Below are 370,490 nucleotides of genomic sequence, written 5' to 3'. Positions count from 1 at the left end.
TGCCATCGCTACCAACTGCTGAGTTTGACCTTTCGCTATATTTACCAACGAAGGCGTGACGGTAATATCAGTAATCACCGCTGCACTCACATTAACAGTCACTGTATTGCTGGTAATCCCGTCCTTAAAGACATAAACAGTCACCGGACCAGGTATATCCCCTCCAGTTAATATGCCTCTGGTATCAAAATATCCCACATTCTGATCACTGGTAAACCAATCACTTACACTTAAATCCGTTAATGTGTGAGATGAACCATCAGAATAGTACCCAACAGCCTCGAAATATTGCTTATTACCTGCCGCAAGCGTCAGCTCACTCACGCCTCGCGTTGTTGGTAATGAAGCTGTAATATCTATCCGTTCTAGTTTTATTGTTGACTCAGAGAATTCACCTCCTGAATCGCAGCCTGCTAATAGCACCGATAGAGGTAACACTATTAGTACTAATAACACTTTAAGAACTTTATCCATAAAAAACACTGCCTACTATTAAAACTAAAGATGGTAATTTACTGCCAAAACAACTTCTTAAGCTCGCCATTCTGCTACTTTGTCATCAACTATGGGGTTAGGTCAGGCTCGTCTTTCCTTTACCGATCAACTCGCTTGACATTACACAAACAATCAAAGCTGACGCTACCAACCGATATTTAAAATGCTATCCTTGTTGAGTAAAAATCGCTCACGAATACCAGTTAAAACAGAATTATAATCAGTAGAAGTAAATGGCTAACTTAACGTCAGATAACACATATTCAATTCAACCTGTAAAATACGCTTTGAGAACGAGCCCTTATCTGCATTCATTTACATAAAATCATTTATAACGCGAAACCCTCCCTACTCCAACGTCAATAAATATATAATCAATTCAACTCCTTAGTTAAACATAATATTAACTCTGACATAAAAATCCGCCACTGCCAAAACAGCCGATTAATTAACGTTTGATTGACAGCTAACGATAAGTCATTCGCCCTTCTCCAAATAATATAGAAATATTAATACCACCACTCAAAATAGCTTATATATCCTCCATGCCAATTGGTGAAATAATGAATATTATTTTGAGAGGCTGATCCCGTTACGGATAAAAAATCACAAATATATCCTCTCATTACCATCTCAAAGTTCCAGTTGAAAATAAAATGGAAAAGAAATATTGATACTACATGGTAAAAGAGTTTACAAAAAAACATTTGACCGCTAAATTTCCAAATAGATAAATCAGGTGAGAGATAATTTCAACAGAATCTGTTCGGTAACGAAGATAAACCTTCAGGTAATAGTAACTTAACCAAAATAGGAATCAGTCATCGAAAAAGTAAAAATAGGTATTGTACTCACTGTAACTAGATTCCAGCCAGAGTAGGCGTAAGAAATGACACCTTCGAGCTAAGCACCTCTGGAACGCTGTCCTGAATTAGACAAAAAATCGTTGGGAGGCTAAGTTTGACCTATATAAGCCACGCATAACGTAGAAAATATCTCGTCACCACATCACTCATCAAAAAGTAAATAATCCCGTTGATTAATCGTAACTCGCTGCACTCGGGTTGAATAAACGTCACTCACGTTCTCTTCCGTCAATACACTGCGGCTATCGCCTTGCTGTACCAACACGCCGTTGTTGAGCATAACGACGTGATCAGCTCGCTTTAGCGTCACGTTCAGATCGTGGTTGGCGACGACGACCGCGGTACCCTGTTGGGTAATCCGCGCGATCATTTCGTGCAGATATTTTTCTTGGCCTACATCAAGCGGTGCTGAAGGTTCATCAAGGATCAGTAGCTTGGCAAAGGGGTTGATGGGCTTCCAAATCTGTAAACAACACGCCGCTAACCTCACTCGTTGCCATTCACCGCCAGACAAGTGATGAACGGTTCGAGTTAGCATTGACGTTAAGTTTAACAACTGAGTGATCTCTTCTACCGCTGCGTTGATCGCAGCACTTGAGGTGGCACAACTTGGAATGGAGAGCGACAAATATTGATAAACCGGCATATTAAAAGCCGGACGTGACGATTGATTTAAATAGGCTCGTAGTAAGGATAAATCTGCCAATGATAACGTCGCCATTGAGACATCATCGATTACGGCCTCTCCTTCTGCACTGAGTACGCCCGCTAATGCTGATAAAAAGGTGCTTTTACCACTGCCATTAGGGCCAATGACGTGCGTGACTTTACCTTGAGGAATCCTCACCGATAACGGTAATAAACGCGTGCCCACCGCTAAATTATGAACCTGTATCATGACTCTTTACCAACATCCAAATAAACACAGGCGCACCAATAGTCGTCGTCATCACGCCAACGGGAAGTTCAGCAGAATCAAGCACAGTGCGAGCTAATATGTCTGAAACCACTAATAACGCCGCACCGGATACCGCAGACAGCGGCAAGAGATAACGGTTCTCCGTCCCGAAAGCCAGCCGAAGCAGATGAGGGATAACAAGACCAACAAAGCTGATCACTCCTCCTAACGCCACCGAACCACCCACCAAAAGTGAGACGGCAAGAATGAGTTGCCAGCGAATTCGGTGTACATCAACACCCAGTTGCTGCGCATGGACTTCGCCCACCATAAGTTTATCAAGCACTGACCCTTTTGAGCATAACCATACTGCGACCGGAATCATAATCAGTGTCAGGCTGTGCTGATACCAACTGACACCCCCTACGCTGCCCATCAGCCAGTACATTAACTGACGAATACTTAAGTCATCACTAAAATAAAAAGCCCATGTCACGACAGCACTCGATAAAATGCCCAGTGCAACCCCAACCAATAACAGGCGAGTGGTCGTTAAACGCATGGCGCGCGCCATGCCCACCAGAAGCAACGTAAAACATAACGCCCCTCCCACCCCGGCCAACATGAACGCTAAGGGGGTTGCAGCCACTGGTAATAGAAACAGCACCAAAACCATGCCTAGGCTAGCGCCACCGGAAATACCCAGTACACCGGGCTCAGCAAGCACGTTACCCAGCAGCACTTGCAAAGCGGCACCAGAAAGTGCCAACGCAGCACCAATAGCCGCAGCAGCAAGTAAACGGGGCATCCTTAAGTCATACAGTAACCGTGACTCTAGTGCACTATTAGGAGAAAAGGGATTAATTAAGATTTCACCCACTGAAAGGTGAAGAAAAGCACAACCTAGCAAGACGCTACTCATAGCAATAATTAAATTGCGCCAGCGTCTCTGGTTTCTATTCAGTAACTGATTGAATTTCATAAGAGGAGAATAACAGTGGCGCTAAAATACGCCACTATTTTTTGTTAATCGTAGATGAGTTGGTCATCCTCGTAGCGAATCGCGACTTTAACGACCATTAATGCTGCGCGCTGACCAATTTCAACATTGCGGTTAGGAAACACAATCGCTTCGTTGTCATTCTTTGCCATCAAAGGCTTATCGCCATCATGACCAAATACTTCGCCATGTTTGAATTCAGTGAAGTTAGCAACTTGTTCATCAAACAAAAAATCAAAATCTTCTTGATGGCGAACAATGGTTCTAGAGACGCGATACATGACAGGTGGCTTAGCGATATGTTCTGCAGTCTCGTTCGATAAGAGATCCCTTGTCGCGATATCAAACGCGAGCAACTTATCCAGATCATTCTCACCAATTTTGGCTACGCGCCCTAACTCCATCGTGAGTGCCTGAGCGGCAAAATTTTCAGCGGAGTACCAACTGAATGTACTCGATGGTGAGTTAGATAGTAGCGTCGCATCAATGTGCGCACTGGCCACGTAATCAAACAAAGCTTGGCTGCGAACTGGGTGGCGCGTTTTCGGACTTACCACAAACGAATAATGGGCGGAGTCTCGTATTGCGCAATGCAAATCCAAATGCCAGCGTTGTGATTCAAGCGTACCTTGATAAAACGCCGTCACCTGTGACTTCAAATGCTTGGCAATCGCCACTTCGCGGTTCATTGGATGCGAACGTTCATCAAACAATCGATTTAAGTTTTCATCAATGTAACGAGTGTGTTTATTCGTAGACTCGGGGTGAGCGATAATAAACAGGCACCTCGATCTCAAAGTAAGAAAACCGGATTCGATGTCTTCCACCATCTTATCGACGAGCTCCATCGGCGCTGTCTCGTCGCCATGGATACCACAAGAGATGATGATATGTTTCGTGTCCTGATTGACCGAACACGGTGTCACTTCCAACATTCCACGGTGAGTAAGATCCATTTTGATACCGGCATCGGTCACCATGGATTTCGCTTGAAACTCAATCTGGGTTTCTAACGTATCTTTAAGAAATGATTGGCGAAAAAACGATTTCGTCATGCGCTGCTCCCTATCTGACAGCGGTATGGTAATGAATCAGCGCGTAAATTTATACGGAGATGATCGCGTTTATCGAAGTAAATCGCGTTTAGAGAGACGAAATACCTCGATTTGAACATAAATCGTCCCAATAAATGCAACTAATTGAGTTAATTAGCCGCACTTTGATTCAATACCACACACGGTAAAACAGTTGACCAGTTATGAAATGGCGTCCAACAACGCCTCAAATTGATCCACCTTCTGCTCTAGTCTTGCCATACTCTCTTGCCAAAATTCAGGCTGTGTCAAGTCACGCCCCATGTGTTGCGATACGACGTCTTCCGCTAAAAATGATCCCGTGTCTCGAAGTAATGACACATAATCGGAATAAAACGCCTCCCCTTTAACCGAGCGTTGTGCGTACACCCCTAAACTAAACAAGTAGCCAAACAGGTACGGATAATTATAAAAGCTTAGTTCAGAGATGCTGAAATGAAGTTTACTCGCCCAAAAATAGGAGTCTTGCCCTTCCATTGAATCTCCGTACCAAACCTGCCATGTATCAGACATCAATTGGCATAGTTGCTCAGCATCGAGTTCATTGTGCTGACGCGCCTCATAAAACGCTTTTTCAAACTCATAGCGAACCGGGATGTTAATGGTCAATGCATAAGCCGACGATAACTCTTCCCATAGCATTTCAAGTTTTTGTTCAGGGCTTGCCGCATGGCTCAGTAGGTAGTCACGAACAATATTTTCAGCAAAAATAGACGCCGTCTCCGCCAAAGTCATTGGGTAACGGGTTCGGCAAAGTGGTAAGTCTCTCATCACCCAGTTATGGAAGGCATGGCCTAACTCATGAGCCAAGGTCAACAAATCGGAACGACTGCCGCCCCAAGTCATGAATACCAGGGGCGTGCGCGTTGCCGCCAATTTAGTACAGTACGCACCCAAACGACGATTTTCTGATGGCTCGGCATCAATCCAACCATTATCAACCATGGTTTGAACAAATTCAGCCATCGCGGGTTCTACGGTTGAGAAAGCGGCTTTAATGACATCGATCGCCTCATCAAAGGTGTACACCTGTGGCTCGGAGCCTCCTAGTGGCGGCATAGCCGCAAGATGGTTCCAAGGCGTCATCTTATCTTGGCCATGAATTTTGGCCATTAAGCGACCAGCACGCTGACCAATATGCTTATTCGATTGCGCAACCGACATCATTGCATCGAGCGTGCCACGCTGAATACGATTCTCTCGTAAACTGGAATCTAAAAAATGCTCCGTTTGCTGCAACGAGCGCTTCTTCGCCTCCGACAAGCGCCATCCTGCCAGTGCATTCAAGATCGCCGCAAAAGAATGAGAATGCTGCGCCATCGCGGCCTGAATGCCCTTCCATGCGGCTTCTTGCTTGGCAAATTCACTGCCATAAAGAAGACTGGCCGCTTGAGAAAAACCCATCGTCTCTTGCTCATCACCGCACTGTATCGTGATTTGTAGTGCGCCAGTAATATTGTCGTAAAGTCTTCCCCATGCGTCTCTGCCATCAACTTGCATCGCCGACAATAGCTGCTCTTGTTCAATACTTAACTGCGTTTGCGCGTTACGTTGTAATAGCTCTATCTGGAAACCTTGTCCCGCAACACAAGGATCCGCATGCTCCAACACTTGCTCAATAAACACGACGTCAGCTAACGCGAGCGTATTTTCGTAGGGAGTAAACGCCTGCTCTAGCTGAGAGCTCAATTGGGCAATGCGTCCAATGAGTTGCTTCGCCTGAGTGTTCATAGCATTGGTGGAAGCCGCACACGTCGCAAGCGTATTGACCGTTGCCAGCAGCGTACTTGCCGCAGCCTGAGTTTGTATTGCGTTTTGCATCGCAATCACTTGCGAACGCTCGTCTTGATAACTTTCAAGTAGCTCAATCGAGCGTTGAATTAATACGATATCTTGCTCTATTTTTGGATCATCTAATCCACTATAGGCAATCGTCAGATCCCAAATAGCTTTCGTCATCGTTCGGTCCTTTTATCGGCGTACCGATCGCTTTGATCAATACGTGCTCTGGAAATTTAGGGTTAATTTGAATATGTGTCAGTGAGCCGTTTTGAATAGATAACGTCGAGTACCATTTGGCATTCGTCCAATCGAGCTCTAATAGGTGGGCGAGAATCATTCTAATCACCCCGCCATGCGTCACCACCAAGGTATTTTGTTTTTGCGTGGCAAGTGATGCCCAGTAACGGACAACACGTGTGTGAAAGTCATTGAGTGACTCAGCATTCGGCAGTGAGGTTTGAGAAGGGTTTACCCAAAATGGTTCGAGCGTTTGCCACTCTTGTGTCGACATGGTATCAAAGGGGACACCATCAAGATCACCAAAGTGCATTTCGCTAAGATCGCGCGCCACGCGTAACGGTAAGGCTTGTTGGTGTGCGACTTGCTCGGCAACGGCGTGACAACGGAGCAACGGTGAAGTCATCACCTGCTTTAAGTCTAGGGATAAGGCGCTCAAGTTCGCCGCAATACGAGCGTTCTCTTCACACGATACTGAAATATCCGTATGGCCATAAAGCGCGGCCTTGCCGGTCACTTTTCCATGCCTCAATAGATAAATATCAATCATTGTATTATGCCTACCGTACTCAGTCACTCTATCGATTTTAGTATCAAGGGTAAACCAGCGGCCACCAACACTACTTGCTGCGCAATGCGTGCCAACGCTTGATTCATCCTGCCTGCATTATCGACAAACAAACGAGACACCTCTCCCATCGGCACCACTCCCATCCCCACTTCGTTTGAAACCAAAATAATGTGAGCAGAGCTCTGCTGCAGAGCCATCGCTAACGCTTCAATTTCTTGCTCTAAAGAATGATTGCTGCATGATTGCCCTTGATAATAAATCACATTATTTAACCAAAGCGTCAGGCAATCAATCAGTACCACATCACCCTCATCAAATCGCTTAAGTAGCGAGGCAAGATCACACGGGCATTCCCATTCGGTCCAGCCTTCCCCTCGCTGCCTCTTATGATGCTCGATTCGGCTGATCATTTCATCATCGAGAGCTTCCGAGGTCGCAACGTAATGCATGGTGTGTGATGTTGAAACCAGTGCTTCTGAAACAACCGCTTCTGAAACAAGCGCACCTGAAACGATAGATTGAGATGCGACAGACGATGACGCAAGTTCTCTTACTCGGTTTTCCGCAAAGCCAGATTTTCCTGAGCGCGCGCCGCCTAAAATGAGCTCTATTGGCATAATAATTACCGCCTATTGTCCTAAATACATCAGCAACGCGAGATAAATCAGCAGCTCCATCATTTGCTGCGCTGCACCTAAACAATCACCGGTATAACCACCAATTCTACGTAGTAGCCAATGACGAAATAGGACATGAAATAAGAGCGCGAGCACAATGACCATTACAGTGAAATCAATGCCAATGAATAACGCAGGTAACACACCGCAGCACGCTAAGAAAAGTAACTCGCCGGGACGTTGTGTATTGGCAAGGGGCTTACTTTTACTCCCTTCCGGATCAGACACATAAGGCATGGTTGAAATAAATGACGCCGCCACGGCACGGCTAGTGGTATAGCCAACGATCCACACAGCGACCATTGAGGTAATTGCCGTTAATTCCACTAACGTCACGTATTTAACAAGCAGCCCCATCATCAAAGTTGCCGCCCCATAGGTTCCTAGGCGACTGTCCTTCATTATGGTTAAGCGTTTATCGAGTGTCATCCCGCCACCAATGCCATCCGCCATATCCGCGAGCCCGTCTTCATGGAACGCCCCCGTTAGAAGCAAACTTACCACCATGGTCATCACAATTGAAACCGACGAAGGCAACCCCATATTAAACAGTTGGTACACTGCCGCACAAATCCCCCCTAACAACAGACCAACCAGCGCAAAATAGCGCCCAGAGCGATTCATCCGCTCCGTGGAATAAGGCGTTGAAGCGGGAATAGGAAGACGAGAGAAAAAACTCAGAGCCAAGCAAAATAGTTGCCACTGAACCCTTAGCCACGAGGAACGAGGAGCTTTTGCGTCATCTCCCTCGAGGTTCTCTACGCCCCTTTTATCACTCACACCGTCACTCCGGCACTTTCAAAGCTGGCCATGTGATTATAGAACTCAACCGCGCACGCCAGTAGTGGGTAAGCCAACGCCGCGCCCGTTCCCTCACCTAATCGCAGTGATAAATCCAATAACGGACGCGCTTGCATGCGCTCTAACACCAGTTTATGAGCCCCTTCATCGGAACGATGAGAGAAGATCATATAATCACGAGTTTCTGGCACCATTTTAGTGGCCACCAATGCAGCCACAGAGACAATAAAGCCATCAACCAAAACTGGAATCTTGTGCTCGGCCGCACTAATGAAGGCCCCCACCATATGAACAATCTCATGGCCGCCAACTTCACTTAATACTTCCATGACGGACTTGTCGGCGCATCGCTCGATACCAAGCTGCACCAAGTCACGCTTTCTCGACAGTTGTTGTAAAGTAATACCGGTACCAAAACCAACGCTCTGCTCCACTGGCACATGGGCAATGCTCGACAATAAGGCCGAAGCCGAACTCGTATTACCAATACCCATTTCGCCAAAGATCAACAGTTCACATCCTGCCTCCACTTTGCGAGTGACAATTTCACTACCACTCGATAACCCTTGCGCCACGTGTTCCATCGACATGGCCGCTTGAACAGAAAAGTCATGGGTACTGGCGGCAACACGACTCACAATCAAGTCTTGAGAATCACTTTCAACTGCGGCCTCCATTCCGCAGTCCACCACTGAAAATGCGAGATGATTCGTTCGACAAAAACAGTTAATCGCGGCGCCACCGGCCAAAAAGTTAAGTACCATTTGCTGTGTGACGGAACTGGGCGCGATACTCACCCCTTGGTTAGCAATGCCATGATCCCCAGCAAACACAATCACAGACGGAGCGTCAATGGAGATGGACGGTGCTAACTTACCGGTTCGATTGCTTTGGATCTGAGCAAGCTGAAATGCCACGTTTTCTAGCGCACCGAGTGCACCGAGTGGCTTGGTTTTTTGATCAATTCGATGTTGTATTTGCGCGTCAAACTGTTTATCTAACATAGATCCATTCTTGTTATCGATATGAGGGGGATCAGTTTCGCTATCTCACTGAAGGCTAAAGCGAAACGACAATATTTTTGTGGCTGACAGTGTACTGGTTCAAACTAGGTAAACCAAGGCGAATAGATAAGTTTCTATTAACAAAAAGTCCTCGGTGAGCGAGGACTTTATTGACAACAAAATGTGGCTGAGGCACTAAAATTCGACGTGAGAAGTCAGCTTGGCTGCTGCAGTTCACTAAAAAGCAGCGCGAGACTTTCTTGTGACACTTTAGAAGATTCCATATGACAAGAACCGCAACCATCCGTTGCCCCAGAACATACTTGCCTCATCATAATTTGGTCGAGGTTTCTAATTCCCGCTTTACTCTCTGCTTCAATCGATTTGAAGATATGACAACGATCCGCATTTGGCGCATCAACCAATCCTACGATTGAAACACCTTGTGACTTTGCCAATACAAGGAGCTCTTCCAATTTTTGTTGAAGTTGTTCGTTCATTTATCTGTCTACCTCTAACACCAATATCAATAACGAGCACATTTTGACTAAAGTCTAATGCAGTTTAACCATGTCACAACCTTGTCTTCATGAAATCGTATCCATGTCATGTTTTTTTGTTTGAATTTGCTCGTTAGACCGAGTGTTTGCTCGTTATCTTTCAAACAGAGATTGCAAACCAACATGAACGAGCAAAAGTGATAATAACATAAAAATCAATAAGCTATATATCGACATCGCCCCAATTAATTCACTATGTGAATTTTTTGTTTTGATGAATATTTAATTGTAATTTGTTTTATCTTTATTGTAACGTAAGGGTACAGCGTACAGTGAATGCACCATAAACCAAATATTAGCAGTATTCATATAATAATAAGCAGTAAGAAAGGATTCTCTATGGGAAAAGACGCTAAGGAAAGCCAGACAACAACACGAAGTGACGATGGGTTCAACATCGGTACCAGTTATTTCAAAGAAGTCTCTCATCACGACTTACTCAGCGCTGAAGATGAGCGCCATATCGCCCGAAAAGCTCGCGCAGGCGATGCCCTCTCCCGACAAAATTTGATCAATGCCAATCTACGCTTAGTCATCAGAACGGCGAAGCGCTATACCGGCCGAGGCGTGGATTTTTATGATCTCATCAATGAAGGCAACATCGGCTTAATCCAAGCTGTAGACAAATTTGACCCAGAACTTGGGTTTCGCTTTTCTACTTACGCGGTGTGGTGGATTCAACAATCCATCGACCGTGCGATTATGAATCAAGGGCGTACAATTCGCGTGCCTGTCCACGTGACTAAGCAAATCCGAGAATGCAGCAAAGCAGAACGAGAATTGCGAAAAGAAGGCAAACACGAACCCACATCATCAGACATTGCTACGCGTACCGGACGTTCTCCTGAAGACGTCAGCAAGCTGCTTAAGTTATCGGAACAATCCCTCTCTCTCGACAATGGCTGGGATGACGATGGCGAAAGCAAAGACCACTTCCAAACTATTGATGACGACGACGTATTTGAGCTGCCAGAACGCGACATTGTTAACCAAGATCTCAATAAAGCTTTACTTGGCTTAGTCGACAGTTTACCGGAGAAGCAACGCGTCATTCTTTATCATCGCTTTGGTCTAATTGATGACACCCCTAAAACACTAGAAGAAGTGGGTGAAATCGTTGGTGTCACACGAGAACGAGTGCGACAAATACAAAAAGGGGCGATGGATATCCTAAAAGAAAAGCTCCATCGCCAAAACCTGACTAAAGAAGAAGTGGTCGAGTAGCCCGCTTAGGTCGATTTAACCGAATTAACTGATTATTTCGAGCTAATTTAGCTTTAATCACAGCATGATAACGAAATGTTCTCTATAGTCCCTGATAGTTTTTATCTAGGGACTTTTTTATGGCTCAACATTTCAACGTAATGATTGCGGGCGCATCAGGCTTGGTCGGTAGCAACCTATTAACCCTACTTGAACAGACTTCTCATATACAGTCCGTTTACGCCCTTTGCCGTTCACCAATCGAAACCCATTCCGATAAGATCACAATACTTTTAGATGGTGCCCTTCGCATCACCGACTCTGATGGGCTTAACCCACCACCAACATTAGGGTTTATTTGCCTAGGCACTACCGTAAAACAAGCAGGAAGCAAAGCCGCCTTAGAAAAAATTGATTATGAATTGGTGTGTGATGTCGCCCAAACCATGAAAATGGTGGGTATTACACACATTGCCGTCGTGTCTAGCCTCGGCGCATCACCACGTTCACTCTCCCATTACCTTAAATGTAAAGGTCGCGTAGAAAAACGAATCAATAGCATGGGCTTTCAACGAGTTGTCTTTGTTAGACCTGGTCCGCTCGCCGGAAGAAAAAAAGACATCCGACCTGACGAAAGCGCTGTACAAAGTTTATTCAAAGTCATTAATCCACTCATGGTGGGTCCTTTAAGAAAGTTCGCTCCAATCTCGGCAGAGTCTGTGGCAAAGGCCATGCTTTACAGTTTGATAAACCAAGACGAGTCCCAATGTACGGTCTATGATTCTGCCAACATGCGTGACATGCTCGCAAAATATAATCGTTAAATGTGATTATCTCTTTTTGATATAACGATTCGCTCTAACTAATGACGTTTATTTATTGTTAACGATTACACTAGATCGGTAACTTAGCGCGTTCGAATCCTGAAACCCTATATATAAAAGGGTTTTATAAAAGCTAAAATATAGATAAAGGACGCTTATTATGTCAGTCGCTGTTATCGCCTCACTCGCGGTATTTTTGGGCATACTTTTTTTCTTGTATGGACAACAACAAAAAGAGAACACACTTTCACGCTTAGTATTATTTGGTCTTGTATTGGGTAGTGCCTTCGGTTTAGCCCTTCAACTGGTATTTGGTGAAGGCAACGACGCGATTCCTGCCACGCTAGAATGGGTGAATGTCGTCGGCCGCGGCTATGTCGGCTTACTAAAAATGGTGATTATGCCATTAGTGCTAGTCTCCATGATTGCAGCCGTAGTGAAGCTTGAAAAAGGCGGTTCACTGGGCAAAATAAGCGGCTTAACGATCTCTGTCCTACTGATTACTACCGCAATTTCTGCCGTGGTTGGTATTGCGGTCACTCAAGTGTTTGGCTTAAGCGCTGAAGGGTTAACAGAAGGTGCTCGTGAAACCGCACGTATCGCGGTGTTAGAAAACAGAATCGACCGTGTCACCGATCTCAGCATTCCTCAAATGCTCGTCAGCTTTATTCCAACCAATCCATTTGCTGACCTTACCGGTTCTCGCTCTACTTCTATCATTGCGGTCGTCATCTTTGGTGTTCTTACTGGTATTGCCGCTCGCAAAGTCATGGCAGAGAAAGAAGAACTCGAGTCTCCTATCCGCACGTTTGTTGAAGCGACTCAATCGGTTGTTATGCGACTGGTCAAAATGATTATGGCGCTGACGCCCTACGGTATCGCAGCCCTAATGGCTAAGGTTGTGGCGACATCCAACGCCGGCGATATCTTGAGCTTACTTGGGTTTATCGTTGCTTCTTATGTTGCGATTCTACTCATGTTTGTGGTTCACGGTGTATTGGTTTCACTGGTTGGCGTTAGCCCAAAGGAATACTTCCAAAAAATCTGGCCAGTGCTTACGTTTGCGTTCTCATCTCGTAGCTCTGCGGCCACTATTCCACTTAATGTTGAAGCGCAAGTAACTAAACTCAACGTACCGCCAGCCATTGCTAACCTTTCGGCTTCATTTGGTGCCACTATTGGTCAAAATGGCTGTGCGGGTATTTATCCAGCGATGCTAGCTGTAATGGTTGCGCCAACGGTCGGTATTGACCCAATGGACATCAACTTCATTTTGTCACTGATTGCTATTATTACCGTTAGTTCATTTGGTATCGCTGGTGTCGGTGGTGGTGCAACGTTCGCTGCATTGATTGTGCTTCCTGCAATGGGTTTACCAGTGACCATTGCCGCGCTATTGATTTCTATCGAACCACTTATCGATATGGCTCGTACGGCGCTAAATGTATCTGGCGCGATGACGGCAGGCACAATTACCAGCCGTATTCTCAAAAGAAAAGAAGCGAAAGCGTTAAAACAGGCCAACGCTTAGTTTATCCCTGATTAAGCGGTGCTCATGCACCGCTTAAATCTTTCAATCGTCGTCATTGATTTCCTACCTTCCCTTGTCCTTATTACCTTCCTTAGCCCTTATCATCACCTTTATACCAATCCACATTAGCATCGCGCCTAAAACACCAAAAATGATAATTAATACAATAATTTTCAAACACCTAGTGAAATAGTGTCTATACTTTCTGTTATTAGAAACAGCAGAATTTTTGCTTTAGAAATAAACAGAAGATAGACGGCTAGCCACACTAAATGAGGCACTATCTACAAGCAGTACTAGCCTTCCAATCCGGCTTGTACTGCTATCAGGGATAACCCTGCGCTCAAAGGCAATACCGCTTTCAAGGGCTAATCCTGCTATTAAGGACAATACTGCTATTAAGGACAATACTGTTATCAAGGATGATGAACAACAAAACTCTTTTTGCGCTTAAAGTCGCAGTCAGCCTAACGCTGGCTTACCTCATCCCCTTCGCACTGGGTTGGCCGCAAGCCTCTACAGCCGCAACGACGGTCATGCTGATTGCGTGTACGGGTGGACAGCGCGAATCGTTAGAAAAAGGGACCCTACGTGTTTTAGGTACTATTGTCGGAGCCGTCATCGGGCTGCTGTTAGTTGGGCTGTTTGCACAAGATCGCTTGCTGTATATGTTCTGCGTCTCTATCGTGGTCGCATTGATTTTTTACCTTCGCAACGCCTACCAAAAAGATCCGACATTATTCATGCTAACGGGTGTTATGACACTCATGATGTCTAATGGCGGCGATGCCAACGGGGCATTTCTTTATGGCGTCGACCGTGCTCACATGACCATTTTTGGCGTGGTGATTTATACGCTCGTTGGCACCTATTTGTTTCCCTATAAAGTCGAACAGAACCTTCAAGCGTTAACTCAGGATGTCCTGCAGGCACAACGTCAACTATTTACCTCCGTTATCACGCTCCTTCGCGAGCATAATCAAGCGCACCGCACAAACGAAACTGCCGTTCATACGTTAGAAAATAAAGGCATCAATGACAACGAACTCGATGGCGATACCGCAGACTTAGCCGCTGTTAAGAAAAAAATTGATGTACAAGTGACCGCGCTCTTCAACGCCCAAAATATACTGGAGCAACGGTTTTCCAGCGCCAGCAAAGAAAGCAGTGACGTCGCCGCTTACCTCACAGAATGGCAACTCACCCTCCATTACACCAAAAAAATCACGCAGTTATTGATCACGGTCTCTCATGGCTACTTTCACCATGGCAACACACAAGCGCTATTAAAGGACTACGATTCATTCGTAGAAACTATCGACTCACTTTTCCAGCGCTGCCAGGATGTATGGGGAGAAACTGGGGCAACCTATCGCGCTACGGAAACTCAGATCCAATTAAATGAGAAACAACTCGATGCAGCGGCTCATCTCGATAAAGCGACAACACTTACTTTGGTTTACGCCATGAACCAGCTTCAACGCCAGCTGTCTCGCCTAGCTGAAACCATCAGCTGTATTGACTCCATCACCAAACGAGTATCCTTTAAAGAAAGGCTTCAACCCGCTCCGAGTACCTTTGTGTGGTGGGATTGTGAAAACTTTAAGACAGCCATCAAAGTCTTTATTACTTACTGGCTATCAAGCGTCATTTGGATTTTTTTCAATCCTCCAGGTGGTTACAGCTTCGTCATTTTTTCGACCATTTTCATGTCGCTACTGTCGTTTATGCCGGTACACCCTAAACTGCTTGCCGTGCTCTTCACCTTTGGGTTTATTTTCTCTGTCCCCGCTTACGTTTTCGTTCTCCCACAATTAGAGCTGGGTATTGAATTAGCGCTATTTCTGTTTATCTATACCTTTATTGGCTTTTACTTATTCAAGGGCCCTATCACAATATTTTTTATGCTGGGGCTATTTACCTTGGGCATCAATAACACGATGACGTATCACTTTGGCATCATCATGACGATTATGATGCTGTTTTACTTGGTCGTAATGATGATCGTGTTCTCTCACTACTTTCCGTTCTCATCTAAAGCCGAACACCTGTTTCTCACAGTGCGAGAGCGGCTGTTTCGCCATCAACTGCAGCTTGTTACCCGCCTGCAATCCCCTTCCCCTTCTTGGTTGGACAGGCTGGCGATTCCTCTTCACGCCAAAACCATGAATATTTCTGCCAAGAAACAAGCTCTGTGGGCGAGTAAAATCGACGTCAGTTACTTTTCAAAAAACACCACATCGTCGCTGATTGGTTACACCAAAGCTTGCCAAACCTTGGTCGATCACACTAACAACCTATTATTAGCTCAAGCGGCACTGAAAAATAACCCACTTATCGCTAAGTTGAGGACAGAAAGTCAGGACACGGTTATCCCTAGACTCATTCAATTACATGCGAATCATGCTGATACACCGTACGAACATAGCCAAGAGAGGGCGCGAGTCTTCTCGTCACTTAATGATGAATACGACAAAGCGGAATCAGCTATTGAGTCGTTTTTTCAAAGCTTAAACTTAGACGATTACAGCCAAAATGATATTGCTCGTTTCTATATATTTCTCAATTTAAAGCGCAATATTTTTGAAACACTAATACAAGTGGACCACGCCAGTCAGGCATTGGCATTCGACAACCTCAAACAGCATCGATTTTAAGGATGGGACGATGAATTTACCTAATCTTCGCTCCTGTAGCGTGGCTATAACGACAATATTACTATCAGCCTGTACCACAGTCGGGCCCGATTTCCAGCAACAACATGAATCGGTCGTTTTGCCAAGCCAGTGGGAGCAAGAGCAAGCCCGTACAGACAGTCAGGCAATGGCACTTTGGTGGCAACAATTTAACGACCCTATACTCAATACTCTGGTTACTCGAGCCTCTCAGCAAAACCTCGATGTCGAAGCCGCGGGTCTACGCATTTTGCAAGCCCGCTCCGTACTCGGTATTGCAGACGGGTTTCGCTACCCTCAAGTCCAAACTGCCTCAGGAAATCTGGCTTTCGCCTACCAAAACGACCAATCATTTACCAACGCCGCACTCACATTCGATGCTGGCTGGGAAATGGATGTCTGGGGAAAATACGCGCGAGGAATTGAATCGGCGCAAGCGGGTTATTACGCTTCCGTCGCCTCCTATAACGATATACTGGTGACCATTACATCGGAAGTCGCCCGTAATTATATCAACTATCGAACATTCCAAGAACGCATTCTATTATCGCAGCGCAACATTGAAATCCAGCAACGTGTGGTCAATATTACTCGGGTTCAATTTGAATCTGGGAATGTCACCGAACTCGACGTTCAACAGGCTCAAAACCAACTTTTCACCACAATGGCCGCACTTCCTAGTCTAAAAATTGCGATGCTACAGGCTAAGAATGCGCTCGCTGTGTTGCTCGGCACCTTACCTGAACAAATAGAACCCATGCTGCACAATCAGATAGAAGACACCATTACTCGCGGTGAACAACAATTTCAGTCCACCGGGAAAAAAGTCTCGGCACGTGAAAGTGATGCCCTCTCTATAGTTCCCAAAGCACCGTCTCTTGATCTAAGCATTGATGCCAGTTTGGTGTTAAGACGACCTGATTTACAAGTGGCTGAACGACAAGCACACGCTCAGAGTGCTCAAATTGGTGTCGCGGAATCGGCACTTTACCCGAGCTTTTCGCTATTTGGCTCTATTGGCGTTAATAGCACAACACCAACAGGAAGCAGCTTTAGTTTTAGCGACTCTCTGATGCTGGTGGCCGGCCCAACCTTTAGCTGGAATATTTTCCAGTACGGCCGAATTAAAAATAATGTCCGCTTTGAAGATGCGCGCTTCCAAGAAACCCTGACCAACTACAATAAAAAAGTGCTACAAGCGGTGCAAGAAGTCACCAATGCACTTGATGCGTATCAGTTGTACCAAGAGCAACAAGGGTTACGTTTACAATCTGTCGACGCATCGATCCGTGCCTTTAATATTTCGATGACGCAATATGAAAATGGTCAAATTTCCTTTGAACGTTTACTTAGCTCACTAGAAAAAATGACTCGCAGCGAAGACAGCTACGCGCAAATCAAAGGTAACGTCGCCAATCAAGTGGTTGCCCTCTACAAATCCTTAGGCGGCGGCTGGCAAGTGAATTCGGGGAAAGCCTTCATCTCCAACGATCTCATTGAAACCATGAATCAACGCTCTGATTGGGGGGGGACGTTATCAAAAGAATCGGTGATGCTACCTTCAAACACACAATCCGTAGAGTCAGTAAACAACACCAATACAGCGGATAATGCTGGGACAGCCTCCGCTCCAAAAGAGATATCTCCTCAGCCTTCTGCGACTAAACCCAAGGAGCAACCCTAATGCCTCACGAGCTTGCATGGGGGGACATTTACTTCTCCCCACTATTAGTGGTTATCCTGTTGGCACTCGTGGCAACGTGGGTAACCGTCATCGTATTGAACAAAACAAAACTGTCTCGTTTTGTCGCTTTCCCATCCCTGACATTTTTAGCATTGCTGGTGATATATGTCGTGGCGATTGATAGTTATTACTTAAGGTTTTAGGTCAAATAAGGTTCTAGGTCTAATTATGAAAAAAACAGTGATTGTAATCGTGAACCTGGTGGTCATCATTGGCGCCATTTGGATTGGCTATACCAAGTTTGAAGAGTATTTCAATAACCCTTGGACACGAGATGGTCAAGTCAGAGCCAATGTTATCAAGGTCGCCCCTCGCGTATCTGGCCCGATTATTCACGTCGCGATACGCGATAACCAATCCGTATCAAAAGGGGATCTGTTATTTGAAATTGATGACGAACCCTACAGAGTGACACTGTCACAATCCGAGGTCGCATTGCAGAAAGCCATCGTGAGTGCTAGAGGCAAAAAAATAGAATATGACCGACTACTCGACATCCGAAAGAAAGATAAAGGTGCTGTATCGCATAAAGATCTCACTCGTCGTGAGATCGCGTATGAGGAAGCTCTGCTGCACATCAAGTCATCTGAAGAAAATGTCCGCTCTGCTAAGCTTAACCTCAGTTACACCAAAGTATACGCCAGTGTTGACGGGCTCATTTCAAACTTAGATATTCGAGACGGAACCCAAGCGGTCGCCAATCAACCCCTTGTTGCGCTTATCGACCAAAACAGCTTCTGGGTATTTGGCTTTTTCCGAGAAAATCAGCTCAGCAACATTCAACCGGGCGACGAGGCAAAAGTGACACTTATGTCCCACCCAGATACCGCCATTACCGCCACTGTAGACTCTATTGGTTGGGGTATTGCTCCCACCAATGGCACGGTGGGTTACAACTTACTCCCCAACGTAAACCCTGTATTTCAATGGATTCGTTTAGCACAAAGAATACCGGTCAGAATCACCTTTAACGACCTGCCGGACGGCATTGAATTGCGATTTGGGCTGAGTGCATCCGTCATGGTGATGCAAGACACCAACAACACTGACCAAGTCGATGGTAGAAATAATCACTCGTCGAACTAAATTATCACAGGAATAAGCCATGCAAAGAAAACTCGGGCGACGGATAAAGAAGATTAACGACAGCAATAATTTTTTCTATCTTACTCTGTCTTTGATTGCGCTGTTAATTAGTGGCTCCTTGGCAGAGGTGGTTGGTGAAGGCGTCATCGACCATATATTACAAGGCTTCATTATTTGGACCTTTATTGTCTGTCTTGCGAGCCTTCGGTTTGACCGAAAATGGTTTCACTTTCTCGCGTCCCTTACGGCAGTTTGGGTTGCTGTTTTCATCTTGAAAAGCGTGCTCAATATTCAGCAAATGGATGTGGTAATGCTGGCGCTGACCTTCGCTTTTTTCTTCGCTACTTTTCAGTCAACAGCGAAGCAAGTTCTGTTTCATGGCAATGTGAATGCCAATAAAGTGATAGGGTCTATCGCTTTATTTCTGTTACTTGGGCTAATGTGGGCTATCGTTTATTTATTGATCCTTGAGTTTTCGCCTAGCGCGTTTACTGGAATGGAATCGCTAACGTGGGGAGATAATTTTTCAAACGCAGCGTATTTTAGTTTTGTCACATTAACAACGTTGGGGTATGGCGACATCAGTCCCGTCACCCCATTCGCGCAAGTTGTCGTCTATTTAGAAGCAATCACGGGCGTATTTTATATGGCTATTGTGGTATCAAGTTTAGTGAGTGCTAACATCGAGCACAGGGAAGATAAAAATGGATAAACAAATCGAGCAACGTCAAAGCAAACTCTTCATTAACAATATGGTCGAGTCCGCGATCAGAATCGGGCTATTGATTCTATTAATCAACTTTACTTACGGTATTATCAAGCCATTTATCATACCCGTTTTATGGGGTGCTATCATAGCTGTCGCATTATTACCGTTAACGAAACGGCTCGAAAAAACGTACGGCGGAAAACGTGGATTAGCCGCAACGACCGTCGCTCTCATTGGGATTGGGATACTCGTGGTTCCTTTCGCGCTCGTCTCTGGCTCCTTGTATGAAGGGGTCACCCACACCACGGAAGTGCTTCAAAGTGGTGAAATCAAAATACCGGGGCCAACGGCTAAAATCGCCGAAATCCCCGTCATTGGCGACAAGCTCTACAGTATATGGAATCTGTTTTCGACTAATTTAGAGAAAGGCATTCAACAATTCTTACCTGAGATTAAAGGGTTTTTAGGTGCGATTGCCTCAATATTAGGCGGGGCACTGACAAGCTTGGTGATGTTTATTATTTCCCTCGCGATTGCTGGTGGCTTCATGGCACACGCTGAAAAAATCTCCGGGGCACTAGAAACCGTTGCAGTCAGAGCCGTTGGGAAAAAAGCCGAGCAATGGGCCAACCTAATGGCGGCGACCATTCGCAGTGTATTACTCGGGGTTGTGGGTGTGGCGTTTATTCAGGCCGTGATCATTGGTGCTGCGATGTTTGTCTTTAAAGTGCCAGCAGCAGGTTTCCTCACGCTTACCATCCTTATTTTGTGTATTGCTCAGCTACCTGCTCTTCTTATCGTCGCCCCTGTGATCTTTTATGTCTATTCGACTGGCGATGGCACCAGTACGACGCTCTTTACTATCTGGGCCTTGGCGGGTGGATTATCGGATAACTTCCTAAAACCTATGTTGATGGGCCGTGGTGTCGACGTGCCAATGCCGGTGATTTTGATTGGTGCCATTGGGGGAATGTTATTTGCGGGCATTATCGGCTTGTTCTTAGGGGCAATCGTACTGGCGATTTGGTATGAGTTGTTTTTGTTCTGGTTAGATTACGAAGTGGCAGACGAAAGTAAACCAGAAGTCACGGAAGACTCATCCCCTCAAGAGCCTTCTTAGCCATGAGCTAACCGACTGAATGCATGCCTCATTGATAGTAAAGTGACGGGCATCGTATAATAAAAAGGGAGCAAGACCACCGTCTCGCTCCCTTTTTGTTGAGTATGACACACGCTCAATTGACTCATTAATAGGAGCTCAATTTAGCCATTAACAACGATCAATGGCTTTATTTGGCTTACTTTCCCGAGCGTTGCTGAGCTTTCATCGCGCGCTTTTGTTTTTTACGCTGCTCGATGAGTTGTGCCGCTTCCCCACCAACGTGAGTTTCGCCCCGCGCATTGGAAAGTTGAACCTGCTTCTCTCGCTCACGGAAACGCGCTTTTTGCTCGTCGCTGTGTTTATCGACACACTTGGGGCAGCTCACCCCTTTTTCAAAGTGCTCCGACGCTTGATCTTCGATGGTAATCGGTAAGCGACAGGCGTTACAGACATCATAACCACTTTTTTCTAGTTGGTGATTCACGGCAACACGTCCGTCGAACACGTAGCAGTCGCCTTCCCACATACTGTCTTGTTCAGGCACATCTTCTAAATACTTAAGAATACCGCCTTCGAGATGATAGACTTCTTCAAAGCCTTGCTCTTTCATATACGCGGTGGATTTTTCGCAACGGATCCCTCCGGTGCAGAACATCGCCACTTTCTTGTGTTTTGTGGGGTCTAGGTTATCAGCAACGTATTGAGGGAACTCCCTAAACGTTTCCGTATTTGGGTTAACGGCATTTTTGAAAGTACCAATATCCACTTCATAGTCATTGCGAGTATCCACCAGCAACACGTCTGGATCAGAAATCAGTTCATTCCAATCTTTCGGTTTTACATAGGTACCCACGACATTGAGCGGATCAATCCCTTCCACGCCCATCGTCACGATTTCTTTCTTCAGTTTCACTTTCGTGCGGTTAAACGGCTGCGTGTCACTAAACGACTCTTTATACACGACATCCTTTAATCGAGAATCTTGTTGAAACCAATGGAGCAACGCGTTGATTGATTCTCGTTTGCCTGCAACGGTGCCATTAATGCCTTCGCTCGCAAGCAATAGCGTTCCGCGAATAGCATTAGTAGTAAGGATTTCAGTGAGCGGCTGGCGAATATCTTGGTAGTCTTTAAGAGTGACAAACTTATATAGCGCACATACAACATATTGAGACATGGTTTTTCCTTCTGCGAGCTGGAACGTAAATCCAGAGCGTCGTGCCGTTATCGGCTTGTTAATGTGACGCGAAGTATAACCAAGCATTACTATGACAAAAACCAACCAAAAATAGGGCTATATAACAGCATTAAGAGTAGGGTTTACGTGTCCACGTCGCTAGGTGATCTCCTGCGTAATCTCCACCAGCACGGGATAGACCGATAGCACCAGTAACCCCGACATGGCGAAATTAAACCACTTGCGGCGCGTTGGGCTATTGAGAATATTTTTCAGCAGTGACCCAAACGCCAACCATAGACCGACACATGGAAAGGAAACCACAAAAAACGTTGTGGCTATCATCATGTTCTGAGCAAGGAAACTCGTACCAGCGGTGGTAAACGCAGCAATTGCCCCAGTGGCAACCACCCATGCTTTAGCGTTGAACCATTGAAATATTGCGCCTTTCATAAAGGATAAAGGCTGATTTTGATGGTCCGAATGAATGGAGGAAGAGGAGCTTGCAATCAGATAAGCGAGATACAACAAGTAAAGCACCCCAACACACTTAATTATAAAATGGAGATTGGGGAATAGCTCAAAGAGTTGTGAAAATCCGACACCCACCAGTAGCAGCATCATGGTAAAGCCAACGCAAATGCCAAAAAGCAGCGGTAAACTCTTCTTAACGCCAAAATTTACCCCCGACGTCATCACCATAATATTATTCGGTCCAGGCGTAACCGACGCTGACACCGCAAATAACGCAACCGTGAATACATAATCCATATATCGCTATCCTTGCATAATAGATACGAGCTTAGATATGACATGGGGTCGCTCAAAGATTAATCAACCAAGCTGACCTAAATGTGTGTGACTCCCAATCCTTTTACCGAGTTGCTTGATTGAAATCTATTCTAGGCAACAGCGCGTGTCACTCAAAGGGACTGGACTAACAAAACATTTGTCCCTTTCGGTACTTCTGACCGCAAGTACCTCATTCCAAACACCACTCCCCCGCACACTGAAACTCTTTTTTGGACAAAAATGCGTTGCTAAAAATCTAATATTAGCAATTCATAAATAACTTCAAGTATTGCAAAGTGAGTTTTGGAGAACTAGCGCGAGCAGTAAACTTGCGCTAGCTGGAAGACTTAACTTTATCGTAGGTAAGGAGGTATTATTGTGCTGTACCGACTTTTATAAGCTTTCCTGAAAGGAGTTTATAGCACTCATGATTATAAAACTCTGAGTCAAAAGCACTCTTGCCTGTAAAACAGATTTTATTTGAATTCACATCATAATCCATACTAAATTCCCCTTCTTGCGAGTCCACCAAAAACTCACTTGGAAAATCGGTCAAAACATTGCCTGGAGATGACATAATATTCCCACAAATAGCCCCACCTCCGCAGGAATAGGTAAAGACATAATCATGCTTGTTAAAGTTGGGACCTGAGTGGTACTGGTTTTTTAAGCTAGTCTTGAATACATCGCTATAATTTTCATTATTGACAAAATCACAAATATCATCTCCTATTGTTACGGCTTTGGCATAAGGAGTTAAATTAACAAGTAAAATCATAAGTGGTAAAACATATTTTCTAATCATGGTAAGCACTATCTTTCTTTGCTGTAATTAAAGTTTCTTTCATTGTATTAGGTGTTAAATGAGCCTTATTTAACCCATCCCCTGAGTAGTAGGACTCTCCACCTTTCGCGATTCTATCACTGCTTATTTTTCTTCCTTTTTCAACCCCTGCAGATGCAAACTCTTTTGCCCATGCGTAGGTAGCATCTTCAACACTACCCGAGCCTTCAAGGTATGCGATAATCTGAGGCCTCTTCTTTTTTATTAGAAACTCATTAAAAATACGATCTTGAATTTTCTTGTCAAATACATCTTTTTTATTAATTGATAAGTACTCAACTGCCTCATTTAGAGTTGAGGGGATTATCTGGAAACGGCCAACCGCAAACATACTTCTTTCTTTTTGCTTGGCGATCACCTCAGAAACAGTAAACGTCGTTAGCTTAGTTTCAAAAAAGGCTTTCAGTCCTCCTTTTGTTCTGTTGTATGCGGAGTAGTCATTTTTGGACTCAACCGAACCTAAAACTTCTCCAAAAGAACTGTCTGCCCAATTAGTTACCTTGTCTTCTTTAAGCATCCATTGAAGTACGACAGCCTCATCCAAAGCTAGAATTTCGTTCTGACCAACCCTCCCATCAATATTACCAAATTGATAAGTCGTATACGTGTTATGTGAAGGTTCATAAGTCTTTTGAAATCGCTTAATTGCATTCTCGGTGGCTGGTCCAAAATCTCCGTCGGCCCCCGCAGGACCTAAATCGAAACCCAATTCAATCAATGCCTCTTGAACGATTTTGACTTCAAGGCCTTTACTTCCATTACTAAGGGCCTCTCCATCACCAAAAGCCAATAACTCCAAGTTGTCCGATATTGATAACGGCTCTGAACGCAAAATGAGTTGTTTAACTTTAATCACAGGTGTGTTCTTATCAGCGCCCGAATCACCAATAATAGGATGCACATGACAGTGGGATTTACTGCTGACTTCACACTGAATATTGGAATGAGCAAACACTATTTTTGACGTTGTCACGTCTTCAACAGGCAAAGGAGAACGAACGGAAGATTGACCACTCGATTCTTTAGGTAATGTCACTTTAAGCTTATCACCAAGTAATAACGCAGAAGGGTCGGCATCATAGTGCGGGTTCATCCCTAATAGGGACTTAGGCGAGAGATTATATAACGCAGCAATACTACTCCATGTTTCACGTTGATTCATCTTAGAGTCAAGTTGACAGGTATGATACTCAGGTTCAAATTGTGTCATTTGGTCAACTTCAATGATAATTTCATCACCGACATTCACTCTGTCTGGAGAGACCTTGTACCTAGGGTTTAAAGTCAGTAATTCTTCGAGTGTTATTCCCTGTCTGTGCGCGACTTTAGACAGGCTATCCCCACTCTTAATGATGTAAATGACTTTACCATCCTGCTCTTTCTCTTTTTCTAAAATCGGTGCTGTTCGAGTGGAAAACACCGTATCCATATCAAGAAGACAAGCGTATTCATCGAGCCACTTCGCCGTAATATCACCCAAAAGTAGGTCTGGTGAGAGTTTCTCTTTTTTATACAAAAGGTGTTGCCTGGCAATCACTTGATTATCGATTTTATAAGGCAGCAAAATCGTAGATTGTAGTTTGGGTACGATGATTTCATCGCTGAGCCCATCTTTAGTGGACTCTGTGACATTGAAACCCCACTTGTTATTACCCGCGATTTTGTACTCATGGGTAAGTTCATCATCAATAAAGTGGTAGAAATACCCCTCTGTAGGCCAACCTAGACGCTCCCCAACTTGAACGGAAGGCTTAACTGGTATAAAGACATCACGATAAACGGCACTGCCTTTTTTGACAGGAAGGACATTGTCATAGCTCAACGCTGTTTTCTTAGAGCCCACAAACTGATAGAGCAGAGTCTTAGGCTCATTAACCAATATTGGAGTACTCAATATGGTGCTGATGTTATCTGAACCTCTTGATTTAACCCAAGAATTAAGGGGGTTCTTTTCTTTGTTCGTTTCAGCTACAACAAACGAATCAATACTGAATGCTTTTACTTCATCGAGTGAACAAGCTAACGCCACATTGTATTCTAAGGTAACTTCTTGAGGGTCACCCGTTGGCGTTGGGTTATGAGCGATGTTGGTTTGTGTTTTCTCTTTAAATGTATCTTCAGGTGCCATTAGTGGCATTGAATCTACGGGTTTACTTTGATATCTCATTAACTCGGCCAATACAGGTAAATATCGGCCAATGATAGCTAAATATTGACCGTGTTTGTGTTGGTTTACCTATGCAAGATAACTAAATTCAATTTAATTTGAGGTGTGTACTCTCTCCATTTAGATTCGGATAATTTCTTTTAAGGCAAACGCAGATTAACAAGATGCGAATGAGTAAAAGGTCTGCCTTACAATGGGGCAAAAGCGAGCAAAACAATCACGGTGTGACTTTGTGATCACCAAGAAATTCTGTACACACTGTGAGTAGACTCCTTGCTTCAAACGAATGACTAAGTGTTGGGCTAGCCGGGTATACGTATAGTTTATATAACGATATGGCTTGGGTAACTTTGCTACCGCCTTGGCAAATTTGAACCCGTCGCACAGTTTATACTGGGTTAGATTGCTGCAAATCATGATCTTCGTTAGTGTGCGGCGACATCATCTACAGAATAAGGTTTCTGAGTTGTCTTCTGTTTTAAAGCGCTGTGCCTTCAAATTGACTGCATGCTTCCTTGGCCTTTCACTGCTTTCAGCATGTGGCGGAGAAGGCGATAGTGATTCGGGCAATGTTCCCCCCGAGCCGATCCCCCTGACAAAAAATCAGCGTTATGACTTTCTCTATCGGTCAACATTTGGTCCTAAACCGGACTCCTATCAAGAACTCGCAACGTTAGGCTATGTCACTTGGCTCAATCAGCAGTTTTCTATGGCGCCAAGCTTGCACTTAACACGTCTTAACGAATACCCCCTAGAAGGCGCTGGCGACAGTTACAACCAATCGGATCGTGCGGCCGTGTGGTGGGATCTTAGCCTGAATGCCCCAGATCAACTCAGACAGCGAGTCGCATTTGCATTAAGTGAAATATTCGTAATTTCACGATATGGCGCTAGCTTAAATGGCCGAGCCCTAGAGATGACTGACTACTACGACATGCTTATCACTCATGCTTTTGGCAATTATCGTGATTTGATCGAATCAGTCACGCGTCATGCCGCGATGGGTGATTACTTGTCAATGATGGCGAACCAAAAGGCGGCGCCAGAGAGTAATCGCTACCCTGATGAAAACTATGCACGTGAAGTCATGCAGTTGTTTAGTATTGGGCTTTATGAACTCAACCCAGATGGCACCGAAAAACTTGATAGCCTAGGGCAGCGGATCCCAACCTACTCGCAAGACGACATTGAAAACCTTGCACGCGTGTTTACCGGTTGGCACATCGCCGAGAAAAACCAACCGAATTGGGGATCCAAAGACGGAAATTGGTTCTTACCTATGGTGGCGTATCCTGAGCGTCATGACGATGAAGAAAAAGTAGTGATGGGCGAGGTATTTGCACAAGGGCAAACCGCCGAACAGGATATGGCACAAGCCATGGATATGTTGCTGAATCACTCGAACACCGCTCCGTTGATCAGTAAGCATCTTATCCAAAGGTTGGTCACGTCGAATCCTTCGCCCGCTTATGTTGCAAGGGTTAGTGCACTATTTGCCGATAATGGTCAGGGAGTGAGAGGGGATCTTAAAGCGGTGATCCGCGGGGTTCTCACTGATAGCGAGGCACTGAGCGGCGGTGATCGTTCGCCTGTTAAGATGAAAGAGCCATTAATAGCGATGACCAATTTTTTCCGCGCCTTAGAGGCTAAATCCGCCGATCCTTCAGGGCGCTTCCATGACTCTATTAGCACGTTTGGGTCATATGGACAGTCGCCGCTTGGATCGCCGAGCGTGTTCAATTTTTTCTCTCCAGATTACGCTCCAATTGGCGAGATTTCAGACGCCAATGACGTTGCACCAGAATTTGAGATACTCAGTTGGAACAACTTTATACTCACCAATAATCAGCTTTGGTCCGCAACTGGCCGAACCAATTATGAGGGCGAAGAGAACCCTAAGCGTATCGTCATTAATACCGCGCCTTTAGAAGCGATAGCCAATGATCACTTGGCATTGATCGATGAAATTGAAAGACGTCTGCTTTCTCAACGAATGAGTGAGCCGCTACGAGCCATCGTATTAGAAGGGTTAGACGACCTTCGCGATACGCAGCAGAGTTTAAAGGTTCGCAACGCACTTTATATTGTAGTGACCAGCCAAGAGTTTCATATAGAGGAGCTTGCCCAATGATTTCACGTCGTCAACTTTTAGCGGCGATGGCCTCGACACCACTTGTCTCGATGATGGGTACCGGCTCTGCACATGCCCTACCAAACAATGATTATAAAGCCTTAGTTTGTGTGTTTTTGTTTGGCGGGAATGATGGCTTTAACATGTTAGTGCCCAACGATAATGCCCACTATGATGAGTACGCTGCTGCTCGTCCAGATATAGCCCTCCCACAGGCCTCATTATTGCCGCTGTCGTTGAATACGGGGTCAGACCTGACATTAGGTTTACACCCATCAATGACAGGCATTCAAAACCTTTTCGACAGTGGCAAAATGATCGCCATTGCGAATAGCGGTGTGCTGATAGAGCCTTCAACGAAAGCGGGTTTGCAAGATGGAACGCATGCGATGCCGCCGTTTCTATTTTCTCACAACTCACAACAAACAGAATGGCAGCGTGGCTGGTCTGGCAGTACCACACCGTTAGGCTGGGCAGGACGCTTGATGGATGTGCTCAGTAGCGATACAGACACCATTAGCCCGACGTTTAGTCTTAACGGATATGCGCAGCTACTAAATGGCAGCGATCACAGTGCTAACCTTATTAAGGCATCATCACTGCCTAAAGTGAATGCCGTTAGTAATAGTTTGCGCCGTAAGAGCTTTGATCAGGTGATGAGTTTATCCCCGCTAACAGCGTTTGGACGAGAGTTTGATCGCGTGAAGGATGATTCAATTTCAATACGAGACCAACTCGCAACGGCGATTGAATCGGTTCCGGAAGAAGCGCATTTTCCTGATATATCGTTAAGTCATCAGCTCCATACCGTCGCGCGATTGATTAAGTCGAGCGATCAACTTGGGCATCAGAAGCAAATCTATTTTGTCGGCTTAGGTGGCTTTGACACACACGCCAATCAATTGGATACTCATACGCAATTGCTGAGCGCTTTGAGCCAGTCGCTTGCCGCGTTCAATCAATCTATGGAAGCATCAGGACTGGGCGACAAAGTGACCACAATGACCATGTCTGATTTTGGGCGACGCTTAGCGAGCAATGGCGCCGGAACTGACCATGGCTGGGCAAGCAATCACCTAGTGATGGGCGGCGCGTTAAATAGCGGACAGTTATACGGGCAGTGGCCATCGTTAATCCTTGATGGCGAAAATGACTTCAATAAAGGACGAATGATCCCGACGACTTCTGTTGAGCAAATTGGTGCGACAATTGCGAAATGGATGGGAGTAAGAACGGATGATGCGATGGGCTATATCTTTCCAAACTTAGCGAATTTCTCGGTACAAGATTTAGGGTTCTTGAAATAATTGAATCTGGATGTGCATCAGAACTGCCTGTACCACAAACCGTGCAGATGACGCTTCTGATTCGCTGGGAATAACACCACGTCTAGTACTCACAGTTCACTGCTAACTGCTAACTATTGGTGCTCAACTTGCTCCAAGTAAAGGCATGTGTTTTATTCTTTGATAGGTCATCGCCAAGGCGATACAGTGGGTAATTTCGCTTTCAGGAAACGGTTGAGTCATCGATAACACGATGGCTCTATTGCCTTGAAACTCAAGTACGTCACTATATAACTCACGAAATGTGTCGACTAATTGCGTGTTGCAGTTGAAATACAGGTAGTAGTGATTCGGCGTCTTTAACTTCCAATCCATTCTAATTGGGCTGCCCGATTGAACACGGTAACTAGGCTCGCCCCATTTCAGCGTTTCTTCCACGTCACCTAAATCTAACGCCTTCGCACACTGAAAAATGAGCGCTCTTAAATCAAGGAGTGACCGTCGAATATCACTTGGATAATCATTAAATTTGTTTATCACTTCCATCGTCTCGCTCCCCTCTCTGCTCAACAGTCAACGTTGCGTAAGTTCGCAATTTAGGCCACATCGATTATATTTATGTCAGTACACTATCAAAGAATTGTGATTCAAATGCTATAGGAGACATCCTTTCACAATCCCGTGAGCACAACAAAAAATCTCATATCACCGGACTACTGAGCCACAATCAAACCTATTTTCTGCAGTGTTTAGAAGGATCGAGAGACGCCATAAACGACACCTATCACCATATTTTAAATGACCAGCGGCACAGTAATGTCAGCATACTTTATTTCAAAGAAATCGACTGTCGCTCATTTGGGGATTGGTCTATGGGTGACATACCACAATCGCATTTAACCACGCTATTAAAGCTGCAATTTTCAGGTTCAGAACACTTTAACCCCTATAAAATGTCAGGAGAAAGCGCCTACCTCATGCTTTTAGAGCTCAAAAAAAACTTGCCGTCGGAATAATCGTCAAATCCGTTCGTTACTGTGCTGATAACGTTTATACTACCCGTCATAACTCAACAGTGGCTGCGCAGTAACTTACACAGCTCCCCATCCAACAAGCCGCTTCTAACCTAGTCACTGACTATAACTTCGCCGACAACTTAGGGTTACTCCCGTAGACATTTTCGGCGTTTTCGCTGTCTAAAACTAAGAAATACAACATAACGAAAAAACCAATAATTGGAATAAAGTAAAGCAACATCCACCAGCCAGTACGACCAGTATCATGTAAACGACGAGCGGTGACTGATAGGCTTGGTAATATAATGAATAATGTAAAAATGCCGCTTAGAATACCAATCTCTTCAGATACGCTGTACCAACCGAGCGCGTTGTCAATAATGGTCAAAATCACAGAAATTAGAACGCTAATCCCCATGAAATACCAATACTCTTTACGTCGAGCTCGACCACTAAACTCTATCGGCCGTTTTAAAACAGAAATGAACCAATTCATGTAACCTCCTAACCATAAATACTTTCATCATCGAGCGCACTTGCATAGCTCTATTAATTACGAAACCTACTGATCACGCAAACTCCGCCGTAAAACACACAGCGCGACACAATACAAATAAAGCCCGTCAACATAACGAAGTCAAATTGGTAGTCACGAATATTAGGACTTTAGCCACTTAAACTTTGTTAACCCGAAGACCTGTCCGCCGGGTGGTTAACACCATCATTAATGACCACCTCACCCAAATCAAAAGGGTTAACGCCCAATAAGCACCCAACATTAAAACCGTACTCTGTTGGGTCTGAGCGTCTTTGATGGTGAGTATAAATGCCACAATTAGAACAAAAATAGTGCTTCGCGGTACCGGTATTAAATTGGTAAAGCTTAAGGAATTCTTGACCTTTTAGTACACGAATACCGTCTAGCTTTACTGAGGCGACAATCGCCCCTTTCCTACGACAGATCGAACAATCACAACGTCTTGGCTTGTCGATGCCATTGGGTAAGTGCAACTCCAGTTCAACGGCACCACAATGACAACGCGCCCTGTGATTAATTTCAATGATTGTATCGCCAACTTGTTTAATCATAACGACTCCCTTTATTTTATGCGGCACGCCGCATGGTAAGCATCCACTTCAGTAAGAAACGTCAAAGCCACTTATAAGCTGTACGATGATTTTAAATATAGGCCTTAATTAAACCTCATTATATTTCACTGGAGAAGTAAGCCATTATCTCGGCGGTCGTCATCTCTTTTGTTTCATTCGAAAAGCAATAATAACTCGGTCGGGCATCGCTAAAATACTGCATATCCATTTCTAGCCCTTCTAAGCTAGAAAACAAGCCTACTGGCATGTTGTATTCCCCTGTTACTTTGAACTTATAGAATAAATGCGTACCGCATTGAGAACAAAAACCACGGGACGCCCACGATGAAGACTCGAACATTTTGACGTTCTCACGACCTTCTATCTTGACCTTTTTTCCGCACTTCACGGCAAAAAATGGCGCGCCGCCCCACGTGCGACATGATTGACAATGGCAGACGGTAAACTTAGGGTTAACCTCTTCCGCGATGATTTTAACTGCCCCACATAGGCAGTTTGTTTCAGCATAAGACATTGGGCATACTCCTAGAGGCAATCGCTGACACTTTACTTACTGATGGCATGTTTAAGCGCATCAACCTGAATTTCAAACACTGGTTTCGATTGTGGATGACTTGAGCCTACCACCGATACCCACTGAACACCGGTTTCATCAATATGTTCAAATTCAACCTGAAGTTCGTATTTTTTAATGTTAAATATGGTGTATACCACACCAACAACAAACGCGATTGGTGCTAACAAAACGCCAAATTCTTCAGGGTATATCATCCACACAACACTCGAAAACAATACGCCAACCAGTACGATTTTAAGTAAGTGATCCGATATCGTATTCAGTTTAACCCGAGCACCTTGAATTTTAACCAAAGGGAACTCATCACGTTTATAACTAAATACACTGGAGGTAATTTTAAACTCTGTGGCCGAAATCATTTGACCCTCCCGACACGTCGAAATGTTTGAGCGCGACGTCGAACAATATTACGCACCGCTCACTGAAAATAAATAGCGTGTTACTCTATGATTTCCGTTGTTACGAGTGTCGTAACGGAATTGGCAATAAAGCAATTTTCATGGGACAAATGGTGCATTTTTTGTAACTGCGCCATTGTAGGGATACGTTTTCCTGAAAACACGACATTGGGACGTAGCACCACCTTGGTCACCGCCAGTTTTCCGGCTTCATTTTCGCCAAGAGTACCGATAGCTTTATCTGTATAACTGTCTATCACATAGTTGCGCTTCGCAGCGATAGAAAGAAAGACCAGCATGTGACAACTCGATAAAGCGGCAATAAACGCTTCCTCAGGATCAACATGTTCTTCTACTGATAGTGGTAGCGGTACCACGTGAGGGGATGGTGAGGCAGGGACAATCAGCCCGCCATCAAATTCCCAACGATGACTGCGGCTATACTGGTTGTCGTGGAAAATTTCGTCGTCGCCTCGCGTCCAAGTGACCACGGCATAATGTTCTGACATGTCATCCTCCTGATTCCGATGTCGATATCACTAAGGGTATTTAATGTACTTCTTGTGTCTTGGTTTTTATTGAAGATGAGTAGAAGCTTTTACTGATGATGCTAGGAACTTCTATTGATAACGGAGAAATTTCTATTCATAAGGGAGAAACGTCCATCTTCATTCATTCCCCATCATAGAGGATGTAACCATAAAAATCTGTCATTAAGAGTATTAACTATGTCGCATATCGTCATTGTCGGATATTGACCACGATGAGAACATAAAATGAGCGCTAGAATGAGTAAAAGTCAGAGGCAAGAGACAAGAGACAGAATAAAGAAACAGAGTAAACTTAATACCCGACTATCATGTCGGGCATTAAAAGTGGCGGTAATGCAAGTGCTTCACTTTAAAACGATGAACTGAGCCTTGCCAGTACCACCTGCTGATCCAATTCTTCATGATATGGCTGGTAGTCCAAGCCGCTGTCAAAAATGAAATGCGTGACTAGCGTGCGGACACATTCCGTTAGCGCCTCGGCATTCCATGGCTTTTCAAAGTAATGGCTTACGCCCGCTGTATTAATGGCGGTAATGGTGTCTGAGTGTGTGGCCTGCCCAGTTAATAGCACTTTTTTCATCCATTTAAATCGACTATCTTGCGAAATGGTGGTCAGTAATTCTACCCCTGTCATTCCTGGCATCACGTGGTCAGAAATAATAACCGCGACGTGTTCACCGTCTGCGTCCAAATCATCCAACAGCTCTAGCACCTCGGCGCCCGATTCACAGTCTTCAATATTTATCCAATTAGACAAGCGCTCCAAATCCTGAACAACGGCACTGAGTACCTCTCGCTGATCGTCTACACAAATAATATTAAGCTTCTCCATTTGCTTCTCCTACTGGTAATTTGACTCGGAAAATAGTTTGTTCTGGACTGCTTTTCACCACAATCGTGCCGCTATTTTCACTCACAATACGTTTAACAATTGATAACCCCAACCCTAAACCAAAACTGAGGCCGCCCTTTTTGGTGGTAAAGTTAGGTTGAAATATTTTTCGTCGAATGGATTCATCTATCTCAGGGCCATTATTAGAAACAGTCACCAAAATACGCTGGTTCACCCAACGGGTTTGAATCTCTATTTCTGGCGCGGCGGTGGTATGCATGGCATCACAGGCATTTTTAATGATGTTGCTCCAGATTTGCACATATTCTGTCGAAGCCCCTTTAATTAACGGCAGGGTTGCCGGGCGCACTCTGACGGAAACAAGACGTAAATCACTTTGCAGCAAAGACAGGGCTTTGTTAATGGTGTCATTAATATCAATCAACTCGTCTTGCTCACTGTCGGTACGCCCTAACTGTTTGACCGACTTTACAATGCCGACGGTATGCCGTGCCGCGAGTCTAAGATCGTGAAGATCACGCCCTAGTTCCCAATACTTTATTGCTTGTTCCGGTCTATCAAGCCACTGTTGTGGTAGCGTCGCAGTACCTAGTGCTTTAGCCAATCGCTTCGCGAGTAAGCGATCAAGTTTGTAGGTACGTTCGATCTGCTTGGCGATCTTTCTCGCCTCGCTAGACGACGTCCATTGTCCTTGCATCAAGCCTAAATCGAAATATTGGCTCGATTCTGGATGCGCTTCTTCTAGTAATTGAATAAGCTCACTTTGCAAATGCTCAGTCTTACTGCTGACCACACCAATAGCATTATTAAGCTCATGAGCAATGCCTGCTGCGAGTTGTCCTAGCGTAGTCATTTGCTCAGCTGTATGTAGCCGTTGTAGCACTTTTTCTTTGGCGATAGCTTCTTGGGTTGCCCGTCGCTGACGCCGAGATAGCTCATTCACGATCACTGGCATAAACTGCGCACTGAGCGGACCTAGCTCGTCCGGCCTAATCGCTGGTGTGTTTTTATCTATCCACGCCAGTTTAACTTGCGTTTTTGCCTTAACGGTTGACGACGCAGTCCACGTGCCAGAAAAGAAACTGTGTACGCCAATAAAAGCGCCACTTGATGCCGTGAATAATTTGGTCAGGTTGCCATCTTCCTCTCGTTCATCAAACCCTTCCAGCTCGCCACTTTGCACATAGTACAGTCGGTCATTATGACCGTGCTGACGTAATACGACATCGCCAGCCATCATCGTCACTTGTCGCGTGGGTTCTGAAAAATAATGTTTTACCAGCTTATCCATATGGGTTATCCAATGTGTCCTACCGCATGCAACAGCCAAACGAGTACAAAACTTAATAGCACACCGACGACGCCAAGAATAATACCAACTTTCGCCATCTGATTACTTTGTACATTGCCCGTGGCATGCGCCAAGGCATTAGGTGGCGTACTAATCGGTAACGACATGCCCAATGATGCCGCAAACGTCACAACCAGAATCAAGGTAATTTCGCCGCCAAGTGGCGCGAGCGATACCATAGACGCGCCTAACGCCGCCATAATTGGCATCAGTAAGTTTGCGGTTGCGGTATGCGACATGAAGTTGGCCATGATGAGACACAAGAATGCAGCGCCAAATAGCACGACGTAAGGGGAATAAGCATCAAAAGGAATACTATGCACCACTAATCGTGCCAGCCCGGTTTTGTCTAAAGCTAAGCCAAGTGCAATCCCGCCTGATACCAACCAAAGTACATCCCACGAGATACGTTTGAGATCTTCTTTATTAATGATGCCTGTCAGAGAGAACACCGCCACTGGAATAAGCGCCACGGTATACGAGTTCATGCCATGCGTTGAGCCCATCAACCATAGGATAATGGTGCCAGCGAAAGTAATGTACACCATGATAGCTTTTGGCGTTTTCAGAAACTTACCTTTGATTGCCAGCTCAATTTTTTTCTGCTCAGCACCATAAAGTGTATTAATCAACACCCAAGCCAGAGCCATCATCACCACAACAAATGGCACGCCAAATGCCATCCATTCACCAAAACTAATGTAGTTTTCACCCACTAGATATTTTAGTGCTATTGCGTTTGGTGGTGTGCCAATAGGCGTACCAATACCACCAATATTGGCGGCGACAGGAATACACAATGCAAAGGCAATGCGTCCGGGATCTTTAGGCCCAAATAAAGCAATCACTGGCGTTAGAATAGACAGCATCATGGCCGTAGTCGCCGTATTTGACATAAACATGGAAAAAACACCGGTTATCAGCATCAAACCGAGCATTACGTATTTAGGATCAGTACCAAACGGTTTCAGCAATACCCTTGCTAGGTTGACGTCTAAACGATATTTCGTCGCTGCCATCGCGAGAAAGAACCCACCAAGAAACAGCATAATTATCGGGCTTGCAAACGTCGCCATGATCTCTTCATATCGCAACAAGGTACCAAAATGCGCCTCACCTTCTTCGGCACGAAACCAATACATGCCTTTATTGGATAGCATAAGAAGTTCCAATACGATGATAACCACAGATGTTGCATAAATTGGAATAGGCTCAAACACCCAACATAATGCCGCTAATAAAAATATCGCGATGACGCGCTGCTGAATAATCGTCAATCCGTCGAAAGGAAATGCAGAGAGAGGTAAAAGTAGTACGATCAGTGGAACTAAGATCGGAATAATGTATTTGAGATAGTGGCGCATAACATGGCTCGTCCTGAGAAATAGCTACATATAACTTTGCTAATAGTGAATAAAAAGTGATTTACTGAGAGCAGTATCACGTTGTTATGCAAAAGCATACTTAGCGTAAGATCAAAGACTTGGCATTTAACTTAGTTACTTTTTTGGAATGTGAGTTAAGTCCATTTTGCGCACAAAAAAGCCTGCAGAGATGCAGGCTTCATATATTCGTTCCACTGATTAGCTGTCCGTATTTAGCTATCAGGATTTGACTATCAGCATTCAACTATCAGCATTTAACTTCGGCGACCGAGTCTAACGGTGCCTTTGGTTGAGAACCATAACGATTCCGGCCTACGACGCCCTAACAGAATTGGACCGTCATCGTAAAACAAAAAGTTCTTCCAATACTTTTTGAAAATCGACCACTTGGTTTCAATCACATTATATTTTTCATAACAAAAATATACCGTCACGTCATCTTGCCAATCAATAAAGTCCGCCACCGCTTCTGGCAACGCGTTGTCATCGGCTTCCCAAGCTTTCATCCAATCGACACTTTCTTGCCAATTGCTGTCTTTCATTGGCCAGTTCTGAGAGGACATACGCTCAGCATCGGGGCTTTGTGCACTGATATTTTCTTTCCAAAACTGTGCTGCACGTGCTTGCGTCATCGGTTTGATGAAAGGCCAATCACTTTCTGGTACAGGCATAGATTGATGAGTGAAAATCCATTTTCTTTGGTATTCATCCAAAGTCGTGTACGACATTCAGTCTCCTAGTGTTTTAACCAGCCGTTCTCTACGGCTTCTTCTATCAGCGATTGTGCTTTATCCCACAGCACTTGTGAACCTTTTTCTATCTTCTGGTTCACCTTCTTGACTTGTTCCTTCGACACATCGTTTTCTAACCAGCTTTGACCTTGATTATGATAGTTCAACAGCATCGGAATTAATCGATCGAGCGCCTTGGCAAACTTTGCCTCAGCACTTTCAGCCGCTTCAAATTCCTGCCAAATAGAAAACAACTCGTCGCCTTGTTCTTGCGGTAGCATCGCAAACAACCGATTTGCCGCCGCTAACTCTTTTTGTTCTTGTTCTAATGATGCGGCAAGATCGTAGACAAAAGTATCACCGGCATCGATTTCCACCATGTCATGCAGCAACAGCATTTTCACCACAACAGCAATATCGACAGGTTCGTTAGCATGCTCTTCTAATAACAACGCCATTATCGCCACGTGCCAGCTGTGCTCTGCACTATTTTCAAAGCGACCCGCTGAGCTTTTTATTCGAGTCCGGCGCAATACGCTTTTAAGCTTGTCCAATTCCATTAGTAATGTGAGTTGCTGTTCAAGACGCTTCATTAGCTGATTCTCCAATATTTACTGGCTGTCCAATATTAGCTGGCTCTCCAATTAGGGTTAATCAACGCCGTCTGGATATGATCCTCCCACTGATCGTTTATCAGCAAGTAATCACTTGCATAGCCCTCTTTTTGAAACCCCATTGCATTAAGTACCGCGGCACTTCGTTCATTATGAGGCATATAACTCGCCGCAATGCGATGTATATTTTGCACATTGAACATATAAGGGATCACCATGGCGAGAGCTTTGCGCATATACCCATGGCCTTGGGCATTTTCGGCTAAAGAGTAGCCTAAATTACATGAGTGAAGTGGAAACCTGACTAGATTGCTCAGCGACACCGTGCCCTTCATCTCTTTTGAATCCGTATCGAAAATTAAGCAATAATAGGCAAGTCCGAGTCGGTGTAACTCTTCTAGCTTAACCAACTTTGCTGCCCAAGTATCCGCTCGATAAAACGCGGAATCTCGCTTGGGCTCCCAAGGCGCTAGAAACGTTTTATTTTCCTGAAAATAGTTGGATATTGTGTACGCATCTGAGGGTTTAGCGGTACGAATCAACACATTCCCATCACGGCAATGTATTCCCACCGCCGAGCTGCTATCTTCCATTATAACTCCCTGATATTTGCCAATGACTGGCGAGATCAAATGCCTTACCAGCGAAAGCCGCAGTGCCTTTAACTAGACCCCTAACGACTTTACGCTATTGCGGTGCTTTATGAGCGCCCGACGTCTTTAACATCAATTTTTGCGAATATTGTAATCACGCAATTTGTTAGCAATGGATGTATGTGACACATTCAATCGCTTTGCTAATTTTCGGCTCGATGGAAATGACTGGTACAGTTTCTCAAGGATTCTTGACTCGTAGTCTTTCATCATGTCATCCAGCGAACCATCTAGATTAAGGTTGACGCCACTTGTTGCAACCGGCTCCAGTTTTGGTAGTTTGAAGTCTTCGATTTGTAAGCTATTGCCTGTGATTTGTGTTAACGCTCGTAACACCGAATTATCGAGCTGCCTCATGTTACCCGGCCAAGGGTAACTGCCTAGATCTTTGACTAAAGTGTCCGTACATTGGGGCTTAGCAATCGCCAGCTTTTGACTGTGCTTAGCAATAAACAGATCCAAAAGTGGAGCAATATCGCTCGCTCGTTCACGCAGTGGTGGAATGGTCAATGTCAGTACATTAAGGCGATAGTATAAGTCTTCTCTAAATGCCCCCTGCTCCGCTAAATCCGCTAGGTTGTGACGGGTAGAAGCGATAATTCGCACATCAACGTGTACTTCATGTTCTTCGCCTACACGTCTAAAAGTACCGTCTTGCAAAAACCTTAACAGTTTAATTTGCAGATGAGGGCTCATTTCACCGATCTCATCGAGCAACACTGTGCCACCATTCGCTTGCTCAAAAATACCTTTATGACCATGCTCGTGATTAAAGGAACCTGGCGCATGACCAAACAATTCTGTTTCCGCCACATCGTCAGGCATAGAAGCGCAGCTCAGCACCAAGAATGGGTTCGATGCGCGGTTTGAGCGGCTGTGACAGGCCTTCGCGAGCATTTCTTTGCCGGTGCCAGTATCGCCTTCAATCAATAAGGGCTGATCGAGCATCGCTAACTTTTTCGCTTGACTCATGAGCGCTTTATGACGGTTTGATACCCCTACAAAATGCTCGAAACCAAGTATGTTATTATCAGAAAGTGACTCCGAAATAATCGCAGTGCTACTTGGCTGAATGCTCATTACCGCACTGGCCAGCACGGTTTCATTAGATTCTCCCGTAATGTAAACGGGCAAAATTTCCATCCAATAATCCATACCATCAACAACAATCGCTTGTTTCTGACGACAAATATCACCTTCAATCCACTTGGAGAAATGAAAACTAGGCAGTAAGTGGGTGATATGTTGGGCAATCGCTTCTTGCTCGCTTTTACCAAGCAATTTTAGCGCGGCGTGATTCGCCATATCGACCGAGCCTTTCAAATTAATAGAAAGTACCGGGTATGGAAGATTTGTTAGCAACGAAACCAGTTCGGTGTTATGCCTTTCACTGGGCATAAATTGAATTTTTCGAACATCTTTAACACCTGAAATTCGTCTAATTTCGGCCATTAGGTCGCGAAATGTATCAAAATCAATATCTGGGCAGTTAAGATAAATAATCCCCGTAATGTCGATTTCTATGCCCCGTAAATCAATATTTCTGGACGCTAAAATGTCCAATAACTCACGAGTCAATCCGAGCCTATCTTCACAAAAGACTTCTAAACGCACTGGGTATTCCTACTGAAAGTGTCACGAAAAGTTGACAGTCAGTGTGTATGACAACGAATGTTACGTCAATAAAAACCACTCGATTTGAATACGAAGTGGCTTGTTTATGCTCAAATTGATCAAGCCATGTCCGCCACTGCGTGATCTATATCACGATAAATATTTAGTAGCTGATCGACTTTGGTCAATTTGAATAAATTAAGGACCGAAGGGCTTTGGCTGACAATGGACATTTCTCCAAATTCATGGGTTTTATGTAATGCCATGATGGTCCCAAGAGCACTGCTATCCATAAAGATCACACCGCTTAAATCAATGAGTAACTTTTCAGAGGTAACCCGATCAAACTGATTAAGGTATTGGCGAAAGTGGGGAATCATTTTGGCATCAAACCGATTCGTCTGCACCTCAATCACGGTGAGTGAATCATTACTATATAAAAAAAATGCCATGCTTGACTCCTGCTCACTACATAAGTTTTCCTGATCTCTTTATTACTATAGAAGGCTCACAGAAAATGCACATAGTTGCACCTTGCGTTTTTCCACGAAATATTGCTCCACATACAAACAAGCCTCCTACAGGTCACCTTCGCAACCTCCACAAAGCCAATAGGTCAGACTATTGCCAAGACTCCATTTTCTTGATGATTTAAGATGGAGTCTTGCCGCCAATTAGCGCAAAATGGACAAAAACCAAGATGTTTTCATTATGACTAACCGTTTTCGCGCTGAATTTATATTAATCTTTACCACTCTACTTGCCGGAGCTGGCTGGGTCTTCTCCAAAGAAGCCATACAGGGGCTTCCTCCTTTTGGTTTCATTGGCCTCCGCTTTTTGCTTGCGTCATTGATCCTGCTACCATTTTGTTTAAAAGCCCTTAGAACGACCAGCTTCAAGGATGGTTTGCGCGCGATGGGGGTAGGTAGTGCGCTCGGGCTGTCTATCTTTTGTTGGATTCATGCCATCTCGATCAGTGAAACACTGGGCGAAGGCGCATTTATTATGAGCCTTTCAATGCTATTCGTACCTATGGTGGCCTGGGGGTTGTTTGGAAATAAACCGGTACGCGCATTTTGGTTATCACTCCCGATTGCACTTGTTGGGCTATTTTTGCTTTCCTGGAATGGCGGATGGCATGCACAGACCAGTCACCTATGGTTTTTAACGGCTGCGGTTGGGCTTGCTGTGCACTTCAACTTAAACAGTAAATACTCAGCACGCTTATCACCGATGCTATTAACCACTCTACAGCTCTTCTCCGCAGGTTGCTTTGGGCTCATCCTTTCTTTTTGCGTCGAGTCATGGCCTGAAACTATTTCAACGGGAACATGGACATGGTTCGGGTTGAGTGTAGTTCTTGCCACCAGCTTGCGTTATTTGATGCAAACTACAGGGCAAAAGTTCGCGCAGCCAACCAACGCTGCATTACTCATGCTTCTTGAGCCAATATGGACACTGATATTAAGTATCATCATTTACTCGGAGCCCATGCCCCTCAACAAAATCGTGGGCTGCGCGGTACTACTCGGTTCACTCATTTTCTATCGCCTTAACTCCATGAGAATAGGCAAAACAGTGTAGTATTTTCTATCGGCACCTTAAATGGTGCCGCACGCTACCAGGCAGCCTATTCCCTATTCCCTATCAAGCATAAGCGATATAACTTTAAAGCAAGTAGAATCCGATACTATTAATATCGCTTAGTTATCAGATGGTTCGGCGATAATTGTCGCTATTATTCTCCCCTTATCATCGAAATTCTCCTAAGCTAAATCATATACTACTGTTTCATGGTATTCACTGGTGCAACACCTTTCGCTTCTATTCTTCAGCATAGGTTCACTACTTTGCACTCAGTAATCTGGCTTGAATATCATCGTGAAATGCATCCTTCTAAAGGAAACCTTATGCCTACTAATGAACGTTTATTACACCTTGCAAAACGCACCACTATTATCGCAACCACAGCCCTTGCAAGCTTCACTCTACACGCTGCTCAATCTCCAAAACTCGTGGTACAGATTACCGTCGATGGACTAAGAGCCGATTTGATCGAGCGCTTCAAAGATAATTTTGGCGAAGGTGGTTTTCGTTATCTTATGGATGAAGGTGTCTATTACACCAACGCTAATTACCAACACGCCAATACCGAAACCATTGTGGGCCATGTTTCGCTAGCCACTGGGGCGCCACCTTCAGTACACGGTATGGTTGGTAACGTTTGGTTTGATAGAAACCTAAACCGTTTGGTTTATAACGTTGAAGACCCAAACTACGCTATGCTGACACAGGGTTCTGGTGTCAATAAAGCCACAGAGATAGACCCTACACAAAAAACCGCTCAGGGTGATGGTCGCTCACCTGCGCCAATTTTGTCTTCAACCTTTAGCGATGAACTAGCGATCGCCAGCAGCGGTCAATCACAAGTGTATTCTGTTTCCGTTAAGGATCGAGGTGCCATTTCTCTCGCGGGTCATGCTGGAAAAGCTTTTTGGTTTTCCAAAGCTCAATCAGAGTTTGTCACCAGTGACTATTACTATGACGAAACCCCTGCATGGGTAACAAAGTGGAATGAAAAAGCACTACCTGCACGCTACTCGGGCAAAAAGTGGCAGTTGTCTTTGGATAAGGAGGCATACACCGTCATAGAACATAATCAAGATCACAAAGTCGAATTGGCGGGCTTTCAAAGAACCTTCCCGCATCCTTATGGTCCAGCATCCTTCCAATACTATTCAACTATGCTAACAGTAAGCCCAGCGGGTGATGAGATTACCGCCGATTTCGCCAACACATTAATTGCCGAGAAAAAGTTGGGGCAAGGGGATAGCACGGACTTTCTAGCAGTCAGTTTTTCTTCAAACGATTACGTCATTCACCTCTACGGCCCTTCAAGCTTAGAAACGGAAGACAATCTGATCCGTCTTGACCGCACGCTTGCGGCTATGTTCGAGTCTATCGACAAATCTGTGGGGTTAGATAACACCTTAATTGTGCTTTCTGCCGATCACGGAGTACCTGAAGCGTCACCTACTGCAAATCAGCTGGGTTTGAAGCAGCCGTTTTATTTCCAAAAAGATGCACTTTGGCAATCAGGGTTAGAAGCGAGGCTAAACACTGAATTTGGTTTAAGCAAAGAGGTTATTAAGCTCTACGCCCAGCCTTACATCTATCTTGACCATGAGATGATTAAAGACAAGAAATTGAACTTAGCCAAGGTGCAAGAAGCCGTTGCTGAGGAAGTGGTAAACATTACCGGAATTTCCAGCGCCGTCACCAGCAATGATATTGCCATGAATCAAGTCGCCAATACGCGAGTGAATCAACTCATTCGCAACAATTACCATCCTGCTCGCTCTGGCGATATTTATTTGGTTTTTGATCAAAGAACCTATATCAACGATATGGATGGGCTCACTATTGCTTCAACCCATGGTTCACCATGGCGATTCGATACTCACGTTCCGGTGATTTTTGCTGGAAATCAGTTGAAAGCGCAAACCGTGAGTCGAGCGGTGACGCCTTATGACATTGCACCAACACTGTCTAACTATCTCGGCATTAATACACCAAGCGGCGCCACGGGTGACGTACTGGTTGAAGTCGTCGACGTTAAGTAAGCGGATGCTACCAATAACCATAACAATGCCGCGACTGAAACAGAGCGGCATTGTTATTTATGGTATGTGCAAAAAACAGCACTCATCAAACACAGACGCTATTATCTCAACCCACCGATTTCAGTGATGGTCTGTCGCGTTTTAGCGCCACCGAAGCGATGTATTCCGTTAGCGCGTTCAATTGAATGTTATCTATCGCCAAACCCAACTTGCCACGGCGCCATAACATATCCTCAGCGGTCACCGCCCATTCAGCGTCGATCAAATAATCCACCTCGACTTGATACAGTCCTGCACCAAATGTCTGTCCTAAATCCCCTATCGCCTGCTTGCCTTCTAATAGCGTATAAATCATGGTTCCATAAGCGTGTACCCATCGCTTAACCAAAGACTCCTCCATCCAGCGATGTTCGTTCATCACCTCGGCAACTAAGCTTTCGCGATTAGAGAAATTACCTCCGGGTAGTGCTGCGGTTCGGGTCCACTCAGGTCCCATTTTCGGAAAAAATGGCGCAAGTTTATCGACAGCGGCTTGCCCCAGTTTTCGATAGGTGGTGAGCTTACCACCAAAAATAGACAATAAGGGGGCATCGTTAAGGGAATCATCCAACTCAATCGTGTAATCGCGAGTAACCGCCTGAGGGTCATCTGACTCGTCATCGCATAGCGGTCTAACGCCTGACCATGTAGTAATAATATCGTCTGCGCTAATTGTGTGGTTAAAATGCTGATTGACCACATCACACAAGTAGGCAATTTCACTATCGTCGATCGTCACCTCACTTGGGTTACCCTGATATTCAACATCCGTCGTTCCTACTAATGAGTAGTGCTCCATATAAGGAATCACAAACACAATCCGGTTATCTTCATTTTGTAAAATGAACGCCTTGTCACCGCTGTACATTCGAGGCACAACAATATGGCTACCTTTTACTAAGCGAATACTACGGGGCGAAACCATATCAAGCTGGCGGTCAAAAAAACGGTCAACCCAAGGTCCTGCCGCATTCACTAACGCCTTGCAACGAACGCTAGACACGTCCCCTGTCAAGCGGTGTTCAATGTCAATTTGCCATTCGTCGTTACTACGCTGCGCTTTAATGCATTTGGCTCGGGTATGTATTTCTGCACCTTTCTCCCTCGCCAATTTTGCATTGGTTACCACTAAACGGGCATCATCAACCGCGCAATCTGAATATTCGAAACCAACCGTCATTTCTGATTTTAACGGACTTTCCTCACCTGTAAACGTTACACCATGGCTTCGAGCTAAAGACACGCGCTTGCCTAACGTGTCATACAAAAACAGTCCCGCTCGAATCATCCAAGCTGGACGTAGATGCGCGCGATGAGGAAGCTGAAAACGGAGAGGAGAGACAAGGTGTGGGGCGTTTTTCAGTAACACCTCTCTCTCCGCAAGCGCTTCTGACACTAACCGAAACTCATAGTGCTCTAAATAGCGCAAGCCTCCATGAATCAGTTTACTGCTAGCAGATGAAGTCGCAGAAGCAAGATCATTCATTTCATAGAGTGCAACTTTCAATCCACGACCTGCAGCATCCGCAGCCACTGCAACGCCGTTTATCCCGCCGCCAATCACCACTAAATCATACATTTTTGTTGAGATATCCATCTTTGCTCACCCTTTTTCGAAACCGAATAACACGCGTCAGCGCTCGTTTAATTAACTATAATGTTCGCAAACGAAAAAATCGAGCGTTTTGTATACTTATTTATATTTCTTAACGCTGGGCTATTTTTGTCACACTTCGTTAATACTTAAGTGTTACAAGGCAAGTTTTGCGAGATAGGTACAAGCAAATTGTTCGAATAATTATTAAACTGTCTTGAGTTGTACGCTAGCATGGTCGATAACGAACATTTAGAACCGTAACGTGACAAAGGTAGTAACCGCCAATGTGTCCAACGTTGTTCACTAGGATTAAGTTCGCTAGGATTAATCACGCAGTTCGGTGAGATACAGCACACTATTGGGGATTTTAAAATCCAATCTATTTCCATAAAAACAAAATGAGAACGATATGAACCAGCATAAAAAAGTCGTCGTTGCATTAGACCAAGGTACTACTAGCTCACGCGCTATCGTCTTCGACCGCGATGCCAACGCCGTGTGCTCAGCACAAAGAGAGTTCACTCAAATCTATCCGCAACCAGGTTGGGTCGAACATGATCCTATGGAGATATGGGCAACACAGCGTTCATCTTTGACCGAAGTGCTTGCTCAAGCGGATATCGCCAACGAAGATGTTGCCGCCATTGGCATTACTAACCAACGTGAAACCACCATCGTTTGGGACAAAGAGTCCGGTCAACCCATTTACAATGCCATTGTTTGGCAATGTCGCCGCACGGCCAACTTTTGTGACCAGCTCAAGCAAGATGGTCATGACACCATCATTAACCAACGTACCGGACTGGTCGTTGACGCGTACTTTTCTGCCTCTAAAATTGCGTGGATACTCGACAACGTCGACGGAGCTCGTGAGCGAGCCGAAAAAGGTGAGTTGCTATTTGGCACCGTAGACACTTGGTTAGTTTGGAAGCTCACTCATGGTAAGTCGCATGTGACCGATGTCAGTAACGCCTCGCGAACGATGCTATTTAATATTCATACGCTGCAATGGGATAGCACTCTGCTTGATATTTTTAATATCCCTAAGTCGATGCTCCCCGACGTCAAATCAAGCAGTGAGATATATGGCTATGCTCATATTGGTGGTGGGACAGAACACATTCCAATCAGTGGTATTGCCGGCGATCAACAAGCGGCACTTTTTGGTCAACAATGCTTTAAAAAAGGCATGGTAAAAAACACTTACGGTACTGGGTGCTTTCTATTAATGAACACGGGTGGCACACCCATGCGCTCTAAGCACGGTCTACTGACGACGATCGGCTACCAAGTTGGGGACAGCGTGACCTACGCATTAGAAGGCAGCGTCTTTATGGGTGGGGCGACGATTCAGTGGCTTCGTGATGAACTGGGCTTAATCCGTGATGCACAAGACACGCAGTATTTTGCAGAAAAAGTTAGTGACACAAATGGCGTGTACTTGGTGCCTGCATTTGTTGGGCTAGGAGCCCCGTATTGGGACCCACATGCTCGTGGTTCTTTAACAGGACTCACACGAGGTACCAATCGCAATCACATCATTCGTGCCGCACTAGAATCCATTGCCTATCAAAGCCGCGATGTACTTCTTGCGATGGAAGAAGACTCTGGTATCAAGCTGACCCAAATTCGTGTCGATGGCGGTGCGGTTGCCAATGACTTCTTAATGCAATTTCAAGCCGATATTATGGGCAGTAAAGTCGTTAGACCCGTTGTGCGTGAATCCACCGCATTGGGTGCTGCTATGTTAGCGGGGCTGGCGACTGGGTTTTGGCAAAGCCAAGATGAACTGGCTGATAAAAAAGAGATTGAGCGTGTATTTCGTCCAGCCATTGATCGGCAGCAACGTGACACCCTATATCGCGGTTGGGAAGAGGCTATCGGGCGGACTAAATCCTAATCCCGAGACGTTTCGCAACGTCGACAGGGCTTTACTAGAGCCTAAATATTATAGTTTTATGGGGCCTAAATAAAAAAAGCCTTGCTGCACAACACAGCAAGGCAACATCAGTACCGTATCTAATCGATACTATGTCTAAGTTGGATGCGCGACCGAGTTGAAAGTGGACGATCAACTGCTCACGTGGATTATTACATCACATTCATCTCGCTCACTACAGCAGATAACCTCATCAATAAGTGTCAAAGCTACGGCATTTAATAACGAATTGTATCTAAATATAAAAGACCATACATTTAGCATGAAAATGGGCTCATCCAACTTGTGTTTATTCGCACACATACCAATCAATATCACTTTGTTCCATGATATCAATAAGCTCTTGTGGCGGCTGTTCATCGGTAAAAAATGCATCAACCTGAGAAATATGCCCTAAATTCACCATAGCCCCACGGTTAAACTTCGTGCTATCTGCCGCTAATAATGTTTGACCGGAACACTCCATGATAGCTTGCGCTATACGAACTTCAGAAAAATCAAAGTCAAGTAAACTGCCGTCTTCATGGATTCCAGAGATACCTAAGATGCCAAAGTCTAGACGAAACTGTTCAATGAACTCTTTCGCCGCTTCACCAATAATGCCACCATCTTTATTACGGATCTGTCCACCAGCAACAATGACGGTGAAATCATCTTTTACTCGCAAAATGTTCGCGACGTTAATGTTGTTGGTTACGACTTTCAGGTCTTGATGATTCAATAGTGCGAGAGCGACCGCTTCTGTCGTCGTACCAATATCAATAAATAGTGACGAACCATTTGGGATTCGACGCACCAAAGCATTCGCAATCCGTGTCTTCTCTTCTTGATAATGAACTTTTCTCGCCGAATAGGCTTCGTTCTCAGTACTTGAATGCAATGATGCACCGCCGTGGTGGCGCGTGACCAATCCCTGTTTAGCTAAATCATTTAGATCGCGACGAATGGTCTGTGGGCTAACCCCAAATTCGTCAACAAACTCTTCGGTATTGACAAAACCGCTTTGTGTCAGCATCGCAAGAATTTCACGATGGCGCTGCGTTTGCTTCAAAACGTCACTCCACTATTCTCCAAGAAATTCAATTATATACCCAAATGACTTCAAAATGCAGAATTCATCACGCGTTCGAAGAGGCAATTTGGGAACAGATACAAACTATTTTGATAACTCCAGGTAGACGGAGAATAGTGATTCATGCGTATGTGGATTTAGTGCGCGTACTTCATCACAAGGCTCAACCAGATCAAGGATTTGATAAGTTTTCATCGTCGCCGCCATGGCTGATTTCACACCATTATTGGAGTCTTCAAACGCCAAACAAGTCTTCGGTTCAACACCTAATCGTTGTGCCGCAAGTAAGTAAATTTCTGGATGAGGCTTGCCATGTGTTACTTCGCATCCCGTCGTGATATTACTAAAATACGCGTCTAATCCCGCGAGTTTAAGTTTCACCTCAGCGACATCACGCTGCGTAGATGTGGCAACGGCCAAAGGAATGTTATTTGACGTTAGCCAATCAAGAAGTGCAATGGCCCCCTTTTTAACCGGAATCGCTTGATGAAGTACCACAGCATCGTAGTTTTTACGCCATTCTTGATGGATCAATTCATAGTCAATCACATCTTTGTAGCCCTCGGTAAGACGAGTACGGATCGTTTTCGCATTGCAACCTATGATTGAAAGGTACAGCTCTTCAAAAAACGGTACCCCAAGTGTTTGACAGGCTTCACTAAACACCTTTTTACATACATTCTCGGTATCGAGTAACAATCCATCCATGTCGAAGATTGCGGCTTTAAACATCATAAGGCTCACTTAACTAACAAAAATTGCTAGCATTTTGCCTTAACTATTTAATGATTACTACCGCAGGTCCTGTCAGCGTTTTACTACGGCATCTCAATTAGCGCAGCCTGTAGGGTATGTGCTAGCTTTGGCAATACTCTTTGGCAATCTCAGCGCCTAACTTAGCATTATTGAGTACCAATTGAATGTTTGAGTCCAAGCTGTTTCCACCCGTTAATTCGCAGACGCGCGCCAATAAAAATGGTGTAGAGTCTTTGCCCGATATACCTTGCTCATCCGCTTCTGCCAACGCCTGCTCGATAACGGCATTAATTCGTTCAACAGGCATTGCAAACTCTTGCGGTATTGGATTGGCTACCACAACCCCACCAGTTAATCCCATCGTCCACTTTGCTTTCAAGGCCGCTGCAATCTGCTGTGCACTATCTAGGCGATAGTCCACCCCGTGCTCGCTTTCTCGCGTATAAAACGCCGGTAAGCTACTTGTCTGATAACCAATCACTGGAACGCCCTGTGTTTCAAGGTATTCACGCGTCAGTGCCAGATCTAAGATTGATTTTGCGCCCGCACAAACCACTGCCACATCGGTACTGGCCAATTCTTGAAGATCAGCTGAAATGTCAAACGTTTCCTGAGCGCCTCGATGTACGCCACCAATACCGCCTGTCGCAAACACTTTAATACCTGCCATTTCCGCAAGGATCATCGTGGCGGCGACGGTCGTTGCACCGTCTTTTTTACCCGCTACCATAAATGGGATATCACGTCGGCTCACTTTAGTCACGGCCGTACCTGCTTGACCAAGATGCGTAATTTCCGCCTCACTCAACCCGACTTTAAGTCGCCCTTCTATAATGGCGATGGTTGCCGGGGTCGCACCTGAATCTCGTATGGTTCGTTCTACAAGCAGCGCCGTCTCTACGTTACGAGGATAAGGCATACCATGTGAGATAATGGTGGACTCCAGTGCGACAACCGGCCGATTATTGGCTAAAGCATCGGCAACTTCCGGTAATATATCTAAATAGGTGTTTAACATGCTACTTCCTTAATCAAGCGTGTTACCGCTCTTTCTGACATAATAGTATTGATGGTCGAATTGGACTGTAAGGCTAACATCGCTGCGCCTAGCGCAAAATTTACGCTCTGTGACCAATCCCAACCGGTTATAAATCCGTGTGTCACGCCCGCCATTAGGGCATCCCCTGCCCCCGTCACATTATTCACTGCAACGTCTTGGGCAGGGATAAATTGACCAACACCTTCGCAGCTAGAAAACGCGCCTTGTCGCCCTAAACTGATGAGCATTTGGCTCACCCCTTTGTCGTGCAACCGCTTTGCTAGTTCAGGTAAATCATCTATGTGACTCAGCGTATAACCCGCCAAAAGCTCCGCTTCCGATAGGTTGGGTTTTAAGGTATGAATTTGATGGAGATAAGGGGTAAGTTTCTTGGCTTTCACACTAGACACAGGGTCAACAAATATCGGTTTATCCGCGTGGGCATAGAACAGGTAGTCCAACGCGCTTTCACTTAGGTTGGCATCAAGAACAATGGCAGAGGCGCACTTTAGAATATTGGCTCGTTTTGCCAATTGCTCTCCGGTCAGGGCATCAATTAAGGACATATCATTGAGCGCAAGTTGCAGCTCCCCTACGGGGTCATGGATAGACAGGTAAGTACTGGTTGGCTTACCGGTTACTGTCAGCACATGTTCGATACCCATGCTCGCTTGTCGACACGCGTCTTTTAATTGTTCACCCCAAAGATCATCACCAACGGCACCAATGAATTCAACCTTGCTGCCCAAACGACTGAGATTGTCTGCGATATTTCTTGCCACGCCTCCAGCACTCGATGTAAGCGCGCCAGGGTTGGAGTCGCCCATGATAAGCTCAGCATTAGATCGACCGCATAGATCCATATTGGCGCCGCCAACAACGGTCACGTATCGCTCCGGAGCGATCACGTATCCTTTACCATGAATAAACCCTTTACGAGTCAAATTCATAATATGACCCGCGACCGCACTGCGGCTTAATCCTAACTGCTCTGCCAATGTTTGCTGGGCTATCATCGGGTCTTGTTTGATTAACTCTAGAATCTGTTGCTCACGTTCCGTCATAAACATATGTCCGCATAGTCAAACACTTGTTTGCAACATTACCGTTTAAAAAAACACCAGGCAAACGTTTTCATCATCAATATCATTACCTTGATAGAGAGATCACAAGTCAAAGATGCAACTTATTGTTCATCGCTTTTCATCATTGGGTGCGAAGTTGATCACTTGAACTCACGGCATAATCCTGTCTACTATTCAAATAACCATATAAAAACTATTGATAAGAAACGTATGGATTATATTGATTGCATCTCAACAACAAACCGCGCTCTAAGCTGTCGCAATGGCATAGATGAATTATTTGACTCCCTCAAAGTCAGCTATCCACTGCTGTCACGACTCTGCGTCACCGTGACTCATTCAGATTATTTAGAGAACTTTCACGTCATTGATTCTCAGCATACTGGCGATCGTTATGATGTGGTATCAATGGCTTCTTCTTCCTGTCTGTCTCTTATGCAAATCATTGAGAATGAAGAAATTCGTATTGTCTCTGACCTAGCTGAATTACCCAACAATGAGCGAGTCAGAAAGCTCCGTTCTCTTGGACACCAAAGCAGTCTCACTATGGGTATTAAGCTGAATCAAACGGAAGGGGCACTACTTTTTTTTAATTCCACGCAACCTGGCTATTTTGAAAACGGCGCCTTGCATTCGGATCTTTTGTTTGTCAAAGAAGTGATCTTTAGTCTGCTCTGTCATGATAAAAACAAACATCAGATGTTGCTCCAAGCATTAAAACTGGCGTTAAGCATTAGTCATAAACGTGATCCGGAAACAGCGGATCATTTACACCGAATGGGTCTATACAGCAAGCTCCTTGCCGAATTACTAGCGAAATCTCAGCCTATTAATCACCGGTTTATTCAATGGATTGAACTCTACGCGCCATTTCATGATATTGGGAAATATCGCATTCCTGATGAAATCCTTTTTAGCACTAAACGTTTTACGACTAAAGAAAGAAGCATCATGAATCAGCATGTTCATTATGGCGTCGATATTATTGATGATGTGTTAACGACAATTGATGCTGTTCACTCCACCAGTGCTGAAATAGAATTTTTGAAAAATATTATCCTATGTCACCATGAACGTTATGATGGTAAAGGTTATCCATTAAATCTCGCCCATACCGCAATTCCGCTGGAAGCTCGTATAGTCAGCATCGCTGATGTCTTCGATGCGCTCGTTAGCAAAAGAGCCTACAAACCGGCATGGCCTATCGAACAGACAAAACAATATATCGCGGCACAAACCGGTAAAGCATTCGACCCAATGATCGTAGACATTCTCGTGTCTAACTTCGAACGTTTTGAAGCCATCTACCAACAATATCCGCCTCAAGAGAACGACGTGGATTGCAGTATGGCAAAACGAAAACCCACACCTAAAACGGCTAAATCAACACAATAACCCAAGACTCACTAGCTGAAGTGACCACACCTCTTTAAATTCAGCTTTAACGTTTATTTCAGCTTCAGGTTAAACCTTGCAGCCTTGCTGCTTGGTGCCAACCCACGCTGGATTCACGCCCATCACTTACCCTTTGTAACAACTCTTTTTATGCCATACGCCAAAATTTAATTAGTCCATTTGACTTACAACTGTACGCTGATATTCTAGCGTACAAGCGTAAGCTTAAATGGACAATCAACTCGGTCAGGAACTTATGAGCAAGACAAATAAACCTCCAATTATATGGCTAAACGTCACCATTTTTTTGGGGACATTCTTACTGGCAACACTCGGCGTGACTTGGTATGGCATCGCCTATGGCTACACGGCTCATCACTGGGTTTGGTTGGTGATTAGCTTTATTTTCTGTGGAATGTCTATCACCGCTGGATACCACCGTTTATGGTCACACAAGACCTATAATGCCCACCCTGTCATGCGTTACATTTTTGCTATCGGGGGCGCTTTTGCCTTACAAAACAGTATTCTTCACTGGTCCTCCGATCATCGTGTTCACCACAAGCATGTCGACAACAATGACAAAGATCCCTACTCTGCGAAGCGAGGGTTTTGGTATTCCCACATCGGTTGGATGTTAAGAGAGTACCAAGCATCTCGGTATACTGATTATAAGAACTGCCGAGATATACAAAAGGATCCGGTCGTTATGTGGCAACATAAATACTATGTGCCATTAGCGTTGTTGATGAATGTGGGCCTCCCTATCGGTCTTGGTTTACTTTACGGTGACCTACTCGGCTTTATGCTAGTGATTGGTGCCTTACGTTTAGTGCTAAGTCACCACACTACCTTCTTCATTAACTCGCTAGCACACGTTTGGGGCTCCCAGCCTTACACCACTAAAAATACCGCGAGAGACAATGGGGTGCTGGCCTTTCTGACCTTTGGCGAGGGCTATCATAATTTTCATCACATCTTTGAACATGACTACCGAAACGGCATCCGTTGGTGGCAGTTTGATCCCACTAAATGGCTAATTAAAAGTTGTTCTTGGTTCGGGCTCACGAGTGATCTTAAGCGTGTTTCCTCCTACAAAATAGAGAAAGCGCGATTGGCTCGAACACTCCAAGTAGCAAAAATTAAGGCGGTCTCTTTGCCGGACTCCGATCGTATCGTCGCAATGATTGAACATGAGTTTCAATTGCTTGTGTCTAAACTAAAAGAATACGACGATCTAAAAAAACAATGCATTAAAGACGCAAAGCATAATGTGAAACAGAAATATGAGCAGGCGCTCCTTTCTATTCAGTTAGAGCAACTTGAGCGTCATCTTAAGTTAAAAAAACAACAATGGCGTCACCTAGTCAATAACCCTCAGCAAGCGCTATCTTAATAGTTTGATTATTGGTGGCTGTATCTAAGCGGCCACCTAATCTCACCAGAATATCTATCCATTCCATTCAAATAATTTGACGCTCAGTGACCTCCTACCGGCTTCTATTTCTTTTACACTGTTAGCTCGATCTACTTATCGCACCTGAAAAATGAAACGATCTTCCTTATGGTTAACAAGCCAAGCCTCCATGGGCATTGTCCAATGGATTGGCGTCGCCATTATTCTTGCCCCACTCATTTTACAACGCACATCTAGTGGCTTATTGGTCGGTCAGGTCATGTTAATTTTGGGACTGACTGGCTTAGTGGCACCGCTGCTCGGTGCTATAGCCGACCGCTACTTACTCCATCGCCAATTACATCTAAGTGCGATGCTTTGTCACTGTGTCGCTTTATTTATTTTGATATTCGTCAATCAGACTCATTGGCACTATTGGTTTGTCGCATTGTGCATTGGTTTAGGAAGCAATCTCTTACTCATTCTAAATCCAACCTTTGCGATTCGCCTAAACCAAGAGGCAAAAGAAAAAGCCAATGCGTTGAGGTTGCTCTTTCAATTTCAAATGGTTGGAGTGGTTGTCGCAGGTGTCGCCATGGGCGTCGTGCATCTGTTTTCCCTTTCAACCAACATGCAACTTGCCGTATTACTGGCACTGGATATCGGCTGCCTCACCATCACCCTATTACATCCGCCACAATCTATTCCGTCATCACCAGAGAGCACTGAAAGTAACGTCAGTTCAAATGACGCAATGGCAAGAAAGAGCTCAAGGACACTTTGGTTTGGTTTCGTTTTGTGTGTTTTGTTGTCTATGTTTGTGGGTTCGAATATGGTTGAAATGGGGCCCGTGATTATTGCTCAGGCTTTTGGTGTCGACCTGTCTCATTCTTCATTTGGTATGGCAGCAGCAGCGCTTATTACTTTCGTCGCGTTAGCTCCAGCAGGAAAGTGGATGGAAAAACATGGCGGCCACATGCTTTGGCTAGGAACGGTATTCATTAATACCTTCGTTGGCGTCAGTATTTGGTTCATGTTTGGAAACGATGTCTTAGCACTATTTCCGCTGTCGTTGATACTTATATCAATCATAAATGGCGCATGGAATGATATCTCCATTGCCAGTTTCGCTGATGAAATTAGCCCTTTTGGACCGGCGACTAGCCAAGGTTACATGGCTGCTGCGGTCTCTGTCGGATTTTCTATAGGGACTTATATCGTCGGTTACCAACTGGATCATCAGGATATCGAGGGTGTGATGGCATTCTTAGCAATAAGCGGTATTGGCGTCTTAGTCGCGGCAGGCATCGTGATGTCGATGTATCACTACGGCAATACCGCTGTGCGAAACCAATCCAAAGCTCCCATGCCGTAGCGCTAGTCTGCATCGCTTAAGCGCAAAGTTAGCTAGCGATATTGGTACTGTTTCGTCCCGCTTCTTTTGATTGATAAAGGGCTTTGTCTGCTCGCTTTAACCACTCAACATGGTTGCTATCGTCGGTCGTTAATTCCGCAATCCCCAGACTAATGGTGTACTTTAGTGAACCCTCTGTTGTCTCGATATCGAGTGATTCAATACGCTTTCTTAACCGCTCTGCAAAATAATACGCTTGATCGGCGGTGGTATCGTTTAGCAACACAGCAAACTCCTCTCCACCATACCGCCCACAAACATCACTGCCTCTCGCCGCTTTGCTTAATTGACTCGCCGTTTCTTTAATCACTTCATCACCAAAAGAGTGACCAAAGTTGTCATTAACTCGTTTAAAATAATCAATATCAAACATAACTAACGTCGGTTGTCGGTTTTTTGTTTTGGCTTCATTGAACGCTTCAATCACACACGATTCCCAGTAAGCACGATTAAATAACCCAGTTAATCCATCAACCCGCCCCAATTCTGTCAGCTTCTCATTCGAGCGTTTTAAATGCATCTGGCTTTTGGCAATATCAGAGACATCTTGCAGCATGATAGCAAAATGGGTGATCTCTCCGGTTGGTGATTTTAAAGGCGTGATAACCATGTTCTGATACATGTTTAACAGCCCTTGAGAAATGGGAGAGAAGTTTTTAAATTCAAAAATAATCGGTCTGTCTTTCCAATTAGAAAAACCACGCGTGCGCATTTTTTCCGTTGAACTCAGCTTAGTCTTGAGCCATTTTTCTGGGAGATTTGGATAACATTCAAATAGACTCCTACCCATTATTTGATCCGCATTCACCCCACTGTAGTTTTGCATAAAACTGTTCCAAGCACAGACCTTATGCTCTTTATCTACCACAATTAGTCCCGCGTCTAAGGTATCTATAAGCTGCATCGTCCAATGAAAGTCGGACAACTCTAATGTCATCGTTTTCAATGTAATATCTCCATTTGCCGATGAATAATATCCACGGATTCTTGGTCAAACATAAATAATACAGAGCAATTTAAGTCCAACGTTTCTGCGTCATAGGTATATTCAGTGGTAAAGATGTACTCAGAGTCACTCATCATTGAGTTTTGAGGCGCGAAATGGTCGATTCGTAATGGCTCTCGCAAAGAGAACTCAACCCCCAACTGTTCAGACATTGAAACTAGAAAAGAAGAAACCAACACATTTGATAAATTCACCACTAATTCATCTCGAGTACATTCGCCTTGATCGAACCCAAACCTCAAACCGACTTGATTAATGTCACTGCCAGTAATGCAAATTAGCGCCTCACCATGCATGCCACCACCAACAAATCGTTGTGCGACCGTATAGTTATCCTCGCGGCTAAGGTTGTCCTCTATCATCATGGTCACTTCACCAAAAGAAAGATCTCCAACGGTAGGCACGGGTAATTGAATGAACTCTTTTAACTGCTGGGCAATAATCGCTGCGCCTTTACCGAGGGCAATATTGGCGGTTTCACGAAACCGTTCGACACTTTGTTTAATGGTAAAGACTTGCTTGACGTGCTCCGGAAGGCGAAATTTCAGGCCTAAATCATGAAATAGCGGTTCGGCAATGTCTTGCTTTAGTGGTTTTTCAATAAACGCATAGGCGCCCAATTGATAACAACGTTCTTGTGCTTTTTGTTGAATATCACCAGATATCACTACAATATTTGTGGTTATAGATTCATGCTTCATTAGGGCTAACACTTCGAAGCCATCCATTTTCGGCATAGTGAGGTCCAAAAACATGAGGTCGATGCTACCTTCTCTAAGAATATCAAGAGCTTGATATCCATCTTCAGCAAAAATAATATGGCTGTTCTTTGGTGCTTCGATGCTTCTCTCTAAGCTCTTTCGAGCGACGGAAGAATCGTCACAAATAAGTATCTGCATGAATCTATTCGCATTTTACATAACTGTTCCCAACTATATAAACAGAATTCTCATTTGGTAGCCAGAAAATTCATGAACGAAGATCACACTTCTCGTGCTTACTCACGCTTCTTGAAAATTCGCGGCTAATACCATCACAATTAATAAATTTCACTGCGTTTTATAATATATGCGAAATTTTAGACCGTTATTTACCGAACTGTGTCGTTGCTCGTATGCAGGCAACCCTAGCCGTAAATAATCGTGATTCGCGCCGTATAGTCACAAACTGAGGTAACTCAGATCGGAATCATGATACTAGAGCGTAATGAACAGAGGTTAACATGTAGGAAAGGGGGAAATACCTGACACAAACTCAGAATAAGTTTTGTTGTGGATTTGACGGCTCATTTTGTAAAGCATCATCCTGTTTAGCGTTGGCCATTTTTCGTCGATAACGCTGACGACACAATTTTATAATGTGCAGTTGTTGAGTTGGAGTAAAAAACAACCAGTTAAAACGCTCCTCTCTTTTTCTCATGCACCCTTGGCAATAGCCTTTAGTATCAACCGTACATACTCCAACACATGGGCTAGGAACGTTGAAAAACTCTAATTGTTCCATCACAGACCTCCCTTACGCTGTAGTCTAGAATTCAACTTAGTAAGAATAGTCTCAAATTAATACAATTTAATAATTCTTGCTGTTAATTCGATCGTATATTATCGGTAGCCCTAAAAAAACACTATACTAAAGATAACGCTCGCCTGACAAAAAACAGTGTTTTATTAATTATACTTATCAATAATTTCATTTAGTTGGAGACACATACTATGAAGATTTTTTCAAAGACGCTACTGGCTGCTATCGCGGTACCTGTATTACTCACCGCGTGTACTACTGCAAATAACAGTGCAGAGAAACCTATGGCAACCGTAACCGCTCAGGATCTTCAACACCACAACTGGAACCTCGTGCAGATTGATGGCAAAGCGATTCAACTCGACAAACAAGGTCAGCAACCTCGCCTAGAGATCGGTGAGAAAATGACGGCAAACGGCAGCGCTGGGTGTAATAACTTCTTTGGTCAAGGTGAACTCAAAGATGGTCAATTCCGCATCGAAAAAATGGGTATGACCATGAAGATGTGTGGCGATACTGCAATGAACGTTGAGATGACAATGTCAAAAGCACTGTCCGACTGGAGCGAAATCCATCTAACAAAAGACAGCCTAGAGCTTAAAGGTAGCGAGCATACGCTAACATTTGAATTGAAAGATTGGGTAAACTAATCACCTAATGATGAAAAAACGGCACCTGCTATAGGTGCCGTTTTTTATATCTGCTCATCACTTCACATGGGCAATATAGAGTCTCGCAAAGCTACTGGCTAATTTGTTGTTCTAAACAGCAGTACTTTCAAACTCGCATCAGGGTCAATATCAGCAAACTCTGGCGGATTGTCTAGCCGCTCAACAAACTGCAGTCCCGGCGCTTCTTCCTTCATACCATCAATCAGGAAATCAGGGGTAACGACTGGCGAATTAACACATGCGATGACTTCGCCACTCTCCGTCATTAATTCAGGTAAGCGACGTAAGATCTTTTTATAGTCTTTGGTAAGTGCGAAACTGCCTTTTTGAAAAGATGGCGGATCAATAATCACTAACTCATAAGGGCCACACTTCTTAATTTTTCCCCACGACTTGAAAATGTCGTAGCCTAAAAATGTGACATTTGAAAGATCATGGCCATTGGCACGGTGATTCTCTCGACCTTTATTTAGTGACGAGCGAGCCATATCAACGTTAACAACTTGTGTCGCGCCCCCTTCCATTGCGGCAACAGAAAAGCCACACGTATAGGCAAAGAGATTAAGCACCCGCTTCCCTTCTGCGTTGGCTTTCACCCAATCCCGACCCAAGCGCATATCTAAGAACAAACCGAAGTTTTGGTTACGCCCGATATCCAATTGGTACTTACAGCCAGACTCCATCACCACAGGACGTGTATCTAATTCTCCCCAAACGACACTCATAGGCGCTCCATCTAGGTAGCGATGCTGAATCGCAACGCACTGCCCAGCTTTGGCTTGCCATAACTCACTGTTCACTATTTGCTCTAAACCATCCGTCAACGCATTAATGAAGCTTTCATCCACTTCCTTAAAAACATTCACCAACAACTGATTGTTTACCCAATCACAAGTGAGTTGCTCTAATCCAGGCCAACGCTTACCTCGTCCATGGAAAAGCCGGCGAACTTCATTCGGTGCTAAAGTTAATTGTGATGTTACTTCTTCAAAAAACTCGAGCAAATTATCTTTATGCATCGTTATTCTCCACGAATCTTAGCCTCTCACTATTTTTTCGGCCACGCCAGGTCCCAAGGTGTCTCCCAAGTACGAATGGCTTTGCTCACTGCGTCTGAATGCCATTTGTCACCATAAATCGTATTGCTTCTTGGATCACACACAAACTCGTAGTCCGTGCCTAAACAAGTAAAACGCAACGCGAAAGCATGAAGGTAACCACGGTCGGACTCTGAACTGACGTTATATATAGGATCCCCTACAATCGCCGACCCCACCGACTTTAATGCGACTCGAATTTGGTGAGTCTTACCCGTTAGAGGGCGGCACAGAAAAACCCGCTCGCCATTCTCACCAGCCACTGAAAAGAATTGAGTCGTGGCGGGGTTAGTTTTCGTCGCCATCAATTTCCACATAGAACGCCGTGAACGCTCCATATCACCGGAAATTAGTCCCTGTTTCTTTTTCGGTTTCTTCTCGCCAATCGCTAAATAGAACTTCTCTATCTGTTTATTGGCAAAAAGTTGTGACAATTCGGCAGCAATCGTAGCATTCTTGGCTAACAGCAAAATACCTGACGTCATCTTGTCCAAACGATGCACAAGATACAGCTTAGCGTCGCCCGTTACTTTTGCGACCTCTTCCACCAGCATGGTATCGCCATCGTCTTTATGTACGCTGACGCCGGGGTGTTTATTGATGACCACAAAATGGTCATTTTCAAATTGAATATCAAACATAGACACTACACAGGGCAAATTACTGGCGCCGATCATACACAAAACAAAGCAAATGGGCAGCGATAATAGCGTTAGCATCATTTTCAATGGGACAAATAACAAATGCCAATCGTACAGAGTCCGATTGGCATTAAATCATCAGCGTTGAAGCGAACACAAGACACAAAGCTCAAGCTACAAGCATAGCCCTCGCGTTAGTCATGCTTAAAGAAACGGGTAGGCAAATACCGTTAAGATAGCCACTGGGCACACAAACTTGACATACCATGGCCAGATCTTCCAAAACCACGTCGTCTCAATCTCTGGATGACCCTGCTTAATTTCTTGAAGAAGGGCGTTTCTATGCCAAACCCATCCAATCACGACTGCCCATACCACTCCGAGTAACGGCTGCATGTACATGGTTGAAGCGGTGGCGACCCAATCAAACAATAAACCAAAGTTGGCGGCAATAATGGTACTGCAAAGTAGGATAATTCCCCCTAGCATCATTGCTGCTTTATCGCGCTTAATGTTCATTTCTTCGTGTAAACAAGCAACTGGCACTTCTAGCATTGCTATCGACGAGGTTAAAGCTGCGATAACCATTAAAGCAAAGAATGCCACACTGAGAAACTCACCAACAAACCCCATAGTGTCAAACAAACTTGGTAGTACCACAAAAACCAGGTTGCCAGAGCTAATCAGTTCGCCCACTTCATTAAAAATCTGTACGCCATTCGCTCTTGCTACGAACATGGCTGGCATAATTAGAAGCCCAGCTGAAAACGCGACACCGGTGTCAATAATCGCGACCTGTCCTGCGGTTTTAGGGATGTTGACGTCTTTTTTCAAATACGAACCGTAGACCATCATCGCGCCTACGCCTAAGGAAAGCGAAAAGAAAGCCTGACCCATCGCGTTAACCACAAGTGCTGCATTGACATGACTCCAATCTGGAATCAGGTACATTTTCAAACCGGTCATTGCACCATCTTGAGTTAGGATGTAGATAATCAATAACAAAAACAGACCAAACAGCAGCGGCATCAATCGCGACGACCATTTTTCAATACCATCAGCGACACCGCGTCGAACAACAAATACCGTCAGCGACATAAACAACACGGTCAAAAAGACGTTTCGCCCGGTACTAAAGGTCACCAACCAATCCGCAAGGCTGTGGAGTCCAATCAACTGAAGGATCGGTTCTGCACCGAAACCAATTAGCCAGCCTGCTAAAATGGCATAAAAGCTAAGAATCATTGAAGCAGTAAGCATTGCTATGCTACCAAACGCAACTGCAAGGAACTTGTTTTTTGTCCATATTTTTCGCAATGACGCGATAGGGTTAGATTGCCCAAAGCGACCAATCGTTAACTCTGCAACCAGCATTGGGTAAGCTAAAAGCGCCATCATTAACAGGTAAATTAAAAGGAAGGCGGCGCCGCCATTGCTTGCCGTTTGGGTTGGGAATCCCCAAACGTTGCCTAGACCGACAGCAGAGCCGGCTGCAGCCATGATAAAGCCGAAGCGGGAAGTAAATTGTCCTCGGGTGGAACTTGTCATTATTGGTACCAATTTTCGTCATGATTTGACGAAGTAGCTGGTTACTATCCTGAAGTGAGTCACAACACGATCGTCTACTTTCACGTAAAAAGACCTTTCCTTATGTTGCGGTGGGCATCGCCAGCATGGTGTAAACAAATCAATACATCTAGAAAAGTTATTACCTAACCAAAGCGCCTAGCAATTAAAACACCTAACCAATATAATTGGAAGCCCGAGCGCTATATTCATTTGTATATGGCGATATTTATGTATTATTTGCTTACCTATTAACCTTCACATAGCACATAATCACCGCATTAATGAATAAAAGCAGTGCTATCATTGGCACAATAAATATCTACTCTCATCAGTTTTTCACCAGTCACGGCCGAAAAGTGCGATAAACCGCCCCTGTAATCTCAGTAACTATTTGACAGCGACGCGACTATTCCAAATACTTGATTACACAATTATTCTCTAATTACCGTTCTTCTATCGAGGCGACATGGACAAGGTCTATCATTTTCTCACGCTTGCTGGCATTGGCCTATACTGGGTGCTGGTTGCTGGTGTCACATTGCGAGTCGTACTCAAACGTCGTGCTGTCAGTGTCTCATTGGCATGGCTCATGGTTATCTACATCATTCCTGTTGTTGGTGTCCTTTGTTACTTTATGTTTGGAGAGCTAAATCTCGGTCGTAAAAGAGCCGAACGAGCTCGCGTCATGTTTCAACCATTCGGCGATTGGTTTCATCAATTAAATGACTGCAAAGCCCATACTCAAGACGGACTTGGCACTCACATTTCCAAGATTGACAACCTTTGTAACAATAGAATGGGCATCCCTGCGCTTTGTGGCAACACATTGCAATTGCACACGACCCCTGACTCTAGCCTACGTTCAGTGATCAACGACATTGAGCAAGCAAAACACAGTATTCGTATGGTGTTTTATATTTGGCACCCCGGCGGGTTGGCCGACTCTGTCGCAGCAGCGCTTATCCAAGCAGCGAAGCGCGGCGTCGCAGTAAAAGTATTATTGGACTCAGCAGGCAGCCCCACATTTTTCCGTAGCCACTGGGCTAAAATGATGCGCGGTGCTGGTATTGAGCTAGTGGAAGGGCTCGAGGTATCACCATGGCGTATCTTTTTGAGACGTCTAGATTTGAGGCAACATCGCAAAATTATCGCTATTGATGATGAAGTGGCCTATACCGGTTCAATGAATATGGTTGACCCAGCGTTCTTCAAACAAAACTCTGGCGTCGGTCAATGGATTGACATCATGGTTCGAATTGAAGGTCCAACCGTAAACGTGCTATCGGCCATTCATTGCTGGGACTGGGAGGTAGAAACGGGGGATCGTACTCTTCCGGTGCATCCTGACTGTCAAATTGATATTCCTCAAGACTCGAAACCAATCCAAGTTGTTCCTTCAGGTCCAGGTATGCCAGATCAACTGATTGGACAGGTTCTAACATTAGCCATGCATCAAGCAGAACGCTCTGTCACCATTACTACGCCCTACTTTGTTCCTAGTGCCGACTTGCTAGAAACATTAAAAACAACTGCGCAGCGTGGCGTCACTGTTGACCTCATTATCCCTAAGCACAATGACTCACTAATGGTGCAATGGGCATCACGCGCCTTCTATTCTGAGTTACTTAATGCGGGCGTAAAGATCCATGAGTTTGATGGTGGTCTGCTGCACACTAAATCGGTCGTCATTGACGAGTTGTTTTGCTTAGTAGGCACCGTAAACATGGATATGCGTAGTTTATGGCTTAATTTTGAAGTGACGCTGGCCGTTGAAGACCCTATTTTCACGGAACAAATGAATCAGTTGCAACACAGTTACATGCTGCACTCTGAAATAATCGACTCAGCCCAATGGCAACAACGAAGCTTGTATCATCGATTTTTCGAGCGACTGTTCTACTTATTCAACCCTTTGCTATAACTGCCCGCTCTCCCAGCGCACATGCGCTCTAGACCTCTTCGTTAAAGATTCAGTAAAACACGAGGCTAAAGACTTGAAACTCTTTAGCCTTCGTGTTTTATTGCTAGTTACACTTTTCTCCGTTCACATCGCTCATTACAACGCTAGAAACCCTTGATAACAAAGGTTTCGGTGAATTTAACAATAGCATCGTGACAAACTAGCCAATCAAACAGGGATTCTTGATGTCAGAAAGTAAAACCACCAAATTTGTCACCGCGGGCCGCGATAAAAAATGGACAAACGGTGTCGTTAATCCGCCTGTACAGCGTGCCTCTACCGTCGTATTCAACACCGTTGCAGAAAAAAACCATGCCACCATCAACCGTGCGAAACAAACGTTGTTTTATGGTCGCCGTGGTACGAATACCCACTTTGCATTCCAAGATGCCATGACAGAAATTGAAGGTGGCGCAGGGTGTGCACTTTACCCCTGTGGCACCGCTGCTATTTCTAATGCCATTCTGGCATTTGTCGAAACAGGTGATCATATTTTGATGGTTGATACGTGCTATGAGCCAACACGTGATTTCTGTAACACCATCATGAAAAAAATGGGCATTGAGACCACCTATTACGACCCAACGATCGGCGCTGGCATTCGTGATCTTATTCAGCCAAATACCAAAATTTTATTTTTGGAATCTCCAGGCTCCGTCACCATGGAGGTTCAAGATGTGCCTACCATGGCAGCTATTGCTAAAGAGCAAGATGTCATCGTCATGCTTGATAATACCTGGGGCGCTGGGGTGAACTTCTCACCGTTCGACTTTGGTGTCGATATCTCAATTCAAGCCGCCACAAAGTACATTGTTGGTCACTCTGATGTCATGCTCGGCACTGCTGTTGCCTCAGAAAAGTACTGGGATCAATTACGCGAACAGAGCTACCTAATGGGGCAATGCGTATCACCGGACGATGCTTATCTTGGCTTACGCGGTATACGCACACTCGATGTACGACTACGCCAACACGCAGAAAACAGCTTAACCGTGGCTAAATGGCTCGAGGAGCGTCCTGAAGTTGATCATGTTCGACACCCTGCTTTAGAAACTTGTCCGGGGAGCGAATTTTATCATCGCGACTTTACCGGGGGTAACGGCCTGTTTTCTTTCGTCCTAAAAACCTCTTATCCACGAGCTACCACGGCGTTCTTAGACGGAATGAGTCACTTTAGCATGGGTTATTCTTGGGGTGGATTTGAAAGTTTGGTACTGGCTAATGAACCAAAAAGTTTTAACTCACTACGTACCGTCGCTCATCCAAACTTTACAGGCACGCTCATTCGACTTCATATTGGTTTAGAAGATGTGAATGATCTTTTGGTTGATCTGGATGCTGCCTTTACGCGCTACAATGAGGTAATTCAAGACGCACCGGCAAGCTAATTGCGTTTGGCAATATTCAATGATAGCGCTCTGCATCTTTGGTGATGAGTAGCGCTATTGAATTTCAATAGCGCTACGGTTTGCAATCGCTTATCGTATCGCGCTTTAACTGACTTCATAGGAATAACATTATGAGATTAAAAGCCGATGTCGCCATTTTTGATATTATCGGTCACCTGATATTGTGGCTCATCCTGTCTATTGTGACTTTTGGCATCGCTCTGTTTTTTTTCCCCTACTCTTTTTCTAAATTCATTCTCAACCGCACTTATCTGGTTGACACAAACGGCGTAGAAAGGAAGATGAAATGCGATATTGATTTATTTAGTGATCTTGGCCACGTGCTGCTGTGGTTCATTATTTCTATTCTAACGCTTGGTATTGGTTATATTTTTTACTTTTATCGCGTATGGAATTATGCCCTTAATAACACCCATATCGACTAACATTCCACTCATGAAGTGAAGGACTACTTTCTATGACTACCGCCACGCTCTATTACGTCTACGACCCAATGTGCTCTTGGTGTTGGGGATTCAAGTCAACCTGGGACACCGTACAGAGCAATCTCAAACAAGAAGTGGCGATCCAGTATGTATTAGGTGGTCTAGCTCCAGACACAGACATGGCAATGCCAGAGGCGATGCAACGTCAAATCGCATCATATTGGCAACGAATTGAACAGGAACTTGGCGCAGAGTTTAACTACGAGTTTTGGTCAAAAAACACCCCTCGTAGAGCAACCTACCCTGCATGCCGCGCTATCCTTGCCGCCAGAAAACAGAATTCAGAACAAGCGATGAATCAGGCCATCCAACAAGCTTACTACCTACAGGCAAAGAACCCGAGCGATAACAATATACTTATCGCACTGGCGCAAGAGATCGGCTTAGATGTCATGCAATTTGAAACGGATTTTCTGGCTCAATCGACACAACAAACGTTACTAGAAGAAATTCAATTTGCGCGTTCAATCGGTGGCAGCAGTTTCCCATCGCTATTTCTATCTCAACATAACAAGGTGACGGCGTTACCTATCGATTACAAACATCCATCCACCACCATCGACTTAGTAAGAAGCCTACTAACGGCTACACCTTAACCTTTACGCGCTAGCGAGCTTGAGTTCGATTGATGTAAACGGGCAAGCCTGTTTACATCGACCACACCCATCGCACGACGCTCCGTCAACCACCGGTAGTCCTTGAGCCCGGATTGAAATGGATTGCGATGGGCATTGCTCTGCGCATAACGAGCAGTCACCAAATAGCGAGTTTTGACACGCGCTGGCAAATACTGGGCGTATAAACGTATCTCGGTTGGGTCCGTGTAACGCTCCAGTTGGGCAAACTTGTTGACACTCATTGCATTGCGCACAATAACCGTAATCAAGAGTCAACTCAGCTAATTGTTCATTAAGGATAATGACTTGTTCAGGGCATGCAGACACACACGCTTCGCAGCCACTGCATATCTGCTGAAACAAGAATTCATCTACCGCACCCGGAGGTCTTGCTACAACGCGAGCAATATGAGATGGCACTAACTCAAGACTTGTCGTGTCAGCCGTCTCCACGTGGTTATCGTTTGAACGCTTCGCTCGCGCACCACCAGACAAAGCACGAAACAACCCGCGACGGCTGATTGTTTTGTGCTCCATATAAGCCTTGTAGTAGCGCTCATCTCTATTTGGCATTAGCGATATAACTTCTTAGCCAGAGGCTGAATGTCAAGTAGCTCTTGAACGGCTAGACACCATTCGGTTGCCAGCAAAGCAAGCTGCTGGTAACTATTGGTTTGAGCATGCTTTTCAACCAGTTCAAGATATCGATAGCACCACGTAAACAGATGCTCAGACAACAATGCTTTGATAGCGGAAAGGGCGTGTTTTTCTTCTATAAACTGGCTTACTGCAAACAGCATTAAACCAAATTGGTCTTCTGGTTCACGCATACCTGTATCTAATTCGACGCCATTTTGGCGTAAAAACTGTCGGTAAGCCACGGTCGTTTCACCGAATATTACCTCCTCTTTATCGAGATAAACCGAGCCCCAAGGTGGCGCGTACATCGCCTCCCCTCCTTCAAACAAAAGAAAGAAGTCTTGATTTAGCGTATCGGTGCCGTCTTCTGCCACGACTTGCGCCCATTGCGTAAATGCAGTCTCATGCACGGGCTCACCGCAGGCTTGAGATTCGTCAGCTAAGGCCGTTAACAGCGCCTGATTATTGTCCCCTGTTAAAGGAAAATAGAACAGCGAACCGAATACCTTCGCCATGGCACTCAGGTTTTCTAAATCAATCACATCATTTTGCAGGGTATCTTGCATGAAACACTCTCTTTACTCATTATCAGTGACTCTTGTGTTGATCATCGTGGGGTAAGCTAGGCGGCTTACCCCACGTAGTTTAGACATAAACAAAGCATACGCAGTTAAGCGGTTAGCCTACATACCTGAAGTCATATGGAGACCAAAGAATACACTGCGTCCTATAAGCTCAGCGACAACCACAAGTGCAAATCCTGATACCGCAAATGGCAGGGCTTGAGTTGGCTTGCGAAGTGACAACATCCATAATATTACGCCGACAAAAATCAGCGCAAAACGTACATTTTGAATCATCGCCATATTCGGAACCAGATCACTTGCGGCCACAATCGCAGACTCAATACCGCTTAATGATGTCACCATCGTCATTGTCACCAATACTGCCGCCGCCGTGGCGACTAGCACAAGTGTCCCTGCGACTCGGTTGTATCCAGCGCACTCAAAATGAGCGCCACGCATCAAGACATGTGACAGCATCACACCACTTAATACCACTGTGATCGCGAATGAATACGTCGTAAACGGTGTGTCCCATGTTGGAACCGTGTTGATGAGATACACATTGGTCATCGCGAACATAAACACTACGCCCATCAGCATGCCCGCTACGACTAGCCCTTTACGAACGGCGACGCTGCCTTTATTCAGCACTTCCAGTAACCAAAAAAGCCCGCCAAAAGCAAAGAAAGCAGACCCAAATAGAATTTCACGTGAGAGCCACGAGCTTCCTACTTGATTAAGCGCATTCATGGCGCGCATTGGACTTCCAAGGTGAGCGGTAGACGCCATGAAGCCAAGCCCCATAAACACCCAAATAAAGAACATGTTTCGATTGATGCGCGTTTTCACATCATCACTTGCTTTGCCAAATAGATTAAGACAACCCAATACAATAAACGCACCCACGGCTGTTTGTGCAAATACAGTAAAGATAATCAGAGGCCATTCATGCCATCCCATCTTAAACCTCCTTAGGGTTTGCTAGGTGACCAGTCGTGTCATTCGTTGGACGAGCATGACGGTTTGGTTTGATCACGATATTTGGTTTGGTCAATGACGACGATGGCAGTGGTGCTACGTCCGCATTGGTGCCGTATTTTTCTCTAAGTTCCGCAATAGGGCCAAACTCCAATGCACGCAAAGGACAAGAGCCGACACAAATTGGCTCAAAGCCTTCCGCTACACGTTCAAAACAACCATCACACTTGGTCATGTGACCTTTTTCAGCGCTGTATTGCGGCGCACCGTAAGGGCAGGCATTCGCACAATGCTTACAGCCGATACACACTTTTTCATCCACCACAACAAAGCCATCGTCACGCTTATGCATCGCACCCGATGGGCACACTTTCGCGCAGGCGGGCTCGTCACAATGGTTACACGCAATCGAGGTGTAATAGGCAAACACGTCTTGACGATAGGTGCCGTTTTCTTCTACCCAATTACCACCAGCGTACTCGTAGACTCGGCGATAACTTCTGTCTACGCCCAAATCTTTAAAGTCTTTGCAAGACAGCTGGCAAGTCTTACAGCCCGTACATTTGCTTGAGTCAATATAAAAACCGTATTGCTTCATGATTCAGTCCTTACGCCTTAGTGGCTAGTTGAACTTCAACTAGGTTGGTATGTTGAGGGTTACCTTTAGCCAACGGGCTTGGGCGTTGAGAAGTCAGAACATTGATCGAGCCGTTATGGTCAACTTTGTTTCCATCTGGTGCGTACCACGCGCCCTCTCCGAGTGCAACAACACCTGGCATCATCCGAGGGGTGACCTTGGCATTAATACGAACTTCGCCACGGTCGTTAAAGATACGAATTCGATCGCCATTTTTGATGCCACGGCGTTCCGCATCGATCGGGTTTATCCACATTTCTTGTTGTGCCGCTTGTTTCAATACGTCCACGTTACCGTAAGTCGAGTGACAGCGTGCTTTGTAGTGAAAGCCTGTAAGTTGCAGTGGGAATTTATCACGCATTGGTGAGTCCCAGCCTTCTGATGTACTCACATAAATCGGCAGTGGGTGAATCACGTCACCTTCTGGAAGTTCCCATTCAGCGGCGATCGTCGCAAGTGCCTCAGAATAGATTTCTACTTTTCCGGACGGCGTATTCAACGGGTTATTGATTGGATCTTCACGGAAGGCCTGATACGCCACATAGTGTCCGTTTGGATCACTGCGTTTCACAATGCCCTGCTTACGAACCGTTTCAAAATCAGGGAGCGTAGGATCAAGCTTCAATGTTTGTGCATAAAGGTGACGTAACCACCCTTCTTGATCTCTGCCTTCAGTAAACTCATCTTTAATGCCTAAACGGTCGGCAAGGTCACTACAGATCTGATAAATACTGCGCGCTTCAAATTGTGGCTCAATCGCTTTGTCGGCAAAGATAAAGTACGGCATATTGGCCGCTTTACCGTCCATACAAAAATCTGCCTGCTCTGAGGTGGTCAAGTCGGGCAAAATAATGTCGGCATATTTAGCAGAAGACGTCATATGGTTATCAATAACGACTATCATCTCACACGCACTATCATCTTGTAGGATGTCATGAGTACGGTTGATATCGGAGTGCTGGTTGATTAAGCAATTACCGGCATAGTTCCAGATGAACTTAATTGGCACATCTAGCTTATCTTTGCCACGAACGCCATCACGTGTCGCTGTCATTTCGGGACCGCGCACAATTGCATCCGTCCAAAGGAACATAGAAATGGATGTTTCTACTGGGTTTTTCAGTGTTGGGAAGCGAACAAATGGAATATTGTAATCCGATTCACGAGCCCCAGAGCCCCCACCATGAATGCCAAGGTTACCCGTTAGCAACGCAAGCATAGCAATAGCACGAGAGGCAATTTCACCATTTTGAGTACGCTGTAAGCCCCAACCTTGATAAATAGCACAAGGCTTAGTTGAACCAATTTCACGTGCGGTTTTGATGATAATATCCGCAGGAATACCGGTAATTTGAGCTGCCCACTCTGGTGTTTTTTCGACGCCATCTTCGCCTAGGCCTAGAATGTAAGACTTATAATCGCTGTTAGCTGGCGCTGACGCTGGTAACGTTTTTTCGTCATAACCAATGCAGTACTTATCAAGGAAAGGCTGATCCACCAAATCCTCTTTAATCATCACATGCGCCATTGCAGAGATAAACGCCGCATCCGTTCCTGGTTTAATTGGGATCCACTGATCTTCACGTCCAGCAGCCGTATCGTTGTAACGAGGATCAATCATGATCATACGAGCGTTCGACTTGGCTTTACTCTCGATCAAGTGATGAATCAAGCCCCCACCTGACATACGCGTTTCAGCAGGGTTATTACCAAACTGGACGATCAATTTACTGTTTTCAGTATCAGAGAACGAGTTACCGTTCGCCCAGCCACCATAGGTATAGCTCAAACCCTTGGCAATCTGAGCCGTCGAATAGTCACCGTAATGATTTAAATAACCACCGGTTAAGTTCATCAAACGAGCAATCAGCGTTGAACCTGGAGGCCATGACTTAGTCACGGTACCGCCCAGCGTTCCTGTTCCGTAGTTTAGGTAAAACGCTTCATTACCGTATTCTTCTTTGATTGAGGTAATGCTATTGGCAATCTCGCGGTACGCTTCATCCCAAGAAATACGTTTGAATTTCCCTTCTCCACGCTTACCCACTCGCTTCATTGGGTATTTCAAACGATCGGGGTTGTAGACACGACGGCGCATAGAACGGCCACGTAGACACGCTCGTACTTGAACGTCTTTGGCGGCGTAATCATCCGAACCTGTATTGTCAGCGTCTACCCATTTAATTTCGCCATCAGATACATGCATTCGTAATGGGCAGCGGCTTCCACAGTTTACCGTACATGCACTCCAAACCACCTTTTCTTCACTTGGTATGACATCGTCTGCTTGTACTTTTGAGGACTTAAATGGCAGGGATATAGCGCTGGTCGCAGCGGCAAGGCCACCCATCACCGAAGAGGATTTGATAAACCCCCTCCGTGTGAGCGATGGCGTCAATAATTGCTTCAATTTATTCGTCATAGCGATTGCTCATTTATATTTATGTAATTTCCGTGCTACATAATACAAATGAATAATTTGTTAACTTTTGATACGAATCAACAATACCACTTAAGGGTTAATCATTTTACACTACTCGGTTAATTAGTGTTCGGGCGATATTTAATAAAACCTAATATAAATAAATTTTATAATGACCCGAAAAATTTAAGCTTACCAACACATATAACTTAATGGTAATGATTGGCATTTACTCTTTGTAATCCATTATGTTTCGCAACAAATCCTGCTGAAGGACATCTGAATGAAGCAGTGGGTGTGGTGTCACCCCAACGGATAACACAATATCAACCGAGGGTAACGCTGGCATAGTCGGTAAAATCGTCATGCCTTTCATCACACTCAGCTTACCCATCGCGCCAACAGCAAGCCCGGCGTTAACCAAGGCATTTTGCGCCGAAGCGGAATTACAGCATGCTAAAAGTTGAAACTCTCGCCCTTGTTTCGTTAAGCCATCAATCGCCGCTGCATGGTATTTACAATCTGCTTGAAATAGCACCAACGGAAGCGGCTGATTATCGTTTTCGACAAAAGATGGCGAAGCAATCCATACGCCCTGATCAGAGGCCAACCAGTACCCTTCTTCACTATCAGGAGAGCGCGTAATAATAGCCGCATCAATTTTCCCTTCGTCCAACCAACGTCGCAGGGTAATGCTTGGCTCATTAAAAATCTGAATCGAGCACATTGGGGCTAAACTTTGCAGCCGCTCGACCACCTTTGGTAATACCGAATGATTGTAATCTTCAGGACACCCCAGCTTTAGCGAGCGTTTATTTTGATAACCCTGTAGTTGATTCACCGCGCTATCGTGCAGTGCGATTAATTGTGTCGCATGAACACTGAGCTGCAAACCCGCTTCACTTAAACTTAAGTTCCGTCCCTCTTTTACAAACAGCGCCGCCCCAAGTTCGCCTTCCAATTTTTTCATCTGAGCACTGAATGCCGATTGAGTTCGGTTAATTTGCCGTGCTGCACGGGTGAAACTTCCCGTTTCCACATAAGCCAAAAAACTTCGCAGTGCCTCTATATCCATGCGTTCTCTTCCTTGAGCTCTGATCAGCGGTATTCGCTTTATTTATAGACATCTAACTCTATCGACGCCTATATCTATCGACGCCTATATCTATCGACGCCTATATCTATCGTCACCTATTTTCATTACTACCCATCGATTTTATTGATGGCTGACATTAAAACTATCCGTTAGTTTTACGAAAAACAATCCTTTAAGATTAATTTCAACAAAAACAAGGAGGTTAACTATGCAGCTATATATCGGCAACCAAAACTACTCGAGCTGGTCCTTAAGAGCGTGGCTTATTTTTGCTCAGCATGAACTCAACCCAGATGTAATCAAACTATCACTATTTACCGACTCGTTTTACCAAACTCTACAACCGGTGAGTCCAACGGCCAAAGTTCCCTTGCTTATCGATGGAGAGACGACGGTTTGGGATTCACTCGCTATCTTAGAATACGTTAACGAGGCGTACTTAAATCAGTGCTGCTGGCCCCAAGATCGTCAGCAACGCGCAACTGCTAGAGCTATCGCCAATGAAATGCATTCTGGTTTTATGGCGGTTCGCAACGAAATGCCCATGAACTGCCGAGCGACTCGCAACGTCGTACTGTCAGAAGCCGCCCAAAAAGACATTGCTCGTATCGAGCAAATCTGGACTCAACAGATGGCACACTATCCCAATCAATGGTTATTTGGTGAATGGTCAATTGCTGATGCTATGTTTGCGCCGATTGCACTCCGATTTGCTACCTATCAAATTCCATTATCCGATGCTGCGAAACAATACCAACAAACCGTATTAGACAGTCCCGCCATTCAGCAATGGCTAACACAAGCGCTAGAAGAAACTGAAATCGTTGAGGAGGATGAGGCTGGAGAGCCAGTCAATATCGATTAAGGACGCAACTCTGCGCCTAAATATTCCTATTCACGATTCGTCGCTGCGATATTCTCGCCGTTATTATCTGAAATCGGGCTAAATTAGACAGGCGCCTTCTTCATATCTTTACGTGGGTATCTCGTCTTTGTATCTATAGTCCTACATAAAGTGAGACACATAGCATATATTTGAAATCTATCATTCTGTGCAAGGCTGCAATTGAGCTCAAATATCACCAACTTCACAACATTGATACGCCACATCGCCTAACATAACTTTCATATTATTAAATACTTAGGTAAATATATGAGAGTTGTCCCAGAGCTGTACTGTTTTGATATTCAGCGAAGCATCGACTTTTACGTAAATGTGCTTGGGTTTAGGGTGAAATATCAACGTCCAAGCGAAGCGTTTGTGTTTCTAACTCGTCACGGTGTCGACCTCATGTTAGAAGGGCTAAACGGTGATGGACGACGCTGGATTACTGGTGCACTTGAGTATCCGCTAGGACGCGGTGTTAATTTACAATGGGATACCTACAACATTGACGCCTTCTACGCTCATATCAAACAATACTCTCCTGATAGTATTTACCTTCCTATCGAAAACACCGACTACCTCTGTGATGATGAAGTAGTGATACAAAAACAATTCGTAGTACAAGACCCAAATGGCTACCTTATTCGGTTTTGCGACGTAAAAACTCAGGCCATCGCAGAAGTCTAATTTTGTCGACAAGTTATCAGGAGCAGAATCTCATGAACGTCGTTGAAGCCGCCCTGCATCACGACTCGCATATCACTCTATTATATCAACGGTTCCGGGCTGAGTGGCAAGCGATGGAGAAGGAAGGCGACCATACTGTACTTCAAAGTCGAACCTGTACTTCAAAGTCGAACCGTTTCGTCATTTTAGTACTGCAACGCTGAAGGACTTCATCACCGACCCTTTCATTAATATACATTCAGTTGCACCTCTTTATCTCGCATCACTCACACGAAATTCGTCGATATTACATGGAAAAGTCGACCACTCTACCCTAACATAAAATAATAAATAGACACCTGAGTGCATATTCGTTCTGTGCGTAAATTAACCATTGAGATATTTCACATTGACCAAAACATCGTCGAAGAATCTGTCAACTTCCCGCTTTGTATCGCCCACTCACTCATGGCGTTACTACCCAGAGACTTCGTGACACGTTTTGATGAAAACAGTGAACAACTCGAAGAGCTACTCAACATTGCCTTAGACCCTGATGCGCATGGCGTCATTATGGAACTGATTGATAACGAGGAAAGAGTCGTTATCTCTGTATCTTAAGGACGACATCATTGGCTCTCACACGCCCTATTATTCCTTCAAATACTAGGGCAAGGCTCCTACTCATGCTTAGGTACATGTGGAGTAGAAATTTATCCCTTGTTACTCTCGCATCCCTGCTCACTTTCGTTTACTGTACTCACGAAAAAAACAATTGATAAATAAATCAATAAGAACAGGCCTACCATTATTATCCAAGGAGATACCATGACAAGCCGAGTATATGTGTTAGCTCAATTTAAACCGAAAGCAGGCAAAGAAACTGAACTATTCAATGTTCTAAAAGCATTGGAGCCCGACTCATACCGTGAAGAAGGTTGCATTCAGTACACGTTGACTCGTCAAATTAGTCACCCAAGTGCGACCAGAAATGAATACCCCATCGTTTTTAATGAAATTTGGCACAATGCCGAAGCGTGGGCTGCGCACGGTAGACGAAAACAGATTCAACACTTTTTCCAAACCCAAGTTCAAGCCAAAGATGGCCTTGTGGAAGATGCCATGGTCACGGCCTACAGCGACGAAGGTTACGATTTCGACCACCCTATTTTTGATTAATAATATTAATGCGTTGGCTAACTAACAGCGTGATGTCATGCACTGAGTTAGCCAAAATGCACTTTTATCATGATAAAACGAGACTACGATCGTTCATCACCCTGCCAATGAGCAAAGTAAGCCAATAGATAGTCAATCGCCAAGCGGGCTCGCATCGGTAGAAAGCGTCTGTTTTGATAAACAATCCAACTACTTAGACCTTTTCCCCAATAAGGTTGCAATATGGGGACTAAACGACCTTGTGAAATCGAGTCTTCAAAGGTGCTATTAGGCATATAAGCAATCCCTAACCCTTGTTCACAAGCTTGAATAACCGCTTTGGCATTGTTGCTTTTCCATCTTCCCTGAACTCGAATACGCTCGATCACTTCCTTTGGATGGTCAAACGACCAATGTTCATTATTAGAAATGATGCAACTATGGTGCTTAAGTTGATCTGGATGTTGAGGCTCCCCATGTTCCGCCAGATAGCTTGGACTGGCGACAGCTGCCATTGGGCGATCAAGTAATTTACGAGCCACTAGCCCAGAATCAGATAACTTGCCGTATCGAATCGCAAAATCAATACCATCTTCAATAAAGTTAACCATTCGACTGTTAAAATCCATATCAATGGTTAGGTCTGGATACTGTTTCGCAAACTCCATCAATGCTGGTGCCACATACTGCTCGGCAAAACCACCAGCGGCACTCACACGTAACGTACCGGTGAGTTGAATTTGTTGAGAGCTGATTTGTTCGTTTGCTTGCTGCAGCCCAACAACGAGATCTTTACAGTGCTGATAATACGCTTGACCAGCTTGCGTTAAGCTAACAAGCCGAGTAGAACGGGCAAATAAAGCCGTGCCTAAACGCCCCTCTAATCTTGAGATTTGTCGACTTACGTGGCTAGTACTACACCCTAGCTGTTTGGCCGCAGCAGAAAAACCTTGGCTTTCAGCCACCGCAACAAACTCGTTAATCCCTTCAAAACTATCCACTTCGTTTTCTCCACGGCTCTATTCATTTGGCACTCTGTCTTTATTATTGCTATTTAGCAATAATATTTTGTCATTAATCGATATTATCTTCATCTCGACTTGCGACTACACTTCATACAACCGCAAAAGCATATAACAACATCAAAAGGGACAGAAAATGAAGAAAGTACTTATACCCGTCACTAACCACGCCACACTAGGTGAAACTCAAGATGCAAATGGCACATTTGCCCCTGAGTTGACGCATGCCCTACATGCCATGCTGGAAGCAGGATTTGAATACGATATTGCATCCATTCATGGTGGCAAAGCACCACTTTATGGTACTGACATGGAAGGTGATGATGTGAATGCGGCGTTGCTAAGCAATGACGATCTTCAAAACCGTATCAATAACACCATTCCCGTCAATCAAATCAATATCGCAGACTATGACGCGATTTTCTATCCTGGCGGATTTGGCTTGCTATCTGATCTTGCTAGCAATGACGATTTTGCTCGCTTGGCTGCGACACACTACGAAGATGGTGGCGTCATTGCTGCCGTTTGTCATGGTCCAGCGGCGCTATTACCTATTACATTGAGCAATGGTGAGAAACTGCTCGCGTCAAAATCTGTCACTGGATTTACTCGTGAAGAAGAAGTGGATTTCGGTACTATTGATAATATCCCATTCCTACTTGAAGAAGCGCTAGCGCGTAACGCAGCACGTTTCAATAAAGTGCAACCGTGGCACGAACTCGTTCTCACCGATGAGCGAGTGATTACCGGTCAAAACCCAACCAGCGCACATGCGGTAGGCAAAGCCTTAGTAGCAGCACTAACTAACTAGACTGGCCACTTAGTTAACTGGCCTACCGGGCATTTCATTGATGCTCACCACTTGAATCCGCCCACGTATCGAAACTGTCGACATTATCAAGCATAGTTTGGGTTCGTGGTGCAGGATGATAGGGTGGCAGTGCAGCTTAATAATGAGAGTGACGTGAACTCACTCTCGACTCTCAACCGCTGCTTGATTTATTAACACAGGAGCTAAATAACGTAAGCAGCGATGTGTGTCGTTAATTGGCTTTAATTACTGAACCGTCACACGTTGAATAATAATCGCATCATTGGGCACATCATCATGCCCTAGCTTTGACGTGGTAGAGGCTTTACCAATCGCGCTCACCACTTCCATACCAGCGCTGACTTTACCAAACACGGCGTACCCCCAACCATTATTCGTGGTCGCGGTGTGATCTAAAAAGTCATTATCATCCAGGTTAATAAAAAACTGAGCCGTTGCTGAATGAGGCGCATCCGTTCTTGCCATCGCAATGGTACCGATAGTGTTTTTTAAACCACGATTCGCTTCATTGACGATAGGGGCACGAGTCGGCTTTTCTGTCATGTTCTCATCCAAACCTCCTCCTTGAATCATAAAGCCATCGATGACGCGATGAAAGATCGTACCTTCATAAAAGCCATCCTGACAGTACTTGAGGAAGTTTTTCGCACTCACTGGTGCTTTTTCAAGATTCACTTCAATTTCAATATCGCCGAAGTTGGTGGAAATAATTACCATAGTCATCACTTAATTTATGTTTCAGTTGCTACGCGATTCTCTCACCGTGGTGAATGAGAATCGCGTCTCTATTTTTGGCTCGCAGTTTGATTGGTCGCCTCTCATTCGTCAAGGCAGATTATTATGACTAATCAATCGGCCACTGAGACAGTGAGCGCTTAAAATCGTCATAGCCAAATTCATTAAGCGTTTGAATTCGCCCATCCACTCGTTGACAGAATATCGCTGGCATTTTTAAGCCATTAAACCAGTTTAATTTCACCATGGTATAACCCGCGCTGTCTTCAATATGCAATTGCTGACCAATCGCTAGCGGGTGCTCAAACTGCGTGACACAAAACTGGTCTCCTGCCAAACAAGAGCATGAGCCGATAACATATTCATGTGAGCCGTTATCGCTCGCTTCGCGAATTGAAGCTGGTTCGTTGTAGATCAAGGTATCCAATCGATGTGCTTCTGTCGCAGAGTTCACAATGGCCGTTTTCATGCCGTTCTCAACAATATCGACCACGGTGACAACCAAATCTGTCGTCTTGGTAATGATCGCTTCGCCGGGTTCTAGGTAAAGTTGAACTCCATGCTTTTCGGCAAACTGTTTTAGCGCCTGTCCCAACTTGTCAATATCATAACCAGGCCATGTGAAAAAGACGCCCCCGCCTAGACTGACCCAATCTAACTTGTCTAACTGCTCGCCAAACTGCGTCGAAATGGCATCTAATAACGTTATAAACGCATCAACATCTTTGTTTTCACAGTTCATGTGAAACATCACACCATCGATCGTGTCAAAAACGGTCGGGTCAAGATGATCCGCTTGTACGCCTAAGCGAGAGAATTCCCTTGCTGGATTCGCTAAGTCTTGTCCGGCATAGCTCACACCTGGGTTTAGTCGCAAGCCAATGGAAGCTTTTCCTTCCACCAAATGGCGATGTGCCGACAGCTGAGACTGTGAGTTAAAAATCAGTTTGTCGCAAAGCCCAGCCACTTCTTTCACATCATCTTCGGTGTAACCTACGCTGTAGGCATGCGTCTCGCCACCAAATGTTTCGTGACCAAGTCTAACCTCATACGGCCCACTGCTTGTTGTGCCGTCAAGATAAGGCTTGATGACATCAAAAACGCCCCAAGTAGAAAAACACTTTAGTGCCAGTACTAATTTAACGCCAGAACACGCTTTAAGTTGTTTTGCCTTCTCTAAATTGGCGATCAATTTTTCTTCATTGATCATAAAATAAGGCGTTTTTAATTCGCTATTTTGCATGATTTTATCACTCATAAAGATCCAACAAAGCCGGTGAACAATACACCGGCTTGGATTGACTTACCTTGCTGCTGTCTACTACTTTAAAACTTGAATGTCAGGCTGACCCACTTCAAGTTCTTGAACATGCCAATCTAAACCAATCTCTGGCATCGTCGCGAGGAATGGATCAGGGTTCAACTGTTCCATATTAAACACACCCGCGTCAGCCCACTCACCACGGAAGTACTGCAGTGCAGCGGTAATGGCTGGAACGCCTGTCGTATAAGAAATAGCTTGGTGCTCAACATCTTCATACGCCACTTCATGATCCGCATTGTTATAAATAAATACGCTACGAGGCTGACCGTCTTTCGTACCCTGAACCCAAGTACCAATACAGGTTTTACCCGTATACCCTGGAGCAAGAGAGGTTGGATCAGGCAATAAGGCTTTAAGAACGTGCAATGGGTGTACTTCGGTACCGTCGTGCAGCGTGACAGGATCAGGGCTCAACAAACCAATATCACGCATGCAATTAAAGTAGTTTAAGTAGCTGTCACCAAAGCCCATCCAAAATTCGATACGTTTAGCAGGGATGAATTCTTGCATAGAGCGTACTTCATCGTGCGCCATTGAGTACACTTTATGCTTACCCACAAGCGGGAAGTCAAACTCTAGCATGCGAGAATGGCAGCCCACTTGCTTCCACTCACCATTTTCCCAATAAAAAGAGTCACCTTGAATCTCTAACATATTGGTTTCTGGATCAAAGTTAGTCGCAAATTTCTTACCGTGATCGCCAGCATTAACATCCATAACATCAATCGTGTCGATCTCATCAAACAAATGCTTAACCGCATACGCAGCAAAAACACTCACCACGCCAGGATCGAATCCAGCGCCCAAGATGCCGGTAATGCCCGCGTCCTTGAATTTGTCGCGAAAGCCCCATTGCCAATCATAAGCTTGTGGCACTTGCTGACCTTCAGAGCAAAGATCAACGGCAACTGAGGTATCAAGGTAAGACACTTTCGCTTGCAGACACGCTTCCATGATGGCAATGTTTACCCATGGAGGGCCAGCATTGATGACAAGATCTGGTTGAACTTCTTTGATAAGCGTGACCAAAGCGTCTACATCATCCGCATTGACCGAACGCGCTTGCAGGCACTTAGTTGGATCTTGAAGGTTGTTTTTGCCCTTGATGGATTCGATAATTTTTTCACATTTAGCGACGGTGCGTGATGCAATCGTAATATCACCCAATACTTGATTATTTTGCGCCGCTTTATGTGCGATAACCCAACCAACGCCACCTGCACCGATTTGTAAAACTGCCATTATTTGTTTTCCTTTGCTACTAGCTCTAGGGCTAATTGATGAATATTGTTCAGTAACGTTTCAAAATGCGAAAGCGTTAAACAAGGATTAAGAATTGTGAATTTTAAAGCAGAGTGCCCTTTCACAACGGTCTCGCCTAAAACCGCAACCCCTTGGGTCAGCGCTTCTAGTCTAATTTTTTGATTGAGCTTATCTAGCGCTTCCGTTTGAAGATGTGTCGCTCGGAACAGCACGGTTGAAAGCGAAGGTGTTGCAAGTAACTCAAAGTGACTATGCTCGCTAACAAGCTTGGCGACATCCTGAGTTTGCTCAATGAGATGGTCGACCATACTACCCAACGCATCCGGCCCCACACTTTGCATCGTCATAAAGACCTTTAACGCGTCAAAGCGTTTAGTAGTCGCAATCGATTTATCGACTAAGTTCGGCAGTTCATCATGCTCTCGATTAAGATAGTCAGCATGATGCAACAGGTACTTAAAATTGCTTCTGTCTTTTATCAGCAATGAACCACAACTGATTGTTTGATAGAACAACTTATGAAAATCTACGCTGACAGAGTCCGCTTTTTCGATACCCTGCAATTTGGTTTTATGACGCCCAAGGATCAATGCCCCACCGTACGCACTGTCGACGTGGAACCACATATTATGAACATTGGCAACAACGGCGAGTTCATTGAGGTCATCGATAGCGCCGTGGTCTGTCGTGCCTGCGGTACCCACTAAAGCAAAGGGTATTAACCCTTGCTGTTGCAATGACAAAATATCGGCATGCAATGCCTCTAGCTGAATGGTGCCGTCTTCATTGGTTGCAACACAATGTACAGCGCTCTCACCGAGCCCGAGCAGTGATGCAGACTTTTGCACGGTAAAATGCGATTTATCAGAGCACACAATACGCAATTTATCGGCGTAGCTTGGCAAGCCTTGCTTTTGGATAGAGTGACGAGTGGTAATATCAGCAATACGATCTCTCGCTAGCAGCAGGCCCATTAAATTGCTCTGTGTGCCGCCGCTAGTGAAAACACCATCCGCCTGCGTCCCTAACTCATAGCGCTCACACAACCAGTTCAGCACTTTCTGCTCTACATACGTCGCAGAAGAAGCCTGGTCCCAAGAATCCATTGATTGATTCAAGACAGCAATAATGGCTTCTGCGGCAATCGCGGGCATGAGTGGTGGCGTGTGAAGATGGGCGATGCAATGAGGGTGCTGGGTAAAAATGGCGTTTTTAGCAACAAGATCAGCGGTGCTGTCCACAACGCTCTGTAAACTGTGATGATTACGATCCAAATTTACGGCATGAATAGCCGCTTCAAGTTGCTTTGGGTCAAGAGCAGAATAGGGTGCTTGGGTTTGTTCAAGCACCTCTTTCATTGCTTGAGTGGTGTGGTTCATAACCTGTGAGAACTCGTTGCTACCATTTACGCCAGTATGGATAAAGTGTTTTTCCCATTCCAAGCGCTTGGCATCTTGTGGTGTTTTTTCTCCACCACCTGCAACAATAATCGCTTCCTCAAGCACACGTAAGGCAAAATCAATCTGCTCGTAGGAAATTATCAGTGGTGGTAACAAACGGATGACAGACCCATCACGTCCGCCTTTCTCTACCATTAATCCTCGTTCTAACGCGGCTCGTTGAATGGCTAGCGTTAACTCACCATCAGCAAGAGGTTCACCAAATTTGTTTTTCTCTCCTGTCGGCTTCATCACTTCAAAGCCCAGCATCAGCCCCATCCCACGCACTTGGGCGATACAATTAACACGGCTCTGAATTCGCTCTAATCCTAAACGCAAATAGGCACCAGCCACGTTGGCATGTTCAACAAGATTGTCACGTTCAATAATTTCTAACGCTTTTGCGCCAGAAACCATGGCTAATTGGTTGCCACGAAACGTTCCGGTATGCTCGCCGGCTTGCCAGGTATCTATAGCCTTGTCAAAGACCAACAGTGACATGGGCAACCCGCCACCGATTGCCTTAGATAAACACAAAATATCAGGTGAAATCCCCGACTCTTCAAACGCAAAGCGATAGCCTGATTTACCGACACCACATTGGATTTCATCTAAAATCAATAATATGTTGTGTTCATCGCAGATACGTCTTAGTTCTTTCAGCCAAAACGCTGGAGCAGGAATAACGCCACCTTCCCCCTGCACCGGCTCGACGATCATAGCGGCAGGTTTCATGATGCCCGCTTCGTCATCATTAAGCAGGCGCTCAATATAACGAATACTCTGTTTAGCACCCGCATCGCCACCAAGACCAAATGGGCATCGTAAATCATAGGGAAATGGCATGAAATGCACGTCAGACATCAGCCCGGTACGACGTGCTTTGGTGCCCAAATTGCCCATCATTCCCATCGTGCCGTTGGTCATGCCATGATAAGCGCCTCGGAAAGCAAACATGGTGTTTCGACCCGTTGTTTGCTTTGCTAATTTGATGGCCGCTTCAACAGCATCTGCGCCAGAGGGCCCACAAAATTGAATCACCGAATTGTTGGAAAACTCAATGGGAAGAAAAGCTTTAACACGCTGAATAAACAACTCTTTCGCCGACGTTGTGATATCCAGTGTTTGATAAGGTAAACCCGAATCAAGTTGAGCCTTTAACGCTTGATTGATTTCAGGGTGATTATACCCCATAGCCAGAGTGCCGGCTCCAGCTAAACAATCGAGAAAAACTTGCCCTCGAGTATCTTCAACCAATGCGCCATAGGCATGCTTAATCGCAATGGGAAGACGCCTTGGGTATGAGCGGACGTTAGATTCATGCTCAGCTTGTTCCAACAGCAGTTGGTCGGGCGTAAGATCATAAATTCCGTTAACCTGCGGAATAGTCGCCGAAATAGCCTCGGCAAAGGGTGTAGATTCGATATCGAATGCTGTACTCATTTCTGTAACCTAGAGTTTATGCGGGGCGAGAACCCTGTAAAATAGATAGCAAAATACGCCCCATCTGAAACGACAGATGTGACAAAGCGCTAAACGGAATATTCGGTTTAGACGGGTATTAGCTAATTAAGATCAAGGCTCGGTAATGTGGCTTTTTGCGCGCACAATACAGTTAGGAAATATACAGTTAGGAAATAGGCAACGTAGAGATACGATGCTAGTAAGAACGTGAGAGTTAATAAGTTTCAATGTTGGGTTTCCCTTAAACATGCCGCTTGGCGACAACAGTATCCCGTCTACTGATTATTCGAATAATCAGTACCTACCCTACGTCACATCACTGTATAAGCGATAGTAACGCGTATCCCCCAGAATCACTCCGAGATTGCGCGGAAAAATAACATAAAACTCATTAGCATCGCAATGTTTTTTACCTATGGAACATTCGATATTATGGTGAAATGAAACCTGTGGAATAAGCGCCGCAACCATGGTTCACGGCGCCATCATCTAACGACAACCCATCGTTTACTTCTTGTCAGAAAGATGACGAGTCGTTTCCTGGCCAATTACATCAATATTCGCCCCGTGCTGCTCGAGAAACTTTTCAAACATCGGTAACAGAGGACCCAGTGTTTCTTTAATGGTATCTCGCACTGTATCTACAACGACTTGCGTGCCTCGCTCAATTTCGATATTAACATAGTCGCTAGCACCTTTATGCCCAAAGGTCGTCATCCGCAGCGTTTCAGGAATCAACCAGACATCAAACCAGCTTTGCTCCTTATCCACTTCAGATACCGTCAAGCTCGCGCCGTTAATCGCAATATATCCCTTAGGGAACACGTAAGGCTTCCACTCTTTTGGCAAAGAGAATCGAATTCGATAGTTATCTTCTTGCTGAAGAATATCGACCAGTGTCGTTTTAAAGTCGACATGCCCAGACAATGGATGCCCACCAATTTCTGCGCCATCCTTAGCCGCTCGCTCGACATTGATACGCTGGCCTTGTTTGAAGTCACTCAGAGTCGTAATTAGCAAGCTTTGCAGCATAACATCGAACAAAGCGCGGTTTTCATCAACGAGCTCCGTCACGGTCAAGCAGACACCATCTACCGCGACACTTGCGCCAATTTCAAGACCAACACAAAAACCCGCTGGAAAGTTAATCTCGAACGTACGAATGCCATTTAAATCCGTGATTTTTTCGATGATAGCCACAGATTGGATAATTCCAGTAAACATGCTTACTCCAGAGTGTTTTTTGCAATGAGTCACACATCATGACAAAAACGACCACTAAGATAAAGCAAGAACTGGACACCATGCCACGATGGGATATGGGATAAAACAAAGAGTTGCAGAAAATAGAAACCAAAAAGCCCTAGCATTTCTGCTAGGGCTTTGAATTGGAGCGATACATCGGGTTCGAACCGATGACCTCAACCTTGGCAAGGTTGCGCTCTACCAACTGAGCTAGTATCGCATTGCTATATAGCATCACTATATAGGCTTTAATAGATGGTGCCCCGGGCCGGACTTGAACCGGCACAGCGCGAACGCCGAGGGATTTTAAATCCCTTGTGTCTACCAATTCCACCACCAGGGCACGCAATTCTTTATTGCGATGCCGATTACTGAAAAGTAAAACACCATCTTATGCATCGTTATCACGCTGCATTCAAAATTTGGATCGATACATCGGGTTCGAACCGATGACCTCAACCTTGGCAAGGTTGCGCTCTACCAACTGAGCTAGTATCGCAAGTTGTAATCAACAACTCTTTCTCATAAGAGAATGGAGGCGCCTCCCGGAGTCGAACCGAGGTCCACGGATTTGCAATCCGCTGCATAGCCACTCTGCCAAGGCGCCTTCTTTTTGTTGCTACTTTTGAGTTTGCTTTAAGCAGTTCCTCTTGAGTACGGGATGCATTTTACGTAATCAGCCAAATGAGTCAATAGTATTTTTTTATATTTTGAATCGTTTGCCTAATAAACATTCAAAAACAGGTGATTTGCTCAATTTAGTAGCATAAAAATGCAGATTATTTGCTATCTAGCTGCTAACTTTCATTCGATTGAAGGTTGGTTAGCAGTAGGCTGAGCCAAAATAAGCGAATCTATCTTTGCTCATAAGCGTCACTATCTTACAAGTATGAAAAAGGCGAGCTAAACGCTCGCCTTTTTTCTCTTTAAATTCTATTCATCTTCTGAATTCAGTAAATCGTCTTTTGCTGCCGACAAATACTGCATCATTGACCAGTAAGTAAGAATTGTCGCAATATACAAAGCAACATACCCAACCCAAATCATCCAGTCATCATAACGCCATACCAGTACCCACAAAGCAAACATTTGGGTCACCGTTTTGACTTTACCAACCCAAGAAACGGCAACACTTGCTCGCTTCCCTATCTCAGCCATCCACTCTCTCAGGGCTGAAATGATTATTTCCCGCCCAATCATAGTGACCGCTGGAATGGTAATCCAAATGCTATGATAATGCTCAGTAATAAGTATTAATGCTGTGGCAACCAGCACTTTATCCGCAACAGGGTCAATAAAGGCTCCGAAGCGAGAGGTTTGGTTTAGCTTTCTTGCTAGCATTCCATCCAACCAATCGGTAAAGCCAGCTACCCAAAAAATCATTGCGGCGGCAAAAGGCGCCCAACTATAGGGTAGATAAAACGCTACGACGAATACGGGGATGAGAAATAATCTCAACAAAGACAAAATGTTAGGTATATTTAAACGCATATAATTATCAGCTCTATTCTACTGCGTCTTTATGTTGCGGGATTTTCACTAGTGTTTCAATGCTTGATAGATGTTTTCTGCCAAAGAAATACTAATTCCGGGCACTTTGGCGATTTCTTCTACAGTTGCACGCTTCAATTCTTGTAAGCCACCCATATACTTAAGCAAAGCTTGACGGCGTTTTGGTCCAACACCTTCAATCCCTTCTAGTGGACTGGTTCTTCTTGCCTTTGCACGTTTAGCTCTGTGCCCAGCAATCGCATGATTGTGACTTTCATCACGAATATGCTGTATTAGATGCAGGGCCGGAGCATCACTGGGCAAATTAAACTCATCACCTTGTGGCGTAATCAGTGTTTCTAAACCGGGCTTTCGAGTCACACCTTTCGCGATACCAATCAACAGCGGCAGCTTAGGCCATTCTCCCCAATATTTGGAAACAATCTCGACAGCACGATTGAGCTGACCTTTCCCGCCATCGATAAAAATAATGTCTGGAATTTTATCTACATCGACTTTTGAGTAACGGCGGTCTAATACCTGCCCCATCGCCGCATAATCATCACCACCAGTAATGCCGGTAATGTTATAACGACGATACTCTTGTTTTACCGGACCTTCTTGGTTAAATACGACACAAGATGCGATGGTGTTCTCACCCATCGTATGACTAATATCAAAACACTCCATGCGTGTAATACTGTCTAGTTTAAAGACTTTCTGCAACGCCTTAAAGCGTTGATTAACCGTCATCTTGTGATTAATTTTACTGGTGATAGCCGTCAATGCATTGGTGTTAGAGAGCTTAAGGTATTGCCCACGAGACCCTGAAGGATCAGTGTTGAAGGTCACTTTTCGCCCCGCGATGTCTGACAGCCCAGCTTGTAAAACCACCATATCTTCAATAAGGCCACTATTAAGAATAATGCGGCTTGGAATCGTGCGAGATTCACTCTGATTTAAATAGTACTGACTTAAGAAGCTGTAAAACACTTCATGTTGTTCTGTGTCGACCGGAATTTTGGGGAAATGGCTGCGGCTGCCGAGTATCTTTCCTTGGCGAATCATCAGAATATGAATACAAGCAACGCCATTTTCTTGTGCATACCCCAATACATCCATGTCATCATCGCTGTCCTCGGAAACAAATTGCTGTTCTTGAACACGACGAATAGCTTGGATTTGATCGCGAAACTTTGCCGCGTCTTCAAACTTAAGGCTCCGACTGGCTTCATCCATTTTGTCAACAAGCAGTTGTAATACATGCTTATCTTTCCCTTGTAAGAAAAGACGAACATAACCAACCAATTCTTGATAGTCGTCATCCGAGATAATGCGACTAACACAAGGCCCTGCGCACCGTCCAATTTGATACATCAAACAAGGTCGACTTCGGTTGCCATAAACGGAATCTTCACACTGACGCACAGGGAAAATCTTTTGGATAAGGTGTAATGTTTGACGCACCGCCCCTGAGTCAGGGTAAGGACCAAAATATTCGCCTTTACGTCGACGAGCCCCTCTGTGCAGCGACAATCGAGGATGCTTATGATTAGAAATGAAAATGTACGGATAAGACTTGTCGTCTCGTAATAAGACGTTGTACTTCGGTAGGTATTGCTTAATGTAGTTATGTTCTAAGATCAGTGCTTCGGTTTCAGTGTGGGTCACTGTCACGTCAATTTTATCGATATGACTAACCAAAGCGCGCGTCTTTTCACGGTCAACTTTCTTACGAAAATAGCTCGCCAACCGTTTTTTTAGATCTTTTGCTTTGCCAACATATATCACCACCGACTCGGCGTCATACATTCGATAGACGCCGGGTTGGTTGGTCACTGTTTTTAAAAAAGAGATTGAATCAAAGGTTGGGTCTGACACTACAATGTCTCAGTATCTAACATTCCGTGTCTGATCGCTAAGTGAGTCAGTTCAACATCGCCATTAATATCCAGCTTACTAAATAAGCGATATCGATAGCTGTTAACCGTCTTTGGGCTAAGACTGAGCTGTTCAGAAATATCCGTCACTTTTTGCCCCTTAGTGATCATCATCATGATCTGAAGCTCGCGCTCAGACAAATCTTTAAATGGATTTTCTGAAGCCGAAGAAAACTGACTCAAAGCCATTTGTTGGGCAATTTCAGGTGAGATGTAGCGCTGTCCGCTATGAACTAAGCGAATTGCGTTAACCATTTCATCAGGCGCTGCGCCTTTGGTCAAATAACCTGCTGCCCCCGCTTGCATCACTTTGGTTGGAAACGGATTTTCGGTATGTACTGTTAGTACGATGATCTTAACGTCTGGATTATGGCGAAGAATTTTTTTCGTTGCTTCTAAACCACCAATTCCGGGCATATTCATGTCCATTAAAATAACGTCTACATGATTGTTACGACACCATTTTACAGACTCTTCACCACTGTCAGCTTCCCCTGCTACGTTCATTCCACGGACGTCTTCTATAATACGTCGGATCCCTGTGCGAACCAGTTCGTGATCATCTACAAGGAAAACATTAATCAAACTTGTATCTCCACACTTATTTATTGGCTCTGCGACCACTCAAGGTTAGTGGATAGCAGCTTAGCTGCGTATCATATCGCAAATTATACAAAAAAGCTTTCGCGCAAATCGTGCACGACCGCAAACTTTGATAAACACATTACGATGAAGTGATAGCACCGTCAATCATAAAAACTTAAAAATCATTAGGTTACAAAGTATACAACCAAGTACTCGGTCGCTGTAAGCCTTCGTTTTATCACAACAATTTGATCTTTTTCCCTATGAAACTGCCCCCACATGATTATCTAATTAATCGTTAAAATACGATACAAATCACTATTATAAAATCATCATCAACACGGCTAAAATCGAAATTGACACTTAAGTTTAGCTTATGTCGGTAAATTTTCTCTCTTTGCTGAGCTTTGATACACTAAAACAAATTCGCTTTTATCAGCCACTGAGTATTGCGCAATAATTAATCTTATTTGTGGCTATTTAGGATCCCCTTTGGACATTAGTACTGGTTTTCTTCTTACGCGCCAAGCACGAGACACACATACAGGGCCTGTCATTGAATTATGGCTGACGACAGAAGAAGGACCAGCGCAACTACTGATTGATGACCAACAGCCTGTTTTTTTTGTTCCACAAACTAGTCTACACACCGTCACCACTTTAGCGGAGTCACTAAACGTGGCTATCGCTCCTAAAGAGATTGCACTGAAAAGCTTTGCTGACGAAGCACTGACTGCTGTCTACTGCCGCAGTATTAGCGACTCGCGTAAACTCGCAGAGTCCTTAAAAAACACCGACATTCTAGTTCTTGAAAGTGACATTAAATTAGCCGATCGCTTTTTGATGGAACGTTTTATTCAAGGCAGCTTAACATTTACTGGGCAACGACGAATCATCAACCCAGGCCAGCCTAATCAATTTACCCAAGTTAGTAATGCCAAGGTGAAGGCGGGTAAGCATACCCCTAAGCTTAATGTGCTATCCATAGATATAGAGTGCTCGGAAAAAGGTCAGCTTTATTCCATTGGTTTCGATGCTGAAAATGACAGTCGGGTGATCATGGTTGGTCAACCACAAGCGGCTGACACAACCATCCAATGGGTTAACGACGAAAAATCGCTACTCATTGCGCTAAACCAATGGTTTAAGAACTTCAATCCGGACGTCATCATTGGTTGGAGTGTCATCGATTTTGATTTCAAATTACTGCAAAAGCGAGCTGAACTTCATCGAATAGCACTCAACCTTGGACGCAATGAACAACGGATTTATTTCCGTACGTTGCAATCTAGCGGACAAAGCTTCATCAACATACCTGGTCGAGTTGTTCTCGACGGGATAGATACGTTAAAGACGGCAACGTATCACTTTCGCTCCTGGTCTCTAGAAGCCGTCTCTCAAGAACTACTTGGCGAAGGTAAAGCGATACACAATGCTCATGACCGTATGGATGAGATTAACGCCATGTATCATGGCGACAAACCTGCACTCGCAAAATACAACCTGCAAGACTGTGTGCTAGTAAACCGTATTTTTAAGGCGACACATTTACTCGACTTCGCCATTGAGCGAACACGACTAACTGGTGTGGAATTGGATCGTGTGGGCGGCTCTGTTGCAGCATTCACCAATCTATATCTCCCTCGTCTCCACCGCGCTCAATATGCGGCTCCAAACCTTCACCCTGAAAACTGGATTGCCAGCCCTGGTGGGTATGTGATGGACTCGATCCCAGGACTCTACGACTCCGTATTAGTATTAGATTTTAAAAGCCTTTACCCTTCGATTATTCGCTCATTTTTAATTGACCCGATGGGACTTATTGAAGGCTTAAAGCTAGAGATAGGTCGACATAATTCACAGGCGATTGCAGGATTTCGCGGCGGTCAATTTCACAGAACTCAGCATTTTCTTCCAAATTTAATTGAAGAGCTTTGGAAGGCTCGTGACGTGGCAAAAGCTAATCAAGAAAAGGCATTTTCTCAAGCTATAAAAATCATCATGAATTCGTTTTATGGAGTATTAGGTTCATCTGGTTGCCGCTTCTTCGATACTCGCCTTGCATCATCTATCACGATGCGTGGACATGAAATAATGAAAACAACAAAGGTTCTCATAGAACAACAAGGCTATCAGGTTATTTATGGGGATACAGACTCTATATTTGTCTCTCTCAACGGTAGCTATAACAACGACAAGGCTGATGGTATTGGCAATCAACTCGTGACGTACATTAATGAATGGTGGACACAGCACTTGCTTGATGAGTATCAACTAACCTCAATACTTGAGTTAGAGTATGAAACCCATTACGGCAAATTTTTAATGCCAACAATACGCGGCTCAGAGACCGGGTCAAAAAAGCGCTACGCCGGACTTCAGCGCACCTCTGAAGGAGAAAAGCTCATATTTAAAGGATTAGAAAGTGCTCGCACCGATTGGACACCGCTCGCGCAAGAGTTTCAACAAACACTTTATCAAATGATTTTTACCGGGCAAGATCCAGACGATTATATCCGCGCAACTGTAGAATCGACAGCAAATGGCGATAATGACCATAAACTGGTCTATCAAAAGCGTCTCCGAAGAAGGCTGCATGAATACGTAAAAAATATTCCACCGCAGGTAAGAGCGGCACGAATGGCAGACCAAATGAATCAACAATTAGGGCGTCCGTTGCAATACCAGAATAAAGGTCGTATTGAGTACCTCATTACCGTCAACGGCCCCGAACCAAAGGACTATCGCTTGTCAGCCATTGATTACCAACATTACATTGATAAACAATTGAGGCCCGTCGCCGACGCTATTTTGCCTTTTATCGACAAGAATTTTGATGATCTTAGTGCGCCACAAATGGGGCTATTTTAGCGGTCGAGACAAGGTACACTCATATATCGCTAACCGATTCTAAATTCAGTTTTTTTGTACTCGCTGACTAGCCACTGACCAAAGTCGTCCAACAACGCAACCACCGAGCGTTTGGGGATCACTCGTGGTCCCAACAGAATCTCAAGACGTTCTATTACTATTCGCTTTTCTGGATAATGGACAAGAAATTGTTGAGCGCACTGATGCGGCTCATCATACCATCGTTTTGTTTTAGGCATGATCAAACCATAAGCGGCACGAAGTAGCTTTTTAGCCATCTCTCGCTGCGCTTTTAATAGCGCCTTATCCGTGTTCGCGACCGCAATACGGTGCCTAAGGATGGGCACGGATTGTCCTATGTCCATATTCCACTGCTTCGCAATTTCCCAACTTGCGACATAGTCACCAAAGCACTCAGCAAGATCATCACCATGGACGCATACGCAGCATTGCTTCAATAAAAACCCCCAGGTAAATAATGCGTCTAAAGACACGACATCATTGATGACGGTGCTTCGAATCGAAACCGCATCAACAAATGGGAAGTTTTTTTGAAATCGCCAATCAATGGTATTGAAAACTTTTTTTTGGCTCGCCGAAAGCGACGATTGCGTCACGACCACCACATTGAGGTCTGACACACCAGCAATCGCCCTACCCTGAGCAACAGAACCATAAATATAGACACTATGAAGGTCATCCCTAAGCGCACTTTTTAAGCACATAAGTAAGTCCTTTATCGCGGTATGATAAGTGACTTGTGGGATCGGTAAAGAGTTAGGGGTAATCGGCTGCACTGGCGCTATCGTATAAGAAGTAACATGCCCCCATATTACTGACACCTCTGCCTAGATTCAATTCACTTAGCCGATACGTAGGCTATCGTTTTCTCGGCCATCCTTGTCACAGGATAAATTCTTCGCAAAGTTTCCTGTTGCGAACAGTTGTTTCTTGAGCAAATCAACCATTCGGTCGTATAATTGACTGTCTAATTAAAACGAAGGAAAAATTTCATGCCAAAGGCAAGTGAGCTTAAAAAAGGTTTTGCGATTGAGTCAAATGGTAAGACGTTGCTAATCAAAGATATCGAGATTACCACTCCTGGTGGTCGTGGCGGAGCAAAAATCTACAAATTGCGCTGTACTGATTTAGCAACGGGCTCAAAAATCGAAGAACGATATAAGTCTGATGAACTTGTTGATACCGTTGAAATGAGCAAAAGAAACGTGACGTTTTCTTACGTAGATGGCGACGAGTACATCTTCATGGACAATGAAGACTACACTCAATTTACCTTCAAACACAACGAGATCGAAGATGACCTCCTACTCATCAATGAAGAAACTCAAGGTGTGCAAGTTGTCTTGATTAATGGCAACGCTGCAGGTCTAGAACTACCATCATCGGTAGAGTTAGTCATTGAAGAAACGGACCCATCTATCAAAGGTGCATCGGCATCTGCTCGCTCTAAGCCTGCACGTTTTGCTACTGGCCTAACTATTCAAGTGCCAGAGTACATCGCAACAGGTGATCGCGTTGTGATCAATACCGCTGAACGCAAATACATGAACCGAGCTTAATATTATGTCTGAACTGATTTCATACGACGACGTCATCGATGCCGCTTACGACATCTTCCTAGAGATGGCGCCGGATAACCTTGAAGCCGCAGATGTCATCCTGTTTACGGCGCAATTTGAAGACCGAGGCGCTGCCGAGCTCGTTGAGACGGGAGAAGATTGGCCTGAACATGTTGGCTTCGCTGTTGATGAAACCTTTGCCGAAGTACGTATCGGACTCGTAAACGAAGAAGATGACGTCCTAGATGATGTGTTTGCTCGCCTACTCGTTAGCCGAGACCCGGACAATAAGTTCTGCCATATTCTGTGGAAAAGAGACTAATTTTTTCCGCTGAATGTGACAAAAATTGCCTAATAAAAAGCTCAGCAAACGCTGAGCTTTTTTATGTCCCACTCACAGATATAGCGTGACCAAACGTCTCATTACCCAACACTTCACCCCCGCTACGTGACTACCACACATAGGTGACCGACACGCCTGAGCTATGCGGCGTTGCCCAAGGCAGCAGCTGCACCTTTGGATCCAACTTATCGGTAAAGAGCCACCCAGTGAATACGCCAATTGCGGCACCAGCGGCAACATCACGCCAATAATGTTTATTGGCTTGTACCCGTCCAACACCAACGAGCGTCGCAACACCGTAAGCAGGTAAACCGACTTGCCAACCATGACGAATATGTAACGTCGTGGCTGAAGCAAAAGCATTAGCAGTATGATTGGAAGGAAAGCTCTTATTATCGCTGCCATCCGGGCGTGGCGCATCAATAGTATGCTTACCAATTAAGCCAATAGCGGACGCCGAACCAATACTGAGTCCCGCCTGCCAAACACCATCCCAATCTTCTTGATACGCAGGCAAACCCGCGGCAAGTCCAACTAATCCATAAGCACCAATATCGCTAAAGGTATCCCATCCTTGGCTGTTAGAGGCGAGCCCTAACGGACTTATCACTAAGCAAGAAAAAAACAGTAAAAATCTTGGCATAACAAACTTTAATCCATTCACATCAAGGCGATAATTCTACCTGAGCCAGCTATAGTTGCATACCAAGATGGTTGTTTTATCAAGCTTGCATTGATAAGACTATTGATTAACGGACTTTTGACGCCTGTTTCTTCAGTTCAAAATCAAACTCATCAGGGAAGAGCACTACCCCTTCTTCATTTTGATTCGGAAACACAACAACAGCCAGTTCATCGTCTTCAAGACCCATTGTCCAGCGGCTGTGCCATTTGTTCAATGAAATAGATTCCGCCTTACATTCAGACCACTCGCCCGTTGCCCATTGCAGCGCAAACTCTTCATTAGGCCAAACTGGAACACAATCTTCTTCTTCACTATTTAGCATCACACAGCCATGCTCGTCGGTAAGAATCCAGATTTGACGCTCTTGCACCATTGTCTTCACGCTGTACTTTAGACGTTTTTCTTCGTCGTAACGTGCAATTTCTTCGATTTGATTTTGCTCTAATGCCATGATGTTATGCCTTTTGTAGAGAGTCACTGTCGGTACAATGTTATACCTAATAAAAAACCCTAGCATCTAAATTTGTTTATAGGTCAATGACCATCTAACGCAAACGACACTAGGGCTTAGCTAATCGACATATTTGTCAGGTGAGATAGTGATTAAACCAACTCACCTTGAAGCCAAGGCCAACCTTGCTTCTTACGACTTAGCGTATTTTCCATCATCAACATGCCGTCTTTTTCATGCTTCGCAAGCTTCGCAGCCCACTCACCTTTGTAAATCAAACGGGTTTGTGCTGTTGTGATGTCTGTTAGCATCACTGCCGCGAATGCAAGGGCATCTTCGTCACAACGACGAGTCAGATCTTGCTCTAGCGCTTCGATCATGCCGTCTACTTGCTCTAACGTTGCAAGCTCAACTTGGCCAACCACAACGTCACGGCCATTAAATGGGTATGCTTTAAGATCTTTTTCAACCAGCTCTGCTGCTGAAAGACCTTCAATGTTGGTTTTTGCAATCAATAGCTCTTTAATGAACAGCTCTAAGTCTGTAATACCCGCAATTTTTGCCAACTCTTCTACTGCATCTTTGTCTTTTTGCGTACAGGTAGGAGAAGCAAACCCTACCGTATCAGACAAGATTGCAGACATCATTAGGATAGCAAGTGGACGAGTAATCTCAGCTTGCTCCATTTTGAATAGGTTAAACAAAATAGTACAAGTACAACCCACTGGCCAGATCCATGCTTCCAATGGATTCACTGTCATCACGTCACCTAAACGGTGGTGGTCAACAATGCCAAGGATCTCAGCGTCATTAATATCATCTGGTGCTTGAGCCAGATCGGTATAGTCCACTAACCATACTTTTTCGCCCGCAACACTTGTGCGAAGTTCAGGTTGGTCGACACCCGCAGTTTCAAGAATGTGCTGAGTTTCACGATTGATTTCACCTTGACGAATAGGTTTCGCTTCAAGGCCACGTGCTTTTAGTAGTTCTGTCGCTACTAGTGCACCACAAATGCTATCACTATCCGGGTTTTTATGACCGACAACTAGAATCATTATATTTCCTAACTATGTTTGATCTTGTGGGTGTACGCCCCACGACAACTGCTCATAAGGGCGATACTTTACCTGATTTTGTGAATTTGTCATCGCTTGTAAGCGGTTTTAGTGAATTTCTTGACCGATAAAACACCAAAAACAATATTGATAATCATTATCAATATTGCACAATGAGAACGACTCTCATTTACATTAGTGCACTATATGGAACAAACTAGAAGAATTCGTGGCTTATATGGGTTGTCTTTATCACAATTCAAACCTGCGTATAAACGTCTGTTACTACCCATAACTATGGTTGCGCTACTAATCAGTAAACCTACTAGCCTCATTGCGGTTACGGCGCTTTCAGACGCCTATTGGGCGGTATCTTGTTATGTCGTTTTCACACTCGCCGTTTATCATTATATCTCTAGATTGCTCTCTCAAAAAAACGCGCTTGTAGAACTCTACCAACACTCAGCCAGTCACCAAGTCGTATTCTCATCATTATTAGGCGCATTACCTGGCTGTGGCGGCGCTATCATCGTCACCACACAATTTGTGTCGGGTAAAGTTGGCTTTGGCTCCGTGGTTGCTGTTTTGACCGCAACGATGGGAGACGCTGCGTTTTTGATTTTAGCAAGTAAACCAAGCATCGGATTTGGGTTAATTGCAGTCGGTGTCGTGGTAGGGATCGTGACGGGACTTATCGTTAATGCCATTCACAAGCCCGATTTCCTTCGCCCTAAATTAACTGAATTTGTGCAAACGCTTACACCTAAATCAGCCCGCACGTTGAGCGATACGCAAGCGATGCCAATAGAACAATCATCGACTTTTGATACTCAATGTCGTTGTAGCAAGAATGAAGATGCACCCCTCCAAAACCATCCCTTCCAAAGCAGTCCGGTTCAAACAATGGCGATCAACCTTCAAGGATTATTTTGGAAATGGTTAATCATTCCGTCGCTGGCTGTTGCATTTACCATGTCTTTCCAAGTAGATGTGAACGAACTTCTTGGTTTAAAACCACTAACGATCGAATGGCTTGGTGCGATTTTAGCGGTAATCACGATGTCGCTATGGGCATTTACCAAAGAAATCGTGGATTATGAGAGCACTGTCGGTGAAGATAAAAAATGGTCTACCTCACACCCGATGCAAAAAGCGGCTCAAGATACTCACTTTGTTAGCGCTTGGGTGATTGTGGCCTTCTTAGCTTTCGAAATTACACTTCATTTCTCGCACATTGACCTTAGCCACTCGCTTAGCGGTTGGGGTGTCTATATGCCTTTACTAGGTATGCTAGTCGGCCTACTCCCTGGCTGCGGCCCTCAGATCCTCATTACCAGTCTATATCTCACTGGCGCCGTACCCATGTCCACCCAGCTTTCCAATGCAATTTCAAACGATGGCGATGCGCTATTCCCTGCAATAGCAATGGCCCCCAAAGCTGCGTTGGTGGCCACGGTCTATTCTGCATTGCCGGCACTTATCGTGGGCTACAGTTACTACTGGTTATTTGAGAGCTAACGTTATGTGGAGCTTAAATTATAGGAGCTTAAGTTATAGGAGCGTAAAGTTATGTAGGTCTAAAGCCGTTTAAGACTTAGGTTCTCTAATAGATCTATATTCTCCAAAAGATTTAGGCTCTCCAACAGATTTAGTACTCTTCGCTCGAAAAAACCGCGACAACAGCTCGGCTCTCACGAGCATGATTTAGCGTGATAACATGAATATGGCTTGGTTCTTGATTTAACTTCTCTCGGGTCCAAAAATCAAACCAATCACATGGATACTCGGATGCCAATGTATAGTCAGTCCCGTCTTCTGTGTACTGAAATAAGCAGTGAAGACGGCGCTGTTCGGTTAGCTTTAACATCGAGTGATTCATCGTCAATGATTGAAACACCGACGTGTTATTGGTTTGTTTTTGCCGAGTAACTAAGCTCTCGAGCGTTTCTTTTGCAAAGGGCGTCAATTCCGGCAATGGATCACCAGACAACAATACGCCACCTGATGCTAACAGCACATTACGGTGAAACTCATAGCTTGAACGATCGGCACCCTGATTAGGTAAAGACGTCAACGTCACACAATCTGGATCGATCAACCATAAACGTTGATGCTGCCAGCTACGCAAAAACGTTTCTTTCGCTATTTGCTCAAAACGATGCGCATCACGCTCCACATCATCAGAGACACGCATCGCGTCAACTAAACCTAAGGATGGCCACATCGGCGCATTACAGCCTAAAACTAGCGCCTCTCCAGCACCTTCAGTAATAGCTTGCATACCTAATCGATACGCCTCGACACCAGTCACACCTGGACGATAGCGTTGACCTTTTAATGTCCCCCAATAGTTAGCATCAAGCTTAAATAGCTCAATCCCCCACTCTTCTCGCATGGTTTTGACGACGTGAGTAAGGTGCGCTAAGACTTCTGGGTTAGAACAATCTAAGATATACCAAGGCGTGCACCGCCAGCCGCCATATGTCACATCTTCTGCTTTCAATGCCGTATCATCAGAATGCTTGAGAAACCAATCTGGATGTTGCTGGAAAATCTCTGATTCAGCCTGAGCAATAAAAGGAGCGATCCAAATTGCAGGTTTCTTGCCTTTGGAGCGAATGCTCTCAATAAGCGCTTTTACGCCACCTTCAAACTTATCCGATGGTGTTAGCCAGTCGCCCATAAAGGCTTGATAACCGTCGTCAAGTAGCACCCACTCAAGCATCTCTTGTTCTTGTTCCATCACCTGAACATTATCAAGCACATTTTGGCGATCAACATCAGCATAGTATGCGTACCAAGAGCACCAGCCTATTGGGCTTGGCTGAGACACACCGACTTTAGCAGGGTGGTGGCTCGCGATGATGTCTGCAAACTGACTAAACACTGAATCCATAGTATCGCTATGTAATACCACCAGCGACTCTAACTGATTACTTTCCCAAGATTGAGGCGCACTGTCCTCTCCATCAATAAACGCTAAAACATCAATACCTTGAGTTGTAGTATGCAACTCAAAATAACCAGAAAAACGATGGCAGGATGTAAAGCCAAACAGTGTAAATCCAGAAGATTGCTCAATAACTAGGTAGTTATAAAAACGCTTGGGCGCATCTTCATCATAAATCCGGTAGCTTGCACTATTATCCGGACATCGACCGATATCAACGAGTTGATTCACCGTTCCTGATGTCTGGCACAGCATTTGGAAACCATCGCCCAGTAACATGGCATCAGATTCAACTTGGTTCTCAAATCGAGTTAATGCAGTACGAGAAGCTAACGGTTCAAAATTTAAGCTCGTGTATTCAAAATAGAGCTCGCCATTGCACTTAGTAATACTGATGTTAGGGTTGATAGCCAGTGCATCAACCTCTTTTGAGAATGGAATATATTCGGTCATACGTCCTCGACCTAGTTAATAGATTACTTAATTAGTATATTCCGAGACAAAAAAAAACCCATTCAAATGAATGGGTTTTGTGTACTACTTAAAACTCTGTACGGTTAAATTCTCACTAGATGACTTCGATCGGTCCACCGAACGCGGTTACTGGTGGTACTTTACCTGTGAACTTCTCAAAACTCACCAAACAGGTATTCGCTGACGTTGCCTGCGCTAATTCAGATGTTGGAATATCCTGCGTCAATGTATTTGGATCGCCATACGTATCTAACGCGCCAATCTTGTTATCAATTGGACCGTACCATGCGCCTTCTTCGATTCTGACAACGCCTGGGGCGTAGCTATCCGTTAAGACTGCACCTGCAAGTAATTGTCCGCGGTCATTAAAGACTCGAACCAAGTCACCATCTTTGATGCCTTTTGTTTTTGCATCTTTAGGGTTAATGTAAATTGGTTCACGTCCTTGCACCGTATACGTTGCGCGGAACTCTTCCGACTCACACATTTGCGAGTGCAAACGCTTGTCTGGGTGACAAGACTGTAGCCAATATGGATGCGCTTTTGAGCCTGGTCCACCGTGTGAACGCTCAGATTTTTCAAACCACATTGGGTGCTCTTGGCAGTGCTCGTAGCCCATGTTACCAAGCGTACGGCTCGTAATTTCAATAAAACCAGACGGTGTGCCTAAAGCATTAATCTCTGGATCTTCACGGAAATCAGCATGACGAACCCAAGACTTACCTGTACCGAAGTCTAGATAACCTTTCTCCCAGAATTCGTCAAACTCAGGCATCTCAAACTTACCTTTGTTTGCTTCTCTACAGCCATCATAGAGTGATTTAACCCACTCCATTTCCGACATACCGCGAGTGTAGTCTTCATAACGGCCCCAACGACGAGTCAGATTCGCCATGATCTCGAAGTCAGATTTAGACTGGAACATAGGGTCTACAAGCTTATTCATCGCCACTAGGCCACGACCAGAGTACGCACCGTAACCATCGATATCATTACGCTCATACTGCGTACATGCAGGTAGTACGATATCAGACTGACGACATGTGGCCGTCCAAGCGAAATCAATCGCCACAACGGTATGCAAAGACCTAAAGGCTTTGTGCATTCTGTTACGGTCTTGATGATGGTGCCAAGGGTTATTACCACTAAATACCATCATTTTTAGGTTCGGCAACGTCACCGTTGAACCGTTCGATTTAATCTTTTTACCTGGCTCTAGAAGGCTATCTACCCAACGAGCAACCGGAATCACGCGACTATAACCATTAAAGTCTTGATTGGTGTATTTAGGCTTCTGCCCTTGGTCAATGTTCAATGGGAATGAACCCGGGGCCGCAAATCCGGTCGCCGGTACGCCGATACCAGAATAATGGTGGCCGTAGGAAATACCACCACCTGGCAAACCAATTTGACCAATCATTGCCGCAAGTACTGCGCACATCCAGTATGGTTGCTCACCGTGCTCTTGGCGCTGGACACTCCAACCCACCATGATCTGAGTGCGACCATTCACCAACATACGAGCAAATTTACGGATTTCTTCTGGGCTTACCCCGCAGATTTCCGACGCCCATTCCGGCGTTTTCTCAACGTTATCTTTGGTTTTACCCTGAACATAACCAATAAAGTCTTCGAAACCTAAACAGTAAGTGTCGATAAACTTCTTGTCGTAAAGGTTTTCATTGTAAAGAACGTGAGCAACACCCAGCATGAACGGTACATCAGTTTGCGGATTGATGTATCGTTGTTCATTGTCTAAATAGCGAGCGGTTTTATTACGAACTGGATCAACAGAAACAACATTGATCTCCTTGTTCGCAACTTTGTCTTTTAATTGCTCTAGATACGCATAAGACTGGTGGGTTTCACATGTCCAACCTACTTGTAGGTTTTTAACGGGATCATTACCCCATAGAATAATGTTGTCACTATTCTCTAAAATCAAATCCCAAGACGTACCTTGCGCATACACTTCGGTTGAACCAAGTACATACGGTAGAATAGTTTGTCCAGCACCCGTTGAGTAGTCTCCCACTTTCTTAACTGAGTAACCATGAAGCCCCATCGCGCGCTGCATATGGTTGGTGCAACTATGGAACTGACCCGTTTGACGCCAGCCCGTTTGACCGGTGTGCAAAGCCCATGGACCATAGTCTTTCTGAATGGTTTCTAACTCACGATAGAAAAGATCAAGCGCTTCATCCCATGTCACACGAACAAAACGGTTGTTACCGCGTGTCTCGGCTGCGTATTTATGTTTCTTTAACCAGTCTAGACGTACCATTGGGTAACGCACTCGTGACGGGCTATAGATGATACCTTTAATGCCATTTAGCATATCAGTCGGATGCTTATCGACTTCGAATGGCTTAATTTCTTGTACTTTACCACCCCACACTCGGGCGCGAAACGCACCCCAGTGTGAGCCAGATATTTTCCAGGTCCCTTCTGTCTCTGCTGCACTAGCAGACGCCGAAGCTAACAAGCTTGGGCCGATTAGAGATGCCGCACTTGTACCTGCCACACCTTTAAGGAAGCTTCTTCGTGTAATTGCCATTTTTCTACTCCAATTAACGTCTATTAGTGGTGACCTTCAGAAAAGTCTGATGAATGCTTCTGTAGATACTTAAGCACTAGCGCCTCAGTGTCTTTATCGAAGTTCACAAATGCGATCATACCGTCTAGCATACCTACCCAACCGTTAGCACTAAAGTGTGCAACATCAGGCTGTGTATGACATGTTGAGCAGTTGGTTTGATACGCTTCACCTGCCGCGTTCCAAATTGGCGTGTAGTCAGGCAGCATGGATTCTTTTTTCATCCATAGGTTGACTGAAACTTGTTCCCAAGGAAGGCCTGTCAGCTCATCTTCTTTCTTCTCACCAACAATAACATCCGAGCTTTGTGAGACTTCTTTGGTCAAAATAGCGGTTGATATGTTCATACCAAAGTCTTCTTGAATAACACGACCAAAGCCTTTCGCTTTACGCCAGCCATCAATTTTAACTTCAATCATATCGCCTTTATCATCAACGATTGCCACTTCACTTGCCGGACTCAACAAGCCAGCTTCTGTTGCCGCTGTCGCATCGGTATAAAGTGGTAAGTGACGAATGGATACCACGTCGTTCCCTTTAGAGTAAGACGTACTGCTTGCTACTTGCTCTAAGTCGCCAACAATGCCGCTTGCACTGGCCATATCTTTTGGTAAGTGGTGGGCAATACCTTTATGACAATCAACACAACTTTGATCACGTTCTGCTGCTGATGTCATTTGAATACGCGCAGTCGGAGACATTTGCTCAAAGTCCATTGACTCATAAGCGTGACAGTTCTTACATTCTAATGATTTGTTCGCCGAGAAACGATCCCACTCATGGCGAGCAAGTTCGAGACGACGGGCCTCAAATTTCTCTGGCGTATCTAAATCACCAAAAATCTGCGCGAATACTTCCTTGGAAGCTTGCATTTTACGTGCAATTTTATCTGTCCAGTTATGGGGTACGTGACAATCTGGACACGTTGCACGAACACCGGAATCATTTTTCCAGTGAACGGTTTCCTGAAGCTCCACGTAGACGTTTTCACTCATTGTGTGACAACTAATACAGAACTCTTCAGTGTTCGTTGCTTCTAACGCGGTGTTAAAGCCGCCCCAAAAGATGACGCCCGCAATAAAACCACCAGCGGTAAGAACACCTAAACTGATGTGAACTGCGGGTCTGCTGATGGTGCGCCAAAGCTTGATTAAAAAGGATTTCATGACTTACTCTCTCGAAACTCGTAATTGATTGAATGACGGTTTATTAACCGTGAACACCTGGAGGTCCAAATACGAAGATCTGAAGCATCCACACTGTAAAACCGTAACCGCCTACGATCGCCACACTCAAGAGAGGAAAGAAAACTGCGCAGATGAAAAAGAAAGACTTCCATTCCATACCATGTTTTTCTGTGCTCTCAACTTTGTTAACATCACTCATACATTTGCCTATTTTGTATCGTGTTAAAGCTGCGATTTACTCTTATGAATAAATCAATTATTGAAACTATTCTAAGGAAAATGCTAAACCATACTGTATGTGTGGTTCAACCAATTCCGACCTCTCAACCCTTGTTAATCAACACTTTTTTGAGGTCACCCTGACTTGTTATTAATTAAATGCTGATATATAAAAATGTTAATAGATGTGAAGAAATAATACCTGTACAAGTATGTAAACAAGATCGCATTTATGCAACATTTCAGTGAATTATCCGTGCTAGAATCGGACGGAAATTCATCAAATGATAAGCACCATCGTGTCGAAATGTTACATCACCGTTAACAAGAGACAGTAAAAACCGCCAAAAATCAGTGTGTGATTTCCAATATTCCCGTAAAATATGGCCATTACTTCTTCGATGAAAATAGTGATTATGCAGGACGTCATTGATATCACTTGGTGGCAATTACTCGGATTTTCGACAACGTTATCCATTCCCTTTTTGATAAGCCGATATTATAAGCTCGACTTAAACAAAGATGCTTGTATCAGTATTCTTCGAATGACAGTACAGCTCGCTCTCGTGGGCCTGTATCTTGAATATTTGTTCTATTTGGACAACGTTATTGTTAATGTGATTTGGTTAACTGTGATGGTCGTCGTTGGTGGCAGTGCGATTCTAAGCAAAGCCCGATTGCCTAAGAAGTCATTACTCCCCTATACCGTCCTATCACTGTTGATTGGTTTGTTGCCTATCGTCACAGTATTATGTGTAGTGATCATCCAACCAGTCCCTGCTTATAGCGCTCAATACGTTATCCCTCTTGCGGGTATGCTACTTGGCAACAGTCTCAGTGGGAACATTGTCGCATTGCAAAACTTTTATGGGGCATTACAGGATCGCTGGACGGAGTACGAAGCCGCAATTTCGTTAGGCGCCCCCGTCCCATTAGCCACACTACCGTTTGTGCGCCTTGCCCTACAAAAATCACTAGCACCCATTCTCGCAACCATTGCGACAACAGGATTGGTATCACTGCCCGGCATGATGACTGGTCAGATTTTAGGCGGTGCAAGTCCCCTTGTTGCCATTAAGTACCAATTGCTGATCATGCTCGCCATTTTTGTCATGATGAGTGTTTCTATCACCATTAATTTAAACCTCATTGTCCGACGAAGTTTTAGCCCTGCGGGCAAGCCTTATGCCTTACCGCAAAGTGATACTCGCTGAATAATGGTGTTGATCTATCAAAGCGCTTCAAAATATTCCATTTCGTTTACACTGCTTTCGATAGCGAGGAACACGATTCCGCCCTCGAAGTTTGCATTACAATGACGCTTCGCACGGGTAAAAAATATCTCTAAATCATGTTACACACCTACTTTGAACTTGGTTATCCACAGGATATGTGGATAACCAAGTTACTGAGTTATTATCACTTTTCTCAATCAACGAAAAATAACGCGAGCCTGTCACGTTCATCAGTTCGTCATACGCAGTGAGTAATTTGATTAGCACTTCACCAACGTAAACCATCTCACGAAAAATCGATGCCAACAAAGATGAGGGCAAGCATATGGAAAGTGAACTTAATTGGATAACGCATAAAGTCAGCACAGAGCACGATGCTGCTTTGATTCAGGATAGTGGGAAAAACTGGTTGATTTGCACGCCAGAAGCGTTGACCATTTGCCATTCAGCTCCGCCTTGTGAGTTGTCATCAAACACGTTTAACGTAACGTCCCCCGACGTGCCACCACCATGGTTCTAGCCGTCACTGTGATAGTAATCAGGCACCACAAGAAACGGGGGTCGACAGTTTTAAACGAATAAAGCGCCCTGAAGGCGCTTTATTCGTTAGCTGTTAGGGCACGACTAGAATGTGAGCACAACGCCGCACAGAAGACAGGAGGTGCCTGACTTAATCGCGCAAATAAATTAACCAGTACAGCATTCCTACAAAAATACCACCACCGATAATATTACCCAAGGTCACGGGGATGAGGTTATTAGTGATAAATGCCAACAAATTTAAGTCAACAAAGTCTGCGGGCGTCGCACCGATGTTTTGCCAAAATTCAGCCGGAGCAAAAACCTTAATTCCAATCGCCATCGGAACTTGAAACATATTAGCGATACAGTGTTCAAACCCTGCAGATACAAACATAGCAACCGGCAATACCATCACAATGATCTTGTCTGTCAACGTTCTGCCACTAAACGTCATCCACACCGCAACACAAACCAAGACATTACACATAATGCCTAACGCGACGGCCTGCCAAAACCCATGATGCAGTTTATGCTGAGCAATTTGCATGGTATTAAGGCCAACCTGCCCTGCATCAAATAGATATTGCTTAGCGGTAAGCATTATCGCAACTAGAAACAACGCACCTAGCATATTGCCAAAATAGACCACAGCCCAGTTCTTAAATAACGCACCCCAAGTGATCTTACCGCTTGCTCTGGCGACCAGCGTCAATACTGAACTGGTGAACAATTCGCCACCTGTAATGATCACAAGTACTAGGCCAAGACTAAACGCTAATCCACCCAAGAAACGGGTTAAACCCCAAGGTAAATCATCTGCGCCGGTAGTGATGGTGGTATAAAAAATAAAAGCGATACCAATGTGTAAACCTGCCGTGATAGCAAGTAAAAAGGATTTCATTGGATCTTTCGTCGCTTTACCTACACCCGCTTCAGCGGCACGCTCTGCCATTTGTGGTGGCAACAAAGCATCGAACTGGTTCATTTCCATTTTCTCAATACATGTTTAGTAACAATTTGGTGGTGGCGGATAATGCTCCCAATCAATAGATATGGCAAGTGACATTTTCACTCATTATCAATATATATTGCTCGACTATGGTGAATTGTAAAAAAATTACTTAAAAAACAACTACAAAGTAGGTAGTCCACATTTTTGCACCCTTATTTTTCACCTGAACTTTCTCAAAAAAAACACCGCCTATTGGCAGTGCTCTTTAGGTCGCTCTGACCTTATATCAGCATGTTGCTATCCGCATAAAACGGTCAGTCCGCCGCTTGCTCTTGCAACGCACTAACGAGCTTCTTCAGATTTTCAATTTCAGCTCGATTATTGGCGGCTTTATCCATCGCGTCAGACACCACTTGATCATTTGCGCTCTGAACATCTCCACGCTGCATTTCCAGCAGCGCCAGTTTTTGCTTAAGCAACGCGTTCTCTTTGCGTAAAGCAATGGACTGATCGGCTTTATTTAGCATCTCAACGTCGTGCGCAATTCGCTCTGATTGCGATGTAAGATCCTGATCTCGGTAGTCATTGCCTTTCGCGGCAATGGATATTTTATGAAGACGTGATTCGGCATCCAACACTAACGGTTCAAAATTGGACTTTTCAACATTAGACAACTTTGTCACCTCGGAGACAATGGCCTCCAATCTTCGAAACTGGAAATTAATGCTATCCACATCATGTTCAATGGTTTCAAAATCGCGTGGTGATTGGCTCACAAATTGACGTAATTCCAAAATGCCCTGCTCAACATAGCTAAAGCTAATCGGTGCCATCACATTATACCTAGCCTTAGACAACGAGGATAACTTTTGCGCCAATGGTTCCACGTATATCGCATCGATCACACGAACTTCAAGTGCCATCGATTTCTCCAGAAATATGGCCTGATAACTTTCCGCCCGATCCACTTCTGACACAACTAGGTATTCAAACAAACGCTCATATTCGCGCGTCACACTGGTCGTCGCGTGGCGGAAATACTTTGCTGCCTCTATTTTTCTTAAGTAGGCCATCTGGGTCATTGCTGGCTCAAGCAACTCATCGGCCTGCTTTTTTAAACGTTGGATCGCGGTAAAGTTATACTCCACGCTATTAATGCGATCTCGAAACGCAATCGCGTATGTTTCGCTGGAAAAGACGGAATGCTTCACATCAACTTGAGACGGATCTTTTCTCATTTCAATAAACAGCTCATGCGCATCTTTCCACGAAGACATCATGTCGCGATAATTTTCCGGTGCATAGATCCTTAATGACTCAGCATCTTCCAACTGACTTGCCCACATCGAATGCGTTTTTAATACGTCTTGATAGACTTGATTTTGTGCTTGCTGAATCTGTTCAGGGCTCAGATTTGGATCTCGCTCAACCGCCGTAGGGGTTGATGCACAAGAAGTAATGCCCAAAACACACATGAGTACCACAACCGCTTTGCGCGTAGACATTTTCGCTCCTTTAACAACTAGGTAGCCGCAGCTTACCTAGCCAACTAAAATCATAATAATTATGGATCTTCACTCACTATATGCAAACTCGAAAGTAAAAGACATGACTTATACATTCAAATGGTTACAATTCATCCACTTAGAGTAAAAATCTTACAGAATACATAGAGAACACGGGGTCATCTAACAAAATATTCACTATCTGATTGTCATTATGCCCAAATCACTCTATGTTGATCGGACTATCTAAATGAAAAGGCACAGCTATGAAATTAACGTTAGAACACCTTGCCGAAATGAACTTGCTACTGCAATTTGACTTAAGCAGTTCAGCTACTGGAATCAAAGTTCATACCGACGCCAACGAAGAGATGCAAAAAGCAGTCCAACAGCTTTATGCTAAAGGACTATGTACCATGCCTGACGGTGGCTATTTAACGAGCGAGGGAATTGAAGTGGCAGAACATGCCGATAAAATCTTGCGTGTATTGAACGCTAACCTTTAGTTCTAATGCTTTTCCTGATAAGGCGGCAGATAACTCCGCCTTATCGACGAGCACTCTCACGTACTCTTCAATACGGAGACGGATTCGTTTTAAGTGCTGCGGCTAGTACTACTATTAACTATTAACTATTAACACTGCCCCACCAACGTTGATATGGCTGATATTTATCATACGCCCAATTGAATATCGTCGTATAGAAGAAGAAAAAGACTAAAAACCCCGCTTCTATCAGCAGAGCCATCCATAACGAAACCTGCAAAAACCACGCAATGGCGGGAATAGTAAACAAGATGAGACCCGCTTCAAAACCAATAGCATGCACCGCTCTCACGAGTATCGAACGCTCACTTCGCGCACCTGACACCCATTTATCGAACTGAATGTTATACACATAATTCCAAATGACCGTAAATAGACTCATGCCAACACCAACGATCATTAATGACAAAGACTGACTACCCGTTGCAAAAGAAACAACAGGGACAATGATAGCAAGTGCTAGCACCTCAAAAGCAATAGCGTGGAAGATTCTTTCTTTATTATTCATATGGATAACCTAACAAATCAACAATAAACATTACCAACATGGTGATTATCCACTATTCTAACCTCACTTAATAACGAGATACCATCAGGGAAACTGATATGTTAAGTATCGAGCAAATAGAAGCGTTTATTACTACTGTGGACACTGGTTCCTTTTCTGCTGCGGCTCGGAAGCTGGGTAAAGTGCAGTCAGCGATAAGCCAAAACATAATGAACCTTGAGATTGATTGTGGCGTGGAAGTGTTTGACCGTAGCAAGCGCTACCCAATTCTAACGGAAGCAGGAGCGAAACTTCTCCCCTACGCCAAAGCGACAATGATTCAACATCATCGATTATCAGAACTGGTCGGAAGTTTGACGCTCACAGATATCCAACCCATTATTCTCGCCGTTGACGAAGGCATTCCACTAGAACGCATCTCTCCAATCTTAAAAGCGCTGTCACAAGAATTCCCGACTCTGCAACTTGAATGCTTACTTGCCTCCAGTGTCGATATAATTGAAATGGTGCAGTCTGGCCGCGCAACGTCTGGTCTCGTATACGGCGAACACACTATTCCATTTTCTTTAGATTTTGAACATATAGGCGCGTTTGAGTTCGATATCTTTGTTGCGGCGTCACACCCACTTGCCCAAAGCGTGACACCTCATATTGAAATGTTAAGCTTACATAGACAGCTCGTCGTGAGCGCAAGAAACGCCCAAAAAAGCAGCTTTCATCAAATATTAAGCCCAGATGTTTGGTATTCAGATAGCTACGCTATGATTATGGAATGGTGTTTAGAAGGATTTGGCTGGACCTATGCCCCCTCCTACATGGCAAAAGCTGCACTTGAGAAAGGCACGTTAGTTCAAGTTCCTATAGAATTTGAAAAAATATCAGCAATCACCAATATAGACTTGATCCAACACTCTGGTAAAAGCAAAGACGCGGGTCATAAAAAATTACGAGAGCTGCTGCGACATCGCTTCGAGGACGTTTAATATGAATGGAAATCACATACTCATTGTGGGGGCTGGCTGGCTAGGTCTCCCACTTAGCAAAGCCTTAATTAGCCGTGGATACCCAGTCACTGCGACCCGAACCTCTCAACAAGGTTGTGAAGCCCTTGCGGAAAACGGCATCGACAATTTGTGCTTAGACCTCAACACGCTTCGAGACGAGAGTGACGAGCTTGCGTTGACTAACCAACTCGTCAACAAACAAATTACCACCATCATTGGCTGCTTTCCCCCTGGCTTTCGGCAAGGTGGCGGCGCTCGCTATGCGTCCCAGTGGAACCAACTCTGCCAAGTAGCCAAGCGCTTAGAGGTAGATAAGATCATGATGATCAGCTCAACGACGGTCTATCCAGAGACTGCTGAGCTCATGACAGAAGATATGGCAAGACTGCCTATCGCTCGTGGACGAGAAGACTTTACCGCGAAATCCATCATCATGTTGACGGCAGAAGAGCACGTTAGAAACTCAACATTGGACTATGCCATCCTCCGTTGCAGTGGCTTGTTTGGCCCACAACGTCATCCTTCTCGGTTTGCTTCAAAACTGAAATCGGTCAGTGATCAAGCTTCGGCTAATATGCTACACCTTGATGATGCCATTCATGCCATCATCTTTTCGCTGGAAAACATCCACTCTGGTGTCGTCAATGCCACAACACCCACTACCTGTGACAAAGTCACCTTTTACCGAGCGGCGCTTCGCTCTGCAGGACTCGATACGTCTCTCAATTTGGTCAACTCCGAGCCGGGGAAAACCATATCCAGCGAGAAACTGCAACGACTGGGCTATCACTTTAAATACCAGCATGTGTTGGATGCGCTATAGCTAAAATTAGCTATACAGTAATATTGTCGGGACAAAAAAAGGAAGCCTTCGCTTCCTTTTTCACACCATAACTTGTTGATGAAGTACTACTTACCCAGCGCCTCTTTGTAGTGCTGACGACACGCTGAGACATATTGATCATTGCCACCGATCGCAACCTGATCACCTTGTGCAATCGCTACACCATTTTCGTCTGTACGAATCACCATATTTGCTTTACGGCCACAATGACAAATAGTTTTAAGCTCAACCAGTTTATCTGCCCAAGCAAGTAAGTATCGACTTCCTTCAAACAGCTCACCTAAGAAATCGGTTCTTAGCCCGTAACACAGTACTGGGATGCGTAGCTTATCTACAACTTCCGTCAGTTGATAGACCTGTTGCTTAGAAAGAAACTGACATTCATCCACTAAAATACAGTGGCGTGGATTTTCAGCGTGAAGCGTTGCGATCACATCATAGAGGTCGGTGTCCGGGCGAAATAGTTGAGCATCAGACTGTAAGCCAATTCGGGAGCTTACCTTGCCCACACCGTAGCGATCATCCAACGCAGCGGTAAAGATAAGTGGGGTCATTCCTCGTTCTTGATAGTTAAACGAAGACTGAAGAAGAGTTGTAGACTTACCCGCGTTCATTGCTGAGTAATAAAAATACATCTGAGCCAAAATGTTACACCACATCTAAACTTAAAAATAAGCCCTTGTCAGGCAAGGGCTAGTTATAATTTACGTTTCGTTCAAAACACTGACGAGTTATTTACGACGCCATGTTGTACCTGCGGCGCCATCTTCAAGAACAATACCCATCTCCGTCAATTTGTTACGAGCTAAATCAGCATTAGCCCAATCTTTTGACGCGCGAGAATCGTTACGAAGCTTAATCAGCGCTTCAATCTCAGCCACTTCATCATCATCGCCAGCATCGCCTTTCAGGAACGCTTCAGGATCTTGATGTAAAATACCGATGATGTCTGCCAATTCTCGCATCACAGCACCCAGTTGGCTCGCTTGCTCAACATCGACGGTTTTCAAACGATTGATTTCTCGAGCCATATCGAACAATACAGAGTAAGCTTCTGGCGTATTGAAGTCATCATTCATAGCCGTAGTGTATCGAGTCACGTACTCTTCGCCGCCCGTAGGTTCCGCATCCGCATCCGCATCTAAGCCACGTAATGACGTGTATAAACGCTCTAACGCCGCTCTTGCCATGTTGAGATTATCTTCACTGTAGTTCAGTTGACTGCGGTAGTGACCAGACATCAGGAAGTAACGTACTGTCTCTGCATCGTAGTGTGACAACACATCACGAATAGTAAAGAAGTTGCCCAATGACTTCGACATTTTTTCTTTGTCGATCATCACCATGCCACTGTGCATCCATGTATTCACATATGGTGTGTCATGGGCACAGCAAGATTGAGCAATCTCATTTTCATGATGCGGGAACTGTAGATCTGAGCCGCCGCCATGGATATCGAAGTGATCGCCCAAGATAGAAGAGTTCATTGCTGAACACTCAATGTGCCAACCCGGACGGCCAGGACCCCAAGGCGATTCCCATGTAGGCTCACCTGGCTTAGACATTTTCCATAGTACGAAGTCCAACGGGCTGCGCTTTGCTGTTTCGATGTCGACACGAGCACCAGCTTGAAGCTGCTCGAGGTCTTGCTTAGACAAGCGACCATAATCGTCAAACTTACCGACTTCAAACATCACATCACCATTAGCGGCAACATAAGCAAAGCCACGCTCAATAAGACGCTCGACAAGTGCCACAATTTCTTCAATAAACTGGGTCGCACGAGGCTCGATGTCCGGGCGTTTCATATTTAGCGCATCAAAATCTGCATGCATTTCACCGATTAGACGCTCAGTCAATGAGTCACAAGTCTCACCGTTTTCATTAGCACGCTTGATGATTTTATCGTCAATATCGGTAATGTTTCGTACGAATGTGAGATCGTAACCAACATATCGAAGATAACGAGAGACGACGTCAAAAGATACAAACGTACGGCCGTGACCAATATGACAGAGATCGTAAATAGTGACCCCACAGACATACATACCAACTTTGCCAGCATGAATAGGTTTGAATTCCTCTTTTTGTCTCGTCAGTGTGTTGTATATTTTTAACATGATCTCTATCTGGATAATTACGTTTAAAAGTGTCAGCGATTATAACCATAAACCTCACCAGAATGGAGGCTTAAACAAAGAAAACTCTCAAATTGTCGTCATCAAACCTCGATATCAGCAATATCGAACAAAAACCACGCGCTGAGTGACGGATCTGTGTATTTGCCCGTTTGCTTGTCACCTCAGTTAAGCTAGAATCGTGGTTTCAACATAAAAACACAAGAATAGGTATTCATCATGATCACCCTTCATACTAATTTCGGCGACATCAAGGTTCAATTAAACGAAGAGAAAGCACCAGAAACAAGTGCAAACTTCTTACAGTACTGCCGTGATGGTTTTTACGACAACACTTTGTTCCACCGTGTTATCGATGGTTTCATGATTCAAGGCGGCGGTATGACGTCTGGCCTAAAAGAAAAAACAACACGTGCAACTATCAAAAATGAAGCAAACAATGGCCTAAGCAACAAGGTAGGTACATTAGCAATGGCTCGTACGATGGAACCACATTCTGCTAGCTCTCAGTTTTTCATCAACGTAAACGACAACAAGTTCCTAGACTTCCGTTCAGAGAGTCTTGATGGTTGGGGTTACTGCGTTTTTGCTGAAGTTGTTGAAGGTCTAGATATCGTAGAAAAAATCAAAGGCGTTAGCACTGGCTCTATGGGTATGCACCAAGATGTCCCTCTAGAAGAAGTGCTTATTACCAGCACAACAATTCACGAGTAACGGTGAGGGAGAGCGTGGCTCTCCCCTTTTTAATTATGACAACACTATTTATATCCGACTTACACCTCTCGCCTTCTCTTCCCGACACAACAGAATGCTTCATCAAGTTTATGCGTCATGAAGCGGTACACGCTGATGCCTTGTATGTGCTCGGTGATTTATTTGAGTTCTGGATCGGCGATGATGACCCCTCTGATTTTGCTCAATCTATTCGCCATGAGTTTAAGCAATTGACCAACTCAGGCGTACCGTGCTTTTTTCTGCAAGGCAATCGTGATTTTTTACTCGGCAAGCGTTTTTGTCGTGATACAGGCGTCACGCTATTACATGAGCAAACCGTTATTGATCTGTATGGGAAGAAAGTTGTGGTATTACATGGCGATACGCTCTGTACTGACGACACAAAATACTTAGCTTACCGTGCCAAGGTCAATCAACCTTGGTTGCAGTGGATTTTTAATCGCCTCCCTTTCTTTACAAGACAGCATATTGTTAATAAGATACAAGGCGATATCCGAGTAGAGAAAGTTGAAAAATCGCTCGACATTATGGATGTCGCACAAAGTGCGGTGGAAACCGTAATGAAAGCAGAAGGCGTACATATGATGATTCATGGCCATACGCACCGTCCTAATATTCACTCGTTCAAGCTTGGAAGCGAAGAATATACGCGCATCGTCTTAGGAGATTGGTACACACAAGGCTCCGTATTGGTCTGTACGCCTGAAAAACAACAACTACAAGTACGAGATTTTGTTGAAAGCATGAGCCATTCCACAGAAAATCCGACAGATCGATAGTCAACGTTACCTATTAAACGTTAAGATAGTTGATACGTTTATGAGATCATGATGCCAAATTTGAAATACTCGTACATTGCCAGACAACCTATTTTAGATATCCAACAAAAAACCGTTGGTTATGAGTTGCTTTTTAGGGATGGCCCCAATAATACGTTTCCTGATATCGATCCCGATATCGCCACTAACCGACTACTTTCGGAACATTTTCTGGCAACGCATTACAGTACGATTGGCGATAAACTTGGCTTTGTAAACTTCCCTTATCAAAGCCTCGTTAATCTGGTCCCAACCCTGTTTCCAAAAGACAATTTGGTGGTTGAGATTCTTGAAAGCTGTGAGCCGACACAAGAATTATTATTCGCAATCAAAAAAATGGCCAATGCGGGTTACACCATTGCATTGGATGATTTCATACCTAAAAAAGAGTGGCTGCCTTTCTTACCTTACACCTCAATCATTAAAATAGATATTCGCCAATTTCCATTGGATAAGGCGAAAGCACTGATTGAAAAATTGCGACCACATGACATCACTTTCCTAGCTGAAAAAGTAGAGACCTATGAGGAGTTCGAACAGGCCAAGTCGATCGGCTTCACCCAATTCCAAGGCTATTTCTTTAGCAAGCCACAACTTATTAGACGTAAACAGATAAAGCCGTCGTTTTTAACTGTCGTTCAACTGTGTAAAGAAATTTCTAACCCTGATATTAATTATGATGAGCTCGAGCGGTTGTTCTCTGTTGATGTAACACTGTCATACAAACTACTCACATTCGTAAATTCGTCCTACTTGATCCGAGCAGAAATTAAATCATTTAAACAAGCGCTGGTTTACTTGGGCGATGATCGCTTACGCAAGTTTATTTCCTTAGTCGCGATTACTTCAACGCAAGACGACAAGCCCGATTCGCTTTATAGCCTATCGATTCAGCGCGCGCGTTTCTGTGAACTCATCTTACAAGATTTAGATAGCAATATTGAAGATGGACTTGGCTTCCTAACCGGTATGTTTTCTTTGCTAGATTCGCTATTTGACCAACCTTTAGAAGAGCTGGTTCATAAAATGCCAATCAATAACCTGGTTAAATCTGCATTGGTGATAAAGCAAGGTAAGCTGGGCGATATCCTTTGCTTAGTTAAAGCGTACGAAAGTGCTGACTGGTGCTCTGTCATCGCGATTCGCGACAAGTTACGACTGAATGATGATAGACTAGCAAAACACTACGACGATGCGATAAAATGGACCGAAGATCTACTTACGATCGAATCTGAATATCACGCTCTCGCTTAATCTGGACTCAATATGTCACTTTGCTTTTGTGGTAGCCAAGTAGATTTTTCTGCTTGTTGCCAACCCGTTCATCTCAACCCTCTTTTAGCCAACACACCAGAGCAATTAATGCGCGCGCGCTTTTGTGCTCATATGACAAAAAATGTCGATTTTGTTGTCGCAACCTATCATCCTAGCTGTCACGCCGAAAATGAACGAGCATCCATTGCGGAATCTATCAATGAGAGTTGGACCAGACTTGAAGTGGTAAGTACCGAAGCGGGCACGTGTCCAAATGAAGGGTATGTCACATTTAAAGCATTTCTTGAGCAAGATGGTTTTGAACATTGCCTTTCAGAATGCTCTCGATTCCTGTTTGAAAACAACCAGTGGTATTACGTTGATGGTGAGCTAGATGACACCATCGCCCCTCGCCCGCTTACTGTTGCGTCAACCAAAATAGCAAGAAATGATCCTTGTCCATGTGGTAGCAATAAAAAATATAAAAAGTGTTGCGGCTAGTCACCTCAAACCACTTATAATTTATCCGATGACATACGCACTCGACAATCAGGCACGACTAAGGACAACAGCACGTTCGCAGCGTGCTGTTTTCAATTTTGTCACTGATTATCTCTGATAGGCCTTAAATTGATTAGTGAGCGGATCATATTGATAACCTAACATATCAAGCTTGCCCACCACGCCTTCTACATCCATCTCATACATGCATACCAGTTCTTCAAAGGACTCGCACTCTAAGCGCAGTTTCTCATTGACGATACCCAATAAAATAATACTGTCAAAGCCACTTACATTACTCAAATCCATAGTCATACTCCCTAAAAAAGGCCAGTCATTTTAAGACTAGCCTTTTTTAACGAAATAGACAGTTAAGTGTCACAGGCCGTGACAACATTCACTCAAAGAAAACTACATAAACGCATACAGGTTAAATAAACCCACACAGGCGGAAAGCAAACAGAAAAAAGCAATACTAAGTTGGCGTTTTTCCGGAGCGGTATGACGAACAAGATGCCAAATCCAAAACACGATACCAATCAGTAGCATCAGAAATGACATCAGCAATTCGACTAAATAACGCTGAGCAATGTCTTCAGGCCAGTGATAAGCGTTGATTAAAAATATCAGTACAAACACCATCGTCAAAATCACACCAAACATCGGTAGAATCCGATGGAATGCTTGTAAACGCGATCGGGCAATAATTAACAGCAGGTGAGCAAAGGCACTACCAAGCAACAGCCCTGAGCTTAATAGCGCAGCACCTTGCCCTAAAGTGGCTTGTGACGAAATAAGAATCCCCGAAAAAGCCAATCCAAAACCATTCGCTAAATGGATAACCCAGAACGGTCCTTTATCTCTGGTTTTCCCTGTTTTTACCTTGGAGTAAAAATAGAAAATCGCGAAAACGACAAGAAATGCTTCAATTTTGATTGAAGCAATGGCCAACCACAGTAAACCTATGGCCGGCAATAGCTTATGAATTCGACCACGTTGACCAGGGCAAATATCACCTTTGGCTAAAATGAGCGTAAGAATCAGCAAGGTTACCGTAATGGACGGCGCTAACAGCGTTAGAATTGAAGAAACCATAATTTCAATTGTTCACAGACTTAAAAGTGCGCTGATGATATATCAGCTTGAGTCACTTTACTATTCTTGCTCAACGCCCTGTTCATATAACCCTACGGTCTTTATTGACAAAGCTTTAATTTTGAAGTCTCCCGATTAGAAGTATATAATGCGCGCCTCCAAAGTTAGAGGTCAACTCATGTACAACGACATAACCCCAATCCATGAAACCAAAAAATACTGGGCAGAATGCTTCGGTGTCGCTCCCTTTCTGCCAACAAGCAGAAAAGAAATGGACGCACTTGGTTGGGACAGCTGTGACATTATTATTGTAACTGGCGACGCTTATGTCGATCATCCTAGCTTTGGTATGGCTATCATCGGTCGTTTGTTAGAAGCGCAAGGATTTCGAGTTGGCATTATTGCTCAGCCAGAGTGGCAGAACAAAGACGCCTTTATGACACTCGGTCAACCTAATCTATTTTTTGGTATTACTGCCGGTAACATGGACTCCATGATCAACCGTTATACGGCGGACAAGAAACTGCGCCACGACGATGCGTACACACCAAATAACGAGGGTGGCAAGCGCCCAGACCGTGCAACACTGGTCTATTCTCAACGCTGCCGTGAAGCCTACAAAGAATGCCCAATTGTACTCGGTGGCATAGAAGCGAGCCTGCGTCGCATTGCCCATTATGACTATTGGTCTGACAAAGTCCGTCGTTCAGTTTTGTTTGATGCAAAAGCAGACATACTGCTTTTCGGTAATGCTGAGCGTGCCTTGGTCGAAGTCGCTCATCGTCTGGCTGACGGCGAAGACATCTCAACATTAACCAACATTCGTGGTACCGCGATTAACCTTCCAGCAGAACCCGAAGGTTATACCATCATTGATTCCTCTAGAATTGAGAAACCAGGCAAGGCGTTCGTACCACAAAACCCTTACGCGGTAGAAAGCAATTGCGACACCAATAAAAAAGAACCCGATATCACAGTCGAAGCGAAACCGATCGCCATTAGACCCTCACGCCACGACTCTAAGACCACTGCAGTTCGGCTGCCTCCATTTGAAAAGCTGAACAATGACCGTATTCTATACGCGCATGCCAGCCGTGTAATGCACCTAGAAACCAATCCTTACTCCGGTCGGGCTCTAATCCAGCGCCACGGTAATCGTGAATTATGGGTTAACCAAGCGCCTATTCCTCTCGCAACGGATGAAATGGATTATGTGTTTGGCTTACCTTACGCACGCGTTCCACATCCGATGTATGGTAAAGCAAAAATTCCAGCGTATGACATGATCAAAACATCTGTGAATATCATGCGTGGTTGCTTTGGCGGTTGCTCGTTCTGCTCAATTACCGAGCATGAAGGACGAATTATTCAAAACCGTTCGAAAGAATCAATTATCGGTGAGCTAGAAGAGATCAGAGATAAAGTACCTGGATTTACCGGCACTATCTCAGACTTAGGCGGGCCAACAGCCAACATGTATCGCTTGGGCTGTTCCGATCCAAAAGCTGAAGCGAACTGCCGTCGCCCATCATGTGTGTTCCCTGGTATCTGTAACAAACTCAATACCGACCACAAGCACACCATCGACCTTTATCGGTCAGCAAGGAAAGTGGACGGCATTAAAAAGGTCATGATTGCCTCAGGCGTTCGATACGACTTGGCGATTGAGTCACCTGAATATGTTCGTGAGTTAGTCACGCACCACGTCGGTGGCTACTTAAAAATTGCGCCTGAACATACCGAAAAAGCCCCGCTGGACCTTATGATGAAACCGGGTATGGGCACCTATGACCGCTTTAAAGAGATGTTCGAGAAATACAGTAAAGAGGCAGGTAAGAAACAATATCTGATCCCTTACTTTATTTCAGCTCACCCTGGAGCAGAGGATGAGGACATGTTGAACCTTGCACTTTGGTTAAAGCGCAATGAGTTCGAGTGCGACCAAGTACAAAACTTCTACCCTTCTCCAATGTGTAACGCGACATCAATGTATTACTCAGAAACCAACCCGTTGAAACGAGTAAAATACAAAAAGCGCGAAGACATCCCTGTTGCAAAAGGGGAGCGTCAACGTCGCCTGCATAAAGCGCTATTGCGCTACCACGATCCAGCAAACTGGCCAATGATCAGAGAAGCCTTAACCAGCATGGGAAAAGCCTATCTTATTGGTGATAAAGCGAGCTGCTTGGTCCCTGCTGAAGATGTGGACTCACAGACACCAGCACAAAGACGAAAGTCAGGACGTCATGGTGCAAACCGGTTTGCCACTAAGCACACCAAAGGGCAACCGGATATCCGTACTGATAAACCAAGAAATAGCAAAGGGCCAAAGGCATCAGGCGGAAGAAATCATGACAGCCGCAGTAACGATAGTCAAAGCAACGATAATCGCAACAGCGGGGGTCGTAATAACGGTAGTCGCACCAATAATGCACCGCACTCCGCAGGCAAGCCCAACAAAAATCGTAAGCCACGAACGCGATAGAAACCCAGCCGACTGTCCGTTCATCCCTTGTATTAAAAAGCGCCTCTCATATTGAGAGACGCTTTTTTTTATTTTGAGAAACCAATCCTTCCAATCCCCTAGCCCTCACTAACAACCTGATAATAAAGCTTTTAATAAATTGGCACAGTTGATGCTATTTCAATATTGTCCCCAAATTTTCGAGGCAATAGACATGGAACTAGTTAAAGCAGAAACCAATAATCATACACTACGCGTGCAGCTTTTCGGTGACTTTGATGCGAGAGGTAGCCGCGAAGCTCAGACTGAAATTGATAATATTATTCACAATGATTGGCACCATGAAGTCGAAGTCGACCTAAAGAAGGTCCACTTTATGGATTCTTCAGGCATCGGTGCTATTGTTTATTTGTATAAGCGTCTGATTGAACGTGAACGCATAATGAGAATTGAAAACGTCACGGGTCAACCATTGCAAATCATGAAGTTATTACGAATTGGGCAAGCTATCCCAGTCAACACGCATGTCAACAACGAGTACTTGTAATAACGAATACTAATAACAACAGCGTTTGGCTTCATCACGTTGAGCTAGGAGTAATATATGGATATATTTTCTCACGTAAAAGTTGCCACTGTTTCCGCCGCTATTTTTCTGTTAGCGGCGTGTTCAAGTTACCCTGAAGAAGGAACGGGTGGCGTTGCAGAACAATACGCGGGGTCAGATTTTTCACCCGTCATGCCCGATGAACCACTAGGCCCAGAGCACGGACTAAGGTTTGATTGGAAACTCGCGAAACTTCAGCTCGATTCGCTCATTCGTGAGGGGGCGAGCTGGTGTTTTCCAGCAGCGGTATTACAAGCCCAAGAAAAGCAAAATCGTATTGCAAGAGAGCTAGAAGGAGGCCTATGGATTGACGCTGCCAATGACATCATAATTCAACGCAAAAAACTTAATGACCTAGAGCTTCGTCTCGACTACGTCCGCTCACAAGCGAGCTGTGCGCCCCCAATGCAAGGCGACGATTTCAACAACTTAATGCAAGTCGTTCAGCAGATTTACGACCTCCTTAATGTCGATAATCAGTTTGCCGTCGATTCAACCGAAATTAACCCCAAATATATGGGACACCTTGCTGAAGCGGCGAATATCCTAAAACGTCACACCTCTATTCGCCTTTCCGTAACCGGTCATGCTGATATTACTGGTAGCAGTGAACACAATGACAAACTCGCTTTAGGTCGAGCCCAGCAGGTTAAGCGCTACCTGTCTATTTTCGGTTTAAACCCTAAAAGAATTGATACCTATTCTCTAGGAGATGAGTTACCGCTGTATGAAGGTAATACGGATGGCGTTCGCTTAACAAACCGCCGAGTTAGCATTGAAGTTCTCGCCGACGAGGCCAATAGCGCCGCGATGGAGGCATTATGATGAAATCAATATTGGCTCCTGCTCTGTACTGTCTAACGAGCTTGCTTCTTCTCGTGTCATTGTCACTTAATGCTGAGACAAAACAAGTTCAAGTTGGTGACCTAATTCAAGTGGACTTACCCGGAGAGTCGACGCTTAATCGAGGATTTCAAGTCGATAAACGCGGCCGGATCTCACTTCCGGAAGTCGGGACCATTTTCGTTGCTGGCTACGATGAAGAACAACTTGCAACCACGGTAACGACCGCATTATCCCAAGCCTTTCGTGATACTACGAATGCAAAGGTGTACATCGCTGAACGACAAATACTGGTGTCCGTTCAAGGCTATGTGACATCTCCGGGCGAATATACGCTTCCCCACAATTCTAATATCCAAATGGCATTGCACGCGGCAGGTGGATTACGCTCTGGCGCTCAGCTTAACAAAATGATTTTAAAACGGGGCGCTGAGCGTCAGGATTTTGATTACAAGCGTTTTCTTGACACGGGGGATGACAACAACCTACCCACCTTACAATCTCTAGACACGTTATTTGTTCCTGCCTCACCACTGGTCGGTAACATTGAACAAGAATTTGATCCCTCTAAACTTGCCGATGCTGGGGACAGTGCCGACGCCAAAAAAGCCATCAAGGTATTTGGGGAAGTGAATGCGCCCGGTTCATTTTCTTACAAATCCGGTACCGACCTCGTTGACATTCTTATGCGCGCAGGAGGCGTCACTCGCTATGCGGGCGTGGAACAGATTCGTGTGATCAGTAACAATGTTCCGATATTATTCAATCTTAAACGCTACTTAGATTCAGGTGATACCTCGCAGCTTCCTCCACTCGTCGCGGGCGCCACTATTTTCGTCCCCAAACAAGAAGAAGAAATTAAGTCCGGAGCCAATACCGTTTATGTTATGGGTGAAGTGGCCAGCCCCGGTGCCTATGAAGGTAAACGCGGCGCGACGTTTATGGACATTCTCGCCAACGCTGGCGGCCCAACTCGCTTCGCGGAGTCGCGTCAAATACGTGTCATCAAATCAACGGGCAAAGTCATTAAATTTGATATGACCGCATTCACTGAAGGACTCAAAGGGAACAAAGCGCCAGACATTGGTCCTGGCGACGCAATTTTTGTTCCCGAAAAAACCGATATGAACGAAAAATCCTGGCTAAAAATCGCACCAGACCGTGCTGTGAATGTGATTGGTGAAGTGGTTCGCCCGGGGCGTATTGAGTGGTCGGATGAAATGGATTTAATGGATTTATTGGCGCACGTAGGAGGGCCAACTCTGAGGGCCGATACAACCAAAATTGAGATCGCTAACGGCCGAAAAATGAAAGTTTTCAATCTTGACAAGTTTATTAAAAACGGCGCACCTCAATCCGGTCTGCCTTATATCACTGCAGGTACCATTGTTCGCATTCATGATCTTCCTCAAGATCCCTCTGACAATAAATCGCAGTGGGTGAGACAAAGTTCCGACGCCTCTATTTATGTTTTCGGACAAGTCAATGCGCCCGGCCGCTATCGATTCACCAATGAAATGCACTTTTTGGATATCCTGTCGGCGGCCGACGGTCCCACTAAAGACGCCGATATACACAATATTCGCGTCACACACCGTGATAAAACCTACGCTAAAGTGAGCAAATTGAATCTATCTCTATACTTTGAAACAGGGGATGAAACTATTCTGCCAAATGTCCTTCCTGGCGATACCATCTACATTCCTGAGAAAGATAAAAATTGGCTGGATACCCCCAAAGAAGAAACCATCAGAGTCTTAGGTGCCGTGAATAACCCTGGTCGCTATTCGTTTAACGACAACATGACCATACTAGACATTTTGGCAGAGGCTGGCGGCCCAAGTGATAAAGCCTACCTAGAAAAGATCAGCGTTGTAAATATGTCCTGTTGTCAGGGGCAAGCGCGCTCTTTTGATCTCGTGTCTTTTAGTAAAACCGCTGACATTAGAAAGCTTCCCGTACTTCGCGCTGGAGACACCATCTATATTCCTGACCGTCGAGACAGCCTAGCCGAAAAAGCACGTCTGGGTCTTAGCGATATTCTTAAACTCACCACGACGATTATTTTAATAGGAGCGCTCTAATGACTATTCCTGCGACTCACTCAGAGATTGAAGAGATTTACCTCAATGCAGAGCTTCATCAATGTCGCTCACTATGCATATCCGCTTGTAACGAAGAAGAAGGCACCTCATCGATTGCTCAAGCATTAACTGAACGTTATTTGCTGGCAGGGTATAGAACCTTGCTGGTCGACCTCAATATGCATCACCCAAGTCTATTACCCCTCTCCATAGCTAATGAAGAGCATTCTGTCGAGGACCACGGCAACGCGTGGGTTCAGCACAACGCATCACCTCGTGTCTTTCTAGGAATTGCCGCTCCAAGCGATCCCGCGACTAGACTCACCTACAAAGATCCCCGCTTATTACAACAAGAAGTCACCCATTGGTTGGAGGAATATGACCGCGTGATCATTGACACTTCTCCCATTCTCAACATAAACAAAAATAACATCCCTGCACCTTGTGTCGCCAATGCGTGCGACGGCACTATTCTCGTCGTACTAAGTGGTGTAACGGTCATTAACCAAGTAGAGAACGCCATTGCACGTCTCACTCAAGGCGAACGTACTCGCGTACTTGGCACCGTTCTAAATTATCAACACCAACCGTCTCTCGCTTCAGAAATCTGCCGAGAAATCGATCGATTCAGTTGGCTACCACAAACTCTTACTGCACGCCTAAAGCGCTCAGTCAATAACAATCGCTTTTTGTCATTGTCTATTTGAGGATGTGTCTACCATTAAGACTTGCTCGTCATTTTTTCAATGCAATTTGTGATTAAAGCCTTAACCTTCATACTGTTACCGATAAAAAATATTAACAATGCTCAGTTTTCGTCTATGCTTAAAGTCATCAAGGATGAATAACAAGAACAAGGACTGAGGCATGACTCCGAAAGTACTTCTCATAGAAGACTCGTCATCTCTTGCTGTACTCTATAAACAGTTTTTGAAAGATGAACCCTACGACGTCATTCATGTCGCTACTGGCGGTGAGGCAAAACGTGTACTTGAACGCACATTGCCTGCCCTAGTTATTCTCGATTTGCAACTTCCAGATATGCAAGGTGAAGTGATATTAGAATGGATTGCAGAAAAAAATCTGCAAGTCCCAGTCATTATCGCCACTGCTCACGGTAGTGTTGATATTGCGGTTCACTTAATACAGAAAGGGGCTAAAGACTTTTTAGAAAAGCCCATTCGAGCCGACCGTCTCAAAACCTCGATTAGCATTCATTTAAAACAAGCAAAACTTGAGCACATGTTGGACGATATCCAACAGCGTTTAGACCGACAACATTTTCATGGCTTCATCGGTGCCTCGCTACCAATGCAGGGGGTATATAAGATTATTGATGCGGTCGCGAACACCAATGCCAGTGTCTTCATTATTGGTGAAAGTGGCACGGGCAAAGAAGTGTGCGCGAACGCAATACATAATGAAAGTGATCGTCGCGACAAACCGTTTATCGCCATAAACTGTGGCGCTATCCCAAAAGATCTCATGGAGAGTGAAGTTTTTGGTCACATGAAAGGCGCATTTACAGGCGCGACAACCGATCGAAAAGGCGCGGCAACCCTTGCCCATGGCGGTACGCTATTCTTAGACGAACTGTGCGAGATGGATTTAGAGATGCAGAAGAAGCTTCTGCGATTTTTACAAACCGGAACCTTTACGCCGCTAGGTGGCACAAAAGAACATAAAGTCGATACTCGCATTATTTGTGCGACCAATCGCGATCCTATTCTTGAGGTCCAAGAAGGGCGTTTCCGGGAAGACCTTTACTATCGGGTTCACGTGGTCCCTGTCCACATGCCGCCATTAAGAGAACGCGGGCAAGATATTGTTACGCTTGCTGAACATTTCTTAAATCAGTATGCCAAGCAAGATAACCGTCGCTTCCAAAGTATTTCACAAGATGCCCAACGCTATTTTAAAAAATACGCGTGGCCTGGTAACGTGAGGCAGCTTCAAAACATTATCCGTAATATTGTCGTGTTGAATGATGATAAATCACTAGGTGTACAGCACTTGCCCCCAGAAGTGACATCGCCTGGTAGTACCTCAATGTCTCTCAGTATTGCCTCAGCGCAACGCGCTTCTATCACCAGCGTCTCTGCGCAATTACCTGAACCTTCCCCAACAAACCATGATGTGACAAACAGAGCCCTGCTGCCAAATGGTATCGAACGTCGTAAGTCTGATATTCAGCATCCCGAGGTGGAGTCAGAGCCTATGGTGGCTCAGCAACACACTGCAAGCATCGATGCCTCCTCATCAACATCAGACATTAGTCATAGCAATGGCATAAGACCAATGTGGCAAATAGAGAGGGAAGCTATCCAACAAGCCATTGATTTTTGTGATGGAAATGTCCTGAACGCAGCGGTATTGCTCGAACTCAGCCCATCAACCGTCTACCGTAAGAAGCAAGCATGGGAATCAGAGGAAGATGCCTATCAACAATAACGTTTGGCTTGTTTTGGACAGCAGCCAATTTGGCGGCATAGAAACGCATGTTCTAGAGCTTGCGAAAGGGTTAAAGCGCCACCAGCAAGACGTCGTTGTGGTCATATTTGACCAGTACGGCACGTCACCACCTTTAGTTGAAAAACTCAAACAGCATCAAATTACTACGCTAATACTCAGTATCAACTACCCCGGGGTTCCAATATGGCGGCGGTTACACTGTGCGATTCAACAGGCAATAGCGTCGTCAAATACCCCCGCCGTCATCCACTCTCACGGTTATAAAGCCAACATTCTAGCGAGGGTCACACGCGTTTGGGGCCGTTACCACAACATCGCTTTTGTCGCCTCATTCCATGCCGGCGAGACCCCATCGGGCAAAGTTCGGCTATATGACTGGTTAGACCGTTATAGTTCAGTCTATAACCATCTGCGTATTGCTGTCAGTGAAGCAATATTAGCAAAGCTACCTCGTAGGCAGGATGCCGCATTGGTTAATAATTTTGTTCCACTTCAGCCTGTTCAATCGCATTGCCAAAACCGAATCGCTTTTGTTGGACGTCTAAGTGAAGAAAAAGGACCGGATCGCTTTCTAGAGGTCGCAGCATCCTGCCCAAGTGGTCACTTCGATATTTATGGAGACGGAAGCATGCTCGCGCAGCTACAAGATAATGCTCCGTCCAACGTGACATTCCATGGCCAACAAAAAACCATGGATGTAGTGTGGGAGCGTATCGATCTGCTGCTCATTACTTCCAGATTTGAAGGGTTGCCCATGGCCGCATTAGAAGCCATGTCTAGGGGGATTCCCGTAATGAGTTTCCCGCTAGGGCAACTACCCGCATTAATTGAAACCGGCAAGAATGGCTGGATTGTTGAATCCAATCTAGAAATGGTGAGCGCACTCAATAGATGGCTAGACATGCCAGCTGAACAGCGCCAACGGCTCAGCCAAGCGGCTCACCGACAAATTCAACAGCACTACTCTACTGACATTATCATTCCACAGTTACTTGACCTATACCAACACGCCTCACCAGAAACATCACTTTAGGGTTGAGAGCAATAAGCCGTCGGTTTTCTGTCTTTAACTCTGCTCTCACGCGAACCCACTCACATTGCAAACTGATTCCTATATTGAGAATCCCTGTCACTCGCTCTTAAAATAACGCAACATAAATCGTAAACCACTGTTTTAAATTGATATATTTTATTGGCATCGCAATTGCTCTAGTTAGGTATCGATTGAACTTTTGCGTGAATGATTGCGAGGCCAACATGAAAAACATCTTGTATGTCCACTTTGGAGAAAACTGGATTCGTGGTAGTGAGCAATGCCTCATTCAACTCATCAACCACTTAAACACTGCAGAGTATCACCCGGTTGTCTGGACGAATAACCACGCTCTGAATGATCTGCTGGCGACCCACTCCATTGACTCTCAACTGGATCACTTCACCCTACTAATGGGAGGATACCAACCGAATTTCAACGTCAAAAACTGGTTCCAACTCATCAGTAAAGGGATCGCGCTCATTAAGCAATTCAACATTGATGCTATTCATGTCAACAGTGGCGCACCATGCCAATGGATGAACTTCGTTGCCAAGATAACGGGTACGCCTTTAGTCACCCAACTACACTCAGACTATATGCTACGCGATCGTTTTTGGCTTGGATTACATCTCTCACCACGAGTCGTGACGGTAAGCCATGCCATCTCTAAAAACCTGCTTGCTGACGGCTTCCCAAAAGATCAACTTGACGTAATTCACAACGGCATACCGAATCCCTCTGCGTCAGGGGCTACACAAGAACAGTATCAAGAACAGCAGTCATCGTGGGTAAAACAGGAACTCCAACTCCCTGATAACACGCTCCTATTTGCAACCGTAGGTTCACTTATTCACCGTAAGGGCGTCGATCGGTTGCTACATGCTTTAACTCGACTTACTCCCCACTACCCGAACCTGCACTTGGTGGTTATTGGCGATGGGGAATTAAGGCAGGCGCTGCAATCTCTCGCTACACACCTTCGCATCGAAAAGCATGTCACATTCGTTGGTGAGCAATCCAATGTCTCGCAATGGCTAGTCGGGGGTGTCGACGGATTTATCAGCGCAACTCGAGAAGAAGCATTTGGACTGGTTATCGCCGAAGCAGCCTTAGCTAAATTGCCCATTATTGCGCCAAATATAGGCGGTATCCCAGAATTTGTTACCCACAATACCAGTGCTCTTCTCTTCGACAATCATGGTGATGATGAGCTATTAGTTCAGTGGTGCCGACTTATTGATGAGTTTTCAAGCTTATCTCCGACACTAGCCGACCATGCTTATAACTATGTGTCTAAGCACCTCAGTGTACAAACTAACACCCGAGCGATTGAGCATATCTATGACAAAGTCATCAAAAGCCAAGCTCAGGAAAGTGTGTCTCTTTTTGCAGCATTAAGACCGCTAAAAACCTATGTTCAGCGCCATTGGGTGGGAGGTGTTCGTCATGTCTAATTTGAACCCAGTCCCTGACAGCAAGTCTACACCAAACCGCCACGCGGTGATCTTTGACCCAATGCCCTTTCATGGTGGATCAAAAGTCGCCACTCAAGCCATTCTCTCAGTTTGTGATGAGCCTGATTTTTCCGTCAGCGTGATTACCGCTCACCCACAAGGATGGCAAGAGTATGCTCGAACTGAGGGAAAGGAAATCAAAATACTCACTATTCCTTTTTCATCTTGGATGTCGTCGATCACGGGGCGAGCGTTTTATTTAGTACTGCTATTTCGCCTATGCTTGTGCATGGCTTATCTCACTTGGCTACCCAAGGCTACCTTACTAATAGGAACAACTCAGCCAGGGTCAGACATGGTACTTTACCTGCTCAAAACCCTACTTAAACTGCCAATTATTCAATTCATCCACGGACCGGTTGGCAATTCTCGCTCTGTCGCCTGGTGCCTAAAACAAGCTGACCAGATTTATTACTTAGAAAGCACAGAAGCCTCCATTACGCTCGCATTATCAATGCTGAATGATGGCACTCAACTTTGCCATATTAATGCGACACCGTTCATTAATGGGCTCAGCGTATCGCAATGGCCAAGTCTTCGCCAACAATCTCAAGCACGAGTATTTTGGGCTGCATCACTGCTAAAATGGAAAAACCTCGACCTTCTTACGGCAGCAATAAAGAGCATGGATTGCCCTGCTGAAGGTGATATTTGTTACATCAAACCGAGTGCCATGATATCGCAACACGAACAATGTCAGGCCCCTCAGCCACTAGCGACATTAAGCTGGCACGAGCAACCAGACAATCTTGATGATATCCGCAAACAGTGCAGTATTTTCGTCTCCACCAGTACCCATGAGCCTTTTGGTCTTTCAGTACTAGAAGCGATGGCGGCAGGCTTATGCCCAGTCATTCCAGAAGACGGCGCGTACTGGGATCAAATACTCACCGATAACGTTGATTGTTTGAAGTATCAACCAAACAATGCAACGTCTCTTGCAGATAAACTTGTGTTACTCAATCAGTCACCGCTGTTACGCGAAGAAATCAGTATTGCAACTTTAGAAAAAGCGCAACACTACCGTGCCGATATTTGTTATCACGATGCTGCTCATTCAATTTCGATACTTTCTCAACCAATGTGCCTACGAGAAAGTTCTCATGAATAAGTCTTGGCAACACTTCATCACTTATGGCTTTAGCATTGTCGTAACACGAGGGCTTTCACTCATCATGCTGCCGTTCATTACTCGATATTTGGCGCCAGAACAAATTGGTAAGCTTGAACTACTGGCAACAATTAGCGTGTTTGTTGGCTTATTCATTACCTTTTGCCTTCATGAAGCCCTTTATCGATATGCTGGTCACTTTACCTCGGTAAAAAAACAATACGTAATCGCTAATCGACTCTTTAGTTTATCGTGCTTAGTAGCCGCAATTATCGGTCTACCACTTTGTTTGTTAGCGTTTACTCTAGACCACCAGCTTCTGTCTCCTATAACGCATAAAGAACTGCTACTGGTACTAGTGAGCGTACTCTTTACTGGACCACTCTCTGTCTCCACTGCTTGGCTTCGAATGCAGGACAAAGCTCGCTCATTTTTCGTCATTAGTGCAATCGCCAGTCTCATTCAAGTCACCTGGATCGTCATTGCACTCAATCTACATGCGACAGTGGGCGCCATTCTTTGGGCAGGGCTTGTGGCAACAGTATTCCAAATGGTGGCATTACAAGTCGCAAACCAATTTCGTTGGCGAAAAATACCCATATCACCGATGAAGCAGTACCTCATTTACAGTCTACCTATTGTCGGTTCAGGTCTTGTTGCCTTTGGCCTAAGTGGTGCCGAAAGGTGGATACTCGCGGCGAACACATCACTACTGGAACTTGGGCTATACGCCATCGCAGCTAAATTTGCGCTTGCCATGTGTCTATTGGTTCAGCCTTTCGGTATGTGGTGGATGCCAAAACGATTTCAGATGATCAAAGAACAAGGCCGTACGGCAGTCATCAGAATATCGCAAGCCGGACTCATCTATATTTTTATGCTTGTCGCTGCGATGAGTTATGCTGCCCCGCTGTTTATTTCAATCGCGCTGCCTATTGACTACGAGCCTGCCATCACCTTCATCGTTCCCGCCCTAATGATCGCCATGTTCAAGGAAATGGGGGAAATCACTAACATCGGCATTCTTTATCGCAAACAGACTCAGCACCTATTCACCATCAACTTGATCAGTGCCGTCGGCGGCGTTTCTAGCGCTTTTGTGGCAGGGCAATGGGGAATCATCGCCATACTAACGGCCCTAGCCCTAGTGGGCATAGGACGGTTTGTTGCTATTAGCATCGTCAGTCACCGTTTTTACCATCTCCATTATGACTGTGGTTCATTACTTACTTTAGCAATGCTATCCATCAGTTTTTGCTTCTTGTCCATCTATATACAAGATATGACTGCTCGCTTGATCATGAGCCTCCTCTCACCTATTTTTATTCTATTAACCGCATTATTGCTGCAGCGTTTTGCACTAACCCAACTGCCAGCCCTGCAGCAGAGTGAGCCTTAGATGACAACCACGCACGCTAACCCAACCGCAAAACATGGCTTACTCAGCCTTGGGGTTACCTTGTTCGTTGGACTTATTTGGTGGTTCATCCCCCATCCTGCCTTAGGGCTAGCACTCAGTTTATTGCCCATAGCAATTTTATTTGTTCTTAGTCAAACCTTTTGGCTCGTGACCCTCTTCATTGTCTTTTCATTTTTCCGAATTCATGAGGTTTTCCCGGTCCTTTACCCATTAAAGTTCCCGCTAATGTTATCCGCAGGAGCACTTGGTGCTTTACTTTGGCACACGCTGGTCAGTCAGCAAGTCAAACTCTATTGGCATCGAACTTACATATGGCTTATTGCTTTTTGGGGGCTGGTCATCATCGGCGTCATTCTGGCGGCTAACAGAGGCGTTGCCATCGCAATGTTCAATGGTACCTACTGGAAAATCATGGTCATGACATTAGCCGTGTCTTGGCTTATCACCTCTCCCAAAGAACTGTCACGGTTCTCTTTCTTGATGGTCACATCAGGATTACTTGTCGGTTGCGTTGCCCTGTTCAACTCCGTTAACGGTATCGGGCTGGTTGAGGGCTCCCGTGTCACCATTGGGCGAGATTTTGGCTCTATGCTCGGTGACCCAAATGATCTCGCGTTAGTGCTAATGTTCCCACTGGCGTTTTCTGTCGGCGCTGCGACGACAAAAGGGATAGGTGGCTTTTTTCGTACTTTTTCTTTCATTACCTCTATCGTGTTGTTGCTCGCCGTGATCGCGACTCAAAGTCGTGGAGGATTGCTTGGCTCAATGTCCGTATTCGGCGTCTATGCTTGGCGACTTATTCAATCTAAAACCTTGTTCTTTTCTATCGGCGGGATTGCCGCTCTCGCTTTATACGCCGTTGCGGGCATTTCCGACCGTGCTTCTGGCGGTGCGGAAGAAGTTGGGATTGATGCGTCCGCAATGGGGCGGCTGTATGCTTGGGAAGCGGCCTATAAAATGGCACTAGATAATCCAATCTTTGGTGTCGGTTTGGATAATTTTTATTATAACTACTTTTTCTACAGCCCCCACTGGGATGGCGTCAATCATGCGGTCCACAGTACATGGTTTGGCGTGTTAGCCGAAACCGGTTTTTTAGGTCTAGGCCTGTTCATCATGTTTATCTATTCTTTAGTGAAATGCGCTCGCCAAACCCTACAAACTATCGATAGCCAAACCATCGATAACCAAACCAATGTCCCCCCTTATCTTTTGTCAATGGCACTCGCTGTTTATAGCGGATTAATCGGCACTATTGTTTCTGGTACTTTTCTCACTCAAGGCTTCAATTGGCCCATCTATCTCCTCGCTGCTCTCACTATCGCCGTCTCACAAATTGCTTCTCAATTTGAGAACACTCACCCTCGCTAACCACAGATAGAACTAATTATCTGTTTTAAAACAATAAAAATAGTTGGCTCGCTTCTTGTAATTCTATGAAGACCTCAAGCTTTTTGACAAGGACTTCAACGATGAACGCCACTACTTCATTTGATTTTAAAACTTGGTTACGCTCGCACCCGAATCCTAAAATGCAAAAGCTGTTTGTCTTTTTGAAAAAAACACGGGCAACCGGCCTTCCCACACCACGGTTCTACAACAACGTTCTCTACGCGTTGGTGACTTTATGTCGCAATAGTATTGAAACATTCACGCGTTTGGTTATTTATACGCCGGCATTTAAAGGACGTATCGCAAGCTATGGTCACTCCTTATATCTTTATAGTGGCCTGCCCCTTATTACTGGACCGCTGACCATTGAGTTAGGTAACGACTGTCGTGTCTCCGGACACACGACATTCAGCGGTCGAACCACTCCCCATCCAGACCCTCAAGTACAGCCCAAACTACTTGTAGGTAGCAATGTTGATATTGGATGGCAAGTCACCATTGCCGTGTCAGAGCTGGTTGAGATTCAAGATAATGTGAGAATTGCGGGTCGTTGTCAGCTCTTTGGTTACTCCGGACATCCTCTCAACGCAAAGAAACGTGCATTAGGCGACCCTGATGAAGATCATCGCATCGGCAGTATCATCCTTGAAAAAGATGTTTGGCTAGCCACGGGCGTCACCATACAACCTGGAGTGACCGTTGGCGAAGGGACAATTGTCGCTGCTGGTAGCGTCGTCACCCATGATTTACCTTCGAACGTAATTGCAGCAGGTAGCCCTGCAAAAATAGTCAAATATATCAACCAAGATCAGTAATGGTTCAATGCAAATGAATAGCCGTCGCTGCCACTCAAATAAGGGAATAATGATGAGAGATCTGATTGTATTTGGGGAAGATTTTGGTGCTCTGCCGTCAAGCACACAGCACTTGGTCAAGCGTCTCGCCAAGCAACGAAAAGTGCTGTGGATCAACTCCATTGGCCTACGCCAACCCCGTTTTAGCCGCCACGATCTTCATCGAGCGGCAAATAAACTTCTTGGCAAAGACAAGTCTCATCAACTTGATTTGGACACCGAAACGGTGCCGAGTTCAATAACAATTGTCAATCTCATCACCATACCAGCTCCTCGCTCTGCAATGGCGAGAAAGCTGGCCGCAAACCTAATGGCTTATCAGCTTCGACCTATTATCAATAAGTTATCACTGAATAATGCACTCGTCTGGACCTCGCTACCCACCGCTGTTGATGTATGCCCACTGCTAGGAGACTACCCTGTTCTATACTATTGCGGCGATGATTTTGGGGCGCTCGCCGGTGTTGACCATCGTACTGTGTTAGAACACGAAGAAAGACTGGTTGCCAATGCCGATATGATCATTACGGCAAGCGACAAATTACTGAGCAAGTTCCCAGACTCCAAAACAAATGTCTTAAGCCATGGTGTTGACTGCGGAAAGTTTTCGACTCCTACAATACGAGCTACCGATCTCCCTAACAATCAGCGTCCTATCGCAGGCTTTTATGGCAGCCTGTCAGATTGGATAGATTACCCATTATTGAATGACGCAATCCGAGCATTGCCCCATTGGGACTTTGTCTTTATTGGACCATTAGAGTTAGATAGCTTTCCTATCATTCAGGCCGATAACGTCCACTATCTTGGACCTCGCCCTCATTCGCAATTACCTAGCTATAGCCAGCACTGGACGGTCAGCCTATTGCCCTTTGTATTGAACGAACAAATAATCGCATGTAACCCACTCAAGCTTAAAGAGTATTTAGCCTCTCGACGCCCAATCGTCGCCAGTAACTTTCCTGCGCTCGACCCTTACCGCGAGCATGTTAACGTCGTCCACGACTCTGCCTCACTAATACAGGCTCTAAAACGTCTTGAATTACACTCCGCAGAGCTGCCCAAAGGGATTGTAGACAGCGAAAGTTGGGATCAGCGAGTCATTACACTAGAGCATTATTTGGAGGCGATATGAGTGAGTTAAAGCTGCGTCTCCTTATTATTTTCACCGCGGCATGGCGACGACGTTATGCCATCGCGATTCCAATATTGGTCATGCCATTTATTGCCTATGCGATTGCCACTTTAGCACCGCTAAAATACAAAGCTCATACCAGCATGCTGATTCAAGAAACCGCAAAAATGAATCCGTTCCTTGAAGATCTTGCAGTCTCTACCATGCTAAAGGATCGCATCGCAGCCTTAAAAACGCTGCTCAATAGTCGTCACGTTTTATTGTCTGTTGCCGATGATCTGGGGCTAACCAATGATCAAATGCGCCCAGATGAAGTAGAACAAGTCATCAACAAAATGTCGTCAAGCTTGATGGTAACGCAACTTAGTAAAGATTTTATCAAAATCGAACACACCGCCTCACGACCTGAAGGCATGCAAGCGATGCTCGAAGCCGTCAGTGTCCACTTTATTGAAGAGTTACTTGCGCCAGAGCGCTCCTCCATTCGTGATTCCAGCGAATTTCTCGCCATACACATAGACAAACGACAACAAGATCTCGACGCAGCAGAGCAAGCACTGGCTAATTATTACAACCAGTATTCATCTTCAACACCCGAAATGCAAAATGAAAATCTGAGTCGCCTTGCGTCTTTACGTCAAACCCTCGCGGAAAAAGAAGCTGAGCTATCTGGTGTAGAAAAAAGTCTCGGGACGTTAGACCAGCAGCTATCTAAAACCAACCCTATTGTCGGCAAGATAGAAGAACAAATCATCGAAACCCGCAGTGCACTCACGTTACTCAAAGCGAAATATACCAATAACCACAGTGCTGTGCAGGCAAGGGAGAGAGAACTCGATCGGCTTGAGCAAGAAAGAACCTTGCTTCTCAACTCCGAACAATCGAGTTTAGACAATGACCAACTATGGGACATTGCTAATTCTTCAGTCAGCAATCAGGTCAGTGAGTTACAACCAGTGTTGATCACTCAACTGCTGAGCTTACAAGTGGTAAGAAGCCGTTATGAATCGTTAAAACAAGAGACGGGTAGCCTAAAGCGCATGATAGACGATCTCACTGATACCGCTCAAAACTACGGGAGTACTGCAAAGCAGTTGTTAAAGCTACAACGAGATGTCGCGTTAAAACGCCAGTTATATGACGAACTGGTCGAACGTTACGAAATGGCTCAATTAACGGGTTCGCTTGGTGTATTTGAACAAAACAAACGAGTGAAAATTATTGATCGCCCTTTTACCCCTAGTGCCCCAACCAATATCCCCGCGATCATCTTTTTCGTCGTAGGAATCTTGGCTGGCGTTGCTCTTGGGATTGGCATGGCGATCGTATTAGAGCTATTTGACACGACCATTAGGCGCAGACATCAACTAGAAACCATATCCGGTGTCCCGTTAATCACTGCAATACCAAAATTTGACTAGCACTTAACGCCACTGTCGCTTGTTATTCACGTTCAAACTGATTCTCAATTTAAAAATCGAAATCAGTGGCGACAATGAGACATATTAAGCAATTGAAATATAACTATTAATTTTATGGCACAAGGAATGCAATAGCTAAACTACAGCAGCACCCTCTTCGCAGTTATTAGTTATTAGTTATTAACACTAACGTGTCGTTCTAGTTAGAAACATAAGGAGAACACCATGAAAACGTCGCCTCTTATTGCCAAAAAGGGCACAGGATCCACTTTAAAAGTCATTCATGTTGTACAACATATGGCACCCGGTGGACTGGAAACCATGGTTCTCGAACTGCTAAAGCAGGCTAACGACGCCGAGCGCGTATTCATCGTGAGCTTGGAAGGTGAGATGGAACAAGCATTGGAACATTGGCCCAAATTACGCCAATACCGTTCACATTTGTTCTTTCTTGCTAAACCAGCAGGAACGCAAATAACCTTAGTAAGAACACTTTCGCGTCTGTTTAAAGCACTGTCACCTCAAGTCGTTCATACGCACCATATAGGTCCACTTCTATACGGCGGTATCGCGGCGAGGCTTGCTAAAGTACCCATTCGAATTCACACCGAACATGACATGTGGCACCTCAATTGCGAAAAGCGTCAAAGCGTAGAGGGCTTGGCACTTAAACTCGTGAAACCGATTTTAGTCGCGGATGCATGTGGCGTACAGCAACAACTTATCGAGCTATTTCCCAACACCGAGCCATTACTTATTAAAAATGGTATCGACTGTAATCGTTTCGTGCCTGGCGATCGCCTCAGCGCTCGTCGAGCACTCAACTTACCAGCCCATCCAATGATGATTGGTACTGCTGGTAGATTAGAGACCGTCAAAGGTCAGATCTTTTTGCTCAAAGCATTATCTCGCCTCCCTAAACACATACACTTAGCCATCGCTGGTATTGGCTCGCTCGACACTGAGTTGAAACAGCTATGCCATGACCTTGAGATTCAAGACCGCGTCCACTTTCTTGGTCTTGTTGACCAAATGCCGACTTTTTATCAAGCTTTAGACGTTTTTTGCCTACCATCTCTGCAAGAAGGTTTTCCGTTATCACCGTTAGAAGCACAAGCTTGCAATATTCCCGTTGTTGTCACCGATGTTGGCGCGGCAAAAGAAACACTGTGTCCGTTGTCTGGTGTCGTGACTGAGCCGAAAAATGTTGCATCACTCATTGATTCTCTAACTCTTGCCCTTCAGACCAAGCATCTATTCTGTCCTCGGGATTTTGTGGTAGAAAACAACGATGTGAGAGCAATGAGTCAAGCCTATCGCAATCTGGTATTCAAAGCTTAATGTCATACCCCAAGATTATGGCGCTCAATATCACCCACAAATTAAGTCAAGCATCTATTGCATAGGAGCAAGTCAATGGACGGAATCTGGTTAGGAATATTTTCAATATGTGCGGCTCTCATTGTCTACCATCATGCGGGCTACCCATTGCTACTACGTTGGTATTCGAATAGACATCCGCTCAAAGCCGTGGCGTCGTCAAACCGCGGTTATCGCGAACAGAATAAAGACCGTGTGCTACCTAGCATTACTATTTTGATGCCGGCGTTTAATGAAGAGTTGTGGATTGCGGAAAAAATTCGAAATATCGCCAGCCTTGATTATCCCCAAAGCAAACTTCGTGTGCTCATTATTGCCGACGGCTGTACTGATGACACTGTACATGTAGCAGAATCGACAATACAGGAAGCAATATGTTCAGAAGCGCATTTTGAAGTCATCGCCCACGAGAAAAACCGCGGTAAAGTGGCCATATTAAATCAAATGTTACCTTGTATCTCCTCAGACATTACCGCGATCACCGATGTATCATCACTTATCTCTATCGATGCTCTCATTATTGCAGCGAAACAATTTCGTGACCCAGAGGTTGGAGTGGTGAATTCCACCTATCACTTACTCGACCAAGAAAGCAGTGAAGCGGCGTATTGGCATTACCAAAATCAGATCAAATATCGAGAAACGACATTGGGCTCCACTATCGGTAGTCACGGTGCGTTGTATTTCATTCGTACCGCCCTATTTGAAGCACTACCCACTAACGCCATTAACGATGACTTCCTCATTCCAATGCACATTGTGCACAAAGGCTATCGCGCAGCCTATTCACCTGACATGAACGCCGTTGAATTAGAGGCGACCCAAGCTGGGGATGACTTCAAACGTAGGATCAGAATTTCTGCAGGTAACATGCAGCAGGTTGTTCAGTTATTTGACTTATTTTCCCCACGCTTTAAGGGGGTCGCTTTTGCCTTCTTCTCAGGAAAAGGACTAAGACTACTTACGCCTTACTTAATGATTAGCTGTCTCATAACATCGGGTTTATTGAGCCAATACTTTTTGTTTCTATGCTTTTTCGTTGCTCAAATTGCGATCTACAGCTTAGCCGCTTTAGCCTATTACTTCCCTCATTTACAACGTACTAAACCCATGCAGCTTTTAACGTATTTGGTCGTTGGTCACACTGCAAATTTCATTGGTGGCTTGCGCTACCTGCTAGGATTTGAAAACGGAAAATGGAAGCGTGTTTTACGCTAGGAGACTTATCATGAAAAATACCACCTATGAAAAACCAACCATTCGCATCGCCAAACGTATCTTCGACTTGATTGGCGCGAGTGTCGGCATGGTAATCTTAGCGATATCATTCATACCGGTTGCTATCGCAATAAAATTAACATCCAAAGGACCGGTATTCTATCAACAATTAAGAGTGGGTAAGTTTACGCCCACTAAAGTTGACCTTATTCACGTACTTAAATATCGCACCATGTACATTGATGCCGAGAGCCGAAGCGGCGCAACGTGGGCGACGGAAAATGACCCGAGAATAACGCCAGTTGGACGATTTTTAAGAAAAACTCGACTCGATGAATTACCGCAGTTCATTAATGTCATCAAAGGCGATATGTCCTTAATTGGTCCAAGACCAGAGCGCCCTGATTTCTATACAAAGCTTGAACAAGATATCCCCTTTTTTACTGAGCGAACTTATGATGTTTTACCTGGCATCACGGGGCTTGCACAAGTCAATCAAGGTTATGACACCTGTGTAGATGATGTGAGAAGAAAAGTAGGGTTTGATCACAGCTACGCGTTATCACTATCATCCTTGAAAACATGGTTCATTACTGATGTGCATATCGTCATCAAGACATTGAAAATCATGGTTGATGGCCGTGGCCGTTAAGCATAACGAACCCTGTTGTTACGAGTATAAAAAATCCAGCCTCAGCTGGATTTTTTTGCGGTAAAGATGCACATAAGTCCGACAAGAATAAACCCAATGCCAAACAACTTCACTCCATTAAATGGCTCATTCAACCACGGAAGCGTTACGGCCAGCGCATAAACTAAAACGTAACTCAAACTCAATAACGGATAAGCAACGCCTAAAGGTAAATGTTTAAGCGCCATTACCCAACATGCCATTGAGGTGGCATAGCATAACAACCCTATCGCCACACAAACTAACGCAGGCCAAGTCGCTAGCCAAAGTTGCCCTAACTCATATTGAGCGAGCAGCTCTGTTATTAGGGTCCACTGAGAAGATACATTACCCATCCCCCACTTCATCGCTAATTGAGCGACAGAAATAAGTACAACGCTTAACAAGGCAACCGGAAGTCCTGCTTTTAAATCTTTCAATACCATTAGCCAGCACCACCTAAAATACCGACACCAATCATGATACACATCACGCCAAGCCACTGCTTTGGAACAATCACTTCTCCAAATGCAAACTTTGAGATCAACAGCATGATAACAAAGTTAATACTTAGCAATGGATAGGCCACAGAGACATCCCACTGGCTCAGGACACCAAGCCATGTAATGGCACTGGTTCCTAAAAATGTAATACCGAGTAGCATAGGGAAGCTAAACAACTTCCCTATCACCGATAAGTGTGGATTTTCTTCAAAGTGCATCGCCGCTCGCTTTTGCCAATACTGGCTTAACGAACTGGCGACGACAGAAAGAACAAACAGAAAAACTGTCATTAATTTTGTGCTTTCTTGTCAAAAATCAGCGCATGATAACGACCTAAATCGACATGATCACTCGATTCTGGGAAACCTTCTGGCAAGGCAGGCAAATCTCTAAAGTGGAGCAAAACAGGCCCAGTTAATTGTTTTTCTTTAATAAACTCACCCAATTGATTCCACGCAACATAACGATGTTTTGAATCGTCATATTCAAGGCCATAATCCACTTCGCCCATACCTCTGGTTAGGTAGACATCGCTGCGTTTTAAGTACCAATTTAACGCAGACATTGTGTCAGGATAATCGGCAATCAGCACCATGTCATCAGAGACTTTTGGCGCCAACATGGTCATAAAGTCTTCTGGCATTTTCGAGTGAATCGTTGTGTTTGGCACAGCAAATGAAAATAAAGCAAACAACGCTAATGGTGACACCATATAGGCAGCAAACTTTTTCTCAAATGACGACGTTTTAATGGCGTAGAAGGCACAAACAGCCCAAAAACCAAGAATAAACGCCGCTACTGCAACGCGGTAAGATTCGGATGCCTCAAGTGGCAGTTTGCCCATAAAGAACATCACCACTAATACCGTAGCGACTACAGCAAAGAACAAACCATTAATGGCTGAACCAATTGTTAAACCTTTTACTTTTTTCTCGCCCGCTTTCAAAAGACCATGAGTCAAAAGAATCGCGATAGGCGCCATACAAGGAAGGATGTATGTCGCTAACTTCCCACTGGCATATGAGAAAAATAGGAAAGGAACAATCGCCCAAAGCAATGAGTAGCGAATGAGCGGTTTTGACAATTCACCTTTGAGTTGCACCACTGCCGACGGCGCCCAAAATATCCACGGAAGCGTACCCAAAAACAGGAATGGCACGTAGTACCAGATCGGCGCAACGTGTTGAGCGTCTTCGGCGGTAAATCGGTGAATATGCTCTTCCCAGAAGAAGTAATTCCAATAATCGGCTTCGGCTGCATGCACAGCAAGTGACCATGGTAAGCAAGTGATAAACGCCACAAGCATGACCCACCAGCCCCAGCGCAGTATTTCTAAAAACTGCTTTTGCATGATCATATAAGGGACAACGACAATCACGGGCAGTGCTAGTGCGAGGAAACCTTTGGTTAATACTGCGCATCCGCAGAAAAACCCTGCCAGACCATAATTAAGCCAGCGCTGAGCACTGGTTTGAGATTGGGTAGCAAAGAAGAATGCGACGTAACAAGCACTCAACCAGAACGCAAGCATGCCATCCAGTACGCTGTACGTACCTACAGCCGCCACCATAAACATACTTAAAAATACGCCCGCGGTTAACCAACCTTGACGGCGTGTCGTCATTTTACCAACGACTAATACTAAACTAAGAGCAACACCTAAAGTCGCGAGTGCAGAGGCAATACGCACAGAAAAGTTATTTTCACCAAAAATCACTTGAGCGATCGCATTAAACCAATAGCCCATTACCGGCTTTTCAAAATAACGCAGGTCATTAAATGTTGGTACAATCCAGTTTCCGGATGCGACCATCTCTCGAGAGATTTCACCGTAACGCAGCTCATCAGGGGACCAGAGTGGACGAATATCCAACGGCAATATGTAAAGAGCTATAAAGAAAAGCGGAACCCATACCGCCCAGTTAATTCGAGATTGTTGCATTCTTCATCCAATTGAATAAAAGCCCACGACTATCATGGGCTTGTGTTTAGTATGTGGCGTATTATTTCTATACTGCCAATTTTGCATACCGCTAATAAGGTATACAAATAAGGTAACTCAGAGTCCCATTCGTTTTACAAATGAGGCTTGGTGAGTCAACCAACCTTCACGTCCTTCCATCTCAATATTTTTTATCGAATCATGAGGAAGTGGATCAACTGCATCATTAAGCAGATCAATCATAGGCACGAATTCTATATTTTGTTGCTTAGCTCTGACAATCAATTCTTCAAACATTTCGGCACAGACGATACCTTCCACTTCGGCATGAATCGTATAAACGTTCAGACCATCGCGTTTAATCAGCTTAAGAATAGCGTCATTATAGTTGCTGTTGTCCACACCATCTTGGCCAACCAATTCATCATACGTTGGCAAGGTGACAGGGATCTGTGGTGCCATTCCTTCTCCTGGTGAGAAAATGGAATCGCCACGACAGTCACTGTTGTACTTGAAAGGAAAGGCATTTTTCTCAATCAAAGTCTGATCAGTACAACGCCATCCAGCGACAGCACTACAAGGTAAGTGTTTACCTGTGATGTCTTTGAGAAGATTATAGCCAAGGGTTATTTGATTGCGAAGTTCCGCATCAGACATGGTATCTGTTTTCATTTGCCATTTATGGTGATCCCACGCGTGGAGACCAATCTCATGGCCAGCGTGATCGGCAGCTTCAATGATAGGACGTAACTTCTTACCAATGATTGGACCCGGCCACAGCGTACCACGGATGAGAATATCGTAACCGTAAAGACTCGCAGCTTTTGAGCGAAGCATCTTCTTCAAAAATGCAGGACGCAAAAGGCGCCATATATGGCGCCCCATGTTATCAGGTCCAACAGTAAAGAAGAATGAAGCCATCACTCCATGCTTTTCGAAAATTTCGAGCAGCTTAGGCACGCCGAGTTTAGTTCCTCGAAACGTGTCTACGTCGATCCTAAGACCGACCTTAGTGACTTCATTCTGATTCATTACTTATCTTCTGCTACTGCACCTTTAAGGAAGAAATCTAACGTCTCTTCGATAGTATCATTCATGTGAACCTGTGGTTCCCAATCCAGAAGTTTCTTCGCGTTAGCAATGCTTGGTTTACGGTGTTGAACGTCTTGGTAACCGTCGCCGTAAAACGCTTTGCTTTCTACTAGGTTGTAGCCCGCAAATGGAGGGAAGTTGCCACGTAATGGGTGGTTTTCAAACTTCTCTACCAATGTTTCAGCCAACTCTTTGATGCTCGCTTCGTTCTCTGGTGCACCAATGTTGATGATTTGACCGTCACACAGACCATCTTTGTTTTCGATGATGCGGAATAGTGCTTCAATCGCTTCAGAAATGTCCGTGAAACAGCGCTTCTGCTCACCGCCGTCAATCAGTTTGATTGGCGTACCTTCAACAAGGTTTAGAATAAGCTGAGTAATCGCACGGCTAGAACCAACACGTGCTGAGTTCAAGCTATCAAGGCGAGGACCCATCCAGTTAAATGGACGGAACAGTGTGAAGTTAAGACCATCTTTTTTACCATAAGCCCAGATTACACGGTCAAGCAATTGCTTAGACACTGAGTAGATCCAACGCTGACGGTTGATAGGACCCACGATAAGCGGCGACGTATCTTCGTTGAACTCAGAATCCGTAGACATACCGTAAACTTCTGAAGTCGATGGGAAGATAATGCGCTTGTTGTATTTCACACAGCCACGAACAATCTTCAAGTTCTCTTCAAAATCCAGCTCAAATACTTTGAGTGGGTTACGCGTGTATTCAATTGGAGTCGCGATAGCAACTAATGGTAATACGATGTCACACTTCTTAATGTGGTACTCAATCCATTCGTTATGAATGGTGATATCACCTTCAACGAAATGGAAGTCAGGGTGACCCAAGTGATCAGAGATCTGGTTAGAGCTCATGTCCATCGCGTACACTTCGTAACCGCCATCATCAAGAAGACGCTTAGTTAAGTGAGTACCGATGAAGCCGTTTGCACCTAGGATAAGAACTTTTTGACGTTTCTTAGCATTGATGATCGCGCTTGCTTGAGGACCAAAACGCATACCTTCGATTAAGTGAAGTTCTGCAGCCAGTTGCTCACCACCAAGATATAGACCGTTTTCCGCTTCACCAGAGTTAACAATCACTGAGCCTTGAGCACAAGCAATGGTTAGAGGAGAAGTCGCAACAATCGTACCTGGCGTCGCTTCAAATGTTTTTTCGCTTGGTGTCACACTCCAGATTGTCAGCTTACGCTCACCTAGGAAAGTAAAGGCACCTGGGAATGGTTCAGTAACCGCACGCACTAAGTTAAATACTGTGCGAGAGTCTGTAGACCATTTGATTTCACCATCAGCGGGTGTACGGCGACCAAAGTACGTCGCTTTTGTTTCATCTTGTGCGGTTGCTACTGCGCTACCATCAACGATGGTTGGCAATACTTTAGCCAGTAGATCGCTTGATGCTACCGCTAGACGCTTATGCAGTGTTTCTGCTGAATCTTCGTCAGTAATGGCAATTTTTTCTTGACCAACGATGTCGCCAGCGTCCGCTTTTTGCACCATTTTGTGCAGCGTCACGCCAGTCTCTGTCTCGCCGTTAACCAGTGCCCAGTTGATAGGAGCACGACCACGGTAAGTTGGAAGCAAAGAACCGTGCAGGTTAAAGCCACCTTTTGGCGCAAGATCCAACACTTCTTGGCTGATCATATTGCGGTAGTAGAAAGAGAACAACGCGTCAGGTTTCATCTGGCGAATTTTCTCAACCCAAAGTGGGTGGTTTACGTCTTCTGGCGCATAAACTGGGATACCGTTTTTCGCCGCAAGCTTCGCTACAGACTCAAAAAATACGTTTTCGTTGCTGTCATCAACATGGGTAAATACCGCTTCGATTTCAACGCCTGCTTCAAGCAAACTACGAACGCCTGTACAACCGATATTGTGGTAGGCAAACACGACTACTTTCATGGAATATTCCTCTAATATAAATCTTATTATTTGTTCTTTGATTCGTCAGTTTCACGTGCGGTGCGAGTTGCCTCACCCACCAAAACATCCTGTACATAGTAACGCGGCCTTGCTCGCACATCGGAATAAATTCGTCCAATATACTCACCTAGCAAGCCTAAGCCGATAAACTGCCCACCAACAAATACAAATAGAATCGCAAATAACGTAAACAAACCGTCGCCGGCCCATTCTGAGCCAAATAAAATACGCATAAGCATTAGTATGATACCGAACGCGATACCCGCTGCTGCGGTCATACCGCCCACGATGCTCAGTAAACGCAACGGCGCGGTTGTCATACTCGTGATCAAGTCGAACATCAAACTGATCAACTTCATAAAGCTATACTTAGATTCACCATCGGCACGTTCGTCGTGGTGAACTGGGATTTCTGTAGTATGACGAGAAAAACCATTCGCCAGTACTGGAATAAATGTACTGCGCTCATGACATTCTAGCATTGCATCAACAACATGTCGGCGGTAAGCACGCAGCATACAACCGTAATCGTTCATCTCAACGCCTGTAGAGCGCTTAACCAGTTTATTGATAACTTTAGATGGGTAACGACGCAACGCGCTATCTTGACGGTTTTGACGCACAGTGCCGACCGAATCAAACCCCTCTTCCGCTTTAGCAACCAGATTTGGAATCTCTTCTGGCGGGTTTTGTAAATCGGCATCTAGGGTGATAATTAAGTCGCCACGAACCTGCTCGAAACCTGCCATGATCGCATTGTGCTGACCATAGTTACGGTTAAGGATAACACCAACCACATGGCTGCCTTCTTTCGCAGACGCTGCTTCAATGATTTCAACACTGCGATCTCGACTACCGTCGTCGACTAAGACTAGCTCATAGTCTTTACCAAGGCTGTCTGCCGCTTTCGTCGTCCGCTCGATTAGCTCTTGTAAGCAACTTTCTTCGTTGTATACCGGTATGACGATAGACACAAAATTGATAGGTTCATTCTGTTTCATGGGTTATCCAATTATTTCTGACACGGCATTCACTACTCGCGTAACATCTTCCTGAGTCATATCAGGAAAGAGCGGTAGTGAACAAATTTGCTGGCTATTATGCTCTGTATTTTCTAAGTTTGGCGTAATCGCGCCAAATCGTTCTGCGTAGTTTTCTCGATAATATTTCTGGGTATGACACGCTTTAAAGTGAATGCCAGCGCCAATCCCTTTCTCTTTGAGTTTAGCAATCAACTCGTCACGTGTGATGCCCGCTTGCGCAGGGTCAATACGTACAATCATTAAATGCCAACAGTGTTTGTGGTCATGATTGGCAAGACCTAACGGAGTCACACCTTTAATGACACTTAACTTTTCACGATAGCTCAACGCTAACTCAGTACGGGCTGCCGTAATCTCTGCAATACGATCCATTTGACCAAGTGCCAATACAGCGCAAATATCTGGCATATTGTATTTAAAGCCTGGTTCAATGACCTCGGCTTGAGGCGCTCGACCTTGAGTTTCACGATCAAAAGCATCGACGCCTAGGCCATGAAATTTCAAACGGCGAATTTTATCAGCCAGTTCTGCATCAAATGTAGTGAAAACACCACCTTCTGCTGTAGTGACGTTTTTAATCGCATGCATGGAGAATAGACACGTACCGCGAGCACCAATAGGCTGACCTTGATACTCTGCGCCTAAAGCATGCGCCGCATCTTCAACCACTGGAATACCAAAACGCTCACCAAGTGCATAAATTGGATCTAAATCCAATGACGCGCCAGCATAGTGAACTGGGATGATCAGTTTGGTTTTATCGGTAATCAGCGGTTCAATCTTTTCTGCATCCGTCATTAACGTGTCAACATCAACATCGACAAAAACTGGCTTAGCACCCACTAGGGTGATCATGTTTATCGTCGATACCCACGTAAGAGAAGGGGTAATGACTTCATCACCAGGACCAATACCAAGTGCCAATAAGACTAAATGCATACCTGCCGTCGCGCTACTTAACGCTACTGCATACGGCGCGCCAGTATGCTCAGAGATTTTACTTTCCAGATCCGCATTTTTGGGACCGGTTGTAATCCATCCTGAACGCAGTACATCAACGACAGCTTGAATATCTTTTTCATCGACCGCAGGGCGACATAAAGGGAGAAAAGACTGGCTCATATATTTAACTCACAGATAACACGTGCGCATTGGCACGGAGAACGACAAAGTTTACTAGGGCGTTCAAAGAATTAAAAGGGCTGAAGGTGTTCAAATGTCTAATTTATTGACCTTTTAGAACACTATTAAATCAAACATTCACTGAGTATATTGTATTGTCGGCAAAACCTGAGAAAACTTAACAATCAATGCGTCACATAAATTCGCCTTCCAAACGTTACTACTAGGCATAGTATAGGCTCAGTGTAACAAATATTCCGTAAACATCGTCAACGTCAGATTTATGTCAATAATAGCGGCAAACTGCCCACTAGCATGACGCTAGGTAACAGGTTACTCAGTTAAGCGGCTCAGCACTCATTAGGATAATTATCGCATATCTACACAATTGCTAATGTATGCGTTTGTAAACGGTGTCATTTGTCTCTGAGCATGGTTAACGTTAGAATCCAGTTTTTCAAGTTCAAACGGTTTTTCTAGTGAAACTCAAAGACAGCCCTGTCACTCAGCATAATGTGGAAGGCCGCTCGTTTTATTTAAAACGTGATGATTTGCTTCATAGCCACTTTAATGGCAATAAAGCGCGAAAATTTGCCGCATTATTAGACCAACACAATCCGAATATTTCTCGCTTGATTGGATGGGGCTCAGCCCAAGCAAACTCGCTGACATCACTTGCCGCTTTAGCGAGGATAAAAGGTTGGCAGCTGACTTATTATGTTGATCATAAACCCGCTTGGTTAGATGAAAAGCCGATGGGAAATTATCGAATGGCCTTAGAGCTTGGCGCTAATATCGTGTCACTCTCCGATCAGGTCGATAATCTAGAGAAATGCCACCCTAGTGACTTTATTCAACGTCAACATGGCGATGATGACTCATGTCTCATTGTCCCAGAGGGCGGCCGGTTTCAACTTGCCGAAGTTGGCGTGCAAACGCTTGCTAGAGAAATTCTGGCATGGGCACGGTTTGAAAAGAATCCTAACCTGAAAGTGGCTCTACCTTCTGGCACCGGTACCACTGCGTTATATCTTGCTAAAGCACTGCACTCAGAAGGTATTGAAGTGCTTACCTGCCCCTGTGTTGGTGGGCGAGACTACTTAGTTAAACAGTTTCAGGAATTGAACGAATTCGATGTTCATCCGACGATTTTGCAGCGGGACGCGAAACACCATTTTGGTAAGCTGTATCAAGAAGACTACGCCATATGGCGCTTGTTATACGAACAAACCGATATAGAGTTTGACCTACTGTATGACCCACTGATGTGGCGCTGCTTGCTCCCTTGGTTAGCAGCAAACCCCGATGCTACGGTACTTTATGTGCACCAAGGCGGGTTGTTGGGGAACGAAACTATGTTACCGAGATATGAACGAAAGTTTGGCGCAAGAGATAACTCGATACTGAGTTGGTAATGGTTCTATGGTTCACACAAATACTGGAAATACTAAAAAGGGAAGCGTGGCTTCCCTTTTTTGCTAAGTCGACTTTAACTTTACCGGGTTGGGTTACTTATGAGAGGAATAAGCCGCTAAATATTGCTTCGCCAAAAGGTTCGCTTCATCTATCTCTTCATTCGATAACTTGGTCGTTATTTCATCACGCAGATTCTCAGCGCTTTGATAGCCATTTGTCGCAGCCACCGACGCCCAAGCAAGCGCTTGAACATTGTTGAGCTCAACACCCTCGCCTAATGAATACTTAAACGCTAAATTACGTTGACCGTAAGCATAGCCATTTTCTGCGGCTTTTCGATACCAGTTCACCGCTTCAATATCATTTTGCTCAATACCCAATCCTTTCGCGTACATCACTCCTAGGCTATTTTGCGCGACATCATAGCCACGCTCAGCCGCTAAGCGATAATACTCAACGGCCTTAGCGTTGCTCTTAGGAACACCTCTACCCCATTTGTACATACCCGCAAGATAGTATTGCGCTTGGTCATGACCAATGTTGGATGCTTTTTCAAACCAAGACGCGGCTTCTTTCGCATCGTAATGAACACCGTGTCCATTGTCATACATCATGCCCAACTTATACATTGCCGTCTCACTGCCTTGTTCTGCAGCTTTGAAATACCACTCAACAGCAATCTTATCATCTTCTTTAATGCCATTACCGACGGCGTATCTGTCCCCTAACTCAATCTGTGCAAACAAATCCCCTTGTTTCGCCCCTTGAGTTACGGCTTTTACACTTGATGCAGACCAATCTTTCGTAAATGCTAAGCTCCCTGCGCTAAAACACAGACTACATAGTGAAACCGCTAACAGTGTTTTTCGCATTTCCTTTTCCCTTTCTGAAGAATTCGTCGAATACTGACACATGTTCATAGAAGTTTTAGGGATTTTAAACAGAATTCGCAATACTCTGACAAAGAATTTCGTTCAAGTCACAAAACCAACGCAACTTCCATTCACTCAACCAATGCAACAAGCTCAACCCAATGCCAGTTAAAATAGAGTGTCCCTTTCGTTAAGAAAAGCGTGAGGAAAAATGTAATCGTTTGCAATTAGCACTCGTGTTACTTGGCTAATTTTTGTAAACTTTGTCACAAATTGATTTTAAATAATGGTATCTACATGGCTTCAAAATGGGCAAAACGATTTATCCAAATGGCTGAGCTTGTTGGGTCGTGGAGTAAAGATCCCTCGACACAAGTTGGCGCGGTGATCACGAAAAACAATCGCATCGTTTCAGTGGGCTTTAACGGTTATCCACACGGCATCTCTGACAGTGCCGAAAGTGATGAAAGAGAAACCAAATACCTGAAAACCTTGCACGCGGAAGAAAACGCGATTCTCTTTGCGAAAAGAGATCTCGATGGGTGCGAGATTTGGGTCACGCACTTCCCGTGCCCTAACTGCGCCGCTAAGATCATTCAAACGGGCATTTCAGTCGTCCATTGCCCCGCACAATCTGAAGACTTCCTCTCTCGATGGGGGGATAAAATCTCACTCAGCCAAGATATGTTTGAGCAAGCTAATGTCCGTATTAACTGGCTTACGCTAGATCAGGACGAGGAATAATCAATATTTAGCATTAAGTAAGCGATATCATTTAGCTATGCTGTCGTTTACTTGCTCCCCCCCAAGCACCAAACTTTCGTTATCTGCAAGCCTGCTGGTCCAAACCAATTTCATAAAGAAAGTGATATATATCACTTTCCAACAATAATGCTATCCTTTAGAATTCGCCATCCTTATTAATGTGGCTTAGTCACATCACTAGCAAGAGTAACTTCATGGCCAAATTCCGTTCGCTGTCGATTGCACTTATCGCAATGATTAGCGGGACTATTTCCCCAACGCCACAAGCCTTTGAGCTCCCTCTATTTAAAGCAGAGGCAGAAGAGCGTGGTTATACATTACCTGAAGCCATTGGGTTGAGTTTTGGCTATATGAACGTTTCTCAGGGGATAAATGTTGATTCAATTACATTGGCGGGTTTAGGCCCACTAGACGATATCGGCATTAAAACAAAAGGTGGTTATCAGGAGAGTCAAGTTATCACCCTGAAAGCCGACGTATGGGTGCTACCTTTTCTAAATTTTTACGCTATAGGCGGGAAATTAGATGGCTATTCTGAAACCACGATTAGCCACGTTAAACTGTTTCCTAACCTTCCTGGTGACGGCATTGAAATAAACGAACCTTTCCGACTTGACTTAGATGGTTATACCTATGGCGCAGGAACAGTCATTGCTGGTGGGTATGAGAGTGTTTTTGCCCTAGTTGACGCCAGCTATACTAAAACAAGCCTGACTGTTATCGATGGAGAGATCGATTCAATCGTGATCTCTCCGCGCGTTGGCTATGATTTTTCAAGAAACAGCGATTGGCCAATCAGAGCTTGGGTTGGCGCACAATATCAGAATATAGAACAAACCTTATCCGGTAGTATTAACGATTTGCCATTAGGTGGCATTTCCTTACCAGACAACGCGAAATTTACCGTAAACCAGAGCTTAGCGAATAAATGGAACACGCTAGTCGGTGCCCAATATGAATTCACCCCTAACTGGGTGCTTATCAGTGAAATTGGTTTTGGACAAAGAAAAAGTTTCTTCATGACATTGGATGCAAGATTCTAGTCACCCCGCGCAGCCACTCACCAGTCAATGAGTGGCTCACTTCCTACACCGCTTACCTTTCTTTACTACTCGCTTCCACTTCGCTGATTTTCTCCGACTTCTTCGTCGCTTCTAGCATAATAGGTAACAGTACCAAACTGTAAACCAGAATACTCGACAAGGCGATCGTTAACACCATTCCGATAGAGTGCATCCCTTGATGCTTGGCAACAATTAACGCGCCAAACGTCGCAAGAGTAGTTAAACAGCTGATTAGGGATGCTTTAGGTGTCGAGGTCTTAAAAAAACCTTCCAAACTGCCCACGGCACGAAAACGCTTAACGATATGAATGCCATTATCCACCCCTAAGCCAAAAATCAATGGGACCACAATAATATTAGCCATATTCATGGACAAGTTGAGCCAATACATCATCCCTAAGGTAGTGATCGTCGCTAAGCCTAACGGAATAAAAATGAGTACAATGTCGCGTTTCTTGTTCACCGTCCAAATCAGGATCAACGCGATCGCCAAGATCGACATCAAAATCGCAGCTCTAAAGGCATCGACGACAATGCCCCCCACTTCTTTTTCGGCGACGGCGCGCCCCGTGGCATTCGGAGCAATAAACTGCACATCGCTAATAAACTGGTTTAATTCTTCGACATTACTCATGTCTCCTAACGGCGTGATGGCGACCAGCCATTCTCCTTGCTTACTGATGTAGCGTTGATAAAGCGAGCGAGGCAAATCTTCATCAATATTCAATCCCGTCGCATTTGACGTGATTGCGGATAACGTATCGCTGTCGACACTAGAAAATAGCGCTTGGGTCAGTGACCCAAGATCAGCACTATCATTCGCCATTGTTGGAATACGCTCAGCATTTGGCCAACCCTTTTCCACCGCTAAACGCTTAAACTCACTTAATGACAATGGTTTTGCTGTCATGTTGGGCTGCAAAACATCAGACAATTGCTGCGTGCGTTGTGCCAATTCTGTTGGCATGAAATCGCTAGCAATGATGACTTGACTGATGGTTGGTTCGTTAAGTAACTGTGACTTCCATTGCTTCGCTTCTTGTTCGTTCTTGGCGACCGCATATAACTGGTAGCTAGAACCCAATCCATGTTGTTGTAATGCATACAACCCTAACACAGACTCCGACTGTGGGTTTTTCAATACTAACGTCGAAAAATCAAACTTAAATTGAGTGGCGCCATAACCCATCACCAATGACAGGCAAACCATTAAAAAGGTGATTGTCCGCTTATAAGTCGCAAGCCCATGACCAAACGCAGAAAAATAGCGCGTGTCAGTTTTATGTTTAACCGTTGGGTAACCAAATAAGGTAAAAAATAGTGGTATTACGACAAATGTCGCCAATAACCCAAGTAACATGCCTAATGCGGAAACAATACCTAACTCACCCAGTCCCGTGTAGGCAGTGGGATAAAAACTAAGAAACCCAATTCCAGAGGAAAGCGCGCACAGCGCCAACGGGCGAAACGAATGAGCGACGGCATGAGTCAAGCTATGACGGTTGTCTTCGCCTTTAATTCTGAGTTCTTGAATATGAAGACAAAGATGAATAGAAAAGTCGACGGCAAGGCCAATAAACATCACCATAAACACGATAGAGATGGTGTTGTACGATCCCACGACAAACAGACCGGCGGCGAACGTCCACACCAACCCTATGATGACCGTCAAATAACACGCAACAATGACACGAAGCGAGCGAATGCCAATAGCAAGTATCAATACTAGACCAATCAGCGACGCACTACCCGCAATGGCGATGCTATTATTCGCGTCAACGATTTCGTCGAAATCTAAAGCCGCTTGACCAGTAATCTGTACCGCGACACTAGATGGTAATTCCGCTGCTGTGACCGCATGATGAATCGCTTCAATTATCGCTCTGTTTGGCTCCTTAACGCTATCATCTGGCTGCGCAACCAGTGTTATAGCGTACGCAGTTGGCGAGGTAATATGACCGCTTAACTCGCGTGCCCAGTCAAATTTTTGACCGCTAGCCGCTAACAATAAAGGCTCCAGTATATTTTCGTTCGCTTTATCTCGCTCTACCGAACTATCGCTACCTAGAGCACGAGTAGCAATGTGACTATTACGGTCAATTAATTGCCCCAAATACACCTCTAAGCGCTGAGCGTTAGCGCCAGCAACTAATGGTGCTACCTGTTGGCTAACCATCTTTTCAAGGGTTTGATAGTCACTGTCGTCGATGAACCCCAGAGCATGTTGCTGGAACCATGATAAGGTCGACGGGGCAAAGACGTCTTTAATAACAGAAGACGAAGCCAACTCATCAGCGAGTGATTCAACACTTTGCTTAGCAAGCTCACCATCTTGGCTCGTGACCAACACCACCACATTACCCGTTTCAGGAAATGCCTCTTCAAGGTGAGCGAGATTATCAACCCACGCGCCATCTTGTTTCACCAGCGAGGAGAGATCGGCGTTCATTTTGAAGTGTTGTTGCCCGTACCAAGCACTGGCTGCAGTCAGCGCAAGTACGAAAAGTAAAATACACTTAGGGAAACGTTGGATAAGGGTAATAAGTTGATTCACGATAAATTGACAATAAGTAACGATAAGGCGTTAAGTTTAACTCAAAATCACCAAACTCCAGTCAGATTATTGTTAGTACGCCGTCTTTTCTAGCCACTTTTGTTTGCTTACTGCTTGATAGAAATCTGTACTATTTGTTGGATTCATATCGCTATTATCGTGGCCATTGGTGAACGACTTGCATCAAAAAAGGAGCCGAAGCTCCTTTCATTATATTTTTATCCGATCATAATCACTCAAAACAGCCCTAGCTACTCTTGATCAATCATCCACTTACGGAATTCTTTACGCTCTTGCTTGGAGGCTTTCAAATACCAAGCTTGAAGCTGGCCAACATTATCTGATGCTTGCGGTGTGACCACCTCTTTAGACGCTGCGCTAGCCGATACTTTAGGGGTATCCGCTACCGTCGCAGCAACCGAAGTTGCGGCAGCCGCTGTCGCGACAGGGGCTGCCGACGTCGCTACCACCATTTCACCGGATGTGAAAGTAATGCCTCGCTCAGCGTTATGCGCGGCAATGAGTTCATCCATTTGCATGTACGGCATAAACCCGTCTTTGCCTTTTAGCTTTTCTTGCTCATACGCTAAGGCATAACCATCTTGCGTCACGCGCCATTGGGGCGGCGTATCACCACGAAACGCCACTTTCGCTTCTTGCTCACTGCGCGCCACTGGGTGATTAATTTTCACCTCGTCACCCGTCACATTCACAGTAAGGACATACGGCGCAGAAGTATAAACATTGGCACTGCTACCTTTACCCAGTTTTTTATCCATACGAACCACAACTTGGTTTTCACCTTGCTCGAGCTCGTTTTTACCAATTCGTTCTTCAGCTTCTTGACCATTGATAAAGTAAACCGAGACGCCCTTCATTGGTACAAGCGTCGCCGAATTTACACTAAACGCCAGCCCTAATGTGGCGAGAACAACCATACTATTTTTCACGATCGGCTTCCTTTACTGCTGCCTGCTATCTTACAAACAGCATGACACAGAGAACACTCGCAAAAAAGGATTTTTTAGATAAATTGACATCTAAATCACTCTATTGCAGACGTAAAAAAGCCACCCTAGGGTGGCTTTTAAAATAATCTTTTAGCTAAAAGCTAGATTAGAATTCAGCTTTAACACCAACTGCTACACCAGTGCCGTTTTTGTCACCGTTGTCATTGTAGCCATCATCGCCGCCAACTTCTACGTATGCAGTTGCGCCAGGTGCAACTGCGTAGCCAGCATTGATGAACCAGTTAGTCACTTTGTCATAAGAGTCACCTGTAGAACCGATTTGAATTGCTTCATCATACTTCGATTGGCTAACACCACCTGCGATTACGAACTTTTCAATTGTGTAATCTGCTGCTAAACCAAGAGTATTGTTAGTAAGCGACCCATCTATAGGTGTACCGTTCAATGAAGTAGCATCTAAACTAATGTTGTAGTAACCAAGCTCTAGGTTAAGGTTTTGCATAGCAGCCCAACGAGCCTCTAGTGCCCAAAGTGTTTCTTTACCTTCTAGCTTGTCAGTGTTAGCAGGCTTTTCATCTGGTCGTCCACCTAAGTGTGCGCCTTCACCTTTGAAGTCACCTTGACCGTAGAAACCAGTAAAGTCAAAATCTGCTACGCGAGCACCGATTTTAGCATCAACCATGCTGCCATCTTTACCTAGGTCGGTAGAACCGTTTTTATCTTGCTTGTATGCAATGCCGCCGTAGAAGCTACCTTTGTCGATATCGTAACGTACAGACTCGTCAGCACCAAATGGAGAACCGTTTGAGAAGAAAGAGTTTAGACCAAACTGGTAATCTGAACCAATACCAGCATCATCCAGAATAGAATCTAGACGACCAAAAATGATTGAACCAGCGGCTTGTGAGTATAGACCAACGTATGCGTTGCCCGATTGAGTGTCTGTGCTCGAACCTTTAAACTCCCAAAAACCACCAAACTGAAGGTCATCGTTAATTGCATAACGAGTATCAAAACCAAAGTCTGCATCTTGAATTTCTTGTTGGAATTCAGCGTCAGCATCAGTTCCCTTCAAGTAAACAACTTCGATGTCACCTTTTAGGTTAACAGTCACTTTGTCTTGGTTATAAATTTCGATACCTGCTTGCGCAGAACCTGCTGCCAATACTGCTAGAGCTACTAGAGTCTTTTTCATGATAATCCACTGCCTTTTCATTAGATGGGAATTCCCTTTCGGTTCCCTTTTTTAATATATATCGCGCCAAAATCATTTTTTAGAACAACAACCTTTTGTTCCTAAGTCGTTTCAGCGTCGTTAAATCTCGAAATCAAGAATGCAAAAGTTATAAGACAATGTCAAACACCCTAAATAAAACACATAAATTACTATAAACCCACAAAAACAACGAGTTACAACAACCCATGTGACACACCGCAAACTTTAAGCGCACTCAAAACGTGCAAACCCAGCACTAAAATCACCACATCAATCAGGCATAAACTCCAAGAAATCGCATGTAAACACCGGCTTTTTAAAATATAGCACTGCTAAAATGCATTTTTTGGGGTTTTATATTTTTTGACCATTGAAAGATATATAGGTCTATGAAAGTTCACTCAATTTTTGTGACATTGATCAAAACTATCACCGTAAAGTGATGATGAGAATCTCTGAATGTCACCAATCGAAGTGTGCTATCATCGCCGCACTGCAATTTGGATCACAGTATGACAACCAGTAAAATACAATCATCAATTCGTCAAAGTTATCAAAACCTGCAACATCAACTGGATAACTTCGTTCCTAGACGCGCACAAAACTATCTTGTGTCTGAAATTGCCAAGACGTTGCTTGGTCAATATCACAAGTCGACGCGTATTATTGTTGCAGAGGCCGGGACAGGAATTGGTAAAAGTCTGTCTTATCTAATGGCCGCGATTCCTATCGCGGTACAAAACAATCGCAAAATAGTCATCTCTACTGCCACTGTCGCACTGCAAGAGCAGTTACTTGATAAAGACTTGCCTCTGTTTCGGCGTATTACTGACCAAAACTTCTCTTTTATTATTGCCAAAGGACGTCAGCGCTATTGCTGTGCCGAAAAGTTAGCGGTGGCATGTGGTGGCGAAACTGGCGTAGATAATAGCCAACTTGCCATGTTTGAGTCCAAACCAAAGAAAAGTGATATCAAACAGCTTCATGATATGTATGAAAAGCTAACCCAAAATAAGTGGAATGGTGACCGAGATTCATGGCCAGCCCCCATTGATGATGCCATTTGGCAAACCATTGTGAGTGAAAAGCACAGCTGCAATAGCGGACTCCCCGCTCACAGACAGTGCCCTTTTGCTAAAGCACGATCAGAGCTAGACAAAAACGATGTCATTATTGCCAACCATAGCTTAGTCATGGCCGACGCTGACTTGGGCGGCGGGGTGATTTTGCCGGAACCAGAAAACACCATTTTTATCTTCGACGAAGCCCACCATCTACCGCATGTCGCTAGAGACCACGCTTCAGCCTCATCAACATTAAAAGGGGCGGTGAGTTGGTTAGAGCGGTTAAACCAAGCCGTATCGAAGTTCTCCGGACTTGCGGATGAAAAACGCGTCGGGCGTTTTCGTAATGAATTGCAAGACTCTATTCAGCAACTCATTCCAATACTGGGTGAAGTGAATACCTTTTGCTCATCGTTAACCTTTGAAGAAAGTTATTGCCGATTTGAAGATGGAGAACTGCCTACGTGGCTTGAAACCCAAGCTAAAGATCTCAAATCCATCACTCAAAAAGGTGCACAAGCCTCGGGTAAAATTGCGGATTTGATTTCCGAACGTCTTAAAGACGGCGAACTTTCAGCAAAGCTCGCCGAGCCCGCCTTAGCAGAGCTAGGATTCTATATTCAGCGTTTTGAAAACCTTGCCGCCGTATGGCGACTCATGAGTGAGCCTAAAAAAGAAAAAGGGGCGCCACTTGCGCGTTGGATTGAACAAAGCAAAGAGCGCGATAATGACCATGTTGTCAGCGTATCGCCGTTGGAAGTGGGTTGGCAGCTCGACCAGCAAATTTGGTCTCGTTGCGTTGGCGCTGTGTTGGTCTCTGCCACAATGCGAGCGTTAAATTCCTTCTCTTTCTTTTGCCATCAAAGTGGTATTAGCCAAAAAGAAGAAGACGGCGTGCAATTTCTAGCCCTCGCCTCACCGTTTGATTACGCTAATCAAGCTGAGCTTGTTGTGCCAAAAATGAAATATGAGCCGCAGGCGACTCCGTTTACCGATGAACTTAAAGAAAAGCTCATGGAATACATCGCCGATGGTAAGAGCAATCTAGTACTGTTTTCTTCCTATTGGCAGATGAACCAAGTGGCTAATGACATTAAAGGCAAATTTGCCTTAAAAGGCTGGCACCTGCAGATCCAGGGCGAAACATCACGCACAGAAATTCTAAATAAACATAAAACGCTGACTCAATGCGGTAAAACCAGTGTACTTTTTGGCACTGGTAGCTTTTCTGAAGGGCTAGATTTGCCCGGAGAGTTACTTGAAAACCTCATTATAACTAAAATACCGTTTGGAGTGCCGACTTCACCGATTGAACAAGCACATGCAGAATATATCGAACGCAAAGGCGGCAATCCATTTCTACAGATTACAGTTCCTGAGGCCAGTAAAAAGCTGATACAATCAGCGGGACGTCTATTACGTAAAGAAAGAGATTGCGGTACCTTGTATATTCTAGACAGGCGCATCGTAACAAAAAGGTATGGCAAGTCACTTCTCGATTCCCTACCCCCATTTAAAAGAACTATCGAATACTAAGGTGACAGGTCTCCATGGAATTTATTGAACCAAGCATGCTTGTGGTGCTTGCGCTTGTTGCCTTTGTGGCAGGCTTTATCGATGCGGTAGCCGGCGGCGGTGGTATGCTCACTGTGCCTGCCTTACTGTCTCTTGGTCTGCCTCCGCATATTGCCCTTGGCACCAATAAATTAGCGGCGACGTTCGCCTCTTCCACGGCAGCATTTACTTACTATCGTAAACGACTGTTTAATCCAGAGTGCTGGAAAAGAGCATTTATAGCCACGCTTATCGGCGCCACTTTGGGTACGTTTGTCGTGGATATGATTTCAACAGAGTGGTTAGAAAAAGTATTGCCTCTCGTTATTCTTGCCGCGGCGCTTTACACCGTTTTTCATAAATCACCAAGTGCCGACGGCAATGGTGTCAATAAAGGCTGCCCTAAATTCAACCGTAAGCAATACCTGCAAGGTTTGTCACTTGGCTTCTATGACGGTGTTGCTGGCCCTGGAACTGGCGCGTTTTGGACGGTAAGTTCAATGGCTTTATATCGGCTAAATATTCTACTCGCCTCTGGATTGGCAAAAGCGATGAACTTCACCAGCAACTTTACCTCTTTAGTGACGTTTGCTTTCTTAGGACACATTAACTGGGTACTAGGACTTACCATGGGGGTCTGCCTTATGGCGGGAGCTTACATTGGTGCCCATTCTGCGATAAAATTTGGTGGCAAGTTCATTCGACCGATTTTTGTCACCGTGGTAAGTGTTCTTGCCATTAAACTGGCCTATGACGCATGGTTTTAAAGCGTCCGTTCCAATACAAATCATTCTATAATTACTATGCGATTGACCACTGAGAAAAAAAGATGAAACTCGCGGATCTGCATACTCGTCTAGAAAAGCTTCGCCAATCAGCCGCTGCCTATGACGCTGAACGCAAAAAGAGCGTAACGGTGTTATTTGATGATCAACTCTTTAATGCATCCTCTCGTTTTCTTTCACCTTGCGTGCACGAAGCAAAAGATAACCTAAGGCAACTTTCGTCGAATACAATTTCTCTGACTAAAGCGCAGTACTTAGCGGATCGCTTAGTGGCTCAACTCGAAGCATTGGAAAGAGCCCTTGCCCCATTTGCTCAGCCCAATACTACTAGCCCGCAGGAGTCTAACGACCTTCACAGCCAATTACGCCAGCACCAAGAATGGGAAGCCCGTTTATGCGCACTCGTCAGGCATAAAGAGAGTCTGTTGGGTTCTGGGGGAAATAAGGAGACGCTTGAGAATGAATGGCAAATCGCCGAGCAGCGCTTGCAACGTTGTCGAGCGGCTTTACTCAACATCGAACATCAAATTAATGAAAGTGAGAAGTTTCTATAATGGCAACAAATCAAAGTTTAGAAAATGCACCAGAAGACGTTAAACTGGCCGTCGATCTCATTTATTTGCTAGAAAGCAATGACATCTCCCCGGAAGTTGCACTTAAAGCAATCGATATGGTACGAGCGGATTTACTACGACAGGTCGAACAAGGCCAATCATAACCCTTACTTATTATTAGCCAATTCAAAATAAAAAAGATAGGTATCGCTTGTTTGCCCCACCTATCTTTCTTCACTTTCAGCCGCTGTGCTTATCGCCGCTACACTTTAAATTGCTTCATCAACGCCTGCTGCTGCGATGACAATTCATAAATATCGTTGCCAACCTTTTCAGACTCACTCGCTTGTTCTAAGATCTTCGCACTCAGATCGCGTATATTCGTCACGTTTTGATTCACTTCGGTCGAGACTGACTGCTGCTCTTCAGCGGCCTTGACGATTTGTGAGTTCATGTCGTTGATCGCTGAAATAGACTCAAAGATCTTACTCAATGATGTCACCGCTTGTTGCACATGCGTGGCGGTAGAATCGGCGAGGTGCGATCCTTGCTGAATCGCGTTAACCACATCTTTAGTGCCCGTTTGTACACGCTCGATCACTTCGCGGATCTCACCTACCGAGTCATGTGTGCGGCTCGCTAAACTGCGCACTTCATCGGCAACAACAGCAAAGCCCCTACCCTGCTCACCCGCACGCGCCGCCTCTATCGCCGCATTAAGCGCAAGGAGGTTAGTCTGTTCGGAAATGCCCTCAATGACCGCCAAAATCGCGGTAATATTGGCATTGTTCTGAGCCAGCTCTTCCACTATTGGAACCGTCGCTTTCATTTGCTCGACCAATCTCACCATTTCAGCGGCGGAAAGCTCAGCGACCTCTTGCCCTTGGCTGGCTGAGTCATTAGCCGACGCCGCCGCTTCAACCGCGGTTTCGGCATTTTGCACCACCAGCGATGCGGTTTGGGTCATTTCTTCTGACGCTGTGGCGACGAGATCCACTTCTCTAAACTGCGCATCACAGCTCACTCGACTGGAAGCCGCGGTTAATTTCGCCTGCTCCGCGGTTTCGATTACCTGTTTTGATGTCGTGGCAACCTGCGAAATCGTCGTCTGAAGCTTCTCTAGGAAAGCGTTAAACTGAGTCGCAAGCTGGCCAATTTCGTCTCCAGACTTCACCTCCAGGCGTTGAGTTAAATCCCCTTCTCCAGTAGCGATGTCCTCGAGTCTCGACACAACTTCGCGAATTGGCTTTACCAGGCTATGAGACATAACGCCGATGATCACAAGACCAATGAATACAAACCCTACACCGACTAAAATTTCACTAACGATCCCTTCTTCAAGTTGAGATGACAGCGTTTGGTCAAGACGAATGGCATCGCTTAACACCGAACTTCTTGGCATATCAAAAAATACGCCCCAGGTTTGATTTGCAATAGAGATAGGGTTAAATACCGTTAACCACTCACCATCAGCACTCCACTGAATAACGGCTTCTTCGCCAAACATCAGATCTGTCACTTGATTGTTTGACAATACTGAGCTGACAAATGGCGTGCCGGCTTTTACATCAGCATTGTCACTGGCAATGACCGATTCATCCAAGCTGACAATATTGACCTGACCACTGCCCCCAAACAAGCTCGTATCCGATTGCGTGACAGTCTGTGCCAGTTGCGTTAACCCCAAATCAATACCTAAAAAACCAATAATCATGTTATCAACTTCAATCGGTATCGATAGCGACGAACTCAAGTGAGTACTGCCCGCTATTTGCGTCGCCTTCGGTGTACTCACACAGGCGGATTCTGTCGCCAGCGGACAATAAAATCGCTCAGCGTCTGCAAAGTTATCTAAATCCGCCTGACTCAACACATATCGGTTGGCATTTTCACCTGTCTCTGCGATTTTCCAGTAAGTGGCAAACTGACCGCGCTCATTCGATCCGACATAGTCTGCCCCTTCATAATTCGAGTCTTCTCCATCAAGGAGGTTCGGTTTAAATACCAAGTAAGCCCCTTCGATAGAAGGAAACTGAATAACGGCCTGGCGAAGCATTTCATCTAACGCAGTACGCAAATCTTCGCTCGGCACAAAGTTTTCTTCCGCATTAGATTTTTGAAATTTTGCGTTGGAAATGAGCATCTCAGCCCGAAAAATAGCTTCGCTGAAATAATCTTTGACTTCTCGTGCGTTGATTTCGGCTCGCGCTTCTAATAACGCCTCCGACTTTTCCACTACAGATTGGGAGCTCAGCTTCTGAGTGGCTTGTTGATTATTGGTGGCGTTATAAAGCGAAAAGCCAATGAGAGCCAAAGAAGTAAATAATAAGCAGCAACCGGCTAAAATCGTAATTTTCCACTGAACGGAGAGAGTTCGCATAATACATCCTTTTCGCAAACGGTTATCCATGTAGGCATGTTATCGACAGAACATCCTTTTTATTGAGCTTTTTATTACAACATTATTACACTTGTAACTCAATAATTTGAAGTATACCCATCTCTATGACAATGCTAATATTTCTGTTATCGGATCGGAAAAAATACAGGACCATCTCCAATGAAAGTCATCAGTTTTAACATCAATGGACTCAGAGCTCGATTGCATCAATTGCAAGCCGTCATTGATAAACACCAACCCGATGTCATCGGACTACAAGAAATCAAAGTACACAATGATGCCTTTCCTATTGAAGACGTCGAAGCCATGGGCTATCACGTCTATTTTCATGGTCAAAAAGCGCACTATGGCGTCGCCATGCTGTGTAAGCAAAAGCCAACGTCTGTGCAATACGGGTTTCCTACAGATAATGACGACCACCAAAAACGTATGATCATGGCGACGTTTGATAATGATAATGGCAAGAAAGTAACGGTGCTCAATGGTTACTTTCCTCAGGGTGACAACATCACCCATGAAACTAAGTTCCCGTATAAACGTCAGTTTTACAACGACTTAATGACTTATTTAGACGAATACCATACACCTGAAGACGACGTCATCATCATGGGTGATATTAATATCAGCCCGATTGACTTAGATATTGGCATCGGCGCGCCTAACCAAAAGCGCTGGCTCAAAACGGGCAAATGCTCATTTCAACCAGAAGAACGAGAGTGGCTAAAGCGTCTGCTTGACTGGGGTTTTATTGACACTTTCCGCCAGTTACACCCAAATGTTGATGATCAATTTTCATGGTTTGACTATCGCTCAAAAGGATTTGTTGATAACAGAGGGCTACGTATTGATGTCGTGCTAGCGACGCCATCGCTATCAACCCGATGTATCGAAGCGGGTATTGACTACGAGCTGCGCGGCATCGAGAAACCTTCTGATCACGCACCTATTTGGTCGACGTTTAAATAAGGCTACTGTGGCGCTATAGAAAGCGAGATAGCATCCGCTCATGAGGCATAGGCCAATAGAAAAAGCGCCGCGGCATTCAACCGCGGCGCTTTTTATTACTTATTTGCTATTTCAGTAAATTAGCTTAATGGGCGTAAATACGCTAGGAAACGTTTCTCAGCATTTTTAAATACCCAGAGAATGATAAACGTCAGCGCCATATAAAACATACCAGCGGCTAAAAACGACTCAAAAGGGGCATAATAGCGAGCGTTCACCAACCTTGCCGCTCCCGTTAGATCCATAATAGTGACAATGCCAGCCACGGCAGAACCATGTAACATGAAGATCACTTCGTTACTATAAGCAGGAAGCGCACGACGTAGCGCACTTGGCAAAATAATTCGACGATAGGTTTTCCAGTACCCCATCCCATAAGCTTTCGCCGCTTCAACTTCCCCTTTTGGTAAGCCATTAATGGCACCTCGAATAATCTCCGCGGTATACGCTGAAGTATTCAATACAAATGCGACTAACGCACAAAACCATGCGTTTTCCCACAACGTGTCTTTGACGGGGAAAAACTGATCCATACCATAGTAAATAAGATACAACTGGACTAATAACGGCGTACCACGGAAAAAATAGATAAATGCCCACGAAGGTGCTATCGCCAAATAGTTATTACTATTACGAGCAATCGCCAACGGAATAGCAACACACAAACCAATCACTAATGCCAATGAAACCAGCCATGCCGTCGTCCATAGTCCGTCAAGGTAAACAGGAAAACTGTCGATAATGATAGAAAAGTCCATATCTACCTCGTATGAATACTGAATTTGCGCTCAACCAGCTTGAGAAAGCCTGTCGATACTGCGGTAAAAAACAAAAATATTAGGGCGACCGTCATGTAAAACGTAAATGGCATCTTAGTCGATCCTGCCGCTAACGAACTCACTCGTACCATGTCTTCCAACCCAATGATGGAAACAAGTGCGGTGGTTTTCAATAGTACTAACCAGTTGTTGCCGAAACCGGGTAATGCATGTCGGATCATTTGTGGCAATAAAATGCGTCGAAACGCCATTGGTCCACTCATACCGTAGGCTTTTGCTGCCTCCATTTCACCTTTATCAACGGCCATAATAGCGCCCCGAAAGGTCTCCGCCATGTACGCACCGAAGATGAAACCGATGGTAAGAACACCGGCAATAAATGGCGAAACATCAATATAATCGGGTAAATATGACGTCCACTCGTGATTAGGATCACTGGATGTAAACCAGTTATTGAGCCATTCATTGGCCGCATACAGGCTATTATTTAGTAGAATCTGCCCGCCAAAGAAGATCAACATCATCAGCACCAGATCTGGGATGCCGCGAATAACGGTTGTATATAGCGTGGCTATCGCACGTGCCCAACGGTAAGGAGCAAGTTTAGCCAACGCACCTAACATGCCCAAAAGCATGGCAAGAATGAGCGACAGTACCGCTACTTCTATCGTCAACACCGCCCCTTTTAAAATTGAGGCTTCATATCCTTGTAAATCGAGCATAGCTTCTTCCAACAGCGAAACTTAAATATTGATAAACTTACCAAATACGTTATCGAGCCCTATTTGGTAAAAAGGCTTGAGATAACACTCAAGCCTTATCAAAGCGTAATTAGATAAGTAAATTACTCACCGTATACGTCATAGTTAAAGTATTTTGCAGCGATATCTTGGTAAATACCTTTCTCACGTAATGACAGGATTGCCGCATCCAATTGCTTAGTGAGGTCCTTATCTTGTTTACGTACTGCGATACCGAAGCCGTCACCAAACCATTTTGGATCCGTTAAAGAAGGACCAACGAATTCGTATGCTTCTCCGCCTTCTTTCTTAAGTACGCCGTCTTCCAATGCTGACGCATCACCAAGGACAGCAGCAATACGACCATTACCTAAATCAAGGTACGCTTCATCGAATGATCCATAACGTACAATTTCAACGCTGTCGCCAAAGTTGTCCGTGAGATATTTATCATGAGTGGTTGCACGTTGCACACCGATTTTGACGCCATTTAGATTTTCAAAATCAATACCAGCGCCTTTCTTAGCAATAAATTTGTTCGGGATCAGTGCGTATTTGCCGGTGAAATCGATTTTCTTTTTACGTTCTTCAGTAATCGACATTGCAGCAATGATTGCGTCATATTTACGAGCCAATAACGAAGGAATAATGCCATCCCAATCTTGAGGAACGATGACACATTTTGCTTTCAACTCTTCACAAAGCGCATTCGCCATGTCAACGTCGAAACCTTTTAATGACCCATCAGCTTCTGTCCAGCTAAACGGAGGGTACGCACCTTCAATGCCAAAACGCACTGTTTTCCATTCCTTTGCTTGCGCTACCCCAGTTGCTGCTGTTGCAACAATCGCTGCTGCTAATAACCACTTTTTCATTTCCATACTCCTGTGATTTAGATTATTTCTAACTTACATTATTTTGTTTTTGTATTGTGTTGTGTTGTGTTGCTTTTTATCGTTATTTTGAGCGGCACTCAAAATAGAGATGCTCTCAAATTAATATATCGAAGAGATAAATTGTTTTAAACGTTCCGATTTTGGTGTAGTAAAAAGCTGCGCAGGATCGCCCTGCTCTTCCACCAGCCCTTGATGAAGAAACATCACGTGGTTAGACACATCACGTGCAAATGCCATTTCATGTGTTACTACTAGCATTGTTCGCCCTTCTTCGGCTAGGTCACGCATAACACCTAAGACTTCCCCAACAAGCTCAGGGTCCAGTGCAGAGGTCGGCTCGTCAAACAACATGACTTCAGGTTCAACAGCAAGTGCACGCGCAATGGCTGCTCGTTGTTGTTGACCACCAGATAGATGACCCGGATAGTAATCTTTGCGTTCGTAAAGACCGACCTTTTTAAGAAGTAATTCTGCGTTTTCAATAGCTTGAGCTTTAGGGACACCCAGTACATGAATGGGTGCTTCGATGACGTTCTCTAGTACCGTCATGTGAGACCACAAATTGAACCCTTGAAATACCATCGCAAGACGTGAACGAATACGCTGCACCTGCTTTTCATTGACAGGCACAGATTCGCCAGAGCGATTATTTTTCATTTGAATCAGTTCACCGTTTACCCAGATTTCGCCCTGAGTCGGTGTTTCTAGAAGGTTAATGCAGCGAAGAAATGTACTTTTTCCAGAGCCCGATGAGCCAATGATTGAAATGACATCACCTTTATGAGCGGTAAGGGAAATCCCCTTTAAAACTTCATTTTGACCAAACGTCTTGTGCAGTTCTTTTATGTCCAGCGCTGGTACATCATTCATGCGCTTGTGCTCCCTGTATTTTATTGACTGCGAAGGTACTCCGACCTTTTGATATTCGATACAAGCTAGCACTACAAAGTGCGGTTTGCAACAAATTATTAACCTAATATACTCGCTAATTCAGCGATTATAACTGAGAAAATATGCATGTTAAAGTGCTTTAACCTCGACTTTGTGAATAATAGTAGCCGATAGATGCAAATCTAGTCACTTAGCGTTCATTATCAAAATCAATTTGATATATTTCCAAAATGTTACATAAAACCAGTCAATATTGGAGTTTATGCCTATTAACTTGATGGATAATTAGTACATTAGCCTAACTTATCCATTATTAGCAGAACTTATGATCTACCCGCTTATTGATAGAAGTGAGACTTGAGTAGCGTTTTGTTGGTCGACGCTATCTTGCACGCATAAAAAAACAGCACATTAGACGTGCTGTTTTTATTTTGGTGACTTGCTGGCTGTTATGCTGGCGTATTCCACAATGAGAAGGCCTGCTCGGCAGTAAATTTGCCATCAAGCAGTGCGCGCCCAACAATGACCCCGGAAACACCACTGCCTTTCAAAGCGGCAATATCATCTAAGCTACCAATACCACCTGATGACTGAAACTGGACTTGCGGGTATTGCTGACACAAGTCGACATAAAGCTCTACATTGCTGCCTTTTAGCGTCCCGTCACGTGAAATATCGGTACATAACACATGAGTTAAGCCAACGGTCAAATAATCGTCAATAAGCGCTTCGATGGTCACCCCAGAGTCTTCTTGCCAGCCCGAAATAGCGACATTTCTGACGCCATCGGCATCAATGTTAATATCGAGCGCAAGGACGATTTTTTCAGGACCATATTTTTCCATCCATCCCTTCACAAGTTCGGGTTCTTTGACCGCTGTCGAACCGACGACAACACGCTGAGCACCGGCTTCTAATAGATCCACCACATCTTGCTCACTACGAACCCCTCCACCAATCTGTATATGGGCAGGTGTGCTCGCAAGCAAGGTCGCAATTAAATCCAATTGGCGTGCCGTGGTGTCTTTAGCACCGGTAAGGTCAACAAGGTGCAACCAGTCTGCGCCCGCTTGATGATAGAGGTTGAACTGCTGCGCAGGATCAACCTTATACTCGGTCACTTGACCATAGTCGCCTTGATAAAGTCTAACGACTTGTCCTTCGATTAAATCGAGTGCTGGAATTATCACTGTTAAGTCCCTTTCACTAATTTTTAACTAATATTTTTTAACTCATCTTAAATAGCGCGCTTTGCGCTGCCTATCAACCCACATAGCAATGCTGATAAGTTGGCGTTCTTATAGAGAATAAACGCCTTATAACAACTCAAGAAAATTCTGGATTAGCTTTGAGCCAGCTTTAGACGAGCGCTCTGGGTGAAATTGCACACCATAATAGTTTCCACTTTGGATAGCAGCACTAAAAGGGAAACCATAATCACACTGCGCAATGGTATAATCACCTACTGGCATACCAAAGCTATGCACAAAGTAGAAATACTCAGAATCTTCAATACCCGAGAATAAAGGATTTCCTTCATCCGCCTTCACGGTATTCCAGCCCATGTGTGGTAAGGGTAAGTCACCAGTTTCCAGTTTTTTAACTTCGCCAGAGCAAAGCCCTAGGCATTCAACTATTTCGTCCGCTTTTTGCCCTTTCTCTTGTGAGAGTTTTCCAAGCAGCTGCATGCCCAAACAAATTCCGAGCAGCGGTTGCTCGACCTTTTTCACAAGTTCAATAAGATCCCGTTGTTCGAGGTTTTTCATCGCCTCGCTCGCCGTGCCGACACCGGGTAAAAACAGTTTATCGGCGGCAAGGACGATATCGGCATCTTTTGATATTGTGACCTGGTAACCAAGGCGCTCAATCGCAAACTTAACCGAAGATACATTGGCGCAACCAGTATCAATAATAACGACTTTTTGTTCTGCTTTAGCCATTACAACACCCCTTTACTGCTCGGGAGCTCGGTACCTTCCACTTTAATCGCCTGACGTAAGGTTCGACCAAATGCTTTGAAGAGGCTCTCAATAATGTGGTGATCGTTGTGGCCTGATGACGAAAGGTGCAGCGTACACGCTAAAGTGTCCGTTAGCGAACGGAAGAAGTGCACGACCATCTCCGTAGATAAATCGCCAACTTGTTCGCGGGAAAATTCCGCTTCAAATTTCAGGTATGGACGTCCAGACAAATCGAGTCCACATTGCGCTAAACATTCATCCATCGGTAAACTGAATCCAAACCGACCAATACCACGCTTATCACCTAACGCTTCTTTCAGCGCCTGACCGAGTGCCAACGCCGTATCTTCAATCGTGTGATGATCATCGATATGTAGATCACCTTTCACATCAATTTTCATTTGGAAACCGCCGTGTGTGGCAATTTGATCCAACATATGATCGAAGAAGCCCATTCCGGTCGAAATCTCGTTGCCACCGGCTTCATCAAGGTTAACTAACACCTTAATGTCGGTTTCTTTTGTCGTTCTTATGACTTCTGCTGTACGAGCGTTAACCGTGAGATCTTTTAGGATCTCTCTCCAGCCCATCGTTTGTGGATGATATTGGATGCCACGAATTGCCATATTTTCGGCAAGCTGCAAATCGGTCTCTCGGTCACCGATAACAACCGATGTTTTAAAATCGACCTTGCCACTTTGTAAATACTCTTTCACCATACCCAGCTTTGGCTTGCGGCATGAACAGTTGTCTTCATCGAAGTGCGGGCAAATAAGGACATCGTCAAACTTGACGCCTTGCGATTCAAAGATTTCCATCATCATATCTTGTGGCGCATCAAAATCAGCTTGGGGATAACTGTCGGTACCCAGTCCGTCCTGATTGGTTACCATCACGAGTCGGTAACCCGCATTTTGCAATGCCAACAAACTTGGGATCACATACGGTTCTAATTTCAGCTTATCCAAACGATCGACTTGAAAATCAACGGGCGGCTCGACAATCAGCGTGCCATCGCGGTCGATAAATAAGATTTTTTGTTGATTGCTCACTATAAAATTCCTTGTCAGTATGCTCTGTTAGGCAGCGCTTTGATTAATTTGATTGCGGATAAATGCCAACGTTTTCTCGCACTCTTCGCGATTACCAACACTGATACGTACACAGTTTTCAATTGGTGAATTACGTAAAATAATACCGTTGTCCCAAGTGGCTTTGAATAGTTCGTCACCATTGGTGAACTCAACTAACAGGTAGTTTCCCCACCCTTCATGGACCAAGACTCCCGGTAGCATTGACAAACCAGCTTGCAAATACGCACGGTTGGCATTCAGGTCCAATACTTGGTACTTAGCCCTTGCTAACCCGCTTTCTGATAATGCTTGAATCGCAATATCAGCGACGGGGACAGGCACTGGGTATGGCGCAATAACCTTTAGAAGAACATTAATTAACGGCGCATTCGCCAAGGTAAAGCCACACCGTAAACCAGCAAGCGCAAATGCTTTGGATAGCGTTCGTAAAATCGCCAGATTCGGGTAATCCGCCAGTAAGTCCGCCGTTGAGGCTTCAGGGCAAAAATCAATATACGCCTCATCCATTACGACAATTGCTTTATCTTTTGTCATTTCAAGCAAGGTAATAATGTCATCACGGTTGACCAAATTCCCCGTTGGATTATTTGGACTACAGACAAACACGAGCTTAACCGTGTCTAAGTTTGCTTCAATCGTTGGAAGGTCAAGCTGCCAATCGGCAGTGAGTGGCACGACTTTTCGCTCAACACCGATGGTTTCAGCGCTAATGGCATACATACCATAGGTTGGTGGACAATATAAAATACTGTCTTCCCCTGGTTCGCAAAAAGCACGTATCAATAGCTCAATACCTTCATCTGCACCACGTGAGGTTAGCGTTTGATTCGCCTCAACACCCGCATAGGAGGCGTAAGCTTCGATGAGAGCTTTCGGCTGGCATTCGCTGTAGCGATTAAGACGAGCGAAATCTGTTTTGTATTCGTTATCAAAGGGTGATTCATTGGCGTTCAACCAAATATCGCCACTGCCACCAATTCGTCTTGCTGACATGTAAGGCGTTAACGCTTGAACTTGTTTACGAGCCAATTTTTCCATCACTTCTGCTCCTGCATCAACTTTTCTACACGGATTGTCACTGCTCGTTTGTGCGCATCTAATCCTTCCGCTTCCGCCATTGTTACCACGGTTGGGGCGAGTAGCTCTAGCCCCTGCTTTGACAGCTCTTGTACGGTCATGCGTTTTGAGAAATCTGCTAGACCTAAGCTAGAGTGCGTTTTTGTGTAACCGTACGTGGGTAACACGTGATTGGTTCCGGACGCATAATCTCCAACCGACTCCGGTGACCAATCACCTAAGAATATAGAGCCCGCATTATCGAGTAACGACAGCAACTCACGCGGGTTTTTAGTTTGTACAATTAAATGTTCTGGGCCGTAATAATTCGAAATAGACACACATTGAGTTAGCGAGTCAGCAATAATCACCAAGCTTGACCCTAATGCTTTCTCTGCAATTTCTGCACGCGACAGATCTTTGAGTTGGTTACGTACCGCTTCTGTGACTTGATCGGCCAAGACGGCTGATGGTGTCACCAAAACAACCTGAGAATCTGGACCATGCTCCGCTTGACTCAACAGATCTGCGGCGATGAATTCTGGATCGGCACTATCATCGGCAATAACCAGCACTTCAGAAGGACCCGCTGGCATGTCAATTGCCGCACCACGAAAATCATTACTCACCTGACGCTTCGCTTCTGTAACATAGGCATTGCCTGGACCAAAGATCTTATCCACTTTGGCTACCGATTCTGTCCCATAAGCCATTGCCGCGACCGCCTGACCACCGCCGATGTTATAAACTTCGTCAATCTTGCAGAGCTTAGCCACATACAAAATTTCATCAGCAATGGGGGGTGGCGAACACAACACGACCTTCCGGCATCCCGCGATTTGTGCTGGTACGCCTAACATTAATACCGTGGAAGGCAATGGCGCACTTCCACCAGGAATGTACAAACCCACTTTATTAATCGGGCGCGTCACTTGCTCACAAACCACGCCAGGTTGCGTCTCCACCTTCAGTGGTTGTGGCTTCTGCGCTTTATGAAAGGTTGAAATATTGGCATACGCTTGCTCTAGTGCTTGCTTCATTTTCGCGGAAAGGCGACCTGAGGCTGCGTCAATCTCGTCACTAGACACTCGAATAGAGTCCGGGCGAACCCTATCAAACTTTTCGGTCAACGCTAATACCGCGCTATCGCCGCCTTGGCGCACCTGCTCAATGACTGAAGACACAGCAGCGGTAATATTCGCTCCGTCAGCAATAGCGGGGCGCTCCAAAATTGATTCTTGTTGGGATTGGCTCAGTGAGCGCCATACAACGGTTCTCATAGTCTTTACCCCATCATTTTTTCAATTGGCAGCACGAGTATTGAACTCGCACCCAGTTCTTTTAAGCCTTCCATTGTTTCCCAGAACAAGTTTTCGGTACTGACTAAATGAACGGCAACACGCTCTTTGTCAGTAGATAGCGGTAATACCGTTGGATCTTCTGCACCAGGCAGCAACGCTTTAATCTGTTCTAATTTTTCAACTGGGGCATGTAGCATAATGTACTTGGATTCTTTCGCTTGCTGCACACCTTGCATACGCGTCAGCAGCTTTTCAATCAGCGCTAACTTATCCGCATCAAACTCACCTTTACGCTGAATCAGCGTCGCTTTAGAACGGAAAATCACTTCCGCTTCTTTTAAGCCGTTAGCTTCTAGCGTTGCGCCTGTTGAAACTAAGTCGGCAATCGCATCAGCAAGCCCAGCTCGGGGGGCCACTTCTACCGAACCGGTTAGCATACATGCACTGAAGTTCACGCCTTGCTCATCCATATAAGATTTCAGAAGTTGAGGGTATGTTGTGGCAATGCGCTTACCTGCCAAATCTTGTGGTCCGTTATACGTTTCGTCTTTATCAATCGCAATGGATAAACGGCATCCACCAAAATCGAGACGGCGCAACGTAAGAAATTCGTTGGGCTCACCCAGTGCTATACGGTCTAAACGCACTTCTTCTAATTCATTTTCACCAATAAAGCCCAGATCAACGACACCATCCATGATGAGCCCAGGAATGTCATCATCACGCACCAATAACAAATCTATTGGCATATTTAGTGAATGAACCACAAGGCGCTCACCCATGACATTGAACTTCACTCCACATTTTTTTAGTAGGTCTTGGCTGTCTCTGCTAAGACGACCTTTCTTTTGAATTGCGATTCTTAGGCGTTGTGATTGCATTGCTGTATCCCTGTGCAAATTATTGATTTCTTAAATTATAAAACGAAAAAACCCTCGGGAGCTTTAGTCTCCCGAGGGTTAAATTCTTAAATCTTGCTTCGAACCACCGAGAGTTTTTTTAGCTCTCAGGTATGCGTGCATCTCCCGAAAGACTAGATTGGGTGATGATGGTGATGATGAATGTTCATATCGTTATTACGCATAGTTATTTGGCGATTCCTTTTAAGCTGTGACTTCACACTAACTAAGCTCAGTTAAATTTTCAACAATTAATTTGCAGTTTTTTAAAATTTAATCTAGTTCGAACCCAATTGGACGCACTCACGATGTCATTCTCGTTGCAGCGAGTCAAAAAAAGAGCCCTAATAGGCTCTTTTTAATCTACTCATCACGATAAAAGATATCAGTTACGCTTTAACGTCTTTTGTCATTCGAGCTTTAGATAGCGCAGAAAGTACACAACAAACTAATACAAAGGTTACGCTAGCTGCAGCGAATGATATCCAAACCGAATTTGTCATACCTAGCGCGATGAAACCGACGCAAGACACAACAGCGACGGACAATGCATATGGCAACTGAGTCGATACGTGGTCAATGTGATTACAACGAGCACCTGTTGAAGACAAAATCGTCGTATCTGAAATGGGTGAACAGTGGTCACCAAATACCGAACCAGCCAGTACCGCACCTAACATTGGTAACATCATAGCGATATCCGTCGCACCAGCCATGTCACCCGCAATTGGTAACATAATGCCAAACGTACCCCATGACGTACCGGTTGAAAATGCCATCAAGCCAGCCAATAGGAACAAAATCACCGGCAACCAATGAACATCTATATTGCCTTGAACGGTAGACGACAAGTAAGCACCGGTCTTCATATCGCCAATCACAGAGCCAATTGACCATGCAAAGAACAAGATCAGAATTGCACCAAACATCGATTTAGCACCAATCCACATCGTTAGTGCGATATCTTTTACGGCTAGCTTTTGCTTCACTACCGTATAAATCGCCATTGCAAGACCAGCACTGCCACCGTAAATCAGTGACATACCTACATCGGTATTTTCAAATGCCCCTAACATATTAAACGCTAGGCCGTCAGCAGCTAGGGCTTGGCTACCCGTAAATAGCATCGCTCCGACCATGGCAAAGATAAGCACGACGATAGGAAGAACAAGATCAGATACTGACCCAAAGTCGCTTTCTTTAATATCAAGCTCTTCGTTTAGTTCGTGTGCTTCTTTTGCGTCGTTTTCTTGGTCATGATCAAAACCAATCCCTTGCTTAGCGCGCATCTCATGTTTACGCATTGGACCAACATCAAGTTGGAACCAAGCTACAGCAAACACCATTAGTAACGCAAAGACAGCATAAAAATTCATTGGAATGAGTCGAACATAAGCACCAATTGCCGAGTATTCAGTAATACCATGACTAATTAGGATGCCACTGACAATCGTCATGATATAAGCGCCCCAGCTAGAAGCAGGCATCAATACGCACATTGGGGCGGCTGTCGAGTCTAAAATGTAGGCAAGCTTCGCACGTGACACATAAAAGCGATCCGTTACTGGGCGTGAAATGGCGCCAACCGCAAGGCTGTTAAAGTAGTCATCAACAAAAATGAAAACGCCAAGGAATGCTGCCAGTAATTTGGAACCGCGCTTGCTTTTTACGCGAGACTGCGCCCATTCAGCAAATGCTTTTGTACCACCGGATAAGGTGAGGAGTGCCGTCATCATACCAAGCAACAATAAGAAGCCGACGATACTCATATTCCAAAGATTCAAGCCACCGTCTTCAATGATGACACCAGAAACAGTATCAAAGACGTAACCTGCGGCATTGGCAACAGAGTAATCATTAAGAAGGAAGGCACCGAGAACAATACCTACTCCTAAAGAGAGTAAAACGCGACGTGTGATAATAGCCAAACTCAAAGCTACGATCGGCGGCAGCAATGACAATGGTGAGGAAGCAAAATCGATTAAGTTCATGATCTTCAAAAACCAGTTTTAATTATGGTTAGAGATCTACTGCAGACATATGTAAACACCCGTTTTGGGTATATACATACAGATTTCAACAAATGTTGAATAAGCGAAAGAAAAGCGAATGCTTTCCCAACCCCTACAGTAGCGCTCCATAGTTTAACAAATAATAGACTATGGCAGTGTTGTTCCTTTCAGAGACAACCCCAGCGAGAAAGCGTGATCTTCTATTCTCACTTCGGCGACTGCGCCTTTTGTTGTCGTCCATTGGCATCACCCCAACGACAAGTACTTTTCGCAGTCGCACCTCTACATCAAAAGTAACGTTTACCACTAATCCTACAAGTGTAGCATTAGAAGAAAATTCTTACTTTTGCATTAGGTGCGCGCCATTGTACTTACTGAACAGTCAATTGCAACATCAATATTGTGAATGAGTTGTTATAGGTAGAGAGAGGTATGGCTGAGATTATTTAGAAATGGAGTATGATTCCAAAAGACTACGACGACAATTATCACTATATTTCGTAGCGGTATTGCAACAACATTGTACGTTTGGACGCGCTACTCTTCGGAACTCTAATAGCTGATACTAAATAAATAATAGAGCGTTAATGTTTGCTCACTCCCTAAAGTACACGAACTATAGACATTTAGCATAATTAAGCCCGACATTTACTATTTACTTTAGTTCACTTAGAAGTGTAACTTTCACGCCATTTAAACGCCCTGAAAGATGATAGACAAATATGCAACCACGCTATCTACCATCTAGTGAACTCGTATTGATACCGCTCGCAGTATCATTAAAAACATTGTTAAACCATGACTATTAATGTAATCACACGTTACATTTAGAGCTGTTTCTCATTCTTTTATCAATTTCCTGTAAAAATTAATCTATTTTTACTTTTGTTACAGCTATTTTATTGTCAATATAGAAAATGACGTTTATTATTAATCTCGAACAAAATAAATCATGGGAATTGTCATGTCTGAATTAACCAAAACTTTGCTTAATATTCGTAGCCTGCGTGCATTTGCTCGTGAACTAACGATTGAGCAACTTGAAGAAGCACTAGAAAAATTAACGCTTGTTGTCTCTGAGCGTCAAGAGTCTGAAAAAGAAGAAAGAGCAGAAAGAGAAGCTCGTGAAGCTAAGCTAAGCGAATACGCTCAAATGATTGCTAAAGATGGCATCGACGTTGAAGATTTAATTGCAGCATTGTCTGGTGAATCAAAAGCAAAAAGCAAAAGCAAACGTGCACCACGCCCTGCAAAATACAAATATGTTGATGGTAATGGCGCAGAAAAAACATGGACTGGTCAAGGCCGTACTCCATCAGTAATTCAAGCTGCGTTAGATGCTGGTAAGTCTCTAGAAGAATTTGAACTTTAATTCTCTATTCTAATAGAACTAGAGTTATATAAAAAAAGCGCCCTACGGCGCTTTTTTATTATCTTTCCCAATACGCTTCTTCTAAGCTGTCTTCTCTTTCTGGTAAACCCCTCGACAACCTTGGCGAATGCTGAACCAACACTTCATAACTTGCTCTATTAGAATACTTGCATACTTGTGAAAAAGATGAGTACGTTAAAAACTGATATTGATGCTTACTAGAGTTAGGCACATTTTCTCTATGGTGTTTATTTGCTGCCATGTCATGCAATAATGCTGAAAGCGCTGCATCGCCCGCACCATTGGTATTTTTAATTTTCTCTGGGCCGCCCATATACGGTGCAATATGAGAATACACTTTAATTGGGTTATTACACTCTGCTTTTACCGCGGGGCGACTAAACTCGTAACGATTAAATTCCGCAATACTACCAGGCAATAGTGGTAATGATGTTTCTCGCTTAGCATCATCTTCTGTATACCCCCCCATAAATAACCCAATTGGGCCTGCGGTACACAGAACTAAATCTACCCACTCTAGCGCTTTATCCGATGCCGCTAAAGGATCGCTTTCTCCAGTCAGAGCTTCTGCTTCATCTTCATTCATCGCAACAACGGTGACATGCTGCTTTAAAAAATCCTGCCAATATTCAGGGTCGTCTTGAATAACAAAACGGGTCCCTAACGTTAGTACCACTGGCACGTTATATTTTTTGGCATACTCTATCGCCTGCATGGTCGCTTCTGGCATTGGATCGCCCGGTTTACAACGCACTAAATAAGCGGTTAATACTAACGCTGACGCTTTTTTGAAGATATTTTCAGGGATACTTTCCGGCTTAAGCTGGTTCATTTTCCCTTCACTAATTGCAAACGTACGCTCGCCGTCTTCAGTAATAAGAGTGAAGCAGCGCCCTATCGCACCATCAACACCTTGCAAATAGTTAAGATCCATGCGGCTTGATGTATTGCACAGATAACGGTACCCGTAGCTACCAATCTTAATATCTGAGCTCATCACACCCAATAGCACCGACTTATCATCCGCGAGTACAGAAAAGTTATGTAATGTATTCCCTATCGTTCCACCCGCGAATTCATTGGTGATGAGTTCTTTTTCCTTTAACTCCGTGTATAAAGCTTCCGCGGCTTTATCATCAATAACCAATGAATGTCCTTTACTCAAGCGATATTTTTCAATCAAGCTACTGTCTACTTTCGCTTCAATATCAACCAAGGTTTGGTCAATACCGACAATATGCGTTTTAGACATTTTTTTACTGCTTTGCGCTTGGCTCACTAATGGGTCGCGAGCATGAACGGGAAAGTAGTGCTTGGATTTTCTTTGGCCAGGGAATTTCATAACGTAATCTGCTTAGGGAAAAAGAAGGCGGCAATTCTAACTCTGTATAGATCATCAGAGCAACATAGGCAATTAAGGCAAACGTTTACCTATTCATTTTTTTGTCAAAAGACTTGTATTTCTCCCATTGAAGACACACATAACCCACTTAACAAAGTGTGATTTAGTTCGCGGAACTGTATTGCACGTTTTGTTTCTGCTAAAATCTGCGTCCAATTACTATAGGTGGTATTTAAACATGTCTGATAACAGCCAAAAGAAAGTGATCGTCGGTATGTCCGGCGGTGTGGACTCATCCGTTTCTGCCTATCTTCTAAAACAGCAGGGCTATCAAGTAGAAGGCCTGTTTATGAAGAACTGGGAAGAAGACGATAACGAAGAGTACTGCACGGCTGCAGAAGATCTTGCAGACGCACAAGCTGTTTGCGACAAGCTAGGTATCCACCTTCATACTATCAACTTTGCTGCAGAATACTGGGATAACGTCTTTGAGTACTTCTTAGCTGAGTATAAAGCGGGTCGTACACCAAACCCTGACATTCTTTGTAACAAAGAAATCAAGTTCAAAGCCTTTTTAGAGTTTGCCGATGAAGTACTCGATGCAGACTATATTGCCATGGGGCATTATGTCAGCCGTACGTTCCCTGAAAACGGTGAAAAGCCACAAATGCTACGTGGCTTAGATAGCAACAAAGACCAGAGCTATTTCCTATATACATTAAGCCATGAGCAAGTAGCCCGCAGTCTATTTCCAGTGGGTGAGCTAGAAAAACCTGAAGTACGTCGTATCGCAGAAGAGCAAGACCTGATTACTGCGAAGAAAAAAGACTCAACCGGTATCTGTTTTATTGGTGAGCGCAAATTTACCGACTTCTTGTCTCGCTATTTACCTGCGCAACCGGGTAAAATTGAGACACCTGAAGGCGCTGTCATTGGCGAGCACCAAGGTTTAATGTACCACACGTTAGGGCAGCGTAAGGGTCTACATATTGGTGGCCAAAAAGGCGGCGGCGGTAATGAAGAACCATGGTATGTCGCTGAAAAAGATCTTAAACGTAATGTCTTAATTGCTGTACAAGGTGCCGATCACCCGTTATTAAAGTCAAATGGCTTACGTGCATCTCAATTGCACTGGGTTGATCGTGAAATCATCACTGAACCAATGACATGCACAGTGAAAACACGTTATCGTCAACAAGATATCCCTTGTACTATCATTCCAATGGATGATAGCAACATCAAAGTCATCTTTGATGAGCCACAGGTCGCTGTTACACCAGGGCAATCTGCCGTTTTCTATAAAGACAACGTGTGTCTAGGTGGCGGTATCATTGAAGAGCGCATTTAATTTATTAGGAGAACTACGTGGCTAATACACTTTACGACCGTACCATTGCATTTGCAGGCCTTTGCCAAGCAGTGGCGCTCGTGCAGAACATGGCAAAAGACGGTCACTGTGATTCAGACGCGTTTGAGGCTTCACTTAAAGCTATCACCAACATAAGTCCATCAAATACCCTTAGTGTATTTGGCAGCGAGTCTGATTTAAAAGTTGGACTCGAGTGCTTGGTTAACGGTATTGACAGCACACCGACCGGAAGTGAAATCACACGTTATATCATTAGTCTCATGGCTCTAGAGCGTAAACTAAGCAGCCGTAACGACGCTATGTCTCAGCTAGGAGATCGTATTCAAATGGTTGAGCGACAGCTCGAACACTACGATCTGCTAGACGAACAAATGATCAGTAACCTTGCCAGCGTTTATCTTGATGTTGTTAGCCCTATTGGCCCAAGAATTCAAGTCACTGGTACGCCTTCTGTCTTACAACAAACTGGCACCCAACAAAAAGTACGCGCACTACTGCTATCTGGTATTCGTAGTGCTGTTTTGTGGCGTCAGGTCGGTGGCAAACGTCGTCACTTAGTGTTTGGACGTAAGAAGATGATCGAACAAGCCAAAATTCTTTTAGCTAGACTCTGATAGCCTGGCTCGAATACCAAATTCAGCTCGCACTTGTTGCGAGCTATTCGTTTAAAAGCCGAACTATCTAAAAGTGCATCGCTGTCTTAGCGAGATAGCGTTTTATGGGCGCGATGTCGTTATTAAAGCAATAAAGCTTATTAGAAAAAGTTTTTAGACCAAGATACTTTTAGACCAACACAACCGCCGCGCAAACGTTTGCTTAATGTACGTGACAATTGCGACGGATATTGGTATAAAGCTCACGAAATTTAGAAACCCAATTCAGGAGAACACCATGGAACTGTCAGCATTGACTGCTGTTTCACCAGTAGACGGCCGTTACGGAAGCAAAACAACTGCACTACGCAGCATCTTTAGTGAGTTTGGCCTACTAAAGTACCGCTCTATCGTTGAAATTCGTTGGCTACAAAAGCTTGCTGCTACAGATGCAATCAAAGAAGTTCCGGCATTCAGTGCAGAAGCAAATCAGTTTCTAAATGAATTAGCAGCTAACTTTAGCGAAGACGATGCTGCTCGCATTAAAGAGATCGAGCGCACTACCAACCACGATGTAAAAGCGGTTGAGTACTTCCTAAAAGAAAAAGTAGCCGGTGTTCCTGAGCTTCACGCGGTTAATGAGTTCATCCATTTTGCGTGTACTTCTGAAGATATTAATAACACCTCTCATGCGCTGATGCTAAAAGAAGCTCGCGAGACTGTTATTCTTCCTGAACTTCGTAACATCATTGATGCAATCGGCAAACTTGCGGTTGAATATCGCGATATTCCATTATTGTCTCGCACACACGGTCAGCCAGCTTCTCCATCAACAATGGGTAAAGAAATGGCAAACGTGGCGTACCGTATGGAACGTCAATATAAGCAAATCGAAGCCGTTGAGATCCTAGGTAAAGTGAACGGTGCCGTTGGTAACTACAACGCTCACCTATCCGCTTATCCTGAGCTAGATTGGCACAAATTTAGTGAAGAATTCATCACTGAATCTCTTGGCGTTACGTGGAACCCGTACACAACGCAAATTGAACCTCACGATTATATTGCTGAGCTTTTTGACGCCATCGCTCGTTTCAACACTATCCTAATCGATTTCGATCGTGACGTATGGGGTTACATCGCGCTAGGTCACTTCAAGCAAAAGACCATTGCTGGCGAAATCGGCTCATCAACTATGCCACATAAAGTAAACCCGATTGACTTCGAAAACTCTGAAGGCAACCTAGGGCTAGCTAACGCGGTATTTGCACATCTAGCACAAAAACTTCCAGTTTCACGTTGGCAACGTGACCTGACTGACTCAACGGTTCTTCGTAACCTTGGCGTTGGTGTCGGTTACGCAATCATTGCTTATACGTCGACTCTAAAAGGTATCAGTAAGCTTGAAGTTAACCGCGAAGCCTTGCTTGCAGAGCTTGATAAGAACTGGGAAGTCCTGGCTGAACCAGTACAAACAGTAATGCGTCGTTACGGTATCGAAAAGCCGTACGAAAAGCTTAAAGAACTGACACGCGGTAAACGTGTAGACGGCGAAGCAATGCGTAACTTCATCGACGGCCTAGAGCTACCAGAAGATGAAAAAGTACGTCTTAAATTAATGACGCCAGCGAACTACATCGGTCAAGCGATTGAACTCACTGACAAGCTTTAATATCTAGTGTTAGAACCAGCCTTTCTACCTAAAGGCTGTGTTTTTTGTTCTATGATAATAAACGTTTGATATACATAAAAGGGGCTGCAGAATTGCAGCCCCTTTGTTTTTCTCTCAATTTTACATGGCCAAATATCATGGCGATACATGAGCATAACGCCTAACTAGGTGACAACATTACTTTTGCAAATCGTTTTCTGTGAGTGAATCCTTTAATGACTCATTTACTTTTGAAAAAACAACGTAATCGTCCCAACTTCCTGACCAAACTTCCTGATGCTCGTTAGATTGAAGAGGTGGTCTTCGTCTTGCCTGTAGAGCCAATCGTCAAATGCAACCGTGTAACTTGAACCATCTACCTCTAATTCAAAGTCGTACTGCCACCTCAGTGCATTCCCCACGGTTTGCCCTGTTGCGACGCCAATAATGTCATCAGCCGTTCCTTCGTATGAGCCATCCTCTAAACGCTTGATTGTCCAAATTCTTTGATCAGTTTCTCCATCATGAAAGATGAAGTCCTCTGTCAACGTTAAGGTGTCGCCGTCGACCTCTCCAATGATATCGACGACAAAGCGTCTTGTTTGTTTGTCTGTATAATCTTGAACCATTCCCCAAGCCCGAGACTGACCGTCAAAATAGCCAAATAAGTCAAAACTCGGTGTACTTTTATCGTACTCATCTAAGTTGGCACTGCAAGAAGTGAGCAATACCGTCACCATCAACCAGCATAACAACGCGAGCTTTTTCATCGATTCATTCCTATCAGTTGCGCTCTCAATTTAGGATACTGGCTGTTCGGCGCTAGCCAAATTCCAAGGAAGCCGTCATTTAACGCTTTATCGTTAATTCGTCCTACTGCTTGCAGTGGCTTTTCATCGGTCAAATAATAAAAATACCCCGATGCGCCATCTGATACATAAATCAATTGTTGTCCTTCTTCAATGTCGGGAAACACATCATAAAGCCTTGCGATCCATTGGTTTCTGGTTTCTTTATCAACACCCATTTTTTCCCATTGATCCAACGTTGCCTCTAATAGCTGTGTACGACTTATGTCTCTTTGGTACTGTATTCTGAGTGCAACTGGGTGCGGTGACACGTCAGACGATAACGTATAAGTACCTTGCGGTGTAAGAAGTTGTGAGCGATAGACATCGAAAAACAACCAACTAAGTTGAGCTTCTCCCACCACTTTCCAATGACGCCACGCTTCATAACTGACTGGATTGTCCGGACTCGCACTCACTGGGGTTGTTACTGCGGCCAGCAATAGCCCTAGCGTTGTTAATTTACGTATCATGATTCAGTACTCCTTTAGTCAAGCGCTGATAACTAACAACAAACCAGATGATCGCTAGCCACTCCACAAACAAAATCATCAGGGTCATGGGTAAGGAATACCCTATGGTGACCGCATCTAGCTTATTACCCGCTAAATAACTCAGCGCGCCCCCCGCGCCTCCTAGTATTGATACGTAGAAAATCGGATATTGCATCAAAGTGCTTCGTAAAAAATTGGCGTACCACGAAAATGCTAGCCATAACGTCACCAACCAAATAGGTAAAGCTGGTTCCGAAAAGATGAGCACATTCGTCATCACATTGAGGCTATCAAGAATAAGACCTAACAAGGCGATCAACACCACATCTCTTAGGCTGATAGATAGCACTCGATATGTCGATATGATTGTCAATATCGCCAGCGCGAGACCCAGCCATTGAAAACGCGCCTGACCAACGACAGAAAGAAACCATAAACATTGAAACCAAGTACTGACGCAAACAAGTTTAGCAACGTGTGACATTGTCTTTTCCTCTTCAATTGCGCCCAATTCGGTTATCTCGGTTTATTTCACGAGTTTCTCTGCAGAGTCATATGCACGGTGCTAATACTTTTCGCTCTAAAGCCCCCTTCGCAATAGCAAAAGTAATAGCGCCACATACGAATGAATCGCTCGTCATAGCCGAGTTGTTTTACCGTAGGAAGGGCTTGTTCGAACCTTGCTCTCCAATCGGCAAGGGTTGCGGCATAATCTAATCCGATGTCGAATAAGTCTCGCGTCACCAAGTCGGTATGCTTAGTACAAGCACTCGTCAATGCCGTGATTGAAGGTAGGAAGCCACCAGGAAAAATGTATTTCTGAATAAAGTCGACATTTTTTGAATAACTATCATAACGTTGGTCTGCAATCGTAATCGCTTGAATCGCCATCAACCCTTTAGGCTTTAACAACGATTGACACGTTGTCAAATATGAGGTCAGAAACTGCTTACCAACCGCTTCGATCATCTCTATAGAAACCAATTTATCGTACTGCCCCTCTAATAAACGATAATCTTGTTTTAATAACGTTATCTGTTCATTAAGCCCAAGCTCATTAATTTTATTTTGCGCATAATCAAACTGTTCATCGGAAATAGTTGTCGTCGTGACCTGGCAGCCATAGCGTTGAGCCATATAAATTGCCATTGCCCCCCAACCCGTTCCAATTTCAAGAACATGATCGTCACTAGAAAGTTGAAGCTGCTGACAAAGGCGCTCCATCTTGTTTAACTGCGCGGTTTCCAGTGAATCGGCATCACTGTCATAAATTGCCGATGAGTAAAGCATGCGCTCATCGAGGAAAGTTTCATATAACGCATTACCAAGGTCGTAATGGGCTTGAATATTCTCACGCGAGTTATCCAATGTATTTCGCTTCCCCCAATGCCCTAACCAATACAAGATACGAGTCAACGGTGTCGATTTCGCTTCAATAGTATCCAACGCCGCCATATTGATGGCCATTAATTCCATCAGAGCGGTCAGATCTGGGCTGTCCCACCACCCATCCATATAAGCTTCACCCGCAGCAATACTGCCGCCTTTGAGCAGACGACGATAAAAGTCAGGATGCTTAACTTCAATAACCGCATTTGGCTTACCACGTTCTGGGCGCCCAAAACGCTCACTGACTTGTTTGTTTATCGACCCATTTTGTTCAAAGCTTTCTACAATCGTTAAGCAGCCTATATCCAGTTTATACAGGCAATTGAATGCCACCGTTCTGGCTGTTTTTTGAATAGTTGTCAGTGTTTGAGAACTGACGAGCGTCGTGTCCAACATAAAGCACTCCCTTAATCTTTAGAATTTTGTTGAGATAAAGCCTCTGTAGGGCGAGTTTTTTTCTCTGGATGATCGTATATTGGCATACCTTTACACCACAATTTAAAGGCGTGCCAATAAATGCCAGCCACCACTTTTACTGCCATTACGGGGGTTTTGATCAGCAGCGATAACAATTGCTTTGAGCAAAAAGGGTGGCTCTTCATTGATACGGTTGCATCAAATTCTTTGTCATCACGATGGCAGGCCAAGTGAACAAACAACCGCTCTCCAATAGGTTTAAGCTTCCATTTATATCGTTGATCAATCGGATTAAATGGCGATACATGGAAAGCCTTATCATGTTGCCAATTTTCATCTTGTTCGCCACTTTGCGCTTTAACAGCGTAGTAGTGACGTTCATTCCAAGGCGTATTGCTCACCTCTGCTAACAAGTATTGCCATTGACCTTGCTTGTCGTAGAGGTAATAAAAATTGACCGGACTAAAATACAACCCCAGATAGCGTAAATGGCAGACAGCAATCACTTTACCTGTGAGCTTGTCTCCGGTAAGTTCGTGCACTTTAGCCTGTAAGGCCTGCTTTAAATCGCCTTGACCCAAATAGTCTGGACGATGAAACCTTGCCCAATGCCACCACTTATCACCAAAGCCCCATACGTTTTGTTTCAACTCATCTAGCTCATCGAGATCGATAGCGGGCATGAAAAGTGGGTAGCGCAAATAGTGCTTTTTCGGAGTGAAACGTCGATGATCAACACTTCCAACCATCAAACGACTGTTGACTGCTGAGCGACTCATGCAACCCCCTTAATGGGATCGATTTGTTCGCGATCGAGAGCTTGAATCCCCTTGACCACGTCCAACGCGCTCCTTACACCATCTTCATGGAATCCGTTATACCAATACGCGCCACAAAACCAAGTCTCATTGTCTCCAAATAGTTCCTCTCTTCGATTCTGAGCTCGAATGGATTTTGAGGTAAATACTGGGTGAGAATAGTGAAAAGTACGCAGTATCTTATCGCTATCAACCAGGTTCGCGGAGTTGAGAGATACGCACAGCGTGCTGGATGACTCAATGTGCTGAAGAACATTCATGTTGTATGTGAGCGTCGGCATTTGCTGCTCACACCCTTCGCTCAATGCATAGTTCCATGATGCCCAAGCGCGTTTTTCATCCGGTAGCAAACGAACATCCGTGTGCAATACCACTTCATTCGATTGATATTGCATATCCGCTAAAATACTCAACTCGTTGTTACTTGGCGCCTCTAGCATTGTCAATGCTTGGTCGCTGTGACAAGCAAAAATGACTTGATCAAACCACTGGGACTCACCATTGACAATCACCTCGACCGCATCATCGTAACGTTTAACACTCGTCACCGGTGCATTGAGTTGTATCTTATCGGCAAAACCGCGTATTAAAGGTTCGATGTATGCCCGAGAGCCGCCATCAATGACATACCACTGCGGTCGATTCACTACATCAAGCAGCCCATGATTTAAGAAAAACCTTAAAAAGAAGCCTAAAGGGAATGCGCGCATATCTGCCAATGTCGAGGACCAAATCGCCGCCCCCATGGGTAGAATGTAGTTGGTACAAAAGTAGTCACTGAATTCGTGCTCATTGAGAAAAGAACCTAGCGTCGTTTCCGAGGCAATATCGTTCTCGGCGAATTCTTTCGCTAGTTTATTAAACCGTAATATTTCGAACACAAATCGGTAGAAGGTAGGACTGAACCAATTTTTCTTTTGCGCAAATAACGTTGAAACCGTATGGCCATTATATTCAAGCCCGTTCGCTTGATTTTTCACACTAAAACTCATTTGCGTTGGCGTGCTTGTCACACCAATCTCTTCCATCATTTTTATGAAGTTGGGGTATGTACGATCATTGAATACGATAAACCCTGTATCTACAGCGTGCTGTTCGCCATCAATATCTATATCAACCGTTGCGGTATGCCCACCAATGTAATCGTTCGCTTCAAAAAGTGTCACATCGTGATCATTGTGTAAGTGGTAACCGCACGTTAGCCCAGATATTCCGGTCCCGATAATGGCAATTTTCATAATGAATTCCTTTTTAATTACGGCTAATCATTTCGTTGATTCTGTCGTTTTTTCGTTGTGCGTTCTTTAAAATAAACCGCCGATTAACGGGTATTTTGTTACCTAGTAGCTCGTTAACTGAGTAGCTTGTTTACGATGTAGCTTTGCCACGAGTACGGTAGCAACGATATAGCACGAATAATGGTGGTAAATTTTGCTGGAAAATAGATATGGGACTGTCTGTTGGCAACCCCCTTTTGAATTGCGGCTGACGCTTCCTCAACTTCTATCATCATTGGCATGTCGAAATCGTTTTTATCAGTTAAGGGCGTTCTTACAAAGCCGGGATATACACAAGATAACTGTACACCTTTGGCTTTCCAGTCAACTTGCAATGCACGTATTAAATAACTCACCGCCGCTTTTGACGCTCCATAGGCTTCTGCTCTTGGCAATGCCAACTCACTTGCGATGGATCCAACGACCACAATATGATGTTTGTTAGATAGCAGCCCCTGAATCGCTTCCAAAACATGAATGACACCAAACACATTGACATCAAACACACGCTTCATTACGCCTGAATTAATATGACCTTCGTCCATATATTCACAGTCACCAGCATTAATGATCCACAACGTCGGCGTAGTAGGTAAACTTTTAATAGTTAGATCGACCTCGTCCGGATTAGTGACATCAAAGGACAATAAATGAATGTTCTCACGCCCCGCTTTTAACTCCTCTAATTTGAGTATAGAGCGTCCACAGGCATAAACTTCAAAACCTTGATTTGCATAATCGTCAGCAAGTTGCTTTCCTATTCCAGAAGAAGCACCTGTGATTAAAACGGTCTGATTTGCCGAGTCCATTAGTTACCCAACCTTTTTTTAATGGCTTTGATTAGTCCACCAAGCACAACAACATGTTCATAGAGCATTTCACCAAGGTCAAAGTAGTCACGGTGGTAAATCACAAAACCTTGTTCAAATCGGATGTGACTCGCGCCTTTAACTGAGACCGGCTGACCACGGTTTAATTTCGGATGTTGAAGATTCATGGTCCAAGTTAGAAAACCTTGGCTGTCCAACTGCTGTTGCTGCTCTATATCGAATTCGCATCGAATGACGTTGGCATAAAGCTCATGAAAATAAGTCACCAGAGCGGGTTTTCCCTCTACCCTATGAGCCGGGTCCTCAAAAACAACATGGTCATGATAGATCCCCTCCAATAAATGCAGATTGTGCTTGTCTAGCTGCTGATACAGGTGGCTCACGTCGTTAATATCCACATCGTTTCCTTTTAAAATTCTGCCATCGCTTTATTAAATTTAGTCTGTTTAAAGTTATACAAGATTTTGTTTTTCAACTTTTTGTATAACTCATACGCAGCGCTATTTAAAAAGATCAAAAAAAAAGCTTGGCGAATTCGCCAAGCTTTTTAATGAGTTAATGCTTATTACCACACGTGTGGATTTATACCGGTATCGTTGTCCTAACGTTACGCTCCGCGCGATCAGTAATTTTGCTGGCGCAACGCATCAATACGCTTATCTAACGGTGGGTGGCTCATTAGTAGTTCCGTCATAGAGCGTTTACCATTGATACCAAATGCCATCATTGAGCCTTCTAGCTGCGACTCTTGGCTCATTTTTAAACGCTCTAGTGCTGCAATCATCTTGTGCTTACCAACTAGTTTTGCAGCGCCTGCATCGGCGTAGAATTCACGATGACGGCTGTACCACATTGTAATAAAGCTCGCGAGGAAACCAAACACGAGTTCTAGTACCATAGAAACACCAAAGTAAACCATCATGTTACTTCCGCCCTCTTCGTCATTGTTATTTGATGACACAATATTGGCGATAAAACGTGATAGGAAAATAACAAACGTATTCACAACACCTTGCATAAGGGTCATCGTGACCATGTCACCGTTGGCGATGTGGCTCACTTCATGTGCCAACACCGCTTCAGCTTCATCTCGCGTCATGTTATGAAGTAATCCTGAAGAAACAGCCACCAATGAATCATCACGTTTTGCGCCAGTGGCAAATGCATTGATATCAGCAGAATCATAAATCGCCACTGTAGGCATTCCAATACCAGCGGCTTGTGCTTGACGACTTACTGTTTCCAACAACCAATGTTCGGTTTCATTACGTGGGGTTTCTATGGCTACTCCACCCACCGATCGTAAAGCCATCCCTTTTGACATCATTAACGATATAAAAGAGCCACCAAATCCAAAAACAGCGGCCATCACCAACAAACCAGAAAGGCTACCAGGTTGCATCCCAGTCACTGCATACACGATATTAAGCACAACGCTTAAGACCAAAACAACAGCCAAGTTAGTTGCTAAAAAGAGTAAGACTCGCTTCATTCATATTTCTCCAGATTAAGAAGCTTTATTATGATCAAAGAATGGTTTCTCTGATTCTTTTATAGTGTCCTCAAAAACTCATCACTTCAAAGAATTTTTGGGATCGGGGTAACATTTTTCGACTTCACTATATACATAGTGTCTTAGATTTAAAAATCAAGGTTAAGCATTAAATTGAAACAAACCGTTAATTTCTTGATCAGGAACAACACCATAAGCCATTGAAATGATTATACCAACCCCAAATAGCACTAGATATGCAATTTGTCACTTACAATATTCCCTACAAAAGGTCTTAGAACAAGACTGACATCGTTAGACTTTGGTCGTATTGAGTCTTGCTCCCCATACCGATAAAGTCGCCTGAGACTTATTAGTTCCATGCCGAAAAGGAAAACCTCATGGTAGAAAATAACAACTTTCAGATGGCGATTGACTTACTTTGTTGTCACTTAGGTATTAGTGAGGATGAAGCAAGAGAGCAGTTGGGTATTAGCGAAGCAAGTGAACTAGATACTCATATTTTAGAGACTCAATCTGCATTTGTCGGGCTTGCTAGCGAGAAATAAAAGCTTGGTTCTACGGTAAATCACGTGACGAATACAAGTAGCGAATAAAAAAATGCCGCTCTAGTTGAGAGCGGCATTTTTTATTAAACATCTAGGACATCAAGATTAATGTACTTGCCAATGTTTCTTTGTTTACAACCAGGAACGTAAGGGATTTCACCAAGTTTTGGTGCCCCCATTTTGTGCTCTAGCATCTTTATGATATCCGCATAGTGTTCGACACCCGGATTGATACGGTTTGCGACCCAGCCGACTAACTCAAGACCGTCGGCTTTTATCGCTTCAGCCGTCAGCATCGCATGGCTCAAGCAGCCCAACTTAATTCCAACAACAAGTACAACAGGTAAGGCTTCTTGCTTAACCCATGTCGACAAACAATCATCTTCAGAAACCGGAACGCGCCAACCACCCGCGCCTTCTACCAATACGAAATCACTATTTTCTTTGTGTTGCTTTAAGACCGAAGAAAGCTTCTCATAATCCACGCTTACACCATCAGCTAACGCCGCGATATGTGGTGATGCAGGTAAAGACATCGCATATGGATTAACCAAATCATAATCAACGTTAACGGTTGCCGCTTGCTGAAGGTGCAAAGCATCTGAATTGCGCCAACCATTTTCTGTCTGCTCACACCCTGCCGCAACTGGCTTATAGCCTATCGTTGCATGCCCTTGGTCTCCTACAGCACTTAATATCGCTTTCGATACCACTGTTTTACCAACTTCAGTATCCGTACCTGCAATAAATAATGCTTTCATCATAATGTCACTAACCCCAAACAAACTTGATAACTCGCTGGTAATAAACCCACTGGATTTGAGAACTTGTTGTATTCCATTTCTAGCTTCTGCAATGTTTTCTTGCCAGTAAAGCTACGGGAGCGCCCCTTTACATGGGTAGCACCGATCCCTTTCAAGTCCTTCATCAAATCAAGTGCGGTTTGATACCACATAACTATTTCCGGGCAGTCTAGTTGATACTTCACACTACCAGATTGCGCCAACGCAATTTTTATCTGATTTGTCGAGATAAATCGATTCACATGCTGATATTCGTCAACTTTGCTCCAAGCGGCACTCAATTCTTTAAGCGAACCCGTAACTAACGTTGAAAAGGCGTACTGCCCACTTGGCTTGGTCACTCGTTTGATTTCCGCTAGCGGCAGCGCCAAATCATCACACCACTGCAATGCCAGACTCGACACGACGTAATCAAAGCTGCTACTAGAGAAAGAAAGCGCCTCTGCGTCTTCGATGTGATATGTAACGTTTTCATTTCCGCACCGTTGTCGTGCTTTATGTAACATCTCGCGAGATAAATCAGCACACACAACGCTTGCCCCTCGCTGAAGTAATGCTTTCGCGCAATAACCTGTGCCGCACCCTAAATCCAGTACGGTTGTTCCACTTAAATCATCTGGCAGCAATGCCAATAACTTGTCCGCAACTTGCCGTTGAAACTTAGCGTGTTCATCATAGCGTGCAGCCGCACGGCTAAAGGCGGTAGAGATGGCCAATTTGTCATTGGTTTCTTCTTGGATAACTAACGCTTCTGACATGGTAATTCCTTTGCCGACTCTTCCAGACAATTCACTAACGCGCTAATGTCCGATGACGTATGTGTGGCTGATAATGTAATTCGTAAGCGCGCAGTGTCCTTAGCAACCGTTGGTGGTCGTATCGCGGTCGTCCATATACCGTTAGATTTCAGCTCCGAACAAAGTGCTAGCGTATTCACTTCATCCCCCATCACCCAGGGCTTTATTGGCGTTTGCGTCTCCACATAAGCAGGTAAGTGAGCGACACCTTCACGAAACATCGCCCCCAATTCAGACAGTTTCTCTCGACGCCATACTTGAGTTTGAATCATAGTGAGCGCCGTCAGTAGTGCAGAGGCATGCGCTGCAGAAAAGGCCGTAGAATAAATATAGTGGCGAGCAAATTGCGTAAGATATTCAGACATAGCTTTAGAACACAAAACCGCTGCGCCATTAAGCCCAAATGCCTTACCAAACGTCACGACCAATATGTCAGGCTTGCGTTGGCACTGCGACAATGCACCAAGCCCGTCATCACCTAGCACACCGATACCATGCGCGTCATCGACCATCGTCATCACATTAGCTAACTGACATTGCTGTATGAATTCATCGACAGGTGCGATGTCCCCATCCATGCTAAATACACTCTCGGTAACAGCGAACGTGGGCGTGCTTGGCACGAATAACGATGCTAAGTGACTAAGATCCCCGTGACGATAGCGCTTCATCGTTGCCGGGCTCAACATGCCCGCCTCCATTAACGAGGCATGATTAAGGCGGTCTTGCAGCAGAAGATCCCCCTTCTCTAGCAATGAGAACAGCAAAGCTTGATTAGCGGCAAAACCCGATGAAAAAAATATCGCATTGTCATAGCCAAGCCATTCACTCAATGCACTGTCGAGATTAGCGTGAGAGGTAGAATACCCGGTCACCAAAGGTGAGGCTCCGCTACCCGAGCCATATTTGGCTATCGCTTGCTGGTAGGCCAACGCCAGCTCTTCACTGGCAGCCAACCCTAAATAATCGTTAGACGAAAAGTTGATAAAGCGTTCACCGTTCAAAGCAAACTTGCGATGATTGCCATCACCAATTGCTTGAGTGCGTCTGAGCAAGCCTTGCTGCTGTCGTAAAGAGATCGCCTGCTCTATGCGGCTATCAAACGCCTGCTTCATAGAAAAGGTCATCTTTTTCAGGACGAGAAGCAACACGCATCGCCACTTGGTCTAGTAAATCGCTTTCTTGGACTTCATCCGGTTTTTGCGAGGTTTCTTCGCGATTGATACCCAACTTATTAAACAATTGCAGATCAGTATCTTCATCTGGGTTTGGCGTCGTCAATAACTTACAGCCATAAAATACTGAGTTGGCGCCAGCCATGAAACACAGCGCTTGCATCTGCTCATTCATGTTTTCGCGCCCTGCCGACAAACGAACAGCGGATTGCGGCATCATGATTCGAGCAATGGCGATAAGGCGAATAAAATCAAACGGCTCTACATCATCAACCGCTTCCATTGGCGTTCCTTTCACTTTCACCAACATATTAATAGGCACGCTTTCTGGATGAACCGGAAGGTTAGCCAATTCCATAAGCAAACCTGCACGGTCACTGGCACTTTCCCCCATACCGATGATGCCACCAGAGCAGATTTTCATACCCGCATCACGAACGTGACTAAGCGTATCCAAGCGGTCTTGATAAGTTCGCGTGGTAATGATTTTGCCGTAAAATTCTGGCGAGGTGTCTAAATTATGGTTGTAGTAATCAAGACCAGCATCGGCAAGATGACTCGCTTGCTCTGGAGTTAGCATGCCCAACGTCATGCACGTCTCTAACCCCATATCCTTCACGCCTTTAATCATTTCTTTGAGCAAAGGCATGTCACGTTCTTTCGGGTTTTTCCATGCAGCTCCCATACAAAAACGAGTCGAGCCTGCCGTTTTTGCTTTTTGCGCCGCCTCTAATACTCGGTCAACTTCCATGAGTCGCTCGGCTTCAACATCGGTACGGTAGCGCGCACTTTGCGGGCAGTATTTACAATCTTCTGGGCAAGCACCGGTTTTAATAGACAACAAAGTACTCACTTGCACATGGTTTGTTTGCTGGTGTTGCCTATGCAATGTTTGTGCTTCAAAAAGTAGGTCCATGAAGGGTTTGTCCATCAGGGCCGAGACTTCCGCTAGCGTCCAGTTATGTCTTACTTCCACAGAAAATTCCTTGCTCACATTATTATTAGTCTTGGCTAGTGTACCCACAGTCGTTACACTGTCAACACCGACCACGCTACGGCGTTGACATCTGATTAAATAATGAACAGAGAGTTATGATGGATCTCGACTTTGATCGCCAACACATTTGGCACCCTTACACCTCAACGCTTAACCCTTTAACCTGTTACCCAGTCAGCTCCGCCAATGGGGTAACTATTGAGCTTGAGGATGGACGTAAACTCGTGGATGGCATGTCATCATGGTGGTCAACAATTCATGGCTATAACCACCCATTACTTAACGATGCGCTAAAACGTCAAACTGACAAAATGGCGCACGTTATGTTTGGTGGGATCACTCATGAGCCTGCAATTAACGCCTGCAAGAAGCTCATCGCACTATCACCAAGTAATCTCGAGCACGTTTTTCTGGCCGACTCAGGGTCGGTGGCGGTAGAAGTCAGTTTGAAAATGGCATTACAATATTGGCACGCAAAAGGTGAAAGTCGCCCCAAATTTCTCACCTTAAGCCATGGCTATCATGGTGATACCTTCGCGGCGATGTCTGTCACTGACCCCAATAATTCTATGCATAGTTTGTATAAAGGCTTTTTACCAGAGCACATCTTTGCCAATTCGCCCAACATTGCCTTTGGGCAGAAATGGGACGAGGCTGACATTGAAGACTTTGCAAATAAACTTGCTAGCCACCACAGTCAAATCGCCGCTGTCATCCTCGAGCCTATTGTTCAAGGGGCTGGAGGCATGCGCATCTATCACCCAACCTTTCTTAAAAGAGTGCGCCAGCTATGCGATGAGCATGGGGTATTGCTCATCCTTGATGAAATTGCCACAGGCTTTGGTCGTACAGGTAAGCTCTTTGCATGCGAACATGCCAATGTACAGCCAGATATTATGTGTGTCGGTAAAGCACTCACAGGAGGCTACATGACATTATCGGCCACCCTAACATCGAAGCATGTGGCAGATACAGTGTGTGGAGGTGAGGCGGCGTGCTTTATGCACGGGCCTACGTTTATGGGAAACCCTCTCGCTTGCGCCGTCGCCGAGGCGAGTTTGTCGCTTATTGAAACCGGTGAATGGCAACAGCAAGTCTCATTAATCGAGTCTTTGTTTGCCGAGCTTCTACCACCGCTTTTGCAGTGTGACCGAGTCAGCGATGTACGCTGGTTAGGAGCGATAGGGGTAGTTGAGGTAACCACTGCCGTTAATATGGAAGTGATTCAACAACATTTTGTTGATAGTGGTGTTTGGATTCGACCATTTGGTCGCTTGATTTACATGATGCCACCTTACATTAGCCAACCTGAACACATTGCTAAACTGGTTCAATCGATTAAAGCAGCGTTAGACAATGATCAGTGCTTTACTTAACCGCTAAATAAGTGAGCTCTACATTCGTTAGCGATTTAAGCCACTCACTCAAATCGCTAACGTGGTCATGTCGCCGTCGGCTTCTCTAGGTTATTTTAGATACCGTCATTTAGGTACTGTAGTTTAGATACCATAAGTTTAGGTACCGTAGTTTAAGCGCAACTATCTTAGCTGGCTGTCCTTACTCGCTCGGCGGTTAAATAACGACGAGCGCTGATATGCGTGCTCCAGCGACGATTGACAATGAAGACACAAACGAACCCCTTTTATGGCGTTACGCCTCGCCTCCGGGATATCCTCTCCACATTCGTCACAAAATTGCGCACTCTCTCCTGTGATAAGATTACGTCTTACTCGGCTAATTTCGTCATCAATATTATGCTGAATTTGTTGACTAACACTGTCGTCACCTGCCCATCCAACTGCCATACGCCCTCCTCGAAGATTGATTGAGAAAATCGTGTTTATCGCAGTACCACACTGCGATGACGTTGCACATTATATCGACAGCAACGGTTTTAATAAGGTGGCAAAACGCCAAAACACTATTACCGCCGTGTAATAGTCAACAGCAACCGTAACCCGCACACACCGGAGAGGCAATTCAACATCTTTAAATACTACGCCCATAAAAAAGCCCAGCGAGTGCTGGGCTTTATCATTCTATCAATTGGTATTAACCAATGTGAGTCACACCGCGCATATACGGTTGCAGCACAGTTGGGATAGCAATACGACCATCTGCTTCTTGGTTATTCTCAAGAATAGCAACCATAGTACGGCCAACAGCCAAACCTGAACCATTTAGTGTGTGAACGAGCTCTGGCTTCTTCTCACCTTTACGGCGGAAACGAGCTTGCATACGACGTGATTGGAAATCCCACATGTTTGAGCAAGATGAAATCTCACGGTACGTTTCTTGTGCAGGAACCCAGACTTCAAGATCGTACGTCTTGCGAGCACCAAAGCCCATATCACCCGTACACAGAACCACTTTACGGTAAGGCAGTTCAAGAAGCTGTAGCACTTTCTCTGCGTGACCGGTTAGTTCTTCAAGCGCGTCCATTGAATCTTCAGGCTTAGTAATTTGTACTAATTCCACTTTATCAAATTGGTGCATACGAATCAGACCACGAGTGTCACGACCGTATGAACCTGCTTCAGAACGGAAACATGGCGTATGCGCTGTCATTTTAACAGGCAGGTCTGCTTCATCCGTAATGGTATCGCGAACCATGTTGGTCACTGGTACTTCTGCCGTTGGGATGAGAGACAGCTTACGCGGCTCTTCATCGCTCACTTTTTCAACTAGCGGTTCAGTATGGAAAAGGTCTTTACCGAATTTAGGTAACTGACCTGTACCGTAAAGGCTATCTGCATTCACTAAGTAAGGAACATACATTTCTGTATAACCGTGCTCGTCGGTGTGTAGATCCAGCATAAATTGTGCAATCGCACGGTGAAGACGCGCAAATTGCCCTTTCATAACAATAAAGCGAGCACCGGTAATCTTAGTCGCGCTTGCGAAATCAAGGCCACCTGCAATTTCACCTAGATCAACGTGATCTTTCACTTCAAAGTCATATGACTTTGGTTGACCCCAACGAGAAACTTCTACGTTTTCGTTTTCATCTTTGCCGTCTGGCACGTCATCCGCAGGGATGTTTGGCACAGACAACGTAATATCGTCAAGCTCGGTCATAAGCGCCGCTAGCTCAACTTTTTTCGCTTCAAGATCGCTACCTAAAGTACCAATCTGTTTTTTGATTTCTTCAGCGCCTTCTTTATCGCCAGCCGCCATTTTCTGACCGATTTGCTTGGAGATGGAATTGCGCGTGGATTGTAAATTTTCTACTTCGACTTGAATCGACTTGCGTTGCTCTTCAAGTTTACGAATAGTTTCTACGTCAAGCGTAAAGCCACGACGCGCCAATTTTGCAGCTGTTTCATCCAGCTCTGTACGAAGTAATTTAGAATCCAGCATTGCCAATCCTATGCATTAGGTTATGAATACGTTTATAAGCGATTAATTTATAACCGCTGATAAATCTTGATAATTGAACCGGATAACGATAACGAAAAGCCACTACTTTTCATAGCGCTTTTGTGGGCTTTTTGCGTCTAAATCGGCAAGATAATCTAACTTTTCACCAATTTTGGTTTCAAGACCGCGATTTGTCGGCTGGTAGTAGCGTGTACCACTCATTTCAGGGGGCAAATATCGCTCACCTGCCGCGTAAGCACCAGGTTCATCATGAGCATAACGATACCCTTCTCCGTAACCCATATCTTTCATTAAAGAGGTAGGAGCATTGCGTAAATGATGAGGCACTTCATACTCAGGTAATTGGTGCGCGTCTGTTAGCGCTTGCTTCCAAGCCGTATATACAGCATTACTTTTAGGCGCGCAGGCAAGATAGACAATCGCTTGTGCTATCGCCCGTTCACCTTCAGCCGGACCAATGCGAGTAAAACAATCCCAAGCCGACATCGCGACTTGCATAGCTCTGGGGTCTGCATTACCGATGTCTTCTGACGCTATCGCTAATAAACGCCTAACGATGTATAACGGATCACAACCAGCAGCAATCATACGTGCCGACCAATACAGTGCGGCATCTGGGTTTGAACCGCGAATGGACTTATGCACCGCTGAAATAAGGTCATACCAAATGTCTCCCTTATTATCAAAACGATTTACTTTTTCTCCAGCGACTTCCGCAAGCAAAGGCAATGTGATCTGTTTTTCACCTTGTGCATTGTCCTCTGCCATATCATAGAGCAGCTCAAGATAATTAAGAGACATACGGGCATCACCATTAACGAGCTCAGCCAATCTATCTAAAACATTGTCCTGAAACTCCACCGGCACCTGACCTAAACCACGCGCTTCATCTTGAATCGCTTGCTCAAGTACTAGCAGAATATCGGCCTTATCAAGCGAGGTCAGCTTATAGACCCGTGCTCGAGACAATAATGCGTTATTAAGTTCAAACGACGGGTTCTCTGTCGTCGCCCCAATAAACGTCACCGTTCCATCTTCAATGTGTGGCAAAAAGGCGTCTTGTTGGCTTTTATTAAAGCGATGGACTTCATCCACAAATAAGATGGTTCGCTTGCCTGCCAGTTTGTTTTCTCGCGCTCTTTCAATAGCAGCACGAATATCTTTAACACCCGAGGTCACTGCGGATACTCGCTCGACTTCTGCGTCAGCATAATTTGCCGCCACTTCAGCAAGCGTCGTTTTCCCAGTACCTGGGGGACCCCATAAAATCATAGAGTGAAGCTGGCCCGCCTCTAAAGCACGACGAAGTGGCTTACCCACTCCAAGAATATGTTGCTGGCCAATGTACTGCTCCACTGTTTCTGGGCGCATTCTCGCAGCCAGGGGACGAAAATCTTCGTCCCCTGAAAAATCAAAACTAAAATTACTCACGTAATCCCCTAGTTTCTTTGATCATCAATTTCTACCCCTTCAGGAACGACAAAAGTGAAGCGCTCCGATGAGGGTTTACCCACCTTAATCGTTTCAAAAACAAACTGACCTTGCTGACCATCTTGCTCAATCACGTTAAAACCGTGCACGATCCCTTTCGGGTCAATATTAATTTGGAATTGACCTTGCGTTGAATCAACGGCGGTTGGTGTCAACGTAAACATATCGCCGCGCTGTTCAATGCTGTAATTATCCCAATCACTGGCGCGGTTACGTGTCAGCAATACAAACGGGGTTTGTTCCGTCGCTTGTTCTTGATTATAAATACTCACCTGCTCAATAAATGGGCTGTAATACCAAAGATTGCTGCCATCTGATATCAATACATTTTCATCCGGTAAGGTGGTCACCCAGCGAAACATACTCGGACGGGCTATCTCAACATTACCTTCACCTTCCATGACAACCTCACCATCAGGGCTAGTCACGGTTTGTGTGAAATTCGCACTGAATCCATCATTAAGCTGCAAACGTTCACTCAGCTCTTGCTGTGGCGATGCAGACGCTGTAAAGCTAAATGCAGAAACGGTGACGAGTACAAGCGAAAGCCATTTATTCATAATAATTCCTTACTGCCATTATTCTTTAATTGGAGGTGGAGCCAATACTTCACGGTTACCGTTATGACCCGGCGCACTAACTATCCCTTGAGCTTCAAGTTGCTCGACAATTCGAGCGGCTCGGTTGTAACCTATCTTAAAGCGTCTTTGTACCCCAGAGACTGAGCCTCGACGTGAGTGCACAACATGTTCAACCACTTGGTCAAACAATGGATCCATTTCCTCATCACCTTCCATCTTTTCTCCCGGCAATAAGGTTTCTGGGCTTTGATCACCATTGGTAATCTCTTCAATATAGTTAGGTTTGCCCCTCGCCTTCCAGTTATTCACCACGGCATGTACATCATCATCGGACGCAAAAGCGCCATGTACACGGGTCGTATGGCTTGATCCTGGTGGTAGGTACAACATATCACCCATACCTAACAGTGATTCAGCGCCACCTTGGTCGAGAATGGTTCTTGAGTCTGTTTTGGTTGAAACCGTAAACGCGACACGTGTCGGAATGTTGGCTTTAATTAGACCGGTAATCACATCCACCGATGGACGCTGCGTCGCCAAAATTAAGTGAATACCTGCTGCACGGGCTTTTTGAGCCAAACGCGCAATCAGTTCTTCGACTTTCTTACCCACCACCATGATTAAGTCAGCGAATTCATCCACGACAACCACAATGTAAGGTAGATTTTCAAGTAATGGCGGCTCTGGCTCCATACTATCGCCATCTTTCCATAGTGGGTCATGAATAGGGTGACCCGCTTCCGCCGCCATTTTCAGTTTGTCGTTAAAGCCCTTAATGTTTCGAACACCGAGTGCCGACATCAACTTATAGCGACGTTCCATTTCTCCAACACACCAACGCAGTGCATTAGAGGCGTCTTTCATATCGGTAACCACTTCAGACAACAAATGCGGGATGCCTTCATAAATCGAAAGCTCCAACATTTTCGGGTCAATCATGATAAAACGGACTTCTTCTGGCGTTGCTTTGTAAAGCATACTTAGAATCATCACATTGACACCAACCGACTTACCGGAACCGGTGGTACCTGCCACCAACACGTGAGGCATTTTCGATAGATCAGCGACTACGGCTTCACCCGCGATATCTTGGCCTAATACCACCGTAGTGGGTGACTTGGACTCAGTAAACGCAGGGCTACCAATGACATCCGAAAAATACACCGTCTGACGCGTCATGTTCGGTAGCTCTAACCCGACATAAGGTTTACCCGGAATGACCTCCACTACACGCACTGCCATTGCTGATAATGAACGGGCCAAATCCATAGATAGGCCAGAGATACGACTGACCTTAACACCTGGTGCTAAGTCGAGCTCAAAACGGGTAATCACTGGTCCTGGGAAGATATCGACCACTTCAGCCTTAATTTTATAATCAGCCAGTTTGGACTCAACCAAGCGAGCGATATTTTCCAACGCTTCTCTATCGATAAAGTTTTCACGCTTTTCAGGATGATAAAGCAGTTCAAGCGTCGGCATTGGTTCCGCTGGCTTGGGTAGATTGGCATCTTTTTGCACCAGGAAAGGGTTCACTTGCGCAACCGCCGTTTTTTGTGCTTCTGCAACCAAAGACTGGAACGCCTGCGAATCCGCGTCTACATACGCATCCTCTTGAGGTTGAGCTGCGGGCGGTACGTTCGGTTCTTCAACCCAAACCGCTTCCGGTTCAATATGCGCCTCTATCGACTCGTTATTTTCAGGTTCAAGCGAAGAGGGGTTTTCCTGTGGCCAAGACTTAACATCTGTATTAAGGCGCTCAGAATCAGCAAGATTAGTCTGTGCTGTTGGCTCTCCTGTCACGTCAACACTCTCTGAACTCCAAGGTAGTCCTTCAACGCCTTGCGCGGCCAACGGTGCACTAGCCATCGCTGTCGTCACTGCGGCAGTGGTAAGATGTGAAGTGTTAACATCACTATGATCAGCGCCATTAGTAATGGTCGGCTCTGCATAGCTGGAGTCTAGCTGTTTAGTATCAGCCTGCTGAGAATCTGTGTATGTGGTCTCTGCTTGTGTTGCATCCACGTGTGTTGCATCCACGTGTGTAGACTGATCGGCAAAATCGTCATACGTCCTTGCCGCTATTTCAAGATCTTCTATCGTCGCACCCAGTAAATGGCTGCGATCTTCTTCCGGGGCAACCTTTGGCATTGGCGTCACCGAAGGCGTTGGTTCATCCATCGATGGCGGCACTATTCGTGTTTCATTCTGTGAGAACTCAGGAGTACTTGCGCTGTTAACCGCTTCCGTTCTCGCTTCCGCAGTCACGTCGGTATGCAACGTCTCAGCATCGTGTTGTGTCGGTACCGTGTTGGAGAGAGAAGAGGAGTACTCATTAGCAGGCGCTGTCTCAATAACCGTAGACGCTGAGCTGGCAAACAACGGATCGTTATTATCTGTGCCGTCTAAACGTGATTCTAGATCCGCAGTATCTGGCATATGAATATTATAATGGCGTCGCTTAGCTGGCGATAACACTTGCTCGTCAGACAACAATGCTTCATCTTTCGCCGAGAAGTGTGGCATCACGTCATCTTCATCAACACGTTCTGGCTGAGATAAAACTGGCTCGTATACTTGCTCTTTACTGCCACGCGCTTTATTCGTTAGCGCCGCAATGAATGTCAGGACACTGTTGCCAATCCATTCCACAATGCTAAGCCATGAAATCCCAGTCAATAAGGTAAATCCTGCCCCCCACAAAAACAGCAAGACAATGGTTGTACCCAGCACATTTAGAGTTGGTAATGACAGGCTAGTCAGCACATCGCCAATCACGCCGCCAGACGAAAAATACCAAATATCATCAAAGTTAATGTCAGCCAAACCACAGCTTGTCAATATAATGATGGTCAAGCCGAGCGTGCGAGTACCCCAGATCATAAAATCAATTTCATCGTCTTTATCGCGAGTACGGAAAAACACCCAAGCGCTAAAAGCAACAACAAAAGGAACGGGGTAAGCCAAAGAGCCAAAAACGAAAAATAGCGTATCAGCAAGCCATGCACCTACGATGCCGCCTGCATTTTGAATGTCGCCACCCCATGACGTTTGAGACCAAGAAGGGTCGGCTGGGCTGAAAGTAAATAATGCGACCGCCAATAAAATCGACGTCAATACTGCTAGTATAAAACAGCATTCTCTTAATCGTTGAAATCCGTTGAGACGTGAAGCTTCTTGCTCTTCACTGGTCTTAATGATCGTTTCGACTCTTTTTTTGTCCTGTTTGAACATATCCAACATCTAACTTAGTAGAAACAGCCCGAGCGGCAAAAGCCGCTCGGAGTATTTATTGATTTAACCACATCGGGGATCAAAACCCAATCTAGGAGAAGAATAAAGCATGGATTTTCATAGCATTAGTCAACTCCTTGTTAGAATAGATTTATCGCGTTTTAATCACCAGTTGGTTGGTTTGCTTAACTTCTTCCATTACCACGTAAGTACGCGTGTCATTCACACCCGGTAAACGCAATAATGTATCGCCAAGCAACTTACGATACGCACCCATATCCGACACCCTTGTTTTCAAAAGATAGTCGAAATCTCCAGAAACGAGGTGACATTCTTGGATGTCATCCAATCGTTGTACTGCTGCGTTGAATTGCTCAAACACATCTGGGGCACCACGATTTAGCGTAATTTCCACAAAGACCAATAGTGACGCATCTAAGTATTGTGGATTAAGTAGAGCTGTATAGCCCGTAATATATCCCTGACGCTCAAGTCGACGAACACGTTCCAAACACGGTGTAGGCGAAAGACCTACGCGTTTTGACAATTCGACATTTGAGATCCTACCGTCTTTCTGCAATTCATTAAGAATATTGCGATCAATACGGTCTAGTTCCTTGGACGGCTTCTTATAGTTGTCTGCCATTTTTTATTCCACCTTGTTACTTCCTTGCAAAAAAATATACTACAACTCTGTAATATTCAGTATCAAATTTTGTTAATTAGCTTCTATACTAGTCAGTAATTCGACAATAACACCCTACACACAGTTAATACAACCATATAATAATGAGGAGTCAGGATGATCATTGGCGTACCTAAAGAGATAAAAAACCATGAATACCGTGTCGGTATGATCCCAGCAAGCGTAAGAGAGCTTATCTCAAACGGCCATCAAGTTTTCGTTGAAACTAATGCTGGCACTGGTGTTGGTTTTTCAGACGATGATTACATCGCTGTAGGCGCATCCATTCTTCCTACCGCCGCTGACGTTTTTGCGCAAGCAGAGATGATTGTAAAGGTCAAAGAACCCCAAGCTGTCGAGCGTGCTATGTTACGTGAAGGACAAGTTTTATTCACCTATCTTCACCTAGCACCAGATTTTCCACAAACTGAAGAGCTAATTAAAAGCAAAGCTGTCTGCATTGCCTATGAGACTGTAACAGATAATATGGGTCGCTTGCCACTATTAGCACCAATGTCAGAAGTCGCTGGGCGAATGTCTATACAAGCTGGTGCTCAAACACTCGAAAAATCCAACGGCGGACGCGGTCTTCTACTGGGTGGTGTACCAGGCGTAGAACCTGCGAAGGTCGTGGTTATCGGTGGTGGCGTTGTTGGTTCAAACGCTGCTCGTATGGCTGTTGGCATGCGTGCAGACGTTACAATCTTAGATCGTAGTATTGATACATTACGCGCTTTGGACGAAGAATTCCAGGGTCGCGCAAAAGTGGTTTATTCTACAGAAGATGCATTAGAGAAGCATATCCTAGAAGCGGACCTAGTGATCGGTGCCGTTTTAATTCCTGGCGCAGCAGCACCAAAGCTGGTGACAAAAGCACATATTGCGAAAATGAAACCAGGTGCAGCAGTGGTTGATGTCGCCATCGACCAAGGTGGATGCTTTGAAACATCTCACGCGACGACACACGCAGATCCAACTTACATCGTCGACGATGTTGTTCACTATTGTGTGGCAAATATGCCCGGTGCGGTTGCTCGCACTTCAACGTTTGCACTCAATAATGCAACATTGCCGTACATTATCAAACTTGCCAACAAAGGCTACCAGCAAGCGCTGACTGAAGACAAAGGGTTCCTAGATGGACTCAACGTCATTCACGGGAAAGTGACTTGCAAAGAAGTAGCAGAAAGCTTCGACCTAGAATATGTCGAGCCTATCGCAGCAATGGCGATGTTTAACTAGTAAGCATCATCGTTAGCTAACGATAGATTAACAACGCATATTTATTTATCAAACGGGCGCTAGCGCCCGTTTTTTTTATGTCCGAACAGCGTGTACTACCAAATTCCTTGGGGTAATCGCGGGATCACAAAATGTAAACACGTCAGTAGTATAGCCCTGCTGCTGTAAATATAAGGCTTTATCTAACGCTAGCCAAAGTTCCAATGGTCGACGAAAAGCGCCTTGAACCAAACTAAGTGCTTCCATTTCCCAATAACGTTTCATGCCGACACCCTCATAATGACCGTAATCTACAATCGGTAATATCAGCTGTTTTTTCGTCGCTGCCCAAAGACAAAACGCTTCAAACCCATCGGCCAATTGGGATTTTTTTATACTTGGGATTGGTATATACGCCGGGCTCAACCCAGTTTCACTACACAAAGCATCAAAACCTAACCTAAACGTCATCTCTTGCTCACGATGACGTTTAACGCGCTCTCCGCCAGTCACTGTTTCTTGCAATGGTATCCGAAGCTCTTGCTTACTCAGCGTGAGCCCCGCTTCATGCCCTTCGTTTGACATGGGTTGATAGTGGGTATCATGAATAAGGTGATAGCAACACGGTGATAATGTCACGGCGGGCAGTTTTCCTCTTACTGCGTGCTTTATTAGGGTCACATGTAGATCACCACAAGCATGTAAAGCAACCGCATGTTGATGATGAGAAAACACATGTCCTGCTTCATCACTAAACGCATCTCCTTGGACAAATGTCATCGGCAACGACAATTTATCCGCTTCACTCTGCCCTGATTCACATAATGTAGACTGAAATTCAAAACTCGTGACAAGCTGTTGTGATTGTGAAGAAAGTAGTCGCCCAAGGTAGCCTTTACCTGCGCACCATTCTAGCCATTGAGTGCCGTGATGATCAGAAAGACAAACGTCGCTAAGTGAAGAGATTTGTTGCAGCTTTCTTCCTGGAATACCACTATCTAGACCACGCGGAAGTTTCGCAGCGCTCTCGCTGAAGGGACGATGAGGGACAGTGATAGTGCTTAACAACTCTGCGTCAGGTAACCAATCGCTGATTTTTGAAGCAAAAAGCGGCGGGTTATTTTTATAGGTAGAAATAGCGTCTCGGCTAAGGGCTTGTAGCCAAGTCAAGAGCTCAGGGTTATCGCCTCTCCATGCAACTTGACCGCTAATGACCTGGGTAAACGGATCTTGACGCCAGTAGCTTTGATATTGCTTAAGCAGTCGAGTGATCAGTTGAAATTGTTGACGATTCACGATGATAAACTTCCCCTACTTTTCTGGTGAGATTGTAGGGGGAAGCAAGGCACAACGGAAGTGTTTTGTGCCTATGATACGGTCAAAACAATGAAAGAGGTTACCTCACCGGTAAGTCGATATCCTTAAACATGGCTTCAATTTCGACATTTGATTTCAACGAAATGGCTTGCTCAACAACAGGTCGTGTCAAGTGAGGGGCGAAACGCTCCATGAAATCATACATATAAGTACGTAGGAAGGTTCCACGACGAAAGCCAATGCTTGTCGTACTGGCTTCAAATATATGACTCGCATCTATTGCGACTAAATCGTTATCCTGACTATTGTCCATCGCCATGCTCGCGATAACACCCACACCAATACCCATTCTCACGTAAGTTTTAATCACGTCTGCATCGGTTGCCGTAAAGACTACTTTAGGCGTTAACCCTACTTTATTAAACGCGGTATCGAGTTCAGAACGTCCAGTAAAGCCAAACACATAAGTTACCAGTGAATAGGCAGCAAGGTCTTCGATCGTTACCCTTGTTTTTTGGGCTAATGGGTGGTCCTTGCGAACGACAATAGAACGGTTCCAATGATAACAAGGCAACATAACGGCATCTTGATACAAATGCAGAGCTTCGGTGGCAATGGCAAAATTGGCGGTACCTTTTGCTATCGCTTCAGACATCTGTGATGGTGTGCCTTGGTGCATGTGAAGGGAGACTTTAGGGTAGCGAGCAGTGAAGCCTTTAATGACCTCCGGCAGCGCATAACGAGCTTGTGTATGCGTTGTTGAAATGTTCAACGTGCCCATTTCCGGATGAGTATGTTCGCCAGCCACCGCTTTGATGCTTTCCACTCTCGACAATATTTCTTGTGAAATACGTATAATATCTTCACCTGCAGGCGTAACTTGAGTAAGATGCTTACCACTTCGCTCAAAGATTTGAATGCCGAGTTCGTCTTCTAACAAACGAACTTGCTTACTAATACCGGGTTGGGAGGTATATAAGCTTTCTGCAGTCGCGGAAACATTTAAATTATGATTCAATACTTCAACGATGTATCTTAACTGCTGTAACTTCATTGCGCCCTCGTCATCCTTGTTCGTTTCTGCTGTCCATCCAATAAATGCTAACAGCAAAGCATATAATTAATAGTTATAACGAATTCCTAGAAAGATTAACAGTATTTTGCGGATCTATTACTCATATTTCTCGTTGCGTACAAATAATCAGCTATTTTCCCAGTTTATGACCTAAACGACGACTTAGCAGTGTTGATGACTTTCGCTTTGGTGTATTCTGAATCTTCTTGTTGTAGGGAAACTCACTGTAGATACAAAAAGTTATGAATATTGGTTTGATCATCGCGCTGGTCGCACTCCTGCTTGTCCTCGTTCTCGGGTACAACATCATGTTGCAATACAAATTGAAAGCGGAAGCGACACGCAGACAAGAGTCCGCACGCTATGTTGCGCTCATTGATGCCACTGAAGAGTTGATTGGTGGAGCAAGCTACCTTCCTTATAGTAAAGAACTCATGATTTGCCTGCACAATCGAATCTTGGATGCATTGATGAATATGCATGATCTCGACCCTAAAAATAAGCACCTCACACAACGTGTCGAATCGGCTCAAACACAAATCCAGCAACTTAATGAAAACTATGAAGGCAATGAAGCCACCTCATTTAAAGTGCCAACCAGTGACAAACAAGCGATTGTCATGCTTAAGCTGGTTAAGCGCCTGCGTGATACGATTCGTACCGAACACAATAAAGGTCGCATTGAAACTCAAGCCTACATGGTAGAGAACGGTCGTTTAGAAACCATCCAAATACGAATTAATATAGAGAACGTCGTAAAAAGAGCCCATGAGTCCATTGCTAAAGGGCAACCGGGCACAGCAATGCAACTTCTCAAGAAGGGGATTGATGCATTGAGCTCCAAAAACGACAACTACTCCATTCAGGCCAAGGGAAAACTCACTGAGATTCTTGAACAGCTGCAAAGCTCACGACAAGCAAAAGCCGATGAGCAACAACAACAGCAAGCCAATCGTGAGCGAGATAACGACATGGATGAGTTATTTGGTGAAAAGAAAAAATGGTAATATTGAACGCCCGCTTTTGCTGAACTTACACACATCAAAAAAGGGTCGCAGATGCGACCTTTTTCAATTGCTCAAAGAAAATAAGATCACATGACTAGTCAGACACAAATGGAACAAATTTTAGCGCCCATTAACCAATTTCTACATTGCGCTACACCCGATGCATGGGTAACAGAAGCAAAGAAACCCGAAAACCTACCTGTTATTTTAATTGATCACCTATTGTGCGAGCTAAAAGCAGGCCAATCCGCGATGTACCTGCTTCGTAAGTATGCGGTTGATGCTAAGAGCAGCGAAATCTTGCAAGAGTGGTTCAAGCCTTACGAACGGTTTGCTTATCGCAAACAAGGTAACTCAAATTCATTGCGAGGCAAGAGCAATATATCCAAATCCATCATGGCAAAATCAGCCTCACCGTACAGCCAAGATTTAATCGACAAAATGATGCTGTTGATTAAAGAAGAATTACATCATTTCTATCAGGTATTGGAGATCCTTGAAGGAAGGAACATTCCCTATCACCCTATTCCTGCTGGTCGATATGCAAAAGGCTTATTGTCTAAAGCGACGACTCACGAACCCAATACGCTGATTGATAAGCTCATTATTGGTGCATACATCGAAGCACGTTCTTGTGAGCGCTTTGCAAAACTTGCCCCATATATGGACGATGACATTTCAAAATTTTATGTTTCTTTGCTGCGTTCTGAAGCCCGCCATTACCAAGATTACTTAATGCTTGCTCAACAAATTTCTGGCGGCGATATTACAGAAAGGGTCGAGTTTTTTGGCAAAATTGAAGCCGATTTGATTGCATCCCCAGATAATGATTTTAAATTTCACAGTGGTGTGCCGTTATAACATCAACTTTCCCCCAACTTCACACGACGTTAGAATGTAAGAACTAAAACGCCAGACCATAAGGTCTGGCGTTTTCAATGTCGACTACCGTTTTTTGATGTTAACGAAGTGATGCATTAATGTCTGCAAGTACCTGCGCAGGATCGGCCGCTTGGGTAATTGGGCGCCCAATAACAAGATAATCAGAGCCAGCTTGGATCGCCATATCTGGTGTCATAATACGCTTTTGATCACCCACTGCAGCGCCTGCAGGGCGAATACCAGGCGTCACTAACTTAAACTCTTGACCCAAATCTGTTTTTAGCATGCTCGACTCTTGCGCTGAACACACAACACCGTCAAGTCCCGCACGCTTTGTTAGGTTGGCCAAACGCAACACTTGCTCTTGAGGGGCAACATCAATGCCAATCCCAGCAAGATCTGACTGCTCCATACTGGTTAATACCGTCACACCTATAAGAAGAGGGCGATCTTTACCATAAGGTTCCAAGATCTCTCGAGATGCCGCCATCATACGCTCACCACCACCAGCATGAACGTTTACCATCCACACGCCCAGCTCCGCAGCCGCTCTTACTGCTTTTGAGCAGGTATTCGGAATATCATGGAATTTAAGATCAAGAAAAACCGAGAAACCGCGCTTATGAAGCTCACGAACAAAACTAGGACCAAATAGTGTAAACATTTCTTTGCCTACTTTTAGTCGACAAGAAGTTGGGTCAATTCTATCAACAAAAGCTAATGCGTCGGCTTGGTTGTCATAATCCAATGCCACTATCACTTTTTGGTCAATCATTTTTGCTCCTTACTAATACTGAGTGCTAACTCAAAAAAAGCAGCACATAAGTGCTGCCATAAAAACCTTAACGTTGGATTATTCACCATCCAACCCTCTAATCGGCTTGATCGTACCCCATCCTTTACAAGATGGGCAATGCCAATACAATGAATGCGTCGAAAAACCACATTTTCTACAACGATAATGCGGCTTCAATTTTAATTGCTCACCCACCAAGGATTGCAGCGTTGTTAAGCTCTCTTTTGCTCGTCCTTCTTCAGCATTCGCCAAGTGATAATCCATCAAGCGATAAAAGCCTTTCATTGTGGGGCTTTTCACTAACTGGCGAGTCAATAGTGCCTGAGCGGAAGCCGTTCCTTCATGATGGGCGACAAGCTGCGCTAGCATCAACTCAGCGGACACTCCTGCCCCCTTTTGAATGCTAGAACGCAAAAATTCAACAAGCTCTTGTTCTTGACCTAAGTGATGATAGCACTCCGCTAATGTCGGCAGCACCTCACTAACAAAGTCTTTATCTTGTTCAAGAACAGATTCTAAATACGGAATCGTCTTTGTATACTCTTCATTGTCTAGATACAGGCGCCCTAGTGCAATATTGGCTCGTGCGCACTTAGGATCAACGGTGAGCGCTTTACGAAAATACTGAATGGCCTTGGGAGTATTGCTACTGGCCTGCTCAACCATTGCCAGTTCACACCAAAAATGAGCGATATTGTTTCTAACTCGCTTTTTGCCTAACTTTTGCAATGCAGAAGCGTACTCAATTGCCTTATGCCACTCTTGGGTTTGCTCATAGATAGAAACCAGTTGAGTTAATGCGGCTTCCCTGTGCTCTGGCTCATCAACAAGCTGAACAAATATTTTTTCAGCGCGGTCGAGAAAACCAGACACCATGTAGTCTTTAGCAAGTTGCTGTAGGGCGATATTTTTTTGCTCGATGGTGAGGCCTGAGCGAGAGATAAGATTTTGGTGAATTCGGATAGCACGGTCCACTTCGCCCCTAGAACGAAACAAATTACCCAACGCTAGATGCGTGTCTATTGTTTCATCATCAACTTGAAGTAGTTCGATAAAGTGGTCGACCGCTTTATCAGATTGATCTGAGAGCAATAAGTTAAGGCCCGTCATATACTGACGAGATATCTGATGAGATTGCTCTTGTCTGTCATGTTTTACACTCCGCTGCCCCATATACCAACCATAGGCTGCGGCTATCGGTAAAAGCAGAAATAGTAGCTCAAGCATGGACTAAATAGACCCTAATATTCAATCAGCTGTTAGGGCTAGTCGTTGCCACGTCTTTTGACGGAGGCGGTGCTTGCTTAGCCAATTTCTTTCTCAATTTTCTCACCGTCAATTGAGACTTAAGATGCAAGCTTCCAAAAATAATCCACGAAATGACAAAACCGGTGACAAAAACGACGCCAAGTAACGTAGATAAATGAAACTCACCTTGGGCTAAAAGGTAATTAAACGTCACGATGGCCTGATTCTGCGAACCAAGTGCTAGAGTGACTAAGAAAAGTACAATTAGTAAAATTATTTTTATAATCTTCATGTGTTTTCACCACAGTCATTGGATAGCTAAGATTATGCAGCAAATAGTAATCACACACCATGCTTACTCATCATAATCTTACGAATCATTGCTAAATTCGCGCCTTATGTCGAGAGATCCCAATATTTGGACCTTAACAAAATCTCATTACTTCTAGTCAAATTCAGAAATACAAAAACGGCACACTATCTGTATGCCGTTCAACTGATTTAAAGAGAGTGCTTATAGACTTTCGTTTACGCGTTCACGCAACTCTTTCCCTGGCTTGAAGTGAGGTACGTACTTACCCTCTAGTTCCACTTTATCACCCGTTTTAGGGTTACGTCCTACGCGTGGTTCGCGGTAATGAAGTGAAAAACTACCAAATCCACGGATTTCAATACGGTCACCGCTTTCTAGCGTATTGGCCATATGTTCTAAGATGTCTTTTACCGCATCTTCAATTTCTTTTGCGGATAAGTGAGTTTGCTCAGCGCAGAGTCTTTCAATTAATTCAGACTTAGTCATAGGTGGTTACCCTCATTACTCTCATGTTCAGTTGAAACGGTCTTTACCATTGTATAACAACAGTTCACTAACTGCCTGTATAAACAGATAATAGTCTATAATTCGCAAAGTTAAAAACAAAAAAAAGGAGCCTTGCGGCTCCTTTTTTCTTAGCTGAGTAAATTACTCGCCTTTAGCAGCTTTAAATGCGTCTGCCATAGCACTACCGAACCCGCCGTCTTCTTGCTTGTTCAGTGAAGCCATTGCTTCTTGCTCATCAGCTTCATCTTTAGCTTTGATAGATAGGTTGATTACGCGGTTCTTACGGTCTACACCTGTGAACTTCGCTTCAACGCTGTCACCAACGCTTAGGATTAGAGATGCGTCTTCGATACGGTCACGTGAAACTTCAGATGCGCGGATGTAACCTTCTACGCCTTCTTCTAGTTCAATAGTAGCGCCTTTCGCGTCTACTGCTGTAACTGTACCGTTAACTAGCGTGCCTTTCTTGTTATCAGCAACGTAAGCATTGAATGGGTCATTTTCCATTTGCTTAACGCCTAGAGAGATACGCTCGCGCTCTGCATCTACAGCTAGAACTACAGCTGAGATCTCGTCACCTTTCTTGTATTCACGAACAGCGTCTTCGCCAGTTGCGTTCCAAGAAATGTCAGATAGGTGTACTAGACCGTCGATGCCGCCTTCTAGACCGATGAAGATACCAAAGTCAGTGATAGACTTGATCTTACCAGTAACTTTGTCGCCCTTAGCTTGCATTTCTGCAAATGATTGCCATGGGTTAGCTTTACACTGTTTCAGACCTAGAGAGATACGACGACGTTCTTCGTCGATATCAAGAACCATAACCTCAACTTCGTCGCCAACATTAACAACTTTAGAAGGGTGGATGTTCTTGTTAGTCCAATCCATTTCAGAAACGTGTACAAGACCTTCAACGCCTTCTTCGATTTCAACGAAGCAGCCGTAGTCAGTAAGGTTAGTAACACGACCAGTTAGCTTGTGACCTTCTGGGTAACGCTTAGCGATTGCTACCCATGGATCTTCGCCTAGTTGCTTAAGACCTAGTGAAACGCGAGTGCGGTCACGATCGAACTTAAGAACTTTAACTAGGATTTCGTCACCAACGTTAACGATCTCAGATGGGTGCTTAACACGCTTCCACGCCATATCAGTGATGTGTAGAAGACCGTCAACACCGCCAAGGTCAACGAATGCACCGTAGTCAGTAAGGTTCTTAACGATACCTTTAACTTCAGTACCTTCTTGTAGAGTTTCAAGAAGTTCGTCACGCTCAACGCTGTTTTCAGATTCGATAACAGCACGACGAGAAACAACAACGTTGTTACGCTTCTGGTCTAGCTTGATAACTTTGAACTCTAGCTCTTTGTTTTCAAGGTGAGCTGTGTCACGGATTGGACGTACGTCAACAAGAGAACCAGGAAGGAAAGCACGGATACCGTTAAGTTCAACAGTGAAACCGCCTTTAACTTTACCGTTGATGATACCAACAACAGTTTCAGCTTCTTCGTAAGCTTTCTCAAGAACGATCCAAGCTTCATGACGCTTCGCTTTCTCACGAGAAAGTTGAGTTTCACCGAAACCATCTTCAACAGCGTCTAGAGCAACATCTACTTCAGCACCAACTTCAACTTCAAGTTCGCCAGCAGCGTTCTTGAATTGTTCAGCAGGGATAGCAGACTCAGACTTAAGGCCAGCATCAACAAGAACGAAACCGTTCTCGATAGCTACTACAGTACCTTTAACGATACTACCTTGTTGGAATTCAGTTTCATTCAGAAACTCTTCAAAGAGTTGAGCAAAAGATTCAGTCATTATTTAATCTTCAATTAGTAAACGTCCACGGGTATCCTACCGCATGGGGTTGATAATTTCGCCAGTCATCATCCTTGCGACCAACGTTCGAAACTCACCAAGTTTGGTACCGAAGTACAGCTACTTAGTGAGATTAGATTCGATATATTTTAGCGCTTTTTCGACAACCTGCGTAATATTTAACGAGGTAGAATCGAGCACTAGAGCGTCATCAGCAGGACGTAGAGGTGCAACCGCTCGGTTACGGTCTCGGAAGTCTCGCTCCTCGATCTCGCTCAAAAGGTCGTCAAATCTAACATCTAAACCCTTTAGTTGCAACTGCTTAAAGCGGCGATGCGCCCTTTCTTCTGCACTTGCATCTAAGAAAATTTTCACTGGCGCTTGTGGGAAAACAACGGTGCCCATATCACGACCATCTGCAACGAGCCCTGGCTCGATATTAAATGCTCGTTGGCGACGTAATAACGCCTCTCTAACACGAGGTAGAGCCGCTATTTTTGACGCAGCATTGCCTGTTTCTTCTTTACGAAGTTCACCAGATACGTCTTCGCCTTCTAAGATGACTTTCACTAAGTCGCCTTCGGCAATAAACTGCACGTCAAGGTGCATAGCGATAGGCACTAGCGCATCTTCTGATTCTAAATCAATACCATGGTGAATCGCTGCTAATGCCAGCACGCGGTAAATCGCACCAGAATCAAGCAAATGGTAGCCTAGCTTTTCAGCCAACAACATACACAGTGTGCCTTTACCAGCACCACTTGGTCCATCTACAGTAATCACGGGTGTCATTGAGGACATGTTTTACTCCACGTTGTATTGTTTGGCTAAGTGTCTTTATTATTCTTCATTTTTACGGCGCAAAATTATATACCCAATAGCACCAAGATGCCATTTTCTTTAGCGAACACCGATTCGAGGGCGAGCTACCTTTCATGCCAAATCAAAAGCGTTAAAAAACCCCGAGTACACTCGGGGTTGTTCTACGTCATCTTAGAGTACACTCACCGCCTACACGATAGGTCTTTGACCACGGCTAATCCATTTCATCAGTACATTATCAGCAGCTTGACCGGCGGCACCGGCAAACTTATCGCTCAACTTTTTCTTCTGCACGTAGCGAATAGACAATACTGTTTTCTCTTTACACGCAGCGGTAACCACATCATCTGATGTTTGAATGTCGTCCACTAAGCCAAGCGCTTTCGCTTGAGTACCGAACCAGTGCTCACCCGTCGCGACTTTTTCTAGCTCAAGTGCAGGACGGTGATCTCGAATAAAATCTTTGAATAAGCCATGTGTCTCTTCAAGCTCTTCTTTAAACTTATCGCGAGCTTTGTCTGTATTTTCACCAAACATCGTCAACGTACGTTTGTATTCACCCGCCGTCAGTTGTTCAAATTCGATGTCATTCTTTTTCAGTAACTTATTAAAATTAGGTAACTGAGCTATCACACCAATCGACCCTACAACTGCAAACGGTGCCGACACAATTTTATCGGCAATACAGGCCATCATATAGCCCCCACTTGCCGCCACTTTATCAACGGCTATCGTTAATGGCAGATTAGCGCCTTTAATTCGGTCTAATTGTGACGACGCAAGCCCATAAGCATGCACCATACCGCCGCCAGATTCTAAGCGAACCAACACTTCATCACCAACACGAGCCACGGCCAAAATGGCACTCACTTCTTCTCTTAACGATGCCACTTCTTTAGCATCAATGCTGCCCACAAAATCCAACACAAACAAATGAGGCTCACGCTTACTATCAAGATCGCCACCTTTTGAGGCTTTTTTGATCTCTTTTTCACGTAATTTTGCTTTCTCTTTTTCCGCTTTTTTCTCAGCCTTATCACGAGCCTTAATAAAAGCGTCATCATGTAGATGATGCTCTAACTGCTCCACCGTTTGCTTTCTTTGTTCAGTAAGGTTGGTAATTTCGAGTTCGCCCTTTGCGCTTCCCGTTCGACCACCTACGGATTTCGCCACTACAATCAGCGCTACAATTGCCGCTAATACTGTCACGATTTTGGCTAGAAAAAGCCCGTAATCTAATAAAAATTCCAATGTCTTATCCCCAATCCTACGAATTAGTGTATTGTAACCAACTTGTCACGATTACCAAGAATTATTCAAACTAAGGAAGTGTTCTGTGGAATATTCAACCGCTCCTAAGGCGCTAGCAGATAAAATCATTCTCATCACTGGTGCTGGTGCTGGTATCGGCCGTCAAACCGCACTCAGTTATGCCGAGCATGGCGCAACGGTCATTTTACTCGGTCGTAATGTTGCTAACTTAGAGCTAATTTACGATGAAATTGAAAAAGCGGGCTATCCTCAAGCTGCCATCGTTCCGCTCGACCTTAAAGGTGCGACTAAGCAGAATTACATCGATATGGCGGAGACGATTGAAGGTCAATTTGGACGACTCGATGGTCTTGTTCATAATGCAGGAGTCTTAGGAACCCTAAGCCCGTTTGAACAAATTGATGAAGAAACATTTGATGATGTCATGCAGATCAACGTCAAAGCTGAATTCCTAATGACACAAGCTTTACTACCCATTCTGAAGAAATCAGCGGCTGGACGCATTATTTTCACTTCTTCGACTGTTGGGCATATTGGGCGTACTTTTTGGGGCACTTACGCCATTTCAAAATTTGCAACAGAAGGTATGATGCAAATATTGGCTGACGAACTAAGTGATACGTCGATTCGAGTTAATGCCATTAACCCTGGCGCAACACGTACTCGCATGCGTGCTAAAGCCTACCCTGGCGAAGATGCCAATGCTCTAAAATCACCAAAAGACTTAATGCCTCTTTACTTGCAACTCATGGATCCAACCGTGACTGGTATCAATGGGCAATGTATCGACGCTCAGCCTAAGTAATTCGCAGTTATCCAAAGCTAATCACTGGTGATTAGCTTTGGATTAGTATTAAAGTTCGGCAAATAAATGACAAAACCAGCCACTGATCTATTACCACTACCTTTTATCCATCACCGTCGCGCATTATTCAACATGATGCTTATTTAAAAACTCCCCAGCAACAGCCACCCCATGTTGATAGTCTTCAAGTATTTGATCTTTGTGACTCATTAGCCCTTTAGACGCAAGCTCATGCTTAGGCTGAACATGCCATAAATTGACGTCCTCTGGAGGCGAATCCAAAAACTGCTCAATTTGAGTATGATTGGTGTAATGGGCCACCAGCATATCAAGGTGACTAGTTCCACTGCGACTAAACGGGATACGCTTATTTTGAATATCAATTAATCGTGATAGCTTTTCATTATCATGGATCCACGTCGATAATTTGCGCTTTTCACTCGGTGCTATCTTATACAACTCGGCTTGATTGGCGGTGAATTGCTTATAGTCCATTTTAATGGTGTGTAATTTCTCAGAAAAATGTCGATGGAACTCACTTAATTTTTCTTTTGTGCCCGATATTTTAAGATGATTTAAGTGCGCTGCTAACCCTGCTTCTAGCTCTTTTTTCCAACGTTCTAAAGATTCCATCGCCGGTGAATGCACCACTTTATCGCTGCTTTCCGGAATGGTACTGATCACCACCATGTTGTTAATTCCGCGACGATAAGACTCTTCAACAGGAATGGTTGCCGAAACCCCACCATCGACCCACTTCTTGCCATCAAATTCAATATCATGATAGTAGAGCATCGGAATCGCACAGGTTGCCCGAAGGACATCAAACCAATTATCCGCAAAAATAGGGTAATAGTAATCTTTCAAGTCTTCCACGTCGGTAATGCAAGCTAATGCCACTTTATCTTCACCAAGTTGAATTTTACCTTTCGGGATATTTAAAGGGAACTCCCCTGTATTGACGAACTCAAAAGCCCAGTCTAAGTCCATTGGCTGCTGCTTTTGTAGCAACTTATTGACATCGAAAAATCGTCCACGAGTGGTGTAATTCAAGATAAAGTCTAGCCCAAGCCCTTCTTGCTTTGTAACAAAAGAAGAAACATTCAATGCGCCAGCAGAGGTGCCAATATACAAAGAGAATGGGTCAAACTTTGCATTAATAAATTTATCTAATACGCCTGAGGCGAAGGCCCCTTTTTGTCCGCCGCCTTGCACTATCAAAGAATACCGTTGATCGTCAGTGAACACATCACTCTCCTAATGACCGCTTTACCATTTTTTGGTTTTTTAAAACAATTACTCTAATTCAAATGCCCTTGTCAATGTAATTCATCGCAACGTCGTAAGCACTTATTACACGATCCGGCTTTGCGCCCCATCCGCCACAATTTCATCCTTTGCCTTTGATTACTGTTTGCAGCGTCATCCCTCACACACTATACTGTATATATATACAGGTAAATTATTATGCATACTTTAATCAAAGAACTCCAAGATAAGCAATTAATTTGGAAAGGAAGCCACGCCTTCCTCAGCAGTGCCGATCATCGAACAACAGGTTTTGATGAACTTGATCAGCGCTTAAATGGCGGTTTCCCTAGCCATGGTGTCGTTGATATTCAATCCATCGGTGGTATTGGAGAGTTACGACTGTTGCTTCCTCATATTACTACATGTGCGCAAAAACGACTTTTAATCTTAATCAATCCACCGGGTTACTTGTGTGCTGACTACCTCTTAGCCCAAGGAATTCAACCTTCACAAGTACTCATACTCTATCCAACCTCAGCAAAACATGCGCTGTGGGCTGCAGAGCAAAGTTTAAAGAGTGGAGCCAGTGGCTGTGTTTGCTTATGGCAAAACGACATTGAAATTCATCAAGCTAAACGCCTTCAAGTCGCCAGTGAAACAGGACAATGCTTACAGTTTTTATTCCGTCAAGTTCAACCCCATATTTTTTCTCTGCCCGTTTCATTAGGCTTAACACTTGTCCCTCACGACTCCGGACTTGAAGTTAGCATTACCAAACAAAAAGGCGGATTTTCTCGCCACCCTTTTATCGTCAATATGACGATGCACTGGCCAGAGCTCACTGTCGCAGTTGAACCTAATGCTTCAACCGTGATTTCATTTCCTATGCAACAACAAGGGTAATCATCGGCATGTTGCTTTGGTTATATCTACACTTTCCCTCCCTACAAATGGACACGTTATTCCACCAAGATAACGATAACGATAACGACCTTGCGTTAGCGATTGTGGATGGGCGTAAGCATACTATTGTGCAACTCAATCAAAAGGCCGCAAAGCAAGGCTTACTGTTAGGAATGGGGCTTGGTAGCGCTGCGGCACTTTGCCAAGACTTACAAGTGCACCCTTACGATCCTAAAATTGAAGAGCAGCGTTTAATTGAAATTGCTCAATGGCTCTATTTGATTACCTCTGATATTAGTCTCTCTCCCCCTAATGGTGTTTTAATCAAGGTCACCAACATGTTGTCGCTATACAGCAACATGGAGAACTACTGGCGTACTTTGTCACAGCACTTAGCGCATTTACAGGTTCATGCATCCTACTCTACTGGGCTTTCTCCGTATGCGGCGATCCTCATGGCGAAACAAAACAAAAACTGGGTGGTGACGGATACGCAACAATTGAAGAACGCCATACGCCACTATGCTATTTCATTAAGTGAACTGCCTGCCTCACAAGTTAACCAATTACAACGAGTTGGTATTCACAATATTGGCGATCTGTTAGCCCTCCCGTTACCGGAAGTGGCCAAGCGATTTAATATTGATCTCGTCAATTACATTGGTAAGCTGACTGGGCAATTTAAGCACCCCATTGATTTTTATCATCCACCAGATCTCTTTTGCTATTTTCTTGAGCTGTTATTTGATATTGAAAACATCGCATGGTTAGAAAAGCCGCTTAACATTTTGTTCCAAAGACTTGAGCTATTTTTAAAGCTGCGAGACAGTGTTGCTTATGAGCTTAACCTTGTGCTCCATCAACGTGATCATCAAGATAAAACCATCCCATTTCATTCCGCGCAAGGCGACTATCTCGCAACAAAGTGGCAAGTCCTATCTACGCTTACATTAGAAAGTATTCGTATCGACAGCGCCGTCACTGGACTAACGCTCTCTGTGACCAGATTGGGCGAAAATAGCAGTAATGACCATGACTTATTTGACGGTATAAAGGGGAACCAAACCGCATTAGAACTTGCTTCTACGCTGCAAGCTAAGCTTGGTCCACAAGCGGTAACCACTCTTTTGTTTACCGATGACCCAAGGCCTGAAATGGCGACTCAAGTCGTCCCCTTTACGATCGATGCCCAACAATGCACACCGGTTTGCCCACGAGCATTAAAGTCGACTCTATTTAGGCCCAGTCTTTTATACCCGCACCCTATTCCTCTCACAGCTCAAGTGAAGGTGACGCTCGGGCCCGAGCGTATTGTTAGCGGTTGGTGGGATGGTCACCCCGTAAAACGAGATTACTTTGTTGCTCGAAATACGTCGGGTCAATGGCTGTGGATATTTAGAACCGAAGATCATCATTGGTTCGTGCATGGCCAATTTAGTTAGGAGGTGCCATGAAATACGCAGAGTTGTTTTGTCAAAGTAACTTCTCTTTCCTCGTAGGTGCCTCTCATGCTGAAGAAATCATGCTTCAAGCAGAATTTCTTCAATATTCGGCCTTAGCTATCACTGACGAATGCTCACTGGCAGGTGTGGTAAGGGCGCACACCGCAATCAAACAGCACAACCTTCGCATCAAACAGATCATCGGTAGTATGTTTTGGCTCAATTCAGATTGTCAATTTGTCCTACTGTGCCCCAACAGAGAAGCCTATGCAGAGCTTTGCCGCACCATCACTAATGCACGACGCCGCTGTGAAAAAGGGCAATATCGATTATCAGAGTGGGACATCATGTCATTGCGTCATTGCTTTATTATCTGGCTACCTACAGGACGCAATGATGATAGTAAGTGGGGGCTGTGGCTATACAAACATCATGGCAATAGAGTTTGGATTGGTCTGCAACGTCATTTAACCTCTAATGAACACCAATACCTACAGCACTGTAAACGGCTTTCCCAACAACTGAGCATACCAATCACGGCTTGTGGCGGCGTGCTCATGCATACGGCGACTCGCTTACCTCTACAACATACCCTTACCGCTATCCGTCTTAATACTCCTATAGACAAAGTTTGCGGTCAGCTATTAGTCAATACTGAGCGCAGCCTAAGACCCAAAAGTAAACTTGAAAAGCTCTATGAGCCAGAGTGGATTATGGAAAGTGTTCGCATTGCAAAATATTGCGATTTTCAACTCAATACCCTTCGCTATGAATACCCAAGTGAGCTACTCCCTAGAGGGGAGACCCCAATGAGTTACCTACGAAAACTGGTCGAGCACGGTAAAACAATACGCTTTCCCGAAGGCATCTCATATGAGATCGAACAGACCATAGAAAAGGAGCTCAATTTAATTCAACAACTTAATTATCCGTTTTTCTTCCTAACGATTCATGATGTCGTCATGTTCGCTAAGCAGCAAGGGATCCTCTATCAAGGCAGAGGATCCGCGGCTAACTCTGTCGTGTGCTATTGCTTGGAGATTACTTCCGTCGATCCTAGGCATATTTCGGTGTTATTTGAACGTTTTATTAGCAAAGAACGTAAAGAGCCACCCGATATCGATGTCGACTTTGAACACGAGAGACGCGAAGAGGTCATTCAACACATCTATCGAAAATATGGTAGAGAAAGAGCGGCACTTGCCGCTACGGTCATCTCTTATCGCTTTAAAAGCGCGATACGAGATGTTGGCAAAGTTCTGGGTATCAGTGAAACTCAGCTCGACTTTTTTATTAAAAATATTAATCGCCGTGATCGCAGCCAAGGGTGGCAAGCACAAATCGTTGAGCTTGGTTTACAACCAGATTCTTTAAAAGGCCAACAGTTTATTGAGTTGGTCAATGAAATCATGGGATTCCCAAGGCATTTATCGCAACATGTTGGTGGCTTTGTTATCTCATCAGGCCCGTTGTATGAGCTGGTACCCGTCGAGAACGCAGCCATGGACGAACGAACCGTAATTCAATGGGATAAAGATGATTTAGAAAGTCTAGGGTTACTCAAAGTTGATGTCTTAGCGTTAGGCATGCTAACCGCCATTCGTAAATGCTTTCAGTTGGTGAAACACCACTACGATGTAGATTTAACGATCGCAGATATTAGCCGTCAAAAAGACGATGCTAACGTCTATAAAATGATTCAAGCGGCCGATACGGTTGGCGTATTCCAAATTGAATCTCGTGCACAAATGAGCATGCTACCTCGACTAAAGCCAGCCAGTTATTACGATCTCGTGATACAGATTGCCATTGTCAGACCTGGCCCTATCCAAGGAGATATGGTGCATCCTTTTCTTAAACGACGAAACGGTGATGAAGCTATCTCTTACCCCTCAAAAGAAGTGGAAGCGGTACTATCGCGAACGCTAGGGGTGCCTATTTTTCAAGAGCAGGTAATCAAATTAGCCATGGTCGCAGCAGGGTTCAGCGGTGGTGAAGCAGACAAGCTGCGTCGAGCAATGGCGGCATGGAAAAAAAACGGCAATATCTTTAAATTTCGCACTAAGCTCATTGAGGGAATGCAACAAAGGGGCTACGAACTTGCCTTTGCAGAACGTTTATTTGAACAAATTTGCGGCTTTGGTGAATATGGGTTTCCAGAAAGCCATTCCGCTTCATTTGCGGTCTTGGCATACAGCTCCGCTTGGCTAAAATATTATTACCCACACGCTTTTTATACTGCTTTACTCAATAGTTTACCCATGGGATTCTATAGTGCCTCACAGCTGATACAAGACGCGAAGCGACATGGTGTCACCATACTACCAGTGTGCATTAACCACTCCCATTATCACCATGATTTAGTGCCAACGAACAACAAACCTAACACGCACCGCCCAAGCTTAGAGTTAAACTCAATAGCAGCAAATTCACATCGCCCCTCGAGGGCACCTGAAAAACCGAGCTATGCTCACTCCTTTGCCATCCGTCTTGGTTTTAAGCAAATCAAGGGATTACGGTATGAAAGTGTGCAACGTATCCTCCAACATCGTCCTGATGCAGGGTTTACTACGCCAACACAAATCAAACAATTGGGGTTGAACAGAAAAGAGTTGGAACTGCTCGCATCAGCCAATGCGCTACAGGTTATTTCAGGTGATCGCTATGCGACTCGCTGGGCCATGATGGACACCCTACAAGACTTACCACTCTTTCATGAGTTGCCCTATGAAGCACAGCCCCTTCCCCATCAACCAAGTGAAATAGACAACGTACTTGAAGACTTCTCTTCGATGAACATGTCACTTCACCAGCATCCTATTCAATTACTTGATCAAGCGGGTGTATTAGGTAGGTTTACTCGAATGCAGTCTCTTCAACATCATCCCCACCAATCCGTTGTGCATGTTATTGGGTTAGTCACAGGGAAACAATCGCCAGGAACCGCTGCAGGTGTCACCTTTATTACCTTAGAAGATGACACCGGTAATATTAATGTCGTGGTGTGGAGTGCAACAGCAAAAGCACAGAAAAAGGCGTATTTAACCGCCAAAATTCTGAAAGTTAGCGGTATTTTAGAAAGAGAAGGAGAAGTCACACATATTATCGCTGGCAAATTAACAGATATCACCGATAAATTAGCCGCGTTAAAGATCCAATCACGAGAGTTCCATTAAACTGCGAGATAAAGCTATAAAGCTATAAAGCACATTATCAATCTATAAACCGAACGCTAAGGCTTGGCATTGTGGCTACACTCATTCAATCGTGAATAATTCCATAGTGCCATTCTACGTTACAGCTTTATTTACTCAATAACAGATGAGAAAAAAGGGAGTAAATACTCCCTTTTAAGTTCAGATTCTCGGTCGTCATGGTGCTAATCGCTCCATGATATTACCGATCTATTTCAACTGGTGCTTCCGTACGTCTTTTTTTCCATTCCCTGAATATTAGTAAACTTAGAGTCATTACGACTTTTGAAGTTAGCCAAATCATTCTGATGGAACAACCTTTCGTCAGTAGAATTATAGTTCACCGTATCTATCCCTACGCGCAAATAGATACACGTCAATTATAGCATGCTAAACGCGCAGATTGTAATCACACAAGCAGAGTATCAACTCTACTCTATAAGATTTGGCTCATTCTTTGTTGAACAACATCGACCAGTAAATCGGGCTGGAACTTAGAAATAAAGCGGTCACAACCCACTTTTTCAACCATGGCATCATTAAAGCTGCCACTTAACGAGGTATTCAATGTGATATAGAGTTGACTCATGCGAGGATCATTTCGAACTTCATGCGTCAATTTATACCCATCCATCTCAGGCATCTCTGCATCAGTAATCATCATCAATAGCTCAGAACAAACATCAATGCCTTCATCACACCATTGCTTCAATAGCCTTAATGCCATGGCACCATCGAAACATTCGATAATTTCGACGCCCAATTGCTCCAACGTACCTTTAACTTGGTTTCTGGCGGTAGAAGAGTCGTCTACGATTAAGATTTTTTTACCGGCTAAATGAGGAAGTAACGCCGTATCTAGCGTCTCTTCTGAAATAGAAACGTCATAATCAATGATCTCGGCGAGGACTTTCTCAACATCAATAATTTCAACTAAATGGACATGTTCTCCTTCCTCTACCTTAGTGATAGCAGTGAGATAATTCGCCCGACCGACCGTTCTTGGAGGCGGCTGAATCTCTGTCCATGTGGTATTAACGATGTTCTTCACTTCGCCCACTAAAAAGCCCTGCACCGTACGATTGTATTCGGTGATAATCAGGTTGTGATCTCCACCCTCTGCGGGTCTAGGAAACCCTACCGCTCGTCTTAAATCAATAACAGGAACAGATACGCCTCTAAGTGATGCGATGCCGCAAATACTAGGATGCGAGCCAGGAAGTTGAGTAAGAGGGGGAAGCTTTAGCACTTCCTTAACTTTAAATACGTTAATAGCAAACGTCTGACGGCTATTTAAGTTAAACATCAGCAGCTCTAGGCGGTTTTCACCCACCAGCTGCGTTCTTTGATCAACTGAACTTAATACGCTCGACATGAGATTTCCTTGGAAAAACAGTTACTAGAGCTCTTATCTCATGTTATCAACGTCTTGGACAAGAAGTTTTGCGACAAAACATCAAAACTATGACGCTCAACAAACACCCTACGCACAGTGAAATACGATACACACGGTAGAAACGTCGATGACTAGCCTTCGATGACTTTCATGAGTAATACTCCATCATACAACGCTTGCTTCACCAATGCCGCACCGGGCATCGTTGCTTGCTTATAAAACCGAGACTCTACTAATTTAAGATCTTGAGTATAAACAGGTAGGCTTTGCTGCTCGATACAACGTTGAATGGCTGGGTATAAAATATCTTTTGCCTGATTAATAACCCCGCCAATTAACACTTTTTCAGGGTTAAAGAGGTTAATGACTATCGCGATAGCAGAACCAAGGTTGTCCCCCAGTTTTTCAATAACATTCACAGCAAGTGGGTCGCCACTAGCGGCGGCCTCACAAATCGCCTCAACACTAATTTCTTCTTGCTCAGACAATACTGACGCTTCACCATTTGCTATGCGCTGGGATACTTCTCTTCGAATAGCCTGTGAGCTCGCCACGGTTTCCAAACAGCCTTTGTTGCCGCAGTGGCAATCCAATCCGTTACGATCGATCTGAATATGCCCAAGTTCACCAATGTTGCCATGGCGACCTTGTAGCACGCGCCCATCGAGAATAATACCCGCGCCTAGGCCATGATGAATGGAAATCAGAACCGAATTATCACAATCTTGAGAATGACCAAATAAATTCTCGGCCAACGCCCATGCACGAGTGTCATTCGCAACAAATACCGGGAGGCCAGTGGCATTAAATATTTCCGCACCAATCGGGAAGTTTGCCACATTGTAATGCGGCATCTGCAGTACAATACCCTGATCAGTATTGACTAAACCAGGCAGTGTTAGCGCGATACTGGTAACACGGTCTAACTCGTTGGTGTAGGTCTCAAAAAATTCTTCGATTTCATATAGGAGACGCGCGATTACGTCATCTTGATCAACTTCATGAATCTCAATTTTTGTATCAATGAGGACATCCCCACCAAGCTCATGAAGCGCGATGGTTAAATATCCTCGCCCCAGACGCATCGATAAGAATTGCCATCCTTGATTATTCGTTTGTAAACCAACAGCAGGACGACCACGGCTGATCGCTTCCTGAACCGCCGTTTCATGAATAAGGTGTGCAGCGATAAGTTCTCGCGTGATCTTCGTAATACTCGCTGGCGCTAAGCCACTTAATTTCGACAAATCGATGCGCGATATAGGCCCAAATTGGTCTATTAATTTATACACACGACCAGCATTGACCTGCTTGATATGGTCGATATGCCCAGGTTGAGCCATGTACATCTTGCACTCCAAAAAACAACAACCTAGCAATTTTTTTACTTTGCGAAGTAATTGTGAAGCGGTTTGGTGAATCGCCGTGACAAACATCACGCATATAGGGCAAAGTTTGGGGTGCAGGTCATGTTACTCATCAAAACCTAGCCTAAAAAGATGAAAGAACATTACACCAACACAAGAAAAACACGCCAAAAACGTAACTAAAAACGCACTTATTAATCCATGAGAAATAAGTGGTCTTCAGCGCTCTTCGATAAGATATTTTTTGACTTCTTTAGATAAAGAATCGGTTCGAGTTTTGCGGCTTCTTGACTAGGCTTTGATAGTGCTCTATAAACTGGAATCCAGCTTCTAGACCTAATTGGTAATCATGCAAGATGTCCTCTTTTTTACTCATCAATGATGATGTTTTCAACGCTCTGCTTGGCGCTATTTGCATAATAAAACAGTCATCCGGAGGCAGTGATAAAAAGGTGCTCGTCAACGAATAAGTCTGATAATGCACCATGAGCATATCCGCCAGTCCAGCATCAAATTTCTCACCAAACAAATGACTAAGGCGATAGATATCAGCACCGCCAAATAACCAGCGACCACCATTAATCATATTAAGGTGCTGGGAGTGTTTCTGGGCCTCGGCTTTACTTAGCTGAAGATCAAAGAATCCATTCCAGTCCTTAGACCATTGCTCTAGCTTGTCTTGCCATTGTAATTGAACATTATTTAGTGACTCACGCAGCCAAGTTGGCGGCTCCGTCACTTGCGGTTGGTCTGGTATGATGGGCTCTTCTTCTGTGAGTTGCTCCTCAGTGCGAATCACCACCATCATACGGTTTTCTTGACGCCACGCCTCCTGAACCGGAATCGATGCAGAGACCCCTCCATCAATATACTCACGTCCATTTACCGACACCGAACCATCAAACAAATTTGGTATAGCACTTGTCGCCATCATGACCCAATACCAATCCTCTTGTAGCATGGGCAAATAATGATCTTTTAGGGTTAACGTGTCAGTCACGGCAGCAAAAGCTCGACGATGCCCCATGGAGCGCCGTCCCATATCAATATCAAGCTTATAAGGGTAATCATATAATTTATCCAACGCCCACTTAAGGTTAAGTGACTGCTTTTTACGGATAAAGCTGAAGACATTAAAAAATTGCGGATCCGTGGTTAACTCAAGCAGAAACGCTCGCCCTAAACCCGGCTGCCGAGCCAAATACGCACACAGGTTAAGCGCCCCTGCAGAGGTACCATAAAACTCATCAAAAGGATCAAAGTTAGAAAGTAAGAAAGAATCAAGAACACCAGAGGTAAAAATACTACGCTGCCCTCCTCCTTGTGCAATTAGCGCAGTCTTACCTCCTACGTACTGTCTAAAGCGTTTAGGATCAACGTCAGCATGGGAATCCGTTACCACACCTGTATTTGCCATAATGTCGCTAAGCGGCCAAAATTGCAGTGAAGCCGAAAGCAAGAATGATAGAAAATGCTATTGTAGTAATACTGAGCGCCATTTTTAAATTAAAGTCCATACCACCTCCAAAATGTAACAATGCATTTACTATTGTGACACAAGATACCAATACAGAAATAACGACTTCAAAATTATGATGTTACTGTCACACTATGTTTAAAAGTTAGTACAAACTGCTCAATAATGCTACTAACGCAACCCCTGTTCAGGGCAGTAAAGGAGTACTTGATGTCTACAGTTACCAATCGAATAGTCACGATATTTTTTGTTTTAATTGCCATCCCTTCATTCTCTTTTGCTAATGTCATTGTTACCCCCTTCATCGGCTACAGTATTGGCGGCACGGCCACTGACGGGGACAATAAAACCTACGATATTTCACCTTCAAGTAGTCTCGCTTTAGCTGTTGAATTCCCTCTTTTGAATGGACGAATTGGCGCTTTCTATTCGCAACAAAACTCTTCACTTGACACGTTAGATCTGGACTCGAAAATACAGTATTTACAACTCCAAAGCAGCGCTGAATACCAAGTGGCGAATAAAACGCTTGCCTATATTGGGGCGGGGTTAGGCGCTTCACACATTTCAGCAGACTGGACTAAGTCTCAAACAGGCTTTGCCGCAAGCATTTTCGGTGGGATTGAATACCAGCTAATGCCTCACTTATTCCTCAACGGTCAAGCAAGATGGCAAGGCACCGTCGTGAATAATGAAACTGTCTCTGTGTGTAATTTACCCACTAACGACCAAAGCTGTTTTATTGGCTTTAATACGCAATGGATGAATCAATTCCAGACAAACATTGGCATGAGCATTAAATTTTAATGCCTGAATACGTGACAAGTTAAATATCGATATTTATATTGGTTTGTAGCACATATTATAGAGACTACTTCTGAAAAATTAATTAGTGGTTTGCACTAATTATAAAACAAAGAGTCACGGATTGATTTGAGATACAAATCACAATTAGAACATACAACCAAAATATAGACATTTACCAGTCAATACCACCACCCATCCGCTCCGCCTCTATAAACGTAATCTATTGCCAACACTCGTTAACATGGGTAATCTTAACCTCACACTCAGTTGAAAGTTTTAACTTTCGATACTAAGAGTCGGAATAAGTGGTTTATATCACTATAATATGGCCACATTGCAAACACAAAAACCACAAACAAAACATGATACAACCGATAATTGGCTCACCATACAAATGACATATTAATAATTGGTGCAGCTCGCTATTCATTGAATAGCATTTTATGTCGAAGATGATGTATAAAAGGAGTTAACTATGAAACGCGAACAATGGGGATCCCGCGCTGGATTTATTCTTGCAGCAGTGGGGTCGGCAATCGGACTCGGCAATATTTGGCGATTCCCTTACATGGCCTACGAAAATGGTGGCGGTGCATTCTTTATTCCTTACCTTTTTGCCATGATCACCGCCGGTATTCCATTCATGATTCTCGAATTCAGTATGGGTCAAAAATACCGAGGTTCTGCACCAAAAACACTCAGTAAAATTAACGCCAAGTTTGAATGGCTCGGATGGTTTCAAGTCGGTGTTGCGGCAACAATCGCCGTCTACTACGTCGCCGTTATTGGTTGGGCGATTTCTTATTTTGGCATGTCGTTTACTCAAAGCTGGGGAACCGACACTAATGCCTTCTTCTTTAGTGAATACCTACAGCTAGGCGACAACTCGCCAACTAGCCTTGGCGCTATTCAGTGGAAAATTGCTGGCGCCATGCTCATTGCTTGGGCAATCACCTACTCCGCTATTGCTGGTGGTGTAAAGGCCGGGATTGAGCGAGCAGCAAAAATCATGATGCCTATCTTGTTCATCATGGTAATTCTACTGATCGGTCGCATGGTATTTCTTCCGGGCGCACTTAACGGGGTTAACTACCTATTCGAACCGGATTTCAGTAAAATCTGGGACATGAAAGTCTGGGCTGCCGCTTATGGTCAAATCTTTTTCACGCTAAGTATTGGTTTTGCCATCATGCTCGCTTATTCAAGTTATTTGCCTGAGAAGTCAGATATTACTAATAATGCGTTCATGACAGTATTGATTAACTGTGGCTTCTCTATCCTAGCTGGTATCATGATTTTCTCAGTACTTGGATACATGGCTCAAGAGCAAGGTAAGCCGCTAACAGAGGTTGTTACCGCTGGTGTCGGCCTAGCATTTGTCACGCTACCAGCAGCCATTAATTTACTACCAGCGCCGTACATCTTAGGGCCACTGTTTTTCTTTGCACTCGTTATCGCAGGCTTAAGCTCTCATATTTCTATCATGGAAGCCGTCACCTCTGCTGTCATCGATAAGCTGAACTGGAGTCGTAAGAAAGCGGCCACGATTATTTGTGGCTCTGGCCTCATTATTTCTATGGCATTTGCGACCAATGGCGGCCTATTACTGCTAGATTTAGTGGACCACTTCGCGAATAACGTGGGTATTGTGGTGAGCTGTTTCATTGAGATTATACTCATGGCATGGCTACTAAAAATTGCCGATGTACGCGAGTATGTTAACAAAGTCTCTGATTTTTCAATCGGCGCTTGGTTCGATATCTGCTTGCGCTTTATCACTCCAGTTATTCTCGCAATGATTGTCGCAACGAAGTTCCAAACTCTAATCACTGAAGGTTATGGCGGCTATGCGCAATTTGATCTCATGCTACTTGGCTGGGGACTTATGGGGCTGCTCGTCGTCGTCGGTGTTGCCGTCAATGTAACAAGTAAGAAGGACGCTTAAAATGACAACTAGTGCAATTATTATGATGGTTCTAGGCCTAGGTATTACATGGGGCGGTGCATCTTACTGCATCAAAAAAGCCATGGATAAAAACCACAAATAGCCGAGTGTTTTCTGGCCCTCTGAGCGCTGTTCACCTGAAGCGTTGAGGCAACAAAATAAAAGCCAGCATCTTCATGCTGGCTTTCTTATTGGTGGTGTATAAGGTCTTTGCTTTTAAAAGCTGTAGCGAATACCAATACCCGCTCCAATCCCTAATTTCAAATCACTCTTATGGAACATCATATTGGGTGTTAGCTGCGCATAAGCATCCCAACCATTCGAGATATCCAGTTCGACACCCAGAGCGATTCGCGGACCGAAGTTATCAGAACGTTTGATTTGACCACCGACGCCAGCAAACCAAGTAAACGGCACATCGCCGCCAAAACGACCACGATTAAAGATGTAGTCCGCCGCTATGCCATCATTGCCAATCGCAAAGTTGACCTGATTATTGATTTGACCAACTACGCTCAAGCCTTGATCCAGTCCCATACCAATTTTAAACCCGCTGTTGCCTCCGCCGCTGCGTCGACTGGAGGAGCGCTGACTACTAGACTTTGCTGGCTTTGATTGCGCTTGGCTCGATGATGCACTGCGATTCGAAGAGGCGGTGCTACTGGTGCTCGGCGATGGCTTAGTACTGGCTGTATTGGTACTACCCTCTTCAACAATCTGCCATTCTTCTTCGCCACCTGCAGTGCTACCTGCGGCGATTGACAAGGTAGAAACGAACATCAGACTAATTAAACTGATACCGAGTTTGAATTTTGATTTCATGTGTTTGTTCTCTGCTTAGTGCTGCCGCTCTTCTAATTAGTGAGAGCGTTTATGGGTATGACAAAATTGCAGAGATTTTAGTGAATGGGGGGATCGTTATGTCATGACAAGGAAAGGGGCAAGACAAGGTTCAGATAGAAAAAAGGGAAGCAAATGCTTCCCTTAATAATTAACTTAACAACTTAAAGATTAACCGTGGTTACGAATCCACTCATCCATATCTGTTTTCAAGTTATCAGATTTAGTACCGAAGATAGCTTGTACACCACCTGCTACAACGACAACACCAGCTGCACCAAGCTTCTTAAGTTTATCTTGGTCAACTTGTTCTACGTCTGCTACTGCAACACGTAGACGAGTGATACAGGCGTCTAGACCAGTGATGTTTGCTTTACCACCAAACGCGGCAACAAGTTCACCAGCCATTTCGCTACCAGATTGAACGGTAGTTGCATCTTCTGATTCATCTTCACGACCTGGAGTCTTAAGATCCATCGCTGTAATAACAGTGCGGAATACGAAGTAGTAAATAGCCGCGTAAACCAGACCAACACCAACCATCAGACCGATCTTCTGAGAGTTACCAGACAGAACTAGGAAGTCGATTAGACCGTGCGAGAACGATGTACCGTGTACAAAACCAAGCATGTTCGCAACAACGTAAGCAGAACCCGCTAGTAGAGCGTGAATTGCGTACAGAACTGGAGCAACGAATAGGAAAGAGAATTCGATTGGTTCAGTGATACCCGTTAGGAATGAAGTCAGAGCTGCCGAAGCCATGATACCCATTACTTTCGCACGGTTTTCAGGCTTAGCACAATGTGCGATAGCAATTGCCGCTGCTGGTAGACCGAACATCTTGAACATGTAACCGCCAGCTAGTTGACCGAAGCCATTGCCCGCTGCACGAGATGCTTCATCAGCAACTAGGTAACAAGTTAGAACGCCGTTTTGAGTTTCGCCTGCTGCGTTAACACATGTACCCGCTTCGAAGAAGAATGGTACGTTCCATACGTGGTGAAGACCAAATGGAATCAGAGAACGCTCAACAATACCGTAGATACCAAATGCTACTGTTGGGTTTTGGTGTGCAGCCCAATCAGAGAACGCACCGATAGCGCCGCCAATTGGTGGCCAAATGATAGAAAGCAGGATACCAAGACCAATTGCCGTGAAACCTGTAATGATTGGCACAGCACGCTTACCAGCGAAGAAGCCAAGGTATTCCGGTAATTGAATTTTGAAGAAGCGGTTAAATGCCCAAGCTGCAACACCACCGACTAGGATACCACCTAGTACGCCAGTATCGATGCCTTCAACACCCATAACATCAGCCATCACGCTAAGCGTTGCTGTCATGATGCCGTAACCCACGATTGCAGCAAGACCTGCAACACCGTCGTTGTTCGTAAAGCCTAGTGCAACACCTACCGCAAATAGCAATGCCATTTGACCAAATACTGAACCACCAGCTTGTTCCATCAAGTTCGATACTACGTCTGGAATAAAGCTAAGGTCGGCAGCGCCTACCCCTAATAGAATACCTGCAACTGGTAAAACCGATACTGGTAGCATCAGTGACTTACCAACTTTTTGCAGGTTAGCAAAAAGGTTCTTAAACATGTTTATGCTCCTGATAAAGTTATTAGATTAATGGGCACTAACGGCACACCCCCGCAGCCTTAAATGTTAGCACCCAATGAAAATGTAACCACATTATGATTTGTATTTTCTGTTGATAAATATAGCTTGATGACCCTAATACTTTCTACAGTGTTACGAAGTTAAGTTTCAAAACTCAGAGTAGATCACAGTCAAAAAAACTCTAAAAACCACCACTTTTTGAACATAAACCATTGAATAATAGCCAAATTACATTTATGTCAATTAATTTCACCCAGCAAATAAAATAGCGCTATAAGTTATTTTACGTAACGTAATTACACACTGTGGTGTAGAGTCGATTTTACTTCAACATTTTTGGTGAACATTAACTTTTCGTTAACCATTTGACTTGCAATTAGAAAAAAGGATGCGCCAGGCATCCTTTTTGGTCAAATAACACCCCAACTTAATTGCTACCGCAAAAAAAGTGCCTGGTAATTTTCTGACGTCTTTTCTGCTACTTCATGCAACGAAATGCCTTTTAATTGCGCGATATAGGCGGCGACCTCAACGACATAAGCAGGCTGGTTTTGCTTACCTCTATGGGGAACAGGCGCTAAATACGGAGAGTCTGTTTCAATCAAAAGTCGCTCTAGTGGAAGTTGTTTCACCACCTCTTTTAACGCTGTTGCTTGACGAAAAGTCACAATACCGGAAATGGAAATATAGAATCCTAAGTCCATCGCCGATTCAGCGAATGAAAGATCTTCCGTGAAACAATGAATCACGCCACCACAACGTTCCGCTCCGCCATTTCGCAAAACAGCGAGTGTATCTTCACGCGCATCGCGCGTATGAATAATGAGTGGCTTATTTACATCCACCGCGACGTCTACTTGCTGCTCAAACCGCTCTTTTTGTAGGGCTGCAGTCTCTGGCTGATAATGGTAGTCCAACCCTGTTTCCCCCACCGCAACGACTCTTGGGTGCATCACATACTCTTTAAAGGTCGCAAGTGAAAACGCGCTTTCTACATCTAATGGGTGAACCCCGCAAGACGCCATTACTTCAGAGTAAGGCTCAATCAGCTTCATCATCCCAGGAAAAGCATCTAACGTAACACCAACGGAGAGCAACTGGTGTACGTTGGCTGCTTTAGCCTTGTTAATAATGTCTTCAATTCCTGACGGGTGATCGTCTAGGTTAAGTTTATCGAGATGGCAATGAGAATCTACAAACATAGAATAAGTACTTTTAAATTATAAATGACGATAATTACTAGCGTATATCATTAAACAATATAGCGAACGATAGGAGTAAAGGGCGAACATAGCCCATAGAAAAAAGAGGCTGAGACCCGCCTCTTTTTTAAAATTATCACGCTACCTCAGACCGCGTACACGTAACATTTGTATCAGTCAAACTCATACAACCAACTGGCAAATAACACTTCGCCATTTAGCCCTGGATTTGAACGTAACTGGTTACGTAACTCTTGAATACGGTCGCCTTGCTGAAACAAGCATTCATAGGAGAATAACTGAGCCAGCGTGACGGCGTCTTTCAAGTGATAGGCACCCTCAAGTCCTAATGCCTGTTTTTGAGCGGCGCAAAGCAGATGCCAATACCAGCCTAAGGTGATAGTAAGGTCGATTTTGCTTTTCGTCATTTCAGCCCAAACACTCGATGTGTCCAATCGGTCACCTTGTAGGAAGGTTATGAATGCGTCCATCATCAAACCATAAGACTTATCGTGTTTCTCTTTAATAAAGTTCAACACTGTTAATGGTTCATAACTACACAAATAGCCCGCGGATTCAGGCACAGGCTTGCCTGTCTGTTCTTCGACCCATTGCAAACATGTTTTCGCATTAGGCAACGCAATGTGCCACACTTCACAACGGCTTCGTATCGTGGGGAGCAAAAGCTTAGCATTCTCAGTCGACAATATGAATAGACATTGCTTAGGCGGCTCCTCTAATGTCTTTAACAACGCATTGGAAGCCGAGGCATTCATGGTTTCCGCATTCGGTATTACGATGATACGGTATCGGCCAAACTGAGAAGACTCTTGAGCCCATTTGTTAGCCTGACGGATTTGATCAACAGACAACGCCTTTTTGTCTTTTTCAGGTAACAAGTAGTGTACATCCGGATGCGATTCACTCTTCAGTAAATCACAAGAATGACAAAACCCACACGGCTCTGAATGATCGTTCTGGCACATCACACCTGATACATATTGGTGTATCAGAGCATCAGGGGCTAAACCCTTCTGCGCCTGCACGAGCATTGCGCCAGCAATACGTTCATTGTCAAGGCTCTGCTTGAGTTGCAGCCAAAGCCCCTCAAGCCAAGGATAGCTTTTCACTGCTTACCCCTTCTGCTCTATCAACCACATTTGCACTGCCGTCTGAATGCTTTTTTGCACACCCTCGATAGATTGGCTTGCGTCAATGATGGCCACACTATCGTCAGACTCTGCAATCTTCAGATAAGAAGCGCGGGTTCTTTCAAAGAAGCTCAAGTCCATTTTTTCAATTCGGTCAAGCTCTCCACGACCACGAGCTCTTTCTAAACCTAACTTAGGGTCAATATCAAGATAAAGTGTGAAGTCTGGTTTGAAATCACCAATCGCGATTTGCTTAAGGGAACTCATCACCGACTCATCAATTTGTCGACCGCCACCTTGATAAGCTTGAGATGACATATCATGGCGATCACCGATCACCCATGTACCTTGTGCTAGAGCAGGTTTAATTACCGTTTCCACAAGTTGAATGCGAGCGGCGTACATAAGAAGGAGTTCAGAACGATCTTGCAGCGCTTCATCAGCGTGTTCTTCTTTCACTAACGCTCGCATTTTCTCTGCCAGTGCGGTACCGCCAGGCTCTCGCGTGTTAGTGATTCGCTCAATGCCTGAACGTTCTAATTCCGAACGAAGAGTCTGAATAGCAGTACTTTTTCCTGCACCTTCTAGCCCTTCAATAACAATAAATTTAGCTTGGCTCATTTCTGACTTCTTATCGTTTTTAAATATTTTTGTACCGCTCGATTATGGTCTCTAAGATTTTTAGAGAACACATGCCCTCCAGTACCACTGGCGACAAAATAAAGGTAGCGGCTTTTTTCAGGGTGTAATGCAGCATGAATAGACGCTTCCCCTGGCATAGCAATCGGGGTTGGTGGCAACCCATCAATAACATACGTATTGTATGGTGTTCGTTCACGTAAATCCTTCTTGCGAATGTTACCATCATACCGTTCCCCCATACCGTAGATCACGGTAGGATCGGTTTGCAGGCGCATCGGACGGTTGAGACGGTTGACAAATACCGATGCAACACGCTCACGCTCAGATGCAACCGCGGTTTCTTTTTCAATAATAGAGGCAAGTATCAACGCTTCATAAGGTGTTTTTAAAGGCAAGCCTTGCTGTTTATTGTTCCAATTCGTTGTCAAGATACGGTCTAGTTTATTATGAGCTCGACGCAAAATATCAAGATCGCTATCTCCAACAGCATAGTGATACGTCTCCGCTAAAAACAATCCTTCCAGTTTTGTTTGCGGGATCTCAAGCTGCGCTGCAATATCGGCTTCCGACATATCACTCGCGACTTGATTTAAATGCTCTGCAGCGGATAGCTGCTCGCGCCACTCTTTAAATGTCGAGCCTTCAATAAAGGTAATGGCAAGTTGGTACTCGATACCTTCATTTAATACATCAATCGCCTGTGTGAGATCCATACCAGGTTGGAGTTGGAAAGTACCCACTTTGAGCTGAGAAAGCTCAGGGTGAAAACGACGGACAAGCTGAGAAAAAGGACTTTCATCAATCCAGTCATTTTTTTGAAACTGTGAAAATACAGTATTAAGGCTATTGCCTCTCTTTATCGTCACCAACTGAGGTGATTCGATACGCAAAGATTGCCCAAGAAATGCATCAACACCCTTCTGCACGTAAAACATCGCTCCGAGAGCTAAAGCAATGAACACAATAATAATAAATAACAGCTTCTTTAACACTGATCTAAATACTCCTGAATACGTCTGGTAACCCTACCAATAGGTAAAGCAGCTTCCTCAATTTTCTTCACCGGCGCAACCCCTAGAATACAATTGCTCACAAATATTTCATCCGCAGACAATAGTGCTGACAACGAGTACTCATCTTCATAGCACTTAATCTGCAAGTGCTTTAACGCTTCAATGACCTCAGCTCTCATGACCCCTGCCACGCCTGAGTTAGCAAGAGTTGGCGTATAGACCTTGCCTTCACTGACCCAAAAGACGTTCGCCATACTTGTTTCAACCACATTGTCATTCAAATCTAGAGCAAGTCCATCATCAAAGCGAGTTTGTTCTATTTCCGCTTTCATCAATATTTGCTCTAAACGGTTATTGTGCTTAATACCGGCGAGCAAAGGGTTTAACCCTAATTGGGTCTTGCACAGCATTAAAGATAAGCCTTCTTCACGCCATGACAAGTAATGTGGAGGATAAGGAAAGCAGCTGATCGTAACGATAGGCCCACTCTCAACCGACGGACTATAGCCTCTGCCACCACACCCGCGACTGACATGAATTTTTAACCCCGCAAGTGGCGTAGTTAGCGCGACGGAAGTCAGCTGCTCGTGGACAACGGACCAATTAGGTTGTGGGATCTGTAACACCTTGAGGGCGGTGTTCATTCGTGCGACATGTTTCTGCCACAACATGATATTGCCATGTTTGGTTAGTATCGTTGTAAAGCAACCGTCACCATATTGAAAACTTCTGTCTGATACAGACACTTTTTCAATAATTTCTCCGTCTCTCCAAAACATGTGTCTTCCCTAAATAAACAAACGGCTTAATGCTAAGCATCAAGCCGTTTGATTACAAGTGACTTCTTTGAACGAAAGGGTTAAATCTTTTTGAAGATCAACGAGCCATTCGTTCCGCCAAAACCAAATGAGTTACACAGAGCATATTCCATATCAACTTTGCGCGCGGTGTGCGGTACAAGGTCAATATCAATTTCTGGCTCTTGGTTGTCTAAGTTGATTGTCGGTGGAACCATTTGATCAACCAAAGACATAACCGTGATGATTGCCTCAGCTGAACCAGCAGCACCTAAAAGGTGACCAGTCATCGACTTAGTAGAAGAAACCAATACTTGCTTAGAGCCAGCTTCACCCAGCGCACGTTTAATGCCGTTGATCTCAGCAATATCACCTGCAGGTGTTGATGTTCCATGCGCATTGACGTAACCGATTTGTTCTCCTGTTACGCCTGCATCACGCATTGCCGCTTCCATCGCTAACGCACCGCCAGAACCATCAGCACTAGGTGATGTCATATGGTAAGCGTCACCACTCATACCAAAACCAACGATTTCAGCATAAATTTTAGCGCCGCGAGCTTTAGCATGCTCGTATTCTTCAACAACCATCATACCGGCGCCGTCACCCAACACGAAGCCATCACGATCAACATCCCAAGGACGCGACGCTTTTTGTGGCTCATCGTTACGAGTAGACAACGCTTTAGCAGCTCCAAAACCCGCCATGCCAAGAGGCGTTGACGCTTTTTCAGAACCACCAGCAACCATCGCCTCTGCATCGCCATAGGCGATCATGCGAGCGGCATGGCCGATGTTATGCAAACCAGTAGTACACGCTGTAGAAATTGCGATATTCGGGCCACGTAAGCCTGCGAAAATAGATAACTGACCAGCAACCATATTTACGATGGTTGATGGAACAAAGAAAGGACTTACACGACGTGGGCCTTTACCTACTAACGCATTATATCCCGCTTCAATTAAGTCTAGGCCACCAATACCCGATCCAATGGCAACACCATAACGGTGAGCGTTTTCTGGGTTAACTTCTAGGCCTGAGTCTTTAAGAGCTTGCATACCTGCCACGATTCCGTACTGGATAAATAAATCCATTTTACGAGCATCTTTTTTGGTGAGGTATTCGCTGTAATCAAAGTCTTTGACTAAACCAGCGAAGCGAGTTGAGTATTCAGTTGCATCAAAGTGCTCGATATTAACGATGCCACTTTGACCTTCTAATAGGGCTTTCCATGAAGATTCTACGGTGTTGCCTACCGGTGACAACATACCCATGCCAGTGACAACAACACGACGCTTGGACATGATATTTTTCTCCGGGGGATTGAAATGTTTCTATTTGAAAGGATAGAAGAGGTTAAAAAAACACAGGCGGCCAGAAGGCCGCCTGGGAGAGATATTACTGAGCGCTATTTACGTAGTCGATAGCCGCTTGAACAGTAGTGATTTTCTCTGCTTCTTCATCAGGAATCTCAGTATCGAATTCCTCTTCAAGAGCCATTACTAGCTCAACTGTGTCTAGAGAGTCTGCACCTAGATCGTCAACAAATGAAGCTTCGTTCTTAACTTCTGCTTCGTCTACACCTAGCTGTTCTACAATGATTTTTCTTACGCGTTCTTCAATGTTGCTCATTTTTCTTTTCCTTTACAGATTTCGCTCAATGCGATGTTTCCGTAGTTTATTCGAACTGTTGAAAGTTGCAAGGGGGTCCTTGCTGGTCAAACCACAATTTTCGCGAATTTAACCGAAATTCAGTACATTTTTGACTTAAATCATGCACAAATGTTGCGCAGATCAAACCATATACATGCCGCCATTCACGTGAAGTGTCTCACCCGTGATATAAGCCGCTTCTGGAGATGCAAGAAATACAACTGCTGAAGCTATTTCACGAGGGTCACCTAAACGACCTGCAGGTACGTTCGCTAGTGTAGCAGCTCGTTGCTCATCATTCAGCGCTTTTGTCATATCTGTTTCAATAAAACCTGGGGCAACTGTGTTAACTGTGACACCACGAGAGGCGACTTCACGTGCCATAGACTTAGTAAAGCCAATAACGCCCGCCTTTGCAGCCGCATAGTTTGCTTGACCAGCATTACCCATAGTGCCAACAACAGAACCCACATTAATGATGCGCCCTTGACGTTTTTTCATCATGCCACGCAATACGGCTTTAGAAAGACGGAAAATAGACGTTAGGTTTGTATCCATGATATCCGTCCACTCGTCGTCTTTCATACGCATAAGTAGGTTATCGCGCGTAATGCCAGCGTTGTTAACTAGAATATCAATCGCACCGAACTCTGTTGTCATTTGCTTAAGAGATGCCTCAATTGATGCAGTATCGGTGACGTTCAACGCAAAACCTTTACCGTTCTCACCAAGATATTCACTAATAGCAGCTGCGCCGTTTTCCGTCGTCGCAGTACCGATTACCGTCGCGCCGCGCTCAACAAGCAATTCAGCAATAGAACGACCAATACCGCGGCTCGCACCTGTTACTAAGGCAATCTTGCCCTCAAGGTTCATCATGTTACTTTCCTTATTATTTTGCTGCTTCAAGTGACGCTGAATCATTAACAGCAGCGGCACTTAATGTCTTAACGATACGTTTCGTTAGACCGGTTAATACTTTACCAGGGCCAAGTTCAAATAACTTTTCAACACCCTCTTCACTCATCTTCGTCACGCCTTCAGTCCAACGAACCGGGCTATAGAGCTGAGCCACTAACGCTTCTTTAATCTTAGCTGGATCGGTTTCTGCTACTACCGCGACATTGTTAATCACGGGCAGTGTTGGCGCGTTAAACTCAATGTCTTGCAAAGCAATCGCTAATTTTTCAGCCGCTGGCTTCATTAACGCACAGTGTGAAGGTACAGATACTGGTAAAGGCAGTGCGCGCTTCGCGCCCGCTTCTTTACACAACGCACCAGCACGTTCTACAGCGGCTTTGTTACCTGCAATCACAACTTGGCCTGGTGAGTTAAAGTTTACAGGAGACACAACCTCATCTTGCGCTGCTTCTTCACACGCTTTAGCGATAGCCGCATCGTCAAGGCCGATAATTGCGTACATGGCGCCCACACCTGCTGGTACGGCTTCTTGCATCAACTGACCACGCAGCTGAACCAATTTGATCGCCTCTTTAAAGTCAATCACACCTGCACATACCAACGCAGAGTATTCACCTAGGCTATGACCAGCAATCATGCTAGGTTGTTCTAGCCCTTGCTCTTGCCAAACTCGCCAAATTGCAACAGACGACGCAAGTAAAGCGGGTTGTGTACGATGTGTTTGATTGAGATCTTCTGCTGGACCTTCTTGGACCAGTGACCATAAGTCATAGCCTAACGCTTCAGACGCTTCAGCAAATGTTTGCTTAACAACATCGAACTGCTCACCAAGCTCGGCAAGCATACCAACAGTTTGTGAACCCTGACCTGGGAACACGATTGCAAAATTACTCATCGCTATTTCCTTAAACAACGCAATCAATATTAAATTCGTTTATTAGATACTTTAGGCTAGAAACGGACTAACGCCGCACCCCAAGTAAATCCACCACCAAAAGCTTCGAGTAGCAGGTTCTGACCGCGCTTAATTCGACCATCACGTACCGCTTCATCGAGTGCGGTAGGGACAGTCGCAGCCGAGGTATTACCGTGGCGATCAAGCGTCAATACCACTTGATCCATTGGCATACCTAATTTTTTTGCCGTCGCGGAAATGATACGGTAATTGGCTTGATGGGGCACCAACCAGTCCAGATCGGACTTATCCATATCATTCGCGGCAAGGGTATCTTTAACCAGTTTAGACAATTGCGTCACGGCAACTTTAAACACTTCATTACCCGACATGTTCAGCCATTTATCAAGCTCACCACCACGAACGGGCATCTCAAGGCTTAATAAATCGCCGAATCGCCCATCCGCGTAGGTATGCGTTGATAGAATTCCCGGTTCTTCGCTAGCGCCGAGTACAACAGCACCAGCCGCGTCACCAAAAAGAATAATCGTTGAACGATCAATTTCTTCAACCGTTTTTGATAAACAGTCGGAACCGATGACAAGTACATTTTTACACATGCCAGTCTTAATGTGCTGATCGGCCACCGATAGTGCATACACAAAGCCAGTACACGCGGCCGCCATATCAAACGCAGGGCACCCTTGAATACCAAGCTTTGCTTGAACTTGACACGCCGAAGACGGGAAAGCATGGCTACTGCTGGTGGTCGCAACAATGATCATATCGATATCATTCTTATCGATACCGGCCATTTCAATGGCTTTCACTGAGGCGTGATACCCCATATCAGCAACAGTTTCATCTTCAGCAGCGATGCGGCGTTCTTTAATGCCTGTACGCGTTACGATCCATTCATCTGTCGTATCTACCATTTTCTCTAAGTCTGCGTTTGAACGCACCTGAGACGGCAGGTAGCTGCCTGTACCTAATATTTTGCTATACATGAAGACTATTATTGCCTCTCGAGTAACACTGCTTCTAGACGATCACTTATTTGGTTTGGCACTTGGCGCCTCACCTCATGGACTGCTTCGCCTATAGCATTAACAAGTGCTGGGACATCAGCACTTCCATGGCTTTTAATGACAATGCCGCGCAATCCTAACAAACTTGCCCCATTATACTGGTCGGGGTTCAGTGTTTTCACCTCACTTATAAGATCGGAGAACAATATTCTTGCTATCCATCCTTTAATTGATGAGGCAGACAAGCGAGCTTTCAACTTATCAACAAAAAGTTGAGCAGTACCTTCACATGCCTTTAGTACTGTATTTCCTACAAAACCATCACACACAACCACATCCGCGGCATCATGAAGTAACTCATTACCTTCAATATAACCAATATAATGGATGGAATGTGTTTGCGACAACATTTCAGCGCAACGTTTAACTAAATCATTGCCTTTGATCTCTTCTGCGCCAATATTGAGAATCGCCACTCTAGGCTTTCGCCGCAAATGTTGTTCAGCCAGTGCGCTGCCCATTACCGCAAATTGAAATAAAGAATCGGCATCAACGGATGCGTTAGCGCCTAAGTCCAGCATCCAGGTTTTATTACCCTGTGCGGTTGGCAACGCAGTCACAAGTGCGGGCCTATCAATGCCGGGGAGTAGCTTAAGGCGGAAACGAGAAAGTGCCATGAGAGCGCCAGTATTTCCACTACTTACGCAGGCATCAGCTTGCTCAGACTCGACGAGATCGATCGTGACACGCATAGAAGTGTCTTGGCTGTGTCTAAGTGCAAGTGAGGGCTTTTCTGAATTCGAGATGATTCGGTCGCAGTGTCTCACCGTTAAACGGCTGCTACGCTGATGACCCAATTCGTTGAGTTGGTTTTGTATCGACGCTTGATCGCCGACAATTATGACTTTCAGCTCTGGGAAATGCGACAGTGCCTGCACGGCGGCAGGCACTGTTACGGAAGGACCGAAATCCCCGCCCATTGCATCAAGTGCAACGGTTATATTATGCAAAGGTCAACCTTACTTGTTGATAACCTTTTTGCCACGGTAGTAACCGTCAGCAGTCACATTGTGACGTAGGTGAGTTTCACCTGAAGTTGCGTCTACAGATAGCGCAGCTGAAGTTAGCGCATCATGTGAACGACGCATGCCACGCATAGAACGTGACTTCTTGCTTTTTTGTACGGCCATTGACCCTACTCCTGTGTTAATGCTTAAAAATTATTTCTTTAAGCTTTTTAAAACGTCGAATGGATTCGGTTTATCTTCCACAAGTTCTTCTGGAATTTCACCAAACACCATATTATTTGAGTTAACGCTACAATCTGCGTCGTCATGCATTGCTATTTGAGGCAGGTTTAAGATGAACTCGTCTTCAACCAGTCGTATCAAGTCCACTTCACCGTATTCATTAAGATCTACCAAATCATAATCTTCAGGTGCTTCTTCTTCACTTTTCTCACTAAAATAAGGAGTATAAGTGAATTGAACTTCGCACTCATGTGCGAAAGACTCGTTACAACGTTGACACTCTAAGTCGACTTCGATGTTAGCTTTACCAGAGATAACAACTAATCGCTGTTCATCATGCCCAAAGGACAATGATACGTTCGCATCGCGTTTTACGCTTTCAACCGACTCGTGAAGACGCTTGAACAAACTCACTTGGATGATGCCATCAAAGTCGAGTCTTTTCTGTGCTGTCTTGGACGGGTCAACCGTTCGCGGTATTTTTACCTTCTGCATAGGGCGCGAATATTATCTTCCAAATCAAATTTAGTCAAAGAAAAAGGCAAAAAAGTTGTACTTTTTTCACCTTACGATTGAGAATCGTTAGAATACTCTAAAAACCGAACGAATGATAAAAAAATGACAGCACAAATGGAATCATTTCAGTTAATTTTAGCATCTACCTCCCCTTATCGCGCAGAGTTACTCGGCAAGCTAGGACTGAACTTTACGGCCAAAGCACCAAATTTCGACGAAACTATCCAGCCAAATGAAACCCCAGAAGCCTTAGTTCAGCGGCTCGCTTTGGGCAAAGCACAAGCACTCTCCGCCGAGTCTAATGCACTGATTATCGGCAGTGACCAAGTGTGTGTGATTGATGGTGCCATCATAGGAAAACCGTTAACACGGGCCAACGCGATAGCTCAACTCACTCAGCAAAGCGGTAAGACTATTCGTTTCTATACCGGGCTTGCACTGTACGACACTAATACACAGCAATCAGACGTAAAAGTGGACACCTTTGACGTGACCTTTAGAACGCTCACGACACAGCAAATCGAGCGCTATGTGGACGTTGAACAGCCCTTCTATTGCGCGGGTAGTTTTATGAGCGAAGGACTTGGCATCACGTTGTTTTCGTCCCTTAATGGTAAAGATCCCAACACCTTAGTTGGGTTGCCACTCATCGACTTGGTCACGATGCTTGACGCGCATGGCATCTCACCACTTAACTAAATGGCTTAATAATAAGTTCAGGGCTAGGGTAAACGGATTAAATAACTCATGCATGTTAGTGAATAAAGGAAAGTTCGTGAATAAAGGAAAGAAGCCCTAATAAGGCATCGACGACAGGAGGGCGATGACTCCCTTTAAGCGACAAGACCTAAAGGGAGTGATTTTCTATTTTAATTGAGCGATGGCTTTCTTAAGCTTCGGCTCCATTTCTGCATGAATCTCCATACGCTTTTCTGTCGCAGGGTGAACAAAAATAATATTAGCCGCATGCAAGAACAACCTGTCCAAACCCACTTTGGCGGTGTACGCATCAAAGCGGCGATCACCATAGCGATCATCCCATGCAATAGGGTGACCGGTGTATTGAGCGTGGACACGTATTTGATGAGTACGCCCTGTGATCGGACTGGCCTGAACTAATGTTGCCTCTTCAAACGCTTGCAGTACTTTAAATCGCGTTTCAGACGCTTTACCATTTGGATTCACTCGAACGATGCTATTGACCTCGTTTTTAAGCAATGGCGCTTTGACCACCTTACAACTTGGCTTCCACTTTCCCATCACCAAGGCAAAGTAGTACTTCTGAACCGTTTTTTCTCTAAACTGAGCTTGCAAATGTCTCAACGCGGAGCGTTTTTTGGCCACCAGAAGAATCCCTGATGTATCACGGTCAATACGATGTACCAACTCCAAAAAGCGAGCATCGGGACGCAGCGCCCTTAACGCTTCAATTGCACCAAACTTCAAACCACTGCCGCCATGAACAGCCGTACCTGAAGGCTTATTCAAAATCAACACATGGTCATCTTCATAAATGATGTGAGATTCAAGCTCTGCGACTTTGTTGAGCTTTGTGCTCACTGGCGCGTCAGATTCTTTTTCTTCGATCGTCACAGGTGGTATACGAACAATATCACCGGCTTGTAGCTTGTACTCTGCCTTCACTCGTTTTTTATTTACACGAACTTCACCCTTGCGGACAATTCGATACACCACACTTTTAGGCACACTTTTTAATTGGTTGCGCAAGAAGTTATCAATGCGCTGACCAGCCATATCGTCGTCAATATCGACAAATTGGACTTTAGTTCTTATTTCACTCATTTGGTGATTATAACACCCAAAGCATTAAGAAAATAACGCTTTCTTTTCACAATAACGAAGCAAAGCACACTCCACCTTTTTCAATCACGCCCGATATATACTCTCGGGACAAGCTGTGGATAAATTTCACACAATTTATCTAACCCAAAATCACACCTTTGGAAATAAGACTAAAATTCAATCAATTAACCTAAAAAAAGCGGATGATAATATGTTTTTTTCTGTGGTTTGTCGTAAAGCTGATTGCTGATATTTCGCTGCGCTGCTATAGTTCACAGCTGCGTAGGGTAATTAGATTGGATTTAACTATTTATCACTATTATTCATACGTAAACTACACCATGAGTAGAGCCCTTGATATTGAGACGCTGCGTACGGCATAAGACGTTGATAATTAAGGCAGCCTTGTCATCTACTCACGTATTCGTGTTTTGAGTATTACCGCCATATGCGGATCACCCAAGTTTGACTTGTGTGATGACTGTAGTGCCCCAGAGCATCCCTTCCAGCCGGGAGGCTGCAACAATATTAGCCATGGGATCAGGCACCACGATTTACGACTTTCGTGACAAGAGCAATGACAAAAACAAAGAAAATAAACGAGAATTTCCGTAATGAAAAGAATGTTAATCAACGCAACTCAAAAAGAAGAGTTGCGTGTCGCTCTGGTCGATGGCCAGCGACTATTTGACCTAGATATTGAAAGTCCAGGTCACGAATCAAAAAAAGCAAACATCTATAAAGGTCGTATCACACGAGTAGAACCAAGCCTTGAGGCTGCATTCGTTGACTACGGTGCCGATCGCCATGGCTTCCTCCCTCTTAAAGAAATTGCACGCGAATACTTCCCAGCTGGTTATACCTACCAAGGTCGCCCAAGCATCAAAGATGTCTTGAGCGAAGGCCAAGAAGTAATCGTGCAAGTTGAAAAAGAAGAGCGCGGCAGCAAAGGTGCAGCACTAACGACATTTATCTCTCTAGCAGGCAGCTACTTAGTATTGATGCCGAATAACCCGAGAGCTGGCGGTATTTCTCGTCGTATCGAAGGTGAAGAACGCACAGAACTAAAAGCGGCACTGAGCACACTTGAGCTACCACAAGGTATGGGTCTTATCGTCCGTACGGCTGGCGTAGGTAAAAGTGCAGAAGAACTAGAGTGGGATTTGAAGTTCCTTCTAAACAACTGGGGCAATATTAAAAACGCCGCAGACGCTAACCCAGCACCTTTCTTAATTCACCAAGAGAGTAACGTAATTGTTCGTGCTCTACGCGATTACTTACGTCGCGATATTGGTGAGATCTTGATTGATAGCAACACCATTTACGAACGCGCAAAACAACATATTGAGCATGTACGCCCAGACTTTGTTAGCCGTGTTAAAAAGTACGATGGTGAAGTTCCGCTGTTTAGCCATTACCAAATTGAAAGCCAAATTGAGTCAGCGTTCCAACGTGAAGTTCGCCTTCCATCTGGTGGCTCAATCGTTATCGATCCAACAGAAGCTTTAACTTCTATCGATATCAACTCTGCCCGTGCAACAAAAGGCAGTGACATTGAAGAGACAGCGCTAAACACTAACCTAGAAGCCGCAGATGAGATTGCTCGTCAACTTCGCCTACGCGACCTGGGTGGTCTAGTCGTTATCGACTTTATCGATATGACGCCAGTTCGTCACCAAAGAGAAGTAGAAAACCGACTACGTGAAGCGGTTCGTATTGACCGTGCTCGTGTCCAGATTGGTCGCATCTCGCGTTTCGGTCTGCTAGAGATGTCTCGTCAACGCTTAAGCCCATCACTCGCTGAAGCAAGTCACCATATTTGTCCACGCTGTACAGGTACTGGTGTCGTTCGTGACAATGAATCTTTAGCACTGTCTGTTCTGCGTCTAATCGAAGAAGAAGCACTTAAAGACAACACCTGCCAAGTTCTGGCAATTGTCCCTGTGCCAATTGCTTCTTACCTTCTTAATGAAAAGCGTCGCTCTGTTAATCACATTGAACGCGTTCAAGAAGTTAAAATTACTGTTGTTCCAGATTCAGATATGGAAACGCCTCACTTTGAGGTTATCCGTGTACGTGATGGCGAAGAACACGACCTTCTTTCTTACCTACTTCCTAAGAAGATTGATGCACTGAAAGAAGCGGAAAGCAAAGAAGCGCCAGAATCTGAAATTAAGCCTCGCAAGATCGAACAACCAGCGGTTCAAGGCTTTGCTACACCAGCACCTGTTGCACCTAAACCTGCAGCAAAAGTTGAAGTAGCACCAGAAAGCAACAAGCCAGGTCTAGTTTCACGCTTCTTCTCTGCTATTAGTTCATTCTTTGCTTCTTCAGAAGAACCAAAGAAAGAAACAACTGAGCCTAAGAAAGAAGATAAGCCACGCGGTGATAAGCCTCGTCGCAACAATCGCAACGACCAACGTCGTCGCAACAATCGCGATAACCGCGATTCACGTGATAACGATCGCAACAAGAATCGTCGTAAACCAGCACAAGACACTGACGCAGCAAAAGAGCAAAACGAAACAGCTCAAGAACCGCGTAAGTCACAAAACCGTCGTAACAAACCTCAAGAACGTCGCAACAAAAAGCGTGATGAGTCTACTGGTAAGTCGAAGGTTGCTGAGCAAGGTCAACAAATAGCGGCTGATGTTCAAGCTGAAAAATCGACGCCTCGTACGCAGGAAAAAGCACCACGTACCGAAGAAAAGACAGCGAAAATCAAAGAACGCCGTCAGCGCCGTAAACTGACTAAGCAAATCCGTACTAAAGATCAAAACGCTCAACAAGACGTTGAAGTTATTGTTCCAGAAACGGAAAACGTTAAAGTTCAGAGCGAGAAAGCGACGCAAGTAGCGAAAGCAGTAGATGCAGTTGAAGCAGTTGTTGATACGCCAAATACTGACGCACCAGCAGCAAAAGAAGAAGGTAAGCAACGCCGTAACCGTCGCTCTCCTCGTCACTTGCGTGCTAGTGGTCAACGCCGTCGTCGTGGTCGCGATCGTCGTCCTAACCCGTTTAGACTAAGAAAAGGTGGGGTTGCGTCTCCAGAGATGGCAATGGGCAAAGTAATGCCAAGCTATGGCATCATTAAGCCAACACCTAAGAAAACTCAACAGGAAGCGACAAGCGCTGTTACAACATCAACCATTACTTCAGGTGTTGCTCGTCCAGAAATGGCAATGGGCAAAGTAATTATCCTAAGTACTGCTGTTGTTGATGCTCCAATGACAGAGCAAGCGGTTATTCTTGAAACGCCTGTAACGGTAGAGGCACCAGTGGTTGAGACTCCAGTGGCCGCTGTTGAAGCTAATGTTGCTGAAACTAACGTTGTTGAAGCTAACGTTATTGAGGCTAAAGCTTTTGATGTAGAAACTGTAGAAACTAAAGTAGCCGAAGCCGTTGAAAATACGGTGATTGAAGCACCGGTTGTTACCGAACCAGTTGTTGTAGAAGTAGAGGCCGCTGAAGAAAAAATGGCTGCAGCGATAGAAACTGCACCGGTTGTTAAGAAATCAGCACAGGCACCGGCTCAAGCACCTAAGCAAGCCCCTAAACAAGTTCTAGCTAAGTCTAGCTTTAAAGGTCACGCTAGCGCTGCAATGGCAAAAGCACCAGGCGTTGCTGAGTTAGGTGACATCGAAGTTAAAGCAGCGGCTTTCAGAACTGAACGTTACACACCGAAAGGTGCGGGTAGTCAAGTAGCAAGAAGTTCTGCGGGTGCAGCAACGACTAAGCCTAACTACTAATAACCTATCGGTTTAAGCACGTCTTCATGCGTAAACATTAACGTGTGAGTAGCAAGAAATAAAAATGGGTTGCCAAGGCAACCCATTTTTTTTACCGAGTTTAATAGATACACATTTCGTTTCATTATTGAACTTCTCCTCACATTTCTGTAGCATGCGCAACCTCGTACGTTTCATTACCAATACGCCCTATCGCTGTCACATGACATGCCGATAATGATTGTAATTAGCTTTGAATTGCCGCGATTCTTGCAGCAACACCCCTTTTTAATCATGTCGTTACTTGTGCTGTTTGGAATGGATGTTTATCCAACACAACTACTGAATTGAATCCTATGTTTGAATTTCCACAATTTTCAAAGCACTCGGTTAAAAACGATGTGTTATCGGGGCTAACTGTAGCCTTAGCGTTAGTTCCTGAAGCGGTTGCGTTTGCATTCGTAGCTGGTGTTGACCCAATGGTAGGTCTCTACGCTGCCTTTATCGTCGGTCTAATCACCTCAATTTTTGGTGGTCGTCCTGGCATGATTTCTGGTGCAACTGGTGCAATGGCTGTTGTGATGGTGAGCCTAGTGGCGACTCACGGCGTTCAGTACCTCTTTGCTGCCATCATGTTTGCTGGTTTTTTACAGATCACTGCCGGTCTATTCAAACTGGGTAAATTCATCCGAATGGTGCCACATCCGGTAATGATAGGGTTTGTAAATGGTCTCGCCATCGTTATTTTCCTCGCTCAAATGGGGCAATTTAAAGCACCTGATTTGACAGGTGCGATGACATGGTTGCCACAGGGACAAATGATTATCATGCTGGGTCTTGTCGCTCTGACCATGGCTATCATTCATTTCCTACCAAAACTTACTACTGCAGTACCTTCATCATTAGTTGCTATTGTCGCGGTAACGGCATTGGTTCACCTGTTAGGTCTTGAAACACGTACCGTTGTGGACTTCCTAAGAACCATGTCAGGGGATGTCACTGCCACATTAGCAGGCTCACTACCAACGTTCTCTATTCCTGCTGTGCCATTCACATTAGAAACGTTCAATATTATCCTTCCATACGCGATTATCTTAGCGGCAATTGGCTTGATTGAATCACTACTAACGCTAACGGTTCTCGATGAAATGACCAATACTCGTGGTCAATCTAACCGCGAATGTGTGGGTCAGGGTTTAGCTAACGTGACATGTTCTGTGTTTGGTGCGATGGGTGGCTGTGCGATGATCGGTCAATCAATGATCAACGTAAACTCTGGTGGTCGCGGTCGTTTATCCGGTATCGTAGCCGCAAGTGCACTGCTGTTCTTCATTCTATTTGCTTCTGCCATGATTGAAATGATTCCTCTAGCGGCGCTAGTTGGGGTAATGTTCATGGTTGTGATTGGTACCTTCGAGTGGGCAACGTTCAAACTTGCACGCCGTGTTCCTAAACAAGACTTCTTTGTTATCGTACTGGTCACCGTAGTGACTGTGTTAACAGATCTTGCCGTCGCCGTAGCCATTGGTGTGGTTGTGTCTGCCCTTATGTTTGCGTGGGAGCATGCTAAACATATCTATGCAAGCAGCCATATTAACGAAGAAGGCTCAAAAGAGTACAAGATTAATGGACCTATCTTCTTTGGCTCAGCCTCTAACTTCTTAGAGTTGTTTGATGCGAAAAATGACCCACAAGATGTGATCGTCGATTTTGCTCAGTCTCGCGTGGCAGATCACTCTGCTATTGAAGCGATTGAAACCCTAGCCGAACGCTACACAGCGGTAGGCAAAACGTTGCATTTACGACACCTAAGCCCTGATTGTCGTGCTTTATTACATAAAGCTGGCAGCTTAGTGGAAATCAACGTGAAAGAAGATCCAAGCTACAAAGTCGCAACGGACCTTCTGGCTGGCTAACGTGATTGATATCGGCTAAGGCAACTCAATCCGCCCTAGCGAAAAATAGAAAAAGGGACCACTCGGTCCCTTTTTTTGTGCTTGTCGCGAAATTCTACATGGAGACTCGTTTTCTATGGCTTAATTCTCTGCGACTTTAACGCGGACAATATCTTCCTGCTCAGCTGAGAACTGCTTCTTTAGCTCCGCCTTCGACTTAAAGGCAATTTCCCCACCCGCTGCCACTGACATATGTTGAGGATCAACATTATGCTTCGACTGATATAGCATTACGGCCTGCATACAGGAGTCTTTCTGCTCTTGAGACAATACGCTTCCTTCTGGCCAGCGACCAGTCTCACACGCATAAAGAAGTCGATCGTAAACATCTGGCGTCATCGCACTTAAGAGTTGCTCTACATCCATTCTGAACCTTCTTATTTTTTCTTTCTCTCTATCTCGCAAAAGCGAGGTTCTGCGAGGTTAATATCTTACTGGAACCATAACCTGATGTTACACTGAGTCAAGTTGAGCTCAATAAATCAGTGTCTCTGATCACAAGTAAATCAATGAAATTACATTACGCTATACTCTTACTATCATCTAGCAGCCTGTTAACAGGTTGCTTTGAATCTCGCAAAAATACGGACCAAGTCTGTCTATCGGAGCCCACGTTGCAATGCTCTTCATTAAATGTAAATGATGGGCAGTGCCGTATCACTCGCACCGACTTGATCTGGCATCGCTATGAAGCGCTAGATGTACCGAAAAATGACGCTTCTCAAATCGAAGAGTATTACTTAATCAAGGAATATCGTAAGTGCCTCGAGTTGGCATCGCAAATACAACCTATCGAACAAGCTGCATTGAAGGAAAAGCGCTTTAACGCCCTCATGTATGCAATAAACGAACAGGAACGTATACACTCCGAGCTTTCGCCATCACACGTACCAGAAACATTATATTTTTTATGGAGTGAAACTGGCGACTCAACAGCAAAACGACGGTTTTTGGCTATGGAGGGGCAGCCAGCATTAGAATCCTCGGCGATGCAGTATGCACTTGCTACTCATTACATCTCAAGGGATAAGCCTAAAACCCACGAGTTACTCTTGCGCTCTTTAGAACTCTCTAACGACGGTAATATTAACAACGATACTATCAAGTCGTTGGCCAGCGTTAGCTACGCGTTATCAAAGACACATGAATCTTACCTATGGACAATGGTCGGTAAACAACTGGATGTGCCTGTCGTCACAGTGGCAGAGCTAAAACGAATGTTTGCCTTCAACGACGATGAATACCAACAACTCGATGCCCAGGCCAGCACCATCACCTCATCACTAAAAGCGGGCGAATTTACTCGTCAACTCGCAACAATCAATCTTTAAACACCCGCCCGGTGCTATGAGAAATTTGCGTTAGGCTATTTTTCATAGCATCCATCTACCTGTAATAATGATACATCCAACATCAGAAAATTTGTCTTAACTTTCAGTTTTGTTGAAAATTAACGACACCGAATTCACACAATACCTTTCACCTGTTGTTTTCGGACCATCTTCAAACACATGCCCTAAATGACTATCACATGTGCTACAACGTATTTCTACTCTTACCATTCCGTGACTTGTGTCATCTAAATAGCGAATTGCATCGCTGCTGACTGGGGCATCAAAGCTTGGCCAGCCGCACCCTGAATCATACTTGCTTTCTGATTCAAACAGCGCTGTACCGCAACAGGTGCAGCAATAGCTCCCAGTCTCTTTGTTATGCAGCAAGGTCCCTGAAAAAGGGGCTTCTGTGCCTTGCTGGCGGCATACTCTGTACTGTTCGTCCGTCAAAGCCTCACGCCAGTTCTCATCTGTCTTAGTGACCTTTTTATTTTCATGGTTCACAACCTTTACACTCCCTTTTTTATTGACTACATTTTACTCACTCTGATGTTCCTCTTAGAGTAAACTTTTCTGTAGCACGCTGTTTAACTGTAGAACCTAACCTGTTTCAAATATGTTAACCCAGCTCGCCACAAAGGTTAAACACATCATTTTAACATTACAGAAACCCGACTAAAGTTCAAAAAACAATCACTTAATGCTAAACGTTAAAAAATCCGACACTTTTTTTTGACTTTAAACAAATTAATTCCGATTATCTATTGAAGTTAGTGACTGGATTCTGTAATTTTACTACCAGTTATCTTAAAACAGAAATTAAGTTGTGGAGCAACATAATGACTATCAAAGTAGGTATTAACGGTTTTGGCCGTATCGGTCGTTTCGTATTTCGTGCAGCGCAAGAGCGCAACGACATCGAAGTAGTAGGTATTAACGATCTAATCGACGTTGAGTACATGGCATACATGCTTAAGTACGATTCAACTCACGGTCGTTTCAACGGTACTGTTGAAGTTGAAGGCGGTAACCTAATCGTTAACGGCAAAACTGTACGTGTAACAGCTGAGCGTAACCCTGAAGATCTTAAATGGGATGCAATCGGTGTTGACGTAGTTGCTGAAGCAACAGGTCTTTTCCTAACAGACGAGACTGCACGTAAGCACATCACTGCTGGTGCTAAGAAAGTTGTTCTAACTGGCCCTTCTAAAGACGCGACTCCAATGTTCGTTATGGGTGTGAACGATTCAACTTACGCAGGTCAAGATATCGTTTCTAACGCTTCTTGTACTACTAACTGTCTAGCTCCTGTAGCTAAAGTTCTTAACGACAAGTTCGGTATCGAATCTGGTCTTATGACAACAGTTCACGCAACTACAGCAACTCAAAAAACTGTAGATGGTCCTTCTGCTAAAGACTGGCGCGGTGGCCGTGGTGCTTCTCAAAACATCATCCCATCTTCAACTGGTGCAGCTAAAGCTGTAGGCGTTGTTCTTCCAGAACTAAACGGCCTTCTAACTGGTATGGCTTTCCGTGTACCAACTGCTAACGTATCTGTAGTTGACCTAACTGTTAACCTTAAGACTGCTGCATCTTACGAAGCAATCTGTGCTGCGATGAAAGAAGCATCTGAAGGCGAGCTTAAAGGTGTTCTAGGTTACACTGAAGACCAAGTAGTATCACAAGATTTCATCGGTGAAGTTCAAACTTCAGTATTCGATGCTAAAGCTGGTGTTGCTCTAACTGACAAATTCGTTAAAGTTGTATCTTGGTACGACAACGAAATCGGTTACTCAAACAAAGTTCTAGACCTAGTAGCTCACATCTCTAAGTAATGTAAGCATCTAGTTCCAACTTTTAAAAAGGCGACTCTTAGGGTCGCCTTTTTTGTACCTGAAAAGTGTGTATTCCTAGTCTGAGGTATCAAATATGGACTTTAATTCCCTACCAGCCGTCACCGTACTTTCTGATTTTGTCACCGTTGCTCAACACGGTGAGAACAAAATTGTTCGTGTCATTCACCCAAAAGCATCAGCCGCTATCTCACTTCACGGTGGGCATGTTCTCTCTTACCAGCCTGCTGACCAAGATGATCTTATCTGGATGAGCAAAGAAGCCGTTTACGATAACGCAACCGCATTGCGTGGTGGTATTCCTATTTGCTGGCCTTGGTTTGGTCGCGTTGCCGCTCCCGCTCATGGGTTTGCCCGCACCAGTGAATGGTCTCTTATTGAGCATAAAGAAAATGAACAAGGTGTCATCATTAGCCTTGGTTTAAACGACTCTGATACAACGCGTGAAATTTGGCCACATCAGTTTGCCCTAGTCCTCAATGTTGAAATCAGTGACCAGCTCACTGTGACGTTAACTATGACTAACACTGATGACAAGCCATGGTCATACTCCGGTGCGTTACATAGCTACTTCAACGTGGGTGATATCACCTCGACAGAAGTAACGGGTATGGGACACAGCTACATTGATGGCTTACTCGAAGGACAGCGCTGTGAAGGCGGTGACACGCTTGTTCTCACCGATACCATTGATCGCGTCTATACTGCGCCAGAGCAAGATATCTTCATCAAGGATAGTCAACTCAATCGCGCAATCTCGGTTACTAACCACGGGCATAACTCAGCGGTACTTTGGAACCCTTGGGCAGCTGGTGCCAAAGCCATGGGTGACATGAATGATGACGGCTACCAAACATTCCTATGTGTCGAGTCCACTCTGCATGCTCCAACGCTAGAACAAGGTAAACAAGTTTCTCCGGGTGAAACCGCTGTGCTTTCCACGGTCATTGGAATTCAATAAAAACGCCTTTGCTTAATTGCGCCGTGGCAATGATATGGTTAGACTTAGCAAAATTTTCCGCGAGTCTAACCGTATGTCTTATCAATGCCCACTTTGCCACCTTCCTCTTCAACAGCGCGAACGCCATTTTGCCTGTGAAAACCGCCATCAATTCGATATGGCGAAGGAAGGCTATGTGAATTTGATGCCTGTACAGCACAAGCAATCAAAAGATCCTGGCGACAACAAAGAGATGATGCAGGCAAGACGTACCTTCCTCGCCCATGACTTCTACGCGCCCATGCGTAACGCCGTCGCTCAGTCCCTTGTCCAACATCACCCACTCGTGTCTGTCCAAGCTTTGGATATTGGCTGTGGTGAAGGCTACTACACCCACTATTTTGCAGATTACCTTAGTGAGCATTTGGGTGATGACCAACACCAGCCTATTGATTGCTATGGGCTGGATATTTCCAAAGTCGCCGTTCGTTACGCTGCCAAACGTTATTCCAACGTTTCTTTTACTGTCGCATCCAGCCATCGACTACCGTTTGCTGACGATTCCCTCTCTGCCGCTATTCGGATTTATGCGCCTTGTAAGCCCGAAGAGTTAGCTCGATGCCTTCAACAAGATGGGATTGTGGTCACCGTAACTCCAGGGGCCCATCACCTTTTTGAGCTGCGAGAGCGCATCTATGATGAGGTGCACCTTCATGACGAAGAGGTGGAAGTGCTCCCTCAATTCCAATTAGTTGCTGAAAATAAGCTAAACTACCTGATGAAGCTAACAGGTGACCAAGCGCATGACCTATTGCAAATGACGCCATTCGCATGGAAAGCGACCGATGATGTTCGAGCGACAATTAAAGCCTCTGAGCAATTTCAGTGCCAAGCCGACTTTATGATCAGGGTATTTAAGTGCACTTGATGCAAATAATTATCAATTCGATTGAATCCATTCACTGACTCGATTATCATCGTTCTTCCCTAATAGCCTTCGTTCTCGTAGGCTATTTTTGTTTAGGAGCTCGCTAATCAAATGAAATTTCTACCCATCGCTCTACTTGCGTCACTCATTACGGGTTGTGCATCGTCATTAACGACCGCTCCCTCCTCTGCTGCTCAAGTTCAACCTCAACCGATTGACACCTTTTACGACTATCAACTTTATACCGCTACAGGCGACCCTATCGTGGTATCTGCGCTACCTGAAGCCATCATCAACGCTGATGTTATCCTAGTCGGAGAGTGGCACACGCATTCGGCTATTCATCGTTTTCAGACCGATCTACTTAGATCATTAGCCACTAATAACGACAAGCTTGCCCTTTCGATGGAGCAATTCTCACGTCCATCACAAACGATTGTTAATGACTATCTCAAAGGCAACATTGGTGAACAAACTCTGATGTCTGAAGCCAACGCATGGCCTAACTATCAGAGTGACTACCGTGCTTTGGTTGAATTTGCCAAACAAAACCAGTTACCCATTATCGCGAGTAATGCGCCGAAATCGACCGTTCGCTGTATTGGCCGTACCGGACTTAGCTACCTCGATACTCTTGAACCGCCCGAACGCCGCTATGTCGCGCAAACCATAGATACATCCGGGAGCCCATATAAAGAGAAGTTCATGAACTCTATGCACCACGGTACTCCTGATCAGACGGCCAAACAATTTGCCGCGCAGCTAACGTGGGATGCCACTATGGCGGAAAGTATTGTTCACTTTCTCCGTGCTCACCCCGATACTCAAGTCATGCACATCGCCGGTAAGTTTCATACCGAGAACGGACTAGGAACAGCCTCGCAAATACTTAAACTGGAACCAAAACTCAACGTCTTAGTGATCAGTCCTGTCGTCGAAATCACCAACGCTGATACTCCTGCAACGAGTGCCGATATGCAGTTATTGGTGTTGCCTCCCCCTACTCGTTACGTCCAAGAAGCCAAACGTATGAGCGCATATCAGCACCTAGGCAAAAGAAATGACGGATTGAAATGCACGCCATAACGGCTGGTCTATCTGTACTCAGTCACTTGATTGGATAGCGCATTCAGCCTTAAATCGGATGAATGCCCGAACTGAGATAGTGACTTATTAATTTGGCGTAAATATTGCTAATTGATAGTTATCTGAAGACATTCCATTCACGCTACTAATATAAAACCTTAAAGTTTTGATCCATAGTGGCGATACAGATAGTGATAGTGGTGACGGAGAACCGGTATGCAAAGTGTCAATTCAAACCTAAGTCAAACAACATCGATACCAAAAACCCAGCCTAACGCCAATTTACCGGCGACAGCAAACGGTGCGAACAGCGGCAAAACATTGCCAAACCCTGAAACTGATACTGTACAGATATCCGCACAAGCAAAAAAAGCGCTAGAACAAGAAGGTAAAACTAAGACGGAAGACGACGACTCCATGGGCAAGACAGTCCAGTCGTTTGCCCATGGTGCTTTAGGAATGGATCATCCCGATGATCTTAAAGAACAAGAAGATGACTCCTATTCTGCAGGGCAATATGTGTCTGCGGCCGTTACGGTAGGTGCCTTAATTCTGGCTTTAGCCTAGCGTTTACAATATACGCATTCTATTTTACTTATCTTAACGACAAACAATCGTGTTTGTCGTGAGAGGCCTTCTACTTAGATAATCGTCTTCTTTTATTAAGTAACTGGCTAACATGGAACGCTACTTTAAACTTATAGATAAACCCACTTTTTTTGGTGCGATTGCACTGCTCTTTTCCGTCATCATTCCCTTAATCTTGTTCCCACAACAAGGCGCTGAAGTGATTGCTCAGGCTAAACTGATCATGACGGACAAGTTTGGCTTCCTCTATCTATCACTCGGTCTCGCCGCTTTCTTTTTCATGATTTTCATCATTTTTAGCGATATCGGGCAGATCAAGCTAGGTGAACCTGATGAAACCCCTGAATTCCAAACCTCCTCATGGGCAGCGATGCTATTTTGTGGTGGTATTGGTGCCAGTATCTTGTACTGGGGCTGTATTGAATGGGCCTACTACTACCAGGCGCCTCCTTTTCAGCTAGAGCCAGGAAGTGAAGAAGCGGTTCGCTGGGCTGCAACCTATGGCCTTTTCCATTGGGGACCAATTGCATGGTCAATTTACCTTATTCCCGCGCTGCCTATTGCCTACTTCTACTACGTACGCAAACAACCCGCGTTGAAAGTATCGAGTGCCCTGATTCCAGTACTTGGCGAAAAGCATACCCATGGCGCACTGGGTAAACTGATTGACGTTCTGTTTATCTTCGGTCTATTAGGGGGCGCTGCAACAACACTTGGTCTTGCTGCACCGCTCATTAGTGAAGGTCTGAATGTTCTCTTTGGCTTACCACAAAATACCTACTCACAGATTGGTGTACTTGCCGTTTGTACCGGTATTTTTGCCTACTCTTCTTTCGCTGGAATGGAAAAAGGCATTAAGGTTCTAAGTAATATTAACTTCTGGGGTGCCATGATTTTATTGGCGCTGGTGTTAATATTAGGTCCTACTGTGTTCATTTTGGAAACCGGGTTAGATTCGATTGGCCGCATGATGTCGAACTTCTTTGTCATGGCTACATGGGCAGAACCTTTCGGTGGCTACGGCACTTTCGACAATACGCACTTCCCACAAGATTGGACTATCTTCTACTGGGCGTGGTGGTTAGTATTTGCACCAAGCATGGGATTGTTTGTCGCTCGTATTTCCAGAGGTCGTACGATCAAGCAAATGGTTGCTGGCTCGCTGTTTTTTGGCTCCAGCGGCTGTTTCTTATTCTTCATCATCCTAGGTAACTTTGGTTTATCCCTGCAGTTATCTGGACAACTAGACATCGTCGGCATTTTGAATACGTTTGGTCCAACGAAAGCTATCTTCTCTATGCTATCTGAATTGCCATTTGCATGGTTCATTATTCTACTCTTTACCGTGCTTTGTATTATTTTCACGGCTACGACCTTTGATTCCATTTCTTATATCTTGGCATCCGTCGTACAAAACGATGTGACTCAAGAACCAATGCGTTGGAACCGTATGTTCTGGGCCTTTACGCTCAGCTTCATGCCAGCGGTGCTAATGTTCTTAGGCGGATTAAGCACACTGCAAACAGCGGCGATTGTCGGCGGTCTACCTTTGCTTATCATCGCGGTGATGTTAATGATTTCCGCAGTCAAAGCCGCGACGCTAGACATACGTCATCAAGACGATTATGTCGAACCAACCATTAACATTGAAGAATTGCCTGAATTTGATCCTTGGTCAACGGAAGGTGTAGCACTGGCTCATTTTGAAAAATGTCGCGATATCGCACAGAGCGCTGCCGATGAAGAACGTGCGGCAATGCACGACTTGTTTAAGACGAAAAAGGCCATCCGCGCCTATGCTCTCGAACACTCTGACGATGAAAACCATGCTATCCCACAAGACCTCGTCGACGAGCTCGAAGCCAAACTTCAAGCACTAAGCGATGCTCAAAACTCAAAGGAGCAGTCATCGCAAGCCGCTCAAGACGCGAGAGTACGCTTCACTGAAATCTGTACGACTAGCTGATACAAAAAAGGCAGAGCGTTAATCGCTCTGCCTTTTTTTGATCGTGTGTCCCTGAATAGTCTGGACCATCCGACACTATTTATCTATTAGGGTGATTCAGAATGTGGTCTTCCCAGTCAATGACATCAATCTCATACACCACTTTGTTTCTTACACTTTCACCAGCCGCATGCATCGCAGACTTGAAGCCGGTGATTAAAGGATGCCATTGAGGTAACGTGTCACCTTGAGATAGCAAACGATAGGCACAGGTTTCTGGCAACCAATTGAACTCGGAAATTTTATCTCTGGTGAGCTTTAAGCATTCTTCACCCGATTCAAAGCGGTTCATATAATCTTTACATGAACAGGTGTCGCTGTTTAACCAACTGCACGCTACATTGGTGTAGTAGACGTCATCAGAGTCTTCATCCATGAGCTTGTGAAGACAACATTTCCCACAACCGTCGCAAAGAGACTCCCATTGCTCTTCCGACATTGCTTCTAGTGGTGTTGTTTCCCAAAATGGCTTGCTCATGTTGACTACCTTTACGTTCTGTGGAGGCGCTTTATACCGCTAGTTTAGGTAAACTTCAAGTCATTCTCTCTGACAAGCGTGATTCAATTGTGTACAAGCGACGATGTTTGGTACACTCTGCGCCCCATTACTTTTAGGTTATTAAGATGGACTGTCGATTAGGCTGCGGCGCCTGCTGTATTGCACCAAGTATCTCCTCCGCCATTCCGGGTATGCCCAATGGCAAACCTTCCGGTGTGCGCTGCATTCAGCTTAATGAAGACAACCTTTGCAAGCTCTTTGGTCAACCAGAGCGACCTAAAGTGTGCCACGATTTTAAACCATGCCCTGATGTATGCAGTAGCACTAACCAACAAGCGCTGAGTAATCTGCTGGAGTTAGATAGGCTGACTTAAAGGACGCCACACCGACGGCGCATAGAGTATTTCTTCACAGATACATTGGATAAAAATCCGCATATTTTAAGAATCAAACCTTTCCTATTTAGCAGAAAAAGGGTTATACATACTCTTATGTAATTAATACTACTGAATATTTTATGACACTCAGAGAAGTCCTTCAAATCCGCAATGTCCGCTACTTCTTAATGTTTCGAAGTAGCTACTTCGCTCGCTTTTATTACCCCGTTTTTACGCTTCTCTATTTAGATTACGGTTTAAGTCTCTCACAATTTGCCATGCTAAATGTCGTTTGGGCGGCAACGATTGTGCTCGCCGAGGTCCCATCGGGGGCATTTGCCGATACTTTAGGGCGTAAAAAGCTGGTCGTGCTGTCTTCAATCATCATGTTTGTTGAAATCGCAATGATCGCCTTTGTCCCCACTGGTAATCCCAACTTGGTGTTCGTGGTGTTTTTAGTCAACCGAGTGTTAAGCGGCTTGGCCATGGCGTTAGCAAGTGGTGCGGATGAAGCTCTGGCTTATGACACTTTAAAGGAGCAAGGCAAAGAAGAAGCATGGCCACGGGTGTTACAAATCCAACTTCGAATCGCGTCAAGTGTTGGTATTTTCGTCACGCTCTTAGGCGCCGCTATGTATGATGTTAGCTTTATGGCGAAGGTGTACTCTCTTCTCGGACTCGCCGAACCAGAAAGCACCCAAGACATCATGCGCATTCCTGTCTATGCCACACTGCTGGTTGCGATGATCGCCATATACTCAGCGCTTAGTATGAGGGAGGCGAAAAAAACACTGCCTGAACATGGCGGAAAAATTGCCACAACGTTGGCAAGCCTCAAGCTGACACAAGTTACTGCTAAGTGGGTGGTGTCTACGCCTTACGTCCTCTTCATATTGCTTTATTACAGTTTATTCGAGCATACATCACGTATGTTTTTAACCATGAACAGTCAGTATTATCGCGCGATTGATATTCCTATTATTTACTTCGGATTAATTGGGGCAGGTATAAGTATCCTGCAAATTCTATTGGCTGGACAAAGTCGAAGATTAGCGGAAAGTATGGCACCCAAAAAATTCATCCTTGTCATGGGACTCGCAACCATGGCAACCTATTATTGGATTAGTCTTGGCTGGTCGATTTATGGCGTTGTACCTGCGCTGCTCTTAATCTTTATCATTATGACGATGAATATTTTCATTAGTTACCACCTTAATAAACAGACCGAATCGCATAACCGAGCGACGGTACTAAGCTTTAAGGGTTTAATGTTTAACCTTGGATACGGCTCGATTGGTATTTTATACGCTTACTACTACAAATTGTTGTCGCAGAACTATAGCGAGCAACAAGTTGAGCAACATCTCGACTTCCTAGCCTCACTTTCTTCCTTTTTCTACTATTTCACTGCGCTATTTGTTGTAATCAGTGCGGCGTTTTATTTTAAAAATAAACAGAAAGCCATTTTTTAGTCACTATTGATTAGGGGCGGCGCGTCGTAGAGCGGTCGTCCGTTTAGCTAACGTGGGTTGGGGTACAAAGTAATCAGCACCGTGCTGACTTTCCGCCCACGACACCTTACCCAACAAGCAAAGTTAAGGATTTACCATGTATCTCGTCTTGTATTGTCACAACATCGGTATGACGGATTTCTCTTTCTTCGAGACAGAAGATTTTGATAAAGACGATGGCTATACCGTTCGTGGCAAGTGGCCTAACGAAAGCGCGTTTCGCGACTATCTCACTAAAGAGTTTGGTGATATGAGTGAGTTTCACGTTGTTGATTTAATTTCTAGAGGCGAACAAGCCGAGCACTACTCTGTGTTGGAGCTTACCCAGTTATCACAACACATTGAGCCTTAAGGCTCGATATCTATACTTTGCGCCTCCTCGCCCAAACTGGCGGTATCAATAAAATCAGCTATGTTTCAAAGGAACCGCAATTATAGGAGTGGGATTTCTTATGAATCGTTATTTAGCTGAGCTATTTGGTACATTTTGGTTGGTTTTAGGAGGATGTGGATCAGCCGTGCTCGCCGCAGGCTTTCCTGAACTGGGGATTGGCTTTCTAGGCGTTGCACTGGCGTTTGGTTTAACCGTATTAACCATGGCGTTTGCCATTGGGCATATCTCAGGCTGTCATCTTAATCCAGCGGTCAGCATTGGTTTGTGGGCTGGCGGGCGATTTGAAGCCAAAGAACTTCTGCCCTACATCATTGCTCAGGTCGTTGGTGGCGTGCTGGCAGGTGGCGTACTTTACATTATTGCTTCAGGGCAAGCTGGGTTTGATGCCACTGCCTCGGGCTTTGCCTCTAATGGCTATGGCGAGCACTCTCCTGGTGGTTACACGCTAACTGCTGCTCTGGTTTGTGAAATTGTTATGACTGCCATGTTCCTTATTGTCATCATGGGCGCTACTGACTCAAGAGCACCACAGGGCTTCGCCCCTATTGCTATTGGTCTATGCCTTACCCTCATTCACCTTATCAGTATTCCTGTCACTAATACCTCCGTTAACCCTGCCCGTAGTACTGGTGTAGCCTTATATGTGGGCGAATGGGCCACCGCTCAATTGTGGCTATTTTGGGTTGCGCCTATCATCGGCGCGGTAATCGGGGCATGGATCTATCGCTCTTTGCTTGGTAACAATAGTGATTAGCTAGTCACTGTTATTAGGTGAGATAGTTATTAGGTAGGGATCGTAATTAATAACAGACGATCAAAAAAGGCGCGATAAACGCGCCTTTTTAAATCTTGTGTCGTCCTAACAAGGAATGAGACAAGGTTGTACCATCTACCAGCTCGAGTTCGCCACCAACAGGGACACCATGAGCGATACGGCTCGCGGTCACATCATGTTCGTGACACAGCTCGGCAATATAGTGAGCGGTGGCTTCGCCTTCAACCGTTGGGTTGGTGGCAAGAATGACTTCACTAATATCACGTTGTCTTAAACGATAATCCAAGGTATCTAAACCGATATCGCTTGGCCCAATACCATCTAATGGTGACAGGTGCCCCATCAACACAAAGTAACGCCCTGAGTATTGCCCGGTGGCTTCCACCGCAGCGATGTCTGCTGGGCTTTCTACTACGCACAATTGGCCGTTTTCTTTACGTTTAGGGTTAGTACAAATATGGCAGGTCTCTTCTTCCGTAAACGTCCGACATTCCTGACAATGACCGATATCGGTCATGGCTTGAGACAAAACCTCGGCAAGCTGCAGCCCACCTTTTCTGTCTCGCTGTAACAAATGAAAGGCCATGCGTTGTGCTGACTTGGGACCAACCCCAGGTAGACATCGCAAGGCCTCCATCAAATGCTCCAGCATTTGGCTAGTTCGCATTTATTGTTCTCTAATTTTTCAATTAGAACGGCATTTTCATACCTGGTGGTAATTGCATACCGCCAGTCACTGAAGCCATTTTCTCTTTCTGTGTTTCTTCAACACGACGAGCAGCATCGTTAAACGCCGCTGCAATCAGATCTTCTAGCATTTCTTTGTCGTCTTCCATCAAGCTCTCATCGATCTCGACACGACGTGTACTGTGGCTACCAGTGATAGTGACCTTAACAAGGCCTGCACCAGATTCACCGGTCACTTCCATGTTTGCAATTTCTTCTTGAAGCTTTTGCATACGCTCTTGCATTTGCTGGGCTTGCTTCATCATATTGCCCATTCCGCCTTTACCAAACATAGGTTTCTCTCGGTTGATTCAGATTATTAATAACATGGGGGCACGGTTAAAAAATGCAACCCCTTAACATACTTTGCATTATAGACTTATAGCGGACGAATACTCTCTTCGTCTAGCTCTGCAGAAAATCTCGTAACAATAAACTGTACGTTGGCATCAGATTGTAAAGCGCCTGCCGCTTGGGCCAGTTTATCTTGATAAATCTTTTCTCTTAGTTCGAGCGGTGTTATGCCCTGCTCTGACACTTCTACAGACAAATGGCACGACTCACCAAGCGCTGAGTTTAGGCTCGCCAAAAGCTCGGATTGGTTCCTATCCGTGTTCAAATGGGCGTGCGTTGCTCGCAGGCCAAGAGAAATCGAGGAACCGTCTTTACTGTAAGCTGAATTCAGTGCTAATTGTTGGACCAATTTACTGGTGTTTAGTTTCTCGATGAGTGCAGCCCATGAATCTTGCTGAGCGGCTTCAACCGTTAATCGCTGCGCCATTTCAGGGGTTTTTATATGTTCGAGTGCCTTTCTTAGCGTTGATGGTTTAACCGATGGGGCCTTATTGGTTTCCACCACCGCTTTGTTCATCGCACGCCAGCGATACGGTTCGTTGTCATCCACTTGCTCAGAAGCGTTTTCACGACTCGCGTCACCAGAAATAGCAGAAGCGGCGCGACGAGGAGTACTTCGCTGCGCGACTCTTTCTATTGCAGATGCTGGCTCGGGTGACGCATCAGTCTTTTTTGTTGTGGGCGCTCCTGGACGAGCTGCGCTCTGCGCCGAACTCTGTCTTTTTGAGCGCAATTGATGACGCAAGCCGCCAACAGGTGACGCCTTAGGCTGAAGCGCAGTCTCCGGCGTAACTTGCTGCTGAGCCGGCTGTTGATTCACTGGTGGTGTATTCACCAACGATTCTGCCATTGGCGGCGAAACCTGCTGTGGTGCTGAATCAGGATAATACCCTTGGGGCGCAGAGTCATAACCATGTGGCGCTGAATACGAAGCTGCACTGCTCTCTGACGGCATTACATAATGTTCTTGCGGCGGCAAATCATAAGGCATTGCCGACTCTTCAGGTCCAGAGTAGCCTTGTGCTGGCGCTTGTGAAGCCGGCGGCGTCACGGGTACTGATGGACTGACATTAGGAGTACTAGCCGTGGTCGGCGTTTGTGCCGAACCCGTCACAACAATGTCATTACTGCTAAGTGCTGTCACCGGTCTAAAGGCCAACATTCGTAGCAACGTCATTTCTACCGCAACTCGCTGTGAGGGTGAAGCAACAAGATCTTGGCGACCTTTTATTGCAATTTGATAATAGAGCTGTACGTCAGTTGGCTGAAATTTTTTGCCCAATGTGGCGACTTTTTCATTATCAGGAATACTGACATCAAGGCTTCCTGGTAAGGCCTGATACATCGCAACACGATGCAATTGCGAGCCGATTTCCAGCAATAACGAATCCCAGTCAACGCCGTTTTCAGCCAATTGCTCAACCGTACTCATGACTTGTGCTGCATCACCGGTTGCAATAGCTTGAATAATTTTAATCGCGAGAGACGTATCTAACGTACCTAACATCATGCTGACAGTCGGCTTAGTAATGTGCCCGCTGCCTAATGCGATCGCTTGGTCGGTTAAGCTCAAAGCATCACGCATACTGCCATCGGCGGCGTGAGAGATTAAAGCCAACGCTTGATGTTCCGCCTCCACCTTCTCATGCCCTAGGATATCCACCAATTGCTGTTGGATGGTATCGACCGTGATAGGTTTCAAATGGAACTGTAAACAACGTGACAAAATTGTCACCGGCAGTTTTTGCGGATCCGTCGTTGCCAGCAAGAATTTGACATATTCTGGCGGCTCTTCCAACGTTTTCAGCAAGGCATTGAAGCTGTGACGTGACAACATATGCACTTCATCGATCAAGTACACCTTGAAACGATTACGGGCCGGTTTATATTGGACGTTATCAAGTAACTCACGAGTGTCTTCAACTTTAGTCCGAGAGGCCGCATCAATCTCCAATAAGTCGACACTGCGCCCTTCATCAATTTCGACGCACGTCGCACATTTACCGCATGGGTTAGACGTAATACCCGTTTCACAGTTCAACCCCTTAGCAAACAGGCGTCCTATTGTGGTTTTACCCACACCGCGAGTGCCGCTAAATAAATAGGCATGATGCAAGCGGTTTTGACTTAAGGCATTCTCTAACGCCGTAAGGACATGCGCTTGTCCTACGACTTCTGAAAACTGTTTTGGGCGCCATTTTCGGGCTAAAGCAAGATAACTCATGAATAGTTCCCGATTAGTGACCTTCGAATTCACAAATGCTGTAAACGTCCAAATCGAGAGCTTGTAGGCGCTTATCACCGCCAATCTCTGGCAAGTTAATCACAAATGCTGCGTGTGCTACAGAGCCGCCAAGTCGGCGAATCAGCTTTGTTGTTGCTTCAATTGTGCCACCTGTTGCCAATAAATCATCGACCATTAGCACCTTGTCACCTTCCACAATAGCATCTGTGTGAATTTCTAATACGTCGGTGCCATATTCTAGTTCGTAAGACTGTGATACAGTCTCGCGCGGCAATTTCCCGGGCTTACGCACTGGCACAAATCCAACACCAAGTTCTAATGCCAACGGTGCACCAAACAAAAATCCGCGAGCTTCGGTGCCAACAATTTTTGTAAAGCCTTGATCTTTATATTTCTCTACCAACAGAGCAATGGTCGCTCTATAGGCTTCAGGATCTTCCATTAAGCTGGTGACATCGCGAAAAAGAATGCCTGGCTTTGGGTAATCAGGAATGCTTTTGATGCTGGCTTTGATTTGTGAAATTCTGTCGATGCTCATAATTTTTGTCTCTGGAGAGGTCAATCTGCGCCCAATGACGTGAGTAATGATTTCACAAAGTAAAACCATACTTTCATTCTGTTGGCCTAAAAATAAACACTCGCAAAACGCGAGCGAACAATCCCCTAATGTTAGTGACTTTCAGACTTATCAGCAACCGACTCTTTCACAGGAAGTCGCAAAAAAAAGCCTAAAACGACCCCACATAAGCAAAAGAGTGCAGCCTTTAACCACACTAGCGGGACAACAATGATGGAGATCAGGAAACTGGCCAATATAAAGACCATGCCTTTATTGCGCGTCGCGCGTGATACGGCTCGCTCAGTTTCCCATGTTGAAATCACAGGACCGAGTTTAGGATGTGCAAGTAATCGCTGATGAAGACGCGGGCTGCCTTTCAAAAAACACGCGCTGGCAAGTAATAAAAAAGGGGTGGTTGGTAGTAATGGTAGGAATATCCCAATGATCCCTAGGGTGACAGAACTGATACCTGCGACACTCCATAAGGCTTGTCGCAGCGTCATGCTAACTCGCTTCTCAAAACGTTGCATACCCATTCATGATACGAAATAACGTCAGAGTAGCCGGAAGAGTTGGAATAAGCAATACGGCAATAAAGCCTAGGAAATAGAAAATATTGTAAGGTTCTTTGAATTCAGTGTTAGACATAACTTTGCTCTTAATTTGATGGCTTTTAATGATAGTGAGCCGTGCCGACGTTATCGTTCGTCTTTACACATTGGCTAGTTAATAAAACAGAAGTGCCAAACTCCCATTTCATTAACATCCGCACTATATATTAATTACAATCCATCAAAAACAGAGTAACTGTATGGTTATTACACTCACTCCCTCTGAGATAAACGAATATCCCAGCTAAAGCTCGACGCCCCTACCTGGCTCATAGATAGCTTACTCGACTCATGAACCGGAAGATCTTTGGTCATAAAATTGCGAATGCAGTTTTCACCCAATTTTTGACCACCTGCAATATGGTAGTGGGCGTCACCATTTTGCCAACGGCAATCCAGGCCTGCCGGTAATATCGACAGCGTTCGATCTGACAAATCAATCACACCCAAAAGCGCATCGACAGGATAAGCACCCATTGAGCATTCTAGGCCTGTCTCCATGTTGTTCGCTAAGTCTTTAAGATCAACACTGTTATGCTGAACTCGGCGAATATAGTCATCAAATAATGCTCTAACCAATAACGTACTGGCAATCCCTCCTTCTTCACTGGATGAGGCATCAACCAGATAAAACGCAAGTTGTCCGCTCATTAACCATGAAAAGTCAAAGACCAGTGGCAAATTTGTTGTCGATTGAAGCATTCGATAGCTACTGTGCCACGCCCCCAGCGAGCAATCTTTTTCTGGTAATAATGCGGTCAATAGCTCACGTGCTGCATTGGGGTTTTCTTGCAAAAATTTCAAGTGCCAATGCAACTCTTGCTCGTCTTGAGAATTGTCATTCTCTTCGATCCGGAACCAACGGCTAACAAAATCACTTTGGTTACCAACATCGGCACTGTCTTCTAATACCTTGTCTATTGCTTCATTAAGGTAGCGGTAATCCGCAAGTGGTTTTGTCAGAAAATCTTTTACCCCAAAGCGTAGCGCCTTAGCCACATCGCCCATATCTCCCGTTGCGGATATCACGATGACAGGTAAAGATGGATATTCCATTCTTACCTCTTCGGCAAACTCCATCCCTGTAAGCAACGGCATAGATAAATCGCACAGCACTAAATCAGGCTGCGCAGAATCGAGAAGTTTCAAGGCTTCTAACCCATCTTGCGCCTCACAAACACGATACCCTATCGCTTCCAAATAATTTTTTGTCACTGTACGAAATATCGGGTCGTCATCAACCACCATAATCTTAGGGTGACTCGACCGATGCGCCGGCACCTCAGCAACTTGACTGTCAGTTTTAGACATAAAATTACGCCTCACAAATTTTTCATTGCGCGTTTCGTTATCGTTTTTATTGGTTTGCATCAAACTTCGTGTCGCAAGGAAACGCTACAATAATGCACTTAATTGAGTAATCTACTCCCAAGCCAGCGGCTCTTGAGTATATTAACTGTAGGCACAAATAGTCTTTTATACAAATGTACCCCTTTGCTTCAAGATCTAATACAATATGTGGGTGTCTGAGATTTAACCAACTTGTTAATATTTTAAACTAACTTATTGATATTGAGCTATTCTCAGCCATTGTTTCCACTAATTTAGTGTCTACAGTCATGCTGCCTGCGAGTTGAGCCTATCGGGCTAAGCCATAATAAAACGAATCAATACAAATAGTTGACCATATGAAACTCGACGATCTAAACCTATTCCGACTTGTTGTTGAAAATGGGAGTTATACTGCAACTTCACGCAAAACCATGATTCCCGTTGCAACGATAACGCGACGAATTCAAGCGCTTGAAGACTCTCTTAATCTGCGTTTATTAAATCGCCACGCTCGAAAATTGTCTTTAACAGAGGCGGGAGAACGTTTTTATAACGAATGTTCACCATTGCTTCATAGACTCACGGCGACATCTGAAGAAATTGCTGACGAATGCAAAGGCGCGTCAGGCAAACTAAAAATATCCTCACCTTCAAATCTGACTAAACGCATGATCATGCCAATGTTTAATGATTTCATGGCGCAGTTTCCTGATATTAGTTTGGAGTTAACCACCAGTAATCATGCAGACCAACTTGACCCAACTGAGTGGGACGTCATTTTCCGTGTTGGCCCACAACGAGATTCGAGCCTCATTGCTCGAAAAATCAGTACGGTTAAAGATGTATTGATTGCAACACCAGGCTATCTTGCACAAAATGGCGAGCCTTCTCATGCGGAAGAACTCACCGCGCATCGACTTCTCAAAGGCGCACCACTGATCAAGTGGCAGCTTAAAAACAACAGCGGCGAATCGGTGATTAACAATACCAAGGCGCGCTTCGAAGCTAACAGCCTCAATGTGGTAAGACGAGCATGTTCTGCGGGGCTAGGCATTACTCTGATGCCGGATGTAATGGTAAAAGAGTACATCGACAATGGTGAGTTGGTACGTATTCTTCCCGATTGGAGTGCTAACCCACGCGACATTTACATGCTCTACAATCATAAAGATCATCTACCGGAAAAAGTCCGACTGTTTATCGATTTCGTTATCGATTACTCGATTCACTAGTGACTTAATCCAAGATCATTAGTGATAAAAAAACCAGAGTGAAATATCACTCTGGTTTTTTTTACTTCCGTAGAAATGCGAGCAGTATTACGCGCCTTCGTTATGCAGTTCTAGATTAGCAAGATCTTGCTGAATTTCTCGTTGCACTTTCGAATCATCGTTACGTAGTGAGTCAAGGAAATCAAGATACTCTTGATCAATATCTCCTGTCACATACTCACCATTGAAAACCGACGTATCGAAACAGCTGATATCCGGATTACCCATGCCTACCGCTTCAATCAGATCCGGCAGCGTTTGGAAGATAAGCGCATCTGCACCAATCTGTTGACAAATAGAATCATTGTCACGGCCGTGTGCAATAAGTTCGTTAGCACTTGGCATATCGATACCGTAGACGTTCGGGAAGCGTACTTCCGGAGCCGCCGATACCATATAAACCTTGTTTGCACCTGAATCACGAGCCATCTCAATAATCTGCTCTGACGTAGTACCACGTACAATTGAATCATCAACAAGTAGTACATTCTTGCCTTTAAATTCAGAGCGAATCGCATTAAGTTTACGACGCACAGACTTCTTACGCTGTTGTTGGCCCGGCATAATAAACGTACGTCCAACATAACGGTTCTTAACAAACCCTTGGCGGTAAGGCTTATCAATCGCTTGTGCTATTTGCAACGCAATATCACAAGAGGTTTCAGGGATAGGAATAACAACATCAATATCGAGATCGCTGTACTCTTGTTGGATACGCTCACCCAATTTTTTGCCCATTTCTACACGAGCACTGTAAACCGAAATTTTATCGATAAACGAGTCTGGTCGAGCAAAGTAAACAAATTCAAAAATACATGGGTTCAGGGCAGGATGATCAGCACATTGACGCGTGTGCAGTTCACCATCGAATGTGGCATAAATGCCTTCACCAGGTGCCACATCACGGATGAAGTCAAAGCCAACAGCGTCTAACGCAACTGATTCTGATGCCACCATGTATTCTGTTTTGCCATTCACTTCACGCTTACCTAAACATAAAGGACGAATGCCATGTGGGTCACGGAACGCAATCATACCGTGACCAATAATCATCGCTGCTACCGCGTACGCACCCTTAATAGCACGGTGCACGTTGGTCACTGCGCGGAATACGTCGTCTGAGGTCACGTTACCTTTAACGGTATCAATCTCATGCGCAAGTACGTTAAGTAACACTTCAGAATCAGAAGTCGTGTTGACATGACGGCGGTCTTTCTCGAACAACTTTTCACGCACTTCATTCGCATTGGTTAAGTTGCCGTTGTGAGCCAACGTAATACCAAACGGTGAGTTTACGTAGAAAGGCTGAGCCTCTGATGCACTTGAACTACCTGCAGTTGGGTAACGCACGTGACCAATTCCCACACAGCCTTGAAGGCGTTGCATGTGTTTCGCTTCAAAAACATCTTTAACGAGACCATTCGCCTTACGCAGACGAAAACGATTGCTTTCTATGGTAACAATACCAGCGGCATCTTGGCCACGATGCTGTAAAACGGTCAAAGCGTCATAGATAGACTGATTCACAGGCGTAGAGCCAACGATTCCAACAATACCACACATGTCCTAATCCTCGATTTGCGACATTTAGCTGGCGCAATTATGCGCCAGACAGGAAACTAGAAGTTGCTTCGATATGTTCAAAAAACGGTTGAATCACCAGCTTAAAGTGCGGCATGAGTTGTGAGTTTTCCCACCATTCGCTGCTATTTAATGTGGTAAAGGTATCCACAAAAAACAGCACCGCTGACACGATTAGCACACCTCGTAGTGCACCAAACACCACACCCAATACTCGATCTGTACCTGACAATCCCGTTTTTTGAACCAACTGCCCTAGAACATAATTGATCAATGCCCCAACAATCAGTGTTGCGACAAATAGAGCAGCGATTGCGGCGCCATTACGAAACATCTCGTCTTCAATATTAGAAAAGTACACCGCTAGTTTAGCGTAGTACTGACTGGCGATAAAAAATGCACCAAACCATATTACCAACGACATCGCTTCTTTAGCGAATCCGCGAACTAAGCTGATTAAAGCTGACAGCCCAATCACACCCAAAATGACAAAATCTAACCAATTCATTAATTATTCATCTCAAGTTGGCGCGCATTTTAACAGAAAAAAACGCGACGCAAACGTTTTCTTATGGATTTAGTGGTTTAAATTTGAGCAATTGACCTCTTGAACCGGTAATTTTCTCTAATTCAACCAATTGCGTCTCTAGTTTACTTTTCGAAACATCGGGACCGATGATTACGCGAGTAAAGTTCGACTCTTGCTTCACATGTGCTTGATAACCACGTTTTTGTAAATCCGCGACCAGTCCACGTGCATTTTCCGCATTCTTAAGCGCCATAAGCTGAATAATCCATGCGCTATCTGCATAGTCATTTCGCTCTGGCACCTCTTGTATTGCGACATCTACCACATCTGATTGCGTCTTTTCTTCCAGCGCCTCGCCCACGGTCGCCGTCACTGGCGAGTCTGGCAATACCTCCGAGGCATCTTCAGGCTCTAAGATTTCAAAGCTCTCAACGTCAGAGTTTAACTCCGGTTTCAGTGGGATACTGGCAAACTCTTCTTTGTAGTGCAATTTTTTACCATCTAAAAGATCGGGCAAAATAATGACACCGACAGCAACCAAAACAATGGTGCCTATCAGACGACTTTGGAATTTACTCGCCATCTCTACTCCTTATGGTTTAACGGTCACAGCCGCGAGTGGTGCTCTCGGTGTATTCAAGGACTTCACCTACAGTATGGAAAGAACCCAGCACCAAGACAATGTCATTCTCTTTTGCCGATTGAATCGCCGCATCGTACGCTGCAACAGGGCTATCGTATAACGATGACGCCACCTCATTCTCTAGACAATCTGACAGCTCCTGAGCGCTCGCAGCTCGCGGCCCTGCCAACGAGGCTAGATACCAGTCACAAGCTAAAGGCTGTAAGACACGCATCGTTTCTGCGACATCTTTATCATGCAGCATGCCAATAACGACCTTAAACGTCTGTTCTGGATAACGTTTTGTTAGTTGTTCAACCAAGTATTCTGCGGAATGTGGGTTGTGTGCCACATCCAAAATAGTGAGTGGCTGACCGGGTAACATCTGCATACGTCCAGGCAACGTCGCGTGCTTCAAGCCGTTCACGATATTCACATCGGAAATATCAAGCTTTGCTGCACCCAGTGCCATAATCGCGGTATTAGCGTTCATCAAAGGAAGTGCTGGGATAGGTAGCGCTTCTAGCGAAAAAGTACCATGCTGCCACGACCAGGTAATCTCAGATGTCATTTCGTAGTGAAACTGGATACCGGTTTGGTAAAAATCTGCTCCAATGTCATCGGCATGAGCTGGGACTGTTGCTGGTGGTTTTGGCTGACCACAGATTGCAGGCTTACCAGAGCGGAAAATACCTGCTTTTTCAAACCCTATGACATTAATGTCATCACCTAACCAATCAACATGATCGACCGCTAAGCTGGTAATGACGGATACATCATGATCAACCACATTGGTGGCATCTAACCGTCCACCAAGTCCTACTTCGAGTAGCAAGACCTCAACGTTATTATCTTGAAACTGTTTAAGAGCCGCCAACGTTGCGTATTCAAAGAAGCTAAGACTAACGTCACCACGAAGTGTTTCGATGTAGTCAAATGCCGCCACATGAGATTGGTCCGGAAGTTCATGACCATTAATACGAACACGTTCGTTATAGCGAATAAGATGAGGGGAGCTGTAGACACCAACAGAATAACCCGCATCCAATAGGATGGCTTCCATTAGTGCGCATGTAGAACCTTTACCATTCGTCCCTGCGACGGTGATAACGGTGGGAGCAGGTTTGGTTAACTTGCCCTTATTTGCCACCACAGCAACTCGCTCTAGACCAAGGTCAATGGCGCTACTGTGGATACTTTGTAAATAATCAAGCCACATCTGAAGTGAAGATGTGGCTTGTGGAATGGATTGTGCACTCATTTAGCAGTCAATATCGAAACAATGATAACTTAGTGAGTACTTTACCCTTTTTCGTCCGCTTCTGGTACTTCATATGATGGTTCTGCTGGAGAATCTTCAACAGAAACCACTAAAGGTGACGTCGCGCGAGTCATTTTAGCCAGCATACTACCGACACGTTGACGCATTTCACGACGATCAACAATCATATCAATGGCACCGTGCTCTAATAAGAACTCACTGCGCTGGAAGCCTTCTGGTAAGTCTTCACGTACCGTTTGCTCAATCACTCGACGACCAGCAAAGCCAATCAATGCTTTAGGCTCACCAATGTTAATGTCACCAAGCATAGCAAGACTTGCCGATACGCCGCCCATTGTTGGATCGGTCATCACTGAAATGTAAGGAAGCCCTTTCTGAGACAAGCGCTCTAACGCTGCACTGGTTTTCGCCATTTGCATCAACGACATTAATGCTTCTTGCATACGGGCGCCGCCACTTGCAGAGAAACACACAAGGCCGCAGTTGTTTTCAATAGCCGCATCAACAGCTGCAACAAAACGTGCGCCCACAACAGACCCCATTGAACCGCCCATGAAAGCAAACTCAAATGCACACGCGACAACAGGGATACCAAGAACTTCACCTTGCATGACAACAAGCGCATCTTTCTCACCGCTATTTTTTTGTGCCGTTGAGATACGCTCTTTGTAGCGTTTTGAATCTTTAAACTTCAGCTTATCCTGAGGTTCAAATTCAGTCCCTAGCTCAACTCGGTTGTCTTTATCGAGGAATGTTTCCAAACGGCGACGAGATCGCATGCGCATGTGATGGTCACATTTCGGACACACTTCTAGGTTACGCTCTAGTTCAGCATGATATAACACCTGCTCGCAAGACGTACATTTCGTCCAGATCCCCTCTGGGATAGAGGCTTTACGTGAGGTAACAATGTTGCTTTTTTCTAAAATTTTTTCAAGCCAACTCATGGAAGACCTTTTATTTTGTGACTCCCGCTATCATAGCGAGAGTATTGAATTCAAATATGCATGAGGATTAAACCACATAACTGCGCCACTGTAGATAAAAAACTGGTTGTACCTTGTAGTCTGGAAGCAACCAACGCTTTCATTTGAGTCGTTTTACCAGCCTGAGTTCAAATCATCTGGGAAAAATAATGGACCAATTGGCACATTTGGGAGCGAATACTCATCTGGGTAATCAACATCAACCAAATACAGCCCCTCAGCCTTCGCTGTCGCGCCAGCAAGCTTTCTGTCTTTTTGCGCTAGCAACCACTCGATCCACTCTACCGGTTGTTCCCCACGACCAACCACAATCAAGCTACCGGTAATATTTCTCACCATATGATGGACAAAAGCATTAGCCTTAATATCAATCACCACATACGGACCATGACGAGTCACATTAAGGTGCATGAGGTTGCGCCAAGGGCTTCTTGATTGACAATGCACGGCTCTAAATGAAGTGAAATCATTTTCGCCTAGTAAAAACTGACCCGCTTGATGCATTTTTTCAACATCGAGCTCACCATGATAATGGCTAACGCCTGTCGATAAAATTCCAGGTCGCAAAGCGTGGTTGAAGATCACATATCGGTAACGACGCGCCGTTGCAGAAAAACGCGCGTGAAAAGATTCAGAGACTTCTGTTGCCCAACGAACAGTAATATCTTTAGGAAGGTTGGCATTCACACCCATTGTCCATGCCGCAGGCTTACGAGTGACCGGAGAATCAAAATGAACCACTTGACCCGTCCCATGAACGCCAGCATCTGTGCGTCCCGCGCACATTACTTCAATTGGCTGATTCGCTACAACGGATAGCGCCTTTTCCAATTCCGCTTGCACACTATTCACATCACGCTGTCTTTGCCAACCATAGTAATTGGCACCGTTATACTCGATACCTAATGCAACTCTCATATTTCTCTCTGAACGTTCGTCATTCCTACTGGGTGGCAAAGTATATACTCAAATGACAAGATTACCAATTTGCCGCGACGCGCAGACCAGACCTTACACGATACTAACAAAAGACTGACCCTCGCACCGCCCCCTCGCCTCTTTCTAGTCATATTCAAACACAGCCAATCGACCATATAATGCATACGTCGTTATCACAGCTATAAAAAAACGGCGTCTCCGCCGTTTTTATTTTGCTCGCTTGCTTTTAATAGACGATAACTAGAGGCCTGCTTGAATAAAACCGCATTAATAGGCGGACATTTTATCCAACACGCCTCGCGCCTCATCTTTTAGGGACTCTGAGCCTTCCTCGAGTACCTTTTGCAATAGCTTCTTCGCGCCATCAAAATCGTTCATTTCAATGTAGATTTTCGCTAAATCTAGGTTTCCTGACGCCTCGGAGTCGTTATCAACATCGACATCAGTGACCTCACCAATCACATCTGGGAACTCATCAAGCCCTACATCAAGTTGCAGCGCTTCTTCCTCATCTACCTCGGACGTCGGTTCATCGTTTACCTGTGCCATCAGCTCATCAATTGTCATAAATTGAGCATTGCTGTTTTCAAAGTTTTCGACAGGATCTTGAGAAGACCAATCTTCGTTCTTCGCACTTTTTAGTGAACCCGCATCCTGAGTCCATATGGCTTGTTCTTCGTCAGGAATCGATTCATCAATCGCACTTTTTTGTGCATCCGTCAGGGTAAAGCCATTCCAGTCTTCACCACCATCCATCGATGTATCGTCTTCCAACATGGTTGCCAGATCGAGCCCTGCGCTATCTGCCGTCGTTTGATCCACGGGGTTAATATTGCTAAAGCCTTGTTTTCCTTCACTCAGCAACTCGCCCAGTTGGCCTTCTTGTTCCAACGCTTGCGTATCGACCATTGAAAACGCATCAGCAAGCGCATCAATTTCAGAATGATCCAGTGTCTCACCAACCATCTCTTCATTGGTTGAAAATGCGCGCTCTGACGCTTCTCGGGCCGTCGTCCCAGATTGAGAGTATTGCTCATTACTTTCCAAATCCGTAGAGTCAGCTAATGCGTCTTCTTCCGTATATTCCGGGAATATAATGTCATCATTGCTATACGCCTCAACAGGTTTGACCGAGTCGAGTGCCTCACCAGCATCAATGCCACCGTCTTCCGTTAATGGCGCTGTCGTTAATGGCGCTTCAACGGTTGGCGCTTTGGCGGCCGGCGTATATTGGCTTTCTAAGGTTTCATTAACAGGCTCAGAATTAAAGGTTAAATCATCAAGTACCGCCGACTCTGCCTCACGTTCAGGCTCTACATGCCGCTCGGGGTCACTATGGTGATTTTCACTGGCTGGTAATTCGTCGTTAAGAGCACCCATTGCCAATACGTCAGCCAGAGCATCTTCTTCACTGTATTCCGGTAGGTCGGTGTCATCAACCGCAAAGGCTCGATCTTCACCCACAACCTCATCACGTTCAAATTGATAATCATCTTCTGAATCGGCTAAGGCTTGGGCTTCGCTGTATTCACTGCTTAACGCTGAATCCAAAAATTCATCGTCATTCGTCTCATCACTCAATGCCGATTCGCTATCCTTCAGCGGCGAAGCCATTTCAGGTTCGACGGTAACGTCTGGTTCTACAGCTTCATGGGCAACAGCGCTTGATTCCACTGATGTCGCACTGTCTACATTCCAGTCGTCATCATGTGGGATACCAAACTCGTTTTCTACCAGCGCATTAAACTCTGCTTGCTCTCTCTCAGCGTCAAATTCATCATCAGTGGCATCAACGCCACCTTCAATTTGTGGTGAAAAGTCAAACTCGTCATCAATAATAGGTGACGCTATGTCGTTCGCTTGTTCTTTCGCTAATGGCTCTTCATGTGCTAATGGCTCTTCATGTGCTAATAGCTCTTCATGCTCTGACGGTTCGGGTGTTGATACCGGAGGACTCGCCGCGACTAACTCGGACTCTGAACGTTCTGTATCGGAAAGCTCAGAATCTACAAATAATGATTCCGAAGACGCCGTCGCTTCTATTGCGTTGTCGAGAGCGGCTTGAAACCCATCCTCTATCTCGGCAACATCAGCAACACCCTCATTACTTGGCTCTTCTGCGCTTTGGTTTTGCTCAGCCAGTTCCGGCGGCTGAATGCCGTCGACATCACTTGCAACTATCTCATGATTCGACTCGCTAGTAACATCTGCTGCTAGGTCTTGGCGACCATGCTGAGCCAATAAAGCGTCGATATCGTCTAACTCATCGACGTCAGTAGCGTCTTGAACGGCGGGTGATACGGTTTCATTGTCTTTAATTGCTTGCTCTTGCGTCTCTGTCTTCTCATTATCAGCACTAAAGAGATCCGCAAACGCATCTTGTTCTTCTGTGAGTTCAGATTCTTCTGTGAGTTCAGATTCTTCTGTGAGTTCAGATTCTTCTGTGAGTTTCGATTCTTCTTCGAGTTTAGAGTGAGTTTCTGGCTCGTCGTCGGTTAACAGTTGACCCGACTCAAATGGGTCCAATGCTAAAGACTCATGGTCATCGTTTTCTGGTGCATCAAAGGCATGCTCAAACATCAGCTCATCAAGCAGGTCTGTACTGTTTTCATCAAGGTTAATGTCATCGTCCAAGTCATTCTCGTCCGAATTTCCCTCTTTCGATTGCAGCACTTGAGCCGGCGATTCACTATCAACGATCTCTTCCAGCATCAAATCGGAGTCAGACATGTCCGATAGCTCAAAATCATCTTCAAGCATTTCATCAAGCAAGGCGACATCCTCTGATGACACCGGCTCTTCTGACTGAGGTTGCGCCTGAAACGATGCGTCACTCGGTGTATCTATCTGCGAGAATTGTGCAAAAAGATCGTCGATGTCATCATTCCCAACCTCGATGCTGTCATCACTATCAGAGGCATCTTGTAACGATGTATCACTTGTCGCTGTCTGCTCAGCAAAGATATCGTCTAGTGCCTCTGCTTCTGATTCATCGAGATCAAACCCACTGGACAGCAGCTCATCCATCTGTTCTTGGTTGATCGCACCACCATCAGAATCTACTGGTTCATCTAATTCCAGTTGTTCATCTAAGCTTGGTTCCTGCATGTTAATTTCAGCAAATAAGTCGTCTAAGTCTTGCTGAGAAACAGGATCCGTTTCATCCTCGTCAGACAAGTTAAGATCGAGGTCATCTAAATCAGATTCTGGCACGGCAACGTCATTGAGCGCCCGCTCCATTTCCTCTAGCCCCAATGCTTTCTCACCGTCTTTAACGCTAATGCCATTATTACTGGCGTCGAGATCAACAAAACCGATATCTAATTCACCGTCGTCACCGATACTCGCAAAAGGGTCATCCTCATCATCAAGGTTGAAGTCTAAGTCCCCTTCATTAAGATCGGCAAAGATGTCGTTCTCCGCCTCTTTTTCCTGTTTAGAGGTTGCGTCATCGATATCGGTATCGGTTTCGAAATCGCCAAACAACTCATCCGAGAACAAATCGTCATCGTCTTGCAGCGAATCTGTGCCTTCCGCCGCCAACGCAGTCGCACCTGCCGCTCCCATAGCAGCAATGCTTGCTGCATCACCTGGTTCATTATTGTCATGAGACGATGCACCATCACTAGTCTTGCTCTTGCGTGTTCTCATGACGAGCATCACAAGTAGCCCAACCAATAACGCGGGGACAATAGCAAGCAACCCAACAATCCAAGGGTTAGATAACCAAGTATCTATGGCTGTCGGTGCTAGGCGCTGCATCTCTTCTTGTTTGCGTTTTTCATCGAGTAATTGACGTTCGACTTCACTACGAATGCGTTCTTCATTACTCACTTCATCTTGTAGCGTGTCCACTTGCTGCTGAACCTCGGACAGCATGAGTCGCAACTGGTGATTACGTTCCTCTAATGAAATAAGCTCGCCTTCTGAACGTGTCAGCTCTTGCTGTAATTTGCTGGTCAGTGATTTCTCCACCGACTCTGCGATGGCTTTTTTATCTATAACCTTGCTATCTACAACCTGATTATCGATAGCATTGCTCGTCAGTTGTGGTGGAACGGGTACTTTTACTTTTGGCTGTTCTACCGATGGTGTCACCTTTGTGGCAGGTTTTGGCACGCTTTTAGGCTCAACCGCCGACTTATTCGCTGATAACCGCTGCTGATGTGCAGCTAATACTGATAGCGCTTCTTGACGATCAACTTGATTGATTTGTGTTGAAGAAGGAACACGTAGCCGATTACCCGGGATCAGTTTATGAATATTTTCGTCTTCAAAAACACCCGGATTCAGTTCGTAAAACGCATAAATAGTTTGTTGTACAGTCGCCCCTGACGGCTTAAATTTTGACGCAATTGACCATAAGGTCTCTGCGCGTTTAGTAGGACCATAATACCGAGAAGGCTCATCTGCTATAGAGGCTACGACAGGGCGTCGAATCTGCTCAGAATACTGAGGTGCATCCAGTAATTCACCATTCGGACCAGAGAGGCGAATAGTGTCAGCGCTAAATGATGATGACGTTGTGGCTCCAACTAGTGCTAAGGCCACTAGTAGACGCTTGATAAAATGATGCATGGAAGGCTCAGCTGTCTGCGATTATAAATACAATACTTATCTCTTTACTATATCGGATATTTGCTCCAAAACTATAGGTTCTATGGGAAAAAACTCGAATCAAGCAAGATAATCGCATCAAGTTCACACGGTTAGATAGCACAAAGGCCTCATAAAGAGGCCTTTGGTTAAAAATGACGCAGTTTTTAGAAGTAATCTCGAATCAGTACTTCTGCAATTTGAACCGCGTTCGTTGCTGCCCCTTTGCGCACGTTGTCCGCGACAACCCACATATTGATACCACTGTGGTGACTAATGTCGTTGCGGATACGTCCAACTAAGACGTGATCTTTACCACCAGCATCGCGAACTTGCGTTGGCATTTCTTGACCGTGGAATACTTCAATCCCATCCGTCTGTTCAAGCAAGCGTGTTACTTCGTCCGCATCAATCGGTGCACGAGTTTCCACACTGACCGACTCTGCGTGACCATAAAAGACAGGTACGCGCACACAGGTCGCGTTAACCATAATGCTTGGATCGTTGAAAATCTTTTGCGTTTCCCACACCATTTTCATTTCTTCTTTGGTGTAACCGTTATCCATAAACTGATCAATTTGTGGGATACAGTTAAACGCGATCTGTTGATCAAAAGCGCTAGTTTCTGCAGGTCGACCATTTAGCAATGATGCCGTTTGTCCAGCTAACTCATCAATACCCGCTTTACCAGCACCTGAAACAGACTGGTAAGTTGAAACGTTAATCCGCTCAATCCCTACTGCGTCGTGAATCGGTTTTAACGCTACTAGCATTTGGATAGTTGAGCAGTTTGGGTTAGCAATAATATTGCGGTTACGGAACTCAGCAATCGCCTCTGGGTTAACTTCTGGCACCACCAAAGGGACGTCAAAGTCGTAACGGAAGTGTGACGAGTTATCGATGACAACCACGCCTTCATCGGCAGCAATCGGCGCATACTTTTCAGACAGTTCGCCACCGGCAGAAAACAGTGCAATGTGAACTTGAGACCAATCAAAGTCCTCAACGTTTTGTACTCGTACCGTTTTACCGTTCACTCGGTACGTTTTGCCTTCACTACGCTCGCTCGCTAGAAGGTAAACATCGCCCATAGGAAACTCACGCTCTTGAAGTACCTCAACCATAGTTTCACCTACAGCACCAGTAGCTCCGAATACAGCGATATTAAATTGTTGGCTCATTGGTTTACCTCTATTTGAAATCCTAACTCAGCCAAAGGTGCCAAATTACAATCGGCATGACCTTTGACTCGAACAGCGCCGTATTCGCGTCTGTCCCAATAATGTTTGCGCATACTATCAAAACCATTTTCTGTGCGAATTTCACGACGAAAAACAGCGTCATCCTTACGGACGTCATAGATCACTTGCGTTAAACTGTGCAGTACCGCCTCATCCCACTCTCGATCTAATGTGATCTCAGGGATCGGCGCAACAGGTAATAATGCATCTGGATTGGCACGATTTTCCAATTCCATAAACTCACAGAAGCGATTAAAAATCATCGTCGTTCCACGTGCTTTCCCTTCTAGACCATAGCCTGCAATATGAGGGGTCGCAAACGTTAGCAGAGGAAGCAGTTCAAAATCAACCTTAGGTTCAAATTCAAACACATCAAGTACCGCCGTAAACCCATCATTTTTCTGTAAACGACGTTTCAACGCCTGATTATCGACCACAGGACCACGAGCTGCGTTAATCAATATTTGATCGGCGCGCAAATGCGTTAAACGCTGTTCATTAATCAGGTGATGCGTTGGAAACTCACCATCAGTGGTAATCGGCGTGTGAGTCGTAATCACATCGGCTTGCTCTAACAAAGTATCAAGTTCAGTGAACGTGCGCTTATCCCCTTCTTGTTGCTTTAGAGGATCATTAATCAAAACGTTAACACCAATACCTTCTAAACATTTTTGTAGGTAACTGCCCACCTGACCACAGCCGACGATGCCCACCGTTTTATCAAAGATAGAAAAGCCTTGCTGTTGGCCAATCACCATTAAGCTACTCATCACATACTCAGCAACGCCGACTTTATTGCACCCTGGTGCAGCGGTAAAGAAGATGCCTTTCTCTTTCAGTAATGCTTGGTCAACATGGTCCATGCCCGCCGTCGCTGTTCCAACAAATTTCAAACGATTGGCTTTCGCCAACAAGGTCGCATTTACTTTAGTGATAGAGCGAATCATCAGTGCATCAACATCAACAAGGTCAGTTGCGCTTAGCTCTCGACCCGGCATCGCAACCACCTCACCAAGTTGTTGAAATAGCTCAACCGCATAAGGCATCGCCTCATCTACAATAATCTTCATTACCTAGTTCCTGATGGGTTCTTTAAATATGCCTGAATTGTGCAAGATAAACGGCAAGCTGTCGAGAAAGGTTTAGCACCGATTTATCCTCGTTACTTTTACCGGGTTATCCTAGCTAGCCTGCCATGGCGAGCCCTCTTCATAACCACAACTTCTTGTACGCCAGAAAGAAAAATGCCCGTCCTAAAAAAGGCCGGGCAATAATCCAGAACAAAAGGATTTTGACCCGCTCTCCAGGGGTCAAAATTTGCGTCTGCGACTGACTTCCATCAGTCAGCTCTGGAAACTTCTAAATTGTCTCTCGCGACATTGGTTCAATGCCAGTTCAGTAAGTTGCCCTGGCATCGTTTCACGACGCGAGATTAAACGCTTACGCTTGGTATTTTTTAATAACCAATGTCGCGTTTGTGCCACCAAAACCAAAGCTATTTGACATTACGGTGCTCAGCTCTTGCTCGCGAGTTTCTTTCACGATGTCTAAACCTTCAGCCGCTTCGTCAAGCGTATCGACGTTGATGCTTGGCGCGATAAAGCTATGGTGAAGCATTAGCATTGAGTAAATTGCTTCATGCACACCAGCCGCACCCAGTGCGTGGCCTGTCATCGCTTTAGTTGCTGAAATAGCAGGGCTGTTGCCACCGAATACTTCTTGAATAGCACCAAGCTCTTTCACGTCACCGACGGGAGTAGACGTACCGTGAGTGTTAACGTAGTCGATGCTATCAACGTCTTGCATTGCCATCTTCATACAACGCACTGCGCCTTCACCTGATGGTGCTACCATATCGTAGCCATCTGATGTTGCACCGTAACCAACAATCTCACCGTAGATAGTCGCGCCACGCGCCAATGCGTGTTCTAACTCTTCGACAACAACCATGCCGCCGCCGCCAGAGATAACAAAGCCATCACGATTTGCATCATAAGTACGGGATGCTTTCGTTGGATCGTCGTTGTATTTCGTTGACAGTGCACCCATGGCGTCAAACATCATAGTTTGCGTCCAATCAAGCTCTTCACCACCACCAGCAAAAACGATATCTTGCTTGCCTAGTTGAATCAGCTCCATCGCGTGACCGATACAGTGTGCTGATGTCGCACATGCTGAGCTCATTGTGTAGTTAACGCCACGAATCTTGAATGGGGTCGCCAAACAAGCTGAAACCGTTGAAGACATAGTACGAGGAACCATATATGGACCTACGCGCTTAACGCCTTTCTCACGAATGGTATCCACTGCTAGCGTTTGGTTCAGTGCTGACGCACCGCCAGAACCCGCAACAATACCAGTGCGATCATTTGAAACGTGCTCTTCTGACAATCCAGCATCGGCAATTGCCTGCTCCATTGAAAGGTAAGCGTACGCTGCAGCATCACCCATAAAACGCATTTTTTTACGATCAATGTGTTCCGCTGGTTTAATTTTCAGATCGCCCCAAACTTGAGAACGAAGGCCCATTTCTTTAAACTGCTCAGAGGCGTTAATACCAGAACGGCCTGCTTTTAGAGACGCTAAAACTTCTTCAACGTTGTTACCGATGCTCGAAACAATACCCATACCGGTAATTACGACTCGTTTCATGTGACATTCCTATAAATTTCAAAACTGCTAAATAATAACGAAGTTACGGGATAAAAGTGGTCAGCTTTCCCATAAATTCGTACAATTCACATCAATTACTGCAACTGATGCCCCATAACTGTAGTTGTGATAACGACTATACAATGGGTATAACACAAGTTAAGTGTCAATATTATGACTTCTATCACTCACGCTCAACTCGATTGGAACGAAGCGGGAACGCCGGTTTCAGACCAATTTGACGACGTTTACTTTTCAAACGTCAATGGTCTTGAAGAAACACGCTACGTTTTTTTAGAGAAAAACCGCCTTCCTCAGCGCTGGCACGAATTACCGAACCGACGTTTTGTCATTGCCGAGACTGGCTTTGGCACTGGGCTAAACTTCCTCGCAGCTTGGCAACAATTTGAGCAATTTCGAGAGCAAAACCCAGATGCAGCGATGCAAGAGCTGCATTTTATTAGCTTTGAAAAGTACCCACTAACAAAGTCCGACCTTGAAAAAGCACATCAAGCGTGGCCTGAACTCGAAAAGTACGCCAAAAAATTGCAAGCGCACTATCCCATAGCTGTGCCTGAATGTCATCGAATAGTATTGGCTAATGGCATGATTACCTTAGACCTCTGGTTCGGTGATATTAAAGATTGCATGCCTTTGGTACCCACACCCGAGCAAGGTGTTGTGGATTGCTGGTTTTTAGACGGGTTCGCACCTAGCAAAAACCCTGAAATGTGGAATCAGACCTTATTCAACAACATGGTCAAGCTTGCCAAACAAGATGCAACATGCGCCACGTTTACTGCAGCCGGATTCGTGCGCCGTGGTCTTATCGACGCGGGTTTCGATATGCAAAAAACCAAAGGTTTCGGCACTAAGCGAGAAATGATTGCAGGCCACATTAGTCAAAAGCAGTCTTACAGTAATTTTGATCCGCTTTATCAACGCACTGCACCGAGTTCAATCGGTCGTATTGCCATTATTGGGGGAGGCATTGCCAGTGCAAGCTTAATCACTTCTCTAGCTCGACGTGGTATCCAGTCCACCCTCTTTTGTAAAGATGCTCAAGCCGCGGAAGGGGCATCAGGTAACCGACAGGGCGCGGTTTATCCATTGCTTAATGGCGAGCATAAAGGCGTTTCAAGGGTCTTTGCTCCGTCCTTTTTATACGCACGACAGTTTGCAGAACAAGCGGCAATGGACGTCCACTTTGATCATGACTGGTGTGGCGTGACTCAATTAATGTGGGACGAAAAGTCTGACATTAAACTTAGTAAAATGCTGCATGGCCAATTTCCGGCAGCACTAGTACAAGGGTTGTCCGCTCAAGACACCTCAAATACGATAGGTGTTGACTCACCTTTTGCAAGTGTCAGCTACCCACTTGGTGGTTGGCTGTGCCCCGCTCAGCTTACTCAAGGGCTCATTCGAAAAGCAGAGCAAGAGAATCATCTTACTTGTCACTTTTCGACCGCAGTGACCAATGTTAAACCGGCAAGTAATGGACAATGGCGTATTTCTAGTTCAACCAATAACGCCAACAATAATGAGCAAACATTTGATATTGTTATCATTGCTAATGGGCATGAGTTTACTCAGTTAGAGCAAACCCAACACTTACATTTATCTGCTGTGAAAGGACAAGTCAGTCATATCCCCACAACCAAGCAGCTTTCACAGCTCAAGACAGTATTGTGCTATGACGGTTACCTCACGCCTTGCAACACCAACACCGATACTCACTGCATTGGTGCAAGTTACGATAAAGACAATATCAATAACGAGTTCGACGCCGACGCACAACTCGACAACCAAGAAAAACTCAAGCGCTGTCTGCCTCACACACCGTGGGTAAACGACGTAGACACCTCAACCAATCAAGCGCGACAAGGAGTACGTAGTGTCAGCCGCGACCATTTACCGTTCGTCGGTCAGGTCACTGACTATGAGCAACTCCGCGCTTTGCATGCTGCATCGCCTAGCTCAGTATCTGCAGTACCGGAACACCGTAACTTGTTTTGTATGTTGGGCCTGGGCTCGCGTGGTTTAAGCTCTGCACCACTCATTGCGGAAACGTTAGTTTCACAGATTTGTGGTGACCCACTCCCACTCCCAGTAGACTTACTTTCTGGTATTCATCCTAGCCGAACATGGATCAGAAGAATCAAGAAGTCACGCCCGCTATTTGGTTAATCAATCAAGTACGGGCCGATAAGTCGTCGTTAAAGTAGAGTCTTATGTTCGTTATCACTAACATGAGACTCGCTATTTTCTGTCTATTTCGCCTCCCCCACCACTTTTCCTTATATCAATGTCCCACCTCCCCCCATATATAAGACTTCACCTTATCGTTTAACGCCTCTTAATCATGACAAGACTCGTGCCGGTATAAACGCTCTTAGAAAAGAGACGACGTGTTAGAACTGAGACGAAGGCCTATACCCATCGTTCACAGTCGACAGGCACTAGAACGCTTCCCATACTGCTTAAAAGCACAGGGAGAGCAGGATGAAATGGACACAACGACTCACATCACTCACCTTCTTATGGTGCCTGTTTTTTAATTCAGGGTTATTAGCAAGTACAGACTCAGCGCCACGAGTGGTGTTTGTCAATCCGGGTCACGCCGATGAAAGCTTTTGGCAGGACGTGGATGACTATGCAAAAGCAGCAGCAAAAGCACTCACCATTGACTTGGAGATCATTCACGGGGAGCGTGATGCTGACTTAACCCACCAGCGACTATCCGAAAGAATCGCAACGGGTAACACCCCAGATTATGTCATTCTCGTCAACGAAGCTCGAACAGGACCAGCGTTACTTCGAACACTGAGTAATAGCTCATCGCATGTCCTGTTTACGCTAAACAACCTCACTCCCGATGAATTAGTAGCCATACAACAAGACGCTAAATGGCAGCAACGATTACTGCCTGGTGTTTTCCCGAACAACTTCCGTATTGGGTACCTCACTGCTCAGGCGCTATATAGAAAAGGAGGTCAACGCTCGGGAGACGCACTATTACTCTCAGGAGACACCCATACTCCTGCTTCAATACAGCGCAAAGCTGGCGCGCTTGCCTTTATTGAACAAGTAGGGGGATTAGACGGTGTCCGTCATGGCTATGGTGAATGGCAAGAAAGCCGTGCTTTTAACGAAACGAATCGGATCCTTTCCCTTTACCCGAATGTTCGTTACATCTGGACCGCGAATGATCATATGGCTTATGGCGCTCAACGCGCGCTCAAAAAAAACGATAAAGTCATAGGAGAAGACGCATTTATCAGCACTATCAACACGTCAACTCGAGTACTTAATGAACTGGATCAAGGCAATGTCACGGTTCTTGGTGGCGGTCACTTTACCGCAGTTGGTCTAGCCTTGGTAAAAATACACCAGCACCGAACAGGGAAGATCTGGCCACAGCGCACTAAGTTTACGCTTTTCCACTTGATTGAGCCGGACACGACTTTATTCCACGTTTTAGTAGACAAGCAATGGAATAACATTGATTTTCGTGCCATCGATCTAAGCAGCAATCCCATTGACCCTTATCTGCAACGAAAAGAAAAATAGAACGCTACATTATATAAGATAATTCAATCATGGCGCACAATGGTAAATTCGATTTCTATTTACTGTCATTATCGTCACCATAAGTTTTTGCATTCCCCTGACATTGCAGGTCAGTGTAAACTCCACACTAGCCGGCTTTATTTTTCACCCATGACATTTGGTTCTTTATGAAAGTTGCTTTTTTGTTCATCAGTCTACTGTTTGCATCACTACAACCTAGTTTTGCATCAACCGATACCGTACCCGTTGGAATTCGACCATGTTGCGCCTTTGGAACGGGCTTAAAAGCAGAGCTAGGAAGCGTCCCTGTGCCCTTCTTCTCTATCAATAATGTCTTGAACCCGGAAGATATTCAGGCGCACGTCTTTAACGACGGTTCTTCCAACGTTGTCAGTAGCCTATTTGGCACATCTGAAGAAACCAATGGTCTGATTTTTACCAATAAAGGCGGATTCATCGATACCGCGCATGTTCGCGACACGGCTGATTTTGCTTTTTATCTCTATCGCGCTATCAAAAACCGCAAGGAGGACACGCTGTCGATTAAACTTACGCCTGAGTTGCGTGAGCGCCGTATTGAAATGACGGATCTCAATGCGTTAAATGCTGCCGAGCATGAAGATGCAAAATTGGCCGCGCTGCTTGCATTTCGATTAGCGCAATGGCACGAAGTCGCCCAATGGTATGGCCTAGTCTCTGTCGGTGGCTTTAAAGAATACGCATCGGCATTTTCCCCCGAAGATCTTTATTCCAATATGTTGGGGGCGCGTATTGCCCTAGAAATTATCGAGGTGAACCCTGCGATTACTCAAAAGAACTTCGTCTTATTGTTCCCACAGTATTTCCGCAAATATCTCAAAGCGTTAGATGCACAAGACGAAGATACAACCATCGCGCAACTCAAGGCATTGGATGGCATATGGTGGGACAGCAACAACCGCCTACCTAACAAGTGGGTCGTAACAACTCGCGACTACCACTTTAGCCTAGCTTTAACGCCCAATGGCATAGAAAACGGCACACCATTAGCACTCAATGACTTTGCAGAGCTTGAGAAATACGCCGAATTTCAATTAGTAAAAGCTGACAATATCAAATCGTTTGATATACTCCCCGTCGCTTTGAAGTCAAAGGAAATATGGACAGCTAACGATTTCCAATCGCTTGCTGATATTGCGAAAGCCGAAGACGATAAGCATTCAAATAACCGCAATGACGCATTATCAATGAAGTTGAACAAAAGCCATGACTGAGATGCAAAAAAATACAGGTATCAAACGTATACTCCTCGCCGCTAAATACTCTTGGTTTGGTTTAATCGCCGCTTGGAAGCACGAAGCAGCATTTAGACAAGAAATCATTGGTCTCGTGATTGCGGTCGCCGTCGCTTTATTACTGGATATTTCACTGATAGAAAAAGCGGCATTAATTGGCAGTGTGTTGTTTGTCATCACCGTTGAGCTGATGAACTCAGCCGTTGAAGCCGTTGTCGATAGAATCGGTCTAGAGCGTCACGAACTATCAGGGCGTGCCAAAGATCTAGGTTCTGCGGCAGTATTTGTTGCAATCGGGTTAGCATTACTCGTCTGGGCAAGCATCCTTTGGACTTACTTTATCTAATACGTTCAAACCATTATCTAATACATTCAAAACAATAATTAGTGAGTTCAAATTAATAGTTCGTAAGTTCAAGCTCAACGTTAATCACTCTTGACTTACGCAAGTAAGCCCAAACTGGTGCTAATAAGACTTGACCTTCCCCATAGGTCAAGCCTTAGTGTTATCTAAACACGATACCACTAAGGCCAATTCATGGGATGCTGCAATCGTCCGCCCAACGGCGGCACAAACCAACTCGGTAAACTGTTCAAGCTTATCGCCATTTTATTCGCGATCATTTTCACTCTTGCCCTACTCTTTCCAAGTTAATCGGTTTTCTGATTTAATTGATAAGTCTATAATATATAAGCATGTTCTCTTAATATGTTGGAATGTAGACCTGCTATCCACTCATCAATGAAAATGCCACTCATTGCATAATATTAATTAGATTTGTCTTCCAACGATTTAACACTGGCGCTTTGTTACATTTTATTTACATTCATCTTGAATAATCATTATTCGTTATGCACCACATCGGTGAATGCATAACCCATATGGAATATTCAACATGGAGTAACAGATGCAACAACATAATAAAATGCTATTGGCTGGAATAGTCAGTACAACAATGCTCAGTGGCTGTTGGTGGGAAAACCCGAAAAACGTTGCCAAATACGTCAGCGAGAAGATTGAACGTGAAGAAGTGGTTGAGCACCTTGTCACGCTAGAAGGGCTGGCTTCTACCACCTCTGATGGCGCGTCAACCACGCGCGCAGCGGGTTCGAAAGGCTATCAAAACTCGTTGGAGTATATCGTTGAAGTCATGCAAAACAGTGGCTATGACGTCACTACCCAATCCTTTGACTTCCGGGCATGGGAAGAACTAACGGGCACTCAGCTTGTCGTTGATACACAGCCTCTCATTGGGGTTCGTGACGTTCAATCAGGGCAAGAGCCCGATTTTGCCACCATGTCTTACTCTGGGTCGTCTAGCGGATTACTGACGAGTAACCTTGCCTTTGTGACACCAGACTTCCGCTTCGACGCCAGCGACTACGACAGCACAGACGGCTGTGAAGCATCCGATTTCACTGGCAAATCCATTGCTGGCAAAATTGCCGTCATACAACGCGGTGGCTGCTCGTTTGATGCTAAAGTCGTTAACGCTCAAAATGCCGGAGCCATTGCGGCCATTGTATTCAACCAAGGTAATGATGAAGGTCGTAAAAGTGTGGTTAACGGCACATTGGGAAGCGACAGTTTAGCGACTATCCCAGCTTTTGGTGCGCGCTATGATCTTGGTAAATCCTGGTATGATTTATCACAAGCCAATGCGGTCAGTGCATCGCTGTCTGTCAGCGTTCAAGATGAGGTTGTTGTCACTGAGAATATTATTGCCGACTCCAAAGGTGGGGATGAATCACAGATTGTCATGATTGGCGCTCATCTAGATTCAGTGCCTGAGGGACCGGGAATCAACGACAATGGCTCGGGTACTGCAGGTCTACTGGAATATGCTGTCACATTGGCTGATTTAGGCATACCCGTTAAAAATAAAGTTAGATTCGCTTGGTGGGCAGCAGAAGAAGCCGGGCTGGTGGGCTCTGAATATTACACCAGCACACTTTTCTCTCAACTGTATACGCAAGCACAAAACGAAATACTGGCAGAGCTCGGGCTTAGCGACCCATCAGCGCTCACCGCTGACCAAGTCGACTTGGTTGAGGCTCGTTATAATGCGATCAATGATATTAAGCTCTACCTCAACTTCGATATGATTGGCTCGCCTAACTACGTACTTGGTGTGATGGATGGTGATCTATCCGATACCAAAGACAGCCCAGACAATGCTTACACTGGCAGTTTTGAACCACCTTATGGCACCTCTGATATTGAGCTAAATTTCAACGAATTCTTTGGCTCAAAAACGCTGGCAACGGTACCACAAGCCCTCTCCAAGCGTTCCGATTATGCAGGTTTTGCTGATTGGGGCGTGGCATTTGGTGGGCTATTTACTGGCGCTGAGAAAGTAAAATCGGCGGAAGAAGTTGAGCAGTTTGGTGGCGATATTGGCGTCGCTTATGATGTCTGTTACCACCAAGCGTGTGATGACCTCAATAACATCAGCCAAGAAGCGCTGTATGTCAATACTCAAGCACTTGCCTACGTGACAACGTATTACGCCATGAGTCCGAGTTTATTCCCAGAAAAACCGCAAGCTGCACCACAGGTAGCAAGCTTTGGGTTGCGCGAAAACGCGTCGCAATCACTACGCATAGGCGAAAGACTTAAAGCCGCTGATAGCGTTTCTGATCATGACCACTTCCACGGCGATTTTGATCAAGATAAACACTAACTCACGTCGTAGCCATGCTTTTCCTCTAGTACCGGCGTGCTAGAGGGAAAGCTTCATGATCACAGCGCAGCCATTCACTACGGCATGATGCAACAATGAAGATTCTCAATTTAAGCAAATTCCATTACAGTGATTCCATATTGAAGAAACAAATGGAAAACACGTGAACCTACGACAATTGGAAGTCTTTTACGCCATCATGCAAGCAGGCACCGTTTCCGGTGCGGCGAAAAATCTACATGTATCACAACCCAATGTCACACGAGTTCTCGCTCATACGGAGCAGCAGCTTGGTTTTACTCTTTTTGAACGAGTCAAAGGGCGCTTAGTCCCTACCCTTGAAGCAAACACCCTGCTGCCAGAAGTTGAAAACATCTACCGGCAGCTCAATCAGTTTCGAGTGATCACCAATAAGGTAAAGCAAGGACACCAACATATTCGCATTGGTGCGCCACCGGTACTTGCTAGTCATTTACTCACCCCAATCATCGCGGCTTTCTACCAATCACACGCCTGTACTATCGATTTAACCACAGGAAATCGGAACGAATTGTGCGATGCATTACTGAATAATGAACTCGATATCGCGATCGCCTTTGGCGACAAAACACCGGCCGGGATTTCTCATGAATCACTCATAAAAACCGCCATGAAAATACTGTTGCCTCGCTTACCTTGCCAATCATTAATCCGCACTGATAAGCACCCTACTAACATCCCGCTCGAACTATTGCTGCAGCAAGACATCGCAATTATCGCATTGGACAACCGCGATCCATTGGGAGACAAATTATCTCAAGCCATTGCTAACATTGACTCAAACCACGCCCCTTCTATCACCGTACGAAATTACAGCGCTGGCGCAGAGCTTGCGAAACTTGGCGCGGGCATTGCCATTGTTGACCCTTGGACAGCCGCTCAATACCAACATTGCCCTGAACTCTATGTCGCAGAATTGAACACACCACTAGATTGTTCCGTCTCTTTAATGACCAGTGATCTGCACCCACTGTCGATTACTTCAAAACAGTTTTTGCAGCAACTTCGCCAGTATGACGCAGTAACGCAGTAACGCAGTAACGCAGTAAAAATACTAAACCACTGTCTATTAGCACTGCCCATAACCTCACGTTATAGGCGACCAACAATAGAGTATTCGTCCCTAGCTCCAACCGCGTTTATCTTAGGTGTGACTTAATGCACGCAAAATGAAAGGGACACCATGCGAATTTCTCAACCATACTTACTTTTCCTCGGGGATGTTACCGACCCTCTTTCCGCAAAAACGGCGCGTGGTATCGTGCAATGGCGGCCTGAGGCTTGCTTGGGTCAACTTAGACTCACCGCAGACACCGTTTCGCTAGGTCTTAGTGAGATGACCCTGCAACAAGCAAAACAGCAAGGCGCCAAAACCTTGGTGATCGGCACGGCGAATGCGGGGGGAGTAATACCTAGAAATTGGCTAGACACGCTGATCAGCGCCGCGAACATGGGGTTTGATATTGCTTCAGGCATGCATCAACGATTGTCTGAAATACCAGAACTTACCGAGTTAGCAAACCTAGGGATTACCCATCTATTTGACGTTCGCCACTACAATGAACGGCTATGTGTGGGGACAGGGAAAAAGCGTCAAGGCATGCGGCTGCTAACCGTTGGTACAGATTGCTCGGTTGGCAAAATGTTCAGTGCTTTAGCAATCGAACAGTCACTTAATTCACGTGGAATCAACGCTCGCTTCAAAGCCACCGGTCAAACCGGCATCCTAATTGACGGTCAAGGTATATCCGTTGATGCCGTGGTGGCGGATTTTATCTCGGGTGCTGTTGAACAAATAAGCCCTGATTTCGACACGCACCAATGGGACATTATTGAAGGACAAGGGTCGTTATTTAACCCGTCTTTCGCAGGCGTTAGTCTTGGATTATTGCATGGCGCACAACCTGATGCGCTCGTTCTATGCCATGAAGTGGGCCGTCAACACATTCGCAACCTACCGCACGCCCAGTTACCGACCCTCGAACAAACCATCCAAGCCAACCTTTTGGCGGCACGTGTGACCAACGCCAACGTCCAGTTCGTCGGTATCTGTTTAAATACCTCCTCATTAATTGAATCTGAAGCCAAGCAGCTATGTGTCAAATGGGGTAAAGAGCTTGGACTTCCCGTCACGGATCCCGTGCGTTTTGGCGTCGAGACCATCACTGACAAACTCACTGTATGATAAATAACGCTATGGGAGTCATTGAGTGAACACTATGAAAATCAGCAGTTACCATCACGCGATTCAGTTAGCGCGACCCTTTACTATCTCTCGTGGCACTCGTACTCACTGCGATGTTGTGCGCGTCTCCATACAATACCTTAATGACACGGCACAAGGAGAATGCACGCCTTACCCTCGATATGGTGAGTCCGTAGATTCGGTGATGGCTCAAGTTGAATATTTCAGCCAACCACTGAGTATATTAACACCGCAAGCAGCTCGTACCGCCTTACAAACCATGCCTGCTGGTGCGGCAAGAAATGCGATTGATTGTGCCTTGTGGGCACTGGAAGCCAAGCAAGCTGGGGGACAGTTCCCACAACAGCAATTTTCTATCAAACCCAAAATTGAGACCGCGATGACCGTTTCAATGGCTAACCTCCAAAGCATGGCTGCTCAAGCAAAAGAGTATGTTGAAAATGGTGCCACCTTACTTAAGGTTAAGCTTGATGCTGATGAGGTGATTGAAAAGACTCGCGCGATTCGTGCAGCCGCTCCCAAGGCAAAAATCATTATTGATGCTAACGAAGCTTGGCAAACATTGAATCTAGTCACCGTTTTTAACGCCCTTGCCAAACTGAATGTTACGATGATCGAGCAACCCGTACCAAGCGGGCAAGATCATTTGCTTACGGGTATTCCCCACCCTATTCCACTTTGCGCCGATGAAAGCTGCCATACTCGCGCCGAACTTGACGCCTTAATTGGCTGCTATGAAATGATCAACATCAAGCTGGATAAAACGGGTGGACTCACCGAAGCCTTAGCACTGGAAAAGCAAGCGCGAGCAGCGGGGATGCGTATTATGTCAGGCTGCATGCTTGGCACCTCTTTGGCGATGAAAGCCGCCCTACCAATCGCCAACAACGCTGAGATTGTTGACCTCGATGGGCCCGTTCTTTTAGGAAGTGATATAGACGATAAACTCACGTACCAAAATGGCGCAATAGTCGTGTAATGGAATAAGAAAAAGCCCGAGTATAAAAGCTCGGGCTGTTTGGTTTCGGCCTTGCTAATTACGCGGCTGAAACATCCTGGTTGTTTGAATAACGGCGAATGACAATTCGTAGACGAAACAACATTAAGGCTGCCGCAACCGTTAGCCCGGTCAGTATTCCGACCCAAAACCCTTCTTCTCCCATTGCTGGAACAATATGGTCCGTTAACCCTAATACCACCCCAATCGGCAGCGCAAGCCCCCAATAAGAGGCAATAGCAAGAAACATCGGTACTTTGGTGTCCTTATAGCCGCGCAACGCACCATTTGCTGACGTTTGCAGCGCATCACTAAATTGATACATAGCAGTAAAGATTAATAACGTTGCCGCGGTCGCGCTAATCGCTGGATCAGTGGTATAGAGCCTTATGATCACTTCAGGGAACAACAAAAACATCGCCACCGACAACAATGACATTAACGCCGCCACTAGAATACCGAACTGGCTGCGCTCGACGGCACCCGAATGGTCTTTAGCCCCAAGAGCATGACCAACACGAATCGTAATACCAAATGAAATACTCATTGGAATCACATACGTCATACTAGAGATATTCAGGGCAATCTGAGCTGCAGCAACGTTTTCTGCACCAATCCGTGCAATCAACAACGCAATCACGGCAAAAATACTGCCACACACGGCAATATTCATCCCAATTGGTAGCCCCAATTTAACCAAATGACCAATTTCTTTTGCTCGCGGCTTCGTGTCTTTAAAACGCAAAATCGTTTTAAAATGATGGTGCCCTTTAATATAAGAGTACAACAACGCCGACATCATCCAATACACGAGACTTGTCGCCCAACCACAGCCTACGGCGCCCATTTCTGGCAAACCAAACTTGCCGTAAATAAGGACATAGTTCACAGGAATATTGACGAGCAAACCCAAGACCGAAATGATCATCGGCGCTTTGGTATTATTCATTCCTTCGCAAAAGCCATTTAAGGTATAAAACAGAGCGATGCCCGGTACGCCAAACGCTAGAGCATACGCATAGTCGCTGGCAATAGGGATGATTTCAGAGGCAACACCGATCCATTGCAAGATCGGTTTAGCACTTAATAAATAGCCAATCAGCAAAACACTTGAGGCTAGAGCGAGCCAAAGCATTTGCACAAATTCTACAGAAATGCTGTCAAAATCACGGGCGCCACGGTGAAACGCCACCACTGGCGTTAACGCCATAATAATGCCGCGCAAAAGCAATAACACTGGGATCCAAAGGCTGGTGCCTAGCGCTATCGCAGCCAGATCAGCTGGGCTCACCTGCCCAGCCATTGTGGTATCGACAAAACCCATCGCTTGGGTCGCAAGCTGGGTCAAAATAATGGGCGTCGACAACGTCATTAACGCTCCCGATTCGCGGGTAAAACGAGGTAAAAAAGGACGAATTGTAGTTTGCATGGGGGTTCAAAACACCAATATAAATGCACCAATAATGGCAGGATGGCGGTGTGCATTTTAGGGTGTGCCCTGTGGGCGGCGACAATATAAACGTCATCATGGTCAATTTCAAGCCACCAATAACTGAGAATTGTATTGATGTTCGACTCGAAAGCACGCAAAATAGCGCGCCTTGCCCTATCTTAGGGTATATGGGCGCAAAAAAGATACACCTACCCCGGTAGTATCCACTTTGAGATCCCACTCTCCTATCCCACTTACTGAGTACCACTATGAGTTTTGAATCCTTAGGATTATCTGTTCCACTTCTTCGCGCTATCGACGAGCTTGGCTACACCAAAGCATCGCCAATTCAAGAAAAAGCCATTCCTGCCATTATTGAAGGCAAAGATGTCATGGCTGCCGCTCAAACAGGAACAGGCAAAACTGCAGGATTCACGCTACCGTTACTTGAGAAGTTGAGCGCTGGACAAAGGGCAAAAAGCAACCACGTACGTGCACTCATCCTGACGCCAACGCGTGAACTTGCTGCTCAAGTACATGATAGTGTAGTTAAGTATGGCGCTCACCTGCCAACAACATCGAACGTTATATTTGGTGGCGTCAAGGCAAACCCGCAAATGCAAAAGCTTCGTAAAGGTTGCGATGTCCTGGTCGCGACACCGGGTCGTCTGCTTGATCTTTACAGCCAGAATGCAGTGAAGTTTTCACAGCTTGAAGTACTCGTATTGGATGAAGCCGATCGTATGCTCGATATGGGCTTCTTCCGTGATATTAAAAAGATCCTCGACCTATTACCAAAAGAGCGTCAAAACTTGCTTTTCTCGGCAACCTTCTCGCCAGAAATTCGCTCTTTAGCAAAAGGCTTAGTACACAATCCGGTCGAAATCTCAGTAAACCCACCTAACTCAACCACTAAATTGGTTGAGCAAAGCATCTATGTTTCCGACAAAAACCAAAAGTCAGCGATTCTGGCTAAGCTCATCGAACAAGGTGACTGGAAACAAGTGCTCGTATTTAGCAAAACGAAGCATGGTGCCAACCGCTTGGCTCGCTTTTTAGAAGGCAAAAACATCTCTGCGATGGCAATCCACGGTAATAAGAGCCAAGGCGCAAGAACCAAGGCACTGGAACAGTTTAAAACTGGGCAAATCCGCGTGTTAGTGGCGACTGACATTGCGGCTCGTGGCTTAGATATTCCTCAGTTGCCGCAAGTCGTCAACTTTGATTTACCACATGTTTCGGAAGATTATGTGCACCGTATCGGCCGAACTGGTCGCGCTGGTGAAACCGGTAAAGCCTACTCACTGGTTTGTGCAGACGAAGCGAAAGAGCTGTTTTCCATAGAAAGACTGATTGGCGAAGTGTTAACGCGACATGAAATGGAAGGCTTCAAGCCTGTTCATGCGCTACCAGCTTCAAGAACAGACACTCGCGCAATGAAGCCTAAAAAGCCGAAGAAACCAAAACAGCCAAAAACAGAACACACAGATGGTCAACGTCCAACGAATAGCCATCAAAAAACCAAGCAGAGACAATTTGGCAACTCTGAGTCAAATAACAAAAATGGCGGCAAACCGAATGCTCGTTCCGGCGCGAACGCCCGCCCTGGCAATGCCCCAAGAAGACGTAAGCCAAAACCAACCAATACGGTTGCGAAGTCACAATAACTAGACGGCTTATTAAGCCGTTATTATTGATTAAAAAAGCCATCGCAAGATGGCTTTTTTAATGGTGCAGTAACCATCGCCTTACCGCCACAACAGTCACACCATCGACGAGCTACCACTTAATGGTTAGCCGGATTTTTGACACTAAGTCAATGTTTTGACTACGCTTGCGCTACATCATTGTTCTATAAAATAACTCTGCAACCTCTTTTCAGTCTATAACAATTTTTGTTAACTTCATCGCAAACATATTGCATAGGGTTATATTCATGCTCAGGTCGCTACGTTCGCTCAATATTAAAAATACGATTCTTGTTGTATTTCTCATTCCCACGTCTCTACTCATCTTTTTAATTGGAATACAAATTAACCAAACCAGTCAGCAAGTCTCAGCCGCTGACACCTCTGAAGAATCGGTTCAGTTATTTCACCTTTATGATGAGGTCGCTCACCAGTTTGCGGTCGAGCGAGGATTGACTGCGGGTGTACTCGCCACTAAAGGCCAAGGCACACAAGCTGACGCCCTTAAAAAACAGCGCAAAAATGCCGACCTTGCGTATCAAAACCTCATTGCTTTTCAACCTATGCATATCGACTCGACGCTGTTTAGCAACCTGATGAGGGATATCAAGCAACAACTTGAGCGACGAGGTGAAATACGCGCTCAAGTCGACAGTCTCGCCATCCAAGATTCACCTTTTGCTTTCTACACCAACATCAATAGCCTCGCCCTTGATAACCTATCCGTGTTATTGACTCAAATTAGCGACTCACAGCTCAAATTAAAAATGCAGGGCTTGCTGGCGTTATTGGTGATTAAGGAAGAGGCAGGAAAAGCGCGCGGTGCGCTCAACGGTGCCTTTGCAGCGCAGCACTCTTCATTAGACGCTTACAGCAATATCAGTACTTATATCGCCACTGAAAAGCAAGCGTTAAGACAAGCAGAGCTTTTATTGCAAGGCGATATAAAGCAACAACTTCTCGCCATTACTCGCAGTCAAACTTGGAAAGACGTCAATAACATCCAACAGCAGTACCTGAGCCAAAAAGACAGCCTTACCACGTTAACGGGTCCTACTCCTCAAACCTGGTTCTCGTTAGCAACAAAACGAATTGGGTTAGTCAAGACTCTGCGCGATACCTTTACTCTGGATATTTCTCAGACCGCAGCTGAACTCAAAGCGCAAGCGAGCCAAGCTCGCTTTTCCTATATTGCTCTCGCACTATTTGTGGTGGTGCCATTAACTCTACTCGCGTTTCATTCCGTTCGGACGATTCGCCAGCGGGTTCGCCAATTTAGTCAGCAACTGGATCACATTGCCAAAAACAAAGACCTAACCGTTAAACTGACTAGCAACAAAAATGATGAGTTGGGTGAAATTGCCCTTCATTTTAATCACCTCACTGACAGTCTAAGCCAAGCATTGCGTAAATCGCTTGAGGTCGCCAATCGCACTGAACAAGAAATGAAGACCATGACGGAATTGGTCAGCCAAGCACAACAAGCTAGCCAACAGACGCACCTTCGTTGTGACAACATTGCAACAGCGATGACTGAAATGTCGCAAACTAGCCAAGAAGTGGCCAGTATCACCGTGGATGCGCAACACAGTGCCGATAGTGTCAAAGATAAAGCGATAGAGTGTCATCAACACGGCGAACAATCGCTAGCCACAACCACGGGTCTTATTGAAAGTGTCAACGACACCTATACCTGCTTAGAAAGCCTTGAGCAGCAAATGGCAAATGTCACTGAAATTCTCGACACTATCAATGCGATTTCAGAGCAGACTAACCTTCTTGCGTTAAACGCGGCGATTGAAGCTGCCAGAGCTGGCGAACAAGGACGTGGGTTTGCTGTCGTCGCAGACGAGGTGAGAACGTTGGCACAACGCAGTAAACAGTCCACAGAAGACATTCGACACCTTCTAGACAACATCAGTGATAACGCCAAAACCTCCTTTGGCAATATGCAGCGTAGCCGAGATGCTAGCTACACTACACAAACCATGGTATCTGAAACCAACGAAATGATGGATGCGCTCACGGTGACAGTAAAAGAAATCACCGATTTCAACACCAGTATTGCAACCGCTTCAGAAGAACAGTCTCAAACCACGCTATCGGTTGATTCCGATATCGACAATCTATTGTCTCTTGTTGAAAGCACTAATCAAACGGTCACTAATCTTCATAACGAAATGAGTACAGTAAAGTCGCGAATGTCAGAGCTGGTCAACGAAGTGTCTGCCTTTAAGCTAAGCGCGTAGCTGTAACTAAGTTAGTAGCTGTAACTAAGTTAGTAGCTGTAACTAAGTTAGTAGCTGTAACTAAGTCAGTAGCTGTAACTAAGCCAGTCGCTTAATAATTTGAAAGTAATAGATAAAAAAATACCGAGCTAATCACAAACAATGTATTAAACTCGGTATTTTTTGGCTTTCATGGTCCGATAAGATCAGCTTACATGCTATGAGCTTGCATAGATCACACTACCACCCTTGATGGTATCTATAATCTCTTTAGATAACGCCTCCGGTAATGCAGGGCAACCCCAGCTGCGACCTAAATAGCCATTCTTTTTAATGAATGATTCATTAGCGTAGTCTGCGCCATGAACAACGATATAGCGATCTCTCGCATTATCATTAACACCACGGCTCAAACCATCTAGCCGTAACGAGTAGCCGTTAGAGCCGTAATAAGTCGTATCGGTAACAAAAGTACCTAATGACGTTTTTCGAGAATTAATCGCATTAGAAAAGGCCGTGGCTTGTTTAGCACCGCTATTCACACCATGGGAAACATACGTGTTATACATCAACGCTTTTTTAGCTAGATCAATAACATAAAAACGTTTATCCGTTGAAGGTTTCGAATAATCGATAATCGTCAGCAACGGTTTCTTTTTTTCTGGCGTTTGGCTATACGCGATATAGGCGTCTTTAAATAGTTGAAAATCAACCACGCCATCTAATGCTGCTCTATCATATATACGCTCAACTTGCGTTTTATCCGTCTCTACCTTTTTCGGTGTATGGTAGGGTGATAATTCCGTTTCGCTGCGAGCATTATATGAAAACGCCAAAACCGCTATGAAAGCAAACATCCATAGAGGGGAAATAATATTTTTAATCATTACTACAACAGGTTAGCTCAATAAATCAATTTATACGTTCAATAACGCATTTACAATTGCTGGGATATTACGCTAATTTGAGTAAATACTGAACATTATCGTGGGGTTTTTGAGCGAAAATTTGAAACAAATCGTATGATATCTATAAGCTCTCCAAGCGATTCATTTATAATCAACAAGTTAACTTTCTTATTCCAATACATTAAGTGTTACGACAAAAATACGCCACTTAATTCATATTTCAGTGACCATTAGTATAATCCAATCCATTTTATAGCACGCCTCTTCATTGACTTAACCGTACGTCACTCTATCCGCCGTTAATGATGTGGCTGGATTAGACTGTTGAGAATGATGACCACTAAATATACGGTCGAAATAACTCAGTGGCGCGATTTTAGCGTTTGCTTTACCTTGCCATTTAGAGCTGTTCGCCACCAGCCATTTTTCACTCGCGCCTGCAATAATTTTCTGGCTGACTGCCGCCTCTCTGAGTTCATGTTCAAAAGAATAATCTTGCTGCTCGCCAGACGTCGTCACAAACCCACTTGGCTGTGGCCCTGCTGACACTTCAACGGCACGTATAGAAGCACAACTCACAATCCCAATATCGGCGGAAAACAGGTCAAAAAATGGGACAACGTGGTCACCAACAACATCTCGATCATTGGTTCGAACCCGCCCTCCGGGTACCCAAGTTTCGATATGATCGCACTGAGACAGGACATGCGCCGCTTCAAAATTATTCGTGACCACTCTTAACTCTTGATGGGTAATTAATTGCTCTGCAATCATCGCAATGGTCGTGCCAATACCTAGAAATACCGTACTACCATTCGGGACATGCTGAGCCACTTGCTTGGCAATACTCAATTTTTCGTCTTTATTTGTGGTTTGACGTGACACATAACTGCGGTTCGCCAACATCGCCGGTAAACCCACACCTCCGTGATGACGACAGGCTAATCCTAAACGACACAACTCGTTTATATCTCGCCTTATCGTTTGAGTCGTCACGTCAAAGCAGCGGGCTAAATCATCAATGGCGCAATATTCCTGAAGATGAATTTTATCTACAATAGATTGCTGACGAAGACTTAATTTATGCATTATTACAACGTCTCACATTCAACCGGATCCTGCGGAATAAAACCCAAAGAATGATAAGCTTGTGGCTTATCAGTAATCATCATATCCACACCCCACTCCCAATATTCAGATACTTCTCCCGGTCTATTAGGCGTGTAACAATAGAGATCGTAACCCAATGCCTTAATATTATAGGCCTGTCCTCTAGACAAGTAGCGATAATCACAATGCACGCTAAACGCCTCTATTTCTAATAGTATCTCACTGGCATTATCTGGAATACTCTGCCACAGCTGACCACGCTTTATCTCTGGCAATATAACACCAAGATACTTTAATACAACGTTATCAAAACTAGAAAAAAGCAAATCCGACAACGTCAAATTATGCGCATCTATGACGTTTTTTATTTGGTCGCAAAGTTCAAACGCGTCATCATCTGGGTAGCGTTTTATTTCAATATTAACCTTAGTCCCATTAACTTTGGCTAACAACAATGCCTCGCTAAGTGTCGGAATTTGTTCTTTATTATATTGCGAATCGAACCAAGAACCCGCGTCTAACTGTTTCAATTCTTGTTGAGTCATTTGAGAAACCAAGCCACTACCATTACTGCATCGGTCTACCGTTTTATCATGGATGACCATAGGAACATTATCCGCGCTCAACTGAACGTCAAGTTCAATCCAGTCACAACCATATTGCCTCGCCAAATTGAACGCCGCCAATGTATTTTCTGGCGCGATACTAGATACACCTCTATGTGCGGTTAACTTCATGAATACTCTTCTCTGTCTCATTAATTCAAATCGAAGAATCTCAGATTAACGTTACGATTTTATTTCATTAATAGTGAGCAATAGTGAACAAAACCGAAAAATTAACTTCATTTTAATGTCACTAAAGCGTCATTAAGTTCATTTAACTTTCAAGTGAACATTTTGGTGGCTGTTTATTATTCCCATCAAATCTTACTACCACAATATTGATGTCCTCAGATAAGGAAGATCTCATGTCAATTAAGACATTTACTGGTTTAGCATTAACAACCGCACTTTTAAGTACACAAGTTCACGCTAAAACAGAAGTAGAATGGTGGCACGCAATGGGCGGTGCGCTAGGTCAAAAGGTCAATGAAATCGCCGCCGACTTTAATGCCAGCCAATCAGAATACGAGATAAAGCCCGTTTATAAAGGCAGCTACGCAGAAACTATGACAAGCGCTATTGCGGCGTTTAGAGCAAAAGAGCAACCTGCGATTGTGCAAGTATTTGAAGTCGGTACCGCAACAATGATGGGGGCGAAACAAGCGATCTACCCCGTCTACGAACTGATGGAAGATACCAAAGAACCCTTTGATACAGATGACTATCTTGCGGCCGTCACGGGTTACTACACCACCAATGATGGTGAAATGCTATCCATGCCGTTCAACAGCTCAACCCCTGTCATGTACTACAACAAAGACATGTTCAAAAAGGCTGGCATTAATGCAGCACCAAAAACGTGGAAGGAGATGGAGTCGGTTTCACGTAAGCTGATGGAATCTGGTGCGCAATGCGGCTTTACAACAACCTGGCAATCTTGGACACAAATTGAAAACTTTGGCGCTCGAAACAATATTGCCGTTGCCAACAACAACAATGGTTTCGGCGGCGTAGATACTCAGTTTGAATTCAACGCAACACCATTTGTTAAACACATCGAACAGATGGGAGAATGGTCAAAAGCGGGTATTTTTAAATATGGCGGTCGCCAATCTGACGGTATGCCTCTGTTCTATACACAAGAGTGTGGTATGACAATGGGCTCATCAGCGGGTCTGGCTGGCATCCAAGAAAACATGAAAGGTATCGATGTTGGCGTCGCGCAGCTGCCTTATGACGATACACTGATTGAAAAGCCACAAAACACCATCATTGGCGGTGCCTCTCTTTGGGTACTTCGTGGCCACTCTGATGAAGAGTATAAAGGCGTTGCCAAATTCTTTAGCTACCTATCAAGCCCAGAAGTACAAGCCGACTGGCATCAGTTCACCGGCTACCTACCCATTACTAAAGACGCCTACGAGCTCACTAAGCAACAAGGCTTTTACCAATCTAATCCAGGTACCGACACTGCAGTCGTTCAGATGACGTCGACCACGCCAACGGTGAACTCTAAAGGGATTCGTTTCGGTAACTTCTTACAAACACGCGACATTATCAATGAAGAACTTGAAGCTGTTTGGGCAGGAAAAGCATCGGCCAAAACTGCGCTCAACAATGCCGTTCGTCGCGGTGACGAACAACTTCGTCGCTTTGAACGTACACAAAAATAACAAACATAATTAGTCGCCACCGTTATCGGTGGCGATATTTTGCTTTGCCGCAGTACCTTGGAACACTTGTATGTCATCTCCTGTTGTATTTAAAAATAAGTGGTTACCTGTTGCGCTGATCGCGCCCCAGCTATTTATCACATTAGTCTTTTTTATCTGGCCTGCGGGTCAGGCTATTTTCCAATCCTCGCAACTTGAAGACGCGTTTGGGTTGAGTAAAGAATTCGTTGGATTAGAAAACTTCATTACCCTTTTCAACGACAGCTATTATCTAGATGCATTTCTTACCACGTTACAATTTAGTATCAGCGTGGCTTTTCTCGCTTTGATCAGCGCCCTGATTCTGTCGGCATTTGCGGAACAGATCGTGCGTGGTTCAACCTTTTACCGCACGTTTCTCATCTGGCCTTATGCCGTTGCCCCCGTTGTTGCAGGATCGCTATGGCTCTTTCTCTTTGACCCGACCATTGGTGTCGTGACGGAAATGCTAGGCTGGTTTGGTGTGGACTGGAACCCAACATTGAACGGCAGCCATGCGATGTGGATGGTCATCATTACCTCAACATGGAAGCAGATTAGCTACAACTTCCTATTTTTTCTCGCTGCATTGCAATCGGTACCTAAATCCTTGCACGAAGCCGCAGCGATTGACGGAAGCGGACCAATTAAACGCTTTATGACCATCAGTTTCCCCCTAATTTCACCCACCAGCTTTTTTCTATTGGTGGTGAATTTTGTCTACGCCTTTTTCGATACGTTCGCGGTAATACACGCGATGACTCAAGGCGGGCCGAGCAATAGCACGTCGACCTTAGTGTACAAAGTGTATAACGATGGATTTATCGGGCTCGATCTCGGTTCATCAGCCGCGCAGTCCGTTATTTTGATGGGGTTAGTTGCTCTGCTTACTGTGTTCCAATTTAAATATGTAGAAAAGAAGGTGGCATACTAATGGTTGAACGAAGACCCCTATTTGCGATTTTTTGTCATGTCATTTTGATTCTTGGCATTCTCTCTATTGCGCTGCCGGTCTGGGTCGCGCTAGTCGCGACAACTCATGACAACACCGCTTTTGCCACGGGCACGCCACTTTGGTTTGGCGACCTAGGGTTTAGTGTCTTTAGAGAGCTGTGGAGCAACGAAAGTACTTACAACAACTCCGCCTTGCCCATTACGCACATGCTGTTTAATTCGCTCATCATGGCACTCTGCATTACTGTCGGGAAACTCACCATCTCCATCTTATCGGCCTATGCCGTGGTATTTTTCCGATTCCCCGGTCGTATGTTGGCGTTTTGGATGATTTTCTTCACGCTCATGCTGCCCGTTGAAGTACGTATCATGCCGACATTTGAAGTCATTACGAATCTTAATATGCTCAACTCGTTTTCTGGCCTAACGATACCGCTGATCGCCAGTGCAACGGCGACGTTTTTGTTTCGTCAATTCTTTTTAACCGTCCCCCATGAGTTAGTCGAAGCGGCTCGTATGGATGGTGCGGGACCTATCAAGTTCTTTATTGATATTTTACTGCCCTTGTCGAGAACCAATATCGCCGCTCTATTTGTCATTACCTTTATTTATGGCTGGAACCAATATCTTTGGCCATTACTGATCACCACCGATACTCAATACTTCACCATTGTCATGGGTATCAAACAAATGCTAGGCGTCGTCGATGGCGTCGTGGAATGGAACAAAATTATGGCGACCACCATCATCGCTATGCTGCCCCCTGTCATCGTTGTTATTGGCATGCAAAAAGCATTCGTCAAAGGCCTAGTAGATTCGGAGAAATAAATGTCAACGCTCACTCTTAGAAACATCGCAAAATCGTACCCAAATGGCTATCAAGCGGTCCAAAAGTTAAACCTAGACATCAATGATGGTGAAATGGTGGTGCTTGTTGGCCCTAGTGGCTGTGGAAAATCAACACTCCTTCGCATGATAGCGGGATTGGAAGAAATCACCTCCGGTGAACTCACTATCGATAACACCGTCGTCAACCACCTTGAACCGGGTGAACGAGACATTGCGATGGTGTTCCAAAACTATGCGCTTTACCCACATATGTCGGTGTTCAATAACATGGCGTACGGACTTCGTAACCGTAAAACCCCCAAAGCGGAAATCCAGCGTTTAGTGGATGAAGCGGCAGAAATGCTGGAACTTTCACACTTGCTTGACCGCAAGCCCAAAGAGCTTTCCGGAGGGCAACGCCAACGCGTCGCGATGGGTCGAGCTATCGTTCGAGAACCAAAAGTGTTTCTATTTGACGAGCCACTGTCTAACCTGGACGCTAAGTTACGTGTGCAAATGCGTCTTGAGATTAAGAAGCTGCAACGCAGGCTGGCAACCACATCGGTTTACGTCACCCATGACCAAGTCGAGGCAATGACACTCGCCGACAAATTGGTGGTGCTCAACAAAGGAAATGTCGAGCAAGTCGGCACCCCATTAGAAATTTATGACAACCCAGCCTCCATGTTTGTGGCAACGTTCATCGGTTCGCCATCCATGAACATACTCGATGCAAACGTCACCGCAGAGGGGCTGCAACTTGGACACGCATTACTGCCAAGCCAGACTCAATCGCTCGACCTAGGAGCAATCAAGTTAGGCCTACGCCCTGAACATCTCACCATTGCCAACGCCGACCCATGGTTTGAAGTCGAAGTGGAACTGGTTGAATCGCTGGGCGCCGATTTACTTCTCTACTGCCAGACTCAAGATAACCAAGCACAAAAGCTGGTTGTGCGCGTTGAAGGACACAGCAACATCAACATTGGTGATATTCTGGGTTTGGATATCGACCTAAATCATGTCCACTTATTTGACTCTACGACTGAAAAACGCATTGCGTTTGATGCTCATGCGGCAGACAAGCCAGAGGTCATCAATGCCTAGCACCCTGAACAATATGTTGCCTCCCACCACGTCGGCTGTGCCTCAACCGCTTAAAAGTCCGCAGCCATTAACAGAGGCACCGACTGAAGCGTTGAAACGAATTCAATGGTTGCTCACTGATGTTGATGACACATTAACATGGCAAGGCACTCTACCCGCTCAAACCCTTGAAGCACTAACGCAACTCAAGGAGGTGGGTGTTCATGTTATTGCGGTGACAGGCGCGTGTGCAGGATGGTGTGACCAAATCGCAAAATTATGGCCTGTTCATAGTGTGATTGGCGAAAATGGCGCTTTTTCCATGCAGAAAAACCGTCAAGGGTTTCACATTGAGTCAACGTTGCCCATGGCAACAATGAAGCATCAGCAAGCGCAATTGCTAGAGGCATTAAAAGAACTTCTGCGTGACTACCCCGATATTGATTTTGCTAATGACCAAGCGTTTCGCTACTGCGATGTCGCCATCAATATTGGCCAAGACCGCGATGCGGTTGATCGCGACACATGCCAAGAGTTACTGGCGCGTATTCGTCAATTGTCGATTGAAGGTCATAAGGTAAAAGCCACACAAAGTTCGATTCATATTAACGTGTGGATTGGCGAGCACAGTAAACAAGTGACGAGTGAGCAGTTACTCCTACAACAATTGTCACAAGAATCCTTACCTCTCGAACACATCACCTACATTGGTGACTCCCTCAATGACGAGTCTATGTTCGCATGGCTTCCCATGACATTTGGCGTCAACAATATTACTCGATGGCTACCACAACTCCGTGCAAAACCAAGCTATATCACTGTGAACAATGGTGGATATGGATTTGCTGAACTGGCAACGTTGATTGTTCAAGCAAAGCAGTAATTAACCATGTTCACCAAAGAGCCGACATTGCATACACAATGTCGGCTCTTTTCACATAAAAGGCGAGCGCTTACTCTTACGGTATTTACTTACAATGATAAACCGAAACTTGTGCCCCGGCTGGAAGCTCGTTACGAGTTTTAATCACTTTATCCACATTAAAATGAGTGCCACTCAACATGTACGTGGTGTTCTTAATGTACGGATAGAAATTATTCGGGTGCCCGTCTTCAAGCACGAATGTGTCTATCTTTTCACACTGCATGTGTTTCTCGGTGAAATCAGACATCATTCGAACTTTGGTCGCTTCAGGGTCTACTGGAATTTTTCTCGTCACACAGCCTGTGGTCATCAAAGTGATGAGGAGTAACAGTGTGGTACAAACTACTTTAAACATTTATTAGGCTCTGACAATAACAATCATAATTCGACGCGACTATAATCGTTACCGTATTCAAAACCAAATAGCGCCTATCGATAAAGTCGATAGAATGTATGCGCAACCTAATTTACAACCAACGTTGGGGATTAAGATTTCCGTCATGTTAGCAGTAGATACTGGTTTAGTTGCTTAGCTGCCTAATTGCTTAAATAAAAAAAGCCGACATTGAATTCACAATATCGATTTTTGTACTCACACTATCCGCGATTAGCGCTAGAAGCCACTGATTGGCAGTGATACGCCGTAACCTGCGCACCAACAGGTCGCCCTTTGCGGGTTTTAATCACGTCTTCAATCTGAAAGTGTGTGCCACCCAACATATACGTTGTGTTCTTAATGTACTGATAAAAATTATTCGGGTGTCCATCTTCAAACTTGAAGGTATCGACCTTCTCACAACTCATCCCTTGTTGGGTAAGAGCAGAGATTGCGTGAACTTTCTCTGCTCCAGGTTCCACAGGGATTTTGCGGGTAACACACCCCGTACTCACGATAATAGTAAGCACTAACGCTGCGCGAAAAATAACTTTAGACATATAATCGACCTTACTCATAATAACGATAATTCGACAGGACTCTCGTCCATCACAAAAGTGTATCGCCAAGCAACGTCGTTACTCCAATCAGTTATGCATCAAAAATCATTCATACCTTTCACGCCACATGTCAATCCTGATTCGTAAGTACTTAATCAAAAACACTTAATCACAAAAACTTAACCACAAAACACTTAATCACACGCTTTCAATTTCAATAGCGTATGGCCCAGCCCTATGTTATCGGTACGCTCTGTTACCTCAAGTCCAGCAGCTTCAACGATTTCTAAGAAATCTTCACTACGGTAGAAACGGCTATTACCGTTAGCGAGGCAAGTAAAATACAATGACGTAGCGTTTAGACTAAATGAGGCGGCATCGTATTTTTGTGCATCCCAAAACAGTTCTAAAATATAAACCGTCGAGCCAGGGGCAAGCTGAGCTCGTACGTTTTTCAAAATGGTCAGAATCTCCATCGGCGAAAAACAATCTAAGAATTGACTCATCCACCACACATCAGCATGCGCAGGTAATGCCTGAGATTTATCCAACATGTTAGCAGGGAAGGGATGAACGCGATCAGCAAAGCCATTATCAGCAACATTTTTCATCGCCACATTAAGCTGCTGCGGCAAATCAACAATGGTCACTTCAACATCATCATTGTAACCACAACACTGCAACGCCCACTTGCCCGTATTGCCACCAATATCTACGATGTGTTTAGGTTCAAGGCTGAACACTTCTTTTAGCAATATCGGAAACGAACGATCAGAATAAAAATGGTCAAACTTAAACCAGCTTTCTTTCGCTTTTTCAGGTAATTGAGATAAGCCTTGATAAATGGTTTCCCACTCTCCTAACTCTTTCAACCCTGCAGGTTTACCTTCTTTGATGGATTCAGTTAAATGCATCATCGCGGCGTAACAAACGTCTGCGGTAAAATCCATGTTGGCTTGAGTCATGCCATCATGGAGTAAGAAGTGCCCCATATTCGCCAATGAGTAGTTGGGTTTATTCCACAACACAATATGCGCACTGATCGCCATATCGAGCAGCACTTTTACCCCGTACTCAGACACACCCGTCGCTTGAGCAATATCTTCGGCACAAAGCCCTTTCTCACCCGCTTTATCAAGTTCAGCTAAAACACCTAAATCTCTTAAGGTACGAGCGGCTTGAAACACAATCGGAGCAAAAGACAGTTCTTGAGCGGCCGTCTTTGCTTCAAACGCATTGTATGGATCAATATTTTGTTCTGACACGTAAAATCCCGATTACTATCTAATTAATTATTTTGATGCTGCCGTCGCGGCAAGTTGCTTTCTTATATCAGTATTCAAATTATTGATCCAGCGGTTGTAATTACGATGAATTTCACCATCTGCTGCTTTTAAATTTTTTGAATCAACGTAAGTGATTGAATAATATTTTTTTGTGTAAGGAATGTCTATTATAGCTTCATGGCTGCGAACTAAAATGGTCGCGTTTAACTCACCTGCTTTGGTTTCTGACACCACCCAGCCACGATTCTCAGCCGCTTTAGTGATCACTGACTTGACTTGCTCCGCCGTTAAATCATATGCGACGGGCTCATTTTCGAAATTCAATACTGGCTGAACTCGCCCACAACCTACTAATATCAATGTCATGACAAATGCCATTGCGAACTTAAATGCCTTCATATTATTTCCTTACATTTTGGTTTATAAAACGATATGATTATCCAGTCGCCTGCAAATAAATCAATATCTTATGTCTCATCCACTGCCTATAATTTCTTTTAATATCGAAACTTGGTGCGCTAAGTCTAAAGGTCTACATACCCATGCAGACTGGTTGTCTTGGTCCCACACTGGCCAGTGGCCTGTGGAAGGGGTGCTAGAAGTCGATCGAATTCCTGCCATGATGCGCCGTAGAATGAGCTCACTAAGCAAGCTGGCGGTTCAGTGTGCCATCGAATTGATGGAGCACCCGTCTATCGATTATATTGTCTTTTCTAGCCGACATGGTGAGCTACTGCGCAGTTCTGAACTCATAAAAGATATTATTAATGGTGATGACGCCTCTCCTATGGCATTTTCTCAATCAGTGCACAACACGGCGGCAGGGTTGACAACCATCGCCACGAAACAACCCATACCCGTGACTTCCATCGCCGCTTCAAGCAACACCTTCCACAGTGCGATGATTGAGGCGTGGAGCTACCTAGAAGAACACCCAACTCACCGAGTGCTATTGGTTGATTTTGATGAACCAGTACCCGACATTTATCAGCAGTACGAAGACAAGCAATTTTGTAGCTATAGCGTAGGACTGATGCTAACTCATGGCGATTCACTGGCATTTCCGCTGTTAAGTTCCAGCCATACACATAATGATTTGCCACAAGCATTATGTTTTTTGCAGCATTGGTTAACTTCTACAACGGCACAAAAAAAGCCGCTATAACAACTTCAATAGCAACAAGGACCCGTAAGACTCATGGCACTGACACCACTCTATCTAAAAATAAATCAAGTTTGGCGTATCTTCGCCACAGGATTTTGCTTTAGTGTATTTGGCTTCGGTGGGCTCATTCTTAGCTTTGTTCTCATTCCAATCATTGCTCGACTTACCTCTGAGCCAACGGTGAGGGAGTACCGTGTTCAAGCGCTAATCCAACGTTCATTCCACCTTTTTTGCCGTTTGATGAAACATACTGGCGCGATAGATTACAAAATAACAGGGGCAGAACGTCTCCAGCAAGATCGTCACTGTTTAATTGTCGCTAACCACCCAAGCCTTATTGACTATGTGTTAATTGCCTCGCAACTCGAGCAATGTGATTGCCTAGTCAAAAGCGCGATTTGGCGCAATCCTTTTATGAAGCATATTGTCCGAGCGGCAGGCTATATTCCCAATGAAGCACCTGACGATGTCATATCGATATGCGATCAGCGTTTTGACCAAGGAAACGTATTGCTGGTATTTCCTGAAGGGACACGCACCACGCCTGGTGTTGAGTCAAAATTACAACGTGGCGCCGCGCAAATTGCCATTAGAACAAGACGTGATTTACGCGTGGTGCATATCTCAGTAAGCCCCAGTTTTTTAACCAAAGAAAAAATGTGGTACCAAGTCCCAAAGATCAAACCCTTTTTCCATATTGAAATAAAGGGTAAGATTGACGTAGAGCCGTTTATCGCGCAAACGAACTCCCCGACTTTAGCCGCAAGAAAACTGAACCGTTATTTGGCTGAAGCGATTTTCCCAAAAATGAACAACGATGAGTAAGATCCTGTGGAAGCACTACAAAATCAGATTAAACAACTAATTATTGATGCCTTGAATCTAGAAGACATCACAGTCGACGATATCGAAACTGACGCTCCACTCTTTGGCGAAGGCTTAGGGCTAGACTCTATTGATGCATTAGAGCTTGGCTTGGCGATTAAGAAAACCTTCAATATCGTCATTGACGCCGATGATACAAATACCCGAGAGCACTTTGCGTCTGTCGCAAACCTAGCCAACTATATTTCGTCTCAGACCAGCCACTAAATTAACAGATATCATCATGACAGAATTAAACCAACAGCAAGTATTTGAGCAAGTAAAACAGGCTCTCGTTGAACTCTTTGAGATTGACGAAGCGGATATTCAGCCTGACGCTCACCTATACCAAGACCTCGATCTCGACAGTATTGACGCGGTTGATCTGGTGGTACACCTACAAAAAGTGACAGGCAAAAAAATTAAGCCTGAAGAATTCAAAGCCGTTCGCACCGTCAATGACGTGGTGGTCTCTGTCACTGAGCTATTAAAAGACAACTAATGCGCCCATTGCTGACCATCCTGTCCGCAATCGTTATTTTTGCGTACCCTTTTGCCGTCTACTTCGGCGCAGAGCAATTTGGTTTGCAAGCGATCAGTATGATTCTTATCACTGTCTTTGTGATAAGAATCGCCTCTAGCAATAATACCAAGCTTAAAGAGTTCAAGCAGCTCGCGTGGATAAGCGGCCTCACCGGCATCACTTTAAGTGTGCTTGGCGCTGTATTCAAACAGCACGGATGGCTGACCTTCTACCCTGTTGTCGTCAACCTTTGTATGCTCACCGTTTTTGCACTCAGCCTCACTCAACCACAATCGATCATTGAACGTTTTGCTCGTCTCCAGCAACCCACCCTGCCTGATAGCGCTATTCGCTATACTCGTAATGTCACCAAGGTGTGGTGCGGGTTTTTCACTATCAATGCTGGTATCGCCTTTTATACCTGCTTTCAAACACTTGAGGTTTGGACGCTTTACAACGGCTTACTGAGTTACCTTGCTGCCGGTTGTTTATTTGCAGGCGAGTGGATCATTAGACAGTTTGTTCGCGAGGATTAATCTACTATGTCGTCCCATATTCAAGCGAACACCGCTTTAAATCGATGTCAGTCTCTTGCACACCTACTTAATGCAGCGCGTAGCCAACAGCATGTCGTCGCATTTGATGGCACGCATCACTGGACATGGCAACAACTGCTGAGTGATGTCACCGCCACAATGCAACAGATTACAACGTTTCCTGCTCAGCGCATTGCACTATGCACACAAGACAGCTATCGCTTTGCTGTCGGGCTGCTCGCCATTTGTCATAGTGGAAAATCTCTGATTTTGCCAGGGAATTACCAACCGGCAGCCCTTGCTGAACTTGCTTGCCAATTTGATCTATTACTACACGACGATGGCGTTGAGCCGCTCGCGGGTCATCCGTGTCAACCCATTCACGTGGGTAGCCAACACGATACCATCAAGACCTTTGATGTTCTTGAACTCAGTCATATCGAAGTGGTGTTATTTACCTCAGGATCCAGTGGCTCACCAAAAGCAATTACCAAAACCCTGCAACTTCTGAATACCGAAATCGCCATCTTAGAATCGGTTTGGGGGGCGGATTTAAAAAACAGTGTTATTGAAAGTACCGTCTCCCATCAGCATATTTATGGGTTACTATTTCGAGTGCTTTGGCCGTTGTGCAGCGGACGAGCGTTTGCCTGCCAAAACCTTGAATATCCAGAACAAGTGATGAGCCACGCGTCCCAAGACTGCGTTTTAATTAGTAGCCCAGCATTACTTAAACGGCTTTCAACGCAAACATCCATGTCACCCTATCGTGCGTTATTTTCTTCCGGTGGACCTTTGCCATATCCAACGGCGCAACATGCATGTACGCTCTTTTCGCAACTGCCAACGGAAGTCTACGGCAGTACCGAAACCGGGGGGATTGCGTTTAAGCAACAGCACCGTGAAGGTGAACACTGGCAACTCTTTCCCGGCGTCAAAGCCGAACTAAATCAAGAAGGTTGTCTACGATTAAAATCCCCACATATCGACCCTGACAATTGGTATCAAACGGCTGACGCCTGTGTCTTGCATAGCGCCGAGCGATTTGAACTAAAGGGGCGCACTGATCGTATAATCAAGATCGAAGAAAAACGAATTTCTTTAGTCGAGATAGAAAAACGCTTGGATCAGCTCGACTGGATTTGTGAAAGTGCGGTATTCTCTGCTCAGAACGAACAACGATTGTCCCTTAATGCCGCCATCGTTTTGTCACAATCCGGGCAAGACAAGCTTGAACGCTTAGGTAAAGGCAAATTTTGGTTACTGCTACGTTCTGAGCTAAGGCAATGGATAGAACCTATTGCCATTCCACGTCGCTTTAGAGTGATACAAGAGATCCCTTTAAATAGCCAAGGGAAACGACAAGTCTCAGAGCTAGCGTCGTTATTCAACGAAACGCATTAACCTGTTTCAGAGCGCCTAGACCCTTTACATTCACGCGACGGATGCCGACACGACAATGACAAAAAGAAAACCGACCGTTTTACAATCTGATGTACAATCGCCTAGCGCGATATTAAGCCTGAAAGTCGACGCCGATATTCTTGACTTTTGTGGTCACTTTTCTCATTTCCCTTTGTTACCAGGCGTGACTCAAATAGACTGGGCGCTTTACTACGCTGTCGAGCTACTTCAAGTGCCAAGCGCATTTAAAGGAATGGAAGTGATCAAGTTTCAAGAACCTATATTACCTGATGCGATTATCACACTGTCACTGAATTGGAATGAAGACACACAAAAGTTAGTATTCAAATACAGCTCAGTATCGGACGAACACACCACCGTCCACTCCTCTGGAAAAATGAAGCTAGGCACACCTTGTGACTAACACGCAAAAAAGAGAGCTCGTAGACCGCATGAGTGATAGCAAACCAGCAAACCGCGACTATAACCCCTGCTTCCTTGTCCCTTGCTTCAATCATGGCGATACTATTGCAGACGTCATTAGGTCACTGACGGCGTTTAGTTACCCTGTTTTACTGGTTGATGATGGCAGCAATCAGCGAACAAAAGCGGCATTGGCACAGGTCGCCACGCAACAACATGTGTCTCTTATTACACTTGACACTAATCAAGGTAAAGGCGGTGCGGTGATGGCGGGCCTTCGTCAGGCAAAAGCTCTCGGTTTTACTCACGCCATTCAAATTGACTCAGACGGTCAACACGATCTTGAATCACTACCTTCACTGATCGAGGCTTCCCAAGCCCAACCGGCGGCGCTTATTTCAGGCAAACCTGTCTACGACAGCAGCGTGCCAAAGTCTCGTCTATATGGTCGATATGTCACTCACTTTTGGGTATGGGTAGAAACGCTGTCGTTCGATATCAAAGATAGCATGTGCGGCTTTAGAGCTTATCCTGTTGATCAAACGGTCCACGTACTCGATAAGGTTCGCGTTGGCAGCCGAATGGACTTCGATATTGAAATTTTGGTTCGTATGTATTGGCAAGACTGCGACATCCAATTTGTCGATACCCGTGTTATGTACCCTGAAGGCGGCATTTCTCACTTCGATGCGCTTTGGGACAACGTCAAAATTAGCAAAATGCACACCAAACTGTTTTTCGGCATGCTTCCGCGAATACCCACACTGATCGCCCGTCACTTTAGGCGAACAGAACCGGTTGTCACCGCATCCCACAGTGAAGGCAACCCGACAATGCCAACAACGACTAGCACACACTGGTCAACACAAAAAGAGCGCGGCACCGTATTGGGTATCAATATCTTATTATGGATATACAAGCTTTTAGGGCGGCGAGCGTTTAATCTAATCTTACCGCTTGTGACCGGTTACTATCATTTAACAAATCACCGTGCTCGTCACGCGTCTGAACAGTATCTACAGCAATTAACAAGCTATGCCGACAGTCGCGGCCTTACTTTGCCAAATAACCTCACTAGCCAACAGCACTTGCTGTCTTTTGGGCATACGATGTTAGACAAACTCGCAGCATGGAAAGGTGACTTTTCGCTCGACAACCTGACTATCCATGGCCAAGAGCAATTTCAACCACTTATTGATAATAAGCAAGGCGTGCTGTTACTGGGCTCACACCTTGGTAATATAGAACTGTGTCGAGCCCTCAGTCGTCGCTATAGCCATATTAAAATCAACGCGCTGGTATTTACTGAACACGCCGAACGCTTCAATGCCGTGATGAAAGCCGTCAATCCGAACTCCGAACTCAACCTTATTCAGGTCAGCCATATGGGCCCCGATACCGCCATCCTATTGCAGCAAAAAATCGAGCAAGGAGAGTGGGTCGTGATTGTTGGAGATCGCACTTCCACCAGCAAAGAACAGCGTTGTGTTTGGGCTGATTTCCTCGATAAACCCGCGCCATTTCCTCAAGGGCCATTTATGTTGGCATCGGTACTCAAAGCGCCGGTTTATCTCATGTTTGGTCTTCGCGATGATAACCAAGCCACCCCCCATTTTAATGTCTATTTTGAACACTTCAGTGACAAAATAGCCTTACCACGCAGTACACGACAAACCGCATTGGAGAGCGTAGTACAACGTTACGCGGCACGCTTAGAGCATTACGCTATGCTAGCGCCGCTACAGTGGTATAACTTTTTCAACTTTTGGACGTTAAGTAAAGATCATGACGAAGAACACTAATATTATTTTTGGTGCCGAGCACCTTTCCATTGAAGATGTTGTTGCCATTTCGGCGGGCGCATCGGCAAGCATGAATCGTTCTCCGGACTACGTCGCCAAAATCGATCGAAGCGTCGCGTTCCTAGAGCGTTTATTGAAAGAAGAAGGCGTTATTTACGGCGTGACGACAGGTTATGGCGATTCGTGTACCGTCGCTATTCCGCCGCACCTCGTTGATGAGTTACCTCTGCACCTAACACGATTCCATGGTTGTGGATTGGGTGATAACCTCAGCCACGAACAATCGCGCGCCGTTTTAGCAACACGTTTGTGTTCGCTATCTCAAGGCATGTCGGGCGTCTCACACGACCTACTCAATCAAATCACCACACTCATCAATCATGATATTGCCCCAAGAATTCCGCAAGAAGGTTCCGTAGGTGCCAGTGGCGACCTTACGCCGCTTTCCTACTTAGCTGCGGCTCTTATCGGTGAGCGTGAAGTGCTATACAAAGGTGAAATTCGCGCAACAGAAGACGTCTTCAAAGCACTAAACATCAAACCCATTACGCTCAAGCCCAAAGAAGGGCTAGCGTTAATGAACGGCACCTCGGTCATGACTGCGCTTGCGTGTTTGGCCTTTAAACGAGCGGAATATCTGGCTCAGTTGTGCACAAAGATCACAGCGATGGTTTCCGTTGGCATTCATGGCAACGATTTCCATTTTGACGAAGCGTTGTTTGCCGTGAAGCCTCATCCGGGTCAGCAACAAATAGCAGCATGGCTACGTGATGATCTACAAGCCGAACGCCCACCTCGCAATAGTGACCGCTTACAAGACCGATACTCACTTCGCTGCGCACCACATGTTATTGGTGTGGTTCAAGACTCGCTACCATGGCTACGTCAACTGATAGAGAATGAACTCAACAGCGCCAATGATAACCCAATTATTGATGGTGATAACGAGCGTGTTCTGCACGGTGGTCACTTCTACGGCGGTCATATTGCGATGGCAATGGATACCTTAAAAACCGGCGTCGCCAATCTGGCGGATTTACTGGATCGTCAAATGGCGCAATTGATGGACTACAAGTTCAATAATGGCCTGCCTTATAACCTAACTGGCGCTGAAGGCGATCGTAAGCCAATCAATCACGGTTTTAAAGCGGTGCAAATTGGTATATCGGCATGGACAGCCGAAGCATTGAAACACACCATGCCTGATAGCGTATTTTCGCGCTCTACCGAATGCCATAACCAAGATAAAGTCAGCATGGGCACGATTGCCGCGCGTGACTGCTTACGCGTATTAGAACTGACCGAACAAGTCGCGGCAGCTTCGTTACTTGCAGGAACACAAGCGATTGAACTTCGAAAACGACATAATGAGCTCGATGAACATCACATGAGTGACAACCTGAAAGCCATTCGCGATTCGATATTAAGTGAGTTTGAAATGGTGATTGAAGATCGCCCATTGGAAGCGGATTTACGCCATTTCATGAACCGTATTCAGCAACGTCATTGGTCGCTGTATTAAGCGCTAAACATTAGGCATTAAGTAATAGGTATTAACCGTTAGGTATTAACCGTTAGGTATTAACCGTTAGGAAACGCTATGACTGACATCACACATCCGCTCACGGCAGAGGTCTCAATTGTGACCTCTTTTCAGGACGCCGATCCAATGGGCGTCATCTATCACGGCAACTTCTTTCGATTTTTTGAAGAGGCGCGTCGCGTGTTGATGAGCAAAATTGGTTATGATTATCGCGCCATGCAAGCCTCGGGATTTGCTTGGCCGATCATAGATACCCGCGTGAAATACGTCAAAGCCATTCCATTTAATCATGACATTCGCGTCACGGCCCACCTCACCGAGTGGGAAAATCGTCTGCGTGTCGACTATGTTATCTACGATGCAGACAACGCTACTCGAATGTGCAAAGCCCACACCACTCAAGTCGCGGTCTCAATTGAAACCGAGGAGATGTGTTTTGCTTCCCCTCGCGTGTTTATCGAAAAAGTCGAGCATTGGCATCTACATGGACACGTTAATCATGGCAAATAATCCAACTCTAGTGACTCGTGCAACATGGCGTCATAATCTCATCGTGCTACTGCTACTGTTTTCTCCCTTGTCATGGGCGCAAGTCAGTAACATTACAGACTTACAACAGCAATTGGCAAAGCATGAGCTAGTACGAGGCGACTTTGAGCAACAGCGTCATATCGCCATGTTTGATCAGCCTCTTAGTTCATCGGGACAGTTCACACTAGACAAAACTAATGGGCTCTTATGGCACCAGCAAGTGCCATTTTCTGTCCAATTGGTGTTAACAAAAGACAAGCTACGTCAAACCTTTGCCGATCAGCCTGCGCAGGTGATCACCGCCGAAGATAACCCAATGGCATTCTATTTTAGCCATATATTCCTTGCCGTATTTCATGGTGATACCCAACAATTAGAGCAGCAGTTTGATATGCAGTTTACGGCATCCCAGGGCCAATGGTTCTTGGTCCTAACTCCTCTTGCTGCACCACTCAATGCAGTTTTTGACAACATCACCATTAGCGGAAAAGACGATCTTGAACGCTTAACTCTACAAGAAATTCGTGGTGACAAAACTGACATAACGTTTAGTCATCAACGTTATCAACCAAAGAGCCTAACGGATGCCGAACAAGCCCAGTTCCAATTCTAGCCAAGCGGCTAGTCACCGCTTTAACAAAACTCGTTCACATCAACTGGCCGTTTTATGGTTAGGTGTGGTGGTATTTGCCACTCTTTTGCTTGTTAAGCAATGGGGCTTTAGTTCGGTTTCCCCCATTGAAACCGATATCCTTAAATTACTGCCCGTCAACGAGCAAAACCCTATTGCAGAAAGTGCTTTTGATAAAGTCACCACAAGTTTGAGTGACAAGGTGGTGTTTGTGCTCTCTGCTGATTCTCCTGCAGGAGATAGGGATAAAGCGCTTAAAACGACTAAAGACAGCGATAATAGCGCGCTTTATCAGGCTGCTCAGACCTTTACTAATCAACTTAAAAATAGCGGCTACTTCGCCAATATCACCGCTGAAATTGACGCTAAACAGCAACAGCAATGGGCTCAGTATTACTTCCAGCATCGTTGGCAGCAATTAACATCGGCACAGCGAGCGCGACTTGAGGATAATCCAAGTGCGCAAACTCAACGCGTTATCCAATCGGTTTACAACCCCTTTGCTGGTGTGACAGGTCAAGAGCTGGCAAACGATCCCTTTTTACTGTTTCGTGACTATCTAAGCCAAATTAGTCATTCTTCATCGTCATTTGGGTTAACGAACGGCTACTTAACCACCCAGTATCAAGACAAGACCTATTTGCTGATTACCGCTGAACTCAACGATTCACCCTATAGCATGCAAGCTCAGCAAGCGGTTCCGCTTATCGAGCAATGGCAGCAAAATCTGACCCAACACTATCAGGTGGACGTGGCTCATACTGGGGTGTTGTTTTACGCCGACTTTGGCACACGAAGTGCCAAATCTGAAATCAGTACTATCGGCGTGTTCTCATTACTGGGCGTGGTGCTGCTGATCGCCATGGTTTTTCGCAGCCTGACGCCGCTTGCCCTTGCCTTACTTTCTGTCTCAATTGGCCTACTGGTTGCCATGGCAGTCACCACGTTTGTATTTGGTCGTGTCCATTTATTTAGTTTGGTATTTGGTGCTAGCCTTATCGGAGTCTCGATTGACTACGCCTTTCACTTCCTCACCGATCGGCTTGCTGCAGGCAATAAATGGGATAGTCTGAAAGGGCTAAAACACATTTTCATTGCGATTACGTTGGGGTTAATGACCAGTTTGATTGGTTACTTAGGGCTATTTATCGCCCCTTTCCCAGGCTTGCAGCAATTAGCCCTGTTTTCTGCTATAGGACTGATTTCTGCGTATGCCACTGTCGTCGCTTGGTACCCTATTTTAGCGCGTTCGCCAAGTAAACCACGTCAATTGCCCGGTCAACAACTGAGTCAGCTATGGCTGACCACATGGCAAAACCGTTTCGTATCTTGGGGCTTACCAAGCGCCATTTTATTCCTCAGTTTATTTGCCATGACGCACGTACGTTACAACGACGACATTCATCAATTGCAAGCTATGCCTGCTGCGCTAAAGCAACAAGAAACCCTCATTGCAACCTTAACGGGCATGCAATCTTCCCAGCAGATGTTGGTGGTCACCGCCGATGATAATGAAGCGCTGTTGCAATCGCTCGAGTCACTCGAATCACAACTCAACGACTGGCAAGATACGCAAATAATCAGTGGCTATCAAAGCCTTCACCGCTACCTGCCATCTCAACAAAGACAGGTGGAAGACTTCACACTCATCCAGTCATTGTATCTTGACCAAGGTAAGGCTTTAGCTAAGGCTTTGCACCTTACTCGTTACCCCAAAATCGCGGAGCAGCCCACTCTGGTCACCCTGCCAGACTACCTTCAGCATCCCGTCTCTGAGCCATTGCGTTTTCTCTACCTTGGCGAAATTGAAGGACAAGTGGCCTCCGTCATTCTTCTCAAAGATGTCAGCGACGCCGCCATCGTGAAAGCACTGTCAACGCAACAACCACAGATTACTTATCTTAATAAAGCTGAAGAAGTGTCAGAGCTATTTGGTCAATACCGCATCAAAATCATGGAACTTCTTGCTTTGGCCATCTTCGCCATTGCCGTGATATTAGTTTGGAGATATGACATTAAACGAGCCATTCGTATCTTACTGCCATCACTTATCGCTTGCCTTGCCGGGCTCGCCGTCACAGCGGCGACAGGTAGCGAGTTGAACTTATTTAATTTACTCGCGTTAGTATTAATCATCGGCATCGGTATTGACTACACGCTATTTTTTGCCGAACAGCAGCGCTGCCACAGCACCTTGCTTGCCATTACGTTATCTGCGATAACCACACTGCTGTCCTTTGGGTTACTATCGCTCAGTGATACGCATGCCATTCACAGCTTTGGGATCACCGTTCTTACTGGTATTTTCATTGCTTGGTTGCTCTCTCCGTTAGCGATTGATCTTGTCCAAAGTGAACATAGGGAGTCGCAATAATGTCAATGAAATCAATGATGGCCACTCGTGCTGGTCACAAGAGTCTATTCGTTAGACAAGCGGTTAAGTATTTGGCAGTGTTGTTTGTCTTAAGCAGCGTTATCGGCTGCGCGCTAAAGCCACAAGCCGCCTCGACACAAGTACAGTTAAAACCTGGAACCACTGTCGCTTTACCCGCCCCTGCTGAGCTAGGCTATCAACTCACCGCCAGTCAGTTAATAAGCGCCACTTGGCAGGGTGAAAAAGGCCTCGAATCCTCACAGCTTCCCGTCCAACTGCAGGTGAATAAGGACAAGGTGATTTTGGCAGGTTTCTCCTCTTGGGGCACACGTATCATGTCACTGACTTACCAAAATAATGATATTAACGCCAACGTATTGAACGGACTAGAAAATACCTTACCCGACCCACAGCAGATTTTATTTAATTTGATGATAACACTCTGGCCGCAAAGTGCTTGGGAAGCCCCACTAAATACGATAAAGTGGCGTATCATAGACACGGCAGGTCAACGTCAAATCATCGATGAAACCGGCACTCCCGTTATCATCATTCGTTACGATAATAGAGAACCATTGCAGGGTAAGATTCATTTTGAACACCAGCAATTAGGGTACTCAATCGTGATCCAAACGCTCAACTTTAAACTCAACGACGAATAATACTCAGGCATGAAGCAAACCAATTCTCCAACACCAATATTTATCCATGCGTGCGGCTTTCATTCCGCGTTAGGCAATACGCCAGCAAGCATTCAACAACGCTTGTCATTGCGTGATTGCCCAAGCATGGAACACGCTGAAGGACTGCTCAATGCTGGTGGAGCGACGATAGTGGGTAAAGTCACCGACACGCTCCCTAGTCTGCCCCCACATTTGCTTCACTATGATTCAAGAAACAACCGTCTCGCGCTTTCAGCCCTGCAGCAAATTGAAGTCAATGTACGTGAAGCTATCGCACAATACGGTTCAGAACGAGTGGCCGTTATCGTCGGTACCAGCACCTCGGGCATTTCGGATGGTGAAGCCGCATACACGGCTAAACTAGCGAATGGCGAGTTCCCCTCTCACTTCCACTACAGCAAACAAGAGTTAGGCAACTGCAGCGACTTTATCGCTGACTATTTTGATATCAGCGGCCCTTGCTACGCCATTTCTACTGCGTGTTCGTCAAGTGGTCGTGTATTTCTTAGTGCCAAACGCTTACTAAAATCAGGCCTGGTTGACGCCGTCATCGTCGGCGGTGTGGATACACTTTGCGCCTTAACCCTAAATGGTTTCAATAGCTTAGAAGCACTCTCCGAACAGTTATGCCGCCCTTTTGATGAAAATCGCAATGGCATCAATATCGGCGAATCCGCGGCGTTTATGCTGCTATCTAAAACGCCCAGCCCTGCCTCCCAAAGACACATTGCTCTGCTTGGCGTTGGTGACAGTTCAGATGCACACCATATTTCTGCCCCTCATCCAGACGGGAACGGTGCAGAGCAAGCCATGCAAAAAGCACTCACCGATGCACACTTAACGGCCGAAGACATCGGTTATATCAATGCGCATGGCACCGCCACGCCGTTAAATGATCGCATGGAAAGCAAAGCCATCGCTCGCGTATTTGGGCAATCGGTGCCTGTTAGTTCAACGAAACCGTTGACCGGACATACCCTAGGGGCCGCCAGTGCCACTGAAGCAGCTATCGCTTGGTATATACTTAACTATGATTTGCTGTTGCCTAAACAACACTGCCAAAACAAAGCGAATGATATAGAGATCAATTTGGTCGAAACCGACCTTACACTTAATGGTGGAGCAATATTGAGTAACTCTTTCGCGTTTGGCGGCAATAATATCAGCTTAATTTTTGGAGTATGGAATGACTAGCTTTCCTACCATTGATCAGCTACTCCCCCACGACGACCCCATGATACTGGTCGATCGGGTTATCAATATTCAAAGTGAAACCGTTCACTGCCAAGTCGATATTGGCGATCACCATCTGTTCTTCAACACAGAAGCACAATCAATGCCGGCCTATGTCGGTATCGAATTCATGGCGCAATCTGTTGCCGCATGGTCTGGATTTCACGCCAAACAAAAAGGTGAAGCGCCACCCGTCGGATTTCTATTAGGAAGTCGACGATATCAGGTAGAATGCGACACATTTAAGCAAGGCCAGACGCTGGATATTCATGCTGAAAAAATAATAGAAGACAGCGGCATGGCAGTCTTCTCGGCCCGATTAGAATTGAACGGAGCTACCATCGCCTCCTGCCAACTCAATGTGTATGTACCGTCAGAACAAAAATTAGAAGAAATGAAAAATAGGAACTCTCAATGAGCCGACAAGTTTTAGTCACTGGTGCCAGCAAAGGCATCGGCAAAGCGATTGCTATCCAACTCGCTAGCGATGGCTTTACCATTGCTGTGCATTACATGGGTGATAAGCAAGGTGCTTTGCACACACTTGAAACCATCGAAGCAAATGGTGGTAGCGGGCGATTAATTCAATTTGACATCAGTAATCGTCAACAATGTCGCGAGCGCTTAGAAGCCGATATTGAGCAGCATGGTGCCTACTACGGTGTCGTCAATAATGCGGGTGTAACAAAAGATACCGCATTCCCTGCGATGACAGAAGAAGAATGGGATGGCGTGATTCATACCAATTTAGACAGCTTCTACAATGTCCTTCACCCTTGCGTCATGCCAATGGTTCAAAAACGCAAAGGAGGGCGCATTGTCACGCTTGCTTCCGTCTCTGGCATCATGGGTAATCGTGGACAAACCAATTACAGCGCAGCAAAAGCCGGCATCATTGGCGCAACAAAGTCACTCGCGCTTGAGCTCGCTAAGCGTAAAATCACCGTCAACTGTGTCGCACCTGGCCTTATTGATACTGGTATGGTTGATGAACATGTCAAGGAACACGCTATGCCGCAAATCCCTCTTCGTCGCATGGGTGAGCCAGAAGAAGTGGCTGGATTGGTTAGTTACCTGATGTCAGACATCGCATCTTATGTCACCCGACAAGTTATTTCCGTTAACGGAGGTCTAGTATGAACCGTCGTGTTGTTGTCACTGGTATGTCGGGTGTTACCGCTTTTGGTAACGACTGGGCGTCGGTTGAACCAAAGCTTCGCGCCTGTGAAAATGCGACACAGTATATGCCCTCTTATGAACAATACGATGGGCTAAATACCAAGTTAGCCGCACCGATTGATCACTTCGAATTACCTAAACACTACAAACGTAAGCAAGTTCGAGGGATGGGACGAGTTTCCAAGTTAGCTACCGTTGCCACCGAAAATGCCCTGATTCAATCAGGCCTTCTTGGTCAGGATGTGCTCACCAATGGACAAACCGGTATCGCCTATGGTTCCTCAACGGGCAGTACCGATGCCATCGGTGCATTTGGTGTCATGCTCAACGAAAAAAGTACCCGTGCAATTACCGCCACCACTTATGTACAGATGATGCCGCACACCACGGCCGTTAATGTAGGACTATTTTTCGGACTTAAAGGGCGCGTCATTCCAACCAGCAGTGCCTGCACTTCTGGCAGCCAAGCGATAGGCTATGCCTATGAAGCGGTGAAACACGGTTATCAAACGGTGATGGTTGCCGGTGGTGGTGAAGAGCTTTGTCCAACTGAATCCGCCGTATTTGACACCTTATTTGCCACAAGCCTAAAAAATGACGCGCCTAAATCCACACCTAGCCCTTATGATTCCAGCCGCGATGGTCTGGTTATTGGCGAAGGGGCCGGCACGTTAGTATTAGAAGAGTATGAACACGCCATCGCTCGTGGCGCGACCATTTATGCGGAAATTATCGGTTTTGCCAGTAACTGTGATGCTGCCCATGTGACGCAACCACAAATGGAAACCATGCAAATATGTATGGAAATGGCGCTACAAAATGCCAACCTATCCCCAGAAAAAATTGATTACGTGTCTGCCCACGGAACCGCCACCGAACGCGGTGATATTGCCGAAAGTAACGCAACGGCTAATGTCTTTGGCGAAGTACCGATTAGCTCTTTGAAAAGCTATTTTGGCCACACGTTAGGTGCCTGTGGCGCGATTGAAGCATGGTTAAGCTTAGAGATGATGCACACCGGTTGGTTCAACCCAACACTAAACCTCAATACGCTAGATGAACAGTGTGGCAAGCTCGACTACATTTCCGGCTCAGGACGTGAACTCGATGCCAAATACCTGATGAGTAATAACTTCGCATTTGGTGGCATTAATACATCGATTATCTTTAAGAAGCTTTAGCGTTATTAAGAAGCTTTAGCGTTTTTAAGAGGACTAACGTTCCGTTGTTATATACAAACTGGCGACTGACCGCCAGTTTGTATCACGGACAGTTTGTATCACGGACCGTTTAAACCTGAAAGCCAAGTATACCCCACTTCAGACTAACTGAAGCGCCGTGGCACTCTAGCGCCACTTCGAGCACGGACTAGATATCGCGCTCTCAAAGACATCCACTTCATTCGTTATCGCTAAAGTAGTGATTGAATGCGAACGAGCACTAGTCATCCTCCCCACATTTTGCACACTCATCGTACGTGCGTTCGCCTTCACTGATCACAACGTAGTCTTGTACGCAACGATCGCAAAGCGCGAGTTTTGGATAGCCATTATTATTCCCTTCAACGATATAGTGCTTTCTCATTTTCTTTGCGCTCTCATCTTCAACAATTGACTCGTTCAAAATTATACAAGGTTCGACCATCAAGTGGATACCTCGCTAAGCAAGAAGTTCAGCGTTAACTAATATCATTCGCCCCCCCTTAAAGATCACCTGACACGACCTATCACTGGACACAGCAAGTCTAACTCACTTTAAATGAAGATGAATTTTCCTCAGAAAACGTTGGTATGACACATCACACTTTTACATTCATTTAATTATTGATTTATCAGCAAGTTAGGCAATACTTACTTAATACATTTTTTAAGCGTACTGACATAGGAGACATAGGTGGGTGAGAAAGCGTTTACCGTTCTATTAGTCGATGACACACCAGGCAACCTTGATGTTCTCAATGGCGTCTTGTCTGAACACTATAAAATTAAAGTGGCAACCAGTGGCGCGATCGCTCTAAAGATTGCCAGCCGAACACCTAAGCCAGACCTCATTTTACTGGATGTCATGATGCCTGAGATGGACGGTTACGAAGTATGCCAACACCTTAAAAGTAATCCCATCACTCAAGATATACCGGTTATTTTTGTCACGGCGAAAAGCCAAATTGGCGATGAAACGAAAGGCTTTGAGCTAGGGGCTGTCGACTACATTATTAAACCAATTAGCCCAGCAATTGTACGAGCCAGAGTTGCGACACATTTGTTTTTACATAACCAGCGCCAAATGCTTGAGCAAGAAGTTCAACAGCGTACTCAAGCACTTCGTGAAAACCAGTCGGAGATCATTAACTGCTTAGCAAGAGCCGCGGAATTTAAAGATAATGAAACGGGTATGCACGTCATCAGGATGAGTCATTACAGCCGTTTGTTAGCCGAAGCTATCCATGTTTCTCCGCACTGGCGTGATTTACTCTTTGAAGCTGCCCCCATGCACGATGTGGGGAAGATAGGTATTGCAGACCGAATACTGCTCAAACCCGAAAAGCTTAACGACGATGAATGGAAAGAAATGAAAAAACATGTCGATTATGGCGTCGAAATCTTAGGCTCGCACACTTCACCACTGCTTACGCTCGCTAAAGAGATCGCCCAATATCATCATGAAAAATGGGACGGCAGTGGCTACCCTAAAGGCGTAGCCGGTAACCAGATCCCTTTGTCGGCGCGCATTGTCATGATTGCCGATGTATTTGACGCGCTAACCAGCGTCAGACCTTATAAACCAGCATGGGCAATAGACGACGCCTTTCAATTCTTAACGGAACAATCTGGACATCATTTTGACCCCCAATTAGTCGACAAATTTATCTCGCTCAAATCAGATATTGTCGTCATTCAACAAAAATTTAGTGATTGACTCACACTTTCAAATACGACCAAAAATAAGATGTAATCAAGGAAGATATGCCATGCTATCAAACGACGTACAACGCTCAATCGTTCGCTCCAATCGTATTGTGGTCGGGTTTTTGATTGTCATCGTCATGCTATTTGGCGTCGGGCTCATGGCTTGGGTAAGCCTTAACAAATTATTTAGTTCTGTTGACCGCTATGAAGGGGCTGGGCAGCTTCTTCTAACCCTAGACCGCGCTCGACTGCATGAACTATCCTTTACTCGAGACTTGTCCGTCAAAGAATCGGAAGTCGCATTAAGCTACATGCAAACCGCGCTTGTTTTGGCAAAAACATTTCACAAAGAACGCCAAGAAGACAGCTCTGGCACTCAGGACCTGATCAATCGTATCTCCCAATATGAACGTGATTTTTCCGACTACACCGACTTAAGCTTGAGCTTCGTCAGTGAACGATATTTGATGGTGCAAAATGCACGTAAAGCGAGCATCTTGTCAGATGCAATCCACAACCTGCAACTCAAATACATTGATTTGGACAAACGACGGGTCAGCGAACTTCGTGATGAAATGAGCGACATTTCAAAGAACTCCGCAATTTCTTATCGGCTTTCAGTCTCTGTTGAGTCTGCCCGCAATTTCGCCAAAGACTTTCTGGTTTTTGATGAAAAAAAGGATTATCGCTTAAGTTTGGCTGAGTTAAAAAAAATATCTCGATATTTGGAGCAGCTAAAAACTCGCATCAAAAACCCTCATAGCCGTGAACTTCTTAACCGATTAGATTCATTGAGCCAAAATTTTTACGAACGGCTACATCAACTAGAAAATATCTCCGGTCCCTCAGATGTTAGTCTCAGCAATCCCCTCATCCGTAATTTTGCTATGACCGCATTCGAACTCGCACAAGCCGCTCTCGATTTAAGAAGTAACGAAAGTCTTGTGTTTGAAACCGCTGAAGAAAAAGTCACCGCGATTCAAAACTTAATGGCACAGCGCCTCAATATTTCCAAAGAAATTACCTCACTAATTAAAGAAATTGATTCCGCTCGCCAAACTGACCGTGACTTTTCACTCGCGATTACCGGAGAAGCCAAAAGCATCTATGCTCAGGAAGTCATTATGCTGCTGCAACGAGCGATGCACCGAGCCGAAATAATTGCTAGTTTGCTGATAGAAGACGATGAAAAGCAACTCTTTGTGCAGCTTTCTCCGATACTAAAAATGTATCTTGATGATTTCTATCGCGTCCAAGCCGTTTCCGATCAAACCGACACTATCGCCAAACGTATGGTCGAGTCAGCGATTGAAATAGATAGTGCGATTTTGGATATCCGCAATCGTCGCTTCGAACAAATGTCGCAAGCAAGAGATCTTTCTGCTTACATTTCTTATGGCGCGGTGTTGTTTGTGTTGGCATTAATGATGCTGGGCTATCTCATAAGGCGATCCCACATTGAACTACAAAGCGTCACACAAGTGCTCGAACAAGCTAATGATAGCGCCCAGCATGCCAACCAAGCTAAATCCGATTTCCTCGCCACTATGAGCCATGAAATCCGCACACCGATGAATGCCATTATCGGTATGAGCCACCTTGCCCTTGAAACCGATCTCGATAAAAAGCAACGTAATTACATCACTAAGGTTCACAGCTCTGCAAAATCCTTATTGGGCGTCATCAATGACATCCTCGACTTCTCAAAAGTAGAAGCGGGTAAAATAGAACTTGAAACTCTTGAGTTTGCACTTGATGAAGTGATTGAAGATTTCATCAACCTTATCGGTGAACGTGCTCGCGAAAAAAACCTCGACCTACTCATAGATATCGACCCCAATGTGCCAACACTAATGATGGGGGATGCTCTGCGCCTAAAACAAATCCTCATCAACCTTGGATCCAATGCCGTCAAATTTACGGAGCAAGGCGAAATTCGAGTTCTCATCTCCACCATTTCCTATTCCAGCCAACAGTACACGCTCCAATTTAAAGTCATTGATGACGGTATAGGCATGACGCCAGAACAAATACAAACACTGTTCCAATCGTTTACTCAGGCTGACAGCTCAACCACTAGAAAGTATGGCGGGACGGGGTTGGGACTCGCGATCACAAAAAAACTGGTCACCCTAATGAGAGGCGATATCTCAGTCACTAGCCAACCAAATCAAGGTTCCATATTTACCTTCACCGCCCAGTTTGCGGAAGTCGCCAACAGTAACAAAGCCCTATACCCCTCAATCTTGAGCAGCAAAAAAATCCTGCTAGTGGATGATTCAAAAGAAGCGACTAGAATCATCAACGCTCAATTGCAACGGATGCAATGCGAGGTACATTGCTTCAACAACTTGCCTGAACTGGCGAGCGCAATGCAAGACTCTGTGATTGAAGCTGACTTAGTGATTTATGATTGGCGCTTTGATGGCTTTGATAACATCGGAGAAATCTATCAATTACGCGAACAGTTTTCTAAGCTACTGGTGAGTAAATTGGTCATTTTGACGTCCAAAGGATCCAACGACATATCCGAAGCGCTGCAAGATACCGATATCATCGTCGCCGATATTCTCGAAAAACCGTTTACTAACTCATCCTTAGTGGACCTACTCATGAACACCCTAGTCTCAAAGCAACGCACTCCCCATCGTAGAAAACGCGATATCCAAATGAGTAAAGATATGGCTACACTGGTTGGCGCAAAAATACTGCTCGTCGAAGACAACGAAATAAATCAAGAAGTGGCGCGTGAAGTATTAGAAATGCATGGCATGTCTGTGGATGTCGCCTGCAACGGTAAAATCGCCTTAGATAAATTAACCACCAACCACTATGACGGTGTGTTAATGGACTGCCAAATGCCCGTTCTTGATGGCTACAAGGCCACCCAAAGTGCTCGCCAAGACTTAGGTCTTAATGCGCTGCCTATCATTGCCCTAACGGCGAATGTTATGGTTGGTGATAAAGAGAAAGTACTCGCTAGCGGCATGAACGACCTGATCGGTAAACCATTACTCATCGATGAAATGTTTCGCACCATGGCGAAGTGGATCACCGTCTCTAAATCCCGTCCATCACTCGCAACACCCGACAACAGAGCAAACGTATCTACGGTTAGTTTCAGCGCTGAACAAACCATCCATCAATTATCTTCTATAGCGGGGCTATGTACTGAAAATGGGCTAGCTGCCACCAGCCAAAATAGGGCGCTCTATTTGAAATTGCTCAAGCAATTTTGCCAACAGTACCAAAAGCACACATTTGCTTGGCAACAACATAACGCTCCGGAGTATTCATTTGATATTCATACATTAAAAGGCATAGCGGGGAATTTAGGGATGCAAGACATCGTCGCGCTTTGTGCCGACATAGAGCATTCATTACAGACCGAAAATTTTGACGCGATAGACATTCAAGAAACCAAGCTGAACCAAAGTGTTGAAGAAATGATCATTCAATGTACACCGACCATAGCACCGCTCGCGATAGAGCCCCACAATGAACTAATGAACACCGAAGCGGCGCTTACTGCGGCTTCAGAAACACAAGCAACCATTCATAATGCCCCTATTTACGCCATTATAGAGCATGCAAAAGAGTTCGATATGGCGGCGATATCATTGCTAGAAAACTCCGATATTTTAACGACGACGATATTAAGCGATCACCACAGATCACAGCTTCATTCCGCCATCGCCCAATACGATTTTGAAGCGATTACCACAATTCTAACCGACTATTTAAATAGTGAGAGCCGCCCATAGCGTTAGGGGTAACAAACATAAGCTCAGCGCCTGGGTACCCTAAGCCAGCCAAATGCACCGCCCTAGTCAATGCCACTACGTCATTGCGCTAGGGTGGCCATTTAACCCACGGCCGTGTTTACGATGGGTTGAGCTCTGCTTTCAACACTTTCTCTAGCTCTGGGTACGGTAAGTAACCCGGTATAATTTGATCATTAATCACTAAAGCAGGTGTGCCACGTAAGCCTAAGTCGCGAAAAAACTGTTGATTACGCTCCAATAATTCATCCGATACCTTTGATTGAACGAGCTGGGTTTGAGTCCCCGTTTTCTCAGCTATCGCCTTCATGGTGCGCTCACTATGCATTCGAGGGTTCGCAACCAATAATTCATGGACTTGCGCATAGCTCTCTGGCATGTTTCGCCACACATTCAACGCGTAACTTGCGGTATTGTATTCAAGCGGGCTGTTGTGCTCTTTAAGTGGCGTATAAATATTCACCACTTTAATTTGTGGGTAGGCTTGTGCCAACTTCTCAAGTTCACGATCCAATTTTTTACAGTAAGGGCAGTTGTAATCCGTCACGTTAATAATCGTCAATTGTGGATCTTCCATGGCCCCAAACGCGCTATGTGCGGCGCTATTCACATGAGGCTGATAACGCTGTAACGTCGTTGTGATACCTTGCTGCTGAGCAATAAATGCCATAAGACTCTGATGAAGGTTGTCGACCACTTCTGGGTTTTCTTGCAGCATTTGGGTAATGTCTTCGATTTTGTTCTGGGTATCATTCGTCACCGTCCCCGCAACACTTTGTGTGCTCACTAAAGTAAACAGTGCCAAGGTCACGAAAGGTTTGAACGTTTTCATAGCCGTATATTTTGTCTCGTGCGTTACGTTTTTCATCTTTACTTATCCATTTTAAATCGGTCATATCGTGACATCGTCACGATATCTTTAAACTCAATATTCGTTGTTAGTTAAAGCATGACTAAACGAGCAAATAAGCCCATTGGGGTCGTCACGCCTGTCGTGGTTGATGCTATTTTTCCATCTTTAATAATTACAATGGTGGGGGTTGCCGTAATCCCCCACTGACTCATTCGTTGCCCTTTGGGATCATTAATATTGGAAAAGTGCCTATCTTGCCCGGTCATAAAACGGCTAACCCGAGCATCTGACCCAGACATCGTCGACACACCAACGACATTATAAGGGCCATCAAACCAATCAATGGTTGGCGTGACAAACTTACATGCCGGGCACCACGTCGCCCAAAAATAAACGATAACTGGCGCTTGTTTACTTTGTTCTATTACATCGGCCCACTGACCATCTAACGTCTTACCACTTAAAGCAGGTAAGTCCATCTGAGGCATATCACGAGTGCGATAATAGTCGACAGCTATCGTCACCAAGACCATAACAATGGCGATTGTTCCCCACTCTCGTGCATGCCGACGCCAACCTTTGGCCGATGCTTTATTCGTCTTTTTGCGTGACCACATTATTGCTCACCTCGTGCGCTGGAAATGGCATTGAGCACAGCGTCATTGGTAAGAATGACGGGTAATGGAATACCGTCAGGCGCATTAGGGCCAAACACGATGTTAAAAGGCACACCGTATCGGCCATAAAAACGAAGAAAAGCGGTGACGTCGTCACTTGGCGTGGTCCAGTCTCCTTTCATGGCAATAACATCGCTTTGTTGCAAGGTGTCATAAACTGGAGGTTGCAGGATAACGCCAATTTTGTTGGCCTTACAGGTAATGCACCAATCGGCCGTCACGTCGACGAAAACCGTGTGCCCCGCTGCCACTTCATTGGCGATTCGAGTAGTCGACAGCGCTGCCCAGTCAGGCTCAGGTGGTAATGGCGTTGCCCAACGGTCGGCGGTCATACTGCCAATCATCAATCCTCCCGCCAACGCTATGATGCTCACCCCACCTAGTAATAATGCTGGTTTATCCCCGTAACACGATTTAACGCGCAGAAACAGCCATACCAACGCCGCCAATGCCAATACACCAATCCAAAACGGTGGTAAATGATGGCTAAGCAACGACAGTAACCACGTCGACGTCAATAACATCATCGAGCCGAATAAGATTTTCACCCGGTTCATCCACGCACCTGGCTTGGGCAACCACGAAACCAAGCTTGGAAACAGCGCTATCAGAACCCACGGCAGAGCCATCCCTAAGCCAAGAGCGGTAAAAATTGCAAACGTGGCACTCGTGCTGGTCGCAAGCGCAAAAGCCACTGCTGTGCCTAAAAATGGCGCAGAACATGGCGTCGCCAACAGTGTGGCAAACATACCTTGCACAAAGTGTCCGACATAGGAGTTATCACCTTTTGTCGCCATCCAAGTGTTCATTGAACTCGGTAGTCGAAGCTCAAATAAACCCAGCATATTGGCACCAAATAATCCGGTGATCAGCACCATAACGGCGATAAAGCCACCGCTTTGAAATTGGATGCCCCAGCCAATGCTAGACCCTGACCATTTCAATACGGTAATAAATAAAGCCAGTAGCAAAAATGACGTGATTATTCCCATAGATGAGGCAACAAATTGAGCGCGGATTTGCGTTTTCTCTGCCGTTGCAGCGGAAATAACATGGCTCAATTTCATCCCTAATACCGGGAACACACATGGCATAATATTGAGTATCAAACCACCCAATAATGCAAAACCAAGCATCGATAACATAGAAGCAGACGACAAAGCGCTGGCGATGTCATTGCCTGTGATAACTCCGCTATTTACCGTTATCGCTTGCTCCGCTAGTAGGTTTTCATCAATCATGGTGACCAAGATCGAACGTGAATCCAAATCGGGGTCACCTAACCAACTCGTGACCTTAAACGTCGCCACGACTTTATCGCCATCTATATTAATTTTGGGCGATAGAAATGAATAGTCCTCAACCACATCATCCTGACTATCAATCAACAGATCCGGTTTCACCCATCCTCTCGCGTTAAGCACGGTGACTTGAAGCTCTTGACGAGATGCGTCCCAAATGGCTTGGACACCATCAATGAAAGGCGACGCTTTTGGCACAAGGCTCATCGCTTGCGCATATTGATACATCGCCGTTTCTGATAAGGACAGTTCGCTAGGCACAAACGTCATATCAATAGGGAAGTCCGTCAATACACAAACGGTTGTGCAGCTTGAAATCGTTGCTGTCGCCGACAAATTGACCGGCTCGTGAATATCGTTAACTTCGATATGCAGTGGGAACACGACATCATGTTTATAACCTAACGTCTCTAAACCCAAGAGTTCGAAACGATGAGGGTAAGGCCACTCCCATTTTATCGCTTTGATATTGCTTGATTGTTGCCAGTCCAGCGAAGGGGCAATGCCACCCTCGCCCGGAGAGCGCCAATAGGTTTTCCAATCACCGGATAAACGAACTTCCAAAAAACCTTCAACGGTTTGAGTTTGCTCATCGACTTGCCCAGTAAGAACCACTCGCGTTTCAACATGAGGATGAAAGTCACTGGTGAGCCAGCCAGTCTCAACGCCTGTTGCAATAGGGCTAGAAGAGGGATTCGCTAAGGCCAGAGGGCTGAGTATTAATGTACTCAAAAACCAAAGGCCAAACACAAATGACGCCAGTCGCTGTACGACCGAGCGCGGGTATGCGGTTTGCTTTTTCATTGATATTCCTAAAATAAAATTACGACGTGTTGAGCTGTGTTAACAGCCAAATACGGAAGTGTTTGTTTATTTTTGGACTCGTTATTCTTGGAAGGTGCAGTGCCGGAGATGGATCCGATATCGACTAAAAATCGGCGGTGTAAAGGGGACAAACGACATTCTCTGAACACGATAAATACCCAGAGCGAGAATCGTGACAATAAGGGTAATCAGCCAAAGACTATCAAGATCGAAGATATGGAAACTCAATAACTGGCTAGACAGATGACACTCTTCACTGGCTTGCTGATCGCCGCCTTGTCTTGACGTAATCGTACTCTTAGAGGCCGCACTGTCTAATGACATACTCTCAAGAGCACTGGCGTTCAGCGCGGTATTTAAACCCGGCTGTAGAGTTGGCTGTGCAACTATTGCCGCGGTGGGTACGCCACTCATGTCTTTTAGCGGCGAACACACTTGCAGCACACCACTATTTTGCAACAAACACACAAACAGCACCCAAACCGTTAAGGTCAAAGCGAATTTTGCTTTTTTGTGTAAAGACTTCTCACGAAGATCAGAGAAAAAACGTTGCGTCAAATTGGTTTCGTTACCGTTAGTCAAATGCTAGAGCACGCTCGATGTTAAGAGCGATTAATGTTAAGAACGATTAAAGTTAAGAACGGTTAAAGCTAAGAACGCTCTAAGATAAAGAGCGAGCGGCAACCAGTGTAGAGAACCTCAACCCGTAACTCTAGTGAATTCTTCGCCTTTTTTCATTTGTTAACAATATATAACCTGAAGTTCCATCGTCTTCCCAATGAGCAATCGCTACTTTGCGTTCAAGATGACCTAAGGACGTACAGCAAAGAAATAAGGCGAACTCATTGCAGCTCGCCTTAATAGACTCGATTAGAATGCGTAAATGGCGTTAAAGCCGCCGCCGTTGTCACTCACACTGCCTAGTGCTAAGTCATCAACTACGTTGCGCTTAAACTCCGCTGTCACCATCATTTTCGGGCTGTAATGATAAGTCAAACCTAGCGCGTAAACCTGTCTATCCCCTGTAACACCAACGTCAGAATCATCAAAATCTAGATTAGAGTAATACGCATAAGGGCGAAGGCCGATATCAAACATGTAGTGGGCATAGACATCAATACCGTTCGCATCGGCGTACTCTAGGTCAGAGTGTCCGAGCAAACCAGCTTTATGTACCTTGGTGCCTTTAGTGTACATTGCCGCAACTTTTAGTGGGCCTTGGGCGTACTGCGCACCGGCTGAAATAGCATCTTGAGTGTCGCCGTCTTTTAGGTTCATGACTGGCGCATTATTGTCCACGTACACTTTATTTTGTAGATACGTTGCACCAACACTCACACCAGATTCAAAGTCGTAACTTGCTGCAACCGCAGTATTATAGTCACGGTCGATATCCGATGTTTCACTGGTACTACCAAATCCATAATGCGCAGAAAGGTTCAATCCACCTAGAGTGTTGCGATATGCTACGAGATTATCGCCACGCCCTGTTGCTAAGAAGCCACCGTCACGACCATCGCTGTAGATGGGTGTTGCGTCGGGATCGATGATGATCAAATTATCCATATACTTGGCGACATCATGGTATGCCGACCACTGTTTACCAATACGGATGCTACCTAATGACTCGTTATTCAACGAGATATAACCGAGACGGTTACGGAAGTTATCGCCGTTCACACCGTAGGAAGAAGGGGCATTTAGGAAGTTATCCCATTCCAATTTCACATCGGTGGACCAATCGTTACCTAGATCTCTTTCAAAACCTAAATTGAACGTAGAACGGCTAGTATAAAAAATGGCATCCATATCAGAGGTTGGTTTAAAAACATCAACGACAAAAGCGCCGCCAATATCAAATTTATTCATATCATCTTCGTAAACCGTGTAAGCACTGGCTTGCGAACTTAAACAAATAGCAGCAATAGTTGTCGCGAGAATATTTAATTTCATTATTATTTTCCGAATTTAAAGTACAGGATAACGAGTCCAATATTTATTGAACGACTAGGAGAGAATATATTTCAGATACGTAACCACCTACCGATTCAAATAAAATTCGAATCGATTAGATAGCGTCTAAATCTGTAAGATTGCTTTACGCAGCAATCACTAACGGGTGTTAGTGAATAGGATGGTCGTGAGTAAATCGGTAGTCTTGGTTATACCAAAAGGAAGGTTGGAGATGATTACGCAAAGCACAAAGCCCGATTCCAGATAATAAGTGCAACATTCTTGGCATCTTCATGTGAGTAAGTAGGGACAGTTTATATACAATTATCAATAACGCATAGTGATCGCCATCTTGATTCTATCCATTAAAAAATAACTTTAATCCAATTCAAGATAATCATCACAATAATTACTCCTGTGCACTTTTTAAAAGCAATGATTTAATAAAACTACGAGCACTTTAGATGACCACCAGCCATGACACCACACTCTATAAAATGCACATTTCCATTTATAAGCGGAAAAAGCCAAACGCACATAGGCCGTACGTTTAGCTTGTTAAACACTAAGTCTTACTTTTTTTACTAGAAGGTAATATGGTAAGCATTACTTGGCTGATCAAGATGAATGACAACATTCACTTCAGATTCAGCGCTATTCATAGGCACCCATTCAGCATAAAGCGCTCGCCAGTTACTGTTCACCTCTAGCTCTACCTCATTGGTCAAGGTCGGATAGATGGTGGTAATTCTGGATGTTGGATCCGCTGCCACATCACCATTCGTAAATACATGGGCCGCCTTAGTATATAGGTGCAACGCCCCCTCAGACGTTCCAATGTAATCTAATGACAAGGTGATCTTTTCGCTGACATCAAATGAAAAATCACGGCTAGCAACAATGTTTGCCGTATTCTCTATCGGCTTCACCACAGGCGCAGGTGGGGCGGAATCACCACCTCCTCCTCCCCCACAAGCGGTTATTAGTATTGGAATTAGCAGCATGGGAGCTAATGTTAAAATGGGGCTTTTCATTATATTATTCATTGTAAACTCCTTACTGCTCGCTCACCGAGACAACCGTATTTGCAACGGCAGATTTATACCATTCACCATCGGTTTCACCACTGCTTGTCACCCACGTAGGAAATGTGAGGTAAGCTTGGCTAATATCCGTTCGTTCTATCGGGTGCTGCCATTCATCACGAATGTTTATCGCCCATGGCATATTATTGATGGATAGAAAAGACTGTGTACCACCTGAACGGTCATCATGTAGATTAAAGAAACTACTGTTCATATCACTGGTTCCAGAGAACTGTTTAAAGTGTGTCTGCCAACTCATTCCAGGAGCAGTTGCGGCAAAGTCACCGTGATACATATCTTTTGCCGCAAAAATAAAGGCATCATAAGGTGGGTACCCAATGAGGGTGCGTGATACGGGATCCATCAACTCAACAATCAATTGATACTCCAGTATATCCTCGGCTTGTAAAGCAATACAGGCACTTTGCGTTCTATAGTAATGGCACTCCGGAGTAAGGGCATTAAGCGTATTAAGATCGGCTCGTAAATCTTCCGAAACCACAAGTACCGTCTCGCTACCCGATTGAGATAGAACAGTGCGCGTCACTTCAACACCATTTCTCATCAAGGTTGCCGACGCAACATTACTTGGATCTACATTCGGCAGATGCAGAGCGAAGCCATTAGAAAAACCAGCCCCCATTGCTTGCAACGTATAGTCTACGGTTAAGTTGGTCACCTCTCTTTGTCCGTTGAGCTGCTCTGTCACTCGATAGCGCCACACAACGTCATTAAAATCATAGTCTCCCATCAATGGCCAGCGATCTTCGAACGCCATTGTCGCATAGGTATCTGAGCCAGGGTAAACCGAAGTAATCACCACATCATTATCATTTTCTAGGACTAAGGGTTCATATTTTGAGTCCGTTGACCCGTCAGAATTCACCCCATCGATAGCTTCAAAAGGTGTCGCTTCAACGGTAAAAATCAAATCATTAAAATCATTATCGCCACTGGGACGCTTAATGTCTTCAAAGCCCAAAACAAGAAACTCATTTTGAACATCGATAAAGGCGACATTATGCCGACGATGCTCATTCGTCGTTTCTGGATTTAAAGCAGGGTAGCTGTAAAACGGTGTTCCCCAACCGCCCAAGCTACTAATGGTATTGTAGCTACCACTCCACCCCCAACCATTAGGGATAACAAAGAAAGCAAGAGTCTGATTGGCGGTAAGTTGTACGCTCAGGTCAATGGTATCCCCCTCTTCCATTTCACCCTCACCCGGTTTTGAGGCATTTGGAAAAACAATGACATGAGCGGTTACCTCATCCTTTGTCGTTGGAGGATTATTAGTATCGTATACAAAGTAACCCAGTGAGTTTCGATAACCTGCGCCTTCATTTAAGAAAGTAATACGAGCTGTGGCGAACTCAGCGCCATTAAGTTCATCATCAATATCAATACTCGAATATTTTTCTGGTGCAATAAAATCACTATTTACAACCTGACCCTCTGGCAACATCGAATAGACATTGCTGAGAACATCTTGCGGGAGCGAATCGGCGACTGAATAAAGATTGTTTGGCTTTCCTTTTATGGAGTAATTAGCACTCTGTGCCCCAGATTCAAAAGTGAAGTCGCTCGTGGTAAGCGCGCTGGCCAGCCATGGTATACAGCAGGTAGCCAAAATAGTGACGTTCCGTGTTCTCATATAAAATCCCTCTAGTCATCAGTTTGTGTGGGGCTAGAGTAGATGTAGCAAATTTAATGCCGAACTTTTTCATCTAAAAAAACAAAAACTTAAATAACAACAGAAGGGAGCTTCTCATTTTGAGAATACTATTGACGAAGAAATAGCAGAGCAAGAAAAACAAAAATACCACGTCGCTTCCACACAAAAATGCATAATTCTCGGTACAAAACAAATAACCAACCGACTAAACTGAACAAGATACCCTTAAAAAACTCGTCTATTCTCTATAGGGACAGGGGATATTTATCTAACCGCTATATTTTTGCTCACTACGTTAACTTTGCTTTTACGACAATTATTCGGTGCTATTAATGAACGTTGATGACAACTATATTTATAACAACAAAAAGACGAAATTAGACTCATCGACACCGCTTGAACATCATGCCCCTAGAATGGGCTACGCCTATGTGAGTTTGTTTGGTTTTTACGTTTTATCGGCGTATCTCTTTTCTTTGCTTAGCCCGCAAAGCCAGATAGTGTCACTATGGCCACCAGCGGGTATTGCGCTGGCGGGTTGCTTACTCTGGCAGGCTCGCTTTATACCTGTAATTATTGTCGGCTCTGTTATTTTTAACCTTGGCATTCAACTCGCAGAGGGTCTTGATCACGAACTCATGACCCTACCATTATCAATTGGGATAGCAGTGGGGTCAGCTATTCAAGCTTGGGTTAACTATCGTTTACTCACTCACTTTTCCATCAATATTATTGATGCGCCCAACCTACGCAAAGTCTCACAATTTATTGTTCTTGCATTACTATGCTGCCTGATCGCTAGCTCAATTGGGAGTATATTGATTGACATCCCTTTATTAGAAAACGCTCAAAGCACCTATTGGACAACCATGGCGATTTGGTGGTTAGGTGATTTTTTGGGTGTTATCATCGTGACACCCATTGTTTTAGTATTCTTGCATTCTCGATGTCGTTTTACTCAAACATTAGCTCACTATAAAGCACTGATCTACCCTCTACTTCTGGTCTTAATTGCCCTTGTCATTATTCAAAAATACACCGATAAATCGATACAAAACGACAGTATCAATGAGCTGAAAATTCATTCAGAGCTCATTGAAAAAGATCTCAATCACCAAGTAGAAAACTATCTACATTCTCTTGCTTTACTTGCGCGCCAACTCTCTGGTAATAGCGACATCACCCGTGACGAATTTCAACGTCTTGCCTTACCACTCATTCATCAAATGAGAGGAATTAAGGCGTTTTCTTGGAACCCTATCATCGAGCAGCATCAGGTCGAGGGGTTAAAAGCTGAAGTAAATAAACAGGTTACTGGTACCTTTGAGATCAAAGGTAAGCCACTATATCCCGAAGACCCTTTCGTGGTGGTTAAATGGATCGAACCCTTTGTATCCAATGAAAAAGCATTTGGGTTTAATGTTTTCTCCAATGCTGCGCGGCGAGAAGCAATGATTAAAGCTCAGAACCAAAATGCCCCCATCGCGACCGACATTATTCAACTGGTGCAACTCAACAAAAAGGAGTCTGGTTTTTTAATCTTTTCTCCCATCAATCAAGGACCATCACTCAGCAACGAGCGGCTCACTCGCGCTTTTAATTTGTCAGGGTTCGCCGTTGGCGTTTTTGTTGTGGGTGATATTGTTACCGCGAGCTTAGATAATACCTCAACCCATTTCATGAGCGTTAAAATACTCGATATGGATGCCAACGATGACGTAATTTACCACTCCTCGCCTTCAGGTAATACGACAACCAGCAGCGCCATAGAGTTTTCATTTATTCAGCATGTGGCGACACGAAACTGGAAAGTGATTCTCTCTGTATCTCCCAATGTGCTCGCCCTACTTCAGACTCATGATTCTGTCACGTTTCTTGTCTATAAATCTGCGTTTGGCGCTTTAAGCGTTCTACTCATCATTACATTATTCAGTAACCACCGAGTCTTATCTAATCAGGTCAAGCAACGCACAAAAGAATTGGAAGCATCAAGAGACCAACTCAAAACATTTGCGTTCAACGACTCACTCACCGGTTTACCTAATCGGCGTATGTTTATTGACCAAACCACCCATGCATTAACCTTAGCTGAGCGTGCAGACAAGATCGTCGCCATACTATTTCTAGACTTAAACCGCTTTAAACACGTCAACGATAGCTTTGGTCATGACTTTGGGGATCAATTACTTACCCAGGTCGCCCATAACTTTGCTGGAAACCTAAGAAGCAGTGATACTTTGGCTCGTTTCGGTGGTGATGAGTTTACTATCCTCTTAGAAAACTTAACCAGTGTCGACCAAGCGATTACTATCTCGAAAAAGCTGATTCATGGACTACGAACACCGATTATAATTAACAACGAGTCGCTTATTATTTCCACCAGTATTGGCATTGCTACCTACCCTAAAGATGGTGACAATGTTCACGATCTAATTCGCGCCGCTGACACAGCAATGTATAAGGCGAAAGAAACATCATCGGGATTTTTTTGTTATGCCAATATTTTGAGAAAACAAGCCAGAGCGAAGCTATTTATAGAATCGGAGTTGCCTCAAGCATTGGAAAACAACCAATTAGAACTGTACTTCCAACCTATGATTGAACTGGCATCCGGTCAACACATTGGCTGTGAGTGTTTACTACGTTGGAATCACCCTGTATATGGCGTCATTCCACCGGACTCATTTATGCCTATTGCGGAATTGTCGGGGGAAATTATCCCTATTGGCGCTTGGGTGATTGAAGAAGCGTGTAAGACGATAAAAGAGTGGCAAGACCAAGGCATCTATCACCAGAAGGTCTCCGTCAATGTGTCGGTTGTGCAACTCATGTCCGGAAGGCTTATTCAAGATGTCACCAGGCCAATACAACAATATGGTATCGCCGCTGAATTACTCGAACTTGAAGTGACTGAAAGCGTGCTGATGAAGAATATACACCATGCCATCACGCGAATCACAGAGTTGAAAAAAATTGGTGTGAAAATTGCCATTGATGATTACGGTACTGGCTACTCGTCGTTAAGCTATTTGAAACAGTTACCAGTAGACAGCCTAAAAATCGACCGCATCTTTATTGATCAACTCAACGCAGACAATATGACTATCGTCACTTCAACACTACAAATGGCAAATGAGTTAGGTCTCAAGGTCATTGCGGAAGGGATACAAACTGACGAACAAATGCGTATTTTAGTAAAGTACGGCTGTCTTTGGGGGCAAGGTTTTTTATTTAGTAGGCCGCTTCCTAGCAATCGATATATTGCGTTTTGTTTGCTCGATAACGATCGTAGCGCCGGCCATCTAAGTCTTCGTAATATCTGAGTCTTCGTAATATCTAAGTCTTCGCAATATCTGAGTCTGATTACTTATAGAGACAGCACATTCAAATTTTTCGATCAAATGATAACAAAAAATTATTTTCTTGATAACTTATGATAATTTTTAGAAATCATAGTTTCCCCATATACTCTCCTCATCGAAACGAAACACGAAACGAATGCCTAAAAGTTGGAGCAGATTATGAAGATGAATCACGTTGGTATCATGGTTGGCGATATGGACAAAGCCGTCGAGTTTTACACCAAAGCGCTAGACCTTAAAATTGTCATGAACAACACTAAAGTTATTGAAGAGCGTGAGTCTGCGATTGGACGTATGTGTATCGCTGTATTTGGCGAGGGTTTCAAAGGCTTTAACATCGCACATCTTGTTACTTCCGATGGTATCGGTGTCGAGATGTTTGAAATGAAAGAGCGTCAAGAACGTCATGAGGTCGATTTTTCTCGCCTAGGTATTTTCCACTTTTGTCTCCAAACTGACGACTTCGCTGGCGTGATAGAGCGCACTGAACAATACGGCGGTAAAGTCCGCATGGATATTATGCGCTACCACCCCGAAGACGATAACAAGCCAGCGAAAATGGTATACCTAGAAGACCCATTTGGTAACTTATTTGAGCTGTACTCACACACTTATGAAGAAACCTACGCGTCTGATTACGAGTAAGTTTCGCCTCCATAAGTGTTAAAAAAGGATTGGCTCATTAGCAATCCTTTTTTATTTGAGGTCTAAAAAGTGTTCAATCAAGATTCATCGCTAACCACACTCTTCAACCCCATATATTACTCACCTTAGACCATTTATACTTTGGTCAACCTGGCCGCTGAGCAGCTCTTCCTTTGAAGTCAAAATAATTGAGCCCTAACTTAATTCTGCATTTCAACCCACCAAGCTAATGAACCGTTATTACTCGCTGACCATGTAAAACTCTAGCTTAGACATAGTTACTTACAAAACAGGCTCCAATTTCCCCCTCACTACAAAAAATCACAGAAAAGCAATCAATAACAAAACGTTAAATAGAAAACCACCCGGTTATAGATAATACAATTAACACTTATAAACCTAAATTCCTACATGGTCACATAGTAAAAATCATCCATAACCTTTGACGCTGAACCCAGTCTACATATGACCTTACTAATGTTCCGGCTCACCAAGGAGTACTTAGAGCACGAAACAAAACCCGGTTCACCTCGGTCTCTTTTGTACCTATTTTGTGTTAGATTGTGCCGCTTGGGATTAGGCGTGACGCAGTCAATTAGCGAATAAAATCATGAGTTACTCCATTATTAATATGGCATTAACACTCTAATCAAGAATTACCTAAACATGGAGTTGGTCGTTGTATTCGTTCATTCGAATATACAATCCTCATAATTATGAGTTTTAAATCAAAAAAATACAGTATAGATTCAACAGATTACCAAGTGGGTCAGGACAACATCACCAAATGGGGTATGGATGTCCACAACACAGTGTTTACCGCCTCTGCGGGGTTATCCATTCTTTTCATCGTCGCACTGCTCATACTTTCACCCGCAGATGCCAAAGCCGCTATTGATACCGTCAAAGCCGCCGCCCTTTCTAAATTTGATTTCGTCTTCATGTGGGGGGCAAACATACTGCTGCTCTTTGCCATTGGTATTGCGTTTTCACCGTTAGGTAAAATTCGCCTAGGTGGCGACGAAGCAACCACCGACTATTCCACTCTATCGTGGATCTCCATGCTCTTTGCCGCCGGTATGGGCATTGGGCTGATCTTTTGGGGAGTAGCCGAACCGACAGCGTTTTTCACTAATTGGTTTGGCACGCCATTGAATGTTGAGGCCTATACCTCTGAAGGTCGCGAATTGGCGCTTGGGGCTGCGGTATTCCACTGGGGTTTCCACGCTTGGGCCATTTATGGCATGACCGCACTCTCTTTAGCCTATTTTGTTTATAACAAAGGGTTACCACTTTCCATGCGCTCCGTTTTCTATCCCCTGCTAGGTGAAAGGGTTTGGGGTAAGGTTGGTGATGTCATTGATGTGATGGCCGTACTGGTCATTTTATTCGGATTGGCGACATCTTTAGGCTTAGGTGGCTCACAGGCCGCCAGTGGAATAAGCCACGTCTTTGGATTTGAAAACAGCCTTTTCCTTCAGCTTCTCGTCATCCTGGTTATCATGGGGCTGGCGATTATCTCTGTGATACGTGGTATGGACGGTGGCGTGAAGGTGTTGAGCAACCTCAACATGATTATCGCCTTTGTTTTTCTTGGCTTTCTTGCCGTACTCAATTTCACTACCGTATTTAACTCTTTGACGACAGCAGTGGTGGGCTATGTGAAAAACATCATCCCACTGAGTCAAAGCGCTGGTCGTGAAGATACCACTTGGTTACATGGTTGGACGGTATTTTATTGGGCTTGGTGGGTGGCTTACGCACCTTTCTTTGGCATGTTCGTTGCTCGCATATCCAAAGGGCGTACCATCCGTGAGTTTTTGGTTTGTGTGATGGTAGTACCAACCCTGGTCACCACAGCATGGATGTCTTTCTTTGGCGGTATCGCAATCCAACAGATCATCGATAAAGTGGGTTTGCTTGGTGTGGAACAAGGCATCAGTGATGTCTCGCTCAGCTTGTTTTACATGCTAGACGCTTACCCTATTGGCAATATACTTTCTATCATTGCGGTTGCCCTGATCATCGTGTTCTTTGTGACCACCCTAGACTCTGGTTCTATCGTTGTCGATAGTATGACCGCAGGCGGCAAACTGGAACTGCCAATCAAGCAAAAAGTTGTTTGGGCGTTTATCTCTGCTGTGATTGCGATGGTGATGCTGTGGATTGGTGGAACAGACTCGATTCAGGCTCTGCAGTCCATTACCATTATTGCCGCACTCCCCTTTACGTTTATTCTATTACTCGGTTCCGTGAGCCTAGTGAAAGCGTTATTGACTGAAGTGGAACGACCTAAGGTGACGGAAAATACATCTGCATAAAATTTAGCCTCAAAGGCTTATCGACGTTTTCCATCGATAAGCCTTTTATCTCTTGCAAATAACGGTATTCTGCATTGAAGATATACCCGCGTCTCTACAAGGCTAACTTATAAAGCTCAAATACCTCTTCATAGGTCAACGTTCTCGGGTTACCTCCCATACACACATCATCCATCGCTTTTTGCACCCAACCATCAATATCTGCATGTTCAATACCCAGACAAGCAAGCCCAGTAGGAATGCCAACTTCGCTCGACAATTTTCGAATAAGATCAACGGCGAGTGTCGCCGCCTCATGGTCATTTAGCTGAGAGGTATCCCCTCCCATTGCTTCGGCTACCGGTCTAAAGGCACTTGGTACCGTTTGAGCATTAAATTCGCTCACCACCGGCAGTAAGATCGCATTACATACGCCATGCGCCAAGTTATGCGTTGCCGAAGGCTGATGGGACAAGGCGTGAACGGCGCCTAACCCCGCCGAGTTAAATGACATCCCCGCTAAAAACTGTGCGTCCGCAAGGGCCGAGCGCGCTTCTATGTTCGCGCCTTCTTTTACCGCAACAGGCAACCACTTGGTAATCAACTTCACCGCCTCAAGTGCCGTAGGAAGTGTCAAACGGTGTGCGCCAGGGGTGACAATAGACTCGATGGCATGCGTAAGCGCATCCATACCTGTCGCGGCGGTTACAGATGCCGGCAAACCAACCATCAATGAAGGATCATTAACGGCAACGTCTGGAATTTGTTTTGTATCCACTATCACCATTTTGACGTGATTCACTTCATCGGTGATCACCGAGTTAGAGGTCATTTCAGCCGCGGTCCCTGCCGTAGTATTAATAGCAATAAAGAACGCGCCTTTGTTCTTAACTAAGCCGACACCATTATAAACGGTAATGTTCCCGTCATTTGATGTGACAATGCGAATCGCTTTTGCGCAGTCAATCGGGCTGCCACCGCCCACGGCAATCAAGCAATCGCAGGCATTTTTTTTGTAAAACTCAGCTCCCTCGTTAACCAGACTAACGGTTGGATTGGGAGTGACATGATCAAACGTGACATAGTCGAAGCCCTTATCATCTAACGCCTGATAAAGCGAGTCCAATAGGCCTAGCTCAATCAGGTTTTTATCGGTCACTATCATGACTTTCTTCACGGACTGGCCAGCTAATACCGCCACAGATTCTGCCACTGCACCCACACCAGATAATGATAATTTGGGTAAATTTAATGCAAACACCATACTCATTCCTTTACGGTAAGAGCCCGACGTATCGGGCTATTCTCAATGACTTGTTAACTACTTCTCAACTCGTAAGCCATACGTTTTGAATTTATCTAACACATGGTTCATTTCTTGGTCTGGAAGAACCGGTACGTTTGCTTGAATCGCCGCGCATTTTAGATAAAGCTCCGCCAAGACCTCCGTTTCATGGGCCAGCCACAATGCTTTTTTCAGGTTTTCGCCGACCGTGATCATACCGTGATGCTGAAGAAGAATTGATTTACTTTGGCGAATACCGCCATCTACATAGTCAGCCAGCTCAGGAGAGCCAAAGGTAGCATAAGGCACACAAGGTATTTCCGTTGTGCCCGATGCTGCAACCATATAGTGGATCGCTTGGATTGGACGATTGAGTATAGAAACGGCTGTCGCGTTAATGGCGTGGTTGTGAACAACGGCATGGCAATCCTCTCTTGCGTTATAACATGTTAGGTGGAATGCCCATTCACTAGACGGAATTTTGCCTTCCTCAAATTCACCTTGATTACTCACAAAAACAATATGATCCGGAGTCAGCTTTTCATATTCGATCCCTGTTGGCGTAATCAACAAGCCATCTTCAAAACGAGCCGAAACATTACCCGCTGTACCCTGGTTCAGCCCCAATTTCGTCATTTCTAAACAGGTATCGATAATCTCTTGTGCTATTTGATTTCTTGTTATTGTCATCGTATTACTTCCTTAAACAGGCGTGACGCCTTTCTTTAAAATGATGTTTCCGTATTTAGCAGTTTCGCCCGTGAGTACAATTGCAAAGCACTTTTCGGCACGCTCGTAAAAATCAAAACGATCCATTTGCTCTAAAGCGGGCTTATTTACCGTGGTCTTGGTAATGGCAGCCATATATTTAGATTCAACGGTCGGGTCAAGCTGGTCCCCTTCTACCGCCTGCATCATAATGAGAGGGCATTCGCAATAAGCATCGAGCTCAAACAGCGGCAAAGTGCCCGCTAAGAGCGTATCGATATTCACCCCATCCGCTCTTAAGACAACATGTGACCCAAACGTCTCTGCGGGAAAATGTGCATCGGCAAATAAGATTTCATCGCCATGCCCCATTCGACTTAATACGGCAAGCAAGTCGGGGCTTATTGCCGGATGTATTCCTTTAAGCATTGTGTGTTCCTTTAAGCATGATGCATTTCCTCCAATAACTGTGCGTATTGCTCACGGTTCTTTGATGGGGTGACCACTTGATAAGATGGCTTCATATTGTCTTGAGCGTGATTGGCATCAATAAAGACCTCTGCTCCAGCAAAAGCGTACATCGCCGCCCCTGTTACCGTTGCTTCTGGTTGTTCAACGACATGGATAGGGATCCCAACAACGTCCGCTCTTATTTGGTTCCACAGCGTATTCTTAGACCCACCACCCACCACCATTAAACACTCGGTGTTTAAGCCGCAAGTCGTGGAAAGCGCATCCAAGCTGCGAGAGAGTTTGACGGCGAGCCCTTCCAGTGCCGCGCGATATATTTCGCCTCTCGTGGTATTAATGGATAAACCGGTAATCGCGCCACTGCCTTGACCCTTTGCATCCAGTAAAAAAGAGGGGTCGAATCTCACGCCATTCGCACCAATAGGCGCAGCTTCCCCTTCAGCGACCATCACGGCGTACTTATTGCCGCTCTCGGCAATATCAGCAAAGTAGGTGTTGGCGACCCACTCCATTACTGCACTAGAGAGCCATTGGATGGCGGGGTTAAACAGGCCGTTTTTCGCGTCCAACTCTGTTGTCATGCCGTCTTTGAGGTAGTCTGGTTTTAACTGAGGGCGTGGCGAACGGGCCATCAAAATCTCCCACGTACCAGAACTTAAGAAAGACTGATTCTCTTTGGCGCCTGAGCCAAATAACGCAAACTGAGTATCATGACCTGCGGAAATCACCGGTACTCTATTCGGAATGCCTAATAAAAAGGCAACGTCGTCTTGTAAGCGACCTACGATGTCGCCCGCTTCAACCATTGGCGGAAAGTGCGATTTCGTCAGTTCTAAATACTGTAATACTCCTTCATTCCAGTCACCGCTATCGAGGTCGGTCATCATCGACGTCCCAGCCATCGTGCGGTCCGTAGTGAACTCACCCGTTAGCTTTTGAGTCAACATTGAGGAAATAAACACCCATTTGTCCATATTGCGATAGACGCTTGGCTCATTATCTTTCAACCACTTAAGTTTGAATAAAGTATTAAATGAGTAGTCCCCAATACCATTAGCCAAATACAATTCATCGCGGTCAATATCTTGCGCGATCTGGCTCATCACTGGCGCGGTGCGAGCGCATTTCCATGAAATAATGGGATAGATCTGTTTTCCATTTTTATCGAAGGGCGCACCATCCACCCCAAATGTAGTGACAGAAACGGCGACAATATCCGTTGAATTGATTTGAGCCGTCACTTGCTTTGAACATTCAACCAATTTTTTCCATATTTGTTGGAAATCCCAAACATGCTTTGTGCCATTTTGCAGCGTCTCGTTAGCGATATAATGTGACGCAACGATGTCACCTTTTTGATTGATTGCAATTGAGCGAACGTTGGTGGCACCGCAATCAAGAATAATAGCAATCGACATAACTCCCCCTTAAGGCCTGCCCCAAAACGGGACAGGCAAATTAGTTACCTACTTAATGACCAATTCATTATTTATAGATAGGGCCGAAGTTTTGACACGCACGGTAATCTTGTCCCTCTACGTCCTGACCAAATGCAGACCAAGTATGTGGGCGGAAAATATCTTGGCTATCAACGTTATGCATAGAAACCGGAATGCGCAGCATGGCGGCAAGCGAAATCAAATCAGCCCCCACATGCCCCGAGGTGATCACACAGTGGTTAGCGCCCCAATTCGCCATGACGTCATAGACGGATTTAAATGTGCCTTCTCCGGTTAAACGTGGCACGAACCAGGTCGTCGGCCAAGTGGCGTTAGTACGTTCGTTTAGAATGTTATGCACGTCTTCAGGCAGTTCAATAGAGTGCCCTTCCGCAATTTGCAGCACAGGCCCCATACCGGCAATAATGTTGACACGATGCATAGTAAACGGCATGCCACCTTCTGTGAGGAACTGAGATGAGAAACCGCCCCCGCGGAAATATTCTTCGATAGCAGGACACCATTTCGTCGCATTAAGAGACGCTTCCACATCTTCTTTCGTTAATTCCCAGTGCGGCTTCATGGCAGGTTTGCCATCTGCATTTTTGGCTTTACCTGCACCATCTAGCGCAGCAGAACCTGAGTTAACAAGATGCAAGAAGCCTGATTCAGGGCGAGTGCCAGTCACACGCTCAACCGCATCTTCAGACCAATAAGTACGAACATCGTGGAAGACCTGTGCTTCACCCGTCAGTAGTTTGCCAAACATCATGTTGACGCCATTCAATGCATCATTTTCTGTTGCCACACAAATAGGCTCACGAATGCCGTTCCAATCGAATGAAGAGTTTAAAATGGCCTCAGAAAAGTCACCATTGGGTAGATGATCGGTCCAATGACGTTGACCTTGGAAGCCAGCCAATATGGCGTTATGCCCTAGCGACTCTTCGCCAAAACCTTGTTCTTTGAGTTTTGGGTTACCTTGCATCAAATCACGCATGATCATGGTCATCTTAATGACCGTATCCCAATCTTCAGCCTTGCGTTCTTCGGTAAATGGGGTGCCGTTGTAATCTTTGCCTTCTTTACACCAATCTCTCACCCAAGCGCGCGCCAATTCAAATTCTTTCTTGTCGTACACTTCGCGATCCAAACGACGTTTGATTTCCGTCATATCGACATACTCATTACGCATGCCCAAGTATTTCTGGAAGAATTCTGGGTTAACGACTGAACCTGCAATTCCCATCGAAACAGACCCCATAGAGAGGTAAGATTTGCCTCTCATCGACGCGACCGCTAACCCTGCTCGGCAGAAACGGAGAATTTTTTCTTGCACGTCACTTGGGATGGATTCATCACCCGCGTCTTGTACTTCTTTGCCGTATATTGAGAAGGCAGGTAAGCCAACTTGGGAGTGGCCTGCCATCGCAGCCGCAAGATAAACCGCACCTGGACGCTCTGTACCATTGAAACCCCAAATCGCTTTTGGTGTATGCGGGTCCATATCAATGGTTTCCGTGCCATAACACCAACAAGGTGTCACCGTGAGCACAAGGCCCACATTTTCACGTTTAAACTTGTCGGCCGTTGCTGCCGATTCAGCCACACCTCCTATACACGAATCAGCAAGAACACACTCCACTTTCTCTCCACTCGCATGACGGATATTCTCTTGAATAAAATGCGCCGCCCGTTGCGCCATCCCCATGGTTTGTTCTTCTAAAGATTCTCGTACCCCCATTTGACGACCGTCGATAGTAGGGCGAATACCGATTTTAACTAACTGTGACATAATTGATGTTCCTTGTTATTTCTTTGAGTCAGGGGCAAATTGAATACTGCCCCTTTGCATAATGTGTTACTTAACTTGGTAACCCTTTGCGCCGTAGTAGACGAGGTAAACAAAGCCAATGAATGGGATGATAAATGCGGCACCAATACCGGCAGCGTCTGAGATTTGGCCCATGATGGCAGTCAGTACTGCACCACCTAGAATTGCCATAATGAGAAAGCTTCCGCCAAACTTAGAATCTGATCCTAAATCCCTTAGAGAGAGCCCGAAAATAGTTGGGAACATCAGTGACATACATGCCGACACACCCACTAAGGCATAGGCGCCGGCTAGTCCACCTGCAAACATAATGACAGCCACTAACATCGCAGCGATCGCGGCCAATGCAGCAAGTAGTTTTTGTGGTTCAATGTGTTTCATCAGTGCAACACACACCCAGCGCATGAGAGAGAAAATTACAATAGAAGTCAGAAGATACGTTGATGCTTCTGCCTCTGTTCCGCCAACTTCTTGCATCACATAACGAATTGTCCAGGACCAACAGCCAATTTGTGCGCCTACATAAAAGAACTGAGCTAATACGCCTTTGGTAAAGTGACTACGCTTAACAATGCGGCGATACGCTTGACCAAATGTTGACTCTCCCGTCGAGCTAGTATCCTTTGCTGACGGCATTTTTGTTTTGAGAATCAATAACCAAATCAGAGCAATAACAACGGCTACGCCGAGATAAGGCATCATCACTGCGTACAATTCGTCGGACTGAATTTGTGCTAGCTCATCCGCCGCCATCACAGCACGTTCACTATCCGTTGCAGGGTTAAGTTGCGATAAGATATAAAACTTGCCGATCAATACCCCTGTGATCGAACCAATAGGGTTGCAAGCTTGGGCAATATTGAGACGCCGTGTTGCGGTTTCTTCAGGACCCATAGTCAAAATATAGGGATTGGCACTGGTTTCTAGAATGGAGAGACCACCTGCTAGAACAAATAACGCTAACAAGAATGGTAAGTATTCCATGGCTTGCGCAGCGGGATAAAATAGCAGCGCACCAGTTGCAAATAACCCTAAGCCTAAAAGCACTCCTGCTTTATAGCTATATCGCTGTATAAAAAGTGCAGCGGGTAAGGCTAAACAAAAATAAGCACCATAAAAAGCTGTTTGAACTAAACCAGATTGCATATCAGTTAACGTAAATACTTTCCGAAATTGTGCAATAAGCACATCCGTCATATTATTTGCCAACCCCCACATTGCAAAACAACTACACAGCAGCCAGAAGGCAAATTTGATTTCCTTTGGTATTACCTCTACTTTATTATTCCTCTGAGATTCAGACGAACTTATATTGAGAGTATCAGTCATAAGATATCCTTATTAATAATCACATTATTGATTTGATTTATATGTTATTGTGTTTCACGTTATTACAAGTCGGTAATTACCACATCCACCGACTCACTATCACATATTTTAAGAAGACTTCTCTTTTTATATTTTGATTTATCAGCAATGAGAATAACTTGCTGAGAAATCTCAATAAAACTTCTTTTTATTTGATAGTTATATTCATTTGAGTCCCAAACCCCTGAGTCATAATCAAACCCTACGCAGGAAAAGAAGCAAACATCTACCGACATATTCGCCAGAGTATCTACGGCGAGCGGACCATAAAAGCTGCTGTACTTCTCGGAATAGCTTCCGCCAGTACAAATGACATTAATGTTATTTTTCCCTTCTAAAGCAATAACATTCTGAAGAGAGTTGGTAATAATTGTACAACTTATGTTGGGAATTTCTCGTGCTAAGCACCAACTTGACGAACTCGCATCTAACCCAATTACCATGCCTTCTTGAATATAATCCAGAGCTTTACTAACCAGTAATTCTTTTTCTTCTAAATAGTCTTTAGCTCGAGCATGAAAAGAACGGCCCTCATCAATTTCTTGAACACTCACTGCCCCACCGTGAACTCTTTTAAGCGCACCGGATTCATCAAGCTTTTTTAAGTCACGACGAATAGTTTCAACAGAAACATTAAATGCTTCGGCTATTTCCTCAACCGTGGCACTTCTTTGGTCATTAACGAGTTCAACAATCTGCCGGCTTCTCATAATTGCTCCCTTTCTGGCTTGATTATTAATTTACCAACGAAAAAGGTGCAAAACTGTGACCGAATCGTCATCACGCCCGCTATTGACCATTTTATGACTAGTATTGTGGAGTATCAGCCATAAATGCCCGAGAATTTAAAAAACGGTCAAAAAAGATAATGCATTACTCGTTAGCAAGTCAGTACTTAACTACCTGTTTATAAATGAAACCTCTGGTTTTATCACTGAGTAATAAAACTATGGTGTGTAAACTTCTTTTTTGAAAATGGCAGGAATATCATGGGAATTTTATTTAACTAGTGTGACATAACTAAATAACAGAGCCTTTTACCAGCTCAGGTTTACTCTATTGGCTCAGCTTAATCATTCTCAGAACGTCTTATTATCACCACGTATCACGCTTCATCCAAATTTGTAGCATCATCGAAAATGGCGCGCTGAAACGCTTTAGTTCTATCATTGCAGGTTGTTGAGGTTATCAACTCAAGTATCTTCTGCTTTCTCTATATATGGAAACGCCCAAAGTTATTAGCTTTGGGCGCATCTTCTAGCAACATTAAAGACCCTAACACTCAATTAGCTTGCGCCGCAACGTAACAAATTAACTCGACATTCCACCACTAGCACTGAACCCGCTTAACTGTATAACTGCCACATATGACCATTTGCTACCCAGTTATTAAGCCGTGACTATTTCATGGAATGAAGCCCAACCATGTTACCCTCACTATCACAAAAAACACTGATAAAGCCATGTTCACCAATGGCCATTTTCGGTACTTGAACTTCACCACCATGAATCGAAACTCGAGATTCTTCTTCGGCACAATCTTCACATGAGAAATACACAAGAGTGCTATTGCCGCCCGCTTTTACGTGGCTCATATGTGCAAGAGCGCCACTTGCACCATAGCGATCCATCGTATGAGGGAAGCACCACATCTCAATCTCCATTTTGGCCGGACTTTCTAGCTTCTCTAGTTTTATATCAAACACTGATTCATAAAATTTTCTGGCTCTAGCCATATCATCGACATAAATTTCAAACCATCCGACTGGATTCAATAACATAATTTATTCCTTATCTGAAAAAGCAAACCGTGATTATCAGCTTAGCTTAGGAATTAGAATTCGTGTGGATGTGTCTTTTCCTAACACCAAGAAAAGTGGCGCGCCACACCGCCGAATGTGAAACGTCGCCTTAATACCTTAATACCTTAATACCTTAATACCTTAATACCTTAATACCTTCGTTAGACTCGTGCAGATTAAGTACCCGAATCTCGCGAAATAGTGCCGGATTATTTTAATATCTTGTTCATCATAGCCGTGCTCTTTAACAGCTAAACCCAAACGTTTAGCGTTAACTCTTCCATCTTGGGCTAAGTCGATAAACTGCTGCCCTTGATAACCTGGATACAAACTCATTTACATGGCTACTCCAATTGAAAAACGCCTTCAATAGGATAGTGATCGGATAGAGGAGTTGGAACGCCTTTAATATTAATATTCCAATCGGTAATGACGCTCATCGATAAAGGTAGCAACTTCTCTTCTAAAAAGTAGTCCAATCGCGCAGAGGGCTCATCGCCACCAAACCTTCTAGCAAGTGCGTTAGTGGTTGGATCATAGGTGTAGCCGTCTAGCTTAGGATGTAAATCTAACCAAGAATCTGTCGTTTGGTTAAATATGTGCATCATTTCTGAATGTTCCGTGGAGTGGCCGGGGACATTTAGGTCGCCCGTTATTATTAGTGGTAGGCTGCTGTACCATCCATTGATAAACGCTTCAATTTGCTTAAATTGCTCGTTTCGAACATTTCGGTAGTCATGACTTTCAGTATCAGCTTGAGTATGACTAAATATGAAACGTACTCTGCGGCCGTTTTCTATCTCGATAATAGCGAAGATAAAACCCTTATTCGATAATGCATCTTCACCACTCGAGTCTTTAAATGCTACAAAACCATGGTTATTCTCATCTATGGGCTTGGATGACAACAACAGTAGCCCTGACCCCATGGAAAACGGGCCATTTCCATCGCTAATGTGATGGGGGTACTTATCTTTTAATGCTTGGATGATGGCCTTTTGGCTGGTTGTGGACCAAACCTCAGAAAGCATCACCATATCACTCTGACTCGATCGAAGTCGTTCTATTATCCCTTCAAGCCTCGCTTTATCATGAAAGGTTAGACTTCCAATGATTTTAGCAACGGCCGTTTTATAGAAGAGATGGGTATTGTAAGAAATGAGGTTGAAGGTTGCCATTTTTCGTATCCTTTCCGCCTTAAAAATTAGGCCCTCCATAAATGAAGGGCCTAGCCTGCATTAACCAATACAATTAATGTATGGTTTACCGTCTTTACACCCTTTGCTACTCATACCAAAAAAGCAGTATTTGCTCATACAATCATCGCCACAGCATTGTTTATTGTGGCCAGACGGGATTAACCCTTTGCTCTGTGTATTTTGACGAGAGACATGTCTTGCAATTGGACTAGATTGATTTGGAAGTTTCATATTAAGTTCCTTTTATATCGAAGTGTTTGCTTGCTCTTACGAGCACAGGTTTATATAAGTCACATGACTTGTATAATATTTAAAATTAACCATATATCAGGTATGTACAAACTAAAACAAAAGCGTTAATAGCCAGTTCAGTATTGGCACCTCCCTTTAAACTTTACATCACCTTCTATATATTCCGCTTTAATAAAAGCGTTTTTTGTCTTTCTGCTTTGCACTAATTTAAGTATTAATTCTTCGTTATATTTAAACAGCATTTTTTCTTCGTTTACCGACGATGAACGCTCGTAATAAGTAACATAACTAGACGGTGAGCTGCTCACTCTTTCTATAGCGAGCACTGCGGTTCCTAAACCGAGCCCCGTAGGCTTACTCGACTCTATTTTTATATCAATAACACTATTATTATCGGCGCTAACGTGGCAATTTAGTGAAGTATTCGCAGCGACATTAGACGTATTAACTAGAGATATCATTGCTATTAGCAATGTCATATAACACTTCATCGCATTAACCATTTCTGTTGGTTTTAAATTGAATCAGATTATTTAACCTAGCAGCACGTCGGCTGCATGAAGAGCAAGACTTAAACCCCATCTTACTGGTTAATTTCTGTATTGAGTCACCTAGTCCAATATCCTCAGAAATTGGTAAACTAATATTAAGGGATGCTTTATCCCTTTGTACGGGTTGTGTTTGCTTAGGAATAGCCATGAATTCACCTTTTATCATCTCAAATAGGGAATACGAGGCAGCGTCTTATCTTAATAGGGTAACTTGCTGCCTCTAACGCTGTTTTTATGGCAATGTCATACTTAACATGAACCAAAGCACTCTTTCGCTACGCGTTGGCCAAGTACGGTGACTGTGGCACAAGCTCCCGTTGGAATGCCAAATTTAGTACATACATCGATACAGGCTTTAGCCGCAGTACCCGACGGGAATGGCGTTTTTACTGGTATACACTGTTTTCCGACAACAGGAATGTCGATACACACCTGCCCTTGCTTATCGATATCTGCGCTTACACACGTATCGCTTTGTGAAATGGCTCGATTGTCATTAGATGCAATAGAGTAATGTCCTGATCGGATCACTGGTGTATGTTGTTGAGGAAGCATAATTTAATCCTTTCTATTTTTGTGCTTACAAGTAATGGCGGGACTCGTTTATCGCTTAGACCAAGAACGAACTTCACCGATTGTGACCGGAATATCGCCACTCACATCAACGGTAAATCTAAATATTTTATTAGCAATCAATGTATTAGTAGGATTAAAGAAGCTAATTTCCACATCATAACAGTCAGAATCAGGGCGGCTAACTGGGCTCTTTTGAACGGAGATATCGTCAAGTTCAAGCTTTCCTTTGGTTGTGCTTTCGATGACTTGACTCACTTGGAATGCATTGGTCGCGGAGTAATTAAGCGCTCGTTCTTCAGGTGACATGCCCAAATTACGTAAGTCGTAGTAAACGCGGCTAAGAAAATTACTCAACCCTTCATGATGCTCGTCGTATTGAGTTTGATCTGCGCCAGATTTAGTCGGTCTCTTACCAAGTACGTTATCCACTAGCGCTTTCGTCGACCAACTGTATATACCTCGCGGATTCGGTACGATTAAGGGAACAGTTTGTCCAGAAGACAGCGTGATAGAGCCGGATGTAATACCAGGAATTGATACCAGTTCAACACCTTGACTCATTTGCTCTTGTAGCGCTTCTCGAAGTTTTTCATAGCCAATATTCGCAAATGGACCAATCGGTTGAATCGCATAAATTGGGGTTACGTCTAAATTCAGAGTCCAAATGAGTGACTGTGCTTCATACGGATTCTGATCTAAATAGCTGAGTATCGCTTCTGTATCATATGGGTTGTTTTTCCCGAATGGCATATTTTGGATGAAGGCATCCTTGCGGGCTTCTGTTCCAAAATCAAAATCTATAGAACCTAAGGCATACACAAGAGAGTTTCGGTCACTAGACGGCTCTGAAGAACACCCACAGCCAGAGGGCGTGAGTTCCGCTTCTGCCGCTGGTATCAGTTTTTCCTTATCATGAACGGTGGCTGCTTTCACCTCAGAAGTACTTTTCACCTCAGAAGTGCTCTGCTCTTCCTTGGATTCTCGTTCATTTACCGAGCAAGGCTCGATAACAAGTTCTTTTGGCTGATGTGTGTCCATTTCGTTAGTCATCATTTGTATTCCTTTATCAAATAGAAGTTTTAGTGTGTTGGTGAGGTTTAATGTTCCCGCTAAATACTTATCGCAATAGGCAGCCTGCTCGTGCCCTGATGTACAGCTGTCCGTGCCCGATAAAATTGCTTGTCGCACAGCGAGCGGGTTGATGGTTTGGTGTCGTTCAATTTGTAAACTCACAAGAAGCGCGGCGAAACCCGTTGTAATTGCGGTAGCAAAACTGGTTCCGGATAATCGCCCGTACTGGTTATCTGGGAAGGCACCGTTAATATCTTTCCCATAGGTCAAAATGCCATTTTTCTTATATTTGCTTCCCCAGTTACTTGAAGGCAAAGGGATACCTTTCTCGTCCGTAGCGCCAACAGCGAGTGTGGAATCGATAGCCGCGGGGATATTTAAGCACTGACAGCCGTCATTACCGACGGCCGCAATTAGGAGCACCTTATTTTTTTCACAGGCCTCTAGGGCATTTTTTAGAATTGGATGGACGTTCCCAGAGTTTTCCAGTTGACCACCACTTATATTGATAATGTGTGCTTTTGCTTCAATGGCTTTCATGATCGCCCTTGCCAAGTCAATCTGGCTGCAAGGTGAAACGACACCATTGTTAAGTTGCGAGTAAATGGGAATAGAGATGCCACTGCATTTTGGGGCCAGCCCCTTGATAGGAGTACGGTGATCACCAAATATGACACTGCATATATGTGTACCGTGTTGTGATGGTATGGCACTATTTTCAAGCGCAATAGTCGTCAATTGAGAAAGGCGGGCGGCTTTTAGGCATTCATGCTTGGTGTCAACGACACCATCAAGTACTGCAATTCTGACGTCGGGGTGGCCCGTTGTTTGTTCCCACAACGTATTTAAACTATCAATATTATTGTTTTGTTCAGCGTGCAACATAGACTCTCTACCTAATAGTAATCGTATATCTAATGCTTAAAGTTGTTTATCGCTTTAAATATCGTGACTAGAAGTTAGTCTAAGTTGGTAAATAAATTTATTACCTCGCTATTACACGAGAAGGTAAGCCTGAAATGATGACTTAATTAACAAGCACCATAGTAGGCTTAAGAAGGGAGAAAGAATGACGTCTAACGGTAACCATCCTCTAAAACAGCTAACTTCCACTTATACATCGGTAACATGTTCATTTAACGATGTAAAAGTGGAAGTACAGAATTAACACTAATTGAGTCAAACTTCTTGATGTTTAATTCAATATGCTCTGAAATTTGGCGTTAAACATCACTCTTAAGGACTTTGTATGCATTACAGGCCACCAGCTAAGTCTAAAAAATTACCTGTGGAGAATGATGATTTCTCTGAAGCAAGCCAGTAGATGGCTTCAGCGACCTCTTCTGGCTCTCCACCACGCTGGAGGGGGATTATACTTTTCAGCCTTTCAACCCTTCCCGGTTCTCCGCCATCAGCGTGCATTTCAGTATGAATTAGACCAGGGCGCACACAATTCACTCTAATGCCTTCAGAGGCGACCTCTAGTGATAAGCCTTTTGTGAGAGTATCAATAGCGCCTTTTGACGCAGCATAATCGACATATTCATTCGGTGACCCAGAACGAGCGGCACCAGATGAAACATTTATGATCGCACCACCCTTACCACCATGACGTGTAGACATTCGCTTTACGCCTTCCCGACTGCATAAGAAATAGCTCGTTACGTTGTTCGTTAAGATTGTATTAATTCTATCCGCAGTCATATCTTCAAGGCGACATTGCTGACGAAGAATACCTGCGTTGTTTACCACAACAGATACTTGCCCTAGTTCACGATCAATACGTTCAAATAACTGTACGACCTCGTGTTCATCAGAAACATCAGCTTGAGCCGTGATACATTGACCGCCATTAGCGGTAATTTCTAATGCTAAGTTCTCTGCTGCAAGAGCGTTGGACTTGTAATTGATACATACCGCGTAGCCATGAGCAGCAAACAACGTCGAAGTGGCGGCTCCTATTCCTCGACTGCCGCCTGTCACTAAAACAACTTTTGAACGACTCATAAACTATCCCTGTATGATGAATTTGCAGTAACGCCATATTTGTTTATTCTACATTCTGCTCAGCGACTTGCTAGCCAGTGTTTGCATCTCACCCGCCAGCACTAGTGGCAATGATTCCATCACCGAAATATTCATAACCATCTGACAAGACTATTGAATCCGTACTTTCTTTAGCCACGCCAATAAATCACTCGCTTAGCGCCAAAACATCGCAGCGTGAGGCGCAGATGAAATCATTTTTGTGCAAGCCTTTGATAGAGTGGCTCCACCATGTCACGGTGACTTTGCCCCATTCCAATACAATGGAAGGGTGATGAAACTGATCTTCCGCCAACTCTGCCACTTTATTGCTAAATGCCCACGCCTGCTTGAAGTTCTTAAACTTATATACCTTTTCAAGCTGTGGGATGCCGTCTCTTTCCACGATCTGCCAGCCAGACAACTCCAATAGTAAGGATTGTTGATCATCGTTATTAAGCGCAATGGCATCGATACTGCAGGCTTCACATTTTTGTTCATTCAACATGTACAGGTTCCTTGGGTTCAAAAAGTGGGGGGAATAATCCCGCTTCGGCCGCGAGATCAGCTTGCTGTAATAGGTTTATCTGACTGATTTTAAACAGCTCAGAGAGCGCCCCGATCACATAATATTTAGGCTGCATAATATCGATACGGTAAGGGGTTCTTAGGACCGTTTGTAAATCAAACTCATCACGAATCGCCACCTTCCCTTCCAGCGCATACATGGTTTCTGCCGGAGACGAAAGAATACCGCCGCCATAGACTTTTAGCTTTTGCCCTTCTTGGACTAAGCCAAACTCAACCGTAAACCAATACAAACGCGCAAGATAAGCACGTTGCTTGGGGGTTGCCGCCAATCCTAGTTTTCCATAATGCTCTGTAAAAGCGGCAAAATCGGTATTGGTCAACATGGCACAATGGCCAAAAATTTCATGGAAGAAATCTGGTTCTTGTAAATAATCAAACTCGTCTCGCGTCCTCAAAAAGGTCGCAACAGGAAATCGCTTGTTGGCGAGCAACTCAAAGAAACGGTCAAAATCGATCAACGCGGGAACAGGCTGTACCTGCCAACCGGTTGTTTCCTTAAGTACTTTATTTATTTCAGGTAGCTGAGGCACCCTATCTAGTGGTAGGTCAAGCAGGGTCAAACCATGTAAATACGCATCGCAAGCACGGTCATTGATGACGTTCATTTGCCTTGTCACCAAGTCGTGCCAAATGGCGTCTTCTTCGAGGCTCCACTCAACCCATCCCTCTTGGCTCACAGGCTTTGAATGATATTGAGTCATTGCACACCTCCTTACGAATGTCTTCTTTTAAGCCTATCTCCACTCGTGATAAGCGCCAATTTGCGCCACTTTTCGAAACCAGCCTTCATGTAACATTTTGTTTACACAGTTCTGTTAGGCGCTTATTTTGCTGATCTTTTGACTTTGTAAAGCCTAAATACCAGACTGAAAACGTTAACTTTTTGTTAAAGGCAGAGAATGCACCAACCCAATAAGCCAATTTGGCAACCAAGCGACCAACGCATCGCGCAAGCCAACGTCACCCGATTTATGGATAGCCTCAATCAACAAGGCGTACTTGAGCGAGCGTTACAAAACCACACGGCGCTTCATCAATGGTCTGTGGAACAGCCCGAGTCATTTTGGCAGAACGTATGGCAGTTTTGTGGCATGGTTGGTTCGCAAGGCGACCGCTTTGAGGCGCAAGATAATGGTATTAAAGAACCAGGTTACCGAGTTAAAAAGCAAGGCGAGAGCCGCTGGCAGCAGCCAAAATCTCATCGTGATGCCGTTTGGTTCCCAGACGCGCAAATTAACTATGCAGAAAACTTGCTCGATTCAGCAAAGGCGTTGCCAAACGAGCTTGCGATTTGGTTTGAAAATGAGCTTGGCGAGCAACAGAGCTACACGTGGCAAACTCTCTGTGAGGAAGTCTCTAGCGTTCAACAATGGCTCATAGAGTGTGGCGTGCAACCCGGCGATGTGGTTGCAGCCTACACCCCTTATCTGCCGCAAACCGTAATCGCAATGCTTGCCACCACCAGCTTAGGAGCAATTTGGACCTCCACGTCGCCGGACTTTGGCGTAGAGAGTGTGATTGAACGATTTGGCCAAGTAAAACCCAAGGTTCTGTTCACCTGCGATGGCTACACCTTCAATGGCAAGACGTTCGATATGACCAACAAAAACCACGACGTCATTGAGCACCTAAATGGGCTAAAGCGAGTATGCTCGATTCGCTATTTGAAACAAAGCGGCTACTTAAAACAGACCCCGTATTTGAAACCGAGCGACGAGTTGAATCAGCATCGCATTGAGACGGATGTATCAACCCAAAGCTGGCAAGACATCATCAATCATTATCCACCACAACCTTTGTGTTTTACTCGTGTAAATTTCAACAGCCCACTGTTTGTTTTGTACTCTTCTGGCACCACGGGCAAGCCCAAATGCATTGTGCATTCCGTTGGTGGCACCACCATCAACCACCTGAAAGAGCATCAGCTTCATTGCGACATTAAGCCGAAAGATCGCGTGTTCTACTACACCACGTGTGGGTGGATGATGTGGAACTGGCACGTCTCTGCGCTCGCGAGCGGCGCCTGTTTGGTGATTTTTGATGGTAGCCCGGTTTATCCGCAACCTAATGTTCTGTGGGATTTAGCGCAGCGCGCTGAAGTATCGACATTTGGCACCTCAGCCAAGTACTTAGAAGCGATTGAGAAAGCGGAACTTTCTCCCGTCAAGAGTCACTCTCTTCCTCAGTTAAGAACACTCTGCTCGACAGGTTCGGTGCTCTACCCAGAACAGTTTGATTACGTCTACAAGCACATCAAGCAAGATCTGCATTTAGCGTCTATTTCCGGCGGTACGGATATTTGTGGCTGCTTTGTATTGGGTAACCCTATCTCCGCTGTTTATCGAGGAGAATGCCAGCAGGCGGGACTTGGAGTCGATATCAAGGTGTTCAATTCATCGGGTCAAGAAGTCAATCAAGAACGTGGCGAGTTGGTGTGCACCAATTCCCTTCCCAACTTCCCTGCCGGCTTTTGGAATGACACTGGCGAACGTTATCACCGCACTTACTGGGACAAATTCGACAATGTCTGGCACCACGGTGACGAAGTTGAGCAAACTAGCCGTGGTGGCTACCGGTTCTACGGACGAGGTGACACTACCCTAAACCCCGGAGGCGTAAGAATTGGTACCGCCGAGATCTATCAGCAGGTGAATACCATCGAGGGCGTCGTTGATTCCATCGCCGTAGGGAAAGATATCGACCGCAATGAGCAAATATGGCTGTTTGTTCAACTGCAACAAGACATGATTTTGAGTGACGAATTACTGGCAACCATCAAGAATAAACTCAAATCTGCTTGTTCACCGAGGCACGTTCCAAGCCAAATATTTGCTATCAGCGATGTGCCTAAAACACGCTCTGGTAAGCTGGTGGAGTTGGCAGTGAAACAGGTTATCAATGGCAACAACGTAGAAAACCTCGGTGCGATTGCTAACGCCGAGGTCTTAGAAGAAATAAAGCGAGTTATTGCGCCTTGATGCTCCTCGCTTACAGAAATAGCTCGACGTAGGCAGAAGTCACTCTTATCTATCCTTTTGCTTTCGCTTATCCGTTTGCATCCGTTTATCCTTGTGCATCTGCTTGGTTCTCAGGCATAGCGTCAATAAAAGCGGGCAACTGATTACACGCGTCTACAATCGAGTTAATCAATGGATACGGCGACATATCAACAGCAAAGCGCTGCGCGTTATAGACTTGCGGCACCAAGCAGATATCAACAATGCATGGCGAATCCGTCAGGCTATAACGTGAATCACCGTGTGTTTTTCGGTACTTCGCTAACTTCTCCTCTAGCGCACTGAATCCTTGATGAACCCAATAATGAATCCAATCCATTTTCGCCTCTTGTTCGCACGCCAACGCCCTCTCCAAATACTGCTGCACACGCAAGTTGTTGAGAGGGTGAATCTCTATCGCAATATCCTGAGCCATTGCCAAAGCTTGATAGCGCAATGGCGTCTGATCAGGAATAAGTAAGACGTCAGGGTAAGTTTCATCTAGGTATTGAAGAATCACTAACGACTGATTGAGCTGAACCTCACCATCCAGCAGCACGGGCACAAGTTCACTGGCGTTAATCTCACGATATTGTGGATCATGCTGCTCGCCACCATTGCACACCAAGTGCACCGATATAGACTCGTAGTTGAGCTGCTTTAGATTCAACCCAATACGCACCCGATAGGCTGCGGACGAACGCCAATAGCCATAGAGTGTCATGCTATCGTTCATAAAGGCCCTCATTCATAATCCCTCTCTTTGTAGCCTTAGTTCTCTAGCTATCCGATTATCGTTCTTGATATTGGCTCACTTTTTGGTCAATCGCGCCAAAAATCGAGTCCCCCGCCGCATCGAACATTTCTAGGCGAATAGAATCACCAAACGACATGAATTGAGTCGACGGTTTACCATCTCGAATGGTCTCAATCATGCGCACTTCGGCAATGCATGAATAGCCCACGCCACCTTCAGCAATTGAAGTGCCGTGATCCGTGCCTTGTTTATTCGACACCGTGCCTGAGCCTATGATTGCGCCCGCCGACAATGGACGCGTCTTCGCAGCATGCACGACTAGCTCTGCAAAATTGAAGGTCATATCGACGCCCGCATTCGGGCAACCAAAAGGCTTGTCGTTGTAGGTCGATATCAGTGGTAAATGCACCTTGCTGCCTCGCCACTGTTCACCAAGCTCATCAGGTGTCACCGCAACCGGAGAGAACGCCGAAGAAGGCTTGGACTGGAAGAAGCCAAAGCCCTTTGCCAGCTCAGCAGGGATCAACCCGCGCAGCGATACATCATTCACCAACATCAACAAGCGAATTGAATCTTGTGCCTGTTTGGCACTCGCGCCCATCGGCACGTCACCGGTTACTATCGCAACCTCACCCTCGAAATCGATGCCCCATTCGTCGTTGGCAAATTCGATATGGTCACAAGGGCCTATAAACGCATCTGAGCCACCTTGATACATTAATGGATCAACCCAGAAGCTTTTTGGCATTTCAGCACCACGTGCTTTACGCACCAGCTCAACGTGATTTACATAGGCACTGCCGTCTGCCCATTGATAAGCGCGCGGCAAAGGCGACTCACAAGACTGAGAGACAAAGACTTCACTGCCTGTCACTTGCCCGTTGTTTAACGAGGTGTATAACTCTTCCAACTGAGAAGCCACGCGATCCCAGTTATCCAATGCCACCTGCATGGTGGGTGCAAGGTGCATCGCGTGGAAGATGTCGGTGGCCGCCACACACTGTTTGAGATCTTTACTCACGACCATCAATAGACCATCGCGAGTCCCATTTTTCTTGGTTGCTAATTTCATTCTGCTCCCTTACTTCTTATCGCTCTCGGCCTTTTGCAAGCTCGTCTCTTGCCCATTCTTTTCTTGCCAGCTATAGACATATTCTTTGTTCTCAACGCTATCGAGTTCATCAGAGAACTGCAGTGCATGGCGAGTGTCGATCATCACCGCCACTTCATCGGTAAACGTCTTCTTGTGCGCCAGACCCGCCTTGAAGGCTTTTGGGTGAGGCCCATGCGTAAACCCAGCCGGATGGAAGGTCACCATACCCACTTCAATGTTGTCGCGGCTGAAGAAGTCCCCGGCGTGGTAGAACAGCACTTCATCGTAGTCATCATTGTTGTGATAAAACGGTACTTTCAATGCACCAGGATCGCTCTCAATCGGGCGCGGCACAAAGGTGCACACCACAAATCCTGCGCCCACAAACGTGGTATGTGCGGAAGGGGGCAAGTGATAACGATGTGACATCAGCGGCCTGATATCACGCCAGTTCACTTTCACTACCGCTAAGTCGCCATGCCAACCAATCGCGTCCAGTGGGTTGAACGGATACGTGATCACACTGACTTTATCGTGGCGTTTCACCTGAACCTGAGTCTGGCTTTCAGAATACTGAGCGCGGAACTTGTCATTAATCGAAGGGATATCGAGAACGGCCGGATCAAACACCGCGTGATGACCGACCATGCCTTTTTCTGGCAAGGAATACGCCGCATCGGTATTCTCAACCATCAAGATAAACATCGGCTCACTTGGCTCCAAACGCCAATTGGTCGAGCGCGGGATCATCACGTAATCCCCTTCACTCACCTCTAAATGGCCATAATCGCAATAAAGTTCAGCACTGCCTTGGTGAATGAACAGCAGTTCATCCCCATCGGAATTACGCACCAAAAACTCCATCTTCTCATCCATTCGCCACACGCGAATTTTGCAGTCCGCATTGTGCAAAAGGTGAGGCACGGCCCAAGGCGTTATCTGGCTGGCTTTTTCAACTAAGGTAAAATCAAACGCGCGGGGGCGTAAGTCGCCCTCCCACTCAGACCAACCGGTAGGAGCATGTTGGTGATGAAAGTGCGCCGCAGGACCAAAGAAACCACTCCGCCCCGCTTCCCTCTCATACATTGCCTCTTCGGGAAAGTCGGCGTGTGCTTGTTTAGAGCACACCCCTTCCCGATGAGGAAACGAGATCCATTTATGCATCGTCTAATACTCCTCGACGAATCTGGTCCTCTTCAATCGATTCAAACAGCGCCTTGAAGTTACCTTCGCCAAAACCTTCATTGCCTTTACGCTGAATAATTTCAAAGAACACCGGCCCGATTACCGTTTGCGTGAAAATCTGCAGCAAGATACCGTCTTTGGTCGGTGCGCCATCAATCAGAACACGCAGATCACGAAGCAGCTCAGTGTCTTCACCGTGACCTTTCACACGCTGATCCACTTTCTCATAGTAGGTATCTGGGGTTGGCATAAAGTCCATACCGCGATCACGCAAGGTTTTCACCGTTTTGTAGATGTCATCCGTGGCCAACGCGATGTGTTGGATTCCTTCACCGTTGTATTCGCGGATGAACTCTTCGATCTGTGATTTGTCGTCTGAAGACTCATTGATTGGGATGCGGATCTTGCCACAAGGTGACGTCATAGCGCGGCTTACAAGCCCTGTCAGTTTGCCCTCAATGTCAAAGTAGCGAATCTCGCGGAAGTTGCCAAGACGCTCATAGAATCCAGACCACACGTCCATATTGCCCTGCTTAACGTTGTGCGTAAGGTGGTCGATCTCAAACAAACCAACATCGGCTTTCGCCATGCGCGCTTTGGCATCATCGTAAAATCGGAAATCAACATCGTAGATGCTCTGCTTACCATAACGATCAACAAAATAGAGCAGGCTTTCACCGATACCGTAAATGGCAGGAATGCTCAGCTCCATTGGCCCTATTTCTGTTTTGTACTCTTCACCGCCACCCTTGAACGCTTGCGCCATTGCCGCCGTGGCTTCATGAACACGAAAAGCCATACCACAGACCGATGGCCCATGGACCTTGGCGAACGCTGCCGCTTGGCTGTGTGGTTGTTCATTAACAATAAAGTTGATGTCACCTTGTCGATACAGCCAAGCCTCTTTTGAGCGATGCTTGGCGATCTCAGCAAAACCAAGTGACACAAACAGCGCTTTAAGTTGCTCAATTCCCTTGTGGTCAACGGCCGTGTATTCAACAAACTCGAATCCATCCGTACCCAGCGGGTTGTAGGTATCCACCATGAACTTTCTCCCTGTATCTTTTGGTTTTATGTTACGTCGTTTAGTGTTGTGTTTTTTGCCCTTAATTAAATTTGGTCCACAAGCTGAGATAATGGAATGCATGGAAGGAAATGGGCGCTCACGGTGAAGAACCGTTAAGTTGTAAAATAATTGTTACACAAAAATAGTTCTATCAGGAAAGGGAGTACTATCAAGGGATTGAAAGGGGGTGCTTTGATTTACACCGAAGACGTGATGTGAATGAATTGTTACAGACAAGCTTTATTCGTACAAGATAACGCAGAGGAAAGCATGGGATACAAAAAAGCCGCTGTCGTCAGCGGCTTGATGGATTCTGTATGCACGCAACAGGTTTTGGCGCGTTGCTCCGTGTGACAAACAAATTCCGCGAGGAGGACGGCCTCATTGGAACGGCTAAAGAGCAACTATTTAAGGGCCCTAGTCCGTGCTGAAGCTAACGTTTCTACCGCTAACTTTCCTAAAGCATCCGCAGCTAATGGGCTTGCGCCTGTAACTAATAAGCGGTCACGACATACCGTATTGTCAGCTTTGCTATTCACCAACATCACTCCAAGCTCTTTTAACGTCTCACTCAATCCCCAAGGCATCTTGCCAGGCAAGTAGCCAATAATAGGCGTTTGAGCATCAACTGAATCGGGAAAAACCGCCATTTTATAACCCTGATATAAAAACTCAGAACCACTCTCGCGAGTCGATAAAAAAGCAGCTGGACCATGACAGATGGAAATTGTAAATACGTCGTTGTTATGTGCCCAATTTAAAACCATACCAACAAATTGGTCGCTAGGGAGACCCAACATTGCACCATGGCCGCCTGGAATAAACACAGCAGCGTAATCTTCAGCGTTCAACCCATTAGTAACAAGAGTATTTAGATTCGTTGGATTTTCAAAGTGTTCTTTATATTCAGTGTAAATAGCGTTTACATGATGGTCTTTCTGGGGAAATGCCCACATTTCAATGATTGCAGGGTGACCATTAGGCGTCGATATCTCAAATTCGTAGCCTGCATTTCGAAGATGAAGCATGGGTACTAGCGTTTCGACAGGATGATTACCTGTTGAAAACAGCTTACCATTTTTCATTTTCATATTCTTTTGCTCAGTCGCCAAGACTAATATTTTTCGCTTTGAGCCAACTACAGGCGTGTATACCACTTCTTTATAATCGGTCTTTTCCGCCGTCGCAAGCTTCAAAGCAACCCTTGAAGGTGAATATGAACCATCCAATTCCAGCTTTGGAGCAAGCCCCAACAGATTCCTTAACATCGCCGCACCCTTTTATTATATCGATAGCTAAATACTAGCCTAAAGTATTGGTGTTCCCCACAAAAAGTCGATACCAATGGCCTTGCCACTACGTCTCTACGGCATTATCTCTTGCGCCATAAATTCTTACGGTTTAAAACACTTCGATGTACTCAAAATACCGGCCCTTGCTTCATCTAGTGACTGACACTCTTCTGCGCAGAGCGGCTCAGGGCTAACGGCATATCAACGACTTTTAGAGGCAGGAAAACCCCGAACAGTCGCTATCATTACGTAGGTAAGAAACAAGGGGAGTCACTTAACTTCAGTATGCTAAAGTCGGACGGAATGCGACCCGGCTTTAGGAAAACTTATAGGCGCTCAACTTGGCAGAAGAGCGTTTGTTATAAGCGTACTAGCGTTTTCCAATAGTCATAAAGACCATCGATATTAGAAGAACACATTAAGCTCATAGCTCCCTTAATTTGTTCGTCGCTCCATTCCCACCATTTCATTTCTAATAACTGAGATATTTCACTTTCAGCGAACCTGTAACGTATATGTTGAGCTGGATTTGAGCCCACTATGGAATATGGGGCTACATCCTTGGTAACGACAGCACGACTTGCGATAATGGCACCATCTCCAACAGATACACCACTCATGATCATGGCTTCTGTACCAATCCATACATCATTACCGATAACCGTGTCACCCGAGCGCTCAAACCCATCTTTAGCATCAGCAAAATATTCATTCTCCTGGTAGAAAAATGGAAATGTACTCACCCAGTTATTTTGATGCCCTTGATTACCAGCCATCATAAACACAGCACCAGAACCAATTGAGCAATAGCTTCCGATAATTAACTTATCAATATCCGTTCTATCAGGCATTAAGTAACGAGCACAATCATCGAAGCTATGATTATGATAAT

At 44.9% G+C, this 370,490-nt stretch carries 335 protein-coding genes, 3 tRNA genes, 1 pseudogene, 1 riboswitch and 1 other annotated feature; of the genes and pseudogenes, 136 read left to right on the top strand and 203 right to left on the bottom strand.

From position 1 onward, the window contains the following. The 10 genes and pseudogenes from MD535_RS03650 to MD535_RS03605 form a co-directional block, all read right to left on the bottom strand. A pseudogene (locus tag MD535_RS03650) lies at positions 1 to 474 on the bottom strand (Ig-like domain-containing protein); the annotation flags it as partial. Positions 475 to 1,503: 1,029 nt separating this feature from the next. Beyond that, positions 1,504 to 2,259 (bottom strand): vitamin B12 ABC transporter ATP-binding protein BtuD, encoded by a 756-nt coding sequence (gene btuD, locus MD535_RS03645; protein ID WP_265673564.1) that lies wholly within the window; start codon positions 2,257 to 2,259, stop codon positions 1,504 to 1,506. Continuing rightward, on the bottom strand, positions 2,243 to 3,241 hold the full coding sequence (btuC, locus tag MD535_RS03640; protein ID WP_265673563.1) for a vitamin B12 ABC transporter permease BtuC: 999 nt from the start codon (positions 3,239 to 3,241) through the stop codon (positions 2,243 to 2,245). The genes btuD and btuC overlap by 17 nt, the downstream gene beginning before the upstream one ends. A 44-nt stretch (positions 3,242 to 3,285) precedes the next feature. Next, on the bottom strand, positions 3,286 to 4,314 hold the full coding sequence (locus MD535_RS03635) for a succinylglutamate desuccinylase (protein WP_265673562.1): 1,029 nt from the start codon (positions 4,312 to 4,314) through the stop codon (positions 3,286 to 3,288). Between the two features lie 201 nt (positions 4,315 to 4,515). Further along, a complete protein-coding gene (locus MD535_RS03630) occupies positions 4,516 to 6,312 on the bottom strand; it encodes a M3 family oligoendopeptidase (protein ID WP_265673561.1) in 1,797 nt (598 codons plus the stop codon). Then, positions 6,275 to 6,922 carry a histidine phosphatase family protein gene (locus MD535_RS03625; RefSeq protein WP_265673560.1) on the bottom strand — a complete coding sequence of 216 codons (648 nt, stop codon included), beginning with the start codon at positions 6,920 to 6,922 and terminating at the stop codon, positions 6,275 to 6,277. The genes MD535_RS03630 and MD535_RS03625 overlap by 38 nt, the downstream gene beginning before the upstream one ends. A gap of 23 nt (positions 6,923 to 6,945) precedes the next feature. Further along, entirely contained in the window at positions 6,946 to 7,560 is a 615-nt protein-coding gene (gene cobU, locus MD535_RS03620; RefSeq protein WP_265673559.1) for a bifunctional adenosylcobinamide kinase/adenosylcobinamide-phosphate guanylyltransferase, read from the bottom strand. Between the two features lie 12 nt (positions 7,561 to 7,572). Further along, positions 7,573 to 8,400, bottom strand: coding sequence for an adenosylcobinamide-GDP ribazoletransferase (locus MD535_RS03615; RefSeq protein ID WP_265673558.1), 828 nt, complete (start codon positions 8,398 to 8,400; stop codon positions 7,573 to 7,575). Then, positions 8,397 to 9,425 (bottom strand): nicotinate-nucleotide--dimethylbenzimidazole phosphoribosyltransferase, encoded by a 1,029-nt coding sequence (gene cobT / locus MD535_RS03610; protein WP_265673557.1) that lies wholly within the window; start codon positions 9,423 to 9,425, stop codon positions 8,397 to 8,399. Before cobT ends, MD535_RS03615 begins: the two co-directional genes overlap by 4 nt. Positions 9,426 to 9,640: 215 nt before the next feature. Beyond that, the gene (locus MD535_RS03605; RefSeq protein WP_265673556.1) at positions 9,641 to 9,925 is read right to left on the bottom strand and encodes a hypothetical protein; all 285 of its coding nucleotides are present in this window, start codon (positions 9,923 to 9,925) and stop codon (positions 9,641 to 9,643) included. Positions 9,926 to 10,324: 399 nt separating this feature from the next. Here MD535_RS03605 and MD535_RS03600 point away from each other — a divergent pair, with 399 nt between their 5' ends. The 9 genes from MD535_RS03600 (at position 10,325) to MD535_RS03560 (ending at position 20,877) form a co-directional block, all read left to right on the top strand. Beyond that, positions 10,325 to 11,209, top strand: a complete 885-nt coding sequence (locus MD535_RS03600; RefSeq protein WP_265673555.1) for a sigma-70 family RNA polymerase sigma factor — start codon at positions 10,325 to 10,327, stop codon at positions 11,207 to 11,209. 119 nt (positions 11,210 to 11,328) lie between these two features. Continuing rightward, complete coding sequence (locus MD535_RS03595; protein WP_265673554.1) at positions 11,329 to 12,012, top strand: Rossmann-fold NAD(P)-binding domain-containing protein; 684 nt, start codon at positions 11,329 to 11,331, stop codon at positions 12,010 to 12,012. Between the two features lie 160 nt (positions 12,013 to 12,172). Beyond that, positions 12,173 to 13,543, top strand: a complete 1,371-nt coding sequence (locus MD535_RS03590) for an L-cystine transporter (RefSeq protein ID WP_265673553.1) — start codon at positions 12,173 to 12,175, stop codon at positions 13,541 to 13,543. Positions 13,544 to 13,968: 425 nt separating this feature from the next. Continuing rightward, on the top strand, positions 13,969 to 16,200 hold the full coding sequence (locus MD535_RS03585) for an FUSC family protein (protein WP_265673586.1): 2,232 nt from the start codon (positions 13,969 to 13,971) through the stop codon (positions 16,198 to 16,200). Between the two features lie 10 nt (positions 16,201 to 16,210). Then, entirely contained in the window at positions 16,211 to 17,902 is a 1,692-nt protein-coding gene (locus tag MD535_RS03580; protein ID WP_265673552.1) for a TolC family protein, read from the top strand. Beyond that, the gene (locus tag MD535_RS03575) at positions 17,902 to 18,105 is read left to right on the top strand and encodes a DUF1656 domain-containing protein (RefSeq protein ID WP_265673551.1); all 204 of its coding nucleotides are present in this window, start codon (positions 17,902 to 17,904) and stop codon (positions 18,103 to 18,105) included. The genes MD535_RS03580 and MD535_RS03575 overlap by 1 nt, the downstream gene beginning before the upstream one ends. Positions 18,106 to 18,130: 25 nt before the next feature. Next, the gene (locus MD535_RS03570; RefSeq protein WP_265673550.1) at positions 18,131 to 19,048 is read left to right on the top strand and encodes an HlyD family secretion protein; all 918 of its coding nucleotides are present in this window, start codon (positions 18,131 to 18,133) and stop codon (positions 19,046 to 19,048) included. A gap of 19 nt (positions 19,049 to 19,067) precedes the next feature. Beyond that, positions 19,068 to 19,760 (top strand): potassium channel family protein, encoded by a 693-nt coding sequence (locus MD535_RS03565; RefSeq protein WP_265673549.1) that lies wholly within the window; start codon positions 19,068 to 19,070, stop codon positions 19,758 to 19,760. Then, positions 19,753 to 20,877 (top strand): AI-2E family transporter, encoded by a 1,125-nt coding sequence (locus MD535_RS03560; RefSeq protein WP_265673548.1) that lies wholly within the window; start codon positions 19,753 to 19,755, stop codon positions 20,875 to 20,877. Before MD535_RS03565 ends, MD535_RS03560 begins: the two co-directional genes overlap by 8 nt. A gap of 178 nt (positions 20,878 to 21,055) precedes the next feature. Here the strand turns inward: MD535_RS03560 and trhO are convergent, their stop codons facing one another. The 4 genes from trhO to MD535_RS03540 all read right to left on the bottom strand — a co-directional run bounded on the left by trhO (position 21,056) and on the right by MD535_RS03540 (position 25,839). Next, positions 21,056 to 22,036, bottom strand: coding sequence for an oxygen-dependent tRNA uridine(34) hydroxylase TrhO (gene trhO, locus MD535_RS03555; protein WP_265673547.1), 981 nt, complete (start codon positions 22,034 to 22,036; stop codon positions 21,056 to 21,058). A 159-nt stretch (positions 22,037 to 22,195) separates the two neighbouring features. Beyond that, on the bottom strand, positions 22,196 to 22,807 hold the full coding sequence (locus MD535_RS03550) for a LysE family translocator (RefSeq protein ID WP_265673546.1): 612 nt from the start codon (positions 22,805 to 22,807) through the stop codon (positions 22,196 to 22,198). 394 nt (positions 22,808 to 23,201) lie between these two features. Next, on the bottom strand, positions 23,202 to 23,633 hold the full coding sequence (locus tag MD535_RS03545; protein ID WP_265673545.1) for a hypothetical protein: 432 nt from the start codon (positions 23,631 to 23,633) through the stop codon (positions 23,202 to 23,204). After that, positions 23,626 to 25,839 carry a LysM peptidoglycan-binding domain-containing protein gene (locus tag MD535_RS03540; RefSeq protein WP_265673544.1) on the bottom strand — a complete coding sequence of 738 codons (2,214 nt, stop codon included), beginning with the start codon at positions 25,837 to 25,839 and terminating at the stop codon, positions 23,626 to 23,628. Before MD535_RS03540 ends, MD535_RS03545 begins: the two co-directional genes overlap by 8 nt. A gap of 466 nt (positions 25,840 to 26,305) precedes the next feature. Between MD535_RS03540 and MD535_RS03535 the strand changes: the two genes are divergently transcribed. Then, on the top strand, positions 26,306 to 27,970 hold the full coding sequence (locus tag MD535_RS03535; RefSeq protein WP_265673543.1) for a DUF1800 domain-containing protein: 1,665 nt from the start codon (positions 26,306 to 26,308) through the stop codon (positions 27,968 to 27,970). After that, positions 27,967 to 29,277, top strand: a complete 1,311-nt coding sequence (locus MD535_RS03530; protein WP_265673542.1) for a DUF1501 domain-containing protein — start codon at positions 27,967 to 27,969, stop codon at positions 29,275 to 29,277. The genes MD535_RS03535 and MD535_RS03530 overlap by 4 nt, the downstream gene beginning before the upstream one ends. A 123-nt stretch (positions 29,278 to 29,400) precedes the next feature. Here MD535_RS03530 and MD535_RS03525 read toward each other — a convergent pair whose 3' ends face one another. Further along, positions 29,401 to 29,802, bottom strand: coding sequence for a DUF1801 domain-containing protein (locus tag MD535_RS03525; RefSeq protein ID WP_265673541.1), 402 nt, complete (start codon positions 29,800 to 29,802; stop codon positions 29,401 to 29,403). 59 nt (positions 29,803 to 29,861) lie between these two features. On the opposite strand from MD535_RS03525, the gene MD535_RS03520 reads away from it, so the two are divergent. Beyond that, positions 29,862 to 30,272, top strand: a complete 411-nt coding sequence (locus MD535_RS03520) for a BLUF domain-containing protein (RefSeq protein WP_265673585.1) — start codon at positions 29,862 to 29,864, stop codon at positions 30,270 to 30,272. Between the two features lie 121 nt (positions 30,273 to 30,393). Here MD535_RS03520 and MD535_RS03515 read toward each other — a convergent pair whose 3' ends face one another. The 13 genes from MD535_RS03515 to MD535_RS03455 form a co-directional block, all read right to left on the bottom strand. Beyond that, the gene (locus tag MD535_RS03515; RefSeq protein WP_265673540.1) at positions 30,394 to 30,768 is read right to left on the bottom strand and encodes a DUF805 domain-containing protein; all 375 of its coding nucleotides are present in this window, start codon (positions 30,766 to 30,768) and stop codon (positions 30,394 to 30,396) included. A gap of 188 nt (positions 30,769 to 30,956) precedes the next feature. Next, the gene (locus tag MD535_RS03510; RefSeq protein ID WP_265673539.1) at positions 30,957 to 31,361 is read right to left on the bottom strand and encodes a GFA family protein; all 405 of its coding nucleotides are present in this window, start codon (positions 31,359 to 31,361) and stop codon (positions 30,957 to 30,959) included. Positions 31,362 to 31,479: 118 nt separating this feature from the next. Next, positions 31,480 to 31,896, bottom strand: coding sequence for a GFA family protein (locus MD535_RS03505; RefSeq protein WP_265673538.1), 417 nt, complete (start codon positions 31,894 to 31,896; stop codon positions 31,480 to 31,482). Between the two features lie 32 nt (positions 31,897 to 31,928). After that, positions 31,929 to 32,318 carry a hypothetical protein gene (locus MD535_RS03500; protein ID WP_265673537.1) on the bottom strand — a complete coding sequence of 130 codons (390 nt, stop codon included), beginning with the start codon at positions 32,316 to 32,318 and terminating at the stop codon, positions 31,929 to 31,931. An 80-nt stretch (positions 32,319 to 32,398) separates the two neighbouring features. Continuing rightward, entirely contained in the window at positions 32,399 to 32,866 is a 468-nt protein-coding gene (locus tag MD535_RS03495) for an OsmC family protein (protein ID WP_265673536.1), read from the bottom strand. Positions 32,867 to 33,257: 391 nt separating this feature from the next. Continuing rightward, positions 33,258 to 33,740, bottom strand: a complete 483-nt coding sequence (locus MD535_RS03490) for a response regulator (RefSeq protein ID WP_265673535.1) — start codon at positions 33,738 to 33,740, stop codon at positions 33,258 to 33,260. After that, positions 33,727 to 35,052, bottom strand: coding sequence for an ATP-binding protein (locus MD535_RS03485; protein ID WP_265673534.1), 1,326 nt, complete (start codon positions 35,050 to 35,052; stop codon positions 33,727 to 33,729). The genes MD535_RS03490 and MD535_RS03485 overlap by 14 nt, the downstream gene beginning before the upstream one ends. A 5-nt stretch (positions 35,053 to 35,057) precedes the next feature. Next, positions 35,058 to 36,476, bottom strand: a complete 1,419-nt coding sequence (locus MD535_RS03480; protein WP_265673533.1) for an SLC13 family permease — start codon at positions 36,474 to 36,476, stop codon at positions 35,058 to 35,060. A 275-nt stretch (positions 36,477 to 36,751) separates the two neighbouring features. Further along, positions 36,752 to 37,225, bottom strand: coding sequence for a DUF2947 domain-containing protein (locus MD535_RS03475; protein ID WP_265673532.1), 474 nt, complete (start codon positions 37,223 to 37,225; stop codon positions 36,752 to 36,754). A gap of 8 nt (positions 37,226 to 37,233) precedes the next feature. Next, positions 37,234 to 37,821, bottom strand: coding sequence for an HD domain-containing protein (locus MD535_RS03470; RefSeq protein ID WP_265673531.1), 588 nt, complete (start codon positions 37,819 to 37,821; stop codon positions 37,234 to 37,236). Positions 37,822 to 37,856: 35 nt separating this feature from the next. Continuing rightward, positions 37,857 to 38,435, bottom strand: a complete 579-nt coding sequence (rimJ, locus tag MD535_RS03465; RefSeq protein ID WP_265673530.1) for a ribosomal protein S5-alanine N-acetyltransferase — start codon at positions 38,433 to 38,435, stop codon at positions 37,857 to 37,859. A gap of 132 nt (positions 38,436 to 38,567) precedes the next feature. Beyond that, entirely contained in the window at positions 38,568 to 40,109 is a 1,542-nt protein-coding gene (gene tyrR, locus MD535_RS03460) for a transcriptional regulator TyrR (protein WP_265673529.1), read from the bottom strand. A gap of 119 nt (positions 40,110 to 40,228) precedes the next feature. Then, on the bottom strand, positions 40,229 to 40,561 hold the full coding sequence (locus MD535_RS03455) for an STAS domain-containing protein (protein WP_265673528.1): 333 nt from the start codon (positions 40,559 to 40,561) through the stop codon (positions 40,229 to 40,231). Positions 40,562 to 40,820: 259 nt separating this feature from the next. On the opposite strand from MD535_RS03455, the gene MD535_RS03450 reads away from it, so the two are divergent. Together MD535_RS03450 and MD535_RS03445 are read left to right on the top strand one after the other, a co-directional pair. Continuing rightward, positions 40,821 to 41,693: a DMT family transporter gene (locus tag MD535_RS03450; protein WP_265673527.1), complete on the top strand. Its 873-nt coding sequence runs from the start codon at positions 40,821 to 40,823 to the stop codon at positions 41,691 to 41,693. Between the two features lie 326 nt (positions 41,694 to 42,019). Beyond that, a complete protein-coding gene (locus MD535_RS03445) occupies positions 42,020 to 43,732 on the top strand; it encodes an alkaline phosphatase family protein (protein ID WP_265673526.1) in 1,713 nt (570 codons plus the stop codon). Positions 43,733 to 43,838: 106 nt separating this feature from the next. On the opposite strand, the gene glpD is transcribed toward MD535_RS03445, so the two are convergent. After that, complete coding sequence (gene glpD / locus MD535_RS03440) at positions 43,839 to 45,368, bottom strand: glycerol-3-phosphate dehydrogenase (RefSeq protein WP_265673525.1); 1,530 nt, start codon at positions 45,366 to 45,368, stop codon at positions 43,839 to 43,841. 409 nt (positions 45,369 to 45,777) lie between these two features. On the opposite strand from glpD, the gene glpK reads away from it, so the two are divergent. Beyond that, the gene (glpK, locus tag MD535_RS03435; protein ID WP_265673524.1) at positions 45,778 to 47,268 is read left to right on the top strand and encodes a glycerol kinase GlpK; all 1,491 of its coding nucleotides are present in this window, start codon (positions 45,778 to 45,780) and stop codon (positions 47,266 to 47,268) included. 328 nt (positions 47,269 to 47,596) lie between these two features. Here glpK and MD535_RS03430 read toward each other — a convergent pair whose 3' ends face one another. From MD535_RS03430 to MD535_RS03415, 4 genes are all read right to left on the bottom strand, one after another. Further along, positions 47,597 to 48,358, bottom strand: a complete 762-nt coding sequence (locus MD535_RS03430; protein WP_265673523.1) for a DeoR/GlpR family transcriptional regulator — start codon at positions 48,356 to 48,358, stop codon at positions 47,597 to 47,599. Between the two features lie 105 nt (positions 48,359 to 48,463). Then, positions 48,464 to 49,114, bottom strand: a complete 651-nt coding sequence (locus MD535_RS03425) for an HAD family hydrolase (protein WP_265673522.1) — start codon at positions 49,112 to 49,114, stop codon at positions 48,464 to 48,466. Positions 49,115 to 49,235: 121 nt separating this feature from the next. After that, positions 49,236 to 50,153: a pseudouridine-5'-phosphate glycosidase gene (locus MD535_RS03420; RefSeq protein WP_265673521.1), complete on the bottom strand. Its 918-nt coding sequence runs from the start codon at positions 50,151 to 50,153 to the stop codon at positions 49,236 to 49,238. Further along, a complete protein-coding gene (locus MD535_RS03415; RefSeq protein ID WP_265673520.1) occupies positions 50,147 to 51,238 on the bottom strand; it encodes a PfkB family carbohydrate kinase in 1,092 nt (363 codons plus the stop codon). Before MD535_RS03415 ends, MD535_RS03420 begins: the two co-directional genes overlap by 7 nt. Positions 51,239 to 51,469: 231 nt before the next feature. Here MD535_RS03415 and MD535_RS03410 point away from each other — a divergent pair, with 231 nt between their 5' ends. The 3 genes from MD535_RS03410 (at position 51,470) to MD535_RS03400 (ending at position 55,425) form a co-directional block, all read left to right on the top strand. Next, the gene (locus MD535_RS03410) at positions 51,470 to 52,654 is read left to right on the top strand and encodes an HD-GYP domain-containing protein (RefSeq protein WP_265673519.1); all 1,185 of its coding nucleotides are present in this window, start codon (positions 51,470 to 51,472) and stop codon (positions 52,652 to 52,654) included. A 256-nt stretch (positions 52,655 to 52,910) separates the two neighbouring features. Beyond that, entirely contained in the window at positions 52,911 to 54,050 is a 1,140-nt protein-coding gene (locus tag MD535_RS03405) for an acyl-CoA desaturase (RefSeq protein ID WP_265673518.1), read from the top strand. Between the two features lie 151 nt (positions 54,051 to 54,201). Beyond that, positions 54,202 to 55,425, top strand: coding sequence for an MFS transporter (locus tag MD535_RS03400; protein ID WP_265673517.1), 1,224 nt, complete (start codon positions 54,202 to 54,204; stop codon positions 55,423 to 55,425). Between the two features lie 28 nt (positions 55,426 to 55,453). Here MD535_RS03400 and MD535_RS03395 read toward each other — a convergent pair whose 3' ends face one another. From MD535_RS03395 to MD535_RS03385, 3 genes are all read right to left on the bottom strand, one after another. Further along, positions 55,454 to 56,401 carry a sensor domain-containing diguanylate cyclase gene (locus MD535_RS03395; RefSeq protein ID WP_265673584.1) on the bottom strand — a complete coding sequence of 316 codons (948 nt, stop codon included), beginning with the start codon at positions 56,399 to 56,401 and terminating at the stop codon, positions 55,454 to 55,456. A 5-nt stretch (positions 56,402 to 56,406) separates the two neighbouring features. Beyond that, positions 56,407 to 57,369 (bottom strand): response regulator, encoded by a 963-nt coding sequence (locus MD535_RS03390; RefSeq protein WP_265673516.1) that lies wholly within the window; start codon positions 57,367 to 57,369, stop codon positions 56,407 to 56,409. A gap of 355 nt (positions 57,370 to 57,724) precedes the next feature. Further along, a complete protein-coding gene (locus tag MD535_RS03385) occupies positions 57,725 to 57,973 on the bottom strand; it encodes a DUF1289 domain-containing protein (protein WP_265673515.1) in 249 nt (82 codons plus the stop codon). A 209-nt stretch (positions 57,974 to 58,182) separates the two neighbouring features. On the opposite strand from MD535_RS03385, the gene MD535_RS03380 reads away from it, so the two are divergent. Continuing rightward, complete coding sequence (locus MD535_RS03380) at positions 58,183 to 58,641, top strand: META domain-containing protein (protein ID WP_265673514.1); 459 nt, start codon at positions 58,183 to 58,185, stop codon at positions 58,639 to 58,641. A 98-nt stretch (positions 58,642 to 58,739) separates the two neighbouring features. Here MD535_RS03380 and MD535_RS03375 read toward each other — a convergent pair whose 3' ends face one another. The 3 genes from MD535_RS03375 to MD535_RS03365 all read right to left on the bottom strand — a co-directional run bounded on the left by MD535_RS03375 (position 58,740) and on the right by MD535_RS03365 (position 61,948). After that, a complete protein-coding gene (locus tag MD535_RS03375; RefSeq protein WP_265673513.1) occupies positions 58,740 to 59,681 on the bottom strand; it encodes a class I SAM-dependent methyltransferase in 942 nt (313 codons plus the stop codon). Positions 59,682 to 59,710: 29 nt separating this feature from the next. Beyond that, positions 59,711 to 60,400 (bottom strand): TIGR01621 family pseudouridine synthase, encoded by a 690-nt coding sequence (locus tag MD535_RS03370; protein ID WP_265673512.1) that lies wholly within the window; start codon positions 60,398 to 60,400, stop codon positions 59,711 to 59,713. A 204-nt stretch (positions 60,401 to 60,604) separates the two neighbouring features. Continuing rightward, positions 60,605 to 61,948 carry a sodium-dependent transporter gene (locus tag MD535_RS03365; protein ID WP_265673511.1) on the bottom strand — a complete coding sequence of 448 codons (1,344 nt, stop codon included), beginning with the start codon at positions 61,946 to 61,948 and terminating at the stop codon, positions 60,605 to 60,607. A gap of 487 nt (positions 61,949 to 62,435) precedes the next feature. Here MD535_RS03365 and cls point away from each other — a divergent pair, with 487 nt between their 5' ends. The 4 genes from cls to MD535_RS03345 all read left to right on the top strand — a co-directional run bounded on the left by cls (position 62,436) and on the right by MD535_RS03345 (position 66,419). Continuing rightward, positions 62,436 to 63,890: a cardiolipin synthase gene (gene cls, locus MD535_RS03360; protein WP_265673510.1), complete on the top strand. Its 1,455-nt coding sequence runs from the start codon at positions 62,436 to 62,438 to the stop codon at positions 63,888 to 63,890. A 224-nt stretch (positions 63,891 to 64,114) separates the two neighbouring features. Then, the gene (locus MD535_RS03355) at positions 64,115 to 65,317 is read left to right on the top strand and encodes a cystathionine beta-lyase (protein ID WP_265673509.1); all 1,203 of its coding nucleotides are present in this window, start codon (positions 64,115 to 64,117) and stop codon (positions 65,315 to 65,317) included. A 131-nt stretch (positions 65,318 to 65,448) separates the two neighbouring features. Beyond that, positions 65,449 to 65,763, top strand: coding sequence for a DUF6693 family protein (locus tag MD535_RS03350; protein WP_265673508.1), 315 nt, complete (start codon positions 65,449 to 65,451; stop codon positions 65,761 to 65,763). A 32-nt stretch (positions 65,764 to 65,795) separates the two neighbouring features. Next, complete coding sequence (locus MD535_RS03345; RefSeq protein ID WP_265673507.1) at positions 65,796 to 66,419, top strand: DsbA family protein; 624 nt, start codon at positions 65,796 to 65,798, stop codon at positions 66,417 to 66,419. A 3-nt stretch (positions 66,420 to 66,422) separates the two neighbouring features. Here the strand turns inward: MD535_RS03345 and MD535_RS03340 are convergent, their stop codons facing one another. The 6 genes from MD535_RS03340 to MD535_RS03315 all read right to left on the bottom strand — a co-directional run bounded on the left by MD535_RS03340 (position 66,423) and on the right by MD535_RS03315 (position 72,757). Further along, entirely contained in the window at positions 66,423 to 67,013 is a 591-nt protein-coding gene (locus tag MD535_RS03340; RefSeq protein ID WP_265673506.1) for a 4Fe-4S binding protein, read from the bottom strand. Further along, positions 67,013 to 67,645, bottom strand: coding sequence for a molecular chaperone TorD family protein (locus tag MD535_RS03335; protein WP_265673505.1), 633 nt, complete (start codon positions 67,643 to 67,645; stop codon positions 67,013 to 67,015). Before MD535_RS03335 ends, MD535_RS03340 begins: the two co-directional genes overlap by 1 nt. 117 nt (positions 67,646 to 67,762) lie before the next feature. Beyond that, positions 67,763 to 68,605: a DmsC/YnfH family molybdoenzyme membrane anchor subunit gene (locus tag MD535_RS03330; protein ID WP_265673504.1), complete on the bottom strand. Its 843-nt coding sequence runs from the start codon at positions 68,603 to 68,605 to the stop codon at positions 67,763 to 67,765. 1 nt (position 68,606) lies between these two features. Continuing rightward, entirely contained in the window at positions 68,607 to 69,221 is a 615-nt protein-coding gene (locus MD535_RS03325; RefSeq protein WP_265673503.1) for a DMSO/selenate family reductase complex B subunit, read from the bottom strand. Between the two features lie 10 nt (positions 69,222 to 69,231). Then, complete coding sequence (locus MD535_RS03320) at positions 69,232 to 71,682, bottom strand: DmsA/YnfE/YnfF family dimethyl sulfoxide reductase (protein WP_265673502.1); 2,451 nt, start codon at positions 71,680 to 71,682, stop codon at positions 69,232 to 69,234. A 229-nt stretch (positions 71,683 to 71,911) separates the two neighbouring features. Further along, the gene (locus tag MD535_RS03315) at positions 71,912 to 72,757 is read right to left on the bottom strand and encodes a LysR family transcriptional regulator (RefSeq protein ID WP_265673501.1); all 846 of its coding nucleotides are present in this window, start codon (positions 72,755 to 72,757) and stop codon (positions 71,912 to 71,914) included. Positions 72,758 to 72,986: 229 nt separating this feature from the next. Between MD535_RS03315 and MD535_RS03310 the strand changes: the two genes are divergently transcribed. The 5 genes from MD535_RS03310 (at position 72,987) to MD535_RS03290 (ending at position 75,509) form a co-directional block, all read left to right on the top strand. Next, positions 72,987 to 73,643, top strand: coding sequence for a glutathione S-transferase family protein (locus MD535_RS03310; protein ID WP_265673500.1), 657 nt, complete (start codon positions 72,987 to 72,989; stop codon positions 73,641 to 73,643). 288 nt (positions 73,644 to 73,931) lie between these two features. Then, entirely contained in the window at positions 73,932 to 74,351 is a 420-nt protein-coding gene (locus MD535_RS03305; protein ID WP_265673499.1) for a bleomycin resistance protein, read from the top strand. Positions 74,352 to 74,383: 32 nt separating this feature from the next. Then, positions 74,384 to 74,554: a hypothetical protein gene (locus MD535_RS03300; RefSeq protein WP_265673498.1), complete on the top strand. Its 171-nt coding sequence runs from the start codon at positions 74,384 to 74,386 to the stop codon at positions 74,552 to 74,554. Positions 74,555 to 74,693: 139 nt separating this feature from the next. Then, positions 74,694 to 74,951, top strand: coding sequence for a hypothetical protein (locus MD535_RS03295; RefSeq protein ID WP_265673497.1), 258 nt, complete (start codon positions 74,694 to 74,696; stop codon positions 74,949 to 74,951). Between the two features lie 207 nt (positions 74,952 to 75,158). After that, the gene (locus MD535_RS03290; RefSeq protein ID WP_265673496.1) at positions 75,159 to 75,509 is read left to right on the top strand and encodes a putative quinol monooxygenase; all 351 of its coding nucleotides are present in this window, start codon (positions 75,159 to 75,161) and stop codon (positions 75,507 to 75,509) included. Positions 75,510 to 75,592: 83 nt separating this feature from the next. On the opposite strand, the gene MD535_RS03285 is transcribed toward MD535_RS03290, so the two are convergent. Beyond that, positions 75,593 to 76,489, bottom strand: a complete 897-nt coding sequence (locus MD535_RS03285; protein ID WP_265673495.1) for a LysR family transcriptional regulator — start codon at positions 76,487 to 76,489, stop codon at positions 75,593 to 75,595. A gap of 157 nt (positions 76,490 to 76,646) precedes the next feature. On the opposite strand from MD535_RS03285, the gene MD535_RS03280 reads away from it, so the two are divergent. Beyond that, complete coding sequence (locus MD535_RS03280) at positions 76,647 to 77,321, top strand: type 1 glutamine amidotransferase domain-containing protein (protein WP_265673494.1); 675 nt, start codon at positions 76,647 to 76,649, stop codon at positions 77,319 to 77,321. Between the two features lie 246 nt (positions 77,322 to 77,567). Here the strand turns inward: MD535_RS03280 and MD535_RS03275 are convergent, their stop codons facing one another. From MD535_RS03275 to uvrY, 11 genes are all read right to left on the bottom strand, one after another. Then, on the bottom strand, positions 77,568 to 78,059 hold the full coding sequence (locus MD535_RS03275; RefSeq protein WP_265673493.1) for a peptidylprolyl isomerase: 492 nt from the start codon (positions 78,057 to 78,059) through the stop codon (positions 77,568 to 77,570). Positions 78,060 to 78,186: 127 nt separating this feature from the next. Continuing rightward, positions 78,187 to 79,320, bottom strand: a complete 1,134-nt coding sequence (gene nspC / locus MD535_RS03270; protein WP_265673583.1) for a carboxynorspermidine decarboxylase — start codon at positions 79,318 to 79,320, stop codon at positions 78,187 to 78,189. Positions 79,321 to 79,398: 78 nt separating this feature from the next. Beyond that, positions 79,399 to 80,643 carry a carboxynorspermidine synthase gene (locus MD535_RS03265; protein WP_265673492.1) on the bottom strand — a complete coding sequence of 415 codons (1,245 nt, stop codon included), beginning with the start codon at positions 80,641 to 80,643 and terminating at the stop codon, positions 79,399 to 79,401. Then, positions 80,643 to 83,546: a pyridoxal phosphate-dependent class III aminotransferase gene (locus MD535_RS03260; RefSeq protein WP_265673491.1), complete on the bottom strand. Its 2,904-nt coding sequence runs from the start codon at positions 83,544 to 83,546 to the stop codon at positions 80,643 to 80,645. The genes MD535_RS03265 and MD535_RS03260 overlap by 1 nt, the downstream gene beginning before the upstream one ends. Positions 83,547 to 84,074: 528 nt before the next feature. Further along, positions 84,075 to 84,791 (bottom strand): riboflavin synthase subunit alpha, encoded by a 717-nt coding sequence (locus MD535_RS03255; protein WP_265673490.1) that lies wholly within the window; start codon positions 84,789 to 84,791, stop codon positions 84,075 to 84,077. A 165-nt stretch (positions 84,792 to 84,956) separates the two neighbouring features. Next, positions 84,957 to 85,032, bottom strand: a tRNA-Gly gene (locus MD535_RS03250). 36 nt (positions 85,033 to 85,068) lie between these two features. After that, positions 85,069 to 85,155: transfer RNA gene (locus tag MD535_RS03245), tRNA-Leu, on the bottom strand. Positions 85,156 to 85,345: 190 nt separating this feature from the next. Then, positions 85,346 to 85,419: transfer RNA gene (locus tag MD535_RS03240), tRNA-Cys, on the bottom strand. Positions 85,420 to 85,745: 326 nt separating this feature from the next. Next, entirely contained in the window at positions 85,746 to 86,303 is a 558-nt protein-coding gene (pgsA, locus tag MD535_RS03235; RefSeq protein WP_265673489.1) for a CDP-diacylglycerol--glycerol-3-phosphate 3-phosphatidyltransferase, read from the bottom strand. A 48-nt stretch (positions 86,304 to 86,351) separates the two neighbouring features. Then, entirely contained in the window at positions 86,352 to 88,184 is a 1,833-nt protein-coding gene (gene uvrC / locus MD535_RS03230) for an excinuclease ABC subunit UvrC (RefSeq protein WP_265673488.1), read from the bottom strand. Continuing rightward, entirely contained in the window at positions 88,184 to 88,828 is a 645-nt protein-coding gene (gene uvrY, locus MD535_RS03225) for a UvrY/SirA/GacA family response regulator transcription factor (protein WP_250616787.1), read from the bottom strand. The genes uvrC and uvrY overlap by 1 nt, the downstream gene beginning before the upstream one ends. A gap of 492 nt (positions 88,829 to 89,320) precedes the next feature. Between uvrY and MD535_RS03220 the strand changes: the two genes are divergently transcribed. After that, positions 89,321 to 91,699, top strand: a complete 2,379-nt coding sequence (locus tag MD535_RS03220; RefSeq protein WP_265673487.1) for a DNA polymerase II — start codon at positions 89,321 to 89,323, stop codon at positions 91,697 to 91,699. A gap of 29 nt (positions 91,700 to 91,728) precedes the next feature. On the opposite strand, the gene MD535_RS03215 is transcribed toward MD535_RS03220, so the two are convergent. Then, positions 91,729 to 92,505, bottom strand: coding sequence for a nucleotidyltransferase domain-containing protein (locus tag MD535_RS03215; RefSeq protein WP_390902883.1), 777 nt, complete (start codon positions 92,503 to 92,505; stop codon positions 91,729 to 91,731). Positions 92,506 to 92,712: 207 nt separating this feature from the next. Here MD535_RS03215 and yeiP point away from each other — a divergent pair, with 207 nt between their 5' ends. Together yeiP and MD535_RS03205 are read left to right on the top strand one after the other, a co-directional pair. Continuing rightward, positions 92,713 to 93,279, top strand: coding sequence for an elongation factor P-like protein YeiP (yeiP, locus tag MD535_RS03210; RefSeq protein WP_250616785.1), 567 nt, complete (start codon positions 92,713 to 92,715; stop codon positions 93,277 to 93,279). A 4-nt stretch (positions 93,280 to 93,283) separates the two neighbouring features. Then, entirely contained in the window at positions 93,284 to 93,601 is a 318-nt protein-coding gene (locus MD535_RS03205) for an HI1450 family dsDNA-mimic protein (protein ID WP_265673486.1), read from the top strand. Between the two features lie 130 nt (positions 93,602 to 93,731). Here the strand turns inward: MD535_RS03205 and MD535_RS03200 are convergent, their stop codons facing one another. From MD535_RS03200 to MD535_RS03190, 3 genes are all read right to left on the bottom strand, one after another. Continuing rightward, a complete protein-coding gene (locus MD535_RS03200) occupies positions 93,732 to 94,265 on the bottom strand; it encodes a phosphatase PAP2 family protein (RefSeq protein ID WP_265673485.1) in 534 nt (177 codons plus the stop codon). Between the two features lie 106 nt (positions 94,266 to 94,371). Then, complete coding sequence (locus MD535_RS03195; RefSeq protein WP_265673484.1) at positions 94,372 to 94,758, bottom strand: DUF2750 domain-containing protein; 387 nt, start codon at positions 94,756 to 94,758, stop codon at positions 94,372 to 94,374. Positions 94,759 to 94,910: 152 nt separating this feature from the next. Next, the gene (locus MD535_RS03190) at positions 94,911 to 95,816 is read right to left on the bottom strand and encodes a manganese-dependent inorganic pyrophosphatase (protein WP_265673483.1); all 906 of its coding nucleotides are present in this window, start codon (positions 95,814 to 95,816) and stop codon (positions 94,911 to 94,913) included. A 207-nt stretch (positions 95,817 to 96,023) separates the two neighbouring features. Between MD535_RS03190 and MD535_RS03185 the strand changes: the two genes are divergently transcribed. Further along, on the top strand, positions 96,024 to 97,334 hold the full coding sequence (locus tag MD535_RS03185; protein ID WP_265673482.1) for a putative manganese transporter: 1,311 nt from the start codon (positions 96,024 to 96,026) through the stop codon (positions 97,332 to 97,334). A 130-nt stretch (positions 97,335 to 97,464) separates the two neighbouring features. Here the strand turns inward: MD535_RS03185 and MD535_RS03180 are convergent, their stop codons facing one another. From MD535_RS03180 to torE, 4 genes are all read right to left on the bottom strand, one after another. Beyond that, the gene (locus MD535_RS03180) at positions 97,465 to 99,219 is read right to left on the bottom strand and encodes a glycoside hydrolase family 36 protein (RefSeq protein ID WP_265673481.1); all 1,755 of its coding nucleotides are present in this window, start codon (positions 99,217 to 99,219) and stop codon (positions 97,465 to 97,467) included. A 115-nt stretch (positions 99,220 to 99,334) separates the two neighbouring features. Further along, a complete protein-coding gene (gene torA / locus MD535_RS03175; protein WP_265673480.1) occupies positions 99,335 to 101,797 on the bottom strand; it encodes a trimethylamine-N-oxide reductase TorA in 2,463 nt (820 codons plus the stop codon). Between the two features lie 23 nt (positions 101,798 to 101,820). Next, complete coding sequence (gene torC / locus MD535_RS03170) at positions 101,821 to 103,002, bottom strand: pentaheme c-type cytochrome TorC (RefSeq protein WP_265673479.1); 1,182 nt, start codon at positions 103,000 to 103,002, stop codon at positions 101,821 to 101,823. A gap of 43 nt (positions 103,003 to 103,045) precedes the next feature. Continuing rightward, entirely contained in the window at positions 103,046 to 103,222 is a 177-nt protein-coding gene (gene torE, locus MD535_RS03165) for a trimethylamine N-oxide reductase system protein TorE (RefSeq protein ID WP_250616776.1), read from the bottom strand. A gap of 436 nt (positions 103,223 to 103,658) precedes the next feature. On the opposite strand from torE, the gene MD535_RS03160 reads away from it, so the two are divergent. Both MD535_RS03160 and MD535_RS03155 read left to right on the top strand, forming a co-directional pair. Beyond that, a complete protein-coding gene (locus MD535_RS03160; RefSeq protein WP_265673478.1) occupies positions 103,659 to 104,456 on the top strand; it encodes an ABC transporter permease in 798 nt (265 codons plus the stop codon). Between the two features lie 346 nt (positions 104,457 to 104,802). Beyond that, complete coding sequence (locus MD535_RS03155; RefSeq protein WP_265673477.1) at positions 104,803 to 104,997, top strand: hypothetical protein; 195 nt, start codon at positions 104,803 to 104,805, stop codon at positions 104,995 to 104,997. A 150-nt stretch (positions 104,998 to 105,147) separates the two neighbouring features. Here the strand turns inward: MD535_RS03155 and focA are convergent, their stop codons facing one another. Further along, a complete protein-coding gene (focA, locus tag MD535_RS03150) occupies positions 105,148 to 105,990 on the bottom strand; it encodes a formate transporter FocA (RefSeq protein WP_265673476.1) in 843 nt (280 codons plus the stop codon). 275 nt (positions 105,991 to 106,265) lie between these two features. After that, the gene (locus MD535_RS03145) at positions 106,266 to 107,456 is read right to left on the bottom strand and encodes a BAR domain-containing protein (RefSeq protein ID WP_265673475.1); all 1,191 of its coding nucleotides are present in this window, start codon (positions 107,454 to 107,456) and stop codon (positions 106,266 to 106,268) included. Positions 107,457 to 107,722: 266 nt separating this feature from the next. Here MD535_RS03145 and MD535_RS03140 point away from each other — a divergent pair, with 266 nt between their 5' ends. Continuing rightward, positions 107,723 to 107,962, top strand: a complete 240-nt coding sequence (locus MD535_RS03140; protein WP_250616771.1) for a TIGR02647 family protein — start codon at positions 107,723 to 107,725, stop codon at positions 107,960 to 107,962. 121 nt (positions 107,963 to 108,083) lie between these two features. Here the strand turns inward: MD535_RS03140 and MD535_RS03135 are convergent, their stop codons facing one another. Continuing rightward, entirely contained in the window at positions 108,084 to 108,509 is a 426-nt protein-coding gene (locus MD535_RS03135) for a PACE efflux transporter (protein WP_265673474.1), read from the bottom strand. Between the two features lie 98 nt (positions 108,510 to 108,607). On the opposite strand from MD535_RS03135, the gene MD535_RS03130 reads away from it, so the two are divergent. Then, complete coding sequence (locus MD535_RS03130; protein ID WP_265673473.1) at positions 108,608 to 109,492, top strand: LysR family transcriptional regulator; 885 nt, start codon at positions 108,608 to 108,610, stop codon at positions 109,490 to 109,492. A gap of 1 nt (position 109,493) precedes the next feature. Continuing rightward, a complete protein-coding gene (locus MD535_RS03125) occupies positions 109,494 to 110,336 on the top strand; it encodes an NAD-dependent epimerase/dehydratase family protein (protein WP_265673472.1) in 843 nt (280 codons plus the stop codon). Positions 110,337 to 110,422: 86 nt separating this feature from the next. On the opposite strand, the gene MD535_RS03120 is transcribed toward MD535_RS03125, so the two are convergent. After that, positions 110,423 to 111,001 carry a thymidine kinase gene (locus MD535_RS03120; RefSeq protein WP_265673471.1) on the bottom strand — a complete coding sequence of 193 codons (579 nt, stop codon included), beginning with the start codon at positions 110,999 to 111,001 and terminating at the stop codon, positions 110,423 to 110,425. Positions 111,002 to 111,088: 87 nt separating this feature from the next. After that, positions 111,089 to 112,477 (bottom strand): cysteine--tRNA ligase, encoded by a 1,389-nt coding sequence (gene cysS / locus MD535_RS03115; protein ID WP_265673470.1) that lies wholly within the window; start codon positions 112,475 to 112,477, stop codon positions 111,089 to 111,091. A 237-nt stretch (positions 112,478 to 112,714) separates the two neighbouring features. On the opposite strand from cysS, the gene MD535_RS03110 reads away from it, so the two are divergent. Genes MD535_RS03110 through MD535_RS03095 form a run of 4 tightly spaced genes read left to right on the top strand, consistent with a single transcriptional unit; the run spans position 112,715 to position 115,803 of the window. Further along, positions 112,715 to 113,209, top strand: coding sequence for a peptidylprolyl isomerase (locus MD535_RS03110; protein WP_102470481.1), 495 nt, complete (start codon positions 112,715 to 112,717; stop codon positions 113,207 to 113,209). Positions 113,210 to 113,244: 35 nt separating this feature from the next. After that, positions 113,245 to 114,009 (top strand): UDP-2,3-diacylglucosamine diphosphatase, encoded by a 765-nt coding sequence (gene lpxH, locus MD535_RS03105; protein WP_265673581.1) that lies wholly within the window; start codon positions 113,245 to 113,247, stop codon positions 114,007 to 114,009. Between the two features lie 60 nt (positions 114,010 to 114,069). Next, positions 114,070 to 115,302 (top strand): EAL and HDOD domain-containing protein, encoded by a 1,233-nt coding sequence (locus tag MD535_RS03100; RefSeq protein WP_265673580.1) that lies wholly within the window; start codon positions 114,070 to 114,072, stop codon positions 115,300 to 115,302. Between the two features lie 12 nt (positions 115,303 to 115,314). Beyond that, the gene (locus MD535_RS03095; protein WP_265673469.1) at positions 115,315 to 115,803 is read left to right on the top strand and encodes a YchJ family metal-binding protein; all 489 of its coding nucleotides are present in this window, start codon (positions 115,315 to 115,317) and stop codon (positions 115,801 to 115,803) included. Positions 115,804 to 115,911: 108 nt separating this feature from the next. Here the strand turns inward: MD535_RS03095 and MD535_RS03090 are convergent, their stop codons facing one another. Further along, on the bottom strand, positions 115,912 to 116,112 hold the full coding sequence (locus MD535_RS03090; protein WP_265673468.1) for a DUF4250 domain-containing protein: 201 nt from the start codon (positions 116,110 to 116,112) through the stop codon (positions 115,912 to 115,914). A gap of 102 nt (positions 116,113 to 116,214) precedes the next feature. Further along, positions 116,215 to 116,898: a hypothetical protein gene (locus tag MD535_RS03085; RefSeq protein WP_265673467.1), complete on the bottom strand. Its 684-nt coding sequence runs from the start codon at positions 116,896 to 116,898 to the stop codon at positions 116,215 to 116,217. Positions 116,899 to 117,076: 178 nt separating this feature from the next. On the opposite strand from MD535_RS03085, the gene MD535_RS03080 reads away from it, so the two are divergent. The 17 genes from MD535_RS03080 to MD535_RS03000 all read left to right on the top strand — a co-directional run bounded on the left by MD535_RS03080 (position 117,077) and on the right by MD535_RS03000 (position 138,501). Beyond that, entirely contained in the window at positions 117,077 to 119,383 is a 2,307-nt protein-coding gene (locus MD535_RS03080) for a YgiQ family radical SAM protein (protein WP_313897270.1), read from the top strand. Between the two features lie 193 nt (positions 119,384 to 119,576). Next, a complete protein-coding gene (locus MD535_RS03075; RefSeq protein WP_265673466.1) occupies positions 119,577 to 119,909 on the top strand; it encodes an STAS domain-containing protein in 333 nt (110 codons plus the stop codon). A gap of 57 nt (positions 119,910 to 119,966) precedes the next feature. Next, positions 119,967 to 120,794 (top strand): OmpA family protein, encoded by an 828-nt coding sequence (locus tag MD535_RS03070; protein WP_265673465.1) that lies wholly within the window; start codon positions 119,967 to 119,969, stop codon positions 120,792 to 120,794. Further along, the gene (locus tag MD535_RS03065) at positions 120,794 to 122,896 is read left to right on the top strand and encodes an SLBB domain-containing protein (protein WP_265673579.1); all 2,103 of its coding nucleotides are present in this window, start codon (positions 120,794 to 120,796) and stop codon (positions 122,894 to 122,896) included. The genes MD535_RS03070 and MD535_RS03065 overlap by 1 nt, the downstream gene beginning before the upstream one ends. Continuing rightward, entirely contained in the window at positions 122,896 to 123,603 is a 708-nt protein-coding gene (locus tag MD535_RS03060) for a P-loop NTPase family protein (RefSeq protein ID WP_265673464.1), read from the top strand. Before MD535_RS03065 ends, MD535_RS03060 begins: the two co-directional genes overlap by 1 nt. Positions 123,604 to 123,763: 160 nt before the next feature. Continuing rightward, positions 123,764 to 125,347, top strand: coding sequence for a sigma-54-dependent transcriptional regulator (locus MD535_RS03055; RefSeq protein WP_265673463.1), 1,584 nt, complete (start codon positions 123,764 to 123,766; stop codon positions 125,345 to 125,347). After that, a complete protein-coding gene (locus MD535_RS03050) occupies positions 125,331 to 126,401 on the top strand; it encodes a glycosyltransferase family 4 protein (RefSeq protein ID WP_265673462.1) in 1,071 nt (356 codons plus the stop codon). Before MD535_RS03055 ends, MD535_RS03050 begins: the two co-directional genes overlap by 17 nt. A gap of 224 nt (positions 126,402 to 126,625) precedes the next feature. Further along, a complete protein-coding gene (locus MD535_RS03045) occupies positions 126,626 to 127,858 on the top strand; it encodes a glycosyltransferase (RefSeq protein ID WP_265673461.1) in 1,233 nt (410 codons plus the stop codon). Next, positions 127,851 to 129,029 (top strand): glycosyltransferase family 4 protein, encoded by a 1,179-nt coding sequence (locus tag MD535_RS03040; protein ID WP_265673460.1) that lies wholly within the window; start codon positions 127,851 to 127,853, stop codon positions 129,027 to 129,029. Before MD535_RS03045 ends, MD535_RS03040 begins: the two co-directional genes overlap by 8 nt. Beyond that, positions 129,022 to 130,428: a lipopolysaccharide biosynthesis protein gene (locus MD535_RS03035; protein WP_265673459.1), complete on the top strand. Its 1,407-nt coding sequence runs from the start codon at positions 129,022 to 129,024 to the stop codon at positions 130,426 to 130,428. The genes MD535_RS03040 and MD535_RS03035 overlap by 8 nt, the downstream gene beginning before the upstream one ends. Then, positions 130,429 to 131,820, top strand: a complete 1,392-nt coding sequence (locus MD535_RS03030) for an O-antigen ligase family protein (protein WP_265673458.1) — start codon at positions 130,429 to 130,431, stop codon at positions 131,818 to 131,820. It begins immediately after the preceding gene. A gap of 101 nt (positions 131,821 to 131,921) precedes the next feature. Then, positions 131,922 to 132,656 carry an acyltransferase gene (locus tag MD535_RS03025; protein WP_265673457.1) on the top strand — a complete coding sequence of 245 codons (735 nt, stop codon included), beginning with the start codon at positions 131,922 to 131,924 and terminating at the stop codon, positions 132,654 to 132,656. 52 nt (positions 132,657 to 132,708) lie between these two features. Continuing rightward, positions 132,709 to 133,830: a glycosyltransferase gene (locus MD535_RS03020; RefSeq protein ID WP_265673578.1), complete on the top strand. Its 1,122-nt coding sequence runs from the start codon at positions 132,709 to 132,711 to the stop codon at positions 133,828 to 133,830. Beyond that, positions 133,827 to 135,251, top strand: a complete 1,425-nt coding sequence (locus MD535_RS03015; protein ID WP_265673456.1) for a GumC family protein — start codon at positions 133,827 to 133,829, stop codon at positions 135,249 to 135,251. Before MD535_RS03020 ends, MD535_RS03015 begins: the two co-directional genes overlap by 4 nt. Positions 135,252 to 135,476: 225 nt before the next feature. After that, positions 135,477 to 136,592, top strand: coding sequence for a glycosyltransferase (locus tag MD535_RS03010; protein WP_265673455.1), 1,116 nt, complete (start codon positions 135,477 to 135,479; stop codon positions 136,590 to 136,592). A 75-nt stretch (positions 136,593 to 136,667) separates the two neighbouring features. Continuing rightward, positions 136,668 to 137,849, top strand: a complete 1,182-nt coding sequence (locus MD535_RS03005; protein WP_265673454.1) for a glycosyltransferase family 2 protein — start codon at positions 136,668 to 136,670, stop codon at positions 137,847 to 137,849. A gap of 10 nt (positions 137,850 to 137,859) precedes the next feature. Next, positions 137,860 to 138,501, top strand: a complete 642-nt coding sequence (locus tag MD535_RS03000; RefSeq protein ID WP_265673453.1) for a sugar transferase — start codon at positions 137,860 to 137,862, stop codon at positions 138,499 to 138,501. Positions 138,502 to 138,542: 41 nt separating this feature from the next. Here MD535_RS03000 and arnF read toward each other — a convergent pair whose 3' ends face one another. The 7 genes from arnF to MD535_RS02965 all read right to left on the bottom strand — a co-directional run bounded on the left by arnF (position 138,543) and on the right by MD535_RS02965 (position 146,164). After that, positions 138,543 to 138,965 carry a 4-amino-4-deoxy-L-arabinose-phosphoundecaprenol flippase subunit ArnF gene (arnF, locus tag MD535_RS02995; RefSeq protein ID WP_265673452.1) on the bottom strand — a complete coding sequence of 141 codons (423 nt, stop codon included), beginning with the start codon at positions 138,963 to 138,965 and terminating at the stop codon, positions 138,543 to 138,545. Beyond that, the gene (locus MD535_RS02990) at positions 138,965 to 139,312 is read right to left on the bottom strand and encodes a DMT family transporter (protein ID WP_265673451.1); all 348 of its coding nucleotides are present in this window, start codon (positions 139,310 to 139,312) and stop codon (positions 138,965 to 138,967) included. The genes arnF and MD535_RS02990 overlap by 1 nt, the downstream gene beginning before the upstream one ends. Beyond that, positions 139,312 to 140,964: a lipid IV(A) 4-amino-4-deoxy-L-arabinosyltransferase gene (gene arnT, locus MD535_RS02985; RefSeq protein ID WP_265673450.1), complete on the bottom strand. Its 1,653-nt coding sequence runs from the start codon at positions 140,962 to 140,964 to the stop codon at positions 139,312 to 139,314. The genes MD535_RS02990 and arnT overlap by 1 nt, the downstream gene beginning before the upstream one ends. Positions 140,965 to 141,081: 117 nt before the next feature. Then, a complete protein-coding gene (gene arnD / locus MD535_RS02980; protein WP_265673449.1) occupies positions 141,082 to 141,996 on the bottom strand; it encodes a 4-deoxy-4-formamido-L-arabinose-phosphoundecaprenol deformylase in 915 nt (304 codons plus the stop codon). Then, positions 141,996 to 143,978 carry a bifunctional UDP-4-amino-4-deoxy-L-arabinose formyltransferase/UDP-glucuronic acid oxidase ArnA gene (gene arnA / locus MD535_RS02975; protein WP_265673448.1) on the bottom strand — a complete coding sequence of 661 codons (1,983 nt, stop codon included), beginning with the start codon at positions 143,976 to 143,978 and terminating at the stop codon, positions 141,996 to 141,998. Before arnA ends, arnD begins: the two co-directional genes overlap by 1 nt. Before the next feature lie 26 nt (positions 143,979 to 144,004). Beyond that, positions 144,005 to 145,000 carry an undecaprenyl-phosphate 4-deoxy-4-formamido-L-arabinose transferase gene (arnC, locus tag MD535_RS02970; RefSeq protein ID WP_265673447.1) on the bottom strand — a complete coding sequence of 332 codons (996 nt, stop codon included), beginning with the start codon at positions 144,998 to 145,000 and terminating at the stop codon, positions 144,005 to 144,007. 3 nt (positions 145,001 to 145,003) lie between these two features. Beyond that, a complete protein-coding gene (locus MD535_RS02965; RefSeq protein ID WP_265673446.1) occupies positions 145,004 to 146,164 on the bottom strand; it encodes an aminotransferase class I/II-fold pyridoxal phosphate-dependent enzyme in 1,161 nt (386 codons plus the stop codon). Between the two features lie 479 nt (positions 146,165 to 146,643). Between MD535_RS02965 and MD535_RS02960 the strand changes: the two genes are divergently transcribed. Beyond that, the gene (locus tag MD535_RS02960) at positions 146,644 to 147,579 is read left to right on the top strand and encodes a pyridoxal-phosphate dependent enzyme (RefSeq protein ID WP_265673445.1); all 936 of its coding nucleotides are present in this window, start codon (positions 146,644 to 146,646) and stop codon (positions 147,577 to 147,579) included. A gap of 93 nt (positions 147,580 to 147,672) precedes the next feature. On the opposite strand, the gene MD535_RS02955 is transcribed toward MD535_RS02960, so the two are convergent. Beyond that, positions 147,673 to 148,452 carry a tetratricopeptide repeat protein gene (locus MD535_RS02955; protein ID WP_265673444.1) on the bottom strand — a complete coding sequence of 260 codons (780 nt, stop codon included), beginning with the start codon at positions 148,450 to 148,452 and terminating at the stop codon, positions 147,673 to 147,675. A 297-nt stretch (positions 148,453 to 148,749) separates the two neighbouring features. Here MD535_RS02955 and MD535_RS02950 point away from each other — a divergent pair, with 297 nt between their 5' ends. Together MD535_RS02950 and MD535_RS02945 are read left to right on the top strand one after the other, a co-directional pair. Continuing rightward, positions 148,750 to 149,196 (top strand): dCMP deaminase family protein, encoded by a 447-nt coding sequence (locus MD535_RS02950; RefSeq protein ID WP_265673443.1) that lies wholly within the window; start codon positions 148,750 to 148,752, stop codon positions 149,194 to 149,196. A gap of 215 nt (positions 149,197 to 149,411) precedes the next feature. Beyond that, the gene (locus tag MD535_RS02945; RefSeq protein ID WP_265673442.1) at positions 149,412 to 150,260 is read left to right on the top strand and encodes a TonB-dependent receptor; all 849 of its coding nucleotides are present in this window, start codon (positions 149,412 to 149,414) and stop codon (positions 150,258 to 150,260) included. A gap of 52 nt (positions 150,261 to 150,312) precedes the next feature. On the opposite strand, the gene MD535_RS02940 is transcribed toward MD535_RS02945, so the two are convergent. From MD535_RS02940 to MD535_RS02930, 3 genes are all read right to left on the bottom strand, one after another. Then, entirely contained in the window at positions 150,313 to 152,835 is a 2,523-nt protein-coding gene (locus tag MD535_RS02940; RefSeq protein WP_265673441.1) for an efflux RND transporter permease subunit, read from the bottom strand. Between the two features lie 251 nt (positions 152,836 to 153,086). Continuing rightward, positions 153,087 to 153,785 (bottom strand): DUF2057 domain-containing protein, encoded by a 699-nt coding sequence (locus tag MD535_RS02935; protein WP_265673440.1) that lies wholly within the window; start codon positions 153,783 to 153,785, stop codon positions 153,087 to 153,089. Between the two features lie 166 nt (positions 153,786 to 153,951). After that, on the bottom strand, positions 153,952 to 155,001 hold the full coding sequence (locus MD535_RS02930) for a porin (protein ID WP_265673439.1): 1,050 nt from the start codon (positions 154,999 to 155,001) through the stop codon (positions 153,952 to 153,954). 533 nt (positions 155,002 to 155,534) lie between these two features. On the opposite strand from MD535_RS02930, the gene dinG reads away from it, so the two are divergent. From dinG to rsmS, 4 genes are all read left to right on the top strand, one after another. Further along, on the top strand, positions 155,535 to 157,622 hold the full coding sequence (gene dinG, locus MD535_RS02925; RefSeq protein WP_265673438.1) for an ATP-dependent DNA helicase DinG: 2,088 nt from the start codon (positions 155,535 to 155,537) through the stop codon (positions 157,620 to 157,622). A 14-nt stretch (positions 157,623 to 157,636) separates the two neighbouring features. Next, on the top strand, positions 157,637 to 158,407 hold the full coding sequence (locus tag MD535_RS02920) for a TSUP family transporter (RefSeq protein WP_265673437.1): 771 nt from the start codon (positions 157,637 to 157,639) through the stop codon (positions 158,405 to 158,407). Between the two features lie 62 nt (positions 158,408 to 158,469). Continuing rightward, positions 158,470 to 158,979 carry a primosomal replication protein gene (locus MD535_RS02915; protein WP_265673436.1) on the top strand — a complete coding sequence of 170 codons (510 nt, stop codon included), beginning with the start codon at positions 158,470 to 158,472 and terminating at the stop codon, positions 158,977 to 158,979. Beyond that, a complete protein-coding gene (gene rsmS, locus MD535_RS02910) occupies positions 158,979 to 159,143 on the top strand; it encodes a pleiotropic regulatory protein RsmS (RefSeq protein ID WP_265673435.1) in 165 nt (54 codons plus the stop codon). Before MD535_RS02915 ends, rsmS begins: the two co-directional genes overlap by 1 nt. Before the next feature lie 98 nt (positions 159,144 to 159,241). On the opposite strand, the gene MD535_RS02905 is transcribed toward rsmS, so the two are convergent. Beyond that, complete coding sequence (locus MD535_RS02905) at positions 159,242 to 161,359, bottom strand: methyl-accepting chemotaxis protein (protein WP_265673434.1); 2,118 nt, start codon at positions 161,357 to 161,359, stop codon at positions 159,242 to 159,244. Between the two features lie 180 nt (positions 161,360 to 161,539). On the opposite strand from MD535_RS02905, the gene xthA reads away from it, so the two are divergent. Further along, a complete protein-coding gene (gene xthA / locus MD535_RS02900; protein WP_265673433.1) occupies positions 161,540 to 162,346 on the top strand; it encodes an exodeoxyribonuclease III in 807 nt (268 codons plus the stop codon). 119 nt (positions 162,347 to 162,465) lie between these two features. Here xthA and MD535_RS02895 read toward each other — a convergent pair whose 3' ends face one another. From MD535_RS02895 to MD535_RS02845, 11 genes are all read right to left on the bottom strand, one after another. Continuing rightward, positions 162,466 to 163,143, bottom strand: a complete 678-nt coding sequence (locus MD535_RS02895; RefSeq protein WP_265673432.1) for an ABC transporter permease — start codon at positions 163,141 to 163,143, stop codon at positions 162,466 to 162,468. A 2-nt stretch (positions 163,144 to 163,145) separates the two neighbouring features. Next, positions 163,146 to 163,886, bottom strand: coding sequence for an ABC transporter permease (locus MD535_RS02890; RefSeq protein WP_265673431.1), 741 nt, complete (start codon positions 163,884 to 163,886; stop codon positions 163,146 to 163,148). A 122-nt stretch (positions 163,887 to 164,008) separates the two neighbouring features. Continuing rightward, positions 164,009 to 164,779, bottom strand: a complete 771-nt coding sequence (locus MD535_RS02885; protein WP_265673430.1) for an ABC transporter substrate-binding protein — start codon at positions 164,777 to 164,779, stop codon at positions 164,009 to 164,011. A 120-nt stretch (positions 164,780 to 164,899) separates the two neighbouring features. Then, positions 164,900 to 165,670, bottom strand: coding sequence for an ABC transporter ATP-binding protein (locus MD535_RS02880; protein WP_265673429.1), 771 nt, complete (start codon positions 165,668 to 165,670; stop codon positions 164,900 to 164,902). A gap of 470 nt (positions 165,671 to 166,140) precedes the next feature. Next, positions 166,141 to 166,881 (bottom strand): 1-(5-phosphoribosyl)-5-[(5-phosphoribosylamino)methylideneamino]imidazole-4-carboxamide isomerase, encoded by a 741-nt coding sequence (hisA, locus tag MD535_RS02875; protein WP_265673428.1) that lies wholly within the window; start codon positions 166,879 to 166,881, stop codon positions 166,141 to 166,143. A gap of 126 nt (positions 166,882 to 167,007) precedes the next feature. Next, positions 167,008 to 167,631, bottom strand: coding sequence for an imidazole glycerol phosphate synthase subunit HisH (hisH, locus tag MD535_RS02870; RefSeq protein ID WP_265673427.1), 624 nt, complete (start codon positions 167,629 to 167,631; stop codon positions 167,008 to 167,010). Further along, positions 167,631 to 168,704, bottom strand: coding sequence for a bifunctional histidinol-phosphatase/imidazoleglycerol-phosphate dehydratase HisB (gene hisB / locus MD535_RS02865; RefSeq protein WP_265673426.1), 1,074 nt, complete (start codon positions 168,702 to 168,704; stop codon positions 167,631 to 167,633). The genes hisH and hisB overlap by 1 nt, the downstream gene beginning before the upstream one ends. A 27-nt stretch (positions 168,705 to 168,731) precedes the next feature. Next, the gene (gene hisC / locus MD535_RS02860; protein WP_265673577.1) at positions 168,732 to 169,784 is read right to left on the bottom strand and encodes a histidinol-phosphate transaminase; all 1,053 of its coding nucleotides are present in this window, start codon (positions 169,782 to 169,784) and stop codon (positions 168,732 to 168,734) included. Then, the gene (gene hisD, locus MD535_RS02855; RefSeq protein WP_265673425.1) at positions 169,784 to 171,082 is read right to left on the bottom strand and encodes a histidinol dehydrogenase; all 1,299 of its coding nucleotides are present in this window, start codon (positions 171,080 to 171,082) and stop codon (positions 169,784 to 169,786) included. The genes hisC and hisD overlap by 1 nt, the downstream gene beginning before the upstream one ends. A 5-nt stretch (positions 171,083 to 171,087) precedes the next feature. Next, positions 171,088 to 171,984 (bottom strand): ATP phosphoribosyltransferase, encoded by an 897-nt coding sequence (hisG, locus tag MD535_RS02850; protein ID WP_265673424.1) that lies wholly within the window; start codon positions 171,982 to 171,984, stop codon positions 171,088 to 171,090. A 42-nt stretch (positions 171,985 to 172,026) separates the two neighbouring features. Next, positions 172,027 to 172,161: a sequence feature (His leader region), on the bottom strand. A gap of 230 nt (positions 172,162 to 172,391) precedes the next feature. Beyond that, positions 172,392 to 173,993: a Na+/H+ antiporter NhaC family protein gene (locus tag MD535_RS02845; protein ID WP_265673423.1), complete on the bottom strand. Its 1,602-nt coding sequence runs from the start codon at positions 173,991 to 173,993 to the stop codon at positions 172,392 to 172,394. A 131-nt stretch (positions 173,994 to 174,124) separates the two neighbouring features. After that, positions 174,125 to 174,307, bottom strand: a riboswitch (Lysine riboswitch). 671 nt (positions 174,308 to 174,978) lie between these two features. Between MD535_RS02845 and MD535_RS02840 the strand changes: the two genes are divergently transcribed. Continuing rightward, entirely contained in the window at positions 174,979 to 175,386 is a 408-nt protein-coding gene (locus MD535_RS02840) for an H-NS family histone-like protein (RefSeq protein ID WP_265673422.1), read from the top strand. 58 nt (positions 175,387 to 175,444) lie between these two features. On the opposite strand, the gene MD535_RS02835 is transcribed toward MD535_RS02840, so the two are convergent. After that, positions 175,445 to 176,749: an inosine/guanosine kinase gene (locus MD535_RS02835; protein ID WP_265673421.1), complete on the bottom strand. Its 1,305-nt coding sequence runs from the start codon at positions 176,747 to 176,749 to the stop codon at positions 175,445 to 175,447. A gap of 238 nt (positions 176,750 to 176,987) precedes the next feature. Between MD535_RS02835 and mnmA the strand changes: the two genes are divergently transcribed. The 3 genes from mnmA to purB all read left to right on the top strand — a co-directional run bounded on the left by mnmA (position 176,988) and on the right by purB (position 180,380). Then, positions 176,988 to 178,097, top strand: a complete 1,110-nt coding sequence (gene mnmA / locus MD535_RS02830) for a tRNA 2-thiouridine(34) synthase MnmA (RefSeq protein WP_265673420.1) — start codon at positions 176,988 to 176,990, stop codon at positions 178,095 to 178,097. A 17-nt stretch (positions 178,098 to 178,114) separates the two neighbouring features. Beyond that, entirely contained in the window at positions 178,115 to 178,732 is a 618-nt protein-coding gene (gene hflD / locus MD535_RS02825) for a high frequency lysogenization protein HflD (protein WP_265673419.1), read from the top strand. Between the two features lie 277 nt (positions 178,733 to 179,009). Next, complete coding sequence (purB, locus tag MD535_RS02820; RefSeq protein WP_265673418.1) at positions 179,010 to 180,380, top strand: adenylosuccinate lyase; 1,371 nt, start codon at positions 179,010 to 179,012, stop codon at positions 180,378 to 180,380. 224 nt (positions 180,381 to 180,604) lie between these two features. On the opposite strand, the gene MD535_RS02815 is transcribed toward purB, so the two are convergent. The 9 genes from MD535_RS02815 to htpX all read right to left on the bottom strand — a co-directional run bounded on the left by MD535_RS02815 (position 180,605) and on the right by htpX (position 187,924). Further along, positions 180,605 to 181,129: a DUF3833 domain-containing protein gene (locus tag MD535_RS02815; RefSeq protein ID WP_265673417.1), complete on the bottom strand. Its 525-nt coding sequence runs from the start codon at positions 181,127 to 181,129 to the stop codon at positions 180,605 to 180,607. After that, on the bottom strand, positions 181,126 to 181,680 hold the full coding sequence (locus tag MD535_RS02810; RefSeq protein WP_265673416.1) for a chalcone isomerase family protein: 555 nt from the start codon (positions 181,678 to 181,680) through the stop codon (positions 181,126 to 181,128). Before MD535_RS02810 ends, MD535_RS02815 begins: the two co-directional genes overlap by 4 nt. After that, positions 181,670 to 182,185 (bottom strand): DUF2878 domain-containing protein, encoded by a 516-nt coding sequence (locus MD535_RS02805; protein ID WP_265673415.1) that lies wholly within the window; start codon positions 182,183 to 182,185, stop codon positions 181,670 to 181,672. The genes MD535_RS02810 and MD535_RS02805 overlap by 11 nt, the downstream gene beginning before the upstream one ends. A gap of 47 nt (positions 182,186 to 182,232) precedes the next feature. Continuing rightward, positions 182,233 to 183,486 carry an SAM-dependent methyltransferase gene (locus MD535_RS02800; RefSeq protein WP_265673414.1) on the bottom strand — a complete coding sequence of 418 codons (1,254 nt, stop codon included), beginning with the start codon at positions 183,484 to 183,486 and terminating at the stop codon, positions 182,233 to 182,235. Positions 183,487 to 183,497: 11 nt separating this feature from the next. After that, on the bottom strand, positions 183,498 to 184,286 hold the full coding sequence (locus tag MD535_RS02795) for a DUF1365 domain-containing protein (protein ID WP_265673413.1): 789 nt from the start codon (positions 184,284 to 184,286) through the stop codon (positions 183,498 to 183,500). Further along, positions 184,283 to 185,563, bottom strand: coding sequence for an NAD(P)/FAD-dependent oxidoreductase (locus MD535_RS02790; RefSeq protein WP_265673412.1), 1,281 nt, complete (start codon positions 185,561 to 185,563; stop codon positions 184,283 to 184,285). Before MD535_RS02790 ends, MD535_RS02795 begins: the two co-directional genes overlap by 4 nt. A 113-nt stretch (positions 185,564 to 185,676) precedes the next feature. After that, on the bottom strand, positions 185,677 to 186,411 hold the full coding sequence (locus MD535_RS02785; protein WP_265673411.1) for an SDR family NAD(P)-dependent oxidoreductase: 735 nt from the start codon (positions 186,409 to 186,411) through the stop codon (positions 185,677 to 185,679). Further along, a complete protein-coding gene (locus MD535_RS02780; RefSeq protein ID WP_265673410.1) occupies positions 186,411 to 186,830 on the bottom strand; it encodes a nuclear transport factor 2 family protein in 420 nt (139 codons plus the stop codon). Before MD535_RS02780 ends, MD535_RS02785 begins: the two co-directional genes overlap by 1 nt. 224 nt (positions 186,831 to 187,054) lie before the next feature. Further along, positions 187,055 to 187,924 (bottom strand): protease HtpX, encoded by an 870-nt coding sequence (htpX, locus tag MD535_RS02775; RefSeq protein ID WP_265673409.1) that lies wholly within the window; start codon positions 187,922 to 187,924, stop codon positions 187,055 to 187,057. A gap of 401 nt (positions 187,925 to 188,325) precedes the next feature. Between htpX and MD535_RS02770 the strand changes: the two genes are divergently transcribed. Next, positions 188,326 to 188,493 (top strand): hypothetical protein, encoded by a 168-nt coding sequence (locus tag MD535_RS02770; RefSeq protein WP_265673408.1) that lies wholly within the window; start codon positions 188,326 to 188,328, stop codon positions 188,491 to 188,493. An 83-nt stretch (positions 188,494 to 188,576) separates the two neighbouring features. On the opposite strand, the gene bioD is transcribed toward MD535_RS02770, so the two are convergent. From bioD to bioB, 4 genes are read right to left on the bottom strand one after another with little or no spacing between them, the layout of a single operon-like run. Continuing rightward, positions 188,577 to 189,257 carry a dethiobiotin synthase gene (gene bioD / locus MD535_RS02765; protein WP_265673407.1) on the bottom strand — a complete coding sequence of 227 codons (681 nt, stop codon included), beginning with the start codon at positions 189,255 to 189,257 and terminating at the stop codon, positions 188,577 to 188,579. Continuing rightward, a complete protein-coding gene (bioC, locus tag MD535_RS02760) occupies positions 189,254 to 190,054 on the bottom strand; it encodes a malonyl-ACP O-methyltransferase BioC (protein WP_265673406.1) in 801 nt (266 codons plus the stop codon). Before bioC ends, bioD begins: the two co-directional genes overlap by 4 nt. Beyond that, positions 190,039 to 191,208, bottom strand: a complete 1,170-nt coding sequence (locus MD535_RS02755) for an 8-amino-7-oxononanoate synthase (RefSeq protein ID WP_265673405.1) — start codon at positions 191,206 to 191,208, stop codon at positions 190,039 to 190,041. The genes bioC and MD535_RS02755 overlap by 16 nt, the downstream gene beginning before the upstream one ends. Further along, positions 191,192 to 192,244 carry a biotin synthase BioB gene (gene bioB / locus MD535_RS02750; RefSeq protein ID WP_265673404.1) on the bottom strand — a complete coding sequence of 351 codons (1,053 nt, stop codon included), beginning with the start codon at positions 192,242 to 192,244 and terminating at the stop codon, positions 191,192 to 191,194. Before bioB ends, MD535_RS02755 begins: the two co-directional genes overlap by 17 nt. Positions 192,245 to 192,363: 119 nt before the next feature. Between bioB and bioA the strand changes: the two genes are divergently transcribed. Continuing rightward, positions 192,364 to 193,641: an adenosylmethionine--8-amino-7-oxononanoate transaminase gene (bioA, locus tag MD535_RS02745; RefSeq protein WP_265673576.1), complete on the top strand. Its 1,278-nt coding sequence runs from the start codon at positions 192,364 to 192,366 to the stop codon at positions 193,639 to 193,641. A gap of 162 nt (positions 193,642 to 193,803) precedes the next feature. Here the strand turns inward: bioA and MD535_RS02740 are convergent, their stop codons facing one another. The 6 genes from MD535_RS02740 to lrp all read right to left on the bottom strand — a co-directional run bounded on the left by MD535_RS02740 (position 193,804) and on the right by lrp (position 201,598). Beyond that, positions 193,804 to 194,070: a DksA/TraR family C4-type zinc finger protein gene (locus MD535_RS02740; protein WP_265673403.1), complete on the bottom strand. Its 267-nt coding sequence runs from the start codon at positions 194,068 to 194,070 to the stop codon at positions 193,804 to 193,806. A 247-nt stretch (positions 194,071 to 194,317) separates the two neighbouring features. Beyond that, entirely contained in the window at positions 194,318 to 195,625 is a 1,308-nt protein-coding gene (gene serS / locus MD535_RS02735; protein ID WP_265673402.1) for a serine--tRNA ligase, read from the bottom strand. Positions 195,626 to 195,727: 102 nt separating this feature from the next. Continuing rightward, positions 195,728 to 197,077, bottom strand: coding sequence for a replication-associated recombination protein A (locus MD535_RS02730; RefSeq protein ID WP_265673401.1), 1,350 nt, complete (start codon positions 197,075 to 197,077; stop codon positions 195,728 to 195,730). Positions 197,078 to 197,085: 8 nt separating this feature from the next. Further along, positions 197,086 to 197,697, bottom strand: coding sequence for an outer membrane lipoprotein chaperone LolA (gene lolA / locus MD535_RS02725; RefSeq protein WP_265673400.1), 612 nt, complete (start codon positions 197,695 to 197,697; stop codon positions 197,086 to 197,088). A gap of 18 nt (positions 197,698 to 197,715) precedes the next feature. After that, positions 197,716 to 200,952, bottom strand: coding sequence for a DNA translocase FtsK 4TM domain-containing protein (locus MD535_RS02720; RefSeq protein WP_265673399.1), 3,237 nt, complete (start codon positions 200,950 to 200,952; stop codon positions 197,716 to 197,718). Positions 200,953 to 201,103: 151 nt separating this feature from the next. Continuing rightward, positions 201,104 to 201,598, bottom strand: coding sequence for a leucine-responsive transcriptional regulator Lrp (gene lrp / locus MD535_RS02715; RefSeq protein ID WP_265673398.1), 495 nt, complete (start codon positions 201,596 to 201,598; stop codon positions 201,104 to 201,106). A 156-nt stretch (positions 201,599 to 201,754) separates the two neighbouring features. Here lrp and ald point away from each other — a divergent pair, with 156 nt between their 5' ends. After that, positions 201,755 to 202,879: an alanine dehydrogenase gene (ald, locus tag MD535_RS02710; protein WP_265673397.1), complete on the top strand. Its 1,125-nt coding sequence runs from the start codon at positions 201,755 to 201,757 to the stop codon at positions 202,877 to 202,879. Between the two features lie 75 nt (positions 202,880 to 202,954). Here ald and MD535_RS02705 read toward each other — a convergent pair whose 3' ends face one another. Together MD535_RS02705 and cysB are read right to left on the bottom strand one after the other, a co-directional pair. Beyond that, positions 202,955 to 204,154: a methyltransferase gene (locus MD535_RS02705; RefSeq protein ID WP_265673396.1), complete on the bottom strand. Its 1,200-nt coding sequence runs from the start codon at positions 204,152 to 204,154 to the stop codon at positions 202,955 to 202,957. Positions 204,155 to 204,254: 100 nt separating this feature from the next. After that, positions 204,255 to 205,229 (bottom strand): HTH-type transcriptional regulator CysB, encoded by a 975-nt coding sequence (cysB, locus tag MD535_RS02700; RefSeq protein ID WP_265673395.1) that lies wholly within the window; start codon positions 205,227 to 205,229, stop codon positions 204,255 to 204,257. Between the two features lie 263 nt (positions 205,230 to 205,492). On the opposite strand from cysB, the gene MD535_RS02695 reads away from it, so the two are divergent. Next, positions 205,493 to 206,257 carry a DNA repair protein gene (locus tag MD535_RS02695; RefSeq protein ID WP_265673394.1) on the top strand — a complete coding sequence of 255 codons (765 nt, stop codon included), beginning with the start codon at positions 205,493 to 205,495 and terminating at the stop codon, positions 206,255 to 206,257. A gap of 90 nt (positions 206,258 to 206,347) precedes the next feature. After that, on the top strand, positions 206,348 to 207,118 hold the full coding sequence (miaE, locus tag MD535_RS02690; protein ID WP_265673393.1) for a tRNA isopentenyl-2-thiomethyl-A-37 hydroxylase MiaE: 771 nt from the start codon (positions 206,348 to 206,350) through the stop codon (positions 207,116 to 207,118). A gap of 100 nt (positions 207,119 to 207,218) precedes the next feature. Here the strand turns inward: miaE and pyrF are convergent, their stop codons facing one another. The 7 genes from pyrF to sohB all read right to left on the bottom strand — a co-directional run bounded on the left by pyrF (position 207,219) and on the right by sohB (position 213,888). Further along, positions 207,219 to 207,914, bottom strand: coding sequence for an orotidine-5'-phosphate decarboxylase (gene pyrF / locus MD535_RS02685; protein ID WP_265673392.1), 696 nt, complete (start codon positions 207,912 to 207,914; stop codon positions 207,219 to 207,221). Between the two features lie 78 nt (positions 207,915 to 207,992). Then, the gene (gene lapB, locus MD535_RS02680; RefSeq protein ID WP_265673391.1) at positions 207,993 to 209,162 is read right to left on the bottom strand and encodes a lipopolysaccharide assembly protein LapB; all 1,170 of its coding nucleotides are present in this window, start codon (positions 209,160 to 209,162) and stop codon (positions 207,993 to 207,995) included. A 25-nt stretch (positions 209,163 to 209,187) separates the two neighbouring features. Then, the gene (locus MD535_RS02675; RefSeq protein ID WP_265673390.1) at positions 209,188 to 209,475 is read right to left on the bottom strand and encodes a LapA family protein; all 288 of its coding nucleotides are present in this window, start codon (positions 209,473 to 209,475) and stop codon (positions 209,188 to 209,190) included. 222 nt (positions 209,476 to 209,697) lie between these two features. Then, positions 209,698 to 209,982, bottom strand: a complete 285-nt coding sequence (gene ihfB / locus MD535_RS02670) for an integration host factor subunit beta (protein WP_250616675.1) — start codon at positions 209,980 to 209,982, stop codon at positions 209,698 to 209,700. A 162-nt stretch (positions 209,983 to 210,144) separates the two neighbouring features. Continuing rightward, positions 210,145 to 211,815 carry a 30S ribosomal protein S1 gene (gene rpsA, locus MD535_RS02665; RefSeq protein ID WP_265673389.1) on the bottom strand — a complete coding sequence of 557 codons (1,671 nt, stop codon included), beginning with the start codon at positions 211,813 to 211,815 and terminating at the stop codon, positions 210,145 to 210,147. Between the two features lie 120 nt (positions 211,816 to 211,935). Then, positions 211,936 to 212,616, bottom strand: coding sequence for a (d)CMP kinase (gene cmk / locus MD535_RS02660; protein ID WP_265673388.1), 681 nt, complete (start codon positions 212,614 to 212,616; stop codon positions 211,936 to 211,938). 210 nt (positions 212,617 to 212,826) lie between these two features. Beyond that, positions 212,827 to 213,888, bottom strand: a complete 1,062-nt coding sequence (gene sohB / locus MD535_RS02655; RefSeq protein ID WP_265673387.1) for a protease SohB — start codon at positions 213,886 to 213,888, stop codon at positions 212,827 to 212,829. An 85-nt stretch (positions 213,889 to 213,973) separates the two neighbouring features. Here sohB and MD535_RS02650 point away from each other — a divergent pair, with 85 nt between their 5' ends. After that, positions 213,974 to 214,714, top strand: a complete 741-nt coding sequence (locus MD535_RS02650; RefSeq protein ID WP_265673386.1) for a YciK family oxidoreductase — start codon at positions 213,974 to 213,976, stop codon at positions 214,712 to 214,714. 123 nt (positions 214,715 to 214,837) lie between these two features. On the opposite strand, the gene MD535_RS02645 is transcribed toward MD535_RS02650, so the two are convergent. Continuing rightward, positions 214,838 to 215,962 carry a patatin-like phospholipase family protein gene (locus MD535_RS02645; protein ID WP_265673385.1) on the bottom strand — a complete coding sequence of 375 codons (1,125 nt, stop codon included), beginning with the start codon at positions 215,960 to 215,962 and terminating at the stop codon, positions 214,838 to 214,840. A 219-nt stretch (positions 215,963 to 216,181) separates the two neighbouring features. Between MD535_RS02645 and imuA the strand changes: the two genes are divergently transcribed. Genes imuA through MD535_RS02630 form a run of 3 tightly spaced genes read left to right on the top strand, consistent with a single transcriptional unit; the run spans position 216,182 to position 221,486 of the window. After that, a complete protein-coding gene (imuA, locus tag MD535_RS02640) occupies positions 216,182 to 216,868 on the top strand; it encodes a translesion DNA synthesis-associated protein ImuA (RefSeq protein WP_265673384.1) in 687 nt (228 codons plus the stop codon). A gap of 11 nt (positions 216,869 to 216,879) precedes the next feature. Then, a complete protein-coding gene (locus tag MD535_RS02635; RefSeq protein ID WP_265673575.1) occupies positions 216,880 to 218,310 on the top strand; it encodes a Y-family DNA polymerase in 1,431 nt (476 codons plus the stop codon). Between the two features lie 8 nt (positions 218,311 to 218,318). Beyond that, the gene (locus MD535_RS02630) at positions 218,319 to 221,486 is read left to right on the top strand and encodes an error-prone DNA polymerase (RefSeq protein WP_265673383.1); all 3,168 of its coding nucleotides are present in this window, start codon (positions 218,319 to 218,321) and stop codon (positions 221,484 to 221,486) included. Positions 221,487 to 221,940: 454 nt separating this feature from the next. Here the strand turns inward: MD535_RS02630 and MD535_RS02625 are convergent, their stop codons facing one another. From MD535_RS02625 to cydH, 4 genes are all read right to left on the bottom strand, one after another. Continuing rightward, a complete protein-coding gene (locus tag MD535_RS02625) occupies positions 221,941 to 222,879 on the bottom strand; it encodes a chemotaxis protein CheV (protein ID WP_265673382.1) in 939 nt (312 codons plus the stop codon). Between the two features lie 152 nt (positions 222,880 to 223,031). Beyond that, positions 223,032 to 224,249, bottom strand: coding sequence for a sugar metabolism global transcriptional regulator Mlc (gene mlc / locus MD535_RS02620; protein ID WP_265673381.1), 1,218 nt, complete (start codon positions 224,247 to 224,249; stop codon positions 223,032 to 223,034). A gap of 271 nt (positions 224,250 to 224,520) precedes the next feature. Next, the gene (locus tag MD535_RS02615) at positions 224,521 to 225,684 is read right to left on the bottom strand and encodes a patatin-like phospholipase family protein (protein WP_265673380.1); all 1,164 of its coding nucleotides are present in this window, start codon (positions 225,682 to 225,684) and stop codon (positions 224,521 to 224,523) included. Between the two features lie 7 nt (positions 225,685 to 225,691). Further along, positions 225,692 to 225,784 carry a cytochrome bd-I oxidase subunit CydH gene (gene cydH / locus MD535_RS26250; protein ID WP_390902881.1) on the bottom strand — a complete coding sequence of 31 codons (93 nt, stop codon included), beginning with the start codon at positions 225,782 to 225,784 and terminating at the stop codon, positions 225,692 to 225,694. 170 nt (positions 225,785 to 225,954) lie between these two features. Here cydH and MD535_RS02610 point away from each other — a divergent pair, with 170 nt between their 5' ends. The 3 genes from MD535_RS02610 (at position 225,955) to MD535_RS02600 (ending at position 228,599) form a co-directional block, all read left to right on the top strand. Beyond that, the gene (locus tag MD535_RS02610) at positions 225,955 to 226,551 is read left to right on the top strand and encodes an outer membrane protein (protein WP_265673379.1); all 597 of its coding nucleotides are present in this window, start codon (positions 225,955 to 225,957) and stop codon (positions 226,549 to 226,551) included. 475 nt (positions 226,552 to 227,026) lie between these two features. After that, entirely contained in the window at positions 227,027 to 228,496 is a 1,470-nt protein-coding gene (locus MD535_RS02605; RefSeq protein WP_265673378.1) for a sodium-dependent transporter, read from the top strand. Between the two features lies 1 nt (position 228,497). After that, on the top strand, positions 228,498 to 228,599 hold the full coding sequence (locus MD535_RS02600) for a MetS family NSS transporter small subunit (protein WP_106427128.1): 102 nt from the start codon (positions 228,498 to 228,500) through the stop codon (positions 228,597 to 228,599). 113 nt (positions 228,600 to 228,712) lie between these two features. Here the strand turns inward: MD535_RS02600 and MD535_RS02595 are convergent, their stop codons facing one another. From MD535_RS02595 to yceD, 15 genes are all read right to left on the bottom strand, one after another. Next, positions 228,713 to 229,318, bottom strand: coding sequence for a hypothetical protein (locus MD535_RS02595; RefSeq protein ID WP_265673377.1), 606 nt, complete (start codon positions 229,316 to 229,318; stop codon positions 228,713 to 228,715). Between the two features lie 189 nt (positions 229,319 to 229,507). After that, positions 229,508 to 230,941, bottom strand: a complete 1,434-nt coding sequence (gene ptsG / locus MD535_RS02590) for a PTS glucose transporter subunit IIBC (protein WP_265673376.1) — start codon at positions 230,939 to 230,941, stop codon at positions 229,508 to 229,510. Between the two features lie 455 nt (positions 230,942 to 231,396). Continuing rightward, positions 231,397 to 232,164 carry a TatD family hydrolase gene (locus MD535_RS02585; protein WP_265673375.1) on the bottom strand — a complete coding sequence of 256 codons (768 nt, stop codon included), beginning with the start codon at positions 232,162 to 232,164 and terminating at the stop codon, positions 231,397 to 231,399. Between the two features lie 173 nt (positions 232,165 to 232,337). Then, entirely contained in the window at positions 232,338 to 233,294 is a 957-nt protein-coding gene (holB, locus tag MD535_RS02580; protein ID WP_265673374.1) for a DNA polymerase III subunit delta', read from the bottom strand. Between the two features lie 3 nt (positions 233,295 to 233,297). After that, complete coding sequence (gene tmk, locus MD535_RS02575; protein WP_265673373.1) at positions 233,298 to 233,936, bottom strand: dTMP kinase; 639 nt, start codon at positions 233,934 to 233,936, stop codon at positions 233,298 to 233,300. Continuing rightward, positions 233,933 to 234,949: an endolytic transglycosylase MltG gene (mltG, locus tag MD535_RS02570; RefSeq protein ID WP_265673372.1), complete on the bottom strand. Its 1,017-nt coding sequence runs from the start codon at positions 234,947 to 234,949 to the stop codon at positions 233,933 to 233,935. The genes tmk and mltG overlap by 4 nt, the downstream gene beginning before the upstream one ends. Further along, the gene (gene pabC, locus MD535_RS02565; protein ID WP_265673371.1) at positions 234,943 to 235,749 is read right to left on the bottom strand and encodes an aminodeoxychorismate lyase; all 807 of its coding nucleotides are present in this window, start codon (positions 235,747 to 235,749) and stop codon (positions 234,943 to 234,945) included. The genes mltG and pabC overlap by 7 nt, the downstream gene beginning before the upstream one ends. Positions 235,750 to 235,829: 80 nt before the next feature. Further along, positions 235,830 to 237,071 carry a beta-ketoacyl-ACP synthase II gene (fabF, locus tag MD535_RS02560; RefSeq protein ID WP_265673370.1) on the bottom strand — a complete coding sequence of 414 codons (1,242 nt, stop codon included), beginning with the start codon at positions 237,069 to 237,071 and terminating at the stop codon, positions 235,830 to 235,832. 94 nt (positions 237,072 to 237,165) lie between these two features. Beyond that, positions 237,166 to 237,399, bottom strand: coding sequence for an acyl carrier protein (acpP, locus tag MD535_RS02555; RefSeq protein ID WP_027697107.1), 234 nt, complete (start codon positions 237,397 to 237,399; stop codon positions 237,166 to 237,168). 162 nt (positions 237,400 to 237,561) lie between these two features. After that, entirely contained in the window at positions 237,562 to 238,296 is a 735-nt protein-coding gene (fabG, locus tag MD535_RS02550; protein ID WP_265673574.1) for a 3-oxoacyl-ACP reductase FabG, read from the bottom strand. Positions 238,297 to 238,312: 16 nt separating this feature from the next. Continuing rightward, positions 238,313 to 239,236 (bottom strand): ACP S-malonyltransferase, encoded by a 924-nt coding sequence (fabD, locus tag MD535_RS02545; protein WP_265673369.1) that lies wholly within the window; start codon positions 239,234 to 239,236, stop codon positions 238,313 to 238,315. 56 nt (positions 239,237 to 239,292) lie between these two features. Further along, entirely contained in the window at positions 239,293 to 240,243 is a 951-nt protein-coding gene (locus tag MD535_RS02540) for a beta-ketoacyl-ACP synthase III (RefSeq protein ID WP_265673368.1), read from the bottom strand. Between the two features lie 8 nt (positions 240,244 to 240,251). Beyond that, positions 240,252 to 241,274, bottom strand: coding sequence for a phosphate acyltransferase PlsX (gene plsX, locus MD535_RS02535; protein ID WP_265673366.1), 1,023 nt, complete (start codon positions 241,272 to 241,274; stop codon positions 240,252 to 240,254). Positions 241,275 to 241,283: 9 nt separating this feature from the next. Beyond that, positions 241,284 to 241,454: a 50S ribosomal protein L32 gene (rpmF, locus tag MD535_RS02530; protein WP_031493499.1), complete on the bottom strand. Its 171-nt coding sequence runs from the start codon at positions 241,452 to 241,454 to the stop codon at positions 241,284 to 241,286. A 30-nt stretch (positions 241,455 to 241,484) separates the two neighbouring features. Further along, positions 241,485 to 242,009 (bottom strand): 23S rRNA accumulation protein YceD, encoded by a 525-nt coding sequence (gene yceD / locus MD535_RS02525; protein ID WP_265673365.1) that lies wholly within the window; start codon positions 242,007 to 242,009, stop codon positions 241,485 to 241,487. Positions 242,010 to 242,144: 135 nt separating this feature from the next. Between yceD and MD535_RS02520 the strand changes: the two genes are divergently transcribed. Beyond that, complete coding sequence (locus MD535_RS02520) at positions 242,145 to 242,729, top strand: Maf family protein (RefSeq protein WP_265673573.1); 585 nt, start codon at positions 242,145 to 242,147, stop codon at positions 242,727 to 242,729. A gap of 165 nt (positions 242,730 to 242,894) precedes the next feature. Here the strand turns inward: MD535_RS02520 and rluC are convergent, their stop codons facing one another. Continuing rightward, the gene (gene rluC, locus MD535_RS02515) at positions 242,895 to 243,833 is read right to left on the bottom strand and encodes a 23S rRNA pseudouridine(955/2504/2580) synthase RluC (RefSeq protein ID WP_265673364.1); all 939 of its coding nucleotides are present in this window, start codon (positions 243,831 to 243,833) and stop codon (positions 242,895 to 242,897) included. A gap of 614 nt (positions 243,834 to 244,447) precedes the next feature. Here rluC and rne point away from each other — a divergent pair. Further along, positions 244,448 to 247,582 (top strand): ribonuclease E, encoded by a 3,135-nt coding sequence (gene rne / locus MD535_RS02510; protein WP_265673363.1) that lies wholly within the window; start codon positions 244,448 to 244,450, stop codon positions 247,580 to 247,582. A gap of 335 nt (positions 247,583 to 247,917) precedes the next feature. Then, positions 247,918 to 249,477, top strand: coding sequence for a SulP family inorganic anion transporter (locus MD535_RS02505; protein WP_265673362.1), 1,560 nt, complete (start codon positions 247,918 to 247,920; stop codon positions 249,475 to 249,477). A gap of 120 nt (positions 249,478 to 249,597) precedes the next feature. On the opposite strand, the gene MD535_RS02500 is transcribed toward MD535_RS02505, so the two are convergent. Then, a complete protein-coding gene (locus MD535_RS02500) occupies positions 249,598 to 249,882 on the bottom strand; it encodes a YeaC family protein (RefSeq protein WP_265673361.1) in 285 nt (94 codons plus the stop codon). Between the two features lie 143 nt (positions 249,883 to 250,025). Between MD535_RS02500 and MD535_RS02495 the strand changes: the two genes are divergently transcribed. After that, positions 250,026 to 250,847: a DUF2989 domain-containing protein gene (locus MD535_RS02495; RefSeq protein WP_265673360.1), complete on the top strand. Its 822-nt coding sequence runs from the start codon at positions 250,026 to 250,028 to the stop codon at positions 250,845 to 250,847. Between the two features lie 96 nt (positions 250,848 to 250,943). Here the strand turns inward: MD535_RS02495 and msrB are convergent, their stop codons facing one another. Beyond that, the gene (gene msrB / locus MD535_RS02490; protein WP_265673359.1) at positions 250,944 to 251,354 is read right to left on the bottom strand and encodes a peptide-methionine (R)-S-oxide reductase MsrB; all 411 of its coding nucleotides are present in this window, start codon (positions 251,352 to 251,354) and stop codon (positions 250,944 to 250,946) included. A gap of 335 nt (positions 251,355 to 251,689) precedes the next feature. Between msrB and gap the strand changes: the two genes are divergently transcribed. From gap to MD535_RS02460, 6 genes are all read left to right on the top strand, one after another. Next, positions 251,690 to 252,685, top strand: coding sequence for a type I glyceraldehyde-3-phosphate dehydrogenase (gene gap / locus MD535_RS02485; protein ID WP_265673358.1), 996 nt, complete (start codon positions 251,690 to 251,692; stop codon positions 252,683 to 252,685). A gap of 94 nt (positions 252,686 to 252,779) precedes the next feature. Beyond that, positions 252,780 to 253,664 (top strand): D-hexose-6-phosphate mutarotase, encoded by an 885-nt coding sequence (locus MD535_RS02480; RefSeq protein ID WP_265673357.1) that lies wholly within the window; start codon positions 252,780 to 252,782, stop codon positions 253,662 to 253,664. Positions 253,665 to 253,737: 73 nt separating this feature from the next. After that, positions 253,738 to 254,571 carry a 23S rRNA (guanine(745)-N(1))-methyltransferase gene (rlmA, locus tag MD535_RS02475; RefSeq protein ID WP_265673572.1) on the top strand — a complete coding sequence of 278 codons (834 nt, stop codon included), beginning with the start codon at positions 253,738 to 253,740 and terminating at the stop codon, positions 254,569 to 254,571. Between the two features lie 111 nt (positions 254,572 to 254,682). Then, on the top strand, positions 254,683 to 255,657 hold the full coding sequence (locus MD535_RS02470) for a ChaN family lipoprotein (RefSeq protein ID WP_265673356.1): 975 nt from the start codon (positions 254,683 to 254,685) through the stop codon (positions 255,655 to 255,657). 216 nt (positions 255,658 to 255,873) lie between these two features. Then, on the top strand, positions 255,874 to 256,224 hold the full coding sequence (locus tag MD535_RS02465; RefSeq protein WP_265673355.1) for a hypothetical protein: 351 nt from the start codon (positions 255,874 to 255,876) through the stop codon (positions 256,222 to 256,224). Positions 256,225 to 256,336: 112 nt separating this feature from the next. After that, entirely contained in the window at positions 256,337 to 258,211 is a 1,875-nt protein-coding gene (locus MD535_RS02460; protein ID WP_265673353.1) for a BCCT family transporter, read from the top strand. 79 nt (positions 258,212 to 258,290) lie between these two features. On the opposite strand, the gene MD535_RS02455 is transcribed toward MD535_RS02460, so the two are convergent. After that, on the bottom strand, positions 258,291 to 258,728 hold the full coding sequence (locus MD535_RS02455) for a YcgN family cysteine cluster protein (RefSeq protein ID WP_265673352.1): 438 nt from the start codon (positions 258,726 to 258,728) through the stop codon (positions 258,291 to 258,293). Between the two features lie 146 nt (positions 258,729 to 258,874). Here MD535_RS02455 and MD535_RS02450 point away from each other — a divergent pair, with 146 nt between their 5' ends. The 4 genes from MD535_RS02450 (at position 258,875) to aqpZ (ending at position 261,785) form a co-directional block, all read left to right on the top strand. Next, on the top strand, positions 258,875 to 259,123 hold the full coding sequence (locus MD535_RS02450; protein WP_265673351.1) for a YkgJ family cysteine cluster protein: 249 nt from the start codon (positions 258,875 to 258,877) through the stop codon (positions 259,121 to 259,123). Between the two features lie 143 nt (positions 259,124 to 259,266). Next, positions 259,267 to 260,598 carry an MFS transporter gene (locus tag MD535_RS02445; RefSeq protein ID WP_265673350.1) on the top strand — a complete coding sequence of 444 codons (1,332 nt, stop codon included), beginning with the start codon at positions 259,267 to 259,269 and terminating at the stop codon, positions 260,596 to 260,598. A 136-nt stretch (positions 260,599 to 260,734) separates the two neighbouring features. Further along, positions 260,735 to 260,989 (top strand): hypothetical protein, encoded by a 255-nt coding sequence (locus tag MD535_RS02440; protein ID WP_265673349.1) that lies wholly within the window; start codon positions 260,735 to 260,737, stop codon positions 260,987 to 260,989. Positions 260,990 to 261,089: 100 nt separating this feature from the next. Then, positions 261,090 to 261,785, top strand: a complete 696-nt coding sequence (aqpZ, locus tag MD535_RS02435) for an aquaporin Z (RefSeq protein WP_265673348.1) — start codon at positions 261,090 to 261,092, stop codon at positions 261,783 to 261,785. Positions 261,786 to 261,873: 88 nt separating this feature from the next. Here the strand turns inward: aqpZ and recR are convergent, their stop codons facing one another. The 7 genes from recR to MD535_RS02400 form a co-directional block, all read right to left on the bottom strand. Then, entirely contained in the window at positions 261,874 to 262,473 is a 600-nt protein-coding gene (gene recR / locus MD535_RS02430; RefSeq protein ID WP_265673347.1) for a recombination mediator RecR, read from the bottom strand. A gap of 22 nt (positions 262,474 to 262,495) precedes the next feature. Continuing rightward, entirely contained in the window at positions 262,496 to 262,825 is a 330-nt protein-coding gene (locus MD535_RS02425) for a YbaB/EbfC family nucleoid-associated protein (protein WP_102471711.1), read from the bottom strand. 86 nt (positions 262,826 to 262,911) lie between these two features. Further along, the gene (gene dnaX, locus MD535_RS02420) at positions 262,912 to 265,110 is read right to left on the bottom strand and encodes a DNA polymerase III subunit gamma/tau (RefSeq protein WP_265673346.1); all 2,199 of its coding nucleotides are present in this window, start codon (positions 265,108 to 265,110) and stop codon (positions 262,912 to 262,914) included. 13 nt (positions 265,111 to 265,123) lie between these two features. Further along, on the bottom strand, positions 265,124 to 265,669 hold the full coding sequence (gene apt / locus MD535_RS02415; protein ID WP_250616626.1) for an adenine phosphoribosyltransferase: 546 nt from the start codon (positions 265,667 to 265,669) through the stop codon (positions 265,124 to 265,126). A gap of 131 nt (positions 265,670 to 265,800) precedes the next feature. Then, positions 265,801 to 266,220, bottom strand: a complete 420-nt coding sequence (locus MD535_RS02410; protein WP_265673345.1) for a YbaN family protein — start codon at positions 266,218 to 266,220, stop codon at positions 265,801 to 265,803. Then, positions 266,207 to 266,338, bottom strand: a complete 132-nt coding sequence (locus tag MD535_RS02405) for a hypothetical protein (protein ID WP_265673344.1) — start codon at positions 266,336 to 266,338, stop codon at positions 266,207 to 266,209. The genes MD535_RS02410 and MD535_RS02405 overlap by 14 nt, the downstream gene beginning before the upstream one ends. 176 nt (positions 266,339 to 266,514) lie before the next feature. Continuing rightward, entirely contained in the window at positions 266,515 to 267,612 is a 1,098-nt protein-coding gene (locus MD535_RS02400; RefSeq protein ID WP_265673343.1) for a response regulator, read from the bottom strand. Positions 267,613 to 267,989: 377 nt separating this feature from the next. On the opposite strand from MD535_RS02400, the gene MD535_RS02395 reads away from it, so the two are divergent. Next, a complete protein-coding gene (locus MD535_RS02395; protein ID WP_265673342.1) occupies positions 267,990 to 268,865 on the top strand; it encodes a LysR family transcriptional regulator in 876 nt (291 codons plus the stop codon). 87 nt (positions 268,866 to 268,952) lie between these two features. Here MD535_RS02395 and purF read toward each other — a convergent pair whose 3' ends face one another. The 10 genes from purF to fabB all read right to left on the bottom strand — a co-directional run bounded on the left by purF (position 268,953) and on the right by fabB (position 283,332). Beyond that, positions 268,953 to 270,467 carry an amidophosphoribosyltransferase gene (gene purF / locus MD535_RS02390; protein ID WP_265673341.1) on the bottom strand — a complete coding sequence of 505 codons (1,515 nt, stop codon included), beginning with the start codon at positions 270,465 to 270,467 and terminating at the stop codon, positions 268,953 to 268,955. A gap of 37 nt (positions 270,468 to 270,504) precedes the next feature. Next, positions 270,505 to 270,993, bottom strand: a complete 489-nt coding sequence (locus MD535_RS02385; RefSeq protein WP_265673340.1) for a CvpA family protein — start codon at positions 270,991 to 270,993, stop codon at positions 270,505 to 270,507. Positions 270,994 to 271,054: 61 nt separating this feature from the next. Next, positions 271,055 to 271,597 carry an SPOR domain-containing protein gene (locus MD535_RS02380; protein WP_265673339.1) on the bottom strand — a complete coding sequence of 181 codons (543 nt, stop codon included), beginning with the start codon at positions 271,595 to 271,597 and terminating at the stop codon, positions 271,055 to 271,057. 16 nt (positions 271,598 to 271,613) lie between these two features. Beyond that, positions 271,614 to 272,897: a bifunctional tetrahydrofolate synthase/dihydrofolate synthase gene (folC, locus tag MD535_RS02375; protein WP_265673338.1), complete on the bottom strand. Its 1,284-nt coding sequence runs from the start codon at positions 272,895 to 272,897 to the stop codon at positions 271,614 to 271,616. Positions 272,898 to 272,938: 41 nt separating this feature from the next. After that, entirely contained in the window at positions 272,939 to 273,865 is a 927-nt protein-coding gene (gene accD, locus MD535_RS02370) for an acetyl-CoA carboxylase, carboxyltransferase subunit beta (RefSeq protein WP_265673337.1), read from the bottom strand. Between the two features lie 153 nt (positions 273,866 to 274,018). Next, complete coding sequence (truA, locus tag MD535_RS02365) at positions 274,019 to 274,822, bottom strand: tRNA pseudouridine(38-40) synthase TruA (RefSeq protein WP_265673336.1); 804 nt, start codon at positions 274,820 to 274,822, stop codon at positions 274,019 to 274,021. A 288-nt stretch (positions 274,823 to 275,110) separates the two neighbouring features. Continuing rightward, positions 275,111 to 279,421, bottom strand: a complete 4,311-nt coding sequence (locus tag MD535_RS02360; protein ID WP_265673335.1) for a FimV/HubP family polar landmark protein — start codon at positions 279,419 to 279,421, stop codon at positions 275,111 to 275,113. A gap of 185 nt (positions 279,422 to 279,606) precedes the next feature. After that, complete coding sequence (locus MD535_RS02355; RefSeq protein WP_265673334.1) at positions 279,607 to 280,620, bottom strand: aspartate-semialdehyde dehydrogenase; 1,014 nt, start codon at positions 280,618 to 280,620, stop codon at positions 279,607 to 279,609. Then, entirely contained in the window at positions 280,617 to 281,750 is a 1,134-nt protein-coding gene (locus MD535_RS02350) for a 4-phosphoerythronate dehydrogenase (RefSeq protein ID WP_265673333.1), read from the bottom strand. Before MD535_RS02350 ends, MD535_RS02355 begins: the two co-directional genes overlap by 4 nt. A gap of 370 nt (positions 281,751 to 282,120) precedes the next feature. Next, on the bottom strand, positions 282,121 to 283,332 hold the full coding sequence (gene fabB / locus MD535_RS02345) for a beta-ketoacyl-ACP synthase I (protein WP_265673332.1): 1,212 nt from the start codon (positions 283,330 to 283,332) through the stop codon (positions 282,121 to 282,123). Positions 283,333 to 283,506: 174 nt separating this feature from the next. Between fabB and mnmC the strand changes: the two genes are divergently transcribed. The 8 genes from mnmC (at position 283,507) to dgcA (ending at position 294,087) form a co-directional block, all read left to right on the top strand. Then, positions 283,507 to 285,522 (top strand): bifunctional tRNA (5-methylaminomethyl-2-thiouridine)(34)-methyltransferase MnmD/FAD-dependent 5-carboxymethylaminomethyl-2-thiouridine(34) oxidoreductase MnmC, encoded by a 2,016-nt coding sequence (mnmC, locus tag MD535_RS02340; RefSeq protein ID WP_265673331.1) that lies wholly within the window; start codon positions 283,507 to 283,509, stop codon positions 285,520 to 285,522. Positions 285,523 to 285,837: 315 nt separating this feature from the next. After that, positions 285,838 to 286,905, top strand: coding sequence for an ABC transporter substrate-binding protein (locus tag MD535_RS02335; protein WP_265673330.1), 1,068 nt, complete (start codon positions 285,838 to 285,840; stop codon positions 286,903 to 286,905). Positions 286,906 to 287,072: 167 nt separating this feature from the next. Next, on the top strand, positions 287,073 to 288,158 hold the full coding sequence (locus MD535_RS02330; protein ID WP_265673329.1) for a DUF4056 domain-containing protein: 1,086 nt from the start codon (positions 287,073 to 287,075) through the stop codon (positions 288,156 to 288,158). Next, entirely contained in the window at positions 288,151 to 288,525 is a 375-nt protein-coding gene (locus MD535_RS02325) for a diacylglycerol kinase (protein WP_279348196.1), read from the top strand. The genes MD535_RS02330 and MD535_RS02325 overlap by 8 nt, the downstream gene beginning before the upstream one ends. Before the next feature lie 562 nt (positions 288,526 to 289,087). Then, positions 289,088 to 290,863 (top strand): M28 family metallopeptidase, encoded by a 1,776-nt coding sequence (locus MD535_RS02320; RefSeq protein ID WP_265673328.1) that lies wholly within the window; start codon positions 289,088 to 289,090, stop codon positions 290,861 to 290,863. Between the two features lie 163 nt (positions 290,864 to 291,026). Then, a complete protein-coding gene (locus MD535_RS02315; protein ID WP_265673327.1) occupies positions 291,027 to 291,935 on the top strand; it encodes a LysR family transcriptional regulator in 909 nt (302 codons plus the stop codon). Between the two features lie 150 nt (positions 291,936 to 292,085). Continuing rightward, positions 292,086 to 293,087: an N-acetyltransferase DgcN gene (gene dgcN / locus MD535_RS02310; protein ID WP_265673326.1), complete on the top strand. Its 1,002-nt coding sequence runs from the start codon at positions 292,086 to 292,088 to the stop codon at positions 293,085 to 293,087. Positions 293,088 to 293,121: 34 nt separating this feature from the next. Beyond that, the gene (dgcA, locus tag MD535_RS02305; protein ID WP_265673570.1) at positions 293,122 to 294,087 is read left to right on the top strand and encodes an N-acetyl-D-Glu racemase DgcA; all 966 of its coding nucleotides are present in this window, start codon (positions 293,122 to 293,124) and stop codon (positions 294,085 to 294,087) included. Positions 294,088 to 294,145: 58 nt separating this feature from the next. Here dgcA and MD535_RS02300 read toward each other — a convergent pair whose 3' ends face one another. Continuing rightward, positions 294,146 to 295,534, bottom strand: coding sequence for an MATE family efflux transporter (locus MD535_RS02300; protein ID WP_265673325.1), 1,389 nt, complete (start codon positions 295,532 to 295,534; stop codon positions 294,146 to 294,148). A gap of 272 nt (positions 295,535 to 295,806) precedes the next feature. Between MD535_RS02300 and MD535_RS02295 the strand changes: the two genes are divergently transcribed. Both MD535_RS02295 and MD535_RS02290 read left to right on the top strand, forming a co-directional pair. Next, on the top strand, positions 295,807 to 297,204 hold the full coding sequence (locus MD535_RS02295) for a DEAD/DEAH box helicase (protein ID WP_265673324.1): 1,398 nt from the start codon (positions 295,807 to 295,809) through the stop codon (positions 297,202 to 297,204). Positions 297,205 to 297,473: 269 nt separating this feature from the next. Next, positions 297,474 to 299,474, top strand: a complete 2,001-nt coding sequence (locus MD535_RS02290) for a methyl-accepting chemotaxis protein (protein WP_265673323.1) — start codon at positions 297,474 to 297,476, stop codon at positions 299,472 to 299,474. 197 nt (positions 299,475 to 299,671) lie between these two features. Here MD535_RS02290 and MD535_RS02285 read toward each other — a convergent pair whose 3' ends face one another. The 3 genes from MD535_RS02285 to MD535_RS02275 all read right to left on the bottom strand — a co-directional run bounded on the left by MD535_RS02285 (position 299,672) and on the right by MD535_RS02275 (position 302,208). Then, positions 299,672 to 300,340, bottom strand: coding sequence for a murein L,D-transpeptidase catalytic domain family protein (locus MD535_RS02285; RefSeq protein WP_265673322.1), 669 nt, complete (start codon positions 300,338 to 300,340; stop codon positions 299,672 to 299,674). Positions 300,341 to 300,634: 294 nt separating this feature from the next. Continuing rightward, positions 300,635 to 301,450, bottom strand: coding sequence for a DeoR/GlpR family DNA-binding transcription regulator (locus tag MD535_RS02280; protein ID WP_265673320.1), 816 nt, complete (start codon positions 301,448 to 301,450; stop codon positions 300,635 to 300,637). 2 nt (positions 301,451 to 301,452) lie between these two features. Further along, complete coding sequence (locus MD535_RS02275; protein ID WP_265673319.1) at positions 301,453 to 302,208, bottom strand: glycerophosphoryl diester phosphodiesterase; 756 nt, start codon at positions 302,206 to 302,208, stop codon at positions 301,453 to 301,455. 233 nt (positions 302,209 to 302,441) lie between these two features. On the opposite strand from MD535_RS02275, the gene ugpB reads away from it, so the two are divergent. The 5 genes from ugpB (at position 302,442) to MD535_RS02250 (ending at position 307,518) form a co-directional block, all read left to right on the top strand. After that, the gene (gene ugpB / locus MD535_RS02270; protein WP_265673318.1) at positions 302,442 to 303,749 is read left to right on the top strand and encodes a sn-glycerol-3-phosphate ABC transporter substrate-binding protein UgpB; all 1,308 of its coding nucleotides are present in this window, start codon (positions 302,442 to 302,444) and stop codon (positions 303,747 to 303,749) included. A gap of 70 nt (positions 303,750 to 303,819) precedes the next feature. After that, positions 303,820 to 304,701: a sn-glycerol-3-phosphate ABC transporter permease UgpA gene (ugpA, locus tag MD535_RS02265; protein WP_265673317.1), complete on the top strand. Its 882-nt coding sequence runs from the start codon at positions 303,820 to 303,822 to the stop codon at positions 304,699 to 304,701. Further along, entirely contained in the window at positions 304,701 to 305,549 is an 849-nt protein-coding gene (gene ugpE / locus MD535_RS02260) for a sn-glycerol-3-phosphate ABC transporter permease UgpE (RefSeq protein ID WP_265673315.1), read from the top strand. Before ugpA ends, ugpE begins: the two co-directional genes overlap by 1 nt. After that, positions 305,550 to 306,656 (top strand): sn-glycerol-3-phosphate import ATP-binding protein UgpC, encoded by a 1,107-nt coding sequence (locus MD535_RS02255; protein WP_265673314.1) that lies wholly within the window; start codon positions 305,550 to 305,552, stop codon positions 306,654 to 306,656. It begins immediately after the preceding gene. Positions 306,657 to 306,669: 13 nt separating this feature from the next. Beyond that, complete coding sequence (locus MD535_RS02250; protein ID WP_265673569.1) at positions 306,670 to 307,518, top strand: HAD-IIB family hydrolase; 849 nt, start codon at positions 306,670 to 306,672, stop codon at positions 307,516 to 307,518. 85 nt (positions 307,519 to 307,603) lie between these two features. Here the strand turns inward: MD535_RS02250 and MD535_RS02245 are convergent, their stop codons facing one another. The 4 genes from MD535_RS02245 to MD535_RS02230 all read right to left on the bottom strand — a co-directional run bounded on the left by MD535_RS02245 (position 307,604) and on the right by MD535_RS02230 (position 310,181). Continuing rightward, on the bottom strand, positions 307,604 to 307,915 hold the full coding sequence (locus MD535_RS02245) for a hypothetical protein (protein ID WP_265673313.1): 312 nt from the start codon (positions 307,913 to 307,915) through the stop codon (positions 307,604 to 307,606). A gap of 242 nt (positions 307,916 to 308,157) precedes the next feature. Next, positions 308,158 to 308,496: a hypothetical protein gene (locus tag MD535_RS02240; RefSeq protein WP_265673312.1), complete on the bottom strand. Its 339-nt coding sequence runs from the start codon at positions 308,494 to 308,496 to the stop codon at positions 308,158 to 308,160. A 194-nt stretch (positions 308,497 to 308,690) separates the two neighbouring features. Beyond that, the gene (locus MD535_RS02235; RefSeq protein WP_265673311.1) at positions 308,691 to 309,761 is read right to left on the bottom strand and encodes a class I SAM-dependent methyltransferase; all 1,071 of its coding nucleotides are present in this window, start codon (positions 309,759 to 309,761) and stop codon (positions 308,691 to 308,693) included. Between the two features lie 27 nt (positions 309,762 to 309,788). Next, positions 309,789 to 310,181 (bottom strand): hypothetical protein, encoded by a 393-nt coding sequence (locus MD535_RS02230; RefSeq protein ID WP_265673310.1) that lies wholly within the window; start codon positions 310,179 to 310,181, stop codon positions 309,789 to 309,791. A 70-nt stretch (positions 310,182 to 310,251) separates the two neighbouring features. Here MD535_RS02230 and MD535_RS02225 point away from each other — a divergent pair, with 70 nt between their 5' ends. The 17 genes from MD535_RS02225 to MD535_RS02145 all read left to right on the top strand — a co-directional run bounded on the left by MD535_RS02225 (position 310,252) and on the right by MD535_RS02145 (position 325,854). Then, entirely contained in the window at positions 310,252 to 310,947 is a 696-nt protein-coding gene (locus tag MD535_RS02225; RefSeq protein ID WP_265673309.1) for a beta-ketoacyl synthase chain length factor, read from the top strand. A 33-nt stretch (positions 310,948 to 310,980) separates the two neighbouring features. Continuing rightward, the gene (locus tag MD535_RS02220) at positions 310,981 to 311,772 is read left to right on the top strand and encodes a lysophospholipid acyltransferase family protein (RefSeq protein ID WP_265673308.1); all 792 of its coding nucleotides are present in this window, start codon (positions 310,981 to 310,983) and stop codon (positions 311,770 to 311,772) included. 6 nt (positions 311,773 to 311,778) lie between these two features. After that, positions 311,779 to 312,039 carry a phosphopantetheine-binding protein gene (locus tag MD535_RS02215; RefSeq protein WP_265673307.1) on the top strand — a complete coding sequence of 87 codons (261 nt, stop codon included), beginning with the start codon at positions 311,779 to 311,781 and terminating at the stop codon, positions 312,037 to 312,039. A 16-nt stretch (positions 312,040 to 312,055) separates the two neighbouring features. Next, positions 312,056 to 312,313, top strand: a complete 258-nt coding sequence (locus tag MD535_RS02210; RefSeq protein WP_265673306.1) for an acyl carrier protein — start codon at positions 312,056 to 312,058, stop codon at positions 312,311 to 312,313. After that, the gene (locus tag MD535_RS02205) at positions 312,313 to 312,870 is read left to right on the top strand and encodes a COG4648 family protein (RefSeq protein ID WP_265673305.1); all 558 of its coding nucleotides are present in this window, start codon (positions 312,313 to 312,315) and stop codon (positions 312,868 to 312,870) included. The genes MD535_RS02210 and MD535_RS02205 overlap by 1 nt, the downstream gene beginning before the upstream one ends. A 6-nt stretch (positions 312,871 to 312,876) precedes the next feature. Continuing rightward, the gene (locus tag MD535_RS02200) at positions 312,877 to 314,274 is read left to right on the top strand and encodes an AMP-binding protein (RefSeq protein WP_265673304.1); all 1,398 of its coding nucleotides are present in this window, start codon (positions 312,877 to 312,879) and stop codon (positions 314,272 to 314,274) included. Positions 314,275 to 314,329: 55 nt separating this feature from the next. After that, positions 314,330 to 314,698 carry an ApeI family dehydratase gene (locus tag MD535_RS02195; RefSeq protein WP_265673303.1) on the top strand — a complete coding sequence of 123 codons (369 nt, stop codon included), beginning with the start codon at positions 314,330 to 314,332 and terminating at the stop codon, positions 314,696 to 314,698. Positions 314,699 to 314,726: 28 nt separating this feature from the next. Continuing rightward, complete coding sequence (locus MD535_RS02190; protein ID WP_265673568.1) at positions 314,727 to 316,499, top strand: glycosyltransferase family 2 protein; 1,773 nt, start codon at positions 314,727 to 314,729, stop codon at positions 316,497 to 316,499. Further along, the gene (locus MD535_RS02185) at positions 316,483 to 318,021 is read left to right on the top strand and encodes an HAL/PAL/TAL family ammonia-lyase (protein ID WP_265673302.1); all 1,539 of its coding nucleotides are present in this window, start codon (positions 316,483 to 316,485) and stop codon (positions 318,019 to 318,021) included. The genes MD535_RS02190 and MD535_RS02185 overlap by 17 nt, the downstream gene beginning before the upstream one ends. A gap of 78 nt (positions 318,022 to 318,099) precedes the next feature. Then, a complete protein-coding gene (locus MD535_RS02180) occupies positions 318,100 to 318,552 on the top strand; it encodes an acyl-CoA thioesterase (RefSeq protein WP_265673301.1) in 453 nt (150 codons plus the stop codon). Continuing rightward, the gene (locus tag MD535_RS02175; RefSeq protein ID WP_265673300.1) at positions 318,542 to 319,186 is read left to right on the top strand and encodes an outer membrane lipoprotein carrier protein LolA; all 645 of its coding nucleotides are present in this window, start codon (positions 318,542 to 318,544) and stop codon (positions 319,184 to 319,186) included. Before MD535_RS02180 ends, MD535_RS02175 begins: the two co-directional genes overlap by 11 nt. Next, positions 319,158 to 321,578: an MMPL family transporter gene (locus MD535_RS02170; RefSeq protein ID WP_265673299.1), complete on the top strand. Its 2,421-nt coding sequence runs from the start codon at positions 319,158 to 319,160 to the stop codon at positions 321,576 to 321,578. The genes MD535_RS02175 and MD535_RS02170 overlap by 29 nt, the downstream gene beginning before the upstream one ends. Positions 321,579 to 321,592: 14 nt before the next feature. Further along, positions 321,593 to 322,240 carry a DUF3261 domain-containing protein gene (locus tag MD535_RS02165; RefSeq protein ID WP_390902882.1) on the top strand — a complete coding sequence of 216 codons (648 nt, stop codon included), beginning with the start codon at positions 321,593 to 321,595 and terminating at the stop codon, positions 322,238 to 322,240. Positions 322,241 to 322,249: 9 nt separating this feature from the next. Continuing rightward, entirely contained in the window at positions 322,250 to 323,455 is a 1,206-nt protein-coding gene (locus tag MD535_RS02160) for a beta-ketoacyl-[acyl-carrier-protein] synthase family protein (RefSeq protein WP_265673298.1), read from the top strand. Beyond that, the gene (locus MD535_RS02155) at positions 323,448 to 323,912 is read left to right on the top strand and encodes a hotdog family protein (RefSeq protein WP_265673297.1); all 465 of its coding nucleotides are present in this window, start codon (positions 323,448 to 323,450) and stop codon (positions 323,910 to 323,912) included. Before MD535_RS02160 ends, MD535_RS02155 begins: the two co-directional genes overlap by 8 nt. Next, the gene (locus tag MD535_RS02150) at positions 323,909 to 324,634 is read left to right on the top strand and encodes a 3-ketoacyl-ACP reductase FabG2 (RefSeq protein ID WP_265673296.1); all 726 of its coding nucleotides are present in this window, start codon (positions 323,909 to 323,911) and stop codon (positions 324,632 to 324,634) included. The genes MD535_RS02155 and MD535_RS02150 overlap by 4 nt, the downstream gene beginning before the upstream one ends. Further along, entirely contained in the window at positions 324,631 to 325,854 is a 1,224-nt protein-coding gene (locus MD535_RS02145) for a beta-ketoacyl-ACP synthase (RefSeq protein ID WP_265673295.1), read from the top strand. Before MD535_RS02150 ends, MD535_RS02145 begins: the two co-directional genes overlap by 4 nt. Before the next feature lie 259 nt (positions 325,855 to 326,113). Here the strand turns inward: MD535_RS02145 and MD535_RS02140 are convergent, their stop codons facing one another. Further along, the gene (locus tag MD535_RS02140) at positions 326,114 to 326,257 is read right to left on the bottom strand and encodes a hypothetical protein (protein WP_265673294.1); all 144 of its coding nucleotides are present in this window, start codon (positions 326,255 to 326,257) and stop codon (positions 326,114 to 326,116) included. A gap of 309 nt (positions 326,258 to 326,566) precedes the next feature. Here MD535_RS02140 and MD535_RS02135 point away from each other — a divergent pair, with 309 nt between their 5' ends. Beyond that, a complete protein-coding gene (locus tag MD535_RS02135; protein WP_265673293.1) occupies positions 326,567 to 327,589 on the top strand; it encodes a response regulator in 1,023 nt (340 codons plus the stop codon). A gap of 52 nt (positions 327,590 to 327,641) precedes the next feature. After that, a complete protein-coding gene (locus MD535_RS02130; protein WP_265673291.1) occupies positions 327,642 to 331,343 on the top strand; it encodes a hybrid sensor histidine kinase/response regulator in 3,702 nt (1,233 codons plus the stop codon). A gap of 118 nt (positions 331,344 to 331,461) precedes the next feature. Here the strand turns inward: MD535_RS02130 and MD535_RS02125 are convergent, their stop codons facing one another. The 7 genes from MD535_RS02125 to MD535_RS02095 all read right to left on the bottom strand — a co-directional run bounded on the left by MD535_RS02125 (position 331,462) and on the right by MD535_RS02095 (position 339,709). After that, positions 331,462 to 332,229: a DsbA family protein gene (locus MD535_RS02125; protein WP_265673290.1), complete on the bottom strand. Its 768-nt coding sequence runs from the start codon at positions 332,227 to 332,229 to the stop codon at positions 331,462 to 331,464. A gap of 74 nt (positions 332,230 to 332,303) precedes the next feature. Continuing rightward, positions 332,304 to 332,831: a protein disulfide oxidoreductase gene (locus MD535_RS02120; protein WP_279348195.1), complete on the bottom strand. Its 528-nt coding sequence runs from the start codon at positions 332,829 to 332,831 to the stop codon at positions 332,304 to 332,306. Further along, complete coding sequence (locus MD535_RS02115; RefSeq protein WP_265673289.1) at positions 332,831 to 334,996, bottom strand: protein-disulfide reductase DsbD family protein; 2,166 nt, start codon at positions 334,994 to 334,996, stop codon at positions 332,831 to 332,833. Before MD535_RS02115 ends, MD535_RS02120 begins: the two co-directional genes overlap by 1 nt. A gap of 81 nt (positions 334,997 to 335,077) precedes the next feature. Then, positions 335,078 to 335,575 carry a hypothetical protein gene (locus tag MD535_RS02110; RefSeq protein ID WP_265673288.1) on the bottom strand — a complete coding sequence of 166 codons (498 nt, stop codon included), beginning with the start codon at positions 335,573 to 335,575 and terminating at the stop codon, positions 335,078 to 335,080. Between the two features lie 312 nt (positions 335,576 to 335,887). After that, positions 335,888 to 336,970, bottom strand: coding sequence for a porin (locus MD535_RS02105; RefSeq protein ID WP_265673287.1), 1,083 nt, complete (start codon positions 336,968 to 336,970; stop codon positions 335,888 to 335,890). Positions 336,971 to 337,554: 584 nt separating this feature from the next. Next, entirely contained in the window at positions 337,555 to 338,016 is a 462-nt protein-coding gene (locus MD535_RS02100; RefSeq protein WP_265673286.1) for a hypothetical protein, read from the bottom strand. A 10-nt stretch (positions 338,017 to 338,026) separates the two neighbouring features. Next, entirely contained in the window at positions 338,027 to 339,709 is a 1,683-nt protein-coding gene (locus tag MD535_RS02095) for an LruC domain-containing protein (protein WP_265673285.1), read from the bottom strand. A 353-nt stretch (positions 339,710 to 340,062) separates the two neighbouring features. On the opposite strand from MD535_RS02095, the gene MD535_RS02090 reads away from it, so the two are divergent. The 3 genes from MD535_RS02090 to MD535_RS02080 all read left to right on the top strand — a co-directional run bounded on the left by MD535_RS02090 (position 340,063) and on the right by MD535_RS02080 (position 346,058). Further along, on the top strand, positions 340,063 to 343,053 hold the full coding sequence (locus MD535_RS02090) for an EAL domain-containing protein (protein ID WP_265673284.1): 2,991 nt from the start codon (positions 340,063 to 340,065) through the stop codon (positions 343,051 to 343,053). 198 nt (positions 343,054 to 343,251) lie between these two features. Then, complete coding sequence (locus tag MD535_RS02085) at positions 343,252 to 343,737, top strand: VOC family protein (protein WP_265673283.1); 486 nt, start codon at positions 343,252 to 343,254, stop codon at positions 343,735 to 343,737. A gap of 716 nt (positions 343,738 to 344,453) precedes the next feature. Beyond that, positions 344,454 to 346,058, top strand: coding sequence for a BCCT family transporter (locus MD535_RS02080; RefSeq protein WP_265673282.1), 1,605 nt, complete (start codon positions 344,454 to 344,456; stop codon positions 346,056 to 346,058). Positions 346,059 to 346,152: 94 nt separating this feature from the next. Here MD535_RS02080 and MD535_RS02075 read toward each other — a convergent pair whose 3' ends face one another. The 16 genes from MD535_RS02075 to phhA all read right to left on the bottom strand — a co-directional run bounded on the left by MD535_RS02075 (position 346,153) and on the right by phhA (position 361,910). Beyond that, positions 346,153 to 347,301: an iron-containing alcohol dehydrogenase gene (locus tag MD535_RS02075; protein ID WP_265673281.1), complete on the bottom strand. Its 1,149-nt coding sequence runs from the start codon at positions 347,299 to 347,301 to the stop codon at positions 346,153 to 346,155. A gap of 57 nt (positions 347,302 to 347,358) precedes the next feature. Beyond that, positions 347,359 to 348,012 (bottom strand): L-fuculose-phosphate aldolase, encoded by a 654-nt coding sequence (locus MD535_RS02070; protein WP_279348194.1) that lies wholly within the window; start codon positions 348,010 to 348,012, stop codon positions 347,359 to 347,361. 12 nt (positions 348,013 to 348,024) lie between these two features. After that, positions 348,025 to 348,459 carry an L-fucose mutarotase gene (gene fucU / locus MD535_RS02065; protein WP_265673280.1) on the bottom strand — a complete coding sequence of 145 codons (435 nt, stop codon included), beginning with the start codon at positions 348,457 to 348,459 and terminating at the stop codon, positions 348,025 to 348,027. Between the two features lie 11 nt (positions 348,460 to 348,470). Beyond that, entirely contained in the window at positions 348,471 to 349,919 is a 1,449-nt protein-coding gene (fucK, locus tag MD535_RS02060; protein ID WP_265673279.1) for an L-fuculokinase, read from the bottom strand. 67 nt (positions 349,920 to 349,986) lie between these two features. Next, a complete protein-coding gene (locus tag MD535_RS02055) occupies positions 349,987 to 351,735 on the bottom strand; it encodes an L-fucose isomerase (protein WP_265673278.1) in 1,749 nt (582 codons plus the stop codon). 66 nt (positions 351,736 to 351,801) lie between these two features. Next, positions 351,802 to 353,103, bottom strand: a complete 1,302-nt coding sequence (fucP, locus tag MD535_RS02050; RefSeq protein WP_265673277.1) for an L-fucose:H+ symporter permease — start codon at positions 353,101 to 353,103, stop codon at positions 351,802 to 351,804. A 62-nt stretch (positions 353,104 to 353,165) separates the two neighbouring features. Next, positions 353,166 to 353,852: a DeoR/GlpR family DNA-binding transcription regulator gene (locus MD535_RS02045; protein WP_265673276.1), complete on the bottom strand. Its 687-nt coding sequence runs from the start codon at positions 353,850 to 353,852 to the stop codon at positions 353,166 to 353,168. Between the two features lie 690 nt (positions 353,853 to 354,542). Next, a complete protein-coding gene (locus MD535_RS02040; RefSeq protein WP_265673275.1) occupies positions 354,543 to 354,923 on the bottom strand; it encodes a VOC family protein in 381 nt (126 codons plus the stop codon). A gap of 365 nt (positions 354,924 to 355,288) precedes the next feature. Further along, positions 355,289 to 356,122, bottom strand: coding sequence for an endonuclease/exonuclease/phosphatase family protein (locus MD535_RS02035; protein WP_265673274.1), 834 nt, complete (start codon positions 356,120 to 356,122; stop codon positions 355,289 to 355,291). Positions 356,123 to 356,182: 60 nt separating this feature from the next. Next, entirely contained in the window at positions 356,183 to 356,374 is a 192-nt protein-coding gene (locus MD535_RS02030; protein ID WP_265673273.1) for a hypothetical protein, read from the bottom strand. A gap of 516 nt (positions 356,375 to 356,890) precedes the next feature. Continuing rightward, the gene (locus MD535_RS02025) at positions 356,891 to 357,094 is read right to left on the bottom strand and encodes a hypothetical protein (protein WP_265673272.1); all 204 of its coding nucleotides are present in this window, start codon (positions 357,092 to 357,094) and stop codon (positions 356,891 to 356,893) included. A gap of 101 nt (positions 357,095 to 357,195) precedes the next feature. After that, a complete protein-coding gene (locus tag MD535_RS02020; protein WP_265673271.1) occupies positions 357,196 to 357,501 on the bottom strand; it encodes a hypothetical protein in 306 nt (101 codons plus the stop codon). A gap of 48 nt (positions 357,502 to 357,549) precedes the next feature. Next, complete coding sequence (locus MD535_RS02015) at positions 357,550 to 359,478, bottom strand: PatA/PatG family cyanobactin maturation protease (protein ID WP_265673270.1); 1,929 nt, start codon at positions 359,476 to 359,478, stop codon at positions 357,550 to 357,552. A 369-nt stretch (positions 359,479 to 359,847) separates the two neighbouring features. Then, a complete protein-coding gene (locus MD535_RS02010) occupies positions 359,848 to 360,600 on the bottom strand; it encodes an SDR family oxidoreductase (RefSeq protein WP_265673269.1) in 753 nt (250 codons plus the stop codon). 187 nt (positions 360,601 to 360,787) lie between these two features. Beyond that, positions 360,788 to 361,126: a 4a-hydroxytetrahydrobiopterin dehydratase gene (locus MD535_RS02005; protein WP_265673268.1), complete on the bottom strand. Its 339-nt coding sequence runs from the start codon at positions 361,124 to 361,126 to the stop codon at positions 360,788 to 360,790. Beyond that, positions 361,116 to 361,910 carry a phenylalanine 4-monooxygenase gene (gene phhA / locus MD535_RS02000; protein WP_265673267.1) on the bottom strand — a complete coding sequence of 265 codons (795 nt, stop codon included), beginning with the start codon at positions 361,908 to 361,910 and terminating at the stop codon, positions 361,116 to 361,118. The genes MD535_RS02005 and phhA overlap by 11 nt, the downstream gene beginning before the upstream one ends. A 198-nt stretch (positions 361,911 to 362,108) precedes the next feature. Between phhA and MD535_RS01995 the strand changes: the two genes are divergently transcribed. Beyond that, the gene (locus tag MD535_RS01995; protein WP_265673266.1) at positions 362,109 to 364,187 is read left to right on the top strand and encodes an acetoacetate--CoA ligase; all 2,079 of its coding nucleotides are present in this window, start codon (positions 362,109 to 362,111) and stop codon (positions 364,185 to 364,187) included. A gap of 85 nt (positions 364,188 to 364,272) precedes the next feature. On the opposite strand, the gene maiA is transcribed toward MD535_RS01995, so the two are convergent. The 6 genes from maiA to MD535_RS01965 form a co-directional block, all read right to left on the bottom strand. After that, a complete protein-coding gene (maiA, locus tag MD535_RS01990) occupies positions 364,273 to 364,941 on the bottom strand; it encodes a maleylacetoacetate isomerase (protein WP_265673265.1) in 669 nt (222 codons plus the stop codon). Positions 364,942 to 364,996: 55 nt separating this feature from the next. After that, positions 364,997 to 366,034 (bottom strand): fumarylacetoacetate hydrolase family protein, encoded by a 1,038-nt coding sequence (locus tag MD535_RS01985; RefSeq protein ID WP_265673264.1) that lies wholly within the window; start codon positions 366,032 to 366,034, stop codon positions 364,997 to 364,999. 9 nt (positions 366,035 to 366,043) lie between these two features. After that, positions 366,044 to 367,219, bottom strand: coding sequence for a homogentisate 1,2-dioxygenase (locus MD535_RS01980; RefSeq protein ID WP_265673263.1), 1,176 nt, complete (start codon positions 367,217 to 367,219; stop codon positions 366,044 to 366,046). Beyond that, entirely contained in the window at positions 367,212 to 368,285 is a 1,074-nt protein-coding gene (hppD, locus tag MD535_RS01975; protein WP_265673262.1) for a 4-hydroxyphenylpyruvate dioxygenase, read from the bottom strand. The genes MD535_RS01980 and hppD overlap by 8 nt, the downstream gene beginning before the upstream one ends. A 425-nt stretch (positions 368,286 to 368,710) precedes the next feature. Then, complete coding sequence (gene hchA / locus MD535_RS01970; protein ID WP_265673261.1) at positions 368,711 to 369,574, bottom strand: glyoxalase III HchA; 864 nt, start codon at positions 369,572 to 369,574, stop codon at positions 368,711 to 368,713. 383 nt (positions 369,575 to 369,957) lie between these two features. Continuing rightward, positions 369,958 to 370,490 (bottom strand): CatB-related O-acetyltransferase (locus MD535_RS01965; protein ID WP_265673259.1); only part of this gene is annotated, 533 nt, incomplete at its 5' end.

It is taken from the genome of Vibrio qingdaonensis, from assembly GCF_026191675.1.
GTDB lineage: Bacteria > Pseudomonadota > Gammaproteobacteria > Enterobacterales > Vibrionaceae > Vibrio > Vibrio qingdaonensis.
Note: the sequence above shows the minus strand (reverse complement) of the source record. Positions and strands in the feature narration are given on the sequence as shown.

What these genes read in the sequence shown, in the direction of transcription:
- btuD (WP_265673564.1), bottom strand. Translation starts at nt 2,259, where the DNA reads ATGATACAGGTTCATAATTTAGCGGTGGGCACGCGTTTATTACCGTTA.
- btuC (WP_265673563.1), bottom strand. Translation starts at nt 3,241, where the DNA reads ATGAAATTCAATCAGTTACTGAATAGAAACCAGAGACGCTGGCGCAAT.
- MD535_RS03635 (WP_265673562.1), bottom strand. Translation starts at nt 4,314, where the DNA reads ATGACGAAATCGTTTTTTCGCCAATCATTTCTTAAAGATACGTTAGAA.
- MD535_RS03630 (WP_265673561.1), bottom strand. Translation starts at nt 6,312, where the DNA reads ATGACGAAAGCTATTTGGGATCTGACGATTGCCTATAGTGGATTAGAT.
- MD535_RS03625 (WP_265673560.1), bottom strand. Translation starts at nt 6,922, where the DNA reads ATGATTGATATTTATCTATTGAGGCATGGAAAAGTGACCGGCAAGGCC.
- cobU (WP_265673559.1), bottom strand. Translation starts at nt 7,560, where the DNA reads ATGCCAATAGAGCTCATTTTAGGCGGCGCGCGCTCAGGAAAATCTGGC.
- cobT (WP_265673557.1), bottom strand. Translation starts at nt 9,425, where the DNA reads ATGTTAGATAAACAGTTTGACGCGCAAATACAACATCGAATTGATCAA.
- MD535_RS03605 (WP_265673556.1), bottom strand. Translation starts at nt 9,925, where the DNA reads ATGAACGAACAACTTCAACAAAAATTGGAAGAGCTCCTTGTATTGGCA.
- MD535_RS03600 (WP_265673555.1), top strand. Translation starts at nt 10,325, where the DNA reads ATGGGAAAAGACGCTAAGGAAAGCCAGACAACAACACGAAGTGACGAT.
- MD535_RS03595 (WP_265673554.1), top strand. Translation starts at nt 11,329, where the DNA reads ATGGCTCAACATTTCAACGTAATGATTGCGGGCGCATCAGGCTTGGTC.
- MD535_RS03590 (WP_265673553.1), top strand. Translation starts at nt 12,173, where the DNA reads ATGTCAGTCGCTGTTATCGCCTCACTCGCGGTATTTTTGGGCATACTT.
- MD535_RS03585 (WP_265673586.1), top strand. Translation starts at nt 13,969, where the DNA reads ATGAACAACAAAACTCTTTTTGCGCTTAAAGTCGCAGTCAGCCTAACG.
- MD535_RS03580 (WP_265673552.1), top strand. Translation starts at nt 16,211, where the DNA reads ATGAATTTACCTAATCTTCGCTCCTGTAGCGTGGCTATAACGACAATA.
- MD535_RS03575 (WP_265673551.1), top strand. Translation starts at nt 17,902, where the DNA reads ATGCCTCACGAGCTTGCATGGGGGGACATTTACTTCTCCCCACTATTA.
- MD535_RS03570 (WP_265673550.1), top strand. Translation starts at nt 18,131, where the DNA reads ATGAAAAAAACAGTGATTGTAATCGTGAACCTGGTGGTCATCATTGGC.
- MD535_RS03565 (WP_265673549.1), top strand. Translation starts at nt 19,068, where the DNA reads ATGCAAAGAAAACTCGGGCGACGGATAAAGAAGATTAACGACAGCAAT.
- MD535_RS03560 (WP_265673548.1), top strand. Translation starts at nt 19,753, where the DNA reads ATGGATAAACAAATCGAGCAACGTCAAAGCAAACTCTTCATTAACAAT.
- trhO (WP_265673547.1), bottom strand. Translation starts at nt 22,036, where the DNA reads ATGTCTCAATATGTTGTATGTGCGCTATATAAGTTTGTCACTCTTAAA.
- MD535_RS03550 (WP_265673546.1), bottom strand. Translation starts at nt 22,807, where the DNA reads ATGGATTATGTATTCACGGTTGCGTTATTTGCGGTGTCAGCGTCGGTT.
- MD535_RS03545 (WP_265673545.1), bottom strand. Translation starts at nt 23,633, where the DNA reads ATGATTAGAAAATATGTTTTACCACTTATGATTTTACTTGTTAATTTA.
- MD535_RS03540 (WP_265673544.1), bottom strand. Translation starts at nt 25,839, where the DNA reads ATGAGATATCAAAGTAAACCCGTAGATTCAATGCCACTAATGGCACCT.
- MD535_RS03530 (WP_265673542.1), top strand. Translation starts at nt 27,967, where the DNA reads ATGATTTCACGTCGTCAACTTTTAGCGGCGATGGCCTCGACACCACTT.
- MD535_RS03525 (WP_265673541.1), bottom strand. Translation starts at nt 29,802, where the DNA reads ATGGAAGTGATAAACAAATTTAATGATTATCCAAGTGATATTCGACGG.
- MD535_RS03515 (WP_265673540.1), bottom strand. Translation starts at nt 30,768, where the DNA reads ATGAATTGGTTCATTTCTGTTTTAAAACGGCCGATAGAGTTTAGTGGT.
- MD535_RS03510 (WP_265673539.1), bottom strand. Translation starts at nt 31,361, where the DNA reads ATGATTAAACAAGTTGGCGATACAATCATTGAAATTAATCACAGGGCG.
- MD535_RS03505 (WP_265673538.1), bottom strand. Translation starts at nt 31,896, where the DNA reads ATGTCTTATGCTGAAACAAACTGCCTATGTGGGGCAGTTAAAATCATC.
- MD535_RS03500 (WP_265673537.1), bottom strand. Translation starts at nt 32,318, where the DNA reads ATGATTTCGGCCACAGAGTTTAAAATTACCTCCAGTGTATTTAGTTAT.
- MD535_RS03495 (WP_265673536.1), bottom strand. Translation starts at nt 32,866, where the DNA reads ATGTCAGAACATTATGCCGTGGTCACTTGGACGCGAGGCGACGACGAA.
- MD535_RS03490 (WP_265673535.1), bottom strand. Translation starts at nt 33,740, where the DNA reads ATGGAGAAGCTTAATATTATTTGTGTAGACGATCAGCGAGAGGTACTC.
- MD535_RS03485 (WP_265673534.1), bottom strand. Translation starts at nt 35,052, where the DNA reads ATGGATAAGCTGGTAAAACATTATTTTTCAGAACCCACGCGACAAGTG.
- MD535_RS03480 (WP_265673533.1), bottom strand. Translation starts at nt 36,476, where the DNA reads ATGCGCCACTATCTCAAATACATTATTCCGATCTTAGTTCCACTGATC.
- MD535_RS03475 (WP_265673532.1), bottom strand. Translation starts at nt 37,225, where the DNA reads ATGTCGTACACGACTTTGGATGAATACCAAAGAAAATGGATTTTCACT.
- MD535_RS03470 (WP_265673531.1), bottom strand. Translation starts at nt 37,821, where the DNA reads ATGAAGCGTCTTGAACAGCAACTCACATTACTAATGGAATTGGACAAG.
- rimJ (WP_265673530.1), bottom strand. Translation starts at nt 38,435, where the DNA reads ATGGAAGATAGCAGCTCGGCGGTGGGAATACATTGCCGTGATGGGAAT.
- MD535_RS03455 (WP_265673528.1), bottom strand. Translation starts at nt 40,561, where the DNA reads ATGGCATTTTTTTTATATAGTAATGATTCACTCACCGTGATTGAGGTG.
- MD535_RS03450 (WP_265673527.1), top strand. Translation starts at nt 40,821, where the DNA reads ATGACTAACCGTTTTCGCGCTGAATTTATATTAATCTTTACCACTCTA.
- MD535_RS03445 (WP_265673526.1), top strand. Translation starts at nt 42,020, where the DNA reads ATGCCTACTAATGAACGTTTATTACACCTTGCAAAACGCACCACTATT.
- glpD (WP_265673525.1), bottom strand. Translation starts at nt 45,368, where the DNA reads ATGGATATCTCAACAAAAATGTATGATTTAGTGGTGATTGGCGGCGGG.
- glpK (WP_265673524.1), top strand. Translation starts at nt 45,778, where the DNA reads ATGAACCAGCATAAAAAAGTCGTCGTTGCATTAGACCAAGGTACTACT.
- MD535_RS03425 (WP_265673522.1), bottom strand. Translation starts at nt 49,114, where the DNA reads ATGATGTTTAAAGCCGCAATCTTCGACATGGATGGATTGTTACTCGAT.
- MD535_RS03420 (WP_265673521.1), bottom strand. Translation starts at nt 50,153, where the DNA reads ATGTTAAACACCTATTTAGATATATTACCGGAAGTTGCCGATGCTTTA.
- MD535_RS03415 (WP_265673520.1), bottom strand. Translation starts at nt 51,238, where the DNA reads ATGACGGAACGTGAGCAACAGATTCTAGAGTTAATCAAACAAGACCCG.
- MD535_RS03410 (WP_265673519.1), top strand. Translation starts at nt 51,470, where the DNA reads ATGGATTATATTGATTGCATCTCAACAACAAACCGCGCTCTAAGCTGT.
- MD535_RS03405 (WP_265673518.1), top strand. Translation starts at nt 52,911, where the DNA reads ATGAGCAAGACAAATAAACCTCCAATTATATGGCTAAACGTCACCATT.
- MD535_RS03400 (WP_265673517.1), top strand. Translation starts at nt 54,202, where the DNA reads ATGAAACGATCTTCCTTATGGTTAACAAGCCAAGCCTCCATGGGCATT.
- MD535_RS03395 (WP_265673584.1), bottom strand. Translation starts at nt 56,401, where the DNA reads ATGACATTAGAGTTGTCCGACTTTCATTGGACGATGCAGCTTATAGAT.
- MD535_RS03390 (WP_265673516.1), bottom strand. Translation starts at nt 57,369, where the DNA reads ATGCAGATACTTATTTGTGACGATTCTTCCGTCGCTCGAAAGAGCTTA.
- MD535_RS03385 (WP_265673515.1), bottom strand. Translation starts at nt 57,973, where the DNA reads ATGGAACAATTAGAGTTTTTCAACGTTCCTAGCCCATGTGTTGGAGTA.
- MD535_RS03380 (WP_265673514.1), top strand. Translation starts at nt 58,183, where the DNA reads ATGAAGATTTTTTCAAAGACGCTACTGGCTGCTATCGCGGTACCTGTA.
- MD535_RS03375 (WP_265673513.1), bottom strand. Translation starts at nt 59,681, where the DNA reads ATGCATAAAGATAATTTGCTCGAGTTTTTTGAAGAAGTAACATCACAA.
- MD535_RS03370 (WP_265673512.1), bottom strand. Translation starts at nt 60,400, where the DNA reads ATGTTTGATATTCAATTTGAAAATGACCATTTTGTGGTCATCAATAAA.
- MD535_RS03365 (WP_265673511.1), bottom strand. Translation starts at nt 61,948, where the DNA reads ATGACAAGTTCCACCCGAGGACAATTTACTTCCCGCTTCGGCTTTATC.
- cls (WP_265673510.1), top strand. Translation starts at nt 62,436, where the DNA reads ATGGACAAGGTCTATCATTTTCTCACGCTTGCTGGCATTGGCCTATAC.
- MD535_RS03355 (WP_265673509.1), top strand. Translation starts at nt 64,115, where the DNA reads ATGTCAGAAAGTAAAACCACCAAATTTGTCACCGCGGGCCGCGATAAA.
- MD535_RS03350 (WP_265673508.1), top strand. Translation starts at nt 65,449, where the DNA reads ATGAGATTAAAAGCCGATGTCGCCATTTTTGATATTATCGGTCACCTG.
- MD535_RS03345 (WP_265673507.1), top strand. Translation starts at nt 65,796, where the DNA reads ATGACTACCGCCACGCTCTATTACGTCTACGACCCAATGTGCTCTTGG.
- MD535_RS03340 (WP_265673506.1), bottom strand. Translation starts at nt 67,013, where the DNA reads ATGCCAAATAGAGATGAGCGCTACTACAAGGCTTATATGGAGCACAAA.
- MD535_RS03335 (WP_265673505.1), bottom strand. Translation starts at nt 67,645, where the DNA reads ATGCAAGATACCCTGCAAAATGATGTGATTGATTTAGAAAACCTGAGT.
- MD535_RS03330 (WP_265673504.1), bottom strand. Translation starts at nt 68,605, where the DNA reads ATGGGATGGCATGAATGGCCTCTGATTATCTTTACTGTATTTGCACAA.
- MD535_RS03325 (WP_265673503.1), bottom strand. Translation starts at nt 69,221, where the DNA reads ATGAAGCAATACGGTTTTTATATTGACTCAAGCAAATGTACGGGCTGT.
- MD535_RS03320 (WP_265673502.1), bottom strand. Translation starts at nt 71,682, where the DNA reads ATGACGAATAAATTGAAGCAATTATTGACGCCATCGCTCACACGGAGG.
- MD535_RS03315 (WP_265673501.1), bottom strand. Translation starts at nt 72,757, where the DNA reads ATGGATATAGAGGCACTGCGAAGTTTTTTGGCTTATGTGGAAACGGGA.
- MD535_RS03310 (WP_265673500.1), top strand. Translation starts at nt 72,987, where the DNA reads ATGCAGCTATATATCGGCAACCAAAACTACTCGAGCTGGTCCTTAAGA.
- MD535_RS03305 (WP_265673499.1), top strand. Translation starts at nt 73,932, where the DNA reads ATGAGAGTTGTCCCAGAGCTGTACTGTTTTGATATTCAGCGAAGCATC.
- MD535_RS03300 (WP_265673498.1), top strand. Translation starts at nt 74,384, where the DNA reads ATGAACGTCGTTGAAGCCGCCCTGCATCACGACTCGCATATCACTCTA.
- MD535_RS03290 (WP_265673496.1), top strand. Translation starts at nt 75,159, where the DNA reads ATGACAAGCCGAGTATATGTGTTAGCTCAATTTAAACCGAAAGCAGGC.
- MD535_RS03280 (WP_265673494.1), top strand. Translation starts at nt 76,647, where the DNA reads ATGAAGAAAGTACTTATACCCGTCACTAACCACGCCACACTAGGTGAA.
- MD535_RS03275 (WP_265673493.1), bottom strand. Translation starts at nt 78,059, where the DNA reads ATGGTAATTATTTCCACCAACTTCGGCGATATTGAAATTGAAGTGAAT.
- nspC (WP_265673583.1), bottom strand. Translation starts at nt 79,320, where the DNA reads ATGCAAAATAGCGAATTAAAAACGCCTTATTTTATGATCAATGAAGAA.
- MD535_RS03265 (WP_265673492.1), bottom strand. Translation starts at nt 80,643, where the DNA reads ATGGCAGTTTTACAAATCGGTGCAGGTGGCGTTGGTTGGGTTATCGCA.
- MD535_RS03260 (WP_265673491.1), bottom strand. Translation starts at nt 83,546, where the DNA reads ATGAGTACAGCATTCGATATCGAATCTACACCCTTTGCCGAGGCTATT.
- MD535_RS03255 (WP_265673490.1), bottom strand. Translation starts at nt 84,791, where the DNA reads ATGTTTACTGGAATTATCCAATCTGTGGCTATCATCGAAAAAATCACG.
- pgsA (WP_265673489.1), bottom strand. Translation starts at nt 86,303, where the DNA reads ATGCGTTTAAATATACCTAACATTTTGTCTTTGTTGAGATTATTTCTC.
- yeiP (WP_250616785.1), top strand. Translation starts at nt 92,713, where the DNA reads ATGCCAAAGGCAAGTGAGCTTAAAAAAGGTTTTGCGATTGAGTCAAAT.
- MD535_RS03205 (WP_265673486.1), top strand. Translation starts at nt 93,284, where the DNA reads ATGTCTGAACTGATTTCATACGACGACGTCATCGATGCCGCTTACGAC.
- MD535_RS03200 (WP_265673485.1), bottom strand. Translation starts at nt 94,265, where the DNA reads ATGCCAAGATTTTTACTGTTTTTTTCTTGCTTAGTGATAAGTCCGTTA.
- MD535_RS03195 (WP_265673484.1), bottom strand. Translation starts at nt 94,758, where the DNA reads ATGGCATTAGAGCAAAATCAAATCGAAGAAATTGCACGTTACGACGAA.
- MD535_RS03190 (WP_265673483.1), bottom strand. Translation starts at nt 95,816, where the DNA reads ATGATTCTAGTTGTCGGTCATAAAAACCCGGATAGTGATAGCATTTGT.
- MD535_RS03185 (WP_265673482.1), top strand. Translation starts at nt 96,024, where the DNA reads ATGGAACAAACTAGAAGAATTCGTGGCTTATATGGGTTGTCTTTATCA.
- MD535_RS03180 (WP_265673481.1), bottom strand. Translation starts at nt 99,219, where the DNA reads ATGACCGAATATATTCCATTCTCAAAAGAGGTTGATGCACTGGCTATC.
- torA (WP_265673480.1), bottom strand. Translation starts at nt 101,797, where the DNA reads ATGGCAATTACACGAAGAAGCTTCCTTAAAGGTGTGGCAGGTACAAGT.
- torC (WP_265673479.1), bottom strand. Translation starts at nt 103,002, where the DNA reads ATGAAATCCTTTTTAATCAAGCTTTGGCGCACCATCAGCAGACCCGCA.
- torE (WP_250616776.1), bottom strand. Translation starts at nt 103,222, where the DNA reads ATGAGTGATGTTAACAAAGTTGAGAGCACAGAAAAACATGGTATGGAA.
- MD535_RS03160 (WP_265673478.1), top strand. Translation starts at nt 103,659, where the DNA reads ATGCAGGACGTCATTGATATCACTTGGTGGCAATTACTCGGATTTTCG.
- MD535_RS03155 (WP_265673477.1), top strand. Translation starts at nt 104,803, where the DNA reads ATGGAAAGTGAACTTAATTGGATAACGCATAAAGTCAGCACAGAGCAC.
- focA (WP_265673476.1), bottom strand. Translation starts at nt 105,990, where the DNA reads ATGGAAATGAACCAGTTCGATGCTTTGTTGCCACCACAAATGGCAGAG.
- MD535_RS03145 (WP_265673475.1), bottom strand. Translation starts at nt 107,456, where the DNA reads ATGTCTACGCGCAAAGCGGTTGTGGTACTCATGTGTGTTTTGGGCATT.
- MD535_RS03140 (WP_250616771.1), top strand. Translation starts at nt 107,723, where the DNA reads ATGAAATTAACGTTAGAACACCTTGCCGAAATGAACTTGCTACTGCAA.
- MD535_RS03135 (WP_265673474.1), bottom strand. Translation starts at nt 108,509, where the DNA reads ATGAATAATAAAGAAAGAATCTTCCACGCTATTGCTTTTGAGGTGCTA.
- MD535_RS03130 (WP_265673473.1), top strand. Translation starts at nt 108,608, where the DNA reads ATGTTAAGTATCGAGCAAATAGAAGCGTTTATTACTACTGTGGACACT.
- MD535_RS03125 (WP_265673472.1), top strand. Translation starts at nt 109,494, where the DNA reads ATGAATGGAAATCACATACTCATTGTGGGGGCTGGCTGGCTAGGTCTC.
- cysS (WP_265673470.1), bottom strand. Translation starts at nt 112,477, where the DNA reads ATGTTAAAAATATACAACACACTGACGAGACAAAAAGAGGAATTCAAA.
- MD535_RS03110 (WP_102470481.1), top strand. Translation starts at nt 112,715, where the DNA reads ATGATCACCCTTCATACTAATTTCGGCGACATCAAGGTTCAATTAAAC.
- lpxH (WP_265673581.1), top strand. Translation starts at nt 113,245, where the DNA reads ATGACAACACTATTTATATCCGACTTACACCTCTCGCCTTCTCTTCCC.
- MD535_RS03095 (WP_265673469.1), top strand. Translation starts at nt 115,315, where the DNA reads ATGTCACTTTGCTTTTGTGGTAGCCAAGTAGATTTTTCTGCTTGTTGC.
- MD535_RS03090 (WP_265673468.1), bottom strand. Translation starts at nt 116,112, where the DNA reads ATGGATTTGAGTAATGTAAGTGGCTTTGACAGTATTATTTTATTGGGT.
- MD535_RS03085 (WP_265673467.1), bottom strand. Translation starts at nt 116,898, where the DNA reads ATGGTTTCTTCAATTCTAACGCTGTTAGCGCCGTCCATTACGGTAACC.
- MD535_RS03080 (WP_313897270.1), top strand. Translation starts at nt 117,077, where the DNA reads ATGTACAACGACATAACCCCAATCCATGAAACCAAAAAATACTGGGCA.
- MD535_RS03075 (WP_265673466.1), top strand. Translation starts at nt 119,577, where the DNA reads ATGGAACTAGTTAAAGCAGAAACCAATAATCATACACTACGCGTGCAG.
- MD535_RS03070 (WP_265673465.1), top strand. Translation starts at nt 119,967, where the DNA reads ATGGATATATTTTCTCACGTAAAAGTTGCCACTGTTTCCGCCGCTATT.
- MD535_RS03065 (WP_265673579.1), top strand. Translation starts at nt 120,794, where the DNA reads ATGAAATCAATATTGGCTCCTGCTCTGTACTGTCTAACGAGCTTGCTT.
- MD535_RS03060 (WP_265673464.1), top strand. Translation starts at nt 122,896, where the DNA reads ATGACTATTCCTGCGACTCACTCAGAGATTGAAGAGATTTACCTCAAT.
- MD535_RS03055 (WP_265673463.1), top strand. Translation starts at nt 123,764, where the DNA reads ATGACTCCGAAAGTACTTCTCATAGAAGACTCGTCATCTCTTGCTGTA.
- MD535_RS03050 (WP_265673462.1), top strand. Translation starts at nt 125,331, where the DNA reads ATGCCTATCAACAATAACGTTTGGCTTGTTTTGGACAGCAGCCAATTT.
- MD535_RS03045 (WP_265673461.1), top strand. Translation starts at nt 126,626, where the DNA reads ATGAAAAACATCTTGTATGTCCACTTTGGAGAAAACTGGATTCGTGGT.
- MD535_RS03040 (WP_265673460.1), top strand. Translation starts at nt 127,851, where the DNA reads ATGTCTAATTTGAACCCAGTCCCTGACAGCAAGTCTACACCAAACCGC.
- MD535_RS03035 (WP_265673459.1), top strand. Translation starts at nt 129,022, where the DNA reads ATGAATAAGTCTTGGCAACACTTCATCACTTATGGCTTTAGCATTGTC.
- MD535_RS03030 (WP_265673458.1), top strand. Translation starts at nt 130,429, where the DNA reads ATGACAACCACGCACGCTAACCCAACCGCAAAACATGGCTTACTCAGC.
- MD535_RS03025 (WP_265673457.1), top strand. Translation starts at nt 131,922, where the DNA reads ATGAACGCCACTACTTCATTTGATTTTAAAACTTGGTTACGCTCGCAC.
- MD535_RS03020 (WP_265673578.1), top strand. Translation starts at nt 132,709, where the DNA reads ATGAGAGATCTGATTGTATTTGGGGAAGATTTTGGTGCTCTGCCGTCA.
- MD535_RS03015 (WP_265673456.1), top strand. Translation starts at nt 133,827, where the DNA reads ATGAGTGAGTTAAAGCTGCGTCTCCTTATTATTTTCACCGCGGCATGG.
- MD535_RS03010 (WP_265673455.1), top strand. Translation starts at nt 135,477, where the DNA reads ATGAAAACGTCGCCTCTTATTGCCAAAAAGGGCACAGGATCCACTTTA.
- MD535_RS03005 (WP_265673454.1), top strand. Translation starts at nt 136,668, where the DNA reads ATGGACGGAATCTGGTTAGGAATATTTTCAATATGTGCGGCTCTCATT.
- MD535_RS03000 (WP_265673453.1), top strand. Translation starts at nt 137,860, where the DNA reads ATGAAAAATACCACCTATGAAAAACCAACCATTCGCATCGCCAAACGT.
- arnF (WP_265673452.1), bottom strand. Translation starts at nt 138,965, where the DNA reads ATGGTATTGAAAGATTTAAAAGCAGGACTTCCGGTTGCCTTGTTAAGC.
- MD535_RS02990 (WP_265673451.1), bottom strand. Translation starts at nt 139,312, where the DNA reads ATGACAGTTTTTCTGTTTGTTCTTTCTGTCGTCGCCAGTTCGTTAAGC.
- arnT (WP_265673450.1), bottom strand. Translation starts at nt 140,964, where the DNA reads ATGCAACAATCTCGAATTAACTGGGCGGTATGGGTTCCGCTTTTCTTT.
- arnD (WP_265673449.1), bottom strand. Translation starts at nt 141,996, where the DNA reads ATGAATCAGAATGAAGTCACTAAGGTCGGTCTTAGGATCGACGTAGAC.
- arnA (WP_265673448.1), bottom strand. Translation starts at nt 143,978, where the DNA reads ATGAAAGTAGTCGTGTTTGCCTACCACAATATCGGTTGTACAGGCGTT.
- arnC (WP_265673447.1), bottom strand. Translation starts at nt 145,000, where the DNA reads ATGAAACAGAATGAACCTATCAATTTTGTGTCTATCGTCATACCGGTA.
- MD535_RS02965 (WP_265673446.1), bottom strand. Translation starts at nt 146,164, where the DNA reads ATGAGCCAGTCTTTTCTCCCTTTATGTCGCCCTGCGGTCGATGAAAAA.
- MD535_RS02955 (WP_265673444.1), bottom strand. Translation starts at nt 148,452, where the DNA reads ATGCGAAAAACACTGTTAGCGGTTTCACTATGTAGTCTGTGTTTTAGC.
- MD535_RS02950 (WP_265673443.1), top strand. Translation starts at nt 148,750, where the DNA reads ATGGCTTCAAAATGGGCAAAACGATTTATCCAAATGGCTGAGCTTGTT.
- MD535_RS02945 (WP_265673442.1), top strand. Translation starts at nt 149,412, where the DNA reads ATGGCCAAATTCCGTTCGCTGTCGATTGCACTTATCGCAATGATTAGC.
- MD535_RS02930 (WP_265673439.1), bottom strand. Translation starts at nt 155,001, where the DNA reads ATGAAAAAGACTCTAGTAGCTCTAGCAGTATTGGCAGCAGGTTCTGCG.
- dinG (WP_265673438.1), top strand. Translation starts at nt 155,535, where the DNA reads ATGACAACCAGTAAAATACAATCATCAATTCGTCAAAGTTATCAAAAC.
- MD535_RS02920 (WP_265673437.1), top strand. Translation starts at nt 157,637, where the DNA reads ATGGAATTTATTGAACCAAGCATGCTTGTGGTGCTTGCGCTTGTTGCC.
- MD535_RS02915 (WP_265673436.1), top strand. Translation starts at nt 158,470, where the DNA reads ATGAAACTCGCGGATCTGCATACTCGTCTAGAAAAGCTTCGCCAATCA.
- rsmS (WP_265673435.1), top strand. Translation starts at nt 158,979, where the DNA reads ATGGCAACAAATCAAAGTTTAGAAAATGCACCAGAAGACGTTAAACTG.
- MD535_RS02905 (WP_265673434.1), bottom strand. Translation starts at nt 161,359, where the DNA reads ATGCGAACTCTCTCCGTTCAGTGGAAAATTACGATTTTAGCCGGTTGC.
- xthA (WP_265673433.1), top strand. Translation starts at nt 161,540, where the DNA reads ATGAAAGTCATCAGTTTTAACATCAATGGACTCAGAGCTCGATTGCAT.
- MD535_RS02895 (WP_265673432.1), bottom strand. Translation starts at nt 163,143, where the DNA reads ATGGACTTTTCTATCATTATCGACAGTTTTCCTGTTTACCTTGACGGA.
- MD535_RS02890 (WP_265673431.1), bottom strand. Translation starts at nt 163,886, where the DNA reads ATGCTCGATTTACAAGGATATGAAGCCTCAATTTTAAAAGGGGCGGTG.
- MD535_RS02885 (WP_265673430.1), bottom strand. Translation starts at nt 164,779, where the DNA reads ATGAAAAAGTGGTTATTAGCAGCAGCGATTGTTGCAACAGCAGCAACT.
- MD535_RS02880 (WP_265673429.1), bottom strand. Translation starts at nt 165,670, where the DNA reads ATGAATGATGTACCAGCGCTGGACATAAAAGAACTGCACAAGACGTTT.
- hisH (WP_265673427.1), bottom strand. Translation starts at nt 167,631, where the DNA reads ATGGCTAAAGCAGAACAAAAAGTCGTTATTATTGATACTGGTTGCGCC.
- hisC (WP_265673577.1), bottom strand. Translation starts at nt 169,784, where the DNA reads ATGGAAAAATTGGCTCGTAAACAAGTTCAAGCGTTAACGCCTTACATG.
- hisD (WP_265673425.1), bottom strand. Translation starts at nt 171,082, where the DNA reads ATGAGAACCGTTGTATGGCGCTCACTGAGCCAATCCCAACAAGAATCA.
- hisG (WP_265673424.1), bottom strand. Translation starts at nt 171,984, where the DNA reads ATGCAATCACAACGCCTAAGAATCGCAATTCAAAAGAAAGGTCGTCTT.
- MD535_RS02845 (WP_265673423.1), bottom strand. Translation starts at nt 173,993, where the DNA reads ATGAACTTAATCGATTTTGCTTCCTCACCATTGTCATTGCTGCCGCCG.
- MD535_RS02840 (WP_265673422.1), top strand. Translation starts at nt 174,979, where the DNA reads ATGTCTGAATTAACCAAAACTTTGCTTAATATTCGTAGCCTGCGTGCA.
- MD535_RS02835 (WP_265673421.1), bottom strand. Translation starts at nt 176,749, where the DNA reads ATGAAATTCCCTGGCCAAAGAAAATCCAAGCACTACTTTCCCGTTCAT.
- mnmA (WP_265673420.1), top strand. Translation starts at nt 176,988, where the DNA reads ATGTCTGATAACAGCCAAAAGAAAGTGATCGTCGGTATGTCCGGCGGT.
- purB (WP_265673418.1), top strand. Translation starts at nt 179,010, where the DNA reads ATGGAACTGTCAGCATTGACTGCTGTTTCACCAGTAGACGGCCGTTAC.
- MD535_RS02815 (WP_265673417.1), bottom strand. Translation starts at nt 181,129, where the DNA reads ATGAAAAAGCTCGCGTTGTTATGCTGGTTGATGGTGACGGTATTGCTC.
- MD535_RS02810 (WP_265673416.1), bottom strand. Translation starts at nt 181,680, where the DNA reads ATGATACGTAAATTAACAACGCTAGGGCTATTGCTGGCCGCAGTAACA.
- MD535_RS02805 (WP_265673415.1), bottom strand. Translation starts at nt 182,185, where the DNA reads ATGTCACACGTTGCTAAACTTGTTTGCGTCAGTACTTGGTTTCAATGT.
- MD535_RS02800 (WP_265673414.1), bottom strand. Translation starts at nt 183,486, where the DNA reads ATGTTGGACACGACGCTCGTCAGTTCTCAAACACTGACAACTATTCAA.
- MD535_RS02795 (WP_265673413.1), bottom strand. Translation starts at nt 184,286, where the DNA reads ATGAGTCGCTCAGCAGTCAACAGTCGTTTGATGGTTGGAAGTGTTGAT.
- MD535_RS02790 (WP_265673412.1), bottom strand. Translation starts at nt 185,563, where the DNA reads ATGAAAATTGCCATTATCGGGACCGGAATATCTGGGCTAACGTGCGGT.
- MD535_RS02785 (WP_265673411.1), bottom strand. Translation starts at nt 186,411, where the DNA reads ATGGACTCGGCAAATCAGACCGTTTTAATCACAGGTGCTTCTTCTGGA.
- htpX (WP_265673409.1), bottom strand. Translation starts at nt 187,924, where the DNA reads ATGAAGCGAGTCTTACTCTTTTTAGCAACTAACTTGGCTGTTGTTTTG.
- MD535_RS02770 (WP_265673408.1), top strand. Translation starts at nt 188,326, where the DNA reads ATGGTAGAAAATAACAACTTTCAGATGGCGATTGACTTACTTTGTTGT.
- bioD (WP_265673407.1), bottom strand. Translation starts at nt 189,257, where the DNA reads ATGATGAAAGCATTATTTATTGCAGGTACGGATACTGAAGTTGGTAAA.
- bioC (WP_265673406.1), bottom strand. Translation starts at nt 190,054, where the DNA reads ATGTCAGAAGCGTTAGTTATCCAAGAAGAAACCAATGACAAATTGGCC.
- MD535_RS02755 (WP_265673405.1), bottom strand. Translation starts at nt 191,208, where the DNA reads ATGAAGCAGGCGTTTGATAGCCGCATAGAGCAGGCGATCTCTTTACGA.
- bioA (WP_265673576.1), top strand. Translation starts at nt 192,364, where the DNA reads ATGGATCTCGACTTTGATCGCCAACACATTTGGCACCCTTACACCTCA.
- MD535_RS02740 (WP_265673403.1), bottom strand. Translation starts at nt 194,070, where the DNA reads ATGGCAGTTGGATGGGCAGGTGACGACAGTGTTAGTCAACAAATTCAG.
- serS (WP_265673402.1), bottom strand. Translation starts at nt 195,625, where the DNA reads ATGCTGGATTCTAAATTACTTCGTACAGAGCTGGATGAAACAGCTGCA.
- lolA (WP_265673400.1), bottom strand. Translation starts at nt 197,697, where the DNA reads ATGAATAAATGGCTTTCGCTTGTACTCGTCACCGTTTCTGCATTTAGC.
- MD535_RS02720 (WP_265673399.1), bottom strand. Translation starts at nt 200,952, where the DNA reads ATGTTCAAACAGGACAAAAAAAGAGTCGAAACGATCATTAAGACCAGT.
- lrp (WP_265673398.1), bottom strand. Translation starts at nt 201,598, where the DNA reads ATGGCAGACAACTATAAGAAGCCGTCCAAGGAACTAGACCGTATTGAT.
- ald (WP_265673397.1), top strand. Translation starts at nt 201,755, where the DNA reads ATGATCATTGGCGTACCTAAAGAGATAAAAAACCATGAATACCGTGTC.
- cysB (WP_265673395.1), bottom strand. Translation starts at nt 205,229, where the DNA reads ATGAAGTTACAGCAGTTAAGATACATCGTTGAAGTATTGAATCATAAT.
- MD535_RS02695 (WP_265673394.1), top strand. Translation starts at nt 205,493, where the DNA reads ATGAATATTGGTTTGATCATCGCGCTGGTCGCACTCCTGCTTGTCCTC.
- miaE (WP_265673393.1), top strand. Translation starts at nt 206,348, where the DNA reads ATGACTAGTCAGACACAAATGGAACAAATTTTAGCGCCCATTAACCAA.
- pyrF (WP_265673392.1), bottom strand. Translation starts at nt 207,914, where the DNA reads ATGATTGACCAAAAAGTGATAGTGGCATTGGATTATGACAACCAAGCC.
- lapB (WP_265673391.1), bottom strand. Translation starts at nt 209,162, where the DNA reads ATGCTTGAGCTACTATTTCTGCTTTTACCGATAGCCGCAGCCTATGGT.
- MD535_RS02675 (WP_265673390.1), bottom strand. Translation starts at nt 209,475, where the DNA reads ATGAAGATTATAAAAATAATTTTACTAATTGTACTTTTCTTAGTCACT.
- ihfB (WP_250616675.1), bottom strand. Translation starts at nt 209,982, where the DNA reads ATGACTAAGTCTGAATTAATTGAAAGACTCTGCGCTGAGCAAACTCAC.
- rpsA (WP_265673389.1), bottom strand. Translation starts at nt 211,815, where the DNA reads ATGACTGAATCTTTTGCTCAACTCTTTGAAGAGTTTCTGAATGAAACT.
- cmk (WP_265673388.1), bottom strand. Translation starts at nt 212,616, where the DNA reads ATGTCCTCAATGACACCCGTGATTACTGTAGATGGACCAAGTGGTGCT.
- imuA (WP_265673384.1), top strand. Translation starts at nt 216,182, where the DNA reads ATGCATACTTTAATCAAAGAACTCCAAGATAAGCAATTAATTTGGAAA.
- MD535_RS02630 (WP_265673383.1), top strand. Translation starts at nt 218,319, where the DNA reads ATGAAATACGCAGAGTTGTTTTGTCAAAGTAACTTCTCTTTCCTCGTA.
- MD535_RS02625 (WP_265673382.1), bottom strand. Translation starts at nt 222,879, where the DNA reads ATGTCGAGCGTATTAAGTTCAGTTGATCAAAGAACGCAGCTGGTGGGT.
- mlc (WP_265673381.1), bottom strand. Translation starts at nt 224,249, where the DNA reads ATGTACATGGCTCAACCTGGGCATATCGACCATATCAAGCAGGTCAAT.
- MD535_RS02615 (WP_265673380.1), bottom strand. Translation starts at nt 225,684, where the DNA reads ATGGCAAATACAGGTGTGGTAACGGATTCCCATGCTGACGTTGATCCT.
- cydH (WP_390902881.1), bottom strand. Translation starts at nt 225,784, where the DNA reads ATGGACTTTAATTTAAAAATGGCGCTCAGTATTACTACAATAGCATTT.
- MD535_RS02610 (WP_265673379.1), top strand. Translation starts at nt 225,955, where the DNA reads ATGTCTACAGTTACCAATCGAATAGTCACGATATTTTTTGTTTTAATT.
- MD535_RS02605 (WP_265673378.1), top strand. Translation starts at nt 227,027, where the DNA reads ATGAAACGCGAACAATGGGGATCCCGCGCTGGATTTATTCTTGCAGCA.
- MD535_RS02600 (WP_106427128.1), top strand. Translation starts at nt 228,498, where the DNA reads ATGACAACTAGTGCAATTATTATGATGGTTCTAGGCCTAGGTATTACA.
- MD535_RS02595 (WP_265673377.1), bottom strand. Translation starts at nt 229,318, where the DNA reads ATGAAATCAAAATTCAAACTCGGTATCAGTTTAATTAGTCTGATGTTC.
- ptsG (WP_265673376.1), bottom strand. Translation starts at nt 230,941, where the DNA reads ATGTTTAAGAACCTTTTTGCTAACCTGCAAAAAGTTGGTAAGTCACTG.
- MD535_RS02585 (WP_265673375.1), bottom strand. Translation starts at nt 232,164, where the DNA reads ATGTTTGTAGATTCTCATTGCCATCTCGATAAACTTAACCTAGACGAT.
- tmk (WP_265673373.1), bottom strand. Translation starts at nt 233,936, where the DNA reads ATGAGCCAAGCTAAATTTATTGTTATTGAAGGGCTAGAAGGTGCAGGA.
- pabC (WP_265673371.1), bottom strand. Translation starts at nt 235,749, where the DNA reads ATGTTTTGGAGAGACGGAGAAATTATTGAAAAAGTGTCTGTATCAGAC.
- fabF (WP_265673370.1), bottom strand. Translation starts at nt 237,071, where the DNA reads ATGTCCAAGCGTCGTGTTGTTGTCACTGGCATGGGTATGTTGTCACCG.
- acpP (WP_027697107.1), bottom strand. Translation starts at nt 237,399, where the DNA reads ATGAGCAACATTGAAGAACGCGTAAGAAAAATCATTGTAGAACAGCTA.
- fabG (WP_265673574.1), bottom strand. Translation starts at nt 238,296, where the DNA reads ATGAACCTTGAGGGCAAGATTGCCTTAGTAACAGGTGCGAGCCGCGGT.
- fabD (WP_265673369.1), bottom strand. Translation starts at nt 239,236, where the DNA reads ATGAGTAATTTTGCAATCGTGTTCCCAGGTCAGGGTTCACAAACTGTT.
- MD535_RS02540 (WP_265673368.1), bottom strand. Translation starts at nt 240,243, where the DNA reads ATGTATAGCAAAATATTAGGTACAGGCAGCTACCTGCCGTCTCAGGTG.
- rpmF (WP_031493499.1), bottom strand. Translation starts at nt 241,454, where the DNA reads ATGGCCGTACAAAAAAGCAAGAAGTCACGTTCTATGCGTGGCATGCGT.
- yceD (WP_265673365.1), bottom strand. Translation starts at nt 242,009, where the DNA reads ATGCAGAAGGTAAAAATACCGCGAACGGTTGACCCGTCCAAGACAGCA.
- MD535_RS02520 (WP_265673573.1), top strand. Translation starts at nt 242,145, where the DNA reads ATGGAATCATTTCAGTTAATTTTAGCATCTACCTCCCCTTATCGCGCA.
- rluC (WP_265673364.1), bottom strand. Translation starts at nt 243,833, where the DNA reads ATGAGTGAAATAAGAACTAAAGTCCAATTTGTCGATATTGACGACGAT.
- rne (WP_265673363.1), top strand. Translation starts at nt 244,448, where the DNA reads ATGAAAAGAATGTTAATCAACGCAACTCAAAAAGAAGAGTTGCGTGTC.
- MD535_RS02505 (WP_265673362.1), top strand. Translation starts at nt 247,918, where the DNA reads ATGTTTGAATTTCCACAATTTTCAAAGCACTCGGTTAAAAACGATGTG.
- MD535_RS02500 (WP_265673361.1), bottom strand. Translation starts at nt 249,882, where the DNA reads ATGGATGTAGAGCAACTCTTAAGTGCGATGACGCCAGATGTTTACGAT.
- MD535_RS02495 (WP_265673360.1), top strand. Translation starts at nt 250,026, where the DNA reads ATGAAATTACATTACGCTATACTCTTACTATCATCTAGCAGCCTGTTA.
- gap (WP_265673358.1), top strand. Translation starts at nt 251,690, where the DNA reads ATGACTATCAAAGTAGGTATTAACGGTTTTGGCCGTATCGGTCGTTTC.
- MD535_RS02480 (WP_265673357.1), top strand. Translation starts at nt 252,780, where the DNA reads ATGGACTTTAATTCCCTACCAGCCGTCACCGTACTTTCTGATTTTGTC.
- rlmA (WP_265673572.1), top strand. Translation starts at nt 253,738, where the DNA reads ATGTCTTATCAATGCCCACTTTGCCACCTTCCTCTTCAACAGCGCGAA.
- MD535_RS02470 (WP_265673356.1), top strand. Translation starts at nt 254,683, where the DNA reads ATGAAATTTCTACCCATCGCTCTACTTGCGTCACTCATTACGGGTTGT.
- MD535_RS02465 (WP_265673355.1), top strand. Translation starts at nt 255,874, where the DNA reads ATGCAAAGTGTCAATTCAAACCTAAGTCAAACAACATCGATACCAAAA.
- MD535_RS02460 (WP_265673353.1), top strand. Translation starts at nt 256,337, where the DNA reads ATGGAACGCTACTTTAAACTTATAGATAAACCCACTTTTTTTGGTGCG.
- MD535_RS02455 (WP_265673352.1), bottom strand. Translation starts at nt 258,728, where the DNA reads ATGAGCAAGCCATTTTGGGAAACAACACCACTAGAAGCAATGTCGGAA.
- MD535_RS02450 (WP_265673351.1), top strand. Translation starts at nt 258,875, where the DNA reads ATGGACTGTCGATTAGGCTGCGGCGCCTGCTGTATTGCACCAAGTATC.
- MD535_RS02445 (WP_265673350.1), top strand. Translation starts at nt 259,267, where the DNA reads ATGACACTCAGAGAAGTCCTTCAAATCCGCAATGTCCGCTACTTCTTA.
- MD535_RS02440 (WP_265673349.1), top strand. Translation starts at nt 260,735, where the DNA reads ATGTATCTCGTCTTGTATTGTCACAACATCGGTATGACGGATTTCTCT.
- aqpZ (WP_265673348.1), top strand. Translation starts at nt 261,090, where the DNA reads ATGAATCGTTATTTAGCTGAGCTATTTGGTACATTTTGGTTGGTTTTA.
- recR (WP_265673347.1), bottom strand. Translation starts at nt 262,473, where the DNA reads ATGCGAACTAGCCAAATGCTGGAGCATTTGATGGAGGCCTTGCGATGT.
- MD535_RS02425 (WP_102471711.1), bottom strand. Translation starts at nt 262,825, where the DNA reads ATGTTTGGTAAAGGCGGAATGGGCAATATGATGAAGCAAGCCCAGCAA.
- dnaX (WP_265673346.1), bottom strand. Translation starts at nt 265,110, where the DNA reads ATGAGTTATCTTGCTTTAGCCCGAAAATGGCGCCCAAAACAGTTTTCA.
- apt (WP_250616626.1), bottom strand. Translation starts at nt 265,669, where the DNA reads ATGAGCATCGACAGAATTTCACAAATCAAAGCCAGCATCAAAAGCATT.
- MD535_RS02410 (WP_265673345.1), bottom strand. Translation starts at nt 266,220, where the DNA reads ATGCAACGTTTTGAGAAGCGAGTTAGCATGACGCTGCGACAAGCCTTA.
- MD535_RS02405 (WP_265673344.1), bottom strand. Translation starts at nt 266,338, where the DNA reads ATGTCTAACACTGAATTCAAAGAACCTTACAATATTTTCTATTTCCTA.
- MD535_RS02400 (WP_265673343.1), bottom strand. Translation starts at nt 267,612, where the DNA reads ATGTCTAAAACTGACAGTCAAGTTGCTGAGGTGCCGGCGCATCGGTCG.
- MD535_RS02395 (WP_265673342.1), top strand. Translation starts at nt 267,990, where the DNA reads ATGAAACTCGACGATCTAAACCTATTCCGACTTGTTGTTGAAAATGGG.
- purF (WP_265673341.1), bottom strand. Translation starts at nt 270,467, where the DNA reads ATGTGTGGTATTGTTGGAATCGTTGGCTCTACGCCTGTGAATCAGTCT.
- MD535_RS02385 (WP_265673340.1), bottom strand. Translation starts at nt 270,993, where the DNA reads ATGAATTGGTTAGATTTTGTCATTTTGGGTGTGATTGGGCTGTCAGCT.
- MD535_RS02380 (WP_265673339.1), bottom strand. Translation starts at nt 271,597, where the DNA reads ATGGCGAGTAAATTCCAAAGTCGTCTGATAGGCACCATTGTTTTGGTT.
- folC (WP_265673338.1), bottom strand. Translation starts at nt 272,897, where the DNA reads ATGAGTGCACAATCCATTCCACAAGCCACATCTTCACTTCAGATGTGG.
- accD (WP_265673337.1), bottom strand. Translation starts at nt 273,865, where the DNA reads ATGAGTTGGCTTGAAAAAATTTTAGAAAAAAGCAACATTGTTACCTCA.
- truA (WP_265673336.1), bottom strand. Translation starts at nt 274,822, where the DNA reads ATGAGAGTTGCATTAGGTATCGAGTATAACGGTGCCAATTACTATGGT.
- MD535_RS02360 (WP_265673335.1), bottom strand. Translation starts at nt 279,421, where the DNA reads ATGCATCATTTTATCAAGCGTCTACTAGTGGCCTTAGCACTAGTTGGA.
- MD535_RS02355 (WP_265673334.1), bottom strand. Translation starts at nt 280,620, where the DNA reads ATGAGCCAACAATTTAATATCGCTGTATTCGGAGCTACTGGTGCTGTA.
- MD535_RS02350 (WP_265673333.1), bottom strand. Translation starts at nt 281,750, where the DNA reads ATGAAGATTATTGTAGATGAGGCGATGCCTTATGCGGTTGAGCTATTT.
- fabB (WP_265673332.1), bottom strand. Translation starts at nt 283,332, where the DNA reads ATGAAACGAGTCGTAATTACCGGTATGGGTATTGTTTCGAGCATCGGT.
- mnmC (WP_265673331.1), top strand. Translation starts at nt 283,507, where the DNA reads ATGACTTCTATCACTCACGCTCAACTCGATTGGAACGAAGCGGGAACG.
- MD535_RS02335 (WP_265673330.1), top strand. Translation starts at nt 285,838, where the DNA reads ATGAAATGGACACAACGACTCACATCACTCACCTTCTTATGGTGCCTG.
- MD535_RS02330 (WP_265673329.1), top strand. Translation starts at nt 287,073, where the DNA reads ATGAAAGTTGCTTTTTTGTTCATCAGTCTACTGTTTGCATCACTACAA.
- MD535_RS02325 (WP_279348196.1), top strand. Translation starts at nt 288,151, where the DNA reads ATGACTGAGATGCAAAAAAATACAGGTATCAAACGTATACTCCTCGCC.
- MD535_RS02320 (WP_265673328.1), top strand. Translation starts at nt 289,088, where the DNA reads ATGCAACAACATAATAAAATGCTATTGGCTGGAATAGTCAGTACAACA.
- dgcN (WP_265673326.1), top strand. Translation starts at nt 292,086, where the DNA reads ATGCGAATTTCTCAACCATACTTACTTTTCCTCGGGGATGTTACCGAC.
- dgcA (WP_265673570.1), top strand. Translation starts at nt 293,122, where the DNA reads ATGAAAATCAGCAGTTACCATCACGCGATTCAGTTAGCGCGACCCTTT.
- MD535_RS02300 (WP_265673325.1), bottom strand. Translation starts at nt 295,534, where the DNA reads ATGCAAACTACAATTCGTCCTTTTTTACCTCGTTTTACCCGCGAATCG.
- MD535_RS02295 (WP_265673324.1), top strand. Translation starts at nt 295,807, where the DNA reads ATGAGTTTTGAATCCTTAGGATTATCTGTTCCACTTCTTCGCGCTATC.
- MD535_RS02290 (WP_265673323.1), top strand. Translation starts at nt 297,474, where the DNA reads ATGCTCAGGTCGCTACGTTCGCTCAATATTAAAAATACGATTCTTGTT.
- MD535_RS02285 (WP_265673322.1), bottom strand. Translation starts at nt 300,340, where the DNA reads ATGATTAAAAATATTATTTCCCCTCTATGGATGTTTGCTTTCATAGCG.
- MD535_RS02280 (WP_265673320.1), bottom strand. Translation starts at nt 301,450, where the DNA reads ATGCATAAATTAAGTCTTCGTCAGCAATCTATTGTAGATAAAATTCAT.
- MD535_RS02275 (WP_265673319.1), bottom strand. Translation starts at nt 302,208, where the DNA reads ATGAAGTTAACCGCACATAGAGGTGTATCTAGTATCGCGCCAGAAAAT.
- ugpB (WP_265673318.1), top strand. Translation starts at nt 302,442, where the DNA reads ATGTCAATTAAGACATTTACTGGTTTAGCATTAACAACCGCACTTTTA.
- ugpA (WP_265673317.1), top strand. Translation starts at nt 303,820, where the DNA reads ATGTCATCTCCTGTTGTATTTAAAAATAAGTGGTTACCTGTTGCGCTG.
- ugpE (WP_265673315.1), top strand. Translation starts at nt 304,701, where the DNA reads ATGGTTGAACGAAGACCCCTATTTGCGATTTTTTGTCATGTCATTTTG.
- MD535_RS02255 (WP_265673314.1), top strand. Translation starts at nt 305,550, where the DNA reads ATGTCAACGCTCACTCTTAGAAACATCGCAAAATCGTACCCAAATGGC.
- MD535_RS02250 (WP_265673569.1), top strand. Translation starts at nt 306,670, where the DNA reads ATGTTGCCTCCCACCACGTCGGCTGTGCCTCAACCGCTTAAAAGTCCG.
- MD535_RS02245 (WP_265673313.1), bottom strand. Translation starts at nt 307,915, where the DNA reads ATGTTTAAAGTAGTTTGTACCACACTGTTACTCCTCATCACTTTGATG.
- MD535_RS02240 (WP_265673312.1), bottom strand. Translation starts at nt 308,496, where the DNA reads ATGTCTAAAGTTATTTTTCGCGCAGCGTTAGTGCTTACTATTATCGTG.
- MD535_RS02230 (WP_265673310.1), bottom strand. Translation starts at nt 310,181, where the DNA reads ATGAAGGCATTTAAGTTCGCAATGGCATTTGTCATGACATTGATATTA.
- MD535_RS02225 (WP_265673309.1), top strand. Translation starts at nt 310,252, where the DNA reads ATGTCTCATCCACTGCCTATAATTTCTTTTAATATCGAAACTTGGTGC.
- MD535_RS02220 (WP_265673308.1), top strand. Translation starts at nt 310,981, where the DNA reads ATGGCACTGACACCACTCTATCTAAAAATAAATCAAGTTTGGCGTATC.
- MD535_RS02210 (WP_265673306.1), top strand. Translation starts at nt 312,056, where the DNA reads ATGACAGAATTAAACCAACAGCAAGTATTTGAGCAAGTAAAACAGGCT.
- MD535_RS02205 (WP_265673305.1), top strand. Translation starts at nt 312,313, where the DNA reads ATGCGCCCATTGCTGACCATCCTGTCCGCAATCGTTATTTTTGCGTAC.
- MD535_RS02200 (WP_265673304.1), top strand. Translation starts at nt 312,877, where the DNA reads ATGTCGTCCCATATTCAAGCGAACACCGCTTTAAATCGATGTCAGTCT.
- MD535_RS02195 (WP_265673303.1), top strand. Translation starts at nt 314,330, where the DNA reads ATGACAAAAAGAAAACCGACCGTTTTACAATCTGATGTACAATCGCCT.
- MD535_RS02190 (WP_265673568.1), top strand. Translation starts at nt 314,727, where the DNA reads ATGAGTGATAGCAAACCAGCAAACCGCGACTATAACCCCTGCTTCCTT.
- MD535_RS02185 (WP_265673302.1), top strand. Translation starts at nt 316,483, where the DNA reads ATGACGAAGAACACTAATATTATTTTTGGTGCCGAGCACCTTTCCATT.
- MD535_RS02180 (WP_265673301.1), top strand. Translation starts at nt 318,100, where the DNA reads ATGACTGACATCACACATCCGCTCACGGCAGAGGTCTCAATTGTGACC.
- MD535_RS02175 (WP_265673300.1), top strand. Translation starts at nt 318,542, where the DNA reads ATGGCAAATAATCCAACTCTAGTGACTCGTGCAACATGGCGTCATAAT.
- MD535_RS02170 (WP_265673299.1), top strand. Translation starts at nt 319,158, where the DNA reads ATGCCGAACAAGCCCAGTTCCAATTCTAGCCAAGCGGCTAGTCACCGC.
- MD535_RS02165 (WP_390902882.1), top strand. Translation starts at nt 321,593, where the DNA reads ATGATGGCCACTCGTGCTGGTCACAAGAGTCTATTCGTTAGACAAGCG.
- MD535_RS02160 (WP_265673298.1), top strand. Translation starts at nt 322,250, where the DNA reads ATGAAGCAAACCAATTCTCCAACACCAATATTTATCCATGCGTGCGGC.
- MD535_RS02155 (WP_265673297.1), top strand. Translation starts at nt 323,448, where the DNA reads ATGACTAGCTTTCCTACCATTGATCAGCTACTCCCCCACGACGACCCC.
- MD535_RS02150 (WP_265673296.1), top strand. Translation starts at nt 323,909, where the DNA reads ATGAGCCGACAAGTTTTAGTCACTGGTGCCAGCAAAGGCATCGGCAAA.
- MD535_RS02145 (WP_265673295.1), top strand. Translation starts at nt 324,631, where the DNA reads ATGAACCGTCGTGTTGTTGTCACTGGTATGTCGGGTGTTACCGCTTTT.
- MD535_RS02140 (WP_265673294.1), bottom strand. Translation starts at nt 326,257, where the DNA reads ATGAGAAAGCACTATATCGTTGAAGGGAATAATAATGGCTATCCAAAA.
- MD535_RS02130 (WP_265673291.1), top strand. Translation starts at nt 327,642, where the DNA reads ATGCTATCAAACGACGTACAACGCTCAATCGTTCGCTCCAATCGTATT.
- MD535_RS02125 (WP_265673290.1), bottom strand. Translation starts at nt 332,229, where the DNA reads ATGAAAAACGTAACGCACGAGACAAAATATACGGCTATGAAAACGTTC.
- MD535_RS02120 (WP_279348195.1), bottom strand. Translation starts at nt 332,831, where the DNA reads ATGTGGTCACGCAAAAAGACGAATAAAGCATCGGCCAAAGGTTGGCGT.
- MD535_RS02115 (WP_265673289.1), bottom strand. Translation starts at nt 334,996, where the DNA reads ATGAAAAAGCAAACCGCATACCCGCGCTCGGTCGTACAGCGACTGGCG.
- MD535_RS02105 (WP_265673287.1), bottom strand. Translation starts at nt 336,970, where the DNA reads ATGAAATTAAATATTCTCGCGACAACTATTGCTGCTATTTGTTTAAGT.
- MD535_RS02100 (WP_265673286.1), bottom strand. Translation starts at nt 338,016, where the DNA reads ATGAATAATATAATGAAAAGCCCCATTTTAACATTAGCTCCCATGCTG.
- MD535_RS02095 (WP_265673285.1), bottom strand. Translation starts at nt 339,709, where the DNA reads ATGAGAACACGGAACGTCACTATTTTGGCTACCTGCTGTATACCATGG.
- MD535_RS02090 (WP_265673284.1), top strand. Translation starts at nt 340,063, where the DNA reads ATGAACGTTGATGACAACTATATTTATAACAACAAAAAGACGAAATTA.
- MD535_RS02085 (WP_265673283.1), top strand. Translation starts at nt 343,252, where the DNA reads ATGAAGATGAATCACGTTGGTATCATGGTTGGCGATATGGACAAAGCC.
- MD535_RS02080 (WP_265673282.1), top strand. Translation starts at nt 344,454, where the DNA reads ATGAGTTTTAAATCAAAAAAATACAGTATAGATTCAACAGATTACCAA.
- MD535_RS02075 (WP_265673281.1), bottom strand. Translation starts at nt 347,301, where the DNA reads ATGGTGTTTGCATTAAATTTACCCAAATTATCATTATCTGGTGTGGGT.
- MD535_RS02070 (WP_279348194.1), bottom strand. Translation starts at nt 348,012, where the DNA reads ATGACAATAACAAGAAATCAAATAGCACAAGAGATTATCGATACCTGT.
- fucU (WP_265673280.1), bottom strand. Translation starts at nt 348,459, where the DNA reads ATGCTTAAAGGAATACATCCGGCAATAAGCCCCGACTTGCTTGCCGTA.
- fucK (WP_265673279.1), bottom strand. Translation starts at nt 349,919, where the DNA reads ATGTCGATTGCTATTATTCTTGATTGCGGTGCCACCAACGTTCGCTCA.
- MD535_RS02055 (WP_265673278.1), bottom strand. Translation starts at nt 351,735, where the DNA reads ATGTCACAGTTAGTTAAAATCGGTATTCGCCCTACTATCGACGGTCGT.
- fucP (WP_265673277.1), bottom strand. Translation starts at nt 353,103, where the DNA reads ATGACTGATACTCTCAATATAAGTTCGTCTGAATCTCAGAGGAATAAT.
- MD535_RS02045 (WP_265673276.1), bottom strand. Translation starts at nt 353,852, where the DNA reads ATGAGAAGCCGGCAGATTGTTGAACTCGTTAATGACCAAAGAAGTGCC.
- MD535_RS02040 (WP_265673275.1), bottom strand. Translation starts at nt 354,923, where the DNA reads ATGTTATTGAATCCAGTCGGATGGTTTGAAATTTATGTCGATGATATG.
- MD535_RS02035 (WP_265673274.1), bottom strand. Translation starts at nt 356,122, where the DNA reads ATGGCAACCTTCAACCTCATTTCTTACAATACCCATCTCTTCTATAAA.
- MD535_RS02030 (WP_265673273.1), bottom strand. Translation starts at nt 356,374, where the DNA reads ATGAAACTTCCAAATCAATCTAGTCCAATTGCAAGACATGTCTCTCGT.
- MD535_RS02025 (WP_265673272.1), bottom strand. Translation starts at nt 357,094, where the DNA reads ATGGCTATTCCTAAGCAAACACAACCCGTACAAAGGGATAAAGCATCC.
- MD535_RS02020 (WP_265673271.1), bottom strand. Translation starts at nt 357,501, where the DNA reads ATGCTTCCTCAACAACATACACCAGTGATCCGATCAGGACATTACTCT.
- MD535_RS02015 (WP_265673270.1), bottom strand. Translation starts at nt 359,478, where the DNA reads ATGTTGCACGCTGAACAAAACAATAATATTGATAGTTTAAATACGTTG.
- MD535_RS02010 (WP_265673269.1), bottom strand. Translation starts at nt 360,600, where the DNA reads ATGAGTCGTTCAAAAGTTGTTTTAGTGACAGGCGGCAGTCGAGGAATA.
- MD535_RS02005 (WP_265673268.1), bottom strand. Translation starts at nt 361,126, where the DNA reads ATGTTGAATGAACAAAAATGTGAAGCCTGCAGTATCGATGCCATTGCG.
- phhA (WP_265673267.1), bottom strand. Translation starts at nt 361,910, where the DNA reads ATGACTCAATATCATTCAAAGCCTGTGAGCCAAGAGGGATGGGTTGAG.
- MD535_RS01995 (WP_265673266.1), top strand. Translation starts at nt 362,109, where the DNA reads ATGCACCAACCCAATAAGCCAATTTGGCAACCAAGCGACCAACGCATC.
- maiA (WP_265673265.1), bottom strand. Translation starts at nt 364,941, where the DNA reads ATGAACGATAGCATGACACTCTATGGCTATTGGCGTTCGTCCGCAGCC.
- MD535_RS01985 (WP_265673264.1), bottom strand. Translation starts at nt 366,034, where the DNA reads ATGAAATTAGCAACCAAGAAAAATGGGACTCGCGATGGTCTATTGATG.
- MD535_RS01980 (WP_265673263.1), bottom strand. Translation starts at nt 367,219, where the DNA reads ATGCATAAATGGATCTCGTTTCCTCATCGGGAAGGGGTGTGCTCTAAA.
- hppD (WP_265673262.1), bottom strand. Translation starts at nt 368,285, where the DNA reads ATGGTGGATACCTACAACCCGCTGGGTACGGATGGATTCGAGTTTGTT.
- hchA (WP_265673261.1), bottom strand. Translation starts at nt 369,574, where the DNA reads ATGTTAAGGAATCTGTTGGGGCTTGCTCCAAAGCTGGAATTGGATGGT.